Annotated in this window: 410 protein-coding genes, 1 tRNA gene, 1 pseudogene and 1 riboswitch (2 of these 413 cut by a window edge); of the genes and pseudogenes, 188 read left to right on the top strand and 224 right to left on the bottom strand. The window is 67.4% G+C overall.

The features are described 5' to 3' along the window. Positions 1-770, bottom strand: the start of a protein-coding gene (clpG, locus tag ACI766_RS02300; protein WP_003117917.1) for an AAA family protein disaggregase ClpG. Its footprint begins 2,029 nt before the window's first position; 770 of the gene's 2,799 nt are visible here — the first part of the coding sequence; its start codon is at positions 768-770; its stop codon lies beyond the left edge, outside the window. 373 nt (positions 771-1,143) lie between these two features. Between clpG and mdtD the strand changes: the two genes are divergently transcribed. After that, on the top strand, positions 1,144-2,577 hold the full coding sequence (mdtD, locus tag ACI766_RS02295) for a multidrug transporter subunit MdtD (protein ID WP_003084717.1): 1,434 nt from the start codon (positions 1,144-1,146) through the stop codon (positions 2,575-2,577). A 1-nt stretch (position 2,578) separates the two neighbouring features. Further along, the gene (locus tag ACI766_RS02290) at positions 2,579-2,953 is read left to right on the top strand and encodes a YkvA family protein (RefSeq protein ID WP_023086915.1); all 375 of its coding nucleotides are present in this window, start codon (positions 2,579-2,581) and stop codon (positions 2,951-2,953) included. Here the strand turns inward: ACI766_RS02290 and ACI766_RS02285 are convergent. Further along, the gene (locus tag ACI766_RS02285) at positions 2,947-3,471 is read right to left on the bottom strand and encodes an ATP-dependent zinc protease (protein ID WP_003099931.1); all 525 of its coding nucleotides are present in this window, start codon (positions 3,469-3,471) and stop codon (positions 2,947-2,949) included. The two genes, ACI766_RS02290 and ACI766_RS02285, sit on opposite strands and share 7 nt — an antisense overlap. Before the next feature lie 150 nt (positions 3,472-3,621). Beyond that, the gene (locus ACI766_RS02280; protein WP_003084710.1) at positions 3,622-3,831 is read right to left on the bottom strand and encodes a cold-shock protein; all 210 of its coding nucleotides are present in this window, start codon (positions 3,829-3,831) and stop codon (positions 3,622-3,624) included. A 347-nt stretch (positions 3,832-4,178) separates the two neighbouring features. Here ACI766_RS02280 and dbpA point away from each other — a divergent pair, with 347 nt between their 5' ends. Beyond that, on the top strand, positions 4,179-5,555 hold the full coding sequence (dbpA, locus tag ACI766_RS02275) for an ATP-dependent RNA helicase DbpA (protein ID WP_003113273.1): 1,377 nt from the start codon (positions 4,179-4,181) through the stop codon (positions 5,553-5,555). A 261-nt stretch (positions 5,556-5,816) separates the two neighbouring features. Then, a complete protein-coding gene (yccS, locus tag ACI766_RS02270) occupies positions 5,817-8,018 on the top strand; it encodes a YccS family putative transporter (protein ID WP_019371386.1) in 2,202 nt (733 codons plus the stop codon). Here the strand turns inward: yccS and ACI766_RS02265 are convergent. The 3 genes from ACI766_RS02265 to ACI766_RS02255 all read right to left on the bottom strand — a co-directional run bounded on the left by ACI766_RS02265 (position 8,015) and on the right by ACI766_RS02255 (position 10,976). Beyond that, the gene (locus tag ACI766_RS02265) at positions 8,015-8,746 is read right to left on the bottom strand and encodes a substrate-binding periplasmic protein (RefSeq protein WP_003099929.1); all 732 of its coding nucleotides are present in this window, start codon (positions 8,744-8,746) and stop codon (positions 8,015-8,017) included. The two genes, yccS and ACI766_RS02265, sit on opposite strands and share 4 nt — an antisense overlap. A gap of 107 nt (positions 8,747-8,853) precedes the next feature. Beyond that, complete coding sequence (locus tag ACI766_RS02260) at positions 8,854-9,648, bottom strand: slipin family protein (protein ID WP_003118835.1); 795 nt, start codon at positions 9,646-9,648, stop codon at positions 8,854-8,856. Then, positions 9,645-10,976: an NfeD family protein gene (locus ACI766_RS02255; RefSeq protein WP_034010521.1), complete on the bottom strand. Its 1,332-nt coding sequence runs from the start codon at positions 10,974-10,976 to the stop codon at positions 9,645-9,647. The genes ACI766_RS02260 and ACI766_RS02255 overlap by 4 nt, the downstream gene beginning before the upstream one ends. Positions 10,977-11,355: 379 nt before the next feature. Here ACI766_RS02255 and ACI766_RS02250 point away from each other — a divergent pair, with 379 nt between their 5' ends. After that, entirely contained in the window at positions 11,356-12,978 is a 1,623-nt protein-coding gene (locus tag ACI766_RS02250) for an inorganic phosphate transporter (protein WP_034022648.1), read from the top strand. Between the two features lie 42 nt (positions 12,979-13,020). On the opposite strand, the gene ACI766_RS02245 is transcribed toward ACI766_RS02250, so the two are convergent. Then, the gene (locus ACI766_RS02245) at positions 13,021-13,425 is read right to left on the bottom strand and encodes an acyl-CoA thioesterase (protein WP_003084686.1); all 405 of its coding nucleotides are present in this window, start codon (positions 13,423-13,425) and stop codon (positions 13,021-13,023) included. Between the two features lie 152 nt (positions 13,426-13,577). Next, complete coding sequence (locus tag ACI766_RS02240) at positions 13,578-14,486, bottom strand: LysR family transcriptional regulator (protein WP_003109731.1); 909 nt, start codon at positions 14,484-14,486, stop codon at positions 13,578-13,580. Between the two features lie 220 nt (positions 14,487-14,706). Between ACI766_RS02240 and ACI766_RS02235 the strand changes: the two genes are divergently transcribed. Both ACI766_RS02235 and ACI766_RS02230 read left to right on the top strand, forming a co-directional pair. Continuing rightward, entirely contained in the window at positions 14,707-15,888 is a 1,182-nt protein-coding gene (locus tag ACI766_RS02235) for an acyl-CoA dehydrogenase (RefSeq protein WP_003084682.1), read from the top strand. A 119-nt stretch (positions 15,889-16,007) separates the two neighbouring features. Continuing rightward, positions 16,008-17,231: a CaiB/BaiF CoA transferase family protein gene (locus ACI766_RS02230; protein WP_023086912.1), complete on the top strand. Its 1,224-nt coding sequence runs from the start codon at positions 16,008-16,010 to the stop codon at positions 17,229-17,231. A 199-nt stretch (positions 17,232-17,430) separates the two neighbouring features. Here ACI766_RS02230 and ACI766_RS02225 read toward each other — a convergent pair whose 3' ends face one another. Next, on the bottom strand, positions 17,431-18,714 hold the full coding sequence (locus ACI766_RS02225) for a Zn-dependent hydrolase (RefSeq protein WP_003084676.1): 1,284 nt from the start codon (positions 18,712-18,714) through the stop codon (positions 17,431-17,433). 58 nt (positions 18,715-18,772) lie between these two features. Beyond that, on the bottom strand, positions 18,773-20,263 hold the full coding sequence (locus ACI766_RS02220; RefSeq protein WP_003084674.1) for an NCS1 family nucleobase:cation symporter-1: 1,491 nt from the start codon (positions 20,261-20,263) through the stop codon (positions 18,773-18,775). A gap of 615 nt (positions 20,264-20,878) precedes the next feature. Between ACI766_RS02220 and hydA the strand changes: the two genes are divergently transcribed. From hydA to ACI766_RS02195, 5 genes are all read left to right on the top strand, one after another. Further along, on the top strand, positions 20,879-22,318 hold the full coding sequence (gene hydA / locus ACI766_RS02215) for a dihydropyrimidinase (protein ID WP_003099919.1): 1,440 nt from the start codon (positions 20,879-20,881) through the stop codon (positions 22,316-22,318). 94 nt (positions 22,319-22,412) lie between these two features. Then, positions 22,413-23,780 carry an NAD(P)-dependent oxidoreductase gene (locus ACI766_RS02210; protein WP_014602397.1) on the top strand — a complete coding sequence of 456 codons (1,368 nt, stop codon included), beginning with the start codon at positions 22,413-22,415 and terminating at the stop codon, positions 23,778-23,780. Further along, positions 23,777-25,054 (top strand): NAD-dependent dihydropyrimidine dehydrogenase subunit PreA, encoded by a 1,278-nt coding sequence (preA, locus tag ACI766_RS02205; RefSeq protein WP_003118829.1) that lies wholly within the window; start codon positions 23,777-23,779, stop codon positions 25,052-25,054. Before ACI766_RS02210 ends, preA begins: the two co-directional genes overlap by 4 nt. A 181-nt stretch (positions 25,055-25,235) precedes the next feature. After that, on the top strand, positions 25,236-26,486 hold the full coding sequence (gene codB, locus ACI766_RS02200; protein ID WP_023086806.1) for a cytosine permease: 1,251 nt from the start codon (positions 25,236-25,238) through the stop codon (positions 26,484-26,486). After that, positions 26,476-27,747: a cytosine deaminase gene (locus ACI766_RS02195; RefSeq protein WP_003084657.1), complete on the top strand. Its 1,272-nt coding sequence runs from the start codon at positions 26,476-26,478 to the stop codon at positions 27,745-27,747. Before codB ends, ACI766_RS02195 begins: the two co-directional genes overlap by 11 nt. 36 nt (positions 27,748-27,783) lie before the next feature. On the opposite strand, the gene ACI766_RS02190 is transcribed toward ACI766_RS02195, so the two are convergent. The 4 genes from ACI766_RS02190 to ACI766_RS02175 all read right to left on the bottom strand — a co-directional run bounded on the left by ACI766_RS02190 (position 27,784) and on the right by ACI766_RS02175 (position 32,712). Beyond that, positions 27,784-28,404: a TetR/AcrR family transcriptional regulator gene (locus ACI766_RS02190; protein WP_016252892.1), complete on the bottom strand. Its 621-nt coding sequence runs from the start codon at positions 28,402-28,404 to the stop codon at positions 27,784-27,786. Positions 28,405-28,488: 84 nt separating this feature from the next. Beyond that, entirely contained in the window at positions 28,489-29,967 is a 1,479-nt protein-coding gene (locus tag ACI766_RS02185) for a PepSY domain-containing protein (RefSeq protein ID WP_023086805.1), read from the bottom strand. Positions 29,968-29,977: 10 nt separating this feature from the next. Continuing rightward, positions 29,978-32,170, bottom strand: coding sequence for a TonB-dependent receptor (locus ACI766_RS02180; RefSeq protein WP_003084649.1), 2,193 nt, complete (start codon positions 32,168-32,170; stop codon positions 29,978-29,980). A 125-nt stretch (positions 32,171-32,295) separates the two neighbouring features. Beyond that, positions 32,296-32,712, bottom strand: coding sequence for a DUF2946 domain-containing protein (locus ACI766_RS02175; protein WP_003109726.1), 417 nt, complete (start codon positions 32,710-32,712; stop codon positions 32,296-32,298). Positions 32,713-32,891: 179 nt separating this feature from the next. Beyond that, positions 32,892-32,997: riboswitch (S-adenosyl-L-homocysteine riboswitch) on the top strand. Positions 32,998-33,019: 22 nt separating this feature from the next. Here ACI766_RS02175 and ahcY point away from each other — a divergent pair. The 5 genes from ahcY to ACI766_RS02150 all read left to right on the top strand — a co-directional run bounded on the left by ahcY (position 33,020) and on the right by ACI766_RS02150 (position 39,243). Next, a complete protein-coding gene (ahcY, locus tag ACI766_RS02170) occupies positions 33,020-34,429 on the top strand; it encodes an adenosylhomocysteinase (RefSeq protein WP_003099900.1) in 1,410 nt (469 codons plus the stop codon). A 40-nt stretch (positions 34,430-34,469) separates the two neighbouring features. After that, entirely contained in the window at positions 34,470-35,024 is a 555-nt protein-coding gene (locus tag ACI766_RS02165) for an HD domain-containing protein (RefSeq protein WP_003118822.1), read from the top strand. Between the two features lie 66 nt (positions 35,025-35,090). Continuing rightward, positions 35,091-35,939: a methylenetetrahydrofolate reductase [NAD(P)H] gene (metF, locus tag ACI766_RS02160; protein ID WP_003084639.1), complete on the top strand. Its 849-nt coding sequence runs from the start codon at positions 35,091-35,093 to the stop codon at positions 35,937-35,939. A 69-nt stretch (positions 35,940-36,008) separates the two neighbouring features. After that, on the top strand, positions 36,009-37,079 hold the full coding sequence (locus ACI766_RS02155; protein ID WP_003160906.1) for a hypothetical protein: 1,071 nt from the start codon (positions 36,009-36,011) through the stop codon (positions 37,077-37,079). A 250-nt stretch (positions 37,080-37,329) separates the two neighbouring features. Further along, positions 37,330-39,243 carry a DEAD/DEAH box helicase gene (locus ACI766_RS02150; protein WP_017001581.1) on the top strand — a complete coding sequence of 638 codons (1,914 nt, stop codon included), beginning with the start codon at positions 37,330-37,332 and terminating at the stop codon, positions 39,241-39,243. 95 nt (positions 39,244-39,338) lie between these two features. Here the strand turns inward: ACI766_RS02150 and oprM are convergent, their stop codons facing one another. From oprM to mexA, 3 genes are read right to left on the bottom strand one after another with little or no spacing between them, the layout of a single operon-like run. After that, positions 39,339-40,796: a multidrug efflux RND transporter outer membrane channel subunit OprM gene (gene oprM, locus ACI766_RS02145; RefSeq protein WP_003084633.1), complete on the bottom strand. Its 1,458-nt coding sequence runs from the start codon at positions 40,794-40,796 to the stop codon at positions 39,339-39,341. A 1-nt stretch (position 40,797) separates the two neighbouring features. Next, positions 40,798-43,938 (bottom strand): multidrug efflux RND transporter permease subunit MexB, encoded by a 3,141-nt coding sequence (gene mexB, locus ACI766_RS02140; RefSeq protein ID WP_003107312.1) that lies wholly within the window; start codon positions 43,936-43,938, stop codon positions 40,798-40,800. A gap of 15 nt (positions 43,939-43,953) precedes the next feature. Then, positions 43,954-45,105, bottom strand: a complete 1,152-nt coding sequence (gene mexA / locus ACI766_RS02135) for a multidrug efflux RND transporter periplasmic adaptor subunit MexA (RefSeq protein WP_003118819.1) — start codon at positions 45,103-45,105, stop codon at positions 43,954-43,956. 274 nt (positions 45,106-45,379) lie between these two features. Here mexA and mexR point away from each other — a divergent pair, with 274 nt between their 5' ends. Continuing rightward, entirely contained in the window at positions 45,380-45,823 is a 444-nt protein-coding gene (gene mexR / locus ACI766_RS02130; RefSeq protein WP_003114897.1) for a MarR family transcriptional repressor MexR, read from the top strand. Positions 45,824-45,891: 68 nt separating this feature from the next. Here the strand turns inward: mexR and ACI766_RS02125 are convergent, their stop codons facing one another. The 3 genes from ACI766_RS02125 to ACI766_RS02115 form a co-directional block, all read right to left on the bottom strand. After that, positions 45,892-46,467 (bottom strand): YceI family protein, encoded by a 576-nt coding sequence (locus ACI766_RS02125; protein ID WP_003084626.1) that lies wholly within the window; start codon positions 46,465-46,467, stop codon positions 45,892-45,894. Positions 46,468-46,478: 11 nt separating this feature from the next. Beyond that, entirely contained in the window at positions 46,479-47,048 is a 570-nt protein-coding gene (locus tag ACI766_RS02120) for a cytochrome b (protein ID WP_003106133.1), read from the bottom strand. Positions 47,049-47,228: 180 nt separating this feature from the next. After that, positions 47,229-48,719 carry a flavin monoamine oxidase family protein gene (locus ACI766_RS02115; protein WP_003118815.1) on the bottom strand — a complete coding sequence of 497 codons (1,491 nt, stop codon included), beginning with the start codon at positions 48,717-48,719 and terminating at the stop codon, positions 47,229-47,231. Positions 48,720-48,892: 173 nt separating this feature from the next. Between ACI766_RS02115 and ACI766_RS02110 the strand changes: the two genes are divergently transcribed. From ACI766_RS02110 to ACI766_RS02100, 3 genes are all read left to right on the top strand, one after another. After that, positions 48,893-50,296 carry an adenosylmethionine--8-amino-7-oxononanoate transaminase gene (locus ACI766_RS02110; protein WP_003117900.1) on the top strand — a complete coding sequence of 468 codons (1,404 nt, stop codon included), beginning with the start codon at positions 48,893-48,895 and terminating at the stop codon, positions 50,294-50,296. 92 nt (positions 50,297-50,388) lie between these two features. Continuing rightward, on the top strand, positions 50,389-51,111 hold the full coding sequence (locus ACI766_RS02105) for a 16S rRNA (uracil(1498)-N(3))-methyltransferase (RefSeq protein WP_023086910.1): 723 nt from the start codon (positions 50,389-50,391) through the stop codon (positions 51,109-51,111). A gap of 34 nt (positions 51,112-51,145) precedes the next feature. Next, positions 51,146-52,561, top strand: coding sequence for a hypothetical protein (locus ACI766_RS02100; RefSeq protein ID WP_004346594.1), 1,416 nt, complete (start codon positions 51,146-51,148; stop codon positions 52,559-52,561). Positions 52,562-52,568: 7 nt separating this feature from the next. On the opposite strand, the gene ACI766_RS02095 is transcribed toward ACI766_RS02100, so the two are convergent. From ACI766_RS02095 to pilG, 10 genes are all read right to left on the bottom strand, one after another. After that, positions 52,569-53,180 (bottom strand): LysE family translocator, encoded by a 612-nt coding sequence (locus ACI766_RS02095; RefSeq protein ID WP_003084610.1) that lies wholly within the window; start codon positions 53,178-53,180, stop codon positions 52,569-52,571. A 75-nt stretch (positions 53,181-53,255) separates the two neighbouring features. Continuing rightward, positions 53,256-54,050, bottom strand: coding sequence for an AraC family transcriptional regulator (locus tag ACI766_RS02090; RefSeq protein WP_003106121.1), 795 nt, complete (start codon positions 54,048-54,050; stop codon positions 53,256-53,258). Between the two features lie 7 nt (positions 54,051-54,057). Next, positions 54,058-54,564 (bottom strand): chemotaxis protein CheW, encoded by a 507-nt coding sequence (locus ACI766_RS02085; RefSeq protein WP_003106119.1) that lies wholly within the window; start codon positions 54,562-54,564, stop codon positions 54,058-54,060. Continuing rightward, positions 54,561-55,592 carry a chemotaxis protein CheB gene (locus tag ACI766_RS02080; protein WP_003106117.1) on the bottom strand — a complete coding sequence of 344 codons (1,032 nt, stop codon included), beginning with the start codon at positions 55,590-55,592 and terminating at the stop codon, positions 54,561-54,563. Before ACI766_RS02080 ends, ACI766_RS02085 begins: the two co-directional genes overlap by 4 nt. Beyond that, complete coding sequence (gene chpA, locus ACI766_RS02075; protein WP_023086909.1) at positions 55,585-63,003, bottom strand: chemotaxis signal transduction system protein ChpA; 7,419 nt, start codon at positions 63,001-63,003, stop codon at positions 55,585-55,587. Before chpA ends, ACI766_RS02080 begins: the two co-directional genes overlap by 8 nt. Before the next feature lie 11 nt (positions 63,004-63,014). After that, positions 63,015-63,890 carry a type 4 fimbrial methyltransferase PilK gene (gene pilK, locus ACI766_RS02070; protein WP_023086908.1) on the bottom strand — a complete coding sequence of 292 codons (876 nt, stop codon included), beginning with the start codon at positions 63,888-63,890 and terminating at the stop codon, positions 63,015-63,017. Between the two features lie 60 nt (positions 63,891-63,950). Then, positions 63,951-65,999: a chemotaxis chemoreceptor PilJ gene (pilJ, locus tag ACI766_RS02065; RefSeq protein ID WP_003100940.1), complete on the bottom strand. Its 2,049-nt coding sequence runs from the start codon at positions 65,997-65,999 to the stop codon at positions 63,951-63,953. Between the two features lie 84 nt (positions 66,000-66,083). Next, positions 66,084-66,620, bottom strand: a complete 537-nt coding sequence (locus ACI766_RS02060; RefSeq protein WP_003084590.1) for a chemotaxis protein CheW — start codon at positions 66,618-66,620, stop codon at positions 66,084-66,086. Positions 66,621-66,670: 50 nt separating this feature from the next. After that, positions 66,671-67,036, bottom strand: a complete 366-nt coding sequence (gene pilH, locus ACI766_RS02055; protein ID WP_003084587.1) for a twitching motility response regulator PilH — start codon at positions 67,034-67,036, stop codon at positions 66,671-66,673. A 46-nt stretch (positions 67,037-67,082) separates the two neighbouring features. Then, complete coding sequence (gene pilG, locus ACI766_RS02050; RefSeq protein ID WP_003084583.1) at positions 67,083-67,490, bottom strand: twitching motility response regulator PilG; 408 nt, start codon at positions 67,488-67,490, stop codon at positions 67,083-67,085. A 254-nt stretch (positions 67,491-67,744) separates the two neighbouring features. Here pilG and gshB point away from each other — a divergent pair, with 254 nt between their 5' ends. The 7 genes from gshB to ACI766_RS02015 all read left to right on the top strand — a co-directional run bounded on the left by gshB (position 67,745) and on the right by ACI766_RS02015 (position 73,710). Further along, positions 67,745-68,698, top strand: a complete 954-nt coding sequence (gshB, locus tag ACI766_RS02045) for a glutathione synthase (protein ID WP_003100943.1) — start codon at positions 67,745-67,747, stop codon at positions 68,696-68,698. 146 nt (positions 68,699-68,844) lie between these two features. After that, complete coding sequence (locus ACI766_RS02040) at positions 68,845-69,738, top strand: energy transducer TonB (protein ID WP_003162015.1); 894 nt, start codon at positions 68,845-68,847, stop codon at positions 69,736-69,738. 48 nt (positions 69,739-69,786) lie between these two features. Beyond that, on the top strand, positions 69,787-70,356 hold the full coding sequence (locus ACI766_RS02035) for a YqgE/AlgH family protein (RefSeq protein WP_003100947.1): 570 nt from the start codon (positions 69,787-69,789) through the stop codon (positions 70,354-70,356). Next, positions 70,356-70,790: a Holliday junction resolvase RuvX gene (gene ruvX, locus ACI766_RS02030; protein WP_003084575.1), complete on the top strand. Its 435-nt coding sequence runs from the start codon at positions 70,356-70,358 to the stop codon at positions 70,788-70,790. The genes ACI766_RS02035 and ruvX overlap by 1 nt, the downstream gene beginning before the upstream one ends. Positions 70,791-70,901: 111 nt before the next feature. Beyond that, entirely contained in the window at positions 70,902-71,414 is a 513-nt protein-coding gene (gene pyrR, locus ACI766_RS02025; protein ID WP_003084574.1) for a bifunctional pyr operon transcriptional regulator/uracil phosphoribosyltransferase PyrR, read from the top strand. A 23-nt stretch (positions 71,415-71,437) separates the two neighbouring features. Then, entirely contained in the window at positions 71,438-72,442 is a 1,005-nt protein-coding gene (locus ACI766_RS02020) for an aspartate carbamoyltransferase catalytic subunit (RefSeq protein ID WP_017148568.1), read from the top strand. Next, positions 72,439-73,710 (top strand): dihydroorotase, encoded by a 1,272-nt coding sequence (locus tag ACI766_RS02015; RefSeq protein WP_003118805.1) that lies wholly within the window; start codon positions 72,439-72,441, stop codon positions 73,708-73,710. The genes ACI766_RS02020 and ACI766_RS02015 overlap by 4 nt, the downstream gene beginning before the upstream one ends. A 226-nt stretch (positions 73,711-73,936) precedes the next feature. On the opposite strand, the gene ACI766_RS02010 is transcribed toward ACI766_RS02015, so the two are convergent. The 3 genes from ACI766_RS02010 to ACI766_RS02000 all read right to left on the bottom strand — a co-directional run bounded on the left by ACI766_RS02010 (position 73,937) and on the right by ACI766_RS02000 (position 77,138). Next, a complete protein-coding gene (locus tag ACI766_RS02010) occupies positions 73,937-75,121 on the bottom strand; it encodes a cystathionine gamma-synthase (protein WP_023086800.1) in 1,185 nt (394 codons plus the stop codon). Next, positions 75,118-76,491 carry a pyridoxal-phosphate dependent enzyme gene (locus tag ACI766_RS02005; RefSeq protein WP_015502220.1) on the bottom strand — a complete coding sequence of 458 codons (1,374 nt, stop codon included), beginning with the start codon at positions 76,489-76,491 and terminating at the stop codon, positions 75,118-75,120. The genes ACI766_RS02010 and ACI766_RS02005 overlap by 4 nt, the downstream gene beginning before the upstream one ends. A 242-nt stretch (positions 76,492-76,733) precedes the next feature. After that, complete coding sequence (locus tag ACI766_RS02000) at positions 76,734-77,138, bottom strand: NINE protein (protein ID WP_003084560.1); 405 nt, start codon at positions 77,136-77,138, stop codon at positions 76,734-76,736. 153 nt (positions 77,139-77,291) lie between these two features. On the opposite strand from ACI766_RS02000, the gene czcD reads away from it, so the two are divergent. Then, the gene (gene czcD, locus ACI766_RS01995; RefSeq protein WP_003100957.1) at positions 77,292-78,191 is read left to right on the top strand and encodes a CDF family zinc transporter CzcD; all 900 of its coding nucleotides are present in this window, start codon (positions 77,292-77,294) and stop codon (positions 78,189-78,191) included. Between the two features lie 7 nt (positions 78,192-78,198). Here the strand turns inward: czcD and pilU are convergent, their stop codons facing one another. Together pilU and pilT are read right to left on the bottom strand one after the other, a co-directional pair. Continuing rightward, on the bottom strand, positions 78,199-79,347 hold the full coding sequence (gene pilU, locus ACI766_RS01990) for a type IV pilus ATPase PilU (protein WP_003100959.1): 1,149 nt from the start codon (positions 79,345-79,347) through the stop codon (positions 78,199-78,201). Between the two features lie 177 nt (positions 79,348-79,524). Further along, positions 79,525-80,559 (bottom strand): type IV pilus twitching motility protein PilT, encoded by a 1,035-nt coding sequence (gene pilT, locus ACI766_RS01985; protein ID WP_003084552.1) that lies wholly within the window; start codon positions 80,557-80,559, stop codon positions 79,525-79,527. Positions 80,560-80,773: 214 nt separating this feature from the next. Between pilT and ACI766_RS01980 the strand changes: the two genes are divergently transcribed. The 12 genes from ACI766_RS01980 to ACI766_RS01925 all read left to right on the top strand — a co-directional run bounded on the left by ACI766_RS01980 (position 80,774) and on the right by ACI766_RS01925 (position 90,266). Continuing rightward, positions 80,774-81,466, top strand: coding sequence for a YggS family pyridoxal phosphate-dependent enzyme (locus ACI766_RS01980; protein WP_003084549.1), 693 nt, complete (start codon positions 80,774-80,776; stop codon positions 81,464-81,466). 11 nt (positions 81,467-81,477) lie between these two features. Continuing rightward, complete coding sequence (gene proC / locus ACI766_RS01975) at positions 81,478-82,299, top strand: pyrroline-5-carboxylate reductase (protein ID WP_003142635.1); 822 nt, start codon at positions 81,478-81,480, stop codon at positions 82,297-82,299. Positions 82,300-82,309: 10 nt separating this feature from the next. After that, complete coding sequence (locus tag ACI766_RS01970) at positions 82,310-82,903, top strand: YggT family protein (RefSeq protein WP_003084544.1); 594 nt, start codon at positions 82,310-82,312, stop codon at positions 82,901-82,903. After that, positions 82,900-83,196 (top strand): DUF167 domain-containing protein, encoded by a 297-nt coding sequence (locus tag ACI766_RS01965; protein ID WP_031628111.1) that lies wholly within the window; start codon positions 82,900-82,902, stop codon positions 83,194-83,196. The genes ACI766_RS01970 and ACI766_RS01965 overlap by 4 nt, the downstream gene beginning before the upstream one ends. 107 nt (positions 83,197-83,303) lie before the next feature. Then, positions 83,304-85,271 (top strand): dynamin-like GTPase family protein, encoded by a 1,968-nt coding sequence (locus tag ACI766_RS01960; RefSeq protein ID WP_003459259.1) that lies wholly within the window; start codon positions 83,304-83,306, stop codon positions 85,269-85,271. An 88-nt stretch (positions 85,272-85,359) separates the two neighbouring features. Then, entirely contained in the window at positions 85,360-86,499 is a 1,140-nt protein-coding gene (gene metX / locus ACI766_RS01955; protein ID WP_003084535.1) for a homoserine O-succinyltransferase MetX, read from the top strand. Between the two features lie 7 nt (positions 86,500-86,506). Then, positions 86,507-87,127, top strand: a complete 621-nt coding sequence (gene metW, locus ACI766_RS01950; protein ID WP_003084530.1) for a methionine biosynthesis protein MetW — start codon at positions 86,507-86,509, stop codon at positions 87,125-87,127. Positions 87,128-87,258: 131 nt separating this feature from the next. Next, on the top strand, positions 87,259-87,678 hold the full coding sequence (locus ACI766_RS01945; RefSeq protein ID WP_003100965.1) for a DUF4426 domain-containing protein: 420 nt from the start codon (positions 87,259-87,261) through the stop codon (positions 87,676-87,678). Continuing rightward, a complete protein-coding gene (gene rdgB, locus ACI766_RS01940) occupies positions 87,675-88,268 on the top strand; it encodes an RdgB/HAM1 family non-canonical purine NTP pyrophosphatase (RefSeq protein ID WP_003084527.1) in 594 nt (197 codons plus the stop codon). The genes ACI766_RS01945 and rdgB overlap by 4 nt, the downstream gene beginning before the upstream one ends. 120 nt (positions 88,269-88,388) lie before the next feature. Further along, on the top strand, positions 88,389-89,543 hold the full coding sequence (gene hemW, locus ACI766_RS01935) for a radical SAM family heme chaperone HemW (protein WP_003114885.1): 1,155 nt from the start codon (positions 88,389-88,391) through the stop codon (positions 89,541-89,543). Between the two features lie 80 nt (positions 89,544-89,623). Next, positions 89,624-89,947 carry a DUF3392 domain-containing protein gene (locus tag ACI766_RS01930; RefSeq protein WP_003084525.1) on the top strand — a complete coding sequence of 108 codons (324 nt, stop codon included), beginning with the start codon at positions 89,624-89,626 and terminating at the stop codon, positions 89,945-89,947. A gap of 61 nt (positions 89,948-90,008) precedes the next feature. After that, on the top strand, positions 90,009-90,266 hold the full coding sequence (locus ACI766_RS01925; RefSeq protein WP_003084524.1) for a hypothetical protein: 258 nt from the start codon (positions 90,009-90,011) through the stop codon (positions 90,264-90,266). Between the two features lie 12 nt (positions 90,267-90,278). Here the strand turns inward: ACI766_RS01925 and ACI766_RS01920 are convergent, their stop codons facing one another. From ACI766_RS01920 to ACI766_RS01900, 5 genes are all read right to left on the bottom strand, one after another. Continuing rightward, positions 90,279-91,625, bottom strand: coding sequence for a DUF1329 domain-containing protein (locus tag ACI766_RS01920; protein WP_003114884.1), 1,347 nt, complete (start codon positions 91,623-91,625; stop codon positions 90,279-90,281). Positions 91,626-91,787: 162 nt separating this feature from the next. Then, positions 91,788-92,459, bottom strand: coding sequence for a tRNA (guanosine(46)-N7)-methyltransferase TrmB (gene trmB / locus ACI766_RS01915; protein ID WP_003118800.1), 672 nt, complete (start codon positions 92,457-92,459; stop codon positions 91,788-91,790). A 153-nt stretch (positions 92,460-92,612) separates the two neighbouring features. Then, a complete protein-coding gene (locus ACI766_RS01910; protein ID WP_003459252.1) occupies positions 92,613-93,410 on the bottom strand; it encodes a thiazole synthase in 798 nt (265 codons plus the stop codon). A gap of 58 nt (positions 93,411-93,468) precedes the next feature. Further along, positions 93,469-93,669, bottom strand: a complete 201-nt coding sequence (thiS, locus tag ACI766_RS01905) for a sulfur carrier protein ThiS (protein WP_003084514.1) — start codon at positions 93,667-93,669, stop codon at positions 93,469-93,471. 102 nt (positions 93,670-93,771) lie between these two features. After that, positions 93,772-94,149 (bottom strand): DUF423 domain-containing protein, encoded by a 378-nt coding sequence (locus ACI766_RS01900; protein WP_003084513.1) that lies wholly within the window; start codon positions 94,147-94,149, stop codon positions 93,772-93,774. A 36-nt stretch (positions 94,150-94,185) separates the two neighbouring features. Here ACI766_RS01900 and mtgA point away from each other — a divergent pair, with 36 nt between their 5' ends. After that, positions 94,186-94,917, top strand: a complete 732-nt coding sequence (gene mtgA, locus ACI766_RS01895; protein WP_003100972.1) for a monofunctional biosynthetic peptidoglycan transglycosylase — start codon at positions 94,186-94,188, stop codon at positions 94,915-94,917. Positions 94,918-94,921: 4 nt separating this feature from the next. On the opposite strand, the gene ACI766_RS01890 is transcribed toward mtgA, so the two are convergent. The 5 genes from ACI766_RS01890 to ftsY all read right to left on the bottom strand — a co-directional run bounded on the left by ACI766_RS01890 (position 94,922) and on the right by ftsY (position 99,581). Beyond that, the gene (locus ACI766_RS01890) at positions 94,922-95,527 is read right to left on the bottom strand and encodes a hypothetical protein (protein ID WP_003084511.1); all 606 of its coding nucleotides are present in this window, start codon (positions 95,525-95,527) and stop codon (positions 94,922-94,924) included. Between the two features lie 64 nt (positions 95,528-95,591). Beyond that, complete coding sequence (gene rpoH / locus ACI766_RS01885) at positions 95,592-96,446, bottom strand: RNA polymerase sigma factor RpoH (RefSeq protein WP_003084510.1); 855 nt, start codon at positions 96,444-96,446, stop codon at positions 95,592-95,594. Between the two features lie 113 nt (positions 96,447-96,559). Next, positions 96,560-97,567, bottom strand: a complete 1,008-nt coding sequence (ftsX, locus tag ACI766_RS01880) for a permease-like cell division protein FtsX (RefSeq protein ID WP_003084508.1) — start codon at positions 97,565-97,567, stop codon at positions 96,560-96,562. Then, positions 97,567-98,238 carry a cell division ATP-binding protein FtsE gene (gene ftsE / locus ACI766_RS01875; RefSeq protein ID WP_003084505.1) on the bottom strand — a complete coding sequence of 224 codons (672 nt, stop codon included), beginning with the start codon at positions 98,236-98,238 and terminating at the stop codon, positions 97,567-97,569. The genes ftsX and ftsE overlap by 1 nt, the downstream gene beginning before the upstream one ends. Continuing rightward, positions 98,235-99,581 carry a signal recognition particle-docking protein FtsY gene (gene ftsY, locus ACI766_RS01870; RefSeq protein ID WP_003160919.1) on the bottom strand — a complete coding sequence of 449 codons (1,347 nt, stop codon included), beginning with the start codon at positions 99,579-99,581 and terminating at the stop codon, positions 98,235-98,237. Before ftsY ends, ftsE begins: the two co-directional genes overlap by 4 nt. 120 nt (positions 99,582-99,701) lie before the next feature. Here ftsY and ACI766_RS01865 point away from each other — a divergent pair, with 120 nt between their 5' ends. The 6 genes from ACI766_RS01865 to ACI766_RS01840 all read left to right on the top strand — a co-directional run bounded on the left by ACI766_RS01865 (position 99,702) and on the right by ACI766_RS01840 (position 105,252). Continuing rightward, positions 99,702-101,099: a M16 family metallopeptidase gene (locus ACI766_RS01865; protein WP_003084498.1), complete on the top strand. Its 1,398-nt coding sequence runs from the start codon at positions 99,702-99,704 to the stop codon at positions 101,097-101,099. Next, complete coding sequence (locus ACI766_RS01860; RefSeq protein WP_003142627.1) at positions 101,092-102,579, top strand: M16 family metallopeptidase; 1,488 nt, start codon at positions 101,092-101,094, stop codon at positions 102,577-102,579. Before ACI766_RS01865 ends, ACI766_RS01860 begins: the two co-directional genes overlap by 8 nt. After that, the gene (gene rsmD / locus ACI766_RS01855) at positions 102,579-103,175 is read left to right on the top strand and encodes a 16S rRNA (guanine(966)-N(2))-methyltransferase RsmD (protein ID WP_003142626.1); all 597 of its coding nucleotides are present in this window, start codon (positions 102,579-102,581) and stop codon (positions 103,173-103,175) included. Before ACI766_RS01860 ends, rsmD begins: the two co-directional genes overlap by 1 nt. Positions 103,176-103,177: 2 nt before the next feature. Next, positions 103,178-103,744, top strand: coding sequence for a hypothetical protein (locus ACI766_RS01850; RefSeq protein ID WP_003117889.1), 567 nt, complete (start codon positions 103,178-103,180; stop codon positions 103,742-103,744). 36 nt (positions 103,745-103,780) lie between these two features. Beyond that, the gene (locus ACI766_RS01845) at positions 103,781-104,779 is read left to right on the top strand and encodes a hydrolase (RefSeq protein WP_003084490.1); all 999 of its coding nucleotides are present in this window, start codon (positions 103,781-103,783) and stop codon (positions 104,777-104,779) included. A 62-nt stretch (positions 104,780-104,841) separates the two neighbouring features. Next, a complete protein-coding gene (locus ACI766_RS01840) occupies positions 104,842-105,252 on the top strand; it encodes a GNAT family N-acetyltransferase (protein WP_003102866.1) in 411 nt (136 codons plus the stop codon). On the opposite strand, the gene ACI766_RS01835 is transcribed toward ACI766_RS01840, so the two are convergent. Then, positions 105,237-105,884, bottom strand: a complete 648-nt coding sequence (locus ACI766_RS01835; RefSeq protein ID WP_003084488.1) for a TetR/AcrR family transcriptional regulator — start codon at positions 105,882-105,884, stop codon at positions 105,237-105,239. The genes ACI766_RS01840 and ACI766_RS01835 overlap by 16 nt on opposite strands. 288 nt (positions 105,885-106,172) lie before the next feature. Between ACI766_RS01835 and ACI766_RS01830 the strand changes: the two genes are divergently transcribed. The 6 genes from ACI766_RS01830 to ggt all read left to right on the top strand — a co-directional run bounded on the left by ACI766_RS01830 (position 106,173) and on the right by ggt (position 112,718). Continuing rightward, positions 106,173-107,603: a coniferyl aldehyde dehydrogenase gene (locus tag ACI766_RS01830; RefSeq protein WP_003102868.1), complete on the top strand. Its 1,431-nt coding sequence runs from the start codon at positions 106,173-106,175 to the stop codon at positions 107,601-107,603. A gap of 54 nt (positions 107,604-107,657) precedes the next feature. Further along, entirely contained in the window at positions 107,658-108,206 is a 549-nt protein-coding gene (locus tag ACI766_RS01825; protein WP_003084486.1) for a hypothetical protein, read from the top strand. A gap of 55 nt (positions 108,207-108,261) precedes the next feature. Beyond that, on the top strand, positions 108,262-109,857 hold the full coding sequence (locus ACI766_RS01820) for a GMC family oxidoreductase (RefSeq protein ID WP_003102870.1): 1,596 nt from the start codon (positions 108,262-108,264) through the stop codon (positions 109,855-109,857). A 148-nt stretch (positions 109,858-110,005) separates the two neighbouring features. Continuing rightward, a complete protein-coding gene (gene coaD / locus ACI766_RS01815) occupies positions 110,006-110,485 on the top strand; it encodes a pantetheine-phosphate adenylyltransferase (RefSeq protein ID WP_003084466.1) in 480 nt (159 codons plus the stop codon). 120 nt (positions 110,486-110,605) lie between these two features. After that, positions 110,606-110,857: a YfhL family 4Fe-4S dicluster ferredoxin gene (locus ACI766_RS01810; RefSeq protein WP_003084462.1), complete on the top strand. Its 252-nt coding sequence runs from the start codon at positions 110,606-110,608 to the stop codon at positions 110,855-110,857. A gap of 127 nt (positions 110,858-110,984) precedes the next feature. After that, positions 110,985-112,718, top strand: coding sequence for a gamma-glutamyltransferase (gene ggt, locus ACI766_RS01805; protein WP_003121743.1), 1,734 nt, complete (start codon positions 110,985-110,987; stop codon positions 112,716-112,718). Between the two features lie 104 nt (positions 112,719-112,822). Here the strand turns inward: ggt and ACI766_RS01800 are convergent, their stop codons facing one another. From ACI766_RS01800 to ACI766_RS01780, 5 genes are all read right to left on the bottom strand, one after another. Then, positions 112,823-113,809: a tetratricopeptide repeat protein gene (locus tag ACI766_RS01800; protein ID WP_003112969.1), complete on the bottom strand. Its 987-nt coding sequence runs from the start codon at positions 113,807-113,809 to the stop codon at positions 112,823-112,825. A 269-nt stretch (positions 113,810-114,078) separates the two neighbouring features. Beyond that, a complete protein-coding gene (locus tag ACI766_RS01795) occupies positions 114,079-114,423 on the bottom strand; it encodes a hypothetical protein (RefSeq protein ID WP_003084452.1) in 345 nt (114 codons plus the stop codon). 82 nt (positions 114,424-114,505) lie between these two features. Continuing rightward, positions 114,506-115,084, bottom strand: a complete 579-nt coding sequence (locus ACI766_RS01790) for a lysophospholipid acyltransferase family protein (RefSeq protein ID WP_003084450.1) — start codon at positions 115,082-115,084, stop codon at positions 114,506-114,508. Between the two features lie 76 nt (positions 115,085-115,160). Further along, the gene (gene mutM / locus ACI766_RS01785; protein ID WP_003102876.1) at positions 115,161-115,973 is read right to left on the bottom strand and encodes a bifunctional DNA-formamidopyrimidine glycosylase/DNA-(apurinic or apyrimidinic site) lyase; all 813 of its coding nucleotides are present in this window, start codon (positions 115,971-115,973) and stop codon (positions 115,161-115,163) included. Between the two features lie 58 nt (positions 115,974-116,031). After that, positions 116,032-116,856: an HDOD domain-containing protein gene (locus tag ACI766_RS01780; RefSeq protein WP_003118789.1), complete on the bottom strand. Its 825-nt coding sequence runs from the start codon at positions 116,854-116,856 to the stop codon at positions 116,032-116,034. Between the two features lie 215 nt (positions 116,857-117,071). Here ACI766_RS01780 and pfpI point away from each other — a divergent pair, with 215 nt between their 5' ends. From pfpI to ACI766_RS01755, 5 genes are all read left to right on the top strand, one after another. Next, the gene (gene pfpI / locus ACI766_RS01775; protein WP_003102879.1) at positions 117,072-117,611 is read left to right on the top strand and encodes a protease PfpI; all 540 of its coding nucleotides are present in this window, start codon (positions 117,072-117,074) and stop codon (positions 117,609-117,611) included. A gap of 72 nt (positions 117,612-117,683) precedes the next feature. Continuing rightward, a complete protein-coding gene (locus ACI766_RS01770) occupies positions 117,684-118,880 on the top strand; it encodes a class I SAM-dependent rRNA methyltransferase (RefSeq protein ID WP_023086907.1) in 1,197 nt (398 codons plus the stop codon). A gap of 327 nt (positions 118,881-119,207) precedes the next feature. Further along, the gene (gene ilvD / locus ACI766_RS01765; protein WP_014602381.1) at positions 119,208-121,046 is read left to right on the top strand and encodes a dihydroxy-acid dehydratase; all 1,839 of its coding nucleotides are present in this window, start codon (positions 119,208-119,210) and stop codon (positions 121,044-121,046) included. A gap of 229 nt (positions 121,047-121,275) precedes the next feature. After that, the gene (locus tag ACI766_RS01760) at positions 121,276-122,661 is read left to right on the top strand and encodes a nucleobase:cation symporter-2 family protein (protein ID WP_003102887.1); all 1,386 of its coding nucleotides are present in this window, start codon (positions 121,276-121,278) and stop codon (positions 122,659-122,661) included. A 138-nt stretch (positions 122,662-122,799) separates the two neighbouring features. Continuing rightward, on the top strand, positions 122,800-123,273 hold the full coding sequence (locus tag ACI766_RS01755) for a metallophosphoesterase family protein (protein WP_003102894.1): 474 nt from the start codon (positions 122,800-122,802) through the stop codon (positions 123,271-123,273). Between the two features lie 15 nt (positions 123,274-123,288). Here ACI766_RS01755 and ACI766_RS01750 read toward each other — a convergent pair whose 3' ends face one another. The 3 genes from ACI766_RS01750 to ACI766_RS01740 form a co-directional block, all read right to left on the bottom strand. Beyond that, entirely contained in the window at positions 123,289-123,795 is a 507-nt protein-coding gene (locus ACI766_RS01750; protein WP_003084430.1) for a dihydrofolate reductase, read from the bottom strand. Between the two features lie 82 nt (positions 123,796-123,877). Further along, positions 123,878-124,918, bottom strand: coding sequence for a hypothetical protein (locus tag ACI766_RS01745; protein WP_019371366.1), 1,041 nt, complete (start codon positions 124,916-124,918; stop codon positions 123,878-123,880). Beyond that, positions 124,915-126,009 carry a hypothetical protein gene (locus ACI766_RS01740; RefSeq protein WP_003102900.1) on the bottom strand — a complete coding sequence of 365 codons (1,095 nt, stop codon included), beginning with the start codon at positions 126,007-126,009 and terminating at the stop codon, positions 124,915-124,917. Before ACI766_RS01740 ends, ACI766_RS01745 begins: the two co-directional genes overlap by 4 nt. Positions 126,010-126,218: 209 nt before the next feature. Between ACI766_RS01740 and ACI766_RS01735 the strand changes: the two genes are divergently transcribed. Beyond that, positions 126,219-127,370 carry a glycerophosphodiester phosphodiesterase gene (locus ACI766_RS01735; protein ID WP_003102904.1) on the top strand — a complete coding sequence of 384 codons (1,152 nt, stop codon included), beginning with the start codon at positions 126,219-126,221 and terminating at the stop codon, positions 127,368-127,370. Between the two features lie 36 nt (positions 127,371-127,406). On the opposite strand, the gene ACI766_RS01730 is transcribed toward ACI766_RS01735, so the two are convergent. Beyond that, positions 127,407-127,769 carry a hypothetical protein gene (locus tag ACI766_RS01730; RefSeq protein ID WP_003102907.1) on the bottom strand — a complete coding sequence of 121 codons (363 nt, stop codon included), beginning with the start codon at positions 127,767-127,769 and terminating at the stop codon, positions 127,407-127,409. Between the two features lie 191 nt (positions 127,770-127,960). Here ACI766_RS01730 and ACI766_RS01725 point away from each other — a divergent pair, with 191 nt between their 5' ends. Genes ACI766_RS01725 through ACI766_RS01715 form a run of 3 tightly spaced genes read left to right on the top strand, consistent with a single transcriptional unit; the run spans position 127,961 to position 131,550 of the window. Next, the gene (locus ACI766_RS01725; RefSeq protein WP_023086906.1) at positions 127,961-129,346 is read left to right on the top strand and encodes a DUF2868 domain-containing protein; all 1,386 of its coding nucleotides are present in this window, start codon (positions 127,961-127,963) and stop codon (positions 129,344-129,346) included. Further along, positions 129,339-130,718, top strand: coding sequence for a GTPase/DUF3482 domain-containing protein (locus tag ACI766_RS01720; protein WP_023086905.1), 1,380 nt, complete (start codon positions 129,339-129,341; stop codon positions 130,716-130,718). The genes ACI766_RS01725 and ACI766_RS01720 overlap by 8 nt, the downstream gene beginning before the upstream one ends. A 34-nt stretch (positions 130,719-130,752) precedes the next feature. Continuing rightward, positions 130,753-131,550 (top strand): FkbM family methyltransferase, encoded by a 798-nt coding sequence (locus ACI766_RS01715; RefSeq protein WP_003112965.1) that lies wholly within the window; start codon positions 130,753-130,755, stop codon positions 131,548-131,550. 26 nt (positions 131,551-131,576) lie between these two features. Here ACI766_RS01715 and ACI766_RS01710 read toward each other — a convergent pair whose 3' ends face one another. From ACI766_RS01710 to ACI766_RS01700, 3 genes are all read right to left on the bottom strand, one after another. Continuing rightward, on the bottom strand, positions 131,577-132,371 hold the full coding sequence (locus ACI766_RS01710; RefSeq protein ID WP_003110588.1) for a thymidylate synthase: 795 nt from the start codon (positions 132,369-132,371) through the stop codon (positions 131,577-131,579). Between the two features lie 205 nt (positions 132,372-132,576). Continuing rightward, positions 132,577-133,377 (bottom strand): prolipoprotein diacylglyceryl transferase, encoded by an 801-nt coding sequence (lgt, locus tag ACI766_RS01705; RefSeq protein WP_003112963.1) that lies wholly within the window; start codon positions 133,375-133,377, stop codon positions 132,577-132,579. Between the two features lie 9 nt (positions 133,378-133,386). Next, positions 133,387-134,190, bottom strand: coding sequence for a sulfite exporter TauE/SafE family protein (locus ACI766_RS01700; RefSeq protein ID WP_003110587.1), 804 nt, complete (start codon positions 134,188-134,190; stop codon positions 133,387-133,389). A gap of 121 nt (positions 134,191-134,311) precedes the next feature. On the opposite strand from ACI766_RS01700, the gene ACI766_RS01695 reads away from it, so the two are divergent. Next, entirely contained in the window at positions 134,312-135,067 is a 756-nt protein-coding gene (locus ACI766_RS01695; RefSeq protein ID WP_003112962.1) for an NRDE family protein, read from the top strand. Between the two features lie 3 nt (positions 135,068-135,070). On the opposite strand, the gene ACI766_RS01690 is transcribed toward ACI766_RS01695, so the two are convergent. From ACI766_RS01690 to ACI766_RS01680, 3 genes are all read right to left on the bottom strand, one after another. After that, a complete protein-coding gene (locus ACI766_RS01690) occupies positions 135,071-136,108 on the bottom strand; it encodes a sensor domain-containing diguanylate cyclase (protein ID WP_003112961.1) in 1,038 nt (345 codons plus the stop codon). A gap of 118 nt (positions 136,109-136,226) precedes the next feature. Continuing rightward, positions 136,227-138,506 carry a phosphoenolpyruvate--protein phosphotransferase gene (gene ptsP / locus ACI766_RS01685; protein ID WP_003084404.1) on the bottom strand — a complete coding sequence of 760 codons (2,280 nt, stop codon included), beginning with the start codon at positions 138,504-138,506 and terminating at the stop codon, positions 136,227-136,229. A 22-nt stretch (positions 138,507-138,528) separates the two neighbouring features. After that, positions 138,529-139,008: an RNA pyrophosphohydrolase gene (locus ACI766_RS01680; RefSeq protein ID WP_003084400.1), complete on the bottom strand. Its 480-nt coding sequence runs from the start codon at positions 139,006-139,008 to the stop codon at positions 138,529-138,531. Between the two features lie 203 nt (positions 139,009-139,211). Here ACI766_RS01680 and ACI766_RS01675 point away from each other — a divergent pair, with 203 nt between their 5' ends. Beyond that, on the top strand, positions 139,212-139,865 hold the full coding sequence (locus tag ACI766_RS01675) for an HAD family hydrolase (protein ID WP_003110585.1): 654 nt from the start codon (positions 139,212-139,214) through the stop codon (positions 139,863-139,865). A gap of 49 nt (positions 139,866-139,914) precedes the next feature. Continuing rightward, complete coding sequence (locus tag ACI766_RS01670) at positions 139,915-141,156, top strand: MFS transporter (RefSeq protein ID WP_016263934.1); 1,242 nt, start codon at positions 139,915-139,917, stop codon at positions 141,154-141,156. Here ACI766_RS01670 and ACI766_RS01665 read toward each other — a convergent pair. The 4 genes from ACI766_RS01665 to ilvA form a co-directional block, all read right to left on the bottom strand. Beyond that, entirely contained in the window at positions 141,129-141,596 is a 468-nt protein-coding gene (locus ACI766_RS01665) for a DUF2269 family protein (protein ID WP_003158448.1), read from the bottom strand. The genes ACI766_RS01670 and ACI766_RS01665 overlap by 28 nt on opposite strands. After that, complete coding sequence (locus ACI766_RS01660) at positions 141,593-142,864, bottom strand: SDR family oxidoreductase (protein WP_003158447.1); 1,272 nt, start codon at positions 142,862-142,864, stop codon at positions 141,593-141,595. The genes ACI766_RS01665 and ACI766_RS01660 overlap by 4 nt, the downstream gene beginning before the upstream one ends. A 50-nt stretch (positions 142,865-142,914) precedes the next feature. Next, complete coding sequence (locus ACI766_RS01655) at positions 142,915-143,382, bottom strand: DUF2269 domain-containing protein (protein WP_003112958.1); 468 nt, start codon at positions 143,380-143,382, stop codon at positions 142,915-142,917. 119 nt (positions 143,383-143,501) lie between these two features. Then, entirely contained in the window at positions 143,502-145,016 is a 1,515-nt protein-coding gene (gene ilvA, locus ACI766_RS01650) for a threonine ammonia-lyase, biosynthetic (RefSeq protein WP_003110582.1), read from the bottom strand. A 258-nt stretch (positions 145,017-145,274) separates the two neighbouring features. Between ilvA and rpiA the strand changes: the two genes are divergently transcribed. Together rpiA and ACI766_RS01640 are read left to right on the top strand one after the other, a co-directional pair. Next, complete coding sequence (gene rpiA, locus ACI766_RS01645; protein ID WP_003084386.1) at positions 145,275-145,946, top strand: ribose-5-phosphate isomerase RpiA; 672 nt, start codon at positions 145,275-145,277, stop codon at positions 145,944-145,946. 123 nt (positions 145,947-146,069) lie between these two features. Then, positions 146,070-146,402, top strand: a complete 333-nt coding sequence (locus ACI766_RS01640; RefSeq protein WP_003117874.1) for a YegP family protein — start codon at positions 146,070-146,072, stop codon at positions 146,400-146,402. A 42-nt stretch (positions 146,403-146,444) separates the two neighbouring features. Here ACI766_RS01640 and ACI766_RS01635 read toward each other — a convergent pair whose 3' ends face one another. Further along, the gene (locus ACI766_RS01635) at positions 146,445-147,170 is read right to left on the bottom strand and encodes a CatB-related O-acetyltransferase (protein ID WP_003117873.1); all 726 of its coding nucleotides are present in this window, start codon (positions 147,168-147,170) and stop codon (positions 146,445-146,447) included. A gap of 289 nt (positions 147,171-147,459) precedes the next feature. Between ACI766_RS01635 and ACI766_RS01630 the strand changes: the two genes are divergently transcribed. Beyond that, on the top strand, positions 147,460-149,403 hold the full coding sequence (locus ACI766_RS01630; RefSeq protein ID WP_076938813.1) for an autotransporter outer membrane beta-barrel domain-containing protein: 1,944 nt from the start codon (positions 147,460-147,462) through the stop codon (positions 149,401-149,403). Between the two features lie 39 nt (positions 149,404-149,442). Here ACI766_RS01630 and ACI766_RS01625 read toward each other — a convergent pair whose 3' ends face one another. Next, complete coding sequence (locus ACI766_RS01625) at positions 149,443-150,408, bottom strand: SdiA-regulated domain-containing protein (RefSeq protein WP_003118774.1); 966 nt, start codon at positions 150,406-150,408, stop codon at positions 149,443-149,445. A gap of 327 nt (positions 150,409-150,735) precedes the next feature. Here ACI766_RS01625 and ACI766_RS01620 point away from each other — a divergent pair, with 327 nt between their 5' ends. From ACI766_RS01620 to aphB, 6 genes are all read left to right on the top strand, one after another. Continuing rightward, positions 150,736-151,785 carry an ABC transporter ATP-binding protein gene (locus tag ACI766_RS01620; protein WP_003112954.1) on the top strand — a complete coding sequence of 350 codons (1,050 nt, stop codon included), beginning with the start codon at positions 150,736-150,738 and terminating at the stop codon, positions 151,783-151,785. After that, a complete protein-coding gene (locus ACI766_RS01615; protein WP_003112953.1) occupies positions 151,782-152,711 on the top strand; it encodes an ABC transporter permease in 930 nt (309 codons plus the stop codon). The genes ACI766_RS01620 and ACI766_RS01615 overlap by 4 nt, the downstream gene beginning before the upstream one ends. Next, positions 152,708-153,496: an ABC transporter permease gene (locus tag ACI766_RS01610; protein ID WP_003112952.1), complete on the top strand. Its 789-nt coding sequence runs from the start codon at positions 152,708-152,710 to the stop codon at positions 153,494-153,496. Before ACI766_RS01615 ends, ACI766_RS01610 begins: the two co-directional genes overlap by 4 nt. A 47-nt stretch (positions 153,497-153,543) precedes the next feature. Then, the gene (locus ACI766_RS01605; RefSeq protein ID WP_017001825.1) at positions 153,544-154,587 is read left to right on the top strand and encodes an extracellular solute-binding protein; all 1,044 of its coding nucleotides are present in this window, start codon (positions 153,544-153,546) and stop codon (positions 154,585-154,587) included. A 420-nt stretch (positions 154,588-155,007) separates the two neighbouring features. After that, positions 155,008-156,402, top strand: coding sequence for an APC family permease (locus ACI766_RS01600; RefSeq protein WP_003112951.1), 1,395 nt, complete (start codon positions 155,008-155,010; stop codon positions 156,400-156,402). A 15-nt stretch (positions 156,403-156,417) separates the two neighbouring features. Beyond that, positions 156,418-157,452, top strand: a complete 1,035-nt coding sequence (aphB, locus tag ACI766_RS01595; RefSeq protein ID WP_003110574.1) for an acetylpolyamine amidohydrolase AphB — start codon at positions 156,418-156,420, stop codon at positions 157,450-157,452. An 80-nt stretch (positions 157,453-157,532) separates the two neighbouring features. On the opposite strand, the gene ACI766_RS01590 is transcribed toward aphB, so the two are convergent. The 4 genes from ACI766_RS01590 to ACI766_RS01575 all read right to left on the bottom strand — a co-directional run bounded on the left by ACI766_RS01590 (position 157,533) and on the right by ACI766_RS01575 (position 161,207). Continuing rightward, complete coding sequence (locus ACI766_RS01590; protein WP_003084357.1) at positions 157,533-157,883, bottom strand: NirD/YgiW/YdeI family stress tolerance protein; 351 nt, start codon at positions 157,881-157,883, stop codon at positions 157,533-157,535. Positions 157,884-157,966: 83 nt separating this feature from the next. Next, the gene (locus ACI766_RS01585; RefSeq protein ID WP_003121726.1) at positions 157,967-158,956 is read right to left on the bottom strand and encodes an SdiA-regulated domain-containing protein; all 990 of its coding nucleotides are present in this window, start codon (positions 158,954-158,956) and stop codon (positions 157,967-157,969) included. 99 nt (positions 158,957-159,055) lie between these two features. Further along, positions 159,056-159,721 carry a fumarylacetoacetate hydrolase family protein gene (locus ACI766_RS01580; RefSeq protein WP_003110705.1) on the bottom strand — a complete coding sequence of 222 codons (666 nt, stop codon included), beginning with the start codon at positions 159,719-159,721 and terminating at the stop codon, positions 159,056-159,058. 91 nt (positions 159,722-159,812) lie between these two features. After that, positions 159,813-161,207: an FAD-binding oxidoreductase gene (locus ACI766_RS01575; protein WP_003162088.1), complete on the bottom strand. Its 1,395-nt coding sequence runs from the start codon at positions 161,205-161,207 to the stop codon at positions 159,813-159,815. Positions 161,208-161,410: 203 nt separating this feature from the next. Between ACI766_RS01575 and serA the strand changes: the two genes are divergently transcribed. Further along, positions 161,411-162,640, top strand: a complete 1,230-nt coding sequence (gene serA / locus ACI766_RS01570) for a phosphoglycerate dehydrogenase (RefSeq protein ID WP_003112947.1) — start codon at positions 161,411-161,413, stop codon at positions 162,638-162,640. 57 nt (positions 162,641-162,697) lie between these two features. On the opposite strand, the gene ACI766_RS01565 is transcribed toward serA, so the two are convergent. Further along, positions 162,698-163,135 (bottom strand): DUF4399 domain-containing protein, encoded by a 438-nt coding sequence (locus ACI766_RS01565; protein WP_003084345.1) that lies wholly within the window; start codon positions 163,133-163,135, stop codon positions 162,698-162,700. A gap of 292 nt (positions 163,136-163,427) precedes the next feature. On the opposite strand from ACI766_RS01565, the gene ACI766_RS01560 reads away from it, so the two are divergent. Together ACI766_RS01560 and ACI766_RS01555 are read left to right on the top strand one after the other, a co-directional pair. Continuing rightward, a complete protein-coding gene (locus ACI766_RS01560; protein ID WP_003112946.1) occupies positions 163,428-164,198 on the top strand; it encodes a cystine ABC transporter substrate-binding protein in 771 nt (256 codons plus the stop codon). A gap of 71 nt (positions 164,199-164,269) precedes the next feature. Beyond that, positions 164,270-164,962, top strand: coding sequence for an amino acid ABC transporter permease (locus tag ACI766_RS01555; RefSeq protein ID WP_003084339.1), 693 nt, complete (start codon positions 164,270-164,272; stop codon positions 164,960-164,962). A 2-nt stretch (positions 164,963-164,964) separates the two neighbouring features. Here the strand turns inward: ACI766_RS01555 and ACI766_RS01550 are convergent, their stop codons facing one another. Continuing rightward, on the bottom strand, positions 164,965-165,459 hold the full coding sequence (locus ACI766_RS01550; RefSeq protein ID WP_003112945.1) for a DUF523 domain-containing protein: 495 nt from the start codon (positions 165,457-165,459) through the stop codon (positions 164,965-164,967). 265 nt (positions 165,460-165,724) lie between these two features. Here ACI766_RS01550 and ACI766_RS01545 point away from each other — a divergent pair, with 265 nt between their 5' ends. Next, a complete protein-coding gene (locus ACI766_RS01545; RefSeq protein ID WP_003162092.1) occupies positions 165,725-166,279 on the top strand; it encodes a DUF6160 family protein in 555 nt (184 codons plus the stop codon). Positions 166,280-166,300: 21 nt separating this feature from the next. Here the strand turns inward: ACI766_RS01545 and ACI766_RS01540 are convergent, their stop codons facing one another. Continuing rightward, a complete protein-coding gene (locus ACI766_RS01540) occupies positions 166,301-166,999 on the bottom strand; it encodes a 2OG-Fe(II) oxygenase (RefSeq protein ID WP_003118764.1) in 699 nt (232 codons plus the stop codon). A gap of 48 nt (positions 167,000-167,047) precedes the next feature. On the opposite strand from ACI766_RS01540, the gene ACI766_RS01535 reads away from it, so the two are divergent. Further along, positions 167,048-167,800: a hypothetical protein gene (locus ACI766_RS01535; protein ID WP_003084320.1), complete on the top strand. Its 753-nt coding sequence runs from the start codon at positions 167,048-167,050 to the stop codon at positions 167,798-167,800. Between the two features lie 19 nt (positions 167,801-167,819). Here the strand turns inward: ACI766_RS01535 and ACI766_RS01530 are convergent, their stop codons facing one another. Next, complete coding sequence (locus ACI766_RS01530; RefSeq protein ID WP_003084318.1) at positions 167,820-168,761, bottom strand: alpha/beta hydrolase; 942 nt, start codon at positions 168,759-168,761, stop codon at positions 167,820-167,822. A gap of 76 nt (positions 168,762-168,837) precedes the next feature. On the opposite strand from ACI766_RS01530, the gene ACI766_RS01525 reads away from it, so the two are divergent. Both ACI766_RS01525 and ACI766_RS01520 read left to right on the top strand, forming a co-directional pair. Continuing rightward, positions 168,838-169,449 carry a DUF6436 domain-containing protein gene (locus ACI766_RS01525; RefSeq protein WP_010793554.1) on the top strand — a complete coding sequence of 204 codons (612 nt, stop codon included), beginning with the start codon at positions 168,838-168,840 and terminating at the stop codon, positions 169,447-169,449. A 104-nt stretch (positions 169,450-169,553) separates the two neighbouring features. Further along, positions 169,554-170,057: a transcriptional regulator gene (locus tag ACI766_RS01520; RefSeq protein ID WP_003112942.1), complete on the top strand. Its 504-nt coding sequence runs from the start codon at positions 169,554-169,556 to the stop codon at positions 170,055-170,057. On the opposite strand, the gene ACI766_RS01515 is transcribed toward ACI766_RS01520, so the two are convergent. Then, positions 170,036-171,088 (bottom strand): AraC family transcriptional regulator, encoded by a 1,053-nt coding sequence (locus ACI766_RS01515; protein WP_023121866.1) that lies wholly within the window; start codon positions 171,086-171,088, stop codon positions 170,036-170,038. The genes ACI766_RS01520 and ACI766_RS01515 overlap by 22 nt on opposite strands. Positions 171,089-171,198: 110 nt before the next feature. Here ACI766_RS01515 and hacB point away from each other — a divergent pair, with 110 nt between their 5' ends. After that, on the top strand, positions 171,199-173,586 hold the full coding sequence (gene hacB / locus ACI766_RS01510; protein ID WP_023121865.1) for an N-acylhomoserine lactone acylase HacB: 2,388 nt from the start codon (positions 171,199-171,201) through the stop codon (positions 173,584-173,586). A 177-nt stretch (positions 173,587-173,763) separates the two neighbouring features. Here hacB and ACI766_RS01505 read toward each other — a convergent pair whose 3' ends face one another. From ACI766_RS01505 to ACI766_RS01470, 8 genes are all read right to left on the bottom strand, one after another. Beyond that, entirely contained in the window at positions 173,764-174,633 is an 870-nt protein-coding gene (locus ACI766_RS01505; protein ID WP_003084307.1) for an ABC transporter permease subunit, read from the bottom strand. Between the two features lie 82 nt (positions 174,634-174,715). Then, entirely contained in the window at positions 174,716-175,597 is an 882-nt protein-coding gene (locus ACI766_RS01500; RefSeq protein WP_003121722.1) for an ABC transporter permease subunit, read from the bottom strand. 26 nt (positions 175,598-175,623) lie between these two features. Further along, the gene (potA, locus tag ACI766_RS01495; protein WP_003084303.1) at positions 175,624-176,778 is read right to left on the bottom strand and encodes a polyamine ABC transporter ATP-binding protein; all 1,155 of its coding nucleotides are present in this window, start codon (positions 176,776-176,778) and stop codon (positions 175,624-175,626) included. 54 nt (positions 176,779-176,832) lie between these two features. Continuing rightward, a complete protein-coding gene (gene spuE / locus ACI766_RS01490) occupies positions 176,833-177,930 on the bottom strand; it encodes a spermidine-binding protein SpuE (RefSeq protein WP_003084301.1) in 1,098 nt (365 codons plus the stop codon). Between the two features lie 418 nt (positions 177,931-178,348). Beyond that, positions 178,349-179,452: a putrescine-binding protein SpuD gene (spuD, locus tag ACI766_RS01485; protein WP_003084299.1), complete on the bottom strand. Its 1,104-nt coding sequence runs from the start codon at positions 179,450-179,452 to the stop codon at positions 178,349-178,351. A 115-nt stretch (positions 179,453-179,567) separates the two neighbouring features. After that, the gene (gene spuC / locus ACI766_RS01480) at positions 179,568-180,938 is read right to left on the bottom strand and encodes a putrescine--pyruvate aminotransferase (RefSeq protein ID WP_003084297.1); all 1,371 of its coding nucleotides are present in this window, start codon (positions 180,936-180,938) and stop codon (positions 179,568-179,570) included. Positions 180,939-181,003: 65 nt separating this feature from the next. Next, positions 181,004-182,362: a glutamine synthetase family protein gene (locus ACI766_RS01475; RefSeq protein WP_003084290.1), complete on the bottom strand. Its 1,359-nt coding sequence runs from the start codon at positions 182,360-182,362 to the stop codon at positions 181,004-181,006. A gap of 40 nt (positions 182,363-182,402) precedes the next feature. Further along, on the bottom strand, positions 182,403-183,155 hold the full coding sequence (locus ACI766_RS01470; protein WP_003112938.1) for a gamma-glutamyl-gamma-aminobutyrate hydrolase family protein: 753 nt from the start codon (positions 183,153-183,155) through the stop codon (positions 182,403-182,405). A 278-nt stretch (positions 183,156-183,433) separates the two neighbouring features. On the opposite strand from ACI766_RS01470, the gene ACI766_RS01465 reads away from it, so the two are divergent. The 5 genes from ACI766_RS01465 to aguA all read left to right on the top strand — a co-directional run bounded on the left by ACI766_RS01465 (position 183,434) and on the right by aguA (position 189,086). Next, positions 183,434-184,810: a glutamine synthetase family protein gene (locus tag ACI766_RS01465; protein ID WP_003112937.1), complete on the top strand. Its 1,377-nt coding sequence runs from the start codon at positions 183,434-183,436 to the stop codon at positions 184,808-184,810. Positions 184,811-185,065: 255 nt separating this feature from the next. Beyond that, complete coding sequence (locus ACI766_RS01460) at positions 185,066-186,127, top strand: polyamine ABC transporter substrate-binding protein (RefSeq protein ID WP_043088863.1); 1,062 nt, start codon at positions 185,066-185,068, stop codon at positions 186,125-186,127. Between the two features lie 60 nt (positions 186,128-186,187). Continuing rightward, entirely contained in the window at positions 186,188-186,853 is a 666-nt protein-coding gene (locus ACI766_RS01455; protein ID WP_003107783.1) for a TetR/AcrR family transcriptional regulator, read from the top strand. 162 nt (positions 186,854-187,015) lie between these two features. Then, a complete protein-coding gene (gene aguB, locus ACI766_RS01450; RefSeq protein WP_003111119.1) occupies positions 187,016-187,894 on the top strand; it encodes an N-carbamoylputrescine amidase in 879 nt (292 codons plus the stop codon). Positions 187,895-187,979: 85 nt separating this feature from the next. After that, positions 187,980-189,086 carry an agmatine deiminase gene (gene aguA / locus ACI766_RS01445; RefSeq protein WP_023104691.1) on the top strand — a complete coding sequence of 369 codons (1,107 nt, stop codon included), beginning with the start codon at positions 187,980-187,982 and terminating at the stop codon, positions 189,084-189,086. A 134-nt stretch (positions 189,087-189,220) separates the two neighbouring features. Here aguA and ACI766_RS01440 read toward each other — a convergent pair whose 3' ends face one another. From ACI766_RS01440 to desA, 6 genes are all read right to left on the bottom strand, one after another. Beyond that, entirely contained in the window at positions 189,221-190,603 is a 1,383-nt protein-coding gene (locus tag ACI766_RS01440) for an OprD family porin (RefSeq protein WP_003084265.1), read from the bottom strand. Positions 190,604-191,215: 612 nt separating this feature from the next. Further along, complete coding sequence (locus ACI766_RS01435; RefSeq protein ID WP_023104693.1) at positions 191,216-192,187, bottom strand: GGDEF domain-containing protein; 972 nt, start codon at positions 192,185-192,187, stop codon at positions 191,216-191,218. Between the two features lie 112 nt (positions 192,188-192,299). After that, positions 192,300-193,262: a LysR family transcriptional regulator gene (locus tag ACI766_RS01430; protein ID WP_003118724.1), complete on the bottom strand. Its 963-nt coding sequence runs from the start codon at positions 193,260-193,262 to the stop codon at positions 192,300-192,302. Between the two features lie 52 nt (positions 193,263-193,314). Then, positions 193,315-194,271 carry an agmatinase gene (gene speB, locus ACI766_RS01425; RefSeq protein WP_003104498.1) on the bottom strand — a complete coding sequence of 319 codons (957 nt, stop codon included), beginning with the start codon at positions 194,269-194,271 and terminating at the stop codon, positions 193,315-193,317. A gap of 55 nt (positions 194,272-194,326) precedes the next feature. After that, the gene (locus tag ACI766_RS01420; RefSeq protein ID WP_003104497.1) at positions 194,327-195,712 is read right to left on the bottom strand and encodes a sodium:solute symporter; all 1,386 of its coding nucleotides are present in this window, start codon (positions 195,710-195,712) and stop codon (positions 194,327-194,329) included. Between the two features lie 228 nt (positions 195,713-195,940). Then, positions 195,941-197,119, bottom strand: coding sequence for a delta-9 fatty acid desaturase DesA (gene desA / locus ACI766_RS01415; protein ID WP_003104496.1), 1,179 nt, complete (start codon positions 197,117-197,119; stop codon positions 195,941-195,943). Positions 197,120-197,290: 171 nt separating this feature from the next. Here desA and ACI766_RS01410 point away from each other — a divergent pair, with 171 nt between their 5' ends. From ACI766_RS01410 to ACI766_RS01385, 6 genes are all read left to right on the top strand, one after another. Next, positions 197,291-199,573, top strand: coding sequence for a putative bifunctional diguanylate cyclase/phosphodiesterase (locus tag ACI766_RS01410; protein ID WP_003118721.1), 2,283 nt, complete (start codon positions 197,291-197,293; stop codon positions 199,571-199,573). A 163-nt stretch (positions 199,574-199,736) separates the two neighbouring features. After that, positions 199,737-199,919: a sulfur starvation response protein OscA gene (gene oscA, locus ACI766_RS01405; RefSeq protein WP_003084246.1), complete on the top strand. Its 183-nt coding sequence runs from the start codon at positions 199,737-199,739 to the stop codon at positions 199,917-199,919. Between the two features lie 176 nt (positions 199,920-200,095). Further along, positions 200,096-201,094: a sulfate ABC transporter substrate-binding protein gene (locus tag ACI766_RS01400; protein WP_003084243.1), complete on the top strand. Its 999-nt coding sequence runs from the start codon at positions 200,096-200,098 to the stop codon at positions 201,092-201,094. 161 nt (positions 201,095-201,255) lie between these two features. Continuing rightward, entirely contained in the window at positions 201,256-202,074 is an 819-nt protein-coding gene (cysT, locus tag ACI766_RS01395) for a sulfate ABC transporter permease subunit CysT (protein ID WP_003084241.1), read from the top strand. A 10-nt stretch (positions 202,075-202,084) separates the two neighbouring features. Next, the gene (gene cysW / locus ACI766_RS01390; RefSeq protein ID WP_003084239.1) at positions 202,085-202,954 is read left to right on the top strand and encodes a sulfate ABC transporter permease subunit CysW; all 870 of its coding nucleotides are present in this window, start codon (positions 202,085-202,087) and stop codon (positions 202,952-202,954) included. Between the two features lie 3 nt (positions 202,955-202,957). Then, positions 202,958-203,947, top strand: a complete 990-nt coding sequence (locus ACI766_RS01385; protein ID WP_003104490.1) for a sulfate/molybdate ABC transporter ATP-binding protein — start codon at positions 202,958-202,960, stop codon at positions 203,945-203,947. A gap of 13 nt (positions 203,948-203,960) precedes the next feature. Here the strand turns inward: ACI766_RS01385 and ACI766_RS01380 are convergent, their stop codons facing one another. After that, the gene (locus tag ACI766_RS01380; protein ID WP_003104488.1) at positions 203,961-204,659 is read right to left on the bottom strand and encodes an ArsR/SmtB family transcription factor; all 699 of its coding nucleotides are present in this window, start codon (positions 204,657-204,659) and stop codon (positions 203,961-203,963) included. Between the two features lie 93 nt (positions 204,660-204,752). Here ACI766_RS01380 and ACI766_RS01375 point away from each other — a divergent pair, with 93 nt between their 5' ends. Both ACI766_RS01375 and ACI766_RS01370 read left to right on the top strand, forming a co-directional pair. Next, positions 204,753-205,505 (top strand): sulfite exporter TauE/SafE family protein, encoded by a 753-nt coding sequence (locus ACI766_RS01375; RefSeq protein WP_003459202.1) that lies wholly within the window; start codon positions 204,753-204,755, stop codon positions 205,503-205,505. Positions 205,506-205,676: 171 nt separating this feature from the next. Continuing rightward, a complete protein-coding gene (locus ACI766_RS01370; RefSeq protein ID WP_003084230.1) occupies positions 205,677-206,435 on the top strand; it encodes a M48 family metallopeptidase in 759 nt (252 codons plus the stop codon). A 39-nt stretch (positions 206,436-206,474) separates the two neighbouring features. Here the strand turns inward: ACI766_RS01370 and ACI766_RS01365 are convergent, their stop codons facing one another. Further along, complete coding sequence (locus ACI766_RS01365; RefSeq protein ID WP_003107722.1) at positions 206,475-206,990, bottom strand: DUF962 domain-containing protein; 516 nt, start codon at positions 206,988-206,990, stop codon at positions 206,475-206,477. A 75-nt stretch (positions 206,991-207,065) separates the two neighbouring features. Between ACI766_RS01365 and ACI766_RS01360 the strand changes: the two genes are divergently transcribed. The 4 genes from ACI766_RS01360 to ACI766_RS01345 all read left to right on the top strand — a co-directional run bounded on the left by ACI766_RS01360 (position 207,066) and on the right by ACI766_RS01345 (position 210,990). Next, the gene (locus tag ACI766_RS01360) at positions 207,066-207,752 is read left to right on the top strand and encodes a Crp/Fnr family transcriptional regulator (RefSeq protein ID WP_003107720.1); all 687 of its coding nucleotides are present in this window, start codon (positions 207,066-207,068) and stop codon (positions 207,750-207,752) included. Positions 207,753-207,860: 108 nt separating this feature from the next. Beyond that, positions 207,861-208,631: a hypothetical protein gene (locus tag ACI766_RS01355; RefSeq protein ID WP_004346761.1), complete on the top strand. Its 771-nt coding sequence runs from the start codon at positions 207,861-207,863 to the stop codon at positions 208,629-208,631. 162 nt (positions 208,632-208,793) lie between these two features. Beyond that, positions 208,794-210,008: a CynX/NimT family MFS transporter gene (locus ACI766_RS01350; protein WP_023086897.1), complete on the top strand. Its 1,215-nt coding sequence runs from the start codon at positions 208,794-208,796 to the stop codon at positions 210,006-210,008. A gap of 49 nt (positions 210,009-210,057) precedes the next feature. Next, entirely contained in the window at positions 210,058-210,990 is a 933-nt protein-coding gene (locus ACI766_RS01345) for a LysR family transcriptional regulator (protein ID WP_003106255.1), read from the top strand. On the opposite strand, the gene ACI766_RS01340 is transcribed toward ACI766_RS01345, so the two are convergent. From ACI766_RS01340 to ACI766_RS01330, 3 genes are read right to left on the bottom strand one after another with little or no spacing between them, the layout of a single operon-like run. Continuing rightward, entirely contained in the window at positions 210,987-211,271 is a 285-nt protein-coding gene (locus tag ACI766_RS01340; RefSeq protein WP_003106257.1) for an antibiotic biosynthesis monooxygenase family protein, read from the bottom strand. The genes ACI766_RS01345 and ACI766_RS01340 overlap by 4 nt on opposite strands. Before the next feature lie 33 nt (positions 211,272-211,304). After that, positions 211,305-211,712: a cupin domain-containing protein gene (locus ACI766_RS01335; RefSeq protein WP_003118713.1), complete on the bottom strand. Its 408-nt coding sequence runs from the start codon at positions 211,710-211,712 to the stop codon at positions 211,305-211,307. A gap of 11 nt (positions 211,713-211,723) precedes the next feature. Next, complete coding sequence (locus ACI766_RS01330) at positions 211,724-212,161, bottom strand: carboxymuconolactone decarboxylase family protein (RefSeq protein WP_003106260.1); 438 nt, start codon at positions 212,159-212,161, stop codon at positions 211,724-211,726. Positions 212,162-212,287: 126 nt separating this feature from the next. Here ACI766_RS01330 and ACI766_RS01325 point away from each other — a divergent pair, with 126 nt between their 5' ends. Then, positions 212,288-213,709, top strand: a complete 1,422-nt coding sequence (locus tag ACI766_RS01325) for a PLP-dependent aminotransferase family protein (RefSeq protein ID WP_003106262.1) — start codon at positions 212,288-212,290, stop codon at positions 213,707-213,709. Between the two features lie 153 nt (positions 213,710-213,862). Here ACI766_RS01325 and ACI766_RS01320 read toward each other — a convergent pair whose 3' ends face one another. The 3 genes from ACI766_RS01320 to gabD form a co-directional block, all read right to left on the bottom strand. Further along, complete coding sequence (locus ACI766_RS01320; protein WP_003084206.1) at positions 213,863-215,062, bottom strand: HDOD domain-containing protein; 1,200 nt, start codon at positions 215,060-215,062, stop codon at positions 213,863-213,865. Between the two features lie 325 nt (positions 215,063-215,387). Further along, a complete protein-coding gene (gabT, locus tag ACI766_RS01315) occupies positions 215,388-216,668 on the bottom strand; it encodes a 4-aminobutyrate--2-oxoglutarate transaminase (protein WP_003160952.1) in 1,281 nt (426 codons plus the stop codon). Positions 216,669-216,912: 244 nt separating this feature from the next. Next, positions 216,913-218,364, bottom strand: coding sequence for an NADP-dependent succinate-semialdehyde dehydrogenase (gene gabD, locus ACI766_RS01310; protein WP_003106269.1), 1,452 nt, complete (start codon positions 218,362-218,364; stop codon positions 216,913-216,915). 629 nt (positions 218,365-218,993) lie between these two features. Here gabD and ACI766_RS01305 point away from each other — a divergent pair. The 15 genes and pseudogenes from ACI766_RS01305 (at position 218,994) to ACI766_RS01235 (ending at position 236,092) form a co-directional block, all read left to right on the top strand. After that, a tRNA-Arg gene (locus ACI766_RS01305) sits at positions 218,994-219,070 on the top strand. Positions 219,071-220,324: 1,254 nt separating this feature from the next. Further along, entirely contained in the window at positions 220,325-220,843 is a 519-nt protein-coding gene (locus tag ACI766_RS01300; protein WP_003083317.1) for an Hcp family type VI secretion system effector, read from the top strand. A 180-nt stretch (positions 220,844-221,023) separates the two neighbouring features. Continuing rightward, positions 221,024-224,083, top strand: coding sequence for a type VI secretion system Vgr family protein (locus tag ACI766_RS01295; protein WP_010793560.1), 3,060 nt, complete (start codon positions 221,024-221,026; stop codon positions 224,081-224,083). 3 nt (positions 224,084-224,086) lie between these two features. Next, on the top strand, positions 224,087-224,584 hold the full coding sequence (locus tag ACI766_RS01290) for a hypothetical protein (RefSeq protein ID WP_003112696.1): 498 nt from the start codon (positions 224,087-224,089) through the stop codon (positions 224,582-224,584). Continuing rightward, positions 224,581-226,731, top strand: a complete 2,151-nt coding sequence (locus tag ACI766_RS01285; protein WP_076938810.1) for a DUF3274 domain-containing protein — start codon at positions 224,581-224,583, stop codon at positions 226,729-226,731. The genes ACI766_RS01290 and ACI766_RS01285 overlap by 4 nt, the downstream gene beginning before the upstream one ends. Next, complete coding sequence (locus ACI766_RS01280) at positions 226,731-228,323, top strand: DUF2875 family protein (protein WP_277608258.1); 1,593 nt, start codon at positions 226,731-226,733, stop codon at positions 228,321-228,323. The genes ACI766_RS01285 and ACI766_RS01280 overlap by 1 nt, the downstream gene beginning before the upstream one ends. Positions 228,324-228,364: 41 nt before the next feature. Further along, a pseudogene (locus ACI766_RS01275) lies at positions 228,365-229,507 on the top strand (IS3 family transposase); the annotation flags it as partial. A gap of 263 nt (positions 229,508-229,770) precedes the next feature. Beyond that, complete coding sequence (locus ACI766_RS01270) at positions 229,771-230,703, top strand: hypothetical protein (protein ID WP_003106171.1); 933 nt, start codon at positions 229,771-229,773, stop codon at positions 230,701-230,703. Positions 230,704-230,866: 163 nt separating this feature from the next. Beyond that, complete coding sequence (locus ACI766_RS01265) at positions 230,867-231,553, top strand: YoaK family protein (RefSeq protein WP_003106170.1); 687 nt, start codon at positions 230,867-230,869, stop codon at positions 231,551-231,553. Positions 231,554-231,686: 133 nt separating this feature from the next. Beyond that, positions 231,687-233,177: a UbiD family decarboxylase HudA gene (gene hudA, locus ACI766_RS01260; RefSeq protein ID WP_003118119.1), complete on the top strand. Its 1,491-nt coding sequence runs from the start codon at positions 231,687-231,689 to the stop codon at positions 233,175-233,177. Between the two features lie 40 nt (positions 233,178-233,217). Beyond that, positions 233,218-233,694 (top strand): MarR family winged helix-turn-helix transcriptional regulator, encoded by a 477-nt coding sequence (locus ACI766_RS01255; protein ID WP_012613475.1) that lies wholly within the window; start codon positions 233,218-233,220, stop codon positions 233,692-233,694. A 91-nt stretch (positions 233,695-233,785) separates the two neighbouring features. After that, the gene (locus tag ACI766_RS01250) at positions 233,786-234,073 is read left to right on the top strand and encodes a hypothetical protein (RefSeq protein ID WP_003123838.1); all 288 of its coding nucleotides are present in this window, start codon (positions 233,786-233,788) and stop codon (positions 234,071-234,073) included. Positions 234,074-234,337: 264 nt separating this feature from the next. Next, positions 234,338-234,979 carry a suppressor of fused domain protein gene (locus ACI766_RS01245; protein ID WP_003118118.1) on the top strand — a complete coding sequence of 214 codons (642 nt, stop codon included), beginning with the start codon at positions 234,338-234,340 and terminating at the stop codon, positions 234,977-234,979. Between the two features lie 154 nt (positions 234,980-235,133). Beyond that, a complete protein-coding gene (locus ACI766_RS01240; protein ID WP_003112686.1) occupies positions 235,134-235,568 on the top strand; it encodes a CBS domain-containing protein in 435 nt (144 codons plus the stop codon). Positions 235,569-235,645: 77 nt separating this feature from the next. Next, a complete protein-coding gene (locus tag ACI766_RS01235) occupies positions 235,646-236,092 on the top strand; it encodes a GNAT family N-acetyltransferase (protein WP_087823915.1) in 447 nt (148 codons plus the stop codon). Here ACI766_RS01235 and ACI766_RS01230 read toward each other — a convergent pair. Beyond that, a complete protein-coding gene (locus ACI766_RS01230) occupies positions 236,089-236,955 on the bottom strand; it encodes a helix-turn-helix domain-containing protein (protein WP_003160998.1) in 867 nt (288 codons plus the stop codon). The two genes, ACI766_RS01235 and ACI766_RS01230, sit on opposite strands and share 4 nt — an antisense overlap. Before the next feature lie 177 nt (positions 236,956-237,132). Here ACI766_RS01230 and pobA point away from each other — a divergent pair, with 177 nt between their 5' ends. From pobA to ACI766_RS01210, 4 genes are all read left to right on the top strand, one after another. Continuing rightward, positions 237,133-238,317, top strand: coding sequence for a 4-hydroxybenzoate 3-monooxygenase (pobA, locus tag ACI766_RS01225; RefSeq protein ID WP_003121662.1), 1,185 nt, complete (start codon positions 237,133-237,135; stop codon positions 238,315-238,317). Positions 238,318-238,491: 174 nt separating this feature from the next. Continuing rightward, positions 238,492-239,997 carry an MDR family MFS transporter gene (locus ACI766_RS01220; protein ID WP_003121661.1) on the top strand — a complete coding sequence of 502 codons (1,506 nt, stop codon included), beginning with the start codon at positions 238,492-238,494 and terminating at the stop codon, positions 239,995-239,997. A gap of 116 nt (positions 239,998-240,113) precedes the next feature. Beyond that, positions 240,114-240,560 (top strand): type II 3-dehydroquinate dehydratase, encoded by a 447-nt coding sequence (gene aroQ, locus ACI766_RS01215; RefSeq protein WP_003106162.1) that lies wholly within the window; start codon positions 240,114-240,116, stop codon positions 240,558-240,560. Beyond that, the gene (locus ACI766_RS01210) at positions 240,557-241,411 is read left to right on the top strand and encodes a shikimate dehydrogenase (RefSeq protein WP_058161589.1); all 855 of its coding nucleotides are present in this window, start codon (positions 240,557-240,559) and stop codon (positions 241,409-241,411) included. Before aroQ ends, ACI766_RS01210 begins: the two co-directional genes overlap by 4 nt. Positions 241,412-241,450: 39 nt before the next feature. On the opposite strand, the gene ACI766_RS01205 is transcribed toward ACI766_RS01210, so the two are convergent. Next, complete coding sequence (locus tag ACI766_RS01205) at positions 241,451-242,119, bottom strand: TetR/AcrR family transcriptional regulator (protein ID WP_003101858.1); 669 nt, start codon at positions 242,117-242,119, stop codon at positions 241,451-241,453. Positions 242,120-242,211: 92 nt separating this feature from the next. After that, positions 242,212-244,116: a 3-dehydroshikimate dehydratase QuiC gene (quiC, locus tag ACI766_RS01200; protein WP_003162034.1), complete on the bottom strand. Its 1,905-nt coding sequence runs from the start codon at positions 244,114-244,116 to the stop codon at positions 242,212-242,214. Between the two features lie 545 nt (positions 244,117-244,661). On the opposite strand from quiC, the gene ACI766_RS01195 reads away from it, so the two are divergent. Then, on the top strand, positions 244,662-245,987 hold the full coding sequence (locus ACI766_RS01195; protein ID WP_003101861.1) for an MFS transporter: 1,326 nt from the start codon (positions 244,662-244,664) through the stop codon (positions 245,985-245,987). Between the two features lie 65 nt (positions 245,988-246,052). Beyond that, the gene (locus ACI766_RS01190; protein WP_003101864.1) at positions 246,053-247,318 is read left to right on the top strand and encodes an OprD family porin; all 1,266 of its coding nucleotides are present in this window, start codon (positions 246,053-246,055) and stop codon (positions 247,316-247,318) included. Positions 247,319-247,343: 25 nt separating this feature from the next. Here the strand turns inward: ACI766_RS01190 and ACI766_RS01185 are convergent, their stop codons facing one another. From ACI766_RS01185 to ACI766_RS01170, 4 genes are all read right to left on the bottom strand, one after another. Further along, positions 247,344-248,222 carry a DMT family transporter gene (locus ACI766_RS01185; RefSeq protein WP_003101866.1) on the bottom strand — a complete coding sequence of 293 codons (879 nt, stop codon included), beginning with the start codon at positions 248,220-248,222 and terminating at the stop codon, positions 247,344-247,346. A 149-nt stretch (positions 248,223-248,371) separates the two neighbouring features. After that, on the bottom strand, positions 248,372-249,187 hold the full coding sequence (locus ACI766_RS01180; RefSeq protein WP_003101868.1) for a sugar phosphate isomerase/epimerase family protein: 816 nt from the start codon (positions 249,185-249,187) through the stop codon (positions 248,372-248,374). Between the two features lie 22 nt (positions 249,188-249,209). Beyond that, positions 249,210-250,253 carry a Gfo/Idh/MocA family protein gene (locus ACI766_RS01175; protein WP_087823922.1) on the bottom strand — a complete coding sequence of 348 codons (1,044 nt, stop codon included), beginning with the start codon at positions 250,251-250,253 and terminating at the stop codon, positions 249,210-249,212. A gap of 242 nt (positions 250,254-250,495) precedes the next feature. Then, complete coding sequence (locus ACI766_RS01170; protein WP_003101874.1) at positions 250,496-251,275, bottom strand: IclR family transcriptional regulator; 780 nt, start codon at positions 251,273-251,275, stop codon at positions 250,496-250,498. Positions 251,276-251,580: 305 nt separating this feature from the next. On the opposite strand from ACI766_RS01170, the gene ACI766_RS01165 reads away from it, so the two are divergent. Next, positions 251,581-252,927 carry a 4-hydroxybenzoate transporter PcaK gene (locus ACI766_RS01165; RefSeq protein WP_003101875.1) on the top strand — a complete coding sequence of 449 codons (1,347 nt, stop codon included), beginning with the start codon at positions 251,581-251,583 and terminating at the stop codon, positions 252,925-252,927. Between the two features lie 239 nt (positions 252,928-253,166). Here the strand turns inward: ACI766_RS01165 and ACI766_RS01160 are convergent, their stop codons facing one another. From ACI766_RS01160 to ACI766_RS01115, 10 genes are all read right to left on the bottom strand, one after another. Further along, on the bottom strand, positions 253,167-254,000 hold the full coding sequence (locus tag ACI766_RS01160) for a nucleoside-binding protein (protein WP_087823916.1): 834 nt from the start codon (positions 253,998-254,000) through the stop codon (positions 253,167-253,169). A 190-nt stretch (positions 254,001-254,190) separates the two neighbouring features. After that, a complete protein-coding gene (locus ACI766_RS01155; RefSeq protein ID WP_003084073.1) occupies positions 254,191-255,132 on the bottom strand; it encodes a LysR family transcriptional regulator in 942 nt (313 codons plus the stop codon). 174 nt (positions 255,133-255,306) lie between these two features. Further along, entirely contained in the window at positions 255,307-255,708 is a 402-nt protein-coding gene (pcaC, locus tag ACI766_RS01150) for a 4-carboxymuconolactone decarboxylase (protein WP_003084072.1), read from the bottom strand. 10 nt (positions 255,709-255,718) lie between these two features. Beyond that, the gene (pcaD, locus tag ACI766_RS01145; RefSeq protein ID WP_003084070.1) at positions 255,719-256,510 is read right to left on the bottom strand and encodes a 3-oxoadipate enol-lactonase; all 792 of its coding nucleotides are present in this window, start codon (positions 256,508-256,510) and stop codon (positions 255,719-255,721) included. A 14-nt stretch (positions 256,511-256,524) separates the two neighbouring features. Continuing rightward, a complete protein-coding gene (locus ACI766_RS01140) occupies positions 256,525-257,904 on the bottom strand; it encodes a 3-carboxy-cis,cis-muconate cycloisomerase (RefSeq protein ID WP_003145060.1) in 1,380 nt (459 codons plus the stop codon). A gap of 22 nt (positions 257,905-257,926) precedes the next feature. Beyond that, positions 257,927-259,225 carry an MFS family transporter gene (locus ACI766_RS01135; protein ID WP_003101889.1) on the bottom strand — a complete coding sequence of 433 codons (1,299 nt, stop codon included), beginning with the start codon at positions 259,223-259,225 and terminating at the stop codon, positions 257,927-257,929. Between the two features lie 149 nt (positions 259,226-259,374). Continuing rightward, complete coding sequence (gene pcaF / locus ACI766_RS01130; RefSeq protein WP_003101891.1) at positions 259,375-260,580, bottom strand: 3-oxoadipyl-CoA thiolase; 1,206 nt, start codon at positions 260,578-260,580, stop codon at positions 259,375-259,377. Beyond that, complete coding sequence (locus tag ACI766_RS01125) at positions 260,577-261,359, bottom strand: CoA-transferase subunit beta (RefSeq protein WP_003084062.1); 783 nt, start codon at positions 261,357-261,359, stop codon at positions 260,577-260,579. The genes pcaF and ACI766_RS01125 overlap by 4 nt, the downstream gene beginning before the upstream one ends. Continuing rightward, the gene (locus tag ACI766_RS01120) at positions 261,356-262,207 is read right to left on the bottom strand and encodes a CoA transferase subunit A (RefSeq protein WP_003084060.1); all 852 of its coding nucleotides are present in this window, start codon (positions 262,205-262,207) and stop codon (positions 261,356-261,358) included. The genes ACI766_RS01125 and ACI766_RS01120 overlap by 4 nt, the downstream gene beginning before the upstream one ends. A gap of 150 nt (positions 262,208-262,357) precedes the next feature. After that, the gene (locus ACI766_RS01115; RefSeq protein ID WP_003112674.1) at positions 262,358-262,897 is read right to left on the bottom strand and encodes a helix-turn-helix domain-containing protein; all 540 of its coding nucleotides are present in this window, start codon (positions 262,895-262,897) and stop codon (positions 262,358-262,360) included. Between the two features lie 154 nt (positions 262,898-263,051). Between ACI766_RS01115 and ACI766_RS01110 the strand changes: the two genes are divergently transcribed. Both ACI766_RS01110 and ACI766_RS01105 read left to right on the top strand, forming a co-directional pair. Further along, complete coding sequence (locus ACI766_RS01110) at positions 263,052-263,834, top strand: aldolase (RefSeq protein WP_003084054.1); 783 nt, start codon at positions 263,052-263,054, stop codon at positions 263,832-263,834. A 59-nt stretch (positions 263,835-263,893) separates the two neighbouring features. After that, positions 263,894-264,775, top strand: coding sequence for a dihydrodipicolinate synthase family protein (locus ACI766_RS01105; protein WP_076938808.1), 882 nt, complete (start codon positions 263,894-263,896; stop codon positions 264,773-264,775). 76 nt (positions 264,776-264,851) lie between these two features. Here ACI766_RS01105 and ACI766_RS01100 read toward each other — a convergent pair whose 3' ends face one another. The 4 genes from ACI766_RS01100 to ACI766_RS01085 all read right to left on the bottom strand — a co-directional run bounded on the left by ACI766_RS01100 (position 264,852) and on the right by ACI766_RS01085 (position 270,468). Continuing rightward, positions 264,852-265,910 (bottom strand): ABC transporter substrate-binding protein, encoded by a 1,059-nt coding sequence (locus ACI766_RS01100; RefSeq protein ID WP_003101898.1) that lies wholly within the window; start codon positions 265,908-265,910, stop codon positions 264,852-264,854. 163 nt (positions 265,911-266,073) lie between these two features. Then, entirely contained in the window at positions 266,074-267,456 is a 1,383-nt protein-coding gene (locus tag ACI766_RS01095) for an aspartate aminotransferase family protein (RefSeq protein WP_003101901.1), read from the bottom strand. Between the two features lie 30 nt (positions 267,457-267,486). Further along, positions 267,487-268,920: an APC family permease gene (locus ACI766_RS01090; RefSeq protein ID WP_003084045.1), complete on the bottom strand. Its 1,434-nt coding sequence runs from the start codon at positions 268,918-268,920 to the stop codon at positions 267,487-267,489. 57 nt (positions 268,921-268,977) lie between these two features. Beyond that, complete coding sequence (locus tag ACI766_RS01085; protein ID WP_003101907.1) at positions 268,978-270,468, bottom strand: aldehyde dehydrogenase; 1,491 nt, start codon at positions 270,466-270,468, stop codon at positions 268,978-268,980. A 350-nt stretch (positions 270,469-270,818) separates the two neighbouring features. Here ACI766_RS01085 and ACI766_RS01080 point away from each other — a divergent pair, with 350 nt between their 5' ends. Together ACI766_RS01080 and ACI766_RS01075 are read left to right on the top strand one after the other, a co-directional pair. Then, the gene (locus tag ACI766_RS01080; protein WP_003084035.1) at positions 270,819-271,739 is read left to right on the top strand and encodes a LysR substrate-binding domain-containing protein; all 921 of its coding nucleotides are present in this window, start codon (positions 270,819-270,821) and stop codon (positions 271,737-271,739) included. Between the two features lie 346 nt (positions 271,740-272,085). Beyond that, positions 272,086-273,015: a LysR substrate-binding domain-containing protein gene (locus ACI766_RS01075; RefSeq protein WP_003084019.1), complete on the top strand. Its 930-nt coding sequence runs from the start codon at positions 272,086-272,088 to the stop codon at positions 273,013-273,015. A 73-nt stretch (positions 273,016-273,088) separates the two neighbouring features. Here the strand turns inward: ACI766_RS01075 and madM are convergent, their stop codons facing one another. The 10 genes from madM to ACI766_RS01025 form a co-directional block, all read right to left on the bottom strand. After that, positions 273,089-273,853, bottom strand: a complete 765-nt coding sequence (gene madM, locus ACI766_RS01070; protein ID WP_003084016.1) for a malonate transporter subunit MadM — start codon at positions 273,851-273,853, stop codon at positions 273,089-273,091. A 5-nt stretch (positions 273,854-273,858) separates the two neighbouring features. Then, positions 273,859-274,263 carry a malonate transporter subunit MadL gene (madL, locus tag ACI766_RS01065; RefSeq protein WP_003112671.1) on the bottom strand — a complete coding sequence of 135 codons (405 nt, stop codon included), beginning with the start codon at positions 274,261-274,263 and terminating at the stop codon, positions 273,859-273,861. A 56-nt stretch (positions 274,264-274,319) separates the two neighbouring features. After that, positions 274,320-275,252 carry a malonate decarboxylase subunit epsilon gene (gene mdcH, locus ACI766_RS01060; RefSeq protein ID WP_003161013.1) on the bottom strand — a complete coding sequence of 311 codons (933 nt, stop codon included), beginning with the start codon at positions 275,250-275,252 and terminating at the stop codon, positions 274,320-274,322. Continuing rightward, positions 275,249-275,941 carry a malonate decarboxylase holo-ACP synthase gene (locus ACI766_RS01055; RefSeq protein ID WP_003118606.1) on the bottom strand — a complete coding sequence of 231 codons (693 nt, stop codon included), beginning with the start codon at positions 275,939-275,941 and terminating at the stop codon, positions 275,249-275,251. The genes mdcH and ACI766_RS01055 overlap by 4 nt, the downstream gene beginning before the upstream one ends. A 15-nt stretch (positions 275,942-275,956) precedes the next feature. Then, positions 275,957-276,763, bottom strand: a complete 807-nt coding sequence (gene mdcE / locus ACI766_RS01050) for a biotin-independent malonate decarboxylase subunit gamma (RefSeq protein WP_003112668.1) — start codon at positions 276,761-276,763, stop codon at positions 275,957-275,959. Beyond that, positions 276,760-277,623: a biotin-independent malonate decarboxylase subunit beta gene (locus ACI766_RS01045; protein ID WP_003084003.1), complete on the bottom strand. Its 864-nt coding sequence runs from the start codon at positions 277,621-277,623 to the stop codon at positions 276,760-276,762. The genes mdcE and ACI766_RS01045 overlap by 4 nt, the downstream gene beginning before the upstream one ends. Next, positions 277,616-277,915: a malonate decarboxylase subunit delta gene (locus tag ACI766_RS01040; RefSeq protein ID WP_003084001.1), complete on the bottom strand. Its 300-nt coding sequence runs from the start codon at positions 277,913-277,915 to the stop codon at positions 277,616-277,618. The genes ACI766_RS01045 and ACI766_RS01040 overlap by 8 nt, the downstream gene beginning before the upstream one ends. Before the next feature lies 1 nt (position 277,916). Beyond that, on the bottom strand, positions 277,917-278,798 hold the full coding sequence (locus ACI766_RS01035; protein ID WP_012613463.1) for a triphosphoribosyl-dephospho-CoA synthase: 882 nt from the start codon (positions 278,796-278,798) through the stop codon (positions 277,917-277,919). Continuing rightward, positions 278,798-280,462, bottom strand: a complete 1,665-nt coding sequence (gene mdcA / locus ACI766_RS01030) for a malonate decarboxylase subunit alpha (RefSeq protein WP_003145070.1) — start codon at positions 280,460-280,462, stop codon at positions 278,798-278,800. The genes ACI766_RS01035 and mdcA overlap by 1 nt, the downstream gene beginning before the upstream one ends. A 110-nt stretch (positions 280,463-280,572) precedes the next feature. Then, positions 280,573-281,154 carry an alpha/beta hydrolase gene (locus ACI766_RS01025; protein ID WP_003106176.1) on the bottom strand — a complete coding sequence of 194 codons (582 nt, stop codon included), beginning with the start codon at positions 281,152-281,154 and terminating at the stop codon, positions 280,573-280,575. Between the two features lie 215 nt (positions 281,155-281,369). Between ACI766_RS01025 and ACI766_RS01020 the strand changes: the two genes are divergently transcribed. Further along, a complete protein-coding gene (locus ACI766_RS01020; protein ID WP_003118603.1) occupies positions 281,370-281,582 on the top strand; it encodes a DUF3079 domain-containing protein in 213 nt (70 codons plus the stop codon). Positions 281,583-281,762: 180 nt separating this feature from the next. Here the strand turns inward: ACI766_RS01020 and ACI766_RS01015 are convergent, their stop codons facing one another. The 9 genes from ACI766_RS01015 to ACI766_RS00975 all read right to left on the bottom strand — a co-directional run bounded on the left by ACI766_RS01015 (position 281,763) and on the right by ACI766_RS00975 (position 291,936). Next, positions 281,763-282,164: an ExbD/TolR family protein gene (locus tag ACI766_RS01015; protein WP_003106175.1), complete on the bottom strand. Its 402-nt coding sequence runs from the start codon at positions 282,162-282,164 to the stop codon at positions 281,763-281,765. Between the two features lies 1 nt (position 282,165). Beyond that, positions 282,166-282,885 (bottom strand): MotA/TolQ/ExbB proton channel family protein, encoded by a 720-nt coding sequence (locus tag ACI766_RS01010; protein ID WP_003083979.1) that lies wholly within the window; start codon positions 282,883-282,885, stop codon positions 282,166-282,168. Between the two features lie 28 nt (positions 282,886-282,913). After that, positions 282,914-283,726, bottom strand: coding sequence for an energy transducer TonB (locus tag ACI766_RS01005; RefSeq protein ID WP_003117234.1), 813 nt, complete (start codon positions 283,724-283,726; stop codon positions 282,914-282,916). Positions 283,727-284,068: 342 nt separating this feature from the next. Further along, complete coding sequence (locus ACI766_RS01000; RefSeq protein WP_003083975.1) at positions 284,069-285,505, bottom strand: NAD(P)(+) transhydrogenase (Re/Si-specific) subunit beta; 1,437 nt, start codon at positions 285,503-285,505, stop codon at positions 284,069-284,071. Further along, positions 285,505-285,813 carry an NAD(P) transhydrogenase subunit alpha gene (locus ACI766_RS00995; RefSeq protein WP_003083974.1) on the bottom strand — a complete coding sequence of 103 codons (309 nt, stop codon included), beginning with the start codon at positions 285,811-285,813 and terminating at the stop codon, positions 285,505-285,507. The genes ACI766_RS01000 and ACI766_RS00995 overlap by 1 nt, the downstream gene beginning before the upstream one ends. Before the next feature lie 75 nt (positions 285,814-285,888). Continuing rightward, positions 285,889-287,007 (bottom strand): Re/Si-specific NAD(P)(+) transhydrogenase subunit alpha, encoded by a 1,119-nt coding sequence (locus tag ACI766_RS00990; protein ID WP_003112662.1) that lies wholly within the window; start codon positions 287,005-287,007, stop codon positions 285,889-285,891. A gap of 646 nt (positions 287,008-287,653) precedes the next feature. Further along, positions 287,654-288,553, bottom strand: coding sequence for a TauD/TfdA dioxygenase family protein (locus tag ACI766_RS00985; protein ID WP_003112661.1), 900 nt, complete (start codon positions 288,551-288,553; stop codon positions 287,654-287,656). Positions 288,554-288,620: 67 nt separating this feature from the next. Beyond that, complete coding sequence (locus ACI766_RS00980; RefSeq protein WP_087823918.1) at positions 288,621-289,523, bottom strand: TauD/TfdA dioxygenase family protein; 903 nt, start codon at positions 289,521-289,523, stop codon at positions 288,621-288,623. A 40-nt stretch (positions 289,524-289,563) separates the two neighbouring features. Beyond that, positions 289,564-291,936 (bottom strand): TonB-dependent receptor, encoded by a 2,373-nt coding sequence (locus tag ACI766_RS00975; RefSeq protein ID WP_023104701.1) that lies wholly within the window; start codon positions 291,934-291,936, stop codon positions 289,564-289,566. Positions 291,937-292,285: 349 nt separating this feature from the next. Here ACI766_RS00975 and ACI766_RS00970 point away from each other — a divergent pair, with 349 nt between their 5' ends. Further along, on the top strand, positions 292,286-293,203 hold the full coding sequence (locus ACI766_RS00970; protein ID WP_003083964.1) for a LysR family transcriptional regulator: 918 nt from the start codon (positions 292,286-292,288) through the stop codon (positions 293,201-293,203). 23 nt (positions 293,204-293,226) lie between these two features. Here ACI766_RS00970 and ACI766_RS00965 read toward each other — a convergent pair whose 3' ends face one another. After that, positions 293,227-293,952 (bottom strand): acid phosphatase, encoded by a 726-nt coding sequence (locus ACI766_RS00965; RefSeq protein WP_003083962.1) that lies wholly within the window; start codon positions 293,950-293,952, stop codon positions 293,227-293,229. A gap of 247 nt (positions 293,953-294,199) precedes the next feature. Here ACI766_RS00965 and ACI766_RS00960 point away from each other — a divergent pair, with 247 nt between their 5' ends. Then, on the top strand, positions 294,200-295,558 hold the full coding sequence (locus ACI766_RS00960; protein ID WP_087823919.1) for an OprD family porin: 1,359 nt from the start codon (positions 294,200-294,202) through the stop codon (positions 295,556-295,558). A 37-nt stretch (positions 295,559-295,595) separates the two neighbouring features. Here ACI766_RS00960 and ACI766_RS00955 read toward each other — a convergent pair whose 3' ends face one another. The 3 genes from ACI766_RS00955 to ACI766_RS00945 form a co-directional block, all read right to left on the bottom strand. Then, positions 295,596-296,477 carry an AEC family transporter gene (locus ACI766_RS00955; RefSeq protein ID WP_003107192.1) on the bottom strand — a complete coding sequence of 294 codons (882 nt, stop codon included), beginning with the start codon at positions 296,475-296,477 and terminating at the stop codon, positions 295,596-295,598. Beyond that, a complete protein-coding gene (locus ACI766_RS00950; protein WP_003107194.1) occupies positions 296,474-297,289 on the bottom strand; it encodes a TauD/TfdA family dioxygenase in 816 nt (271 codons plus the stop codon). Before ACI766_RS00950 ends, ACI766_RS00955 begins: the two co-directional genes overlap by 4 nt. A gap of 417 nt (positions 297,290-297,706) precedes the next feature. After that, a complete protein-coding gene (locus ACI766_RS00945; protein ID WP_003112655.1) occupies positions 297,707-298,768 on the bottom strand; it encodes an ABC transporter substrate-binding protein in 1,062 nt (353 codons plus the stop codon). Positions 298,769-299,034: 266 nt separating this feature from the next. Between ACI766_RS00945 and ACI766_RS00940 the strand changes: the two genes are divergently transcribed. The 3 genes from ACI766_RS00940 to atsA all read left to right on the top strand — a co-directional run bounded on the left by ACI766_RS00940 (position 299,035) and on the right by atsA (position 303,185). After that, positions 299,035-300,651, top strand: coding sequence for an ABC transporter permease (locus tag ACI766_RS00940; protein WP_003106694.1), 1,617 nt, complete (start codon positions 299,035-299,037; stop codon positions 300,649-300,651). Next, a complete protein-coding gene (locus ACI766_RS00935) occupies positions 300,648-301,487 on the top strand; it encodes an ABC transporter ATP-binding protein (protein WP_003112653.1) in 840 nt (279 codons plus the stop codon). Before ACI766_RS00940 ends, ACI766_RS00935 begins: the two co-directional genes overlap by 4 nt. Positions 301,488-301,574: 87 nt before the next feature. After that, entirely contained in the window at positions 301,575-303,185 is a 1,611-nt protein-coding gene (gene atsA / locus ACI766_RS00930) for an arylsulfatase AtsA (RefSeq protein WP_003142432.1), read from the top strand. A gap of 99 nt (positions 303,186-303,284) precedes the next feature. On the opposite strand, the gene ACI766_RS00925 is transcribed toward atsA, so the two are convergent. After that, positions 303,285-304,037 carry a 3-oxoacyl-ACP reductase family protein gene (locus ACI766_RS00925; RefSeq protein ID WP_003106691.1) on the bottom strand — a complete coding sequence of 251 codons (753 nt, stop codon included), beginning with the start codon at positions 304,035-304,037 and terminating at the stop codon, positions 303,285-303,287. A 116-nt stretch (positions 304,038-304,153) separates the two neighbouring features. On the opposite strand from ACI766_RS00925, the gene ACI766_RS00920 reads away from it, so the two are divergent. The 13 genes from ACI766_RS00920 to siaD all read left to right on the top strand — a co-directional run bounded on the left by ACI766_RS00920 (position 304,154) and on the right by siaD (position 318,143). Next, positions 304,154-305,086 (top strand): LysR family transcriptional regulator, encoded by a 933-nt coding sequence (locus tag ACI766_RS00920; protein ID WP_003083951.1) that lies wholly within the window; start codon positions 304,154-304,156, stop codon positions 305,084-305,086. 180 nt (positions 305,087-305,266) lie between these two features. Then, positions 305,267-306,451, top strand: coding sequence for a trichloroethylene chemotactic transducer CttP (cttP, locus tag ACI766_RS00915; protein ID WP_009875676.1), 1,185 nt, complete (start codon positions 305,267-305,269; stop codon positions 306,449-306,451). Positions 306,452-306,648: 197 nt separating this feature from the next. After that, positions 306,649-307,014, top strand: coding sequence for a response regulator (locus ACI766_RS00910; RefSeq protein WP_003083943.1), 366 nt, complete (start codon positions 306,649-306,651; stop codon positions 307,012-307,014). A gap of 27 nt (positions 307,015-307,041) precedes the next feature. Continuing rightward, entirely contained in the window at positions 307,042-308,961 is a 1,920-nt protein-coding gene (locus ACI766_RS00905) for a chemotaxis protein CheA (RefSeq protein WP_023102776.1), read from the top strand. Then, on the top strand, positions 308,948-309,433 hold the full coding sequence (locus ACI766_RS00900; protein WP_003083938.1) for a chemotaxis protein CheW: 486 nt from the start codon (positions 308,948-308,950) through the stop codon (positions 309,431-309,433). Before ACI766_RS00905 ends, ACI766_RS00900 begins: the two co-directional genes overlap by 14 nt. Positions 309,434-309,468: 35 nt before the next feature. Beyond that, complete coding sequence (gene aer2, locus ACI766_RS00895) at positions 309,469-311,508, top strand: aerotaxis transducer Aer2 (protein WP_003112650.1); 2,040 nt, start codon at positions 309,469-309,471, stop codon at positions 311,506-311,508. A gap of 69 nt (positions 311,509-311,577) precedes the next feature. Continuing rightward, positions 311,578-312,420, top strand: a complete 843-nt coding sequence (locus ACI766_RS00890; RefSeq protein WP_003102222.1) for a CheR family methyltransferase — start codon at positions 311,578-311,580, stop codon at positions 312,418-312,420. Positions 312,421-312,425: 5 nt separating this feature from the next. Beyond that, the gene (gene cheD, locus ACI766_RS00885; RefSeq protein ID WP_087823920.1) at positions 312,426-313,028 is read left to right on the top strand and encodes a chemoreceptor glutamine deamidase CheD; all 603 of its coding nucleotides are present in this window, start codon (positions 312,426-312,428) and stop codon (positions 313,026-313,028) included. A gap of 19 nt (positions 313,029-313,047) precedes the next feature. Then, the gene (locus ACI766_RS00880) at positions 313,048-314,097 is read left to right on the top strand and encodes a protein-glutamate methylesterase/protein-glutamine glutaminase (protein WP_003142429.1); all 1,050 of its coding nucleotides are present in this window, start codon (positions 313,048-313,050) and stop codon (positions 314,095-314,097) included. Between the two features lie 262 nt (positions 314,098-314,359). Next, positions 314,360-316,351 carry a biofilm regulation protein phosphatase SiaA gene (gene siaA / locus ACI766_RS00875; protein WP_003083920.1) on the top strand — a complete coding sequence of 664 codons (1,992 nt, stop codon included), beginning with the start codon at positions 314,360-314,362 and terminating at the stop codon, positions 316,349-316,351. 8 nt (positions 316,352-316,359) lie between these two features. Next, positions 316,360-316,902 carry a biofilm formation regulator kinase SiaB gene (gene siaB, locus ACI766_RS00870; RefSeq protein WP_003083916.1) on the top strand — a complete coding sequence of 181 codons (543 nt, stop codon included), beginning with the start codon at positions 316,360-316,362 and terminating at the stop codon, positions 316,900-316,902. A 26-nt stretch (positions 316,903-316,928) separates the two neighbouring features. Beyond that, positions 316,929-317,309, top strand: a complete 381-nt coding sequence (gene siaC / locus ACI766_RS00865) for a biofilm formation regulator SiaD modulator protein SiaC (protein WP_003083913.1) — start codon at positions 316,929-316,931, stop codon at positions 317,307-317,309. 6 nt (positions 317,310-317,315) lie between these two features. Further along, positions 317,316-318,143, top strand: a complete 828-nt coding sequence (gene siaD, locus ACI766_RS00860) for a biofilm formation regulator diguanylate cyclase SiaD (RefSeq protein WP_003083910.1) — start codon at positions 317,316-317,318, stop codon at positions 318,141-318,143. A gap of 6 nt (positions 318,144-318,149) precedes the next feature. On the opposite strand, the gene ACI766_RS00855 is transcribed toward siaD, so the two are convergent. The 5 genes from ACI766_RS00855 to ACI766_RS00835 all read right to left on the bottom strand — a co-directional run bounded on the left by ACI766_RS00855 (position 318,150) and on the right by ACI766_RS00835 (position 324,276). Then, a complete protein-coding gene (locus tag ACI766_RS00855) occupies positions 318,150-318,740 on the bottom strand; it encodes an IMPACT family protein (RefSeq protein ID WP_019371320.1) in 591 nt (196 codons plus the stop codon). A gap of 5 nt (positions 318,741-318,745) precedes the next feature. Beyond that, the gene (locus ACI766_RS00850; protein ID WP_003117223.1) at positions 318,746-319,411 is read right to left on the bottom strand and encodes a TetR/AcrR family transcriptional regulator; all 666 of its coding nucleotides are present in this window, start codon (positions 319,409-319,411) and stop codon (positions 318,746-318,748) included. Between the two features lie 92 nt (positions 319,412-319,503). After that, positions 319,504-320,910: a uracil-xanthine permease family protein gene (locus ACI766_RS00845; protein ID WP_003162957.1), complete on the bottom strand. Its 1,407-nt coding sequence runs from the start codon at positions 320,908-320,910 to the stop codon at positions 319,504-319,506. 241 nt (positions 320,911-321,151) lie between these two features. Further along, positions 321,152-321,988 carry an outer membrane protein OmpK gene (locus tag ACI766_RS00840; RefSeq protein WP_003102209.1) on the bottom strand — a complete coding sequence of 279 codons (837 nt, stop codon included), beginning with the start codon at positions 321,986-321,988 and terminating at the stop codon, positions 321,152-321,154. Between the two features lie 671 nt (positions 321,989-322,659). After that, complete coding sequence (locus tag ACI766_RS00835) at positions 322,660-324,276, bottom strand: gamma-glutamyltransferase family protein (RefSeq protein ID WP_019371319.1); 1,617 nt, start codon at positions 324,274-324,276, stop codon at positions 322,660-322,662. Between the two features lie 77 nt (positions 324,277-324,353). Here ACI766_RS00835 and ACI766_RS00830 point away from each other — a divergent pair, with 77 nt between their 5' ends. Further along, positions 324,354-325,151, top strand: coding sequence for an AraC family transcriptional regulator (locus ACI766_RS00830; RefSeq protein WP_003083886.1), 798 nt, complete (start codon positions 324,354-324,356; stop codon positions 325,149-325,151). 28 nt (positions 325,152-325,179) lie between these two features. Here ACI766_RS00830 and ACI766_RS00825 read toward each other — a convergent pair whose 3' ends face one another. From ACI766_RS00825 to ACI766_RS00750, 16 genes are all read right to left on the bottom strand, one after another. Beyond that, the gene (locus ACI766_RS00825; protein WP_003102204.1) at positions 325,180-326,514 is read right to left on the bottom strand and encodes an OprD family porin; all 1,335 of its coding nucleotides are present in this window, start codon (positions 326,512-326,514) and stop codon (positions 325,180-325,182) included. A gap of 586 nt (positions 326,515-327,100) precedes the next feature. Further along, complete coding sequence (locus tag ACI766_RS00820; protein ID WP_003083879.1) at positions 327,101-327,286, bottom strand: hypothetical protein; 186 nt, start codon at positions 327,284-327,286, stop codon at positions 327,101-327,103. Between the two features lie 115 nt (positions 327,287-327,401). After that, on the bottom strand, positions 327,402-328,340 hold the full coding sequence (locus ACI766_RS00815; protein ID WP_003121631.1) for a LysR family transcriptional regulator: 939 nt from the start codon (positions 328,338-328,340) through the stop codon (positions 327,402-327,404). Positions 328,341-328,538: 198 nt separating this feature from the next. Next, the gene (gene triC / locus ACI766_RS00810) at positions 328,539-331,586 is read right to left on the bottom strand and encodes a triclosan efflux RND transporter permease subunit TriC (RefSeq protein ID WP_003102199.1); all 3,048 of its coding nucleotides are present in this window, start codon (positions 331,584-331,586) and stop codon (positions 328,539-328,541) included. Next, positions 331,583-332,653, bottom strand: coding sequence for a triclosan efflux RND transporter adaptor protein TriB (gene triB / locus ACI766_RS00805; protein WP_015647819.1), 1,071 nt, complete (start codon positions 332,651-332,653; stop codon positions 331,583-331,585). Before triB ends, triC begins: the two co-directional genes overlap by 4 nt. Next, positions 332,650-333,801, bottom strand: coding sequence for a triclosan efflux RND transporter adaptor protein TriA (triA, locus tag ACI766_RS00800; RefSeq protein ID WP_003118583.1), 1,152 nt, complete (start codon positions 333,799-333,801; stop codon positions 332,650-332,652). Before triA ends, triB begins: the two co-directional genes overlap by 4 nt. Positions 333,802-333,953: 152 nt before the next feature. Beyond that, on the bottom strand, positions 333,954-334,793 hold the full coding sequence (locus ACI766_RS00795) for an IclR family transcriptional regulator C-terminal domain-containing protein (RefSeq protein ID WP_003083866.1): 840 nt from the start codon (positions 334,791-334,793) through the stop codon (positions 333,954-333,956). Positions 334,794-334,999: 206 nt separating this feature from the next. After that, a complete protein-coding gene (gene pcaG, locus ACI766_RS00790; protein WP_003118582.1) occupies positions 335,000-335,605 on the bottom strand; it encodes a protocatechuate 3,4-dioxygenase subunit alpha in 606 nt (201 codons plus the stop codon). Between the two features lie 10 nt (positions 335,606-335,615). Then, positions 335,616-336,335 (bottom strand): protocatechuate 3,4-dioxygenase subunit beta, encoded by a 720-nt coding sequence (pcaH, locus tag ACI766_RS00785; protein WP_003118581.1) that lies wholly within the window; start codon positions 336,333-336,335, stop codon positions 335,616-335,618. A gap of 134 nt (positions 336,336-336,469) precedes the next feature. Continuing rightward, positions 336,470-337,387, bottom strand: a complete 918-nt coding sequence (pcaQ, locus tag ACI766_RS00780; RefSeq protein WP_057386376.1) for a pca operon transcription factor PcaQ — start codon at positions 337,385-337,387, stop codon at positions 336,470-336,472. A 286-nt stretch (positions 337,388-337,673) separates the two neighbouring features. Continuing rightward, positions 337,674-340,061 (bottom strand): TonB-dependent siderophore receptor, encoded by a 2,388-nt coding sequence (locus tag ACI766_RS00775; protein ID WP_033982075.1) that lies wholly within the window; start codon positions 340,059-340,061, stop codon positions 337,674-337,676. Positions 340,062-340,208: 147 nt separating this feature from the next. Next, positions 340,209-341,204 (bottom strand): FecR family protein, encoded by a 996-nt coding sequence (locus ACI766_RS00770; protein WP_019681398.1) that lies wholly within the window; start codon positions 341,202-341,204, stop codon positions 340,209-340,211. Further along, positions 341,201-341,746 carry an RNA polymerase sigma factor gene (locus ACI766_RS00765; RefSeq protein ID WP_003112642.1) on the bottom strand — a complete coding sequence of 182 codons (546 nt, stop codon included), beginning with the start codon at positions 341,744-341,746 and terminating at the stop codon, positions 341,201-341,203. The genes ACI766_RS00770 and ACI766_RS00765 overlap by 4 nt, the downstream gene beginning before the upstream one ends. A 196-nt stretch (positions 341,747-341,942) precedes the next feature. After that, positions 341,943-342,893 (bottom strand): adenosine deaminase, encoded by a 951-nt coding sequence (locus ACI766_RS00760; protein WP_003112641.1) that lies wholly within the window; start codon positions 342,891-342,893, stop codon positions 341,943-341,945. 104 nt (positions 342,894-342,997) lie between these two features. Then, positions 342,998-343,960, bottom strand: coding sequence for an oxidoreductase (locus tag ACI766_RS00755; RefSeq protein WP_003112640.1), 963 nt, complete (start codon positions 343,958-343,960; stop codon positions 342,998-343,000). 72 nt (positions 343,961-344,032) lie between these two features. After that, the gene (locus tag ACI766_RS00750; protein ID WP_003118576.1) at positions 344,033-345,130 is read right to left on the bottom strand and encodes a BMP family ABC transporter substrate-binding protein; all 1,098 of its coding nucleotides are present in this window, start codon (positions 345,128-345,130) and stop codon (positions 344,033-344,035) included. A gap of 238 nt (positions 345,131-345,368) precedes the next feature. Here ACI766_RS00750 and ACI766_RS00745 point away from each other — a divergent pair, with 238 nt between their 5' ends. Together ACI766_RS00745 and ACI766_RS00740 are read left to right on the top strand one after the other, a co-directional pair. Beyond that, the gene (locus ACI766_RS00745; RefSeq protein WP_003106720.1) at positions 345,369-345,884 is read left to right on the top strand and encodes a nucleoside 2-deoxyribosyltransferase; all 516 of its coding nucleotides are present in this window, start codon (positions 345,369-345,371) and stop codon (positions 345,882-345,884) included. A 121-nt stretch (positions 345,885-346,005) separates the two neighbouring features. Further along, positions 346,006-346,632, top strand: coding sequence for a nucleoside 2-deoxyribosyltransferase (locus ACI766_RS00740; protein ID WP_076938804.1), 627 nt, complete (start codon positions 346,006-346,008; stop codon positions 346,630-346,632). A gap of 27 nt (positions 346,633-346,659) precedes the next feature. Here ACI766_RS00740 and ACI766_RS00735 read toward each other — a convergent pair whose 3' ends face one another. Together ACI766_RS00735 and ACI766_RS00730 are read right to left on the bottom strand one after the other, a co-directional pair. After that, positions 346,660-347,712, bottom strand: a complete 1,053-nt coding sequence (locus ACI766_RS00735) for a nucleoside hydrolase (protein ID WP_003118573.1) — start codon at positions 347,710-347,712, stop codon at positions 346,660-346,662. A gap of 107 nt (positions 347,713-347,819) precedes the next feature. Then, the gene (locus tag ACI766_RS00730) at positions 347,820-349,169 is read right to left on the bottom strand and encodes an 8-oxoguanine deaminase (protein ID WP_004352010.1); all 1,350 of its coding nucleotides are present in this window, start codon (positions 349,167-349,169) and stop codon (positions 347,820-347,822) included. A gap of 457 nt (positions 349,170-349,626) precedes the next feature. On the opposite strand from ACI766_RS00730, the gene ppk2 reads away from it, so the two are divergent. Continuing rightward, positions 349,627-350,523 (top strand): polyphosphate kinase 2, encoded by an 897-nt coding sequence (ppk2, locus tag ACI766_RS00725; RefSeq protein WP_003119523.1) that lies wholly within the window; start codon positions 349,627-349,629, stop codon positions 350,521-350,523. 79 nt (positions 350,524-350,602) lie between these two features. Here ppk2 and ahpF read toward each other — a convergent pair whose 3' ends face one another. The 5 genes from ahpF to ACI766_RS00700 all read right to left on the bottom strand — a co-directional run bounded on the left by ahpF (position 350,603) and on the right by ACI766_RS00700 (position 356,658). After that, entirely contained in the window at positions 350,603-352,168 is a 1,566-nt protein-coding gene (gene ahpF, locus ACI766_RS00720) for an alkyl hydroperoxide reductase subunit F (RefSeq protein WP_003083830.1), read from the bottom strand. Positions 352,169-352,312: 144 nt separating this feature from the next. After that, a complete protein-coding gene (gene ahpC / locus ACI766_RS00715) occupies positions 352,313-352,876 on the bottom strand; it encodes an alkyl hydroperoxide reductase subunit C (protein ID WP_003083828.1) in 564 nt (187 codons plus the stop codon). A 164-nt stretch (positions 352,877-353,040) separates the two neighbouring features. Then, on the bottom strand, positions 353,041-353,967 hold the full coding sequence (locus ACI766_RS00710) for an ABC transporter permease (protein ID WP_023086774.1): 927 nt from the start codon (positions 353,965-353,967) through the stop codon (positions 353,041-353,043). 22 nt (positions 353,968-353,989) lie between these two features. After that, positions 353,990-355,087 (bottom strand): ABC transporter permease, encoded by a 1,098-nt coding sequence (locus ACI766_RS00705; RefSeq protein ID WP_003112631.1) that lies wholly within the window; start codon positions 355,085-355,087, stop codon positions 353,990-353,992. After that, complete coding sequence (locus tag ACI766_RS00700; protein WP_025270805.1) at positions 355,087-356,658, bottom strand: ABC transporter ATP-binding protein; 1,572 nt, start codon at positions 356,656-356,658, stop codon at positions 355,087-355,089. The genes ACI766_RS00705 and ACI766_RS00700 overlap by 1 nt, the downstream gene beginning before the upstream one ends. Before the next feature lie 1,110 nt (positions 356,659-357,768). Between ACI766_RS00700 and guaD the strand changes: the two genes are divergently transcribed. Beyond that, entirely contained in the window at positions 357,769-359,139 is a 1,371-nt protein-coding gene (gene guaD / locus ACI766_RS00695; protein WP_003121623.1) for a guanine deaminase, read from the top strand. A 112-nt stretch (positions 359,140-359,251) separates the two neighbouring features. On the opposite strand, the gene bauR is transcribed toward guaD, so the two are convergent. Next, positions 359,252-360,169, bottom strand: coding sequence for an HTH-type transcriptional activator BauR (gene bauR / locus ACI766_RS00690; protein WP_003083805.1), 918 nt, complete (start codon positions 360,167-360,169; stop codon positions 359,252-359,254). 134 nt (positions 360,170-360,303) lie between these two features. Here bauR and bauA point away from each other — a divergent pair, with 134 nt between their 5' ends. The 4 genes from bauA (at position 360,304) to gabP (ending at position 365,110) form a co-directional block, all read left to right on the top strand. After that, a complete protein-coding gene (gene bauA, locus ACI766_RS00685) occupies positions 360,304-361,650 on the top strand; it encodes a beta-alanine--pyruvate aminotransferase (RefSeq protein ID WP_003083801.1) in 1,347 nt (448 codons plus the stop codon). Continuing rightward, on the top strand, positions 361,650-361,937 hold the full coding sequence (bauB, locus tag ACI766_RS00680) for a beta-alanine degradation protein BauB (protein WP_003083790.1): 288 nt from the start codon (positions 361,650-361,652) through the stop codon (positions 361,935-361,937). Before bauA ends, bauB begins: the two co-directional genes overlap by 1 nt. Before the next feature lie 83 nt (positions 361,938-362,020). Continuing rightward, on the top strand, positions 362,021-363,514 hold the full coding sequence (locus tag ACI766_RS00675) for a CoA-acylating methylmalonate-semialdehyde dehydrogenase (RefSeq protein ID WP_003101230.1): 1,494 nt from the start codon (positions 362,021-362,023) through the stop codon (positions 363,512-363,514). 168 nt (positions 363,515-363,682) lie between these two features. Next, positions 363,683-365,110, top strand: coding sequence for a GABA permease (gene gabP, locus ACI766_RS00670; protein ID WP_003083784.1), 1,428 nt, complete (start codon positions 363,683-363,685; stop codon positions 365,108-365,110). A gap of 81 nt (positions 365,111-365,191) precedes the next feature. Here the strand turns inward: gabP and ACI766_RS00665 are convergent, their stop codons facing one another. Both ACI766_RS00665 and ACI766_RS00660 read right to left on the bottom strand, forming a co-directional pair. Then, positions 365,192-365,533 (bottom strand): zinc ribbon domain-containing protein YjdM, encoded by a 342-nt coding sequence (locus tag ACI766_RS00665; RefSeq protein ID WP_003101229.1) that lies wholly within the window; start codon positions 365,531-365,533, stop codon positions 365,192-365,194. A gap of 72 nt (positions 365,534-365,605) precedes the next feature. Then, positions 365,606-366,106, bottom strand: a complete 501-nt coding sequence (locus tag ACI766_RS00660) for an LEA type 2 family protein (RefSeq protein WP_003112629.1) — start codon at positions 366,104-366,106, stop codon at positions 365,606-365,608. A 100-nt stretch (positions 366,107-366,206) separates the two neighbouring features. On the opposite strand from ACI766_RS00660, the gene ACI766_RS00655 reads away from it, so the two are divergent. From ACI766_RS00655 to ACI766_RS00640, 4 genes are all read left to right on the top strand, one after another. Then, the gene (locus ACI766_RS00655; protein WP_003101226.1) at positions 366,207-366,827 is read left to right on the top strand and encodes a hypothetical protein; all 621 of its coding nucleotides are present in this window, start codon (positions 366,207-366,209) and stop codon (positions 366,825-366,827) included. Positions 366,828-367,002: 175 nt separating this feature from the next. After that, the gene (locus ACI766_RS00650; protein WP_003083775.1) at positions 367,003-367,230 is read left to right on the top strand and encodes a CopG family ribbon-helix-helix protein; all 228 of its coding nucleotides are present in this window, start codon (positions 367,003-367,005) and stop codon (positions 367,228-367,230) included. Continuing rightward, positions 367,227-367,508, top strand: a complete 282-nt coding sequence (gene parE, locus ACI766_RS00645; RefSeq protein ID WP_003083773.1) for a type II toxin-antitoxin system toxin ParE — start codon at positions 367,227-367,229, stop codon at positions 367,506-367,508. The genes ACI766_RS00650 and parE overlap by 4 nt, the downstream gene beginning before the upstream one ends. Before the next feature lie 299 nt (positions 367,509-367,807). Beyond that, positions 367,808-368,716, top strand: coding sequence for a LysR family transcriptional regulator (locus tag ACI766_RS00640; protein WP_016561475.1), 909 nt, complete (start codon positions 367,808-367,810; stop codon positions 368,714-368,716). A gap of 31 nt (positions 368,717-368,747) precedes the next feature. On the opposite strand, the gene ACI766_RS00635 is transcribed toward ACI766_RS00640, so the two are convergent. From ACI766_RS00635 to ACI766_RS00605, 7 genes are all read right to left on the bottom strand, one after another. Continuing rightward, the gene (locus tag ACI766_RS00635; protein WP_003101225.1) at positions 368,748-369,158 is read right to left on the bottom strand and encodes an aegerolysin family protein; all 411 of its coding nucleotides are present in this window, start codon (positions 369,156-369,158) and stop codon (positions 368,748-368,750) included. A 179-nt stretch (positions 369,159-369,337) separates the two neighbouring features. Beyond that, positions 369,338-370,072, bottom strand: coding sequence for a GntR family transcriptional regulator (locus ACI766_RS00630; RefSeq protein WP_003101224.1), 735 nt, complete (start codon positions 370,070-370,072; stop codon positions 369,338-369,340). Positions 370,073-370,172: 100 nt separating this feature from the next. After that, the gene (locus tag ACI766_RS00625; protein WP_003083762.1) at positions 370,173-370,859 is read right to left on the bottom strand and encodes a FadR/GntR family transcriptional regulator; all 687 of its coding nucleotides are present in this window, start codon (positions 370,857-370,859) and stop codon (positions 370,173-370,175) included. Positions 370,860-370,907: 48 nt separating this feature from the next. Further along, on the bottom strand, positions 370,908-372,257 hold the full coding sequence (locus ACI766_RS00620; RefSeq protein WP_003142411.1) for a C4-dicarboxylate transporter DctA: 1,350 nt from the start codon (positions 372,255-372,257) through the stop codon (positions 370,908-370,910). 229 nt (positions 372,258-372,486) lie between these two features. Further along, complete coding sequence (locus tag ACI766_RS00615) at positions 372,487-373,074, bottom strand: 2-hydroxychromene-2-carboxylate isomerase (protein WP_003119512.1); 588 nt, start codon at positions 373,072-373,074, stop codon at positions 372,487-372,489. A gap of 24 nt (positions 373,075-373,098) precedes the next feature. Further along, positions 373,099-373,827, bottom strand: coding sequence for an SDR family oxidoreductase (locus tag ACI766_RS00610; protein ID WP_003083755.1), 729 nt, complete (start codon positions 373,825-373,827; stop codon positions 373,099-373,101). 256 nt (positions 373,828-374,083) lie between these two features. Continuing rightward, on the bottom strand, positions 374,084-374,557 hold the full coding sequence (locus tag ACI766_RS00605) for a winged helix-turn-helix transcriptional regulator (protein WP_003083753.1): 474 nt from the start codon (positions 374,555-374,557) through the stop codon (positions 374,084-374,086). A gap of 131 nt (positions 374,558-374,688) precedes the next feature. On the opposite strand from ACI766_RS00605, the gene ACI766_RS00600 reads away from it, so the two are divergent. Further along, on the top strand, positions 374,689-375,141 hold the full coding sequence (locus tag ACI766_RS00600) for a GNAT family N-acetyltransferase (RefSeq protein ID WP_412828488.1): 453 nt from the start codon (positions 374,689-374,691) through the stop codon (positions 375,139-375,141). 39 nt (positions 375,142-375,180) lie between these two features. Here the strand turns inward: ACI766_RS00600 and senC are convergent, their stop codons facing one another. From senC to ACI766_RS00575, 5 genes are all read right to left on the bottom strand, one after another. Continuing rightward, positions 375,181-375,816 (bottom strand): cytochrome c oxidase copper chaperone SenC, encoded by a 636-nt coding sequence (gene senC, locus ACI766_RS00595; protein ID WP_003083748.1) that lies wholly within the window; start codon positions 375,814-375,816, stop codon positions 375,181-375,183. A gap of 25 nt (positions 375,817-375,841) precedes the next feature. After that, positions 375,842-376,756: a heme o synthase gene (cyoE, locus tag ACI766_RS00590; protein WP_003083746.1), complete on the bottom strand. Its 915-nt coding sequence runs from the start codon at positions 376,754-376,756 to the stop codon at positions 375,842-375,844. A gap of 25 nt (positions 376,757-376,781) precedes the next feature. Next, complete coding sequence (locus tag ACI766_RS00585; protein WP_003117203.1) at positions 376,782-377,855, bottom strand: COX15/CtaA family protein; 1,074 nt, start codon at positions 377,853-377,855, stop codon at positions 376,782-376,784. A 64-nt stretch (positions 377,856-377,919) separates the two neighbouring features. Further along, positions 377,920-378,498 (bottom strand): hypothetical protein, encoded by a 579-nt coding sequence (locus ACI766_RS00580; protein WP_034014516.1) that lies wholly within the window; start codon positions 378,496-378,498, stop codon positions 377,920-377,922. Further along, a complete protein-coding gene (locus ACI766_RS00575; RefSeq protein ID WP_019371305.1) occupies positions 378,473-379,267 on the bottom strand; it encodes an SURF1 family protein in 795 nt (264 codons plus the stop codon). Before ACI766_RS00575 ends, ACI766_RS00580 begins: the two co-directional genes overlap by 26 nt. Positions 379,268-379,282: 15 nt before the next feature. Here ACI766_RS00575 and ACI766_RS00570 point away from each other — a divergent pair, with 15 nt between their 5' ends. Beyond that, entirely contained in the window at positions 379,283-379,492 is a 210-nt protein-coding gene (locus ACI766_RS00570; protein ID WP_003110653.1) for a twin transmembrane helix small protein, read from the top strand. A 15-nt stretch (positions 379,493-379,507) separates the two neighbouring features. Here ACI766_RS00570 and ACI766_RS00565 read toward each other — a convergent pair whose 3' ends face one another. The 4 genes from ACI766_RS00565 to coxB are packed head-to-tail and all read right to left on the bottom strand — an operon-like array spanning position 379,508 to position 383,697. Continuing rightward, complete coding sequence (locus ACI766_RS00565; RefSeq protein ID WP_003101204.1) at positions 379,508-380,395, bottom strand: cytochrome c oxidase subunit 3; 888 nt, start codon at positions 380,393-380,395, stop codon at positions 379,508-379,510. A gap of 10 nt (positions 380,396-380,405) precedes the next feature. After that, complete coding sequence (locus tag ACI766_RS00560) at positions 380,406-380,960, bottom strand: cytochrome c oxidase assembly protein (RefSeq protein ID WP_003083725.1); 555 nt, start codon at positions 380,958-380,960, stop codon at positions 380,406-380,408. Positions 380,961-380,970: 10 nt separating this feature from the next. After that, positions 380,971-382,563, bottom strand: a complete 1,593-nt coding sequence (gene ctaD / locus ACI766_RS00555) for a cytochrome c oxidase subunit I (protein WP_003083723.1) — start codon at positions 382,561-382,563, stop codon at positions 380,971-380,973. A 9-nt stretch (positions 382,564-382,572) separates the two neighbouring features. Next, the gene (gene coxB, locus ACI766_RS00550; RefSeq protein WP_003101203.1) at positions 382,573-383,697 is read right to left on the bottom strand and encodes a cytochrome c oxidase subunit II; all 1,125 of its coding nucleotides are present in this window, start codon (positions 383,695-383,697) and stop codon (positions 382,573-382,575) included. A gap of 371 nt (positions 383,698-384,068) precedes the next feature. On the opposite strand from coxB, the gene ACI766_RS00545 reads away from it, so the two are divergent. Continuing rightward, on the top strand, positions 384,069-384,707 hold the full coding sequence (locus ACI766_RS00545) for a hypothetical protein (protein ID WP_003083705.1): 639 nt from the start codon (positions 384,069-384,071) through the stop codon (positions 384,705-384,707). On the opposite strand, the gene ACI766_RS00540 is transcribed toward ACI766_RS00545, so the two are convergent. From ACI766_RS00540 to vgrG1b, 9 genes are all read right to left on the bottom strand, one after another. After that, positions 384,694-386,265 carry a SulP family inorganic anion transporter gene (locus ACI766_RS00540; protein ID WP_003118132.1) on the bottom strand — a complete coding sequence of 524 codons (1,572 nt, stop codon included), beginning with the start codon at positions 386,263-386,265 and terminating at the stop codon, positions 384,694-384,696. The two genes, ACI766_RS00545 and ACI766_RS00540, sit on opposite strands and share 14 nt — an antisense overlap. Positions 386,266-386,475: 210 nt before the next feature. Next, positions 386,476-387,204: a carbonic anhydrase gene (locus ACI766_RS00535; protein WP_003083701.1), complete on the bottom strand. Its 729-nt coding sequence runs from the start codon at positions 387,202-387,204 to the stop codon at positions 386,476-386,478. Between the two features lie 375 nt (positions 387,205-387,579). Continuing rightward, positions 387,580-388,827: a TIGR02270 family protein gene (locus ACI766_RS00530; RefSeq protein ID WP_020750511.1), complete on the bottom strand. Its 1,248-nt coding sequence runs from the start codon at positions 388,825-388,827 to the stop codon at positions 387,580-387,582. Beyond that, positions 388,809-389,729: a type IV secretion system immunity protein Tsi7 gene (gene tsi7 / locus ACI766_RS00525; RefSeq protein WP_003083699.1), complete on the bottom strand. Its 921-nt coding sequence runs from the start codon at positions 389,727-389,729 to the stop codon at positions 388,809-388,811. The genes ACI766_RS00530 and tsi7 overlap by 19 nt, the downstream gene beginning before the upstream one ends. Before the next feature lie 21 nt (positions 389,730-389,750). Next, positions 389,751-390,911, bottom strand: a complete 1,161-nt coding sequence (gene tse7, locus ACI766_RS00520; protein ID WP_003083698.1) for a type VI secretion system effector Dnase Tse7 — start codon at positions 390,909-390,911, stop codon at positions 389,751-389,753. Beyond that, the gene (locus ACI766_RS00515; protein WP_003118130.1) at positions 390,911-391,948 is read right to left on the bottom strand and encodes a 3-oxoacyl-ACP synthase; all 1,038 of its coding nucleotides are present in this window, start codon (positions 391,946-391,948) and stop codon (positions 390,911-390,913) included. The genes tse7 and ACI766_RS00515 overlap by 1 nt, the downstream gene beginning before the upstream one ends. Next, positions 391,945-393,057: a DUF2169 domain-containing protein gene (locus ACI766_RS00510; protein ID WP_003101197.1), complete on the bottom strand. Its 1,113-nt coding sequence runs from the start codon at positions 393,055-393,057 to the stop codon at positions 391,945-391,947. The genes ACI766_RS00515 and ACI766_RS00510 overlap by 4 nt, the downstream gene beginning before the upstream one ends. 16 nt (positions 393,058-393,073) lie before the next feature. Further along, positions 393,074-393,523 (bottom strand): DUF6484 domain-containing protein, encoded by a 450-nt coding sequence (locus ACI766_RS00505; RefSeq protein WP_003101196.1) that lies wholly within the window; start codon positions 393,521-393,523, stop codon positions 393,074-393,076. A gap of 27 nt (positions 393,524-393,550) precedes the next feature. Then, positions 393,551-395,776: a type VI secretion system spike protein VgrG1b gene (gene vgrG1b / locus ACI766_RS00500; RefSeq protein ID WP_012613440.1), complete on the bottom strand. Its 2,226-nt coding sequence runs from the start codon at positions 395,774-395,776 to the stop codon at positions 393,551-393,553. 253 nt (positions 395,777-396,029) lie between these two features. On the opposite strand from vgrG1b, the gene eagT6 reads away from it, so the two are divergent. From eagT6 to ACI766_RS00485, 3 genes are read left to right on the top strand one after another with little or no spacing between them, the layout of a single operon-like run. Further along, positions 396,030-396,464, top strand: a complete 435-nt coding sequence (gene eagT6, locus ACI766_RS00495; RefSeq protein WP_003083692.1) for a type VI secretion system effector EagT6 — start codon at positions 396,030-396,032, stop codon at positions 396,462-396,464. A gap of 15 nt (positions 396,465-396,479) precedes the next feature. Then, positions 396,480-397,772: an NAD(P)+ glycohydrolase Tse6 gene (tse6, locus tag ACI766_RS00490; protein WP_023104711.1), complete on the top strand. Its 1,293-nt coding sequence runs from the start codon at positions 396,480-396,482 to the stop codon at positions 397,770-397,772. Further along, the gene (locus tag ACI766_RS00485) at positions 397,769-398,053 is read left to right on the top strand and encodes an immunity protein Tsi6 family protein (RefSeq protein WP_003104961.1); all 285 of its coding nucleotides are present in this window, start codon (positions 397,769-397,771) and stop codon (positions 398,051-398,053) included. The genes tse6 and ACI766_RS00485 overlap by 4 nt, the downstream gene beginning before the upstream one ends. 114 nt (positions 398,054-398,167) lie before the next feature. Here ACI766_RS00485 and vgrG1a read toward each other — a convergent pair whose 3' ends face one another. From vgrG1a to tssA, 10 genes are all read right to left on the bottom strand, one after another. After that, positions 398,168-400,099: a type VI secretion system spike protein VgrG1a gene (gene vgrG1a, locus ACI766_RS00480; RefSeq protein ID WP_073653864.1), complete on the bottom strand. Its 1,932-nt coding sequence runs from the start codon at positions 400,097-400,099 to the stop codon at positions 398,168-398,170. 46 nt (positions 400,100-400,145) lie between these two features. Then, on the bottom strand, positions 400,146-402,854 hold the full coding sequence (gene tssH / locus ACI766_RS00475) for a type VI secretion system ATPase TssH (protein ID WP_014602339.1): 2,709 nt from the start codon (positions 402,852-402,854) through the stop codon (positions 400,146-400,148). Then, positions 402,847-403,893: a type VI secretion system baseplate subunit TssG gene (gene tssG / locus ACI766_RS00470; RefSeq protein ID WP_003104969.1), complete on the bottom strand. Its 1,047-nt coding sequence runs from the start codon at positions 403,891-403,893 to the stop codon at positions 402,847-402,849. Before tssG ends, tssH begins: the two co-directional genes overlap by 8 nt. After that, positions 403,857-405,716 carry a type VI secretion system baseplate subunit TssF gene (gene tssF / locus ACI766_RS00465; protein WP_003083676.1) on the bottom strand — a complete coding sequence of 620 codons (1,860 nt, stop codon included), beginning with the start codon at positions 405,714-405,716 and terminating at the stop codon, positions 403,857-403,859. Before tssF ends, tssG begins: the two co-directional genes overlap by 37 nt. Continuing rightward, entirely contained in the window at positions 405,713-406,222 is a 510-nt protein-coding gene (gene tssE / locus ACI766_RS00460) for a type VI secretion system baseplate subunit TssE (RefSeq protein WP_003104971.1), read from the bottom strand. Before tssE ends, tssF begins: the two co-directional genes overlap by 4 nt. 1 nt (position 406,223) lies before the next feature. Continuing rightward, on the bottom strand, positions 406,224-407,069 hold the full coding sequence (tagJ, locus tag ACI766_RS00455; protein WP_003119488.1) for a type VI secretion system accessory protein TagJ: 846 nt from the start codon (positions 407,067-407,069) through the stop codon (positions 406,224-406,226). 167 nt (positions 407,070-407,236) lie between these two features. Continuing rightward, positions 407,237-407,725 (bottom strand): type VI secretion system receptor/chaperone Hcp, encoded by a 489-nt coding sequence (gene hcp / locus ACI766_RS00450; protein WP_003083670.1) that lies wholly within the window; start codon positions 407,723-407,725, stop codon positions 407,237-407,239. 75 nt (positions 407,726-407,800) lie between these two features. After that, the gene (gene tssC / locus ACI766_RS00445; protein WP_003104973.1) at positions 407,801-409,297 is read right to left on the bottom strand and encodes a type VI secretion system contractile sheath large subunit; all 1,497 of its coding nucleotides are present in this window, start codon (positions 409,295-409,297) and stop codon (positions 407,801-407,803) included. 12 nt (positions 409,298-409,309) lie between these two features. Further along, positions 409,310-409,828: a type VI secretion system contractile sheath small subunit gene (tssB, locus tag ACI766_RS00440; RefSeq protein ID WP_003083666.1), complete on the bottom strand. Its 519-nt coding sequence runs from the start codon at positions 409,826-409,828 to the stop codon at positions 409,310-409,312. 88 nt (positions 409,829-409,916) lie between these two features. Then, entirely contained in the window at positions 409,917-410,951 is a 1,035-nt protein-coding gene (gene tssA / locus ACI766_RS00435) for a type VI secretion system protein TssA (RefSeq protein ID WP_023114795.1), read from the bottom strand. Between the two features lie 367 nt (positions 410,952-411,318). Here tssA and tagH point away from each other — a divergent pair, with 367 nt between their 5' ends. The 12 genes from tagH to tagQ all read left to right on the top strand — a co-directional run bounded on the left by tagH (position 411,319) and on the right by tagQ (position 428,683). Beyond that, a complete protein-coding gene (gene tagH / locus ACI766_RS00430; RefSeq protein WP_016263986.1) occupies positions 411,319-412,824 on the top strand; it encodes a type VI secretion system-associated FHA domain protein TagH in 1,506 nt (501 codons plus the stop codon). 44 nt (positions 412,825-412,868) lie between these two features. After that, positions 412,869-413,333, top strand: coding sequence for a type VI secretion system lipoprotein TssJ (gene tssJ / locus ACI766_RS00425; RefSeq protein WP_003083660.1), 465 nt, complete (start codon positions 412,869-412,871; stop codon positions 413,331-413,333). Between the two features lie 15 nt (positions 413,334-413,348). After that, positions 413,349-414,683 carry a type VI secretion system baseplate subunit TssK gene (gene tssK, locus ACI766_RS00420; RefSeq protein ID WP_003115052.1) on the top strand — a complete coding sequence of 445 codons (1,335 nt, stop codon included), beginning with the start codon at positions 413,349-413,351 and terminating at the stop codon, positions 414,681-414,683. 6 nt (positions 414,684-414,689) lie between these two features. Then, the gene (locus ACI766_RS00415) at positions 414,690-416,039 is read left to right on the top strand and encodes a DotU family type VI secretion system protein (protein WP_003115051.1); all 1,350 of its coding nucleotides are present in this window, start codon (positions 414,690-414,692) and stop codon (positions 416,037-416,039) included. After that, positions 416,036-419,566, top strand: coding sequence for a type VI secretion system membrane subunit TssM (gene tssM, locus ACI766_RS00410; RefSeq protein ID WP_087823753.1), 3,531 nt, complete (start codon positions 416,036-416,038; stop codon positions 419,564-419,566). Before ACI766_RS00415 ends, tssM begins: the two co-directional genes overlap by 4 nt. Further along, positions 419,563-420,243 (top strand): type VI secretion system-associated protein TagF, encoded by a 681-nt coding sequence (tagF, locus tag ACI766_RS00405; RefSeq protein WP_003106966.1) that lies wholly within the window; start codon positions 419,563-419,565, stop codon positions 420,241-420,243. Before tssM ends, tagF begins: the two co-directional genes overlap by 4 nt. Positions 420,244-420,252: 9 nt before the next feature. Continuing rightward, on the top strand, positions 420,253-420,981 hold the full coding sequence (pppA, locus tag ACI766_RS00400) for a serine/threonine phosphatase PppA (protein WP_003106965.1): 729 nt from the start codon (positions 420,253-420,255) through the stop codon (positions 420,979-420,981). A gap of 7 nt (positions 420,982-420,988) precedes the next feature. Then, positions 420,989-424,087: a serine/threonine protein kinase PpkA gene (ppkA, locus tag ACI766_RS00395; protein ID WP_016252829.1), complete on the top strand. Its 3,099-nt coding sequence runs from the start codon at positions 420,989-420,991 to the stop codon at positions 424,085-424,087. After that, positions 424,084-424,803 (top strand): type IV secretion associated ABC transporter ATP-binding protein TagT, encoded by a 720-nt coding sequence (tagT, locus tag ACI766_RS00390; protein ID WP_023121834.1) that lies wholly within the window; start codon positions 424,084-424,086, stop codon positions 424,801-424,803. Before ppkA ends, tagT begins: the two co-directional genes overlap by 4 nt. Next, complete coding sequence (gene tagS, locus ACI766_RS00385; RefSeq protein ID WP_003083634.1) at positions 424,803-426,002, top strand: type IV secretion associated ABC transporter permease TagS; 1,200 nt, start codon at positions 424,803-424,805, stop codon at positions 426,000-426,002. Before tagT ends, tagS begins: the two co-directional genes overlap by 1 nt. Then, positions 425,995-427,707 (top strand): type VI secretion system-associated regulator TagR, encoded by a 1,713-nt coding sequence (tagR, locus tag ACI766_RS00380; protein WP_003106615.1) that lies wholly within the window; start codon positions 425,995-425,997, stop codon positions 427,705-427,707. Before tagS ends, tagR begins: the two co-directional genes overlap by 8 nt. 61 nt (positions 427,708-427,768) lie before the next feature. After that, positions 427,769-428,683, top strand: a complete 915-nt coding sequence (tagQ, locus tag ACI766_RS00375; RefSeq protein WP_003106614.1) for a type VI secretion system-associated lipoprotein TagQ — start codon at positions 427,769-427,771, stop codon at positions 428,681-428,683. A gap of 229 nt (positions 428,684-428,912) precedes the next feature. On the opposite strand, the gene ACI766_RS00370 is transcribed toward tagQ, so the two are convergent. The 3 genes from ACI766_RS00370 to prlC all read right to left on the bottom strand — a co-directional run bounded on the left by ACI766_RS00370 (position 428,913) and on the right by prlC (position 432,377). Further along, entirely contained in the window at positions 428,913-429,971 is a 1,059-nt protein-coding gene (locus ACI766_RS00370) for a PA0069 family radical SAM protein (RefSeq protein ID WP_087823755.1), read from the bottom strand. Positions 429,972-430,059: 88 nt separating this feature from the next. Then, positions 430,060-430,335, bottom strand: a complete 276-nt coding sequence (locus ACI766_RS00365) for a YheV family putative zinc ribbon protein (protein ID WP_003083624.1) — start codon at positions 430,333-430,335, stop codon at positions 430,060-430,062. Then, entirely contained in the window at positions 430,332-432,377 is a 2,046-nt protein-coding gene (gene prlC, locus ACI766_RS00360) for an oligopeptidase A (protein ID WP_016852309.1), read from the bottom strand. Before prlC ends, ACI766_RS00365 begins: the two co-directional genes overlap by 4 nt. Before the next feature lie 77 nt (positions 432,378-432,454). On the opposite strand from prlC, the gene ACI766_RS00355 reads away from it, so the two are divergent. The 3 genes from ACI766_RS00355 to ACI766_RS00345 are packed head-to-tail and all read left to right on the top strand — an operon-like array spanning position 432,455 to position 434,671. Then, on the top strand, positions 432,455-432,997 hold the full coding sequence (locus ACI766_RS00355) for a gamma carbonic anhydrase family protein (RefSeq protein ID WP_003142343.1): 543 nt from the start codon (positions 432,455-432,457) through the stop codon (positions 432,995-432,997). Then, complete coding sequence (locus ACI766_RS00350) at positions 432,990-433,655, top strand: HAD family hydrolase (RefSeq protein ID WP_003106611.1); 666 nt, start codon at positions 432,990-432,992, stop codon at positions 433,653-433,655. The genes ACI766_RS00355 and ACI766_RS00350 overlap by 8 nt, the downstream gene beginning before the upstream one ends. Positions 433,656-433,687: 32 nt before the next feature. After that, positions 433,688-434,671, top strand: coding sequence for a hypothetical protein (locus ACI766_RS00345; RefSeq protein ID WP_003118565.1), 984 nt, complete (start codon positions 433,688-433,690; stop codon positions 434,669-434,671). 7 nt (positions 434,672-434,678) lie between these two features. Here ACI766_RS00345 and ACI766_RS00340 read toward each other — a convergent pair whose 3' ends face one another. Next, positions 434,679-435,806: an aminopeptidase gene (locus ACI766_RS00340; RefSeq protein ID WP_003118564.1), complete on the bottom strand. Its 1,128-nt coding sequence runs from the start codon at positions 435,804-435,806 to the stop codon at positions 434,679-434,681. A gap of 91 nt (positions 435,807-435,897) precedes the next feature. Between ACI766_RS00340 and ACI766_RS00335 the strand changes: the two genes are divergently transcribed. Together ACI766_RS00335 and ACI766_RS00330 are read left to right on the top strand one after the other, a co-directional pair. Beyond that, positions 435,898-436,314, top strand: coding sequence for a hypothetical protein (locus ACI766_RS00335; RefSeq protein WP_003122273.1), 417 nt, complete (start codon positions 435,898-435,900; stop codon positions 436,312-436,314). A 56-nt stretch (positions 436,315-436,370) separates the two neighbouring features. After that, positions 436,371-436,808 carry a hypothetical protein gene (locus tag ACI766_RS00330; RefSeq protein ID WP_003083612.1) on the top strand — a complete coding sequence of 146 codons (438 nt, stop codon included), beginning with the start codon at positions 436,371-436,373 and terminating at the stop codon, positions 436,806-436,808. 11 nt (positions 436,809-436,819) lie between these two features. Here ACI766_RS00330 and ACI766_RS00325 read toward each other — a convergent pair whose 3' ends face one another. The 4 genes from ACI766_RS00325 to ACI766_RS00310 form a co-directional block, all read right to left on the bottom strand. Next, positions 436,820-437,053, bottom strand: a complete 234-nt coding sequence (locus ACI766_RS00325; protein WP_003122274.1) for a DUF1161 domain-containing protein — start codon at positions 437,051-437,053, stop codon at positions 436,820-436,822. A gap of 110 nt (positions 437,054-437,163) precedes the next feature. After that, on the bottom strand, positions 437,164-437,619 hold the full coding sequence (locus ACI766_RS00320; protein ID WP_073647821.1) for an OsmC family protein: 456 nt from the start codon (positions 437,617-437,619) through the stop codon (positions 437,164-437,166). An 83-nt stretch (positions 437,620-437,702) separates the two neighbouring features. Further along, positions 437,703-438,407, bottom strand: coding sequence for a disulfide reductase DsbM (gene dsbM, locus ACI766_RS00315; RefSeq protein ID WP_015647792.1), 705 nt, complete (start codon positions 438,405-438,407; stop codon positions 437,703-437,705). Positions 438,408-438,469: 62 nt separating this feature from the next. Continuing rightward, on the bottom strand, positions 438,470-439,357 hold the full coding sequence (locus ACI766_RS00310) for an MBL fold metallo-hydrolase (RefSeq protein ID WP_003083599.1): 888 nt from the start codon (positions 439,355-439,357) through the stop codon (positions 438,470-438,472). Positions 439,358-439,464: 107 nt separating this feature from the next. Here ACI766_RS00310 and osaR point away from each other — a divergent pair, with 107 nt between their 5' ends. The 4 genes from osaR (at position 439,465) to ACI766_RS00290 (ending at position 442,180) form a co-directional block, all read left to right on the top strand. Continuing rightward, on the top strand, positions 439,465-440,385 hold the full coding sequence (gene osaR, locus ACI766_RS00305) for an oxidative stress response transcriptional regulator OsaR (protein ID WP_003083596.1): 921 nt from the start codon (positions 439,465-439,467) through the stop codon (positions 440,383-440,385). A 71-nt stretch (positions 440,386-440,456) separates the two neighbouring features. After that, positions 440,457-440,957 carry a DUF1993 family protein gene (locus tag ACI766_RS00300; protein ID WP_031633791.1) on the top strand — a complete coding sequence of 167 codons (501 nt, stop codon included), beginning with the start codon at positions 440,457-440,459 and terminating at the stop codon, positions 440,955-440,957. 38 nt (positions 440,958-440,995) lie between these two features. After that, positions 440,996-441,544 (top strand): RNA 2'-phosphotransferase, encoded by a 549-nt coding sequence (locus tag ACI766_RS00295; RefSeq protein ID WP_023086858.1) that lies wholly within the window; start codon positions 440,996-440,998, stop codon positions 441,542-441,544. Between the two features lie 207 nt (positions 441,545-441,751). Further along, a complete protein-coding gene (locus ACI766_RS00290; protein WP_003083588.1) occupies positions 441,752-442,180 on the top strand; it encodes a cupin domain-containing protein in 429 nt (142 codons plus the stop codon). 52 nt (positions 442,181-442,232) lie between these two features. Here the strand turns inward: ACI766_RS00290 and asnB are convergent, their stop codons facing one another. The 3 genes from asnB to ACI766_RS00275 all read right to left on the bottom strand — a co-directional run bounded on the left by asnB (position 442,233) and on the right by ACI766_RS00275 (position 445,030). After that, positions 442,233-444,065: an asparagine synthase (glutamine-hydrolyzing) gene (gene asnB / locus ACI766_RS00285; RefSeq protein WP_012613433.1), complete on the bottom strand. Its 1,833-nt coding sequence runs from the start codon at positions 444,063-444,065 to the stop codon at positions 442,233-442,235. A 625-nt stretch (positions 444,066-444,690) separates the two neighbouring features. Continuing rightward, the gene (locus tag ACI766_RS00280) at positions 444,691-444,828 is read right to left on the bottom strand and encodes a PA0050 family protein (RefSeq protein ID WP_003083584.1); all 138 of its coding nucleotides are present in this window, start codon (positions 444,826-444,828) and stop codon (positions 444,691-444,693) included. A gap of 61 nt (positions 444,829-444,889) precedes the next feature. After that, positions 444,890-445,030 (bottom strand): PA0050 family protein, encoded by a 141-nt coding sequence (locus tag ACI766_RS00275; RefSeq protein ID WP_003083582.1) that lies wholly within the window; start codon positions 445,028-445,030, stop codon positions 444,890-444,892. 609 nt (positions 445,031-445,639) lie between these two features. Here ACI766_RS00275 and ACI766_RS00270 point away from each other — a divergent pair. Together ACI766_RS00270 and ACI766_RS00265 are read left to right on the top strand one after the other, a co-directional pair. After that, positions 445,640-447,301 (top strand): hypothetical protein, encoded by a 1,662-nt coding sequence (locus tag ACI766_RS00270; RefSeq protein WP_023104714.1) that lies wholly within the window; start codon positions 445,640-445,642, stop codon positions 447,299-447,301. A 281-nt stretch (positions 447,302-447,582) separates the two neighbouring features. Then, positions 447,583-447,966 (top strand): helix-turn-helix domain-containing protein, encoded by a 384-nt coding sequence (locus tag ACI766_RS00265; RefSeq protein WP_003104304.1) that lies wholly within the window; start codon positions 447,583-447,585, stop codon positions 447,964-447,966. A 14-nt stretch (positions 447,967-447,980) separates the two neighbouring features. Here ACI766_RS00265 and ACI766_RS00260 read toward each other — a convergent pair whose 3' ends face one another. The 4 genes from ACI766_RS00260 to exoT all read right to left on the bottom strand — a co-directional run. Then, positions 447,981-448,646: a DUF799 domain-containing protein gene (locus ACI766_RS00260; RefSeq protein ID WP_003083573.1), complete on the bottom strand. Its 666-nt coding sequence runs from the start codon at positions 448,644-448,646 to the stop codon at positions 447,981-447,983. Beyond that, entirely contained in the window at positions 448,643-448,996 is a 354-nt protein-coding gene (locus ACI766_RS00255) for a DUF4810 domain-containing protein (RefSeq protein ID WP_003083569.1), read from the bottom strand. Before ACI766_RS00255 ends, ACI766_RS00260 begins: the two co-directional genes overlap by 4 nt. Before the next feature lie 30 nt (positions 448,997-449,026). After that, complete coding sequence (locus tag ACI766_RS00250) at positions 449,027-449,713, bottom strand: CsgG/HfaB family protein (protein ID WP_003111706.1); 687 nt, start codon at positions 449,711-449,713, stop codon at positions 449,027-449,029. Positions 449,714-450,208: 495 nt separating this feature from the next. Continuing rightward, on the bottom strand, positions 450,209-451,094 hold the 3' portion of the coding sequence (gene exoT / locus ACI766_RS00245; RefSeq protein WP_017002016.1) for a T3SS effector bifunctional cytotoxin exoenzyme T. The gene runs 488 nt beyond the window's last position; only the last 886 of its 1,374 coding nucleotides appear in the window; its start codon lies off the right edge, out of view; it ends in the stop codon at positions 450,209-450,211.

Here is a 451,094-nt window from a genome sequence, read left to right as displayed (position 1 = left end):
TCGCGGGCCAGCCGGGTCAGGTCGCGGCTGAACTTGTCCAGTTGCGGAGTGTTGCTCGGGCCGTCCACGCGGCCGTCCTCGGCGCCCTTGCCGACCACCTTGACCGCTTTCTGCCGTAGCGCCTGCTCGGTCAGGCCGTACTTCTTCAGGAGCGTCCCGGCGAAGCTGTCCGGCACCGCCGCCAGGCCGAGCAACAGGTGCTCGGGGCCGACATAGCTGTGGCCGAGTTCGCGGGACAGGGCGAAGGCATGCTGCAAGGCGCTCTTCACCCGCGGCGAGATGGTCATGTCCTCGCTCGCCTCGCCCTTGCTGGCGCCGCGCACGGCGTTGGCCTCGATGTACTGCTTGAGGTCGGCCGGCGACAGGCCGAACTGCTTGAGCACCGCCTGCACCACGTCGGCGTCGGCCAGGGCGTAGAGCAGGTGCTCGGTGTCCACTTCGCGCTTGCCGAATTCGGCGGCGACCTGCGCGGCGCGTTGCAGGTACTCGGTGGTCTGCTTGCTGAAGTACTCGGCGATGTCCACCGCCTCCGGCTCGCGGGCGCGCACCGGGGTGACCGGGCTCTGCTCGCCGAAGCCGGAGAAGATCTCGTCGAACGGGCTGCCGCCGCCGAACAGCGACTCCAGCGGCGAGCGCATGCGCTGCTGGCGCATCAACTGGCGGTAGTGCAGTTCGCAGAGGGCGAGTTCGCGGCGCTGGCCGTTCTGTACCAGGCTGACGCGGGCGACGGCGGGACGTTCGTGGCAGATAGCGCAAAGTTCCTGGGCCATGGGAGGACTCCTGTTTCCACGGAAGGTGGGCTTCGGCGACGGCAGCGGCGACCGGGGTCGCCGAGCGCTGCGTGGAGAACATCGCGACAAGGCGGTGAAGCACGCGCCGTCGAGCATGCAACGCGGGACATGTCCGTGCGATGACGAAGCGCCGACGTCGCATCCGCAGCCACTGACGGGGTGACTCTTGAGTACTAGCACAGCAGCCGGCGAGCGCCAGCGCTTCGGCTTGACCCAGGACAATGAAAGGCGACCTCTCTGGCCGCGACTTCCGCCGCAATGCCCGCTGTTCGCCCCGATCCGGTCGCCGGCCGTCCCATCGCGGCGAGAACTTCTCTATGCTTGGGCCCTGTCCGCCCGAGGGAGCCCGTCCATGAGCGAGCCGTTCCAGCTCACCCCCCGCATCGCCCGCCAACTGCCCTGGCTGGTCGCCGTCGCCTTCTTCATGCAAGCCCTCGACGGCACCATCCTCAACACCGCACTACCGAGCATGGCCAGTTCGCTGAACGAAAACCCGCTGCGCATGCAGGCGGTGGTGATCGCCTACCTGCTCACGGTGGCCCTGCTGATACCGGCCTCGGGGTGGATCGCCGACCGTTTCGGCACACGCCGGGTATTCCTCGGCGCGGTACTGCTGTTCAGCCTCGGCTCGTTGCTTTGCGCGCTGTCGCCGAGCCTCGAACTGCTGGTCGGCGCGCGCATCGTACAGGGCGTCGGCGGCGCGCTGATGATGCCGGTGGGACGGCTGGTGATCCTGCGCGTCTACCCGCGCCAGGACCTGGTGCGGGTGCTCAGCTTCGTCACCATTCCCGGCCTGCTCGGCCCGCTGGCGGGACCGACGCTGGGCGGCTGGCTGGTGGAGTACGCCTCCTGGCACTGGATCTTCCTGATCAACCTGCCGGTCGGCCTGCTCGGCTGCCTGGTGGCGATGAAGCTGATGCCGGACCTGCGCAGCCCGGTGCCGAGCCGTTTCGACAGCATCGGCTTCCTGCTCTTCGGCGGCTCCATGGTGCTGATCTCCATCGCCCTGGAAGGACTCGGCGAGCTGCACCTGTCGCACCTGCGCGTGGTCCTGCTGCTGATCGGCGGACTGGTCCTGCTCACCGCCTACTGGCTGCGCGCGCTACGCATCGACAAGCCGCTGTTCCCACCGAGCCTGTTCAAGGCGCGGACCTTCGCCGTCGGCATCCTCGGCAACCTGTTCGCCCGCCTGGGCAGCGGCGCCCTGCCCTTCCTCACCCCGCTGTTGCTGCAGGTGGGACTGGGCTACCCGCCCTCCACCGCGGGCATGACCATGATCCCGCTGGCGCTGTTCGCGATGGTCGCCAAGCCGATGGCCAAGCCACTGCTGGACTTCTTCGGCTATCGCAAGCTGCTGGTCGGCAACACCCTGATCCTCGGCTGCCTGATCGCCGGCTTCGGCCTGGTCGACCAGGACACCCCCTACGTCTGGCTGCTGCTGCACCTGAGCCTGCTCGGCGCGGTGAACTCCCTGCAATTCACGGCGATGAACACCCTCACCCTGATCGACCTGCAGGACAGCAACGCCAGCAGCGGCAACAGCCTGATGTCGGTGGTCGTGCAGTTGTCGATCAGCCTCGGCGTGGCTTGCGCGGCGGCATTGCTGGGCGGTTTCCAGACCGACCTGGATACGGGGCAGGACACCGTACTCGGCGCCTTCCACGCCACCTATGTCAGCGTCGGCCTGATGTCGATGCTGGCCGCGGCGATCTTCTTCCAGCTCGGCAGCGAGGACGGTCGCACCAGCCCGCGCCGGGTCGATCCGGAAAAGGACCCGGACCTCTAGGATGGCCTGGATCGCTACGCTCAAGCGCTGGGCTCGCGAGCTGAAGACCGAGGTCATCGCCCTCTGGCTGTGCAGCCGCCATCCGCACATGCCCTGGCTGGCCCGACTGGTGGCTCTGCTGGTGGTGGCCTATGCGCTGAGTCCGATCGACCTGTTCCCGGACTTCATACCGCTGCTCGGCTACCTCGACGACCTGTTGCTGGTGCCGCTGGGGATCTGGCTGGCGATCCGCCTCACCCCACCCACGCTGCTCGCCGAGTGCCGCGCGCGGGCTCGCGAGGTCGAGACGCACCCGCGCAACCTGTGGATGGCTGCGCTGATCGTGCTGTTCTGGGTGGCGCTGGGCGCTGGACTGCTGCGCTGGTTCTTCTACTGAGCGGCGAGCGCGCTGCAGGTAGGTTTGCGGGTAAAGGTTCGGGACACGTCGACCGCGCCGAGGTGTTCGAGCGTGCGGCGACCGAGCAGCACCGGATAGTTCATGTTGCCGCGGTCGCGCAGGGAGAACTGCTCGCGCAGCAGCTTGGCGCCCAGGCAGATGTCCATCGCCACCACCGGACGGCTGTCGCTGCCGCCGGCGCCGCGTACCTTGATCAGCCGCAGCACCTTGCGCTCGAAGGTCACGCTGACCGGCGCCTTGCTGTCGGCGGTGGGCAGCACGACATCGAAGCGCACCCAGCGCTCGCCGTCCTTCCTGTAGCGATGGATATTCCTCGCGTCCAGCGACGAGGTCAGCGCGCCGGTATCCAGCTTGGCCTTGGCCTGCATGCGCTCGGGCATCAGCCAGGACTGCTCGATCCAGCCCCAGTGCTCGGTGGCGGCATGGCAGGACGCGGAAGAGAACGACAGCGACAACAGCGCGGCGAAGGCCAGACGACGGGATTGCACAGGCTTCATCGAAACGACTCCGAACGGGACCGGGCCACTCTGGGCGGGAACTCGTCAAGACAGGGTGAACGGCAGGCGAAGACAGTGTGACGGTTTTCTCCGGGCAATAAAAAACCCGGATGCTTCCATCCGGGTTCTTCGGGCTGGGGCCCAGGGATCTTAGTTGATCACCTGAACGCGCTCGGCCTGCATGCCTTTCTGGCCTTGTACGACTTCGAAGCTGACCTTCTGGCCTTCGGCCAGGGTCTTGAAGCCGTTACCTTCGATGGCACGGAAGTGAACGAAAACGTCCGGGCCGCTTTCCGGGGTAATGAAGCCGTAGCCTTTGGTTTCGTTGAACCACTTAACGGTGCCGTTCTGACGGGACATTGCAAGTTCTCCTTGGAACTATGGGTATTGATTTAGCCACGAAATCGTAGCCGGTAACTGAGTTGCAAGGAGTTACAAGGAGTCGAGCAGGACGGGCTGGAATTTCCGACCGCATCAGGTCACGATCGACGGCGACCCATGCAAACACAGTGTCAGCACTCTACGACAAAAAACTGAGGAAAGCGAACCTGTATAAAAATACAGAAACGCGCTTTTTTCGTTTTTCGGACGAACGGTACTGGCCAAAGATACATTGCCTGTCGCTGCTGCTCCGGCGGCGATCGCACGCGGCAAGCCGCCGCAGGCTGCTAGACTAGCCGCTCGTATCGCCTGCCGAGCCCTGCCCCGTGACCTCCACCGCTTTCTCCTCGCTGCCGCTTTCCGCGGACCTCCTGGCCAATCTCGACTCCCTCGGTTACCGGGAGATGACGCCGATCCAGGCGCAGAGCCTGCCGCTGATCCTCCAGGGCCACGACCTGATCGCCCAGGCCAAGACCGGCAGCGGCAAGACCGCGGCCTTCGGCCTCGCCCTGCTCAGCCCGCTGAACCCGCGCTACTTCGGCTGCCAGGCGCTGGTGCTGTGCCCGACCCGCGAACTGGCCGACCAGGTCGCCAAGGAGATCCGCCGGCTGGCCCGCGCCGCCGACAACATCAAGGTCCTGACCCTCTGCGGCGGCGTCCCCTACGGCCCGCAGGTGGCTTCGCTGGAGCACGGCGCGCACGTGGTGGTCGGCACCCCGGGGCGCATCCAGGAGCACCTGCGCAAAGGCACCCTGGTCCTCGACGGGCTCAATACCCTAGTCCTCGACGAAGCCGACCGGATGCTCGACATGGGCTTCTACGACAGCATCGCCGAGATCATCGGCCAGCTCCCCGAGCGCCGGCAGACCCTGCTGTTCTCCGCCACCTACCCGGACGGCATCGAGAAGCTGGCGAAGACCTTCATGCGCGATCCGCGACAGGTGAGGGTCGAGTCGCTGCACGCCGACAGCCAGATCGAGCAGCGCTTCTTCGAGATCGATCCGAAGCAGCGCATGGACGCCGTGGTACGCCTGCTCCAGCATTTCCGGCCGCAGTCCTGCGTGGCCTTCTGCCAGACCCGCCAGCAGTGCCAGGAGCTGGCCGACGCACTGAAGGCGCAGCGGATTTCCGCCCTGGCCCTGCACGGCGACCTGGAGCAGCGCGAGCGCGACCAGGTCCTGACGGTGTTCGCCAACCGCAGTTGCAACGTACTGGTGGCCACCGACGTGGCCGCCCGCGGGCTGGACATCGCCGCCCTGGAAACGGTGATCAACGTCGAGCTGGCGCGCGACCCGGAGGTCCACATCCATCGCATCGGACGCAGCGGTCGCGCCGGCGAGAAAGGCCTGGCCCTGTCGCTGGTGGCGCCGGCCGAGGCCAGCCGCGCGCAGGCCATCGAGGACCTGCAGAAGCAGCCGCTGGCCTGGTACGCCCTCGGCCAGTTGAAGGCCAGCCCGGAGCCATTGCTGCCGCCGATGAGCACCCTGTGCATCGCCGGCGGACGCAAGGACAAGGTGCGCCCCGGCGACCTGCTCGGTGCCCTCACCGGCGACGCCGGGCTGCCCGGCAGCGCGGTGGGCAAGATCGCCATCTTCGACTTCCAGGCCTTCGTCGCCATCGAGCGCGGCCTCGCCCACCAGGCCCTCAAGCGCCTGAGCGAAGGCAAGATCAAGGGTCGCTCGTTCAAGGTCCGCCTGCTTTAGCGCGCCGCCGCTTCGCTTGCCGGGCCCGCTCCGGCGCGCGATATCGCCGCCGGGTAACGTTCGGCGCGGCGACGACGTCTTAGCGTTCGCAGGCACGAAGCCTGCATCCGCCAGATGCCCGGCTCGACCGAGTTGCCCACGGCAGCGCTTCCTGCGACTGCGGCGGGCAGCGGACTTCCAGTCGCGCGAAATCGGCCGATTGAATTAGCCGGACAGGCCACATAGGCTGAACCACGGACCATCGGATAGCACTCCGCCCCCATGCCGCCCTCTTCGTTGACACACACGCTCCGCCGCCTCTGGGCCCTCGACAAGTTCGCCTATAGCCTGCGGGTATTCATCGCCCTGGCCGGCGCCCTGCTGCTGTGCTGGTGGCAGGACCGCATCGAGCTGCTGATCCCGCTGTTCCTCGGGATCATCGCCAGCGCCCTGGCGGAGACCGACGACAACTGGCTCGGCCGCCTGCAAGCGCTGCTGGTGACCCTGCTGTGCTTCAGCGTCGCCGCCTTCGCCGTCGAGTTGCTGTTCCCCTATCCCTGGCTGTTCGTTTCCGGGATGGCGCTGTCGGCGTTCGGCATGATCCTCCTCGGCGCCCTCGGCGAGCGCTATGCGGCGATCGCCTCGGCGACCCTGATCCTCTCGATCTACACCATGATCGGCGTGGACCAGCGCGGCGGCGAGGTCGCCGATGTCTGGCACGAACCGCTGCTGCTGGTGGCCGGGGCGGCCTGGTACGGGCTGCTCTCGGTACTGTGGAACGCGCTGTTCTCCAACCAGCCGGTGCAGCAGAGTCTTTCCCGCCTGTATTTCGAGCTGGGCGAATACCTGAGGATCAAGTCGAGCCTGTTCGAACCGTTGCGCCAGCTCGACGTGGAGGGCCAGCGCCTCGCCCTGGCACGGCAGAACGGCAAGGTGGTGGTGGCGCTGAACCAGGCCAAGGAGACCATTCTCAACCGTCTCGGCCATGGCCGGCCGGGCCCCAAGGTGAGCCGCTACCTGAAGCTCTATTTCATCGCCCAGGACGTCCACGAGCGCGCCAGTTCCTCGCACTACCCGTACAACCGGCTGGCCGAGGCGTTCTTCCACAGCGACGTGCTGTTCCGCTGCCAGCGCCTGCTCAACCAGCAGGGCAAGGCCTGCCAGGCCCTGGCGCGGGCTATCCGCCTGCGCCAGCCGTTCGACTACGCCGACCGCGAGCTGGCCCTGGAAGACCTCCAGGCCTCGCTCGAACACCTGCGCCAGCAGAGCAACCCGGCCTGGAAGGGCCTGCTGCGCTCGCTCGGCGCCCTGGCCGCCAACCTCACCACGCTGGACCGCAAGCTGGCCGGGGCGAGCAACCCGGACGCCATCGCCGACGAACAGGACAGCGCCCTGCTCGACCGCTCGCCGCGCAGCCTGAAGGACGCCTTCGAGCGCCTGCGCCAGCAGCTCACCCCGACCTCGCTGCTGTTCCGCCACGGCCTGCGCATGTCCCTGGCGCTGACCGCCGGCTACGGCGTGCTGCACTGGATCCATCCGACCCAGGGCTACTGGATACTGCTCACCACGGTGTTCGTCTGCCAGCCCAACTATGGCGCGACCCGCCTGCGCCTGGTGCAGCGGATCCTCGGTACGGTGGTCGGCCTGGTGGTCGGCTGGGCGCTGATCGACCTGTTCCCCAGCCCGCTGGTGCAGTCGCTGTTCGCGGTCGCCGCCGGGGTCGCCTTCTTCGCCACCCGCAGCAGTCGCTATACCCTGGCGACGGCGGCGATCACCCTGCTGGTGCTGTTCTGCTTCAACCAGGTCGGCGATGGCTACGGGCTGATCCTGCCCCGCCTGTTCGATACCTTGCTGGGCAGCCTGATCGCCGGCCTCGCGGTGTTCCTGGTGCTGCCCGACTGGCAGGGCCGCCGGCTCAACCGCATGCTCGCCAACACCCTCGCCTGCAACAGCCGTTACCTGCGGCAGATCATGCAGCAGTACGCCACCGGCAAGCGCGACGACCTCGACTACCGCACCGCCCGGCGCAACGCGCACAACGCCGACGCGGCGCTGTCGACCACCCTGTCGAACATGCTCCTGGAACCCGGCCATTTCAGGAAGGACGCCGAGATCGGCTTCCGCTTCCTGGTCCTCTCGCACACCCTGCTCAGCTATCTATCCGGTCTCGGCGCGCACCGCGAAAGCCTGCCCGAGGACGCCAGCGACGGCCTCCTGGAGCGCGCCGCCGAGCGGCTCTCCGCCAGCCTCGAGGAAATCGCCGCGAGCCTGGAACAGAAACGCCCGGTCGCCATCTACAGCGAAGAGGAGGAAGCGCTGGCCAAGGAACTGGAGCAGATGCCCGAGGACATGGACGACAGCCATCGCCTGGTACAGACCCAACTGGCGCACATCTGCCGCCAGCTCGCCCCGCTGCGCACCCTGGCCGCGCACTTGCTGAAGAAGGAACTGGCCGGCGCGCAGCCACTGCCAGGCCAGCCCTAGCGCGCGCCGTAGCGCTCCAGCAGGCGCTGGTAGCTGCCGTCGTCGCGCATGCCGCGGATGGCCAGGTCGAAGCCGTCGACGATCTCGTCATGCCGGGGATTCCTCAGGCTCACCAGCAGGTGCAGGCCGTTCTCGCCAAGCGGGATGGGCAGTACCTCCAGCTTGTCGCGCAAATCGGCCAGTTCGCCCTTGAAGGCGACCCCCAGCGCCAGCTCGTCCTCCACCGCCAGGTCGACCCGCCCCGCCTCGAGCATCCGCGCGGCGTTGGCGAAGCTGGTCACGTTGACCTTCTGCAGACGGCTGTCACGGTCGAATTCGGGCGCGTAGGCATAGTCGCGCACGACCGCGATGCGGTAGGGACGCAGGTCGCTCAGGCGGGAAAACTCGATACCCCGCCCCTTGCGTTGCAGCAGGCGGATGCGGTTGCTCAGGTAGGCGCGGGAAAACTGCCCGTAGAGGCTGCGGGCGGGCTCGTACCAGGCGCTCAGGGCGATGTCGTAGTCGCCGCTGCGCACGCCGTACAGGGCACGCGACCAGGGTACCTGCTGGAAACTCGAGTCGAAGCCGGCGCGCTTGAGCGCGGTGGTCACCAGTTCCACCGCCAGGCCGTTGCCAGGCAGGCGCGAATCGACGAAAGGCGGCCAGGAGTCGCCGACCAGGCGCAGGTTGGCGGCAGGCAGCGCGCAAGGGAGGAGCAATGTCAGCAGCAGGAGTGCGCATCGCAGCATGAAGGAGCGTCCCGGGAGTGGATCGCCACAGCATAGCCATCCCGACCCCGGGCACGCATGTCCCCGTGTCGCGGCTCGATGATATTTCCATCACAAACCGCACGCGTTCACCTCTCCTCTTCCTCTCCGGCGGCCTTTTCGTTCCGCGGCGCGGCACCTGCGTACTTGCCGCCGAAGAGTTCGATCGGCATCGGGAAGACGATGGTCGAACTCTTGTCGCCGGCGATCGCGCCGAGGGTCTGCATGTAGCGCAACTGCATGGCGCCACTCTGCCGGCCGAGCATCTGCGCCGCCTGCATGAGTTTCTCCGAGGCTTGCAGCTCGCCCTCGGCATGGATCACCTTGGCCCTGCGCTCACGCTCCGCCTCGGCCTGCCGGGCGATGGCGCGAACCATCGATTCGTTGAGATCGACGTGCTTGATTTCCACATTCGCCACCTTGATGCCCCAGGCGTCGGTCTGCGCATCGAGCACTTGCTGGATATCCAGGTTCAGGCGCTCGCGCTCGGCGAGCATCTCGTCCAGCTCGTGCTTGCCCAGCACCGCGCGCAGGGTGGTCTGGGCCAACTGGCTGGTGGCGGCCAGGTAGTTCTCCACCTGGATGATCGCCTTCTGCGGATCGAGCACGCGGAAGTACACCACCGCGTTGACCTTCACCGAAACGTTGTCGCGGGAAATCACATCCTGCGGCGGCACGTCGAGGACGATGGTGCGCAGGTCGATGCGCACCATCTGCTGGATCGCCGGGATCACCAGCACCAGCCCCGGCCCCTTGACCTTCCAGAACCGCCCGAGCTGGAACACCACGCCGCGCTCGTACTCGCGGAGGATGCGCAGCGCGCTGAACAGCAGCAGCGCGAGGAACACCAGCAACATCGCCAAACCATAGGAAATACCCATCATCCACCTCCTTCATCGGCCAGCGCGACTTCCAGGAGCAGGCCCTTGCGCGCCAGCACCCAGACCGGCTGGCCCACCGCCAGCGGCCGCGCGGCGAGCACCCGCCAGCGCTCGCCCTGGAGCTGCACCCAGCCTGCGCAGGGTTGTTCGGAATCCACCGCCGCCACCGTCGCCAGGCTGCCGACCAATCCGGCGGTGCCACTTACCACCGCTTGCCGGCGAGTACGCAGGGCCATGCCCAGCAGACCGACGATCAGCGCGGCGCTGAGCAACGCCAAGGCCACCACCAGGCCGGGCGGAATGCCGTAGCCGGGCACCTCGGTATCGATCAGGATCAGCGCGCCGACTACGAACGAGACGATTCCGCCGATGCCGAGCACGCCGAAGCTGGCGACGAACGCCTCGCCCACCATGAACGCCAGGCCCAGCGCGATCAGCGCCAGCCCGGCGTAGTTGACCGGTAGCATCTGCAGGGCGTACAGGCCAAGCAGCAGGCAGATGCCGCCGAGCACGCCGGGCAACGCCATGCCGGGATTGGCCAGTTCGAAGATCAGCCCGTAGATGCCGATCATCATCAGGATCAGCGCCACGCTGGGATCGGTGAGCACCGCCAGCAACCGCGCGCGCCAGTCCGGTGCCTGGCGCTCGACCGTGGCGCCGGCGGTAGCCAGGGTAAGCGCGCGCTCGCCGACGCGCAGGCTGCGGCCGTCGAGCTGGCGCAGCAGGTCGGGCAGGTCGCGGGCCTGCAGGTCGGTCACCTTCTGCGCCGCCGCCTCGTGCGCCGCCAGGCTGACCGCCTCGCGCACCGCGCGCTCGGCCCATTCGACGTTGCGCCCGCGCAACTGCGCGAGGCCACGGATATAGGCGGCGGCGTCGTTGACCTGCTTGCGCGCCATGGGTTCGACGTCCCGCGCCGGGGGCTTCTCTGCGGGCTTGTCCGGCGTCCCCAGGCGCACCGGGGTGGCGGCGCCGAGGTTGGTCCCCGGCGCCATCGCCGCGATATGGCAGGCATGCAGGATGTAGGTGCCGGCGCTCGCCGCCCGCGCCCCGCTGGGCGCGACGAAACCGGCGACCGGCACCTGGCTGGCGAGGATCGCCTTGACGATGCGCCGCATCGATGCGTCCAGGCCGCCGGGCGTGTCCAGTTCCAGCACCACCAGTTGCGCGCCGTCCTCGGCGGCACGCTCGATGCCGCGCACCAGGTAATCGGCGCTGGCCGGGCCGATCGCACCATCCACCGAGAGCACCCGTACCGGTCCGGAGGCCGCGAGACAGGCCGGGCCGGCGAAGCACAGCAACAGCGCCAGCGCGAGCCGGCACAGCATCCGCATATCGACCTCCCCGACCGCCCGGCCGGGCCACCCCGGGACGAAGGCGCTCGTCCCGCGCACCGGGCCGGCAAGCGACCGGCCCCGCCGCGCACTTCTCAGTCTAGTCCAGTGGCTCTCGCCTTCCCCGCGCGTGTCCGGATCGGCAAATCCCTCAACATGCCAACTTTTTAGCGACGAAATGATGGCACTCGCCACAGGAATTCATTAATCTTCGCGGCCGCAGCGGGCAGGCCGCCTGGCGCCCGACCCCATCCGGCTTCCGGCGGCCTCCCGCGGCCCTTGTCCTTTCTTCGCCAGACGAAGCCGGTATGCGAAAGACATAACTTGTCACAATCGCCTGCCCATCATGTGCCGGTCATCCCCAGCGCGGACCCGCACCATGACCTCCGATGTCCTTCCCGCCGTCGCCGTCGCCAGTGCCGCCGGCAACGCGCACAAGCCCCATCTCGAGCAGCGTCCCGGCCGCCTCACCGCCCTCGTATTCTTCGCCGTGCTCGCCACCGGACTGCTGTTCAGCGCCTACAGCCTGATGCAGGACGTCGATGACGTCGGTTCCGCGATCACCACCTGGACGCCCTTCCTGCTGCTCGGCGTGGCCCTGCTGATCGCCCTCGGCTTCGAGTTCGTCAACGGCTTCCACGACACCGCCAACGCGGTGGCCACGGTGATCTACACCCACTCGCTGCCGCCGCACTTCGCGGTGGTCTGGTCGGGTTGCTTCAACTTTCTCGGCGTATTGCTCTCCAGCGGCGCGGTGGCCTTCGGCATCATCGCCCTGCTGCCGGTGGAACTGATCCTGCAGGTCGGTTCCTCGGCCGGCTTCGCCATGGTCTTCGCCCTGCTGATCGCCGCCATCCTGTGGAACCTCGGGACCTGGTGGCTGGGCCTGCCGGCGTCGTCCTCGCACACCCTGATCGGCTCGATCATCGGCGTCGGCGTGGCCAACGCGCTGATGCATGGGCGCGATGGCACCAGCGGGGTGGACTGGGGCCAGGCGACCAAGGTCGGCTACTCCCTGCTGCTCTCGCCGCTGATCGGCTTCGCCTGCGCCGCCCTGTTGCTCCTGGCGCTGCGCCTGCTGGTGAAGAACCGCGCGCTGTACAAGGCGCCGAAGGGCAAGGCGCCGCCGCCCTGGTGGATCCGCGGCCTGCTGATCCTGACCTGTACCGGGGTGTCCTTCGCCCATGGCTCCAACGACGGACAAAAAGGCATGGGCCTGATCATGCTGATCCTGGTCGGCACCCTGCCGATGGCCTACGCCCTGAACCGCACCATGCCGGCGGACCAGGCGGTGCAGTTCGCCGCCGTCGCCGAGGTCACCCAGCAAGCGCTGGTGAAGAGCGCGCCGCAACCGGCGCCGGCCGATCCGCGCCAGGTACTCTCCGACTACGTGCGCAGCAAGCAGGCATCGCCTGAGCTGATCCCGGCGCTGGCCGCCCTGACCGGCTCGATCGGCCAGGAAGTGAAAGGCTATGGCGCGTTCTCGCGGGTACCGGCGGAAGCCATGGGCAACGTGCGCAACGACATGTACCTGACCTCCGAGGCGATCCGCCTGATGGACAAGGACGGCGTCGGCCGCTTCGACGCCGACACCCGCGGCAAATTGCAGGCGTTCAAGCAGAAGATCGACGACGCCACCAAGTTCATCCCGCTATGGGTGAAGATCGCCGTGGCCATCGCCCTCGGCCTGGGCACCATGGTCGGCTGGAAACGCATCGTGGTGACGGTCGGCGAGAAGATCGGCAAGACCCACCTGACCTACGCCCAGGGCGCCTCGGCGGAAACCGTGGCGATGCTGACCATTGGCGCGGCGGACCTGTATGGCTTGCCGGTCTCCACCACCCATGTGCTGTCTTCCGGGGTGGCCGGGACCATGGCGGCGAACGGTTCGGGGCTACAGTGGAAGACCATCCGCAACCTGCTGATGGCCTGGGTGCTGACGCTGCCGGCGGCGATCCTGCTCTCGGCCTCGCTCTACTGGCTGCTCACCCGGCTGTTCTGAAACACGGCGGCCGGCACAGGTGCCGGCCGCTCGTCGCGCCGCTCAGGGCAGGACTTCGTCTTCCTTGAACTGGTCCTTGATGTAGGTGATCTCGGTCTTGCCGTGGGGCGCCGGCAGGCCGTCCGGGCCGAGGTTGACGAAGACCATCTTGTCGATGGTGAGGATGCTCTTGCGGGTGATCTTGTTGCGCACGTGGCAGGTCATGGTCAGCGAGGTACGACCGAAGTCGGTGGCGGTGATGCCCAGCTCGATGATGTCGCCCTGGCGCGCCGAGCTGACGAAGTTGATCTCGGAAATGTACTTGGTGACCACGCGCTGGTTGCCCAGCTGGATGATCGCGTAGATCGCCGCTTCTTCGTCGATCCAGCGCAGCAGGCTGCCGCCGAACAGGGTGCCGTTGGGGTTGAGATCTTCTGGCTTGACCCACTTGCGGGTGTGGAAATTCATGTGAACTCCTGGTGTGGTGCTCCGCGGCCGCCATCCTGGCCGTCGTGGAGGATGCCCGGCGGTATCGCCGCCGCGGCTCCGCGGGACCCGGCGGATCGGCCCGGTCCCGGGGGCGGCGCGTCCTGCCTGCGCCACCCGATGTTCCTGCGCGTTCAGCCCAGCCCGTTGGCCTCGCGGTACTGCCTGGCCTCTTCCACCAGCCAGTCGCGGAAGGCATTGAGCATCGCCGATTCGACCCTGCGCTCGGGAATGATCAGGTAATACGCATTCTCGCTCAAATAGGCATGTTGCATGGGCACGATAAGCCTTCCGTCGGCCAGCTCGTCCTGGATCAGGAAGGGCGGTATGAGGGCCACGCCCATGCCGTGCATGGCCGCCTGGGCAAGCATGGAGAACAGCTCGTAGCGCGGCCCGCTCATGTCGTGGGCGACGTTCAGTCCCTGGGAGTGAAACCACTGGCGCCAAGCGTAGGGCCGGGTGCTCTGCTGCATCAGCGGCAGCCCGGCGACCTGCTCGGCGCTCAGCGTTCGACGCCCGCCCAGCAGCTCCGGGCTGCACACCGGCACCGGATTCTCGCGCATCAGGAAATGCGAGACGGTACCCGACCAGTCGGCGTCGCCGAAGTACAGCGCGGCGTCGAACTCGGTGTCGGCGAAGAGGAACGGGCGGGTGCGGTTGGTCAGGTTGACCGTGACCTCCGGGTGCAGCCGCTGGAAACGCTTGAGCCGCGGCAACAGCCATTGGGTGCCGAAGGTCGGCACCACCGCCAGTTCGATCGCGCCGCCGCCCTGGTGCCCCATCACCGCCAGGGTGTCGCGCTCCACCGCGTCGAGGCGTACCGCCACCCGCCGGCTATAGGACAGCCCGGCCTCGGTGAGCTTGACCCCGCGCCGCGAGCGACGGAACAGCTCGACACCGAGGAACTCCTCGAGCGTGGCGATCTGCCGGCAGATCGCGCTCTGGGTCAGGGACAACTCCTCCGCCGCCTTGGTGAAGCTCTCGTGGCGCGCGGCGGATTCGAAGCTGACCAGCGCGGCGGTGGAAGGGATCTTGCGTCGCATGGAGGACTCCGGAGTGCCGGTTTCGCATCTATGACGCCCAGGTCACGATTCCTCGCGCCTCTTCAAGGGCATGAAATACGAGACTCATTTTCTCGGAGTGAGAAAATAGCACAAGTGCGTGCGAATTCCTCGTTTGCCGCCCCATTCGCTAGGCTCTTAGGATGCTTCCATTCCGGCTGGCCCACGCCAGCCTCCGCTACCGCTTGACGAGGATGTACGCATGGCCACCAAAGCTAGCTTCAACTGGGAAGATCCCCTGCTGCTGGACCAGCAGCTCACCGAAGAAGAGCGCATGGTTCGCGACAGCGCCCAGCAGTTCGCCCAGGACAAGCTGGCCCCGCGCGTGCTCGAAGCCTTCCGCCACGAACAGACCGACCCGAAGATCTTCCGCGAGATGGGCGAGACCGGCCTGCTCGGCGCGACCATTCCCGAAGCCTACGGCGGCAGCGGCCTCAACTACGTCTGCTATGGCCTGATCGCTCGCGAAGTCGAGCGCGTCGACTCCGGCTATCGCTCGATGATGAGCGTGCAGTCCTCGCTGGTGATGGTGCCGATCCATGAATTCGGCAACGAAGCCACCCGGCAGAAGTACCTGCCCAAGCTGGCCAGCGGCGAATACATCGGCTGCTTCGGCCTGACCGAGCCGAACCACGGTTCCGACCCGGGCTCGATGGTCACCCGGGCGAAGAAGGTCGACGGCGGCTATCGCCTGAGCGGCAGCAAGATGTGGATCACCAACAGCCCGATCGCCGACGTCTTCGTGGTCTGGGCCAAGGATGACGAAGGGCAGATCCGCGGCTTCGTCCTCGAGAAGGGCTGGGAAGGCCTGAGCGCCCCGGCGATCCATGGCAAGGTCGGCCTGCGTGCCTCGATCACCGGCGAGATCGTGATGGACAACGTGTTCGTTCCGGAAGAGAACGCCTTCCCCGAAGTGCGCGGCCTGCGCGGTCCGTTCACCTGCCTGAACTCGGCGCGCTACGGGATCTCCTGGGGCGCCCTGGGCGCCGCCGAATTCTGCTGGCACACCGCCCGCCAGTACGTGCTCGACCGCCAGCAGTTCGGCCGCCCGCTGGCCGCCAACCAACTGATCCAGAAGAAGCTGGCCGACATGCAGACCGAGATCACCCTGGCCCTGCAAGGCTGCCTGCGCCTGGGGCGGATGAAGGACGAAGGCACCGCGGCGGTGGAAATCACCTCGATCATGAAGCGCAACAGCTGCGGCAAGGCCCTCGACATCGCCCGCCTGGCCCGCGACATGCTGGGCGGCAACGGCATCTCCGACGAATTCGGCATCGCCCGCCACCTGGTCAACCTGGAAGTGGTGAACACCTACGAGGGCACCCACGATGTCCACGCGCTGATCCTCGGCCGCGCGCAGACCGGCATCCAGGCATTCTTCTGAGCCACCGAGCAACACCCCGGCGCGCTTTTTCACGGTAGCGCGCCGGCCGCCGGGGGGACGGGCAAGGAACCCGTCTTCCCGGCCATTTCCGTTTCCAGCCCCCAGCAGCGAGAACCGTCATGCCCGGCGCCCTTTCCCATATCCGCGTACTCGACCTGTCCCGTGTCCTGGCCGGCCCCTGGGCCGGGCAGATCCTCGCCGACCTCGGCGCCGAGGTGATCAAGATCGAGCGCCCCGGCAGCGGCGACGACACCCGCGCCTGGGGCCCGCCGTTCCTCAAGGATGCCGAAGGCAACGACACCAGCGAGGCGGCCTACTACCTGTCGGCCAACCGCAACAAGAAGTCGGTGACGGTGGACTTCACCCAGCCGGAAGGCCAGCGCATCGTTCGCGAACTGGCGGCCAAGGCCGACATCCTGCTGGAGAACTTCAAGGTCGGCGGGCTCAAGGCCTATGGCCTCGACTATGAATCGCTGAAGCAGGTCAACCCGAAGCTGATCTACTGTTCGATCACCGGCTTCGGCCAGTCCGGCCCCTATGCCAAGCGCGCCGGCTATGACTTCATGATCCAGGGCCTGGGCGGCCTGATGAGCCTCACCGGGCGCGCCGACAACGAGGAAGGCGCCGGTCCGGTGAAGGTCGGCGTGGCGCTGACCGATATCCTCACCGGGCTGTACTCCTCCACCGCGGTGCTCGCCGCCCTCGCCCACCGCGACGTTAGCGGCATCGGCCAGCACATCGACATGGCCCTGCTCGACGTGCAGGTCGCCTGCCTGGCCAACCAGACCCTCAACTACTTGACCACCGGCGTGCCGCCGCGGCGCCTGGGCAACGCACACCCGAACATCGTGCCGTACCAGGACTTCCCCACCGCCGACGGCGACATGATCCTCACGGTCGGCAACGACAGCCAGTTCCGCAAGTTCGCCGAGTTGGCAGACCACCCGGAATGGGCCGACGACCCGCGCTTCGCCACCAACAAGGCGCGGGTGGCCAACCGCGAGGTGCTGATCCCGCTGATCCGCCAGGCCACGGTGCTGCACACCACCGCCGAGTGGATTCTTTCCCTGGAGCGCGCCGGCGTGCCCTGCGGGCCGATCAACGACCTGGCGCAGGTGTTCGCCGACCCGCAGGTGCAGGCCCGCGGCCTGCGCGTGGAGCTACCGCACCCGCTGGCCGGGACGGTGCCGCAGGTAGCCAGCCCGATCCGCCTGTCCGAGACGCCGGTGGAATACCGCAACCCGCCGCCCACCCTCGGCCAGCACACCGACGAGGTCCTCGAGACGCTCCTCGGCCTGGACGCGGCCGCGCTGGAAAGGCTGCGCGACAGCAAGGTGATCTGAGCCCCGCGCCCCGCCCCAGCGACGCATCGGCGGACAACGCCCCACCGTACCCCGCGCAACACCGCGACGTAGGGCGCATAACCGCAACGCGGTTATCCGCCGGCCAGCCGAGCATCGGCGGATAACGCCCCTGGCGTTATTCGCCCTACCGACCCCGTGTAGAAGGCGGTCGATGCCGGCGCCTCGATGGAAGCGCCACTCAGGCCGCCAGGCGGCCGCCGGCGATCGCCTCGGAGGCCTTGAGCATGGCCCGCAACAGCACCGCGCAGCCGGCGGCCAGGTCGTCGGGGCTGGCGTTCTCGATCTCGTTGTGGCTGATGCCGTTCTCGCAGGGCACGAAGATCATCCCCGCCGGACCGAGTTCGGCGAGGAAGATCGCGTCGTGGCCGGCGCCGCTGACGATGTCCATCTGCGGCATGCCCAGCGCCTGCGCCGCCTCGCGCACCGCGCCGACGCATCCCTGGTCGAAGTACAGCGGCGGGAAATCGGCGGTCGGCACCAGCTCGTATTGCAAGCCATGCTTCTCGCAGGTAGCGGCGATCACCTGGCGGACCTCGGCGATCATCGAGTCCAGGCGCTCCGGTTGCAGATGGCGGAAGTCCAGGGTCATCTTCACTTCGCCGGGTATCACGTTACGCGAACCGGGATAGGCGTGCAGGCAGCCGACCGTGCCGCAAGCATGCGGCTGATGGCCGAGGGCCGCGCGATTGACCGCCTCGACCACCGCCGCGGCACCGACCAGGGCGTCCTTGCGCAGGTGCATCGGCGTTGGCCCGGCGTGTGCCTCGACGCCGCGCAGGGACAGGTCGAACCATTTCTGCCCGAGCGCGCCGAGCACCACGCCGATGGTCTTCTCCTCGTCCTCGAGGATCGGCCCCTGTTCGATGTGCGCCTCGAAATAGGCGCCCACCGGATGTCCGAGACAATCGCGCGCTCCCGCGTAGCCGATGGCGTCCAGCGCCTCGCCTACGCTGACACCGTCGGCATCGCGCTTGGCCAGGGTCTCCTCCAGGGTGAACTTCCCGGCGAATACGCCCGAGCCCATCATGCAGGGCGCGAAGCGCGAGCCTTCCTCGTTGGTCCACACCACCACCTCCAGCGGCGCCTCGGTTTCCACCCCGAGGTCGTTGAGGGTGCGGATCACCTCGAGGCCGGCCATCACCCCGAAGCAGCCGTCGAACTTGCCACCGGTGGGCTGGGTGTCGATGTGGCTACCGGTCATCACCGGGGGCAAGTCCGGGTTACGCCCGGGACGACGGGCGAAGATGTTGCCGACCCGATCGACGCTGACCGTGCAGCCGGCCGCTTCGCACCATTGCACGAAGAGATCGCGGGCCTGGCGGTCGAGATCGCTCAGGGCCAGGCGGCAGACCCCACCCTTGGCGGTGGCGCCGAGGCGGGCGAGATCCATCAGCGATTGCCAGAGGCGCTGGCCATCGATGTGTCGCTGGGTGGATTGCAGGACGTTCCGGGCAGTGCTCATTGTCGTCTCCTCAGGCTTGGAGTAGGTGTCGGCGGCTCGCCGGCCGCCTGTATGCCCATCAGGGCAGCGGTTTGGCCAATGCCGCCGGGCTCCGCGCACGGCGGCCGCAGAGGCCGTAGTAGAGCGCGCCGCCGAGCAGCGAGCCGGTGAACCAGCCGTAGTCGTAGAACCAGTGGAACTGGCGGTTGCCGAGGGCCATGACGGTCAGCGCCACCGGCACCGCGAAGGCGGCGAAGCCGGGCCAGTTCCAGGCCGGGTAGACGTCGTCGCGGTAGAGTCCGGCGAGGTCGAGGCGTTGCCTGCGCACCAGGAAGTAGTCCACCACCATGATCCCCGCGATCGGCCCGAGCAGGCTGGAGTAGCCGAGCAGCCAGTTGGAGTAGACGCTTTCCAGGCTGAGGTCGGAAACGATCCAGCCGAGCTTCTTCAGCAACTCGTGGGCCATCAGCGCCAGGCCGATGAAACCGGTGAGCCAGACGGCGCGGGTGCGGCCGATGAGTTTCGGTGCGATGTTCTGGAAGTCGTTGGTCGGCGAGACGATGTTCGCCGCGGTGTTGGTCGAGAGGGTGGCGACGATGATCAACGCCATCGCCACCGCCACCCAGCCGGGGCTGGGGATGTGCCCGATCAGGCTGACCGGGTCGGAAACCGTCTCGCCCACCAGCGAAGCCGAGGCGGCGGTCATCACCACGCCGAGGGCGGCGAACAGGAACATGGTCAGCGGCAGGCCGAAGATCTGCCCGAGTATCTGGTCCTTCTGGCTACGCGCATAGCGGCTGAAGTCGGGGATGTTCAGCGACAGCGTGGCCCAGAAGCCGACCATCGCCGTCAGCCCGGCCATGAAGTAGCCGGTGACGCTGGCGCCTTCCGGGCGCTTCGGCGGCTGCGCCAGCAGTTCGCTGACCGATATGTGCGGCAGCGCCCACACCAGCAGGCCGAGGCCGACCAGCACCAGCAGCGGTGCCGAGAGTGTCTCCAGCCATTTGATCGACTCCGCGCCGCGCAGCACCACCCACAGGTTCAGCCCCCAGAACAGGAGGAAACCGATCACCTCGCCGGTACCGCCGAGGGCTTTCCAGGCGGGAAAGATCGAACCGAGGAAGAGATGGATCGCCAGCCCGCCGAACAGCGTCTGGATGCCGAACCAGCCGCACGCGACCACGGCGCGGATCAGGCATGGCACGTTGGAGCCGATGATGCCGAACGAAGCGCGCAGCAGCACCGGGAAGGGAATGCCGTAGCGGGTGCCGGCGAAGGCATTGAGGGTCAGCGGGATCAGCACCACCAGGTTGGCCAGCAGGATCGCCAGCAGCGCTTCGCCGACGCTGAGGCCGAAGTAGGCGGTGAGGACGCCGCCGAGGGTGTAGGTGGGCACGCAGATGGACATGCCGATCCACAGCGCGGTGATGTGCCACCTGTTCCAGGTACGCTGTTCCACCCGGGTCGGGGCGATGTCATGGTTGTAGCGGGGGCTGTCGAGTACGTCGCTGCCGGCGGACAGCTCGACCAAGCCGTCGCGCTCGGTCACTTCCGATCTGCTCTGTTGCATGGGCCTCTCCAGAATTCTTTTAGTTATTCGCTCATCGGGCTAATGCGATGGCCGGAGTACCGCACCACCAGTACTGCACCTCCGGTCCGGACAATGCCGTGGCGGGCGGCACTCAATAAGCGTGCCGAAAACCCCGCGACGTCACTGGGCAGGCCGGTCTACTGGAGGTAACCGACTGATCTGAAACACTTCATCGACAACGTCGGTGACACGCTGACGGGCAGTCCGGCGTGTCACCGGGGGAAATGCGCGAGCCTGTCGCCCCGGTCAGGAACCAAAGGAGTGCAGGCGAACTTTTTTCATCTCCCCACAACCGTTCGAACACGGCTTTCAAGCGGCTGATTTTGCATGGGAAATCTCGACCTTTTTGAATTCTTGTCAAGCGCGTCAAAATGGTGAGAACCCTCACCATTTTGGTGATATTTATTTTTAATTATTTAAAATCAATAAGTTACAAACTCAAACAACCATTTGAAAATAATCTTGCTCAATCGATGATCAGCATCTAGATTCGAATCCTGTCAGCGCTGACAGGATTACAAAAGTCCTCGGCGCATGGCGAAAAAACAATTTCAAGAACCGGCAACGACCGGTCAGCCTGCGAGGAAAGACGGCATGTCCCTGTTGATCCGTGGCGCCACCGTGGTTACTCACGAAGAGAGTTATCGAGCCGACGTGCTCTGTGCCAACGGCCTCATCCAGGCCATCGGCGAGAACCTCGAAACCCCCTCCGGCTGCGACGTCCTCGACGGCGGTGGCCAGTACCTGATGCCGGGCGGCATCGACCCCCATACCCACATGCAGTTGCCCTTCATGGGCACGGTGGCCAGCGAGGACTTCTTCAGCGGCACCGCGGCCGGGCTGGCCGGAGGGACCACCTCGATCATCGACTTCGTCATCCCCAACCCGCGACAGTCGCTGCTGGAGGCCTTCCACACCTGGCGCGGCTGGGCGCAGAAATCCGCTGCGGACTACGGCTTCCACGTCGCCATCACCTGGTGGAGCGACGAGGTCGCCCGGGAAATGGGCGAGCTGGTGGCACAGCACGGGGTGAACAGCTTCAAGCACTTCATGGCCTACAAGAACGCCATCATGGCCGCCGACGATACCCTGGTGGCCAGCTTCGAGCGCTGCCTGGAGCTGGGCGCGGTGCCGACGGTGCACGCGGAGAACGGCGAACTGGTCTTCCACCTGCAGCAGAAACTCCTCGCCCAGGGCCTCACCGGCCCCGAGGCGCATCCGCTGTCGCGTCCGCCGCAAGTCGAGGGCGAGGCCGCCAGCCGCGCCATCCGCATCGCCGAGACGCTGGGTACGCCGCTGTACCTGGTGCATATTTCCAGCCGCGAGGCGCTGGACGAGATCGCCTATGCCCGCGCCAAGGGCCAGCCGGTCTACGGCGAGGTGCTGGCCGGGCACCTGCTGCTCGACGACAGCGTCTACCGCCACCCGGACTGGGCCACCGCGGCCGGCTACGTGATGAGCCCGCCGTTCCGTCCCGTCGAACACCAGGAAGCGCTGTGGCGCGGCCTGCAGTCCGGCAACCTGCATACCACCGCCACCGACCACTGCTGCTTCTGCGCCGAGCAGAAGGCCATGGGCCGCGACGACTTCAGCAAGATTCCCAATGGCACGGCCGGCATCGAGGACCGCATGGCGCTGCTGTGGGACGCCGGGGTCAACAGCGGGCGCCTGTCGATGCACGAGTTCGTCGCGCTGACCTCCACCAACACCGCGAAGATCTTCAACCTGTTCCCGCGCAAGGGCGCGATCCGCGTCGGCGCGGATGCCGACCTGGTGCTCTGGGACCCGCAGGGCAGCCGCACCCTCTCGGCCGCCACCCATCACCAGCGGGTCGATTTCAACATCTTCGAAGGTCGCACCGTGCGCGGCATACCCAGCCACACCATCAGCCAGGGCAAGCTGCTCTGGGCCGCCGGCGACCTGCGCGCCGAACCCGGCGCCGGACGCTACGTGGAGCGCCCGGCCTACCCGTCGGTGTACGAAGTGCTCGGCCGCCGCGCCGAACGCCAGCGCCCGGTCGCCGTCGAGCGCTGATCCTTCCCGCAATACCGGACCGGCCCGTAGAGGCCGGACGGTGCCGTATTGCCGTTGACTGCCCCGAGAAGAAACCAGAAGAGAGGCTACAACCGTGATCGATTCCCTGAACCACCTCCCCCGTCCGGACGCCGGCGCGGACACGCTCGCCGAGCGCTTCGCCGACCTCGCGCCGCCGCTCAACGCCCGCCAGGCCGCCCTGGAAAGCGCCCGCTGCCTGTACTGCTACGACGCGCCCTGCGTCAACGCCTGCCCGACCGAGATCGACATCCCCGGGTTCATCCGCAGCATCGCCCAGGAGAATGTCCAGGGCGCGGCGCAGAAGATCCTCTCGGCGAACATCCTCGGCGGCAGCTGCGCCCGCGTCTGCCCCACGGAAATCCTCTGCCAGCGGGCCTGCGTACGCAACAACGCCCAGGAATGCGCACCGGTGCTGATCGGCCAGTTGCAACGCTACGCCCTCGACCACGCCGGCTTCGGCGAACATCCGTTCAAGCGCTCGCCGGCCACCGGCAAGCGCATCGCCGTGGTCGGCGCCGGGCCGGCCGGGCTGTCCTGCGCCCACCGCCTGGCCATGCACGGCCACGACGTGGTGCTCTTCGAGGCCCGCGCCAAGGCCGGCGGCCTCAACGAGTACGGCATCGCCCGCTACAAGCTGGTGGACGACTTCGCCCGGCGCGAAGTGGAATTCCTCCTGCAGATCGGCGGTATCGAACTGCGCCACGGCCAGCGTCTCGGCGACAACCTGGCGCTCGGCGCCCTGCACGACGAGTACGACGCGGTGTTCCTCGGCATCGGCCTGGCCGCCAGCAAGCGCCTCGGCCTGGAAGACGAGGACGCCCCCGGCCTGCTCGCCGCCACCGACTACATCCGCGAGCTGCGGCAGAGCGACGACCTGCTCGACCTGCCCGTCGCCGACCGTTGCATCGTCATCGGCGCCGGCAACACCGCCATCGACATGGCGGTGCAGATGAGCCGGCTCGGCGCCCGCGACGTCAACCTGGTCTACCGCCGTGGCTTCGAGGAAATGGGCGCCACCGGCCACGAGCAGGAGATCGCCAAGGCCAGCCAGGTGCGCCTGCTGACCTGGGCCCGACCGGAACGGGTACTGCTTGACGAGCAAGGCCGGGTGCGCGGCATGCGCTTCGCCCGCACGCGCCTGGAGAACGGTCGCCTGGGCGACACCGGCGAGCACTTCGAACTGGCCGCCGACGCCATCTTCAAGGCCATCGGCCAGGCCTTCGAAGGCGCCAGCCTGGGCGATCCGCTGGCAGCGCAACTGCGGCGCGACGGCGAGCGCATCCAGGTCGACGGACAGATGCGCACCAGCATCCCCGGCATCTACGCCGGCGGCGACTGCGTGGCGCTCGGCGAGGACCTCACCGTGCAGGCGGTGCAGCACGGCAAACTGGCGGCGGAAGCGATCCACGCCCAACTCATGCTCAACGTGGAGGCTGCGTGATGGCCGACCTGTCTATCGAATTCGCCGGCATCAAGTCGCCCAACCCCTTCTGGCTGGCCTCCGCGCCGCCCACCGACAAGGCCTACAACGTGGTCCGCGCCTACCAGGCGGGCTGGGGCGGGGTGGTCTGGAAGACCCTCGGCGAAGACCCCGCGGCGGTCAACGTGTCGTCGCGTTATTCCGCGCACTTCGGACCGAACCGCCAGGTGCAGGGGATCAACAACATCGAGCTGATCACCGACCGCTCGCTGGAGATCAACCTGCGCGAGATCGCCCAGGTGAAGAAGGACTGGCCAGACCGCGCGCTGATCGTGTCGCTGATGGTGCCCTGCGTCGAGGAGTCGTGGAAATACATCCTGCCGCTGGTGGAAGCCACCGGCGCCGACGGTATCGAGCTGAACTTCGGTTGCCCCCACGGCATGCCCGAGCGCGGCATGGGCGCGGCGGTGGGCCAGGTACCGGAGTACGTGGAGATGGTCACCCGCTGGTGCAAGACCCACTGCTCGCTGCCGGTGATCGTCAAGCTCACCCCCAACATCACCGACATCCGCCAGTCGGCGCGCGCCGCCCATCGTGGCGGCGCCGACGCGGTGTCGCTGATCAACACCATCAACTCGATCACCAGCGTCGACCTGGAGCGCATGGTCGCCCTGCCCGTGGTCGGCACCCAGAGCACCCACGGCGGCTACTGCGGCTCGGCGGTGAAGCCGATCGCCCTGAACATGGTCGCCGAGATCGCCCGCGACCCGCAGACCCGCGGCCTGCCGATCTGTGGCATCGGCGGTATCGGCAGTTGGCGCGACGCAGCGGAATTCGTCGCGCTCGGCTGCGGCGCGGTGCAGGTATGCACGGCGGCGATGCTGCACGGCTTCCGTATCGTCGAGGACATGCAGGACGGTCTCGCGCGCTGGATGGACAGCCATGGCTACCAGCGGCTGTCCGATTTCAGCGGCGGCGCGGTGGGCAATACCACCGACTGGAAGTACCTGGACATCAACTACCAGGTGATCGCCCGCATCGACCAGGACGCCTGCATCGGTTGCGGCCGCTGCCATATCGCCTGCGAGGACACCTCGCACCAGGCCATCGCCAGCCTGCCCCGGGCCGACGGTACGCACCGCTACGAAGTGATCGACGCCGAGTGCGTGGGCTGCAACCTGTGCCAGATCACCTGTCCGGTGGAGAACTGCATCGAAATGGTGCCGCAGGACACCGGCAAGCCCTATCTCAACTGGACCCAGGATCCGCGCAACCCCTACCGCGAAGCCTCCTGAACGCAGGGCGGCGCCCGCATCCCCGGCGGACGCCGCCCTGCCGCGCGCCGGCACGCTTCCTGCGTGCCGCTGCGGTCCGACGACGCGCAACGGCGTCTGTCGGATCGACCCGCCTTCGACTACCATTCGCCGCGGCCCGGCCGACGCTCCCGGACGGCCGGCGCCCCACGGAGACTCGCGCATGTCCGCAGACAGCAACTACAGCCAGCAACCGGTCCCGCTGGCAGCGCGCAAGAGCGCGCTGGCCCTGAGCGTGGTGATGCTCGGCCTGACCTTCTTTTCCGCCAGCATGTGGACCGGCGGCACCCTCGGCACCGGCCTGAGCTACGACGACTTCTTCCTCGCCGTGCTGCTGGGCAACCTGATGCTCGGCCTGTACACCGCGATCCTCGGCTTCATCGGCGCGCGCACCGGCCTTTCCACCCACCTGCTGGCGCATTACTCGTTCGGCAGCAAGGGCTCCTGGCTGCCCTCGGCGTTGCTCGGCGGCACCCAGGTCGGCTGGTTCGGCGTCGGCGTAGCGATGTTCGCCATCCCGGTGGCCAAGGCCACCGGCCTCGACGTCAACCTGCTGATCCTGGTTTCCGGAGCGCTTATGACCCTCACGGTGTTCTTCGGCATCGCCGGTCTGACCCTGCTGTCGGCCATCGCGGTCCCGGCGATCGTCGTTCTCGGCAGCTACTCGGTATGGCTCGCGGTGCGCGACGCCGGCGGCCTGGCGGCGCTGCAGCAGGTGACGCCGAGCGCGCCGCTGAGCCTCTCGACCGCGATCGCCCTGGTGGTCGGCTCGTTCGTCAGCGCCGGCACCCTCACCGCCGACTTCGTCCGCTTCGGCCGCAGCGCGCGTACCGCCGTGGTGGTGTGCCTGGTGGCGTTCTTCCTCGGCAACTCGCTGATGTTCATCTTCGGCGCGGCCGGCGCGGCGGCGGTGGGCAAGTCGGACATCTCCGACGTGATGATCGCCCAGGGCCTGCTGATCCCGGCGATCCTGGTCCTCGGCCTGAACATCTGGACCACCAACGACAACGCGCTGTATGCCTCCGGCCTCGGCTTCGCCAACATCACCGGCCTCTCCAGCCGCTTCCTGGCGATGCTCAACGGCGCCCTCGGCACCCTCGCCGCGCTCTGGCTGTACAACCACTTCGTCGGCTGGCTGACCTTCCTCTCCGCCGCCATCCCGCCCATCGGCGGGGTGATCATCGCCGACTACCTGAGTCACCGCCGGCGCTACCGCCAGCACCCCTGCGCGGACATCCAGGCGATCAACTGGGCGGCGATCCTCGCCGTCGCCTGCGGCACCGCCGCCGGCCACTGGCTGCCGGGGATAGTGCCGGTCAACGCGGTGCTCGGCGCCGCCATCGCCTACCTGCTGCTCAATCCCCTGCTGAGCCGCAGCCCGAACAAACCAGAAGAGGTCCTCCATGCTGATTGACAACCTGCGCCTGCGCGGCCGCGAAGGTCTCTGGCAACTGCGCGTCGCCGATGGCCGTATCGCCGCCCTGGTGCCGATGGAACAGGCCGCCGACGACGCCGGCGAGCGCCTGGACGGCGCCGGCGGTCTTGCCGTGCCGCCGTTCATCGAGCCGCACATCCACCTCGACACCACCCAGACCGCCGGCCAGCCGGAGTGGAACCGCTCCGGCACGCTGTTCGAAGGCATCGAGCGCTGGGCCCAGCGCAAGGCCCTGCTCAGCCACGAGGACGTCAAGCAGCGCGCCTGGCAGACCCTGAAATGGCAGATCGCCAACGGCGTGCAGCACGTGCGCAGCCACGTCGACGTCTCCGACCCGACCCTCACCGCGCTCAAGGCCATGCTCGAGGTGCGCGGCGAAGTGGCGCCCTGGGTCGACCTGCAGATCGTCGCCTTCCCCCAGGAGGGCATTCTCTCCTACCCCAACGGCCTGGAACTGCTGGAGGAGTCGCTGCGCCTGGGCGCCGACGTGGTGGGGGCGATCCCGCATTTCGAATTCACCCGCGAGCTGGGCGTCGAGTCGCTGCACAAGGCCATCGACCTGGCCAAGCGCTACGACCTGCCGGTGGACGTGCATTGCGACGAAATCGACGACGAGCAGTCGCGCTTCCTCGAGACCCTGGCCATGCTCGCCCATCGCGACGGCCTCGGCGCACGGGTCACCGCCAGCCACACCACGGCGATGCACTCCTACAACGGCGCCTACACCTCGCGGCTGTTCCGCCTGCTGAAACTGTCGGGAATCAACTTCGTCGCCAACCCGCTGGTGAACATCCACCTGCAGGGTCGCTTCGACGACTACCCGAAGCGCCGCGGCATCACCCGGGTCAAGGAACTGCTCGGTGCCGGGATCAACACCTGCTTCGGCCACGACGACGTGTTCGACCCCTGGTACCCGCTGGGCACCGCGAACATGCTGCAGGTGCTGCACATGGGCCTGCACGTGACGCAGATGATGGGCTACGACGAGATCGACGGCGGCCTCGACCTGATCACCCGCAACAGCGCCCGCACCCTCGGCCTGCGGGAATACGGCATCGAGGTCGGCCATCCGGCCAACCTGCTGGTGCTGCCGGCCCGCGACGGCTTCGACGCGGTGCGCCGGCAGGTCCCGGTGCGCTACTCGATCCGCGGCGGACGGCTGCTCGCCGAGACGGTCCCGGCGCAGACCACGGTGTTCCTCGAACAGGCGGAAGCGGTGGACTTCACCCGCGCCAGCTGAGCCATCGCCGGAGCCTTCTAGCGAAGGCTCCGCTGCTCAGGGCTCCAATCCGATTCCGCGCAGGACCACGCTGGTCACCGTCTGTACCGCCCTTTCGAACTGCATGTCGCTGAGCGGCTGGTGGCCGTTGAGCACCTCGACCTGGTAGCCGAAGTCGGCGTAGTGCTGGGTGGAGGCCCAGATCATGTAGAGCAGGCTGCTCGGTTCGATCGGCAGGATGCGCTTTTCCTCGACCCACTGGCGGATCTTCGCCTCCTTCATCTTGGCCCATTCGTAGAGGCTGTCGTCGAGGGTGGCGCCGAGCAGCGGCGCGCCATGCATGATTTCGTTGGCCCAGACCTTGGAGCCATGCGGGCGGGTGCGCGAATGGTTCATCTTCGCGCGGATATAGCTGGTCAATACCACCCTTGGGTCATCGAACATCTCGAAGCAGAGGGCGTCCTGCTTCCAGACCTCGAGCAGGCCGAGGAGGACGTCGCGGTACAGCTCGTCCTTGGTGCTGAAGTAGTAGTGCAGGTTGGAGCGCGGCAGTTCGGCTTCTTCGGCGATGTTGCCCATGGAGGTGCCGGCGTAGCCTTTTTCGGCGAAGACTTTTTCGGCGGCCAGGAGAATCTTCTCGACGTTGCGGCGGCGGATCTCGATCTTGTGTGTGCCCATGTGCGATCCATTACTGCGAATTCAACCAAGGCTACCAGCAAATCCGGGCGTGCGGCGACGCCCAGTCTTGCCAGGTAGCCCCTCTCAGCGACGCTTCGGACGGCGGCCGCGCAGGCGACGCCAGCCGATCCAGCAGCCGCTGGCGCAGACCACCAGGCCGCCGAGGCTGAAACCGAGCATCCACAGGTCCCACAGCGGACGCCGGGTCAGCAGCGGCAGCCAGTCCCAGCTATGCAACAGGGAAAACAGCCAGCGGCTGCCGCGCCGACCGTCGTCGAGCACGCCAACCACCGCGCCGCTGTAGGGATCCAGGTGCACCCAGGTATGCCGGGGATCGTCGAAACGCAGGCGCCAGACCGGCAGGCGCCGCTCCAGGTAGCCCATCATGCTGTGTTCTTCGCGCGGGTAGTAATAGAAGTCGTAGCGTTCCAACCGTTCGGCCTGCATCGGCACGCCCGGCAGCAGCGCGCGAGCCGCCGCCAGCAGGCGATCCGCGGGTAGCTCGCGGAGGATTTCGCCATCCGCCGTCAGCAGCAGGCTGTTGCCGCTGGCGCTGCGCCCGAGCGCATAGGGCTCGCCGTCGAGCGCCCGCCACTCCAGCTCGCGCACCCGCAACCCGGCGGCACGCAAGCGCCGCAGGACAGCGTCCGCCTCCAGTCCGGCGGGCAGCGCCCGGTCCCAGCTACCGCCCTGGTAGGCCGCGAGGTCGAACGGCGTACCGCGGCCGAACAGGTTCCACGGATTCATCGACATCAGCCCGCTGAAGATCCAGCTCAGCACCAGCGCGCCGAAGAGCAGGCCGGCGAGGTGGTGCCAGCGCTGGAAACCGCCCGCATAGGGCGAGCGCGAGCCGCTGCGATAGGGCTTGCGGAAGCGCCAGCGGAGCAGGCCGACGAGGATGCCGAGGACGGTCGCCAGGGTCGCCAGCAGCGACAGGCCGATCACCAGGTTCGCCCACTGCCCGTCGAACCAGCCGCCGCGCAGCGGATAGAGCCAGTGCAGCCAGGCGCCGAGCCAGTTCCAGGCGCGCTCCCGGCGGCTGGCGTCGCGTACCACCTCGCCGGTCTGCGAGGACAGGTAGAGCAGCCGGCCCTGCTCGTCCGCGGCCTGCACCCGCCATAGCGGCCGGTGCGGATCGAGGTTGCGGGTATGGGTCCAGGCGTCTTCCTCGATCCGCCCTTGCAACTGCATCGGTACTTCGCCGCTGAAAGCACGGGCCGAAGCCAGCACCCTGTCCGCGTCCACCGCCAGCGGTCGGCCGTCGCGCGCCGCCAGCGCACGCGTGCGTCCGTCGGCATCGTCCAGCAGGTAGGTCGGCAGGCCTCCTACGCTGGCCAGCCGGATGCTCCGCGGGGTCTTTCCATCGCCGCCGGCGAGGGCCGTCCGCAGCGGTACGCAGGCCTCGCAGCCGTCCAGCTCGGGCAGGTGGGCCAGGCGTTCCAGCGGAGTCAGCTTGGGATAGCCGACATACAGCATGACCATGCCGGAGACGAACCAGAGCACCATCAGCAGGCAGCAGCCGATGCCCAGCCAGCGGTGCCACAGGTACAGGTAGCGTTTCATCGACGACTCCTCAGAAGCGCGTCTGCACGCTCAGCTCGAAGGTGCGCGGGTCGCCGACGTAGTACAGCGGCGTGCTCTGCACGAAGCGTGCGTAGACCTCGTCGGTGAGGTTGCGCACGCGCCCGGTGATCCGCGTGCGCTCGTCCAGCCGGTAGCTGAGGAAAGTCCCGTAGACCGTGTAGGACGGCACGTGCCAGGTGTTGGCGTTGTTGGCGTACACCGAGGACACGTAGCGCGCGTCCACCCCACCCTGCCAGGCCGGGTCGAAGTCGTAGGTCAGCCACAGGTTGCCGACCCGCTCCGGCACGTTCGGCGGCGTCTTGCCCTTGCGCGAGACGGCGACGCCGCCGACGTTCTCGGTGAACTCGTCGTACTGCGCGTCGACCCAGGCGAAATTGCCCTCGGCCAGCAGCTTCGGGGTGATCCGCAGGGAGGCGGCGGCCTCGATGCCCCTGGAGGTCTGCTGGCCCACCGGCACGCTGAGGTTGGGGTTGTTCGGGTCGGCCACCGAGAAGTCCCGGCGGACGATGCGGTAGGCGGCCAGGGTGGCGCTGCCGCGACCGTCGAGGAAATCGAACTTGCTGCCCAGCTCCCACTGGTCGCCGGTGGACAGGTCGTAGTCGCGGACCTGGCCGAAGCTGGCGCTGGTCAGCACCCCGCCCGGCGGGTCGGCGGCGGTACTGTATTGCAGGTAGACGTTGGCGTGCGGAGTGAACTGGTAGACCAGCCCGGCGCGCCCGGTGAGCACGTCCCAGCGCCGTTCGAAGTGTGCAGGATCGCTGGCGGTCACCGTCCGATGGTTGCGCACGTCGAGGTCGAGGTGGTCGTAGCGCAGCCCGGTGACCAGCGACAGCTCGTCGGTCAGGCCCAGGCGGTTCTCGGCGAACAACGCGCTGGTGCGCACCTCGTTGCTGCGGTCCTTCCGGTGGCCGGGACGCATGCCCGGCAGGTCGTAGAAGTGGCCCGGCTCGAAACTGGCCGGATCGACCGTACCGAACGGCCCGGAGGCGGTACTCGGGAAGCGCGTCTGCTTGTTGATGCTGTAGTCGAAGCCCAGCGCCCAGTCGCTGGCCAGTCCGAACAGCGGCTGGCTGTGCTGTAGCTCGAAGCGGTTGCCGTTGAGCTGCTGGTCGTGGCGCTGGAGGAATGCGTTGGAGCGCACCACCCCGCTGTTGTCGGCGTTGTAGCGGTAGGTCTCGAGGTTGCGGTAATCGCGCTCGGCGTCGTAGTGGTAGAAGGTGTTGCGCCAGCGCGTGCTGTCGCTGACCCGGTATTCGAGGATCGAGCGCAGCCAGCGCACGCGCTGTTCGTAGCGGCCATCGGCGACGTTGTAGTTCTCGCGGCGACGGCTCTTGTCGATCTTCAGCTCGCCGGCGTAGGGATTGAGCACCGGCGTGCCCCAGTAGGGGCTGTCTTCCTGCTCGTCCTGGTACTCCAGGGCCAGGGTGTGGGAAAGGTCCGGGGTCAGGTCGCTGAGCAGGGAGAAAGCGACGTTCCACGATTCGCGCGAATTGCGGTCGACGTAGCCGTTGCCGCCGCTGCGGCTGACGTCCAGGCGCACGAAGTGCTTCGGCTCGGGGCCGATGCCCAGGGCCTGGTTGAAGCCGAAGGCGACTTCCGAATCGTCGTAGCTGCCGTAGCGCACCCGGCCTTCCATGAAATCGCCGTAGCGGTCGGCGAGCTTGCTGATGTAGTCCAGCGAGCCGCCGACGGCACCGGCGCCGTTGAGGAAGGAGGACGGACCGCCGACCAGCTCGACGCGGTCGACGATCCAGTCGTCCAGCGGACGCATGGCGCTGCTGTATTGCACCGGAATGCCGTTGAACAACTGGTTGACCTGGTTCGAGCTGAAGCCGCGGTAGGTGACGAAGCCGCCGAAGCCGGGCGGCGCCGAGGCGTTCACGCCGGGCAGGCTGTTGGCGATGTCCTGGGTGCTGCGCAGGCCGCGCCGCTCGAAGCTGGCACGGTTGGCCACGCTTACCGAGCCGGGAGTCTCGCGCAGGCTCAGGCCCAGGCGCGAGCCGCCGCCGGCGCTGTCGTCGAGATCGAGGGCCGGCGGGGTTTCCCCGGCGGCGCCGGCGCTGACGGTGAGGGCGGGCAGTTCGGTGGGTTCCTCATCGGCCCAGAGCAAGGCCGGAACGCCGGCCAGGGTGAGGTTGAGACCCAGCGCGAGGACGCGGCGGGCCGTGGAGTGCTTTTTCATCGAGCGATCCTGAAGCAAGGCATGGTGGGCACGCCCGCCTCGCCCGGATGGACAGCGGCGAGCGCTGCGCGGACGAGGCAGGACGGGCGACGGATGCAAATGCCCGGCGCGGCGGGCGTTCAGGATCAGGCGGGGGAAGCGCGCGGGTTGGCCGGCGGCCAGACGTACCGGGGCGGCACCGGCTCGCGCGTGGCGGGCGGGCGGAAACGTGCCTGGCGTCGCCGTTGCAAGCGCCAGGACCAGATCACCCCGAGCGCGACGAACAGCACCAGGGCGCTGCACATCGGGCAGCTCATCGGCAACTGGGGATTGACCGGTGCAGGATCGCCGGCGGACCCGTCGTCGGGATCCAGGGATAGCCATTGGCTGGCACCGGCGACGCAGAACAGCCCGACGCTGGCCTTCTGCCCCTTGTCGCTGCCCACTCCCAGCGCCTGCAGGTGCAGGACGCCGCAAGCCAGCGCGTTGACCAGCACGCAGGCACAGAGGGCGAAGCTCAGCCACTGCAGCAGCGGCGAGCGGGAGATGGGAGCGATTCTCATGACCGCGCACTCTAGCATCCTGAACCGCAAATTCCCCGCGCTTCTGCGCTGCGGTGCATCGCCGCAGCCCGAGGGCGCGACGCACGGCGACGAGCGGCGTATCAGGGGTGACTTGGGAGTTTCATGTGGCGCCGCTATAATCGCCCGCTCAGGCGGCCCTTTCGGGTCGCTCCCGCCTTCCGTTCGAGGGGCGCTGCAGCAGGCCTAGGCCTGTCAGGCTCGAACGGAGCGCGCTCTCAGGCCGGCCTCGCCGGTCTGTCAACGCACCAACGGCGCCCATTCGCAGACAACGAATGGAGAGTTACGCATGAGCGCTGTCATGACGCCCGCCGGTTTCACCGACTACAAGGTCGCCGACATCACCCTGGCCGCCTGGGGCCGCCGCGAGCTGATCATCGCCGAATCGGAAATGCCCGCACTGATGGGCCTGCGCCGCAAGTATGCCGGCCAGCAGCCGCTGAAAGGCGCAAAGATCCTCGGTTGCATCCACATGACCATCCAGACCGGCGTGCTGATCGAGACCCTGGTCGCGCTGGGCGCCGAAGTCCGCTGGTCGAGCTGCAACATCTTCTCCACCCAGGACCAGGCCGCCGCCGCCATCGCCGCCGCCGGCATCCCGGTGTTCGCCTGGAAGGGCGAGACCGAGGAAGAGTACGAATGGTGCATCGAGCAGACCATCCTCAAGGATGGCCAGCCGTGGGACGCCAACATGGTGCTGGACGACGGCGGTGACCTGACCGAGATCCTGCACAAGAAATACCCGCAGATGCTCGAGCGCATCCACGGCATCACCGAAGAGACCACCACCGGGGTCCACCGCCTGCTCGACATGCTCAAGAACGGCACCCTGAAAGTCCCGGCGATCAACGTCAACGACTCGGTGACCAAGAGCAAGAACGACAACAAGTACGGCTGCCGCCATAGCCTCAACGACGCCATCAAGCGCGGCACCGACCACCTGCTGTCGGGCAAGCAGGCCCTGGTGATCGGCTACGGCGACGTGGGCAAGGGCTCCTCGCAGTCGCTGCGCCAGGAAGGCATGATCGTCAAGGTCGCGGAAGTCGACCCGATCTGCGCCATGCAGGCCTGCATGGACGGCTTCGAAGTCGTATCGCCGTACAAGAACGGCATCAACGACGGCACCGAGGCCAGCATCGACGCCGCGCTGCTGGGCAAGATCGACCTGATCGTCACCACCACCGGCAACGTCAACGTCTGCGACGCCAACATGCTCAAGGCGCTGAAGAAACGCGCGGTGGTCTGCAACATCGGCCACTTCGACAACGAGATCGACACCGCCTTCATGCGCAAGAACTGGGCCTGGGAAGAGGTCAAGCCGCAGGTGCACAAGATCCACCGCACCGGCAAGGACGGTTTCGACGCGCACAACGACGACTACCTGATCCTTCTCGCTGAGGGCCGCCTGGTCAACCTGGGCAACGCCACCGGCCATCCGAGCCGGATCATGGACGGTTCCTTCGCCAACCAGGTGCTGGCGCAGATCCACCTGTTCGAGCAGAAGTACGCCGACCTGCCGGCCGCCGAGAAGGCCAAGCGCCTGAGCGTCGAAGTGCTGCCGAAGAAGCTCGACGAGGAAGTGGCCCTGGAGATGGTCAAGGGCTTCGGCGGCGTGGTCACCCAGCTGACCCCGAAACAGGCCGAGTACATCGGCGTGAGCGTGGAAGGCCCGTTCAAGCCGGACACCTATCGCTACTAAGCGGACCACGGGGCAGGCGCCATGCGCCTGCCCCGTTCGCATGAGCGCTCCCACGATGTCCACGCACCTCGCCGATCGCTACAACCAGGCCTGGCTGTTCGCCGCCCGCGCCCACCGCAACCAGACCCTCAGCGGCTCGCCGCTGCCTTATCTGGTGCACCTGGGCATGGTCGCCAACGAGCTGCTGGCCGCCGATCGCGACGGTGCCATCGAACGGCTCGGGGAAACCCTGCAGATCGCGGTCCTGCACGACACCCTGGAAGACACGGCGACCTCACCCGAGGAGCTGCGGCAACAGTTCGGCGAGTTCGTCTGTGCCGGCGTGCAGGCCCTGAGCAAGCGCGTCGGCGACGGCCCCAAGCGTTCCCTCGACGACTATCTCCAGGCGCTTGCCGAGGGCCCGGCGCAGTACGCCCTGGTCAAGCTGTGCGACCGCATCACCAACCTGCAGCCACCGCCGCAGACCTGGAACCAGGACAAGATCGCGAACTACCACCAGGAGTCGCAGCTGATCCTCGCTCGCCTCGGCCATGCCCACGCCGCGACGGCCCGACGCCTGCGGGAAAAAATCGAGCACTACCGCCAGTACTACTGAAGTACCCGGCGCTAGTCGGAATCAACAAGAAGAGGCGCGGCCGTGGTCGCGTCCAAGGAACCGATCATGAGTCAGAGCGAACGCCGTTTCAGCTTCGAGTTCTTCCCGGCGAAGACCGAGGCCGGCCATGAAAAGCTGTTGGCCACCGCCCGCAACCTGGCGGGCTACAAGCCCGACTTCTTCTCCTGCACCTACGGCGCCGGCGGATCCACCCGCGACCGCACGTTGAGTACCGTGCTGCAACTGGACGGCGAGGTGAAGGTGCCGACCGCGCCGCACCTGTCCTGTGTCGGCGACTCGAAAGCCGAGTTGCGCGAACTGCTCGGCCGCTACCGCGAGGCCGGCATCCGCCGCATCGTCGCCCTGCGCGGCGACCTGCCGTCGGGCATGGGCATGGCCAGCGGCGAACTGCGCTACGCCAACGAACTGGTGGACTTCATCCGCACCGAGACCGGCGACCACTTCCACATCGAGGTCGCCGCCTATCCGGAGGTCCACCCCCAGGCGCGTAGCTTCGAGGATGACCTGGCGAACTTCGTGCGCAAGGTGAAGGCCGGCGCCAGCAGCGCCATCACCCAGTACTTCTTCAACGCCGATGCCTATTTCTACTTCGTCGAGCGGGTCGCCAAGCTCGGCGTGGACATCCCGGTGGTCCCCGGCATCATGCCGATCACCAACTACTCCAAGCTGGCGCGCTTCTCCGACGCCTGCGGCGCCGAACTGCCGCGCTGGATCCGCAAGCAACTGGAAGCCTACGGCGACGACAGCCGCAGCATCCAGGCCTTCGGCGAGCAGGTCATCAGCGAGATGTGCGAACGCCTGCTGGAGGGCGGCGCACCGGGACTGCATTTCTATACTTTGAACCAGGCCGATCCGAGCCTGGCGATCTGGAAGAATCTCCAGCTGCCACGCTGATACCGCCCACGCGGTTCGGCCCGGCAGCGTATACCGGCAGGGATGCCTCTCACGCGATCCACGACAGACATGGCCAACTCACGCAAGCATCTGATCTACCTGGTCTACGGGCGACAGACCTACCACCAGGAAGCCCTGTTCAGCATCGCCAGCGCCTTCGCCCACCTCCGCGACGGGGCGGCGCATGGCCTGACGGTCAGGGTCTATACCGACGACCCCAGTCCCTACGCCGGCCTGCCGGTGCAGGTCCGCGAAGTGACGGCCGAGGAGTTGGTCGCCTGGTGCCAACCGCACGGCTATCACTTCCGCGCCAAGCACGTGGCCCTGCGCGACGCCCTGGAAGACGCCGACCAGGCATTGCTGATCGACACCGATACCTTCTTCCACAGTTCGCCCCTGCGCCTGTTCGACCGCATCCAGCCCGGCAGCCTGCTGTGCAACGCGATCGGCGCGCGCTATGGCGAACACCGTAACTTCCCGCTCTACCGCGACCTCTCGCCCTACCTGTTCGAGCGCAGCTGGGCCGACGACGAGATGCACCAGCTCAACTCCGGCGTCATCGGCCTGCCTCGGGAAGAGGCGAAAATACTCGACCGTTCGTTGGAATTAATGGATGAACTCTATCCAATTGCCAACGGTGCCTATACTCTTGAGGAATTCGTCCTGGCCGTCGCCGCCCACAAGCGGCTGGAGCTGGTGGGTTGTACCGACCTGATCCACCATTACTGGAGCCGGAAACAGCTGTTCCGCGCGAAGATCCAGGCCTGGTTGTGCAAGCACGGTTCCTCCCTTCTCAGCGCTGCAGCCCTCGACGACACCCTCAAGGTGACCGATCGACTGCCACGCCCACCGCGTGCCAAGCGTCTGCTGTACAAGCTGGGAACCCTGCCGTTGCCGGCTCCGATGCGCCAGTTCAGTATCGAACTGCTCTACGGTTGCCACGAATACAGTAACGAGTTCGACCGGGCCTGCGGCCCCGTCTGGTGGGAGAAAGCCGCGACCAATGCCATCGAACGCTATCCGCAGGAACCGATTGCGGAACAAATCGAGGATTGGCTGAATCACAGCTTGCTGCGCAACCTCCTTGGCTCCCGGGCCAACGAGATCCGCCAGCATTTGCGCCAGCGTGACCTGCTCTGACCGCAGCCCTCCGTTGACGCTGCCCCCGGCCCCCCCACCCAGGGCCGGGAGCGAACCGGCCAGCGCCCCCGACCAGGTGCGCGGCCATGCCCGCGAGGGCACCCGTTCGACACCGGCCACCGAGCGCATACGCAGCGCCGCGGCCAGACCTTCCGCCCTGGCCGACAGGGCCCGAAGGTAGACAGGAGTTCGCAGAACTTGGTGATTTCACAGCAGCCGGCCTCGCCCCGGCCCATATAGGAAAACCCGCATGTCCTTTTCTTCCCTCGGACTCTCCGAGGCGCTTGCCCGCGCTGTGGAGGCTGCGGGCTACAGCCAGCCCACTCCCGTGCAACAGCGGGCGATTCCCGCCGTGTTGCAAGGTCGCGACCTGATGGTTGCGGCACAGACCGGCACCGGCAAGACCGGTGGTTTCGCCCTGCCGGTACTGGAGCGCCTGTTCCCCGCCGGTCATCCCGACCGCGAACACCGCCACGGCCCGCGCCAGGCGCGCGTGCTGGTACTGACCCCGACCCGTGAGCTGGCCGCCCAGGTGCATGACAGCTTCAAGGTCTACGCCCGCGACCTGCCGCTGAACAGCACCTGCATCTTCGGCGGGGTTGGCATGAACCCGCAGATCCAGGCCCTGGCCAAGGGCGTCGACGTACTCGTCGCCTGCCCCGGGCGCCTGCTCGACCTGGCCGGGCAGAACAAGGTCGACCTGTCCCACGTGGAAATCCTCGTCCTCGACGAAGCCGACCGCATGCTCGACATGGGCTTCATCCACGATGTGAAGAAGGTTCTCGCCAAGCTGCCGCCCAAGCGCCAGAACCTGCTGTTCTCGGCAACCTTCTCGAAAGACATCGTCGACCTCGCCAACAAGCTCCTGCACAACCCGGAACGCATCGAGGTAACGCCGCCGAACACCACGGTCGAGCGCATCGAGCAACGCGTGTTCCGCCTGCCGGCGCCGCAGAAGCGCGCCCTGCTGGCGCACCTGGTGACCGTCGGCGCCTGGGAACAGGTGCTGGTCTTCACCCGTACCAAGCACGGCGCCAACCGTCTCGCCGAGTACCTGACCAAGCACGGCCTGCCGGCCGCCGCGATCCATGGCAACAAGAGCCAGAACGCGCGGACCAAGGCGCTGGCCGACTTCAAGGCCAACGACGTGCGCATCCTGGTGGCGACCGACATCGCCGCCCGCGGCCTGGATATCGACCAGTTGCCCCATGTGGTCAACTACGAGCTGCCCAACGTCGAGGAAGACTACGTCCACCGCATCGGCCGTACCGGCCGAGCCGGACGCAGCGGCGAGGCGATCTCGCTGGTGGCGCCGGACGAAGAGAAGCTGCTCAAGGCCATCGAGAAGATGACCAGACAGCGTATTCCCGATGGCGATGCCCAGGGTTTCGACCCCGAGGCCGTGCTGCCCGAGGTGGCCCAGCCGGAGCCCCGCGAAGCGCCGCAGAAGCAGCCGCGCCGCGACAAGGAACGGCGCAGCAGCCGCGAGCGCAAGCCGAAAGACGCCCAGGCGAGCAACCCCGACAGCAATGTCGCTGCGGCCCAGGACGGTACCGAGAAGCCGGCTGGAAAGCGCCGCCGTCGCGGTGGCAAGAACAAGGAAAACCGCGAGGCCGGCCAAGCGCAGCAGCCGCGGCAGAGCCGCGAAGCGCGTCCGGCCAAGCCCAATCGGCCGCCGGAAGTCGACGGTAATCGCGATCCGGAAGAGTTCCTCGACGACGACTTCGACAATTTCGGCAACCGCGCCGACTACGTCAGCCCCTACCAGGGCCAGGAAAACAAGGGACGCGGACGCCGCGGTGGCCAGCAGAAACCCCAGGGCGGCACCGGCCAGCAGGGTCGTGGCCAGGGCCAAGCTCGCGGCAAGAGCCAGGGCGCCGCTCAAGGCGGCGCTCGCGGTCAGGGTGCCGGCCAGGGCAAGGCGAAGAAACCGCGCGCCGGCAAGCCGCGCGGCCAGGGTCGCGAGAATGCCTCGCGGATGAGCGACGCGCCGCTGCGCGAGCCGTCCGAGTATGGCACCGGCAAGCAGCCGAGCCGCCAGCCGGTGGTGATCAACAAGCGCGACCTGGTGCGCATGGATCGCTTCCCCACCGCCGAGCAGCTCGACGAGCTGGAACCGCGGCGCAAGGGCGAGCGCCCCGCACTGCTGACCCGCAACCGCTAAGGCCGAGCGGGTCCGTGACGCGGACCCGCCGACTTCCGCGAGGATAAAAAAACGCCGACCCTAGGGTCGGCGTTCTTGCATGGCGCGGAAGGCGATCAGGCCTGGGGATCTTCCTTCTTCGCGGTCTGCTGCTGGGTCACGGTCTGCTGGTTCCAGCCGCCGCCGAGGGCCTTGTACAGGTTGACCTCGCTGGTCAGCTGATTGAGGCGGTCGGTGATCAGTTGCTGCTGCGCGGTGAACAGCGAGCGTTGCGCGTCGAGCAGGGTCAGGTAGTTGTCCACCCCCGTGCGATAGCGCTTGTCGGCGAGCTGGTAGTACTCGTCGCTGGCCTTGACCAGATCGCGCTGCGCCTGCAACTGCTCGGTGAAGGTACCGCGCGCGGCCAGGCCGTCGGCGACTTCCTGGAACGCCGTCTGGATCGCCTTCTCGTACTGCGCGACGTTGATGTCCTTCTGGATCTTCGCGTAGTCCAGGCTGGCACGCAGGCTGCCGGCGGTGAAGATCGGCAGGTTGATCGACGGCTGGAACAACCAGGAACCCGAACCGGCGTCGAACAGGCCGGACAGTTGGCGGCTCATGGTGCCGGCGTTGGCGGTCAGGCTGATGCTCGGGAAGAACGCCGCGCGCGCGGCGCCGATGCTGGCGTTGGCAGCCATGAGCTGGTGCTCGGCCTCGAGGATGTCCGGGCGCCGTTGCAGCAGGTCCGACGGCAGACCCGCCGGCACTTCGGTCAGCAGGGTCTGGTCCAGGCCCAGGCCTTGCGGCAGGTTCGCCGGGATCCCGGAGCCCAGCAGCAGGACCAGCGCATTCTGGTCCTGGGCTACCAGGCGGGTGTACTGCGCCAGGGTCGCGCGGGCGCCTTCCACGGCGGTCTGCGCCTGGCGCAGGTCGAGCGCGGAGGCGACGCCGACGTCGTAGCTGCGCTGGGTCAGGTCGAAACTCTTCTGGTAGGTGCCCAGGGTGTCCTTGGTCAGCTGCAACTGCGCCTGGTCGGCCTTCAGCGTCAGGTAGGCGGTCGCCACGCTGGCCACCAGGGTGGTCTGCGCGCTGCGCTGCGCCTGTTCGGTCGCCAGGTACTGCTCCAGGGCCTGGTCGCGCAGGCTGCGCAGGCGGCCGAAGAGATCGAGTTCCCAGGCGGTAGTGCCCAGGGTCACCCCGTACTGGCTGGAAATCGCCGGACTGCCGGTGGTCGACAGGTCGCCCGGCAAACGCTGGCGGGTGCCGCTACCGTCCACGCCGATCCGCGGGAACAGGTCGGCCCGCTGGATGCGGTACTGCGCCCGGAAGGCCTCGACGTTCAGCGCGGCGACCCGCAGGTCGCGGTTGTTTTCCAGCGCCACGCCGATCAGTTGCTGCAACTGCGGGTCGCGGAAGAACTCGCGCCAGCCGATGTCGGCGGCCGGAACGGCCGCCGCGCCGGTGTTCTGCCCGTAGGCCTGCCCTTGCGGGTAGGCCGCGGCTACCGGCGCCTCGGGGCGCTGGTAGTCGGGGATCAGCGAGCAGCCGGACAGAACGACAGCGGCTACCGCCAGGGAAAGGAAGGACCGTTTCATATCATTGCCCCTTTTCGACGGACGCTTGCTGCTTGGACGCCTCGTCCTTGAACAGCGTGCTGACCGCCACGTAGAACAGCGGTACCCAGAAGATCGCCAGGACGGTCGCAGTGACCATGCCGCCGATCACGCCGGTACCGATCGCATGCTGGCTGCCCGAGCCGGCGCCGGTGGAGATCGCCAGCGGGACCACGCCGAGGATGAACGCCAGGGAGGTCATCACGATCGGCCGCAGACGCATGCGGCAGGCTTCGATGGCCGCCTCGACGATGCCCTTGCCCTGCTCGTGCAGCTCCTTGGCGAACTCCACGATGAGAATGGCGTTCTTCGCCGACAGGCCGATGGTCGTCAACAGGCCCACCTGGAAGAACACGTCGTTGGACAGGCCGCGCATGGACGTCGCCAGCAGCGCGCCGATCACGCCCAACGGCACCACCAGCATCACCGAGAACGGAATCGACCAGCTTTCGTACAGGGCCGCCAGGCAGAGGAACACCACCAGCAGCGACAGCGCATACAGCGCCGGCGCCTGCGAGCCGGACAAGCGCTCCTCGTAGGACAGGCCGGTCCAGGAGTAGCCAACGCCTTTCGGCAATTGCTTGACGATCTCCTCGACCGCCGCCATGGCGTCACCGGAACTCAGGCCGGGCGCCGGCTCGCCGAGGATCTCCATCGCCGGCACGCCATTGTAGCGCTCCAGCTTCGGCGAACCGTATTCCCACTTGCCGGTGGCGAAGGCGTTGAACGGCACCATCTCGCCCTTGTCGTTGCGCACGTACCACTTGCTCAGGTCGTCCGGGTTCATCCGCGCGTCCGGCCTGCCCTGCAGGTAGACCCGCTTGACCCGGCCACGGTCGATGAAGTCGTTGACGTAGCTGGAACCCCAGGCGATGGACACGGTGCTGTTGATGTCGGCAAGGGACACGCCGAGGGCGCTGGCCTTCTCGTCGTCGATCTCCAGCTTGTACTGCGGTTCGTCGCTCATGCCGTTGGGGCGCACGCGTTGCAGCGCCGGGTTCTGCGCGGCGAGCATGAGGAACTTGTTGCGCGCCTGGAGCAGGACTTCGTGGCCGACGCCCGCCTGGTCCTGGAGGAACAGGTCGAAGCCGGTGGCGTTACCCAGTTCCAGTACCGACGGCGGCGCGAAGGCGAACACCATCGCGTCCTTGAAGCTGAAGAAGTGCATCTGCGCGCGCTTGGCCAGTTCGAACACGCTGTTCTCGCCACCGGGACGCTCTTCCCAGGGCTTGAGCATGATGAACGCCATGCCCGAACTCTGGCCGCGGCCGGCGAAGTTGAAGCCGGTCACGGTGAACACCGAGCTGACCGAAGAGCTTTCCTTCTCCAGCAGGTATTCGCGCATCGAGTCCACCACCACCTGGGTACGCTCGGCACTGGAGCCCGGCGGGGTCTGTACCTGGGCGAACAGTACGCCCTGGTCCTCGTCGGGGAGGAACGCGGTGGGAATGCGGGTGAACATCCAGATCATCCCGGCCACGATCACCACGTAGATCAGCAGGTACGGCGCGCGATGCTTGAGGATCGACGCCACGCCCCGCTCGTAGCCGTGGGTGGTGGAAAGGAACATCCGGTTGAACCAGCCGAAGAAGCCGCCCTTGTGCTCGCCATGGTCGCCTTTCTCGATCGGCTTGAGCATGGTCGCGCAGAGCGCCGGGGTGAGGATCAGCGCCACGATCACCGAGAGGGCCATGGCCGACACGATGGTGATGGAGAACTGCCGGTAGATCACCCCGGTGGAGCCGCCGAAGAACGCCATCGGCAGGAATACCGCCGAGAGCACCATGGCGATACCGACCAGCGCGCCCTGGATCTGGCCCATGGACTTGCGCGCCGCCTCCCTTGGCGACAGGCCTTCCTCGGCCATCACCCGCTCGACGTTCTCCACCACCACGATGGCGTCGTCCACCAGCAAGCCGATGGCCAGCACCATGCCGAACATGGTCAGGGTGTTGATCGAGAAGCCGAACGCGGCGAGCACGCCGAAGGTCCCCAGCAGCACCACCGGTACGGCGATGGTCGGGATCAGCGTGGCGCGGAAGTTCTGCAGGAACAGGTACATCACCAGGAACACGAGGAGGATCGCCTCGCCGAGGGTCTTCACTACCTCATGGATCGAGGCCGAGACCACCGGGGTGGTGTCGTACGGGTAGACCACCTTCATGCCCTGCGGCATGAACGGTTCCAGGTTGGCGATGGTCTGGCGGATCGCCTTGGCGGTATCCAGCGCGTTGGCGCCGGTGGCCAGCTTGATCGCGATACCGGACGCCGGGCTGCCGTTGAACTGCGCGTTGATGCTGTAGTCCTGGCCGCCCAGGCCTACATCGGCGACGTCCTTCAGGCGCACCTGGGAACCGTCGGGATTGACCTTGAGCAGGATGTTCTCGAATTGCTCCGCGGTCTGCAGGCGGGTCTTGCCGATGATGGTGGCGTTGAGCTGCTGGCCCTTGACCGCCGGCAAGCCGCCGAGCTGGCCGGAGGAAATCTGCACGTTCTGCGCCTGGATCGCGCTGCTCACGTCGCCGGGGGTCAGCTGGTAGCTGTTCAGCTTGGCCGGGTCGAGCCAGATGCGCATCGAGTACTGCGAGCCGAACACCTGGAAGTCACCGACGCCCTTGGTCCGCGAGAGCGGGTCCTGGATGTTGGAAACGATGTAGTTCGACAGGTCTTCCTTGGTCATGCTGCCGTCGGTGGAAACCACACCGACCACCATGAGGAAGTTCTTCACCGCCTTGGTCACCCGGATCCCCTGGCGCTGCACTTCCTGCGGCAGTAGCGGGGTGGCCAGTTGCAGCTTGTTCTGCACCTGGACCTGGGCGATGTCGGGGTCGGTGCCCTGTTCGAAGGTCACGGTGATGGTCATGCTGCCGTCGGAGTTACTCTCCGAGGAGATGTAGCGCAGATTGTCGATCCCGTTCATCTGCTGCTCGATCACCTGGACCACGGTGTCCTGCACCGTCTCGGCCGAGGCGCCCGGGTAGCTCACCTGCACGGCGATGGCCGGCGGGGCGATGGCCGGGTACTGGTTGACCGGCAGACTGAGGATCGACAGGCCGCCCGCGAGCATGATCACCAAGGCGATCACCCACGCGAAAATGGGCCTATCAATGAAAAACTTCGACATTACGAATCCCCTTGATCAGCCCTTGCTGTCGGTTTTCGCCGGAGCGGCGTCGGCCTTCTGCGCGGACGCGACATTCTTCGCCGGCACGGTCTTCACCTCGACACCCGGCTGCACGAACTGCAGGCCTTCGGTAATGATCTTGTCGCCGGCGTTCAGGCCTTCGGTAACCAGCCATTTGTCGCCGATCACCCGGTCGGCCTTGATCACCCGCAGCTCGACCTTGTTCTGCGCGTTCACCACCAGCGCGGTAGCCTGGCCCTTGAGGTCGCGGGTCACGCCTTGCTGCGGAGCGAGGATGGCCTTCTGCTTGACGCCTTCCTGCAACTGCGCGTGAACGAACATGCCGGGCAGCAGCTCGTTGTTCGGGTTGGGGAACACGGCGCGGATGGTGACCGAGCCGGTGCCTTCGTCGACGGAAACCTCGGAGAATTCGAGGCGACCTTCCAGCGGGTATTGGCTACCGTCCTCCAGCTTCAGGGAGACCTTCGCCGCGTTGTCGCCGGCGCGCTCCAACTGGCCGCTGGCCAGTTCGCGGCGCAGGCGCAGCAGGGCGGTGGACGGCTGGGTGACGTCGACGTAGATCGGGTCGAGCTGTTGCACGGTGGCCATCGCGTTGGCCTGGCCGTTGGTCACCAGGGCGCCTTCGGTCACCGCGGAACGGCCGATGCGGCCGGAGATCGGCGACAGCACCTTGGTGTAGCGCAGGTTGATCCGCGCCTGCTCCACCGCCGCCTTGGACTGCAGGTAGGCGGCATTGGCGTCGGCGTACTGCTGCTTGCTCACGGCCTGGTCGGCGACCAGCAGCTTGTAGCGCTGGGCCTGTTCCTGGGTCGAAGCCAGGTTGGCCTGGGCGCTCTGGTAGTCGGCCTCGTAGGTGGCGGGGTCGATCTGGTAGAGCTGCTGCCCGGCCTTGACGTCGCTGCCTTCCTTGAACAGGCGCTTGAGGATGATGCCGTTCACCTGGGGACGCACCTCGGCGATGCGGAACGCATTGGTCCGGCCCGGCAGCTCGGTATTCAGGGTCACCGTCTGCGCTTCCAGGGTCACGATCCCGACCTCCGGCGTTTGCGCCGGCGGCGGCGCCTCGCTTTTTCCGCACCCGGAAAGGGCCGAAATCGCGACCAGCAGGGCCGGAACCAGTACACGCATGGCTGGCGTTCGTTGCATAGCGTTGTCCTCATGAGCGAAAGCGGCCGATGCAGCGTGAAGGCGCTGCACCGGCTCGAAGAAGGCAGGCAAAATACTTACATTCATAGGTGTTTGTAAACGTCCGAAAGCCTCGCGTGAAAACACCTGAAACGTTTTAGCTCGATGGCCGGTTATCCACCCGGCGCCATGGCCCATATTCAGAACCTGAAACAAGGTTGATAAGGTCAACTAAAATAAGCAAAATAGTTGACTGGATCAACCACATTTACATTAGGTTTACTCGGCCAAACCAATGAACTACCCCGTGAATCCCGACCTGATGCCCGCGCTGATGGCGGTCTTCCAGCATGTGCGGACGCGCATCCAGAGCGAGCTCGATTGCCAGCGACTCGACCTGACCCCGCCCGACGTCCATGTATTGAAGCTTATCGACGAACAACGCGGGCTGAACCTGCAGGACCTGGGACGCCAGATGTGCCGCGACAAGGCACTGATCACCCGGAAGATCCGCGAGCTGGAGGGAAGAAACCTGGTCCGCCGCGAGCGCAACCCCAGCGACCAGCGCAGCTTCCAGCTCTTCCTCACCGACGAGGGGCTGGCCATCCACCAGCATGCGGAGGCCATCATGTCACGCGTGCATGACGAGTTGTTTGCCCCGCTCACCCCGGTGGAACAGGCCACCCTGGTGCATCTCCTCGACCAGTGCCTGGCCGCGCAACCGCTTGAGGATATTTAAGAACATTCTTTTCGAAGCACAATGAAAAACGCCGGCGATCGCCGGCGTTTTTCGTTTCAGGTATCCGCTTACTGGCGAATGCCTTCGACGGAGAGCAGCAGCTCGACTTCCTGGGATGCCGGGCCGAGGTCCATCTTGATGCCGAAGTCTTTCAGCTTCAGGGTGGCGCTGCCTTCGAAGCCGGCACGGTAGCCGCCCCACGGGTCGTCGCCCTGGCCGATCAGCTTGGCCTTGATGGTGACCGGCTTGGTCACGCCGTTCAGGGTCAGGTTGCCGGTGATGTCGGCGCTGTCGCCGTTGGCCTTCACTTCGGTGGATTCGAAGGTAGCGGTCGGGTTCTTGCTGACGTTGAGGAAATCACCGCTGCGCAGGTGCTTGTCACGCTCGGCATGGTTGGTGTCCACGCTGTTGGTGTTGATGGTCACCTTGACCTTGTCGGCCGACGGGTTCTTCTCGTCGAAGGTGAAGCTGCCGTCGAAGTCGTTGAAGCGGCCGTACAGCCAGCTATAGCCCAGGTGCTTGATGCGGAACTCGATGAAGGCGTGCTGGCCTTCCTTGTCGATCTTGTAGTCCGCGGCCATTGCCTGGCCGGCGGTGAACAGTGCGGAGCCGAGCGCCAGCGCGGCAAGGGTCTTCTTCAGCATGGACATTCTCCTTAACGTGGTTGTTGATCATTCGACGAGCGACCGAGCATGCGCTTTAGGGTCGGGTCGCGGTCGACGAAGTGATGCTTGAGGGCGGCCAGGGCATGGAGGACGGCGAAGACCACCAGCGCCCAGGCCAGGTAGAGATGGATTTCACCCGCGACGTCTGCCTGGTCGGGCAGCCCGCTGAGGGTTGCCGGCACGGAGAACCAGCCGAACACGCTGATCGGTTCGCCGTCGGCGGTGGAAATCAGGTAGCCCGCGACGATCACCGCCAGCAGCAGCCCGTACAGCGCGAGGTGGCCAAGCTTGCTCGCTACCCGCGTGAGCGGACCGTGGTTGGCCGGCGCCGGCGGCGGCGGGCTGACGAAACGCCAGACGATCCGCACCAGCAGGGCAATGGCCAGCAGGATGCCGATGCTTTTATGCAGCGCCGGCGCGGGGTGGTACCAGGGGTCGTAATAGCTCAGTTCGCGCATCCACAGGCCCAGGCCGAACAGGCCGAAGACCACCAGCGCGCTGCCCCAGTGCAGGAACAGGCTGAATACGCCGTAACGGGATGAGGTATTGCGCCACTGCATGAAAAACTTCCTTGAAAAGCGAAGCCTCAAGACTAGCGGCAAATCCATCGAGTTAAAGCAGAAAATTCTGCTTTGAAACATCGATTCACAAGATAGGTTCGCAGGCTAAGAAAAAACCCCGGATTGCGCTGCGAACCGGGAAGCGCAAGGCGCCGGAGCTTCCGGCGCCGGCGAAGGGGATCAATCGAACAGGCGGGTGAACCAGGCGAACGGGTTCTTCTTCTCGCCGCCGGTCGTCGGTGCGGCCACCTTCTCGGCCTTCGCCACCATCGGCGCGCCCTCGATCACCGGCGTCTTGCCGGCATACAGGTCGCGCACCTGGCTGGCCGCGCGCTTGCCGCTACGCAGCGCGCCCTCGATGGTGCCGGGGTACAGCGCATCGGTGTGCTCGCCGGCGAAGGCGACCCGCGACAGCGGCTGTTCCCAGATCCGCCAGAAACGCGTCACCTGGCCCGGACCGTAGGCCAGGTAGGAACCACCGGTACCCGGATCGGCGCTGTAGCGACGAATTTCGTAGCCGGCGAAGGCACCGCGCATCTTCGGATAGAACTTGTTCATGCGGATCAGCACCTGATCGACCATCTGCCGGTCGCCGAAAGCCTGCAGCACGCGGGCGTTGTCGCCGGACAGGTTGATCAGGACGTTGGCGCCGCCTTTCAGCGCCGGCTCGACCCAGATCATGCCCAGGCCCTGGTCGCTGAAGATCTCGCCGGAGAGGCGCGACTTGTCGTCCCACACCGGACGCTTGAACTTCAGCAGGATCTGGTCGCGCCAGCCATAGTTGGTGCCCTTCAGCGCGGACATCTGGGTACCGCTCAGGGACGGGGTCATCTGGATCTGGCCGAGCGCCTTCAGCGGCACGGCGAGAACCACGTAGTCGGCCTTGTAGGTCTCGCTGCCGGCCTTGACGGCGACGCCGTCCTTGGCCTGGACGATGCTCGACACCTTGGATTTGGTCTTGATCGTCTTGATCTGCTTGACGAAGGCTTCCGCCAGCACCTGGCTGCCGCCGGGCAGGCGCGCCGCGCGCAGGTCGCGGTCGTCGACGCCACGGTAGGCGCGGCCCTGCTGGGCGAGGTAGAGCAGCGACAGGCGCGACGGTTCGTCGTAGCGCGAACGGATACGCTGGTTGACCAGCAGGCGCGCGGTCGGCGACAGGTTCAGCTTGTCCAGCCAGCGCGCGGCGTTCATCTGGTCGAGGGCGAACAGGGTATTGCTCGAGGCAGGGTTGAGCGGGTCGGAGATCGATGCCGAGAGATCGTCCAGGGTCGACTCGAAGCGCTTGAGGTCGGCGGCGACGTTCGGCTGCTTGAGCGCGAGATCGCTGCTGCTGTAGTACAGGCCGTCGATCAGGTAGCTGGGGGTGCGGACGAAGTCCGGCGCCGGCACCGGCTTCAGCTTGAAGGTGTCCAGGTAGGCATTGAGCGTGGGCTGGACCTTCTGGTTGCCGACCCATTCGCTGGTGGCCAGGCCGGAACGCCCGCCCACCTGCGGCCGCGCTTCGAGCACCGTGACCTGCCAGCCGTCCTTCTGCAATTCGTAGGCCGCGCTCAGGCCTGCCAGGCCCGCGCCGACGACGATCGCCGTAGGCTGTTTATCCTTGCCCAGCGCCACCGCGCTGAACACCCCCAACATGAGAAACGCCGCGGCGCGCAGCCACCTTAACGACATACCGGACTCCCCAGGAAAAAAGCAAAGACGCAACGGCGCGCAGCATACGCCAGAGCCGTTTGGGCCACCATAGGAGTCCGTCGGCGGCTGCTGTCGGATGTGTCCCAACCCGCCGGGTTGTTCATCTCACCCCCATTGCATAGGCTTTGCCGATCGATCCGAGGAGACAGCCCATGGGCCTTAACGCCGACTGGATGCAGCGCGACCTGAACGTACTCTGGCATCCCTGTACCCAGATGAAAGACCACGAACGCCTGCCGGTGATCCCGATCCGCCGCGGCGAAGGCGTCTGGCTGGAGGATTTCGAAGGCAAGCGCTACATCGATGCGGTCAGTTCCTGGTGGGTCAATGTGTTCGGTCACGCCAACCCGCGCATCAACCAGCGCATCAAGGACCAGGTCGACCAGTTGGAGCACGTGATCCTCGCCGGATTCAGCCACCAGCCGGTGATCGAGCTGTCGGAGCGACTGGTGAAGATCACCCCGCCGGGGCTCGACCGGGTGTTCTACGCCGACAGCGGCTCGGCGGGCATCGAGGTCGCGCTGAAGATGAGCTACCACTTCTGGCTCAATAGCGGCAGGCCGCGCAAGAAGCGCTTCGTCACCCTGACCAACAGCTACCACGGCGAAACCATCGCGGCGATGTCGGTGGGCGACGTGGCGCTGTTCACCGAAACCTACAAGTCGCTGCTGCTCGACACCATCAAGGTGCCCAGCCCGGACTGCTTCCTGCGTCCGGACGGCATGTGCTGGGAAGAACATTCGCGGAACATGTTCGCCCATATGGAGCGCACCCTGGCCGAAGGGCACGACGAGATCGCCGCGGTCATCGTCGAACCGCTGATCCAGGGCGCCGGCGGCATGCGCATGTACCACCCGGTCTACCTCAAGCTGCTGCGCGAAGCCTGCGACCGCTATGGCGTGCACCTGATCCACGACGAGATCGCGGTGGGCTTCGGCCGCACCGGGACGATGTTCGCCTGCGAGCAGGCCGGCATCGCCCCGGATTTCCTCTGTCTGTCCAAAGCCCTCACCGGTGGCTACCTGCCGATGTCCGCGGTGCTGACCAGCGAGACCGTCTACCGGGGCTTCTACGACGACTACCAGACCCTGCGCGCCTTCCTCCACTCGCACACCTATACCGGCAACCCGCTGGCCTGCGCCGCCGCCCTGGCGACCCTGGACATCTTCGAGGAAGACAAGGTGATCGAGGCCAACCGCGCGCTGTCCACCCACATGGCCAGGGCCACCGCGCACCTGGCCGACCACCCGCATGTCGCCGAGGTGCGCCAGACCGGGATGGTCCTGGCCATCGAAATGGTCCAGGACAAGGCATCCAGGACGCCCTACCCCTGGCAGGAGCGCCGCGGCCTGAAGGTCTTCCAGCATGGCCTGGAGCGCGGCGCGCTGCTGCGCCCGCTGGGCAGCGTGGTGTATTTCCTGCCGCCCTACGTGATTACCCCGGAGCAGATCGACTTCCTCGCCGAGGTGGCCAGCGAAGGCATCGACATCGCCACCCGCGACGCGGTCAGCGTGGCGGTCAGCGACTTCCACCCGGACCACCGCGATCCGGGCTGAACGTCGCCGCCCCTTCGTTCCGAGGGGGCCGGTTCCAGCGCCCCGCGGCAGGCAGTAAACTGCGCGCCTGTCGCCACTACCCTCGAATCGCCATGCGCCTGTCCCGCTTCTTCGTCGACCAGCCTCTCTCCCTCGGCCAGCACGACCTGCCCGAGGCCCAGGCCCACTACATCGGCCGCGTGCTGCGGCACGCCACGGGCGACGCCGTGCAACTGTTCGACGGCAGCGGCCGGGAATACCTCGGCGAGCTGGTCGAGGTCGGCAAGAAGAATGTCCGCGTCGAACTCCGCGAGCAGTTCGCCGGCCAGCCCGACTCGCCCCTGCGTATCCACCTGGGGCAAGGCCTGTCGCGCGGCGAGCGGATGGACTGGGCGATCCAGAAGGCCACCGAGCTGGGGGTGGCGGAAATCACCCCGATCGTCAGCGAGCGTTGCGAAGTGCGCCTGAAGGACGAGCGCGCCGACAAGCGCCTGCAGCACTGGCGCCAGGTGGCGATCAGCGCCTGCGAGCAGTGCGGCCGTTCGAGCCTGCCGCTGATCCATCCGCCTCTGGCCCTGGAGGACTGGCTGCGCGGGCGGGACGATGACCTCAGGCTGGTCCTGCACCCTGTGGCCGCCCCCCTGGCCAGCCATGCGCCGCCGTCGCGCCTGGCCTTCCTGGTGGGTCCCGAAGGCGGCCTGAGCGATGCCGAGGTGGAGCAGGCTCAGGCGGCCGGTTTCCACTCCGCGCGCCTCGGCCCGCGAGTGCTGCGCACCGAGACCGCGCCGGTGGTAGCGTTGGCGGTGGCCCAGCAACTCTGGGGCGACTTCACCTGATATCCCTCCCGCCGCTTTACAACGGCGACAGCCAGTGAATACCGTTGCGCAACCCACTTCGCAACGGATCGCACGCATGGACACGCCCGTTACCTTCGATTGGAAGATCCGCCTGCCCGACGTGCTCGGCGTACTCCGCCGAGACTATGCCGGACGCTTCCCGCAGTTGGCCTCCGCCGCACTGGAGACGCTGCTGGAGCGCCTGCGCGACGACCTTCCCGAGGATTTCCTGCCAGCCCTCGGCCAGGAGCTGGAATCCCTCGGACTGGCGTTGGTGGAACGCCTGGACGAAGACGACAGCCTGAACCTGTACGTGGTCGGAGCCCCCCACAGCCAGCGCCTCCTCGATGCACTCGCAGCGCAGGGCCACAACGCCCGCACGCTGCGCCAGGAAAACGCCCCCGAGGGCGCCCGGGCGGCCCTCCCCGCCGCCGCGCCGGCCGGCCTGGCGCCGGCTTCGGCCTACATCTGCCTCGAACACGCCGAGCACCTGGCGCCCGGCCTGGCCATCGCCCGCCTGCCGGGCGAGGACAGCCGCGACCTGCTGGACCTGCGCCAATGGCCCAGGCTGCAACGCCTGCCCGATGGCGCGGAGGAAACCCAGGGCGCGTTGCTCTGCCGGGCCAGTTCGGCGGACGGCCTGCACGCCTGGGTCAGGATGACCCGTTCGGGAAGCCCCTACGCCTGGCTGCATCGCTCCCGCGACCTCGCCTCGTTGACGCCCGAACTACCGCCCTTGCCGCTGCCGCCGGCGCAGTCGTTGCGCCAACGCCGCACCCCGGAACTTGCCATCGGCCTGGCCGGGGACGACCTGCTCCTGGCCGACCGCGGCCTGTTCTTCCTCTATCCGGGCTTCGCCCAGGGCAACGACGAACCGCGGTTGCTCTTCGAGGTGCCGCAAGCGCGGCGCTCCATCGAGAATCCGCCGGCGGTCTTCACCACTCCGGACCAGCGCGTCTGCCTGCTCTCCCGCGGGCAGTTCTTCGAATGGCGCGAGGCACGCATCCAGCCCCTGCCGTTCCCCGTCGGCAAGGATCTGCCCGCCGATCCGGCGCAACCGACCTCGGCGGCGCCCGGGACCATCGTCTGGCTGGAGCGTGAAACGCTCTGCGAAGGCCGGCTCGACAGCGGCGAGATCCGCAGCCACTCGCTGGACGGCCTGGCCGAAGGCCCCTACCTGAAGCTCCAGGCCCTGGACGGAGGCTGGCTGCTCCTGGCGCCGTGGCTGGAACCGCATCGCTCGCGGGACCTCGCCCAGCTCTGGCACCTCGAATCCGGCCGGGCGCTGCGCATCCGCTACGGCGAACTGGACCTGGAGGGCGGACTACAGCACTGGGCGGAGCTGCCCGACGGCCGGATCGTCGTCGGCGACCATGCCCGGCATGTCGACCTCGGCAGGTTCGAAAGCCTGCGCCAACGCCTGCTGCGGCGGCGCCTGGCGCCGGCCTGAGGCGCGTCTACAGCCCGCGCAGCGCCAGTCCCGCCAGGCCGAGCAGGAGCACGCCGCAACCGGCGTAGCTGACGCGGTGCCAGAACAGCGAGGTGTTGCGCCGCAGCCAGTCCACCAGCGCCGCGCAGCAAAAGCACCAGATCAGCGACGAGAGCATGAAACCGGCGAAGAACACCAGCGACTGCGCCTGGTTCGGCGTGCCGTCGACGATCCCCGCCAGGGCGCTGCCGAGGGCACCCCAGTAGACCACGTTCTTCGGATTGGACAGGGAGATCGCCGCGCCGGCGCCGAAGGCGTTGCGCCCCTGCTCGCCGGCATCCTCCGCCGCCAGCGGCGGACTCCAGGCGTCGCGCAAGCCTTGCACGCCGAGCCAGGCCAGGTAGGCGGCACAGGCCAGGGTCAGGGGAATCCGCACCTGCTCGTAGCCCAGCAGCAGCGCCAGTCCGGTAAGCCCGAGCAGGGCCCAGACGGCATCGCCGATCAGCGACCCCAGTTGCACCAGCAACGCCGGGCGGAAGCCGCCGGTCAAACCGCGGCGCAGCGTTTCGCTGAACACCGCGCCAGGGGAAACATTGAAGGCGAAACCGAACAGCAAGGCGGCGAGGAAGATGGCGAGCATGGAACGACGACTCCGTGGTGGGACGTCGGATTATCCCGGCCGGCGGCTCCGCCGACTTGAACCGGATTGCGCAGTTCAGCCGCGCACGGCGCGCTGGTAGCGGCCCGGCGAAATGCCGTAGGCGCTGGTGAAGTAACGGGTCAGGTGGCTCTGGTCGGCGAAGCCCAGGGCGTGGGCCACCTCGCCCACCGCCAGGCCACGGCGCAACAGGCCGAGGGCGCGGCGGGTGCGCAGTTGCATGCTCCACTGGCGCGGGCTGAGCCCGGTGGCCTTCTTGAACGCCCGCAGCAGGTGGTATTTCGACAGGCCCACCTGCTCCGCCATCTCATCCAGGTCCGGCGGTTCGGCCAGGCGCTCGGCGAGCAGCGCCTGCAGGCGGGCGACAGCCGGGCGCCCAGGATCGGCCCTCTGCGGCAGGCGGGTGCCGCTCGCCGCCAGCAGGCGGCCAAGGAAATCCAGCAGGCGCTCCTCGCCCCGTTCGCGGGCGAAACGGTCGCTGGCCAGCAAGGCTTCGATGCTGGCGGCCAACTCGCGGCCCAGCGCCGGACTGCGCAGCAGCGGGCGGTCGAACTCGACGGAGGAAAGATCCAGGCTGCTCGCCAGTTCGGCGGCAGGCAGATAGAGGCTGGCGAAGCGCCAGGGCTGGCCGTCGCGGACGCCGCCGCCCTGGATCTGCCCCGGGTTGTAGAGGGTCAGGTCGCCGCTGTCGGCCTGGAAGGTACGGCCATCCAGCCAGACATCTTCCAATCCGCAGAGGTTGGCGCTGATGACGAACTCGTCGTGGCTGTGCTTCTCGAAGCGGTGCCCGGCCAGGCTGGCGCTGGCGACCTCGAGGAAGGCGCCGATCCGCGCGTGCTGCAGGCCGGCCATGGACGGCTCAGATCAGGCCGGCGTCGGCGAGCTTCTCTTCGAGCCCGGCCAGGTCCGGAATCCGTGCGGTTTCGCCGCCGATGTCCACCGCCGCCAGTTCCAGCGCCGCCAGCGGCGCGGCGGTGCTCGCGAGATTGGCGTCCAGCCGCACCGAGCGCGGAATGCCCTGCACCAGCAGGGCGAGGAATTTCACATGGGGTCGTCCGCCGAGGGCGTTGATGACCACCACCCGCGCGCTGCTGCCGAGTACCGGCTGCTGTTCGCCGCTGGAGGCCGCCTCGAAGGACAGCAGCGGCAGGCGCAGGTCGCGCCAGGCCACCTGGCCCAGGTACCACTGCGGCAGGCCGGCGGCGACCTGCGGGTTGCGATAGGCGATCAGTTCGGCCACGGCGACGTTGGGCAACAGCAGGGTGCGGTCGCTCAGCGGCAGGAGCAGCCCGGTGAGGCTGTCCGGGGTCGGGTTGGCTGGGGTGTTCCGGCTCATGCCATCCTGCTCGATCACGGCCTGGTTCATGTTTCGACTCCTGTCGGCGCGCAGCGTGCGGCCAGATGCTTGACCAATGCCTCGGCCAGTTCGCGGGGGCTGGCATTGAAACTGCTGTAACCGGCTTCGCGCAAGCTGTCCGGCATGCTCGAACAGACGCAACTGTCGGCGCGCTGGGTCCATACCTCGCCACCCTGGCGCCGCACGTAGGCGGCAGCGGCGCTGCCGTCGCTACCCATGCCGCTGAAAACGATCACCCCGCAGTCGGGGCCGAACTGCTGGGCCAGGTTGAGCATCATCTGGTCGATGGACGGGGTGTAGGGTTCCGGCCAGGAACGCTGGCTGCATTTCAGTCGCCCGTCGTGGTGGAAACCGAGCTCGTGCAGCACCGGCACCACCATGACCTCGCCGCAACGCAGCGCTTCACCGTCGCGGACGTTCTTCACATGCCACTGGCTGTGCCGGCCGACTGCCTGCGGCAGGTTCTGCTCGAAGCTGGCATCGATGTGCTGGGCATAGAGGAAGCCGATCGGCAGGCCGCCGGGCAAGGCGTCGAGAAATGCCTTCACCGCCGCCGGGCCGCCGAGCGAGGCCGCCAGCAGCCACACCTCGCGGGCCGCTTCGCCGGCCTGCAGCGGCATCGCCGCGAGGTCGCCGGGAATCTCCAGGCGCGGCGGACGCTCCTCGTCGAGCAATGCGCCGAGGCTGTCGCCAACGCCATCACTGGGGTCGCCGATCAAGCGCTTCAGCTTGCCGATCAGCCGCCGTTCCCAGCGCGGGTAATGTTCGGTATGCCGCTCCGGCGCGTGGCCCTCGCCGAACAGCACCGGCGCACGGTCCTGCTCCAGCAGGCTGTCCAGCAGCGGCGAGTCGTCCTGCTGGGTCAGGTCCACCAGCCACAGGTCGGGCGCGCACTCCAGCGCGGCGTCGTCGACCCTGGCCGGGTCGGCGTTGAGCACCACCTCGTAACCATGGCCGAGCAGCGCCTGTTGCAACACGTGGCGCTGCAACGAGGTGTCGGCGATCACCGCGACCCGTGGCGTGGCGCGCTCACTCATGCTGGCCGACCAGGGACTGGATGGCTTCGAGCAGCTCGGTTTCCTGGTAAGGCTTGCCGAGGTACTGGTTGACGCCGATGCCCAGCGCGCGCTCGCGGTGTTTCTCGCCGGTCCGCGAGGTGATCATGATGATCGGCAGGTTGCCCAGGCGTTCGTCGTGACGCACCAGGGTGGCGACCTCGAAACCGTCCATGCGCGGCATCTCGATGTCCAGCAGGAGGATGTCCGGACGGTGCTCCTGGAGCTGGGCGATGGCGTCCACGCCGTCCTTCGCGGTCAACACGTTCATGCCGTTGCGCTCCAGCAGGCGGGTGGTGACCTTGCGCACGGTGACCGAGTCGTCCACCACCATGACCAGCGGCGGCCGCTGCTGCTCGCTTTCGCTCGCCGCCATTTCCTGGCGCAGCGCCAGGCGTTCGCGACGGCTTTCCTGGCCGAGCAGCGCGTGCCGGGAGCGGATGGTCGCCAGCAGGTCGAGGATCACCACCACCCGGCCATCGCCGAGCAGGGTCGCCCCGGAAATCCCGGCGACCCCGGCGAACTGCGGACCGAGGCTCTTCACCACGATCTCGCGGGAACCGGCCAGCGAGTCGACCTGCACCGCCACCGCATGCTCCGAGGAGCGCACCAGGATCACCGGCAAGGGCAGCGACTGGCCGACCAGCTTGGGTTCCTGGCCGTTGTTCAGCAGCTCGCCGAGGTACTTCAGTTCGTAGGACTGCCCGGCGTATTCGAAGCTGGGCGTATCCAGCCCCGCCTCGCCGCGCTGGTCGTAGAGCGCCTCCAGTTCGTAGGGCGAAACCCGCACGATGCCCTCGATGGTGTTCAGCGGCACCGCGTAGAGATCCTCGCCGGATAGCACCATCAGCGCCCGGTTCACCGACACGGTGAACGGCAGCCGCACGTTGAAGCGGGTGCCCTGGCCCGGCTCGGTCTGGATGCTCACCGAGCCGCCGAGCTGCTTGACCTCGGAGTTGGCCACGTCGAGGCCGACGCCGCGCCCGGAGATCTGGGTGACCTTTTCGGCGGTGGAGAAACCGGACTCGAGCACGAACTGCAGCACTTCATGATCGCTGAGGTCGCTGTCGGCGCTCATCAGGCCACGCTCGATGGCCTTGCGCCGTACCGCGTCGAGGCGGATGCCGGCGCCGTCGTCGGAGAGGGTGAGGAGGATGTCGCCGCCCTCGCGGCCGATGTTCAGGCGGATCGTACCGTGCTCCGGCTTGCCCGCCGCGCGGCGCGTCTCGCCGGACTCGATGCCGTGGTCCACGGCGTTGCGCAGCATGTGCTCCAGCGGCGCGACGATGCGTTCGAGGACGGTACGATCCATCTCGCCGTCGGCGTTGCCGACCACGAATTCGACCTGCTTGCCAAGCTCGCCGGCCACCTGCCGGACGATCCGCCGCAAACGCGGTACCAGCCGATCGAACGGCACCATGCGGGTGCGCATCAGGCCTTCCTGGAGTTCGGTGTTGACCCGCGCCTGTTGCAGCAGCAGGGTCTCCGCGTCACGGTTCTTCGCCGCCAGGGTTTCCTTCAGGTCGAGAAGGTCGGAGGCCGATTCGAAGAGTGCGCGCGAGAGCTGCTGCAACTGCGAATAGCGGTCCATTTCCAGCGGGTCGAACTCTTCGTAGCCGGCGCGTTCGGCATCGGCCTGGTGACGCGAGAGGATCTGCGCCTGGGTCTCGGTGTCGAGGCGGCGCAACTGGTCGCGCACCCGCTCGATGGTGGACTCCATCTCGCCGAGGGTGAAGCCGACGTCGCTCACCTGCTGCTCGACCCGGCCGCGGAAGATCGAGGTCTCGCCCGCCAGGTTGACCAGGTTCTCCAGCAGTTCCGCCGGCACCTTCACCAGCTCCTGCGGGGCACGTCGGGAAGCGGCCTCCTGGGCCGCCTCCTGGGCCTTGCGCACGAACGGCAGGGTGGTGGCCGGGGCGGCCGGAGGCGCCGCCTCGGCCGCCATGATCGCGCCAGCCGCCGGGGCCAGGCGGGTCAGCTCGGCCAGCGCGGAGGCCACCGCGCGGTCGGTATCGTCGGCCTGGACCAGCGCCTGGGCGGGCTCGGGCCGCTCACCGGCCTCGTCGTCCTCGGCCAGCCGCTCGCGCAACAGGTCGACCTGCCGCTGCAGGCCTTCCAGCCCCGACTGCGCATCCAGCAGCAGGCTGTCCGGCCACGGCGCGCCCTGTTGCTGCGCATCGGTGAGATACTGCTCGAGGTCGTGGGCCAGGTTGCCCAGCTCGGTCTGTCCGGCCAGGCGCGCACCGCCCTTGAGGGTGTGCAGGATCCGCAGCAGGTCGTCCAGCGGCTGGGCGTCGCCGTTGCCGCCGTCCCAGCGGCCGAGCGCCAGTTCGAGGTTCTCCAGCAGGTCGTCGGCTTCCTCAAGGAAGATGTCGAGGATCTCGCTCTCGTCGGCTGCCGCGCCCTTCGCCGCCAGCGGCTTGAGGCTGACGCTGGTGGGTACGCTCAGTTGCTCGTCGGGATCGCTGCGCAGGCGCCTGATCTCCGCGATCAGCGCCTGCCCGTCGGGCAGCGTGCGGTGGCCACGCACCGCCTCGAGCATCTCGGCCAGCTCGTCGTGGCAGCGCTGCAGCAGGCCGAACAAGGCCGGGCTGGCGCGCAGGCGTCCACCGCAGAGGCCTTCGTAGAGGAATTCAAGCTCATGGGCGAGGTCGCCGATCTCGCCGATCTCGGCCATCCGCGCACCGCCCTTGAGGGTATGCAGGTCGCGCTGCAAGGCTTCCAGTTCGATGGTGTTGTCGACGTCGTCCATCCAGCGCTGCAACGCGGCGGCAGCGCTGTCGAGGATATCGAAGCCTTCCTCAAGGAAGATCTCCACCAGTTCCGGATCGCGCTCTTCGAACGCCTCCGCAGCAGGCGCGGCGGGCTCCTCGACGGCAGGTGCAACGAGTTCCTCGACAGGGCTTTCCGCCTCGCCCGGTGTCGCGGCCTCGGCCACCGGGCCCTGGCGGAACCGGCGGATCGACTGGATAAGGTCGTGCGGGTCGGCCAGGGGCTGGCCGGCGCTCAACTGGTCGAGCTGTTCGGCCAGGCGGTCGTGACAGGCTTGCAGCAATCCGGCCAGTTGCGGGGAGTGCTGGTAACGGCGGTCGACCAGTCCTTCGTAGAGGGCCTCCAGCTCGTGGGCCAGGTCGCCGATCTCGGCGATCTCGGCCATCCGTGCGCCGCCCTTGAGGGTATGCAGGTCGCGCTGCAGGGCGCTGAGCGAAGACAGCGCGCCCGGCTCGGCCTGCCATTGGGCCAGTGCCTGGCCGGCGCTTTCGAGGATGTCCACCGCCTCTTCGAGGAAGATCGACACCATTTCCTCGTCCAGCTCGCGGCCGGGAGCCGGTGCAGGCGCTGCCGGTACGGTCTCCTCGGCAGGCGTCCCGGCCTCTTCGAAGACCGCCTCGGGGAGGGCCGGTTCTTCGTCTTCCGGGGGGAAATCGTCGGCGCCGAGGCTCTCCGGGTCGATGAACGGAACGGCCTCGGCGGCGGGCGCTTCCAACAGCTCCTGCAGGGCCGCGACCCGCTCCGGACGCGGCGTGACCTGCAGGCCGGCGGCGACCTGGTCCATCATCCCGATCAGCGCCTCGTGGGCCTGGCGGGCTTCCTCGAAGAACGCCGGGCTGACCGCCAGGCGGCCTTCCTCGACGGCATCGTAGAGCGCCAGCAAGGCCTGGCAGAGTTCTTCCACCTGTGGCAGCTCGGCATGCCGGGCGCCCCGGTCCAGAGTGCTGAGCTCCTCGCGCAGCGCACTCAGTTCCTGGCGCTCCTGCGGATGCTCGTGCCAGCGCTCGAGCAGGTCCTCGGCGTCCAGCAGGATGTCCATGCCTTCGACGAGGAACGCCTCGATCAGCAACGGATCGCGGCGCTCGCCGGCATCGCTGTAGCGCTCGGCCTCGAGCGAGGCGATGCGTTCCTGATGCAGTGCCTCGATACGCTCCAGCAACGCGTCGCTGCCGGGGATCGGGTTCAATGGCCGTTGCGCGCCGACCTGCTCCAGGCCGATACGGAACAGTTGCTCGGCGTCGTGCAGCAACTCCGCTTCGCGCAGGTCGAAGGCGAGCAGGTTGGACTTGTATTCCTTGACCAGTTTTTCCAGCGGCGTGGCGATCTCCGCGATCGGCAGGATGCCGGCCATGTGTGCGCTGCCCTTGAGGGTATGCAGGGCACGCTGCAAGGCATCGGTGACCGGCTGCGGCAGTTCGCGGGCGCAGTCGGCGAGGAAGCCGACCAGGGCCTCGAGATGGGTTTCCGCCTCGTTGGTGAAGATCTCCAGCAGTTGCGGATCGAGCAGTTCGACGTCGCTCTGCGCCTCGGCAGCGGCCTGCGGCGCGTCGGCCAATGGCGGCGCCTGGACGCCGTTGTCCAGGCTCGACGGCTGCTCCGCCCCGGCTTCCGGCGGTACTCCGCCGTCGTCCGGCGCCGGCGGTTCCGGCAGCGGCTCGCCCTTGGCCAGGGCATGCGCGGTGGCCGCCAGCAGGTCGACATCGTCGCGCTGGCGCTGGGCATTGGCGGCGAACTCCTCGACCAGCTCAGGCAACAGGGCCACGACCTGGTCCACCACTCGCTGAACCGGCTCGCTGGCGGCGATGCTGCGATCGAGCACGCGGTTGAACAGGTTCTCTATCGACCAGGCCAGTTCGCCGATCACCAGGGCACGGACCATCCGCCCGCTACCCTTGAGGGTATGGAAGGCACGGCGTACCTCGGTCAGCGCTTCGCGGTCGTCGTGGTCGGCTTTCCAGGCCGGCAGGTAGCGGCCGATGGTCTCCAGGACCTCGCCGGCCTCCTCGATGAAGACCTCGCGCAGTTCCTCGTCCACCGGTTCCTCGTCGGCCGGCGGTGGCAGCAGGCTGACCGGAACGTTCTGCGCCGGCGGATTGATCGGCTGCACCGGCGCAGCCATCACCTCGGCCAGAGACAGGGCCGGCTCTTCGCTGGCGAGCGCCTCGGCGGCAGGCGGCGCCTCGGCCTCAGCCTCGGGCAATTGCACCTCGGGGAGATCGAGGTCGGAAAGATCCAGTTCCTCCAGGCTCGAGCCCTCCCAGGCGGACACCTCGCCCTCCGCCTCCGGCAAGGCTACATCCAGCGGCAGCGGATCGAGCGCATCGAGAACCAGCTCCTGTTCAGCGGAGCCGTCGAAAGGCTCCAGCGCCGGCAACGGCTCGAGGCTTTCCAGCGGCGCGTCGAAGGACAGCGCCGGCTCCTCCAGGCTCAGATCCAACGTCTCGCCGGCCTGCGCCGGCTGCGCCAGGTCATCGCCGAGCCCCCACTGCTCCGGCAGCGACCAGTCCGCCAGGGCCGCCGGCCCGGAGGCCGGGGCCGCATCGGCGGGCAGGTCGAGGCCGGAGAGATCGATCTCGTCGAGGCTGAAATCGTCCAGGCTGCGGGCAGGCGCCGAGGTCGACTGCGGCTGGCCGCTCTCCTCGACCACCTCCGGCAACGCCGGCGGCACTTCGGCGGAATCGTCCAGCGGCAGGTCCAGGGCCAGGTCGAGGGACGGCTCGCCGGCGTCGGGCGCGACTTCGCCAAGGGTCCAGTTGTCGTCGCTGGCCAGCTGCGGGGCATCTTCCCTCGCGGCCTCGGCAGGAGCCGTGTCGGCGGGCGGTTGCTCCGCTGTCTCGGCGACCTCGACGACCGCCTCCGGCCTCTCCGGCTCGGCAGCCGGGGACTCGATGGCAGCGGGCCCGGACAGGCCAGGCTCGGCCGGGGCCGACGAATTCGGTTTCAGCGTATAGCCGAGGTTCGCCAGGCTGTCCTCGGCGACGTCGAGGATCAGGTCGCTCTGGCTGGCATGGTCCTCGCTCAGGCGCTCCAGGTAATACTCGACGCTGGTGATGGCATCGGCCAGGGTATCCAGGCTCTGCCAGTCCGGCACCGCCTTGCGCGCCAGCAGCTGTTCCTGGATATAGCGGTTGCAGGTTTCCAGCAGGGTCGCGGCGCGCTCCAGCGGGATCATCGCCAGGCCGCCGCGGACCTGGGTCAGCAGCTCCGGCACGCGGGCCAGGTGCTCGTGGTTCCACTGCGAGGCGATGAACTCGATGATCGCGTCCTTGGCCTGCTCCAGACCGTTGCGCGCTTCCTTGATCACCAACTGGTGGATCTGCGCCACATCGGTGGTGGGCAGACGGCTTTCCTCGCTGTTGCGCTCGTCGCCGGGACCGGCCATGCCGGCCAGGGTGGCCTCGACGTAGAGCAACGCGCCGGCGACGTCCATCAGGATCGCGTCGCTCGGCTCGCGGCGGCCCTGGGCCAGGGCGTGGATGACGTCCAACTGGTCGAGGATGACCTTGCGCGGTTGGCCGAAGCCGAGTACCGCCAGGGTATCGGCGATCTGCTTGAGCGGCGCCAGGAGGGCGTCCAGTTCCGAGGGGTGGCCACGGTCGCTGCGCACGAACAGGTCGAGGCTGTCCTTGATCCGCACCAGTTCCTCGCACAAGGCACCGACCACCGAACGCATCGCGTCGCGGTCGGGTCCGGCGAGGCGGGCGCGCTCGGCGTCCACCGTCTCGTGGTCGGGCAGCGCCTCGTCGAGGCGGTACTGTTCCTTCAGAGCGCGGATCCGCGGCGACTGCGAAGGCGCCTTGGCCACGTAGAACAGCAGGTTCTTCACCAGCTCGTCCGGCGCGGCCTGGTTCAGGCCGTCGGCGCCCTGCTCGACCAGGCGCTTGAGTTCGCGGTCGAGCTGGCGCAACAGGGTGCGCACCGAGGCGCTGTTGACCACGCTACCGTTGGCCAGGCCCTCGACCAGGCCGGAAGCGATGCTCCACAGCGGCCCCAGCGGTGCCTCGCGGCACAGGCCCTCCAGGCGCGCATAGACACGCGCCAGGTAGCCGAGGCTGGTGGCCACGTCCTGGTTGCGCAGCAGGCCGACCAGGGCCATCTGCTGGGTCTGGCGCAGCTTGCGCAGCAAGCCGCCGAGTTCGTCGGTGCGCAGTTGCGCGATGGCCTCGCCGTCCAGTTGCGGCTGGCGCTGCGACAGGTCGGGCGCGAACAGGCTGGTTTCCGAGAGCAGCTTCTCGCCGCGCGCGGCGCGCAGGTCGTTGAGCAGCGGCAGGACCACCATCGGCAGGTCGCGCCGGGCGGTCTGGATCCGGTCGAGGTAGACCGGCAGTTGCAGGATCGCCTGCATCAGCACTTCCAGGGCCTCGCCCTGGTTCGGCACGCGACCGTCCAGCAAGGCCTGGACCAACTGCTCCATTTCCTCGGCGAGCAGGGCCGCGCCGTAGAACTCGACCATCTGCAGGGTGCCCTGCACCTGGTGCACGTAGGTCAGGCAGAACCGCATGCGGGTCGGGTCCTGCGGGTTCTCGACGAACGCTTCCAGCGCCTGGCGCGCCTGTTTCAGGGTTTCGGCGATCTCGCCTTTCACCCACTCCAGAGCGACGTAGTCGTGCCGGTCACCCATAGCCACTCCATTCATGTGCCTGAGTACCCCTTACGGGTAAAGGCCAGGACCCGCTCGTCGGCGACCGGCTCGAGCTCCGGATGGCTCCAGTCGACCACTTCGCCGACCCCGATCACCAGCAAGCCTCCCGGCGCCAGCCGTTCGGCCAACCGGTTGAGGATCTCGCGCCGTCGCCAGCGACGGAAGTAGATCAGCAGGTTCTGACAAAAAATCACGTCCATGCCGGACCAGGGCGCCTTCGCCAGGTCCAGCACATTCAGCCGGGCGCAGCAGACGCGCTCGGTCAGTATCGTTTTCACGCTGAAGCTGCCGTCGGCCTGGCGTTCGCAATAGCGTTCGACCAGCCCGGCCTCCAGTTGCTCCAGCTTGCGGGCCGGATAGTTCGCCTGCCGCGCCCGCTGCAGGGCGTGAAGGCTGATATCCGTTCCGGTGACGCCGAAAAAATCTTCCCGTTCCTGCCCGCGCAACATCTGCGCGGCGCACATCGCCAGCGAGTAGGGTTCCTCGCCGCTGGAGCAGCCGACGCTCCACAGGGCCCAGGGCCGCGGCATGCCTTCGCGGCGCAGGCGCTCGCCCAGGTAGCGCTCGAGCAGCTCGAAAGACGGGGGATGACGGAAGAAACGGGTTTCCTGGACGGTCAGGCGGTCCAGCAGGGTCGCCCACTCCACTGCGCCACGCGGACCGTCGGTCACCTGGCGGTAGTAGCTGTGGTAGTCGCCGATGCCCAGTTCACGCATGCGCGCGGTCAGGCTGGCCTGCAGGAACGTCCGGCGTTGCTCGTTGAGCACCACGCCGGTGCGGTTCTCCAACAGGACCTGCCAGTCGCGGAACTCCGCTGCCGACATATCGGCCAGCGGCTGCAGTGACCAGACGCCGTTCGCCTGCATGCCGTGCCCCTCGTCCAAGGTGTCGACGCGGCGCCCGCCAGGCGGCCGCCGCGCCTATGCTCAGGCCTGCTCCACGCCCTCCGGCAGTTTGAAGCCGGATACCGAGTTGCGCATCTCGCTCGCCATCTTCGCCAGGTTGCCGATGCTCCGTGCGGTGGCGGTGGTACCGGCGGAGGTCTGCGAGGTGATCTCCTGAATGACGTTCATGGTGTTGGAAATGTGGCCGGCCGACGATGCCTGCTGACGGGCGGCGTTGGAGATGTTCTGGATCAGCGCCGCGAGGGTCTTGGATACCTTCTCGATCTCCTCCAGGGCCACACCGGCGTCCTGGGCCAGGCGCGCGCCGCGGACCACCTCGGAGGTGGTCTGCTCCATCGAGATCACCGCTTCGTTGGTGTCGGTCTGGATGGTCTTCACCAGCGCCTCGATCTGCTTGGTCGCCGCCGAGGAACGTTCCGCCAGTCGCTGTACCTCGTCCGCTACCACGGCGAAGCCGCGGCCCGCGTCCCCGGCCATCGACGCCTGGATCGCGGCGTTCAGGGCGAGGATGTTGGTCTGGTCGGCGATGTCGTTGATCAGGCTGACGATGTCGCCGATCTCCTGGGACGATTCGCCGAGGCGCTTGATTCGCTTCGAGGTGTCCTGGATCTGCTCGCGGATGTTGTCCATGCCGGTGATGGTGTTGTGCACCACCTCGTTGCCCTTGTTGGCAATGGCTACCGAACGTTCCGCTACCGCCGAGGATTCCGAGGCGTTCGCCGATACCTGGTCGATCGACACCGCCATTTCGTTGATCGCCGCCGAGGCGCCGGCGATTTCCTGCGCCTGGTGCTCGGAGGCTTCGGCCAGGTGCATCGCGGTGGACTGGGTCTCCTGGGCCGCTGCGGCCACCTGCACGGCGGTCTGGTTGATGGTCTCCACCAGTTCGCGGAGCTGGTCGATGGAGTAGTTGATCGAGTCGGCGATGGCGCCGGTGAAGTCCTCGGTCACGGTCGCGGCCACGGTCAGGTCGCCGTCCGCGAGGTCGGCGATCTCGTCGAGCAGACGCAGGATCGCGGCCTGGTTGCGGTCGTTCTTCTCGGCGGTCTCGGCCAGCCGGCGGTTGGTCTCGCGCACCATCACCAGGCCGATCAGGATGATCGAGGCCAGGGCCAGGGCGCCGAGGGCGTAACCGGCGAACAGGTTGATGCTGCGCCCGCCGGCCAGGTTCTCGAAGCCGTCGGCCAGTTGCGAGGCCTTGTCCAGCAGGGTCTGCGAAACGCTGAAGATGTTATTCGCCGCTTCCCGGACCTGGAACAGGTCGGGCGAGGTCTCGAGGATCTCGTCCACCGAACCGGAGACGAACTCGAAGAGTTCGGCGATCTCGTTCAGGCGATCCACCGCCTCGGCGTTGGTCACCTTGGAGATGCTCATCGCCGCGTTGCCTTCCTGCATGCCCTTCAGTACGCGGCCGAACAGGCTGGCGTCGCGGCCGAAGCTGTCGGCGGCCTGCACCGAGTTCTCGTCGCCGGCCAGCACCTTGTTCACCGAGCCGAGGATACGTTCGGCGAGCAGCGACTGGCGCTGGGCGACCGCGACCTGGTCGGCCGGGGCACCGTTCTCCAGCAGGATGTCGACCACCTCTTCGTATTCCACCTGCAGCTGCGGGATGGTTTCGGCGAGGGTCGAGGCCACCTGGTGCAGGGACAGTACGGTCTGTTCGCTGGCGAGGATGGAGTCGGCGTTCTTGCGCAGGCCATCCCAGTCCTGCTGCACCACGTCCATCTGCGGCTTCACCGCTTCGGGGCTGGGCGGCAGGGATGTGCTCTCGTCGCCGTTGACCAGGATGTTCCAGCGTTTCTCGAAGTCGTTGCGCGCATCCTTCAGGAGCTTGAACGCCTCGCCCTTGCCCGCCGCCGCTTCGGTGGCGTTCTTCGCGATCCGCTGCGACAGGACGCGCAGTTCGCCGGCATGGCCGATGTACTGCTTGTCATGGTTCGACTGGGTGTTGAGGTAGGCAAAGTTGGCGAACAGCAACACGATCGAGACGATGAGGACGATGAACAGCCCCGCGATCACCGAGCTGCTGCGCATGCCCGCGAAAAGATTGCCTGCGTTGATTTTCTTCATATTTGGCCCCCGCCCGGACCGACCACGATTACGATTTCCATGTCACGACACGGGCCGGCAGACCGGCCCAACCGGTGAAGCTGTTTATACGGCGACGTCGAGGAAGCCCTGGTGTTGCGCCAGCGCATGCGGGCTGAACACCAGCCACGGCTGCTCTCGATGGAAGACGCCATGAATGAAGGGTTGCAGTGCCGCTTCTAGTGGCGGCAGCTGTTCGCTGAAGGTGTCCACCGGGAAGTGCTGCATGCCGAACACCTCATCGACGATGAGGCCGGCGAACACGTCCAGGTGCTCCACCACCAGTACCCGCCGCTGCTTGCGCAAGGGCGACAGTTCGGTGCCGAGGAAACCGCAGAGGTCCATGATCGGCAGCAGGCGGCCACGTACGTTGGCCACCCCCTTGACCCAGGTCTTCACGCCCGGCAGCTGGGTGTAGCGCGGTTCGTGCAGGACTTCGCCGACCTCCCCCATGGGGGCGACGAAGAACCGCCCGCCCATGCGGAAGCCGATCCCGCTCCAGCTCTGCACCGCCTCCTGCTGGGCCGGCAGGCCGGCGGCCAGGCGTCGGCAGCGCTGATCGATGTCGACGAGGAGCTGGAAGGGGGTCTGAACGTCCGACATGCGGGGCCTGGTCTTTCCGGGGTCAGGGTGAGCGATGCGCTGCGACGGGCTCAGCCCGCCAGCACCGCATTGATGGTTTTCAGCAGGGTCTCTTCGTCCACCGGCTTGGTCAGGTAGTCGCGAGCGCCCTGGCGCTTGCCCCAGACCTTGTCGGTCTCCTGGTCCTTGGTGGTGACGATGATCACCGGGATGGCGCTGGTCTCGGCGTCCTTGGTCAATTGACGGGTCGCCTGGAAGCCGTTGAGGCCGGGCATGACGATGTCCATCAGGACCACGTCGGGCTTTTCCTGGCGGGCCAGGGCGACGCCGTCGCCGCCGTTCTCGGCCTTGAGTACCTGGTGACCATGCTTTTCCAGCATGGCGGTCAGCTTGTACATCTCGGTCGGAGAGTCATCAACAATCAAAATACGAGCCATGGGATCCCCATCACGAAATAAGCATCAACGGCCATGCGGCCGGATATCAGGAAACGGCGTCCACCGGGGTGAAGCTGGGTACGTGTGCCTTGATCGCGCCCAGCAGCTCTTCCTTGCTGAACGGCTTGGTGAGGTACTGGTCGGAGCCGACGATGCGCCCCTTGGCCTTGTCGAACAGGCCGTCCTTGGAGGACAGCATGATCACCGGGGTGGACTTGAACGCGCTGTTGTTCTTGATCAGGGCGCAGGTCTGATAGCCATCCAGGCGCGGCATCATGATGTCGACGAAAATGATGTTCGGATGGGTATCGGCGATCTTCGCCAGGGCATCGAAGCCGTCGATTGCCGTGATCACGTCGCAACCGACCTTTTTCAGCAGTGTTTCGGCGGTGCGACGAATCGTTTTCGAATCGTCGATCACCATCACTTTCAAACCGTCGGATTGCTGTTCCATGTTCGCCCTATATCGACTCGGTGAATCATTCTTCTGTGTTTTCTTCAGTGCGCTAACGCCCTGTCACCGACGGGCTGCGACCCAATCGCGGGCCTTTTTAGCACACTCGACGCAACTCTATCCATAATGCCCGGAACAGGCCGGCTTTTTCCTTGACCAAGCGCAAACGGGGCGCCAACCTGAGCGTCAAACCCGCTTGCCACGCGGCCTCCCCGCCGCGACCGGACAACCCACCCCCTTTCGGAGGAATTCCCATGAGCGTACGCCTCGGGATCGTCATGGACCCCATCGCGCGCATCAACTTCAAGAAGGACAGCTCGCTCGCCATGCTGCTGGCTGCCCAGGCCCGCGGCTGGTCGCTGTTCTACATGGAACAGCAGGACCTCTACCAGAAGGCCGGCGTCGCGCGTGGACGCATGCGCCCGCTGAAGGTCTTCAACGATGCCTCCCGCTGGTTCGAACTGGAAGCGGAAAGCGACCAACCGCTGCACGAACTGGACGTGATCCTGATGCGCAAGGACCCGCCCTTCGATAACGAATTCGTCTATTCGACCTACCTGCTGGAACAGGCCGAGCGTGCCGGCGCCCTGGTGGTGAACCGGCCGCAGAGCCTGCGCGACTGCAACGAGAAGTTCTTCGCCACGCAGTTCACCCAGTGCACTCCGCCGACGATGGTCAGCCGGCGATCCGATATTCTGCGCGAGTTTGCCGCCGAGCATCGTGACATCATTCTCAAACCCCTGGACGGAATGGGCGGTTCGTCGATATTTCGTCACCGCGAAGGCGACCCGAACCTCTCGGTGATCCTCGAGACCCTCACCCAGCATGGCAGCCAGCAGATCATGGCACAGCGCTATCTGCCGGAAATCAAGGACGGCGACAAGCGCATCCTGATGATCGACGGCGAACCGGTGCCCTACTGCCTGGCGCGCATCCCCGCCCAGGGCGAGACTCGCGGCAACCTCGCCGCCGGCGGCCGCGGCGTGGCCCAGCCGCTGAGCGAGCGCGACCGCTGGATCGCCGCCGAGGTCGGCCCGCACCTGCGCGAGCGCGGCCTGCTGTTCGTCGGCCTCGACGTGATCGGCGATTATCTGACGGAAATCAACGTCACCAGCCCGACCTGCATCCGCGAGATCGACCAGGCCTTCGACACCCGCATCGGCGACAAGCTGATGGACGCCATCGCCGCCCAGCTGGCTGCCCGCTGAATCGCGCGGGCGGGCCTCGGTCCGCCCGCCTCGGCCCGCCCGATGCGCCACGGCGAGCGACCGCGTGTCCAAGGCGCGGAGTGCGTCATAGACTTTTCCGCCCCCCATCGGCAGACTTCGCCCCACGCCAGCCACCACGATCCGCAATGAACGCCGCCGTCCTCAAGTCCCCCTCCGCCGCTGCCGGCGTCCGCCCGGCGGACCGTTTGGGCTTCACCCTGTTCATCGCAGCCATCCTGCACGTCGCCCTCATCCTCGGGGTGGGCTTCTCCATGCCCGCGCCGAGCCAGATCAGCAAGACCCTGGAAATCACCCTGGCCACCTTCAAGAGCGACAAGGCGCCGGAGAAGGCCGACTACCTCGCGCAGATGAACCAGCAGGGCAGCGGAACCCTGGAGCACAAGGCCGCGCCGAAGACCACCGAGGTCGCGCCGTTCCAGGACAACCAGGTGAAGAAAGTCGCGCCGCCGGCTACGCCGAAGCAGGCCAGGAGCGAAGAGGCGCCCAAGGCCGCGGTGACCACCACCCGCCAGCGCCAGCAGAAGGCACCGAGCAAGACCCAGGCACAGAAGGCCGAGCAGGTCGCCAAGCCGGCGCCGCATTTCGACTCAACCCAGCTGTCGGCGGAAATCGCCAGCCTCGAGGCCGACCTGGCCAAGGAGCAGCAGGCCTACGCCAAGCGCCCGCGCATCCACCGCCTGAGCGCCGCCTCGACCATGCGCGACAAGGGCGCCTGGTACAAGGAAGACTGGCGCAAGAAGATCGAACGCATCGGCAACCTCAACTACCCCGACGAGGCCCGCCGGCAGAAGCTCTACGGCAGCCTGCGGCTGCTGGTGTCGATCAACCGCGACGGCACCATCTACGAGGTGCAGGTGCTGGAGTCTTCCGGCGAGCCGATCCTCGACCAGGCCGCCCAGCGCATCGTCCGCCTGGCCGCGCCCTATGCGCCGTTCAGCGGCGACCTGGCCGACATCGACCGGCTGGAGATCATCCGTACCTGGCGCTTCGAACGCGGCGACCGGCTGTCCAGCAAGTAGCGCCGGCAAGGCTGGCTTTCTCGCGTCCGAAGCAGGACACTAGCGGCCATGAAACAGAGCAGCCCAACCTACCTCAAGCATCATTTCCTGATCGCCATGCCGCACATGGCCGACCCCAATTTCGCCCAGACCGTGACCTACCTGGTCGAACACAACGAGCAAGGCGCCATGGGCCTGGTGATCAACCGTCCCAGCGGCCTCAACCTGGCGGAAGTCCTCGAACAGCTCAAGCCGGACGCCCTGCCGCCGGCGCGCTGCCAGCACATCGACATCTACAACGGCGGCCCGGTGCAGACCGACCGTGGCTTCGTCCTCCACCCCAGCGGCCTGAGCTACCAGTCGACCCTGGAACTGGGCGAGCTGGCGATGTCCACCTCGCAGGACGTGCTGTTCGCCATCGCCGCCGGCACCGGCCCGGAAAAGAGCCTGATCAGCCTTGGCTATGCCGGCTGGGAAGCCGGCCAGCTGGAGGCCGAACTGAGCGACAACGCCTGGCTGACCTGCCCGGCGGACCCGGCGATCCTCTTCGACCTGCCGCCCGAGGAGCGCCTCAGCGCCGCCGCCGCGCGCCTGGGCGTCAACCTCAGCCTGCTCACCGCCCAGGCCGGTCACGCCTGATGGCCAGCGACAAGCCGCTGCGCCTGCTGCTGGGCTTCGACTACGGCACCCGGCAGATCGGCGTCGCCGTCGGCCAGGCGGTGACCGGCCAGGCCCGCGAGCTGTGCGTATTGAAGGCGCAGAACGGCGTGCCGGACTGGAACCGGGTGGAAGCGCTGATCAAGGAATGGCAGCCGGACGCCATCGTCGTCGGCCTGCCGCTGAACATGGACGGCAGCCCAAGCGAGATGAGCGAGCGCGCGGAAAAGTTCGGCCGCCGCCTCAACGGCCGTTTCAACCTGCCGGTCTTTACCCACGACGAACGCCTCACGACCTACGCCGCCAAGGGCGAGCGCCTGGCCCAGGGCCAGCGCGACGGCTACCGCGAGCGACCGGTGGACGCCCTGGCCGCCGCCCTGCTGCTGGAAGGCTGGCTGGCCGAACACCCGGATTGACCCATGGCAGCCGGCACGCCGCCGTTTGCCATTATGCTTTCGCCACCGCGGGCGCCTCCCTACAGCGGGCTCTCCCGGCGGCCATCCCATCGATGTCAGCGAGGAGCCACCATGAGCCTACCCAATCCCGCCGAACTCCTGCCGCGCATGGCCAGCGACCTGCGCGCCCATCTCGCCGAGCGCGGCATCGAGCGGCCGCGCTTCGTCGGCATCCATACCGGCGGCATCTGGGTCGCCGAGGCGCTGCTGAGGGAACTGGGCAACCAAGAGCCGCTGGGCACCCTCGACGTCTCCTTCTACCGCGACGACTTCACCCAGAACGGCCTGCATCCACAGGTCCGCCCGTCGGCGCTGCCGTTCGAGATCGACGGCCAGCACCTGGTGCTGGTGGACGACGTGCTGATGAGCGGCCGTACCATCCGCGCCGCACTCAACGAACTGTTCGACTACGGCCGTCCGGCCAGCGTGACCCTGGTCTGCCTGCTCGACCTGAACGCCCGGGAGTTGCCTATCCGCCCCGACGTGGTCGGCCAGACCCTGTCCCTGGGTCGCGATGAACGGGTAAAATTGGTCGGTCCCGCACCGCTCGCCCTCGAGCGCAAGGTCCTTTCCTCCGCTTCCTGATCCTCTTCACTAGGGCCTGCCCCATGCCGACAGACGCCAAGCGCCCGCTGCAGCTCAACGACCAGGGCCAGCTGCGCCACTTCATCTCGCTCGACGGATTGCCCCGCGAGCTGCTCACCGAAATCCTCGATACCGCCGATTCCTTCCTGGAGGTCGGCGCCCGCGCGGTGAAAAAGGTCCCGCTGCTGCGCGGCAAGACCGTCTGCAACGTGTTCTTCGAGAACTCCACGCGCACCCGCACCACCTTCGAGCTGGCCGCCCAGCGGCTGTCGGCCGACGTGATCAGCCTGAACGTATCCACTTCTTCCACCAGCAAGGGCGAGACGCTCACCGACACCCTGCGCAACCTGGAGGCGATGGCCGCCGACATGTTCGTGGTGCGCCACAGCGACTCGGGCGCGGCGCACTTCATCGCCGAGCACGTCAGCCCCAACGTGGCGGTGATCAACGGCGGCGACGGCCGCCACGCGCACCCCACCCAGGGGATGCTCGACATGCTGACCATCCGCCGACACAAAGGGAACTTCGAGCAGCTATCGGTGGCGATCGTCGGCGATATCCTGCATTCGCGAGTAGCCCGTTCGAACATGCTGGCGCTCAAGACCCTGGGTTGCCCGGACATCCGCGTGATCGCCCCGCGCACCCTCTTGCCGATCGGCCTGGAAGAGCAGTACGGCGTGCGCGTGTTCACCAACGCCGACGAAGGCCTGAAGAACGTCGACGTGGTGATCATGCTGCGCCTGCAACGCGAGCGCATGCAGGGTGGCCTGCTACCCAGCGAGGGCGAGTTCTTCAAGCTCTACGGCCTGACCGAGAAGCGCCTGAAGCTGGCCAAGCCGGATGCCATCGTCATGCACCCTGGCCCGATCAACCGTGGCGTGGAGATCGAGTCGGCGGTGGCCGACGGGGCCCAGTCGGTGATCCTCAACCAGGTCACCTACGGCATCGCCATCCGCATGGCGGTGCTGTCCATGGCCATGAGCGGCCAGAACACCCAACGCCAGCTGGAACAGGAGGACGCCGAATGACCATCAGTATCCGAGGCGCCCGTGTCATCGACCCGGCCAGTGGCCTGGACCAGGTCGGCGACCTCCACATCGAGGCTGGCAAGATCGTCGCCATCGGCGCCGCGCCGGCCGGCTTCAGCGCCCAGAAGACCCTCGACGGCGCCGGCCTGGTGGCCGCGCCGGGACTGGTCGATCTGAGCGTCGCCCTGCGCGAGCCGGGCTATGGACGCAAGGGCAACGTCGAAAGCGAGACCCGCGCCGCCGCGGCCGGCGGCACCACCAGCCTGTGCTGCCCGCCCTACACCCGGCCGGTGCTGGACACCCCGGCGGTGGCCGAGCTGATCCTCGACCGCGCCCGCGAGGCCGGCAACGCCAAGGTCTACCCCATCGGCGCGCTGACCCGCGGCTTCGGCGGCGAGCAACTGTCGGAACTGGTGGCCCTGCGCGACACCGGTTGCGTGGCCTTCACCAATGGCCTGCATGGCTTCGCCAGCAACCGCATCCTGCGGCGCGCCCTGGAGTACGCGGCGACCTTCGACCTGACGGTGATCTTCACCTCGCAGGACACCGATCTCGCCGAAGGCGGCCTCGCCCACGAAGGCCCGACCGCCAGCTTCCTCGGCCTCGCGGGGATCCCGGAGACCGCCGAGACCGTGGCCCTGGCCCGCAACCTGCTGCTGGTGGAACAGAGCGGCGTGCGCGCGCACTTCAGCCAGTTGACCAGCGCCCGCGGCATCGAACTCGTCGCCCAGGCCCAGGCCCGTGGCCTGCCGGTGACCTGCGACGTGGCGCTGTACCAGTTGATCCTCACCGACGAAGCGCTGGTGGGCTTCTCCAGCCTCTACCACGTGCAACCGCCGCTGCGCACCAGGGCCGACCGCGAAACCCTGCGCGAGGCGGTAAAGAGCGGCGTGGTACAAGCCATCGCCAGCCACCACCAACCCCACGAGGCGGACGCCAAGAACGCGCCGTTCGCCGCCACCGAGCCGGGCATCAGCGGCGCCGAGTTGCTGCTGCCGCTGGCGATGACGCTGGTGCAGGACGGCCTGCTCGACCTGCCGACCCTGCTCGCCCGCCTCTCCCACGGCCCGGCCCAGGCACTACGCCTGCCTGCCGGGCGCCTGGCGGTCGGCCAGGCCGCCGACCTGGTGCTGTTCGACCCGCAGGGTTCGACCCTGGCCGGTGAGAGCTGGTACTCGAAGGGGCAGAACAGCCCGTTCGTCGGTCACTGCCTGCCGGGACGAGTGCGTTACACCCTGGTGGACGGACACCTGACCCACGAGGGTTGATCCCTGCCACCACGAAAAAGCCCGCCATCCGGCGGGCTTTTTCATCTTCGCGTTCGCGATTCCGGGGGCGTATCCGTTGCCGGGGTGGGCGCCCTATCCCAACCTCTGCCACCAACCCGCCTCAACGGCAGGGCGAATAACGCGGAGCGTTATCCGCCGAGGCATGCTCGCCGGGAACACCCGATGGCCGGCAGCCGCGCCGGTCGGCGCCGCTCCCTGCGGAGCCTCAGATCTTCGCCAGTGCCTGCGCCAGGTCGGCCTGCAGGTCCTCCAGCGCCTCGACGCCCACCGACAGGCGGATCAGCGAGTCACCGATGCCCAGGTCGGCGCGGGTTTCCGCCGGGATGCTGGCGTGGGTCATGATCGCCGGATGCTCGATCAGGCTTTCCACCCCGCCCAGGCTCTCCGCCAGGGAGAAGATCCGCACGTTCTCCAGGAAGCGCCGGGCGCCGGCCAGGTCGCAGCGCAGGTCGAGGGAGATCATCCCGCCGAAGCCACGCATCTGCCGTTTCGCCAGCTCATGCTGCGGGTGCGAAGCCAGGCCGGGGTAGTAGACCCGCGCCACCTGCGGCTGGCGCTCCAGCCACTGGGCCAGGGCCAGGGCGTTGCTGCAATGGCGCTCCATGCGCAGCGCCAGGGTCTTCACCCCACGCAGGGTGAGGAAGGCGTCGAACGGCCCGGAGATGGCGCCCACCGAGTTCTGCAGGAAGCCCAGGCGCTCGCGCAGGTCCGGGTTGTCGCCGACGATGGCGATGCCGCCGATCACGTCGGAATGGCCGTTCAGGTACTTGGTGGTGGAGTGCACCACCACGTCGAAGCCCAGTTCCAGGGGGCGCTGGATGTAGGGGCTGGCGAAGGTGTTGTCGGCCACGCTGATGATGCCGCGGGCGCGGCAGAGCTGGGCGATGGCGCGCAGGTCGGTGAGGCGCAGCAGCGGGTTGCTCGGGGTTTCCACCCAGACCATGCGGGTTTCCGGGGTCAGCGCGGCCTCGAAGGCCTGCAGGTCGGTCGGGTCGACGAAGCTGAAGCGATGCCCGGCGCTGCGCCGGCGGACCCGCTCGAACAGGCGGAAGGTACCGCCGTAGAGGTCATTGCCGGAAACGATGTGGGAACCGGCGTCGAGCAGCTCCAGCACCGAGGAGATCGCCGCCAGGCCGGAGGCGAAGGCGAAGGCCTGGTTGCCGCCCTCGAGGTCGGCCACGCAGCGCTCCAGGGCCCAGCGGGTCGGGTTGTGCGAGCGGCCGTAGTCGAGCCCCTTGTGTACCCCGGGGCTTTCCTGGATATAGGTGGAGTTGGCATAGATCGGCGGCATGATCGCGCCGGTCGAGGGATCGGGGGCCTGCCCGGCGTGGATGACCCGGGTCGCGAAGGCCTGGGCCGGGGCGTCGGGATGCTGGTCGTGCTGGCTCATGTGAGCTTTCTCCGCAAATGGTTCAACAGGTCGAAACGGGTGATCAGGCCGTGGAAGCCGCTGGCATCGGCAACGATCGCCACCAGGCCGCGGTCCAGGACCGCCTGCAACTGGGCCAGGCTGGCGCCGGGCGCGAGGGTTTCCGGCGCGGCGTTCATCGCGCTGCTTACCGCATCGCGGAAGCGTGGCGCGTCGGCGTGGACGCCGAGCAGGATATCCGACTCGTCGATCACACCGACCAGTTTTCCATCGTCCAGCACCGGCAATTGCGAAACGTCGGCCAGGCGCATGCGCTGGAAGGCGGTGAGCAGGGTGTCGTCCGGACCGACGCTGATCACCCGGCCCTCCTCGAAGCGCCGCGCGATGATGTCGCGCAGGTCGCCGTAGTGCTTGCGTTGCAGCAGGCCCTGGTCGGTCATCCACTGGTCGTTGTAGATCTTCGACAGGTAGCGGGTGCCGGTGTCGCAGACGAAGCTGACCACCCGCTTCGGCTCCTTCTGCTCGCGGCAGAAGCGCAGCGCCGCGGCCAGCAGGGTGCCGGTGGAGGAGCCGCCGGGAATGCCCTCGACGCGCAACAGTTCGCGGGCCATGGCGAAGCTTTCCTCGTCGCTGATGGAATAGGCATGGCGCACGCTGGAGAGGTCGGCGATGGCCGGTACGAAGTCCTCGCCGATGCCCTCCACCGCCCAGGAACCCGGCGTACCCAGGGTGCCGGAGCGGGAGTACTCGGCCATGATCGAGCCCTCGGGATCGGCGAGCACCATCTCCAGCTCCGGCTGGACCTTCTGGAAGAACCGGGTAAGGCCGGTCAGGGTACCGGAGGAGCCGACGCCGACGACGATGGCGTCGAGATCGTGGCCGGTCTGCGCCCAGAGCTCCGGGCCGGTGCCGCACTCGTGGGCCAGCGGGTTGGCCGGGTTGTTGAACTGGTCGGCGAAGAAGGCGCCGGGAATGTCCTGCGCCAGGCGCGCGGCAACGTCCTGGTAGTACTCCGGATGGCCCTTGCCGACGTCCGAGCGGGTGATGTGCACCTCGGCGCCCATGGCGCGCAGGTGCAGGACCTTCTCGGTGGACATCTTGTCCGGCACCACCAGCACCACCCGGTAGCCCTTGGCGCGACCGACCAGGGCCAGGCCGAGACCGGTGTTGCCGGCGGTGGCCTCGACGATGGTGCCACCGGGCCGCAGGCGGCCGTCACGCTCGGCGGCCTCGATCATGGCGACACCGATGCGATCCTTAATGGAGCCGCCGGGGTTCTGCGATTCGAGCTTGAGGTACAGGGTGCAGGGGCCGGTATCGAAGCGCGTCACGCGAACCAGCGGGGTGTTGCCGATCAGGTCGAGCACGGCGGGACGTGAGTCGGAAGTCATCTTTTCTCCTTTCGGTGTTTCCGCACGGAGCGATACGGTGCGCGGCCTCGTGAGCCATTGCACCTATCCGTTCTGGGGCTTGCAGACCATAGGGGCTGGCGCGCGCGGGCGCCAATAACCTACAGGTAGAACGTTAGAACCTTTGGTTCCTTAAGTCCCGCCGGAGGAATTCCCTGCCGACCGTGGCGCCACCCATGAAAAAGCCCGCCGGATGGCGGGCTTCTCGCACCTGGCGACGAGCCTCAGATGCGCTGCGGCCCGTTGCGCTCGGACACCTGTCCGTTGAGGGTCCAGAAGTCGTAGAGCACGCCGAGGAAGAACAGGCCGCCGGTGAACAGGTAGATGATCCCGGTGATCCACTTGCCCATGTACATCCTGTGCACGCCGAGCACGCCGAGGAAGGTCAGCAGGATCCAGGCCACGTTGTAGTCCAGGTTGCCGCCCTGGAAGCGCCGGTCGGCCTCGCGGTCCATCGACGGGATGAGGAACAGGTCGATGATCCAGCCGATGAAGAACAGGCCGAAGGTGAAGAACCAGATCGTCCCGGTGATCGGCTTGCCGTAATAGAAGCGGTGCGAACCGGTGAAACCGAAGATCCACAGCAGGTAGCCGATGGCCTTGCTATGGGTGTCGTGCTGTTGAGTCATGCGTCCCCCTCGTTCCGTGCGCGGCTGCGGCCGCGCTTGAGCCGCAGGTTAGCGGAGCGGCGGACGCCGCGCCAGAGCGGCCCGGTGCATGACAGTTTTGCAATTGCCTATCCTGTAGGCTGGTGCTGCCGCCACCGCCCCACAGGAGCCGCCATGAGCGCCGGACACGAGCACAGCTTCGCCCAGACCAACTCGACCCGCCTGAAATGGGCGTTGCTGCTGACCGGAAGCTTCCTCGTCGCCGAGGTCGTCGGCGGCATCCTCACCGGCAGCCTGGCACTGATCTCCGATGCCGCGCACATGCTCACCGACGCCGTGGCCCTGGCCATCGCCCTGGCCGCGATCAACATCGCCAGGCGCCCGACCAACGATCGCCTGACCTACGGCTACCACCGCTTCGAGATCCTCGCCGCGGCGTTCAACGCCTTCCTCCTGTTCGGCGTGGCCTTCTATATCCTCTACGCGGCCTACGAGCGGCTCAACCAGCCGGCGGAGATCCAGTCCGTGGGCATGCTGGTGATCGCCGTGCTCGGCCTGCTGGTGAACCTGGCCAGCATGCGCCTGCTGGCGCCGGCCCAGGGCAACAGCCTGAACGTCAAGGGCGCCTACCTGGAGGTCTGGAGCGACATGCTCGGCTCGCTGGGGGTGATCGTCGCCGCGATCGTGATCCGTTTCACCGGCTGGGCCTGGGTCGACTCGCTGGTGGCGGTGCTGATCGGTTTCTGGGTCCTGCCGCGCACCTGGATCCTGCTGCGCGAGAGCCTGCATGTGTTGCTCGAAGGGGTGCCGAAGGAAATCCAGTTGGCCGAGCTGCGCGAAGCGCTGCTGGGGATTCCCGGCGTGACCGGGCTGCACGACCTGCATGTGTGGTCGATCACCAGCGGCAAGATCAGCCTGACCAGCCATCTGGTGTACGACCCGGCCCTGGTCGATGCCGAGGCGCTGCTGGGAACGGTGAAGGCGCTGCTGCACGACCGCTACGAGATCGAACACAGCACCCTGCAACTGGAAACCTCGGCCTGCGCCCAGGCCGAGGAGCCGCTGGCCTACTGAAGACGGTTCAGCGGAAGCGCCGGCCGGCAGGGTCGTCGTCGGTGATTTCCAGGCTCAGGCCCTGGGTCAGGCTCGACAGGTGGTCGGCGTCGCTTTCCGAACCGAGCTTGATCATCAGACGCAGGTCGTTGGCCGAGTCGGCGTGGGCCAGGGCGTCCTCGTAGGTGATCTCGCCCTGGGTGTAGAGCTGGTACAGCGCCTGGTCGAAGGTCTGCATGCCCTGCTCGGTGGAGCGCTTCATCAGCGGCTTCAGCTCGTGCACCTCGCCCTTGCGGATCAGGTCGGCGGCCAGCGGGGTGTTCAGCAGCACCTCGATCACCGCCCGCCGCCCCTTGCCGTCGGGGGTCGGCACCAGTTGCTGGGCGACGATGGCCTTGAGGTTCAGCGACAGGTCCATCCACACCTGGCCATGACGGTCGGCCGGGAAGAAGTGGATGATCCGCTCCAGCGCCTGGTTGGCGTTGTTCGCGTGCAGGGTCGCCAGGCACAGGTGGCCGGTCTCGGCGAAGGCCACGGCGTGGTCCATGGTCTCCCGCGAGCGCACCTCGCCGATCATGATCACGTCCGGCGCCTGGCGCAGGGTGTTCTTCAGCGCCACCTCGAAGGAGTCGGTGTCCAGCCCCACCTCGCGCTGGGTGACGATGCAGCCCTGGTGCTGGTGGATGTACTCGATCGGGTCCTCGATGGAGATGATGTGCCCGGTGGAGTTCTTGTTGCGGTAGCCGATCATCGCCGCCAGCGAGGTGGACTTGCCGGTGCCGGTGGCGCCGACGAAGATCACCAGGCCGCGCTTGGTCAGCGCCAGCTTCTTGAGGATTTCCGGGAGCTTCAGCTCTTCCAGGGTCGGGATGTTGGTCTCGATCCGGCGCAATACCATGCCCACCAGGTTGCGCTGGTAGAAGGCACTGACCCGGAAGCGGCCGATGCCGCGGGCGCTGATGGCGAAGTTGCACTCATGGTTCTCGGCGAAATCGCGGCGCTGCTGCTCGTTCATCACGCCTAGCACGGTCTCGCGGGTCTGCTCCGGCGACAGCGGCGTCTTGGTCACCGGCATCACCCGGCCGTTGACCTTCATCGACGGCGGTACGCCGGCGGTGATGAACAGGTCGGAGCCGCCCTTTTCCACCATCAGGCGCAGCAGCTTTTCGAATTCCATGATGTTCTCGCTCACTCAGGGGCGCGCCGCGACGGCGAGCCGGATACGGGCGAGCGGGCGCTGGACGCGCTCGCCGGCAAGGATAGGTAGGAATGCGCCTACGGTACCGCTCTCCCGCTCTTGAATCCTAGACGCAGTTCCGGGATTCGGGCGAAGCGCGGCGGATCGGCGCCAGGATCAGAAGTTTTCCGGGATCTTCGCCTTCTCGCGGGCGTTCTCGCGGCTGATCAGGCCCTTGGCGACCAGGCCCTTGAGGCACATGTCGAGGGTCTGCATGCCCAGCGAGCCGCCGGTCTGGATCGCCGAATACATCTGCGCGACCTTGTCCTCGCGGATCAGGTTGCGGATCGCCGGGGTGCCGATCATGATCTCGTGGGCCGCCACCCGGCCGCCGCCGATCTTCTTGATCAGGGTCTGCGAGATCACCGATTGCAGCGACTCGGAGAGCATCGAGCGAACCATGGCCTTTTCCTCGGCCGGGAACACGTCGACCACCCGGTCGATGGTCTTCGCCGCCGAGGTGGTGTGCAGGGTGCCGAATACCAGGTGGCCGGTCTCCGCCGCGGTCAGGGCCAGGCGGATGGTTTCCAGGTCGCGCATCTCGCCGACCAGGATGATGTCCGGGTCCTCCCGCAGCGCCGAGCGCAGCGCTTCGCTGAAGCCGAGGGTGTCGCGATGCACCTCGCGCTGGTTGACCAGGCACTTCTTCGATTCGTGGACGAATTCGATCGGGTCCTCGATGGTGAGGATGTGGTGGTACTTGGTGTTGTTCAGGTAATCGAGCATCGCCGCCAGGGTGGTGGACTTGCCCGAACCGGTCGGCCCGGTGACCAGTACCAACCCGCGCGGGACGTCTGAAACACGTTTGAACACTTCTCCCATGCCAAGCTCCTCCATGGTCAGTACCTTGGAGGGAATGGTCCGGAATACCGCGCCGGCGCCACGGTTCTGGTTGAAGGCGTTGACCCGGAAACGCGCGACGCCCGGCACCTCGAAGGAGAAGTCGGTCTCGAGGAATTCCTCGAAGTCCTTGCGCTGCTTGTCGTTCATGATGTCGTAGATCAGCGCATGCACCTGCTTGTGTTCCAGCGGTGGCAGGTTGATCCGGCGTACATCGCCATCCACCCGGATCATGGGTGGCAGGCCGGCGGAGAGGTGCAGGTCCGAAGCGCCCTGTTTGGCACTGAAGGCGAGCAGCTCGGTAATATCCATGGGACTCCCCAATTACAAGCAAGCAGGTAGAATGCCGCCAAAGCCGCCGTCTCGGACAAGGAAAACACCGGATGAGCCAGGGTGCTTCCAGGACACGCGTGGTGTCCTGCGCCAGACGCGGAACCTCGACACTGGAACAGGAAGATGGCCATCGAGGCCGGCGGTTTCGAGGGCGTCGAGCCGACGCCGACCGCACTTCCATAGGGCGCAGGTAATGTCCACGATAGCAGAGAATATTGCAAAGGTTGCCGCGCGCATCCGTGAGGCAGCGCAAGCTGCGGGGCGCGATCCGGCCACGGTCGGCCTGCTCGCCGTGAGCAAGACCAAGCCCGCCGCCGCGGTGCGCGAGGCGCACGCCGCCGGCCTTCGCGACTTCGGCGAAAACTACCTGCAGGAGGCCCTCGGCAAGCAGGCCGAACTGGCCGACCTACCCTTGAACTGGCACTTCATCGGCCCCATCCAGTCGAACAAGACGCGGCCCATCGCCGAGCATTTCCAGTGGGTGCACTCGGTGGACCGGTTGAAGATCGCGCAGCGCCTGTCGGAGCAACGCCCGGCCGGGCTGCCGCCCCTGAATGTCTGCCTGCAGGTCAACGTCAGCGGCGAAGCCAGCAAGTCCGGCTGCGCCCCCGAGGACCTGCCGGCCCTGGCCGAGGCCGTGAAGCAACTGCCCAACCTCCGATTGCGTGGCCTGATGGCCATCCCCGAACCCACCGCCGAACGCGCCGCGCAACACGCCGCGTTCGCCCGCCTGCGCGAACTGCTGCTGGACCTGAACCTTGGCCTGGACACCCTGTCCATGGGCATGAGCGACGACCTCGAGGCAGCCATCGGCGAAGGTGCGACCTGGGTCCGCATCGGTACCGCCCTGTTCGGCGCCCGCGACTACGGCGCGCCGGCTTCTTGAAGGAATCCCCTATGAGCACACCCCGCATAGCGTTCATCGGCGCCGGCAACATGGCCGCCAGCCTGATCGGCGGCCTGCGCGCCCAAGGCGTGCCGGCGGCGCAGATCCGCGCCAGCGACCCGGGCGCCGAGCAACGCGCGAAGATCGCCGGCGAGTTCGCCATCGACGTGGTCGAGTCCAACGCCGAGGCCGTGGCCGACGCCGACGTCGTGGTCCTGTCGGTCAAGCCGCAGGCCATGAAAGCCGTGTGCCAGGCCTTGGCGCCGGCGCTGAAGCCGGAGCAACTGATCGTCTCCATCGCCGCCGGCATCCCCTGCGCCAGCCTCGAAGCCTGGCTCGGCCAGCCGCGCCCGGTGGTCCGCTGCATGCCCAACACCCCGGCGCTGCTGCGCCAGGGCGCCAGTGGGCTGTACGCCAACGCGCAGGTCAGCGCCGCGCAACGCGAGCAGGCCGGGCAGTTGCTGTCTGCGGTAGGCATCGCCCTGTGGCTGGACGACGAAGCGCAGATCGACGCGGTGACCGCGGTGTCGGGCAGCGGCCCGGCGTATTTCTTCCTGCTGATGCAGGCCATGACCGACGCCGGCGAGAAGCTCGGCCTGTCCCGCGAGACAGCCTCGCGCCTGACCCTGCAGACCGCCTTCGGTGCGGCGCAGATGGCGCTGTCCAGCGAGGTCGAGCCGGCCGAACTGCGGCGCCGGGTGACTTCGCCCAACGGCACCACCGAGGCGGCGATCAAATCCTTCCAGGCCAACGGCTTCGAAGCACTGGTGGAGCAGGCCCTGAACGCCGCCAGCCAGCGCTCCGCCGAGCTGGCCGAACAGCTTGGCCAATAAGGAGTAGTCGATGATCGGCCTCAACACCGCTGCTATCTATATCCTCCAGACCCTCGGCAGCCTCTACCTGCTGATCGTGCTGCTGCGCTTCATCCTGCAACTGGTCCGCGCGGACTTCTACAACCCCCTCAGCCAGTTCATCGTGCGCGCCACCAAGCCGCTGCTGAACCCGCTGCGGCGGATCATCCCCGGCTTCGGCGGGATCGACCTGGCCTCGCTGGTGCTGGCGATCCTGATCCAACTGGTGCTGATGATCCTGATCCTGATGCTGATGGGCTACGGCGTCGGCGGCTTCATCATGCAACTGCTGATCTGGTCGATCATCGCCGTCACCTCGCTGTTCCTGAAGGTGTTCTTCTTCGCCCTGATCATCAGCGTGATCCTTTCCTGGGTCGCCCCGGGCAGCTACAACCCCGGCGCGCAACTGGTGAACCAGATCTGCGAACCGCTGCTGATGCCGTTCCGCAAGCTCCTGCCGAACCTCGGCGGACTGGATCTCTCGCCGATCTTCGCGTTCCTCGCGCTGAAGCTGATCGACATGCTGGTGATCAACAACCTGGCGGCCATGACCGGCATGCCCCAGCAGTTGAGCATTTTCCTCTGAGCTTCTACCGCTGGGACGGCGAGGACCTGCTCCTCGATTGCCACCTGCAGCCCAAGGCGAGCCGCGACGAGTTCGCCGGGCTGCACGGCGAGCGCCTGAAGATCCGCCTCACCGCACCGCCGGTGGAGGGCAAGGCCAACGCCCATCTGCTGGCCTTCCTCGGCAAGGCCTTCGGCGTGGCCAAGAGCCTGGTGAGTCTCGAAAGCGGCGAGCTGAACCGGCAGAAACGGGTGCGCATCCGCCGTCCGACCCGATTGCCGGAGGAACTGGGGATCGCCGCTCGACCCGCTTGACCGACCTTACGTGCAGGAATGTGAAGCAGGCCAATTGACGCTCCCCCGCTCCCCCGCATAATCCACGCCATCCTTCCCCCGCCGGTCCCGCGCCCTGGAGCCCCTGGATGAGCATGGAAAGACTCAGCCATCAAATCGACGCCTACGTCGCCTGGAAGCGCGAGCTGATGCGGGAAATCACCCGCTATCGCGGCTGGCTGGAGCGCAGCCGGCTGAACAGCCCGGCGGTCGAGGCCAAGCTCGAACGCGCCCTGCGCCAACTGCGCGCGGACCACATCACCCTGGCCTTCGTCGGCGAGTTCTCGCGTGGCAAGACCGAGCTGATCAACAGCCTGTTCTTCGCCGGCTACGGCCAGCGCATGCTGCCGTCCCACGCCGGACGCACCACCATGTGCCCCACCGAGCTGTTCCACGATCCGCGCGCCGAGCGCAGCTACATCCGCCTGCTGCCGATCGAGACGCGCCTGGCCGACGCCAGCGTCGCCCAGTTCAAGCGCGTGCCGCGCCACTGGGTGAACATTCCGCTGGACACCGGCGACCCGGAGGGCATGGCCCAGGCCTTCGCCCAGGTCGCCAAGACCAAGGCGCTGCCGGTGGAACAGGCGATCCAGCTCGGCTTCCACCCGGACGCCCTGGAAGCCGCCGACGAGCCCGACCAGGTGCGCGTCCCGGCCTGGCGCCACGCCCTGGTCAACTTCGACCACCCGCTGCTGCGCCAGGGCCTGCGGATCCTCGACACGCCTGGCCTGAATGCCCTCGGCAGCGAGCCGGAGCTGACCCTGTCGATGCTGCCCAACGCCCAGGCGATCCTGTTCCTGCTGTCCGCCGACGCCGGTGTCACCGCCTCGGACATGGAAATCTGGCAGAAGTACATCCAGCCACTGCGCGAGGACGGCCACAGCAGCCTGTTCGCCGTGCTGAACAAGATCGACGTGCTCTGGGACGACCTTTCCGGCGAGCGCTTCGTACAGAACGCCATCCGCCTGATCCAGGACGGCACGGCCCGCCAGCTCGGCCTGCAGCGCGGCGACGTGCTGCCGCTGTCGGCGAAGCAGGCGCTGCTGGCCAAGGTCCGCGGCGAACCGGCGCTGCTCGAACGCAGTCGCCTGGATCGGCTGGAAGCGCTGCTCTGCGAGCGCATCGTCGCGCAGAAGGAAGCGCTGCTGGAGAACTCCGTGCTCGGCCAGGTCCTTGGCCTGCTGCACAACAGCCAGCATCTGCTGCGCCTGCGCCTGGAGAAGGTCGAGGAACAGCGCGCGCTGCTCGACGACAAGCAGCGCGACAGCGGCCAACTGCTGTTCGAACTGACCGCGAAGACCAAGGACGACCACGGCCGCCACCACCGCCGCCTGCTCAACCTGAAGACCAACCAGCGCCTGCTGCAGCACCAGGGCGCGACGCTGCGCGAGACGATCCGCAGCGAACGCATGGAACAGCACCTACAGAAGGTGCGGCGCAACCTCAACGGCAGCCTGACCACGGTCGGCATCAACCAGGCGATCCTGGCGTTCTTCCGCGCGGTGGAGCACGACCTCGACAACCTCGAGCACGAGGCCGGCATGGCCAACCGCATGGTCGCCGCCATCTACCGCCGGCACAACGAGGAGAACCCGCTCTACGCCCTCGACGCGCCGCAGCTACGGGTCCAGCGCTACCAGCGCGAACTGTTGCAACTGAAGAAGAAGGGCGACCAGTTCCGCCTGCAGCTGAAGACCGTGCTTACCGAGCAACGCCTGCTGACCCGGCGCTTCTTCGCCACCCTGGTGCAGGAGGTGGTCGGCCTGCACCAGCGCCTGCGCGAGGAAACCGAGCGCTGGGCCAACGACGCGCTGATGCCGCTGATGCAGCACACCCTGGAAAACAAACAGTTGCTCGAAAGCCACATGCTCCGCCTCAAGGGCCTGGCCCAGGAGACCCAGCAGGTACGCCAGCGCAGCCAGGCCTTCGCCGGGTTCGCCGGGGAATTGCAGGAACAGTTGCGCGAAGCCGGCGACATCCTCCGCCAGTTGCGCCGCCCCTCGCCCCTGCAGCGCCAGGCCAAGGTGGTCAACCTGCCCGGCTCGCAGCGCGCCTGACCCCGCTCCCACGGCGCGCGCCAGCGCGCTTGCCGCTGGGGGCGACGCTCTTTAGACTGGCGCCCTCCTTTGTTCGAGAGCAGGGTCGATGCCCACAGTCTTCCCCGACGACTCCGTCGGTCTGGTCTCCCCCCAGACGCTGCACTTCAACGAACCGCTCGAGCTGACCAGCGGCAAGTCCCTGGCCGAGTACGACCTGGTGATCGAAACCTACGGCGAGCTGAATGCCACGCAGAGCAACGCGGTGCTGATCTGCCACGCCCTCTCCGGCCACCACCACGCCGCCGGCTACCACAGCGTCGACGAGCGCAAGCCGGGCTGGTGGGACAGCTGCATCGGTCCGGGCAAGCCGATCGACACCCGCAAGTTCTTCGTCGTCGCCCTCAACAACCTCGGCGGTTGCAACGGTTCCAGCGGCCCCGCCAGCATCAATCCGGCGACCGGCAAGGTCTACGGCGCGGACTTCCCGATGGTCACGGTGGAAGACTGGGTGCATAGCCAGGCGCGCCTGGCAGACCGCCTCGGCATCCGCCAGTGGGCCGCGGTGGTCGGCGGCAGCCTCGGCGGCATGCAGGCGCTGCAATGGACCATCAGCTACCCCGAACGCGTCCGTCACTGCCTGTGCATCGCCAGCGCGCCGAAGCTGTCGGCGCAGAACATCGCCTTCAACGAAGTCGCCCGGCAGGCGATTCTTTCCGACCCTGAGTTCCTCGGCGGCTACTTCCAGGAACAGGGCGTGATTCCCAAGCGCGGCCTCAAGCTGGCGCGGATGGTCGGCCATATCACCTACCTGTCCGACGACGCCATGGGCGCCAAGTTCGGCCGCGTACTGAAGACCGAGAAGCTCAACTACGACCTGCACAGCGTCGAGTTCCAGGTCGAGAGTTACCTGCGCTACCAGGGCGAGGAGTTCTCCACCCGCTTCGACGCCAATACCTACCTGCTGATGACCAAGGCGCTGGACTATTTCGACCCCGCCGCCGCCCACGGCGACGACCTGGTGCGCACCCTGGAGGGCGTCGAGGCGGACTTCTGCCTGATGTCCTTCACCACCGACTGGCGTTTCTCGCCGGCCCGCTCGCGGGAAATCGTCGACGCCCTGATCGCGGCGAAAAAGAACGTCAGCTACCTGGAGATCGACGCCCCGCAAGGCCACGACGCCTTCCTCATGCCGATCCCCCGGTACCTGCAAGCCTTCAGCGGTTACATGAACCGCATCAGCGTGTGAGGATCCGATGCGCGCCGATCTCGAAATCATCCAGGAATGGATTCCCGCCGGCAGCCGCGTCCTCGACCTCGGCTGCGGCGACGGCGAACTCCTGGCCTGGCTGCGCGACCACAAGCAGGTCAGCGGCTACGGCCTGGAGATCGATCCCGACAACATCGCCCGTTGCATCGAAAACGGGGTGAACGTGATCGAGCAGGACCTCGACAAGGGCCTGGGCAACTTCGCCAGCGACAGCTTCGACGTGGTGGTGATGACCCAGGCGCTACAGGCCGTGCACTATCCGGACAAGATCCTCGAAGAGATGCTGCGGGTCGGCAAGACCTGCATCATCACTTTCCCCAACTTCGGCCACTGGCGCTGCCGCTGGTACCTGGCGCGCAACGGCCGGATGCCGGTCTCCGAGTTCCTGCCGTATACCTGGTACAACACGCCGAACATCCATTTCTGCACCTTCCAGGACTTCGAGCGCCTGTGCCGCCAGTTGCGCATGCGCGTGCTCGACCGCCTGGCCGTAGACCGTGACCACCGGCATGGCTGGGCCAGCCGGCTGTGGCCTAATCTATTGGGTGAGATTGGAATCTACCGGGTCACCGGACCCGGAGTGCAGACCCGCAACCTCGCCGTCTAGGAACGCGCCAGGCTGCGGGCCAGGGCCGGGCGCCCCTCCGCTCGTCCTCGGGAGAGCGCTGCCGAAGCCGGCCAAGGCCGCCGGCAGCAGACCATGGACAACGTCCATGCCACCTTTCAGGAGAAACCATCATGCGCCGCTTCACCGCTTTCGTCCTCGGCCTCTGCCTGAGCCTGCCGGTCCTCGCCGAGCAGGTGCAGCGCTTCGGCGACCTGGACGTCCACTACAACGTGTTCAACTCCAGCTTCCTCCAGCCCAACGTGGCCAGCGCGGTCGGCCTGGTACGCAGCAAGGCGCAGGGCGTGATCAACGTGGTGCCGATGGAGAAAGGCAAGCCGGTAGAGGCCGCCGTGACCGGCTCGGCCAAGGACCTGACCGGCAAGGTCATCCCCCTGGAGTTCCGCCGAGTCAGCGAGGAAGGCGCCATCTACAACCTGGCGCAATTCCCGATCAGCCAGCGCGAGACCCTGGTCTTCACCATCAAGGTCGAGGCCAAGGGCGAACCTGCGCAAACCTTCAGTTTCAACAAGGAAATCTTCCCGGACGAATGATCAAGCTCGAACAGCTGGTGCTGGCCAGCCACAATGCCGGCAAACTCAAGGAACTCCAGGCCATGCTCGGCGCCAGCGTGAAGGTGCGCTCGATCGGCGAGTTCAGCCAGGTGGAACCGGAGGAAACCGGTCTTTCCTTCGTCGAGAACGCCATCCTCAAGGCACGCAACGCCGCACGCCTCTCCGGCCTGCCGGCGCTGGCCGACGACTCCGGGCTGGCGGTGGACTTCCTCGGCGGCGCGCCGGGCATCTACTCGGCGCGCTATGCCGACGGCCGGGGCGACGCGGCGAACAACGCCAAGCTGCTGGAGGCCATGAAGGATGTCCCGGACGCCGAGCGCGGCGCACAGTTCGTCAGCGTGCTGGCGCTGGTGCGCCACGCCGACGACCCGCTGCCGATCCTCTGCGAGGGCATCTGGGAAGGCCGCATCCTCCGCGAAGCCCGCGGCGCCCACGGCTTCGGCTACGACCCGCTGTTCTGGGTGCCGGAACGCGACTGCTCCAGCGCCGAGCTGGCGCCCGAGGAGAAGAACCGCCTCAGCCACCGAGCCCGCGCCATGGCCCTGCTCAAGCAGCGCCTGGGTCTCTGAGCCGCAACCGCCGGCGGCGCCCCCGGGCGGCGTCGGCACGGCGTTTCGTCCGGCCGCCTTGGAGGTTGGCCGAACTCATGCCACGATAGCGCCCCGAAACCGCCTCCACCCCGCCCCGCCGTGACCCAAGCCACCCCGTTCCAGCTCCCGCCCCTGGCCCTGTACGTGCACATCCCGTGGTGCGTGCGCAAGTGCCCGTATTGCGACTTCAACTCCCACGCCGCTGGCCCGGAGCTGCCCGAAGAGGCCTATGTCGACGCCCTGCTCGCCGACCTGGAGCAAGACCTGCGCCATGTCCACGGCCGGCGCCTGGGTTCGATCTTCTTCGGCGGCGGCACGCCCAGCCTGTTCTCGGCCAAGGCCCTGGGCCGGCTACTGGAAGGCGTCGAGCGCAGGGTCGGCTTCGCCGACGGCATCGAGATCACCCTGGAAGCCAATCCCGGCACCTTCGAACAGGTCAAGTTCGCCGACTACCGGCGCCTCGGCATCAATCGCCTGTCCATCGGCGTGCAGAGCTTCCAGGCCGACAAGCTGCAGGCCCTGGGGCGCATCCACGACGGCGCCGAGGCAGTGCGCGCCGCCGACATGGCGCGCCAGGCCGGCTTCGACAACTTCAACCTCGACCTGATGCACGGCCTGCCCGGGCAGAGCCTCGACGACGCCCTGGCCGACCTGCGCCAGGCCCTCGCCCTGGCCCCCACGCACCTCTCCTGGTACCAACTGACCATGGAGCCGAACACGGTGTTCTGGAGCCAGCCGCCGGAGCTGCCCGAGGACGACATCCTCTGGGACATCCAGGAAGCCGGCCAGGCCCTGCTCGACGAGCACGGCTACCGCCAGTACGAGACCTCCGCCTACGCCCGCGACGGCCTGCGCGCCCGGCACAACCTGAACTACTGGAGCTTCGGCGACTTCCTCGGCATCGGCGCCGGCGCCCACGCCAAGCTGAGCGCGCCGGACGGACGCATCGTGCGGACCTGGAAGACCCGCCTGCCGAAGGACTACCTCAACCCGCAAAAGGCCTTCCAGGCCGGCGAGCGCCCGCTGGAAGCGGCCGACCTGCCATTCGAGTTCATGATGAACGTGCTGCGCCTGGTCGACGGCGTCCCCGCCGCGCTCTACCCGCAGCGCACCGGCCAGCCACTGGCGGCGATCGCCGATGCCTGCGCCGCCGCGCGCGACGCCGGGCTGCTCGCCGACGACCCGCAGCACCTGCGTCCCAGCGAACGCGGCCAGCTGTTCCTCAACGACCTGCTGCAACATTTCCTGCCGTGACGACGGATGCACGCCCATCCGTGCCGGCAGGCAGGTAAACTCCGCCGACCGACACGCCGATTCGTTACAAGGAACCCTCGATGGATTACGCGCTGGACCTGATCGCCACCCTGTCGCGCTGGAGCCGCAGCCACCTGTCGGACATTTCCCTGGCCATCATGGCCACCCTGCTGGTGCTGTTCGGCCCGGCGATCAACGCCTGGGTACAGCAGCGCATCGGCAGCCTCAACTTCGTCTTCCGCACCCTGCTGTTCGTGTTGATCTGCGCGGTCGGCTACGGCCTGGCGATGGTCTTCGTCACCCCCTGGCTGGCCAAGGGCCTCGGCTACTTCAACAACTACACCCTGGCGCCCGTGCTCCTGCTAGTGTTCTTCGTGATCGGCATGATCGCCGATCGCAGCTGAGCCCCCGGTCTCCCGGCGGCCAGCGCCGTCCCCAAGAGCGTCATGGCCTCCGGGAGCCCGCATGAAACCGATCAAGCACCTCTACCTGCATTTCACCGACGGCCAGCGCCTGTCGCTGCGCTTCCCGCGCCAGCAGGACGACCCGGCCGAGGTTGCCCGCAGCATCCGTCAGCAACTGGACACGCCCTATCTCAGCGTCGAGGTCGACGGCGACCTGCTGCTGATTCCGCGGGACAGCATCAAGTACCTGCAGATCAGCCCGGCGCCGGCGCGCCTGGACGACGACGGCACGCTACGCGGCGCCGAGCTGATCGTCTGAGGGCCGTCCGCCTCAGTTCCCCTCCCGGCGCAGCGCCTGCGGGGTGAAGTCGCGCGGCCCGACCTGCACGCCGAAGTCGTACATCGGCTCGTTGTTGTCCAGCCCATCGACGAAGTAGCGGCCGCCCTTGAAGTCGTAGATCGCTTCCAGGGTGCTGGAGACCAGCGGCACATCGTAGTAGTTGATCGGATGGACTTCCTGGGCCCGGGTCAGCACGCCATCCTTGTCGTAGATGTCGGCGGCGAGGATCTGCCAGCTGTCTTCGTCGAGGTAGAAGCGGCGCTTGGCGTAGGGATGGCTGAAGCCCTTGCGCAGGGTCGCCTCGACCACCCAGACGCGATGCAGCTCGTAGCGCAGCAGGTCGGGATTGATGAAGCGGCTCTTGAGTATGTCGCCATAGGCGAGGCCCTTCTGGTGCACCGCGTAGCTGTTGTAAGGCACCAGCATCTCGCGCTTGCCGAGCAACGCCCACTCGTAGTGGTCCGGTGCACCGTTGTAGACATCCACGGTGTCCGCCGTGGCCATGCCGTTGGTATCCGGCTGCAGGCTGTCGTAGGCCAGGGTCGGCAAGCGGCGCACGCGCCGCTCGCCACGGTTGAAGCGCCAGGCCTTGCGGATCGACAGCACCTGGTCGAGGGTTTCCTGCACCACCAGCGCCGAACCGGCCAGGCGCGCCGGCGCGACCACCTTGTACTTGTAGTAGAACAACGTGTTGTCGAGGTTCTCCGGGATCATCCCCTCGCGGCCATAGACGAAGTACAGGTAGCGGTCGAGCTTGAGCAGGTTGTAGCTGCCGTTGGCCAGCACCGCCGCCTGGTTGGTCTGCAGGTGCAGTTGCTCGCCGCGGTAGCGCATGATGTGGTTCCAGATCGCTTCCTGGCCGCTCTGCGGCAGGGGGAAGGGCACGCCGGCGGCAGCGCCCTGCACGCCGTTGCCGTCGGCGATCAGCTCGGCGCGGCTGGCGTTGGCGCGGGTAGCGTCGTACAGGCGCTGCGGCAGGGATGCGCTGCGGCGGGTGGGGAAGACCCGCAGGTGGTAGTCCGGGTTGGCCTGCAGCAAGGCCTGGGTGCCCGGCGTCAGCAGCGCCTGGTAGGCGGCCATGTTGCGGCTGTCGAGGACCAGGCGCGGACGATCGGCGGCGAACGGGTCGAGGTGATGCATGCCGGGCCGGTAGCCGGCCGGCGCCTGGGTGATGCCGCCGGTCCAGGGCGGGATGCTGCCATCGGCGTTGCCGGCCCGCTCCGCCCCCAGCGGGGTCAGGTCCTGGTCCAGGCGTGCGGCCTGGACTTCGTCTACCTTGGCCTGCGCCGCCCAGGCGCAACCGGCCCCGAGCAACAGGATGCCCAGTTTCTTCAACACAGCAGTCTCCTTTGCAGCCGGCCGAGCCGTGCCGCTCTTATTATTGGATCCGGCCGAAGCCGGGAAACGTGCAGCTTGAAGGTGAGGTCCGCCGGGTGTTCCCGGTCTGCTTGGAGTCCCGGCGCCGGTTCGGCGCCAGGGGTACGTCGCTGGTGCGGTGGATCAGTCGACGCGCTCGAACTTGAGGTCCCAGACGCCATGTCCCAGGCGCTCCCCGCGCCGCTCGAACTTGGTCACCGGACGCTCTTGCGGGCGCGGCACGAAGCGGCCGTCTTCGGCCTGGTTGCGGTAGCCCGGCGCCGCGCTCATGACGTCCAGCATGTGCTCGGCATAGGGCTCCCAGTCGGTGGCCATGTGCAGCACGCCGCCGACCTTCAGCTTGCGCCGCACCAGTTCGGCGAATTCCGGCTGGACGATCCGCCGCTTGTGGTGGCGCTTCTTGTGCCAGGGATCGGGGAAGAACAGCAGCAGCCGATCGAGGCTGGCGTCGGCCACGCAGTGGCGCAGCACTTCCAGCGCGTCGCAGCTATACACCCGCACGTTGCCCAGGCCCTGGGTCAGCAGGCCGTTGAGCAGCGCGCCGACGCCCGGCTTGTGCACCTCGACGCCGATGAAGTCGATGTCAGGCGCAGCGGCGGCCATTTCCAGGGTGGAATGGCCCATGCCGAAACCGATCTCGAAAGTCCGCGGCGCCTGGCGACCGAAGATCGCGTCGAAGTCCTGGACCTCATCGCTCAGTTCCAGGCCGAACTTCGGCCAGCCCAGGTCGAGGCCACGCTGCTGGCCTTCGGTCATACGCCCGGCGCGCATCACGAAGCTCTTCACGGTGCGCATCGGCCGTGCTTCGTCGTGTTCCGCCAGGGAGTCCTGGGCCGGGGATTGCGGGGTATCGCTCATGGAAAAGAAAACCTTGCTAGAGACAGAAGGGCGGGCTGCCTGCCGGACGCTTCCCGCATCCGGCGGACAGCCCGCCCCAGGTAGTCGGTATCAGTCGATCAGGCCGTCCAGCGGCGACGAGGCGCTGGCATACAGCTTGCGCGGCATGCGTCCGGCCAGGTAGGCGAGACGACCGGCGACGATCGCGTGCTTCATGGCCTCGGCCATCATCACCGGGTCCTTGGCATGGGCGATGGCGGTGTTCATCAGCACCGCCTCGCAACCCAGCTCCATGGCGATCGCTGCATCGGAAGCGGTGCCCACGCCGGCGTCGACCAGCACCGGGACCTTGGCTTCCTCAAGGATGATGCGCAGGTTGTAGGGGTTGCAGATGCCCAGGCCGGAGCCGATCAGGCCGGCCAGCGGCATCACCGCGATGCAGCCGATCTCGGCCAGCTGGCGGGCGATGATCGGGTCGTCGCTGGTGTACACCATCACGTCGAAGCCGTCCTTCACCAGTTGCTCGGCGGCCTTGAGGGTCTCGACGACGTTGGGGAACAGGGTCTTCTGGTCGGCGAGGACTTCCAGCTTGACCAGGTTGTGCCCGTCCAGCAGCTCGCGGGCCAGGCGGCAGGTGCGCACGGCCTCGACCGCGTCATAGCAGCCGGCGGTGTTCGGCAGGATGGTGTAGTGATCCGGCGGGATCACATCCAGCAGGTTCGGCTCGCCGGGATTCTGCCCGATGTTGGTGCGCCGCACCGCCACCGTGACGATCTCCGCTCCGGAGGCCTCGATGGCCCGGCGGGTCTCGTCGAGGTCCTTGTACTTGCCGGTCCCCACCAGCAGGCGCGAGCCATAGGTACGGCCGGCGATGACGAAGGGGGTATCGGTACTGGATGCTTGGCTCATCGGATGACTCCTGGATGGAAAGGCTTGCGGGGCCGATGGAAGGGTTCGGGGGCCAGGCCTAGCCGCCGCCGATGGCGTGGACGATCTCCACGCGGTCGCCATCCTTGAGCGCGGTGCTGGCGTGCTGGCTGCGCGGCACGATATCCAGGTTCAGCTCGACGGCCACGCGGCGGCCGCCAAGCTCCAGGCGGGCCAGCAGGTCCGCGACGCTCTGCGCGTCGGGCAGCTCGAAGGGCTCGCCGTTCAGTTGAATCTGCATGGCTGGACGGTCACGAAAGTGAAAGGGAGCGGCATTCTAGCCCGATCCACCCCGATGACCAAGGCGCCTTGTCGACAAGTGCGCCGCCTGAGGCAACCGGTCTCAGGCGTTGCCCAGGCGCCAGGCGGCCAGCCCCAGGCACAGCCAGCCGGCGAGGAAGGAGACGCCGCCGAACGGGGTGACGATGCCGAGCTTGCCGATGCCACTTAGGGTCAGCAGGTAGAGGCTGCCGGAGAACAGCAGGATGCCCAGCGTGAACAGGCCACCCGCCGCGCTCACCAGGCGGCCGTCCAGGCGGGTGGCGAGCAGCGCCACGCCGAACAGCGCCAGGGCATGGATCAACTGGTAGTGCACGCCGGTCTGGAATACCGCCAGGTACTCGGCGCTCAGCTGCTTCTTCAGGCCGTGGGCGGCGAACGCCCCGAGGGCCACGCCGGTGAAACCGAAAAATGCCGCCAACAACAGGAAGGGACGAAGCATGGACAAGACTCCGGTGATAGCATCCAGCCCGCTATAATGGCCGCCCCCTTCTTCCAAGCCAAGCCGCGCATGTTGCGATCCCTGTTCCGCCGCCTGTTCAAGTACCTGCTCTGGTTCATGGCCGCCAGCGTCGTGCTGGTCGCGGTCCTGCGCTGGGTGCCGCCACCGGGGACCATGGTCATGGTCGAACGCAAGGTCGGCTCCTGGGTCGACGGCCAGCCCATCGACCTGCAGCGCGACTGGCGCTCCTGGGAGCAGTTGCCGGACAGCCTGAAGGTCGCGGTGATCGCCGGCGAGGACCAGCACTTCGCCGAGCACCACGGCTTCGACCTGCCGGCCATCCAGCAGGCCCTCGCGCACAACGAACGCGGCGGCAGTATCCGCGGCGCCAGTACGCTCAGCCAGCAGGTGGCGAAGAACGTCTTCCTCTGGTCCGGGCGCAGTTGGCTGCGCAAGGGCCTGGAGGCCTGGTTCACCCTGCTGATCGAGACGCTCTGGACCAAGCAACGGATTCTCGAGGTCTACCTGAACAGCGCCGAATGGGGCCCGGGCGTCTTCGGCGCGCAGGCTGCGGCACGCTATCACTTCGGCCTCGACGCCGAGCGCCTGAGCCGCACCCAGGCCAGCCAGCTCGCCGCGGTGCTGCCCAGCCCGCTGAAATGGAGCGCGGCCAGGCCGGGCCCCTACGTACGCCAGCGCGCGGCCTGGATTCGCCAGCAGATGTGGCAGTTGGGCGGCGACGACTACCTGCTGCGCCTGGAGCGCTGAAAGCTCAACGCGGCGGTTTTTCCAGGGCCTGGCGCGGCACCGCGAGCATCAGTCGCAAGTCGTCGTCCGGCAGGTGCGCGGTCAGGCCCAGTTGCGGATAGACCCAGGCCTCGCCCTGGGCCAGTTGCAGGCGCAGGCGCGGCTGGCCGAGACTGGCCAGCAGCCGCTCGGCACCGACCCTGCCTTCGGGAATCATGCTCAGCGCCACGATCGGCTTGTCGCCCAACTGTCCTTCCAATCCGGCGCTCAATGGCTGCGGCGCGCTGCCAGGCTGCAACGCAGATGCCCGCTGCAGGCTCAGTTGCTCCTCGGCGCTCAGGCCCAGCTCGCCTTCCACCTGCCAGGGGCCGCCGTCGCCCAGCAGGCGGCCACGGAAGGCCAGGCGCACGCCATCTAGGCGCGGGTCCACCCACAACTCGCCATCCACCGCGTCGTGCAGCTGGCGCAGGGTCAGGGCGTTGTCCGCCAACGGCGCCAGCACCTGCTCCTGCCAGTCGGCCAGCCACGGCAACGGTCGCGCCGGTTCCGGCGTACGGACCAGCCAGGCGCCGACGACGAAGGTCAGGACCGCCAGCGACAGGTAGAACAGCCAGCGGGTATTGCGCGGCATGGGATTCCTCCGGGCAGAAAAAAACCGCACCCTTGCGGGGTGCGGTTTTCGCGAGGCGCGGCGATCAGGCGAGAATCCGCCCTTTCAGCTTGCTCATGGCGTTCTTTTCCAGCTGCCGGATACGCTCGGCGGAAACGTTGTACTTTTCCGCCAGGTCGTGCAGCGTGGCCTTCTCCTCGGACAGCCAGCGCTGCTGGAGAATGTCGCGGCTGCGCTCGTCGAGGCCTTCCAGCGCCTCGTGCAGGTTGGCGCTGGAGCTGTCGCTCCAGTCGGCGTCTTCCAACTGGCGCGCCGGGTCGTAGCGGTGGTCTTCGAGGTAATGCGCCGGCGACTGGTAGGCGCTCTCGTCGTCCGCGTCGGCGGCCGGGTCGAACGCCATGTCCTGGCCGGTCAGGCGGCTTTCCATCTCGCGCACTTCGCGGGGCTCGACCCCCAGGCTCTCGGCGACGCGATGGACTTCCTCGTTGTTCAACCAGGCCAGGCGCTTCTTCTGGCTGCGCAGGTTGAAGAACAGCTTGCGCTGCGCCTTGGTGGTGGCGACCTTGACGATCCGCCAGTTGCGCAGGATGAACTCGTGGATCTCCGCCTTGATCCAGTGCACGGCGAAGGACACCAGGCGAACGCCCATTTCCGGGTTGAAACGCTTCACGGCCTTCATCAGGCCGACGTTGCCTTCCTGGATCAGGTCGGCCTGGGCCAGGCCGTACCCCGAATAACTCTTGGCGATATGAACAACGAAGCGCAGGTGCGCCAACACCATCTGCCGCGCCGCTTCCAGGTCTTGCTGATAGAAGAGGCGTTCGGCCAGTTCACGCTCCTGTTCCGGCGACAACAGCGGAATGCTGTTCACCGAGTGCACGTAGGCTTCCAGGTTTGCGCCTGGAACCAAGGCATGTACAGGTTGCAAAGAAGTGGTCATGCGAATCCTCCGATTCACGAAACTCGCGCAGTGTAGCACTCGGATATCTGACTGCAAGCGGGTGTATAAGTTCCTTTACAGCGACCCGCTGGCCGGTCGTGATCCGCCTGTCCTCAGCGCGGCGCCAGCTCGCGCAGGTGGCGGGCCACGGCCAGCCAGGCGCCGACCCAGCCAAGCAGCACCGCGCCAACGGTCAGCGACAGGCCGTCGTCCAGCGGCACGCCCTGCAGGCCGAAGTCGCTGCCGTACAGCCCTGAAAGGTTGACCACCGAACCGTTCAGCCAGTTCAGCGAATAGGCCAGCAGCGCCCAGGATAGGATGCCCGCGCCCAGGCCGTACAACGCGCCCATGTACAGGAATGGCCGGCGCACGTAACCGTCCGTCCCGCCGACCAGCTTGATCACCTCGATTTCGTTACGGCGATTTTCGATGTGCAGGCGGATGGTGTTGCCCACCACCAGCAAGAGGGTCAGCACCAGCAGGATGGTCAGGCCGAAGACGAAGCGTTCGCCGAGCTTGAGGATCGCGCTCAGGCGCTCGACCCATACCAGGTCGAGCTGCGCCTGCTGCACATGAGGCAGCTCCGCGAGCTGCTGGCGCAGTGCCTCCAGGCCGGCCCGGTCGATCTGCTTGGGCGTGACCGAGATCACCGGCGGCAGCGGGTTCTCCGGCAGCTCCTTGAGCGCTTCGCCCAGGCCGGACTGTTCCTGCAATTCGCTGAGCGCCTGCTCGCGGCTGATCAATTGGGCCTCGATCACGTCCGGCAGGCGCTCGATCTGCTCGCGCAGGTCCTGGCCCTGATTTTCGCTGGTCTTCAGGTCGAGGAACAGGGATATCTGCGCCGCCCGCTGCCAGGAGCCGCCGAGCCGTTCGACATTGTTCAGCAGCAGCGAGAGGCCCATCGGCAGGCTCAGGGTGATACCCATCACCAGGCAGGTGAAGAAGCTGCCGAACGGGTGGCCGAACAACCGGCGCAGGCTGTCCACCAGGCTGGCGCGATGGCTTTCCAGGTAGGCGCTGAACGAGCCGCTCCAGTCGGTCTGCTCCTGGCTCGGTTTCTCGCGGGTCTTGCGTTCCGGTGCGCCCTCTTCGGGGCCACGGGGAAGATCGTTGGCGCTCATCAGGCCTCATCCTCACGGTCAGCGATGATCCGGCCACGCTGCAGGGTCAGCATGCGATGGCGCATACGGGCGATCAGGGCCAGGTCGTGGCTGGCGATCAGTACGGTGGTGCCCAGGCGATTGATATCCTCGAACACGCCCATGATTTCCGAGGCGAGTCGCGGGTCGAGGTTGCCGGTGGGTTCGTCCGCCAGCAGCAGGGCCGGCTGGTGGACGATGGCGCGGGCAATGCCGACCCGCTGCTGCTGGCCGGTGGAAAGGTCGGAAGGCAACGCCTCGCCCTTTTCCTTCAGGTTCACCCGCTCCAGGGCCGAGGCCACGCGCTTGGCGATCTCCGGCTTGGGCATGCCGAGGATCTGCAGCGGCAGGGCGATGTTGTCCGCCACCGTACGATCGGTGAGCAGTTGGTGGTTCTGGAACACCACGCCGATCTGCCGGCGCAGGAAAGGGATCTGCGCGGTAGTGATGCGCCCCAGGTCCTGGCCGCCGAGCAACAGCTTGCCGCTGGTCGGTCGCTCCATCGCCAGGATGAGGCGCAGCAGGGTGCTCTTGCCGGCGCCGGAGTGGCCGGTGACGAAGAGGATCTCGCCACGGTGCACGCGGAAGGACACCTCGTGCAGGCCTACGTGGCCGTTGGGATAGCGTTTGCCGACCTGCTCGAAGCGGATCATGCGTTCTCCCGCTCTGCGAAGAGTGCCTGGACGAAGGCGTCGGCCTCGAAGGTACGGAGATCGTCGATCCCCTCGCCGACACCGATATAGCGGATCGGCAGGCCGAACTGCTTGGCCAGGGCGAAGATCACCCCGCCCTTGGCGGTGCCGTCCAGTTTGGTCAGGGCCAGGCCGGTCAGCTCCACCGCGAGGTTGAACTGCTTGGCCTGGTTGATGGCGTTCTGCCCGGTGCCGGCGTCGAGCACCAGCAGGACCTCATGGGGCGCCGTCTCGTCCAGCTTGCCGATCACCCGGCGCACCTTCTTCAGCTCCTCCATCAGGTTGTCCTTGGTATGCAGGCGTCCGGCGGTATCGGCGATCAGCACGTCGATGCCGCGGGCCTTGGCGGCCTGCACCGCGTCGAAGATCACCGAGGCGGAGTCGGCGCCGGTGTGCTGGGCGATCACCGGGATGCGGTTGCGCTCGCCCCAGACCTGCAACTGCTCCACGGCGGCGGCGCGGAAGGTGTCGCCGGCGGCCAGCATGACCTTCTTGCCCTCGAGTTGCAGCTTCTTCGCCAGCTTGCCGATGGTGGTGGTCTTGCCCACGCCGTTCACCCCGACCACCAGGATCACATAGGGCTCGCGCGCGACGTCGACCTGCAACGGCTGCTCCACCGGGCGCAGCAGGCTGGCCAGCTCTTCCTGCAGCGCCTTGTACAGCGCGCCGCTGTCGGCCAGCTCCTTGCGCGCCACGCGCTTGGTCAGGTTCTGCACGATCAGGGTGGTGGCCTCGACGCCGACGTCGGCGGTCAGCAGGCGCGTCTCGATGTCGTCGAGCAGGTCGTCGTCGATTTCCTTGCGGCCGAGGAACAGGCTGGCCATGCCTTCGCCGATGCTGGCGCTGGTCTTGGACAGTCCCTGCCGGAGGCGGGCGAAGAAGCCCGGCCTGGTCGCCGGCTCGCTGACTGCCGGAGCGGCGGCCAGCGGCGCAACGGGCTCGGGCTCGGGCTCGGGCTCGGGCTCGGCAGCCAGGATAGGCTCGGGTTGCGCGACGGGCGCCTCGGGCCGGGGCGAATGCTCCTCGGCCGACGCTGGCTCGTCACTGGCGAGCGGTGCTTCGGCAACCGGCGCCGGCTCGGCCGGCTCGGCAGCGGAGGGCTGCTGCCGACCTGGCTGTTCTGTCAGGGATTGCGCCACGTCATCGGCAGGCGCGCGCTGCTCGGCGGCCGCTGTCTCGGAGACCGGCTCGACAGGCTGATCGGCAGGCTGCTCGCCGGCTTGCGGCTTTTTCCGCCACCAGCCGAACAGACCTTTCTTTTCCCCGCCCTGCGGGGCCTTCTTGTCGTCGTTGGAACCAAACATGAATGCTTGTATCTCAAGGGAGCGGCACGGGACGTGGCCGCCCGGAAAACGGATGGGTATCCTAGCATCTCCTCGCCCGACGGGGCTAAGGGTCCTGCCCCGCAGTGACCTGAGACCCCGGTGGCGGCACGAAAGGTCCAGATCACCATGAAAACCCCAGCTCGCCGCCGCGTCGGCCTGCTCCTAGCCAGCCTTTGTCTCCCGCTTTTCGCCCAGGCGGCGGAAACCCAGCCCACCCACGAGTTCAGCCTCGACAACGGCCTGAAGGTCATAGTGCGTGAAGACCACCGCGCCCCGGTGGTGGTTTCCCAGCTCTGGTACAGGATCGGCTCCAGCTACGAGACACCCGGGCTCACCGGCCTGTCCCACGCCCTCGAACACATGATGTTCAAGGGCAGCCGAAAGCTCGGCCCGGGCGAAGCCTCGCGGGTGCTGCGCGACCTGGGTGCGGAAGAGAACGCCTTCACCACCGACGACTACACCGCCTATTACCAGGTCCTGGCCCGCGACCGCCTGCCGGTGGCGCTGGAGATGGAAGCCGACCGCATGGCCCACCTGAGCCTGCCGGCCGACCAGTTCAAGAGCGAGATCGAGGTGATCAAGGAGGAGCGCCGCCTGCGCACCGACGACAATCCCAACGCCCTCGCCTTCGAGCGCTTCAAGGCCGCCGCCTACCCGGCCAGCGGCTACCACACCCCGACCATCGGCTGGATGGCCGACCTGCAGCGCATGACCATCGACGACCTGCGCCACTGGTACGAATCCTGGTACGCGCCGAACAACGCCACCCTGGTAGTGGTCGGCGACGTCACCGCCGACGAGGTCAAGACCCTCGCCAAGCGCTACTTCGGCGAGATCCCCTGGCGCCAGCTGCCGCCGGCGCGCAAGCCGCTGGAACTGGCCGAGCCCGGCGAGCGCCGGCTCAAGCTGTACGTACGCACCCAGCTGCCGAACCTGATCATGGGCTTCAACGTGCCCAGCCTGGGCAGCAGCGAGAACCCTCGCGAAGTCAACGCCCTGCGCCTGATCGGCGCGCTGCTCGATGGCGGCTACAGCGCCCGCCTGGCCTCGCGCCTGGAGCGCGGCGAGGAGCTGGTCGCCGGCGCCTCCACCTACTATGACGCGTTCAACCGCGGCGACAGCCTGTTCGTCCTCTCGGCCACGCCGAACGTGCAGAAGGGCAAGACCCTCGAGCAGGTCGAGGCCGGTCTGTGGAAGCAGCTCGATGACCTCAAGCAGAACCCGCCCAGCGCCGCGGAGATCGAGCGCGTGCGCGCGCAGATGATCGCCGGGATGGTCTACGAGAAGGACTCCATCGCCGCCCAGGCCAGCAGCATCGGCCAGCTGGAAAGCGTCGGCCTGTCCTGGAAGCTGATCGACCAGGACCTGGAGGCCCTCAAGGCAGTGACTCCGGACGATATCCAGAAAGCCGCCCGCACCTATTTCACCCCGTCGCGCCTGACCCTGGCGCAAGTGCTGCCTGTGAAGGCCGAGGAAAAGGAGGCCCGTCATGAGTGAGCGCACAGGGCTGCGTTATGGCCTGCTCGGCCTGATCGTCATCGCGTTGCTGGCCGCGCTGGCCTATTTCGTCGCGCGTCCCCCCCAGACCCCGGCGGCGGCCCATGCCGCGGCGGTCGAGGAAAACCAGTTGCAGTCGCTGAAGGACGTCGCCAAGCAGGCGCCGGTCCATCGCAAGCTGGACATCCAGGAATGGAAGACCGCCGAAGGTGCCAAGGTGCTGTTCGTCGAAGCCCATGAACTGCCGATGTTCGACCTGCGCCTGACCTTCGCCGCCGGCAGCAGCCAGGACGCCGGCACCCCCGGCCTGTCGATGCTGACCAACGCCATGCTCAACGAAGGCGTGCCGGGCAAGGACACCACTGCCATCGCCGCCGGCTTCGAGGACCTCGGCGCCTCGTTCAGCAACGGCTCCTACCGCGACATGGCGGTGGCCGGCCTGCGCAGCCTGTCCGATGCCGACAAGCGGACCCAGGCGCTGAAGCTGTTCGAACAGGTGATCGGCCAGCCGACCTTCCCCGAGGACGCCCTGGCACGCATCAAGAACCAGGTCCTGGCCGGTTTCGAGTACCAGAAGCAGAACCCCGGCAAGCTGGCCGGCCTGGAGCTGTTCAAGCGCCTCTATGGCGAGCATCCCTACGCGCACTCCAGCGACGGCGACGAAAAGTCCGTTCCACCGATCAGCCGCGAACAATTGCAGGCGTTCCACAAGAAGGCCTACGCCGCCGGCAACGTGGTCATCGCGCTGGTCGGCGACCTCTCGCGGCAGGAGGCCGAAGCGATCGCCGCGGAAGTCTCCAAGGCGCTGCCCCAGGGCCCGGCGCTGGCCAAGACCGTCCAGCCGGAAACGCCCAAGCCCGGCCTGACGCACATCGACTTCCCCTCCGAGCAGACCCACCTGATGCTCGCCCAGCTTGGCATCGACCGCCAGGATCCCGACTACGCGGCGCTCTACCTGGGCAACCAGATCCTCGGCGGCGGCGGCTTCGGCACCCGCCTGATGGACCAGGTGCGAGAAAAGCGCGGCCTGACCTACGGCATCTATTCCGGCTTCACCGCCATGCAGGCACGCGGTCCGTTCATGATCAACTTCCAGACCCGCGCCGAACTCAGCGAGGGGGCGCTGAAGCTGGTCCAGGACATCGTCCGCGACTACCTGGCCAACGGCCCGACCCAGAAGGAACTGGACGACGCCAAGCGCGAACTGGCCGGCAGCTTCCCGCTGTCCACCGCGAGCAACGCCGACATCGTCGGCCAGCTCGGCGCCATCGGTTTCTACGGCCTGCCGCTGGACTACCTGGAAAGCTTCCTCAAGCAGGTCGAGGGACTCAGCGTCGAACAGGTCAGGAGCGCCATGGCCAAGCACCTGGACGCCGACGCCTTCGTCATCGTCAGCGCCGGCCCGAGCGTGCCGCAGAAACCCCTGCCGCCACCCACCGCCAAGCCGGCCCAGCAACCCAGCGGCGTTCCGGAGCATTGATGAGTAAACCTACTGCGAAAGCCCCCGGCCGCCACGGCGGCCAGGGACAGCTGCGGATCATCGGTGGCGAATGGCGCAGCCGGCGTTTCGTCTTTCCCGACGGGCCCGGCCTGCGACCGACCCCGGACCGGGTCCGCGAGACCCTGTTCAACTGGCTGGCACCCTATGTCGAAGGCGCACGGGTGCTCGATCCCTTCGCCGGCAGCGGCGCGCTGTTCCTCGAGGCGTTGTCGCGCGGCGCCCGCGAAGGGCTGGCCCTGGATACCAACGGCGAAGCGGTGGCGGCCCTGCGCAACCACCTCGACGCGCTCAAGTGCGGCACCGCCCAACTGGTCCTCGGCGATGCCGTGCGCTACCTGGGAAACCAGGCTCCGAGCACCTTCGACCTGGTGTTCCTCGACCCGCCGTTCCATCAGAACCTGCTGCAGGACGCCTGCCGCCTGCTCGAAACCCGCGGCTGGCTGAACCCCGACGCCTGGATCTATACCGAGAGCGAGAGCGTCCCCTCGTCCCTCGGCCTGCCCGGAAACTGGCGGCTGCACCGGGAAAAGAAAGCCGGCAACGTACATTACGCGCTCTGGCAGCGGGGAGCCTGAGGATGAGCCCGGCTTCCGCGAGCATTCGCCAACGCCTGCTGGCGCTTGGCGAGCCTTGCGCGGCGCAACCCGCCGCCGACTGGCAGGGCGATATCGCCCTGCCCGCCGAGCTGGAGCGTTTCTACCGCGAGGTCGGCCCACTCGACTGCACCCTGGAGAGTGCCGGCAACCCATTTTTCCTGCCGTCCCTGGCCCGCCTCTGGCAGCGCCAGGCCGGCTATCGCTGGCACGGCATCAGCGGCGAGCGCCTGTCGGGCTGGCAGGACGACTGGCTGGTGGTGGCCGACCAGGGCGCCGACCCGTTCATCCTCGAGACCGGCAGCGGGCGCATACTCTTCGACCTGCATGGCGGCAGGGGCTGGGACCCGGCCCCGTGCTTCGACGACCTGTGGCAGATGGCGGCCAGCCTGGTCTGCTTCGGCGAGGTCTGGAGCGGCGCCGGCGAGGACATCCTGCTGGACGACTGCAGCGTCGCGCCCCGCTATCGGCAGCAGCTCGTCGACGAACTGCAACCGATCCTCGGTTCGCGCCAGCGGGCGGAGGACCTCGCCGACGAGTTCGGCTGGTAAGCTGGTGGCCACACCACCACCGCCCATGACCTGCGCATGACCGCGTCCCCGACCTTCCAGCCCGCCTGGTGGCTGCCCAATCCGCACCTGCAGACCCTGTGGAGCCCGTTCTTCCGCCGCGGGCCGACCCTGGAACGGCAGCGCGAACGCCTGTGGCTGGCCGATGGCGACTTCATCGACCTCGACTGGGCCGGCCCGCACGATGCCGAGACCCCGCTGGTGCTGGCGCTGCACGGCCTCACCGGGTCATCCTCGTCGCACTACATCCTCGGTCTGCAGCGCGCCCTGCTGGAGCGCGGCTGGGCCAGCGTGGCGCTGAACTGGCGCGGTTGCTCGGGGGAGCCGAACCGCCTGCCGCGCGGCTACCATTCCGGGGTCAGCGACGACCTCGCCGAGGTGGTCGCGCACCTGCGCGCCAGGCGCCCGCAAGCGCCGCTGTACGCGGTCGGCTATTCGCTGGGCGGCAACGTGCTGCTCAAGTACCTGGGCGAAACCGCTGGGGACTGCCCGCTGCTCGGCGGCGTCGCGGTGTCGGTGCCGTTCCGCCTGGACGAGTGCGCCGACCGCATCGGCCTGGGCTTTTCCCGGGTCTACCAGGCGCACTTCATGAAGGCCATGCTGGCCTACGTGCAGGACAAGCAGCGGCTGTTCGGCGAGCAGGGCCAGGCGGAAGGCCTGGCCGCCCTGCAACGCCTCGGTCCGCTGGAGGGCATGCGCACCTTCTGGGACTTCGACGGCCGGGTCACCGCGCCGCTGCACGGCTTCGCCGACGCCAGGGATTACTATCGGCGCGCGTCCAGCCGCTACTACCTGCCGGACATCCGCACGCCGAGCCTGATCATCCATTCCAGCGACGACCCCTTCGTGTTCGCCCGCAGCCTGCCCGATCGCAGCGAACTGGCACCCTGCACCGAGCTGGAGCTGCACGCCCGCGGCGGTCACGTCGGCTTCGTCGACGGCTCTCCGCGCCAGCCCACCTACTACCTGGAACGACGCATCCCCGACTGGCTGGAGGCCCGCCTGCGACAGCACTGAGCTGGCCGGCGTCCGGCGACGGGCGGCAGAATAGGAACAGGCTGAAGGAAAAAGGGGGGCGAATGGAACTGACGCTGCGGCACAACCCGATGCTCGACGACGCCGACTGCGAGGCGATCCTGGCGATCCACGCGGCGGTCGGCTGGGACCGGCGCATGCCGCCTGCCGAGCTACGCACGCTGTACCAGCATTCCGGGTATTCCCTGCTGGCCGAACGCGACGGCCGCCTGGTCGGCCTGCTGCGCGCCGAGGAAGAAACACCGATTCGCGTCTGGCTGGCGGAAATCGCCGTGCTGCCCGGCGCACAGAGCAGCGGCGTCGGCGCAGCCCTGCTGCGGCGCTTCGCCGAGGATCACCGCGGCGCCTACCTGTTCACCGACGCCACCCTCGGTACCGAAGCCTTCTTCCGCCGCCACGGCATCCACATCCAGCAGGTGCTGGAGAAAACCCTGCGCGATCAGAGCGGCACGTAGAGCCGCTCGGAAATCCCGTCCACCGCATCCTGGGCCTGCGCCTCGATGTGCCCGCTCTCCAGCGCCAGCACCTGGTAGATGCCGCGACGCAGTTGCGCCTCGCTGAGGTCGCCGTCGAGATCGAGGGTGGTGCAGAGGAAGCGCACCCAGGAGGTGAGGATGATCCAGGCGTTGAGGGTCAGGGCCTCCAGCTGGGTCTCGTTCATCCGCAGGATGCCGGCCTCGGTGAAGCCCCGGTAGATCGCCTTGGCGTTGACCAGGCAACGCTGGGCGAAGGCGCGGTAGCGCGCCGCCAGCTCCGGGTCGCTTTCCAGCAGGTGCTCGAGGTCGCGGTGGAGGAAGCGGTAGCGCCACATCGCGGCCAGTAGCGCTTCCAGGTAGAAGGTCTTGTCGTCCACCGTCAGACCCCGCCCTTCGGGCAGGCGCAGGAAGCTCTCGACGTGGCTTTCGTACTCGGCGAACAGCTCGGCGATGATCGCCTGCTTGTTCGGGTAGTGGTAGTAGAGGTTCCCAGGCGATATACCCAGGTGGGTGGCGATATGGTTGGTGGTGACGCTGCGCTCGCCCTGGGCGTTGAACAGTTCCAGGCTGGCCTGGGCGATGCGATCGCGGGTCTTGATGCGTGGTGCCATGGGGACGACGGGCTCGTTCGGGTAACAGTGCGGGGCGCGCCCCGCCGTGACAGCGTAGAAGGTACACAAAGCCGGCCGCCCGGGTCAGCCCCCGGGGCGGCGGCCGGCGACCGGCCCGCCTTTCGTTGGGTACGCAAGCGCCGGGCTGGCAGGCATGCTGTTTGACACTTTAGAGTATTTACTCTAGAAATCCAGCGACGCAGCGAAATTCATCGGACCGAACCAGGTCCGCCATAACGACAGACGCGCGGCCACGCAGCCGCCCACGCTTCGCCGAGGAGCCAGCCCATGGTCGCCGATATCGCCTACCTGCAGCAGAGCCAGCAGGAAATCAACCAGCTCGAAGCCCTCTTCGCCCGCCAGCGCGCCGCCTACCTGGCGCAGCCGATGCCCGACGCCACGCAGCGCGTGCAGTGGCTGAAGGCCCTGCGCGACCTGCTGTTCAAGGAACAGCAGGCACTGATCGAGGCCATCGACCGGGACTTCAGCGCGCGCTCCGCCGACGAGACCCTGCTCGCCGAGATCATGCCCAGCCTGCACGGCATCCACTACGCCGCCAAGCGCGTGAAGAAATGGATGAAGCCCGCGCGCCGCGCGGTCGGCCTGCAATTCCAGCCGGCCTCGGCCCAGGTGGTGTACCAGCCGCTGGGCGTGGTCGGGGTGATCGTGCCTTGGAACTATCCGCTGTTCCTCTCCATCGGCCCGCTGACCGGGGCCCTCGCCGCCGGCAACCGGGTGATGATCAAGATGAGCGAGTCGACCCCGGCCACCGGGCGCCTGCTCAAGGACCTGCTGGCGCGGATCTTCCCCGAGGACCAGGTCGCCGTGGTGCTAGGCGAGGTAGACGTCGGCGTGGCCTTTTCCAAGCTGCCGTTCGACCACCTGCTGTTCACCGGCGCCACCAGCGTCGGCAAGCACGTGATGCGCGCCGCCGCCGAGAACCTGACCCCGGTCACCCTGGAGCTGGGCGGCAAGTCGCCGGCGATCGTCTCCGACAGCGTGCCGATGAAGGACGCCGCCGAGCGGATCGCCTTCGGCAAGAGCCTCAACGCCGGGCAGACCTGCGTCGCGCCCGACTACGTGCTGGTACCGAGCCGGCGCGTCGAGGAATTCGTCAGTCAGTACAAGGAGGTGGTCCAGGGCTTCTTCCCGCGTCTTTCGGACAACCCCGACTACACCGCGATCATCAACGAGCGCCAGCTCGGCCGCCTCCGGGGCTATCTCGACGACGCCCGCGAGAAGGGCGCGACCCTCGTCCCGCTGTTCGCCGAAGGCCAGCAACGGCGCCTGCCGCAGACGCTGCTGCTGAACGTCAGCGACGACATGAAAGTGATGCAGGAGGAAATCTTCGGCCCGCTGCTGCCGGTGATCCCCTACGAGCGCCTGGAAGACGCCCTGGCCTACGTCAACCAGCGCCCGCGACCGCTGGCCCTGTACTACTTCGGCTACGACAAGGCGCAGCAGCAGCGCGTGCTGCACGAGACCCACTCAGGCGGTGTGTGTCTGAACGACACCCTGCTGCATGTCGCCCAGGACGACATCCCGTTCGGTGGCGTCGGTCCCTCCGGCATGGGCCACTACCATGGCCACGAAGGCTTCCTCACCTTCAGCAAGGCCAAGGGCGTGTTCAGCAAGCCGCGCTTCAACGCCGCGCGAATGATCTACCCCCCCTACGGCAAGTCGATCCAGAAGCTCGTCTACAAGCTGTTCGTGCGCTGAACCGGGGCGCGTGCGGCGCCCCCTCATTCCTACGCTGCAGGTGACATAACAACAATGAGCGACACCACCCTTGAAAGCGCCGGCCTGTCCCGACGCAGCCTGATGAAAGTCGGCCTGATCGGCGGCGCCTTCCTCGCCACCGCGGGCGTCACCGCCAGCCTCACCGGCTGTTCGGCGGAGAAACCGGCGAGCGGCCTGGAAAAGGTCCGCGAATCCGACCTGCCGTTCCTCCGTGCGCTGCTGCCGGTGATGCTGCTCGGCGCGGTTTCCGCCGAGCAGATGCCGAAAGCCGTGGAGGGCGCGATCCAGAGCCTCGACCACAACCTGGCGCGGCTCTCCCCGGAGATGTTCAAGCTCACCCAGCAACTCTTCGACGTGCTCGCCCTGCCGCTCACCCGTGGCCCGCTGACCGGTATCTGGGGCAGTTGGGAGAACGCCAGCGGCGACGACGTGCGGGCATTCCTTTCGCGCTGGGAAAACAGCTTCATCGGCCTGTTGCGGATGGGCCACAGTTCGCTGATGCAACTGGCGATGATGGCCTGGTACGCCCGCCCCGAGGCGTGGGCCCATTGTGGCTACCCCGGACCGCCGAAGATCGCTTGAGCCGCCCCCGGAACAATACGAAGAGCCCGAAGCCGCCTAGCCTGAGAGTGCATTCATGCCTGTACCCGATCTGTTCGCCGAGGGCCTCGCCCGCGGCTGGAAAACCTACAACGGCTCGCGCCTGGACGACGACCTGGAGCTGGAGGCCGACGTGGTCGTGGTCGGCACCGGCGCCGGCGGCGGCACCACCGCGGAAATCCTCAGCGCCGCCGGCCTGAAGGTGCTGCTGGTGGAAGAAGGCCCGCTGAAGACCAGCAGCGATTTCAAGATGCAGGAGGCCGACGCCTACCCCGAGCTGTACCAGGAAGGCATCGGCCGGATGAGCAAGGACGGCGCCATCACCATCCTCCAGGGCCGCGCCGTGGGCGGCACCACCCTGATCAACTGGACCAGCAGCTTCCGCACCCCGGAACCGACCCTGCAGCACTGGGCCCAGGTCTACGGGGTCAAGGGCCACAGCGCGGAGGACATGGCGCCCTGGTTCGAGAAAATGGAGCAGCGCCTGCACGTGGCGCCCTGGGCGCTGCCGCCGAATGCCAACAACGACGTGATCCGCCTGGGCTGCGAGAAGCTCGGCTATCACTGGAAGGTCATCCCGCGCAACGTCCTCGGTTGCTGGAACCTCGGCTACTGCGGCATGGGCTGCCCGGTCAACGCCAAGCAGTCGATGCTGGTCACCACCATCCCGGCGACCCTCGACAAGGGTGGCGAGCTGCTCTACCTGGCGCGCGCCAACCGGCTGCTGCTGGACGGCGACAAGGTGACGGGCCTCGAATGCCTGGGCATGGATGAGCGCTGCGTGGCGCCCAACGGCCGCCGGATCAGGGTCCGGGCCAGGCACTACGTGCTCTCCGGCGGCGGCATCAACACCCCGGCGATTCTTCTCCGCTCGAAGGCGCCTGATCCGAGCCAGCGGGTCGGCAAGCGCACCTTCCTGCACACGGTGAATTTCAGCGCGGGGCTGTTCGACCGGGTGATCAACCCCTTCTACGGCGCACCGCAGTCGATCTACTCCGACCATTTCCAATGGGACGACGGTGTCACCGGACGCATGTCCTACAAACTGGAGGTGCCGCCGCTGCAACCGTCGCTGGCCTCGGTGCTGCTCGGCGGCTTCGGCAGCGACAACGCCCTGCGCATGGAACAGCTACCGCATACCAACATGATGCTCGCCCTGCTCCGCGACGGCTTCCACCCGGACAGCGCGGAGGGCTCGGTCGGCCTGCGCGGCGACGACACCCCGGTGCTCGACTACCGGATGACCGACTACACCTGGGACGGTATCCGCCGTGCCTTCCATACCATGGCGGAGATCCAGTTCGCCGCCGGCGCCCGGGAAGTGCGGCCGGTGCACAGCGACGCGCGTAGCGCGAAGAACCTGCAGGAGGCGCGCGGGATCATCGACGGCCTGCGCCTGGAGATCTACCGCACGCGCCTGGGCAGCGCCCACGTCATGGGCGGCTGCGCCATGGGCGAAGACCCGGCCGTGGCGGTGGCCGACAGCCTCGGCCGCCATCACCACCTGCGGAACCTGTCGATCCACGACGGCTCGCTGTTCCCCACCAGCATCGGCGCCAACCCGCAGCTCTCGGTCTACGGTCTTACCGCGCAACTGGCCAGCGCGCTGGCCGAACGCCTGGCCAGGGCCTGAACCGCCGCCGGGCCGGCCGCGCGCCGCGGCAGCCGGCCCGGCGCCATCAGACCTATGGGCTAAAGGCCGATGGCCCGTGCGTCTTGGCCGCACGGGCATCCCTGCGCTACCATCCGATTCCCTTACGAAACCCTGCCAGGACGTAGCGATGAACCGAGTGCTGTACCCAGGCACCTTCGATCCCATCACCAAGGGTCACGGCGATCTGATCGAACGTGCTTCACGGCTTTTCGACCATGTGATCATCGCGGTCGCCGCCAGCCCCAAGAAGAACCCCCTGTTCAGCCTGGAACAGCGGGTGGCGCTGGCCCAGGAGGTCACCAAGCACCTGCCGAACGTCGAGGTGGTGGGCTTCTCCACCCTGCTGGCGCACTTCGTCAAGGAGCAGAAGGCGAATGTCTTCCTCCGCGGCCTGCGCGCGGTTTCCGACTTCGAGTACGAGTTCCAGCTGGCCAACATGAACCGCCAGCTCGCCCCCGACGTGGAAAGCATGTTCCTCACCCCGTCGGAGAAGTATTCCTTCATTTCCTCGACGCTGGTCCGGGAAATCGCCGCTCTCGGCGGGGATATCAGCAAGTTCGTGCATCCGGCCGTGGCAGACGCCCTGGCGGAACGTTTCAAGCGCTGATCCGCGTCTCTCCGCCGGCCTCCCGTCGGCGTCCCGCGTGCACTGCGGGCGCCGATGCGGCACAATTCCGCTATTCCCGTTACCGATGCCGTGGCTGTCCGTCGCGGTTGGAGTTGTTAGATGTCCCTGAAAATCACTGACGATTGCATCAATTGCGACGTCTGCGAACCCGAATGCCCGAACGGCGCGATCTCGCAAGGCGAAGAAATCTATGTGATCGATCCCAATCTCTGCACCGAGTGCGTCGGCCACTACGACGAGCCGCAGTGCCAGCAGGTCTGTCCGGTGGACTGCATTCCCCTTGACGACGCCAATGTCGAGAGCAAGGACCAGTTGATGGAGAAATACCGGAAGATCACCGGCAAGGCCTGATCCCCGCCGGCGCCTGTCCTTCAGGGACGGTTCGCGCCCCGTCCGACGCGCTTTTGGCTATCCTTGGCAATCCAGTCTGAGGCGTTCGCGGTCCCGTCCCGCGAACGCCGCTGAACAGTGAGCCGCCATGTCCTTCCTGAACCTGCCCGTCCGTACCCTGGTCGCCGCCTGCGGCCTGTCCCTGCTCAGCCTCGCGGCGCATGCCGACAGCTTTCGCGGCGACGCCCACGCACCGCAGCAGGCCGCCGTCGCCACGCCACATCCGGCCGCGACCGTCGCCGGCCTGGAAACCCTGGCCAATGGCGGCAACGCCTTCGACGCCGCGGCGGCCATCGCCGCTGCCCTGGCGGTAGCCGAGCCTTACGGCTCGGGACTCGGCGGCGGTGGATTCTTCCTTCTGCGCCAGGCCGGTGCGCAGCCGACCTATCGCTTCCTCGACGCCCGCGAGCGCGCGCCGAAGGCCGCCTACGCCGACATGTACCGGCGCAATGGCAAGGTCGACCCCAGGCTGTCCGTCGACGGCCCGCTGGCGGCGGCGATCCCCGGCCTGCCGGCGGCGCTGGTCGAATTGAGCAGCCGCTACGGACGCAAGCCCCTGGCCGACAATCTGGTGCCGGCGATCCGCCTGGCGGTGGATGGCGTATCCGTCGACCGGATCTACCGTGACCGCGCCGCCATGCGCCTGGAAGCGATGCGCAAGGACCCGGAAACCGCGCGGATCTTCCTCGACAAGGGCGGAATCCCCGACGAATGGAACCTGCTCCGCCAACCGCAGTTGGCACGTACCCTGGAACGCCTCGGGCGCTACGGGCGGATCGGTTTCTACGAAGGCGAGACAGCGGACAAGCTGCTCACCGGGGTCCGCGCCGGCGGCGGCATCTGGAGCGCGGCCGACTTGCGCGACTACCGGGTGATCGAACGCCGCCCGCTGGAGGTGAAGCTGGCCAACGGCCGCGAACTGATCAGCGCACCGCCGCCCTCGGCCGGCGGCGTCGCCCTGGCGCAGAGCCTGCAGATGCTGGAACAGCTGCCGTGGCAGAAGGCCGAGCCGGTACAGCGTGCCCATTACGTGCTGGAGGTCCTGCGCCGTGCCTACCGCGATCGAGGCCTGCTCGGCGACCCGGACTTCGTCGCCAACCCGCTGCCCAGTTTGCTGGCGCCGGACTACCTGAAGCGCCTTGCCGCCGGCATCGACCCGCGCCGCGCCACGCCCAGCTCGGCGCTGCCGGAGGCGCCGGCCTGGCGCGAAGGCGACCACACCACCCACTTCGCGGTGATCGATGCCCAGGGCAACGCGGTGGCCGCCACCCTCTCGGTGAACCTGCCGTTCGGCGCCGCCTTCACCGTTCCCGGTACCGGCGTGGTGCTGAACAACGAGATGGACGATTTCGCCGCCGACACCCAGGGCGCCAACAGCTACGGCCTGGCCGGCAGCCAGGCGAACGCGGTGGCGGCCGGCAAGCGCCCGCTGTCGAGCATGAGTCCGAGCTTCCTGGAAAGCCCGACCGACTTCGCCGCCTTCGGCACCCCTGGCGGCAGCCGCATCCCGAGCATGGTTCTGATCTCCATGCTGCAGTACTTCGACGGTCGCCCGGTCGGCCAATGGGTCGCCGCGCCGCGCTACCACCACCAGTACAAGCCGGACGTCGTCGAGTACGAACCGCGCGCCTTCAGCGATGCCGAGGCCGCCGAACTGCGCCGGCGCGGCTATCAGCTCAAACGCCTGGAGCGCAGCTACGGCAACCAGCAGGTGCTCTACTGGGACAAGCGCAGCGGCCGCGTCGACGCCGCCAGCGACCCGCGCGGGATCGGCTACTCGTCTCTGTCCCTGGAGGCGCAAGCGCAGCCTCGGCCGCACTGAACAAACGAGAGACAGCGCTCAAAAAATGTTCGACGATCTCACCCAGATAGGCGCCGCGTAGGGATTTCGCCGACGAGTCCGGCTGGCAATCCAGGCGGCGTGCCTCACTGGCTCGCCGCTTCAACCGCCTGCTGCGCATCCTCCGCACTGGCTTCCACCGCCTCCGGGTCAGACGGGGCGCCCTCCATGCCTCGGCCGGAGTGCCGGCGATCGGCGGCACCGGAGCAGTCGGCGACACCGGACAGCTCTCCATCCAGCGCAGCATGAATCCAGTTTTCCAGGCGGGTGTACCAGGCTGCGTTCGCGGCGCTCTCCAGCCAGGCAATGGCATCCGCATCCTGCTGCTGTGCGGCCTTTTCCAGCCAGAGCCGTGCTTGCAGCTTGTTCATCCCGGCACCTGAACCGTTCCAGTAGGCCTCGCCCACCTTGAACTGGGCACGGGCATCTCCCTGGGTCGCAGCCTTGCAGAACCACTGGAAGGCCTTTTCCCGGCTGCCGGCATAACGGTCCAGCAGGGCGGCTTCCTCGTCTGAAGTGGCGGAATAGACGCCTTGCGAGTCGTCCAGGTAGAACCATCCCAGATTGGTTTCGGCGTCTTCGCTACCGCTGGCCGCCGCGCGTTCGAACCAGGTCCCGGCCTTCACCCGGTCCTGGTCGACCCCTTCGCCTCTCCAGTAGAGAACGCCCATTTCATTCTGGGCGGCGGCATCCCCCTGCTCCGCGGCCTTCCGGAACCAGCGTGCCGCCTCGGTCTTGTCCTGTGGCCCGCCGTCACCATCGCGATAGAGCATGGCCAGTTGGATCTGCGCGCGGACCATCCCCGCAGCGGCCGCCTTGCCCCACCATTCGCGCGCGCTGGCGTAGTTCTGTTGCTGGTAGAAGTAGGCGCCGAAATCGAACAGAGCCTGCGGCTCCCCCGTCTCGGCGGCCTGGCGGAGGCGGGTGAATTCGGCGAACAGTTCATCGCCGCGCTTGTCGCCCTGCTCGGCCTTGGACTGCTCCCTGGCGAGGTCGGACACCGCATCCTCCGCCCAGGCGAACGAGGGTACGGCAAGAGCAAGGACGGACAGGAACACCCACTGACTGAACATACGCGAAATCCTTATCTTGGTTGAGCCGGTCGGCCACCCCTGGTCGACCTTGTGACCTTGCTGGTCAGCAGGACACTGTCACCATCGGAGAGTCCGATCAAGTGCCGCGAACGGTCCGTGCGGAACATCTGTCATCGGCCGATGCGGCGCTATAGCTGCCGCCTGCCGTGGCGGAAGAAAAGACTTAGCCCAATCTCCGTGCCCCCTGCAATGCATCGAGAAAACAAAAAGCCGGTCGATGACCGGCTTTTTTTCATTCCGTTGGAAACTCAGCTTTCGTCGTGGTTATAGCCGCTGGTGGTGCAGCCCAGGCAACGGACGAAGGCTTCCTTGCCCGGATCGACCACCAGCGCCTGGCCGGCCTTGCCGACGCTGCCGCTGGCCGCGGTGAACGGCAGGCTGACCACGAAGGCCACCGCCCCGACGGCCGTGGCGGCGATCAGGAAGGGACGGGCGATGAGCAGATCGCCGATCATGGCGTACGCGGGGGGCGCTTCGACGGTGTACATCGGGTCGCCGCTGGCGTTTTCCTGCACGGCATCCGCCAGCGCGGGCATGGACGAGAGCCCGGTGGTCAGCGCCAGCACGAGCGCGGTGGTGCGAAACAGGTTCATGGAGGCGGTCCTTTCTGGTTTTTGGTTGGGCAGATATCGCCTAACTATAACAGCGCTGCGGGTAGTGCCAGCGTGACCGCCTTCAATCGCCGAGGAATGCGTAGTGCGGCTTTTTCGGGATGAACGGCCGGTAGAAGCCGATCAGGCTGCACAGGTCGGCGTCCTCGTTGCCGGTCGGCCAGAAGGGTTCGCCGATGACGATCCGCCGGTTTTCGTAGTCCAGCGCCGCCGGCACCACCGGTACGCCGGCGCCACGGGCGATGTGGTAGAAGCCCATGCGCCAGCGGTCGACCTTCTTGCGCGTGCCTTCCGGAGCGATGATCAGCATGAACTCGCGGTGCTCGCGGAAGGCCTGGATCGCCTGGTCCACGGTATTCAGCTTCAGGTGGCGCTGGATCGGGATACCGCCCCAGCGCCGCATCAGGCCGCCCAGCGGGCCGTTGAACAGGGTGTGCTTGCCGAACCAGCGGGCGTTCAGACGCAGGACGAACTTGGCGGCGAGGAAGGCCACGAAGTCCCAGTTCGAGGTGTGGTGGGCGCCAATCACCACGAACTTGTCGAGCGCGGGCAATTGGCCCTCGATCTTCCAGCCGGAGAGTTTCAGCATGGCATGGCCGAGCGACTCGACCAGGGTGTTGCGAGGCAGGTAATTGCCGGACATCGTGCACCTTTCTTATGGCAGGCCGCTCACCGTGGCGGCCCTTCTTGTGGCGGTAGAGTATGCGCGGCGCGGCGCTTCAGCGTTGGCAGCGCGGGCAGTACACGCTGGCGCGCTGGCCTAGGCGGATCTCGCGCAGGGTGCTGCCGCAGACCTTGCAGAACTCCCCGCCACGGCCATAGACGAACAATTCCTGCTGGAAGTAACCGGGCTGGCCGTCGCCGCCGACGAAATCGCGCAGGGTGGTGCCGCCGCGCTCGATGGCGATCGCCAGGATCCGCTTGATCTCCTCCGCCAGGCGCAGGTAGCGCGCCTTGGAGATGCTCCCGGCAGGCTTGCGCGGATCGATGCCGGCGGCGAACAGCGCTTCGCTGGCGTAGATGTTGCCGACCCCGACCACCACCGCGTTGTCCATGATGAACGGCTTGACCGCCATGCTCCGCCCGCGCGACAGCTCGAACAGACGCTGGCCGGCGAAAGCGTCGGTCAGCGGTTCCGGGCCGAGGTTGCGCAGCAGCTCGTGTTCCAGTGGCGCCAGGCTCCAGAGCATGGCGCCGAAGCGCCGCGGATCGGTGTAGCGCAGGGCCATGCCCGAGGCCAGCTCGATGTCGACGTGCTCGTGGCGACTGGCCGGGGTGCCGCTCTCCACCAGCCTCAGGCTGCCGGACATGCCCAGGTGGCTGATCAGCGTACCGGCCTCGGCGCCCAGCAGCAGGTACTTGGCGCGGCGCTCGACGCTGACGATGCGTTGTCCGGACAGGCGCACGTCCAGGTCTTCGGGAATCGGCCAGCGCAGGCGCCGCTCGCGCACGATCACGCGCTCGACGCGCTGGCCTTCGAGGTAGGGGGCGATGCCCCGGCGGGTGGTTTCGACTTCGGGTAGTTCGGGCATGGCGGCAGCAATCCGGTTGACCGCGGCACCTTAGCAGGAAGCGCCGCGGCGCGGCCAGTCAGTAGCTGCCCTGGCCGACGCCCAGCTCGAGGATCGAGCCCTTGAGGTTCTCGAAGTCGTAGTCGGTGAGCCCGACGTAGTCCAGCACCAGCGCACCGATGCTGTTCCATTCGTGGTCTTCCGGCTGGTTGCCGAGGACCCGGTGCGAACCGCAGATGTGCTCGGCCATCTTCAGGATCGCCAGCAGGTTCTTCAGTTGGGTATCGCGTGCCGATTCGTCGCCGAAGATCGACAACGCGTTGTGGTGGTTGGCGATCGCCTCGCAGACGTGCTCCGGCAGGCGCCAGGAGCGCGCGGTGTAGTAGCCGACCACCGCATGGTTGGTGTTCAGCACGCGGTTCTCGGTGTCCACCACCCGGCGTTCGTCGCTGGCGGCGGCGTAGGCCTCTTCCAGCACCGCCATGTAGTGCGGGAAGCGCTTGAGCATCAGCGGGATGCCGCAATTGTGGAACAGGCCGAGAGCGTAGGCTTCGTCCACCGATTCGTAGCCGATCCGCTTGGCCAGGCTCAGGCAGCTCATGGCCACGTCCTGGGCGGTGTCCCAGAAACGGTTGAGGGTGACGATGGTGTCGTCGCTCATCTCACCCTTGATCGACTGGGCGTTGATCAGGTTGATCACCGAACGACTGCCCAGCAGGTTCACCGCGCGCTGGATCGAAGTGATGCGATTGGCCAGGCCGAAGAACGGCGAGTTCACCAGTTTCAGGAGAGCCCCGGAAAGGCCCGGGTCCTGGCTGATCAGCCTGGCAATGTTCTTCAGGTCCGGATTGGGCATGACCTGCTCCATCTGCAGGTCGACCATGATCTGGGGTTGCGGCGGCACGCTGATGCCTTGCAGGGCCTGGCGGATCTGCTCGGCGGTGAGTTCTTGGACCATGAGGACGGAGGCGAAAGTTGACGGTGCGCGCAGTTTACCCGGAGAACCCCGCCATGGGGCGGGCTTCTGCCGGAAAAGCGGCGCCAGGCAACGGACATGGAACTTTTCCCGCAGCCGCCAGGGTCGGAATGAATACCCCTTCTGATATCGGGAGACATGCCATGACCCAATCCCTGCACGGCAAGGTCGTCGCCGCCCTGGTGACCGACGGTTTCGAACAGGTCGAACTGACCGGTCCGAAAAAAGCCCTGGAAGACGCCGGCGCCACGGTAAGGATTCTTTCCGACAAGGCCGGCGAGGTGCGCGGCTGGAACCATCACCAGCCAGCCGAGGCCTTCCGCGTCGACGGCACCTTCGAAGACGCCAGCCTGGACGACTACGACGCCCTGCTGCTGCCCGGCGGGGTGATCAATTCCGACCAGATCCGCAGCCTGGCCAAGGCCCAGGAACTGGCGATCCGCGCCGAACAGGCGAGCAAGCCGGTGGCGGTGATCTGCCACGGCGCCTGGCTGCTGATCTCCGCCGGCCTGGTGCAGGGTCGTACCCTGACCAGTTGGCCGTCGCTCAAGGACGACATCAACAACGCCGGCGGCCACTGGGTGGACCAGGAGGTAGCGGTGGACGGCAAGCTGGTGAGCAGCCGCAAACCCGAAGACATCCCGGCCTTCAACCGTCGATTCATCGAAATCCTCGCCGGCTGAACGGCCCGCGTTCGCGCAGCGGCGAATCCCGTCGCTGCGTTATAATCGCGCTCTTTTGCCGGAGCCTTTCCCATGACCCTGCCCAGCTTGCGTCTCAAAGCCAACGCCGAGCGCCGCCTGCGCGCCGGCCACCTGTGGGTCTACAGCAACGAGGTGGATGTCGCCGCGACGCCGCTGAATGCCTTCGCCGCCGGCGACCAGGCGGTGCTGGAAATGGCCAACGGCAAGCCGCTGGGCATCGTCGCGCTGAGCCCGAACAATCTCATCTGCGGCCGCCTCATTTCCCGTGATACCAAGCACGTTCTCGACAAATCGCTGCTGGTTCATCGCATCAACATCGCCCTCAGCCTGCGCGAGCGGCTTTTCGACAAGCCGTTCTACCGGCTGGTCTACGGCGATTCCGACCTGCTGCCCGGCCTGGTGGTCGATCGCTTCGGCGACGTGCTGGTGGTGCAACTGGCGTCCGCAGCCATGGAACTGCGCAAGGACGAGGTGCTCGCCGCCCTGCTGCAGGTGCTCAAGCCCGCCGCCGTGCTCTGGAAGAACGACTCCAGCGCGCGCGACGCCGAGGGCCTGGAGCGCTACGTGGCCAATGCCTACGGCGAAGTGCCGGAGTGGGTCGCCCTGGAAGAGAACGGCGTGAAGTTCGAGGCGCCGGTGCTGGCCGGGCAGAAGACCGGCTGGTTCTACGACCACCGCATGAACCGTGCGCGCCTGGCGCCCTACGTGCGGGGCAAGCGGGTCCTCGACCTGTTCAGCTATATCGGTGGCTGGGGCATCCAGGCCGCCGCCTTCGGCGCCAGCGAAGTGATGTGCGTGGACGCGTCCGCCTTCGCCCTCGACGGCGTCGAGCGCAACGCGGCACTGAACGGCGTGGCGGAGAAGGTCACCTGCGTCGAGGGCGACGTGTTCGAGGCCCTGCGCGAGCTGAAGGCCGCCGACGAACGCTTCGACGTGGTGATCGCCGACCCGCCGGCCTTCATCAAGCGCAAGAAGGACCTGAAGAACGGCGAGGCCGCCTACCGCCGTCTCAACGAACAGGCCATGCGCCTGCTGAGCAAGGACGGCATCCTGCTCAGCGCCTCCTGCTCGATGCACCTGCCCGAGGACGACCTGCAGAACATCCTGATCGGCAGCGCCCGCCATCTCGACCGCAACATCCAGCTGCTCGAGCGCGGCGGCCAGGGCCCCGACCATCCGGTGCACCTGGCGATCGCGGAAACCCGCTACATCAAGAGCCTGACCTGCCGGCTGCTGCCCAACGGCTGAGCCCGTCCCGGCGGATGAGCGCCTGCGTTCATCCGCCCTACGGCCACCGCCGCTCATGGCGCGACGGGCGGCGCAAGACGCCAGCCGGGTCGCGACGCGCCGCTCCGCCGACCGCCAGCCTTCCCCATTCGCCCGCTCTGGGCTTAGAATCCGGGCATTCCTCGCCAATCATCCCCCGGCGGGCAGTGAGCCCAGGCCGTCGCCAATGGTGACCCCATTCAGACCCCGGCCAACTCCGTACACTCGGCTATTCCCCGTTTGCATCCGGTTCCTTCGACGCTCACGATACAGTCATAACCCGAACCTGATTAGCCGCAGGAAATCGTCATGCCCGATTACCGCTCGAAAACCTCCACCCAGGGCCGCAACATGGCCGGCGCCCGCGCCCTCTGGCGCGCCACCGGGATGAAGGACGAAGACTTCAAGAAGCCGATCATCGCCATCGCCAACTCCTTCACCCAGTTCGTGCCCGGCCACGTGCACCTGAAGGACCTCGGCCAACTGGTCGCCCGCGAGATCGAGAAGGCCGGCGGCGTGGCCAAGGAATTCAACACCATCGCCGTCGACGACGGCATCGCCATGGGCCACGACGGCATGCTCTATTCGCTGCCGAGCCGGGAGATCATCGCCGACTCCGTGGAATACATGGTCAACGCCCACTGCGCCGACGCCATCGTCTGCATCTCCAACTGCGACAAGATCACCCCCGGCATGCTGATGGCCGCGCTGCGCCTGAACATCCCGGTAGTGTTCGTCTCCGGCGGGCCGATGGAGGCCGGCAAGACCAAGCTGGCCAGCCACGGCCTGGACCTGGTCGATGCCATGGTGGTGGCCGCCGACGACTCCTGCTCCGACGAGAAGGTCGCCGAGTACGAGCGCAGCGCCTGCCCGACCTGCGGCTCCTGCTCCGGCATGTTCACCGCCAACTCGATGAACTGCCTGACCGAGGCGCTCGGCCTGTCGCTGCCGGGCAACGGCTCGACCCTGGCCACCCACGCCGACCGCGAGCAACTGTTCCTGCGCGCCGGGCGCCTGGCCGTGGAACTCTGCCAGCGCTATTACGGCGAAGGCGACGACAGCGTGCTGCCGCGCAACATCGCCAACTTCAAGGCCTTCGAGAACGCCATGACCCTGGACATCGCCATGGGCGGCTCGACCAATACCATCCTGCACCTGCTGGCCGCCGCCCAGGAGGCCGAGGTGCCGTTCGACCTGCGCGACATCGACCGCCTGTCGCGCAAGGTGCCGCAACTGTGCAAGGTGGCGCCGAACATCCAGAAGTACCACATGGAAGACGTGCATCGCGCCGGCGGCATCTTCTCCATCCTCGGCGAACTGGCCCGCGGTGGCCTGCTGCACACCGACGTCCCCACCGTGCACAGCCCGAGCATGGCCGACGCCATCGCCCAGTGGGACATCACCCAGACCCGCGACGAAGCCGTGCACACCTTCTTCAAGGCCGGTCCGGCGGGCATCCCGACCCAGACCGCGTTCAGCCAGAACACCCGCTGGCCGAGCCTGGACGACGACCGCGCCGAGGGCTGCATCCGCAGCGTCGAGCATGCCTATTCCAAGGAAGGCGGGCTGGCCGTGCTCTACGGCAACATCGCTCTCGACGGCTGCGTGGTGAAGACCGCCGGGGTCGACGAGTCGATCCACGTGTTCGAAGGCAGCGCGAAGATCTTCGAAAGCCAGGACGCCGCGGTGAAAGGCATCCTCGGCGACGAGGTGAAGGCCGGCGACATCGTGATCATCCGCTACGAAGGACCGAAGGGCGGGCCGGGCATGCAGGAAATGCTCTATCCGACCAGCTACCTGAAGTCCAAGGGCCTGGGCAAGCAGTGCGCCCTGCTCACCGACGGACGCTTCTCCGGCGGCACCTCGGGCCTGTCCATCGGTCACGCCTCCCCGGAAGCCGCCGCCGGCGGCGCCATCGGCCTGGTGCAGGACGGCGACAAGGTGCTGATCGACATTCCCAATCGCTCGATCAACCTGCTGGTCAGCGACGAAGAACTCGCCGCACGCCGCGCCGAACAGGACAAGAAGGGCTGGAAGCCGGCCGCGCCGCGTGCCCGCCGCGTCAGCACCGCGCTCAAGGCCTACGCCCTGCTCGCCACCAGCGCCGACAAGGGCGCGGTACGCAACAAGGCGCTGCTGGACGGCTGAATCGTCCCGCGACGAAAAAAGCCCGGTCCCGCGCCGGGCTTTTTCATTCACGCGTACGCGCGCCGAATGGCGGATAATCGCAAGCGGTCATTCGCCCTACCGCTCACCCACGCTCCAACCGCAGGGCGCATACGCCACCGGCGTTATCCGCCGACATGCGGCGCAGCCAGGCCTGGGCGAGACCGTGTTCGCCCAGTAAAATCGCGCTCTTTTTCCCCGGACCGCCACCATGAGTTCCCTGCAAAGCCCGTCGGACGCCAGCGCCCGCAACGACCTGGTCTATGGCCTGGACGACCGTCCCAGCGCTCCCATCGCCCTGCTCGCCGCCCTCCAGCACCTGCTGGCGATCATCGTGCCGATCGTTACCCCCGGCCTGCTGATCTGCCAGGCGCTGGGCGTATCGCCGCGCGACACCAATCTGATCGTGTCGATGTCGCTGGTGATCTCCGGCATCGCCACCTTCGTCCAGTGCAAGCGCTTCGGCCCGTTCGGCGCCGGACTGTTGATCGTCCAGGGCACCAGCTTCAACTTCGTCGGCCCGCTGATCGCCGGCGGGGCGCTGATGGTCAAGCAGGGCACGCCGGTGGAAAGCGTGATGGCGGCGATCTTCGGCGTGGTCATCGCCGGCTCCTTCGTCGAGATGGGCATCTCGCGCATACTGCCGTTCGTCAAGCGGCTGATCACCCCGCTGGTGACCGGCATCGTCGTGCTGATGATCGGCCTGACCCTGATCAAGGTCGGCCTGATCAGCATGGGCGGCGGCTTCTCGGCGATGTCCAACGGCACCTTCGCCAACGGCGAGAACCTGCTGCTGTCCGGTGTGGTGCTGGGCATCATCGTGGTGCTCAACCGCATCCCGGTGGTATGGATGCGCAGTTGCGCCATCGTCATCGCCCTGGCCGTCGGCTACGCGCTGGCCGGCTACCTCGGTCGCCTGGACTTCACCGGCATGCACCAGGCCGAGCTGTTCCAGGTACCGACCCCGCTGCACTTCGGCCTGGACTTCTCCTGGCCGCTGTTCATCCCGATGCTGGTGATCTACCTGGTCACCTCCCTGGAAGCCATCGGCGACGTCACCGCCACCAGCAAGGTGTCTAAGCAACCGGTGGAAGGCCCGCTGTGGATGCAGCGGATCAAGGGCGGCGTGCTGGTCAACGGCGCCAACTCGTTCCTCGCCGGTATCTTCAATACCTTCCCCAGCTCAGTGTTCGCCCAGAACAACGGGGTGATCCAGCTCACCGGCGTGGCCAGCCGCTACGTCGGCCTCTGGATCGCCGCCATGCTGGTCCTGCTCGGCCTGTTCCCGAGCGTCGCCGGGGTCATCCAGGCGGTGCCGGAACCGGTACTGGGCGGCGCGGCGATGGTGATGTTCGGCGCGGTGGCCGCTTCGGGCATCAACATCCTCGCCGGCATCCAGCTGGACCGCCGTGCCCTGCTGATCATCGCCGTATCCCTGGCCCTCGGCCTGGGCGTTTCGCAGGTGCCGGAGTTCCTCGCGCACATGCCCGCGGCGCTGCGCAACGTGCTGGAGTCCGGGGTCGCCACCGGCGGCATCTGCGCCCTGCTGCTGAACTGGTTCCTGCCGGAAAGCCCGGTCCAGAAGGCCGGACACTGATAGGCGCGGCGCCACCTCCGGGTGGCGTCGCGGTTTTCGCCGAAGGGTTTTCGTACCCGGCCAATGGTTGGGTATGATCGACGGCATGGCCATGCCCGTCGGCCACCCTCTTCCGTCCCGCAACCCGGACCCGCGCCCATGCCCCAGTCCCGCCGCCCGTTGCGCATCGGCCTGATCGCCGACACCCATGGCCTGCTCCGGCCCGAGGCGCTGGAACGGTTGCGCGGCTGCGACCAGTTGATCCATGCCGGCGACATCGGCAAGCCGGAAATCCTCGCCGAGCTGGAACGCCTGGCGCCGCTCTCGGTGGTGCGCGGCAACAACGACACCCAGGACTGGGCGGCGGACATCCCCGAGCGCCTGCTGCTGAAGATCGGCCGGCTGACCCTCTATGTGCTGCACGACCTCAAGCGACTCGACCTCGACCCGGCCGCCGAAGGCATCGACGTGGTGGTCGCCGGACATTCGCACAAGCCGCTGAAGGAAGAGCGCGACGGCGTGCTCTACCTCAACCCGGGCAGCGCCGGGCCGCGGCGCTTCAGCTTGCCGATCGGGATCGGCGTGCTGGAAGTGGCGGGGAAGAAGATCGAGGCGGAGCTGATCACCCTCTGACCCCGCCTGGAACCGTCAGCGGCGCTCCCATACCTCGAAGGCGTAGGCAGGCGCATCGTCAGCCGCGGCGTGTTCGATGCTCGACGCCAGGCGCCAGGCCGCACCATCGATCTCGGGGAAAAAGGCGTCGCCCTCCGGCGCCAGGCCAACCCGGGTCAGGTAGAGGCGCGCGGCGCGCGGCAAGGCCTCGGCATAGAGCTGGGCGCCGCCGATCAGCATCAGTTCGTCGGCGTCCTCCGCCTGCGCCCACGCCTCGGCGCGCGCCAGCGCGGCGTCCAGGCTGGCGAACACTTCCGCACCCTCCAGTGCCAGGCCGGCCTGGCGGCTGACCACCAGGTTTAGCCGGCCCGGCAGCGGCCGACCCAGCGAGTCCCAGGTCTTGCGCCCCATGATCACCGGCTTGCCGAGGGTCATCGCCTTGAAATGCTTGAGGTCGGCCGGCAGGCGCCAGGGCAGGCGGTTGTCGATGCCGATCGCGCGGTTCTCGCCAAGGGCGGCGATCATCGCCAGCGGTCGTGCCATGGGGTTACCTCATCGTGGAAGGACAAAGGCGCGAGGATAAACACTCGCGCCGGCGGACTCCAGGCCAACTGTGCGGGCCGGCCTACAAGGGATTGGCATACGGCGGCACCTGCATGAAGAAGGTGCCATCCTCGTTGACCTGGGTGGTGCCGGTCGCCAGCACCTTGCGGTAGTCCTGCAGGTTGAAGGTCAGCACCTGGTCCGGGGTCTCGGTCTTCAGCAGCACCTGGGCGTAGGTGATGAGGATTTCGAAGATCTTCAGGTCGCCCGACTGTAGCCAGAGGAAGGATGGGCCCGCTGCGGCCGGCGGGCTGAACACCGGCGACGGCTGGCCGGGCGCCTGGGAGAAACGCAGGTGCAGCCCCTGGTCGTCGAGCCAGGCCTCCTGTACGTGGCCGTCGATGCCCAGCAGCGGGAAGACCTTGCGGTAGTCCAGGCGCATGGCGCTGCCCACCAGGCTCGCCCCCGGCCGATCGAGGCTGACCAGCGCCGACATCGGCAGGCCGACCAGGCTCATCGCCCCGTACAGCGGCAGACCGATCACCCTCAACTGGTCGGGCCGATAGACCAGCGCGCCGCTGGCCGCGTCCACCTCCACGCCGCCGCCCAGCCGCAGCGGCAGCCAGGGCCCTACGCCGAGCGGACGCACCCGCCCCTCCACCTCCAGGCGTCCCGCCGCACTGCTCATGCGGAAGTCCTTCAACATGGTCCCGTCGTAGGCGAGGATGTGCTCGTTGAACAGGTTGGCCAGTTGCCGCGGGCTGAGCAGCACCTCGCCCTCCATCACCTGGAAATGCATGTCCTGCGGACGGTCGAAGTCCACCGGCTGGCCGGCCCGGTTCGGCACCAGCCAGCCCTTCACCTCGGGCACGTGGAAACCGATGTTGCCGCGCAGGTACATGTCCACGTTGCGCAGCAGTATGCCGACGCCATCCTGGCCGGAATCCGCCGGCCCGGCCGTACGCATGGGCAGCGGCAACGGCGCCGGCGGGACCTGCCGGTACCAGCCCTCGCGCAGCAGGGCCAGTTCGCGCTGCTGCCGGTCGATGGCGCTTTCGGCCTGGGCCGCGCTGGCCGCCAACAGGCAACAGCCAAGCAGTACGCCCCACGGACGCCGGCTCACAGCCGTGCCTCCAGCGGCGCCGGCGCCTTCACCGGCGACACGGCGATCTGCACCATGCCGTCCTCGCGCAGGCGGATCACGCCGTTCTGCAGTTGCCGCCGGTAGTCGTAGAGATTGAACAGCAGCGGCTGCCCCGGGCTGAGGCTGGTGAACAGGGCATAGGCCTTGACCAGCACGGTGCGCGCCATCTTGATATCGCCGCCCTCGATGAACATGTAGCTGTCCGGCGCCCGTAATGCCGGCCATTGCAGGTCGGCCAGGGAGTCGCCGAGGGCGAGTTGCATGCCGCCGTCGGCCAGGGCCAGGCGACTGACGCGGAAGTCCAGGCGCGGCGGCGGGAACAATCCGTCGAGGTCGACGCGGATGCGGTTGCCGACCAGTTCCATGTGCCGGGTCTTCAGCTTCAGCACCTCGGACATCTCGATCGAGGCCGCCGCCAGCGACGAAGTGACCTCGACCCCGTCGACGAAGATCCGCCGGGGTACCAGGGTCACCTCCAGCGGACCGCTCAGCTCGATCTCGGTGAGCATCCGCAGCGGCCGCCAGCGCCCCTTGCGCAACAACTCGCCACGCACTTCCTGGCCGTCCTTGCGGGTGTTCATACTGAGGTTGCGCACGGCCGCGCGGGACGCAGCGAGGTCCTGGTTGAGCAGGGTCGCCAGGGTGGCGTCGCTGACGAATATCTCGCCGGCCTGGATCCGCGCCACCATCGCCGTCGGATCGTCGAGCGACAAGGGCGCGCCGGGACGAGTCGGCTCCATGCGGATCAGCATGCGCTGGATGAAGAAACCGATGTCGTCGTGCAGGCGGAAGTCGGTATCGGCGATCCACAGTCGCGAACTCGCCGATCCCGAGCCGCGGGCGCCGACGCTCGCCTCCAGCGTGCGCGGCGGCACGGCGCTCATCAGGCTGTCCGGCTGGCGTCCCCAGTCATCGGTAGCGGCCGTCGGCACACGCGCTTCGACACGGGCCGGCGGCGCCACGGCCTGGCCGCCGCCGTGGGCATCGAAGGCCAGCCAGGCGCCCAGCAACAGGCAGGCCAGTTGCAACGACAGGCAGGGAAACGCGGAGGCAGGTTGCGCGGAAGCCATCACCGATCCTCTTATTGTTATGCGAGCGCCGTCACCCTATACCCTGCCCCGGCCGTCCGCCCCTTTCGTTGGATTGGCCGGGAAAACGCCGACGTCGTCACGCTGGCGGCGATTGTCACGGGAATGTCGCGAAACGGGCAAAGAAGTATCACCTGGCTGCGTCACTCTGCTGGACTGGAACACTCCCGAACCGCCGACGAGGACCCGTCATGCAACCAGCCTTCCTGCGCCGCCACCTCGGCGCCGCCTGCCTGATGCTCGCCGCTGGCCTGGCCAGCGCCGCCCACGCCGACACCGGCAACGTACAACGCGCCATCGACTGGGCCCAGGGCCAGGCCTCCGTTCGCCACCCAGCCAGCGACGAACGCTCGCCGCTGGTCATCGCCCACCGTGGCGCCAGCGGTTACGTACCGGAACACACCCTGGGCGCCTACGCCCTGGCGGTGATGATGGGCGCCGACTACGTCGAGCCGGACCTGGTGATGACCCGCGACGGCAAGCTGGTCGCCCGCCACGACAACGAGCTGGGCCTGACCACCGATGTCGCCCAGCACCCGGAATTCGCCGACCGCAAGCGCACGCAGAAAGTCGACGGAGTGGAACTCACCGGCTGGTTCAGCGAAGACTTCACCCTCGCCGAACTGAAGACCCTGCGCGCCATCGAGCGCATCCCCACGATCCGCCCGGGCAATGCGCGCCTGGACGGCACCTTCGAGATCCCCACCCTGCAGGAGATCATCGACCTGGTGAAAAGCCTGCAGATCAGCCAGCAGCGCACCATCGGCCTGTACCCCGAGATCAAGCACGGCACCCACTTCCAGCGCCTCGGCCTGGCCATGGAACGCCCGCTGGTGAAGACCCTGCACCGCAACGGCTACCTCGGTCCGCGCGCGCCGGTATTCATCCAGTCCTTCGAGGTGAACAACCTGAAGGAACTCAAGCGCCTCACCGGCATCCGCCTGGTCCAGCTCTACGGCAGCGGCCAGCCCTACGACCAGCAGGCTGCCGGCGGCAGCCTGACCTACGCCGAGATGGCCACCGCCAAGGGCCTGCGCCAGGTGGCGCGCTACGCCTACGGGGTCGGTCCGGACAAGAGCTACGTGATTCCCCGCGATGCCAACGGCAACCTCGGCCAGCCGACCCGCTTCGTCGGCGACGCCCACGCCGCCGGGCTGAAGGTGCATCCCTACACCTTCCGCGCGGAAAACAGCTTCCTTCCGGCGGAGTTCCGCAGCGCCGACGGCAACCCGCAGTCGCGCGGCGACCTGGCCGGCGAGATCAGGGCCTACCTCGACGCCGGCATCGACGGCCTGTTCAGCGACCAGCCGGACGTCGCCGTGCGCCTGCGCGAGCAGCGCTGACGCAGCCCGACCGGCGCTCGTACGCGGGCGCCGGCCTCATGGACACTCGATGTAGCCGTCGAAGGGCTGTGCCTTGCCTTTCTCCAGTGCCTGCCGCCTGATGTTCCGGCAGATCCGCCGATCGCGCTCGTGCATGGCGTCGATCGACGGGTTGCCAGTGGGTTCCATGCCCTTGTGGTCCTTGACGCCAAAGGTCACCAAGGGCTGCTCCGGCTCCACCCGGAAGCGCGACGGCGTTTCCTTCTCCTCCTTGCGCGACGGCGGATCCGCCGCCAGGGTCGGCAACTGGTCGGCCTGCACGCCATAGCGTTGCAGCAAGGAGCCATCGGGCAACTCGTCGGCCAGCGCGCCCGCCATCCCCAGCAACAGCGCCAGGGGGTATCGGCGTACTACCTTCATCTCAGTGTTCCTCTCGCTACCGGCGCCGAACGCTTTCGCCACGGCGCCAGTCAAAATCCCACACCCCGCCGCCAGCCGGCTGGCAAGCCAGCATGAGCCGCCGGGGCGCTTTTTGCTATGTTTGGCGCTGATCAGACGCCGTTGGCCGGGCACGATTCACGCTCGGCAGGGAAATCGACACAGGAGGTGACTTGAGTCACACGACGCATCCCGGCCTCGACGCCCTCTGGCTGACCGAGGCCGTTCGCCTGCGCGAGGAGCAGGCCGGTCCGCTGGAAGACAGCGAGGCGGTTCGCCAGGCGCTGGCCCAGGGCGGTTCCCTGCCGCGCCGTATTCTCACCCGCGCCCACTGGCTGGGCCGCCGCGAGGGCCTGCTCGACGCCCAGCGGACCTGGCGCCAGGGTTCGCGGCTGGCGCTGGCCCTGCTGCTGGTGCTGGCCCTGGCCAGCGGCGCCGGACTGGCCTTCGCCGCGCTCGGCGATGGCCAGCGCCCGGTCAACGTGTTCTGGGCGCTGGCCAGCCTACTCGGCCTGCACCTGCTGACCCTGCTCGGCTGGGCCCTCGGCCTGCTCGCCGGCGGCGAGGCCGCGGGCGCGCTCGGCCGGCTCTGGCTGTGGCTCAGCGGCAAGCTGGCGCGCGATGCCCGCGCCGCGCACCTGGCGCCGGCGCTACTGGTCCTGCTCGGCCGGCGCCGGCTGGCGCGCTGGGGCCTCGGCGCGCTGGTCCACGGGCTCTGGCTGCTCGGCCTGCTGACCGCGCTGGCCATGCTCCTCGGCCTGCTGGCGACCCGCCGCTACGGTTTCGTCTGGGAAACCACCATTCTCGGCAGCGATACCTTCATCGCCCTTACCCAGGCGCTCGGCGCCCTGCCGGCGTTGCTTGGCTTCCCGTTGCCGGACGCCGAGCTGATCCGCGCCAGCGGCGACGCCGCCCTGGCCAGCGAAGCCGCACGGCACGCCTGGGCCGGCTGGCTGGTAGGCGTACTGCTGGTCTATGGGGTCCTGCCGCGCGCGCTGCTCGGTCTGCTCTGCCTGTGGCGCTGGAAACGCGGCCTGGCCCACCTCGACCTGGACCTCGACGACCCATGCTACAGCCTGCTGCGCGAACGCTTGATGCCGGCCAGCGAACGCCTCGGCGTCAGCGTCGCGGCACCGGACTGGCTGCCGGAGCCGCAGGGCGGCCAGTCCAGCCAGGAAGCCGCCGGAGCGGTGCTGGTGGCGGTGGAGCTGGACGATCGCCGGCCCTGGCCGCCGAAGCTCGCCGAAGGCGTCGCCGACGCCGGCATCCTCGACGACGGCCAGCAGCGCCGTCGCCTGCTCGAACAACTGACCCGCTACCCGCCGGCGCGCCTGGCCATCGCCTGCGACCCGCGTCGCTCGCCGGACCGCGGCACCCTGGCACTGCTCGGCGAACTCGCCCGCTGCGCCGCCAGCACCCGCATCTGGCTGCTCCAGGCTCCGCCCGGCGAAGCGCTCGACAGCGACCGCCTGGGTGACTGGCACGCCGCCCTGGAACGCCTGCAACTGCCGCACGGCGAGACCTCGCCGCTGGCCTGGCTGGAGACCGGCCATGACTGAGCCGCTGATCCTGGCCGTGGTCGGCCACACCAATACCGGCAAGACCTCGCTGCTGCGCACCCTGACTCGCGACCGCGGATTCGGCGAAGTCTCCCATCGCCCCAGTACCACCCGCCACGTCGAGGGCGCCAGGCTGTCGGTGGACGGCGAAGCGCTGCTGGAACTCTACGACACGCCCGGCCTGGAAGACGCCATCGCCCTGCTCGACTACCTGGACGCCCTGGAGCGCCCCGGCGAGCGTCTCGATGGCCCGGAACGCATGGCGCGGTTGCTGGACAGCAACGAAGCGCGCGGGCGTTTCGAACAGGAAGCCAAGGTGGTCCGCCAGTTGCTCGCCTCCGACGCCGGGCTCTACGTGATCGACGCCCGCGAACCGGTACTGGCCAAGTATCGCGACGAACTGGCGGTGCTCGCCGGCTGCGGCCGGCCGCTGCTGCCGGTGCTGAACTTCGTCGCCAGCCCGCAGCATCGCGAGGAGGAGTGGCGCGCCGCCCTCGCTCGCCTGGGCCTGCACGCCCTGGTGCGTTTCGACAGCGTGGCGCCGCCGCTGGACGGCGAACAGCGCCTCTACGAGAGCCTGGCGCTGCTGCTGGAGCGCGCCCGGCCGCAACTCGACCGGCTGATCGCCGACCATGAGACCCAGGCCGCCGCGCGCCTGCGCGCCGGGCAACGGCTGATCGCCGAATTGCTGGTCGACGTCGCCGCCTGCCGGCGCCTGGTGCCCGGCGGCGAAAGCGCCGTGCAGGAAGCCACCCGCGACCTGCACCAGCAGGTGCGCAAGCGCGAGCAGGCCTGCGTGGAAGCGTTGCTGCGGCTCTACGCCTTCGCCAGGGACGACGCCCGCGCCGCCGACCTGCCGCTGCTCGACGGCCGCTGGGGCGACGATCTGTTCAATCCGGAGACCCTGCGCCAACTCGGTATCCGCCTCGGCGGCGGGGTTGCGGCCGGTGCCGCGGCCGGCGCCGGCATCGACCTGCTGGTGGGCGGCGTCACCCTTGGCGCCGCCGCCGCCCTCGGCGCCCTCGCCGGCGGCGCCTGGCAGACCGTCGGCCACTACGGCTCGCGCCTGCTCGGCAAGCTCAAGGGCGCCCGCGAGCTGACTGTCAACGACGCCGTGCTGCGCTTGCTCGCGCTGCGCCAACGGCAGCTCCTGGCAGCCCTGCAAACGCGCGGCCACGCGGCGGTCGAGGCGATCCGCCTGGAAACCCCGGAGGACAAGCAGTGGCGCGAAGGCAAGCTGCCGGAAGCGCTGCGCAAGGCGCGCGCGCATCCGGAGTGGTCGTCGCTGAACGGCAGGCGGGTGGGCGGCAGCGACCGCCAGGAACAGATCGACGCGCTGGCCGAATTGCTGGAGAGCGGGCGCGGGGAATGACAGACTGGGCGACGATCGCCCAAGAGGTAGGCCCATGCCCTTCGTTTCCTACGCGCAGAACCTGGAAGACGTCCGACTCTGGCGGGCCCTGAAACTCTTCCCCAGGGGGTTCTACATCGACGTCGGCGCCAACCACCCGCGGATCGACTCGGTCACCCTGGCGTTCTACGAGCGCGGCTGGCGCGGCATCAACATCGAACCGCTGCCCCACCTGCACCGCGAGCTGGAGCGGGAACGGCCGGAAGACCTCAACCTGAACCTCGCCATTGGCGAGCGCGAAGGCCGCGCCACGCTCTACGAGATGGCCGCCTCGGGTCTCTCCACCCTGGACCCCGAGCTAGCCCGCCAGCGCCAGGCCGAGGGCTGCACGGCCACCCCGCGCGAAGTGAAGGTCAGCACCCTGGACGCGATCTGCGCGGCCCATGTCGAAGGGCCGATCCACTTCCTCAAGATCGACGTCGAAGGGCTGGAAGGCGCGGTGCTCCGCGGCCTCGACCTGAACCGCTGGCGCCCGTGGCTGATCCTCGCGGAAACTCCATTCGACCACGACCCCGAGTGGAAAGCGCCGCTGCTCGCCGCGGGCTACCGTTTCGTCCACTTCGACGGCCTCAACGGCTATTACCTGGCGGAGGAACAGGCACGCCTGGAAGGCGCCTTCGCGCTACCGCCGAACCTGCTGGACGACTTCCAGCTCTGCCATGGCCATGCCATGAGCCATCCGGTCGCTCCGCTGGAGCAGGCCCTGGAACAGGCGCTGCAACGCGCAGAAGATGCGGAGCGGGCTTTGCGGGACTGGCGCGCGCTTCCCTGGTACCGTCGCCTGTTCGGTTGAGCGGAGCCGACGGCTCCGCCGAAGGGTCAGACCGCGACCGGTGCCTTGATGTGCGGATGGGCCTCGTAGCCGACCAGCTCGAAGTCCTCGAAGCGAAAGTCGAACAGATCCTTCACCTCGGGATTCAGCTTCATGCTCGGCAACGGCAGCGGCTCGCGGGTCAGCTGCAGGTCGGCCTGCTCCAGGTGGTTGGCGTACAGGTGGCAATCGCCGCCGGTCCAGATGAACTCGCCCGGCTGCAGGCCGGCGACCTGCGCCACCATCAGGGTCAGCAGGGCATAGCTGGCGATATTGAAGGGTACGCCGAGGAAGATGTCCGCCGAACGTTGGTAGAGCTGGCAGCTGAGCTTGCCGTCGGCGACGTAGAACTGGAACAGCGCGTGGCAGGGCGGCAGGGCCATCTCGTCGATCAGCGCCGGGTTCCAGGCGGAGACGATCAGCCGGCGCGAGTCCGGATTCTTCTTCAGCATCGCCATCAGGTTGGCGATCTGGTCGATGTGGCGGCCGTCCGGCGCCGGCCAGGAGCGCCACTGGTAGCCATACACCGGGCCGAGGTCGCCGTTCTCGTCGGCCCATTCGTCCCAGATCGAGACGCCGTGCTCCTTGAGGTAGGCGATATTGGTGGAGCCCTTGAGGAACCACAGCAGCTCGTGGACGATCGACTTGAGGTGGCACTTCTTGGTGGTCACCAGGGGGAAGCCCGCGGCCAGGTCGAAGCGCATCTGGTGGCCGAACACGCTATAGGTGCCGGTGCCGGTGCGGTCGCTCTTGAAGGTGCCGTGCTCGCGCACGTGGCGCATCAGGTCGAGGTACTGTTTCATCGGAGGCTCGGATCGATATCGGTGCGGCGCCGACGTGGCGGCTCCCACCGAGGGATGACAGAAGGATGGCCAAGTCTACGGCGACGGAGCCTGCATCGCCAGTTCGGCGCGACCGGCGCAAGCCATGCACGCCCTGGAGCGGAAAGCCGGCTGCCCGGAGCGGATGACGCCTGCGACGTTATCCGCCCCGGGCACGAAAAGCGGCTCAGGCCGCCTTCGGCTGCGCCGCGTCGCGGCGGTAGGCCCAGACCATCAGGGCAATGCCGGCCAGCACCATCGGTACGCAGAGCACCTGGCCCATGGTCAGCCAACCCCAGGCGAGGTAGCCGAGCTGGGCATCCGGCACGCGGACGAATTCGACGACGAAGCGGAAGATCCCGTAGCACAGCACGAACAGGCCGGAGACCGAGGCGGTCGGCCGTGGCTTGCGGGTGAACAGCCAGAGGATGACGAACAGCGCCACGCCTTCCAGGGCGAACTGGTACAGCTGCGAGGGATGCCGCGGCAGCGGGCCGCCGTTGGGGAAGACCATGGCCCAGGGCACATCGCTGACCTTGCCCCACAGTTCCGAGTTGATGAAGTTGCCGATGCGCCCGGCGCCCAGGCCGATGGGCACCAGCGGGGCGATGAAGTCCATCAGCTGGAAGAAGCTCTTGCCATGGCGCTTGCCGAACCACCAGACCGCCAGCATCACGCCGAGCAGGCCGCCATGGAAGGACATGCCGCCTTTCCAGACCTCGAAGATCAGCGTCGGGTTGGCGATGTACTCGTCCAGGTTGTAGAACAGCACGTAGCCCAGGCGGCCACCGAGGATCACGCCGCAGGCGACCCAGAAGACCAGGTCGGAAAGGCGCTCCTTGGTCCAGGTCGGGTCGAAGCGCTTCATCCGGCGCGACGCCAGCAGCCAGGCGCCGCCGATCCCGATCAGGTACATCAGCCCGTACCAGTGGATCTTCAGCGGGCCGATGGCCAGCGCAACCGGATCGATCTGGGGATACGTCAGCATCGATAACTCCTACGACAGAAAAGCGAGATCGGGGGTCAGGAAACTTATGCCCACGCTGAACAGCAGCAGGGCGAACAGTCGCTTGAGTACGCGCGGCGACAAACGATGCGCCAGGCGCGCGCCGAAGCGGGCGAACAGCATACTGGTGGCGGCGATGCCGACCAACGCCGGCAGATAGACGTAGCCCAGGCTCCACTCCGGCAACTGCGGGTTGTGCCAGCCGACCGCGATGAACGACAGAGCGCCGGAAATGGCGATAGGAAGGCCGCAGGCCGAGGAAGTCGCCACCGCCTGCTGCATCGGCACGCTGCGCCAACTGAGGAAAGGCACGGTCAGCGAACCGCCGCCGATGCCGAAGATCGCCGAGGCCCAGCCGATCACCGCGCCGGCCAGGGTCAGGCCGCCCTTGCCGGGCACCTCGCGGCTACCCTTGGGCTTGAGGTCGAGAACCATCTGCAAAGCGACCAGGATGGCGAACACCCCGATTATCTTCTGCAACAGCGGCCCCTTGATCTGCGCCGCGGTCAGCGCGCCGAGGGCACTGCCGATGAGGATGCCGAGGGTCATCCAGGCGAACACCGGCCAGCGCACCGCGCCGCGCCGATGGTGTTCGAGAATGGAATTGATCGAAGTGAAGACGATGGTCGCCAGGGAGGTGCCGACCGCCATCTGGGTCAGGACGTCGCCGCCGAAACCGTGCGCGGTGAAGCTGAAGACCAGCGCCGGGACGATGATCAGGCCGCCGCCGACGCCGAACAGTCCGGCCAGCACGCCGGCACAGGCGCCCAGCACGATATAGAGGAGAAACTCCATGCACGCCCCCGTTGGAAAGCCGGCATGGTAACGGAATTGCGCGCCGTGCGGCAGGCGTCGTGCTTGAACGGCGATGGCGGATGCCTTTAGCCTGACGGCCAGCCCATCCCAAGGATCGCGCATGTGCCTGATCGTCTTCGCCTGGCAACCGGGGCACGCCCTGCCGCTGCTGGTCGCCGCCAACCGTGACGAATTCTATGCCCGCCCGAGCCTGCCGCTGGCGGCCTGGGAGGACGCCGAGGGGGTATTCGCCGGACGCGACCTGGAGGCCGGCGGCACCTGGCTGGGGCTCGGCCCGGCCGGCCGTTTCGCCGCCCTGACCAACGTCCGCGATCCGTCGCAGGCTCTCGGCAAGCGCTCCCGTGGCGAACTGGTGGCGGACTTCCTGCGCGGCGGCGGCAACCCGGCCGACTACCTGGCGCAGGTCGCCGGGCGCGCCGCGGACTATTCCGGCTTCAACCTGCTCATTGGCGATCGCCATCAGCTCTGGCACTACAACCCCCGCGTAGGGCCACCGCGCCTGCTGCCGGCGGGGATCTACGGGCTGTCCAACGCGGCCCTCGATACGCCCTGGCCGAAGCTGCTCAAGGCTCGCGCCGCCCTCGCCGAGCGGCTTGCCGAGCCGCATCCGCAGGCCCTGCTGGAGCTGCTGGCCGACGCAGCGCCGGCCGCCGACGGCCAGTTGCCGGATACCGGCGTGGGTCTGGCCACGGAACGCCTGCTCTCCAGCGTGTTCATCGCCAGCCCGAGCTACGGCACTCGCGCCAGCAGCGTCGTACGGGTACACGCCGACGGCACGCGGGAGATGATCGAGCGCAGCTTCGGGCCGTCCGGCGCCCGGCTCGGCGAGGTCAGCCTGGTGCTGCCGCCAGGCTGACCTTCAGCAACAGGCCACGCAATCGCGACGCTGCTTGGCCCGATAGAGGGCGTCGTCCACCCGGCACAGCAGCAGGTCGAGGGTCTCGCCATCATTCAGCACGCCGACGCCAAAGCTGGCGGTCAACCGCTCGCCCATCTCGAAGGACTGCGAGCGAACCCGCTGGCGCAGGCGTTCGGCCAAGGCCGCCGCGGCCTCCAGGCCGGTTTCCGGGAGCAGCAGGATGAACTCCTCGCCACCCCAGCGCGCCAGCACGTCGACCTCGCGCAGCTCGCTGGCAACCAGGCGGCCGAAGGCGACCAGCACGCGATCACCGGTGGAGTGGCCGAACAGGTCGTTGATCCGCTTGAAGTGATCGACATCGATCATCACCAGTGCCGTGGCGCGTCCATGGCGCTGCCGGCGCATCCATTCATGGTGCAGGCACTGCTCGAACTTGCGTCGGTTGTACAGCTCGGTGAGCGGATCGATTTCGCTCAGGCGCTGGGCCTCGGCCATCTTCGAGGCCAGCGCCTGGTTGACCCGGTGCAGCGCCTCGGTGCGCTCGGCCACCAGTTCCTCGAGACGCAGGTTCCAGTCGAACAGTTCCTCGTTGCGCTGCTGCAACTCCAGCTCGACCAGCTTGCGCTGATGGATCTCGTGGTGCGCACCGATCATCCGCCGCGGCTCGCCGCGCTCGTCGAACTCGACGAAACGCCCGCGATCGCTGATCCACAGGTAATCCCCGCTGTAGGTGCGGCAGCGGTATTCCTCGCAGTATTCCGGGCTTTCGCCGTCGAGGTAGGCCTGGAAGCTGGCCATCACCCGCGGATAGTCCTCGGGATGGATGATGCTCTTCCAGGTCTCCACGCTCTCCGGCAGGCTATGCGGCGGATAGCCGAGCATCAGGTACCAGCCGGCGCTGCGGCTGACCTGGTTGGTCGCGATGTTCCAGTCCCAGATCCCGTCGCTGACGATCTCCAGGGCATATCGCAGGGTTTTCTCAAGGTCTTCGCGTGACAGCGGAAGAAGACCTGGCGGCTTCGACGCCCGTTCGTCCATTTTGCGGCAATCCCTCGCACGTTCGACTGGCCAGTGGCCTCTACCGAATGGCAGGCAGTCTATACGCTTGCGGGGAAAGCGTAAGCGCCGCACGACGAAGCGTCCGGCGCGCGGGAAATCAGGGCTGGACGGTAGCCGCCGGGTTGATCACGCGACCCAGGCCGAGGTTGCGCAACGCCAGGTGCAGCGAGCTGTGGATGACCTGCGGGTTGTCGAAGGTGAGCAACTGGCCGAGCAGGTCCCGGGCCTTGTCCAGGGTGATCTGGCGCAGCAGCCACTTCACCTTGGGCAGGTTGGTGGCGTTCATCGACAGGCTGTCGAAGCCCATCGCCATCAGCAGCACGGCAGCCGCGGGATCGCCGGCCATCTCGCCGCAGATGCTCACCGGCTTGCCTTCCAGGTGGGCATCGTCGACCACCTTCTTCAACGCATGCAGAACGGCCGGATGCAGGTAGTCGTAGAGGTCGGCGACCCGCGGATTGTTGCGGTCGACCGCCAGCAGGTACTGGGTCAGGTCGTTCGAACCGACCGAAAGGAAGTCGACCTGGCGGGCCAGCTCGCGGGTCTGGTACACGGCGGCGGGAATCTCGACCATCATGCCGATGGGCGGCATGGCGATGTCCACGCCCTCGTCGCGCACCTCGCCCCAGGCGCGGTGGATCAGGTGCAGGGCCTCTTCCAGCTCGTGGGTGCCGGAGATCATCGGCAGCAGGATGCGCAGGTTGTCCAGTCCTTCGCTGGCCTTGAGCATGGCGCGGGTCTGGACCAGGAAGATCTCCGGGTGGTCGAGGGTGACGCGGATGCCGCGCCAGCCGAGGAACGGGTTGTCTTCCTTGATCGGGAAGTAGGACAGCGCCTTGTCGCCGCCGATATCCAGGGTGCGCATGGTCACCGGCAGCGGGTGGAAGGCACTGAGCTGCTCGCGGTAGATCGCCAACTGTTCCTTCTCGCTGGGGAAGCGGTCGTTGATCATGAACGGCACTTCGGTGCGGTACAGGCCCACTCCCTCGGCGCCACGCTCCTGGGCGCGGGCGACATCGGCGAGCAGGCCGGTGTTGACCCAGAGCGGCATGCGGTGGCCGTCGAGGGTCTCGCAGGGCAGCTCGCGCAGGGCCGCCAGGCCCTTGCTCAGCTCGCGCTCCTCGGCGACCACGTCGCTGTACTGGCGCACCAGCTCGGCGGAGGGGTTGGTGTAGACCTCGCCGTGGTAGCCATCGACGATCAGGTCGATGCCGTCGACCTTGGAGTACGGCAGGTCGACCGCCCCCATCACCGTGGGGATGCCCATGGCACGGGCGAGGATCGCCACGTGCGAGTTGCCCGAGCCGAGCACCGAGACCAGGCCGACCAGGCGCCCTTCCGGCACCTCGCCGAGCATCGCCGGCGACAGCTCCTCGCTGACGATGATGGTCTGTTCCGGGTAGGTCAGGTTCTGCTTGCGTTCTTCCTGGAGGTAGGCGAGCAGGCGGCGACCGATGTCCTTGACGTCGGAGGCGCGCTCGCGGAGATAGGCGTCGTCCATCAGCTCGAAGCGCTGCACGTGCTCCATCACCACCTGGCGCAGGGCGCCCTGGGCCCACTGGCCGGTACGGATGATGCGCTTGACCTCGTTGCCGATGGAGGCATCGTCGAGCATCATCAGGTAGACGTCGAACAGCGCGCGTTCTTCCTTGCGCAACTGGCTGGCGAGCTTGCTCGACAGCGCGCGCATGTCGGCGCGAACGCCCTCCAGGGCCTGCTTGAACAGGGCGATCTCGGCGTCGATGTCGTCGACCTGCTTGTCCGGCACCACTTCCAGGTCGGCCGGCGGCAACACCACCACCGCCTTGCCCACCCCGACCCCGGGGGCGCCGGGCACGCCGACGAACTTGGCTTCCTGGATGCCCTTGCCGAGCTTGCCCAGGCCGCGGATCGAACCGGTCGCCTCGGCATGCGCGATGACCCCGGCGAGCTGGGCGCTCATGGTGACGAGGAAGGCTTCCTCGCCTTCGTCGAACTGGCGGCGCTCCTTCTGCTGCACCACCAGCACCCCCATCACCCGCCGATGGTGGATGATCGGCGCGCCGAGGAACGACGCGTAGCGCTCCTCGCCGGTCTCGGCGAAATAGCGGTAGCGCGGGTGGGCGGCGGCGTTCTCCAGGTTGAGCGGCTCCTCGCGGGTGCCGACCAGGCCGACCAGGCCTTCGCTGGGAGCCATGCTGACCTTGCCGATGGAACGCTTGTTGAGGCCTTCGGTGGCCATCAGGACGAAACGCTGGGTCTCGGTGTCGAGCAGGTACACCGAGCAGACCTGGGTACCCATGGCTTCCTTGACCCGCTGCACGATGATGCCCAGCGCCGCCTTCAGATCCTTGGCGGAGTTCACTTCCTGGACGATCTTGCGCAGCGTGTTGAGCATGCTCGGGGCCTTGTCTCCGTGTTCAGTCCCGCGCCAGAAGGCGCGGGGCCAGTTCCTTCAGGGCGCGGCGGTAGACCTCGCGCTTGAAGGTCACCACCTGTCCCAGGGGGTACCAGTAACTCACCCAGCGCCAGCCGTCGAACTCGGGCTTGCTGGTGATATCCATGCGCACGCGCGCCTCGTCGGACATCAGCCGCAGCAGGAACCATTTCTGCTTCTGGCCGATGCACAGCGGCTGGCTGTGGGTCCGCACCAGGCGCTGCGGCAAACGGTAGCGCAGCCAGCCGCGGGTGCAGGCCAGGATGCGCACGTCCCCGGCCTCCAGCCCGACTTCTTCGTTCAACTCGCGATACAGCGCCTCTTCCGGCGTTTCGCGATCATTGATGCCTCCCTGCGGGAACTGCCAGGCTTCCTGATTGATACGCCGCGCCCACAGCACCTGCCCCGCCTCGTTGGCGAGAATGATGCCGACATTCGGGCGAAAACCATCGGAATCGATCACGCTGGGACATCCTCGAAATCGCATGTGCCCGCATTGTTCCATAAAGCTTGTGATAGCGGCAACGCGCGGCTTTGCGACTCGTGCGGGGAGGATACAGGGCCGGCAAAAGCCGGTAGGCTAGGGGCTTTCCCAAGGCCCGGTGGGAGCCTTCGCAAAAGGCTCTCGCGGCCCTTCCGCCACCCGCCAACCGATGGAGTCACCCCGTGCGTCTGGCCCTTTTCGATCTCGACAACACCCTGCTCGCCGGCGACAGCGACCATAGCTGGGGCGAATGGCTGTGCCAGCGCGGCCTGGTCGACGCCGCCGAATACCAGGCGCGCAACGACGCCTTCTATGCCGACTACGTCGCCGGCAAGCTCGACGTCCTTGCCTACCAGGCCTTCACCCAGGCGATCCTCGGTCGCACCGAGATGGCCCAGCTGGAAACCTGGCACCGCCAGTTCATGCAGGAAGTGATCGAGCCGATCGTGCTGGCCAAGGGCGAGGCGCTGCTCGCCGAGCACCGCGCCGCCGGCGACCGGCTGGTGATCATCACCGCCACCAACCGCTTCGTCACCGGCCCGATCGCCGAACGGCTCGGGGTGGAGACCCTGATCGCCACCGAGTGCGAGATGCGCGACGGCCGCTACACCGGGCAGACCTTCGACGTGCCCTGCTTCCAGGGCGGCAAGGTGGTGCGCCTGCAACGCTGGCTCGACGAGAACGGCCTGGACCTGGAAGGCGCCAGCTTCTACAGCGACTCGCTGAACGACCTGCCGCTGCTGGAAAAGGTCAGCCGGCCGGTGGCCGTCGACCCCGATCCGCGCCTACGCGCCGAGGCGGAAAAACGCGGCTGGCCGATCATTTCCCTGCGTTGACCCACTGACAGGCGCGCCGTCCGACGGGCGGCGCCACGGCGGCCCCAGGATGCCCCACACAGCCCCCGCTCCCGGCTCGCTGCGGCCGGTCGTGATCGTCGCCCTGGTCACCGCGCTATGCCTGGCCGGCGACTCGATGCTTTATATCGCCTTGCCGATCTACTGGCACGAGGTCGGCCTGGAGGCGCTCTGGCAGGTCGGCGTGCTGCTGTCGATCAACCGCCTGATCCGCCTGCCCTTCAATCCGCTGATCGGCCGCCTGTACAAGCACCTGGCACTGAAGACCGGCCTGCTCCTGGCGGTCGTCATCGGCGTGCTGAGCACCGCCGGCTACGGCCTGGCCAGCGGTTTCCTGGCCTGGGGGCTGCTGCGCGGACTGTGGGGGATCGGCTGGTCGTTCTTCCGCATCGGCGGGCTCTCGGCGGTGGTCTACTGCGCCGCCGACCACCAGCGCGGCCGCGCCATGGGCCTGTACAACGGCCTCTACCGCCTGGGCAGCCTGGTCGGCATGCTGCTCGGCGGGCTGCTGGTGCCGGTCCTCGGCCTGCCGGCGCTGGCGCTGTCCTTCGCGCTCCTGGCACTGCTCGGCCTGCCGCTGCTGGCGAAGGGTTTCGACCTGCCGGAGAGTCCCGCCGGACATGCGCGGACCTCCGCCGCAACGGCAGCCACCAGCGTCGCCAGGCGCCCGCCGCCGCGCGGCCTGGTGATCCTCAGCGGCTTCGCCACCGCGCTCCTGATCCAGGGCGTACTCGCCGCCACCCTGAGCGCGCTGATCGCCCGCAGCTTCGGCACCGAGGTCAGCCTGCTCGGCCTGGCGCTCAGCGCCGCCGGCCTCTCCGGGATCATCCAGGCCCTGCGCTGGTCCTGGGAGCCCTGGCTGGCCGGGCGCTTCGGTGCCTGGTCGGATGGCCCGCGCGGGCGTCGGCGCTTCTACGTGGCTGCGCTACTGGTCGGCGCAATGAGCTTCGGCCTGCTTTCCAGCAGGCTGCCCATTCTCGCCTGGCTGGCCATCGCCCTGCTGGTGATGCTGGTCGCCACCGCCCTCACCACCCTGACCGACGCCCTCGCCGCCGACGTGGCCCGCGCCGGCGACGTGGTCGGTTTCATGACCCGCTACTCCATCGTCCAGGACCTCGGTGCCGCGCTGGGCCCGGCCCTGGCCTTCCTCCTGCTGGAGCGGCCCGGCGGCTTCGCCTGGTTGTACTGGGGCGGTTCCCTGGCGCTCCTGGTCCTGGCGTTGCTCTGGTTGCGCCGAGCGGACTCTCAGACCGGCTTGTTGACCATCAGGTAGAAGATGACCATGAAGGCGATGAAGGCCGGCCAGCCGAGGATGAACCAGGCGTTCATGTAGCGGTACGCCAGCGGTTCGATGGGCCGCGCCTCGCGCAAGGCCGCCTCGGCCATGTCGCGTACGCGGATCTGCAACCACACCACCGGTAGCCAGCAGAGCCCGGCGAACACGTAGAGGCCCAGGCTCCACAGCAACCAGCCCTGGGCCAGCGACCAGCCGGCGACATGCACCATGGCCAGGCCGCTGAGCGGCTGGAACACCGCGGTGGTGGCGATGAACAGCCAGTCGGCGGCGACCAGGTGGCGGAAGGTCACCGCGATCACCGGCAACTGCCCGCTGCGCCAGGCGCGCAGGGCGTAGTAGGCCGACCCCAGGCCGGTGCCGAAGAGAATGGTCGAGGAAAGGATATGCAGGGTCTTCAGCAGCAGGTAAAGGTTCATCCACGGGCCTCCCTGGCTCGAGGTTCGTCGCCCAGCAGCCAGAGCGTGGCCACCATCAGCACGATGTTCTTGCCGACCGCCATGTAGGGGTCGTACCAGTAGTGCGGCAGGATCAGGCTGATCGCCAGGCTGTAGCCAAGCATCAGCCAGAACTGTGCCAGCAGCGCGCGCCGGCGCCAGCGGCGGAGCAGCAGGCCGACGCCGAGCGCGCCGTCGAGCAGGGCCCCGGCGATCACCGCCAGGCTCGCCGGCCAGCCGTGGATGCCGGCCTCGCCGAGGATCCGCAGGCCCCAACCGTAACCCGGCCCCAGGCAGGCGACCAGGGTACCCAGCCAGATCAGCACCAGGGCCGCCAGCATCAGCGGCCGCATCAGCGCCGCCAGGCTGCGTGCCGCCTGCGGCCAGCCGAGCAGGCGACTGGCCAGCGGCGCGCAACGATAGCCGCAGGCCGCATCGAGGAGTGCCGGGTCGGCCAGGTTGTCGTGGCGCACCAGCTTCAGCATCGATGGACTCAGTGTCCGCCAGCCAGCACGCCGGCCAAGCCCGCCCAACGCATCGAGAAGCGCCGCGGGCGGCACCGCATAGCGGCCGCGCGGCCAACCCTGGGCGCGGCGCAGCTCGTCCAGCAGCTCGCCCTGGGTCAGCGCCTGCGGACCCACCAGCGGAATCACCTGCGCCCGCTCCGGCCAGCGGCGCAGCAAGGCCAGCACCGCGCCGACCAGGTCCTCGACATGCAGCGGTTGCAGGCGCGCGCGATTGTCCAGCAAGGGAATCAGCGGTAGCGGCGACAGGCGTTCCAGCCAGGCGCTGCTGGCGCCGCCCGGCCCCAGCAGCAGGGACGGGCGCAGCACCAGCGCCGGGATGCCCAGTTCCAGCAGGTGGCGGTCGGCCGCCGCCTTGCTGGCGAGGAAGGCCACGTCCGGGTGCGCACCGGCGCCCAGCGCGGAAATCTGCAGGACCTTCGCCCCATGGGCTGCAGCGAGGTCGAAGAGTGTTCGCGCGCCGCTGTCCTGGACGCGAGCCATGCTCGCCTCGTCGAGGCTCATGGTGCCGGCGGCATTGATCAGCAGGTCGACCCCGGCGGGCCAGGCGAAGCTGTCCGGCCTTTCCGCAAGCCGCTCCAGGTCGAGCGCCAGCCAGCGTACGCCGGCAGGCGCATCGACCGGCGGGCGGCGCGCGGTGAGGAGCAGTTCGTGTCCGGCGGCGAGCAGCGCCGGGAGCAGGTGCCGCCCGACGAAACCTCCCGCGCCTACCAGCAGAATACGCATGCGTTCCTACAGAACCGGCGAAGGCCGGTGAAGTCCATTTCGTTGGCGTTTCAGAGCGGCTTGCTGACCATCAGTACCGCCACCGCGATGAAGCTGGCCGCACCGAGCAGGGCCATGACCAGGCCCACCTTGATCTCGCGCAGGGTCTGCTCGCCCAGCGCGGCCCCCGCCGTCTCGGCGGCGCCGGCCTGGTGCTGGACCCGCGCCAGGCGGCCGGCGAGGACCAGCCAGAAGATGCAGCCGAGCAGATAGAGGCAGGCGCCGAACAGCAGCCAGCTCTGGCCCAACGGCCAGCCGGCCAGGTGCACCAGCCACCAGCCGCTGACCGGCAGGGCCAGCAGGCTGAGCCCCAGCAGCGGCCAGCCGATCAGGCGGACCCGCTTGAAACCGCGCGCGACCCGAGCCGCGTCGCCCGTCCGCCAGCTGCGCCAGGCGTAGAACGCCAGGCCGAGCAGGCCGCCGAACAGCAGCACGGTGGCGACTCCGTGGAGAATCTTGATCTGGAGAAAATGTTCCATCAGCGCATCCTTGTCCGTGTTCCCGGCCCGTTTGAGGGGCCGGGGGCGGGCTCAGTTCCCGAGGAAGGAGATCACCTGCCCGTGAAGCTTAGCAGCCCGTGTCGGCGAGCCGCCGCGGGTCAGCCGAGGAACAGCTGGTAGGCCGGGTTGGCGGTCTCGTCCCAGTACGGATAGCCGATCGCCTCCAGGGTCTGCGGGATCAGGTGGCGCTCGTCTTCCGGCACCTGCAACCCGGCCACCACCCGGCCGTCGGCCGCGCCATGGTTGCGGTAGTGGAACATCGAGATGTTCCAGCGCCCGCCGAGCTTGGTGAGGAAGTTGAACAGCGCGCCGGGCCGCTCGGGGAATTCGAAGCGGAACACCATCTCGTCGCTGACTTTCACCGCATGGCCGCCAACCATGTGGCGGATGTGCAGCTTGGCCAGTTCGTTGTCGGTCAGGTCGAGGACCGGGAAGCCCTTCTCGCGCAGATAGGCCACCAGCGCCTCGCGCGGGTCGTTCTCCGGGTGGGTCTGCACGCCGACGAAGATGTGCGCCTCGCTGCCGCTGTGGTAGCGATAGTTGAACTCGGTGATCTGGCGCTTGCCGACCGCCTCGCAGAAGGCCTTGAAGCTGCCCGGCCGCTCGGGAATGGTCACCGCGATGATCGCTTCGCGGCGCTCGCCCAGTTCGGCGCGTTCGGCGACATGCCGCAGGCGATCGAAGTTGACGTTGGCGCCGGAGTCGATCGCCACCAGGGTCTGCCCCTCGGCGCGCTCGCGCTCGACGTACTTCTTGATCCCGGCCACCGCCAGCGCGCCGGCCGGCTCGGTGATCGAGCGGGTGTCGTCGTAGATGTCCTTGATCGCCGCACAGATCTCGTCGGTGCTGACGGTGATCACTTCGTCGACGTGGTCCTTGCAGATGTCGAAGGTGTGCTGGCCGATCTGCGCCACCGCCACGCCGTCGGCGAACAGCCCGACCTGGCCCAGCACCACCCGCTCGCCGGCGGCCATGGCCGCCTGCAGGCAGTTCGACTCGTCCGGCTCGACGCCGATCACCTTGATCTCCGGACGCAGGTACTTGACGTAGGCGGCGATGCCGGCGACCAGTCCGCCACCGCCCACCGGGACGAAGATCGCATCGAGGCGGCCGGGCTGCTGGCGGAGAATCTCCATGGCCACGGTGCCCTGGCCGGCGATGGTGTCCGGATCGTCGTAGGGATGGACGAAGGTGTAGCCCTTCTCGTCGACCAGCTTCAGCGCGTGGGCCAGCGCCTCGGGGAAGGCGTCGCCGTGCAGCACCGCCTTGGCGCCGTGGGCGCGCACCGCCTGGACCTTGATCTCGGGGGTGGTCTTGGGCATCACGATGACCGCCCTGATCCCCTGCCGCTTGGCCGCCAGGGCCAGGCCCTGGGCGTGGTTGCCGGCCGAGGCGGCGATCACCCCGCGGGCCTTCTCCTCCTCGGTGAGCTGCGCGACCTTGTTGTAGGCGCCGCGGATCTTGAAGGAAAACACCGGCTGCAGGTCCTCGCGCTTGAGCAGGACCTGGTTGCCGAGGCGTTCGGACAACTGGCGGGCGGGTTGCAGGGGCGTTTCCACCGCGACGTCGTAGACGCGCGAGGTGAGGATCTTCTTGACGTATTGTTCGAGCATCGGAGGCGGTTCGGCGGACTTCACGGAAGCCCGGAGTCTACTCCAGGCCCGCCGGGCGGACTACCGGCGCGCCGCAGGAAAACACCGCGACTGCCGGTCATCCGGGGCAAGACCGGAGGACGCCAGGCCGCTATAATTCGTCCCTTCGTATCGCAGCGGCACAGGACGTGCCGGAAACCCGCCGGGCCGCCCCGGCCGCGCGCACCCTCCGCCTGCGCCGCCGGGACGGCCGGCCAGGCAACCAGACAGGCACCCGGGATGAACCAGGATCAGCTCAAGCAGGCAGTGGCACAGGCCGCCGTCGACCACATTCTTCCGCACCTCGACAGCAAGAGCATCGTCGGCGTCGGCACAGGCTCCACCGCCAACTTCTTCATCGATGCCCTGGCCCGCCACAAGGCCGAGTTCGACGGCGCAGTAGCCAGTTCGGAGGCCACCGCCAAGCGCCTGAAGGAGCATGGCATCCCGGTCTACGAGCTGAACACGGTCAGCGAGCTGGAGTTCTACGTCGACGGCGCCGACGAAAGCAACGAGCGCCTGGAGCTGATCAAGGGCGGCGGTGCCGCGCTGACCCGCGAGAAGATCGTCGCCGCGGTGGCCAAGACCTTCATCTGCATCGCCGATGCCAGCAAGCTGGTGCCCATCCTCGGCCAGTTCCCGCTGCCGGTGGAGGTCATCCCGATGGCTCGCAGCCACGTCGCCCGCCAACTGGTGAAGCTCGGCGGCGATCCGGTCTACCGCGAAGGCGTGCTGACCGACAACGGCAATATCATCCTCGACGTGCACAACCTGCGCATCGACAGCCCGGTGGAACTGGAAGAGAAGATCAACGCCATCGTCGGCGTGGTCACCAACGGCTTGTTCGCCGCCCGCCCGGCCGACCTGCTGCTACTCGGCACCGCCGACGGCGTCAAGACCCTCAAGGCCTGAGCCCGCTTGCCCCAGGGCCGATGACCGGAGCGGGGCGACACTGCAACAAAAGCGGCTACGCTGTGTCTCAGCAGACGGCTGGTCCGTTGCGATCCGCCTCACCCTGTGAACAAGGAGCTAGACATGGCAGCCAAATTCCATCTGAAGAAAGCGAAAGACGGCCAGTTCCACTTCAACCTGCATGCCGCCAACGGCGAGATCATTCTCACCAGCGAACTGTACAAGGCCAAGGACTCGGCGCTCGGCGGCATCGAGTCGGTGCGCAAGAACTCCCAGCGCGACGGTGCCTTCGAGGTCAAGCCGGCCAGCAACGGCAAGTTCCACTTCGTACTCAAGGCCACCAATGGCCAGGTCGTCGGCCAGAGCCAGCTCTATGCCAGCCAGGCCAACGCCGAAGCCGGCGTGCAGTCGGTGAAGCGCGCAGCGCCGGAAGCCGGTCTCAGCGACGAAAGCTGACCCAGCCCTGGCCGCCGTCGACGCCGGCGGCGGCTGCGGGCCTCAGGACAGCCATTCGATGGCGAACGGCTTGTGCCGGATGCGCAAGCGCCGCGCCTCCTGGCACGCCTGCGGCGGCCGACGCTCCAGCGCCTCGACGCAGGCCTGCGGATCGTCCAGCGGCAATTCGCCAAGCACGTCCAGCGGCAACTCCCACCAGCGACTCGCCAGCAGTCGCTCGATCAGCTCCGGCGCGAAGCGATAACGGAGCACCCGCGCCGGCGAGCCCGCCACCACCGCGTAGGGCGGCACGTCGCGATTGACCAGCGATTGCGCGCCGATCACCGCGCCGGTGCCGATCTCCACCCCATCGAGGATCAGCGCGTCGCGCCCGATCCATACATCGTGGCCGATCCGCGCCGGGGTCGCTTCGCGCTCGGGCTGCAACGGCTTGCGCAACAGCTTCGGATTGGCGGTGAAGGCGTGGGTGCTCAGCCAGTGCATTGGATGCGAGCGGCGCGGCTGACCGATCACCACCCCGGTGGCGATCGAGCAGAAGCGGCCGATGCTGGCCACCTCCAAGAACTCGCAGCCGCTGACCACGTCGGTATAGGCGCCGACCTCCAGTGCCGGCGAATGGATCTTCGCCTTGCCCAGCTTCACGTTCGGCTCCAGCGTCACCTGCGTGCCGTCGCGCAGCGTCTCGACCCCGCTGGCCATGCGGCAACCGTGACGTGCCAGGGCCTTCTTCAGGCGACGGTTGAGCAGGGCTTCGCGGAAAATGTTCATGCGACGGGTATCCAGGAGATCGGCAGGGCGAGCACTGTAAATCGACCGCTCGCGGTTACCAAGCCCCGAAACGGGAAGTCACGCCCCAGTACCGGCCATCGCCGGTAACACTACGTCCAGCACGAAGCTTCCCGCCCATCGCCAGGAGCGACGCTTCTTACAACCTGGCGACACCGCAGGTCGACCAGGCGTCACTTCGTGCCACCGGGACATGAAACGGTCCGCATCCTGCTTTCCGCGGCGCGAGCATCATTCGATGCACCATCGTACCGACACAGAGGAAAGTGCCGTGTTCAAACCATTAGCTGTCGCTGTAGGCCTGGGATGTGCCGCGCTGTCGTTGGGCGCCAACGCCTACCAATACGGGGAATACGCCGGGGAGACCCTGGAGCGCCTGATCACCGACTACCCGGGCCGCTATCGCGGCACCGCCAGCTTCGCCGGCGCCAGCGAACTGATGCAGTCGCGCCTGGGCTTCGGCTACCAGACCAGTCGCCAGGACTTCACCTGGGCCGGCAACCGCAGTTCGCAGAACGTCATCGCCTCGGCGCCCGGTAGCAGCGGGAAGTTCCTGGTACTCGGCGCGCACTACGACACCTACTACGGTCGCCCGACCCTGCAGGGCCTGGACGATAACGCCTCGGGCGCGGCGGTGCTCACCGAGATCGCCCGCAACCTCGGCGGCATCGCCCTGGAGAACGGCCTCGAGGTGGTCGGTTTCGGCGCCGAGGAGGAAGGCCTGCGCGGTTCGCGTGCCTACGTCGAGTCCCTCGACGCCAGCCAGCGCGCCAACCTGCTGGGAATGATCAACCTCGACAGCCTGGTCACCGGCGACAAGATGTACGCCCATGCCGGCTCCAACAGCGTGTCCAGCCCGGCCCTCGGCGCCTACCGCGAACAGATCCTGCGCATCGCCCGCGAGCTGGACATCCCGTTGTTCACCAACCCCGGCCTGAACGCCGAATACCCGGCGGGTACCGGCTGCTGCAGCGACGGCGAAAGCTTCAACGGGATGGACATCCCGGTGTTGTTCATCGAGGCGACCAACTGGGAACTGGGCGACCTGGACGGCTACGAGCAGACCGACAACCCGGCGATTCCCGGCGGCTCAACCTGGCACGACCCGGCCGAGGACAACAAGGAAGTACTGACCAACGCCCTCGGCCAGGAGCGCATCGAGCAACGCATGCGCGACTTTTCCCGCCTGCTGACGCGCCTGGTGCTGGAGCTGACCAACGCCGACCTGCTGGCCTCCACCGCCTCCGGCGGCGCCCTGGCGCGGCAGATGGAAGACCAGTTGCAGCGCCAGCATCAGGCACTGACCCGCCTGCACGACCGCCGCTGGCTGACCCTGCTCGGCAGCAACCGGCCGGTAGGCAGCTTCGACGGCGAGGTGGGCGCGGAGGGCGAGGTCTCGCCGGACAGCGGTTTCGACATGCCTGGCAATCCGGAGTCCAGGCGCGCCGGCGTGCATCTGCTCGGCGACTACCGCTACAGCGAGGCCCTGACTCTCGGCGGCAGCCTGGCCTTCCAGCGCAGCCGCGACAAGCTGGACCATGGTGGGCGCATCGAGGGCGACACCTGGCAGCTCGGCCTGTTCGGCCTGTACAACGACGGCGGTCCGGAATGGCTGGCCGGCGAGCTGAACCTCGGGCATACCCGCTACGACAGCAAGCGTTCGGTCTACCTCCAGGCCGCCGGCGGGCCGGTGCTGCTCGACCAGCGTCTGTCGGGCGACACCTCGGCCTGGTCCTGGGGCGCCCGGCTGGAAGGCGGCTATGACTTCAGCTTCGGCGAACTGCGGAGCGGGCCGCTGGCCGGCCTCGACTACATGCACTACCGCATCGACGACTTCCGCGAGGACGAGGCCCTGCGTACCGCACTCGGCTACGAGAAGCAGGACTACGACTCGCTGGAGGCGAGTCTCGGCTGGCGCCTGCGCGGCGAGCTGGCGCTGGGCGCGAGAATGCGCCTGCAACCCTACGCCAGCCTGCGCTGGGTCCGCGAGCTGGCGAACGGACGCCTGGACGACATGGACCTGACCAGCCGCGGCGACGGGCGTGTCCGGGTCGCCGACATGGGCGGCGTGGACAAGGATTTCGGCCGCGCCCAGCTTGGCGCGCAACTGGCGATCACCGAGCAGCTCGGGGTCTTCGCCGAAGCCAACAGCCGCTTCGCCCACAGCGAAGGCAACCAGGCGGGCTATTCGCTCGGGGTGAACTGGCAGTTCTGAGCGGGCCAGGGGACGCTCCTGCCGTCCCCGTAGGCCGCGTCAGGGCTGCGCCGGCTCGTCCTTGCTGAACACGTAGAACAGGTTCGGCTCGCTGACCAGGTAGAGCACGCCACGGTCGTCCATCGCCACGCCCTCGGCCTGCGGCACGCTGCGCTTCAGGCCGTGCATGCCGCGCAGCAGCGACAGGGTGCTGACCGGCTCGCCGTCGGTGTCCAGCTCGACTACCAGACGCGACTCGTCGGACAACGCCAGCAGGTGCCCGGTGCCCTCGTCGAACTGCAGGCTGGACAGGTCGCGGACGAACAGGCGCTTGTCGCGCCCGGGGTCGTCCACCACGTGCACGGCGAACGGTTTGTCCGCCTGGGTGTGGGGGAAACCGTGGATCTCGTAGATGCGCACCGGGTCACGCTCCTTGGCGACGAACAGGCGCTTGCCCTCGGCGTCGTAAGCTAGCCCTTCGAAACCCTTGTTGCCGTTGAGGCCGATACCCAGCGAAAGCTGCTGGGCATCGGCAGCGTCGATGAAGCGCGTGTCGTCCTCCAGGCGCACCTTGACCAGGCGTTGCTGGCGCTCGTCGGTGATCACGTAGACGCCGCGGCTGATGTACTCGATGGCCTCGGCGTCGCCGAAGCCGGTCAGCGGGATGGTCCGCAGTACCTTGCCCTGCAAGGACAGCTCGATGATCTGCGCCGGCTGGTTGGTCACGGTGAACAGGGTGCGCCGGTCGGGATCGAAGGTCAGCGCGGAAACGTCGTCGTTCAACCCCTCGATGGGCTGCGCCTCGATCCGCACGCGGTAGTCCGGCAGCCATATCGAGCGCTCTTTCCAGGCATCGGCGTGACGCCACTCCTGGACGGCGAACCAGGCCCGGTCGAAGACCCGGAAGCTCTGGCCGAGAAGGACCAGCGCGGACAGCGCGACCAGCAGGACGGCCAGCAGCAGACGGCGAGGCGTGAAAGCTCGGGACATGGAAAACGGCTCGGGAGTTTGGGCGTGGATAGTCATAGCATAGAGCCTGTACGCTGTATGGAAACGGGCTGCGCCCGACCTTTCCTACGCAAGCTACGGCTCCAGGCTGAAGCCAAGCTTAAAGTCAGCCAGCCGCCCGGGCGACTCGGACAGGTCCGAGTTTCCTGTCCGAAAGAGACGACAAGAGAGCATCCGCAGTCTTCTTCCAGCGCCACCAGATTGGCCTGTTCGATCCCTTATTGGCCGCATCTATCGTTCTGCGCCCGCGGCGCCCCGGTCATTATCGAACCGCAGCAGGTGAAGCGGGCCCCAGAAACCGCAAAACCTCAACAATAACAACTGCTTGACTGCATGGAATTCAGCATGACCAGCGCGATAGCCATCGAGCGGATCTGCATGGAATTCGGTACCCCCGGCCAAGGCCTGAAGGCCCTTGACGATGTGTCCCTGGATATCCACGCCAACGAATTCTTCACCCTCCTCGGCCCTTCCGGCTGCGGCAAGACCACCCTCCTCCGCCTCATCGCCGGCTTCGAACAGCCCAGTTCCGGCAGCATCCGCCTCTATGGCGAACACATGGAAGGCCTGCCGCCGTTCCGCCGCCCGGTCAACACGGTGTTCCAGAGTTATGCGCTGTTCCCGCACATGAGCGTCGCCGACAACATCGGCTTCGGCCTGGAGATGCAGGGCCGCCCGCGCAGCGAGATCGACGCCACCGTGAGCCGCATGCTCGACCTGGTGAAGCTGCCGGAGGTCGGCAAGCGCCGCGCCGACCAGTTGTCCGGTGGCCAGCAGCAACGCATCGCCCTGGCCCGCGCGCTGGCCAGCCGGCCCAAGGTGCTGCTGCTCGACGAGTCGCTGTCGGCGCTGGACCTGAAGCTGCGCAAGGAAATGCAGATCGAGCTGAAGCGCCTGCAGCACGAGACCGGGATCACCTTCATCTTCGTCACCCACGACCAGGAGGAAGCGCTGACCATGTCCGACCGCATCGCGGTGATGAGCAAGGGCAAGGTGTTGCAGGTCGGCACGCCCAGCGACATCTACGAGGCGCCGCTGAACCGGGCGGTCGCCGACTTCATCGGCGAAACCAACTTCCTCGAGGGCCAGGCCGACGCCGACGGCGTGCGCCTGGCGGACGGCCAGCGGCTGGCCGCGACGACCCCGGGCAGCGGCGCTGTGACCTTGGCGATCCGCCCGGAGCGCACCGAACTGGCCGCCGACGGCCAGTTGGAAGGCGTGCTGGAAAACATCGTCTATGTCGGCACCGATACCGTCTACCACCTGAACGTGGCCGGACAGCCGGGCTTCCGCGTGCGCCAGCAGAACCGCGACGGCGCACGCTGCCCGCACAGTCCGGGGGCGAAGGTGCGGGTGCGGATTCCCGCCGCCGCCATCCGGGTGCTCGCCGAATGAGCACCGCCGGCCGACCTACCGCGCAACAGTCGGCCGAACGCCGGCAGCTGCGTCGGCGCCTGCTGCTGAGCAGCCCGGCGATGCTGATGCTGGTGCTGTTCCTGGTGATCCCGCTGGGCATCATGTTCGCCGTGTCGATCCAGCAATCCGGCGACTACGGCGGAGTGAAATGGGGCCAGCACAGCCTGGAGGCCTACCTCAATTTCCTCTGGGAACGCGACCTGGACGACAGCCTGGTGTTCAACGCCGACTACCTGGGCATCTTCCAGCGCTCGTTCTGGCTGTCGCTGCTGACCACCCTCGGCTGCCTGGCGCTCGGCTTCCCCACCGCGCTGTACCTGGCGTTGCAACCGGAACGCCGGCGCAACCTGCTGCTGTTCCTGGTCACCGTGCCGTTCTGGACCAACCTGCTGGTGCGGGTCTACGCCTGGATCCTGCTGCTGCGCAACGGCGGGCTGGTGGACGCCGGCCTGCAAGGCATCGGCCTGACCGACACCGGGCTGGGGCTGCTCTATACCGACAACGCGGTGATCATCGGCCTCCTTTATACCTACCTGCCGTTCATGGTGCTGCCGATCTACAGCAGCCTGGAAAAGATGGACTGGCGCCTGGTGGAGGCGGCATTCGACCTCGGCGCCAACCGCTGGAAAGCGCTGCGCCGGGTGATCGTGCCGCTGGCGATGCCGGGGATAGTCGCCGGCTGCATCCTGGTATTCATCCCGGCCCTGGGCAGCTACATCATTCCGGAATTGCTCGGCGGCGGTAAGGCGCTGATGATCGGCAACCTGATCCAGCTGCAATTCGGTACCGCGCACAACTGGCCGTTCGGCGCCGCCCTTTCGTTCGCCCTGCTGGCCTTCGTCCTGCTGGCGATGCTGATCTACAACCTGCGCTTCCGGGCCAACGCCGGCGGAGGCCAGCCATGAACGGCCGCAATCCACTCTGGACCTTCAGCGGCGTGCGCCAGGCCGCCTGGCTGTTCTTCGCCTTCCTCTACATCCCGATCCTGGTGCTGGTAGTGCTCAGCTTCAACAGCGGCCAGTCGGCGACGCTCTGGGAGAGCTTCAGCCTGAAATGGTATGCGGTGGTGGCCAACGATCCGGAAATCCTCCGCGCGGCGAAGAACTCGCTGCTCGTCGCCACCCTCGCCACCCTGGCCTCGACCGTCCTGGCCACCCTCGCCGCGCTGGGCATGCGCGGTCGCGCCTTCCGCGGGCAGACCCTGATGAACGGCGTTCTCGGCCTGCCGCTGCTGGTGCCGGAGATCGTCACCGCGGTGGCGACCCTGATGTTCTTCTCCTTCATCGGCCTGAAGCTGTCGTTGTTCACCATCCTCATCGCCCACATCGTGTTCTGCATCCCCTTCGCCTACCTGCCGATCCGCGCCCGCCTGGAGGGCCTGGACCCGCGCCTGGCGGAGGCCGCCGCCGACCTCTACGCCTCGCCGTGGAAGGCCTTCTGGAAAATCACCCTGCCGCTGCTGATGCCCGGCGTGCTGTCCGGGGCGATGCTCGCGTTCATCATCTCGATGGACGATTTCGTCATCACCTATTTCGTCGCCGGCGCCGGCGCAACCACCCTGCCGGTGTACATCTTCAGTTCCATCCGCATGGGCATATCCCCGAAGATCAATGCGATTTCCTCGATCATCCTCATGATTTCCATCGCCTTCGTCGCCCTGTCGTACTACCTCGGCCAACGCCGCCGCTGAGAACCTGCCTCCACGAAGAAAAAACAGAAGATCGCCAGGAGTCCATCATGACCTACCGCACACCGCTCACCCTGCTCTTCGCCGCCGGTCTAGCCCTGGGCGGCCAGGCTCACGCCGAAGGCACCCTGCACTTCGCCAACTGGTCGGACTACTACCCGCCGGAGTTGCTGAAGAAGTTCGAGAAGGACACCGGGATCAAGGCCACCCTCGACGCCTACGACAGCAACGAGACGCTGCTGGCCAAGCTCAAGGCCGGTGGCGGCGCCTACGACGTGGTGGTGCCGTCGGACAGTTTCATAGAAATATTCGTCAAGGAGGGGCTGCTGCAAAAGCTCGACAAGAGCCAGTTGCCGAGCCTGGGCAATCTGAAGGAAAACTTCCGGACCCTTGGCTTCGATCCCGGCCACGACTACAGCATTCCCTATCTCTGGGGCACCACCGGCTACAGCTACGATACGGCGAAGGTGCCGGGCGGCAGGCTGGAAGAAAGCTGGAAGCCGTTCTTCGAACCACCAGCCGAGCTGAAAGGCAAGGTGGTGGCTCTGAACTCCATCGAGGAACTGTTCATTCCCGCCACCTACTACCTCGGCATCGACGAATGCACCGAGGACGCCAGGGAAGCGCAGAAGGTCCTCGACCTGCTGCTCAGGCAAAAGCCGGCGCTGGCCATGTACAACAGCGACGGCACCATCGAGCGCATGGCCGCCGGCGAGGTCGCCATGCACCAGCAGTGGAACGGCGCCTTCCACCGCGCCCACGCCCAACGCGCCAGCCTCGAATACGTCTATCCGAAGGAAGGCATCCGGCTGTTCATCGACAACTTCGCGATTCCGCGCGACGCCAGCAACGTCAAGGAAGCCCACGTCTTCATCGACTGGATGATGCGCCCGGAGAACATCGCCGCCGCCTCCAACTTCGCCAAGTACAACAACGCCATCGTCGGCTCGGAGAAATTCATGGAGAAAGCACTGTTCGACGACCCGGCGATCAACACCCCGCAGGACAAGCTCGACCGCCTGAAGCCGTTCAAGCTCTGCTCGCCGAAAGCCCTGGCGTTGCGCAGCAAGGTCTGGACCAAGCTTAAGAAATGATCGACGCGGCGCTGGCGGCCAGCTCGCGCCAGCGCTGGCCGGCCAGCCAGCTTGGCCATCTCGATCCCTTTTTGACCGTCTACAGGGTTCTCCCCGGCGAAACCGGATTGCTAGAGTCGAACCGCGCCCTCCTCGAGGGGTCGCCCGGAGCCGCGGAAACGGCGCCGGCAGAGCCCAAGGGAACCTCGCGACCGCGAGCTAGAAATCCAACAAGAACGCTTCCTGAGAACGCCATGAACACTATCGACGCCCCAACGCCCGTGCCCGCACACGCCGCGCGCCCTCTCGTCACTGCCATTTCCACCGACCCGGCGGAAACCCCAGCGGTTTTCCACTAGCCCGTCCATTCACCCGGCGCAGGAAAGGTCCGCCCAAGCGGCCGCCTGCGGGATCGATACGGCATTTCGCGAGGAGCGGAACATGGCCAGCGAACGCAACAACGGCATCCTCATCGGCGGCAAGCGCCCCGAGTACGTCCACAGCGCCCAGGGCACCGGCCTGCGGCGCATCCTCGGGCTTCCCGCCCTGGTCTTCTTCGGGCTGGTCTACATGGTTCCGCTGACCATGTTCACCACCTACGGGGTAGTCACCGAGATCACCGGCGGTCGTACCGCCAGCGCCTACCTGATCACCCTGGCGGCGATGCTCTTCACCGCCTTTTCCTACAGCTTCATGGTGAAGAAATATCCCATCGCCGGCTCGGCCTATTCCTATACCAGCCTCAGCTTCGGCCCCTGCGTCGGCTTCCTCGCCGGCTGGTCGCTGCTGCTCGACTACCTGTTCCTGCCGATGATCAACTACCTGCTCATCGGCCTGTTCCTCAACATCGCCTTCCCGATGGTGCCGGCCTGGGTCTTCGTGCTCGCGGCGATCGGCCTGGTCACCGTGCTCAACGTGATCGGCATCAGCTCGGTGGCCGGCATGAGCAACGTGATCGTCGGCGCCCAGTTCGTCTTCGCCGTGGTGTTCGTCGCCATGGCGGTCAAGCACCTGGCCGGCATCCCCTCGCTGGACCTGAGCCTGCCCTTCGTCGGCGACGGCAGCCAGCCGGGCTTCGCCCCGTTGATGGCCGGCGCGGCGGTGCTGTGCCTGTCGTTCCTCGGCTTCGACGCGGTCTCGACCCTGGCCGAGGAAACCCGCGACCCGCAACGCGACATCCCGCGCGCCATCGTCATCACCACGGTCGGCGCCGGCCTGCTGTTCACCGTGCTGGCGGTCTTCAGCCAACTGGTGTTCCCCGGCAGCGTATTCCAGGACGCCGAGTCGGCGGCCAACGAAGTGATGCTGGCGGCCGGCGGCAAGTTCCTCGCCAGCTTCTTCACCGCCGCCTACGTCGCCGGCGCCGCCGGCTCGGCGCTGGCCTCGCAGGCCTCGGTGTCGCGCATCCTCTACAGCATGGGCCGCGACGGCATCCTGCCGCGGCGCGTGTTCGGCAGCCTCTCGGAGCGCTTCAAGACGCCAGTGATCGCGATCCTGGTGGTCTCGGTGATTTCCCTGCTGGCGGTGGTCATCGACCTCACCACCCTGGCCTCGATGATCAGCTTCGGCGCGCTGGTGGCGTTCTCCGCGGTGAACCTGGCGGTGATCCGCAGCTACCTGCTGCTCGACGGCCGCCGCGCCCCGCGCGACCTGCTGCGCTACGGGCTGGTGCCGGCCATCGGCCTGGGCCTGACCCTGTGGCTGTGGACCAGCCTCTCGGCGCTGACCCTGGTGATCGGCCTGACCTGGTTCGCCGCCGGCCTCGCCTACCTGGCGTTGCATACCGGCGGTTTCCGCCGCAAGGCGCCGACCGTGACCTTCTCCGAACAGAACTGAGCCCGGGAGCCCGACATGCTGACCATCTACAGCGACGACCATCGCCTGCACCACGGCCGGCACGAACTGATCGGCGGCCAGTTCACCCCCTGCTTCGAAAAACCCAGCCGCGCCGACATGGTCCTCGACCGCGTGAAGGCCGTCGGCCTCGGCGAAGTCCGCGCGCCGCGCGACTTCGGCCTGGAACCGATCCGCCGGGTGCACAGCGAGGGTTTCGTGCGTTTCCTGCAGAACGCCTGGCAGGACTGGCTGGCCACCGGCCGCAGCCACGACATGCTGCCGATCGCCTGGCCGACCCGGCGCCTGCGGCAGACGGAGCCGGACAACATCGACGGTCGCCTCGGCTACTACTCCTTCGACGCCGGCGCGCCGATCACCGCCGGGACCTGGCAGGCGATCACCAGTTCGGCCAACGTCGCCCTCAGCGGCCAGTCCGAACTCGCCAACGGCGCGCGCTCGGTATTTTCGCTCTGTCGCCCGCCGGGCCACCACGCCGCGGCCGACTACATGGGCGGCTATTGCTTCTTCAACAATGCCGCCATCGCCGCCCAGGCCTTCCTCGACCGGGGCGCCGGGCGGGTGGCGATCCTCGACGTCGACTACCACCATGGCAACGGCACCCAGGACATCTTCTACGACCGCGCCGATGTGCTGTTCACCTCGATCCACGGCGATCCGCGCTTCGAATACCCCTATTTCCTCGGCTACGCCGACGAGAAGGGCAACGGCGTCGGCACCGGCTACAACTTCAACTACCCACTGGCGGCCGGCAGCGACTGGGCGACCTGGAGCCAGGCGCTGCAGGCGGCGATCCGGCAGATCCAGGCCTATGCGGCGGACGTCCTGATCGTTTCCCTGGGGGTGGATACCTTCAAGGAGGACCCGATTTCCCAGTTCCGCCTGGACAGCCCCGACTACCTGCGCATGGGCGAAGCCATCGGCAAGCTCGGCCTGGCCACGCTGTTCGTGATGGAGGGAGGCTACGCGGTGGAGGAAATCGGGATCAACGCAGTGAACGTGCTACAGGGTTTCGAAGGGGTTCACCGGTAAGCCCGCCCGCAACTTCGCCCGGTCGGAACGCGAAACGGCCCACCTCCCGGAAGAGAGGCGGGCCGTTTCGATTCAGGGCCTTACTTGATCACTTCGACGAACTCGACGTCGATCTCGCGGCCGACCAGGTCGCGGTCGACTTCGCCGGTCAGCTTGACCCGGGTCTTGTCGTTGATTTCCATCGGCGGGAAGTCTTCGTCGTCGATCTCGACCTTCATGCTGCCGGTGGCATCGCGGAACTCGTAGATGTCGCCCTTGATGCGCTTGACGATGGTGCCCTGGAGGACCACCGGGGTGTCGTCGGCGGCTTCCAGCGCGGCCTTCACCGTGGTGGTGGTCGGGGTAGCGCCCGGGCCGGTATAGCCGGCGGCCAGGGTGACGGTGGAGAACAGGCCGATGGCAGCGATGAGGGGCAGGTGACGAAGTTTCATGGGTAACGCCTCGTAGTTGGTTTCGATGGGTCCAGGCTACGAAGCCTTGCTGAAACCAGGCTTAATCGGCGCTTAAGCGAAGCTTAATCGGCGTCGCTGGTGGCCAGGCGCTCGCCGCTCTTCTTGCGGAACACGTAGAACAGGTTCGGCTCGCTGACCATGTAGATCGTGCCCTCGTCGTCGATGGCCACCCCTTCGGCGCGCGGGATCTTGCTGTCCAGGCCGTTGAAGCCGCCGAGCAGGCTGATGAAGCTGACCGGCTCGCCCTTCTCGTCCAGCTCCAGCAGCAGATGCGATTCGGCCGACAGCACCAGGGTATGGCCGGTACGCGGGTCGACGCTGAGCGCCGAGACGTTGCGCATGTACAGGTCGTCGCTCGGTAGCGCGGTCATCGCCCCGCTCAGGCTCGGCCCGCCGTCGCTCTTCCAGCTGAACAGGGTCATCGGATCGCGCTCCTTGCTCAGCAACAGACGCTGCTGGCGCGGATCCCAGGCGATGCCCTCGAAGCCCTTGTTCTTCTTGCCGATATTGCCCAGCGGGAATTCGGCCAGGCTCTTGGTGCTCAGCTCGGCGGTCTGCGGGTCGACATGGAAGATGGTCAGGGTATTGCGGCGCTCGTCGGTCACCGCGACGTTGCCGTTCTCCAGCACCGCCACGCCTTCGGGATTGCTCAGGCCGAGCAGCGGGATGGTGCGCAGCACGTCGCCGGTGAGCGACAGCTCCACCAGCAGCGGCCGCTTGCCGGTAACGGTGAACAGGGTCCTGGTTGCCGGGTTGTAGGCCAGGTCCGAGGTTTCTTCCTCCTCCAGGCCCTGCAACGGCTTGGCGTCGATCACCACCCGATAGCCCGGCAGCCAGATGCTTTCGTCGCGCTGCTGCTGGCTGGCCTGGCTTTCCTTCCACCAAAGGCCGGCGCGATCGTCCCAATGCATGACGATGGTCAGCACCACGCCGACGAGCACGACGAACGCCGGCAGCAGCCAGCGGAAACGGGGAAGCTTGGAGGCAAGGGACATGGGCGAGGCTCGACTGTTTGGCCAGGTGTTTTCTTGGGCGTCGCCATGAAAGGGCATTGCCCCCGGCCTGTCAATCGAAGCGTCGGCCAGCCGACCGACAGTCGCTTCCGCTGCCGGCGCTAGGGAAGTCGGCCGCCCCCCGGCGGCCGCAGCGGTTCAGAGCACGCGGGTCTCGAAACGGCTGGCGCCCGGCAATTCGAGCAGCAACTCGTCGCCGCTGTTCAGCGGCCCGACCCCGGACGGCGTGCCGGTCAGCACCACATCGCCGGCCTGTAGCGAGAAATGCCCGGCGATGTGCTGGATCAGCGGCACGATCGGATTGAGCATGTCGCGGCTGTTGCCGTCCTGGCGCACCTCGCCGTTGATGGTCAGGCGGATGCCGATGTCGGTCGGGTCGGGAAACTGGTCGGCGTTCACGAACGGCGACAGCACGCCGGCGCCATCGAAGCTCTTTGCCAGCTCCCAGGGCAGGCCCTTTTCCTTCAGTTTCGCCTGGACCTCGCGCAAGGTCAGGTCCAGCGCCGGCGCATAGCCGGAGATCGCGTCGAGGACCTCCTCGCGGTTCGGCTTGCGCGACAGCGGCTTGCCGATCAGCACGGCGATTTCCGCCTCGTAGTGTACCGAGCCGCGCTCCTGCGGCAGGCTCAGCCCGCCGCTCACCGGCACCACGCAGGAGCCGGGCTTGATGAACAGCAGCGGCTCGGTGGGAACCGGGTTGTTCAGTTCCTTGGCGTGTTCGGCGTAGTTGCGCCCGACGCAGACCAGCTTGCCCAGGGGGAAGTGGATCGGGGTGCCGTCGATATATTGATGCTGGTAACTCATTTACCGACTCCTGAACGGGTGGAAAGGCATCCGTGGCGCCCGCCACAGACGAGAAGGGCCGGATGACCGGCCCTCTGCGTTGCGACACCTGCTACTCGGCGAAGATCTTGCCGGGATTCATGATCCCGTTGGGGTCGAACACCGCCTTCAGTGCCTTCATATAGGCAATTTCGGTTTCCGAGCGGGTGTAGGTCAAGTAGTCGCGCTTGGTCATGCCCACGCCATGCTCGGCGGAAATCGAGCCGTTGTACTTCTCGACGGTCTCGAACACCCACTTGTTGACGGTCGCGCACTTGGCGAAGAACTCGTCCTTGCCGAGGTTTTCCGGCTTGAGGATGTTCAGGTGCAGGTTGCCGTCGCCGATGTGGCCGAACCACACCACCTCGAAGTCCGGGTAGTTGGCCTCGACGATGGCGTCGATGTCCTTGAGGAAGGCGGGCACCCGGGAAACCGTGACCGAGATGTCGTTCTTGTACGGCGTCCAGTGGGAGATGGTCTCGGAGATGTACTCGCGCAGCTTCCACAGGTTCTGCAACTGCTGCTCGCTCTGGCTCATCACCCCGTCCAGCACCCAGCCCTGCTCGACGCAGTGCTCGAAGGTGGCCAGCGCCTCGTTGGCGACTTCCTCGGTGGTCGCCTCGAACTCCAGCAGGGCGTAGAACGGGCAGTCGGTCTCGAACGCCCGCGGTACGTCGCCACGGGCCAGGACCTTGGCCAGGGCCTTGTCGGAGAAGAACTCGAAGGCGGTCAGGTCGAGCTTGCTCTGGAAGGCATGCAGCACCGGCATGATCGAGTCGAAGTCGGGCGTGCCGAGGACCATAGCGGTGAGGTTCTTCGGCGTGCGCTCCAGGCGCATGGTCGCCTCGACCACGAAGCCCAGGGTGCCTTCGGCGCCGATGAACAGCTGGCGCATGTCGTAGCCGGTGGCGTTCTTGATCAGGTCCTTGTTCAGCTCGAGCAGGTCGCCCTTGCCGGTGACGACCTTCATCCCGGCCACCCAGTTACGGGTCATGCCGTAGCGAATGACCTTGATCCCGCCGGCATTGGTGCCGATATTGCCGCCGATCTGGCTGGAACCGGAAGAAGCGAAGTCAACCGGGTAGTACAGGCCGTTTTCCTCGGCGAAGGTCTGCAGTTGCTTGGTAACCACGCCCGGCTGGCAGACTACGGTGCGGTCGAAGGCATTGAAGTCGAGGATCCGGTTCATGTAGTCGAAGGCCACCACGACTTCGCCGTTGGCCGCCACGGCCGCGGCGGAGAGCCCGGTACGACCGCCCGACGGGACCAGACCGACCTTGTGCTGGTTGGCCCAGCGGACGATCACCTGGACCTGCTCGACGCTCTTGGGGAACACGATGGCCAGCGGCGCAGGGGCGAAATGCTTGGTCCAGTCCTTGCCGTAGGCGTCCAGGGAGGCGGCGTCGTCGAGCAGCTTGCCAGGCTCGACCAGGGGCTTGAGCGATTCGATCAGGGCTTCGCGGGTCATTCGGGAACTCTCAAATGATTCATGGTCGTCCTGAGAACAACTCAGGTCGCAACCGGGCAAGGAAAAGGGAGAACATGCTAGCATACGCCCCCCGCGCTTAGTGCCTCTGGGCGCCGAGTTGCGGGTGCCGGCCAGCGCCGGCCGGACCCGCTTCGCGCAGTTCGCTTTCCAGCCACTTCCTCCGGGACAACAGGTTTACGCAGATGAGCAAGACCTCTCTCGACAAGAGCAAGATCAAGTTCCTTCTTCTCGAAGGTGTCCACCAGAACGCCGTGGACACGCTGAAGGCCGCCGGCTACACCAACATCGAGTACCTCAAGACCGCGCTTTCCGGCGACGAGCTGAAGGAAAGGATCGCCGATGCGCACTTCATCGGCATTCGCTCCCGCACCCAGCTGACCGAAGAGGTCTTCGACTGCGCGAAGAAACTGATCGCGGTCGGCTGCTTCTGCATCGGCACCAACCAGGTCGACCTCAACGCCGCCCGCGAACGCGGTATCGCCGTGTTCAACGCGCCCTACTCGAACACCCGCTCTGTGGCTGAGCTGGTACTGGCCGAGGCGATCCTGCTGCTGCGCGGCATCCCGGAAAAGAACGCCTCCTGCCATCGCGGCGGCTGGATCAAGAGCGCGGCGAATTCCTTCGAGATCCGTGGCAAGAAGCTCGGCATCGTCGGCTACGGCTCGATCGGCACCCAGCTCTCGGTACTCGCCGAGGCCCTGGGCATGCAGGTGTTCTTCTACGACACCGTGACCAAGCTGCCGCTGGGCAACGCGGTGCAGATCGGCAGCCTGCACGAGCTGCTGGGCATGTCCGACATCGTCTCGCTGCACGTTCCCGAACTGCCCTCCACCCAGTGGATGATCGGCGAGAAGGAAATCCGCGCGATGAAGAAGGGCGGCATCCTGATCAACGCCGCGCGCGGCACAGTGGTCGAGCTGGACCACCTGGCCGCCGCGATCAAGGACGAGCACCTGATCGGCGCCGCCATCGACGTGTTCCCGGTCGAGCCGAAATCCAACGACGAGGAATTCGCCAGCCCGCTGCGTGGCCTGGACCGGGTGATCCTGACCCCGCACATCGGCGGCTCCACCGCCGAGGCACAGGCCAACATCGGCCTGGAAGTGGCGGAGAAGCTGGTCAAGTACAGCGACAACGGCACCTCGGTGTCCTCAGTCAACTTCCCCGAAGTGGCCCTGCCGTCGCACCCGGGCAAGCACCGCCTGCTGCACATCCACGCCAACATCCCCGGCGTGATGAGCGAGATCAACAAGGTCTTCGCCGACAACGGCATCAACGTTTCCGGCCAGTACCTGCAAACCAACGAGAAGGTCGGCTACGTAGTGATCGACGTCGATGCCGAGTACTCGGACCTGGCCCTGGAGAAACTCCAGCAGGTCAACGGTACCATCCGTAGCCGCGTGCTGTTCTAAGGCAGCGTCCGGCGGAAAGGAAAAAGGAGGCCCAGCGGCCTCCTTTTTTCGTTTCCGTCACTTGACGGTAACGGTGATCTTCTCCGACTCCACGGTCGGCTCCAGCGGCACGTGGTTCTTGTCGCCCACCAGCAGTTGCAGGGTGTGCTTGCCCGGCGGCAGGGTGATCTCGGTTTCGGTCTGGCCCTTGCCGAAGTGGCGGATGTTGTCGGTCATCGGCAGCGGCAGGTTCATCGCCGGCTGCTCCTTCAGGTCCACCAACAGGTGATGGTGGCCGGTATCCGGCATGTCGACGCCGGCCGGCGCCACGCCCATGCCTTTCAGGCCGAATTTCACGGTGAAGGTCTTGTCGACGGTTGCACCATCGGCCGGCGTGATGAAATACACTTTCGCCCCTTCGGGCGCCTTCGTCCGGGGCAGGTCGGCAGCCATCAGGCTGGCGGATGCGCCGAACATCAGGGCGGCTAGACCGAGGCAAGGCAATGTCACTCTCATGGGAGTCTCCTGTTTTCACTTCCGTTAGCACCCGGGAAACACCACTGGACGGAATTTCCCCGGCACTCTTCGTGCCTTCCGAATCAGGGAAAGGCATCGCTGGCACAGCGATTTCCACTGCGAAGCCCGTGTTAGAGCGGCGCTCGCGCACATAATCCGGGTCAATGCCCGCAACCCCTGGAAAGACCGCATGCAACCCAGTAGGTTCGCGATTGTCCAGGACGCGGGCCCGGCTAAGCTGAACGAACAGCATAGGCCCGACCGACGTTCATTCCCACCCGAGGAGTACTACATGCGATTTCTGCCCCGCCTGCTGATGCTGGTATCCCTGGCCGCTCCGCTGGCCCATGCCGAGCTGCTCGACGACGTCCACCAGCGCGGCGCCCTGCGCATCGCCCTGGAGGGCACCTATCCGCCGTTCAACTTCAAGCAGGGCGGCAAGCTCACCGGCTTCGAGACCGAACTGGGCGAACTGCTGGCCGCCGAACTGGCGGTCAAGCCGGAATTCGTCACCACCGAATGGAGCGGCATCCTCGCCGGCCTGCAGAGCGGCAAGTACGACATCGCGCTGAACCAGGTCTCGGTGAACGAGCAGCGGCGCAAGGTCTTCGACTTCAGCGAGCCATACACCATCTCCAGCGCCCAGTTGATCGTGCGCGCCGACGAAACCCGCCAGTTCAAGTCGCTGGAAGACCTCAAGGGCCTCAAGCTCGGCGTCGGCCAGGGCACCAACTACGCCGACCTGGCGAAGTCGGTGGCCGGCGTCAACGTGCGCACCTATCCGGGCGCCCCGGAATACCTGCAGGACCTGGCCAGCAAACGCATCGACGCGGCGCTCAACGACCGCCTGCTGATCCCCTTCGCCATCCGCGAGGCCAAGCTGCCGGTCAAGCCCGGCGCGGCGGTGGGACCGGTGGCGAACATGGCGATTCCCTACCGGAAGAACAATCCGAAGTTCGGCGAGGCGCTGAATGCGGCGCTGGAGAAGATCAAGGCCGACGGCCGCTTCGCCAAGCTCTCGGAAAAGTGGTTCGGCCTGGACGTCAGCCAGCCGCCGAAGTGAGCTCCCGCCCGAACGGGGGAAGCGGCCGCGCCCGAGAGACGCGGCCGTCGTGTTTGTCGATGGAGTGTTGAATGAATTCGCTGCAGAAATTGCTCGAATGGCTCGCCAACCTGGTCGAGCTGCTCGGGATGGCCTGGCCCTTCCTGCTCCAGGGCGCGATGTATACCGTGCTGTTCGCCGCGGTATCGATGGTCCTGGGCCTGATCCTCGGCTTCAGCGTCGCGGTGGTCCGGGTGACCAAGGTGCCGGTGGTCTCGCAGATCGCCGCGGTCTACGTCAGCGCCTTCCGCGGGACGCCACTGCTGGTGCAGATCTTCGTCCTGTACTACGGGCTGCCGAGCGTAGGCATCGAGTTCACCCCGGTCACCGCGGGCATCCTGGCGCTGACCCTGAATGTCGCGGCCTATCTCTCGGAGTCCATGCGCGGGGCGATCCTCGGCATCGACAAGGGACAATGGGAAGCCGGGCTCTCGGTCGGCCTGACCTGGGGCCAGACCCTGTGGAACATCATCACCCCGCAGGCCCTGCGCCTGGCGGTGCCGAGCCTGTCGAACAGCCTGATCAGCCTGATCAAGGACACCTCGCTGATCTCCGTGATCACCGTGACCGAACTGATGCTGGCGACCAAGGAGGTCATCGCCGAGACCTTCCAGCCGCTGCCGCTCTATCTCGCCGCCGCCGGGATCTACTGGCTGCTTTCGGCACTCTTCGAGCGTGTGCAGAAAGCCCTGGAGAACCGCCTGACCGCGCCGCTGCGGCGCTGAGTTCAGCCGCCGGCGTCGAGGCCGGCCAGGCAGACCGCGGCGCGGTCCAGTTCATCCTCGTTGAATACCAGCACGCCCATGCGCTTGAGGGCGGCGGCGGTAACGCCCTCGCCGGCGACCCGGTTGCCGTTGAAGCGCCCGTCGTAGTTCTCCAGGTTGCCGCAGGAAGGACTGCGCGCCTTGAGCACGGCCATCCGGATGTCATGGCGGCGGACCAGCTCCACTGCCGCCTCCGCACCCAGCAGGAATGCTTCGCTGACATCCTCGCCGTCGACGGTGAAGACCCGGTTCAGCCGGTCCAGCACTTCGCCGCCCTGGCCGCCGGGGATCTCCGCTGGCGGGCGGGGCGTCGGCAGGCCTCCGGCGACCTCCGGGCAAAGGGCGACGATCCGCCCCTGCGCATGCCAGCGCGAGAGCAGGTCGAACGGGCCATGGCTGCCACCGTCGTAGCGCACCAGGTGGCCCAGCAGGCAACGGCTGACCAGAACCTTCTGCATGGATGCTCCACCCCTTTGACAGGCACACAGAGTAGCCCGCCGCTCGCCGATGGTCACGCCCGGTAACAGTAGCCGGGAAGCACCGGGGAAACCCGCCCTCGACCCAACCGGAGTTAGGCCTCGCGGTAGCGCTCCAGCGCCCGTATGGCGGGGACCAGGGCTATTTCTTGCCGATCCTTAGGATAGAACTGCGGGCGGCCCATGGCGAACCTCCGCCGCCCCGAGCAGACTGGCTTCCCGCGCAACCGCGAAGGACCCGCCCGTCATGCTCCCGACCCGCTCGCTTCTACCGTTTTTCCTGGCCCCCGCGTTGCTCGCCAGCGCTGCCAGCCAGGCGGCCATGGAGGCCCTGGACAACGACAGTCTCAGCCAGGTCACCGGCCAGGCCGGCATCAGCCTGCGCCTGGACCTGCGCGCCGGCGCGGCCAGGGTCGCCTGGGTGGACGACGGCGGCAGCCTCTCGCTGCGCAACCTGGTGATCGACAACGGCTGCGTGAAGGCCGGCGACTGCCCGGACGGGCGCGGCGGCAACATCCCCCTGGGCGCCGCCCAGCTCGGCCTGAGCCTGCCGATCTTCGGCGTCGAGCAGCCGACCCTGGCACTGGACGTGACCACCGGCAGCGGCGGCGGGCAGCAACTGGCGATCAGCCTGCCGGACCTCGCCACCATCAACGACCAGTTGATCGCCAGCGGCCTGCCGGCGCAGCGCATCCGCCTGCGGGTGGCCAGCGACCTGTACATCGGCGACAACTCGATCGGCCGCATCGAACTGCGCGACATCACCGACCTGCGCGGCACGATCAGGGTCTGGGGTCACTGAGGCGGCGACGCCGCCTAGGGTTCAGGAAAGTTGCAGGAGGGATTCGTTGCGCCGGCGGAACCAGCCGGTCAGCGACAGCCGGTCGCGGCTGGCGGGCAGGACTTCGTGCTCGGTGCCGGCGGACATGAACACCACCAGGCTACCGCCCGTCGGCTGGATGTCCACCTGCCGCTGCGGCAGGTGCAGGCGCAGCGCGCCGCCATGCTCGGGCAACCAGGCATCGTTGAGGTAGAGAACCGCGGAGACGGTGCGTGCGTCGTCGTCGCGGAAACGATCGACATGCTTCTGGTAATAGGCGCCCGGCGGGTACAGCGCGAAGTGGCACTCGAAATCCTCGAGGCCGAGGAACAGCGAGGCGTTGAGCGCCTGGCGCAAGCTGTCCATCACCCCCAGGTATTCGTCGCAGGCCTCGGATTCTCCGGGCTCCAGCCATTGCGTGAGGTCGCCGCGGATGCCTTCGCGGATCACCTGGCCGTCGCCGCGGCCGATCGCCGCCGGGGTCAGGTCGCCCGCGACCGCACGGGTGCGGCACTCTTCGGCCAATCTGGTGGTCAGACGCTCAGGCATGAAGATGCTCTGGTGCGACCAGCCCTGGTCGACCAGTTCATCGACGATGCGATGCAGGAGGGGATGATTGACGTTGATGTGCATTGTCCATTGTAGCGTGCCGCCCCGGTGTCTCGACAAGCGGTCCGCCGCATGTCGACAATAGCGCCCCATGGACGGCACCACCCGAACGACGAGGCTTTCGCCGCCAAAGGAGTATCAATGCGCGCTTTGCTCGCCTTCGCTTTACTGCTGGTTGGTCTGCCCGCCCTGGCCGACCCTTATCAACGCCTGTACCAGGCCGCTGGCTGGCCCGACCAGCGCGCGCATTTCAGCGATGCCCTGGACGCGGCGCAGAAGCGCTACCAGGACAAGCTGCCGCCCGCGCTCTACCAGACCCTGGTGGACAACAGCAATCGCCGCTTCGCCCCGGCCGAAGTCGACCAGCGCGCCCTCAACGGCCTGCGCGAGAACCTGCCGGACAGCGCCAGCCCGCTGAATTTCTTCGAGTCGCCGCTGGGGCGCAAGGTGGTCGCCGCCGAGGTGCTCGCCACCCGCCGCGACCAGTTGCTCCAGCACAGCAACGGCCTGCCGCGGCAGACCGCCAGCGAGCCACGCCGGGCCCTGGTGAAGCGCCTGGCCCAGGTCCTTCCGGCCCGAGAGGCCGGCGCGGAAGTCAGCCTGGCCCTGGCCGGGGTCGCCGCCGACAGCCTCAGCCAGATGCTTCCGGGCCTCCCCGGCCTGCTTGGCGGCGGACAGACCGGCCAGTTGCTGGAAGGCCAGCGCCAGCGCCTGGTGCAGCAGATCGGCGCGGACCTGGAGAACACCCTGCTGTATGTCTACCGCGATCTCTCCGATGCGGAACTCACCCAGTACGTGAACTTCGCCGAGTCGCCGGCCGGCCGCAGCTACTACCAGGCGGCCCTGGCCGCGCTGAAAGCCGGCCTGGCGGTGGACCAGGCGGTCGCCCCCTGATCGACGCGGGGCCTGGAACTCAGGCCCCCAGCGCGTCGCTCAGGAAATCGAAATAGCGCCGCCGCAGCCCCTCGCTTTCGTTCGCCAGGTGATGGCGCGCCTCTTCCAGCAACAGTATCCGCGGCTCGTCGAATTTCTCCCGCAGCACCTTCAGGCCATGGCGCCAGTCCACCGTCTCGTCGGACTCGCCCTGCACCACCAGGGGGCTCAGGGCACGCCGAGGTGCCCGCTCGATGCGCGGCACCCAGCGGGTCAGCGCGCCGACCCAGGCGGTCGGCAGGGTGCGTGGCTGCAACGGATCGTGCTCGCGGAGGAAGTCGAGGAACTGCGGATCGCTGGAGTTCTCCGAGAAGCGCCGCGGGATCGAGTCGACGAAGGGGCTCAGCAGGCGGTAGCTGAGCTTCGACCAGCCCCAGGCGCGCGGGCGCACCAGCGGCGCCAGGAGAATCGTCTCGCCCAGCTCGGGACGTTCGCCGCCGTGCAGCAGGTAGTCCAGCAGGATCGCCCCCCCGGTGCTTTGTCCGCAGAGGTGCCAGGGCGCCGCCAGGTCGAGTTCGGCAGCCTGGCCCAGCAGGCCCTTGAACACCGCCTGGTATTCGGCGAAGTCGCGGATGCTGGCCCGCTCGCCTTCGGACAGGCCATGCCCCGGCAGGTCGCAGGCGAGCACCGAGAAGCCCATGCCCAGCGCCCAGTCGACCACGTGCCGATACAGTCCCATGTGGTCGTAATAGCCATGCATCAGCAACAGGCTGCCGCGCGCTTCCGGCAGCAGCCAGGCCTGCACCGCCAGGCGGCGCCCGTCGACCGCCATGCTGCCGAGCCGCGCTTGCAGGCGCGGATGGCGGGAGCGCAGGTCCAGGCCGTAGTAGGCCTGGTAGGCGAGGACGGCGGCGTCCGCCTCGGCCGCGGCCAAGGGTCGCAGGTGCTGGCGCAGGTAATCGGGGTTGAAGGCTTCTGACATCGGCGGTTCCGGGCTGCAATCGATTCGTGGCCGGGCCACGGGCGAAACCCAGGGATATTCAGCTGCGCGCGAACACATGGCAAGCTTGGCACCCGTTTTCCGTGTGAATGCCATGACTCCCCGCCGCAAGACGCTCCTCGTCAGCCTGGTCGGCCTGCTCTGGGCCGGCGGCCTGCTCGCCGCCTACTGGTGGTTCGAGATCCGCTACATCCGCCCGTTCAGCGAGCAGACCACCCTGTTCTCCGGCGACAGCCTGCGCCTGCCGGCCGAGCTGGCCGGGCCGGGGGCGATCCGCCTGGTGCATTTCTGGGACCCGGCCTGCCCCTGCAACGTCGGCAACCAGCAGCACCTCGGCGAGCTGATCGAACGCTTCGCCGGCAAGGGCGTGGAGTTCCATGTCCTGCAGAAGCCTGGCAGCCAGGGCCGCCTGCCGGACAACCTGGCCGCCCTGCGCCCCCTCGCCGGTCTGCCCGGTTCCGAGCAGTTGCCGGCCAGCCCGGCCGTGGCGATCTGGGACCGCGACGGCCGCCTGGCCTACTTCGGCCCCTATAGCGAGGGCGCGGTATGCACCTCCAGCAACAGCTTCATCGAACCGATCCTCGAAGCGCTGCTGCAGGGACGTCCGGTGGATGCCACCCATACCCTCGCCGTGGGTTGCTACTGCCCCTGGACCCCGGGAAAAGGCTGACCTGGCTCAACACCGGGCCTTCCGGAGGGGGCGCCGGAAGGCGTAGCGGCTACACTGCCCGGGTCGGCCCACGAGGGGCCGTTGCCGAACCAAGGAGTCGCTGCATGTCCCTACGTCCCACCCTCGCCCTGCTCGCCCTCGTCAGCCTGCCGCTGATGGCCGCCCAGAACGACCCTCAGCCCAGCAGCAAGGAACTGATGAAGGAGCACCAGGCGCAGATCCAGAACGACCTGGCCGACGTCGACTACAAGCGCAAGCGCATCGTCGAGGCCAACATGAACCTCACCGACCAGGAAGGCGAGAAGTTCTGGCCGATCTACAACACCTACCGCACCGAGTCGGACAAGCTCAGCAAGGAAACCCTCAAGCTCCTGCTCGACTACGCCCAGGCCTACAACAGCGGCAACGTCAGCGACGACCAGGCGAGCAAGCTGATCGAGCGTGTCGACGACCTCCAGGAGGACCGTCTGGAACTGCGCGACAAGTACGTCAAGCGCATCGCCAAGAACGTCTCGCCCAAGCGCGCCATGCGCTTCCTGCAGATCGAGATCCAGCTCGACGCCATCGCCACCCTGGAGATCGGCCGTCAGGTACCGCTGGTCGAGTAACCCTCTTCCCGCTTCGCCAGCCGCGCCCTGTATTGCTCCGGGGGCGCGGCGTGCCAGCGGCGAAAGGCCCGGTAGAACGGCGACAGCTCGGCGAACCCGCAAGCCTTGGCCACCTCGCGGATGGCGCGACCGGCCAACAGCATCTCGCTCGCCCGCTGCCGGCGAACCTCATCGCGAACCTGCCGGAAACTCGCTCCCCCAGCGGCCAGCGCACGCTGCAAGGCACCGCTGCCAAGGCCCAGCTCCGCCGCGCACTGGCGCAAGCCATAGCCCTCCCCGAGGCGCAGCTCGATCAGGTAGCGCACGCGATTGAGCAAGCGGTTCTCGCTGAGTTCGCGGGACTGTTCTTCCGCGTGGCGGGTCAGCACGTCATGCATGTCCGGATTGGCGTTGCGCGAAGGACGCCGCAGCAAGGCGGCGGAAAACACCAGGGCATCGTGCGGCCGCGAGAACAGCGGCAGCCTGCCGAACAACCGGCGGTGTTCGCCCAGCCGCGGCGGGGCTCGGTGGCGGAACTCGATGCGCTCGGCGACGAACTCGTCGTCGCTGATCAGCGCCAGCAGCTTGAGGAACAGCAGCATCAGGCATTCGATCTGCTGGCGCAGCGAGACATAGCCCAGGTAGTTGATGTCGAGGATCAGCCTTGCCGTTTCCCCTTCGACCTCGAGGCGCGCGGCGAAACCGCCGGAGAGAATGTGCTGGAAACGCACGAAGCTGCGCAGCGCCTCCTCCAGGTCGCGCGCGGACAGCAGCAGGTAGCCGACCACATCGAGCAGGCGCGGCTTCATTGCCTCGCCCAGGTGCAGGCCGATGTCGGCATCGCCGGTCACCGCCGCCAGCTCGGTCCAGAACAACGGGGCGTTGTCATGCACCAGGCGGCCGCCCAGGGTCGGCGGCGGCAGCGGGATACGCCGGTAGACGCTGCGGTAGACGCGGGTGGGGTCGAGCCCGAGGGCGTCCAGGGCTTCATACAACAGACGCCGCAACGTGGCGGAATGGGTCAGGGGGCTGGTAGACGGGTCGTCCTGCATGGCGGCTCCTCGCGATTGACCAAAGACTTCCAGGGTCCGAGCATTCGGTCAATGCCGCGGGCCGGCGGCATCCGCAGAATGCTCGGCACTACAACAAGGAGAAAGGATCGATGAAACGCACCCTGACCGTGATCGCCGTGGCGGTCGCCGCCGCGGCTGCCGGCGGCGCCTGGTACCTCCATGCCAAGCAGCCGCTCCGCAACGGCTCGCTCGCCCTGGCCCACCTGCAGGCGCCGGTCGACGTGCGCTACGACGAGCGCGGGGTTCCGCACCTGTATGCGCAGAACCAGACCGACCTCTACCGCGCCCTCGGCTACGTGCACGCCCAGGACCGCCTGTTCCAGATGGAAATGCTGCGGCGCCTGGCGCGCGGCGAGCTGGCCGAAGTGCTCGGACCCAAGCTGGTGGATACCGACCGTCTGTTCCGCACCCTGCGCATCCGCGACCACGCCGCCGAATACAGCGCCCGCCAGGACAAGCAGTCGCAGCCCTGGAAAGTGCTGGAGGCCTACCTGGACGGGGTCAACCAGTTCCAGGAAAACAACCCGGCGCCGCTCGAATTCGATCTGCTGGGCATACCCAGGCGTCCCTTCACCCCCGAAGATACCCTGAGCATCGCCGGCTACATGGCCTACAGCTTCGCCGCCGCCTTCCGCACCGAGCCGGTGCTGACCTACATCCGCGACGAACTGGGCAGCGACTACCTGCGCATCTTCGATCTCGACTGGCATCCGCAGGGCGTGCTGACGCCCTCCGGCGCACTGGGCGCCGGCGACTGGAAGGACCTCGGCGCCCTCGCCCGTCTCAGCCAGCAGGCCCTGGAGGACGCCGGCCTGCCGCAGTTCGAGGGCAGCAACGCCTGGGTCGTCGCCGGCAGCCGCACCGCCAGCGGCAAGCCCCTGCTGGCCGGCGACCCGCATATCCGCTTCGCCGCGCCGGCGGTATGGTACGAGGCCCAGCTGAGCGCGCCCGGCTTCGAACTCTATGGCCACCACCAGGCGCTCAACCCCTTCGCCTCGCTGGGCCACAACCGTGCGTTCGGCTGGAGCCTGACGATGTTCCAGAACGACGACCTCGACCTGGTCGCCGAGAAGGTCAACCCGGACAACCCCAACCAGGTCTGGTACCAGGGCGAATGGGTCGACCTGCAGAGCGAGGAGCAGGAAATCGCGGTCAAGGGCGCTGCGCCGGTGAAGCTCACCCTGCGCCGCTCGCCCCACGGTCCGATCGTCAACGACGCGCTCGGCGCCAGCTCCGGCAAGACCCCGATCGCCATGTGGTGGGCTTTCCTCGAGACCGAGAACCCGGTGCTCGACGCCTTCTACCAGCTGAATCGCGCCGATACCCTGGCCAAGGCCCGCGCGGCGGCCTCGAAGATCCATTCGCCGGGACTCAACCTGGTCTGGGCCAACGCCGCCGGCGATATCGGCTGGTGGGCCTCGGCGGCCCTGCCGAAGCGGCCGGAGGGGGTGAACCCGAGCTTCATCCTCGACGGCAGCAAGGGCGAGGCGGACAAGTCCGGCTTCTATCCGTTCGCCGACAACCCACAGGAGGAAAACCCGGCGCGCGGCTATATCGTCTCCGCCAACTTCCAGCCGGTCCCGGCCAATGGCCGGCCGATTCCCGGCTACTACAACCTGGCGGACCGCGGCCAGTGGCTGGATACCCAACTGGCCGACCGCGGCACCAAATGGAACCTGGACAACAGCCGCGCGCTGCAACTCAGCAATCGCACCGGCTACGCGCCACGCCTGCTCGCACCCTTGCTGCCGGTCCTGCGCGAGGTGGTCGACGACGCCGAAGGCAAGCGCCTGGTCGAGCAACTGGCGGCCTGGAACGGCGACTACCCGGTCGACTCGACCACCGCCACGCTGTTCAACCAGTTGCTGTTCCAGATTGCCGAGGGCGCCTTGCACGACGAACTGGGCGATGCCTTCTTCGACAGCCTGATCGCCACCCGCGCCATCGACAGCGCGCTGCCTCGGCTGGCTGCCGACGCCGACTCGCCCTGGTGGGACGACCGCCGCACAGAACGCCGGGAAACCCGCGCGGATATCGTCAGGGCCGCCTGGAACGCCTCCCTCGCGCATCTGCGCGGCACCCTCGGCAACGACCCGTCCGGCTGGCTGTGGGGCAAGGCGCATACCCTGACCCACGAGCACGCCCTGGGCCAGCAGGCGCTGCTCAAGCGCCTTCTCAACGTCGGTCCGTTCGCCGCCCCCGGCACCCACGAGGTACCGAACAATCTGTCGGCGAAGATCGGCCCGGCCCCCTGGGCGGTCACCTACGGTCCATCGACCCGGCGCCTGGTGGACTTCGCCGACCCGACCCACAGCCTCGGCATCAACCCGGTCGGGCAGAGCGGCGTGCCCTTCGACGGCCACTACGACGACCAGGCCGAGGCCTACATCGAGGGCCACTACCTGCCGCAGCACTACGAGGAAAACGAGGTGAAGGCGAACAGCAAGGGCGTGCTGGTGCTGGAGCCGAAGCGCTGAGCCGGTCGGCGTGGGGTCGGGCGAGTAACCGCATGGTGGTTGTCCGCCGGATACAACGGGGTATCGGCGGATAACGCCTCGGGCGTCGCCCTACGGAGCGTAGCCAGGCATTTCCCGCCACCGACGCGCCAATGAAAAAGGCCACCCGCAGGTGGCCTTTTCTTTTCGGCGGAGGGCTCAGGCCGGGGTCGGCGAGCCTTTCTGCCAGTCGGTCGCGGTCTCTTCCATCGCCTGCTGGATCGCCCGGCGACGCCGCTCCTCGGCCTGGCGGGTGAAGTACCAGGCGAAGAAGGTGAACAGCGAAACGCTCAGCAGGATCAGGCTGGCCACCGCGTTGATCTCCGGCTTCACGCCCAGGCGTACCGCCGAGAACACTTCCATCGGCAAGGTGGTCGAGCCGGGTCCGGAGACGAAGCTGGCCAGTACCAGGTCGTCCAGCGACAGGGCGAAGGACATCATGCCGCCCGCCGCCAGCGAGGGCGCGATCATCGGGATGGTGATCAGCAGGAACACCTTCCAGGGCTTGGCGCCCAGGTCCATCGCCGCTTCCTCGATCGACAGGTCGAGTTCACGCAGGCGCGCCGACACCACCACCGCCACGTAGGACGAGCAGAAGCTGGTGTGGGCGATCCAGATGGTCACGATACCCCGTTCCTGCGGCCAGCCGATCAGTTGCGCCATGGCCACGAACAACAGCAGCAGCGACAGGCCGGTGATCACTTCCGGCATCACCAGCGGCGCGGTGACCATGCCGCCGAACAGCGTACGACCGCGGAAGCGCGGGATGCGGGTGAGGACGAAGGCCGCCAGGGTGCCGAGGAGCACCGAGGAGAACGCCGTATAGAAGGCGATCTCCAGGGAGCGTCCGACCGAGCTGACCAGTTGGGTGTTGTCCAGCAGGCCGACGTACCACTTCACCGACCAGCCGCCCCACACCGTCACCAGCTTGGAGGCGTTGAACGAATAGATCACCAGGATCAGCATCGGCAGGTAGATGAAGAGCAGGCCGACGATCAGCATGACGTTGGAGAAATTCCAGCGCTTCATACCTTGCCCTCCAGTTCTTTGGCCACGCTTCTGGATAGAGAGCCTGTTGAACGGGATACGGAGCGGGATACGCTGTGCTGGCTCATACCTTGCCCTCCAGTTCTTTGGCCTGGTTCTTGTTGAACAGGATGATCGGGATGATCAGGATCGCCAGCATCACCACCGCCAGGGCGGACGCCACCGGCCAGTCGCGGTTGTTGAAGAACTCCTGCCAGAGCACCTTGCCGATCATCAGGGTCTCGGGGCCGCCGAGCAGTTCCGGGATGACGAACTCGCCCACCGCCGGGATGAACACCAGCATGCAGCCGGCGATGATGCCGTTCTTCGACAGCGGCACGGTGATCTTCCAGAAGCTGGTGAAGTTACGCGCGCCCAGGTCGGAAGCGGCCTCCAGCAGGCTCGGGTCGTGCTTCACCAGGTTGGCGTAGAGCGGCAGGATCATGAACGGCAGGTAGGAATAGACGATGCCGATGTACACCGCGATGTTGGTATTGAGGATGGTCAGCGGCTCGCTGATGAGCCCCAGCCCCATCAGTACGCTGTTGAGCAGGCCGTTGTTGGAAAGGATGCCCATCCAGGCATAGACCCGGATCAGGATCGCCGTCCAGGTCGGCATCATGATCAGCAGCAGCAGGACGGTCTGCGAGGACTGGCTGGAGCGGGCGATGGCGTAGGCCATCGGGTAGCCCACCAGCAGGCAGATCAGGGTACTGATGAAGGCCATCTTCAGCGAGCCGAGGTAGGCATCGATGTAGAGCGGGTCATCGGTCAGCATCAGGTAGTTGCCGAGGTTGAGGAGCACCTGCAACTGCTGGTCCGCGTAGGCGAAGATCTCGGTATAGGGCGGGATGGCCACGTCCGCTTCCGCCAGGCTGATCTTCAGCACGATGGCGAAGGGCAGCAGGAAGAACAGGAAGAGCCACAGGAACGGCACCCCGATGACCGCATGCCGCCCGGTGGGCATGCGCTTTTTCAGGCTGTTGGCGAATTTCATGACTGCAGTACCACGCCGCTGTCGTCGTACCAGCTGATGTACACCGACTGGTCCCAGGTCGGCCGGGCGACGTGGCGCTCGGCGTTGGCCATGAAGGCCTGGACGATCATCCCGGAGGCCAGCTTGATGTAGTACACCGAGTGGCCGCCAAGGTAGGCGATGTCGTAGACGGTGCCCTGGGCCCAGTTGTGCCCGGCGTGTTCCAGGTTGTCCGGCTTCTGCGCGCTGATCATCACTTTCTCCGGCCGCAGCGCGTAGGTGATGCGCTTGTCCTCGGCGCGGGTGCTGATGCCGTGGCCGATGTAGATCGGGTTCTCCAGCTGCGGGCAAGCGATCACCGCATGGTCCTGCACGTCCTCCACCAGCACGCCGTCGAACAGGTTGACGTTGCCGATGAACTCGCAGACCAGGCGGCTCGCCGGGGTCTCGTAGATGTCCATCGGGCTGCCGATCTGCTCGATGCAGCCCAGGTGCATGATGGCGATGCGCTGGGCCATGGTCATGGCCTCTTCCTGGTCGTGGGTCACCATCACGCAGGTCACGCCGACGCGCTCGATGATCTCCACCAGTTCCAGTTGCATCTGCGAGCGCAGCTTCTTGTCCAGCGCGCCCATCGGCTCGTCGAGCAGCAGCAGCTTCGGCCGCTTGGCCAGCGAACGGGCCAGGGCCACCCGCTGGCGCTGGCCGCCGGAGAGCTGGTGCGGCTTGCGCTTGGCGTACTGGGTCATGTGCACCAGCTTGAGCATCTCGGCCACGCGCTCGTCGATCTCGGCCTTGGGCAGGCCGTCCTGCTTGAGGCCGAAGGCGATGTTCTGCGCCACGCTCATGTGCGGGAACAGCGCATAGGACTGGAACATCATATTGATCGGCCGCTCGTAGGGCGGCAGGTCGGTGATGTCCTGGCCATCGAGGAAGATCCGCCCCTCGGTGGGCCGCTCGAAACCGGCGAGCATGCGCAACAGGGTGGATTTACCCGAACCGGAGCCGCCGAGCAGGGCGAAGATCTCGCCCTTGTTGATGGTCAGGGACACGGTGTCCACCGCCAGCGTCTCGTCGAACTGCTTGGTTACCCGGTCGATCTTTACCAGCACCTCTTTCGGCTGCTGGTTGCCCTCTAGGGCTTTCTTGTAGGCACCGGAGGCTATCGCCATTACCACAACTCCCAAGTCGTTGAGCCCGGTCACGCTACCGGGCGGAATTTGAACTTATTTGCCGGTCTTGATCCGGGTCCAGGTACGGGTCTGCAGGCGCAGCACCTTGGCCGGCAACACGGCGGAAACGTAGAGCTTGTCGAGCACGGCCTGCGGCGGATACACCTCCTCGCTGTCGCTGACGCTCTTGTCCATCAGCGGGCGGGCCCCCGGTATCGCGTTGGCGTAGCCGACGTAGTCGCTGACCTTGGCGATCACCTCCGGACGCAGCAGGTAGTCGATGAACGCGTAGGCGTTATCGGCGGCCTTGGCATCGGCGGGAATCGCCATCAGGTCGAACCACAGGTTGGCGCCTTCCTTGGGAATCACGTACTGGATGTCGATGCCCTTGCCGGCCTCTTCGGCGCGGGCAGCGGCCTGGAAGACGTCCCCGGAATAGCCGAAGGCGACGCAGATGTTGCCGTTGGCCAGGTCGGAGATGTACTTGGAGGAGTGGAAGTAGCTGACGTAGGGGCGAACCTTGGTCAGGACTTCCTCGGCCTTCTTGTAGTCCTTCGGGTCGTGGGTGTTGGGATCCAGCCCCAGGTAGTTGAGGGCGGCGGGCAGCATCTCGTCACCGCTGTCCATGAAGGCCACGCCACACTTGGCGAGCTTCTTCATGTTCTCCGGCTCGAAGAGGATGGCCCAGGAGTCGATCGGCTGGTCACCGAGGACTTCCTTGACCTTGGCCACGTTGTAACCGATGCCGTTGGTGCCCCACAGGTAGGGAACCGCGTACTGGTTGCCCGGGTCGCTGACCTCCAGTTGCTTGAGCAGCGCCGGATCGAGGTTCTTCCAGTTCGGCAGCTTGCTCTTGTCCAGCTTCTGGAAGGCACCGGCCTGGATCTGCTTGCCGAGGAAGTTGTTCGACGGCACCACGATGTCATAGCCGGAGTGGCCGGAGACCAGCTTGCCCTCGAGGGTCTCGTTGGAGTCGAAGACGTCGTAGCTGACGTCGATCCCGCTCTCCTTGGTGAAGTCCTTGAGGGTGGTGGGAGCAATGTAATCGGTCCAGTTATAGATGTGCAGGCTCTTCTTCTCCGCCTGCACGGGGCCCGCGATCGCCGTAGCCAGAGCGGCTACCAGCAGTGTCTTGCCAATGGAATGTTGCATGTCCGACTCCTGTTCCGGGCCTTTTCACGGCAGCACCCTGCCTGTTCGACCCGTGTTCTTCAAGTGCCGATGTAAGCCCAGATCACTCGGGTTTCATGACAACCCGACGATTCCGCCGGGAAACATGAGTGAGCTGGGTTCCCTACCGGCGTGTTGGTTTCAGGTTTTCCGGGCCCTCGGCCCCGGTGCGAGCGACACGACCGGCCCCGGCGCGGCAGATTGGCGCAGCGCCCATGGCAGCGTCTTCGTCGTCGATACTGCGTCCGGTCGTCGGGCCCCCAGGAGGAAGCGTCTGGACGAACGGGCAAAAGAGTCGAACCTCTTCGCAGGGGAGCGTGGCCGGAGGAAACCCGGCCGCGTTCCGGTTCTCTCGTGCCGGAGCGCCGGCGGCTTCAGGCGCCGCCGGGCTCCTCGCGGATCACTTGCCGGACTTGATCTTGGTCCAGCTGCGGGTCATCGCCCGCTGGGTCTTGGCCGGCAGGTCGGGGAAGGTATACAGCTTCTTCATGACCTCTTCGCTCGGGTAGATGCCCGGGTCGTTGCGGATCGCCTCGGACACCAGCGGGGTGGCCGCCGCGTTGCCGTTGGGGAACTGAACCACGTCGGTGATCTCGGCCATGATTTCCGGCTTCATCAGGAAGTTGACGAAGGCCAGGGCGCCCTCGGTGTTCTCGGCGTCCTTCGGAATGGCGACCATGTCGAAGAAGCTGCCGGCGCCTTCCTTGGGAATGTTGTACTTGACGGTGACCTTGTTCTTCGCCTCTTCGGCGCGGGACTTGGCCTGGTAGATGTCGCCGGAGTAGCCGATGGCGACGCAGATGTTGCCGTTGGCCAGGTCGGAAATGTACTTCGACGAGTGGAAGTAGGTGACGTAGGGACGGATCTTCAGGAACAGCTCTTCGGCCGCCTTGAGTTCCTTGGGATTGTCGGTGTCCGGCTTGTAGCCGAGATAATGCAGGGCCGCCGGGAGGATCTCGGTCGGCGAGTCGAGGAAGCTGACGCCGCACTGCTTCAGCTTCTGGATGTTCTCCGGCTTGAATACCAGGTCCCAGGAATCCACCGGCGCGTTGTCGCCGAAGGCCGCCTTGACCTTGTCCGGGTTGTAGCCGATGCCGATGGTGCCCCACATGTAGGGAATCGCATGCTCGTTGCCCGGGTCGCTGACTTCCAGGGTGTGCATCAGGTCCTTGTTCAGGTTCTTCCAGTTCGGCAGCTTGGACTTGTCGAGCTTCTGGTAGACCCCGGCCTTGATCTGCTTGGCGAGGAAGGAGTTGGACGGCACCACCACGTCGTACCCGGACTTGCCCGCCAGCAACTTGGCTTCCAGCACTTCGTTGCTGTCGTAGACGTCGTAGACGACCTTGATCCCGGTTTCCTTGGTGAACTTCTCCAGGGTGTCCGGCGCGATGTAGTCGGACCAGTTGTACACGTGCAGCACCTTGTTGTCCGCAGCCTGCGCCATACCGGCCACAGAGCCCGCCAAGGTCAGGGCGAGCAGGGTCTTACCGAAACGTTTCATCATGCGGGGTAGCTCCATTTTTGTTGAAGTATCCGGGCGGTGGCGCAACCGATCGCGTCACCACCCGGTGAGCCTGGCCAACGCACTGGCGCAGTCTGGCAAAAGTCCGCTCAGGGACTCAAGCCAGGACGGCGGCGGCGGTCTGATCGAGGCACTTGCGCGCCAGGGTGATCAACTCATCGATCTGCGACGGATCGATCACCAGCGGCGGCGAGATAATCATAGTGTCGCCCACCGCGCGCATGATCAAACCGTTGCGGAAACAATGTTCCCGGCACAGCATCCCGACGCCCTTGTCGGTGAAACGCTCGCGGGTCTTCTTGTTCTTGACCAGCTCCAGGGCGGCGACCATGCCGACCCCGCGCGCTTCGCCCACCAACGGGTGGTCGGCCAGCTCCTGCCAGCGTTTCTGCAAATACGGTGCCGTTTCCGCCTTCACCTTCTCGATGATCTTCTCTTCGCGCAGGATGCGGATGTTCTCCAGGGCCACGGCGGCCGCCACCGGGTGACCGGAATAGGTGAAGCCGTGGTAGAACTCGCCGCCCTGGTTGAGCACTTCGACGATCTCGTCGCGCACCACCACCCCGCCCATGGGGATGTAGCCGGAGGTGAGGCCCTTGGCGATCGGCATCAGGTCCGGGGCGTTGCCGTAGTACTGGCTGCCGAACCACTCGCCGGTACGGCCGAAGCCGCAGATCACTTCGTCGGCGATGAACAGGATGTCGTACTTGGCGAGGATCTCGCGGATCTTCGGCCAGTAGGTGTCCGGCGGGACGATCACGCCGCCGGCGCCCTGGATCGGCTCGGCGATGAAGGCGGCGACGTTTTCCTCGCCCACTTCGAGAATCTTCTTCTCCAGCTGCTCGGCGGCCCAGACGCCGAACTCGTCCGGCGACATGTCGCCGCCCTCGCCGTACCAGTAGGGCTGGGCGATGTGGACGATGCCCGGGATGGGGAAATCACCCTGCTCATGCAACGCCTTCATGCCGCCCAGGCTGACGCCGGCGACGGTGGAGCCGTGGTAGCCGTTCCAGCGGCCGATCACCACTTTCTTCTGCGGCTGGCCCTTGGTCGCCCAATAGTGGCGGACCATACGCAGCACGGTGTCGTTGGCCTCGGAGCCGGAGCCGGTGAAGAACACGTGGTTCATGCCTTCCGGAGCGACGTCGGCGATCGCCTTGGCCAGCTCGACCACCGGCGGGTGGGCGGTCTGGAAGAACAGGTTGTAGAACGGCAACTCGCGCATCTGCCGGGTGGCGGCCTGGACCAGCTCCTCGCGGCCGTAGCCGACGTTGACGCACCAGAGGCCGGCCATCGCATCGAGGATCTTGTTGCCCTCGCTGTCCCAGATATAGACGCCTTCGGCCTTGGTGATGATCCGCGCGCCCTTCTCGTTCAACTGCTTGTAGTCGGTGAACGGCGGCAGATGGTGGTCGCGGCTCAACGCCTGCCACTCACGGGTCTTGGCGTTGGTGATTTGGCTGTTCATGTCACACCTCTTCTATTCAAGACTGTCCGGGAGCGGCGGACCACGCCGGCCGCCCCCGGTCAGGATCAAACGGAAAGCAGGAGGAATTCCCGCTCCCAGGAGCTGATTACCCGCTTGAAATTCTCGTGCTCCGCACGCTTCACCGCGACGTAGCCGCTGATGAACTTGCTGCCGAGATACTGCTCGAGGGGCTTGCAGTTCTCCATGCGCTCCAGCGCCGCTTCGATCGTCAGCGGCAGGCGCAGGTTGCGGCGTTCATAGCCGCGACCTTTGACCTGGGCGCTCGGCTTGATGCCTTCGACCATGCCGATGTAGCCGCACAGCAGGCTGGCAGCCAGCGCCAGGTAAGGGTTGGCGTCGGCGCCGGCGAGACGGTTCTCGACCCGGCGGTTCTCCGGGCTGGAGTCCGGCACGCGCAGGCCGACGGTACGGTTCTCTTCGCCCCACTCGACGTTCACCGGCGCCGAGGTATCGGGCAGGAAGCGGCGGAACGAGTTCACGTTGGGCGCGAACAGCGGCAGCACTTCCGGGATGAACTTCTGCAGGCCGCCGATATGGTGCAGGAACAGCTCGCTCATGGTGCCGTCGGCATTGGAGAAGATGTTCTTGCCGGTCTTCACGTCGACGATGCTCTGGTGCAGGTGCATCGCGCTGCCCGGCTCGCCGGTCATCGGCTTGGCCATGAAGGTCGCGGCGACGTTGTGCTTGAGCGCGGCCTCGCGCATGGTGCGCTTGAACACTAGGATCTGGTCGGCCAGGTCGAGGGCGTCGCCATGACGGAAGTTGATCTCCATCTGCGCGGTGCCTTCCTCGTGGATCAGCGTATCCAGGTCAAGGCCCTGGGCCTCGCACCAGTCGTACATGTCCTCGAACAGCGGGTCGAACTCGTTGGCGGCGTCGATGGAGAACGACTGACGCCCGGTTTCCTGGCGTCCGGAGCGGCCCACCGGGGCCTGCAACGGATAGTCGGGGTCGTCGCTGCGCTTGGTCAGGTAGAACTCCATCTCTGGCGCCACGATCGGCCGCCAGCCCTTGTCGGCATACATCTTCAACACGCGCTTGAGGATGTTGCGCGGCGACAGCTCGATGGGATTGCCGAGCTTGTCGAAGGTGTCGTGGATCACCATCGCGGTGGGCTCGATGGCCCAGGGGACGAGGAACACGGCATTCTCGTCCGGGCGGCAGACCATATCGATGTCGGCCGGGTCGAGCAGGTCGTAGTAAATGTCGTCTTCCACGTAGTCGCCGGTGACGGTCTGCAGCAGAACGCTCTCCGGCAGGCGCATGCCCTTTTCCGCGATGAATTTGTTGGTCGGCGAGATCTTGCCGCGGGCGATGCCTGTCAGATCGGAAATCAGGCATTCCACTTCGGTGATCTTGCGTTCCTTCAGCCAGCTGGTCAGCTGGTCTAACTTGGTAGTCATAAAGACCTCAGGGTTGAGAGTCCGGCCCCAACAGCCGGACTCAACGTTGCCCCGCCCTCTTGCTGCAGGCCTTACCGAAAGCCTGGAAGATAGCGAGATAGTTGGGGTTCGTCAGAACCTGCCACTCCGGGTGCCATTGCACACCAAGAGCGAAGGCTTTTGCACCTTCTACGGAGATGGCTTCGACCAACCCGTCAGGCGCCAGTGCTTCTACTCGAAGGCCCGGCGCCAGACGATCAACGCCCTGGCCATGGATGGAATTGACCTGGAACTCGCTCGGCAAGCCGATACCGGCGAGCACTCCGCCCGGCTGCACATGCATGGCATGGCGCGGCGCGTACTGAACCTCGAGCGGCTGGTCGGCCGGCTCGCGGTGGTCCATGAAGGTTCCGACCTCGTGCACCTTCTGGTGCAGGCTGCCGCCGAAAGCCACGTTCATTTCCTGGAAACCGCGGCAGATGCCGAGGACCGGAATGCCGGCGTCGATGGCGGCGCGGACCAGCGGCAGCGTGGTGGCGTCGCGGTCGGAGTCGTGGAGGGTGCCGGGCTCGCTCGCCGGTCCACTATAATGACGGGGCTCGACGTTCGACGGCGAGCCAGTGAAGAGCAAGCCGTCGACGCTGTCCAGCAGGGCTGCCTGGTCGATCGACTCGCCCAGCGCAGGAATGATCAGCGGGAGACCGCCAGCGCCGTTGACGACGGCACGCAGATATTTGTCGCCGGCAATGTGGTAGGGATGAAGACCGATCTGCTTGGTGCAGGCGGTGACGCCGATTAACGGCAGGCGAGACATGAGACACCCGTTGTTTGTAGATGTTATGGGGTTTGGCCGAGCTTAGCGTTGTTCATTTTTTTACACAATAGGCCTGTAAAAAATTGAACACGCACTCCTGAACACCCTTCGACGCGAGGTTTTTTTCGGCTTTTCGTCCGGCGAAAATGCCCTGAAAACGGCCTCAACGCCCCACAAGAGGGCGTTTTTGGCGGCTATTGACATCCCACAGGCTTTCGGATTGACTCATAGCCTACCCCCCGCATGATTGAAATTTTTAACAAAAAAGGTGTTGCATCATGTCGGTACCCCAGCGTGCCGTTCAGCTCACTGAACCGAGCGAGTTCCTCAAGGAACATCCCGAGGTCCAGTTCGTCGACCTCCTTATTGCAGACATGAATGGCGTGGTTCGCGGCAAGCGGATCGAACGCAACAGTCTGAACAAAGTCTTCGAAAAAGGTATCAATCTCCCCGCTTCCCTGTTCGCCCTCGATATCACCGGCTCCACCGTAGAGAGTACCGGCCTGGGTCTCGACATCGGCGACGCCGACCGGATCTGCTACCCGATCCCCGGCACCCTCTCCATGGAACCCTGGCAGAAGCGCCCGACCGCGCAACTGCTGATGACCATGCACGAACTGGAAGGCGAGCCGTTCTTCGCCGACCCCCGCGAAGTCCTGCGCCAGGTGGTGGCCAGGTTCACCGAGATGGAACTGACCATCGTCGCCGCCTTCGAGCTGGAGTTCTACCTGATCGACCAGGAGAACGTGAACGGCCGGCCGCAGCCGCCGCGCTCGCCGATCTCCGGCAAGCGTCCGCAGTCGGTGCAGGTGTACTCCATCGACGACCTCGACGAATACGTCGAGTGCCTCCAGGACATCATCGACGGCGCCCGCGCCCAGGGCATCCCGGCCGACGCCATCGTCGCCGAATCCGCACCGGCGCAGTTCGAGGTCAACCTCAACCACGTCAACGACGCCCTCAAGGCCTGCGACCACGCGGTGCTGCTCAAGCGCCTGGTCAAGAACATCGCCTACGACCACGAGATGGACACCACCTTCATGGCCAAGCCCTATCCGGGCCAGGCCGGGAACGGACTGCACGTGCATATCTCGCTGCTCGACAAGCACGGCAACAACATCTTCACCAGCGAGGATCCCGAGCAGAACGCCGCATTGCGCCATGCGATCGGCGGTGTGCTCGAGACCCTGCCGGCCTCCATGGCCTTCCTCTGCCCGAACGTCAACTCCTACCGCCGCTTCGGTTCGCAGTTCTACGTGCCGAACGCGCCGAGCTGGGGCCTGGACAACCGCACCGTGGCCCTGCGCGTGCCCACCGGCAGCCCGGACGCGGTACGCCTGGAACATCGGGTGGCCGGTGCCGACGCCAACCCCTACCTGCTACTGGCAGCGGTGCTGGCAGGCGTTCATCACGGGCTGACCAACAAGGTCGAGCCGGGCGCGCCGATCGAAGGCAACTCCTACGAGCAGATGGAGCCGAGCCTGCCGAACAACCTGCGCGACGCCCTGCGCGAGCTGGACGAAAGCGAGATCATGGCGAAGTACATCGACCCGAAGTACATCGACATCTTCGTCGCCTGCAAGGAAAGCGAGCTGGAGGAGTTCGAGCACTCGATCTCCGACCTCGAGTACAACTGGTACCTGCATACCGTCTGAGGTAGCGGTATCGGCGCGCCGGTCCTGGGCCGGCGCCGTACGCAGCGAAATCCGGGGCGGTTTCGCAGACACTCAACGCGGGGGCGTCTGTGTCTGGGAAACCGCCCCGGTCCTTTTCTCGGAACCGGGAAATGTGCGCCACGGCACAGCCTGCCGCCACGCCTCCCGCCAGACTCGATGCTGGCCTGCATCAATGCCTCTGCCGCCTGGCTCCGGCACCATCGTCCGCTCCGTTCCGTCCAGCGAGAAGATTCCATGCCCCGCCTTTCCGCCCTGCTGTTCCTCGCCCTCGCACCCTGGCTGGCCCAGGCCGAGGAGACCCTGCGCGTCTACAACTGGAACGACTACATCGACCCGCAGGTGCTCGAGTCCTTCCAGAAGGACACCGGCATCCGCGTCGAGTACCACACCTTCGCCACCGCCGAGGAACTGGACAAGGCGCTGCGCAGTGGCGAGGCGATCGACGTCGCCGTCCCCTCCCACGACACCCTGCCGGCCCTGCTGAAGGACAACCTGCTGCGGCCGCTGGACTTCACCCAGCTGCCCAACCGCAGCCATCTCGACCGTCAATTGCTGAGCAAACTGGCCGCGGTCGATCCTGACAATCGCCACGCCGTCCCCTATCTATGGGGTGCCGTAGGCCTGGCCATCAATACCCCGCAGGCCGAAGCCGCCTATGGCGGGCCGCTGCCCAACAGCTGGAGCCTGCTGTTCGACGCCAGCCAGAGCCAGCGCCTGAAAAGCTGCGGCATCAGCCTGCTGGACGCGCCGGACGAAACCCTGGCGATCCTCCTCAACTACCAGGGCCGCAACCTCGGTCGTACTGCGCCGAGCCAGGTACGCCGCGCCGCCGAGGCGCTGCACGGACTGCGACCGAACCTGCGCTACGTCGACAGCGAGCGCTACATCGCCGACCTCGAAGGCGGTCGCCTCTGCCTGGCCATGGCCTGGGTCGGCGACGCCCTGCGCGCGGCCAAGGCGGGCCAGCCGGTAAGTTTCGAGGTACCGCAGGAAGGCTCGGTGCTGTTCATCGACAACCTGGTGATCCCGGCCGGCGCCCAGCATCCACGCGAGGCGCACCGTTTCATCGACTACCTGATGCAACCGAAGATCGCCGCACAGATCACCGCCGCCACCCTCTACCCCAGCGGCAACGCCGACGCCGCCGGCTTCCTCGATCCCGCCCTGCGCCAGCAACCCGGCCTGTATCCGGACCGCGACACCAGCCTCCGCCTGTTCGCCCTGGAAACGCCGCCGGAAAAACTCCGGCCGGTGGTCGACGAGATCTGGAAGGCCTTCCGCGGCGCCAGCCACTGAGCGGCTTGCCCCGGTCGCGTGAGCTGGCGTCCAATAGCCGCTCACGCCCGGAGACCCGCCATGCAGCCCACCTCGTCCACCCGCAAGCCCCGCGCCAGCAGCCAGGCCCGGATCGCCGCGATCCTCGACGCCGCCCGCGGCCTGCTCGCCGACGAAGGCATCGGCGGCCTGACCATCTATAGCGTGGCCGAACGCGCGGAAATGCCGCCATCGTCGGTCTACCACTTCTTCCCCAGCGTGCCGGCCCTGCTCCAGGGGCTGACCGGCGAGGTCCACGCCGCCTTCCGCGCGTGCCTCGAACAGCCGGTGGACCATGCAGGCCTGCGCTGCTGGCGCGACCTGTCGCGGATCGTCGAGGAGCGCATGCTGGCGGTCTACGCCCGCGACGCGGCGGCCCGCCAACTGATTCTCGCCAGCCACGGCCTGGCCGAAGTCACCCAGGCCGATCGCCAGCATGACGTGCAACTCGGCCAGGCCATGCGCGCCCTGTTCGAGCGGCATTTCCTGCTGCCACCGCTGCCGACCGATATCGAGATCTTCAGCCTGGCCATGGAGCTAGGCGATCGCGTCTACGCATTGTCGGTCCAGCGTCACGGGATCATCGACGCACGCCTGGCGGAAGAAGGCATGCGGGTGTTCGACGCCTACCTGGGGCTCTACCTGCCGCCGATCCTGGAAAAGCGTAGCGAACCATTATCCGGATTTATATCCGATTTAAATCGATAGAAAATCCATAACACCCCCTTAAACCGCTTCACAGTCCGATTTTTATCGGATATAAATCCGCCCATCACTCGATCGGGCGCGACACCCCGTTCCCGCCCGCCCGACCCACAACCGGCCGCCGCCAAGCCCGGCAGCCATCCGAGCCAGCACACGAGGTGCTCCATGACCCGCAACGTCACCGTCGCCGCCACCCAGATGGCCTGCTCCTGGGATCGTCCGGCGAACATCGCCCGCGCCGAGAAACTGGTGCGCCAGGCCGCCGCCAGGGGTGCGCAGATCATCCTGATCCAGGAACTGTTCGAGACCCCCTACTTCTGCCAGAAGCCGAACCCGGACTACCTGCAGCTGGCCACCACGGTCGAGGAGAACGCCGCCATCGCCCACTTCCAGGCCCTCGCCCGGGAGTTGCAGGTGGTATTGCCGATCAGCTTCTTCGAACGCGCCGGGCGCGCCCGCTTCAACAGCATCGCGGTCATCGACGCCGATGGCGGCAACCTCGGGGTCTACCGCAAGAGCCACATCCCGGACGGCCCGGGCTACCACGAGAAGTACTACTTCAATCCGGGCGACACCGGCTTCAAGGTCTGGCAGACCCGCTACGCACGGATCGGCGTCGGTATCTGCTGGGACCAGTGGTTCCCCGAATCGGCGCGCAGCATGGCCTTGCTCGGCGCGGAACTCCTGTTCTACCCGACCGCCATCGGTAGCGAACCGCACGACGCCAGCATCAGCTCGCGCGATCACTGGCAGCGCGTGCAGCAAGGCCATGCCGGAGCCAACCTGATGCCGCTGGTGGCTTCCAATCGCATCGGCCGCGAGGAGCAGGATGGCTACGACATCACCTTCTATGGTTCTTCGTTCATCGCCGACCCGTTCGGCGAGAAAGTCGAGGAGCTGAACCGCACCGAGGAAGGTATCCTTGTCCACACCTTCGACCTCGATGCGCTGGAGCGCACCCGCAGCGCCTGGGGAGTGTTCCGCGACCGCCGGCCGAACCTCTACGGTCCGCTGAAGACCCTGGACGGTTCGCTGGAGTCGTGAGGCCTCGGGAAACGATCCGCGCGGGGAGGCCCCGCGCATTCCGCGCCGGCGTCCGCCGCGCATAGCAACGATTTCAGGAGCAGCGATGAGCAACCCGACCAGCACCCCACGCGCCGACGGCTTCCGCATGCCCGCCGAATGGGAACCCCACGAGCAGACCTGGATGGTCTGGCCGGAACGCCCGGACAACTGGCGCAACGGCGGCAAGCCGGCCCAGGCGGCCTTCGCCGCGGTGGCCAAGGCCATCGCGCGCTTCGAGCCGGTCACCGTCTGCGCCAGCGCCGGGCAGTACGAGAACGCGCGCGCACGCCTCGACGACGGCAACATCCGCGTCGTGGAAATCAGCAGCGACGATGCCTGGGTCCGCGACACCGGCCCGACCTTCGTCATCGACGACAAGGGCGATGTACGCGGCGTCGACTGGGGCTTCAACGCCTGGGGCGGCTTCGAAGGCGGCCTGTACTTCCCCTGGCAGCGCGACGACCAGGTGGCACGCAAGATCCTCGAGATCGAACGGCGCGCCCGCTACCGCACCGACGACTTCGTCCTCGAGGGCGGCTCGATCCACGTCGACGGCGAAGGCACGCTGATCACCACCGAGGAATGCCTGCTCAACCACAACCGCAACCCGCACCTGAGCCAGGCGGAGATCGAGCGGACCCTGCGCGACTACCTTGCGGTGGAGAGCATCATCTGGCTGCCGAACGGCCTCTACAACGACGAGACCGACGGCCACGTCGACAACTTCTGCTGCTACGTGCGTCCCGGCGAGGTGCTGCTGGCCTGGACCGACGACCAGGACGACCCGAACTACCTGCGCTGCCAGGCCGCCCTCCGCATGCTGGAAGAAAGCCGCGACGCCAAGGGACGCAAGCTGGTGGTACACAAGATGCCGATCCCCGGCCCGCTGTACGCGACCCAGGAAGAGTGCGACGGCGTGGATATCGTCGAGGGCAGCCAGCCGCGCGATCCCTCCATTCGCCTGGCCGGCTCCTACGTGAACTTCCTGATCGTCAACGGCGGCATCATCGCGCCGAGCTTCGACGATCCCAAGGACGCCGAGGCCAGGGCGATCCTCCAGCGCGTGTTCCCCGAGCACGAGGTGGTGATGGTCCCGGGGCGCGAGATCCTCCTCGGCGGCGGCAACATCCATTGCATCACCCAGCAGCAACCGGCGCCGCGCAAGGCCTGACGGGCATCCCGCAGGGCGGATGGCCAGCCGCGGCGCTGTTCGCCCTGGCCGGCCCGGCACGCCGAGTGGCGCCATGAATGAAAAAAGCCCGCGTCCTCCAGGAGGACGCGGGCTTTTTCCTGTCCGGCCGGAGCTTACAGCAGCGGCAGGGTGTAGCTGACGATCAGGCGGTTCTCGTCCTGGTCGCGCTGGTTGTTGCTCGAACCGGCAGCCGGCAGGCCGCTGCGGAAGGAGGCGTTCTTCCAGGTGAAGCCCAGGCCCTTGAAGGTGCCGTCCGGGATCACGTAGGCCAGGGAGATATCGCGTTCCCACTCGCTCTGGTCGCCGCGGGCGGTCTTGATCTTGTCGCCGCTCAGGTAAATGGTATTGAAGGTCAGGCCCGGCACGCCGACGGTGGCGAAGTCGTAGCCGTAGCGGACCTGCCAGGTGCGCTCGCCGGCACGCTGGAACTTGCCGATCTGCACGTCGGTGATCAGGTACGCGGTAGAACCTTCGCCATCACCACGGTTCAGGAACGGGAAGTCACTGTCGCCGTTGAGGATCTGGTAGCCGGCGCCGATGCTGTGGCCGCTGACGGTATAGGTGAAGAGGCCGCTGAAGGCGCGGTTGTCGACTTCGCCCTTGGTCACGCCGCTGCCGTAGTAGCCGCTGCTGACGTAGCCGTCGGCACGGCCGGAACGGCTGCCGTTCTTGCCGTCGGAGCTGCTGTCGAAGGCGCGCAGGTCGGTCTTCAGGACGCCCGGGCCAATCTGCCAGTTGTGGATCAGGCCGAGGAAGTGCTGCTTGTAGAAGTCGTCCAGGTTGCCGTAGTAGTACTGCAGGGTCAGGTCCTTGTTGACCTTGTAGTCACCACCCGCGTAGTAGAACTTGTTGCTGTCGCGCGAACTGGCGCTGCTGCCGTTGGCGCCGGCGATGCTCAGGCTGCGGTTGTCGGTGGAGTTACGGCCCTTGGAGTGCTCCAGTTGGCCGGCAACCAGGGTGAAGTCCTTGAGGTCGGTCGAGGTGACCTGGCCGCCCTCGAAGGTGACCGGCAGCAGGCGGCCGTCGTTGTAGGTGACCACCGGCAGCTTCGGCTGCAGGGTGCCGTAGCGGAACTCGGTGTTGGACACCTTGGCCTTGGCGGTCAGGCCCAGGCTGGCGAAGTCGTGCACCGGCTCGCCGTTGCTTTCCAGCGGGAACACGGTGCCCGGCTGGCGGTCCAGGCCGCTCTTGCCGGCACGGCCGCCGCCGTCCAGGCGCACGCCGAGCAGGCCCAGCGCGTCGACGCCGAAGCCGACGGTGCCCTGGGTGAAGCCCGACTGGTAATTCAGGATGAAGCCCTGGCCCCACTCTTCCTGCTTGCTCGGCGAGGCGGTGCCATTGCGGTTGTCGGTATTGATGTAGAAGTTGCGCAGGGTCAGCGATGCCTTGCTGTCCTCGATGAAACCGGCGGCGACCGCCTGTTGCGCCAGGGCACCGAGGGTACCGGCAGTGATGGCCAGGGCCAGTCGTGACTTGTTGATCTTGCGACTCTTCATTGGTCTTTTCCCCATTGGTATTGCTAATTGTCTTCCGGTCGGGGGAAGTGGAACGCGTGGGCCCGACCGGTCGTTGAAACACTGAGCGCCGTACCATCCCGGAAGATGGCGCGCGCGAAACTCGGCATTCGATGGATCAGGAAACGGCGCAACCCGCGACGATGGAACGACGGGGCAGGCAAGCAGGCAGGGAGGCAGCGAACGGAAGCGTGTGCATGGGCGTACTCGTGTCTTGTTATTGTGCGGCGGGTGTCTCGACCCACCGCCAGTGAAGGCAATTTGTAAGCCAATCTTTCCATCGGGCTCCGCCTTCGCGTCCTCTCGGGCTTCCTGCCCTTCTCCCGGCTGACGGGCCGAAGGGTGTCGGCAGAAAACCGCCTATTACAGCTTCCTTTCTGGCGAGTTACCGCCACGTTTCAGAATTCGTTATTTCCCGCGCTTTATAGCGCGTGGGTAATAAACAGTAAAATATCCGCAATAAACCTAAAAAGAATTAATTATTCATATTTAATAGCTTTAAGGAATATTGTACCGCAGCCGCGACCTGCCGGTCGCCTCCCCAAAGAGGTATTCCGTGGCGCCGTCGACAAAACGGAAACGTTTGCCCAGCGGTCAGCCCACGACGATGCAGTCCTTGCCCTGGCGCTTGGCCGAGTACATCGCGGCGTCGGCCCGGCTGTAGAGGGCACCGAGTCCCTCGTCATCGGCCTGGAGGACCGTCAGGCCCTGGCTGACGGTGATCCCGAAGCTGTGCTCGCCCTCCTGGAAGCGCAGGCGTTGCACCTCGCGCTGCAGGCGTTCGCCGATCTGTCGCGCGGTCTGCTCGTCGCAGCCGGGCAGCAGCACGGCGAACTCCTCGCCGCCGATCCGCCCGAACAGGTCGCCACGGCGCAGCGCGGCACTGCCGCTCTGGGCGATACGCTGGAGGACCTGGTCGCCGACCTGGTGGCCGAAGCGGTCGTTGATCTTCTTGAAATCATCGACGTCCAGCAGCAGGAACGCCAACGGTATCCCCTCGCGGCGACACTCCTTGAAGGCCGCCTCGGCACTGTCGAAGAAATAGCGACGGTTGCTGCTCTGGGTCAGCACGTCGGTGGTGGCCAGCCGTTGCAGCTCGCTCTCCATGTGCTTCTTGTCGGTGATGTCCTCGGCGATGCCCACCACCATCAGCGGCAGTCCCGCCTCGCCCTGGCGGCTGACGAAGCACTTGTCGTTGAGCCAGCGGACCTCGCCGTCGCCACGCACGATGCGGTATTCGCGTTGTTCCACGGCGCCACGTTCGAGCACCTGCAGCAGGCTGCTGTCGGCGTAGTCGAGGTCGTCCGGGTAGATGCTGTTGCGCCATTCCTCGTAGTCCGCCAGCAGCAGCGCCGCGGAACGGCCGAAGATTTTATCGTAGGCGGGACTGACGTAGACCATTCGCCGGTTCTGCCAGTCGTAGGCCCAGAGCACCGAGTTGACGCTGGCCAGCAAGGCGCTGAAGAGTTGCTCGCGCTCCTTCAGCCGGGCCACTTCGGCACGGCTGTGCAGCAAGGCCAGCGCGGCCTCCTGCGGGTCTTCGGGAATGCCGGTTAGGTCGTCCATGGATCGTCGCTCTGCTCGCGGAACGGGTTCGACCGCCAACTTAGCGCAGGGGTCGCGGCGATACAGAAATGCCCGCCGAACGGCAGGGAAAGGCTCCAGCCAGTGCGCTTGATCACAATTGCCGAGCGATGCCGTTCGTATTCGCCGGAGCCTGCACGCCCAGTTGTTTCTGCGCCTCGAACAGCGAGCGCAGGAACAGGGTCAGGGTCGGTCGTTCTTCGTGTCCCTGACGGGTAATGCAATGGAATTCCGAGTCGTAGGCCAGTTGCCGTGGCCGGATCGCCCGCATGCGCCCTTCGGCGACCCAGGTGGCGGCATAGTGCGTCGGCAGGTAGCCGATGTAGGTGCCGCTGAAGACCAGGGTAGCGATGGCCTCCATGGTGTAGGCGTCGGTCCCCTGGTTGAAGCGCAGGTCGTGCGGGCGATGGTTTTCCGCCATGTAGCCGCGGCCGACATAGTCGGCGGCGCAGATCTCGTCCAGTGTCGGCTCGTCGTCCGCCCGGGCGAAGAAGGGGTGCGCGCTGCCGCAATAGAGGTTCTGCTCCTCGCGGAACAGGGGTTGGTAGTAGAGCCCGGACAACCGGTGGTGAAAGGCCCCCACCGCCAGTTGCAGGCGCTCTTCCAGCACCGCGTGCTCGAGTTCGTCGGGACGCCGCGTGTGCAGCTTGAGCAGCACCTCCGGGGCGCGCTGGCGAAACAGCCGGATGGCCAGCGGCAACGGCAGGCAATGCTGGCCGATGACGCCATCGACGCAGCCCAGGTGCAACGCCTCGCGATCGCGCCCGCCGAGGCCGCGGACCTGCTCGCGGAAACGGGCGATGTCGCTGAACAGGCCGAGCGCGGCGTCGTAGAGTTCCTGCCCCTCCTCGGTCAACTGGAAACCGCCGTTGCCGCGCCGGCACAGGGAATAGCCCAGGCGCACCTCCAAGTCGCGCACCAGCACGCTCAGGCGCGACAGGCTGGTGTTCAGGCGCGCCTGGGCGGCAGTGAAGCCGCCGGCCTCGACGATGGCACAGAAGGTGCGCAGCATGCGCAGGTCGATGTCGTTGAGGTTGCCCAGCATTCCCGCCCCCATGGCGTTCGGTCCGCCTTCGTTATAGCGCCAAAGCCAGGCCGGCGGAACGCCGTCAGGCGCTTCGCGCGGCCGACTCGGCAAGCAGGCAGAGCAGTTCGAACATCATGGTCGCCCCCACCAGCGCCGTGGCGCCGCCGACATCGAACGGCGGCGAGACTTCCACCACGTCGGCGCCGACCAGGTCCAGCCCGCGCAGGCCGCGGACCAGTTGCTGGGCCTGGAGGCTGGTCATGCCGCCGATCTCCGGGGTGCCGGTGCCAGGCGCGAAGGCCGGGTCGAGCACGTCGACGTCGAAACTCACATAGGTCGGCCCGTCGCCCACCACCCGCCGGGCTTCGGCCAGGGTCGCCTCGACGCCCAGTTCGACGAACTCTTCCATGTGGATCACGCGGATGCCGCACTCGCGGGCGAAAGCGTCGTCGTCCGGCGAATACACCGAGCCGCGAATGCCGATCTGCACCGTGCGCAGCGGGTCGAGCAGACCTTCCTCGATGGCCCGGCGGAATGGCGTGCCGTGGGTGTAGGGGTTGTCGCCGAAGTAGCGGTCGTTGGTATCGGAATGCGCATCGAAATGCACCATGCCCAGCGGCCGCTCGCGACCCAGGGCGCGAAAGATCGGCAGGGTCACCAGGTGGTCGCCACCGACCGACAGCGGCAGGGTACCGGCGGCATGGACCTGGCGATAGAAGCCTTCGATGCGGCGCAGCGAATCGAGCAGGTCGATGGGATTCACCGGCGCATCACCGAGGTCGCCGACCCGCACCAGGTCGTAGGGCGCGATGCGGCTGACGTGATGCACCTTGCGCATCAGGCTGGACAGGTTGCGCACCTCGCGCGGGCCATGGCGGGCACCGGCGCGGTTGGTGGTGCCGCCATCCCAGGGCACGCCGATCAGGCCGACCTGCAGCGCCGCCGGGTCGGTGAACGCCGGCAGGCGCATGAAGGTCGGGATACCGGCGAAGCGTGGAATCTCGGCGGCGTCGAGGGGCTGCGGATGGTCGTTCGACATGGAGCATCTCCGTGTGGCGGGAAGAAAGCGCCGGGCGCCGCCCGGCGCGGTGGGTTCATTCCGGCTGGGCTCGCAGGCTGGCGGCAGGACGGGTAGCCAGGCTGACCGCGACGAAGGTCGCCAGGCTGGCCAGCAGGCCGTAGACGATCGGCGAGTTGGCGAGCAGGCCGTCGCGGGCCATGCAGGCGATCACCGCCAGGCAACCGGCGACGATACTGGCGATCGCCCCCTGCGGACTGGCCCGGCGCCACAGCAGCGCGCCGACGATCGGCACCAGCAGGCCGCCGACCAGCAGGTTGTAGGCGATGCTCAGGGCCGCGATGACATCGTTGACCAGGCACGCCAGGACCAGCATCGCCACGCCCATCAGCAGGGTGATGCAACGGCTCAGACGGATGTCGCTGGTGGTACCGGGGCGGAGGAAGCGCGCGTAGATGTCTTCCTGCAGCACGGTGGCCGCCGCCAACAGGCACCCGCTGGCGGTGGACATGATCGCCGACAGCGCGGCCGCCACCACCAGGCCGCGCAGGCCCGGCGCCAGTACCTCGCGGGTGATCTCGGCGTAGGCGTTCTCCGGCACCGCCAGGTCCGGCAGGAGGACCCGCGCCGCCGCGCCGATCAGCGCGCAGGCGGCGCCGTAGAGCATGCAGTAGACGCCGGCGCCAAGCCCGGCGTAGCGCACCACCGTCTCGCTGCGCGCGGTGAACACCCGCTGCCAGATGTCCTGGCCGATCAGCGCGCCGAAGAAGTACAGGAGGAAGTAGGTGAGGATGGTATCCAGGCCGATGTGGCCGAGGTCGAAGAAGCCCGCCGGCAGCACCTCCTGCATGCGCGCCAGGCCACCGGCGCCGTCGATCGACAACGGCAGCAGGACCAGGAAGATACCGACGGTCTTGATCACGAACTGGATGATGTCGGTCAGCGTAAGGGACCACATGCCGCCGATCACCGAATAGACGATGACGATCCCGCCACCGCAGAGGATCGCCGGGATCCGCGGGATGCCGAATACCACCTCGGTGACCGAGCCGATGGCGATGGTCGCGGTGACCGCCACCATCAGGTCGTAGGCGACCATGACCACCCCGCCGATCAGGCGCGAGGAGGCCTGGTAGCGCTGCTCCAGCACCTGGGTCACGGTGAACACCCGCAGGCGCGCGATCTGCCGCGAGAACACTAGGCTGAGGACGATGATCCCCAGGCCGAGCATGAACACCAGCCACAAGCCGGACAGGCCGAACTGGTAGCCGAGCTTGACCGTACCGATGGTCGACGCGCCGCCGAGCACCACCGCGGCCATGGTTCCCAGGTAGAGGCCGGGGCCGAGGCGGCGTCCGGCGACGAGGAAATCGCTCTGGCTCTTCGCCTTGCGCATTCCGTACCAGCCCAGGCCCAGCATGGCCAGGGCGTAGACCAGCATGATCAGGTAATCCAGCAACATCGCCCGCGCTCCTTTTCTTGTTGTTCTGCGTGACGCCCGGCGTGGCGCCTGGGCACGCCGAAGATAGGCCGGGCGCCGCCCGGGCTGAATCCCGGATCGGGCAAGTCGACTTGCGGAGGAAGAGAAGTATCGGCGGGGCGTCGCATTGGCGACGCCGAAACGCAACGCGCCGGCAGGAGCCGGCGTGTTGCAGAGGCGGCTGACGCACCCGCGAGGGCGCGCCAGGCGTCAGGCGGGACGCAGCGAGTAGGTCTTCAGTTGCGCGGCGAACTCCTTCAGCGACTGGATACCGCTGGCTTCCGCCTCATGCACCCAGTCCTTGATCGCCGCCAGCATGTCGTGGCCGTTGGCGCTGGTCTTGGCCCAGATCTGCTGCAACGCCAGGCGCTTCTCGTAGATCACCTTCAGCGCCTGGCTGTGGGCGAGCATCGAGTCGATGCGCACGTGGTGGCGGTCCTGCAGCAGGCTGGTCTCGCGCGACAGCAGGCGCTTGGCGCGGCGGAACAGGTGGCGCACCGACTCGTCGGCCTTGGCCACTTCCTGCTTGACCAGCGGCGCGATCACCAGCTTGCGGTACTGCGCCATGATCTGGAAGCGGTTGTTGAGGATCGCCATGGCGGTGTCCATGTCCAGGCTGTGCTTGCCCTCGACCCGATGGGCGATCGGCGCGACCCGGGCGACCCTGGCCAGGCGCAGGAAGCTGAACAGCTTGATCCAGGCCCAGCCCAGGTCGAATTCCCACTTCTTCACCGACAGCTTGGCCGAGTTCGGGTAGGTGTGGTGGTTGTTGTGCAGCTCTTCGCCGCCGATGAGGATGCCCCAGGGCACCAGGTTGGTGGCGGCGTCGCGGCATTCGAAGTTGCGATAGCCGACCGCGTGGCCGAGGCCGTTGACCACGCCGGCGGCCCAGAACGGAATCCATACCATCTGCACGGCCCAGACGGTCAGGCCAAGGGCGCCGAACAGGGCCAGGTCGATGAGCGCCATCAGCACCACGCCGCCGATCGGGAAGCGCGAGTAGAGATTGCGCTCGATCCAGTCGTCCGGGCAGTTCTTGCCGTAGATGCGCAGGGTGTCCTGGTTCTTCGCCTCGGCCTTGTACAGCTCCGCGCCTGCGCGCAGGACGGTGAACAGGCCCTTGTGCACCGGGCTGTGCGGATCCTCGACGGTCTCGCACTTGGCATGGTGCTTACGGTGGATCGCGGTCCATTCGCGCGTGTTCATCCCTGTGGTCAACCACAACCAGAAACGGAAGAAGTGCTGCAGCGCGGGGTGCAGGTCGAGTGCACGGTGGGCGGAATAGCGATGCAGGTAGACGGTCACGCTGACGATGGTGATATGCGTCAGCACCAGGGTAACTGCCACCAGTTGCCACGGCGACAGGTCGAGAAAACCGTTGAACCACATAGGCGGTACTGAACCTCGGGGGGACTTGGGAGTGATGAGGGCCTTGTCTGACAAAACCTGGGGGCATTATCACCAAGCGGCTGGGGATTACCATCCGTTCTTTTAGATATGAACAGGGCCGGATGGCCATCATTTATACTGCCCGGCCAATAATTGCCCACTGAAAATCCCATGAGCCCCCGCCTGAGTGCCCTTCGCCTGAGCCTGGCTTATCTCGCAATCGCCATCGCCTGGGCGTTCCTGAGCGATCATTTGTTACAAAACCAGGTCCAGGACCACGACCAACTGGTGTTCTGGATGACCGCCAAGCGGCTGTTCTTCTTCGCCGCAACCGGCCTGCTCCTGTACCTCTACCTGGTACGCCAGTTCCGCCGCAAGGCCCAGGCCTACGACGAACTGCACGGCAGCGAGCAGCGCCTGAACCGCGCCCTGGAAGCGGTGCGCGACGGACTCTGGGACTGGGACCTGGTGACCGACCGGATGTTCGTCTCGCCGGGCTACGCCGCGCTGATCGGCCTCGCTCCGGAGGAACTCGGCGACCCCATCGAGACCTGGAAGAAGCGCCTGCACCCCGAAGAGTACGCCACCGTGCTGGAGGCCCACCGCAACCACCTGCAGGGCCTGACCGACAATCTCGACCACATCTACCGCCTGCGCCACAAGGACGGCGACTACCGCTGGATCCACTCGCGCGGCCGGGTCCTCCGCGACGCCCTGGGCAAGCCGCTGCACTACACTGGCGTGGCCCGCGACATCACCCTGCAGCGGCTCAAGGAAGACCACCTGCGCCAGGCCGCGGCGGTATTCGACAGCACCCGCGAGGGGGTTCTGGTCACCGATGCACAGGCGGTGATCGTGCACGTCAACCCTTCCTTCGAGCGCATCACCGGCTACCGCTCCGAAGACGTGCTCGGCAAGACCCCGGCGATCCTCCGCTCCGGCCGCCAGGACCAGGCGTTCTACCAGCGCCTGTGGCTGGCCCTGCGCGAGCAGGACGTCTGGAGCGGAGAAATCTGGAACCGGCGCAAGAGCGGCGAGATCTACCCGCAGTGGCTGCACATCCGCGTGGTGCGCAACGACCAGGGCCAGCTGACCCACTACGTCGGGGTGTTCTCCGACCTGAGCAGCATCAAGCGCTCGGAGAACGAGCTGGACTTCCTCGCCCACCACGACTCGCTGACCGGCCTGCCCAACCGCGTGCTGCTGCGCGAGCGCATCGAGCAGGCGCTGGAGAACGGCAAGGACCGGACGGTGGCCGGGGCCCTGCTGCTGATCGACCTCGACCACTTCAAGCACATCAACGACAGCCTCGGCCATACAACTGGCGACATGCTCCTCAAGGAGGTCAGCAAGCGCCTGCAACACCAGCTCGACGAGCGCTGCCTGCTGTCGCGACTGGGCGGCGACGAATTCGCCATCCTCGTCGAGAACGACGACCCGGAAGCCGTCGCGCGACTCTCGCAGCGCATCCTCGACGGTTTCAACGCGCCGTTCGACATCCACTGCCAGCCGATCTATATCAGCGCAAGCCTCGGTGTCAGCCTCTACCCGGAAGACGCCAGCGACGTCGACCACCTGATGCAACACGCCGACGCCGCGCTGTTCCAGGCCAAGGACAGCGGGCGTAACGCCTACGCCTTCTACACCCGCGTGCTGACCGCCCGGGCCCGCGCCCATGTCCAGGTGGAATCGGCCCTGCGCCATGCGCTGGATCACGACGAACTGCGCGTCCACTACCAGCCGGTGCACGACCTGGCCAGCGGGCGGATCGTCGGCGTCGAGTCGCTGGTGCGCTGGCAGCATCCCGAGCGCGGCCTGGTGCCGCCAGGCGAGTTCGTCCCGGTGGCGGAGGAATGCGGGCTGATCGCCGCGCTGGACAACTGGGTGCTCAAGCGTGCCTGCCGGCAGATGCGCGAGTGGCAACAGCGCGGCGTCGAGCTGGAGTTCGTCGCGGTCAACGTCTCCAGCCGGCTGTTCAACCGCGGCGGCCTGGAGGAAAGGATCGCCAATGCCCTGGAAGAGTCCGGACTGGAGCCCCGCTACCTGGAGCTGGAAGTCACCGAAAGCGCGGTGATGGAGGACTTCGAGCAGTCCCTCAACCTGCTCTGCCGCCTGCGTATCCTCGGCGTGAACCTGGCCATCGACGACTTCGGCACCGGCTATTCCTCGCTGATGCGCCTCAAGCGGCTGCCGGTGCACAAGCTGAAGATCGACCAGGGCTTCGTCGCCGGCCTGCCCGGCGCGGTGGACGACGCCGCGATCGCCCGGGCGATCGTTGCCCTGGCGCAAAGCATGGGGCTGCGGGTGGTTGCCGAGGGCATCGAGCATCAGGACCAGGCGCTGTTCCTGCGCGAACATGGCTGCGACTTCGGCCAAGGCTACTGGTACGGACGGCCGCAACCGGCGGAAGCGCTGCGCTTCGACCTGCCGCCCGTGGCGCTGCCGGAAGACTGAGCCTGGCGGCGAAGCCGGGCCGCTTCGCCGTCTTATAACCACTTTACCTATAAAGATTCTTAAACAATATTTTTAAGAATATTGCCCACTGCTTACTATGCGCCTCACGCCGCTTCCACTTCGTCGAGCAACGCGGCACCTCGAGCCACAGGAGCAGAGACCCATGAGCGCAACCCTCAGAAGCCTGGATGGCCAGGACGAAGCCACCATCCTGCGTGAAATCCAGAGTGCCCTGCGCGGCCTGCGCTTCGGCGCCGTCGAGATCACCGTGCACAACGGCCAGGTGGTGCAGATCGAGCGCAAGGAAAAATTCCGTCTGCAGCAACCGGCCGTCAAGCAGGCCTGAAGCACACGACCCGACTGGACCACCGGAGGCGTCTCGCCATGAACATCCGTTCGATACCCCATCCGCACCGGTACTGCAGCTGTCGGCCGCGAATGCGCGCCTGACGCCCCGTGTTCCCGTCGTTCCGCCAACACCCCATTAGAACAATCGAAACAGCACACACCTAGGAGCTGCACATGTCCCTTCGTCGTTTCGCCCTGGCCGCACTCGCCAGCGCCCTGGTCTCCGGCCCGGTTGCCGCAGCCACGCAACTGCTGAACGTTTCCTACGACCCGACCCGCGAGCTGTACCAGGCCTACAACGCGGCCTTCATCAAGCACTGGAAGGCCCAGGGCGGCGAGGACCTGACCGTCCAGCAGTCCCACGGCGGCTCCGGCAAGCAGGCCCGCGCGGTGATCGACGGGCTCAAGGCCGACGTGGTGACCCTGGCCCTGGCCGGCGACATCGACGAACTGCACAAGCTCGGCAAGCTGCTGCCGGCCGACTGGCAGGCACGCCTGCCGGACAACAGCACCCCCTACACCTCGACCATCGTGTTCCTGGTGCGCAAGGGCAACCCCAAGGGAATCAAGGACTGGGGCGACCTGACCAAGGAAGGCGTGGAAGTCATCACGCCGAACCCGAAGACCTCCGGCGGCGCGCGCTGGAACTTCCTCGCCGCCTGGGCCTGGGCGAAGAAGCAGTACGGTAGCGACGAGAAGGCCAAGGACTACGTGCAGGCGCTGTACAAGCACGTACCGGTACTCGACACCGGTGCCCGCGGCTCGACCATCACCTTCGTCAACAACCAGATCGGCGACGTGCTGCTGGCCTGGGAGAACGAGGCGTTCCTGGCGAAGAAGGAACAGGGCGGGGAAAACTTCGAGATCGTCGTACCCTCCATCTCCATCCTTGCCGAACCGCCGGTCGCGGTGGTCGACAAGGTGGTCGAGAAGAAAGGCACCCGCAAGGTCGCCGAGGCCTACCTGCAATACCTGTACAGCGAGGAAGGCCAGCGCATCGCCGCGCAGAACTTCTACCGGCCGCGCAACCAGAAGGTCGCCGCCGAGTTCGCCACGCAGTTCCCGAAACTGAACCTGGTCACCGTCGACTCCGATTTCGGCGGCTGGAAGACGGCCCAGCCAAAGTTCTTCAACGACGGGGGCATCTTCGACCAGATCTACCAGGCGCAATGATCGCGACGGCAGACCCGTCGCCCGAACCACGGCCCCTCTCCCAGACCCTCTCCCGGACGGGCGAGGGGGCTAGCAGGCCCGGTCCCGTACCGGGCCCACTGCCGGAAGGAACCGGCACCGGGAGAGCCACCAAGCGTTCCAACGCAGAGTAAGGACAGAACATGTCACGACGCATTTCCCCGGTCATACCCGGCTTCGGGCTGACCCTGGGATACACCCTGGTGTACCTCAGCCTGCTGGTCCTGATCCCGCTGGGGGCCATGTTCCTCAAGACCACCCAGCTCAGCTGGGAGCAATTCTGGGCCATCATCAGCGCGCCGCGGGTGCTCGCCGCGCTCAAGCTGAGCTTCGGCACCGCGCTCGCCGCCGCCGTGCTCAACGGCTTGATCGGCACGCTGCTGGCCTGGGTCCTGGTGCGCTACGAATTCCCCGGACGGAAGATCATCGATGCCATGATCGACCTGCCCTTCGCCCTACCCACCGCCGTCGCCGGTATCGCCCTCACCGCGCTCTATGCGCCGGCCGGCCTGGTCGGCCAGTTCGCCAGCGACCTCGGCTTCAAGATCGCCTATACCCCCCTGGGGATCACCCTGGCGCTGACTTTCGTGACCCTGCCGTTCGTGGTCCGCACGGTGCAGCCGGTGCTCGCCGACATTCCCAAGGAAGTCGAGGAAGCCGCCGCCTGCCTCGGCGCCAGGCCGCTGCAGGTGTTCCGCCATATCCTCGTGCCGGCGCTGCTGCCGGCCTGGCTGACCGGTTTCGCCCTGGCCTTCGCCCGGGGCGTCGGCGAATACGGCTCGGTGATCTTCATCGCCGGCAACATGCCGATGAAGACCGAGATCCTGCCGCTGCTGATCATGGTCAAGCTGGACCAGTACGACTACACCGGCGCCACCGCCATCGGCGTGCTGATGCTGGTGGTGTCCTTCATCCTGCTGCTGCTGATCAACCTGCTGCAGCGTCGCATCGAAACCCCGTAAGGAGGGCGCCATGTCCAGTGCAAGCATTTCCGCTGCCACCGCCAGCGCCTCCCGCCGCGGCAACGCCGGCGGCCGCCTGGCCCTGATCGTCCTGGCCTGGCTGGTCTTCGCCCTGTTCCTCCTGCTGCCGCTCTACGTGGTCCTGAGCGAGGCGCTGAAGCAGGGTTTCGGCACCTTCTTCGAGGCGATCCTCGAACCCGACGCGCTGGCCGCGCTGAAGCTGACCCTGATCGCGGTGGCCATCTCGGTGCCGCTCAACCTGCTGTTCGGTGTCGCCGCCGCCTGGTGCGTGAGCAAGTTCGAGTTTCGCGGCAAGAGCATCCTGGTGACCCTGATCGACCTGCCGTTCTCGGTCTCGCCGGTGATCGCCGGCCTGATCTACGTGCTGTTGTTCGGCGCCCAGGGCTACTTCGGCGAATGGCTGAGCGACCACGACATCCAGATCGTCTTCGCGGTGCCCGGCATCGTCCTGGCGACCCTCTTCGTCACCGTGCCCTTCGTCGCCCGCGAACTGATCCCGCTGATGCAGGAGCAGGGCACCCAGGAGGAGGAAGCCGCCCGCCTGCTCGGCGCCAACGGCTGGCAGATGTTCTGGCACGTGACCCTGCCGAACATCAAGTGGGGCCTGATCTACGGCGTGGTGCTCTGCACCGCGCGGGCGATGGGCGAGTTCGGCGCGGTGTCGGTGGTTTCCGGGCATATCCGCGGTGTCACCAACACCCTGCCGCTGCACGTCGAGATCCTCTACAACGAATACAACCATGTCGCCGCCTTCAGCGTCGCCAGCCTGTTGCTGCTGATGGCGCTGGTCATCCTTCTGCTCAAGCAGTGGAGCGAATCCCGCATGTCCCGACTGAAAAGCAATGCTGACGAGGAATGAACCATGAGCATCGAAATCCGTAACGTCAGCAAGAACTTCAACGCCTTCAAGGCCCTGGACAACATCAACCTGGATATCCAGAGCGGCGAGCTGGTGGCCCTGCTCGGCCCCTCCGGGTGCGGCAAGACCACCCTGCTGCGGATCATCGCCGGGCTGGAAACCCCGGACGCCGGCAACATCGTGTTCCATGGCGAGGACGTCTCGCAGCACGACGTGCGCGACCGCAACGTCGGCTTCGTCTTCCAGCACTACGCGCTGTTCCGCCACATGACGGTGTTCGACAACGTCGCCTTCGGCCTGCGCATGAAGCCCAAGGGCGAGCGGCCGGGCGAGTCCGCGATCAAGGCCAAGGTCCACGAGCTGCTCAACATGGTGCAGCTCGACTGGCTCGCCGACCGCTATCCAGAGCAACTCTCCGGCGGCCAGCGGCAGCGTATCGCCCTGGCCCGCGCGCTAGCGGTGGAGCCGAAGATCCTGCTCCTCGACGAACCCTTCGGCGCCCTCGACGCCAAGGTACGCAAGGAGCTGCGCCGCTGGCTGGCGCGCCTGCACGAGGAGATCAACCTGACCTCGGTGTTCGTCACCCACGACCAGGAAGAAGCGATGGAAGTGGCCGACCGCATCGTGGTGATGAACAAGGGCGTGATCGAGCAGATCGGCTCGCCCGGCGAGGTCTACGAGAACCCGGCCAGCGATTTCGTCTACCACTTCCTCGGCGACTCCAACCGCCTGCAACTGGGCAACGACCAGCACCTGCTGTTCCGCCCCCACGAAGTGTCGCTGTCGCGTTCCGCGGTGGCCGAGCACCGCGCCGCCGAGGTCCGCGACATCCGTCCGCTGGGGGCGATCACCCGGGTAACGCTGAAGGTCGACGGCCAGGACGAACTGATCGAAGCCGAAGTGGTGAAGGACCACGACAGCCTGGCCGGCCTGGCCCGCGGCGAGACCCTCTACTTCAAGCCGAAGGCCTTCCAGCCGGTGGCCAATCTCTGATCCCGCGGCGGGTTCAGCCCGCCGTGCGCTCCGCCAGGCCGCGCAGTCCCGCGCGGCCCTTCGACGACACCTGCAACGCCCGCGAGCCGTCCTGCGGCCGCAACCAGCCCTGGCGCAGACAGGCCTCCAGCAACGCCGCCCCCAGCGCGCCGCCGAGGTGCGGCTTGCGTTCGCTCCAGTCGGGGCAGGCGCAGGCGAACTGCCGACGGCGGCGGCGGACCTCCGCCAGGTCGATTCCCAACCTGGCCAGCCCGGCCTCGCCGGTCGCGCTCAGGCGCAGCGTCCTGCCCTCCTGCTCGATCCAGCCGGCATCCAGCATCCGTGCGAACACACCGACCGCGAGTTCGCCGGCCAGGTGGTCGTAGCAGGTCCGCGCCTCGCGCAACGCCGACGGCGTGCCGTGGCTCGGCGGCAGGCTGCGCCGCTGCGGCTGCAGGGCCAGGGAGGCGCTGGCCAGCGCTTCCACCGCCTGTCCCACTTCCGGCCCGGCCAGGCGATAGAAGCGATTGCGCCCGCGCGCCTCCAGGCTCAGCACGCCGCCCTCGACCAGCCGTCCCAGGTGGCCGCTGGCGGAGGACGGCGAGACGCCCGCCAGCAGCGCCAGCTCGCTGGCCGGGCGGGCGCTGCCATCCATCAGTGCCCAGATCATCTGCGCGCGGCCGGGATCGGCGAGCAGCGCCGCCAGCGAACTGAAGCCGGGATTGAATTGCATGCTTCACCTCCGGATGAAACATTGCCTGTCGACGACGAGAGATACTGGCCGCCATCGCCCGTTCGCGCCAGCCCGAGACAAGGAAGAACCCGCATGTCCGTCGACCTCCACGCCCTGATCCCACTGATCGCCCTCACCTTCCTTCTCGCGGGCTTCGTCAAGGGCGTGGTCGGCCTGGGCCTGCCGACGGTCTCGGTGGGCCTGCTCGGCCTGGCCATGCCGCCGATGCAGGCGGCGGCGCTGCTGATCGTGCCGTCGATGGTGACCAACCTCTGGCAGCTCGCCTGCGGCCCGCGCTTCCTCGGCTTGATGAAGCGCCTGGCCGGCCTGCTGCTCGGGGTGATCGTGGGCACCCTGCTGGTCGGCGCATGGCTCGGCGGCGACGCACCAAGGCAGGCCACCGGCGTGCTCGGCCTGGCCCTGGCGGCCTACGCGCTGCTCGGCCTGGCCGCGATCCCGCTGCACCTGCCGGCACGCCACGAGCCCTGGGCCGGCCCGCTGGTCGGGCTGGCGACCGGCGCGCTGACCGCGGTCACCGGGATTTTCGTGATTCCCGCGGTGCCCTACCTGGGAGCCCTAGGATTGCAGCGCGACGAACTGGTCCAGGCCCTCGGCCTGTCGTTCAGCGCCTCGACCCTGGCCCTGGCGGTCACTCTCGGCGTGCATGGCGACCTGCTCGAACCGCAGATGCTCGGCGCCTCGCTGCTGACCCTGGTCCCGGCGCTGGGCGGGATGCTCCTCGGCCAGTGGCTGCGCCAGCGGATCAGCGCGACGCTGTTCAGGCGCTGCTTCTTCGTCGGTCTCCTGCTGCTCGGCGCCGACCTCGCCTGGCGCGGTTTCCACTGACGCCAGGGACGCATTGCGCACCCGCCAGGGCGGGCCTGCGGCCTTCGCGGGACTTCCGACGAACGGCACAAGTCGCTATCATCCGCCGCCGCGCGACCCCCACCGGGCGCGCGGCACCGGGCGGAACACGCCCGTCCGGCACGGAACGCCACCTATCGCAAGGAGCACACGATGAAGACCCGTCTTTCCCTTTCCGCCCTGGCCCTCGCCTGCGCCACCCTGGCCGGCTGCCAGAACCTGCCCCAGGGGGACCTCATGCAGCACGGCATGATGGCGGTGAAGGCTGCAACCCTGAGCGACGCCGAGGTCCGCCAGGTCGCCGACCAGGCCTGCGCCGAGTCCGACCAGCAAAACCGCATCGCCCCGGCCAACAGCAAGTACGGCCAGCGCCTGGACAAGATCGCCAAGGCCCTGGGCGACCAGATCGACGGCGTGCCGGTGAACTACAAGGTCTACCTCACCGAGGAGGTCAACGCCTGGGCCATGGCCAACGGCTGCATCCGCGTCTACAGCGGGCTGATGGAGCTGATGAGCGACAACGAGATCGAAGGCGTACTCGGCCACGAGATGGGCCACGTCGCCCTCGGCCACACCCGCAAGGCCGCCCAGACCGCCTACGCGGCCGCCGCGGTGCGCGGCGCCGCCGGCGCCTCGAAGAGCGGCGCGCTGGCCGCCCTGTCCGGCTCCCAGCTGGGCGAACTCACCGAATCGCTGGTCAACGCGCAGTTCTCCCAGTCCCAGGAATCCGACGCCGACGATTTCTCCTACGAGCTACTGAAGAAGCGCGGAGTGAACACCCAGGGCCTGGTCACCGCCTTCGAGAAGCTGGCCAAGCTGGGCGGCGGCGACAGCAGCATGTTCGATTCGCACCCGGGCTCCCAGGCCCGCGCCGATCACATCCGCCAGCGCATCGCTGCGGATCGCAAGTAACGCTCCCACCCCGGTCTCCCGCGCTCGCGGGAGACCGCCTCACGCCGCCCGCTTGTGCTCGCGAATGCAGGTCGGGCCGGCGCGCTCCTCGACCTCGCGCTGCACGTCGCCGCGCAGCCCCAGCAGAAAGGCCAGTTCCGCCAGCACGAAGAGCGGACCGACGATCAACCCGCTGAGATCGTCGACGAAGGCCGGCTTGCGCCCTTCGTAGTAATGACCGACGAACTGGATGATCCAGCCGACCACGAACAGGCCGACGCCCCAGCCCAGCCAGGCAGCGGTAGTCCCCGCCGCCAATTGCGCAGCGCCCCACACCGTCAGCGCCAGCAGCGCCGTCATGGCCACGCCGAAGCGCAGGTCCAGGCGCAGGTAGAACAGCGCCGCGGCGAGCGCCAGCAGCAGCGCCGGAGACAGGCCGAACCCCAGCGCCGGCCGCGCCAGCAACACGGCGATGGAGAGGACGATCATCGGAATGCCGATGAAATGGCTGAAGATGTTGCGCCGGTCGCGGTGGTAGGCGGCGTATTGCGCAAGGTGATCGACTAGGGTTTTCATTGTTGTGGTCTCACGCCAGGGTTCTCGCATCATCGCGCCGCCCCGGTTTTCCACTCTGTCAGCTAGACGACAAACATGAACGAGCGTACCGACTACCGTTCGCAACTCCAGGCCGGCCGCTGGTTCCAGGGTTTGCCGGAGGCCTTGCAGACGCACCTGCTGGCACTCGCCCAACCGCGCCAGTTGCCGCCGGGCCAGCGCCTGTTCGCCCGCGGCGACGCGCCCTGCGGACTGTACTGCGTGGTCGAGGGCGCGATCCGTATCAGCGCGGTCAGCGAGAACGGCAAGGAGGCGCTGCTGATCCTGGTGGAAGCGCCGCACTGGTTCGGCGAGATCGCCCTGTTCGACGGCCAGGCGCGCACCCACGACGCCTACGCCGAAGGCCACACCCAGCTACTCCAGGTACCGCAGGCGGCGCTGCTCGAACTGCTTCGCCGCGAGCCGCACTACTGGCGCGACGTGGCCCTGCTGATGAGCCACAAGCTGCGCCTGGCATTCATCGCCCTGGAAGAGATGGCCCTGCTGCCGGCCGCACAACGCCTGGCGCGGCGCCTGCTGATGCTCGCCGAGGGCTACGACAACAGCCGCAGCCGGCAGGTCCTGCACCTGCCGCAGGAACAGCTGGCATTGATGCTGTCGCTGTCACGGCAGACCACCAACCAGATCCTCAAGGACCTCGAAGCCCAGGGCATCCTCCAGCTCAGCTACGGCGGCATCGAGATTCTCGACCTCGCCGGCCTGCGCGCGGCCACCCACGGCTGAGCGCGAATCACACTTTCGAACGCTTGCAGGCGCACGATGGCCGGCTACCGTGTGCAGGGCACCTGCCCTCGGTGCGGATATCCATAACGACAACAACAGGATCTCCCCATGCCCCGTCCTGCCCTTTTCGCTGTCCTCTGTCTTTACTGCCTGCTGCTGGCGCTGCCGGCGCGCGCTACCCTCGACGACCAGCAACGCGCCCTGCAACAACTGCAGGTCCAGGCCTGTCGCGCGGTGGGCAGCCTGTTGTTGCTGCGCGGCGAGGGTTTCCAGGAACAGCACGCGGCGCAACTGGAGAAGGACCTCGCCAGCCTCGATCGAGCGCTCTCCGCCGCCCCCGAGGGGGTGCTCCTGCGGCAAGGCGAAAAGACGCTGGTGGCGCGCATCCGTGAGGGCGCGGCCTACGGCCCCCGCGAAGAGGACCTGCCCTGGCGCTACCCGCAGCAACTGAGCCGCGCCCTGCGTGACTTCCTCAACCTGGTGGAACGCCAGGTGCCGCCGCCCCCGCCAGGCCAGCCCCTGCCGCTCTGGCAGTTGCCGGTGCGGGTCGAGTACCTGTCCCTGCAATACCTGGCGCGCGCCTACCTGGGCGGGCTGGAGACTGCCCGCGAGCAGCCCCGGGACTATCTCGGCCAGGACGAGAGCGTGCTGGTTCCGCTGATCGACCGGCGCATCGCCCTGCTGGTGGCGCAAAGCGCCAACCCGGCGGGACTGAAGAAACTGGAAAACCGCTGGGAGTACCTGAGCCAGGCCCTGCGCGACCTGAACAGCAAGAGCAGCGCGCTGGTCAGCGCTTCCGGCAGGCCCTGGGCGCCGATCATCGTCGACCGCCACGCGCGGGCCCTGAGCGAAAGCCTGATGCGCTTGAGCGCGGAGTGAGGCCGCGCGTCGCGCGGGGCGGATAACCTCGCGACTCGCCACGCTGCTCCAGCGTCCGCCCCGACTCCCTGGCCAGCGCATTTTTTCGAATCCGCCCTGCGGATTTTGATTTGCCGCCGCGCCCTGGCGCAGGCGCAATGGTGCTCCCGAAAGGAGATCGCCATGCCCACTGCCAACCCACCCGGCCGCACCCTCTGGCTGATGGCCGCCATCGTCCTGGTCGGCCTCAACCTGCGGCCCTCCATGGCCGCCGTCGGCCCACTGCTGAACGCCATGCGCGGCGAGATCGCGCTCAGCTTCGGCGACGTCTCGCTGCTGACCGCCCTGCCGGTGCTGACCCTCGGCCTCGGCATGTTCTTCGGCCTGGGCATCGCCCGCCGCGTCGGCGAGTGGCGTTCGGTGGCCCTCGCCCTGCTGCTGATCGGCGCCGCCAGCGCCCTGCGCCTGGGCAGCCGAGGCCTGCCCGACCTGCTCGGCAGCGCCATGCTCGCCGGTCTCGGCATCGCCCTGATCCAGGCGCTGATGCCGGCCCTGATCAAGGCCCGTTTCGGCGCGCGCACGCCGCTCTGCATGGGGCTCTACGTCACCGCCATCATGGCTGGCGCGGCGCTGTCCGCCAGCGCCGCGCCGACCCTGGCGGAGCACGCCGGCTGGCGGCTCGGCCTCGGTGCCTGGGCGGCGCTCGCCGCGCTCGCGCTGCTGGCCTGGTGGCTGCAACCCGGCACCCGCCTGCGCCTGCCCGCCGCACAGCCCGGCAGGAGCCTCCTGCGCTATCCACGGACCTGGCTGCTGGTCCTGTTCTTCGGCCTCGGCACGGCCTGCTACACCTGCGTGCTGGCCTGGCTCGCGCCCTATTACCTGGAGCAGGGCTGGAGCGCCCAGGAATCCGGGCTGCTGCTCGGTTTCCTGACGGCCATGGAGGTGCTCTCCGGGTTGCTCGCGCCGGCCCTGGCCAGCCGCTCGCGGGATCGCCGCCCGGTGCTGGTCGGGCTAACGGCGCTGATGCTGGCCGGCTTCCTCGGCCTCGCCTGGGCGCCGGCCAGCCTGCCGCTGCTCTGGGCGCTGTGCCTGGGACTGGGCATCGGCGGGCTGTTCCCCATGGGCTTGATCGTCTGCCTCGACCACTTCGACGCGCCGCAACGCGCCGGTCAACTGGCTGCCCTGGTACAAGGCGCCGGCTACCTGATCGCCGGGGTCTCACCATGGATCGCCGGGCTGCTGCGCGACAGCCTCGGCAGCTTCACCGGCGCCTGGCTCGGGCTGGCCACGGTGGCGGCGCTGCTACTGGGGCTGGGCCTGCGCTTCGACCCGCGGCGCTATGCGGCACTGTTCGTCGAGCGACAGCCGCAAGGCGTCGGCGCCGAAAGCTTGCGCTGAGGAAAGGGACGGGTTCTGATGGCGCTCCCGACGCCGTCAGGACGCCCCGATGCTGATCGCCAACGGCCTGCGCAAGGTCGACATGCAGGACCTGCTGGTCTTCCTACAGGTCCACCAACGACAGAACCTCGTCGAGGTCGCCGAACACCTGAACCTCAGTCCGTCGACGGTCAGCTACTGCCTGAAGAAGCTGCGCCAGGCCTTCGACGATGAGCTGTTCATCGCCACCCGCGGCGGCATGCAGCCGACCCACAAGAGTCGCGCCATGCTGCCCCATGTGGAGGAAATGCTTGCCCGCATCAACGCCTGTCACGCCGCCCAGGGCAGCTTCGACCCGCGTGGCGAGCCGCGGACCTTTACCCTCTGCGCGCCGGAATACGTCGAGCTGCTGATCCTTCCGGCACTCCTGCGACGGCTCGCCGCCAACGGCCCGAGGATCGGCCTGGACATCCGCCGCCTGGGTCCCGAACTGCCCACCGAAGCATTGCTCGACGGCCAGGTCGACCTGGTCTTCGACTTCGGTCCCGAGTACCACCGACCGGCACCGGAGCTACAGGCGCTCGCCCTGTTCAGCGACGAGCTGCTCTGCGTACAGGATCGTGCCCAGCCGCGCCACGAGCGCCTGGAACTGGACGAGTTCTGCAGGCGCCGCTTCGTCTTCCCGACCCCGCTCGACGCCAGCAACGCCAACCTGGTGGACACGTGGCTGCGACGCCAGGGCCGCAGCCGCGAGGTCGCCGCGCGCGCCAACAGCTACGTCGCCGCCCTGCAACTGCTGTCGGGCAGCGACTTCGTGCTGATGCTGCCACGGCGTATCCATGCACTGCTCGACGATGGCCGCCATCACGCCTGCCTCGCACCGCCCGGGCTGCCGCCGTTCGCCCTGCACCTGTCATGGAGCCGCGCCGCCGACCAGGACCCGGCGAACCTCTGGCTGCGCGAGCAGGTACTGATCGTCTGCGCCGAGCTGGGTTTGCTCTAGCCTGCGTCATCCTGCACTTCGAGGCTCGCCGCCAGGGAGCGCCAGAGCACTTCGGCGAATACCTGCTGGATGCCGCCGGCCAGGTAGTCGAACATCTGCTGCGCTTCCCGCCACTGGCTGCACACCAGCCAGAGATCCGGCTCGAGGGCGTCCCTGCGCACCTGGTACTCCAGGCAACCCGGCGCCTCCAGCCCTGGTTCGACCAGTTGTTGCAGGCGCAGGCCAAGCCGTTCCGACTGACCATTGCGCGCGCGAATACGGATGACCTGGCTGGCGCTCATGACGGACGCTCCTCCGGGCGAACGAGCGACACCTCAGTGGGCGCCGCGCTCCAGTGGCTTGAGGATCGGGTCGCCCTCCTTGAGCAACTCCCAGACCAGCAACTTGGCCGGCTTCATCGGATCGGGATTGCGTGCCAGCAGGTGCGGCACGTTCGCCGGCTCGTACCAGCTCTGGCCCACCGTGTAGGTCTCCACCGGGCCGCCTTCCAGTTGCGTCTGCACGGTGCCTTCGAGCACGTAGACGAACACCGAGCCGGGATGCACATGGGGCGCGGAGACCTGGCCGGGCTTGAACGACACCGTCAGCATCAACCCACGATGGCCGGGAATCTCGGCCAGGGCCTGGTCGTGCAGGGTTTCCACCTTCTCCGCAACATGGGCGCTGGCCAGCGTCGGCAGCGCGGCGAGCAGCAGGCAGGCGATCGATCGATTGGCCTTCATCGCCGTCCACCTCATTCCGGTTGCATGCCCATGCCGACGCCGAAGCGGTTCCAGGCGTTGATGGCCGAGACCGCCAGGGTCAGTTCGGCGATCTCCTTGTCGTCGAAGTGCTCACGCAGTTCGTCGAGCAGGCCGTGCGGCAACGCCCCCTGGCTGAGGCGGGCGAGTTGCTCGGTCCAGGCCAGGGCAGCGCGCTCGCGCGGGGTGAAGTAGGGGGTTTCCTGCCAGACGCAGAGCGCTTGCAGACGCTGCTCGGTCTCGCCGGCCTTGCGCGCGTCGTTGGCATGCATGTTCACGCAGTAGGCGCAACCGTTGATCTGCGAAGTGCGCAGGTAGACCAGTTCGATCAACGGGCGCTCCAGGCCGGCCTTGGCCAGGGCCTTTTCCAGGCCGAGCATGGCGGCATAGGCGTCGGGGGAGGCTTTGGCCCATTCGAGGCGGGTGGTCATGGCGAATCTCCTTGGCTGATTGGCAGCCGCGAGAGTGGAAAGCGGCGCGGCATGGGGTAACACTAAGCCTGCCTTTGGCTTCCACGAAGAGCCAATTACCAGAAATACCAGGTAGCCAATTTCGCCATGGAACTGCAACTGATCCTCGACGGCCGCCACGATCTGGTCGGCCAGCTCTATCGCCAGCTGCGCGACGCGATCCTCCATGGTCGCCTGGCCACCGGCGATCGCCTGCCAGCCACGCGCTACCTCGCCGAACGCCTGGAAGTGTCGCGCAAGACCGTCAGCGAAGCCTACGAGCGCCTCGCCAGCGAGGGCTTCCTCGAAGGCCGGGTCGGCAGCGGCACCTTCGTCGCCCGCGGGCCCGCCGGGGAAGCGCCGCCGCAGCGCGCCGACGGTCCGTTGCGGCCGGCCGCGCGCTGGGCACGCATCGAACCGCAGTCCGGTCTGATGGACCAGCGAGCACCGCTCCGCTACAGCTTCGCCGGCGGCACGACCGACAAGCGCCGCTTTCCCTTCGATACCTGGCGTACCTGCGTGCTCCAGGCGCTACGCCTGCAACAGCGCTCGCCGGCGTTCTACAAGGAAACCGAAGGCGACCCCGAGCTGCGCCTGGCGATCTCCCGCTACCTGGCGATCAACCGCGCCGTGCAGTGCGACTGGAACGCCCTGATGGTCACCCAGGGCGCCCAGCAGGGACTCGACCTGCTGGCCCGGGTGATGCTCGACCCCGGCGACCTGGCGGTGGTCGAGGAACCCGGTTATCCGCCGGCCCGCGCCAGCCTGCTGGCCACCGGCGCCGAGGTGCGCGGAGTGCCGGTGGACGCCGAGGGGCTGCGCGTCGACCTGCTGCCGGACAACGCCAAGCTGGTCTACGTCACCCCGTCGCACCAGTTCCCGCTGGGCATGCCGATGAGCCTGGAGCGGCGCCTGCAGTTGCTGGACTGGGCGCAGCGCCACCGGGCGCTGATCATCGAGGACGACTACGACAGCGAGTACCGCTTCGACGGGCGTTCGCTGGAGTCGCTGCGCAGCCTCGACCGGAACGGCCAGGTGGCCTACCTCGGGACCTTTTCCAAGACCCTCTTCCCCGAGCTGCGCCTCGGCTACCTGCTGCCGCCGGCAAGCCTGCGCGAAGCGGTGCTGGCGGCGCGCAAGCTGGTCGACCGGCACAGCGAGACCTTGCAGCAACGCGCCCTCGCGCTGTTCATCCAGCGCGGCGACTTCGCCCGCCATACGCGCCGCCTGCAACGCGAATACGCCCAGCGTCGCGGGCGCCTGCTGGAACGCCTGCACGGCGACCTGAGCCCCTGGCTCGAAGCGCTGCCGGCGGTGGCCGGGATCCACCTCGCGGCGCGCTGTCGCGAACCGCTGGATGTGCTGCGCATCGCCCGTCATTTGCGCCAGCAAGGCCTGGAGGTCGGCACCCTGCCGCCCTTCTACGCGGAAACCCCGGCACAGGCCGGCTTCCTCTTCGGCTTCGGCTGCATCGAACGGGACGACATCGACCCGGCGCTGGACCTGTTGCGCGCCGAGCTGCGGCGCTAGGCTCGCTCCCGCCCATCCACGGCCGGCAACTCGGCGGCGTGCGTAGGAGCCGATCTCCCCGGCAAGAGGCTCGATTGCAACCGCGCCCATGCCCAGCGGCGCATGACGCGCCGCGTTATCCGCCCTATGGGACAAAGGCCCAGCGAGGACGGCTCAGGGCTGCAGCAGTTTCGCCAGTCGTTCGCCGTCCAGGCCGAGCATGCGGGCAGCCTTGCTCTCGGCCAGTTGCTCCGCGTCGTCCTCGGGCAGGCTGGCGGCCTGGGTCGCCAGGCTGAGGATCAGCTCTTCGCGGGAAAGCACGCCACCGAACTGGTACGCCGCAGCGATCAGCCGGCGCAGCTCCAGCGGCAGCCGCCAACGCGCCCGCAGGGCCGAGCCGAAGCTGGCGCCGAAACGCCCCAGCAGCTCGTCGAGCCGCGCCTCGTCCAGCGCGCCGCCGCCATCGCACCAATCCTGCAATGTCCGCAGCAGCGCCAGGTCGCCCAGGCGATGCAGCAGCCCTGCGGTATAGCAGCGCTCGACGTCCGCGCCGAGGGCGTCGGCCAGTTCCCAGGCGATGTCCGCGCAACGTTGCGAAAGATCCCAGAAGTGCATGGCGCGCTCGGCCAGCAGCGGCTCGCCGAGCTGGATGGCCCGCTGCAGACTGAAACCGAGCACCAGGTTCAGGCTGTGCCCGAGTCCCAGCCGCCGCAGGGCCTGGCCCAGGGTCTGGCAGGCCGGACCGACGTGCCGGGCGGCGCTGTTGGCGGCGGCGATCAGGCCAGCGGTGATCTGCGGATCGCGGCCGAACTCATCCTCCAGCACGCGCAGCGGATGCTCCTCGGCGCTCAGGCAACGATCGCTGGCGGCACGCACGTCGGCCAGCAACGGCGCCCCCTCCGCGGAGTCGCGCGCGCGTTCGAGGAAAGCCTCCAGGTTCTCGCCCGCGTCCCGCTCCGGCAGCGGACAGGCGACCACTTCGTCGCCCTTCAGCAACAACCCTCGCAGGCGTTGCATCAGGTTCTCGGCCTGGAACGGCTTCACCAGGTAGGCGGTCGGCGCCAGTGCCACGGCGGCGCGCACGCTGGCCTGGTCGGCGCGGTCGCTGATCAGGATGAACGGCTGCTCGGCGACCGAGCGGCGCAGGCGCGCTTCGCGCAGCAGCTCGAAGCCATCCACCTGCGGCAGGTTCAGCTCGGCCAGGATCAACGCGAAGCGCCGGCGCCGGCAATGCGCCAGCGCTTCTCCGCCATCGCCGCAGAGGACCAGCCGGGCATCGCAACGCACGCCGAGGACCAGTTGGCCAAGCAAGTCGCGACTCCAGGGGTCCGGGTCGGCAATCAGGATGACGGGGGCCTTTTTCGCGGCACTCATGGCGTTCCTCTTCGAACCTGGCGAACCGAGCGGGACGCACCAGGCATGACAGGCGGGCACGACACGGCCCGCGGGCACACAAGGGTATGACGGACGAACACGGTGCGCCTCTAGGACCTGTCCTAATCGCCACGAACGGAACGACCGGAGGAATGCGGGAGGATTCGTATGCGCCAGGCGCCCAAGGGTAACAGGCGAAAACCGTTCGTCGGGCGTTTCGCGGAAAACCCTGGCAGAAAAAAGAGGCTTCCGTTTCCGTGAAGCCTCTGAAAGAAAGGCCCGCGCGGACGCGCGGGCCTCGGGGGTATCGCTTTGCCGGTGAAGCTTAAGCGAGTTCGTCGAAGCACTCGGCCAGGATGGCCAGGCCCTTCTCCAGTTGCGCGTCGGGGATGGTGACGGGCATGAGGAAGCGGATGACGTTGTAGTAGGTGCCGCAGGAGAGCAGGATCAGGCCCTTCTCGCGCGCACGGACGACGATCTTGCTGACCAGCTCGGCGGCCGGCTTGTGGGTATCGCCGCCCTCGAACAGCTCGATGGCCACCATCGAACCCAGGCCACGAACGTCGCCGATCACCTTGTGCTTGGCCTGGATCTCGCGCAGGCCGGCCTTGAGGCGCTCGCCGACGGCTTGCGAACGTTCCAGCAGCCTCTCTTCCTCGAACACCTTCAGCACGGCCAGTGCCGCGGCGCAGGCGATCGGGCTGCCGGCATAGGTGCCGCCCAGGCCGCCGGGCGCGATGGCGTCCATGATCTCGGCCTTGCCGGCCACGCCGGAGATCGGGAAGCCGCCGCCGACCGACTTGGCGAAGGTGGTCAGGTCAGGAACGATGCCCAGTTGCTCGGTAGCGAAGAAGGTGCCGGTACGGCCGGCGCCGGTCTGCACTTCGTCGGCGATCAGCAGGATGCCGTGCTGGTCGCACAGGGCGCGCAGGCGCTGCATGAAGGACTTGGAGTTGACGTAGAAGCCACCCTCGCCCTGCACCGGCTCGATGATGATCGCGGCGATGTCCTGGGGCTGGGCATCGTTCTTGAAGATGCGCTCGATGCTGGCGATGGAGTCGTCCTCGCTCACGCCGTGCAGCTCGCAGGGCGCCAGGGCGCGGAAGATGCCGCCCGGCATCAGGCCCATGCCGGCGGAGTACGGGACCACCTTGCCGGTCAGGCCCAGGGTCATCATGGTGCGGCCGTGGTACGCGCCGGTGAAGGCGATCACGCCAGCGCGGCCGGTGGCGGCGCGGGCGATCTTGACGGCGTTCTCCACGGCTTCGGAGCCGGAGGTGACCAGCAGGGTCTTCTTCGGGAAGTCGCCCGGCACGCGCTTGGCGATTTCCTCGGCCAGCTCGATGTAGGGTTCGTAGGCCAGCACCTGGAAGCAGGTGTGGGACAGCTTGCCCAGTTGCTCCTGGACCGCGGCGATCACCTTCGGATGCAGGTGGCCGGTGTTCAGCACGGCGATGCCGCCGGCGAAGTCGATGTACTCGCGGCCTTCCACGTCCCAGACGGTGGAGTTCTCGGCGCGCTCGGCGACGACCGGGTGGATCTGGCCCACGCCGCGGGGTACCGCGGCCTGGCGACGCTTCAGCAGGGATTCGTTGGTCTTGCTCATGGCTTCCTCAGTGGCCGCTCATCGGGTCGGCCGGGTCAAAGGATGAAGGCGGGAAGGAAGCTCCCCAAGGCAGCATGCGATGATCGACTGCCTCGGGACTTGCAGGCCCGCCAGGGCTCGGAGCCGCTTCGCGATCGGCGACCGCGTCTCCCGGTTCGTCCGGTGCCACCACCGGCAACGTCGACACCGGACGGCGCAGCTCTTGCCTGCCGTCCGGCCCCTCCGGATGCGTTCCTCGCCGGGCTCAGATACCGCCCAGGCAGAGGTACTTGATCTCGAGGTAGTCCTCGATCCCGTACTTGGAACCTTCGCGGCCCAGGCCCGAGGCCTTGATGCCGCCGAACGGCGCCACTTCGTTGGAGATCAGGCCGGTGTTGATGCCGACCATGCCGTACTCCAGTTGCTCGGCGACGCGGAACACGCGGGCCAGGTCGCGGGCGTAGAAGTAGGACGCCAGGCCGAACTCGGTGTCGTTGGACATGGCGATGACCTCGGCCTCGTCCTTGAAGCGGAACACCGGCGCCAGCGGGCCGAAGGTCTCGTCCTTGGACACCAGGGCGTTCTTCGGCACGTCGACCAGGATGGTCGGCTCGAAGAAGGTGCCGCCGAGGGCGTGCGGCTTGCCGCCGGAAACCACCTTGGCGCCCTTGGAGACCGCGTCGGCGATGTGTTCCTCGACCTTGGCCACGGCCTTGGCGTCGATCAGCGGACCGGTGGTCACGCCGGCTTCCAGGCCGTTGCCGATGTTCAGCTTGGCCACGGCGGCCTTCAGCTTGTCGACGAAGGCGTCGTACACGCCGTCCTGCACGTACAGGCGGTTGGCGCAGACGCAGGTCTGGCCGTTGTTGCGGTACTTGGAAATCAGCGCGCCCTCGACGGCGGCGTCCAGGTCGGCGTCGTCGAACACGATGAACGGCGCGTTGCCGCCCAGCTCCAGGGACACCTTCTTGATGTCCTGGGCGCACTCGGCCATCAGTTGGCGGCCGATTTCGGTGGAACCGGTGAAGGTCAGCTTGCGCACGATCGGGTTGCTGGTCAGCTCGCCGCCGACTTCGCCGGCGCTACCGGTGACCACGCTGAACACGCCCTTCGGAATGCCGGCGCGCTCTGCCAGTTCGGCCAGGGCCAGGGCGGAATACGGGGTCTGCGAAGCAGGCTTGAGCACCATGGTGCAGCCGGCGGCCAGGGCCGGGCCGGCCTTGCGGGTGATCATCGCCGAGGGGAAGTTCCACGGCGTGATGGCCGCGGTCACGCCGATCGGCTGCTTGATCACGATGATGCGCTTGTCCGGCTGGTGGCCGGGAATGGTGTCGCCGTAGATGCGCTTGGCTTCTTCGCCGAACCATTCGAGGAAGGAGGCGGCGTAGGCGATCTCGCCCTTGGCCTCGGCCAGCGGCTTGCCCTGCTCGATGGTCATCAGGCGGGCCAGGTCGTCCTGGTTCTCGATCATCAGGTCGAACCAGCGGCGCAGCTTGTTGGCGCGCTCCTTGGCGGTCAGCGCACGCCAGGCCGGCAGGGCCTTGTCGGCAGCCTCGATGGCGCGGCGGGTCTCGGCGGCGCCCATCTTCGGCACGCTGCCGATGATCTCGCCGGTGGCCGGGTTGTTCACCTTGATGGTCTGGCCGTTGTCGGCATCCACCCAGGCGCCATCGACGTAGGCTTGTTGACGGAACAGCTTGGCATCTTTGAGTTGCATGACCTGTCTCCTTCGAGGAATGCCGTGAGCAGCGGGTCTACCTCGACTACCCCGCGTGCCTGGTTGTCTGGTTCGGTTGTAACCGGAAAGTGTTGCCTGCTGGTTATTCGAAAGGGCCAGCGCCCCGGTGTTCCATTTCCTGCGCCCTGTGCCAGCGGCGTCGCCGTTACCGGCCGGCCACCATGCGCAACGGGCGGACGCGGACGAACGCGACCGCCGGCAGGCGTCGGGGAGGATACGAAAGGCTCGTGCGGAAAAGGGATCGCGGACGAAACGCCACGCCGGCACCACGGCGGCCCGGCAGCGCGAAAGGCCGGACGAGCGACGGGCAGGTCAGAAAGAGGTCATTCCAGGGGCACGCGGCCGGCTGAACTGATGCCAATTCCCCGGTCTCCTGTTGTTGTGGCTTTGGGGGCGTTTGAAATCTCAAACGAATCCTAGGGCCACCACTGACAAAGGGCAATACCCCGTTCGATAAAATCAACGAAAGTCGGAAAATTCTGCTGCTTTTCTGAGCATATCCTCGACGGACGGTCGTTTTCGTTCGAAATCACGAACGTACGCACATGGAATGGACTCCCGCCGACGAGATGCGTATGATTGCGGCCTGCCGCGCGAGCCGCGGCGCTGCATCCGTAGCTCAGCTGGATAGAGTACTGCCCTCCGAAGGCAGGGGTCGTGGGTTCGAATCCCGCCGGATGCGCCATACAAATCAAGCACTTACCAAAAGTCATTAGCCACAAGCCACCTCTCATGGGTGCATGGTGGGTGCAGTAAGCCTAAAGGAAAGCCCCGTCCTGAATCGCTCAGGCGGGGCTTTTTTATGCCGGCCAGCTCAAATGTCTGTCGTCATTTCCAGCAGGGCAACCGGGTGGCCTGCGTCGCTCCCGGTAAGTTCGATCCCCTGGCGATTGGTCAGGCAAGGTGGGATTCTCCTCACTTCCCCCATTGGTGGTTGTGAGATAGCGCCGCGTTAGCCCATGGCTCAGTTCGGAGCCATCGCTGGTCGCGCCAAGGGGCGCACTTGAAATGCGCCCCTTCCCGGTAACGCGATCAACGTTAGTCCACCGTTAGCCAACGTTGCTCCAACGTTAATGCCCGAGGCCGTAACTCAGCGGGGTCGCCATCTCCACAAAATTGCGGCCACGGTCGCGCGATCATCTCCTGAAAAATCAGGGCATGTTCACTACGAATATTTTGTAGTGGCGGCTTCAGCCGGTGGCTGGAGTGAGAGTTTTACGAGACTCTCGTAATACCCCGAATCTGGGGGATTTTGTGCGTCCGAAATTCGGACGCACAAAACACCGACTGACGACGAATTTCGTCCGCAGTCAAAAGGACGTTTTGCGTACTTTTGAAGCCGGGTTTTCAAATGCGGGATATTCCCGTATTTGCGCTTGAACGCAGCGAGCCTTTGTCTGCAATGCAGGAGATCCAAAACCGGCGATTTGCCGGTTTTGAGGTCAGACTATCCGACTTCAAGCCGGCCACCCGCATTTGAACGGCGGTTCGCCCCCATTGGGGGAATACCGGCTGAGGGAGAGGTCACGCATACGGTGGAAAGGTGAGCTTGTACCGGCTGGGCTTGGTGAACGTTTGGACAATCAGACTACCCGTGCTGAAGCGTTGTTTGGATAGGGGCAGAGGCAGAAAATACTCCGACCATTCAGCCTCACAATCCAAAAGCCATTGTGCAACTTTTTGGTGGATAAAGCTGTGGATAGAACGCTAGGGAACAAACACCCAAAGAGCTCCGAGAGAATGCGCAACTTTTTGCAAGCGGTGTGCAAAAAGTTGCGCAATTTTCAGTGTTCTTCCCATGAGAATCGCCAGCGAATTTTTGGCTTCCCCCAATAACGCCTTGATGGAAAAGAGTTTCAAGACTAGTGGCACGGTTCTTGTCTAGCACCGATGCCCCCGGCATATCGCCTGGGCACTTTCAACGACAAGGAACGTATCCATGGCAACCCCCGCCTACATGTCCATCACCGGCACCAAGCAGGGCCTGATCACCGCCGGCGCCTTCACCGAGGATTCGGTCGGCAACACCTACCAGGAAGGCCACGAGGACCAGGTGATGGTCCAGGGCTTCAACCACGAAGTGATCATCCCGCGCGACCCGCAGTCCGGCCAGCCGACCGGCCAGCGCGTGCACAAGCCGGTGGTCATCACCAAGGTCTTCGACAAGGCCTCGCCGCTGCTGCTGGCCGCCCTGACCTCCGGCGAGCGCCTGACCAAGGTCGAGATCCAGTGGTACCGCACCTCCGCCGCCGGCACCCAGGAGCACTACTACACCACCGTCCTGGAAGACGCGATCATCGTCGACATCAAGGACTACATGCACAACTGCCAGGACCCGGGCAACGCCCACTTCACCCACCTGGAAGACGTGCACTTCACCTACCGCAAGATCACCTGGACCCACGAAGTCTCCGGCACCTCCGGCTCCGACGACTGGCGCTCGCCGGTGGCAGGGTGAGTTGACAGGCACACCGGTCGTACACCTGTGCGGCCGGTTCTCCGTCGAGCCGAAAATGTCCGCGACTTCGCGAAATCGACACAGAGCCAAAGACTTTCGGCGCCGGCTGAGCAAGAGTAACGTGGCTTGCTCCTCCAATGGATTGGAAAGGAACTGCCCACCCGGAACAGGGAACGATCCATGCGTCAAAGAGACCTGAAATTCACCTTCGTCGTTGGCGAAGGGAACCTTGCGTTCGATGTCGTCGAGTTCGAACTGGAAGAAGCGCTCTGCGAGCCTTTCCGCCTGAGCCTGAAGCTGGCCAGCGACAAGAACGCCATCGATTTCAAGCAGGTACTCGACCAGCCGGGCACCTTCACCCTCTGGCAGGACGGCCGTCCGGCCCGCTACGTCCATGGCATCGTCAGCCACTTCACCCAAGGCAGCTCGGGTTTTCGCCGGACCCGCTACGAACTGCTGCTGGAACCACAGTTGGCGCGCCTGGAGCTGTGCTGCAACTGGCGGATCTTCCAGGAGAAGAGTGTTCCGGAGATTCTCCAGGCGCTGCTCAAGGAACACCGGGTGCTCGACTACGAACAGCGCATCTACCATGAGCACCTGCCGCGCGAATACTGCGTGCAGGCCGGCGACAGCGATCACTACCTGCACGACCGGCTGGCCTTCGAGGAAGGCCTGGTCTACTACTTCCGCTTCGACGAACACCGCCACACCCTGGTCTGCAGCGACCGGCTCTACGTCCAGGAGCGTATCGCCGGCGGCCCGGTGCTGTTCAGCGCCCAGCCGGAGGGCGACAACCCGCAGCCGGTGCTTCATTCTTTCCGCTACAGCGAAAATGTTCGTACGGCTCGACAGACCCAGCGGGACTACAGCTTCAAGCGCCCGACCTACGACCAGGAGCATCATCTCGCTGGCGAGGCGCTCGAGCATCAGGACTCGTCCTACGAGCGCTACGACTACCCCGGTCGCTACAAGCGGAGCGGCGCGGGCCGGCCTTTCAGCGAAAGCCGCCTCAGAGGACATCGGCGCGATGCACGGGTGGCATCGGTCAGCGGCGACGACCCGCGGCTGATCCCGGGCCACGCCTTTGCCCTGGAAGGTCATCCGCGTGCCGACTTCAACGCCTGGTGGCGGCCGGTGCGGGTGGTCCATCGCGGCACCCAGTATGCCGGCCAGGAGGAAGAGTCCGCCGACGCCCCTCTGGGGGTGAGCTACGACCTGCGCGCCGAACTGGTACCCGAGGACGTCGAATGGCGTCCCGCACCGCTGCCTCGGCCGCGTATCGATGGTCCGCAGATCGCGACGGTAGTCGGCCCGGCAGGGGAAGAGATCCATTGCGACGAGTGGGGACGGGTGAAAGTCCAGTTCCCCTGGGATCGCGAGGGACGTCACGATGAGTTCAGTACCTGCTGGATACGGGTCGCGCAGAACTGGGCGGGTGCCGACTGGGGACACATGGCGATCCCGCGGATTGGCCAGGAGGTGATCGTCGATTACCTGGACGGCGACTGCGACCAGCCGATCGTCACCGGGCGTACCTACCGGGCGACCAACCGGCCGCCCTACGCGCTGCCCGACCACAAGATCCTCAGCACCATCAAGAGCAAGGAGTACAAGGGCAGCCGGGCCAACGAGCTGCGCATCGACGACACCACGGCGCAGATCAGTGCGGCGCTGATGAGCGACCACGGTGCCAGCGCGCTGCACCTGGGCTACCTGACCCATCCTCGGCCCGAAGGCGGCAAGCCGCGCGGCGAGGGCTTCGAACTGCGCACCGACGAACATGGCGCGGTGCGTGCGGCCAAGGGGCTGCTGCTGAGCACCGAGGAGCAGCTCAGGGCCGGCGCCGGCCATCTCGACCGAGGCGTCGTGGTGCAGGTGCTGGAGGCGGCGCTGGAGCTGGCCCGCGAGCTGGGCGACTACGCCGGGGAGCACCAGGGCGTGGGGCACGACGCGGCGCCGCAGCAAACCCTCCAGGAAGCCGTGCGCGACCTCGGCCACGGTGCCAACGACGAGTCCGGCAAGAGCAACGGAGGCAAGCCGGCGATCGCCTTGAGCGGTCCGGCAGGGATCGCCGCGGCGACGCCGGCGAGCCTGACCCTGGCCGCCGGCGAGCACGTCGACAGCGTGGCCCGGCAGAACCAGCAGGTGACCGCCGGGCAGAAGGTGGTGATCAACGCCGGCAGCGACATCGGCCTGTTCGCCCAGGGCGGCGAGCTGCGCCAGATCACCCACCAGGGGCCGATGCTGCTGCAGGCGCAGAAGAACGACATCCGCCTGGAAGCCGAGCAGAGCGTGGAGGTCAGCGCCAGCCAGCAGCACGTGCTGGTCACCGCGAAGGAGCACATCACCCTGATGTGCGGCGGCGCCTACCTGACCCTCAAGGGCGGCAACATCGAGCTGGGCATGCCCGGCAACTTCGTGGTCAAGGCGGCGAAGCACAGTCATGTCGGCGCGGCCAGCCTGGAAGCCGAGCTGCCGCAGTTCGAGGTGGGCGAGACGCAGCGGCGGTTCGTCCTCAAGCAACTGGACGGGCAGACGGCCATGCCCAACGTGCCCTATACCATCACCATGGCCAACGGCGAGGTCATCGAGGGCGTCACCGACGCCGAAGGCGCTACCCAGCTGCTGCAGAAGGATGCGATGAACATCGCCAAGGTCGATATGAAACACACGAAATCGCCCGCCTCCGCAGTTGCCGGGATAGCAGCGGCGGTTGGCGCGGCGGTTGCAGTCGGCAAGCTCCTGAGTGGCCCCGACGCCGAGGCCGGACGTGCTCTCAGCGAAGGGGAAATCAGCCTGGCGAAAGGCGTATTCGGCGATTCCATCGACTATTCCACGGTCCGCCTGCGCGACGAGGACTATGTCCCCTGGCAGGGCAAGGACTACGTGATGGCGCCGAACGGCCACATCTACTTCGGCGAGGAGTTGCGCGGCGTGGCGGACTGGAGCCTGGAGAGCCTGCAGCGCCAGGGTCTGTTCATTCACGAAATGACCCATGTCTGGCAGCACCAGCATGGCGTGAACGTCCTTCTGGTGGGGGCCTACCAGCAAGCCAGGCAGTTTCTCCTAGGCGACCAGTACGCCTACCGGTTGGAGCCGGGAAAGACGTTGAAGGACTACAACATCGAACAGCAGGGAGACATCGTTCGAGATTATTTCCTCGAGAAGAACGAGTTCGGGGAAGCCTCTGCGAACAGCAGGTTCGCTGGCGTACTGAAAAACTTCCCAACGGGATACTGACCAATGAAATGCAAGACCTTGCTCATTGCCTGCCTGTTCGGCCTGGGAAGCGCCCAGGCCCTGGCCGTTTCCAAACTGCCACCGCAGATCCCGGTGCACGCCGGCTCCGGGCGCGTGACACTGGATCTACGCCCCTTGCTGGCGGAAACCAACGACGTCGAGATCACCCGTGTTTCGGTATGTCGGCGGGTCGGCAGCCATTGCCAGGAAACGCTGTGGCGGATCGAGCTCCCGCCCGGGTGGCGTGCCGGGGAGATCGAGGTCTTCGGCGACTATCCCGGCTCCAGCGTGCTCCTGCGCCGGCCGGAGCGCTTGCAGCCAGATGGGAGCTACAACGCATTCATTCATTTCAACGAGCGTAGCCGTCGGCACCGGCAAACGGTTTCCAGCATTGCCGTCGAATTCTGCCTGGCCGGCGAACCTGGCAACTGGATGCTGCTCGACGAAGCGACCTGCCTGGCACGACGCAACGCCGAGGAGCGGCAAGGAGAGAAGCCATGAACGATAGGGTTCGGTCGAGGACGATCGTCTCTGCCCAGTCCATCACCTTGCCCAAGGGCGGCGACGTGCACCTGGTGCCGCCTCCGCCCAAGCCTTGCGTGACCATCGTGGTGCATGGCGTCAACGATCTCGCGGGTTGCTACGAACGGATCGAGCGAGGGCTCTGCCAGGGGCTCAATGAACGCCTGGACATGCCGCCGACCTTGCCCGGCGGGCAGGCCAATCCCGGCTACCTGACGCCGGCGGGCTACAGCCTGCCGGCGGACGACGAAGGCAAGGCGGAGAACCCCGACATCGTCTACTACCGGCGCAAGTTCGCCAGTGGCGCCGGCGGGGCCGCCGTACGCAGCGTAGTCGTACCTTTCTACTGGGGCTTCCGCGAGGAAGAGCAATACATCAACAAGACCGCGGCCCACGGCGAATGGCTGGACCGCAACGGCAACCGGCTGGACAAGTCCGGCACCAAGGAAGGCGGGCAGTTCGTCAATGCCACCACCAACCTGCCGGACATGTGGGGCCAGGGTTTCAACGGCAAGCTGTTCGGTTTCATCTCGCTGGACTGGTTCGGCGGCACCATGACCCATCCGCTGTTTTCGGCGGCAGGGCGCAAGTACATGGTCCTTGCGGCCATGCGCCTGGCCATGTTGATCAAGATCATCCGCAAGCGTTACCCCGACGACACCATCAATGTCGTCGGGCACAGCCAGGGCACCCTGTTGACCCTGCTGGCACATGCCTTCCTCAAGGATGACGGCGTGGCGCCGGCGGACGGGGTGATCATGCTCAACTCACCCTACGGCCTGTTCGAACCCCTCAACGAGAAGCTCCAGGGCTGGAGCAGCCAGCAGACCAGAGAGGCGCGGCTGGCCACGCTCAAAGGTATCCTCGAGTTCATCTGCGGCCGACGCCATCCGGTCCCCGCGCTGAGCAGCGTCGCGTTGCGCAACCGCCAAGGCTACGGCGCGATAGGCGGCCCCGGCTGGGTGGGTGGCCAGGGCTGCCAGACGACCATCGACGGGGAACGGCTCAGCTTCGATGAGCGCGACAATCGCGGCAGTGTCTACCTGTATTTCACGCCCCAGGACCAGACGGTGGGACTTGCCAACGTCCAGGGTATCGGCTGGCGCGGCATTGCTGAGCAGGTCAAGGGGCTCCCGGGAAGGACCGGGCTGCCGCAGGGTTTTCACCAGCGCATCTTCACCGTACGCAAGCGCAATGGCGAGAAGGAAAAGATCGGCGGGCACGCCCCTCCCCATGTCTATCCTCTTCTGCTGGCCGGCGAGAAGACCTGGGAAGACACCGGGCTGGGCGGCAAGGACAGATTCGGCCGGGCGAACTTCGACCAGGGCGACAACGTGCTGCTGACCGCGCCGCGTCTGCCGTTGCCGACGGAAGCGCGATTCGATTTCGACGGAGCCGTCACGGCGCCGGGAGAGAACTCCGCCAGCGGCGTCTATCAGGTGCGCGATACCCTCGATCCGATCGACGCCGCCATCGGCGTAAGCAACGGCGGCTGGAAGGAAAAGGACAGCGGGCACGCCGTCGCGCAACAGGTGGACGCCGCGCTGGCGTACCGCTACGGGCGCGACGCGCGCAGCGTGGAGAGGGCGTTGAACGAAGGCAAGGAATTGGCCCAGCAGACCCATGTGTTTTCCGCTCGTGAACTGGGCACCGGCATGGTTCTGGTCACCCGCGCGGAAACTCCCTACGAGGCCCGGCTGCGCCTGCAGACGGCGGAGGGCCATCTGGAGCCCTTGTCGTTCCACTCGGCCATACCCAACAACCCGGAGCATAACCGGCGGGTACTGGCCTATGACCTGGCCATCGGGGCCGGGGACAGCGTGGATGATGTGGTTTTCTATCAGTATCTGTGTCGGGTGGCGGATTGGCGGTTGGATTGGAAGGCTTCGGACAAAGGAATATTTAGTCAAGGTGATGCGTCTGTTGATCTGCCGGATGAAGAGGTGCGTGCTTTGTACCGTGCGGAAGAATCTAAAAACAGCCAGTTAATAGACGCCACCGTAGCTTACCGCAAGAGTGGCGAGTTCCCTGTGGTAGTAGGAAATAGACTGCCTTCCCTAGTCGGGACACAAACCATCCTAGATCGTTACCACGAGCAGGCGGTGCGCTTTGGGGGGACAATCTAATGCGCTTGATGCTCTCAGCTTTCTCTCTCGTTGGCGTCCTTTTGAACTGCCCTGTGGGGCAGGCGGCCGAGTCGCCGCTATCCTCGATGCGCTGCTTTGCCAGTCCGGCCACGTCCGTTACCGCCTACGCCCCGGCCAAGGAGGCCACCATGTCCGCTGATGCTTATCACCCACCGACAACTTCGCCGCGCCTGGAAACCCTGGACGTGCTCAGCATAGGCATGAGCCTGGATGTGTTTCGCCAGGGGCAAGTGTGGAAGGCCTTGCAGGAGCAGAATGCCGCACAGGCCGAGGCGTTGCATGTCGGCAGCATCCTGCCGATGGACCCGAAGAAGTATCCGACGTCTGCGGATGACAAGGATATGGCGTATGAAAAGCGCCAAGCGGACGCCTTGGAACTAGGGCTGAAAAACTTCCTGGAGAAATGGCCGATACCGACGGTGACGGTGGTGCGTGGTTGGGATCCGAGCACTCCTAACCTACGCTTCACTCCGGAGGAGACGCGGGAAAGCCTGTCAGTAAAAGTCAATGATCTCCGTGTTCCGGCTGGACTGCATTGGCATCGGATTGCCAATTTGCAGGATGGCATTATCTGTAACGATACGCCTGAAGGAGTACTGGAGGCGTTGTTCAGTTTATTCGAACGCAACCCTGACTTGCCAGCAGTGTTGGTGTATGCGAATGAAGGCATCAGTATGGCGGGGGCGCTTTCCAGTAGAGATGTAACATTCAAGTCACTAGGCGCTGTGTCAGGCCCTCGGATACCTGGAACGCTTACGGATGCAATGGTCGCCCTGATCGTCGGCCGCCCCGAGCGGGTCGACTGGCTACGCCAGTTCGCCCCCTACACCAAGGTCAACGAAAACCGGATCGACCCCGAGTTCCGTGGCTGGGGCTGGCGCAAGCCGCCGGTGGAGTTCCGCCCCACGCCGTTCATTCCCCAGCCCTGGACCGAGCGGGCTCTGGAGCAGTGGGATGCGTTGCCGGTGCTGGCCAGGCTGCATCGGCCGGTGAGTGTGCCGCTGACCCACCCGGATACCGGCGAACGGCTCAAGCGCGAAGCTCTCACCGCACAACTGGCCGCTGCCTGGAAGACGGCCAGTGCCGGGCTCAGGCCGGCGCCCGCCCGGCTGTTCTACGACGGCGGTTTGAACGCCACGCCGCTGGCCGAACTCACCCCGGCGCTGGGCGCCGCGCAGAGTTCGCTGGACTTGCTGGACTCGCGGGAAAGCTACGACCTGACCCAGCGCCTGGGCGACACCGGCGCGGCCTCGCCCTTCGTTGGCATCACCCTGGCGACCATGGCCAGCTACCTCAACGGCGACAGCAGCATGGTGATGCCGTTGCGGCGCAAGGACCAGGCGACCCTGATCGGCATCAGCTCGCCGACGCCGGGGAAGAAGCCCGTTCACGACCCGTTCGGCGTCGACCTGCTGCCGCAGACCGCCAGCGGCGACGGTCCGCCGCCATCGGCCGACCCGGTGGCGCCCGCCAGTCGGCTCACGACCCGGTTGCCGCCCGGCGAAGACTATGCCCTGGAAGAGTTCCTGAGCAGCCTCAAACCCAGCACCGACTGGCAGGACGATTTATAGGTCGATGGTGTCCCGCGCCAGATGGAGTTTTCGTCAGATGACAAGGAAAGGTGACCTACAAGCAGGCCCAGGTGCGGTATGGCATCCAGGGCCGGTCGACGGTTCTGGTATGGTTGCGCAAGCATGGTCGGCAGGATTGGAGCCAAGGGGCGTCGATTCGGGCCGAGAGGAGTTGCGCGATGTCTGACCCCAAAACGCTCACTCCAGAGCAGCGGATCAAAGAGCTTGAGCAGCAGCTTGAGTTGATGAGCCAGAAGGATCAGTTCTTCGAGACCGTCGTCGATGTCCTGAAAAATGATTACGGTGTATCGGTCGTAAAAAAGCGATCCGGCAAGTCCTCTCGCAAGGTCAAGTCGCAGGACTGAGCATTGCCAGGGCTTGTCAGTTTCTTGGCATGAGCCGACAGGCTTACTACAAGCGCAATCGAGCTGCTGATAGCAAAGCACGCCAGGCAGATCGGGTTGTCGAATTTGTTCAACAAATCCGGATACGTCAGCCACGACTAGGCACACGAAAGCTGCACTATCTGCTGCATTGCCAGCCTGATAGGCGGCTCCAAATTGGCCGAGACCGACTATTTCAGGTCCTGGGAGAGCGCCGTTTGCTGGTGTTGCCCAAGCGGGCGTATCACAAGACAACACAAAGCTTTCACCTTCTACCGCCATCCGAACCTACTCAAGTCAGGCCCGAACCAGGTTGTCCCGTCAGGACCGGAGCACGTTTGGGCGGCGGACATTACTTACCTGCCAGCCAGTAGCGGCCCGCTGTACCTAAGCCTGGTAACGGATGCGTATTCCAGAAAAATTGTTGGCCATCATGTGCATGAAAGCCTGCATGCCAAGTCAGTTGCATAAGCCTTTAGGCAGGCCCTACGCAAACGGCAGCGTCGCCAGTCACTGGTCCACCACTCGGATCGCGGTATTCAATATTGCTCGGCGCTGTATCAGTCACTGCATGCACGGCATGGCGTCCAGTGCTCGATGACTGACGGATATGACTGCTACCAGAACGCGCTAGCTGAGCGCATCTACGGGATCCTCAAAACAGAGCTGCTGCTGAGTAGCCCTGAAAATCTGGAGCAGGCAAGGAAGATGGTTGCTGAAGCCGTGCAGATCTACAACACAGAGCGGCCTCACATGGCCCTGAAAAACAAAACGCCCGATGCGGTGCATCGGGCGTTTTGAGGCCTATCGGCCTACCTGAGCAGGTGTAAACCTATTTCAGGACTAGACAAGACCTGCCTCACCGCCACCCGCTCCGCCGAGCAGCGCCTGTCCCTCGCCGCAGAGACCAGAGCAACCGATCCTGTCCGGCCGGGAATGGCACCCAAGGCCGGGGCCAGATGGAGGGTCGATCGGCGGATAGTTCCTCGGGGCTGGCCGTTTCACGTCTATAGTTCTGCATGCTCGGATGCCGTTCCTACCAGGACTCCCACAGGAGCAACAGGATGCGCTCATGGCATGGCGTAGTCACGAAAATCGCCAAGCAAGGCAAGGGCGCCGTGGTCAAGAATCGACTCGGCCCGGAAGAGCTTCTGGTGCCCTTCACAGTGAGTACGCTCGTCGAGGTCGACCTGGACGCAAGGATCTACGGAACGGATGTGGACGACACGCCCTGGGCGGAGGGCGACGAACGAAAGGAGGTGCTGGTCGGTACCGAAGTAGAACTGCTGACCGATACGGATACCTTTCCTACCCATGCGTCCCAGGTGCTCAGCGCCAATTTCCGTTTCGCCCTCGACATCGTCAAGGGAGGGCTCAGCGGCCCGGTCAGGAAAGGGGCGGTCCTGGTCATCTACCACGACTTCCAGCAGGAGATCCGGAGAGGCGACTCCGGCAGCGCCTTCGCGGAGGCGGTCGTCGCCTATGCGCGGAACAAGCTCTACAAGCCGGCCTTCGCGATCAAGGCAGATACCAACTACGCCCAGTTGGTTCGGGATCTAGGCAAGGTTGCCGCGGAGAGCGGCGAACAGTACTTCATCGATACGATCCTCATCGCCACCCACGGCACGGCTGGCCAACTCTGGCTGGGCAACCCCCACGGCGAGAGCACCGCGGACGTCATGGCCCGGCGTGTCCAGGGCAAGCAGTTCGTCGAGCCCCAGGCCTTTGGTGCGACCCTTCTCGAACTGTTCGGCAAGGAACTGGCCATCGCCCTCTACGGGTGCGACTTCGCCGGGGACGAGGACGGAGAAGCGGCGGCCCTCGAGCTGCGCATCGCCGCCAACGCGAGAGCGGTCTACGCCGGCAAGGGCACGGTGTATCTCAATGCCAGCAAAGAGGGTCGTTCCACGGTGACCTGCAGCAAGGCGATGGTGGTCTACCGGACCGACAAGATCGAGGTACTGGGTGGAAACCAGGTACCGGTATTCGATATCTGAGGCCCCGCCCCGCACTGTCATTGCCGATTGACCAGGATCTTCGGCCCCAGACGCTCCGCCTCGCCCCTGGCCTTTTCCCTGGGGAGAGCCTTAAGATCGGGAGTCCGCACTGGGGCGGACCTTCTCTTCCTGCGGGTGGTTTCTCCGGATGCTTCCAGACAGCATGGTGGGTAGCAGCGCGCGGCGCCTTCGTTTGCGGCGGACGCGCGGGCGTGTCGGGCTCGGCCTGGTGGCCGGGCTGTCGGTACTGGCAGGCATGACCGACGCCATCGGTTTCCTCGCCACCGGCGACTTCGTTTCCTTCATGAGCGGCAACACCACGCGCCTGGCGGTATCGCTGGGCGAGGGCGACTTCGGCGGGCTGGTGCGGCTGAGCGTCGCCCTGGCCAGTTTCGTCGTCGGCAACGCGCTGGGAGTGATACTGGCGCGCTTCAGCGGGCGCCGGGCGGCGCCGATCCTGGTCTGCTGCGCGATGCTGCTGGCGTTGTCGGCGGTCTGGCCATTCGACTGGAACGTGCCGGCGCTGGTCGCCGCGATCCTCGCCATGGGCATGCTCAACGCCGTGGTCGAGCAGGTCAACGGCCTGCCCATCGGCCTGACCTACGTCACCGGCGCCCTCTCCCGCTTCGGCCGCGGCCTCGGCCGCTGGCTGCTGGGCGAGCGGCGCAACGGCTGGCGGGTGCAACTGGTGCCCTGGAGCGGCATGTGCGTCGGCGCGGTGCTCGGCGCCCTACTGGAACAGCAACTGGGCCTCGCGGCGATGGCGGCGAGCGCAGCGCTGGCGGCTCTTCTCGCGTTGCTGGCACTGGTGATTCCGCGGCCATGGCAGATGGACTATATGGTGCGTTGAGCGGCCACTGCGGGGTTTGCCGCGTGCCACGACGGCCCGACGAATCCCCGGAACGGAGCGCAGCACTTCTTGACCTCGCCTGGAACCATTCAATAGGATGCGTGCACACGCACTTATATGGAGTGGCGAGCCGATGAACCGCAGCGCCCTGGATTTCCGCCACTTCGTCGACCACCTGCGTCGCCAGGGTGACCTGGTGGACGTGCACACCGAGGTCGACGCCAACCTGGAGATCGGCGCCATCACCCGCCGGGTCTACGAACGCCGCGCACCCGCCCCGCTGTTCCACAACATCCGCGACAGCCTGCCCGGCGCGCGGGTACTGGGCGCGCCGGCCGGCCTGCGCGCCGACAGGGCCCGCGCCCATTCGCGCCTGGCGCTGCATTTCGGCCTGCCGGAACACAGCGGGCCGCGGGACATCGTGGCCATGCTGCGCGCCGCGATGCGCGCGGAACCGATCGCGCCGCGCCGGCTGGAGCGCGGGCCGGTGCAGGAAAACGTCTGGCTCGGCGAGCAGGTGGACCTGACCCGCTTCCCGGTTCCCTTGCTCCATGAGCAGGACGGCGGGCGCTATTTCGGCACCTACGGTTTCCACGTGGTACAGACGCCGGACGGCAGTTGGGACAGTTGGTCGGTGGGCCGGCTGATGCTGGTGGACCGCAACACCCTGGCGGGTCCGACCATTCCCACCCAGCACATCGGCATCATCCGCGAGCAGTGGCGCCGCCAGGGCAAGCCAACGCCCTGGGCGATGGCCCTCGGCGCACCGCCAGCGGCACTCGCGGCGGCCGGCATGCCGTTGCCGGAGGGGGTCAGCGAAGCCGGCTACGTGGGCGCCCTGGTCGGCGAGCCGGTGGAGGTGGTGCGCACGCAGACCAACGGCCTGTGGGTTCCGGCCAATGCCGAGATCGTCCTGGAGGGCGAGATCAGCCTCGACGAAACCGCGCTGGAAGGCCCGATGGGCGAATACCACGGCTATTCCTTCCCCACCGGCAAGCCGCAGCCGCTGTTCCACGTCCATGCGCTGAGCTTCCGCGACCAGCCGATCCTGCCGATCTGCGTCGCCGGCACGCCACCGGAGGAAAACCACACCATCTGGGGCACCATGATTTCCGCGCAACTGCTGGACGTGGCGCAGAACGCCGGACTGCCGGTGGACATGGTCTGGTGCTCCTACGAGGCGGCGACCTGCTGGGCCGTGCTGTCGATCGACGTGCAGCGCCTGGCGGCCCTGGGCACCGACGCCGCGGCCTTCGCCGCACGGGTCGCCGAGACCGTCTTCGGCTCGCATGCCGGACACCTGGTGCCGAAGCTGATCCTGGTCGGCAACGACATCGACGTCACCGAGATCGACCAGGTGGTATGGGCGCTGGCGACCCGCGCGCATCCGCTGCACGACCATTTCGCCTTCCCGCAGATCCGTGACTTCCCGATGGTTCCCTACCTCGATGCCGAGGACAAGGCACGAGGCAGCGGCGGTCGGCTGGTGATCAACTGCCTGTACCCGGAACAGTTCGCCGGGCAAATGCGTGCCGCTACGGCGTCGTTCCGCCACGCCTATCCGACGGCGCTGCGCAGGCGAGTCGAAGAACGCTGGAGCGACTACGGATTCGGCGACGCCTGAGCGCTACAATCCCCGCCCTGGCGAAAGAGGATCGAGGAAGGTGACCGGGCCAATGACCGAGACAAACGCACTGGGGCTGCCCCAAGGCCCGCTGTACCTGATGACGGAGATCGTCCGCCAGCGCGAACGGCAACTCACCGCCCTGCTTGCCCCTCTCGAACTGGGGCTGCATGAATGGCGTGCGTTGCGGATCATCCACGCCTTCGACGGTGACGTGCCGATGAGCGTGCTCATCGAGCACTCACAGACCGACCGCACTGCGCTGGGCCGGACCATCGAACGGCTGGTGCGGCGCGGCTGGGTCAGCCGCCTGCCGGATCCGGACGACGGGCGCGCCGTGCTGGTGCGCCGCAGCCCCGCGGCACAGGCGGTGTTCGAGCAGGCCCTGGCACAGGTCGCAGGGCTCGACGAAAGGCTGCTGGCGGGTCTCGGCTCCGGCCCGGAAGAAGAGGCGCTGACCCTCGTCCTGGGCAAGTTGCTGTGGGCCTTCGACGGGCTTTCCCGCGTGAGGCAATAGCCTTTCGAGGGCATCTCCGGGTTTGCGAAGCAACTCTCATCCCGGTCATGGACTGTCCATCCGGCCCCCTATTTGCTGGCCGATTGATAGCATGGGCGGCCTTCGCAAGCCCATTCGACCTGCAATGCCACGACACCCGCACACCACCCTGCTCCTCTGCCTTTGCCTGACCCTGCCCGGTTGCGAGAGCGGCCGCAGCTACAGCCTTTCCGAAGGCGCGCCTGTCACAGGCATCCGCATCCAGCGCGACGACCGCTCGCCGTTGCAGCGCCTGCGGGACTGCGAACGCCAGGGTTGCAGCGAGCGGCAGAAGATCGACCCATTCACCCCCGATCCTGACTACCTGCGCGCGGAAGGCCACTTCCCGCTGCCCTGGTAAGCTTCCCTCTTCGCCCGTTCCCGACGGGCTTTTTTCCGTTCCCGACAGATACCCTCAGCTGCCCTCAGCGCTTTCCTACGCACCAAGAAGGAAAGCCTCTCGCCTCTCTCGGAACGAGCCGATTTCTCGGCAGTCGCCGTTCGCATTCCATTGGTCACCCAACGGCAACCAGGATCAGCCATCACTGGTCTGCCCTCGCATGGAAACGGCCGCGCCCCCGGCGCCCCATGTCCGGCCCCACCCGCTAAGTCCAGAGGACCGAAGATGAACGACTACATCGCCCGGCTGCGCGAGAAATACGACGCCCATTTCGGTTGTGCGCCCGCCATGACCCTGGATTGCCGGGACTTCTGGAGACACTGCGTAGCGGCGCCGGAAATGGCGGTCTTCGCTTATCGCCTGGAAAGCACCCGGCGGCCGCACCATGTGGTGATCACCGCCGGGATGAGCCAGGCACCGATGCATTTCGCGCCCTACATGGGCAAGGCGCGCTGGTCCGCCGAGCTGATCTGCTATCTCGACGAACTGGGCGGCGATGACCTGCGCCACCTGCAATGGCTCGCCGGCCTGCCATTCCACGAGCGCCTCGCCCTGGGACATGGACATGCGGTGGCGTTCGGCTTCCCGCTCTACGAGCAGAGCCTGCTGCGGCACTTCCTTCTCCTCCCGGCGCCGCTGGAGGAGGATGCCTCCCTGTTCGACGGCTTCGCCCTGTCGGCGCATCCGGTCGACCTGCTGTGGGTCGTGCCGTTGACCGAGCAGGAATACCAGGTGAACGTCAAGGAACACCTCGAGGGCATCGCCAGGCTGCTGACCGACGCCGGCCACCCGCTCAGCCTCGACCGGCACCGCCATTGCTACGTCACCGGCCAGTCGCCGGAAGGGCTCGCACGGGTGCTGCACTAGCCCCGCAGGGAAAGACTAATAGCGCGGGCCCTACCTTCGTCGGGAAAGCGATGATGACGTTTTTCAATCGGTTCGATGCCGTTTTCCCCGCTTGCCGATCCGCTCGCCGTCTACGATTCTTGCTGGACGTGAGAACGGCTCCGGAGGGGCGCGTATGAAAACCGTGGCACAACTGTTGAACGCCAAGCAGAACCAGCAGGTGTACACCATCGGAGCGGACGAGATGGTGCTCGACGCCCTGCGCCTGATGGCGGAAAAGAACATCGGCGCGCTGCTGGTGGTGAACCATGGCGAGGTGGTAGGGGTGGTCAGCGAGCGCGACTATGCGCGCAAGATGGTCCTCAAGGGCCGTTCGTCCATCGGTACGCCGATCAGCGCGATCATGAGCGCGCCGGTGGTCAGCGTGGACTCGAAGCAGAGCGTCGACACCTGCATGAACCTGATGACCGATCGCCACCTGCGCCACCTGCCGGTCGTGGAAGACGGCCAGTTGCTCGGCCTGCTGTCCATCGGCGACCTGGTCAAGGCGGCGATCGCCGAGCAGGCCGAGCTGATCCAGCAACTGGAACAGTACATCCGCGGCGACTGAAGCGTACATGCCGGACCTACCCTTTTCCCGCCGGCTCACGCGATAATCCGCGGCTGTTCCCGTTGCGAGCTGCCGCCATGTCCTCTCCGCTGAAAATCCGCCGCTACATTCCCGCCGACCGCGATGCCACCCTGGCCATCTGGCTGGAGGCCTCGCGCGTCGGCCATGGTTTCCTCGGCGAAGCCGAGTTGCAGAAGCAGAAGGCACTGGTTCGCGATCATTATCTGGATGCCTCGGAAACCTGGCTGGCGCTGGACGGCGATACGCCGCTGGGCTTCATCGGCCTGCTCGATGCCTTCATCGGCGGCCTTTTCGTCGCTCCGGTGGCCCACGGGCGCGGGATCGGCCGGCAACTGGTGGAGCACGCGGCAACCCTGAAGGGCGCGCTGGAAGTCGAGGTCTACGCCGCCAACCGCGAGGCGCTGGGGTTCTACGCGCGCTGCGGCTTCGTCGAGAGCGGCCGACGCCCGCGTGATGACGAGGGACGCGCGCTGGAGATCGTCCAGTTGCGCCGCGAACACTAGTCGCCCTTGCGGAAAGCGCTCGGCGAGACGCCGCTCAGGCGCTTGAAGAAACGGGTGAAGTAGGCCGGCTCGCTGAAGCCGAGGCGGTCGGCGATCTCGTTCACCGTCATCGCCGTGTAGACCAGGTCGCGCTTGGCCTCCAGCAGCAGGCGCTGGTGCACGATGCCCAGTGCGGTCTGCCCGCTGAGGCGGCGCGCCACGCTGTTCAGGTGTGCCGGGGAGATGCCCAGGCGACGCGCGTACTCGTCGATTCCCAGGTGCTCGCGGAAATGCCGCTCGACCAGTTGCGAAAAGGCCGATAGGTATTCCTGACCACGACCCGGCCGTGCCTCCGCCCGCCGGACCATCACCTGCCGCCCCAGCCACACCGCCAGCACGCCGATCAGCGACTGCAACAACAGCTCGCGCGCCGGCGCAGCGCCGGCGTACTCGCCGTCTATGGCGTCGAACAGCGTGTCGATATAGCGCCGGTCCGCGCCCACCGGGTACAACCCCGGCGCCTCCAGCGCCTGGCGCTGCGCGCCGAGGTGCGCCTGCAAGCGCGCCAGCAACGGTGCGGCGACCGTCAGCACGTAGCCGTCGATGCGCTCGGAGAACTGGAAGCCATGGATGCACAACGGCGGTACGAACTGGATGGAAGGCTGCTCGACGCGAGTCGGCTCGCCCTCGACCTGGAGCTGCGCCCAGCCCTTGCGCACGTAGAGCAACTGAGCGAGATCGGCGTGCCGGTGCGGCTTGATCTCCCAGTCGTGCAGACGACTGCGGGCGGGGATCGACTCGCAGTGCAGCAGGTCCGGGGTCGGCCATTCGAGGGGAGCGCCGTAGAGCTTGAACACCGGGACGTCGCGGATGGAATCCGTCATCGAGCCCTCCGAGCGAAATGGCCGATTGCCGAACAGACTTTATAAAAGTCCAGAAATAGATCGGCAATTTGCCTTCTATAGCACTCCACGGCAAACAAAAATACAGCCACCTCCAGACAAGATCAGCGCCGGCGCATGCGCCGCCGGCCAGCCATAACAGCGAGAGGGCTATCCGCAATGAAGACTCAAGTCGCCATCATCGGCGCCGGTCCGTCCGGCCTCCTGCTCGGCCAGTTGCTGCACAAGGCCGGCATCGACAACGTGATCCTCGAACGCCAGACCCCGGACTACGTGCTCGGCCGCATCCGCGCCGGCGTGCTGGAACAGGGTATGGTCGACCTGCTGCGCGAGGCCGGCGTCGACCGGCGCATGGCGCGCGACGGGCTGGTCCACGAAGGCGTGGAGATCGCCTTCGCCGGGCAGCGCCGGCGCATCGACCTGAAGCGCCTGAGCGGCGGCAAGACGGTGATGGTCTACGGCCAGACCGAGGTCACCCGCGACCTCATGGAGGCCCGCGAAGCCTGCGGCGCCACTACCGTCTACCAGGCCGCCGAGGTGCGCCTGCACGACCTGCAAGGTGAGCGCCCCTACGTGACCTTCGAACGCGACGGCGAACGGCTGCGCCTGGATTGCGACTACATCGCCGGCTGCGATGGCTTCCACGGCATCTCGCGGCAATCGATCCCGGCGGAGCGGCTGAAGGTCTTCGAGCGGGTTTATCCGTTCGGCTGGCTCGGCCTGCTCGCCGACACCCCGCCGGTCAGCCACGAACTGATCTACGCCAACCATCCGCGCGGCTTCGCCCTGTGCAGCCAGCGTTCGGCCACCCGCAGCCGCTACTACGTGCAGGTGCCATTGTCGGAGAAGGTCGAGGACTGGTCCGACGAGCGCTTCTGGACGGAACTGAAGGCGCGACTCCCGTCCGAGGTGGCGGAGAAACTGGTGACCGGACCTTCGCTGGAGAAGAGCATCGCGCCGCTGCGCAGCTTCGTGGTCGAGCCGATGCAGCATGGCCGGCTGTTCCTCGCCGGCGACGCCGCGCACATCGTGCCGCCCACCGGCGCCAAGGGACTGAACCTGGCGGCCAGCGACGTCAGCACGCTCTACCGGCTGCTGCTGAAGGCCTACCGCGAAGGGCGCGGCGAACTGCTGGAACGCTACTCGGCAATCTGCCTGCGGCGGATCTGGAAGGCCGAACGCTTCTCCTGGTGGATGACTTCGGTGCTGCATCGCTTCCCCGACACCGACGCGTTCAGCCAGCGCATCCAGCAGACCGAACTGGAGTACTACCTGGGCTCCGAGGCGGGCCTGGCGACCATCGCCGAGAACTATGTCGGCCTGCCCTACGAGGAAATCGAGTAGGCCGCGCCACCCCGGCGCAACGCCGGGGCACCTTTCCCAAGGCGGGACGCAACGTTGGCGCAGGCGGATATCGACGAAAGACGGCCCACGGATCGATTCTCCGCGGCACCTGTCCTACCCCAGGCGCAGTATGATGCCCGCTGCCTTCGCGTTCCGTCCGCCCCAGGTGCCGTCTTGTCCGATCTCGCCCAGAACCCGCCCGCCGTCCGTACCGTCCTCGCCGGCCTGATGCTGTCGATCTTCCTCAGCGCCCTCGACCAGACCATCGTCGCCGTCTCCCTGCCGGCGATCTCGGCCGACTTCGCCGACCTCGACCTGCTGGCCTGGGTGATCTCGGCCTACATGGTGGCGATGACCGTATCGATGCCGATCTACGGCAAGCTCGGCGACCTCTACGGCCGCCGCCGTCTGATGCTCTTCGCCATCGTCGTGTTCACCGCCGCCTCGCTGCTTTGCGGGCTCGCGCAGAGCATGGGCCAACTGGTGCTGGCGCGAGTGCTGCAGGGGATCGGCGCGGGCGGGCTGATGGCGGTGAGCCAGGCGATCATCGGCGACATCGTCCCGCCGCGCGAGCGCGGCCGCTACCAGGGTTACTTCAGCAGCATGTACGCCATCGCCAGCGTCGCCGGCCCGGTGCTCGGGGGCCTGCTCACCGAGTACCTGTCGTGGCGCTGGGTATTCTGGATCAACCTGCCGATCGGCCTTCTCGCGCTGGCCATCTCGCGGCGGACCCTGGTCGGCCTGCCGGTGCCGCGCCGGCAACCGGTGATCGACTACCTGGGCATCGTGCTGATGGTGGTGGGCCTCACCGCGCTGCTCCTGGCCATCACCCAGATCGGCCAGGGCGCAGCCTGGAGCGACCCTGCGCTGCTCGGCCTGTTCGCCCTGGCGGCGCTCGCCCTGCTGCTGTTCGTCGCCCAGGAGCGGCGCTTCCGCGAACCGCTGGTGCCGATGCAACTGTTCGCCGTCCGCGCCGCCACCCTCAGTTGGCTGGTTGCGTTCTTCGCCAGCTTCCAGGCCATCTCGCTGACCGTGCTGGTACCGCTGCGCTACCAGAGCGTTACCGGCGCCGGTGCCGACAGCGCCGCGCTGCATCTGCTGCCGCTGGTCATGGGCCTGCCGCTGGGCGCGTACTGCTGCGGGCGGCTGACCGCCAGCCTGGGACGCTACAAGCCGCTGATCCTGCTCGGCGCCGTCCTGTTGCCCTGCGGCATCGCCGGCCTGGCCCTGGTCCCGGTCGGCGACCACTGGCTGTCCGGGCTGTGCATGCTGCTCACCGGGATCGCCATCGGTACCCAGTTCCCGACCAGCCTGGTGGCCGCGCAGAACGCCGTGGAGCAACGCCACATCGGCGTCGCCACCAGCAACGCGACGCTGTTCCGCTCCCTCGGCGGGGCGGTCGGGGTGGCGCTGATGTCGGCGATCCTGCTGGCCCTGCTCAAGCACCTGCGGATCGGCGGCGGGCTCGACCAGGGCTTTTCCGAGAGCGCCCTGCTGAGCAGCCTGGACGCCGCCAGCGGGCCGGCCCGGGTGATCCTCCAGCATGTCCTCGCGGATGCCTTCAAGGTGCTCTTCCTGGTTAACGCGGCGGTGGCGCTGCTCGGCCTGGCGGTGGCCTCGGCACTGCCCGACATGACCCTGCGCGGCCGCGGCGCGACGCAACCGGCGGCAGGCGAGTGAGCGGACGCCGATAATCGAACGCTTTCGTCCCGTTGGCGACGGCGTCCGGTTTACAAAAGTAACCGTTCGGTACATTTTCCCGGCATCGATGACATCATTGCTGTGGAGGCTGCGCCATGACGCGCACGGTATTGGTCCTGAACGGCCCCAACCTGAATCTGCTCGGCACCCGCGAGCCGCAGACCTACGGCCGGCGGACCCTGGGCGAAATCGCCGACGAATGCGCGGCCTTCGCCGAAACGCGCGGCTTCGCCGTAGACTTCCGCCAGACCAACCAGGAAGGCCAACTGCTCGACTGGATCCACCAGGCCCGCGGCCGGGTCGCCGGCATCGTCATCAACCCCGCCGCCTGGACCCACACCTCGGTGGCGCTGCGCGACGCCCTGGCCGCGGTGGAACTGCCGGTGGTCGAAGTGCACCTGTCCAACGTCCACCAGCGCGAAGCGTTCCGCCACCACTCCTACGTCTCGCCGGTGGCGCTGGGGGTGATCTGCGGATTCGGCAGCCTCGGCTACCGCCTGGCCCTGGAACATTTCGCCGAGCGTTTCGAGGCGGCCGCATGAGCGCGCCGCGATCGGTTCTCGCCGGCCTGATCGGTGCCGGCATCCAGGCGTCGCGGACCCCTGCCCTGCACGAGCGCGAGGGCGACGCCCAGGGCATCCGCTATCTGTACCGGCTGATCGATCTCGACCCGCTGGGCAAGTCGGCGGACGACCTGGAGTTCCTGCTCGCCGCCGCCAGCGACCTCGGCTTCACCGGGCTGAACGTCACCTTCCCCTGCAAGCAGGCGATCATCCCCCTGCTCGACGACCTCTCCGCCGAGGCACGCGGCATCGGCGCGGTGAACACCGTGGTGCTGCGCGATGGCCGGCGCATCGGCCACAACACCGACTGCCTGGGCTTCGCCGAGGGCTTTCGGCGCGGCCTGGCCGGCGCGCCGCGCCAGCGCGTGGTGCAGATGGGCGCGGGCGGCGCCGGCGCGGCAGTGGCCCATGCGCTGCTCGCCGAGGGCGTCGAGCGGCTGGTCCTGTTCGACGTCGACCCGGCGCGGGCCCAGGCCCTCGCGGACAACCTCAACCAGCACTTCGGCGCGCCACGAGCGCTCGCCGGCAGCGACCTGGCCGGCGCCCTGGGCGACGCCCAGGGATTGGTCAACACCACCCCGGTGGGCATGGCCAAGCTACCCGGCATGCCGGTGCCGGCGGAACTGTTGCGCGCCGACCTGTGGGTCGCCGAGGTGATCTACTTTCCGCTGGAAACCGAGCTGCTGCGCCACGCCCGCGCCCTCGGCTGCCGCACACTGGACGGCGGCACCATGGCGGTGTTCCAGGCGGTGAAGGCATTCGAACTGTTCAGCGGGGTGGCGGCCGACGCCGCGCGCATGCAGGCGCACTTCGCCAGCCTGGGCGACTGAGTGGCGCCCCTCTCCCGCCAAGGGGAGAGGGGACCGGAGTCAGGCACGGATGTAGCGCAATACCGCCTCGCCAATCATCCGCCGGTGCCGCTGGCGAACCTCGGCGTCGTGCAGGTCGGTGCGAAAGATCCGCGACACGGTGTAGCGATTGGACACCCGGTAGAAGCAGAACGAACTGATCAGCATGTGCACGTCGAGCGCCTCCAGCCCGGCGCGGAACACCCCTTCCGCTTCGCCGCGGCGGAGAATCTCGGCGATGCTCTGGACGATCGAGCTGTTGACGCTCTGCACCAGTTCGCTGCTGGCGATGTGCTCGCCCTTGTGGATGTTCTCGATGCTGATGATGCGCACGAAATCCACGTGCCGGTCGTGGTAGTCGAAGCTGAACTCCACCAGCTTCTCCATCGCCTTGGCCGGCGGCAGCGCGCCCAGCCGCAGGGTGCCCTCGATACCGCGGATGTCGCTGTAGAGCTTCTCCAGCACGGCCTGGTAGAGCTGCTCCTTGCTGCCGAAGTAGTAATAGATCATCCGCTTCGAGGTATGCGTGCGCTCGGCGATGGCGTCCACCCGCGCACCCGAGAGGCCCTGGGCGACGAACTCGTCGATGGCGGCGCGGAGGATGTCCTGGCGGGTCTTCTCGGGATTGTTCTTGCGTCCCTTGCCGCGCGGAGCGGATTCCTCCACGACGGCGGGATCAGGCTTGGACATCGGTGACTCACTCGTGGCCGGCGGGAATTGCGGCCGATTATGCGGGGCCCGCCCGGCTGTAGGAAGAGCACCTGCCGGAGCCCCGACAATTCTCACAGCTTGACCCGGCGCACACCCCGCCGCGCTTGCGCCATCGCCGCCAGGCGCACCGGCACGTTGGCCGCGCCGTAGCCGGCGTAGCCGTGGCGGCGCTGGAGGATCTCGAAGAAGAAGCGCTCCTCGAACGGCTCGGTGAACACATGGAACAGCTCGCCGCCCTGGGCGTCGCGGTCGTAGAGGACGTTGTAGTAGGCCAGTTCGCTGAGGAACTCGTCGTCGAAGTCGAAGCGCGCGGCGAGGTCGTCGTAATAGTTCAGCGGGATTTCCAGCAGTGCGACCCCGGCCTCCTTGGCCTGGGCCACGGCGGCGAAGATGTCGGCGCAATCGAAGGCGATGTGGTGCACGCCGGAACCGCGATAGCTGGACAGCGAACGGGCGATGGCGGTGTTGCGGTCCTCGGAAATGTTCAGCGGCAGGCGCACGCTGCCGCAGGGGCTACGCACGGCGCGACTGGTGACCAGGCCATAGGGGTCGGGCAGCACCACCTCGTCATCGGCGCCGAAGTCGAACAGGCTCTTGTAGAACAGCACCCAGCTGTCCAGGCCTTCGGCGGGCAGCGCCAGGGCCACGTGATCGACGCGCCGCAGGCCGAGGCCGGAGGTGTCGGCGTCGTTCGTCACGAAGTCGCTGTCGTAGATGCTGCGGCCCTCGGTGTGCCGCTCGACCAGATACAGCAGGCTGCCGTCGAGGGCGCGCACCGCCGGGATTTCCCGCTCGTTGGGGCCGAGCAGTCCGCGGTACGGCTGGCCTCCGTACGCACGAGCGCGCTCCAGCGCCTGGCCGGCGTCACGCACGCGCAGCGCGGTGGCGCACAAGGACGGTCCGTGGGCCTCGAAGAAACCGTGGGCGAAGGAATAGGGCTCGGCGTTCAGTACCAGGTTGATGTCGCCCTGGCGCAACAGGCTGACATTCTTCGAACGGTGCTCGCCGGCCCTGGCGAAGCCCAGTCGCTGCAACCACTGGCCAAGGCGCGCGCTGAGCGTCTCGTCGACGGCGAACTCGAGGAACTCGATGCCGTCGCAGAGGCTCGCCGGCGGCGGCGCGAACAGCTCGTCCACCGCCACGTGCGGCGTCTGGCGTTGCAGGTGCTCGCGGGTCTTCTCCTCGAGGTAGAGCAGCGAGCGCAGGCCGTCGACGGCGTTGGCGCGAGTCGGCGCGGCGCGGAAGCCGTCGTTGAAGACCTCCAGCGACAGCGGACCGCGATAGCCGGACGCGACGACCGGCGCGAGGAAGCCTGCCAGGTCGAAGCCGCCCTGACCCGGGAAGCAGCGGAAGTGCCGGCTCCATTCCAGCACGTCCATTGCCAGCAAGGGCGCGTCGGCCATCTGCACGAAGAAGATCTTTTCCCCCGGAAGATCGGCGATGCCGCGGGGATCGCCGTCCAGCGAGAGGGTGTGGAAGCTGTCGAGGATCAGCCCGAGGTTCGCCTGGTCGGCCCGCCGCACCAGGTCCCAGGCCTGCTCCCAGGTGTTCACCTGGCGCCCCCAGGCCAGCGCCTCGTAGCCGATGCGCAGGCCGCGGACGGCGGCGCGCTCGGCCAACTGCCGGAGGTCATCGGCCAGCAGCGCCGGTTCGCCGAGGGCATCGGCAGCGACGTTGCTGCACACCAGCACCAGGTCGGTGCCGAGTTCCTGCATCAGGTCGAACTTGCGTTCGGCGCGCTCCAGGTTTCGCTCCAGGCGTTCCCGGCGGCAGCCCTCGAAGTCGCGGAACGGCTGGAATAGCAGGATCTCCAGGTCCAGGTCGGCACACAGCCGGCGTACGTCGCGCGGGCTGCCGTCGTAATGAAGCAGGTCGTTCTCGAAGATTTCCACCCCGTCGAAACCGGCGGCGGCGATGGCCTCGAGCTTTTCCGGCAGGGTGCCGCTCAGGGATACGGTGGCGATCGAACGCTGCATGCTTCGACTCCTCAATGCGCCCTACGGCGCCTGGCGCCGCGCGAGGGCCGGCGGCGGAACGGCGGAGGCGCGGATAGCCCGCGCGGGATGCGCCGGGAAGCCACTTCGGGTCGCTGAGACCGCTCGCCCGGCAAGCCGATTATTGGTTTGCGCCAACTGACGGGCAACGCAAAATGTACGAACTGGTTAGTATTCCGTTCGAATATCGAACGGAAGCACGATTATCGAATTGACGCTTTTTCGACCAATCGCGCACCATCGCTGCCACCCGTGCAGGCCGTCCCGATCTGCCGGAAGCGCTCCGCGCTTCTTTCCGGGCACCTGCGCAACCCACGCGACATAACAATTTCAAGAATCGGGTACCCGCTCATGTCCATCGCCGACCTCTCCGTCCGCCCTCCATCCCGTCCGCTGGCCGCTCGTCCGGCCCGACCGCCCCTGGCCCGCTGACACCGGCGCGGCCCCTGGCCCGCCCGCGTGCAACCCAGAACGACAAATCCAGGCCGGGCGCCCAGGCACCGGCCGCCGAAAGGATGGCCCCGTCAATGATCCACTCTTCCAGCTCTCGACTGCTCGCCGCCGACGCCCCGCGGGAATCCCGCGGCGGCAGGATCCGCAACGCCTTCGCCGTCGGCCGGACGCGCTGGGGCATGCTCGCCCTGGTGTTCTTCGCCACCACCCTGAACTACATCGATCGCGCCGCCCTCGGCGTGATGCAGCCGATCCTGGCCGAGAAGATGAGCTGGACGGCAATGGACTACGCCAACATCAACTTCTGGTTCCAGGTCGGCTACGCCATCGGCTTCATCCTCCAGGGCCGCTTCATCGACAAGGTCGGGGTCAAGCGCGCGTTCTTCCTCGCCGTGCTGCTCTGGAGCCTGGCCACCGGCGCCCACGGCCTGGCGACCTCGGCGGCGGGCTTCATGGTCTGTCGCTTCATCCTCGGCCTGACCGAGGCGGCCAACTACCCGGCCTGCGTGAAGACCACCCGCCTGTGGTTCCCCGCCGGGGAACGGGCGGTGGCCACCGGCATCTTCAACGCCGGCACCAATGTCGGCGCGATGGTCACCCCGGCCCTGTTGCCGCTGATCCTCGGCGTCTGGGGCTGGCAGGCGGCGTTCCTCTGCATGTCGGCGCTGGGCCTGGTCTGGCTGGTGTTCTGGTGGCGCAACTACTACAACCCCGAGGAGCATCCGCGGGTGAAGCAGAGCGAGCTGGAATACATCCAGCAGCAGGAGGAGCCGCCCGCCACCCGCGTGCCCTTCTCGCAGATTCTCCGCCGCCGCGGCACCTGGGCCTTCGCCCTGGCCTACTCGATCACCGCGCCGGTGTTCTGGTTCTACCTCTACTGGCTGCCGCCGTTCCTCAACCAGCAGTACGGCCTGGGCATCAGCGTGACGCAGATGGGCATCCCGCTGATCCTGATCTGGTTGACCGCCGACTTCGGCAGCGTCGGCGGCGGCATCCTTTCGTCCTGGCTGATCGGCCGCGGCATGCCGGCGATCCGCGCGCGCCTGCTGTCGATGCTGCTGTTCGCCTGCACCATCGTCGGCGTGGTGTTCGCCGCCAACGCCAGCGGCCTGTGGATCGCCGTGCTGGCCATCGCCCTGGCGGTCGGCGCGCACCAGGCGTGGACGGCGAACATCTGGAGCCTGGTGATGGACTACACGCCCAAGCACCTGATGAGCACGGTGTTCGGCTTCGGCGGCATGTGCGCGGCGCTGGGCGGGATGTTCATGACCCAGATCGTCGGCGGCGTACTGACCGCGACGAACAACAACTACGCGGTGCTCTTCACCATGATCCCGGCGATGTACTTCATCGCCCTGACCTGGCTGTACTTCATGGCTCCGCGCCGGATCGAAGCCTGAGTCCAAGCGCCCGGCGCTCGCCGGGCACCTCCCTGCCTAGAGAACAAGAACGAAGGGACACACCCATGTCGCACCCGAGCCACGTCCGCGCGCTCTGCGCTTCCCTCTGCCTGGGCGCCGGCCTGCCAGTCCATGCCGGGCACGTCCACGCCGGGCAAGGTTTCCTCGAAGACGCCAAGGCCAGCCTCACCGCGCGCAATTTCCACCTGCACCGCAACTTCGTCGGCGATGCCAGCCAGGGCAAGGCCGAGGAGTGGACGCAGAGCTTCATCCTCGACGCCCGCTCCGGCTTCACCCAGGGCAGCGTCGGCTTCGGCCTCGATGTCCTTGGTCTCTACAGCCTGAAGCTGGATGGCGGCAAGGGAACGGCCGGCACCCAACTGCTGCCGATCCACGACGACGGCCGCCCGGCCGACGACTTCGGACGCCTGGCGGTGGCCGGCAAGCTGCGCGTCTCGAACAGCGAACTGAAGATCGGCGAATGGATGCCGGTGCTGCCGATCCTCCGCTCCGACGATGGCCGCTCGCTGCCGCAGACCTTCCGCGGCGGCCAGCTCAGCGCCAACGAGATCGCCGGCCTGACCCTCTACGCCGGCCAGTTCCGCGGCAACAGCCCGCGCAACGACGCAAGCATGCAGGACATGTCGCTGTTCGGCCGGCCAGCCGCCACTTCCGACCGCTTCGATTTCGCCGGCGGCGAATATCGCTTCAATGGCGAACGCAGCCTGCTCGGCCTGTGGAACGCCGAGCTGAAGGACATCTACCGCCAACAGTACCTGCAACTGCAACACAGCCAGCCGCTCGGCGACTGGCTGCTGGGCGCCAACCTCGGCGGATTCCGTGGCCGCGACGCTGGCAGCGCGCGCGCCGGCAAGCTCGATAACCGCACCGTTTCCGCGCTGTTCTCCGCGCGCTATGGGCTGCATACCCTCTATCTCGGCCTGCAGAAGGTCAGTGGCGACGACGGCTGGATGCGGGTCAACGGCACCAGCGGCGGAACCCTGGCCAACGACAGCTACAACGCCAGCTACGACAATCCCGGCGAGCGCTCCTGGCAACTGCGCTACGACTTCGACTTCGTTGGCCTCGGCCTACCCGGCCTGACCTTCATGACCCGCTACCTGCATGGCGACCATGTGCGCCTGGCCGGAGTCACCGACGACGGCAGCGAATGGGGACGCGAGAGCGAGCTGGGCTACACGCTGCAGAGCGGCGCCTTCAAGCGTCTCAACGTCCGCTGGCGCAACTCCAGCCAGCGCCGCGACTGGGGCAGCAATACCCGCTTCGACGAGAACCGGCTGATCGTCAGCTATCCGCTGAGCCTGTTGTGAAGCCTACGCGCCGACCCCGTTGCGTTCAGCGGCCACGGCGCCAGGCGACCACCAGGCCGCTGGCGCAGATGACGAGGATGCCGAGCAGCGCCCAGGCGTCCGGCACGTGGCCGAACACCAGCAGGCCGAGCAGGCCGGCGAAGATGATCTGGCCATAGCTGAACGGCGCCAGGGTCGCCGGCGGCGCATGGCGGAAGGCCTGGGTCAGCAGCAGGTGGCCGCCCATGCCGCAACCGCCCAGGGCGATCATCATCAGGCCGTGGAGAAGACTTGGGGTCTGCCAGAAGAACGGCACCAGCAGGCTCATGATGAGCGTGTTGAAGATGCCGGCGAGGAAGTTGCTGGTGGTCGGGCTGTCGCTGTTGGCGAGCATCCGCGTGAGCAGCTGGTAGAGCCCGAAGCACAGCGCCGAGCCGAGCGGGAACAATGCCGCCGGGGTGAACAGCGCGCCACCGGGACGCACGATGAAGAGCACGCCGATGAAGCCGGTGAGCACCGCCAGCCATTGACCGAGGCTGACCTTCTCCTTCAGCAACGGCACGGATAACGCGGTCACCAGCAGCGGCGCCAGGAAGTTCACCGCGGTCGCCTCGGCCAAGGGCAGGTAGCGCAGGCCGGTGGTGAAGAACAGGCTGGTGCCGATCAGGCACAGCGCCCGCGCCAACTGCATGAGCGGACGGCGGCTGCGGATCACCGCGAGGCCGTTGCGCGGCACGAACACGGCGACCATCAGCAGGGTGTGCACCAGGTAGCGGGCCCAGACCACCATGACGATCGGGTAGAAACCGGAAAGGAACTTGGACAACCCGTCGTGGCTGGCGAACAGGAACACCGCGGCACAGATCAGCAGGATGCCGCGCAGGGTCTGGTCGCTGGCGGGCAGCGGGGAGGTGGATGCGTTCATCAGAGGGTCCGGGCACCAGGGCAAATCGATAGCAGGCTATTTATTCTGACGGTACCCGCCATCGAGGAAAGAAACGATCGGCTTCAACGTTTGGAAACTATAGAACCCCGTTCCATTATGCAAACGGGCAACCTGCCTGCGCGGTGGCGCTACAGGCGGGCGAGCAGCGCCCGGGTCCGCTCGATCGCCAGCCGCGCCCGCTCCGTGCCATCCACGCCGCGCGCGAGCAGATCCAGCGCGGGCACCTCCAGGCTCAGCGGCAGGTTCTCCGGCAGGGCGCGCAGCAGCGCCAGCAGATCGAGCCCGCCATCGCCAGGGAAACGCCGTTCCTCGCGGGCCTGGCGAAGGATTTCGTCCATCGACGTCGGACGCGGCCCGACGACATCGCAGAGTTGCGCGTAGCCCAGGCGCGCAGGCGGGATCGCCCGCAGGTCTTCCAGGCTGCTGGCCGAGCGGTCGAAATGGAAGGCGTCCAGCAACAGGCCGGCGTTGTCCCGCGCCGCCGCCTCGACCACCCGCGCGGCCTGCCGCAGGTCGCGGATCCCGGTCCAGGGCATGAACTCCAGGTGCGGGTCGAGGCCGAGCGGCCGCGCCAGGTCGCACAACGCGGCGAAATTGTCCGCGCTGCGCCGCTCGTCGTCATCGTTGCCGGCCACCAGCACATAGCGCGCGCCGAACTCGGCGCCGACCTCCAGCACCGCGGCGAACTCGCCGACGCGGGTGTCCGGACGCAGGCGCAGGATCTCCACGTCCAGCGTGCGCACTCCGCTGTCGCGCAGCCGCGCCAGGGTCCGCCGGCGCAGGCCGGCATCGGCCAGCAGCGGATAGTGGTGCTCTTCCACGGTGGCCGGCACCAGGCGCAGGCCGACATGACTGTAGCCGGCGCGGGCGGCAGCCTCGACCATGTCCGGGGGCGACAGCTCGAGCACGGTGAGCGCCGCCAGGGAAAGAATCCTCGATTCCATGCACTACCTCATCGTCAGCGGTTCAGAAACTGGCCGGCGCGCAGGCCCGGCCACTGCGCGCGGCCTCGCGAACCGCCTCGACCAGCGCCAGGGTGCGAGCGGCGTCGGTGGCATCCATCAATGGCGCTTCCTCGCCCCGCGCGACCCGGACGAAGTGCTCTAGCTGGCGTTGCAGGGGGTCGCCTGCCGCCACGGCCTCCACGCTGGCCGCCAGCGGGTCGTGCCAGCCCTGCCGGGCCTCGGCGTAGCGCCAGCGGCGGAGCTGGGGCAGGCTCAGGGCACCCTCGGTGCCGGCCAGCAGGTAGCAGGGTTGGTCGGCCTGGCGCGGATAGACCGGGTTCTCCCCGGCGGCCAGCTCCCAGCTCCAGGGCGCCGCCGCAGCGTCGCAACCGGTCAGGCTGCCCAGGGCGCCATTGGCGAAGCGCAGGAGCAGCGCGACGTTGTCTTCGTTGGGCAGGCCACGGATAGCGTTGCCGGCCAGCGCCTGCACCTCCCGCACTTCCCCGCACAGGTAGCGGAGCAGGTCGAGGTCATGGATCAGGTTGGTCAGCAACATTCCCGCGCCGGGCTCGCGACGCCAGGCCACCTCGAAATAACTGTCGGGCTTCTTCAACTGCCAGAGCGCGGTGACCGACAGCAACCGACCGAGCGCGCCCTCGGCGATCAATTGGCGCGCCCGCACGACCAGCGGATTGTGCCGACGATGGTGACCGACCAGCAGCGGAACGCCAGATCGCCGGGCGACGGCGACCAGCTCGCTCACTTCGTCGAGCTGCACGCCGACCGGTTTTTCCAGCAGCAGCGGCACCCCGGCGGCGAGGCAGTCGAGGGCGGTGGCGACATGCAGGTTGCTCGGGTTGGCGACGATCGCCGCTTGCGGCCGGGCTTCTTCCAGCAACCTCCGATGATCGCCGAACCAGGGCACGCCGGCGTCCGCGGCGAACGCCTGACCCTGCGGATCGGCCACCGCACACAGGCGCGCGCCAGCGATTCGCTGCAAGCGGTGGTAATGCTGGCGGCCCATATTGCCGGCGCCGATGAGGGCGATGCGAAGCGGTGCGTCCAAGGCGGTCCCCAATCGTTGTTTTCTTGTTCGCTTCAAGATTCCAGAACGTCGTTCCAGATTTAGCGAGGGAGATTATTTGAACGAATGGCTGGCCCCGCGCAAGAGCGCTTCGAGACGGCACTACCGCCGGGGCATCCATGGAAGTGCGGAAAGGCCCGCCGCATGCGGGCTCGTGACAGGCAAGAAAGCGTTCGCTATTCGAACGCTGATGTCGGGAAAGGACTGGGGCCGGGCCGGATGGCTCAGCGGAACAGCTCGGACGCCTGGCTGGCGTGGGACAGGTCCTGCGCCGCGGCCAGGAGCAGGGGCGCCAGTTCGTGCATGCGCGCCTCGCCGAAGCGTGCGCTCGGCCCGGCCACGCTGAGCACGCCGAGAGCCCGTCCGTCCTCGGGGTGGCGCACCAGTGCGGCCATCGCCGCCATGCCCGGCGCCGAGCATTCGATCTGCCAGGCATAGCCGTGCTCGCGGGCGCGCTTCAGGTAGCGCAGCAGCTCGCTCCTGGAGCGCGGCGCGTTGGGACCGAAGTCCCGCGCCGCCCCTACGCCCTGGCGCTCCACCAGCGCCAGCGCCGCCTTGTCGCTCAGGCTGGCCAGCCAGGCATGCCCGGATGCGGTGTAGAACAGCGGCGCCTCGCGCCCCATGTCGGGGTCGTAGCGTAGCCCGGAGGTGGCGCCCTGGGACTTGGCGATCCAGGTCTGGCGATCGCCTTCGATCACCCCCAGGCGCACCAGTTCGCCGGTCTCCCGGGCGAGCCCGTCGAGCACCGGCTGGACCAGGTCGACTACCCCGCTGGAAGCGAGGAAGCGGAAGCCCAGCGCGGCCAGGCGGGTGCTGAGGCGGTAGCGGCTGGTGTCGTCGTCCTGGCGCACGTAGCCGAGCCGGATCAGCTCGGCGAGCATGCGGTGCGCGGCGCTCTTGGGGATATCCAGGCGGTCCGCCAGTTGTTGCAGGGGCAGGCCACGGGCATCGCTGGCGAGGAGTTCGAGCAAGCCGAGGGCGCGTTCGATGAGGCTACCGGCCATGGAGGGGAGTTCCTGAGTCGAGGAAAGGCAGGATTCTAGAATCTGGTTCCGGATTTTCACAGCCTGGCGAAGGTCGAGATTTCACAGGGTTTCGTTCGATCAGCGAACCGATAAACGATTATCGGATTGCCACTCCCCATGGCCCTCCGTAATGTGTCTGCACCCCGGCAGGCCGAGCGCCTCCGCTACAAAAACAACAGGGGAATCCCGACATGCCGCAGCACGCCTTGCCTTCCGCCGCCTGCACCTGAGCCACGCGTCCGACCCTCGTCCCACGCCCTCACTCTCGCCGCGGAACCCGTCCCATGAACAGCCCCAGCCTGCCCGCCGTCGAACGACTCGACGTGCAAGCCTTCATCAATGCCCAGCCGCTTTCGCCGTACCAATGGCGGATCGTCCTGCTGTGCTTCCTGATCGTCTTCCTCGATGGCCTCGACACCGCCGCGATGGGCTTCATCGCTCCGGCGCTGACCCAGGACTGGGGCATCGACCGCGCCAGCCTCGGTCCGGTGATGAGCGCCGCGCTGATCGGCATGGTCTTCGGCGCCCTCGGTTCCGGACCGCTGGCCGACCGCTACGGACGCAAGCTGGTATTGGTCGCGGCGGTCTTCCTCTTCGGCCTGTTCAGCCTGGCCTCGGCCTACAGCACCAACGTCGAGCAACTGCTGGCGCTGCGCTTCCTCACCGGCCTCGGCCTCGGCGCGGCGATGCCCAACGCCACCACCCTGCTTTCCGAATACACCCCCGAGCGCCTCAAGTCGCTGCTGGTAACCAGCATGTTCTGTGGCTTCAACCTGGGCATGGCCTGCGGCGGATTCGTCTCGGCGAAGCTGATCCCGCTGTTCGGCTGGCACAGCCTGCTGCTGCTCGGCGGCCTGCTACCGCTGGTCCTGGCGGTAGTCCTGCTGTTCCGCCTGCCGGAATCGGCGCGCTACCTGGTGGTGCGCAACCGCGGCAGCGAGCGGGTACGCCAGGTGCTGGCCCCCATCGCCCCGGCGCAGGTGGCGCTGGCACGGAGTTTCCACGTCCCCGAGCAGCAGACGGTGCAGGCCCGCAACGTGTTCGCGGTGATCTTTTCCGGTACCTACAGCGCCGGCACCCTGCTGCTCTGGCTGACCTACTTCATGGGCCTGGTGATCGTCTACCTGCTCACCAGCTGGCTGCCGACCCTGATGCGCGATAGCGGCGCGAGCCTGGAGCAGGCGGCGTTCATCGGCGCGCTGTTCCAGTTCGGCGGGGTGCTCAGCGCCGTAGCGGTGGGCTGGGCGATGGATCGCTTCAACCCGCACAAGGTGATCGGCCTGTTCTACCTGCTGGCGGGGGTGTTCGCCTGGTGCGTCGGCCAGAGCCTCGGCCAGGTCACCCTGCTGGCGACCCTGGTGCTGCTGGCCGGCATGTGCATCAACGGCGCGCAGTCGGCGATGCCGTCGCTGGCGGCCCGCTTCTATCCGACCCAGGGGCGGGCCACGGGGGTCTCCTGGATGCTCGGTATCGGCCGCTTCGGCGCCATCCTCGGCGCCTGGATCGGCGCCACCCTGCTGGGCCTGGGCTGGAACTTCGAACAGGTGCTGACCGCCCTGGTGCTGCCGGCTGCACTGGCCACCGCCGCGGTGCTGCTGAAGGGGTTGGTCAGTCACGCGGATGCGGGGTGAAACTGCCCCATCGCGTAGGACGCATAACCGCTTGCGGTTATCCGCCGTCGGGCTTCGGTGTATCGGCGGATAACGCCGGTGGCGTTATCCGCCCTACTCCAGGGGTCGGCATCGCGTAGGGCGTATAACCGCTCGCGGTTATCCGCCGCCGGGCTTCGGTGTATCGGCGGATAACGCCGGTGGCGTTATCCGCCCCACCCCAGGGTTGGCGGCATCGCGTAGGGCGACGGCGCTTCGCTTCAGAAGGTGAATTCCATATTCAACGTCGGCGTCGAGGTGCGGCTGCCGGTGCCACCGTCGACGCCGAACTTGTTGTGCCAATACTCGTAGCCGACGCCGAGCCACAGGTTCGGCTGGCGCTTGTCGCCTGGCAGGGCGGCGACCATCAGGGCGGTGCGGACCAGGGTTTCCGCCGCGGTGTCCTTGTCGTTGTAGTCCTCGCCCTTCTCTCCCACGTAGTTGACGAAGCCCTGGAACTTCGCCGCATGGTTGCCGACCTTGAACGGCCGCATCCAGGTCAGGTTGAGCATGTAGGTGGTGTCGAAGGTGTGGTCGGGATGGCGCGCGCCGGGCACGCCGAAGTGGTTCTTCTCGCGGTAGTAGAGCAGGCTCAGGTCGAGCACGCCGGGACCGTTGAACTTGAGGGTCGGGCCGAACACCAGGGCGCGCTTCTTGGCCGAAGCCAGGTTGTTGTTGCGGCTGGCGTCGAAGCCCAGGGTGAAGGCGTAGTCCTTGACCAGGCCGGTGCCCAGCGGCCGGTCGAACACCCGCGAAGCGTAGAGCTGGTGGCGGTAGACCGCATAGACTTCGCTGCCACCATGGTCGGTGCCCTTGCGCGGGTCGCGGTTGTCGGAAAGGAACACATCGAGATTGAAGAAATTGCTGCCGTAGCGATAGCCGTCGGCGTGGGTGAAGCTGTAGATGCGCTTGGCGAACTTGTCCGGGTTGTTCGGGTTGGTGAATTGCTGGCCGTAACGGAAACCGACGCTGTTGCTCATCCATTCCAGCGCCATGCTCTCCCCGGCGCCGACGAGCGCGATCAGGGCGACGGCGCCCTGCATCATCTTCTTCATGCTGTGTGTCCTGCTGGTTGCTTGTTGTTCTTGTGGCGACTCAGCCCCCGGTTTCGCGCCGGGGTCGCGGGGCAGTATCGGCACTTCGCCGCGCTGACCAAAGAACAGAATATCGAACATGCCGATGCCGAAACGGCATCAGCGGACGGGCAAGCTCGGGCAAGCCGTCTGGCATCGGCGCGAGCGCCGCTCAGGCCTCGTTCAGGCGCGCTTCCTCGCGCTCGCGCAGGCGCACTTCCTCGGCGATCTGCCGGGCCAGGGCGTCCACCGCCACCGGCAGGTAACGGCCGGTGCGCACGTAGAGGCCGAGGTCGCTGTGGATGCCGCCATTGTCTTTCAGCGGCAGGAAACGCAGCTCGCCCTGGGCGATGTCGGCCTCGATCCCCAGGCGGGTCTGGAAGGCGACGCCGAGCCCGCGCCGCGCCAGTTGTCGCGACAGCTCCAGGGAGCTGCTCTCCAGCACCGCCCGGCGCGGTTCGCGCAAACGGCGCTGGAGCGGCGCCAGCAGGTGATGGATGGACAGCTCGCTCTTGGCCATGATCAGGCCATGTTCGACGCAATCGGCGAAGGCGATGGCCTGGTGTCGCGCCAACGGGTGCTGCGGGGAGACGATGGCACCGAGGCGGAAATGGCCGACGCTGACCTGTTGCAGGTCGGCGCTGCGCGGCAGGGCGAAGGCCAGGCCGAGGTCGACCGCGCCACTGCTCACCGCCTCGGGTATCGCCTGGGAACCGAGCAGGGTGACGCCGACGGTGATGTCCGGGTAGCGTTCGCGCATCGCCTTGAGCACGCAGGGCAGCAGGTCGCTGGTCACCGCTTCGATGGTGGCGATCTCCACATGGCCGGTGCGCAGGCCTTGCAGCGCGTCCAGTTCGGAACGCACGCGCTCCATGTCCTGCAGGACCACGGTGACGTGGCGCGCGAAGATCTCCCCGGCTCCGGTCAGGCGCAGGCCGCCGGGCAGGCGGTCGAACAGCGGCGCACCGATCTCGTCCTCCAGCTTGAGGATCTGCCGGTTCACCGCCGACGAGGCGACGTTCAGGCGCCGCGCGGCTTCGCGGATCGAATGGCAGCGGCGAACCATGTCGAAGTAGTGGATCGCGGGCGCGTGGATATGCAGCTTGCGGCTCATGGCGGACCGAAGGGATGACGGAGCTGTCGACCTTCCGGGAAACGCCGGCGATTGGCAAGGGGAAGCGCCGCCTTGCCGACCCACGCGCAGGACGGATAACCGCCGTTGGCCCTCGGGGTATCGGCGGATAACGCCTGCGACGCCATTCGCCCTACCGCTAGCGCCGCCGGCGACCTACCGGGACGCCTGCTGCGACTCCACGCCAAGCTCGTCCCACACCGATTCGGCCAGGTGGAAGGTCGCGTTGGCCGCGGGAATACCGCAGTAGATGGCGCTCTGCATGATCACTTCCTTGATCTCGTCGCGGCTCACCCCGTTGTTCTTCGCCGCGCGCAGATGCAGCTTGAGTTCCTCGTTGCGGTTCATGCCGATCAGCATGGCGATGGTGACCAGGCTGCGGGTGTGTCGCGGCAGCCCCGGACGGGTCCATATGTCGCCCCAGGCGTGGCGGGTGATCATTTCCTGGAACTCTTCGTTGAACGGCGTCAGGTTGGCCAGGCTGCGCTCGACATGGGCGTCGCCGAGCACCGCGCGGCGCACTTGCATGCCGGCTTCGTAGCGTTGTTTCTCGTCCATCGGCGGCTCCTCAGGCGGACAGCAGGAAATCGACCAGGCGGCGGCTGAAGGCGTCGCCCGCTTCGACGTTGGACAGGTGCGCGGCGGCGAACTCGACCAACTGCGCGTCGGCGATGCGCGCCTGCATGAAGCGGGCGTTGTCCGGAGTGGTCACGGCATCGTGGCTGCCGGCGACGATCAGCGTCGGCGCCTGGACCAGCCCGAGCTGCTCGCGGAAATCGGCGTCGCGTACCGCAGCGCAGTTGGCCGCGTAGCCCTGCGGCGAGGTGGCCGCGAGCATCGCGACGATGCGCTCGACCTGCGCCGGCTCGCGCTCGGCGAAGCCCGCGGTGAACCAGCGCGCCACCGAGGCGTCGCGCAGGTCACGCATGGCCTGCTCGCCGCCTTTCAGGACGGTATCGATGCGGGTGTTCCAGACCTCGTCGCTGGCAATCTTCGCCGCGGTGTTGCACAGCACCAGCCGGCCGAGCCGCTCGCCGGCGTGGATGCCCAGCCACTGGCCGATCAGGCCGCCCATGGACAGCCCGCAGAAATGCACGCGCGGCAGCTCGAGGGCATCGAGCAGGGCAAGCACGTCGGCGCCGAGCTGGCCGATGGCGTACGGTCCGGGGGTGACCAGCGAGGCGCCGTGGCCGCGGGTGTCGTAGCGCAGCACGCGGAAATGGGCGGTGAGTGCGGGGATCTGCGTGTCCCACATGCCCAGGTCGGTGCCCAGCGAGTTTGACAACAGCAGGACCGGCGCGCCGGCCGGTCCTTCCAGGGAGTAGTTCAGGTCGCCGTCGGCGAGGCGTACGGTTGGCACGAAGGGATCTCCAGTCAGGCGGGATGGGGTTCGAAGCCCAGGGCATGGTGTTCGGCGAGCGCGCGCTCGACCCAGGCGCGGGCCTGGCCGAGGTAATGGGCGGGATCGAGCAGGCGGTCCAGTTCGTCGCCGGACAACTCGGCGCTCACCCGCGCCTCTTCGCCGAGCACCGCGCGCAACTCGCGGCGCTGCTCGACGGCGCGGCGGCAGCACTGTTCCACCAGATGGTGCGCGGCTTCGCGGCCGATACGGCGGGCCAGGGCGATGCTCACCGCCTCGGCGAGCACCAGGCCGTGGGTCAGGCCAAGGTTGCGGCGCATCCGCTGGGCGTCCACCTCCAGGCCTTCGAGCAGGCCGATCGCCTGTTGCAGCGCGCCGGCAACCAGGCAACAGAGTTCCGGCAGGGTTTCCCACTCGGCGTGCCAGAGACCGAGGCTGCGCTCGTGTTCCTGCGGCATCGCCGCGAACAGGGTCGAGACCAGCCCCGGCGCACGGGTGGCGGCGGCGATCAGCACCGCGCTGCTCACCGGGTTGCGCTTGTGCGGCATGGTCGAGGAACCGCCGCGCCCGGCGCCGGCCGGCTCGAAGACCTCGCCGGCCTCGGTCTGCATCAGCAGGCTGACATCGCGACCGAACTTGCCGAGGCTACCGGCCACCAGGCCGAGCACGCTGGCGAATTCCACCAGGCGGTCGCGCTGGGTGTGCCAGGGTTGTTCGGGCAAAGCCAGGCCCAGCTCCTCGGCCAGCGCCGCGGCCACCGGCAGGGCCTGTTCGCCGAGCGCGGCGAGCGTCCCCGAGGCGCCGCCGAATTGCAGCACCAGCAGGCGCGGGCGCAACTCGCGCAGGCGCTGGCGGTGCCGGGTCAAGGCACCGAGCAGGCCGGCGAGCTTCATGCCCAGGGTCACCGGGGTGGCGTGCTGCAACCAGGTGCGCCCGGCCAGCGGCGTGTCGGCATGCCGTTCGGCCTGGTCCGCCAGGACCTCGGCAAGACGTTGCAGATCCTGCTCGAGCAAGGCCAGCGCACGGCGCAGTTGCAGCACCAGGCCGCTGTCCATGGCGTCCTGGCTGGTGGCGCCGAGATGCACGTAGCGCTCGGCCTCGGCGTCGCCAGCCGCCACCTGGCGGCCCAGCGCCTTGACCAGCGGGATCGCCGAGTTGCCGGCAGTGGCGACCGCCTCGGCCAGCGCCAGCGGGTCGTACAGTTCGGCGCGGCAGGCCGCCTCGATCGGCGCCACCGCCGTCGCGGGAACCACCCCGGTGCGCGCCTCGGCGCGGGCCAGGGCGGCCTCGAAGTCGAGCATGCCTTGCAGGCGGCCGCGGTCGGAGAACACCGCGCGCATCGGCGCCGCCGTGAAATAGGCATCGAACAACTGGTTGGCGGGTACGTCGCTCATCGGTTTTCCTTTTCCCGGCCCGTCAGGGCTCGTCGTTCAGGTAGCTGACCTTGCGCAGGTCCGGCAGGCTCACGCAGACCAGCAGCGCCAGCAGGCACATGGCTGAAACATACCAGTAGAAGACGTTCTCCATCCCTACCGACTTCAGCCCCAGGGCGACGTACTCGGCCGAGCCGCCGAAGATCGCGTTGCCCACCGCGTAGGACACTCCGACGCCGAGGGCGCGCACCTCCGGCGGGAACATCTCGGCCTTGATCAGGCCGCTGATGGAGGTGTACAGGCTGACGATGGCCAGCGCCAGGATGATCAGGAAGAAGGCCATGTAGGGACTGCTCACGGTCTTCAGCGCGAGCAGGATCGGCAGGGTGCAGAGCGTGCCCAGGGTGCCGAACCAGAGCATCGAGGTCTTGCGCCCGATGCGATCGGAAAGCATGCCGAACAGCGGTTGCATCAGCATGTACGCCAGCAGGGCGAAGGTCATCACCGCGCTGGCGGTCTTGGCGCTCATCCCGGCGGTGTTGACCAGGTACTTCTGCATGTAGGTGGTGAAGGTGTAGAAGATCAGCGAGCCGCCGGCGGTGAAGCCGAGCACGGTGAAGAAGGCCCGCTTGTGCTTGAACAGCTCGGCGAAGGTGCCGGATTCCTTGCGCTCCAGGGTCGACTTCGAAGCGGTCTCGTTCAGCGAGCGCCGCAGCCAGAGGGCGATCACCGCGGTGATCGCGCCGATCACGAAGGGAATCCGCCAGCCCCAGGCGCGCAGTTCGTCTTCGCTCAGCAACTGCTGCAGGATCACCACCACCAGCACCGCCAGCAACTGTCCGCCGATCAGGGTGACGTACTGGAACGAGGCGAAGAAGCCGCGCTGGCCCTTGAGCGCCACCTCGCTCATGTAGGTCGCACTGGTGCCGTACTCGCCGCCCACCGACAGGCCCTGGAACATCCGCGCCAGCAACAGCAGGGCCGGCGCCAGGGTGCCGATGCTGGCGTAGGTGGGCATGCAGGCGATCGCCAGGGAGCCGGCGCACATCATCACCACCGAGATCAGCATGGCGGTCTTGCGCCCGTGCTTGTCGGCGATGCGGCCGAACATCCAGCCGCCGATGGGGCGCATGAGGAAGCCGGCGGCGAAGACCCCGGCGGTGTTCAGCAACTGCACCGTGGGGTTGTCGGAGGGGAAGAAGGCCGGTGCGAAGTAGATCGCGCAGAAGGCGTAGACGTAGAAGTCGAACCATTCCACGAGGTTGCCGGAGGAGGCGCCGACGATGGCGAAGATGCGCTTGCGGCGTTCTTCGTTGCTGTACTGGTGAACAGGGGCAGTCATGCTGTTGTTCTCTCGACAGGGTCCGTTTCATCCTGACCGTGCGACGGAGCGTCCTGTTCCGCTGCACACGCGCCGCGCCGCCGCCGAAACATGGGCAGCGCCGCGCGACGCGCGCTCTTGATACCGGGCGGGCGACCCGGTTGTGCCAGTCAGACCCGCTCGATGGCCAGCGCCAGGCCTTGGCCGACGCCTACGCACATGGTCGCCAGGCCGCGCCGGCCGCCGCTCTTCTCAAGTTGATGGAGCGCGGTGAGGACCAGCCGCGCACCGCTCATCCCCAGCGGGTGGCCGAGGGCGATGGCACCGCCGTTCGGGTTGACCTTCTCACTGTCGTCGGCCACGCCCAGTTCGCGCAGGCAGGCCAGGCCCTGGCTGGCGAAGGCTTCGTTGAGTTCGATCACGTCGAAGGCGTCGATCGCCAGGTCCAGGCGCCGCAGCAGCTTGCGCACCGCCGGCACCGGGCCGATGCCCATGATCCGTGGGGCGACGCCGGCGCTGGCCATGCCCAGCACCCGCGCGCGCGGAGTCAGGCCGTGCTTCTCCACTGCCTCGGCGGAGGCCAGGACCAGCGCGGCGGCGCCGTCGTTGACCCCGGACGCGTTGCCGGCGGTGACGGTCTTCTCCGGCCCGTTGACCGGCTTGAGCCGGGCCAGCGCCTCCAGGGTGGTGTCGGGACGCGGATGCTCGTCGTGCTCGACCAGGGTGTCGCCCTTGCGCCCGCGAATCGTCACCGGGACGATTTCCTCGGCGAAGAAACCGGCCTCCTGCGCCCTGCCGGCGCGCTGCTGGCTGCGCAGGGCGAAGGCATCCTGGTCGGCACGCGACACGCGATAGTCGTCGGCGACGTTGTCGGCGGTCTGCGGCATCGGGTCGATGCCGTACTGCTCCTTCATCAGCGGATTGACGAAGCGCCAGCCGATGGTGGTGTCCTCGATCTTCTGGCCGCGCCCGAAGGCGCTATCGGCCTTGCCCATCACGTACGGCGCGCGCGACATCGACTCGACGCCGCCGGCGATGGCCAGCTCCATCTCGCCGCAGGCGATGGCGCGGAACGCCGTGCCGATGGCGTCCATCCCCGAGGCGCAGAGGCGGTTGAGGGTGACGCCGGGCACGCTCTCCGGCAAACCGGCCAGCAGCAGCGCCATGCGCGCCACGTTACGGTTGTCCTCGCCGGCCTGGTTGGCGCAGCCGAGGAACACCTCGTCCAACGCCGACCAGTCGACCCCCGGGTTGCGCTCGACCAGGGCCTTCAGCGGCACCGCCGCGAGGTCGTCGGCGCGCACCGCGGAAAGACTGCCGCCGAAACGGCCGATCGGCGTGCGCACGGCATCGCAGATGAATACCTCGCGGCTCATTCGTCGCTCCCCTTCTGTCCATGGGCGGCCGCGGTGCGCGCCTCGAGGTCGCGCAGCGCGGCGAGTTCGACCTCGCTCGGCGCGGGCGTCTCGGCGACCCGCTCGGCGAAGCGGATCGCCCAGCCGGTGGCCTCGACCACCTGCTCGCGGGTCACGCCCGGATGCAGCGAAGTGACCACGAACTCGTTGCTGCCGGCTTCCGGCTCCATGATGCACAGGTCGGTGATGATCGCCACCGGCCCCTTGCCCGGCAGGCCCAGGCGCTGGCGCGAGTCGCCGCCCTCGCCATGGCCGACCGAGGTGACGAAGGCCAGCTTGTCGACGAAGGTGCGGTGCGACTGCTTGAGGATGATCAGCACTTCCTTGGCGCTGCCGGCGATTTCCGGCGCGCCGCCGGCTCCCGGCAGGCGCACCTTGGGCTGGCGGTAGTCGCCGATCACGGTGGTGTTGATGTTGCCGAAGCGGTCGACCTGGGCCGCGCCGAGGAAGCCGACGTCGATCCGTCCGCCCTGCAGCCAGTAGCGGAAGATCTCGCCGGTGGGGACCACGGTATCGGCGGTCTCGGCCAACTCGCCGTCGCCGATGGACAGCGGCAGGACGCTGGGCTTGGCGCCGATCGGCCCGGACTCGTAGATCAGCACGACGTCCGGCGAGGAAGTCAGGCGCGCCAGGTTGGCGGCCTTCGACGGCAGGCCGATGCCGACGAAGCACACCGCGCCGTTGTGCAGGCGGCGGGCGGCGGCCACGGTCATCATCTCGTTGGTGCTGTAGCTGCTCATCGCTTGCCCTCCGCGAGCTTGGCCTGGAAGGCGCCGAAATCCTCGGTCCCCCGGATGTATTCGTCGATCCACGCGGTGAAGCTTTCGCGGTCGCGGGCGATCGGGTCCCAGTCCTGGTAGAAGCGGTTGTCGCGCTCGTAGTAGCCGTGGGCATAGGACGGATGCGCGCCGCCGGGCACCAGGCACACGGCGCTGAGCGCCCAGCTCGGCAGGACGCAGGCGTTCATCGGGGCGTCCAGTTCGTCGACGATCTCCTCGACGGTGACGATGCAGCGCTTCGCCGCCAGGGCCGCTTCCTTCTGCACGCCGAGGATGCCCCAGAGCAGCACGTTGCCCTTGCGGTCGGCCTTCTGCGCGTGGATCACGCTGACGTCCGGGCGCACCGAGGGCACCGCCGCCAGCACTTCGCCGGTGAACGGGCAGGTGACGCTGCGGATCAGCGGGTTGACCTTCGGCAGGTCGGAGCCGGCGTAGGCGCGCAGCACTGCGAAGGGCAGCCCGGAGGCGCCGGCGACATAGGCGTTGGCGAGGTCGGCGTGGCTGTGTTCCTCGATCTCCAGCGGTTGCGGCCAGCCCTTCTCCACCGCGTCGCGCAGGCGGTGCAGCGAACCGACGCCGGGGTTGCCGCCCCAGGAGAACACCAGCTTCTTCGCGCAGCCTGCACCGATCAGCAGGTCGTAGACCAGGTCGGGAGTCATGCGGATCAGCGTCAGGTCTTTCCTGCCCTGGCGGATCAGCTCGTGGCCGGCGGCCGTCGGGATCAGGTGAGTGAAGCCTTCGAGGGCGACGCTGTCGCCATCGTGGACGAAGCGTCGCACCGCTTCGCGCAGGGAGAGGATTTCAGCCATCGGTCGGGTCTCGTCTTGTTGTGCGCTGCCTGGACGGCACGTGACGAGAACCTTACGCCGGGGTCCGAGGGCTCACAATCCGATAATCGATTAACAGTTCGATAATCGAACAGAACGTTAGCAAGCATCCGATCGACCGAAGCCGTCGCCTCATTCGTCGCTGTGGATCACCACCAGCAATTCCGCCTGGGTCTCCCCCAGGGAGCGGATGCGGTGCGGCTTCTGTGCGTTGAAATGCAGGGCGTCGCCGCGCTCGAGGATGATCCGCTGGTTCATGAAGTCGACCTCGACCTGGCCCTCATGGACGAAGATGAACTCTTCGCCGAGGTGCTCCTTGAACGTCGAGTGACTGAAATCGCGCGGGGGGTGGACGATGAACGGCAACAGCGCGCGGGCGCCGATCTGCTGCGCGAGGGAGGCGTAGGCCGGGCCGTCGTCGCCGCTGGACAGCGACTTGCGCTGGTCGCGACGAACGATGCTGTAGCCGTCGACACCGTCGCTTTCCTCGGAGAACAGCTCCTCCACCTGCACGTTCAACGCCTTCGCCAGCTTCAGCGCGGCGGCAATGGACGGCGTGTTCAGCCCGCGCTCGACCTTGGACAGGTAGCTCTTGGTCAGGCCGGTCTTCTCAGCCAGGGTCTCCAGCGTGACCCCGAGTTTTTTTCTCAGCAATTTCAAGCGCATGGACATTGAGGACAGCCTTCTCCCGATGGCGATGAAACTTTTCTCTTGCTAATGACACTTTGTGTCATATAACTTGATCCGTGTCATTTACAGCCGGGTCGTTGCGTGGCGCGCAACTGCCTGGCGTTTCCCCCGACTCGCTCCGTCAAAGGAACCTCGCATGGCTACGACACTGGAATTACCCAAGGATCAACTGATCCAGCACGCGCTGAAGCAGATGAAAAGCAGCCTCGGCGATAATACGTGGACTGACCGGCAAAAGCTGGCCCTGACCTGCCGGATTCTCTTCGAGGCCGGCCACGACTCCGGGCTCGCCGGGCAGATCACCTCGCGCGGCCCGGAGGCGGGGACCTACTACACCCAGCAACTGGGCCTGGGCTTCGACGAGATCAGCGCCGGCAACCTGCTGCTGGTCGACGAAGACCTCAACGTCCTCCACGGGCACGGCATGGCGAATCCGGCCAATCGCTTCCACAGCTGGGTCTATCGCGCCCGCCCGGACGTCAACTGCATCATCCACACCCACCCGCTGCACATCGCCGCGCTGTCGACCCTGGAAGTACCGCTGCAGGTCTCGCACATGGACCTTTGCCCGCTATACGACGACTGCGCCTTCCTCAAGGACTGGCCGGGCGTGCCGGTAGGCAACGAGGAAGGCGAGATCATCTCCGCCGCCCTCGGCGACAAGCGCGCCATCCTGCTCTCCCATCACGGCCTGCTGGCCACCGGTGCAAGCATCGAGGAGGCCTGCGTGATCGCGGTGCTGCTCGAGCGCGCGGCGAAGATGCAGTTGCTGGCGATGGCCGCCGGGGAGATCAAGCCGATCCCGCCGGCCCTGGCGCGCGAGGCCCACGACTGGATCTCCACCCCGAAGCGCCACGGCGCCGCATTCAACTACTACGCCCGGCGCTGCCTGCCGCGCAACAGCGACTGCCTGAGCTGAACGACCTTTCCCACCAGGTCCGTCCTGGCATTTCCCACTCAATGTCACGGGTACATCCAATGTCCGCATCCATCCACGGCATCATCGGCTACACCATCACCCCCTTCGCCGCCGACGGCGGTCTCGACCTGCCGGCCCTCGGCCGCTCCATCGAGCGCCTGATCGACGGCGGCGTGCACGCCATCGCCCCGCTCGGCAGCACCGGCGAAGGCGCCTACCTGAGCGACTCGGAATGGGACGAGGTGGTCGACTTCACCCTGAAGACCGTCACCCATCGCGTGCCGACCATCGTCAGCGTCTCCGACCTGACCACCGCCAAGACCGTGCGCCGCGCGCAGTTCGCCGAATCCCTCGGCGCCGAGGCGGTGATGGTCCTGCCGATCTCCTACTGGAAGCTCAACGAGGCGGAAGTGTTCCAGCACTACCGCGCGGTGGGCGAAGCCATCGGCGTGCCGGTGATGCTCTACAACAACCCGGGCACCAGCGGCATCGACATGTCGGTGGAACTGATCCTGCGCATCGTCCGCGAAGTGGACAACGTGACCATGGTCAAGGAGAGCACCGGCGACATCCAGCGCATGCACAAGCTGCGCCTGCTCGGCGAAGGCCGGGTGCCCTTCTACAACGGCTGCAACCCGCTGGCGCTGGAAGCCTTCGTGGCCGGCGCGAAAGGCTGGTGCAGCGCCGCGCCGAACCTGATCCCGACGCTCAACGGCCAGCTCTACCAGGCGGTGCTCGACGGCGACCTGGAGAAGGCCCGCGCGCTGTTCTACCGGCAGTTGCCGCTGCTCGACTTCATCCTCCGCCGGGGCCTGCCGACCACCATCAAGGCCGGCCTGGGCCTCTCCGGCCTGGAGGTGGGGGCGCCGCGCCTTCCGGTGCAGGCGCTGGATACCGAGGGCTGTCGGTATCTGCAGGGGTTGTTGGAAGAGCTGCGCTGATCACCCCGTCAGCGCTTTGACCCGACGGGCCCGGACGACTTGGGGCCCGTCGTTTTTTTGCCGACGCGCAGCGCGCTCAGCGCGCCGCCCAGGCATTGAAACGCTGTTCCAGTTCCTCGCCGTGGTCCACCCAGAACTCGGCATCCACCGCCCGCGCGCCTTCGAGGTTGGCCGGCGCGGTCGGCAGCGCCTCCTGCACCGTCTTCGGCAGCAACGCCAGGGTGCCCTTGTGTACCGGCCCGTAGGGGATCTGCTCGGAGAACACCTTCTGCGTCTGCGGCTGGCTGGCGAAGGCGATGAATTTCTCCGCCAGCGCCTTGTTCGGCGTGCCCTTCACCACCGCCCAGTACTCCGGATCGTAGAGACTGCCGGGCCAGACGATGGCCAGTTTCACCCCCTCCTTCTGCGCAGCGGCGATGCGCCCGTTGTAGGCCGCGCTCATCACCACGTCGCCGGCCGCCAGCCATTGCGGCGGCTGGGCGCCGGCCTCCCACCACTGGATGTTCGGCTTGAGCTGGTCGAGCTTGGCGAAGGCGCGGCTGACCCCCTCCGGGGTGGCAAGTACCTTGTAGAGGTCCTCCGCCTTCACCCCGTCGGCCAGCAACGCCACTTCCAGGGTGTACTTGGCGCCCTTGCGCAGGCCACGCTTGCCGGGGAACTCGCGGACGTTCCAGAAATCCGCCCAGGACTGCGGCGCCCTGGCCAGCTTCGTCGAGTCGTAGGCCATCACCATCGACCAGACGTAGGTGGCCACCCCGCACTCGCTGAAAGTGCCGGGGACGAACTGCGCGGGGTCGCCGAAACGCGCCGGGTCGAGGCGTTCGAACAGCCCCTCGTCGCAGCCGCGGAGCAGTTCGGGGCTCTCCACCTCGACCACGTCCCAGCTGACCTTGCCGACGTCGACCATGGCCTTCACCTTGGCCATTTCGCCGTTGTATTCGCCGGCGACCACCTGCCCGCCGCCGCTTCGCTCGAAGGGTTTGAAATAGGCCTGTTCCTGGGCGGCCTTGGTCGCGCCGCCGAAGGAGATCACCGTCAGGCTCTGGCTCTGCGCCTGGGCCGCCGCGGCGAACGCCAGGCCGAACAGGGACAACCGGGAAAACACGTGTGCGTACTGGTGCAAGGACTTGAACATGGAACACTCCCACAGCCGATTGGCATTGTTGTGATGTTGCTGAGGCAGTTGCCGGCCAGAGGCCGAAACGGTTCCGCGCGCGGTCGCCAGGCGCCGCATCGTCGTTATGGGGGGACGCTCCGTGTCGCAGGCGACCCGGCCGAGGCCGGGCCGCCGGGGCGCGTCAGAGCACGCCGATCTCGCGCGCGGTACGATCCACCGCGATACGGGTCTTGTCGATCAGTTCGTCGATCTCGGCACGCCCGGCCACCAGCGCCGGGGCCATGATCATGCGGCCGAGGGTGGAGCGGATGATCACGCCCTCCTCGAAGCCGATGGTGCGGCAGCGCCAGGCCAGATCGTTCTCGTTGGCAAAGCGCTTGCGGGTCGCCTTGTCCTCGGCGAACTGCAGCGCGGCGACGAAGCCGGCGCCCTGGACCTCGCCGACCAGCGGATGGTCGCCGAAGACCTCGCGCAGGCAGCGTTGCAGGTAGGGGCCGGTCTCCTCCCTGACCCGCGTGACCACGCCCTCGTCGCGCAGCGCCTTGAGGTTGGCGATGGCCACCGCCGCCGCCACCGGGTGGCCGGAATAGGTCAGGCCGTGGGCGAACACCCCGCCCTGCTCCACCAGCACCTCGGCGATGCGCTTGCCGAGTACCAGGCCGCCCATGGGGATGTAGCCGGACGTCAGGCCCTTGGCGATGGACAGGGTGTCCGGCTGGAAGCCGAAGTGTTCGTGGGCGAACCATTCGCCGGTGCGGCCGAAGCCGCCGATCACTTCGTCGGCGCACAGCAGCACGTCGTACTGCCGGCAGATGCGCTGGATCTCCGGCCAATAGCTTTGCGGCGGGAAGATCATGCCGCCGGCGCCCTGGAAGGGCTCGGCGACGAAGGCGGCGACGTTCTCCGCGCCCAGTTCGAGGATCTTCTCCTCCAGTTGCAGCGCCGCGCGGCGACCGAACTCGGCCGGGCTCAGCTCGCCGCCGTTGGCGTACCAGTAGGGTTCGTCGATGTGGGCGAAGTCCGGCAGCATGCCGCCCATCTCGTGCATGAACTTCATCCCGCCGAGCGCGGTGCTGCCCAGGGTCGAGCCGTGGTAGCCGTTCCAGCGGCCGATCATGATCTTCTTCTGCGGCTTGCCGAGGATCTGCCAGTAGCGCCGCACGGTACGGATCAGCACCTCGTTGGCCTCGGAGCCGGAGTTGGTGTAGATCGCGTGGCTGTAGTGGTCCGGCAGCAGGCTGAAGAGCATCTCGGAAAGCTCCACCACCGCCGGGTGGGTGGTGTGGAAGAACATGTTGTAGTACGGCAGTTGTTCCAGCTGGCGGCTGGCGGCGGCGGCGAGGTCCTGGCGGCCGTAGCCGAGGTTGGTGCACCAGAGGCCGGACATGCCGTCCAGGTAACGCTTGCCGTCGTTGTCCCAGAGCTGCAGGCCATCGCCGCGGACCATCACCCGCGGGCCTTCGCGGTTCAGCGCCTTCTGGTCGAGGAAGGCGTGGATGTGGTGCGCGGCGTCCAGTTGCTGGTAGTCGCGGGTGTCGCGCTGCGGGTTGAGCTGAGCGGTCATCGTCTGTGTTCTCCTTGTTCCCTTGGCGCGTCAGGCCGAAGGGGATTGCAGGGGATCGAGGGCGACGGACTTGCCCTGGGCAGTCTCACCGGCCGTCTCGAGCGGTTCGGGTACGAAGAGGGGCTTGCGCATCACGCCCTTGATCCACACCACCGCCACCAGCGAGACCACGCCGAGCACCACGCCGGCGCTGGCGAAGATCCGTCCGGTCATTTCCGGGGTCGGCGAGACGTGGACCACCGCGTAGATCATCCCGGCGATGCCGAACAGTTGCGGCAGCGGGTAGAACGGCGTGCGGAACGGACGGGCGATGTGCGGATAGCGACGGCGCAGGGCCAGCACGTCGACGTGGGCGATGATGTAGGCCAGCAGCCAGGCCAGCGCGGCGGCGAGCAGCAGCAGGTTGATCGAGTCCGGGTCCTGGCCGAGGATCAGGATCGGCAGGCCGGTGATCGCGGCGACGAACAGCACCGCCACCCAGGGCGTGCGCGCCCGCCGGCTGAGCTGCTTGAATTGCGGGAAGGCCTGGCCGTTCTGCGCCATCCCGTAGAGCATCCGCGGGATCGCCGCCAGCGACGAGTTGAGGGTGCTGCAGGTGGCGGTGATCGCGGCGATCACCAGGAACAGCTGGCCGTACTCGCCGAACACGCGGTTGGCGAAGAGGAAGTGTGGCAGCGGGTCGCCGGCCAGTTCCGCCTGCGGGATGCACAGCAGCGCACCGAAGCAGTAGAGGGCGATGGTCAGGAAGATGATGCTCAGGCCGAGGATCATCGAACGCGGGATGTTGCGCTCCGGACGCCGCGTCTCCTCCACCAGCGGGCAGACGAACTCGGCGCCGACGAAGCCCCACACGGCCATCGCGGTGAGCGCCAGGGCGCTTACCCCGAGCGGGTTCCAGCCGCTCGCCAGGGCGGTCTGCGCGGAAGCGTGGTCGCTGCTCACCGCACCCAGGCCGAGCACCAGCAGGACGATCATCATCAGCAGCGCCAGCGCGCTCTGCAGGCGCGCGAAGATGTCGATGCCGAGCAGGTTGAGCAGGGTGAACAGGCCGAGCACGCCGTAGGCCACCAGCATCGGCGGCAGCGCGCCGGGGTAGACCTTGCCGATGATCAGGTCGAGCAGCAGCAGTTCCGCCGAGAGGGCGAACATCGCCACCACCACGTAGCCGGAAAAGGTCGCCAGGATCGCCGGGAAATGCCCGATGGCCACCTCGGTGTAGCTGCTCAGGCTACCGGCGCGGGGAATCATCAGGGCCAGCTCGGAAAAGGAAAAGGCGTAGCTCAGCGCCAGCAGGTAGGCCACTCCCAGCGGCACGATGAAGCCCAGGCCGGCCGTCCCGGCGCCTTGCAGCATCAGTACCATCACGCCCTGGGAAACCACCAGGCCGATGGCCACCGCCAGCAGCGGTCCCAGCCCGAGCACGCGGCGCAGGGCCGGCTCACGCACGTTCGGCGTGTCGTTCATTCGATCGTCCTCTTGTTGTCGTTATCGGCATCGAGTCGTGTCGCGTCCGTCGCGTCTTCAGCGCAACTGGAACCAGGTCGTCTTCAACTGGGTGTACTTGTCGAAGGAATGCAGCGACAGGTCGCGACCGAAGCCGGACTGCTTGCCGCCGCCGAAAGGCACCGCGACGTCCAGCGCGTCCACGGTATTCACCGACACCGTTCCGGCATTCAAGCGCCGCGCCACCCGGTGTGCACGGTGCAGGTCGTCGCTCCACAGCGAGGCGGCGAGGCCGTAGCGGCTGTCGTTGGCCAGGCGTATGGCCTCGTCCTCGGAGTCGAAGGCGCTGATCGCCAGCACCGGACCGAAGATTTCCTCGCGGGCCAGCTGCATGTCCGGGCGTACGTCGCCGAACAGGGTCGGTTCGATGAAGTTGTCCGAACCGTTGATCGTCAACTGGCGGCCACCGCCGAGCAGGGTCGCGCCCTCGCCTTGCGCCCGCTCGATGGCGGCGAGAATCCCGGCGGTCTGCCGGCGGTCGACGATGGCGCCGGCGCGGCTGGCCGGGTCCAGCGGATCGCCCGGCTGCCAGTCGCGGGCCTTGGCCAGCAGGCGCTCGACGAACTCGTCGTGGATCGAACGCTCCACCAGCAAGCGCGAGTTCGCCGAACAGACCTCGCCCTGGTTGAAGAAAATGCCGAAGGCGGCCTTTTCCGCCGCCTGGTCAAGATCGCGGCAATCGGCGAACACCAGGTTCGGACTCTTGCCGCCGCACTCCAGCCAGACCTGCTTGAGGTTGGATTGCGCGGAATACTGCATGAAGTACTTGCCGACCTCGGTGGAGCCGGTGAACACCAGTGCGTCCACCTCCGGGTGCAAGCCGAGGGCCTTGCCGGCCTGCTCGCCGAGGCCCGGCACCACGTTCAGCACGCCTTCCGGCACCCCCGCCTCCAGGGCCAGCTCGGCCAGGCGCAGGGCGGAGAACGGCGACTGCTCGGCCGGCTTGAGCACCACCGAGTTGCCGGCGGCCAGGGCCGGGGCGAGCTTCCAGGCGGCCATGTCGAGCGGGAAGTTCCACGGCACCACCGCGCCGATCACCCCCAGCGGCACGCGGGTAATGGTGGCCAGGGTCTGCTGGGCGGTCGGCGCGACCTGGTCGTAGAGCTTGTCGAGGCTTTCCGCATACCAGGCGAAGACGTGGGCGGCGCCGGGTACATCGATGTTCCAGGCGTCCATCACCGGCTTGCCCATGTTCAGCGAGTCGAGCAGCGCCAGCTCTTCGCGATGGGCCAGCATCAGCTCGGCCAGGCGCAGCAGCACGCGCTTGCGCTCGACCGGGGCGAGACGCGCCCAGGGGCCTTCGTCGAAGGCGCGGCGGGCGGCGGCCACTGCCGCGTCGACGTCGGCCGCATCGCAGGCCGCGACCCGCGCCAGCAGGCGATTGCTCGCCGGATCGATGGCGTCGAAGGTAGCGCCGCTGGCGGCTGGACGCTGGCGGCCGCCGATCAGGGCCTGGTCGATGAAGCGCTGTGTCGCGGCGCGCCGTTGCCAATCGCTGAGTTCGAACACCCCACCTTCTCCTTGTTATCTCGCCGGTCTGCGCCGGTCGTGGTTCTGCACGCATGGCCCGGACCGCCGGGAGGCGGACCGCTGTCCATGGGGTCGATGGGGAAGGATGGTCGCGCAAGCCGCGGCGAAGGAAAATTATTAAAAATGTCCTCGGGACATAAGAAAAAGCTGGCCAGGCGTGCCCCGGCAAAGTGCGTCGTGCTGGGTTATCGTGCAGGCGGGCAATCGTCGTCGCGGCCAGCGCCGCGACGCTCGGCAGCGGCCTGCAACTTGCTTGCAGCGCGGCGGACACAACAATCGAGGCGCGCACGCCCGGCCCGGGGAGGATGATGCGCCGATGAGGTCTTGCAGTGGCGTCCTATACCTTGCGGCAACTCAAGTATTTCGTGACCACCGTGGAATGCGGCAGCGTGGCCGAGGCCTCGCGCAAGCTGTACATCGCCCAGCCGTCGATCTCCACCGCGGTGAAGGGTCTGGAGGAAAGCTTCGGCGTGCAGCTGTTCATCCGCCACCACGCCCAGGGCGTGTCGCTGACCCCCGCCGGCGCGCGCTTCTACCGCAAGGCCCAGGAACTGCTGCGGATGGCTCACGAGTTCGAGCAGAACGCCCTGGCCGACAACGACGTGATCGCCGGGCAGATCGACATCGGCTGCTTCGAGACGGTCGCCCCGCTCTACCTGCCGGGCCTGATCGCCGGCTTTCGCCAGGCCTATCCGGGGGTGGAGATCCGCATACGCGACGGCGAGCAGCAGGAACTGGTGCAAGGCCTCACCTCCGGGCGCTTCGACCTGGCCTTCCTCTACGAGCACGACCTCGACTCGACCATCGAGACCGAGCCGCTGATGCCGCCGCAACGACCCCATGCGCTGCTCCCCGAAGGGCACCGCTTCGCCGGGCAGGCGCAAGTGTCGCTGCGCGACCTGTGCCTGGAACCGATGATCCTGCTCGACGTGCAGCCCAGCCGCACCTATTTCGTCAGCCTGTTCGAGGAACTCGGCCTGACGCCGAACATCGCCTTCAGCTCGCCGTCCATCGAGATGGTGCGCGGCATGGTCGGCCAGGGCTTCGGCTTCTCCCTGCTGGTCACCCGCCCGCATTCGGAATGCACCTACGACGGCAAGAAGGTGGTCATGGTCGACCTCGCCGAGCCGGTGTCCACCTCCGGGCTCGCCGCCGCCTGGCTGAAACGCGCGCAACTGACCAAGCCGGCACGATTGTTCGTCGACTACTGCCGGGAGCAACTGGGCAAGCTTGCCGAGCGCCGGCACTGACCCTCAGCTTTCCGACATTCCAAGAGGAACTTTCTTTCTGACAAAGACGAATCCAATGACTGTGGCAAAAAGCCTCCGTTGCTAGGGTGGCCGGCGCTCCGGACCACCCCGGTCCGGCAGGTCACCGGCAGCAAGGGCACCATCCGCTCCATCCGCTGAGTTCCGTTAGCCTATCGGCGGCTCAGGCTGCCGAAGCGGGATTCCATCCGGTCAGTGCAACTCCGCCTTCCCCAAGGCGTTTCCAGGCCGTCATGCTCCGCCACGCGCTAGGACATGACGGCCCTTTTTACCCCTCCCGCGCCGCCTCAGGCACAATCCCCCGACGCCACCGGCCAGGGGAACGCGGATGCTGATCGACGAAGAAATCACCCTCAAGAAGCTGGAAACCTTCCTCGCCTTCATGCGCACCGGCAACCTGGCGCGCGCGGCGGCGGAACTGGGCACCAGCAACGTCAGCGTGCACCGCGCCATCCACTCGCTGGAAAGCGCCCTGCGCTGCCCGCTGTTCAAGCACGAGGGACGCAACCTGACCCCGCTGGAAAGCGCCTACGTGCTCGAGGAGCGCGCGCAGAAGCTGGTCCAGGAGGTACTCGACACGGTGCGCCTGACCCGCGAGGCGGCCGGCTTCTCCGCCGAGCGTTTCAAGCTCGGCGCGCTCTATTCGCTGACGGTGAAGACCGTGCCGCAACTGATCATGGGCCTCAAGCTGCGACGCAGCGCGCTGAACATCGACCTGATCCTCGGCTCCAACGTCGATCTGTTCTACCAGCTGAAGAACATGGAGCTGGACGCCATCCTGGTGTCGCTCAACGACAGCGTCAGCGATCCCGACTGCGAGCACCTGCCGCTGTTCTCCGATGACATCTTCCTCGCCGTGCCGGTGGACTCGCCCTACGCCAGGCTCGCCGAGATCGATCTCAGCACCCTGCGCGACACGCCCTTCGTCACGCTCACCCAGGGCTTCGCCACCCATCAGGACGGCACCCGGGTGTTCCAGCAGGCCGGCTTCGAACCGCAGATCGCCATGCAGGTGAACGACATATTCACCCTCCTCAGCATGGTCAGCTCGGGGGTCGGCCATGCGCTGCTGCCCAAACGCATCGAGGCGGTCTACGAGAACCGCGTGCGGCTGATCCCGCTGCAACCGCGCTATCGCCTGCAGCAGCACATCGGCGTGGTGTTCCTCAAGGCCAAGGAGCGCGACCCGAACCTGCTGGCATTGCTCGCGGAGTGCCGGATGTACAGCCTGCGCCTGGAGCAGGAGGCGGCGGGATAGCGGACGGAAGTCCAGCCCGCTGACCTCTCCCCAACCCTCGCCCTTCAGGGAGAGGGTGCCCGGACGAGCCCGCTCACCCAACCAGGCCGCGCACGCTGAAATACAGCAGCGACGGCCCCAGCAGGCAACCGATGGCGGTATAGAACGCCGCGGTCAGGCAACCGTAGGGCACCAGCTTCGGGTCGGTGGCGGCGAGGCCGCCGGCGACGCCGCTGGAGGTGCCCATGAGACCACCGAAGATCACCGCCGTACGTGGATTGTTCAGGCCGATGTAGGGCGCGACGAAAGGCGTCAGGACCATCACCAGGATCGCCTTCACCAACCCGGCGGCGATGCTCAGCGCCATCACCTCGGAGCTGGCCCCCAGGGCGGCGCCGGTCACCGGTCCGACGATGTAGGTGACCGCGCCGGCGCCGATGGTGGTCAGGCTGACCGCATCGGTGTAGCCGAACGCCATGGCCACCGCGACCCCGGCGACGAACGACGAACCGACCCCGAGGAACAGCGACACCACCCCGGAAACCCCTGCCCGACGCAGCTCCTCGACATTCACCCCGAAGGCCGTGGCGACGATGGCGAAGTCGCGCAGCATGGCGCCACCCAGCAGGCCGATACCGGACATCAGGGGCACGTCCACCAATCCTTTCTGCCCGCCGGTGGCGACGCCGCCGACGTAGGACAGCACCAGGCCGAGGAAGATCGCGATCGCCGAGCCGTGCAGGCGCCCGCGGGTGAGGCGCGCCGACAACCAGTAGGACACCGCCATGGTCACGCCGATGATGGCGAAGCCGCTGATCAGGCCGTAGCCATTGATGACTTTGTTCAGGGACTCGAACATGGCGCTCACCCCTGCACGCTGGTGCGCGGTTTCAATGGCCGGGCGCCTTCGGCTTTCTTCCGGCCGAAGCGGTCGAGCAGCGGGACCAGGGCGAAGGCCACGGCGACCGCGGCGATGCCGGCGAGGATAGCGGCCGGCCCGCCGCTCAGCGCGCCGAGGACATTCTGCTGGGCGGCCATGGCGACCACGATGGGAATGTAGACCGCGCTCCAGAACTCCACGCCCTGCTCGGTCTTCGCCGAGAGCAGGCCACGCTTGCCCAGGTAGCTGCCGACGAAGATCAGCAGCAGCATGGCGATGCCGACGCCACCGACGTTGGCCGGCACGCCGAGCAGCACGCCAAGGATCTCGCCGATGAACAGCCCGGCGAGGGTACACAGAGACAGCAGTGCGACACCGTAGATAATCATTATTGTTGTCCTCGGTTGCGGATCGATGTTGTTGTTTTTATGCCTCGAACGAACGCTTATCGGGTTCTCTTTTCCTCCTCGCGCAACAGCGCGTCCAGGGTATCCGCCCGGGAGCCTTCGAAGGCCGGCGTGGCGCAGCCGAACAGAGGCCGCGCCAGACCGCTGAGGACCCGTCCCGGCGGCAGCTCGAGATGCAGGCGGGCACCGCGCTCGTAGGCGCTGCGCAATGTCGCCAGCCACTCGACGCGGCGCGCCATGTTGCCGGCGAGATCGTCGGCCAGCGCGGCCGGTTCGGCGACCAGGCGCGCCCGGCTGCTGCTCAGGTAGGGCACGCGCGGCCGATGCAGGCGGATGCCGGCGAAGGCTTCGGCCAGGCGCGCGGCCGGTTCGTCGAGCAGCGCACAGTGCGACGGTACGCTCACCGCCAGGCGCTTCGCCGCGCTGGCGCCGGCGGCACGGGCGCGTTCGGCGAGGGCGGCCAGAGCCGCTTCGCTGCCGGCCACCACCAGTTGCCGCTCGGCGTTGACGTTGGCCAGGTAGAGCGGCGGGTGCTCGCGCCGCACCGCCAGGATCAGCGCTTCCAGTTGCGCCTGTTCGAGACCGAGGATGGCGCTCATCCCGTAGCCCTCGGGCCAGGCGGCCTGCATCAGTTCGCCACGCAGCGCCACCAGACGCAGCGCGTCGTCGAAGTCCAGCGCGCCGGCTACCACCGCCGCCGGATAGGCGCCGATGGACAGCCCGGCGACCAGCCCCGGCCGATGCCCGCGCGTCTCCAGCAGGCGGCTGGCGGCGACCCCGGCGATCAGCAGGCACAACTGCACCGCGCGGGTGCCGTGCAAGGCCTCGGCGCTCTCCAGTTCGGCCGGCGCCTGGCCGAGACAGTCCGCCGCCTGCTCCAGGCAGGCGCGCACCGGCGGTTCGTCGGGCAAGGCCGCGAGCATGCCGGGACGTTGGGCGCCCTGGCCGGGATAGGCGAACAGCACGCTCATGCCTCGACCTCCGCGATCCGCCAGGGGTCTTCCAGCAACAGCGGCGCCTCGCTGCCTTTCGCCAGCACCCGGGGCCGACCCTCGGCCCATTCGCGCAGGGCCACGCCGCCCGCCGGGGTCTGCAGTTGCAGGTCGATCCGGCAGGGACACTGCTCGAAGCACTGCAGCAGGCGCAGCGCGTCATCGCGCGGGAACGGGCGCGGGGTGCGCAGCAGCAGGTCGAGGTCGCTGTCCGGATGCAGCACGGCGACCCCGCTGGCCAGCTCGAAACCGGCGCCGCCGGTCACGCCCCAGGCCAGTCCCAGCGCGTTCAGCGGCGCACGCAGGTCGCGCAAGGCACGCCAGGCCGGCAGATCGCGCAGCATCGCCGGCTCGCGCTGGCCCAGCGCTTCCGGGCGCAAGCGCCGGGTGATTGCCGCCAACGGCATCCAGCCGGCCCAGCGCTGCTCCCGCGCCAGGCCGCGCACGCCGATGGCCACCCGCGCAGGATCTGCCGGCGCACGGCGCACCACCACCGGCCAGCCGGCCTTCAGTGCCGCGCAGACCCAGGCCGGAGCATTCTCCGGCAAATGCGCCGGCGCCATGCCCAGGAGCAAGTCATGGGGTTCCGGCCCTGCCCTGCGACGCATCGGATCAGGAGCGAGCCGTCGCCGGCTGGAGCCCCGCTGTGAGCTGTTCGCGATGACCACGGCTCGCTCCTGAATTCACCACTGCTCGCGCAGCAGCCGGCGCACCCGCGCCGACGCCTCGCGGTTGGCCGCGCCGAGGCGGCCGCCGAGGTCGCGCGGGCCGCCGAGGATATCGGCCAGGGCCTCGCCCAGGCAGGTGCGGACCCGCACCAGGTCCGCCGTCGACGGCACCTCGACGGTCTCCACCGGAAGGGTCCTCCAGAGCAGGCCGAGCGACGCGTAGCTGTCGATGTCGTAGGCCATCGGCGGCACCTTCGCCGCCAACGCCTCCAGTTCCTCGACGCTGCGCAGGGTGATCCGCGCGGCGGCGGCCTTGCCCATGGCGTGGACCATCACCCCCGGATCGTGCAAGGCGATCAGGCGGTTGGCCTGGTAGCCGTGGGCGAGGAACGCGCCGGACATCGCCTTGCCCACCAGCAGGCCGATCAGCGGATGCCCGGCGAGTCGGGCGCGGGCGTAGGCATCCACCGCCCCGGCCAGCGCCTGGTGGATACCCAGGGCCTCCTCGCGGCGGCCGTAGGCCTGGCTCGGCACGTCGACGATGGCCAGCAGCGCGCGCTTGCGTGGCGCCTCGCGGTCGGCCTCCAGCGCCTCGTCGACGGCGGCGGCCAGGCCCCAGCCCTCGAGCAGCCCGACCTCGCCCTGGCGAGCGCGCGGGAACGGATTGTCGGGATCGGGCACGACGGCCAGGAAACGCACCGGGTAGCCGTCCAGCTCGGCATCGGCGACGCGCAACGAAGCAGGATCGCCGGGACGCGGCGCGAGGCTACCGGCCAGCGCCTGGAACCAGGCCAGGCCACGGGAAGCGAACGGTTGGCTCATGTTGCATCTCCTTGGCCCAGCCCCTGGTACAGCCGGCGCACGCCGGCGGCATCCGGTTGCTCGGCGGTATCGAGGTCGCCCAGCCGCCGCAGGTAATCCTCGGCGCGGCGGCAGCGCGGCCGTGCCGGCAGGCCCTTGGCGAAATACGCGAGTACCGAGGTGCGTACCTCATCGAGGTCGTCGGCCAGGTAGGCGTCGGCGAGACCGCTGGCGAAGCGCTGCTCGCCGCCGGTGAGGCTCCAGATGAACGGCCGGTCGCGCGAGTCGTATTCAGCGATGCCGGCCTCCTGTTCGATCACCTGCGGACCGTTCAAGCCGAGGCGCGCCTCGCGGGTCACCAGCACGTAGCTGCACAGCCCGGCGGCGATGGACATGCCGCCGAAGCAGCCGACCGGCCCGGCAATCACCGCCACCACCGGCTGGTAGCGCTGCAGATCGACGATGGCCGCCTGGATCTCGGCGATCGCCGCCAGTCCGAGGTTGGCTTCCTGCAGGCGCACGCCACCGGTTTCCAGCAACAGCAGGGCCCGGGTCGGAACGCCGTTGCGATTGTCCTCGGCGGCCAGCTCCAGCGCGCCGGCGATCTTCGCTCCGCTGACTTCGCCAAGGCTGCCGCCCTGGAAAGCACCTTCGATGGCGGCGAGCACCGCCGGCTGGCCGTCGAGGAGGCCACGGGCGACCACTACCCCATCGTCGGCCTGGGGCACGATGCCCTGTCGTTCCAGCCAGGGCGACTGCACGCCGGCGAAGGGATCGAGCAACTCGCGGAAGCTGCCCGCGTCAAGCAGGGCACGGGCGCGTTGGCGCGCTCCCAGTTCGGTGAAGCTGCGCAGCGCCAGCAGGCGGGCGACGTCAGTCATGGCCAGCCTCCTCCAGTGCCTGCTCCAGGCGCAGGCGGACCACCCCGGGAGTGGCGCCGAAATCGTGGATGCGGATCGACGCGGCCGGCGCCGTGGACGCCGCGAAGACCCGCGCGAAGAGTTGTTGCCAGCGCGGGCCGCTGCCGTTTACCGAGGTCACCACCTGGATGCTCAGCGCGCCTCCGGCGGCCGGCTCGAGCAGCACCTCCAGGTCGCCGGAGCCGACGCAGCCGGCCAGGGCGCGACCGCGCGCCGGAGCGCCGGCGGGAAATTCGAAGGTCAGGGTTTCCATCTCAGAGACTCCCAGCCCACCCACCGGACACGGCGGGCAGGCGATCGAGGAAAAGACAGGCGGCCAGCAGGTCGGCGGCGCCGCCGGGCGAAGCGTTCAGCGCCAGCAGGCGGCGGTCCAGCTCGCACAGGCGGCGACGCCCGGCGAGACTGGCGCTGCCGCCGGCGGCGAGCACCGCGCGGGCGCCATCCTGCATCACGGCGAGGCCGACGCGGCCGGCGCGGTGCAGCACGCAGGTATCGTCGAGGACGCTCATGATCGCCAGCAGCGCATCGAGCCTGGCGTTCTGCTCGCCAGCGCCGCCTTCGCGGCTGCGCCATAGCTGCGGCAGGCCGTGGCGCACTGCGCGGGGGAAGCCGAGACGCGCCTCCTCGCGGGCGCCGCCGACGCCGTAGCGCCGACGGACGCGCTCGCCGTGGCTGTCGCCGATGGCGGCCGCCGGATCGTCGAGCAGGGCGATGCGTCCTGCGCGCGCGGCCACTTCGCCGGCCTGCGTGCGGCGCGGTTCGAGAGCGGCGGCCGCGACCAGCAGGCCGAGCGCCCAGATCGCTCCGCGATGGGTGTTCACGCCTTCGGTGGTACGCAGCATCGCCGCCTCGCCGTCGCGCCCCAGTTGGCCAAGGACGCCGCGCAGGCGCGCATCGATGCGCCCATGCCGCTGGGCGGCGTCGGCCATTTCCTTGAAACACGGCCACAGGCTCAGCGCCGAGGCCTGCATCAGGCCCAGGTGCAGGTCGGCATGCGCGCCATTGCCGCGGCGGTCCACCAGGGCCGGCTTGGGCGACAGTTCGGCTTCGTCGATGAGGGCGTCCACCGCCAGGTCGGCCAGGCATTCGCCGAGGTCGGCGCACGGCGTCGCCGCGAGGTTCGCGATGGCGTTCATCACCAGCTCCTGAAACGCGCCGGCGGCTGGTACAGCCCGCCGGACCACTCGACCAGCTCGGCGATGCTCTTCGCCGCCAGCAGCTCGCGCGAGGCGTCGGTGCGGCGGATGCCGAGGTCCTCGGGCAGCGCGATCAGCCCTTCGCGGCGCATCCGCTGGGTCTCGCGCGGATCGTGGCGCAGGCCGATCGGACTGATCCCCGCCACCGCCGCGATCATCGCCTGGCGTTCCTCCAGGGAGCGCGCCTTGTACAGGTAGGCGATGCCTTCCTCGGTGAGCACATGGGTGACGTCGTCGCCATAGATCATCACCGGCGCCAGCGGCATGCCGGTCTGGCGCGCCACCTCCAGCGCGTCGAGACGCTCGACGAAGGTCGGCTTGCCGCCGTCCTGGAAGGTCTCGACCATCTGCACCACCAGCTTCCTGCCGCGCTCCAGCAAGGCCTCGGGTTCGCCCCGCATGTCCAGCCAGGCCGGCGTCGAGTGGCGCCGGCCGCGCGGGTCGTGGCCCATGTTCGGGGCGCCGCCGAAGCCGGCCAGGCGTCCGCGGGTGACGGTGGAGGAATGGCCGTCGCCGTCGACCTGGAGGGTAGCGCCGATGAACAGGTCGACGGCGTATTGTCCTGCCAGTTGGCAGAACATCCGATTGGAACGCAGCGAGCCGTCGCGACCGGTGAAGAACACGTCGGGACGCTGGGCGATGTAGCCCTCCATGCCCAGCTCGGTGCCGAAGCAGTGCACGCTCTCGACCCAGCCGCTCTCGATGGCGGGGATAAGGGTCGGGTGCGGGTTGAGGGTCCAGTGTCGGCAGATCTTGCCCTTCAGGCCGAGGGACTCGCCGTAGGTCGGCAGGATCAGCTCGATGGCCGCGGTGTTGAAGCCGATGCCGTGGTTCAGCGACTGCACGTTGTGCCGCTGGTAGATGCCGCGGATCGCCATCATCGCCATCAGCACGTGGACCGGCTTGATGTGGCGCGGGTCGCGGGTGAACAGCGGCTCGATGTAGAACGGCTGGTCGGCCTCGACCACGAAGTCCACCCAGGACGCCGGGATATCCACTCGCGGCAGGTCGCGCGGGTCGTCGACGATACGGTTGACCTGGACGATGACGATGCCGTCGCTGAACGCGGTGGGCTCCACCAGCGCCGGGGTGTCTTCCGTGCTCGGCCCGGTGTACACGTTGCCTTCGCGGTCGGCGACGAAACCGGCGACCAGCGCCACGTTGGGGATCAGGTCGACCACCAGCCGCGCGTACAGCTCGATGTAGGTGTGGATCGCGCCGATCTCCAGCAGGCCGTCTTCGAGCAACTGGCCGATGCGCAAGCTCTGCGGGCCGGAGAAGGAGAAGTCGAGCTTGCGCGCGATGCCCAGTTCGAACAGGTCGAGATGCTCCGGGCGGCCGACGCTGGGCATGATCATGTGCAGGTCGTGCAGCTTGCCGGGATCGACCCGCGCCAGCGAACGGGAGAGGAAATCCGCCTGCTTCTGGTTGTTGCCTTCCAGCACCACCCGATCGCCCGGCGCGATCAGCGCCTCCAGCGCGGCGACCAGGCGTTCGCGCGGCAGCACCGCGCCGTCAGCCAGGCCGCGCACGCGCTCGAGGCGCCGCTGCTTTTCCTGGCGGCGCCGCGACCACTGCGGCGGGGGAGAGATCGGTGTCGTCATGTCGGCTCCAGGTTTCACGCTGTCGTGAGGAGCCACGTTAGGCAGGCCGCCAGGCCTGTTCAATCAAGCCGGGCGACGAACCGTTACGCCAAGGTTAACGATCTGGAGGATCAGGCGCGGCGACGAGCCTGGCTGTCGATCAGGTACTGCAAGCGGAACAGGTGACGGTAGCCGGCCTCCCAGGCGCCGTGGCCGGACTTCACGTTGATGTGCCCGGCCTCGGGCAGGATCACCGTCTCCGCGCCCCAGGCGCGGGCCAGGTGCATGGCGCGCTGCGGGCTGCAGGCCTGGTCGTTGTCGGAACCCACCAGCACGCTGGGGAACGGCAACGGCTCGCGGCTGATCGGCGCGAAGTTGCGCAACGCCTCGGCGCAGCTCTCGCGCTCGACGTCGGCCGGCGCCACCAGCAGGGCGCCGCGTACCTGGTCGCGCACCCGGCGCTCGGCCTGGGCCGCCCACAGCGCCACTGTCACACAACCCAGGCTGTGCGCGATCAGCACCACCGGCCCGGGCTGGCGGCGGATCTCGGCGTCCAGCTCGGCGATCCAGTCGGCGCGCAGCGGGGTGATCCAGTCCTGTTGCTCGACCCGTGAGGCATTGGGCAGCGCGCGCTGCCAGTGACTTTGCCAATGGGCGTCTTCCGAGCCGTACCAACCGGGCACCAACACATAACGGACGCGTTCGCTGTGCATGGAGAACCCTCCAGAAAAATTCATCACCAGGGAAGTGTAAGGGCGCAGCCTTTTTTCTCTAAGGAATAAAAAGCAATTTTAATATTCTATTAATACATATACGCCAATCGAGTTGATCCAGCGCAAGCCGAAGCCACTTTTCCGCGGCAACGCCTGGGCGGCGCAAGCCATCGGCGGTATACCTGAGCGCAGGCATCAGGTATCGGGACAGGATCATGGCCAAGAAATTTCCTCTCCATCCCAGCCATCCGGAGCGCATCTGCTGGGGTTGCGATCGCTATTGCTCGGCGGAATCTATGGGCTGCGGCAACGGCGCCAGCCGCACCCAGCATCCCAGCGAACTGTTCGGCGAGGACTGGGCCGGTGAATGGGAAGTCGAAGGAACGGAGGACGCCAAGGAGCAGGATGCGCCGGCACGCCAGGCCTGAGCGCCCAGGCGTGGGACGTGCGAGCGCCGGACAGGGTGCGCGACGCATTCGCGAGCCCGGCCTCGGCGGACACACCCGAGGAGCGTCCATCCGGAATAAAAAAGACCGCTCTCCCCTGCCCGGATCGGAGCGGTCGAAACCGTTGCCCGCCCGGCCTGCGCCGGACGGCGTGGATTCGCTTCAGCGTGCGGTGATCACCGCCAGCCTGGTGATCCCGGCGCGCTCGATGGAAGCCATGGCCTTCGCCACCTGGCCGTAGTTCACCCCTTCGTCGGCCTGCAACTGCACGCGGACCTCGGCGTCCTTCGCCTTGGCCGCGGCCAGGTTGCTCTCCAGCAGCTCCGGCTGGATCTCGTCCTTGTTGACGAACAGCTTGCCGGCGCCATCGATGCTCACCACCAGGGGATCCTTCTGCTCCGGCGGGGCCACCGATTCGGTCTTCGGCAGGTTGATCGGGATCGAGTTGGTCAGCAGCGGCGCGGTGACGATGAACACCACCAGCAGCACCAGCATCACGTCGACCAGCGGGGTGACGTTGATTTCGGAAAGGACTTCGTCGCTGTCCTGGGTCGAGAAGGCCATGTCAGGACGCCTCCTTCACGTTGCGCGAGGGGTTGCCGGCCTGGCGCGCGGCGGAGGGATGGACGATGACGCGGAACGCGCTCTTCTGCGCCAGGCTGTAGAAGTCGTGGGCGAAGTCGTCGAGGTCGGCGGCGGTCAGCTTCAGGCGCCGCAGGAAGTAGTTGTAGACCAGCACCGCCGGCACCGCGACGGCGATTCCCACGCCGGTGGCGATCAGCGCGCTGCCGATCGGCCCGGCCACGGTCTCCAGGCTCGCCGAGCCGGCCGCGCTGATCCCCTTGAGCGCCTCCATGATGCCCCAGACGGTGCCGAACAGGCCGATGAAGGGCGAGGTCGAGCCGATCGAGGCGAGCACCGCCAGGCCCGACTCCAGGGAACGCCGCTCGCGCTGGATCTGCTGGCGCAGGGCGCGTTCGAGACGGTCCTGGTGGTTGATCGACTGGGCCAGGTCGGGCTGGCCGTTGTCCTGCACCTGGATCGCGGCGAAGCCGGCCTGGGCCACGCGGGCGCCGGCGCCCTGCTTGTCCTGCGCCTGCTCGCCGGCGGAGTCGAGGCTGGTGGCGCTCCAGAACTGCTTCTGGAACTGGCGGTCCTGGCGCTTCTGCCGGGCGAACTGCACGCCCTTGACCAGGGCCAGGCCCCAGGTGACCACGGAAAAGCCGACCAGCAGCCAGATGACGGCGCCTTCGACGGATTCGAGCGGGGTGGTTAACAGACTCATGACGGATGCTCCTCGTGACGCTGCAGATTCAGTTCAACTTGAAATCGATCGGTACGCTGACCCAGCCGTCCTCGGCCTTGTCGCCGCGCTTGGCGGGAACGAAGGACCAGCGCTTGACCGCTTTCACCGCGGCCTGGTCGAGGGCTTCGCGTCCGCTCGACTTCTGCACCTGGATCTCGCTCGGGCTGCCGCTGGCGAGGACATGCACCCGCAACAGCACGGTGCCCTCCCAGCCGCGGCGCATGGCCAGGGCGGGGTATTCCGGCGCCGGGTTGTGCAGGTAGCCGGCGTTCGCCGACGGCGGCGTCAGCGGCGCCGGGGCGGCGGCCGGCGCCGGCGGGGCGGGTGGCGCGGCGGGTTGCGGCGGCGCGGGCGGAGCCGGCTCGACGGCCTTCGGCGCCGGCTTGGGCCGGGGTTGCGGCTTGGGCTTGGGTTTCGGCTTTGGCACCGGCTTCGGCGGCGGCGGCTTCACCGCGTTCTCGTCGACCACCGGCGGTGGCGGTTCCTCGACCACCGGCGGCAACGGCTCGGGCGGCGGCGGTTCCACCACCGGCGGCGCCGGGGCGGTGAACTCGATGGTCATCGGCGGCACCTGTGGCGGCACCTCGGGCAGCGCCGGGGTTCTCTGCTGGCTCAGCCAATGGATCACCGCTCCGTGCAGGGTCAGGGCGAACAGGACCAGCAGGATCGTCTCGCGCCGGCTGAGCACCCGACCCTGTGCCGGGTTGTGGCGAACCAGGTGCAACGCCTGGCGAACCGGCCGACCGAGCGCCACCAGGTCGCCGCCGGGCGTCTCGCGCCAGGGCTGCGTGCGGGCATCGACGGGCTGGGGTGTTGCCATGAAAAGCTCCTTGCACTGACGAACTCGATGGCCGCTCAGGTCCGTGCTGGAGTCCTAGCGGCGCAGGGAGTTGCATGATTGGCAAGGAGGCTTAGCGCCTGAAGTAATTATTTTTGTTATGGAAATAACTTCTGGAGCTATGGGTTTCGCCCCTGTCGCCACAGGCCGCGTGGTTGGCGGGCTACAGCGATCCGACGAAAAACCCATGCCTTGCGGGCATGAAAAATATTCCTGAAAGGCTGGTGTTTTCGCCGTTGGAAGCGGCGGAGAACGCTGCGCGGGCAACCCGCGAAAACGAAAAACCCCGGCCTGGGCCGGGGTTCTGGTGGACTCAGCGGGGAATCACTCCACCGCCTTGACCATGTCTTCGATGACTTTCTTGGCGTCGCCGAACACCATCATGGTCTTGTCCAGGTAGAACAGCTCGTTGTCCAGGCCGGCGTAGCCGCTGGCCATGGAGCGCTTGTTGACGATCACGGTCTTGGCCTTGTAGGCCTCGAGGATCGGCATGCCGGCGATGGGCGACTTCGGATCGTTCTTCGCCGCCGGGTTGACCACGTCGTTGGCACCGAGCACCAGGACCACGTCGGTCTGGCCGAACTCGGAGTTGATGTCCTCCATCTCGAACACCTGCTCGTAGGGCACCTCGGCCTCGGCCAGCAGCACGTTCATGTGCCCCGGCATGCGCCCGGCGACCGGGTGGATGGCAAACTTCACGGTGACCCCGCGATGGGTCAGCTTCTCCGCCAGTTCCATCAGCGCGTGCTGGGCGCGGGCCACCGCCAGGCCGTAGCCGGGGACGATGATCACGCTGTCGGCGTTGGTCAGCAGGAACGAGGCATCGTCGGCCGAACCGGACTTCACCGGACGCTGCTCCTTGGAGCCCGCCGGGCCGCCGGCGTCGGCTTCGGCGCCGAAGCCGCCGAGGATGACGTTGAAGAACGAGCGGTTCATCGCCTTGCACATGATGTAGGAGAGGATCGCGCCCGAAGAGCCGACCAGCGAGCCGGCGATGATCAGCATCGAGTTGTTCAGCGAGAAGCCGATACCCGCCGCGGCCCAGCCGGAATAGGAGTTGAGCATCGACACCACCACCGGCATGTCGGCGCCGCCGATGGGGATGATGATCAGCACGCCGAGGACGAAGGCCAGCGCCAGCATCACGGCGAAGGCGGTGAGGTTGCCGGTGAACATGAACACTAGGCCCAGGCCGAGGGTTGCCAGGCCGAGCACCAGGTTCAGCAGGTGCTGCCCGGAGAACTGCACCGGGGTGCCCTGGAACAGGCGGAACTTGTACTTGCCGGAGAGCTTGCCGAAGGCGATCACCGAACCGGAGAAGGTGATGGCGCCGATGGCCGCGCCGAGGAACAGCTCCAGGCGGTTGCCGGTGGGAATGGTGTCGCCCAGGTGCGCGACGATCCCCAGCGACTGCGGCTCGACCACCGCGGCGATGGCGATGAACACCGCGGCCAGGCCGATCATGCTGTGCATGAAGGCGACCAGCTCGGGCATCTTGGTCATCTCGACGCGCTTGGCCATGATCGAGCCGGCGGTACCGCCGACCAGCAGGCCGACGACGATGTAGCCGACGCCGGTGGTGGCGATCTCCGCGCCCAGCTTGAACACCAGGCCGACGGTGGTGGCCACGGCGATGGCCATGCCGACCATGCCGAAGAGGTTGCCGCGGCGCGAGGTGGTCGGGTGCGACAGGCCTTTCAGGGCCTGGATGAAGCAGACCGAGGCGATGAGGTACAGGAGGGTGACCAGGTTCATGCTCATCAGTGGCCCCCCGCCTTCGGCGCTTTCTTCTTGAACATTTCCAGCATGCGCCGGGTGACCAGGAAGCCACCGAACACATTGACCGCGGCCAGGGCCACGGCGAGGGTGCCCATGGCCTTGCCCAGCGGGGTCACGGTCAGGGCGGCGGCGAGCATGGCGCCGACGATGACGATCGCGGAAATCGCGTTGGTCACCGCCATCAGCGGGGTGTGCAAGGCAGGGGTGACGTTCCATACCACGTGGTAGCCGACGTACACGGCCAGCACGAAGATGATCAGGTTGTAGATCCCGTCAGAAATGATATCCATCGTTTTCACCGGTCTTCAGGGCGCAGGCGCGAGGCGTGCGCATTTATCGTTATCGAAGCTTCCCGACGCAGCGGCTCAGCCGTTCTTGCGCACCGCCTGGCCGTCGCGGCACATCAGGCAGGCGGCGACGATGTCGTCCTCGAGGTTCACGCTGAAGCCTTCGGCGTTCAGGGTGAGCTTGAGGAAATCGAGGATGTTGCGCGCGTATAGCGCCGAGGCGTCCGCCGGTACCAGCGCGGCCAGGTTGCTGTGGCCGACGATGGTCACGCCGTGCCGGACCACGACCTGGTCGGCCTCGGTCAGCGGGCAGTTGCCGCCCTGGGCGGCGGCCAGGTCGATGACCACCGAGCCCGGCTTCATCTCCGCCACGGTCGCCTCGTGCAGCAGCGTCGGCGCCTTGCGGCCGGGGATCAGCGCGGTGGTGATGACGATGTCCGACTGCTTGGCGCGCTCGTGCACGGCCTTGGCCTGGCGCTCCATCCACGAGGCCGGCATCGGCCGCGCGTAGCCGCCGACGCCTTCGGCGCACTCGCGCTCTTCGTCGGTCTCGTAGGGCACGTCGACGAACTTGGCGCCGAGCGACTCGATCTGCTCCTTCACCGCCGGACGCACGTCGGAAGCCTCGATCACCGCGCCCAGGCGCTTGGCCGTGGCGATCGCCTGCAGGCCGGCGACGCCGGCGCCGAGGATCAGCACGCGGGCGGCCTTCACGGTGCCGGCGGCGGTCATCAGCATCGGCATGAAGCGCGGGTAGTGGTTGGCGGCGAGCATCACCGCCTTGTAGCCGGCGATGTTGGCCTGCGAGGAGAGCACGTCCAGGCTCTGCGCCCGCGAGGTACGCGGCGCGGCCTCGAGGGCGAAGGCGGTGATGCCGCGCTCGGCCATGCGGGCGATGTTCTCGTTGTCGAAGGGGTTGAGCATGCCGACCAGCACGGCACCGCTTTTCATCTGGGCCAGCTCGGCGGCGCTGGGCGCGACCACCTTCAGCACCAGGTCGGCGCCGAAGGCCTCGGCGGCGCTGCCGATCGTCGCGCCGGCGGCTTCATAGGCACTGTCCGGCTGGCTGGCGCTGACGCCGGCGCCGCTCTGGACGATCACCTGGTGGCCTTGGCCGATCAGCTTCTTGACGGTTTCCGGGGTGGCGGAAACCCGCGTCTCACCGGCATGGGTCTCGAGGGGGACACCGATCTGCACTCACGAATCTCCTGCGTGATTGTCGAGTAGTCCGGGGCACTGCGGATGGCGCACCGGCTGCGGAGGTCTAGCTCACATACCGCGATTCGCGAACGAACCTTGGCGCGGCATTGTGCAATCGAGCCGAAAAGCCTTCAACAAGTTCTGAAGGCATACGACAGAGAAACTACAAGTCATAAACCGACCAACAATTCCCGCCCATCGCCGCCGGGCGCGTCCTGACTGGCGTGCAGCCTATCCGGGGAAGCCCGCGCGAGAATATGACATCCCTGCCGTGAATGACCGGCTATCAGGTCAAGCCGCTACGGCTTCGACGGGAAAATATCCTGCCAGCGCCGCGGAATGCCGGGGTAATTAATGTTTTTAATACGCTGTATCAGCAATCCCTGATGCCTGGCCAAAGTAGCAAAGCAAAACTTTGACTACAAAGTCAGGATCGCCTTTCCATGGGCGCTGCAGGCCAGCTCGTTAGACCAAAGGCGAATTGCCCTATGGGCAGGATAGACGCGGAGAAATGGCAGAACTGCGACAGCATGTCGCAGTTCTGCTAGCTATTCGCCGGAACGGAAGGGGCTCGCCAGAGCGGCGCGCAGCGACCTACGCCGGTCGGCAACGGAGGAGCCGGCGCACGCTGGGGGATGCCGGCTCAGAACGGACGGCTGCCCGCCAGGCTGATGCGCTTCAGGCGCCGCCGCTCGCTGGCCGGGAAGGCGTTGCGCGCATGCAGCACGGCCTGGTTGTCCCACCAGACGATGTCGCCCACCGACCAGGCGTGGCTGTAGCTCAGTTCCGGGCGCGCCAGATGTTCGCGCAGGCGACCGATCAGCGCCTGGCCCCGCGCGGGGTCGTAGCCGGGAATCTCCACCTCGGTGTGGGCGCTGAGGAACAGTACGCGCCGGCCGCTTTCCGGGTGGGTGCGTACCAGCGGGTGCTCGCTGCCCTGGATCGGTTCGATGTCCGGCGTGCGGTAGGTGGCGAAACCGCCGCCGTAGCCGCCCTCGCGCAGGCGGATGAAGGGGTTGTAGTTGATCAGGCGCAGGCCATCGATCTCGCGCCGGGTCGCCTCGTCGAGGCTCTCGTAGGCGCGCGCCAGGTTGGTGAAGCGCGTCTCGCCGCCACTGGACGGCACCTCCAGTGCGTAGAGGAACGAGCCGGAGGACGGCACCGGCGTCCATTGGTGGTCGATGTGTGCCGGCAGGGCGAAGTTGCCCAGTTCGCCGTCGCCGGTGTTGGCCACCTTGACGATGTCCGGCACCTTGCCGTCGCCACCCGAGGACAGCACCGGGATGTCCGCCGGCGGCTGGAACACCGAGCCGAACAGGGTGGCGAAGCGCAAGTACTGCTCATCGTCGAGGTGCTGCTGGCGGAACACCAGGATGTGGTGCTCGCGCAGCGCCTGCTTGAGCGCCAGGACCTGCTCCGGCGCCAGCGGCCGGCGCGCGTCGAGGCCACGGACTTCGGCGCCCAGCGGCGCCTCCAGGGGGGTGATGCGGAATGCCTCGGCGACCTCGGGTTCGGGTTGCCGGGCGGTGGCGGATTGGCTCATGTAAGGGGTCCTCGCGGGTTCGTTCTTCCTGTGGTCGCCCTCCCCGGCGAGGAGAGGGCCGGGTCCGTCATGCCTTCCGGATCGTCCGGCTGCGTTGCCCGTCGATGCCTACCGGCACGTCGCCGCCGAGGGTCACCCGGCGCACCACGCGCGGCTGGTCGCCGTAGTCGTCGATCGCGTAGTGCTGGGTCGCGCGGTTGTCCCAGATCGCCACGTCGCCGGCCTGCCAGCGCCAGCGCACGGTGTTCTCCAGGCGCGTGACGTGCCCCTGCAGCACCGCGAAGAGATGCGCCGAGTCATGCTGCGAAAGACCCTTCAGGCGTTTCACGAAGTGGCCGAGGAGCAGCGTCCGCTCGCCGCTTTGCGGATGCACGCGGACCACCGGGTGCTCGGTCTCGTAGACGGTCGAGGTGAACACCTTGCGGTAGTTCTCCAACTGCTCCACCGAGGCGCTGGGCTTGACCCCGGCGTAGTCGTACTCGTTGCTGTGCACCGCCCAGAGCCGGTCGGCCAGCTCGCGCAGCTCCGCCGGCAGGTCGGCGTAGGCGCTCGCCGTGTTGGCCCAGACGGTGTCGCCGCCGGACTCCGGGGCCACCACGCTGCGCAGGATCGAGGCCTTCGGGTAGGCCTCGACGAAGGTCACGTCGGTATGCCAGGAGTTGGCCCGGCGGCCTTCGGCGCCATCCAGCTCGAGGAGGAAGCGGGTGCCTTCGCGGGACGGCACGGTGGGGTGGGCGACCGGTTCGCCAAGCAAGTGGGCGAAGGCCTCCTGGGTCTGGTCGTCGAGATGGCTCTGGTCCCGGAAGAAGATCACCTTGTGGCGTACCAGGGCGGCCTGGATCGCCTCGACGGTGGCGACGTCCAGTTCGCCGGACAGGGTCACACCGCGAATCTCCGCGCCGATCCGTCCGGCGACCGGCCGGACGTCGAGCCGTACCGGCGTGGCGAGGGCTTGTGCTGCATTGCTCATGTCATGTTCCTCATGCGTGGGGTACTGCGTGGGTGAAGGCTCAGAAGTCGTAGCGCAGCGATACGCCGAGCGTGCGCGGCTGCCCCACCGATGCGGTGTAGGAGCCGTTGATGCTGGCGAAGGCGCTCAGGTAGTAGTCCTTGTCGAAGGCGTTCTTCAGCCATACCGAGGTGTCCAGTTGGCCGTCGCCGAGATCGCTGCGCAGACCGGCGGCGAGGTTCACCAGGGCGTAGCCGTCGATCTTCGAAAGGTCGGAGTTGTCCAGCGTGCCCTCGGCGGCGGAGCGGTAGGCGTAGCTGGCGCTGACGTAGGGTTGGAGGCGGTCGTCGAGGCGCCACTGGTATTCGCCATTGAGATTGGCGATCCATTTCGAGGCGCCGACCACGCGCTGCCCGGTGAGGTCGCAACTGCTCGGCGCGCCGGGCCGGGTGCTGACTTCCGCAGGGCACGGGGCATCCTTGAACGACAGGTAGGTGACGTCGTTATAGGAGCCGTTGAAGTTCAGGGTCAGGCCGCGCAACGGCAGCGCGGTGGCCTCGAACTCCAGACCACGCGAGCGCACGCTGCCGGCGTTGGCCAGCACCTGCACCAACTGGGTCGAGCCCGGCGCCTGGTACAGGGTGGTGGCCTGGTAGCCGTGGATGCCGGTCCAGAACAGGTTGGCGTTGAGCAGCAGGCGCCGGTCGAAGAGCGTGCTCTTCAGGCCCAGCTCGGCGTCGTTGGCGCGCTCCGGTCCGACCAGCAGCGAATCGGCGCCGGCGCTCGGTGCGCTGCCCACCGCCAGGTTGACCCCGCCGGACTTCTCGCCGTGGGACAGGCTGGCGTAGCCGAGCAGGTCGTCGCTGAACTGGTAGCTGAGGCTGAGCAACGCCGAAGGGGCGAAGTTGTACTGGCTGAGATCGCCGGAATCGTAGGCGCCGAGCTGGCCGTTGCGCACCGCCGCGCCGACCCCGCCGACCGCCGCGCCGCCCAGCGGAGCGAAGCGCTCGACCTTGGCGTTCTTCTCCTCGTAGGTACCACGCAGGCCGGCGGTGAAGTCCAGGCGTTCGGTGAGGTGCCAGGTGCCCTGGGCGAACAGCGCGAAGCTGTCGGTCTCGATCTTGCCGTTGGCCTTCGAGTAGGTGTCGTTCAGCGCGCCGAGATTGGCGCCGAGCAGGTACAGGTCGGCCAACGGTCCGTAGGAGGTGAAGGTCTTGTTGCCGAGGTTCTGCCTGAACGCGTAGGCGCCCACCACGTAGTCGAAGGCACCGCCGGTGGGCGAGGCCAGGCGGATCTCCTGGGAGAACTGCCGGTCGTGCACTTCCACCCCGGTGTCGTTGATCGCCGAGACGTTCAGTTGCTCGTCGTTGGCCGGGGTGAAGTGCCAGTAGCGGTAGGCGCTGATGGAGGTCAGGCGGTAGCCGCCGGCGAGGTTCCAGTTGGCCTCCAGCGAGCTGCCGCCCTGGTGCACGCTGACGTGCTGGCGGCCGTTGATGTTGACCTTCCTGCGCTGCGGATCGCGCAACGGCGAAGCGCCGACCAGCGCGGCGCGCTGCCAGAAACGCTCGGCGCCGCCGTAGACCACCATGCTGCCGTTGCTCGAATCCTCCTCGTTGTAGTCGGCGATCCAGCGCAGGCTGAAGTCCTCGTTCGGCTCGAACAGCAATTGCCCGCGCGCGCCCTGGCGCTCGCCGCCGTTGAGATAGTTGTCGTCGTGGATGTTCTTGATGTAGCCGTCGTCGCGGGTGCGATAGGCCGAGAGGCGTCCGGCGAGGGTTTCGCCGAGCGGCCCGGAAACCGTGCCGCGGCCCTGGAAGTAGCCATCCTGCCCGCCGGAGACCTCGACGGTACGCTCGGCAGTGAAGGTCGGCGCGCGGGTGCTGATGTTCAGCACCCCGGCGGTGGTGTTCTTGCCGAACAGGGTGCCCTGCGGACCGCGCAGCAGCTCCAGTTGCTCGATGTCCAGCAGGTCGAACACGGCCATTCCCGGACGTCCCAGGTAGACGTTGTCGAGGTAGATCCCGGCGCTGCCTTCCAGGCCGTCGCTGGCGGGGTTGTTGCCGATGCCGCGCACGGCGACGCTCGACTGCCGCGCATGGATGTAGGCGACATTGACGCTGGGCAGCACCTGCTGCAGGTCCTGCACCCGGGAGATGCGCTGGGCCTCGAGAGTCTCGCCGCCGAGCACGGTGATCGGCGTCGGTACCTTCTGCGAATCCTCCTCGCGGCGACGCGCGGTGACAGTGACCTTGCCCAGGGCCGTATCGGCCTTGTCCGGGAGGCTGCTGGCCAGCGGCGGCGCTTCCTCGGCGGGCGCGGGAGCATCGGCGGCACTGGCCGGCAACGCACCGCCGAGGGCGAGCAGCAGGGCCAGGGCGTAGTCGGAGCCGCCGGGCGGCGTTCGGCGGAGCGGCAGGCGGTAGTGGTGCTTCATCGTGAATGTCCTCGGTTCCGGCGCAGCCGGACGCAGGCAGCAGGCGGCCATGCCGCGCAAGGCAGCGATCTGGCGAAAGGTTCGAAGGGGGCCGGCGGACGGCTCAGCCCCGGGCGACTGTCAGGGGCGACAGCCGCCGGCGACGCGGAAGGGCATTCGGAACGGCGGAGGTGGGGCGGCAAAGGCACGGTGGACCATGTTCAGCTCCTGGGGTCTATCTATGCTTATTACTAAATCGCATATTTTTCTAATTTGTTCTTTGTTGACGGAATAAGAGCTTGCATTTAAAACCAGCACATCCCGAACGGCAAATGCCTTTGTCCAATATTTCCAATGCCGGTAAAGCATCATGGATCTGCGCCAACTGCGTTACTTCATCGCCCTCGCCGAACACCGCAGTTTCGTCCGCGCGGCGGACGCCATGGGCATCACCCAGCCGGCCTTCAGCCGCAGCATCCAGGGCCTGGAGCAGGAGCTTGGCTGTCAGTTGGTGGACCGTGGCAGCAAGGACCTGCGCCCGACGCCGGAAGGCCAGGTGGTGCTGCAACACGCGCTGAGCCTGGTGCAGGGGTCGGCCAACCTGATCCACGAGATCGCCCAGTTGAACAAGCTGGATGCCGGCGAGCTGCGCTTCGGCAGCGGGCCGGCGCCGGCCCAGCAACTGGTGCCGGACGCGGTGGCCGACTTCATCAACCGCCACCCGCGGGTGCAGATCAGCCTGGACGTGGACAACTGGGAAAAGCTCAGCCGCGCCCTGCTCCGCGAAGAGATCGAATTCTTCGTCGCCGACATCCGCGACTTCGAGGCCGACCCGAACTTCCAGACGCGCCCGCTGACCCCGCGCCGCGGCCAGTTCTTCTGCCGTCCGCAACATCCGCTGCTGGGCAAGGACAGCCTGTCCACCAACGACCTGTTCAACTACCCGCTGGCCTCGACCCTGATTCCCCCGGGCATCCGCAAGCTGCTGGCGAACCTCAGCGGCAAGATCGACTTCGCCGCCAACATCCGCTGCGAGAACATGCACGCGCTGATCCGTATCGTCCGCCAGACCGACGCCATCGGCATCGCCAGCGACGAGACCCTGCGCCCCTACCTGCAGCGCGGCGAACTGCAACCGCTACAGTGGCGCAACCTGCCGCAGAACCTGGATAGCCTCAGCGCCCGCTGCGGCATCATCAGCCGCAGCGGCTACCGGCTTTCGGCAGCGGCCAAGGCGATGATCGAGACGCTGGTGGAACTGGACCAGGCGCAACACGCGGCGGCCTGAGCCGCCGCGCGCTTTCCCTTCCTCTACTGGAGTTTCGGCAACCCCAGCGCGCCGCGCAGCTCCTCGCGCACCGCGGCGAAGTCGGCGGCCACCGCCGGATCGGCCAGCAGGCTCGCCACCAGCGCCGCGGCGGCGGTCTGCCCGCCTTCCAGGTCGCTGGGGAAGTGCACGCCGGCCAGCACACGGCTCTGCGCATGCTCCTCGGCGCGGGCGAAGAACGCATCGTGATGCTCCGGCACCAGCATGCTCAGCAGCGAGGCCTTGAAGTAGCTGTCCATGGTGTGGCCGCTGGGATAGGACTCCCCCTCCGGCGGCGGCAGCACCGGCTTCACCTTCGGTGTCACTTCGTAGGGACGCGGGCGGGCGAAGTGCTTCTTCGCCGGCATCAGCACCTCGACCAGGTTTTCCTGGGCGCGGTTGAAGAAACTCCGGGTCAGCGGCAGGCGTTCCTTGTCGAACGAGGCGCCCAGCAGGTCGCCGGCGAAGGGGAAGACGTTGTCCTCCCACTGGTCGTGGGCGCGTACCCGGCGTACCTGTTCGGGCGTGCGCAGGCGTTGCGCCTCCAGCACCGCGCCGAGATCGGCGACGGCCGCAGCCGAGTCCGCCGCCGGCGGCGGCGGGAGGTAGTCGGCCAGGCGCGGTGGGTGGGCCAGCGGATAGGGCGCGGCGGCGGTCTCCCCGAGACAAGACAGCGGTGCGAGCAGCGAAAGGCAGAGCAAGAGCGAAGGGCATAGGGTCTTGTTGTTCATGAAGCGTATTCCCTGAGGCGAGGTTGCATCGGGAGCCTAGGCTCCCACCCACGGCCGTTGCGGATGACGGCCGACGCCACACTCTCCGTCGGTGACTTCCGAAATGCTTGACCCGGCCTGCCGTTGCACATGCCAGCCCCTGCCAATGGCAGGCCCCGGCAAAAGCCGAGGCAGGGAAACACAAGCGGCCTGCGGAGCGACTTCCGAGACTGCGCCCACCTGGCACTCAGGTGGGAGAAAACAATAAATGCAAAATCTCAGACGCGCTGTATTCGCCGGCCTGGTCGCCGGCACGCTTTCCGAAGGGGCGGCCGCGACGGCCGGGGATGGGGGCTTCGTCGAGGACAGCGAACTGCAGTTCCTCGCTCGCACCTACTACTTCAACCGCGACTACCGCGACAGCCCGAACAACGCCGGGCGCAACCGCTTCAAGCCCAGGAGCGAGCGCAACGGCTACCGTGAGGAAGCCACCCAGGGCCTGCGCCTCCAGTTCGCCTCCGGCTACACGCCGGGCAGCCTCGGCTTCGGCCTCGACGCCCATGCCATGCTCGGCCTGCAACTGGACAGCGGCGGCGGCCGCACCGGCACCGGCAACCTGCCGGTCGGCGCCGACGGCCATCCCGACCATCGCTACGGCAAGGTCGGTGGCGCCCTCAGGCTACGCCACGGCGAAACCCGCCTGAAGTACGGCCAGACCACCACCAGCGCGCCGGTGTTCGCCGCCAGCAGCAACCGCACGCTGGCCGGCATGGCCTACGGCCTGCTGCTGGAGGACCGCTCGTTCGACGGGCTGCTGCTCGAGGGTGGGCGCTTCACCGCCGCCTCCGGCCCCGGCGAATCCAAGGTCCGCGGCGACATCAGCACCGTCTACGGACGCCTCGGCGCCTATCCGGTGCGCCTCGACGCGGTCGGCTTCCTCGGCGGTCAATGGCAGGCCACGGAGCGGCTGCAACTGTCGCTCTACGTCTCGCGCTTCGACGACATCTGGCAGCAGGCCTATTTCGGCGCCAGCCATCGCCAGCCGCTGGGCGGGGAGCGCGCGCTGCGGGTCGACCTCGACGCCTACCGCACCCGCGACAGCGGCCAGAGCCGCTTCGGCCGCATCGACACCCTGGCCAGCTCCCTGGCCCTGGGCTACGAACAGGGGCCGCAGCGCATCACCCTGGCCTACCAGCGTGTCCATGGCGAGCAGCCGTTCGACTACATGGCCTTCGGCGACGGGCGCTCCAGCGCGTCCATGGTACTGGCCAACTCGGTGGGCTACTCCGACTTCAACGGACCGGGCGAGCGTTCCTGGCAATTACGCTATGACCTGGACCTCGGCGCGCTCGGCCTGCCTGGGCTCAGCCTGCATGCGCTGCATGCCCGCGGCCGTGCCGGGGCCAGCGCCAGCAGTGCCGCCGAGAGCATCTACGCCGGACTCTACGGGCGTGACGGGCGGCACCGGGAAAACGACCTCGGCTTCGCCTATCGGGTCAAGGCGGGCCCCCTCGCCGGCCTCGCGCTGCGCGCCTCGCAGGCCTGGCACCGGGGCAACGCGAGCTATCTCGACGGCGACATCGACGAAACCCGGCTGGTCGTCGATTACTCCCGCTCGATCTGGTGACGCCCCGGGCCGCCCCGCGGGGCGGCCCGGATCGTCTTCACGCGCGCGGCAGCAACTGGATGAACAAAGGCGTGGAGAGCAGCACCAGCAGCGTGGTGATCAGCACCATGCCTGCCACTTCGTTCACCGGTCCGTCGTAACGCTTGGCCAACAGGTAGGTGAGCACCGCGGTCGGCATCCCGCACTGGATGGCGAAGGTGCCCGCCGCCACCGCCTCCATGCCCAGGCCGGCAGCGATCCCATAGCCGACCGCGAAACCGCCCCAGACCCGCACCAGAGACAGCAGCAACGGCCGCCAGGTCTCGTGCAGGCGCAGACCGGCCAGCGACAGGCCGAGCATCACCAGCATCAGCGGCACGGTAATCCCGCCCAGCAGGCGGGTCACATCGCGCAACGGCGGCGGCAGGCTCCAGCCCAGGGCGATCAGGCCCAGCGCCACGGCCAGGGCATAGATCATCGGGTTGCGCAGGATGCTCGCCGGGGTGATATCGCCCGAAGCGAACCAGACGCCGAGCGTCGCGTGGCCCACCTGGATCAGGGTGGAGAACGCCACCGCATACACCAGCGCCTCCTCGCCGAAGGCCAGGTAGGCGATGGGGATGCCCATGTTCCCGGAGTTCGGCAGCATGATCGACGGCAGGTAGCGCCGCACCGGCATCCGCAGCAGGCGCAGGGCGACCAGGCCCAGCAGGGCGAACGCCAGCACCGCCAGCGCGGTGGCGAGGAACACCCCGGCCACCATGCCAATGGACAGGCCGGGGCGGTCCAGCGACGACAGCAGCAGGCAGGGAAAGCCGACGTTGGCCACCAGGAACACCAGCGCGCGGGTATCCACCGGCCCGGCGGAACGGCTCCAGGCGAAACCGATCCCGGTGCAGATCAGGATCGGCAGCACCACCGCGACGAACTGTGCGATCACAACCCCACCTTGAAGCCCAGTTCCAGCTCCGCCCGCAGGCGGCCGTGGCCGTCGAAGTTGAGCCGGCGCATCTCGCGCAGTTCGTTGGCGCAGAAGGCAGTGCGCCCGTGCAACACCGCGGTGTTGTCGAGCACCAGGATTTCCCCCGGCTCGAGCTTGATCCGCAGTTGGCAGGCCGGATCCTCGAGCGCCGCCACCAGTTCGGCGAAGGCCTCCACCGCCACAGGATGCTCGACCACCTCGGCCGCCCCATCGTTCTGCCGGAACTTGATGCCCAGCGCCTCGCCGTTCAGGCGGAACACCGGCTGGGTGCTGCTCTGGTGCTTGCGCACGATGGTCAGGGCGTCGCCGCGCAGCAGGCCGAGATGCTTGGTCGGCATGCGCCGGCGCAGGCGCTCGAAGGCCAGTCCGGCGCTGGCCAGCAGGGTCTCCCCGCCCTCCCGGGCGTTGCGCACGCATTGCAGGCTGCACAATTGCTCCGGGGTGTCGAGGAAAGCGCCGTCGGTGTGCAGCTTGTGCTCCAGCGGCGTGGAGCCGAGGTAGCCGCTGACATACCGCGCATTGCTGATCGGCACGATGCCGTCGGCGTCGGCGCGCGGGTGGGGGGCGGCGCGGCCGAACAACTCCTTGAGCGCGAGAAGTTCCTGCCTGTCTTCGCCCTGTTCGCTGCGCAACAGCAGGAAACCAAACTCGTTGAGGGTCCGGATGATCGCCGATTGTTCCTGGCGGGATAACTTCACCAGCGTTCTCACCGAAACTTTCACGCGTTCGAGATCGAGTGTCGCGTCGAACAATTTGCTATCGAGATTCATATGACCGCTCTCCTCCGAAAGAAAATCAGGAATGCCGCCGACGCGCAGGGCGAGGCCCGGCGCTGGCGCCGCGCTGTCGTAGTGATGGGCAGGCTAGATGCGGGACGCGGCGGTTCGCCGCGAGATACTTGGAGTTGTTTCCGGGGAGGGTCGGGAGAATTGTCGGAAGGGAAAACTGGAAGAATTGGCAGTGCCGATTTTGTATCTGAATATATGGGGCGATTAACGAACGAAATGATCGCGGAATAACCTGCGGATTACCCGCGTGAAACTTTCATGACGCGATATACGCAGAATCCCCGACCAACGGCTGGATACTTCGCTCGATCCAGTCATTGGTTGGGTCGGTGCAAGAATCTCGAAACATATTACAAATTGCTACGAAACGGCGCCGCCTCGGCCGTCCCCGGCTCGGCGTCACTCCGCCGCCTGCGCCACGGCCTTGGCCTTCGCCAGCTTGCCGGCCGCCTCCAGCAGTTCCGGCGCGGCCCACTGCTCGGCGCTGAATTCGCGACGGATCAGGCCGAAACGCTTGGCCGCCTGGATCGAAGCATCCAGCCGGCCAAGGAAATCGGCGTCCAGGCGCGGCGACAGGGCGTCGCCCAGCTTGCGGCCACGGTACTCGCTCTGCAGGATCACCACCGGGTAGCTGGCCTGCTTCGACACCAGTTCGATGTAAGCGTCGCGGTTCTCCTCGCGGGCCAGCCAGTCCTGGGCCTGCAACTGCACCTTGAGCAGCCGCTCGGTGATGTCCGGATGGGCATCGACGAAGGCTCCGGAGCCGACCAGCAGCGCCTGCAGGGTGCCGGCGCCGTTCAGGTCGCGGGTGCTCAGCGGAATTTCCGCGAGCCCGCGGTCGCGCAGGGCGAACAGTCCGGCCAGGCCCCAGGTGGCATCGATCTGCCTGGCTGCGAGGGCGGACAGGGCGGCGCTGAAATCGAGGTTGATCACCTTCAGGTCCTTCTCGCTGAGACCGACGCTGGCCAGGGCATTGTCGAACGACAACTGGCTGGCGGTGCCACGAAAGATGCCTACGCGCTTGCCCTTGAGATCCTCCAGGGTCTTGATCCCGGAGCCCGGCTGCACGCCGAGATAGTGGTTGACCCCTCGCGCGGTAGCGGCCAGCAGGCGGCTGTCCAGGCCTCCGGACTTGCCGATGATCGCCGCCAGGTCGCCGAGGTAGGCGAAGTCCACCTGGCCGTTGGCGAACGCTTCGTTGACCACCGGGCCGGCGCCCTTGAAGAAGCTCCATTTCACCGCGATGCCGTCGTTGGCGAACTCCTTCTCCAGCAACTGGCGGGTGTAGAGCACGTCGACCACGCCGCCGCCCGAGTGCGAACTGCCGGCGCTGACGTCCGGCACCGCGATGCGGATTTCCTTCGGCGGAGCGGCGCTCGCCAGCGGCACGTAGGCACCGAGCAGGCCGGCGAGGACAGGCGCGGCGAACAGACCGAGCAGGGAAGACGTAAGCGCTTTCATGGGGCGGCTCCTTGGAACGGGAAGAGAGGGATTCCCGCCGGGAGCGGGTGTGCGGCTAGCTATGCACAGCGGCGCCTCGAAAATAAATAATAAAAATTCATTTTTTTATAACCACAAGCAGTATGACAGGCCGCACGGGCCTCTCCGCGTCATATGCAGCCAGAGCATGGAAAATATTCTCCAAATGCATTTGCCGCTGCCTGGGGCCTTTCTTTAAATGGCCCTTCTTAGCGAAAAAATGCATTTATTCGGCGATTTATATTCCCATGAAGAATATCGATAAAACCCTTTCGCCCGCCTGGAGCCGGCCCCTGCCGCGCCTGGCGCCGCCGCCCTCCGCGGCTTTCGCCCGGCGCCTGGGGGACGGCCTGCTGCCCTGGTTGCTGCCGCTCGGGCTGGCGCTGCTGTGGTGGGTCGCCAGCCATCGCCACTGGATGTCGGCCCAGGTGCTGCCAACTCCCGAGCTGGTCTGGCAGAGCGCCCGCGAGTTGCTCGCCGGCGAACTCTGGAGCGAATTGGCGATCAGCCTGCGGCGCCTGGCCTGGGGCCTGCTCGCCGGGGTCGCCAGCGGCGCCGCGCTAGGCGCCTGGCTGGGCTTCAGTCCGCGTGCCGAGCGCCTGGTCTTCCCCACCTTCAGCGCCCTCGCGCAAATCCCCACGCTGGCCTGGATCCCGCTGTTCATGCTGTTCTTCGGCATCGGCGAACTGCTCAAGCTGGTGGTGCTGGTGAAAGCGGTCGTGGTGCCGGTGACCATCCATACCCTGGTCGGCGTGCGCGACGCCCAGCCCAAGCTGCGCGAAGCCGCCGCAGTACTGCGCCTGCCGCCACGCCTGCTGGTCTGGCGGCTGATCCTGCCGGCGGCGCTGCCGGCCTTCCTCACCGGGCTGCGCCTGGCCCTGGCGCAGGGCTGGACCTCGCTGCTGGCGGTCGAGTTGCTGGCTTCCAGCGAGGGTATCGGCTACCTGATGGTGCAGGGCCGGCAACTGTTCATGCTCGACATCGTGTTCGTCTGCATCCTCATCATCGGCCTGGTCGGGGTGGGCATGGACCGCGCCATCCAGTGGCTCGACCGCCGCCTGCTGCACTGGCCGCAAGCCGCCACCGGCGAATTCCGCCGGCGCCCGCCGGGACGCGGCTGGCAGCGCCTGCAGGTCTGGCTGCCGCCGCTGGCGCTGCTGCTCCTGTGGCAGTCGGCGAGCAGCGCCGAATGGGTCGATCCGGCGATCCTCGCCAGCCCTCTGGAAGTGGCGCGGGCGACCTGGAGCGGAGCGCTCGACGGCAGCCTCCCAGGCGCCCTGTTCGACAGCCTGAAGCGCACGCTCGGCGGGCTCCTGCTGGGCGGCGGCCTGGGTTTCCTCGGCGGCCTGCTGCTCGGCCTGTGGCGCCCGGCGGAACGCTTCTTCGGCCCCACTTTCGCGGCACTGCGGCAGGTGGCGATCTTCGCCTGGGTACCGCTGCTCACCGCCTGGTTCGGCCTGGGCGAACCGGCCAAGCTGACGTTCGTCGCAATCGCCGCCTTCTTCCCGCTGCTGCTGGCCACCCAGCGCGGCATCGCCAGCCTGCCGCCGAGCCTCGGCGAGGCGGCCCGGGTGCTGCGCCTGGGTCCCTGGCGACGGCTGCTCCGGCTGGTCCTGCCGGGTGCCGCCCCGTCGGTGTTCGCCGGCCTGCGCCTGGCGCTGATCTACGCCTGGCTGGGAACCATCGGCGCCGAGTACTTCATGCCCTCCGACGGCGGCATCGGCAGCCTGATGATCGGCGCCCAGCAATTGTTCCGCATGGACCTGATCGGCGCCGGCATGCTCCTGGTCGGCCTCACCGGCGCCCTGCTCAATGCCCTCGGCCAACGCATCGAAGCGCGCGCCACGCGCTGGAGACACGCATGAACGCATTCACCGCGCCCGCCACGGGCACCCCGCTGGTCAGCTTCCGCCAGGTGCGCAAGCACTTCGCCGTGGACGGCCGGCGACTGGAAGCGATCCAGCAGTTCGACCTGGAGATCGGCGAGGGCGAGTTCATCGCCATCGTCGGCGCTAGTGGCTGCGGCAAGTCGACCCTGCTGCGCCTGCTGATCGGCCTGGACCGCGACTACGACGGCGAGATCCGCGTCGACGGCCGGCCAATCGCCGGCATCGGCGGCGAACGCGGCATCGTGTTCCAGGAGCACCGCCTGTTCCCCTGGCTGACGGTGCAGCAGAACGTCGCCCTCGGCCTGGTCAACGAAGCCCTTGGCGAAACCGACAAGGCGGCGCGGATCGACGAATACATCCGCCTGGTCGGCCTGCACGGCTTCGAGCGTGCCTACCCGCACCAGTTGTCCGGCGGCATGGCCCAGCGCGTGGCGATCGCCCGTGGCCTGGTGGCCAGCCCGCGCCTGCTGCTGCTCGACGAGCCGTTCAGCGCCCTCGACGCACTGACCCGCCAGCAGTTGCAGGAAGAGTTGCTGGCGATCCGCCGGCGCACCCGTATCACCACCCTGCTGGTCACCCACGACGTCGAGGAGGCGCTCTACCTGGCCGACCGGGTGGTGGTGATGGAGCCGCGTCCGGGGCGGATCAGGCGGGTGGTCGAGGTGGGCCTGGCGCATCCGCGCGAGCGCGGTGGCTTCGACTTCCTGCGCCAGCGCGAAGCGCTGCTGCACGAACTGACCGCCGACGGCGAGTACGTCGCGCCGCCGCCGCGACGGGTGGAAAACCTGCCCTTCGAATTCATCGCTTGCTGAAAAGCCCCTTGCCCTGGCCCTTTCCCCCTGCGGGAAGGGCGGGGGCGAGGGCCCCACCTTCTCCTCCCATCCAGACGAGACCCGCGCATGAGCAAACGCCCCAACTTCCTGGTGATCGTCGCCGACGACCTGGGCTTCTCCGATATCGGCGCCTTCGGCGGCGAGATCGCCACGCCGAACCTCGACGCCCTGGCCATCGCCGGCCTGCGCCTGACCGACTTCCACACCGCCTCGACCTGCTCGCCGACCCGCTCGATGCTGCTCACCGGCACCGACCACCACATCGCCGGGATCGGCACCATGGCCGAGGCGCTGACCCCGGAACTGGAAGGCAAGCCGGGTTACGAAGGGCATCTCAACGAGCGCGTGGTGGCGCTGCCGGAGCTGCTCCGCGAGGCCGGCTACCAGACCCTCATGGCCGGCAAGTGGCACCTCGGCCTGAAGCCGGAACAGACGCCCCATGCACGCGGTTTCGAGCGTTCCTTCTCGCTGCTGCCGGGCGCCGCCAACCACTATGGTTTCGAGCCGCCCTACGACGAAAGCACTCCGCGCATCCTCAAGGGTACGCCAGCGCTCTACGTGGAAGACGAGCGCTACCTCGACACGCTGCCGGAGGGCTTCTATTCCTCCGACGCCTTCGGCGACAAGCTGCTGCAATACCTCAAGGAGCGCGACCAGAGCCGGCCGTTCTTCGCCTACCTGCCGTTCTCCGCGCCGCACTGGCCGCTGCAAGCGCCGCGGGAGATCGTCGAGAAGTACCGCGGTCGCTACGACGCCGGTCCAGAAGCGCTGCGCCAGGAACGCCTGGCCCGGCTCAAGGAGCTGGGCCTGGTGGAAGCGGACGTCGAAGCCCATCCGGTGCTCGCCCTGACCCGCGAGTGGGAGGCCCTGGAGGACGAGGAACGGGCTAAGTCGGCGCGGGCGATGGAGGTCTACGCGGCGATGGTCGAGCGCATGGACTGGAACATCGGCAGGGTCGTGGACTACCTGCGCCGGCAGGGCGAGCTGGACAACACCTTCGTCCTGTTCATGTCCGACAACGGCGCCGAAGGCGCCCTGCTGGAGGCGTTCCCGAAATTCGGCCCGGACCTGCTGGGCTTTCTCGACCGGCACTACGACAACAGCCTGGAAAACATCGGCCGCGCCAATTCCTACGTCTGGTATGGCCCGCGCTGGGCCCAGGCGGCCACCGCACCATCGCGCCTGTACAAGGCATTCACCACCCAGGGCGGGATTCGCGTGCCAGCGCTGGTGCGCTACCCGCGGCTAAGCCGGCAGGGTGCGATCAGCCATGCCTTCGCCACGGTGATGGACGTCACCCCGACCCTCCTCGACCTCGCCGGTGTCCGCCACCCAGGCAAGCGCTGGCGCGGCCGCGAGATCGCCGAGCCGCGCGGCAGGTCGTGGCTGGGCTGGCTTTCCGGCGAGACCGAGGCGGCCCACGACGAGAACACCGTGACCGGCTGGGAGCTGTTCGGCATGCGTGCGATCCGCCAGGGCGACTGGAAGGCGGTGTACCTGCCGGCCCCGGTGGGCCCGGCCACCTGGCAGCTCTACGACCTGGCCCGCGACCCGGGCGAGATCCACGACCTCGCTGACAGCCAGCCGGGCAAGCTGGCGGAGCTGATCGAGCATTGGAAGCGATACGTCAGCGAGACCGGTGTCGTAGAGGGGGCTTCGCCTTTCCTGCTGCGATAAGCGGAACCTCTCCCCTCGCCCTCTCCCTTCAGGAGGGAACGTCTGGCCAGAAGGTCGGGGAGAGGGGCTACTTCGCCGGGTGGAACGAGGCGACCCGGGTCAGGCCGAGAAACCGCCATCGATGGTCAGGCTGGCCCCGGTGATGTAGGCCGCTTCCGGCCCGGCCAGGTAGGCGACGAAGCTGGCGATTTCCTCGCTGCGGGCGTAGCGCGGCAGCGCCATCAGGCCCTTGAGGGCCTCGGCGAAGTCGCCGTCGTCCGGGTTCATGTCGGTATCCACCGGACCCGGCTGCACGTTGTTCACCGTGATCCCGCGCGGGCCGAGGTCGCGGGCCAGGCCCTTGGTCAGGCCGACCAGCGCCGACTTGCTCATCGCGTAGGTGGCGCCGCCGGCGAACGGCATGCGTTCGGCATTGGTGCTGCCGATGCTGATCACCCGCCCGCCGTCGCCCATGTGCTTGACCGCCGCCTGGGTGGCGACGAAGACGCTGCGCACGTTGATCGCCAGGGTCCGCTCGAAGTCGGCCAGCGGCAGCTCTTCCACCGAACCGAGGGCGAGGACGGCGGCGTTGTTGACCAGGATGTCGATGCGTCCGAAGCGAGCCGCCGCTTCGTCGACGGCGGCGACGAGCGCGGCCGCGTCGGCGCTATCGGCATGCAGGGCCAGGATGCTGGCTCCGGCGCCTTCGAGTTCGGCCGCCAGGGCCCGGGACTTGTCCGCCGAGCTGACGTAGGTGAAGGCGACGCTGGCGCCTTCGGCGGCCAGCCGGCGAACGATGGCGGCGCCGATGCCGCGGGAACCGCCCTGGACGAAGGCGACTTTGCCGGCGAGGGATGCAGAGGATACGGACATGGAAATCTCCATCGGAGTGGATAGACAGGCCCCGAGTTTCCGTCGTCCATTGCAGACCTGGTAGCGGGTAATCGCTATATTCAGCCGATACCAATGGTTTATGCGGGCCCTTTCCCATGGAAACCCTCAGCAACATCCAGTGCTTCGTCCGCAGCGCCGAGGCCGGTAGCTTCGCCGAGGCCGCCAGGCGCCTGGGCCTGACGCCGGCCGGGGTGGGCAAGAACGTCGCCCGCCTGGAAAGCAACCTCGGCGTGCGCCTGTTCCAGCGCAGCACCCGGCGCCTGACCCTGACCGAAGCCGGGGAGCGTTTCCTGCAAGAGGTCGGCGGCAGCCTGGAGGGCATCCAGACCGCTCTCGCCAACGTCTCCAGCGTCGGCAACCAACCCAGCGGCACGTTGAAGGTCAGCATGGGGCTGGCCTTCGGCCGCGACTACATCCTGCCGCTGCTCGGCGAGTTCCTCGAACGCTATCCCGACATCGTGCCCGACTGGCATTTCGACAATCGCCAGGTGGACCTCATCGGCGAAGGCTTCGACGCCGCCATCGGCGGTGGTTTCGAACTGCCGCCCGGGGTGGTGGCGCGCAACCTGACGCCGGGCCACCTGATCCTCCTCGCCTCGCCCGCCTACCTCCGCGACAAGCCGCCAATCCGCCATCCAGGCGACCTGGGCGGCTTCGACGGGATCCGCATCCGCTCGCCGCAGACCGGCCGCGTGCGCTCCTGGCCGCTGCGCCGGCGCAACGGCGAGGAGGCGCCGATAGAGCTGCGCGAACGCATGACCATGAGCGACCCGGAAGCCACCTGCGAGGTCGCCGCGATGGGCCTGGGCATCACCCTGGTATGCATGCAGCACGCCTATGCCTACCTGGAGTCCGGCGCCCTGGTGCGGGTCCTGCCGGACTGGTACGTCGACGCCGGCAACACCAGCCTCTACTACGCGGCGAACAAGCTGCTACCGGCCAAGACCCGGGTCTTCGTCGACTTCGTCGTCGACTACTTCCGCCGCCAGGACCTGGCCCGGCGCTTCTCCGCCTTCCCAACCGGCTAGCGCCAGCCATCCGTCGCCTCGGCAAACGGGAAAAGGCCCTGGCACCGGCCTCGCCGGAAAAACGGCAGTTTGACATTACCGATTGGGACTCTAGTTTTAGAAAACGCCGCCGACGAGCTTGGAAGGCGTCTTCCGCACGGTCCCGAGGGACCGCCTGGAAGCCCTGCTCCGATCCGGCACATGGAGTGCAGCATGCGCGAGTCCCTCGGTGTTTCGTTACCATCCCGGCCCCTGCTGCTGAAGCTGGGCCTGCTTTCCCTACCCTGGGCGTTGTGCGCCGGGCTGCATGCCGTCGGCCTCGGCGTCTGGCTGGTCCTGGCGCTCGGTTGGTTCGCCAGCCTGGCCATGCTCGTCCTCCTCCTGCGCGCCCCTCGGCAAGCGGTAGCGAATGCCAACCCGCAGGCGGATGCCGCTTCGCCGGCCTGGAGCGCGGCGCAACGGGCGCTCGCCGACGAAACCGCGCAACTGGACGGTCACGCCCGGCAGATCGACGAACTGCTGCATTCGGCGATCCGCCAGCTCAGCGACAGCTTCCACGGCCTCGCCGAACGCATCGATACCCAGCGCGGCCTGTCCCATTCGCTGATCGAGCGCTACGACGGGCGCGGCCAGGTCGACGAAGGCATCAACTTCCAGGACTTCGTCAGGACCACCCAGCAGACCCTCAGCCTGTTCGTCGAGGCTACCCTGGAAACCAGCCGGACCTCGCAGCAACTGGTGGAACGCATGGACCAGGTGCGGCTGAAGATCACCGAGATCCTGCAGTCGACCCAGGACATGGACGCCATCGCCAAGCAGACCAACCTGCTCGCCCTCAACGCTGCCATCGAGGCCGCCCGAGCCGGCGAGAGCGGCCGCGGCTTCGCCGTGGTCGCCGATGAAGTGCGCGCGCTGTCGACCCGCTCCACGGAGTTTTCCGCCGCCATCCGCAAGCACGTCGACGTGGTCCACCACGAGATCCAGGACGCCGAGAGCGCGATCTCGCAACTGGCCGACAAGGACATGTCCTTCGCCCTCGATTCCAAGCACAAGATCCAGGGCATGCTCGATGACCTGGAGGCGATGAACCGGCACACCCTGAAGGTCATCCACGAACTGGACCGGCTCTCGCTGGAAGTCGGCCAGGGCGTCGACGCGGCGGTCACCGCCCTGCAATTCCAGGACATGGGCAGCCAGTTGCTCGGCCAGATGCGCAAGCACCATGCGCGTCTTGGCGCCTTCGCCCTCGGCCTCGGCGCGCTGGAGGCGCGACCGCGCCAGGAATGGCCCGAACGGGTCGCACGGGAGGTCGAGGAACTGCGCCGGCCCTTGCCCAGCCCGGTGAGCCAGAACAGCGTCAACGTGGGCGAAGTGGAATTGTTCTGAGGGGTATCGATAGCCAATCCGTCTAACCGGATAACTATCCGACGAGAAACCGGCGCCAATAATTGAAATCCACCGGACATTGTCTTTACTGGAACTAGCAAAGGGCCATCAGAGCCCTCCGTCACAGCCACCTGGCACACACCACCTTCGCCGCCGAGCTTGGCGCTGCGGTAGGGACACCGTGAGGACGCAAGACCATGGGCAAACCGATTCTGATCGTCGACGACTCGGCGTCTATCCGCCAGATGCTGAGCTTCACCCTGAAGTCCGCCGGCTACGAGGTGGACGAGGCCGCGGACGGCAAGGAAGGCCTCGGCAAGGCCCAGAGCAAGAGCTACAGCCTGGTGTTCACCGACCAGAACATGCCGAACATGGACGGCCTGTCGCTGATCCGCAGCCTGCGTAACCTGGCCGGCTACCGCAGCGTGCCGATCCTCATGCTGACCACCGAATCGAGCGACGCGATGAAGCAGCAGGGGCGTAGCGCCGGCGCCACCGGCTGGCTGGTGAAGCCGTTCGACCCGCCGAAACTGCTCGAAGTGACGCGCAAGGTCCTGCCCTGATTCCCGTTCCCCCGCGGGGGAGGTCCCATGCCCCAGGATATGAGCCAGTTTCTCCAGGTGTTCTTCGAGGAAACCGAGGAACACCTGGCCACCCTCGAACTCCTCCTGATCGGTCTCGACCTGGACCGGCCGGACAGCGAGACGCTGCACGGCATCTTCCGCGCCGCGCATTCGATCAAGGGTTCCAGCGGAATGTTCGGTTTCGACGACATCACCGCCGTCACCCACGAACTGGAGACCCTGCTCGACCGCATCCGCTGCGGCCAGATGCACCTGCGGCCGGACATGATCAGTTCCTTCCTCGAAGCCCGCGACGTGTTGCAGCGCCTGCTCGACGCCCATCGCAGCGGCAGTCCCGACCCCGGGGTGCCGTTACTGGAGACGGTCGAGCGGCTGCGCGGCTGGCTGCGGGTGCCGGAACAGGAAGCGGCGGAGGAAGGCTTCGGCCTGTTCGACGACGCGCCCGCCAGGGAAACCGCGGACGACGATGCCTTCGGCTTCTTCGACGAAGGCCCGGGCGCTCCGGAACGAGCGGCCGCACCGGAAGCGTTCGGGCTCTTCGACGAGGCGCCCGGCGCACCGGCCGCGAGCGAAGCGTTCGGCCTCTTCGATGAGGCACCGGGTTCCCCACCGGCGGAGGAACGCGCCTTCGGCCTGTTCGACGGCGCCCCCGGCAGCCCCGCCGCGCCCAGTGCGCCCGCGCAAGCCGTCGCCGCGACGGCCAGGGGCGCAGTCGCGCCCGTGCGTGGCGACGGCGAGTCCGGCTCGATCCGGGTCAGCGTGGAAAAGATCGACAGCCTGATCAACCTGGTCGGCGAACTGGTGATCACCCAGGCCATGCTCGGCCAGCTCGGCGAGCAGCTCGACCCGAGCCGCCACGAGCGCCTGCAGCACGCCCTGGCCCAGCTCGAACACAACACCCGCGACCTGCAGGAATCGGTGATGTCGATCCGCATGCTGCCGATCAACTTCATCTTCAGCCGCTTCCCCAGGCTGGTGCGCGACACCGCCACGCGCCTGGGCAAGCAGGTCGAGCTGCACCTGCACGGCGAGCACACCGAACTGGACAAGAGCGTGATCGAGAAACTCAGCGATCCGCTCACCCACATCGTCCGCAACAGCATCGACCACGGCATCGAAACGCCCGCCGAACGCCTCGCCGCCGGCAAGCCGGCGAGCGGCACGGTGAAGCTCGCCGCCAGCCACCAGGGCGGCAGCGTGGTGGTGGAGGTTTCCGACGACGGTCGCGGCCTGTCGCGTCCGCGCATCCTCGCCAAGGCCCGCGAGCGCAACCTGCCGGTGCATGACGGGATGAGCGACGCCGAGGTCTGGCAACTGGTGTTCATGCCCGGCTTCTCCACCGCCGAGGCGGTCACCGAGCTGTCCGGACGCGGCGTCGGCATGGACGTGGTGAAGCGCAACATCGGTGCCATGGGCGGGCGCATCGACATCGACTCGGCGCCCGGCATGGGCACTCGCATCGGCATCCGCCTGCCGCTGACCCTGGCGATCCTCGACGGCCTGATCGTCGCCGTCGAAGCGGTCAACTACGTGATTCCGCTGACCTACATCGTCGAGTCGCTGCAGGCGCGCAGCGACGACGTGCGCGGCCTCGGCGGCGAAGACAACGCGATGATCCGCGTACGCGGCGAGTACCTGCCGCTGTTCAGCCTGCACGAGCTGTTGCGCATCGGCGGCGAAGCGCCGGCGCCGGAGCAGGGCATCGTGGTGATCCTCGAGTCCGAGGGGCGCAGCTTCGCCCTGCAGGTGGACGAACTGGTCGGCCAGCAGCAGGTGGTGATCAAGAGCCTGGAACAGAATTTTCGCCGTGTGGAGGGTATCGCCGGCGCCACCATCATGGGCGACGGCAGCGTCGCCCTGATTCTCGACGTCGATGCGCTGCCACGCCTGGCGGCGCGGGAGGACACCGCCGATGAACGGCACTGAGGCAAGCCAGGCGAACGGCCCGGCGCAGGAATACCTGACCTTCACCCTGGGCCGCGAGGAGTACGCCATCGACATCCTCCGCGTGCAGGAGATCCGCGGCTACGACCAGGTCACCGCGATCGCCAACGCGCCGCCCTTCATCAAGGGCGTGATCAACCTGCGCGGGGCGATCGTGCCGATCGTCGACCTGCGCATCAAGTTCCACCTCGCCGAGGTCACCTACGACCCGTTCACCGTGGTGATCATCCTCAACATCGGCCGGCGCATCGTCGGCGTGGTGGTGGACTCGGTATCCGACGTGATCGCACTGGGCGGCGACGCGATCAGGCCGCCGCCGGAGTTCGGCGCCAGCTTCGACACCGAATACCTGCTCGGCCTGGCCACCGCGGGCGAGCGCATGTTGATCCTGGTGGACATCGAGAGACTGATGACCAGCCGCGAAATGGCGCTGGTCGACGAAGCCGCGGCCTGAGCGGCGCCAACGAGGGATAGGCAGGGGATATCGAAATGGGTCTGTTCAATGCACATGCGGTGGCGCAGCAACGCGCCGACCGGATCGCCACGCTCCTCCAGTCGTTCGCCGACGGCCAGCTCGACACCGCCGTCGGCGAGGCCCCGGCGCCCGGCTACGAGCGTCTCTACGACAGCCTGCGGGCGCTGCAGCGGCAACTGCGCGAACAACGCGCCGAACTCCAGCAGGTGGAAAGCCTGGAGGCGGGGCTGGCGGAGATGAGCCGCCAGCACGAAGCCGGCTGGATCGACCAGACGATTCCCGCCGAACGCCTGGAAGGTCGCGCGGCGCGCATCGCCAAGGGCGTCAACGAACTGGTGGCCGCGCACATCGCGGTGAAGATGAAGGTGGTCAGCGTGGTCACCGCCTACGGCCAGGGCAACTTCGAGCCGCTGATGGACCGCCTGCCGGGCAAGAAGGCGCAGATCACCGAAGCCATCGACGGCGTTCGCGAACGCCTGCGCGGGGCCGCCGAGGCGACCTCGGCGCAACTGGCCACGGCGGCCTACAACGCGCGGATCAAGAGCGCGCTGGACAACGTCTCGGCCAACGTGATGATCGCCGACAACGACCTCAACATCATCTACATGAACCGCACCGTCAGCGAGATGCTCGGTCGCGCCGAAGCGGATATCCGCAAGCAACTGCCGAACTTCGACGCCGGCCGCCTGATGGGCGCCAACATCGACGTGTTCCACAAGAATCCGGCGCACCAGCGGCACCTGCTGGCCAACCTCACCGGCGTGCACAAGGCCGAGCTCAACCTCGGCGGCCGGCGCTTCTCCCTCGACGTGGTGCCAGTGTTCAACGACGCCAACGAACGCCTCGGCTCCGCCGTGCAATGGACCGACCGCACCGAGGAACACCGCGCCGAGCAGGAAGTCTCGCAACTGGTGCAGGCGGCGGCGGCCGGCGACTTCAGCAAGCGCGTCGAGGAGGCCGGCAAGGAAGGCTTCTTCCTCAGGCTGGCGAAGGACCTGAACAGCCTGGTGGATACCGCCGACCGCGGCTTGCGCGACGTCTCGCGGATGCTCGGGGCGCTGGCCCAGGGCGACCTCACCCAGCGCATCGAGGCCGACTACCAGGGCACCTTCGGCCAGCTCAAGGATTTCTCCAACGACACCGCACAAAGCCTGTCGCGGATGCTCGGGCAGATTCGCGAGGCCGCCGACACCATCAACACCGCCGCCAGCGAGATCGCCAGCGGCAACGCCGAACTGTCGGCGCGCACCGAGCAGCAGGCGTCGAGCCTGGAGGAAACCGCCTCGAGCATGGAAGAACTGACCAGCACGGTGAAGCTCAACGCCGAGAATGCCCGCCAGGCCAACTCGCTGGCGGCCAATGCCTCGGAAGTGGCGACCCAGGGCGGCACCGTGGTGCAGAAGGTGGTCAGCACCATGTCCTCGATCAACGAGTCGGCGCGCAAGATCGCCGACATCATCGGGGTGATCGACGGCATCGCCTTCCAGACCAACATCCTCGCCCTCAACGCCGCGGTCGAGGCAGCCCGCGCCGGCGAGCAGGGCCGCGGCTTCGCGGTGGTCGCCGGGGAAGTGCGCACCCTCGCCCAGCGTTCCGCCGCCGCGGCCAAGGAGATCAAGACGCTGATCTCCGACTCGGTGGACAAGGTGGAGAACGGCAACACCCTGGTGGCCCAGGCCGGACAGACCATGAGCGACATCGTGGTGGCGATCCGCCGGGTCACCGACATCATGTCGGAGATCGCCGCCGCCTCCGCCGAGCAGAGCACCGGCATCGAAGAGGTGAACAGCGCGGTCTCGCAGATGGACGACATGACCCAGCAGAACGCCGCGCTGGTGGAGGAAGCCGCGGCCGCGGCCGAGGCCATGCAGGAGCAGGCGGGCCTGCTCAACCAGTCGGTGGCGGTGTTCAGGCTGGACACTCCGCCGAGCGTGGTCCAGCTCGCCAGCGCGCGGCCGTCCGCGCCACGCCCCAGCGCGCCGGCGCCGCTGGCCCGCAGCGGCATGGCGCGGGCCAGCAAGGCGCGCAAGGAAGACGGCTGGGAAGAGTTCTGAGACCACGCCGCGCCTCCGCCAGGCGGAGGGCGGCAAGCCCTTAGGGTCGACCAGGGAAACCCGACGCCAATGCCCACCTCCACGCCTTCGCCGGTGTTCGGCAACCAGGAGTTCCACTACACCCGCGAGGACTTCCAGCAAGTACGCGAGCGGCTCTACCGGCTGACCGGCATCAGCCTGGCCGAGAGCAAGGCGCAACTGGTCTATAGCCGCCTCTCGCGGCGCCTGCGCCTGCTGCGGCTCGGCAGCTTCGCCGAATATTTCACCCACCTCGACCGCGAGCCGGGCGAGCAGCAGTTGTTCGTCAACGCGCTGACCACCAACCTCACCGCATTCTTCCGCGAACGCCACCACTTCCCCCTGCTCGCCGACCTCGCCCGCCGCCAGTTGCAGCGGCATCGCCCGCTGCGCATCTGGTCGGCGGCGGCGAGTACCGGCGAGGAACCCTATTCGATCGCCATCACCCTGGTGGAGGCGCTGGGCAGCTTCGATCCGCCGGTGAAGATCGTCGCCTCGGACATCGATACCGGGGTGCTCGACTGCGCCCGCCAGGGCGTCTATCCGCTGGAGCGCCTGGAGCAGATGCCGGCGCCGCTGAAGAAACGCTTCTTCCTCCGCGGCACCGGGCCCAACGCCGGCAAGGCGCGGGTGGTGGAGGAACTGCGGCAACTGGTGGAGTTCCGCCAGATCAACCTGCTGGAGGCAGACTGGTCGATCGCCGGGGAACTCGACGCGATCTTCTGCCGCAACGTGATGATCTACTTCGACAAGCCGACCCAGACCCGCCTGCTGGAACGCATGGTGGCCCTGCTGCGGCCGGAGGGCCTGTTCTTCGCCGGGCATTCGGAGAACTTCGTCCACGCCAGCCACCTGGTGCGCTCCGTCGGCCAGACCGTCTACAGCCCGGCCTGATCGCGATGAATCTCCAGGCCCGGGAAGGCGCGCCGCTGAACCGCTACTACGATCCGTACTTCGCCTGCGATGCGGTGAAGCTGTTGCCCGGCGAATACTTCGCCAGCGGCGAAGACCTGGTGATCGTCACCGTGCTCGGCTCCTGCGTCTCGGTGTGCCTGCGCGACCCGCTCAACGGCATCGCCGGGATGAACCACTTCATGCTCCCCGAGCGCGGCCTCGGCGGCGACCTGGCCTCGCCGTCGGCGCGCTACGGCAGCCACGCCATGGAACTGCTGATCAACCGCATGCTGGCCCTCGGCGCCAGCCGCGAGCGCCTGCAGGCCAAGGTCTTCGGCGGCGGCTCGGTACTGCGCCAGATCAGCGCCGCCATCGGCCAGCGCAACGTCGAGTTCACCCTCGACTACCTGGCCACCGAGCGTATCCCGCTGCTCGCCAGCGACGTGCTGGAGGCCTTCCCGCGCAAGATCTACTTCTTCCCGCGCAATGGCCGGGTCCTGGTGAAGTCCCTGGTGGAGCTGAAGAACGACACCGTGCTGCAGCGTGAACGCGACTACCGCCGCCGTATCGACCGCAACGCGGACGGCGGCCCCATCGACCTGTTCTGACTCTCCGGGAGAGCCCGCCATGCCCATCAGTGTCCTGGTCGTCGACGATTCCGCCCTGATCCGCAGCCTGCTCAAGAAGATCATCCAGGCCGACCCGGAGCTGCGCCTGGTCGGCTGCGCGCCGGACGCCTTCGTCGCCCGCGACCTGATCAAGCAGCACGCGCCGGACGTGATCAGCCTCGACGTGGAAATGCCGCGAATGGACGGCCTGACCTTCCTCGACAAGCTGATGAAGGCGCGGCCGACCCCGGTGCTGATGATCTCCTCGCTCACCGAGCGCGGTTCCGAAGCCACCCTGCGCGCGCTGGAACTGGGCGCGGTGGACTTCATCGCCAAGCCCCGGCTGGGCATCGCCGAAGGCATGCAGGCCTATGCCGAGGAAATCCGCGCCAAGCTCAAGACCGTCGCCCGCGCCCGCCTGCGCCGCCGTGCGGCGGACGCGCCGGCGCCGCCGGAAAGCGCGGCGCCGCTGCTCAGCACCGAGAAGATCATCGCCCTCGGCGCCTCCACCGGCGGCACCGAGGCGCTCAAGGAAGTGCTGCTCGGCCTGCCGGCGCACAGTCCCGGGGTGGTCATCACCCAGCACATGCCTCCCGGCTTCACCCGCAGCTTCGCCGAGCGCCTGGATCGCCTGACCCGGCTCAGCGTCAGCGAAGCGCGCGACGGCGACCGCATACTGCCCGGCCACGCCCTGGTCGCGCCGGGCGACCACCACATGGAGGTGCAGCGCTCCGGCGCCAACTACGTGGTGCGTTTGAACCGCCAGGCGCAGGTCAACGGCCACCGCCCGGCAGTGGACGTGATGTTCGAGTCGCTGGCTCGCTGCGCCGGGCGCAACCTGCTCGCCGGCCTGCTCACCGGCATGGGCAAGGACGGCGCGCGCGGGCTCCTGGCGATCCGCCAGGCCGGCGGCTACACCCTGGCCCAGGACGAGGCTACCTGCGTGGTCTACGGCATGCCCCGCGAAGCGGTGGAACTGGGCGCCGCGGAAGACGTGCTGCCGCTCGAACGGATCGCCGCCGCGCTGCTCCAGCAAGCCGCCCGGCGCGGCAGCGGCAACCGCCTCTGAGCGGGATCCTGGCCGGCCCGCTGCGCTTTTTCGCCGCCCCCCGCAACCTCCCCCGCCGAGCCCCCGCCGACGACAGGCCCGAACCACGGGCCTTTGCCTGCTCGCCATCATTGTGACGTCAAATTAATGGCGAAATAAAACCAAATTACGTTGCCTGAAATAATGCACATCTGCACAATTGGCCCTTTCGCCAAAAGTTCGACACACGCTTTCGATCCATGATTTCGGCCGCGGGCCGGGCGAGAAACTGATAGGGATAGCCATGGCGGCGAACTGGGGGTTGCGCGGCAAATCGGTGGTGGCGCTGTTGCTGGCCTGTGCCCTGGCACTGGTCCCGGCGGTGCTGCTGGGCTGGCGCGCGATGGACGACATCCGTACGCACTTCGGCCTGGCCTACGCGAAGAACTTCACCCTGCTGCACCGGCAGAAGATCCTCGCCCCGGTCTCCCGCGAACTGGCGTTGTCGCGCCGTTTCGCCGAATCGGTGGTGACCCGCGACTGGCTGCTGAAGGAAGACGACCCGGCGCGCCGCGCGCTGTTCTTCCGCGAGGCCGAGGGCTACCGCGGCGACTTCCGCGACCACGCCTACTTCATCATCGCCAGCGGCTCCCAGCATTACTACTTCAACGACGGCAGCCAACCCTACAGCGAACGGCCGCGCTACACCCTGGAGGCCGGCGACCCGGAAGACGCCTGGTACTTCAATACCCTGCGCAACAGCGCCGCCTACAACATCAACGTCAATGTCGACAGCAAGCTGAACCTGACCAAGGTCTGGTTCAACCTGGTGATCCGCGACCAGGGCCGGCCCATCGGCCTGGCCGGCAGCGGCCTGGACCTGAGCGGCTTCCTCGACGACTTCATCATCGCCCGCGAGCCGGGCGTGACGCCGATGATCGTCGGCGACGACGGCGCCATCCAGGCCCACCCGGACCGCCGCCTGATCGCCTACAGCTCCGCCGCCGGCGGCGCCAGCGAACGCCACCGGGTGTTCGACCTGCTCGACCAGCCGGAACAGCGCGACGCCCTGCGCGAGGCCATGCGCCTGGCCCGCGCCAAGGCCGGCTCGGTGCACTGCCTGTGGGCCGGCCTCGACGGCCGCCAGCAACTCTTCGCCGTGGCCTACATTCCCCAACTGCGCTGGTACGTGCTCACCGCCGTCGACCTGCACGCCGCCCAGGTCCTCGACAACCGCTGGCTATGGCCGCTGGCGGGCACGTTCCTGCTGTTGCTGGTGGCCCTGCTGCTGGGCTTCGCCTATGCCGTCGAGCGCCTGCTGTTGCGCCCCCTGCGCAGCCTCAAGCGCTCGGCCAAGGCGATCGCCGCCGGACGCTACGACACGCCGCTGCCGCTGGCGCGCCAGGACGAGATCGGCTCGCTGTCGAAGGCCTTCGCCAGCATGGCCGACCAGGTCCGCCGGCACACCGCCGAGCTGGAAGACAAGGTCCAGGAGCGCACCCAGGCGCTGGAGGAAGCCAACCGCGAGATGGCCGCCGCGCAGAAGAAGATCGGCGACAGCCTCGACTACGCCAGCCTGATCCAGCGCGCGATCCTCCCCGACCGCCAGCTCAGCGCCACGCTCGGCGAGCATCACTTCATCCTGTGGAAACCGCGCGACGTGGTCGGCGGCGACTTCTACGTGTACCGCGAGCAGGCCGACGGCTACCTGATCGGCGTGGTCGACTGCGCCGGTCACGGCGTGCCCGGCGCGCTGATGACCATGCTCGCCCGCGCCGCCATCGACCACGCCATCGAGGCGGTGGGCAGCCGCGACCCGGCGGCGATCCTCGGCGAGACCGACCAGGCGATGCGCAGCATGCTCAGCCAGGAGCAGATCCCCCAGGCGCTGGCCACCAACATGGATGCCGGGCTGGTCTGGGTCGACCGCCGGCGCCGCCAGCTGGCCTTCGCCGGGGCGAAGATCTCGCTGTACGCCAGCGACGGCGAGGAGGTCCAGGAACTCAAGGGCGCGCGCCGGGCGATCGGCGACAAGCGCCGTGGCGACTACCGCAACATCGAGGTACCGCTGGCGCCGGGCTGGACCTTCTACCTGAGCACCGACGGTTTCCTCGACCAGGCCGGCGGCGAACACGGCTTCGGCTTCGGCAGCCGGCGCTTCGCCGACATGCTCCGCGACCACGCGCGGCAGCCGCTCCCCGAGCAGGCCGAGGCCTTCGTGGCGACGCTCGCCGAGTACCAGGGCGAGCACCCGCAACGCGACGACATCACCATCCTGTCCTTCCGATTCGACTAGGGGCACCCATGGAAACGCTAGACCTGCTGGCCATGCGTGAAAGCTACACCCGCCAACGCATCCTGCTCTGCTTCAACGGACCGATCTCGCGCAGCCTGATCGAGGAGATAGGCCACGCGCTGCGCAACTACCTGCACGCCGAACAGGCCAAGCCGAGCGAAGCGATGGACGTCTTCGCGGTGTACATCGAGATGACCCAGAACATCCGCCACTACGCCAATCTCAAGGGCTACGGCGAACACGAGGCGGCGGCCACGGTAGCCATCGCCCGCAACGAGGACGGCCACTACGTGGTGTCCGCCGGCAACCTGGTGGAGCGCGACGACGGCCAGAGCCTGGTGCGCAGCATCCAGGCCATCGCCAACCTCGACAAGGCCGCCCTCAAGGCCGCCTACAAGGAGCAGCTACGCCGCCCGCGCGACAGCGGCTGCGCCAGCGGAGCCGGTCTCGGCCTGCTGGACATCGCCCGCAAGTCCAGCGAACCACTGGCCGCATCGCTGAAGGAACAGCCCGACGGGCGCGCCTTCTTCAGCCTGCGCGCCGTGATCTGACCCCGTGTTTTAGGAAGAACACCATCATGAGTGACCTGCACATACCCGGCACCCAGTCCACGCCCGCCATCCAGGGCGACTGGCAGGCCGGACGCCTGTCCATGCAAGGCGATTCCTACCCGGAAAACTCCTATGAACTGTTCGGCCAGGTGATCGACTGGGTCGAGCGCTTCCTCGCCGACGGGCAGCGGCCGCTGGAACTGGACCTGCGCCTGCTGTACCTGAACACCAGTTCGATCAAGGCCATGATGGACATCCTCGACCTGCTCGAAGAGGCCCACCAGGGCGGTCGCCCGGTCAGCCTGCGCTGGCACTACGACCGGCGCAACGAACGGGTCGCCGAGCTGGCCGAGGAGTTCCGCGAGGATTGCAGCTTCCCCTTCGCCATCCAGGCCCACGACGAGTAGCCGACGATGAGCCGCGAACGCGAACTGGACGCCTGGATCGACGGCCTGCTGGCCGATCCGCAGTTCCACGGGCATCCGCTGCACCAGGCGCTGGCCCGCCTGCGCCAGCAATCGCTGGAGCAACTGGTGCGGCTGGAGCGCATCGCCCGGATCTCCGACGGTTTCCAGTCGATGGCGCGGGAGCAGAACCTGTCGCTGTCCGAGCGCTACCACAAGCAACTGCGGCGCCTGGAAAAGGTGGCGCGGATCTCCGACCGCTACCAGCAGATGATGCGCGACCTCAACCTGGCGCTGAAGGAAGCCTCGATCCGCGACCCGCTGACCGGCCTGCCCAACCGACGCATGCTGCTGGAGCGCCTCAGGGAGGAGAACGAACGCTCCCAGCGCCACGGCCAGAGCTACGTGCTGGCGATGCTCGACGTGGACTTCTTCAAGCAGGTCAACGATACCTGGGGCCACGACAGCGGCGACCGGGTGCTGGTGGAAATCGCCCGTGCCATGGAGTCCGAGCTACGCGAATACGACCTCTGCGGCCGCTGGGGCGGCGAGGAATTCCTCCTGCTGCTGCCACAGACCCGCCTGCAGGACGCCGGCCCGGTACTCGAGCGGGTGCGCGACAGCGTACGGACCCTGGCGGTACGCGTCGGCACCGAGGCGCTGAGCGTCACCGCCAGCGTCGGCGTTACCGAACACCGCATCGGCGAAACCTATTCGCAGACCGTCAATCGCGCCGACGCCGCACTGCTCGACGCCAAGCGCAGCGGCCGCGACAAATGCGTGTTCGCCGCGCTCCCGCCGCTTCCTGCCCCTTCCCGCCCGGCTCCAGCGCGCTGAGCCTCCTCAGGCGTCCAGCCGCTGCAGCCGCACCTGGCCTCGGCTGAGGTCCACCAGCAGCGCCTGAAGCGCCTCGAAGCGCGCCACCGGCAACTCCAGGGTCAGGACGACGCCGTCGGCGCCGTAGTCTTCGGCCGCCGCGCTGGCGCCCAGCGCCAGGCTGCGCGCCTTGAGCAGCGCGTGGTCGGCGAAGGCACAGGCGAAGCGCACCCGACAGCGCTCGACCAGCTCGCTGCGCGGCGCCTGCTGCAGGCACTTGGCCGCGCCGCCGCCATAGGCGCGGGCGAGGCCGCCGGTGCCGAGCTTGATGCCACCGAACCAGCGGCTGACCAGCACCGCCACGCAGTCCATGTCCTGTCCCTCGATGGCCGCCAGGATCGGCCGCCCGGCGCTGCCGCCGGGTTCGCCGTCGTCGCTGAAGCGGTACTGCGCGCCGCACTTCCAGGCCCAGCAGTTGTGTCCGGCGGAAGCGTCGCGGTGGGCGGCGATGAACGCCTGCGCCTCGTCCTCGTCGGCCACCGGGGCGGCGATGGTGTGGAAGCGGCTCTTGCGGATTTCCTCGCGGTATTCGGCGAGGCCTTGCAGGGTGCTCGGCATCGCGTTCAGGCCGCCGGCGGGATCAGTCCGCAGCCCTTGAGGATGATCCGCACCAGGTTGTCGGCGGCGGCGGCGAAGTCCTGCCTGGACATGCGCTTGCGGCCGGTGACCAGGCCGATCTGGCTGGCGAAGTCGGCGTAGTGCTGGGTGCTGCCCCAGAGCAGGAAGATCAGGTGCACGGGATCCACCGGGTCCATCCGGCCGGCGGCGATCCAGGCCTCGAATACCGCGGCGCGGCCGCGGAACCAGCTGCGGTAGTCCTGGTTGAAATGCGCGGTGAGGCACTCGCCGCCGCTGATGATCTCCATGGCGAAGATCCGCGAGGCCAGCGGGTAGCGGCGGGAGAACTCCATCTTGGCGCGGATGTAGCGGGCCAGCGCCTCGGCCGGATCGTCGTCGACGCCGAGGGTGTTGAAGGTACTGTCCCAGAGTTCGAGGATGTTGCTCAGCACCGCCGTGTAGAGGCCCAGCTTGTTGCCGAAGTAGTAGTGCAGGTTGGCCTTGGGCAGGCCGACGTTCTGCGCGATGGTGTTCATGCTGGTGCCCTTGAAGCCGTGGCGGGCGAACTCCTCCTCGGCCGCGGCGAGGATCGCCTCCTCGTTCTTCTGGCGGATGCGCCCGGCCGGCTTGTCGCGGGCGGCCGGGTCGTGGGCGGGCACTGTCAGGGTCATGCGCAGGTTTCCATCGGCGTGATCCCCGCGTTGATACCCCAGCCCGGCCGCGGGACACAAGCCAGGCGCGGAAAAATTTGCAAACGCCCGTATCAACCCAGCGGCTTGCGCCAGCGCGCCAGGGCGCCGCCCTTCGCGCTGGCCTGCGCCGCTTCGGCAACGCGCTCCTCGGGCAGCAGCAGGTTGAGCAGGATGGCGGTGATGCCGCCGCTGGTGATCGCCGAGTCGAACAGGGTCTTCACCACCGCCGGCATCTGGTCGAGCAGGGTCGGCTGCGCGGCCACGCCGAGGCCGACGCCGAACGAGGCGGCGATGATCAGCACGCTGCGGCGGTCCATCGGGGTCTGGCCGAGAATGCGGATGCCGGCGGCGGCGACGCTGCCGAACATCACCAGGGTGGCGCCACCGAGCACCGGCTTGGGGATCTGCTGGAGGATCGCGCCGACCCAGGGGAACAGGCCGAGCGCCAGCAACACGCCGCCGATATAGATCCCGACGTGCCGGCTGGCAACCCCGGTGAGCTGGATCACCCCGTTGTTCTGCGCGAAGGTGGTGTTCGGGAAGGCGCTGAAGGTGGCTGCCAGCAGGCAACTGACGCCGTCGCCGAGCACCCCGCCGCGCAACCGCTGCAGGTACGCCGGTCCCTCCAGGGGCTGCCGCGAGAGCATGCAGTTGGCGGTCAGATCGCCGACTGTCTCGATGCTGCTGATCAGGTAGATCAGCGCCACCGGCAGGAAGGCCATCCAGTCGAAGGCGAAGCCGAAGCGGAACGGCTGCGGCAGGCTGACCAGCGGCAGCTCGGGCAACGCCCGCGGAACGAACAGGCCGGTCGCCCAGGCCGCCAGGGTACCCAGCGCCAGGCCGATGACGATGGCGGCCAGGCGCAGCCAGGGCAGGCGCGAGCGGTTCAGCAGGACGATGCTCAGCAGCACCAGCGCGCCCAGCGCGAGATTGGCCGGTGCGCCGAAGTCCGTGGCCCCGGCTCCGCCGCCGAGGTCGGTGATGCCGACCTTGATCAGGCTGACGCCGATCAGGGTGATGACGATGCCGGTGACCAGCGGCGTGATCACCCGGCGAAGATGGCCGAGGAAACGACTGAGGACGATCTGCACGAAGGCGCCGAAGAAGCACACGCCGAAGATCATCGCGAGGATCTCCTCGGGACCACCGCCGCGCTGCTTCACCAGCATCCCGGCGGCCAGCACGGCGCCGAGGAAGGCGAAGCTGGTGCCTTGCAGGCAGATCATCCCGGCGCCGATGCCGAACGGCCGGCGCGCCTGGATCAGGGTGCCGGCGCCGGAAACCATCAGCGCCATGCTGATCAGGTATGGCAGGTGCTCGCCGAGGCCGAGCAGCGAGCCGATCACCAGCGGCGGAGTGACGATACCGACGAAGCTGGCCAGCACGTGCTGTAGCGCGGCAAGGAAGGCGGGAAGCGGGCGCGGCCGGTCGTCGAGGCCGTAGATGAGGTCGTTGGGGCGCTGGTCTTCGCTATGCATCGGGCCGTCTCAAGTGGCGCTCCTCGGACAGGAGGAGGATGCACGGCTTCTGCAAAAAGCTGTCCAGGTGATCAGCTTATTCCTGCCGCTCAGGCTGCAGGGCGCGCCCGGCGTGGGTCGAGCGAACAACGGGAGGCAAACGCAAGGACGACGAAGGCGACCGTCGCGCACCGTGCCGATGCACGGCGCGCAATGACGGGGCGCGCTGGCGGGGCCCGGCCGGCAGCCCCGCGCGACGGACTCAGAAGTGGTACTTGACCAGGAAGCTTGCGGTGTTCTGGTCGGTGGTGAAGTACTGCGAGTCCTTCACACCGTACTTGTCGGACCAGTAGTCGTACTCCAGGCCCACGTACAGGTGCTTAGGCTCGTAGCCGAGGGCCTTGCCCAGGTCGTACTTGACCTGTGGGTTGAAGTGCAGGTTGGCGTGATAGTCGCTCTGGTTGCGGCGGCTGGTGCTGGCGCTCTTGTTGTTGATCACCCAGTCCATGTAGCCGTCGATGAGGATGTCGGAGTTGCCCACCGGAATGGTGTAGGACCACACCGGGGTGATCTGCCAGGCGCCGGCGCGCACGCGGTTGCCGTCGGGCTTGCGGTAGTAGAAGTTGAGCTGGAAGTAGTCGAAGCCGGGGATCGCCAGGTCGAAGCCCGGGCCGAGCAGGTAGGCCTCGGTGTCGCCTTCGCCGAACTCGTAGGTGCCGGCCAGCAGCACGTCCTTCACCGGGCCGAAGGAGAGGTCCGCTCCGGTGAGCTTGCCGAAGCTCAGGCGCGGAGTGATCTCGCCGTAGTAGGTGTTCTTGCCGTTGCTGGCGTCTTCCTTGCCGTTGTAGTTGATCTGGTCGAAGAAGATGAACAGGTCGCCCCAGGTCCAGCCGCTGGCATGTTCCAGGGTGAAGGTCTGCTGGATCGGCGGGTTGATCTTGAAGTTCTTGCCGTAGAGGTAGGTCAGGCTCTCGTTGTGCCAGAGCAGCGGCCCCGAGTCGGTCTCGTGGGTCGGCGTCATGTCATGGTCTTCGGCGACAGCCTGGCCTGCGGCCAGTAGCCCCCCGGCTAGCATCACGGTGGCGAGTGTGCGGCTCATTGAAACGCTCCTGGAGTGAATAGCTTTTCTTCTAGTGGGCGAACCTGTCCGAGCGGTCAGGCCTCGCCATGGATAGCAAGAACGAAGCCAAGACGGCGCGGGCGCTTCGCCGGGTTTCCTGCGGCGAAGGGAACGCCTGTTTTTTCAGTGTTTTGGACAAAGGCGGCGAAATGCCTCCAACCTCTCTACGACGGCAAAAACCTGACCCCAAGGACAGTTTTTGCCTTGCACTGGTGCGTGGTCGGGAGGGGCGTGCTCGACTTTGGGTTGGCAGCGCGAAGAAAACTGGATACACAAAAACGATTTGTGACAAAAAGAATCAGCAGACTTTTGTACACAAAACAGTGCGTGGTCTTTCTACACATCACCGCCCCGGCGTTCGGGCGAGAAGCGGCGCGGATGATGCCAGAGACGGCGGGCGGAATTCATCCCCGAATGGGGTTTTTCGTCGGGTTTCAGGACGCCCGGACGTAAATTCGCCAGGGCCTGGGAGACTCCGGTGGCATGACAACCAGAAGGCGCTCTCGATGTTGCGTAGCGGAGCGCGCTCGAGTACGGGTCGCCTGGCAGCCTATGCCTGCCGGGTCTTCTTGCTTCGTCATCCGCAGGGTGGATACGCCTTGGGCATTATCCGCCGGACAGGTCTCCCCGCCTCACCCACATGGGTCCCCTCACCACACCGCGATCTGCGAATCGGTGCGCGGCTCGGTGCCGCCACAGAGCACGCCGCTGGCCGGGTCGCGCAGGACGATCTGGCCGCGCCCGTAGCTGGTCGAGTCGTAGGCGATCTCCACCTGGTGCCCACGCTGCGCCAGCTCCGCCGCCAGCGCGCGCGGCGCGGCATGTTCGATGCCGACGCGCAGCCCGCCCAGCCACTGCCAGCGCGGCGCGTCGAGGGCAGCCTGGGGGTTGAGGCCGAAGTCAACCAGGTTCATCACCATCTGCACGTGGCCCTGCGGCTGCATATAGGCGCCCATCACGCCGAACGGGCCGAGCGGCACGCCGTCCTTGCTGAGGAAACCGGGAATGATGGTGTGGAAGGTCTGCTTGCCCGGCTCCAGGCAATTCACGTGGTCCGGATCGAGGCTGAACTCGGCGCCGCGGTTCTGCAAGGCGATGCCGGTGCCGGGCACCACCACGCCGGAGCCGAAGCCGTGGTAGTTGCTCTGGATGAACGAGATCAGGTTGCCCTCCTCGTCGCCACAGGCCAGGTACACCGTGCCGCCCGGCCTCGGCTGGCCGGGGCTGGGATCGAGCGCGCGCTCGCCGATCAGCGCACGGCGGCTGGCGGCGTAGTCCTCGTGCAGCAGTTCCTCGACCGAGACCCGCATCGACTGCGGCTGGCTGATGTAGTGCAGCCCGTCGACGTACGCCAGCTTCATCGCCTCCAGTTGGCGATGCCAGGTCCGCGCGCAGTCGCGCTCGCCGAATTCGAAGCCCTTGAGGATGTTCAGGGTCATCAGGGCGATCAGGCCCTGGCCGCTCGGCGGAATCTCCCAGACGTCATAGCCACGGTAGTTCAGCGAGATCGGTTCGACCCACTTCGCCTGGTAGCCGGCCAGGTCCTCCGCGCGCAGGTAGCCGCCGCTGCGCTCGGCGTGGCCGACGATGGCCCTGGCCAGCTCGCCGCGATAGAAGCTTTCGCACTGGCTGCGCGCCAGCTCGTCCAGGGTGTCGGCCTGGCCCGGCTGGCGGAACACCTCGCCGGCGCGCGGCGCCCGGCCGTCGATGAGGAACTCGTCGAACCAGGCCCGCAGCTCGGGCCGCTGCGGCAACGCCGCGCGGAACTTGTCCAGGCCGCTCTGCCACAGGCGGGCGATCACCGGCGAGACCGGAAAGCCATCGCGAGCCAGCTCGATCGCCGGCCGCAGCAGTTGTTCGAACGGCAATTTGCCGAAGCGCCGCGACAGTTCGCCCCAGGCCGCCGGACAGCCCGGCACGGTGACCGGCGTCCAGCCGTACAGCGGCATCCGCTCGTGGCCGGCGGCGCGCACCCGCTCGCGATCGAGCAGGCCCGGCGCGCGCCCGCTGGCGTCCAGGCCGTGCAGGCGTCCGCGGGTCCAGACCAGGGCGAAGGCATCGCCGCCAATCCCGCAGCCGGTCGGCTCGACCACCGTCAGCGCGGCGGCGGTGGCGATCGCCGCGTCGATGGCATTGCCGCCACGGCGCAATATCTCCAGCCCGACCTGCGCCGCCTGCGGCTGCGAGGTGGCGACCATGCCGCGGCGGGCATGGACCGGCGAACGTTGCGAGGCGTAGGGAAGCGCGTGGGCGGAGAAGTCGAGCATCGGCGTGGGCTCCGGGAAACTTGAGGCGGCAGGTTAGCCCTGCCAGACTCTGCCGACTAGCGACACGACGCCAAGTCATGACGATGAACGGACAGCCTGCGGAACTGCACCGCCCGATTCCCACCCTCGCCCGCCTGCCACGGCCGGTCTACGCGCGCGCCGAAAGCCTGCGCGCCGGCTCCTGGACCTCGCGCCACCGGCACGCCTGGGTACAGCTTTCCTACGCCATCAGCGGCGTGCTCGGCGTACATACCGCCGAGGGCAGCTTCTTCGCCCCGCCGCAGCGGGCGATCTGGATTCCGGCGCAGCTGGAACACGAGGTGGTCACCTCCACCCGCGCCGAGATGCGCAGCCTGTACATCCGTGGCGACGCCTGCGCCTGGGCGCCGACGCGCTGCCGGGTGCTGGAGGTGACGCCGCTGGCGCGCGAGCTGATCAAGAGTTTCTGCGAGTTGCCGGTGGACTACCCGGAGGGCGACAGCGCCGAATCGCGGCTGGTGCAGGTGCTGCTGGACCAGTTGCGGCTGCTGCCGGAGGTCGCCTTCTCCCTGCCGATGCCGCGCGAGCCGCGCCTGCTGCGGCTGTGCCAGGCACTGATCGACGAACCGACCCAGAGCCTGACCATGGGCGACTGGGCGCAGCGCCTGGGCACCTCGGAAAAGACCCTGTCGCGCCTGTTCCAGCGCGAGACCGGGATGAACTACCGGCTCTGGCGCCAACGCCAGCGCCTGCTCGCCTCGCTCAACGCGCTGGAGGCCGGCGACAGCGTCACCGGCGCCGCCCTGGACAGCGGCTACGACTCGACCTCGGCCTATATCGCCGCCTTCAAGGGACTCTTCGGCTTCACTCCCGGCGAACTGTTCCGCCAGCGCTGAGCCCGGCGAAGGGCCCAGCGCGCGGGGCTCAGAACACGTCGATGGGATAGTCGACGATCACCCGGTATTCGTCGATGTCGTTGTCCACCGCGCTGTAGCCGCCGGTGCCGCGGTGGGTGGCCCAGCGCAGGCGTAGCGAGAGGTCCTTGGCCGGACCGCCCTGGACCACGTACTGCAGGTCGAGGTCGCGTTCCCAGTGCTTGGCGTTCTTGCCGTCGGCGCTGTACCAGCCGCCGTAGCCGGGGCTGTCCGGATCGACCCGGGTCAGGTCCAGCTTGCCGCGCGAGTACGAGGCCGAGGCGCTCAGGCCGGGTAGGCCGAGGGCGACGAAGTCGTAGTCGTATTGCAGCTTCCAGGACTTCTCGTTGGGACCGTTGAAGTCGGAATACTGCTGCGAGTTGTCGAGGAAGATGCTGTCGCCCTGGTTGATGTAGTCGAACGGCGTGTTGCCGTTGACCTTCTGCAGCACCGCGGTGACGGTGTGCTGCCTGTAGCCGACCGCGAAATGCAGGCTGTAGGTGTTGTTGTCGATCCGGCCGAGCAACGAGTCGCCGCTGTCGACGGTCTTGTAGTAGTGCGCGCCGGGGTTCAGCGACCAGTTGTCGTCGATCTCGTAGGTGTAGTCGACGTCGGCGTAGTACTGCTTCCAGACGTTCTGCAGTTCGGCGGCGTACAGGCTGCTGGTGAAGCCCTCGATGCCGCCCCAGGTGCCGCCCAGCCAGCTGAGATGATGGCTGTCGCGGTCGCCCGGCAGTTCGCCGTAGTACGAGCCGAGGCGACGGTGGCCACTCTGGTTGTAGTACTTGGTGAAACTGACCTGGCCAGCCGTGAGGGTCAGGTCCTCGAAACTGTTGTTGGTCAGGCTCACACCGCGGAAGGTCTGCGGCAGCATGCGCGACTCGCCGCCGGCGACCACCGGGTTGCTGAGGAACTGGTCGCCCAGCTTCAGCTCGGTGTCGAAGGCGCGGATCTTCAGCGCCGCCCCGCCACTGGAGAACTCATCGGGCGCCTTGCCGGATTCGTAGCCTTCCTTGCTCGGCGCGGTGATCGGCAGGATGCTGGTGCCGCCGGTACCGCCGCCGCCGTCGAGCTTCAGCCCGAGCATGCCGTAGGCGTCGACGCCGAAGCCGACCACGCCGGGCGTGTAGCCGGACTGAAAGGTGGCGATGAAGCCTTGCGCCCATTCCTTGCTGTCGTGCCCGGAAGCGTGCCGGCGGTCATGGTTGAAGTAGTAGTTGCGGGTCAGCAATTGGAGGCTGGAGCCTTCGATGAAGCCTTCTTTGGCTTCCCCCTCATCGGCCCAGGCGGCGGACGCGGTGCACAGCGCCAGCGCCATCGGCGTCAAGGCGAACAGATTCCTCATTGCGGTTGCTCCTTCTTACAGCGTGGTGAAATCCGGCAAGGCCGGAAAGCGTGTTGTGGTGTCGTTCCCGGCGACGCTTCTGCTGGCGTCGCGCGGGCGATCGCTCCCATGGGGCGCCCAGCCGGGCGCAACCCGAAAAAAAAGGCCGCTGGTATCAGCGGCCTTGAGAAGACGTCGAATAGGAGCAATCAAAGTTCGGCGTCGGGAAGTCTTGCCAGTGTATTTCCGGACACTGGAAACCGGCTGGAACGCAGTCGGACTCTTCTATTGAAAGTCTCTTCGACTCATCGGGCTTTAGGCTTTCCACGTCCCGCTCTTGCATGGCGAGATCGATGAAGACAGAACGAATATCGTCGACAGCCAGCGACAATTATCCATTGAGCTGGCGCGATTATATTTTTTTGCCACTATCGGAAAAACCCGATATCCAACGAAAGTCTTTTACATATTCTGCAAGAATTGTCCGAACGGTCAGGAAGGCAAAAAAAACGCCGCATATCATATGCGGCGCAAGGACAGGGTACCCAGGCTCACGCTTCCCGAGTACCCGGGGGAAGCCATGGCGCGGCTGGCGCCATGCGCTAGATCAGGAGTCGCTGCGGGCCCCGGCCTGCGCGGCGGAGGCGGAAAGTTCCTGCTGGTGCTCGATGGCCTGCTGGTTGGCGTCGACCATGCGGTTGGTCATCAGCGAGGACTCTTCGGCGAAACCGGCCTGGGAAAATGCGAGGGAAAACAAACTGAGTATGGCGGCAGCAAGGATCTGGCGATTCATGGCGGGTCTCCGATGACACCCTGTTCACTTGGGACAGGCGCCATATTAGTTAACCGCCATGCTCGGAAAAATAGCCAAACAGACGAGAGAGTATTACCTCAATAACAACAATCCTTCACTGTGCCCAGTAACTTGAACTTTGCATGGTAGTTTCGTCGCGGGCGAATGCCTGGGGGAGTTCCTGTTGCAACAGATCGACCCAGGTGCGGATCTTCGCGTCCAGGTAACGCCGCGAGGGATACAGCGCATAGATGGTCCGCTGGTGCATGGCATGGCCGGGCAACACCCGTAGCAGCTCGCCGTTGCGCAGCGCCGCGGCCGCCACGTAGCTGGGCAGCAGGGCGATGCCGAGGTCGGCCTTGGCCGCCTGGGCCATGACCTCGGCGACATTGACCATGAAGGTGTTCTGCGGGCTGACGGTGCGCTCGCCCTGCTCGTCGGCGAAAATCCAGCCCTCCGGGTAGGCCGGGTCCTGCAGGCGCAGGCAGACGTGGCGCTCCAGGTCGTCCACCGAGCGTGGCACGCCGTGCTGCTGCAGGTAGCCGGGACTGGCGCAGAGCACGCTGTGGATGCTGCCCAGGCGCTGGGCGACGAACTCCGAGTCGGGCAACTGGCGCTCGCCGGTGATCAGCACATCCTGGCCTTCCTCGAGCATGTCCGGGTTGCGCTGGGACAGGGTCAGCTCGATCACCACGTCGGGGAACAGTGCGCCGTAGCGGGCGATCATCGGCACCAGGTGATGCTGGCCCATGCCCATCAGCGACTGCACGCGCAAGCGGCCGCAGGGGCGGATGTGCGCGCCGGCGGCTTCGGCCTCGGCGACCTCGATGTCCTCGAGGATCCCGCGGCACCGTTCCAGGTAACGCTCGCCGGCTTCGGTCAGGGCCAGGCGCCGGGTGGTGCGGTGCAGCAGGCGCGTCTGCAGGTGCGCCTCCAGGTCGGAGATCAGCCGCGATACCTGCGCGGTGGACAGGTCCAGGGCCTGGGCGGCGGAAGTGAAGCTGCCGCTGTCCACCACCCTGGCGAACACGCGCATGCCTTGCAATGTGTCCACTATTACCTCGGTTGCAAAACAGATTCGTAAATTGGTCGGATTTTCCCTGACGCCGGGCTGCCTATACTGGCCGCCGTCGCCGTAGCAACGCCGGGCATACCCTGCCCGGCGTCGGGGCGGATGGCCCACCCGCCGTCCGCTCTCCTTCCCCCCGCACAGACTCTGCTACGGCGGCGCCCCCTTCCCCTTACGCCGCGCTCAGCGTCCCGGTTCCGGAATCCGGTACCAGGCGACGTACAGCGCCGGCAGGAAGATCAGCGTGAGCAGCGTGGCGGCGACGATGCCGCCGATCATCGCATAGGCCATCGGCCCCCAGAACACTTCGCGGGCGATGGGGATCATCCCCAGGCTGGCCGCCGCCGCCGTCAGCAGGATCGGCCGGGTGCGGTGGTGGGTGGCTTCCAGCACGGCTTCCCAGGGCGTCTTGCCGTCTTTCTCGAAGGCATCGATCTGGGTCACCAGGATCACCGAGTTGCGGATGATGATGCCGATCAGCGCGAGAATCCCGAGGATCGCCACGAAGCCCATCGGCGTGCCGGTCGGCAGCAACGCCGCGACCACCCCGATCAGCCCCAGCGGCGCGACGCTGGCCACCAGGAACAGCTTCTGCACGCTCTGCAACTGGATCATCAGGAAGGTCGCCATGAGGAACAGCATCAGCGGCACCACCTTGGCGATCGGGCCCTCGGCCTTGCCGCTCTCCTCCACCGTGCCGCCCACTTCGATCCGGTAGTTCGCCGGCAGGCCGTCGGCGAAGCGCTTGACCTCCGGCGCCAGCCGGGCGACCAGGTCGGTGGGCTGGATCTCGCCGCGCAGCGACGCCTTCACCGTGATCGTCGGCTTGCGGTCGCGGCGCCACACCAGCGGCTGCTCCAGCTCGTAGCTGACCTTGGCGAACGCCTTGAGCGGGATCGAGGTGCCGCTGGGCGTGACGATCTGCAGGCTCTCCAGGGTCTCCAGCGAGCCGCGCTCGCTATCCTCGGCGCGGCCGATGACGTTCACCAGGTAGATGTCGTCGCGCACCTGGGTCACCGCGCTGCCGGTCACCACGCTGTTCATGATCTGCGCCACGTCCTCGGAGGAAAGCCCGAGCTGGCGCGCCTTGTCCTGGGCGATGTCGATCTTGAGCATCTTCCCGGGCTCGTTCCAGTCGTAGACGATATCGCCGATGTTCGGGTTGCCGTCGAGCACGCCGGCCAGGCCCATGGCGTACTCGCGGACCTTGTCGATCTGCGGTCCGCTGACCCGGTACTGGATCGGTCGTCCCACCGGCGGCCCCATCTCCAGCGGCTGCACGTAGGTGCTGATGCCGACGTAGTCCTTGCGCAAGCGATCGCGCAGGCGTGCGGCGACGCGCTCGCGGGCCTCCAGGTCCTTGGTGACGATCACCAGCTGGCCATAGAAGTTGTTCTGCAACTGCTGGTCCAGCGGCAGGTAGAAGCGGATCGCGCCTTCGCCGACGTAGGCGCTCCAGTGGTCGATGTCCTCGTCGTCCTTCAGCGTCGCTTCCAGGCGGTCCATCACCGCCCTGGTCTCGTGGATGCTGCTGTTTTGCGGCAGGTTGAGGTCGACCAGCAGTTCCGGACGGTCGGAAGACGGGAAGAACTGGTGCTGGACGAACTTCATCAGGAACAGCGACACGCCGAACAGCAGCGCGGTGAGGAAGATGGTCGTCCAGCGCCGGCGCATCGCCAGGTGCAGCAGGCTGTCGAAACGCTCGGCGATGCGGCCCTTCTTCTGCTCCGACTTGTGCTTGAGAGTCTTCGGCAGGATGTGCACGGCGATCACCGGGGCGAACAGCACCGCGACGATCCACGACAGCAGCAGCGCCACGGCGATCACTGCGAACAGGGTGAAGGTGTACTCGCCAGCGGAGCTGGCGTTGAGCCCGATGGGTACGAAGCCGGCCACCGTCACCAGGGTCCCGGTGAGCATCGGGAAGGCCGTCGAGGTGTAGGCGTAGGTCGCCGAGTCGTGTAGCGAGTCGCCCAGTTCGAGGCGCGTGATCATCATCTCCACGGTGATCATGGCATCGTCCACCAGCAGGCCGAGGGCGATGATCAGCGCGCCGAGGGAAACCCGCTGCATGGTGATGTCGGTGTATTCCATGAACACGAAGACCATCGCCAGCACCAGCGGGATCGAGCAGGCCACCACCAGCCCGGCGCGCAGGCCGAGGCTGACGAAGCTGACGATGAGGACGATCACCACCGCCTCGAACAGCGCCCGGGTGAAACCGCCGACCGCCTTCTTCACCACCTGGGCCTGGTTCGACACCTGGTGCACGCCGACACCAACCGGCAGTTCGCCGGTGATCTCCTGCATGCGCGCATTGAGCGCCTCGCCGAACTCGAGGATATTGCCGCCCTCCTTCATCGCCACCGCCAGGCCGATGGCCGGCTCGCCCTTGTAGCGGAACAGCGAGGTCGGCGGGTCGACGAAATCGCGGCTGATGCTGGCCAGGTCGGACAGCCGGTAGAAACGATCGTTGACCCGCAGGTTGACCGCCTGCAGGTCCTTTTCCGAACGGAAGTTGCCGGAGGTGCGCACCGAGATGCGCTCGGGGCCGGCCTCGACTACGCCGGACGGGGTCACCGCGTTCTGCGCCTGCAGGCTCTGCACGACCTGGCGCTGGTCGAGACCGAGGGCGGCCAGCTTGCGGGTAGAGAAGTTGAGGTAGATGACCTCGTTCTGCGCACCGATCATCTGCACCTTGCCCAGGTCTTTCACCGAGCGGATGTCCAGGCGCACCTTCTCCACGTAGTCGCGCAGCTGGCGGAAGTCCAGGCCATCGGCGGTGAAGGCGTAGACGCTGCCGAACACGTCGCCGAACTCGTCGTTGAAACCCGGTCCCTGGATGCCCTGGGGGAATTCGCCCTGGATGTCGGATATCTTCTTGCGCACCTGGTACCAGATATCCGGGATGTCGCCGGCCTTGGTGGTGTCCTTGAGGTAGACGAAGACCGTCGATTCGCCGGGTCGCGTGTAGCTCTTCACGTAATCCAGCGAGTCCAGCTCCTCGAGCTTCTTCTCGATGCGGTCGGTGACCTGCTCCAGGGTGTCGTCCACCGTGGCGCCCGGCCAGCGGGTCTGGATGACCATGGTCTTGATGGCGAACGAGGGATCCTCCTCGCGCCCCAGGTTGAGGTAGGAGAACACGCCCATCACCAGCGATACCGCCATCAGGTACCAGACCAGGGACTGGTGGCGCAGGGCCCAGTCCGACAGGTTGAAACCGCCCTTCATCGCGCATCCTCGTCGAGTTTGATCTTCTGGCCGGGCTTGAGGCTGTTGACTCCGGCGCGGACCACCCGGTCGCCGTCGGCCAGGCCCTGTCCGATCACCACCTGGCGTTCGTCGCGGCTGAGCACCTGTACCTCGCGCAGGGCCACGCTGGACTGTTTCCCATCGACGACCCAGACCTGGGTCTTGCCGTCGCGCTCCAGCAGCACGCTGGCCGGCAGCACGCTGCGCATGCTACCGGCGCTGCTCAGCTGGACCTGGATGGTCGAACCGAGGCGAAACGCCTCCGGCGTCTGCGCCAGGCTCAGGCGCACGCGACGGGTGCGGGTCGAGGCGTCGGCCTGCGGACCCAGCTCGCGGATGCTGCCGGTGGTCCTGGCCTGCGGGTCGAGCTGGGCGCTGACCAGGAAGCGCGCGTCGGCCGGCAGGCTCTCGGCGACCTCGGTGGGCAGGTCGAAGACCGCCTCGCGCACTTCGGGCCGGGCCAGGGTGACCACCGCCTGGCCGGCGCTGACCACTTGCCCGGCCTCGGCGTGCCAGGTGGTGATGACGCCGTCGAAATCGGTCACCAGGCGCGTGTAGGAAAGCTGGTCCCTGGCCTGCTGCACCGCCGCTTTGGCCTGGTCGAAGCTGGCCTGGCTGGTCTTCAGGCGGGTCCGCGCATCGTCCAGGCGCGCCTGGGCGGTGACGCTGCGGGCGAACAGTTCTTCCTGGCGCCGGGCATTGGCCTGGGCGTCGATCAACTGTGCCTCGGCGCTGGCCAGGTCGCCCTGGCTGGCGCGCAACTGGTTCTGCTGGTCGGTGGGGTCGAGGGTCGCCAGCAGCGCGCCCTTGCCGACGAAGTCACCGACGTCGAACAGGCGCGAGGCGATCCGTCCGTTGGTGCGGAAGCCGAGCACGCTCTCGTAGCGCGCCTGGATGCTCCCGGCGAAGCGACCGAGGTCGTCGTTCTTCAGGGTCTTCACGGTCACCGTCAGCACCGGCCGCGGCGGTGCCGGCGGCGGCTCGTCGCCGCAGCCGGAGAGGAGCAGGGCGAAGCCGAACAGGCCGGCGAGGGAAAACGGCTTCATGGCTGGCCTCCGCCCACGGCGTCGCGGCTGGCGGTGCTCTGGGTCGGCTGCGGCGGCTGGGCCACCTCGACCACCTGGCCCGGATGGAGCAGTTGACCGCCCACCGTGACCACCGTCTGGCCCGCCTCCAGGCCACCGTCGATGACCACCTTCTCGCTGGCGTAGCGTGCCACCCGCACCGGTTGCAGACGCGCCTTGCCTTGCTGGTCGAGCAACCAGACCGCCGGCTGCTCGCCGACCTTGGACAGCGCCGACCAGGGCAGCACCACGCTGTGCTCGGCCGGCGCGGCGACGCTGGCGTTGACCACGCTGCCGAGGCTCATTTCCGCCGGCACCGAGTCGAGGCCGACCTTGACCTTCAGCGTACCGCTGCGCTCGTCCACCGTCGGGGTGATCTCGCGGACCTTGCCGCTGGCGGTGACTTCCGGCTTGCCGAGCAGGCTGACGGTGATCCGCTGGCCGTCGACATCGTGGCTGAACAACGACTCGTAGACGTTGAACACCGCGTCGCGCTCGCCGTCGCGGGCCAGGGTGAAGATCGGCACGGTGGCCTGCACCACCTGGCCGACCTCGGCCTGGCGGGCGGTGATGACCCCGGCGTCGGAGGCACGCAGCTCGGTATAGGAAAGCAGGTCGCGGGCGTTGGCCAACTGCGCCTGGGCGGCCTTCAGCGAACTCTGCGCGCTGCGCACCGAGGCCAGCGCCTGGTCGTACTCGCTCTGGCTGGTGTAGCCCTTGGGCAGCAGCGCCTTCTGCCGCTGGTAGTTGAGGTCGGCGAGCTTCGACTGCGCCTGCTGCGCGGCGACCGCCGCCTGGGCGTTCTCCACGTTGCTGCGCTGGTCCTGCGGGTCGAGCCGCGCCAGCACCTGGCCAGCCGCGACGTGGTCGCCGACATCGACCAGGCGCTCGACGATCTTGCCGCCGACACGGAACGACTGGTCGGCCTGTACCCGTGCCTGGATGTCGCCGGTGATCGAGGTGGCCGAGGCGAACTCGGCCATCTTCACCGTCTGCGCCAGCACACGGACGTGTTCCTCGGCGGGCGGCTCGGCGCCGCAACCGACAAGCAGGCCGGCGCACAGGATGGCGGGCAGCGCCATCCGCGACCAGCGACCTTTGGAATGAAAAGCGCCTCTGGCGTCTGACATGCCTTCCCCTTCGCGATCCATACAGATACCGGCCGATCCGGCCGGAAACTCCCAGAATTGGCAGGGATTCTAGCCGCGTCCCCAAGGATTGCGACTATCAGATGGAAGCGGGGGTTCCTTTTCCAAACTTGTGGAGGGGATCGCCTCCGGCGTCAGGTGAACAGGCGCGCGCTCAGCTCGCGGCTGGCCTCCAGCAGCAACGGCAGGAAACGGCTTTCCAGTTCGGCGCGGGAGACCCGCCCGGCATGGGTGCCGACGTTCAGCGCGGCGAGCACATGGCCGGCGGAGTCGCGTACCGGCACCGCCAGCGAGCGCAGGCCGACTTCCAGCTCCTGGTCGACGATGCACCAGCCCTGGCGACGAATCTCCACCAGGCACGGCAGCAGGGTCTCGGGGGTATACAGGGTACGGCTGGTCTTGGCCTGCATCTCCACTCCGCCGAAGTAGGCGTGCAGCGCGTCGTCGTCCAGCGCGGCGAGGAGGATGCGGCCCATCGAGGTGCAATAGGCGGGCAGCCGGCTGCCGACGTTGAGGTCCACCGAAATCAGCCGCTGGGGAGTGGCCGAACGGGCGATGTAGAGCACGTCGTCGCCCTCCAGGGTGGCCATCGAGCAGGCTTCGTGGAGCTGTTCGCTGAGGCGGTCGAGGATCGGCTGCGCGGTGATCGCCAGCGGCGTCGACGACAGGTAGGCGTGGCCGAGGGTGAGCACCTTCGGCAACAGCGAGTAGGTGCGCCCGTCGGTGGTGGCGTAGCCAAGCTGCATCAGCGTGTGCAGGCAGCGACGCACGGCGGCGCGGGGTATCTCGGTGCGGTGGCTGATCTGGGCGATGGTCAGGTGCCGCTTGCGCTCCTGGAACGCATGGATCACCGCCAGGCCACGGGCCAGCGAGGTCATGAAGTTGGGATCGCCGGTGAAGGCCTCGATGCGCTTGGCCGGCGAAAGGACGGTCGGCGGCGCCAGGGTGGCGGGGTGTTCCGGGAGTTCGCTCATGGACGTTCGGGCTCGGGTCACGGAAAGGCTCGCCGATTATCGGACACTCGTTCGATCATCGCAATTGACCGGAGCGCCTCCGACTGTAGTACTGTCGGGGCTACCCATCGCCCTCCGGGAGTAATGTCAGGTACCCATCGGCGGGTTCTGGGTACGCCCTTGCCGCTCCGGCAAGGGCGCCCTTCCTTCCCGCGCGATCGATGCGCCTAGAAGTCAAAGAACACCGTCTCGTTGTCGCCCTGGATGCGGATGTCGAAACGGTAGGCGAGCTGTCCGTCCACTTCGCAGCGCTGCGCGAGCAGGGTGTCGCGACGCGGCGCCTGCTCGATCAGGTTGAGCACCGGACAGGCGGCGTTGGCCTCGGTCTCGTCATCGAAGTACAGCCGGGTCTGCAAGTGGATGTTGATGCCGCGGGCGAACAGCGAGACGTTGATGTGCGGCGCCATCGGCACGCCCTGGGCGTTACGCACCACCCCCGGCTTGACCGTGTGCAGGGTCCACTCGCCGGCATCGAAGGTGGTGGCGGTGCGGCCGAAGCTGTTGAACGGACGCTCCGGATCGTAGCGCTCCTGGTAGCGGCCTTCGCTGTCGGCCTGCCAGAACTCCAGGAACGAGTCGCGCACCAGGTGGCCGTTGCCGTCGTAGACGTGGCCGAGCAGGAGGATGTGCTGGCCCGGCGCGTCTTCGCGGGCCATGCGGTTCCAGATCTCCAGGTCACGGGTCGGGTTGCCGGCGGCGGCCAGCGCCAGGCCGATGTGGACATAGGGACCGGCGGTCTGGGAAGGGGTTTCCCGCAGCAGTTCGTGGCTCATGGTCGGCTCCTCAGACGTTCTCGAAGAAGGTCTTGCGCTGCCCGCGCAGGACGATGTCGAAGCGGTAGGCCAGGCAATCCATCGGGTTGGCCATGCTCATGTCGAGCCGGCCGATCAGGCTCTGCGCCGCCTCCGGGTCGGCAAGGGTGCGGATGATCGGGCACTTGGGGATCAGCGGGTCGCCCTCGAAGTACATCTGGGTGACCAGCCGCGCGGCGATCGCCGGGCCGCTGACAGACACGTGGATGTGCGCCGGGCGCCAGTCGTTGGGGCCGTTGCGCCAGGGATAGGGCCCGGGCTTGATGGTGCGGAAGTAATAGTGGCCCTCGCTGTCGGTGAGGGTCCGGCCGACGCCGCCGAAGTTCGGGTCGAGCGGCGCCAGGTAGCGGTCGTTCTTGTGCCGGTAGCGCCCGCCGGCGTTGGCCTGCCACATCTCCACCAGGGTGTGCGGGACCGGCTTGCCGTACTGGTCGAAGACCCGGCCGAACATGATGATGCGCTCGCCCTGGGGCAGGCCGCCGTGGTCGAAGTTGAGCAGCAGGTCGTTGTCGTGGCGGCCGAGCCTGAGGTGGGAGAAGTCCGGCCCGCTGGTTTCCGAGAGCGATTGCGGGATGCTCACCAGCGCCTGGCTCGGCGAGCGCGGCACGGAGGTCTTGTAGTCGGGGGTCAAGGCTTTGGGGTGCCAGTTTCGGTCACGGATGACGAAACGACGGCTTTCGGCGTCGTGCATGTCGGGCTCCTGTTATTCGCGTTATCGGTCGCCAGGCTTGTGGATTCAGGCATGGAAAACGAAGTCTTGCGCAGGAGGCGGGACGGGGACAGTGAATTATCCGGCCCCATACATAACCATTTGGTTATGCTTTATCAGTGCAACTCGGCGGCCACCTCGCGCAACACCGCGCTGAACCATTGCGCCCCCAGCGGCAACGGCAAGGCCGCGTTGTGGCACAGCCCGACCGAACCGCCCGGTTCGCGGATACCCAGGTCCAGCTCGGCCAGCTCGCCGTTGCCGACGTCCAGGCGCACGGCATCGCGCGGCGCCACCCAGATCGCCTCGCTGCGCAACACATAGCTGCGGCTGAGGGTCGGCGAGAGGGTTTCCAGGCGCTGTCTGGCGAGCGCGATGCCCCACTGCACGAACAGGCTGTCGGCGTGGCGGCGGATGGTGGTGCCGGCCAGCGGCAGCACCAGTGGGAATTCGGCCAGCCGCTGCAGGTCGCCGAGGGGCGCGGCGAGCAAGGGGTGGCCGGGACGCACCACCAGCATCATCGACTCGCTGTACAGGTGCTCGAAGGTCAGGCCCTGGATGTCCGGGCTATCGGTCATCCGCCCGACCACCAGGTCCAGCTCGCCGACCTTCAGTTGCGCCAGCAGGTAGGCGCTGGGTCCGGTGGCGACGCTGACCACCAGCGCACCGTGGCGCCGGTGCAGGCGCCGGATCACCTCGGGCACCACCAGGCTCTCCACCGTCGACAGCACGCCGACCCGCACCGTCTCGACCTGCGCCTCGTGGCCGCGCAGGGTGTTCACCCCGTCGCGCAGGGCCTGCACGCAGGGGCCGGCATAGCGCAGGAAGGTCACGCCCGCCTCGGTCAGCTCGGCGCCGGCCTTGCTCCGTTCGAACAGGCGCGCGCCGAGGATTTCCTCCAGTTCCTTGAGGGTCTTGGAGATCGCCGGCTGCGACACCGCCACGGCATCCGCCGCCTTGGCGAAGCTGCGCTGGCGGGCGACTTCGAGGAAGCAGGCGAGGTGGCGGAACTTGATGCGGTTGTCGAGGTTCATGGGGCGGCCGTGGCGGCGAGTGGTGCGGGCATGGTACCCAACGGGCGGGTTGGGAACGAGGTGTGGCGTGCGGCGAGGTCGTGCCAGGCGGTTCTCCGCCTTCCTTTCCCCAAAGGGAGAAGGCACTGGATGGCGGAACGACTCACGCGCCGGGCAATCCCTTCCCTGGGGGAAGAAGGAACCGGATGGAGCATGGTCGGGCAGCATCGCGCCGACCCTTCGCCCTTCAGGGGGGCCTCCACGTCCAGGAGGACGCCGGGGAACCCCACCTGGAGCGAGCGCCGACTCAGAACTCCACCGTCGTCGACACCTGGAACTGCCGGGGCTCGCCCATCGCCACGTACAGTCGATTGGCACTGGACGGGTAGTAGGTGCGGTCGAACAGGTTCTTCACGTTGAGCTGGAACTTCACGCCGTGCCCGCCGAAGCGGGTGTCGTAGCTGGCGAAGGCATCGGCCACGGTGTAGGACGGCAGGTCGAAGGAATTGGCCGGGTCGCCCGGGCGCTTGCCGACGTAGCGCGCGCCGCCGCCCAGGCGCAGGCGGTCGCCGCCGAAGAGCTGGCCGAGTTCGTAGACCGCCGACAGCGACGCGGTGTTGCGCGCCACGTTCTGCAGGCGCTTGCCCTCCAGGGTCGGGTCCTCGGTGACTTCCGCGGCGAGCCAGGCGTAGCTGCCGATCAGGCTCCAGCGTTCGCTGAGCTGGCCGGTGAGGTCCAGCTCCAGGCCGCGCGAGCGGACCCGGCCGGCGGCGCGCACGCTGCTGTTGCCGGCACCGTCGAGTTCGTTGACCAGCACGTTCTTCTTGCGAATGTCGAACAGCGCCAGGGTGCCGCTGAGACGCCCCGGCACATCCAGCTTGGCGCCCAGCTCCCAGGAGGTCGCCTCCTCCGGCAGGATCGCCGAATCGATGGTCTCGCCGGTGCTCAGCGGGGCGATGGTCGAGTTCGGCTTGAACGAGCGCGTGTAGCTGCCGTACAGCGAAACCTCGTCGCTCAGGCGGTAGACCAGGCCGCCGCGCGGCACCCATTTCTGCCCGTTGATATCGGTGTTGGCGTTGAACGGCCGGCCGCGCCCGGCGAGCTGGTCGTAGATCTGGTAGCGCGCGCCGCCGACCAGGATCCAGCGTTCGTCCAGGTGGATCGAGTCCTGGAAGTACAGCGAGTCGCTGCGCAGCTTGTCGGTCTGGTCGCTGTCGCCGGCGACCACCCGGGTCGACGGCACCACCTGGCCATAGACCGGGTCGAGGTAGTCGAAGCGGCTGGTCTTGCTGTCGCGCAGCAGGTCGGCGCGGAAGATCTTGCGCTTCTCGTGGTCCATGCCGAATTGCAGGTCATGTTGCATCCCGGCCAGTTGCAGCGTTCCGCTCAGGCCGAGGGTGGCGAAGCTGTCGCTGCTGACCGCGCCGTGGGTGCCGTCCATGCGCCGGGTCAGGGTGCCGTCGGCATTCACGGCCATCACCCGGGCCTGGTTGTCGTCGTAGGTCTCGCGACTGTAGCCGTAGCCGAAGTGGGCCTTCCAGGTGTCGTCGAGCTGCCGTTCGAGATCCAGGCGGGTCAGCTCGGAACGGCCCTCGGTGATGTTGAAGGGCTCGTCCAGGCGCCGGCTGCGCGGGATGTCCAGCGGGCGGTTGGTACGCGGGTCGATGGCCGTGCCACGGTCGAACGGCGTGGTGAACTCGCGGTGCTCGTAGCTCAGGTTGACCGTCGTGTCCTCGCCGTACCAGGCCAGCGAGGGCGCCACCAGCATCTCGCGACTCTTGCCGAAGTCGCGCCAGTAATCCTCGTCCTCATGATCGAGGATCATCCGGTAGGCCAGTCCGCTGTCGCCCAGCGGGCCGGTGGAGTCGAGCTGGCCGCCGCTGCCGTTGCGCCCGTGGGCGTAGGCCGAGCCACGCAGGGTCAGGGCGTTGGCTTGTTGCAGTTGTGGCTTCTTGCTCACCACGTTGACCACCCCGCCCGGATCCTGGATGCCATAGAGCAGGGATGCTGGCCCCTTCAGCACCTCGACGTGGTCGGCGGTGGCGGTGAAATTGCGGCCCTGCACCGAGGGCATGCCGTCGCGCATGATCGAGCCGTCGCGGTTGTCGCCGAAGCCGCGCTTCATCACCGCGTCCTGGGTACCGCCGAGGGTGTTGGCCTGGGTGATGCCGCTGATGTTGCCCAGCGCGTCGTCAAGGTTGCGCGGGCGCTGGTCCTGCAGCGCCTGTGCCGGGACCACGCTGATCGCCTGGGGGATTTCCAGTAGCGGCGCATCGCCGCGGCTGATCGAGGCGTTGGCCGCCGGCCGGTAGCCCTGCGCCGGGGCGGCGGCGGAGACCGTCGTGGCATCGAGGTCGAGCGCGCCGCTGGCGGGGATCGGTTCCAGGGTCAGGGTGCGCTCGTCGATCCGCCGCGCGCGCAGGCCGCTGCCCTGCAGCAGGCGTTGCAGCGCCTCCTCCGCGTCCAGCGAACCGTGCAATGCCGGAGCGGTCGCCTGCGGCGGCAGCTCGGCGGTGTAGAGCAGCGTCTGCCCGCTGGCCCGGCTGAACGCGTTGAGCGCCTGGGCCAGCGGCGCGGCAGCCTGGCTGAAGCGGTAGCGAACCGCCTCGGCGGCCTGCACGGTGGCGGCGAGACAGCCGAGGCTGAGGAACAGGGCGGGGAGAGTACGCAGGGCGAAGCGCGGGAACGGGGTCATGGGTTGCTCGTGTCGGTCGCTTTTCTAATGCGAATCAATCGCGGTCATGAGCACTACACGAAGCGGCGCCGGATTTACCTCACCCCGCAGGGCAAAAAAATTCTTCGCCGGGAAAGATTCCTGCGGCCAAACGGACCAGGGCCACCGTCAGCGAATCACCACCAGGCGTCCGAACAGGATCTGCTGGCGATAGCCGAGCACCGCCTGCAGCGACTTCAGCGCGGCTTCGGGATCGTCGCTGCGGAAGCTGCCGCTGACCGGCTGGCGGCCGAGCGCGTCGTCGAGCAGGAGAATGCGTCCGGGGTAGTAGCGAGCGAGTTCGTCGAGCACTTCCGCCAGCGGCCGCCGGTAGAAGCTCAGCCAGCCCTGGCGCCAGGCCAGCGCGGCGGCGGCGTCGATGGCCACGGGCCGGCCCAGCCTGCCGTCGGCGAAGCCGACCTGCTGGCCGGCGCCCAGCACTTCCTCGGCGGCGCCCGCGCCCGTGCCGGCGCTCACCGCGACCCGCCCTTGCAGCACGGTGACGCGGGTCTCCCCGGCGCCGCGACGGACCTCGAACTCGGTGCCCAGTACCCGCGCCCGGCCTTCGCCGGCCTCGACCACGAATGGCAGCGTGTCGCGCTTCACCCGCAACGCGGCGGCGCCGCGCAGCAGTTCGACCCGCCGCTGGCCGCCGTCGATACGCACGCGCACCGCGCTGCCGGCGTCCAGGCTCAGGTAGGAGCCATCGGCCAGCTTCCATTCGGCGACCTGTCCCGGCGCGGCGACATAGTCGGCACGCCAGTCCTGCAGCCAGTCGCCGGGCTGCCACCAGCCGCCCAGCCAGAGCATCGCCAGCAGGCAGGCGACGCTGGCCAGCGGGTAGGCCCAGCGCCGCGGGTTGCGCGACGCTCGGCGCGGCCGCAGGTAGGCTTCCAGGGCATCGGCCTCTTCGATGGCCAGGCGGCTCGCCGGTATTTCCGTCAGGCGCCAGAGCGCCTCGGCGCGGGCATAGGCCTCGGCATGCGCCGGCCGCTGCGCCAGCCAGTCCTCGAAGGCCCGCCGGGTCGCCGCATCCGGCGTACCGCGCAGGCGCACCAGCCAGGCCTGGGCGGTCTGCTCGAGGACGGGCTCGTAGGGCGCGGCGTCGCTATCGGGTCGGGTCATGGCTGGGCGCTCCTTGCCTGCTCGCCGGCCGGGCCGGCCAGGCTCGCCTTGCAGGCGTCGAGGGCGCGCATCATATGTTTTTCCACGGCGCTTTGGGAAAGCTGCATGGCCTGGGCGATCTCCGCGTAGGTGCGGCCGTGGATGCGATTGAGCAGGAAAATCCGCCGGGTGCGCTCGGGCAGGCCGCGCAAGGCGGCCTCGACCCGGCGCCACTGGTCGCCGGCCTCGAGCGCCTGCTCGGGACCGACCGGCTCGCCCTGGCGCTGCTCCGGCAGCCAGTCGTCCAGTTGCCGTTGCCGCGATCCTTCGCCACGCAAGTGGTCGATGGCCAGGTTGCGCGCGCTGCGCAGGAGGTAGCTGCCAAGCTCCTCCACCGGGGCGGCCGGGCGCCGCCAGAAACGCAGGAACAGCTCCTGGACCAGGTCGGCGGCGGTCGCCCGGCAGCCGACCCAGCGGCTGACCAGGCTTTCCATGCGCTGGCGCTGGGCCAGGAAGGCCTTGAGGAGATCCGCGCGGCGCGCCGCCTCGCCGTCTGCCGGCAAGGCATCCGGGCGCGGGCCGGGAGGTAGGTCGCGGTCGGGCATCGGTGAGGACGGCTGCACGAAAGCCGGCGCCGGGGCGGCGCCATGGGAATGCTGAGCAGGCCTTCAAATGATAATGCTTATCATAAATACCGAGAAGCCAGCGACGACGAAACGCCTTGCGGGTCGCGCGCCGGGCTATCCGGCACGCCGCCCCTCACTTCACCAGGCGCGCATCCAGGCTGTTCTGCGCCAGGCGCCTGGCCTGCTCCTCGGTCATTCCCAGGCTCTGCTGCAAGGCATGGAAGTTCTCGGTGACATAGCCGCCGAAGTAGGCCGGGTCATCGGAGTTCACCGTCACCTTCACGCCGCGTTCGAGCATGTCGAGGATGGTGTGCTGGCTCATGTCGTCGAACACGCAGAGCTTGGTGTTGGACAGCGGGCAGACGGTCAGCGGGATCTGTTCGTCGATCAGCCGCCGCATCAGCCGCTCGTCCTCGAAGGCGCGTACGCCGTGGTCGATGCGCTCGACCTTGAGCAGGTCGAGGGCTTCCCATATGTACTCGGGCGGCCCCTCCTCGCCGGCATGGGCGACGGTGAGGAAGCCTTCGCTGCGGGCCCGGTCGAAGACCCGCTGGAACTTGCTCGGCGGATGCCCTACTTCCGAGCTGTCGAGGCCGACGGCGATGAAGGCGTCGCGGAACGGCAGCGCCTGGTCGAGGGTTTTCTGCGCCTGTTCCTCGCTGAGGTGGCGGAGGAAGCTGAGGATCAGCCCATGGCGGATGCCCAGCAGCTTCTCGCCGTCCCGTAGCGCGGCGCGGATGCCGGCGAGCACCACCTCGAAGGGAATGCCGCGATCGGTGTGGGTCTGCGGGTCGAAGAACGGCTCGACGTGGACGACGTTCTGCGCCTTGCACTTCTGCAGGTAGGCCCAGGTCAGGTCGTAGAAGTCCTGCTCGGTGCGCAGCACGTCGGCGCCGGCGTAGTAGAGGTCGAGGAATTCCTGCAGGTTGTTGAAGGCGTAGGCCTTGCGCAGGGTCTCGACGTCGTTCCAGGGCAGGGCGATGCGGTTGCGCTCGGCGAGGGCGAACAGCAGCTCCGGCTCCAGGGTACCTTCCAGGTGCAGGTGCAGTTCGGCCTTGGGCAAGGCGTTGAGCCATTCGTACATGGGGTGGGTTCTCGATCAGGCTGGTCTTGGCCGGCAAGTTTAACCTGTCCCGGGAGTCAGGCCCGCGGCAAACCCACGAGCCGCTCCCGCGCGCGACGGGCGGCTCAGGCCGTTTCGCCGCGCCGATAGGCATAGGTCTGCGCGAAGCGCGAGGTCAGCCAATCGCCACAGGTGGTCGGCGGATACTTCGGCGGGTTGTCCGCGTCGAAGCAGCCCGGCAGGCAGCGGATCTCGGTGTCCATGTGCGGTTCGGCGAAGAACGGCATGGAGTAGCGGTGCACCCCGCGCGGGCTGATCACCCGGTGCGGGGTCGAGCGGTAACGGTCGTTGCTCCAGCGCGCCATCATGTCGCCGATGTTGACCACGAAGGTGCCGTCGATGGGCGGCGCGTCGATCCATTCGCCCTGGCGGTTCTGCACTTGCAGGCCACCGGCGGCGTCCTGGTAGAGCAGGGTCACGCAGCCGTAGTCGGTGTGCGCGCCGGCGCCGGGCTGGTCGGCGCTCTGCCGGGCCGAGGCCGGCGGATAGTGGATCAGGCGGAACACGCTGACCGGCTGCTCGAAGCGGCGATCGAAGAAGTCCTCCTCGATCCCCAGGGCGATGGCCAGGGCGCGCAGCACGGTACGGGCCAGCGCCAGCATGTCGGCATAGTGTCCTTCCAGCAGGGCCTCCCAGCCGGGCAGGTCGGGGTGTCGGTTGGGCCCGTAGAAGGATTTGCCGGCGCGCACGTCGGGATGCTCCGCCGGCAGGTGCAGGGCCATGTCGAAGGTCTCCTTGAAGTCGCTGGGCAACGCCGGGTCGAGCTGCTCGGTGGCGATCGCGCCATAGCCGCGATGATTGCGGCTACGGGTGATATCGATCTTCAGCTTCTCTTCGACGGGCAGCGCGAAGAACTCCCGCGCCGCCGCCAGCAGGGCTTCGAAGCGCGCGGCCGGCAACGGGTGTCCGGCGATGTAGAAGAAGCCCCACTCGCGGCAGGCCTGGTCGATCCGCCGCGCCACGTCGTTCCAGGCGCCACGGTCGGCGCCGTAGAGCGGGGCGATGTCGATGATGGGTAGACGGTCCAATCGCGCTCTCCTCGATGGGTCCTGTACGGAAAGTGCCTGCGCTCGGCGACTTTTTCCATACAAGGCCAGGGCTCACTTCGGCAGGTCGGCCTTGATGCCTTCCACGTAATAGTTCATCGACGCCAGGTCGGCATTGGTCGCGCTGACGCCGGCGGCGAAACGCTCCTTGCCGGACTGGTCGCGGATCGGCCCGGTGAAGGGGTGGAAGGCTCCGCTGCGGATCGACTCGATCAGCCTGCCCGCCTCTTCCCGCACCGGCGCCGGCAGCACCTCCTGGTTCAGCGGCAGGACCACCGTACTCTCGGCCAGGCCACCCCAGAAGTCCTCGGATTTCCAGGTGCCGTCCATCACCGCCTGGGCCGAGCGGATATAGTGCGGGCCCCAGTCGTTGACGATCGAGGTGAGCACGGTCTTCGGACCGAAGTGCTGCATGTCCGAGGCGTAGCCCACGGCGTACACCCCGCGACGCTCGGCGGCCTGGATCGGTGCCGGGCTATCGGTGTGCTGGAACACCACGTCGACGCCCTGGTCGATCAGCGCGTTGGCCGCGTCGGCCTCCTTGCCCGGATCGAACCAGGTGCTCACCCACATCACCTTGAGTTCGGCCTGCGGGTCGTATTTGTCCAGCGCCAGCTGGATCGCGTTGATGTCGCGGATCACCTCGGGAATCGGAAACGAGGCGATGTAGCCGATCTTGTGGCTGCGGGTCATCTTCGCCGCGAGGAAGCCGCCGACGTAGCGTCCCTCGTAGGAGCGCGACAGGTAGGTGCCGAGGTTCCTGTCGCGCTTGTAGCCGGTGGCGTGCTCGAAGGTCACCTTGGGAAACTGCCGGGCCACCTTGGCGGTAGGGTTCATGTAGCCGAAGGAGGTGGTGAAGACCAGGCCGTAGCCGTCTTTCGCCAGGTTGCGGATGACCCGCTCGGCGTCGGCGCCCTCGGCGACGTTCTCGACGAAGCTGGTCTTCACCTTGTCGCCGAAGTGCTCCACCAGTTCGCGGCGGCCCAGTTCGTGCTGGTAGGTCCAGCCGTGGTCGCCGACCGGGCCGACATAGACGAAGCCGATCTTCAGTGGTTCGGCGGCCTCGGCGGCGAGAGCGCAGGCGCCGAGGCCGAGGACGGCGGCAAGGCGGCGCAGGACGGACATGCGGGATTGCGTGCGACGGTGTTTCATGGATGGGCGTGCTCCGGTGAGTGCAGGGTTGGCCATCGGGCGTGGCTTCGCGTTCAGCCCGCCCGCCGATGCAATTACCTGACCACCCGGACAACTCCGCTCAAGCTCGCGCTTCTGCGCGCCGCGTCATGCCGGCGCGGCTGCAGGACGGTGCAGCGCGCCATCGCTTGGTGCATGCCGGCGCCGCCACGATGGCGCTACCATGGGCGCTGGCTTTCCGTAACAAGGCACGCACGCGATGACCGCAATCTACCTGGCCGGGCCGGACGTCTTCCGCCCCGACGCCGAAGCCCATGGCGAAACCCTCAAGGCGCTCTGCGCCGAGTTCGGCTTCGTCGGCCTCTACCCGCTCGACCACGCCCTGCCCGCCGACATCCGCGAGCCAGCCGCACAGGCCGCCTGGATCTACCGCGCCAATGTCGGCCTGATCGAGCGCGCCGACTGCGTGCTGGCCAACCTCGAACCGTTCCGCGGCAGCGAGCCGGACAGCGGCACCGCCTTCGAAGTGGGTTACGCCCTGGCCCTGGGCAAGCCGGTATATGCCTACCTCAGCGATGCCGGCGCCTACGCCGAGCGCCTCGCCCGGCTGGCCCCGGAATGGCTCGGCGAGCACCCCGGCGAGGACCGCGACGGTTGGCAACTGGAGGGTTTCGGCCTGCCATTGAACCTGATGCTGGCGGTGCCTTCGCGGCTGGTCGCCGGCGGCCCGCGCGAGGCCCTGCGACGCCTCGCCGAGGAACTCGAGCGCGCCTGACATCGCGGGAAGGCCGTCGCCTAGCTGCTGGCAGATAGCCGCCGCCCGGCCCGTCGCTTGCCGGCCATAATCCTGGACAACAACGGCCCCATCCGGGAGGCCGGCCTGCAAGAGGCATCCGATGAACCGATCCAAGGGTTCCAGCAGCCGTCGTACCTTCCTGCGCCTGGCAGCCCTGCTGCTGCCCGCCGGCGCCCTGCTCGGCAGCCTGCCGGGCGTACGCGCCGCGGCCAGGCCGCGGAAACTCTATCTGGCCGGTCCCGATGTGTTCCGCGCCGACGCCGTCGCCCACGGCGAAGCACTCAAGGCACTGTGCGCACGCTACGGTTTCGAGGGCCTCTACCCGCTGGACAACGCGCTGCCGAAACAGCTCGCCGAGCCGCGCGAACAGGCGGCCTGGATCTACCGCGCCAACATCGGCCTGATCGAACGCGCCGACGCGGTGCTGGCCAACCTGAACTTCTTCCGCGGCGCCGAGCCGGACAGCGGCACCGCCTTCGAGGTCGGCTATGCCACCGCCCTCGGCAAGCCGGTCTATGGCTACGTCGACGACGCCGGCAGCTACGCCGAGCGAATCCGCCGGCACGCCCCGGAGCTGGTCGGCGAGGATCCGACCCGCGACCGCGACGGCATGACCCTGGAAGAGTTCGGCCTGCCGCTCAACCTGATGCTGGCGGTGCCGGCAACGCTAGTCGTCGGCGACGCCGAGCAGGCCCTGCGCCAACTCGCCAGCCGGCGCCACGGCTGACCCGGCGCCGGCCGTACGACGAGAGACTCAGGGCAGGCGGGCGATACGCTCGGTGAGCAGGTCGAAGAACCCCTGGGCGTCGCCCTCGTTGATCCACTCGACGTTGGCCGGCTGCTTGAGGCCGCCGTACCAGTCGGCCACGGTCTGGCCGAAGGTGATGCCCTCGCGGCTGTCGACCTGCACGTTGATCCGCTTGCCCTTGAACAGCGAGGGCTTGAGCAGGTAGGCGACCACCGTGGCGTCGTGCACCGGGCCGCCCTTCAGGCCGTAGTACTTGATGTCGTACTGGACGTAGGCGTCGAGGATGTCGGCGACGGTCTTGCCGGCCTGGTTGCCGAGGTTGCGCAGCTTGGCGATGCGCTCGGGGCTGGTGAGGATCTTGTGGGTCACGTCGAGCGGCAGCATGGTGATCGGCGCCCCGCTCTTGAGCACGATTTCCGCCGCGTGGGGGTCGGCGAAGATATTGAATTCGGCGGCCGGGGTGATGTTGCCGCCGTTGAAGTGGGCGCCGCCCATGATCACGATCTCGCGGATGCCCTTGACGATGTCCGGGGCCTGGGTCAGGGCCAGCGCGAGGTTGGTCTCCGGGCCGAGCATGGCCAGGGTCACGCTCTTCTCCGGCGCCGCACGCAAGGTGCGGATCAGGTAGTCCACGGCGTTACCTTCGGCCAGCGGCTGCTTCGGCTCATGCACCTCGACGCCGCTGATGCCTTCGCTGCCGTGCACGTCGGCGGCGTAGATCGGCGTGCGCAGCAGCGGTCGCGGGGCGCCGGCGTAGACCGGGATATCCGGGCGCTTGCCCCACTCGCGGGCCAGCCGGGCGTTACGCGCGGTCTTTTCCAGCGGCACGTTGCCGGCGACGGTGGTCAGCGCCTGGATCTTCAGCTCCTTCGGCGAGGCCATGGCGAACAGCAGGGCGATCACATCGTCGGCGCCCGGATCGGTGTCGATGATCAGCGTCCGCGGCGATGGCGGCGCCACCGTTTCGGCAGCGGACAGAGGAAGGCTGGCGGGCATCAGCAGGGCGAGTCCTAGCAGAAGGCTGCAAAAGCGATTGCATGGGCGGGCGGCGCGTAACATGGGGCGGCTCCTGGTGGGGAATGCCACAGTCTAGCCAGTTGCGGGCCACGCGCCGACCTATGCGAACCGACAGAGGAAGCCTGGCGCCTCCTCTGTCGGCGCCCGCCTCACCCGGCGATCAGGGCGCTCGCCGCCTCGCGGTGGCGGGCGATCAGGGCGGCCAGGTCGAGCCCTTCCACGGCACCGTCGACCACTCGCCAGGCGCCGCCGACCATTACCCGGTCGGCACGGTCGGCAGCGCACAGCAGCAGCGCCGAGAGCGGGTCGTGGCTACCCGAGAAGCGCAGCTCGTCGAGCTTGAACAAGGCCAGGTCGGCCTGCTTGCCGGGGGCCAGCTCGCCGATGTCGCTGCGCCCGAGCAGGCGTGCCGAGCCACGGGTTGCCCAGCCCAGGGCGAGTTCCGGGGTGATCCGCTCGGCGCCGTAGCGCAGGCGTTGCAGGTACAGGGCCTGGCGCGCCTCGAGGATCATGTTCGAGGCGTCGTTGGAAGCCGAGCCATCGACTCCCAGGCCGATCGGCGCGCCGGCCGCCTCCAGCTCCACGGTCGGGCAGATGCCCGAGGCCAGGCGCATGTTCGAACTCGGGCAATGGCAGATACCGGTGCCCGCCTCGCCGAGCCGGCGGATCTCCTCGGCGTTGAAGTGGATGCCGTGGGCCAGCCAGGTGCGCGGGCCGAGCCAGCCGACGCTATCCAGGTAGTCCACGGTGCGCAGGCCGAAGCGCTGCAGGCAGAAGTCTTCCTCGTCGAGGGTCTCCGCCAGGTGGGTGTGCAGGCGTACGTCGTGGCGCGCCGCCAGTTCGGCGCTGGCGCGCATGATCTCCGGAGTCACCGAGAACGGCGAGCAGGGCGCCAGGGCGATCTGCACCCGGGCACCGTCTCCGCGCTGGTGGTAGCGGGCGATCAGTCGCTCGCTGTCGGCGAGGATGGTCTCGGCCTCCTGCACCGTCTGCTGCGGCGGCAAGCCGCCGTCCTTCTCGCCGAGGCTCATCGAGCCGCGGGTGAGCATGGCGCGCATGCCCAGTTCCTCGACCACCCCGGCCTGCACGTCGATGGCCTGTTCGAGGCCGCCGGGAAACAGGTAGTGGTGGTCGGCGGCAGTGGTACACCCGGACAACAGCAGCTCGGCCAGCGCCACCTTGGTGGCCAGTTCGAGTTTCTCCGGGGTCAGCCGCGCCCAGACCGGGTAGAGGGTCTTCAGCCAGGGGAACAGCGGCTGGTTGACCACCGGCGCCCAGGCGCGGGTGAGGGTCTGGTAGAAGTGGTGATGGGTGTTGACCAGCCCCGGCAACACCACGTGCCGGCTGGCGTCGAACTGGCTGGCGCAAGGTTGTGCGGGCTGCTGGCCAGCGCCGAGCAGCTCGACGATGCGGCCGTCTTCGACGACCAGGCCGCCGGCGGCGTCGAGACCGTTGGCGGTGAAGATGGCGAGGGGATTGCGAATCCAGGTGCGGGACATGTGCGGACCTTCGTCGGATCGGCGGGCCGGCGCGAACGCTGCCGGCCCTCGGTTGATGAGAGCCAGCTCAGTGTTCACCCTGTCTGCTGATCCAGGTCCGCGGGGCGACGACGGGACGCCACGCGCGTGGCGATATCCTACAAGGGATTTCTGGAGAGGTGTAAGGCTTTCCTCCCGGTGGCGGCCGGGCGCGGTTTGATGGGGGTCAACGGACGCCTCCCGGCAGGGGCATAGAGTGGGGGACTGCATAGCTGAAAACGTAGAACGGAAGGAGTCCCGCATGAGCGAAGAACCCACTGTCAGTCCCCCCTCCCCCGAGCAACCCGCCGCGCAGCCGGCCAAGCCGGCCCGGCCAGCCGCCCGCCGCGCCCCGCGCAAGCCGGCGACCCGCCGCCCGCGAGTGGCCAGCCCGGCGCAGAAGGCCCGCGAGGAGATCCAGGCAATCAGCCAGAAGCCGGTGGCCCTGCAGGTCGCCAGTGCGCCCCACGGCAGCAGCGAGGACAGCACCTCGGCGAGCCTGCCGGCGAACTATCCCTATCACACGCGGATGCGCCGCAACGAGTACGAGAAGGCCAAGCACGACCTGCAGATCGAACTGCTCAAGGTGCAGAGCTGGGTGAAGGAGACCGGCCAGCGCGTGGTGGTCCTGTTCGAAGGCCGCGACGCCGCCGGCAAGGGCGGCACCATCAAGCGCTTCATGGAACACCTGAACCCGCGCGGCGCGCGGATCGTAGCCTTGGAGAAACCGTCCTCCCAGGAGCAGGGCCAGTGGTATTTCCAGCGCTACATCCAACATCTGCCCACCGCCGGCGAGATGGTCTTCTTCGACCGCTCCTGGTACAACCGCGCCGGCGTCGAGCGGGTCATGGGCTTCTGTTCGCCGCTGCAATACCTGGAGTTCATGCGCCAGGCGCCGGAGCTGGAGCGCATGCTCACCAACAGCGGCATCCTGCTGTTCAAGTACTGGTTCTCGGTGAGCCGCGAGGAACAACTGCGGCGCTTCATCTCGCGCCGCGACGATCCGCTCAAGCACTGGAAGCTGTCGCCCATCGACATCAAGTCTCTGGACAAGTGGGACGACTACACCGCCGCCAAGCAGGCGATGTTCTTCCATACCGACACCGCCGACGCGCCGTGGACGGTCATCAAGTCCGACGACAAGAAGCGCGCGCGACTCAACTGCATCCGCCACTTCCTGCACTCGCTGGACTACCCGGACAAGGACCGGCGCATCGCCCATGAGCCCGACCCGTTGCTGGTGGGGCCGGCCTCGCGGGTGATCGAGGACGACGAGAAGGTCTACGCCGAGGCGGCCGCCGCGCCGGGCCACGCGAACCTGGATATCCCGGCCTGAGGCGGGCGGTCGCGCCAACGAAAACGCCCGGGGCGCTTTCGCGCTCCGGGCGTCCCTGGTTCGACGGTCGCTGGCCGGGTCACTCCGGCGCGGAGGTCCGGATCAGGTGGTCGAAGGCGCTCAGCGAAGCCTTGGCGCCCTCGCCCACGGCGATCACGATCTGCTTGTACGGCACCGTGGTCACGTCGCCGGCGGCGAAGATGCCGGGCAGCGAGGTCTCGCCACGGGCGTCGACGATGATCTCGCCACGCGGCGACAGCTCGACGCTGCCCTTGAGCCACTCGGTGTTGGGCAGCAGGCCGATCTGCACGAAGATGCCTTCCAGCTCGATCGACTTGAACTCCTCGGAGTTGCGGTCCTTGTACACCAGGCCGGTGACCTTCTGGCCGTCGCCCTTCACTTCGCTGGTCAGGGCACTGGTGATCACCTCGACGTTCGGCAGGCTGTAGAGCTTGCGTTGCAGCACGGCATCGGCGCGCAACTTGCTGTCGAATTCCAGCAGGGTCACATGGGCGACGATGCCGGCCAGGTCGATGGCCGCCTCGACGCCAGAGTTGCCGCCGCCGATCACCGCCACGCGCTTGCCCTTGAACAGCGGGCCGTCGCAGTGCGGGCAGAAGCACACGCCCTTGGCCTTGTATTCCTGCTCGCCGGGCACGCCCATTTCGCGCCAGCGAGCGCCGGTGGCGAGGATCAGGGTCTTGGCCTTGAGGCTGCCGCCGCTCTCGAACTGCACCTCGTGCAACTCGCCGGTGTTCTTCGCCGGAACCAGCTTGCTGGCGCGCTGCAGGTTCATGATGTCGACCTCGTAGTGACGCACGTGCTCTTCCAGCGCCCGCGCCAGCTTCGGCCCTTCGGTCTCCTGCACCGAGATGAAGTTCTCGATGGCCATGGTGTCCAGCACCTGGCCGCCGAAGCGCTCGGCGGCGACGCCGGTGCGAATGCCCTTGCGCGCGGCGTAGATCGCCGCCGCGGCGCCGGCCGGGCCACCGCCGACCACCAGCACGTCGAAGGCGTCGCGGGCGGTCAGCTTCTCGGCGTCGCGGGCGGCGGCGCCGGTGTCGATCTTGGCGAGGATCTCTTCCACGCCCATGCGGCCCTGGCCGAAGACTTCGCCGTTGAGGTAGATGCTCGGCACCGACATGATCTGGCGCGCCTCGACCTCATCCTGGAACAGCGCGCCGTCGATGGCGACGTGACGGATGTTCGGGTTGAGCACGGCCATCAGGTTCAGCGCCTGGACCACGTCCGGGCAGTTCTGGCAGGACAGCGAGAAGTAGGTTTCGAACTCGAAGGTGCCCTCGATGCCCTTGACCTGCTCGATCACGTCCGCGTCGAGCTTGGAGGGGTGGCCGCCTACCTGCAGCAGGGCCAGCACCAGCGAGGTGAATTCGTGGCCCATGGGGATACCGGCGAAGCGCAGGCCGATGTCCGCACCGGGGCGGTTCAACGAGAACGACGGTTTGCGCGCATCGCTGCCGTCGGTCTTCAGGGTGATCTTGTCGGTCAGGCCGACGATGTCTTGCAGCAGGCCCAGCAGCTCGCGGGATTTGTCGCTGTCATCGAGGGACGCGACGATCTCGAACGGCTGGCTGACCTTTTCCAGGTAGGCCTTCAACTGGGTTTTAAGATTGGCGTCCAACATGGTTCAGCTCCTCGAAATTCGGGCAAACGTATCCCCGGCGGATGAGACATCCGCCCTGCACGGCGCGTTGGCTGGGTGAAGGGCGGACGATCCGCGAGGGATCGTCCGCCGGAGAGGCTGGCGGCGAATGCCGCCGGCGCGGTCTTAGATCTTGCCGACCAGGTCCAGGGACGGAGCGAGGGTCTTCTCGCCTTCCTTCCACTTGGCCGGGCAGACTTCGCCCGGGTGGGCGGCGGTGTACTGGGCGGCCTTCAGCTTGCGCACGGTCTCGCCGACGTCACGGGCGATCTCGTTGGAGTGGATCTCGACGGTCTTGATCACGCCTTCCGGGTTGATCACGAAGGTACCGCGCAGGGCCAGGCCTTCTTCCGGGATGTGCACGCCGAAGGCGTTGGTCAGCTGGTGGGTCGGGTCGCCGATCAGCGGGAACTGGGCCTTGCCGACTGCCGGGGAGGTTTCGTGCCAGACCTTGTGCGAGAAGTGGGTGTCGGTGGTCACGATGTAGACCTCGGCACCGGCTTTCTGGAACTCGCCGTAGTTGTTGGCGGCGTCTTCGATCTCGGTCGGGCAGTTGAAGGTGAAGGCAGCCGGCATGAAGATCAGGACCGACCACTTGCCCTTCAGGGATTCCTCGGTCACCTCGATGAACTTGCCGTTGTGGAAAGCGTTGACCTTGAACGGTTGGACTTGAGTGTTGATCAGGGACATCAGTCGTTCCTCTCTCAGTTGAATGGGGTGTTTCAAATCGACTGGGAGAATCTTAACGGGGTTCGGCAAAAATGCCCCATTGATTTAGGCCATCAGTGAAATTATCTAAATCTATCGAAGAATATATAAATAGTTAAAACAACTAATCGAAGAACCTGCCCTCGTCAGTGCCCGGCCTTCCACGGCTGGCCCAGGGAAACCGGGGCATACAGCCGGGTGCGCAGGGCATCGCGGGAGAGCAGGACCAGCACCAGGATGGTCGCCGCATAGGGCAGCATCGCCAGCAGGTTGGCCGGAATCGACAGCCCGACCCCCTGGGCCACCAGGTGCAGGATGCTGGCCAGGCCGAACAACCAGGCACCGAGCAGCACGCGGAACACCCGCCAACTGGCGAAGACCACCAGCGCCAGGGCGATCCAGCCGCGTCCGGCGGTCATGTTCTCCGCCCACATCGGCGTGTAGGCCAGCGATAGGTAGGCACCGGCCAGGCCGGCCATGGCGCCGCCGAAGAGCACCGCCAGGGTGCGCACGCGCAGCACCGGCAGGCCCATCGCGCTGGCCGCGTCGGGGTTCTCGCCGACCGCCTGGAGAACCAGCCCGGCGCGGCTGCGCAGGAGCATCCAGGCGACCGCGGCGAACAGCGCCAGGCTCAGGTAGACCAGCGCGTCCTGGGCGAACAGCATGCGCCCGAGCAGCGGCAACTCGCCCAGCACCGGCAGCGCCAGCGGGGCGAACCCTTGCAGCGGCTTGCCGACCCAGGCGGCGCCGACGAACGACGACAGGCCGACGCCGAAGATGGTCAGCGCCAGCCCGCAGGCCACCTGGTTGGCGTTCAGGTACAGGGCGACCCCGGCGAACAGCGCCGCCAGCAGCATGCCGGCGAGCACCGCGAGGAGCACGCCGAGCCACAGGCTGCCGCTGGAGAAGGCGACCATGAAGCCGATCACCGCGCCGAACAGCATCATCCCCTCCTGGCCCAGGTTGAGCACCCCGCTTCTCTCGCAGACCAGTTCGCCCAGGGCCACCAGCAGCAGCGGAGTACCGGTGCGGACCATGGCGAACAGCAGGTTGTCGAGCAGATCGATATCCATCGTGGTTCCTCGGCGGTTCGGCTCAGGCCAGGGCGTCGCGCAGCGCCGGGCGCTTGCGCCAGCGTCCGTGCAAACGTGGGCGGTAGAGGATCAGCACGTCGCAGGCGAGGAGGAAGAACAGCATCATCCCCTGGAACAGCCCGGACAGCGCCAATGGCAGGTTGAGGCTCATCTGCGCGGCCTCGCCGCCGAGGTAGAGCAACGCCATCAGCAGGCTGGCGCAGAGGATGCCGAACGGATTGAGACGGCCAAGGAAGGCCACGGTGATCGCCGCATAGCCGTAGCCCGGCGAGACCTGCGGCACCAGTTGGCCGATCGGCCCGGCGACCTCGCAGACGCCGGCCAGGCCTGCCAGCGCGCCGGAGAACAGCAGCACGAACCAGACCAGGCGCTTCTCGCGGAAACCGACGAAACCGGCGGCGCGGCGGTCGAGGCCGAGCACGCGGACCTGGAAACCGAGGAAGCTGCGCTGCGCCAGCACCCAGACCGCCGCCAGCGCCAGCAGGCCGAACAATGCGCCAAGGTGCACCCGGCTGTCCTCGAACAGCGCCGGCAGGCGGCTGGCCTCGCCGAACAGCGCCGACTGCGGGAAGTTGAAGCCATCCGGGTCCTTCAACGGCCCGTGCACGCCGTACAGCAGCAGGTTCAGCGCGATGTAGTTGAGCATGATGGTGGTCAGGATCTCGTTGGCGTTGAAGCGCGTTCGCAGCCAGGCGGCGAACCCGGCCCAGAGCGCCCCGGCAGCGGTGCCGGCGAGCAGCACCCAGGCCAGCGCCCAGCGGCTCTGCCAGTCGAGCAACTGGATCGCCACCGCGCTGCCGGCCAGGGCGCCGACCAGCAACTGGCCCTCCGCGCCGATGTTCCACACGCGCGCCTGGTAGGCCAGTGCCAGGCCGAGGGCACAGAGCAGGATCGGCATGGCCTTGACCAGCAGCTCGCCGAGCCCATAGAGGTCGCTGAGCGGCTGTACCAGCACGGTATGCAGGGTCTGCCAGGGATCGTGGCCGAGACAGGCGAACAGCAGCGCGCCGCAGACCAGGGTCAGCAACCCCGCCAGCAGCGGAGAGGCCAGCAGCATCCAGCGCGACTGCCGGCCGCGCGGTTCCAGGGACAACAGCATCACAGGCTCCCTTGGGCAACGGCGCCGGCGACCGCCGCCGGCGCCTCGAATTGACCGGCCATCCAGCCGCCGACCTGCTGCGGCGAAGCGCTCGCGGTGGCGACCGCCGGGCACAGCCGACCCGAACACAGCGCGGCGATGCGGTCGCTGAGCAGGAACAGCTCGTCGAGGTCCTCGGAGACCACCAGGATCGCCGTACCGGCATCGCGCAAGGCGATCAGCGCGCGGTGGATCAGCGCCGCCGCGCCGACGTCCACGCCCCAGGTGGGATGCGCCGCCACCAGCAGGCGCGGGGCCTGGAGGATCTCGCGGCCGAGGATGAACTTCTGCAGGTTGCCGCCGGAAAGGCTGCGGGCCGGCGCCCCGGCACCCGGGGCCTTCACGGCGAAACGGCGGATGATCTCCTCGGCCAGCGCCAGCACCTTGCGCCGCCGGACCAACCCGCGCTTCACCAGGCCCTGCTGGAAGGCGGTGAGCAGCGCATTGTCCGCCAGGCTCATCTCCGGCACCGCGCCGTGCCCCAGCCGCTCGGCGGGCACGAAGGCCTGGCCGGCGCGGCGCCGCGCATCCGGCGCCAGGTGCGCGCCGGCGCAGCCGCCGAGGCGGATGCGCTCGGCCTGGGCGCGCGGCAGGCGCACTTCGCCGCTGAGCAGAGCGAGCAACTCGTCCTGGCCGTTGCCGGCGACCCCGGCGATACCGAGGATCTCGCCGCTGCGCACCTCCAGATCGAGGCCGGCGAAGGACACGCCGAAGGGGTCCGGGTTGCGCCAGTGCAGGTCGCGCACCTGGAGGAAAGGCGCGCCGCCGGTAGCCTTCGGATACTCCGCCGCCAGGCCCTCGGCGTCGCCCACCATCAGCCGCGCCAGCTCGAGATCGGAACATTGCGCCGGCACGCACTGTCCGGCCACCCGTCCGCCGCGCAGCACCGTGGCGCGCTGGCAGAGCGCACGGACCTCGGCCAGCTTGTGGCTGATGAAGAGGACACTGCAGCCCTCCTCCGCAAGACGGCGCAGGGTGACGAAGAGATCCTCGGCCTCGCGCGGGGTCAGCACCGAGGTCGGCTCGTCAAGGATCAGCAGGCGGATGTCCTGCATCAGGCAGCGCACGATCTCCACCCGCTGGCGCTCGCCGATGGACAGCCCATGGACCAGCCGGCGAGGCTCCAGCGGCATGCCGTAGCGCTGCGACACCTCGCGAATACGCGCCTCCAACCGGCGCGGGCTGCCCGCCTCGGCGCCGAGGGCGAGCGCGATGTTCTCCGCCACGCTGAGCGTCTCGAACAGGGAGAAATGCTGGAACACCATGCCGATCCCCAGCGCCCGGGCGCGAGCCGGGTCGCGTACCTGCACCGGCTCGCCCTGCCAGCGGACCTCGCCGGCATCGGGACGGGTCACGCCGTAGATGATCTTCATCAGCGTGCTCTTGCCGGCGCCGTTCTCACCGAGCAGGGCGTGGATCTCGCCGGCGTCGATGCACAGGTCGATGCGGTCGTTGGCCAGGCAACCCGGATAACGCTTGCTGATCCCGCGCAGTTCGAGGCGCGGCGGCGCGAAGGAGGAAGGTGCGGACATGGCGGACCCGATCGGTTGCTCGACGATGCGGCGGCCGGTGCAAATACCTGGCCAGGAGGTCAGGAAAGCCCTGGAACGCGGCTTGCACCGGGAGCCACGGACCAGGCTCCCGCGCCGAGCGGCACCAAGCCGGGGCACGCCTGGGACGCCGCGGCACATTTGCGGGCAACCCTGCGGCGCACCCGCGTGAGCATTTGTCGCAAAACAGTCATCACCACCTTGCTCACAGAGTTATCCACAGCGTGTCGGGAGCCCATCCGGGACCTTGGGAAGCCTCCCGCGCCGATCGTCCCGGCGATTTTCGCAACATCGGCGGTGGACAGAAAACAGCCAACCCGGCAGGCCATGGGCGCGACCTGGCAAGGCATTTTTTCCAACACTTTGCCAACAGCTTTATCCACAAGATATCGACAGCCGTTCGGAGGAGCACGGCAGGACGATCTCTCCCGGCCAAGCCACGGGTCGGCCGAATCCCTGGGGCAGCCCCGGCGGCCCGCTTCCGGCACAGTTTGCCAACAGCTTTTCCACAGGAAACCCGCGGAACGGGAATGCCCGTGAAAATGTCTCCAGGACTTCCCCTTTAGACGCCATGATGCCCATGAATACTGGGTTTTCCGGCTTTCCAGGAAAGTCCGCGGCGATCGACGGAAGCATGCTCGGCGGCGCCATGGGTGGATCCGCTGTCCACAGTTTCGCGATGCACCGTCGTGGCGCATTCCACAGCACCTTTTCCCTGGCTCTTTCGCCAACCGGGAGAAATCCTGCGGCTCCGTCCAATGCCTTTCCCGCGACCGCCGAAGGCATTTTTTCAACGGGGAATGCGAACAGCTTTTCCACAGACAAACCCACAGAAGCGCCAGTTGCCGACCGGGCATTTCGCAAGGCGGATTCAAGGTGCCGGAACGCTTTCCGCGGATCGCCTGCCGGAAGCCAGATGGGCACATCCCGCAATGGCTCGTGCAATCTTTCCGCACACGCGCTACACACAGACTTATCCACAGCATGCGCACAGTGCATAATGGCGGAAGCGAGATCACGCGCCAAAGACGGGATATTTCCGTCGATTTCCCGGACTAAAGAGGCGAAAGCGCCATTCCGGCAGCAGAGGAGATGAACGATGCAGTACCTGCTGGCAACTTCGTCCCCCCACTTATCCTGCACTCCGACCACGGCGGGAGCGCGATGAGCAGTTCGGCCCATCGCGGGCGGATCCTGCATTTCCTCGGCGACCCGGCGAAACTCGGCGACAAGGCCTGGGAGTATTTCGAGGACGGCCTGCTGTGGATCGAACACGGCCACGTGCGCGCGCTCGATCACGCAACCTACCTGCTGCCGCAACTGCCCGCCGACCTGCCGCTGGAGGAGCATCCGCAGCGCCTGCTGCTGCCCGGCTTCGTCGACTGCCATGTGCATTACCCGCAACTCGGAGTGATCGCCTCCTACGGCACCCAACTGCTGGACTGGCTGGAAACCCACACCTTTCCCGCCGAGCAGCGCTTTGCCGATGCCGGCTACGCCGCCGCCCAGGCCGAGCTGTTCCTCGACGAACTGCTGCGCCACGGCACCACTACCGCGCTGGTGTTCGGCACGGTCCATGCGGTATCCGCCGAGGCATTCTTCCAGGCCGCGCAGAAGCGCCGCCTGCGGATGATCGCCGGCAAGGTGCTGATGGACCGCAACGCGCCGCCGGCGCTGTGCGATACCGCGGCCAGTGGCTACGCCGAGAGCCGCGCGCTGATCGAGCGCTGGCACGGCAACGGGCGCCTGCAATACGCGGTCACCCCGCGCTTCGCGCCGACCTCCTCGCCCGAGCAACTGGCCGCGGCGGCGCGCCTGCTGGACGAGTATCCCGGCGTCTACCTGCACACCCATCTTTCGGAGAACCTCAAGGAAGTCGCCTGGGTCGGCGAGCTGTTTCCCCAGGCGCAGGACTACCTGGACGTCTATCATCGCGCCGGCCTGGTCGGCGAACGCAGCGTGTTCGCCCATGGCATCCATCTCTCCGAACGCGAATGCCGCTGCCTGGCGCACAAGAACGCGGCGCTGGCGCACTGTCCCAGTTCCAACCTGTTCATCGGCTCCGGCCTGTTCGACCTTGGCCGCGCCCAGCAATACGGCATCCGCGTCGGCATCGGTAGCGACGTCGGCGGCGGCACCAGCCTGTCGCTGCTGGCCAACCTCGCCGACGCCTACAAGATCCAGCAATTGCGCGGCACCAGCCTCGATCCGTTCCAGGCGCTCTACCTGGCCACCCTCGGCGGCGCCAGGGCGCTCGACCTGGACGGCCTGGTCGGTAACTTCCTGCCCGGCCGCGAAGCCGACTTCGTCGCCCTCGACCTGGCCGCCACGCCGATGATCGCCCAGCGCATGGAGCATGCGCGCGGCCTGGCCGATACCCTGTTCGTGCTGAACACCCTGGGCGACGACCGCGCGGTGGCGGAGACCTGGGTGATGGGGGAGCGGCGCCATGCGAAGGGGTGAGAGTCTCTTTCCCGCGTTGGCTCGGCCCGTCGCTGCATGCCACCTCCTCGCGCCGTAGAGAAAAGACGCCGTTCGGCGGGCGGCCGAAGCTCGCGTTACTCCATCCGCGCCCTCACGACACCGCCACCGCCTCCAGGAAGCGCTCCAGCACCAGGTTCGGCCGGCGTCCCTTGCGGGTCACGATGGTCAGCGCGATGGCATAGTGGAAACGCTCCGGCAGCAGGGGCCGCAGCATCCCGGCGGCGACCCAGTCGGCAGCGTAGTGCGACGGCAGGTAGCCGATGAAGTTGCCGGTCAGGATCAGGAATGCCATGCCCTCGCGGTCCGAGGCGCTGGCGCTGTTGTTCAGCTCCTGGTGGCGCGCCTGGGCTTCGGCGGGCAGGCGGTAGCTGGGCGCCACGGCGTCCGCGGCGAGCACCTCGTCCACCGCGATATCGCCGTCGGCGCGCTCGAACAGTGCGTGGCCGCGGCTGCAATAGAGCTGCGCGTGCTCGTCATACAGCGGCAGGTACTCGAGCCCCGACAGCGGACTGATCAACGGCACCACGCCGACATGCAGGTGGCCGTCGAGCACGCCCAGTTCGATCTCGTTGGGGGTGGTCATGCCGATGTTGATCCGCACCTGCGGTCCCTGCCCCTTGAGCGCGCTGAGAGCGTGGGTGATGCGCATCTGCGGCAGGGTCACCAGGTTGTTGATGATGCCGATGTTGAGTTCGCCGCGCAGGTGCTGGTGCAGGTCGTTGACCTCGGCGCGGAACCCCTCCAGCGCCGCCAGCAGGGTCTGGGTCGCGCGATAGACCTCGCGGCCCTCGTCGGTCAGGGCGAAGCCGGCGCGGCCGCGCTGGCACAGGCGCATGCCCAGGCGCTTCTCCAGGTCGCCCATGTGCAGGCTGATCGCCGAGCGGCTGAGGCCGAGAGTGCTCTCCGCGGCGGAGAAACTGCCGCACTCGACGATGGTCTTGAAGATGCGCAGCAGGCGGATATCGAAATCGCTGACCTGGCCGAGCGACGGGTTGCGGGATTTGGCCATTATTGTTTTACCCAGTCGAAACTAAACGTGAGAAGAATAAGCTTTATCTAACCTTTCGTCAGGGCCAAGCTTGATCCAACGCTCCGCCGCCGCGTGCGCGGAACCTTCCAACAAGAAAGCCCGAGGATCGAACGATGAACCAGCCGCTCAACGTGGCCCCGCCGGTTTCCAGCGAACTCAACCTGCGCGCCCACTGGATGCCCTTCTCCGCCAACCGCAACTTCCAGAAGGACCCGCGGATCATCGTCGCCGCCGAAGGCAGCTGGCTGACCGACGACAAGGGCCGCAAGGTCTACGACAGCCTGTCCGGCCTGTGGACCTGCGGCGCCGGCCACTCGCGCAAGGAAATCCAGGAGGCGGTGGCTCGCCAGCTCGGTACCCTCGACTACTCGCCGGGCTTCCAGTACGGCCATCCGCTGTCCTTCCAGTTGGCCGAGAAGATCGCCGGGTTGCTGCCAGGCGAACTGAACCACGTGTTCTTCACCGGTTCCGGCTCCGAGTGCGCCGACACCTCGATCAAGATGGCCCGCGCCTACTGGCGCCTGAAAGGCCAGCCGCAGAAGACCAAGCTGATCGGCCGCGCCCGCGGCTACCACGGGGTCAACGTCGCCGGCACCAGCCTCGGCGGGATCGGCGGCAACCGCAAGATGTTCGGCCAACTGATGGACGTCGACCACCTGCCGCACACCCTGCAACCGGGCATGGCGTTCACCCGCGGGATGGCCCAGACCGGCGGCGTCGAGCTGGCCAACGAGCTGCTCAAGCTGATCGAACTGCACGACGCCTCGAACATCGCCGCGGTGATCGTCGAGCCGATGTCCGGCTCCGCCGGCGTACTGGTACCGCCGGTCGGCTACCTGCAGCGCCTGCGCGAGATCTGCGACCAGCACAACATCCTGCTGATCTTCGACGAGGTGATCACCGCCTTCGGCCGCCTGGGCACCTACAGCGGCGCCGAGTACTTCGGCGTCACCCCGGACCTGATGAACGTCGCCAAGCAGGTCACCAACGGCGCCGTGCCGATGGGCGCGGTGATCGCCAGCAGCGAGATCTACGACACCTTCATGAACCAGGCGCTGCCCGAGCACGCGGTGGAGTTCAGCCACGGCTACACCTACTCCGCGCACCCGGTCGCCTGCGCCGCCGGCCTCGCCGCGCTGGACATCCTGGCCAGGGACAACCTGGTGCAGCAGTCCGCCGAGCTGGCGCCGCACTTCGAGAAGGGCCTGCACGGCCTGCAAGGCGCGAAGAACGTCATCGACATCCGCAACTGCGGCCTGGCCGGCGCGATCCAGATCGCCCCGCGCGACGGCGATCCGACCGTGCGTCCGTTCGAGGCCGGCATGAAGCTCTGGCAACAGGGTTTCTACGTGCGCTTCGGCGGCGATACCCTGCAATTCGGCCCGACCTTCAACGCCAGGCCGGAAGAGCTGGACCGCCTGTTCGACGCGGTCGGCGAAGCGCTCAACGGCATCGCCTGATGAGCGGCCGCCCGCAAGCCGTACCCACCGTGCAGGTGGACAACGCCGAGGTGATCGTGACCGAATGGCGCTTCGCCCCCGGCGCGGAAACCGGGCGCCACCGCCACGGCCACGACTATGTGGTGGTACCGCTGACCGACGGCACGCTGCTGCTGGAAACCCCCGAGGGCGACCGCCACGCGCCGCTGGTCGCCGGACAGGCCTACTTCCGCAAGGCCGGCGTCGAGCACAACGTGATCAACGCCAGCGCACACGAAGTGGTCTTCGTCGAGACCGAGATCAAGTAATCCGCACCCGCTCCCCAGGGAGCGGGTAAAGGGAAAGGGCCACGGCCCTTTCGTCACCCCTAGCGAAGAGAGAACAAGACAAGATGGGCACCCTCCACCACCTGATCAACGGCGAAATGGTCGCCGACAACGGCCGCAGCGCCGACGTCTTCAACCCCTCCACCGGCGAAGCCATCCACAAGGTCCCGCTGGCCGACGGCAAGACCCTGCAGAAAGCCATCGATGCCGCCAGGGCCGCTTTCCCGGCCTGGCGCAACACCCCGCCGGCCAAGCGTGCACAGGTGCTGTACCGCTTCAAGCAACTGCTGGAGCAGAACGAGGCGCGGATTTCCAAGCTGATCAGCGAAGAGCACGGCAAGACCCTGGAAGACGCCGCCGGCGAACTCAAGCGCGGCATCGAGAACGTCGAGTACGCCTGCGCCGCCCCGGAAATCCTCAAGGGCGAGTACAGCCGCAACGTCGGCCCGAACATCGACGCCTGGAGCGACTTCCAGCCGATCGGCGTGGTCGCCGGGATCACCCCGTTCAACTTCCCGGCGATGGTGCCGCTGTGGATGTACCCGCTGGCCATCGCCTGCGGCAACACCTTCATCCTCAAGCCCTCCGAGCGCGACCCCAGCTCCACCCTGCTGATCGCCGAGCTGTTCCACGAAGCCGGCCTGCCGAAGGGCGTGCTGAACGTGGTGCACGGCGACAAGGAAGCCGTGGACGGCCTGCTCCAGGCGCCGGAAGTGAAGGCCATCAGCTTCGTCGGCTCGACCCCCATCGCCGAATACATCTATGCCGAGGGCACCAAGCGCGGCAAGCGCGTGCAGGCCCTGGGCGGCGCGAAGAACCATGCGGTGCTGATGCCCGACGCCGACCTCGACAACGCCGTCAGCGCGCTGATGGGTGCCGCCTACGGCTCCTGCGGCGAGCGCTGCATGGCGATCTCGGTGGCGGTATGCGTCGGCGACCAGGTGGCCGACGCGCTGATCGCCAAGCTGGTTCCGCAGATCAAGGCGCTGAAGATCGGCGCCGGCACTTCCTGCGGCCTCGACATGGGCCCGCTGGTCACTGCCGCCGCGCAGGCCAAGGTCACCGGCTACATCGACAGCGGCGTGGCCCAGGGCGCGGAGCTGGTGGTGGACGGCCGCGGCTACCAGGTCGCCGGCCACGAGAACGGCTTCTTCCTCGGCGGCAGCCTGTTCGACCGGGTGACCCCGGAAATGACCATCTACAAGGAAGAGATCTTCGGCCCGGTGCTGTGCGTGGTTCGCGTCAACAGCCTGGAAGAGGCCATGCAGTTGATCAACGACCACGAATACGGCAACGGCACCTGCATCTTCACCCGCGACGGCGAGGCCGCACGCCTGTTCTGCGACGAGATCGAGGTCGGCATGGTCGGCGTCAACGTCCCGCTGCCGGTGCCGGTGGCCTACCACAGCTTCGGCGGCTGGAAGCGCTCGCTGTTCGGCGACCTCCACGCCTACGGCCCGGACGGCGTGCGCTTCTACACCCGACGCAAGGCCATCACCCAGCGCTGGCCGCAGCGGGCCAGCCACGAGGCCTCGCAATTCGCCTTCCCCAGCCTCTGAAGGCTGACGACGACAGGCATGGTCGGTAACGACCATGCCTTTTTTCTTTTTCCGCAATCAGGAGTCCGCAACGTTCCACCGCCGTGAAACCTCACCCACGGCCGCACCCATGGCGTCGCCCACAAGGCGGCCCAGACCTTGCCCAAGAACAATTAAAGGGTCTCAACGATGTCCAAAGTCGTACTGGCTTCACAACTGCCGAACAAGCGCAACGCCTCGCTCGCGCCCGGCCTGAAACAACGCCACGTCACCATGCTGTCGATCGCCGGGGTGATCGGCGCCGGCCTGTTCGTCGGCTCCGGCCATGCCATCGCCGCCGCCGGCCCGGCCGCCCTGCTCGCCTACCTGATCGCCGGCACCCTGGTGGTGCTGGTCATGCGCATGCTCGGCGAAATGGCGGTCGCCTCCCCCGATACCGGTTCCTTCTCCACCTACGCCGACCGCTCCATCGGCCGCTGGGCCGGTTTCACCATCGGCTGGCTCTACTGGTGGTTCTGGGTGCTGGTGATCCCACTCGAAGCGATCGCCGCCGCGGCCATCCTCAACGCCTGGTTCCCGGCCATCGACACCTGGATCTTCGCCCTCGCGGTGACCTTCCTGCTCACCGTCACCAACCTCTTCAGCGTGGCCCGCTACGGCGAGTTCGAGTTCTGGTTCGCGCTGCTCAAGGTGATCGCCATCATCGCCTTCATCGTGCTCGGCGCGGTGGCCATCGTCGGCGGCCTGCCGGAGCGTGAGGTCAGCGGCCTGTCCAGCCTGATGGCGAGCCACGGCGGCTTCGTGCCGAACGGCTACGGCGCGGTGCTCGGCGCCCTGCTGACGACCATGTTCAGCTTCATGGGCACCGAGATCGTCACCATCGCCGCCGCCGAGTCCAAGGACCCGGCGAAGCAGATCACCCGCGCCACCAACTCGGTGATCTGGCGGATCGGCCTGTTCTACCTGGTGTCGATCTTCATCGTGATCTCCATCGTGCCGTGGAACGACCCGCTGCTGATCCAGGTCGGCTCCTACCAGCGCGCCCTGGAGCTGCTGGACATCCCGCACGCCAAGCTGATCGTCGACCTGGTGGTACTGGTCGCCGTGGCCAGTTGCCTGAACTCGGCGATCTACACCTCGTCGCGGATGGTCTTCTCCCTGGCCAAGCGCGGCGACGCCCCGAGCGTGCTCAAGCTGACCAACACCGCCCACGTACCACGCCCGGCGGTGCTGGCCAGCACCGCGGTGGGCTTCCTCACCACCATCGTCAACTACTTCGCACCGGAGAAGGTCTTCACCTTCCTCCTCGCCAGCTCCGGCGCCGTGGCGCTACTGGTGTACCTGGTGATCGCCGTGGCCCAGTTGCGCATGCGCAAGCAATTGCAGGCCAGCGGCCAGCCCATCGAGTTCCGCATGTGGCTATATCCCTGGCTGACCTGGGCGGTGATCCTGTTCATCGTCGCCGCGCTGAGCATCATGCTGATCATGCCGGAGCACCGTCACGAGGTGTTCGCCACCGCTCTGCTGACGATCTTCACCGTCTGCCTCGGGCTGCTCAACGCGCGACGCAAGCCGCGCCTCGGCGAGGACTACGCCGGGAAGACGGCGCGGGTCTGAGTCCACCACCGGGGGAATAACCCAGACAGCCCTCCAAAGAAAAGCCCGGCCAATGGCCGGGCTTCTTCAGGCAAGGTCGTCTCAGACCTTCCTGACGAATTCCGATTTCAGCTTCATCGCGCCAATGCCGTCGATCTTGCAATCGATGTCGTGGTCGCCGTCCACCAGGCGGATGTTCTTCACCTTGGTGCCGACCTTCACCACCAGCGAGGAGCCTTTCACTTTCAGGTCCTTGATCACGGTGATGGTATCGCCGTCCTGGAGAACGTTGCCCACCGAATCCTTGATCACCTTGCCATCATCGGACGCCGTAGCGGCCTCGTTCGGCGACCATTCATGGGCGCACTCCGGGCAGACCAGCAGCGCACCATCCTCGTAGGTGTATTCGGAGTTGCATTGGGGACAGGGCGGCAGCGTGCTCACGGCATTCTCTCTTCAGCAGGGGGACGAAAACCGCAGATTATATAGGGTTTCTCGCTCCCCTGCCGAACCGCCTCAGAGCCCCTTGGTCTTCGGCGCGCCGACGGCCGGCCCGGAGAAGTCGAGGGTGCCCTTTTCGCTGAAGCGCACGGTGCCGAACAGGCCTCCGGCGAGCTTGCCCTTCACCACGTAGGGCATGCCCTGGGTCGGAGCGTTGTTGCTCAGGCCCCAGGCCTGGCGGAAGGCGGAAAAGGCGGAGACGGTCAGCGGCACGCTCACCACCCGCTCGCCGAAGCGCGGCACCTCGCCGGTCTGGTCGCTGACGCCGCTGGCCAGGGGCTGGCCGTTGACGTCGAGGTCGAGGGCGATGCCGTTGTATTCGATCGGCTCGTCGTTGGGGTTCTGTACCCGCAGCTTGACCATGAAGCGCATCTCCATGCCTTGCCCCGGCAGGGGTTCCAGGCCGACCAGGTCGATACGCAACGGATCGCGCTGGCCGAAGGTGCTGCAGGCGCTCAACAGGACGCCCAGGCACAGGGCCGGCAGCAGGCGGCCGAGGTTCGCAGGCAGGCGCATGGGTTCTCCTCCTTGGGTCGAATGTGCGCCCATGGTGCCACAGCCGCTAGAATTCGCCGCGCAGCCGATCCGGCTGCGCCAATGGACAAAGGACATGCCCATGCCTACACGCGTTCTGCGCGGCCTCGTCGCCGCCCTCCCACTGTTCCTCGCCGCCTGCTCGGACTCCGCTCCGTCCAGCGAGGAGATCGCCCGCCTGCTCGCCGAGCGCGGCTTCGACAAACCCGCCTGCGCCAGCTCCACCCTGTTCAAGACGTTCCCGGTGACGCTCTCCGACAGCTTCTCCGGCCCCGGCCCGGCGAAAGGCAACGCCGCGGTCTACGACGCGCTGGTCGGCGTCGGCCTGCTGCGCCGCGACGGCGATTCCTACGACCTCACGCCCGCCGGCCGCGAGGACTACAAGCCCGAGTCGAAGGCCTTCTGCTACAGCAGCGGCTTCGACGTCAGCGTCCGTTCGGTGGACCCCGCCAAGCCCGACGACTACGGCCCGGCCGTGGAAAAGGGCTGGTTGGTCACCGTCGAGGTCAAGCCACGCGAAGTGAAGGACTGGGCGAAGAACCCCGAGGTGCTCAAGCAGGCCAGCCTGACCACCCTGCAACAGATCACCCAACCGCAGGTCGGCCAGGTCTCGCTGGTCAAGCCACGCGGCGAGGAAGGCTACAAGCTCGTCAACACCCGCTTCTCGCCCAGGCAGGGCTTCCACTTCAACCAGGCCTGGTAATCCCACGCCGTCCTTCCGCCCGCCCCGCTCGGGGCGGGCTCCTCATTCAACCCACTGATCGATAAAGGTTTTTTCGACGGACGAAACAGCCGGGCGATTGCTCGCCCGAAAGCTTTCGTATACATTCGTTTTCACTGTAAACACCGTATACATCGAAAACGAAGCTGATCAGAAAATGAGCACCGTAGTCTCGTTCCGCGCCGATGACGCCCTGGTCGCGGCCCTCGACGAACTGGCCCGCGCCACCCACCGCGACCGCCCCTACCACCTGCGGCAGGCGCTCGCGCAGTACCTGGAAAGGCAGCAGTGGCAGGTCGCTGCCATCGATGAAGGCTTGGCCGATGCCAATGCCGGTCGCCTGCTGGAACACACCGAGATCGAGAAGCGCTGGGGGCTGCAATGAGCCTGAAGTGGACCCGCAAGGCGGCCGCCGACCTGGACGCCATCTACGACCATTACGTCGTGCTGATCGGCCCGGAAAAAGCTCTGAAAGCCGTTCAGGACATCGTCGAGCAGGTGAAACCGCTGCAGCAGGTAGCCAACCAGGGGGCAGGGCGGCCCAGCGAGGTGCCAGGCGTACGCACCCTGACCCTGGAGCGCTGGCCGTTCAGCGCCCCGTTTCGGGTTAAAGGCAAGGAAATCCAGATTTTGCGCATCGACAGGGTCGAAATTACCCCCTGAAAGTGGTCACACGGTTACAAGATGTTTCAAAATGAATATTTCCCTTGACTTGTACGTAGTGAATTATTTCGGACGAAACATCCATAACTCACAAAAAATGGACATTTTTCGACCTGACCAATGAGAGCGACCAACATGCGACCACTGCGACCTGATTAGTTCTTTGGCTGACTCATGCTTCGCTCCCATACGCGTCCGTATTTTTCCGTAACTCGACGACCTCGCCCGCTGGGCATGCTTTCTCGCGCCTTTTCCGGTGACTTTTCCCCAGGCGCAGTCTCCCGCAAGGAGGAACCGGCATGGATTCGCTGAAAGGCATGGCGATCTTCGCCACTGTGGTGGACAAGGGCTCGATGGCAGCCGCGGCCCAGAGCCTGGGCATGACCCCTTCGGCAGTCAGCCAGCAGATCCGCAAGCTGGAGAGCCGCGCCCAGGTCACTTTGCTGCATCGCACCACCCGCCGGCTGACCCTGACCGAGGCCGGCGAGGCGTTCTATCGCAGTTGCGCGCAGATGCTGGCGATCGCCGAGGAAGCCGAGCGGCGGCTTGGCGAATGGCGCGATGCGCCGGTGGGTGAGTTGCGCCTGGCGGCGCCGGTGGGGTTCTCCGGCACGCTGATCACCCAGGCGCTGAAACCGTTGCTGGAGAACCACCGCCAGTTGCGCCTGCAGCTGTTCTTCCAGGACGAGCGCATCGATCTGGTCGCCGAGCGCATCGACCTGGCGATACGCGTCGGCCATCTCGCCGACTCCAGCCTGGTGGCGCGCCACCTCGGCGATTGGAGCAGCGTGCTCTGCGCGGCGCCGGCCTATTTGCGCCAACGGGCGCCCATCAACCGTCCGGAGCAGTTGACCGAGGTCGACTGGATTTCCCTGAACACCTCGAACCACCTCAACCACCTGACGCTCAGCGGGCCGGGCGGGGAAGTCTGCAAACTGCGCCTGGAGCCACGGGTGGCCGCCAACGGGATGCTCGCGGTGCGTCAGTTCACCCTCGACGGACTCGGCGTGTCCTACCAGCCGCTGCCGGAGGTGCGCGACGCGCTGAACGACGGGCGCCTGCAACAGCTATTGCCGGAGTGGAGGATTCCCGGGCTCGGCATCTATGCGGTGACGCCACGGCGCGAGGCCCAGCCGGCCAAGGTGAAGGTCGCCATCGAGGCGCTGCGGCGAGCGTTCGCCACGGACGGGGATGAGCGCTGGAGCTGACCGACGGACTGCCGGCCAGCTCCAGGTACCGTCAGGAGAAGCGGCCGAGGGTCAGGGTGACCTCGCCGATGTCCGTGCCCGTAGCGTTGCCGCCGCTGGTGATGCCAGCATAGTCCGCCGATGCCGGCGTGAAGCTCCAGGTGTTGGTGGCGCCGGATTTCCACGGGTCATCCCAGCTGAAGGTGCCCATCTTGGTGTTGCCGTCGTAGCAGTCGAAGCTGCCCTGGGTGCCGGACGAAGCGTTCTCCCGTCCGCAGGAGGCGATCCATTGCGGGCTGCCGGCCTGCACGTTCATGCTGCTGACTTCCTCGGTGGAAATCTCGTCGTCCTTGTTGGTGTAGCGGTAGAACTTGCCCCATTGCAAGGTGGCGTTGCGGATGCCCACCGTGCCGATGGATTTGGATACCACGACCTTCACTGCGATCCATTCTGCGTATGCCATGTCGATCTCCGTTAACCATGCGTTCACAGCTTCCTGTAGGACGTCACGGACAGGACCGGGCGCTCACAACGGACCCTTGGCTACTTCGACCAGCACGGCGCCATCCCTGACCCGCTTCACTATAGGCTGGCCACCAGCCACCACCGCCTGCCAGATCTGGTAGGCGGCGGCCGGGGAGGTCAGGCCCTCCGGCGTTTTTCCCCGCGAGGGGCCTTCATGCCGAATGCCTCGCGCAGGTCGGTGGTGGGTGGAGGCAGGAAGCGCATGCGGGCGAACAGGCCTCGCAGGTAAGCGTCCATCAGCGCAGCCGCCGCCGCGCTGTCGCCGTCCTCCAGGGCATCGAGCAGGGCGCGCTGCGCGGCGCAGGCCTCGGCGGTATAGACCGCCCCCTTGTTCAGCGCGATGTCCAGCGAGGCGCGTGCCACCAGGCCACGGACGAAACCCTGCAGCAAGGGATTCTCGGTCAGTTCGGCCAGGCGCAGGTGGAAGCGCCCGGCGAGACGGATCAGCCCGGCGCTGTCGCGGGCCGCGAGGCAAGCCTGCTCCTCGTCGACCAGCGCCCGTAGCTCGGCAAGGGTGGCGGGATCCAGCCCCGCGGGAAGTTGCCGCACCACTTCGCTTTCCACCAGCAGGCGCGCGTCCAGCACCTGCCGCGCCTGGCGCTCGTCCGGGCGGGCGACGCTGGCGACTTCCTTCGGCGGCATCACCACCGCGCCGTCCTCGGCGAGACGGGTGAGGGCACGCTGGATGGTGCCGTTGCTGACCCGGAAGATCTGCCCGAGGGTTTCCTTGCTCAGCTTGGCGGCCGGCGCCAGGCGCTTTTCCAGGATTGCCGTGTAGATGCTTTCGTAGACGAAATGGCTGGTGGGGCGCAGCGCGGCGCCCTGCTGGGTACGTGCTTCGAATCCGACCATGTTCACACCTGTCGAGTCGTGCTTGTGGGCCTTCGCAGGCGGCGGACGAAAGCCGTCCGGGCGCCGCGACGGTCCCGGGTTGGAACCCTGGCGCGGGCGATCAGACCTGCGGCAAGCGCAGGTCGATGTTCAGGCGCGCGCCTTCGTTGAGGATGTGCTGGCGCATCGCCTGGCTCGCCCGCTCGCTGTCGTGCTGGCGGATCGCACGGAGGATGGCGTCGTGTTCCTGGAGGATCTCCTCGGCGTATTCCGGCTGGCGGCGCACCAGGTTGTCGCTGCGTTCCAGGGCGCTGCCGATCTGTTCGGAAACGCTGAGGAAGATCGGGTTCGAGGTGAGCTTCACCAGGCGCCGGTGGAAGGCCGTGTAGGCCTCAACCAGAGCCTGCGGGTCGCCATCCTCGACCGCTTCGCGCAGGTCCAGCAGCAACAGCCGCAGTTCGCTGATCTCCGCCGCCCCGGCGCTCTGCGCGACGATGCCGACGATGAACGGCTCCAGCGCATAGCGCAGTTGCAGGACGTCTTCCATGGTCGCCTCGCCGGGCGCCGCGACCTCGCGCAGCGGTTCGCTGCGTTCGAGGACCATCACGCCCTTGCCCGGCAGCGAACGGACCACGCCCAGGGTCTCCAGGACCATGATCGCCTCGCGCAGGCTCGGCCGGCTGATTTCCATCTGTTCAGCCAGCTCGCGCTGGCCGGGCAACATCTGGCCGGCGACCCAGCGACCCTGCTCGATGGTGTCGAGCAGGCGCTGGGCAACCGCGTTGACCAGCTTGGACGAAGAAAACATGTCGCCTCCCTTTACTTGCCAATCGGACGTGCAACGCGCCTCGGCGCGTCAGCCATGCAGCTTGCCTTCCCCGGCCACCGCGCTGCGCTTGAGCGGCTCGCCGTCGGCCTTGGCCGGCGCCTCCAGGCGCCCGTCGAGTATGGCCTGCGCGCGCGGCATATCGATGTCGTTTTCCCAGCGGGCGATGGTCACGGTGGCCACGCAGTTGCCGATCAGGTTGGTCAGCGCGCGGCCGATGCCCATGAACCAGTCCACCGAAAGCACCAGCACCAGGCCGGCCACCGGGATCGCCGGCACCGCGGTGAGGGTGGCGGCGAGGATCACCAGGGCCGAGCCGGGAATGCCGTGGGCGCCCTTGGAGGTGACCAGCGAAACCAGCAGGATGGTGATCAGGTCGGTCATCGCCAGCGGCGTGCCGGTGACGTGGGCGATGAACACCACCGCCAGGGTCAGGTAGATCGAGAATCCGTCGAGGTTGAACGAGTAGCCGGTGGGAATCACCAGGCCTACCGTGGAGCTACGGATGCCCATGTGCTCGAGCTTGCGCATCACCTGCGGCAGCACCGCGTCGGAGGAGGCGGTGCCCATCACGATCAGCAGCTCTTCGCGGAAGTAGCGCAGGAACGGCAGCATGCGCACCCCGGAGAGACGCAGGACGCTGCCGAGCACCGCCATGACGAAGACCAGGCAGGTGGCGTAGAACACCAGCACCAGCGCGCCCAGGTGGCTGAGCGAGTCGACGCCGTAGCGGGCGGTGGTGAAGGCCACCGCGCCGAACACGCCGAGCGGTGCCAGGCGCACGATCATGCCCATGATGCGGAACACGATGTGGCTGAATTCGTTGATCAGGCGGGCCACGCCGCTGGCCTGCTCGCCGACCAGGTTCAGGGCGCTGCCGAACAGCACGGAGAACAGCAGGACCTGGAGGATGTCGTTCTCGGCGAAGGCGCTGAACACAGAGGTCGGGATCAGGCCCATGAGGAATGCCACGGGGCCGTGGATCTCCTGGGTGCGCCCGGTATACAGGGCGACGTCGCCGGCGGGCAGTTCGTTGAGATGGATGTTGGCGCCGCTGCCCAGGCCCAGGCTGTAGGCGACCACCAGGCCGAGGACCAGGGCGATGGTGGTGAGGATTTCGAAGTAGATCACCGACTTCAGGCCGATGCGGCCGACCTTCTTCAGGTCACCGGCGCCGGAGATGCCGTTGACCACCACGCAGAAGACGATCAGTGCGATGAGCATCTTGATCAGCTTGATGAAGCCATCGCCCAGCGGCTTCATCTGCACGGCCAGGTCGGGAATGCCGACCCCGCAGATCACGCCTATCACCAGGCCAATCACGACTTGCAGGAATATCGAGCGGGAACAGCGCTTGATGAACATCGCAGGAGTCTCCATTCGGCGCTTCCATCGGGCCTCGCGGAGGCGGGCGATGAACGCATTTTTATTGTGGTATTACCGGTCTGACCAGTTCAGCCTATACGCAAAGAAGTCAGCCTGACAAGCCGCTATCGGCGGGCGCGACGAATGGCCAGGAACCACGGCACGCGCGGGCCGCAGCCGGGACAAGGGCGCTCGGATGGCGCAAGGCGGCGGGCCAGAGCGGCTCGCCGCGGGGAAGGGGAGATCAGCCGGCGAGGGCCTCGGCGACGAAATCGAGGCGATCCTGGCCGAAGAACAACTGGTCGCCGACGAAGAAGCTGGGCGCGCCGAAGACGCCGCGCCGCACCGCCTCTTCGGTGGTCGCCTTGAGCCCCTCCTTGACCTGCTCGTCGCCAACCAGGCGGAGGAACTCATCCGGATCGAACCCAGCCTCCGCCAGCACCTGGGCGACCACCTCGGGCTTGCCGAGGTTCTGCTGTCGTACCCACAACGCTTCGAACACCGCTTTCAGGTAGGGCTGGAACCCTTCGCCGCCGAGATAGCCCTGGGCGCCGCGCATCAGCGTCAGGGTGTTGATCGGGAAGGCCGGGTTGAAGGCCAGCGGCACGCCGTAGCGTTTCGCATAGCGCGCCAGGTCGTGGAGGGTGTAGCGCCCCTTGGCCGGCACCTCGATCGGCGAATGGTTGCCGGTGGCCTTGAACACGCCGCCCAGCAGCATCGGCCGCCAGGCGATGCTCGCGCCATGGGCGGCGGCGATGCGCGGCAGTTGGGTCCAGGCGAGGTAGGTGGTGGGACTGCCGAAGTCGAAGAAGAACTCGATTTGCTTGCTCATGCGTGGCTCTTTCCGTGGCGGGGATCAGAAGGTTTCCATCCAGGGGCGCAGGTCCAGTTCGTGCACCCAGCAGTCGCGCGGCTGGCAGTGGATCTGCCAGTAGGTCTCGGCGATGTGCTCGGGATCGAGGATGCCGTCCTGCTCCTTGCGCTTGTACAGCTCGGGCAGGGTTTCGCGGATGAAGTCGGTGTCGATGGCGCCGTCGATGATCGGGTGGGCGACGTGGATGCCCTTCGGCCCCAGCTCGCGCGCCATGCTCTGGGCCAGGGCACGCAGGGCGAACTTGGCGCCGGAGAACGCGGCGAAATGCGCGCGGCCGCGCAACGAGGCGGTGGCGCCAGTGAAGATGATCGTTCCGCGCTGCCGCGGCAGCATCACCCGCGCCGCCTCGCGGCCGGTGAGGAAGCCGCCGAAGGCGGCCATCTCCCAGACCTTGCGATAGACCCGTTCGGTGGTTTCGGTGATCGGGAACCAGACGTTGGCGCCGACGTTGAAGATCACCGCCTCCAGCGCACCGACCTCACCCTCGATGCGGGCGAAGAGGTCGATCACCTGCTGCTCCTGGCGTGCGTCGCAGCCGCAGGCCAGGGCCTCGCCGCCTTGGTCGCGGATGGCCTGCACCAGCGGCTCCAGCTTCTCCGCGTTGCGCCGGGCGACGCACGCCACGTAGCCCTCGCGGGCGAACCGCCGGGCGATGGCGCCACCGGTGGCGTCGCCGGCGCCCATTACCAGAACCGCTTTGCGCTGGGTCATTGCAGAGGCCTCTCTTGTTAGTTCTTTTTTAGAACCCAATAGAGACGATAGTTAGTTCTTAAAAGGAACTTGTCAACTGGCAAGGGCTCGAGTGATATCCGCGCACCAATTACTCTGCCTGTCCCGGCCTGCCCGGCACGTCCTCTCCCTGAAGAGAGGGGACCGGTCGGCGGAGCCTGGTACGACAGCGTCCTTCCTGCCGTAACGCCATCGGCGTTTATCCGCCGATTCGCGTCGGCGGCCAGGCCTGGAACGCTCAGCCGCGCCGCAGCAGGCGCCCCTTCCAGAACAGCCCCTCGCGTACCGTCACGTCCCGCGCGTGCAGCGGCTCACCGCATTCGGAACAGACCAGCACGCCATGCATGTGCTGGCCGCAATGCTTGTGCACATGCTCCAGCGGCGGCCCCTCGACGCCGGCGAGGTGGCGGTCGCCCCAGTTCACCAGGGAAAGGATGGCCGGGTACAGTTCCATCCCTTTCTCGGTAAGCCGGTATTCCTCGCGCAGCGGCCTTTCCTGGTAGGGCACCTTGGCCAGTATCTCCGCTTCGACAAGGCGCTTGAGGCGGTCGGCGAGGACGTGACGGGTCACGCCGAGGCTGCGCTCGAAGTCGTCGAAACGGCGCACGCCGAGAAAGCAGTCGCGCAATACCAGCAGGGTCCAGCGATCGCCGAGGATCGCCAGCACCCGCGCCAGCGAACAGGGTTGTTCGCTCAGTTCTTCCCAACGCATGAGACACCTCCAGCCGTTCGGCAAAGGATAGTCGCGTGGGTTCTGAAACGAAACCGACCGGCCACGCCTTTCCAGCGGCCCGCCGCCCATGGCATAACCGCGTTCCTGTCTCCTGTCCCGGAATCCCGACCATGTCGCTCGACTGGACCTGCAAGCACCACGCCGACCTCACCCTGAAGGAACTCTACGCGCTGCTGCAATTGCGCACCGAGGTCTTCGTGGTGGAACAGAAATGCCCCTACCAGGAAGTCGACGGCTTCGACCTGGTCGGCGATACCCATCACCTGATGGCCTGGCGCGACGGCCAGTTGCTCGCCTACCTGCGCCTGCTGGACCCGGTTCGCCACGAGGGCCAGGTGGTGATCGGCCGGGTGGTCAGTTCCTCGGCCGCGCGCGGCCAGGGGCTCGGTCACCAGTTGATGGAACGCGCGCTGCAGGCGGCGGAGCGCCTCTGGCTGGACACCCCGGTGTACCTCTCGGCCCAGGCCCACCTGCAGGCCTACTACGGCCGCTATGGCTTCGTCGCGGTCACCGAGGTCTACCTGGAAGACGACATCCCGCACATCGGCATGCGCCGGGCCTGAGGCCCGGAACGCCGCGGACGGTGGGGGAAGGAAAGGGAATCAGGCCTGCGGCTTGAGCACGCCGGGCAGTTGGGCTTCCAGCTTGGCGTTGTTCAGCGGCGCGCGGATGAAGCCGTGCTGCTCGCCGTCCGGACCGATGATCACCAGGTTGCCGCTGTGGTCGACGGTGTAGTTGGGCTTGCTGGTGTCGGCGGGGATGTAGGGGATGCTCATGGCGTTGGCCAGCTTCTGGATGTTCTCCGGAGTACCGGTGAGCCCCTGGAAGCCGGCGTTGAAGTAGCCCAGGTATTGCTTGATCTGCTGCGGCGTGTCGCGGTTCGGATCGACGCTGACGAATACCACCTGCAGGTCGTCGCGCACCTCCTGCGGCAGCTTGCCCTGCAATTCGCGGAGCTGGGCGAGGGTGGTCGGGCAGACATCGGGGCAGAAGGTGTAGCCGAAGAACAGCAGGTGCCAGCGACCCTTGAGACTGGCGGTGCTGACCGCCTGGCCGTCCTGGTTGGTGAACTCCAGCGCCGGCACCTTGCGCGTCTGCGGCAGGATCACGATGCCGGCGTCGAGCAGCACGGTGGGATCGGCCTGGCGCTGGGCGGTGAGCACCTTGTGCACGGTGAGGCCGAGGACCAGGGCGACCAGGGCGACGAGGACGAGGACGGTCTTGTTGACTCGAGTCATGGGTGGGCAAGGCTCTAGAGTGGGATCAGAGAAGCAGCTTCAGCGGCAGATAGTGGTCCACCAGCAGCGCCATGAACAGCAGGAACAGGTAGACGATAGAGTACTTGAAGGTCTTTATCGCCGCATGTGGCCGGCTGTCACAGTAGAGCGCCCAGGCCCAGTCGAGGAAGCGCGCGCCCAGGGCCAGGGCGCAGAGCAGGTAGACCAGCCCGCTCATGTGGATGACGAACGGCATCAGGCTCACCGCGAACAGCACCAGGGTATAGAGCAGGATGTGCAGCTTGGTGTAGCGCTCGCCGTGGGTCACCGGCAGCATCGGGATATCGGCCTTGGCGTATTCGTCCTTGCGGTGGATGCATAGCGCCCAGAAGTGCGGTGGGGTCCAGGCGAAGATGATCAATACCAGCAACAGCGGCTCGGCGCTCAGGTGGCCGGTGATGGCGACCCAGCCGAGCAGCGGCGGCGCCGCCCCGGCGAGCCCGCCGATGACGATGTTCTGCGGCGTGGCGCGCTTCAGGAAGCCGGTGTAGAGCGCCGCGTAGCCGAGCAGCGAGGCGAGGGTCAGCCAGGCCGTCAGCGGGTTGGTGAAGGCCAGCAGCACGGCCATCCCGGCCAGCGCCAGGAGCAGCGCGAAGCCCAGCGCCATGCTCGGCGACACCCGGCCCTCGGCCAGCGGCCGCTTGTGGGTCCGCGCCATGATCGAGTCGATGCGCCGGTCCACCACATGGTTGACCGCCGCCGCCGCGCCGGCACAAAGGCCGATGCCGAGGTTGCCGAAGATCAGCACCTGCCAGGGCACGAAGCCATCCAGCGGCGCCTTGGTGGCGAGCAGCATGCCGATCAGCGAGGTGATCAGCATCAGCACCACGACCTTGGGCTTGGTCAGTTCGAGGAAGTCGCGCCAGGTCGGCTGGCTGTGGCGATCGATGACGGTGGCCATATCCTTACCTCCATCCTTCTGTCTGTCAGGCGGCCTTCAGCCGCGAACCTTGCGCCGGCGGCAGCGTGCGGCGCACGCGCTGCGGCGACGGTGCCGGCGCGCGGACGCTGGCCGGCGCGCGCAGGCGATAGTTGACCAGCACCAGGCTGAGCAGCAGCAGGGCGCCACCGCCGTTGTGCGCCACCGCCACCGGCAGCGGCAGGTGCAGCAGCACGTTGCTGATGCCCAGGCCGATCTGCAGCGACAGGCCGAGCAGCATCAGCGCGGTCGGCCAGACCAGGCCGCTGCGCTGCAGGCGCCAGGCGAGCAGCAGGAGGACCAGGGTCACGCACAGCGCTCCGATCCGGTGGGTCATGTGGATCGCCGTGCGCGCGTCGCTGTCGAGCTGGCCGCCGAGGTAGTTGGGGCCGATGTGCTGGGTCAGGTGGAAGCCGTTGGCGAAGTCCATCCGCGGCCACCACTCGCCATGGCAGGTGGGCAGGTCGATGCAGGCCACCGCCGCATAGTTGCTGCTGACCCAGCCGCCGAGGGCGATCTGGCCGATCACCAGGAGCAGGGCCAGCCCCGCCAGTCCGCGGGTCGCCGCCGGGTAGCGCCGCGCCGCGAAGCGTCCGGAGAGGCGCAGGGCGAGGAGAAAGAGCAGCGCCAGGGTGGTGAAGCCGCCGAGCAGATGGGCGGTGACCACCTGCGGCCAGAGCTTGAGGGTCACCGTCCACATGCCGAAGGCGGCCTGCGCGATCACCACCGCGAGCAGCAGCAGCGGCAGCTTCAGCGGTTGGCCGTCGCGCCCGCGGCGGACCAGCGCATGCAACGCCAGGCCAAGGATGAGCAGGCCGAGGGCGCCGGCGAAATAGCGGTGGATCATCTCGTTCCAGCCCTTCTGTGCCTCCACCGGGGCGTCGGGGAAGTGCAGTTCGGCGTGGGCCAGTTGCGCCTCGCTCAGCGGCACGTGGACGAAGCCGTAGCAGCCTGGCCAGTCCGGACAGCCGAGGCCGGCGTGGGTCAGCCGGGTATAGGCGCCGAGCAGGACCACCACGGCGGCCAGCAGGGTCGCCAGCACGGCGACGGTGAAACCGGGTTTGCGGGTTGCGCCTGTCATTCGCGGGCCCCTTTTTCTTGTCGTTCTGTCCTCATCGGGCCGGGAACCGCGCCGGCCACGCCGATCAACCGATATGCGAGAGCTTGAGCAGCAGTTGCACGTCCTTCAGCAGCTTCTTGCCGTTGGCCTTGGCGTCGTAGCGCAGCACCAGGTTGCCGTGCGGGTCGACCACCCACAGCAGCGGCCGCTCACCGCCGCCGGCCTTGTCGTACAGGGCCGGGTCCAGGCCGTAGCGCTGCAGGCGCGGGTAGTCCTGCCTCACCAGGTTGGCGAAGTCCGCCGGCAGCTCGCCACTGGCGGCCAGGGCGTGGCCGGCGCGCGAGGCTTCGCGGCCGAGGGCGATGTTGACCTGGCGGGCCAGGTAGACCAGTTGCTGGCAGTCCTCGCCGCAAGTACCCGGCGCGGTCACCAGCAGTTGCCACTGCTCGCCCTGGCTGCGTCCCTGCACGCCGAGGTCGGCGGGGGTCTGGCCGTTGCCGATCAGCGCGCCGCTGTAGCTGCGCCCCTGCGGAACCCAGAAACTCCATTTGTACATGGCGCTGGCGAGCAGCATCGGCCCCACCACCAGGCCGATGATCGCCAGCAGTTGCAGGCGGCCACGGGCGCGGCGCGGACGTTCAGGCATCGGAATCGCGAGACTCATGGTTTTTCTCCCGTGCGCGGCGCACACCGAGGTAGAGGTAGAGGGCGAGCAGGGCCGTCGCCAGGGCGAACCACTGCACGGCGTAGCCGGTGTGCCGCTCCGGCGGCATCGAGACCAGGGGCCAATCGGTGTCGAAGCTGGCGTCGCCCGCTTCCAGGCGGATTTCCCAGGGCAGCCCGGCGCGACCGAAGGCCTGCCACAGCGCCGGGATGTCGAGCTGGGTCACCAGGCGCGGCCAGCCGCCGGCCGGCGCGTCGGCCAGGTGCAGGCCGCCGGGTGGCGGCAGGTAGGTCCAGGCGTCGAGCAGGAGGACGCGGTCGGGGGTTTCCAGCGTCGGCGGCGAGCGTCGGTCAGTCCATGCGACCCAGCCGCGGTTGACCAGCAGCCAAAGGCCGCTGGCCTGGTCGTAGAAGGGTTGCAGCACCTCGACCCCGGCCTGTCCGTTGCGCAGCCGGTTATCCAGCAGCAGCGTATGCCGCTCGTCGAAGCGGCCGTGCAGGCGCACGCGGACGTACGCCGGGTCGCGCAGTCCCTCTAGCTGCCCGGGCGACACCGGCTCGGCGCCGCGCCGGGCCTCGTAGCTGGCCAGCAGGGCGCGCTTCTCGTCGGCCCGCTGCAACTGCCAGGTGCCCAGCCAGAGCAGTACCGGCAGCAGGCCGAGGACCACCAGGGTCGGCAGCAGGCCGGGGCGGAACGCGCCACGCATGCTGCGTCTGTCATTGCGTCCGGCCTCCCCGAGGCGCTGGCTATACTGCATGAATCCCCCCATCGCCGGAGTCCCACCATGTTGAAAGTGGCGATCGTCCTGCTACTGCTGGCTACCCTGGTGAGCCTGTTCAGCGGCCTGTTCTTCCTGGTCAAGGACCAGGGCCATGGTTCCCGCGTGGTCAATTCGCTGACCGTCCGCGTGGTGCTCGCCGCGGCGACCCTGGCGCTGGTCGCCTGGGGCTTCTACAGCGGCGAGCTGAACAGCCACGCGCCCTGGCATTTCTGATTCCCCCGGTGGCGGTCAGATCACGTAGACGAAGATGAACAGGCCGATCCAGACCACGTCGACGAAGTGCCAGTACCAACTGGCGGCCTCGAAGCCGAAGTGGTGCTCGGCATCGAAGTGACCGCGCAGGATGCGGATCAGCATGATGCCGAGGATCAGCGCGCCGAGGGTCACGTGGGCGCCGTGGAAGCCGGTGAGCATGAAGAAGGTCGAGCCGTAGATGCCGGCGCCGAGGGTCAGGCCCAGCTCGTTGTAGGCGTGCACGTACTCCTCGGCCTGCAGGATCAGGAAGGCGATCCCCAGCAGCACGGTCAGCGCCAGCCAGGCCTTGAGCGGGCCGCGCTTGTTCTTCTTCAGGGCGTGGTGGGCGAAGGTCACGGTGAAGCTGGAGGTGACCAGCAGGATGGTGTTGATCAGCGGCAGCTTCCACGGCTCGATCACCGCGCTCGGCGGCGGGAACAGCTTCGGGTCCGGGGTCTGCAGCAGCGGCCAGCTGTACTGGAAGTTCGGCCAGAGCATGTGCGCCACGCCCTTGGCACCCTCGCCGCCGAGCCAGGGACCGGCGAAGTGGCGGACGTAGAACAGCGCGCCGAAGAAGGCGGCGAAGAACATCACCTCGGAGAAGATGAACCAGCTCATGCCCCAGCGGAACGAGCGGTCCATCTGCGCGCTGTAGAGTCCGGCGCGGCTCTCGCGGATGACGTTGCCGAACCAGCCGAACAGCATGTAGGCGATGATCAGCCCGCCGACGAAGAAGATCCACGGGCCATGGGATTCCTTGTGGCCGGCGGTGAGGTCGTTGAACCAGGTACCCAGGCCGAACACCGTCACCAGCAGGCCGACGCTGGCGATGATCGGCCACTTGCTCTGGGCGGGGACGTAATAGTGTTCGTGGCTTGCCATGTTGTTCTCCTTATCGCCCCGCAACCGGTACGGGCGGCTTCCGCGCAGTGATATCGAAGAGGGTGTAGGCCAGCGTCACGTGCCGCACATCCTTGGGCAGATCGCGGTCGACGATGAAGCGCACCGGCATCTCGATGCTCTCGCCGGGTTGCAGCACCTGCTGGGTGAAACAGAAGCATTCGGTCTTGTGGAAGTAGGCGGCGGCCTCGGCCGGGGCGATGCTCGGGATGGCCTGCGCAGTCATCGGCTTGTCGCTCGGGTTGCGCGCGTAGAACACCATCTGGTTCACCGCGCCGGGATGCACCACCAACTGGTCGCCGGCGGAGCGGAACTCCCAGACCATGTCGATATTGTTCGAGGTCATGAACTGCACCTTCACCTCGCGCCCGACATCCACCTGCTGTTCGCCGCTGTAGGCGCTGCCGGCGGTCTTGCCGTTGATCCCCAGGGCGCGGCACATCACGTCATAGAGCGGCACCAGGGCGAAGCCGAAGGCGAACATCAGCACGGTCACCAGCAGCAGGCGGCCGACCAGGCGGCGGGTATCGACCTTGGCATCGCTCATGACGCGCTCCTCACTTGACCTCGGGCGGGGTGCTGAAGGTGTGGTAGGGCGCCGGCGAGGGGATGCTCCACTCCAGGCCCTCGGCGCCGTCCCAGGGCTTGGCAGGGGCCGGCTTGCCGCCGCGGATGCACTTGATGACGATGAACAGGAACAGCAGCTGGGTGGTGCCGAACATGAAGGCGCCGATCGACGAAACCATGTTGAAGTCGGCGAACTGCAGGTTGTAGTCGGGGATCCGTCGCGGCATGCCGGCGAGGCCGACGAAGTGCATCGGGAAGAACGCCAGGTTCATGCCGATGAAGCTCATCCAGAAGTGCAGCTTGCCGAGGGTCTCGTCGTACATGTGGCCGGTCCACTTCGGCAGCCAGTAGTAAGCCGAGGCGAAGATGCCGAAGATCGCGCCGGGCACCAGCACGTAGTGGAAGTGGGCGACCACGAAGTAGGTGTCGTGGTACTGGAAGTCCGCCGGGGCGATCGCCAGCATCAGTCCGGAGAAGCCGCCGATGGTGAACAGGATGACGAAGGCCACGGCGAACAGCATCGGCGTCTCGAAGGTCAGCGAACCCTCCCACATGGTGGTCACCCAGTTGAACACCTTCACCCCGGTGGGCACCGCGATCAGCATGGTGGCGTACATGAAGAACAGCTCGCCGGTGACCGGGATGCCGACCACGAACATGTGGTGCGCCCAGACCACGAAGGAGAGGAAAGCGATGCTGGCGGTGGCGTAGACCATCGAGGTGTAGCCGAACAGCGGCTTGCGCGCGAAGGTCGGGATGATCGCACTGACCGCACCGAAGGCGGGCAGGATCATGATGTACACCTCGGGGTGGCCGAAGAACCAGAACACGTGCTGGAACAGCACCGGGTCGCCGCCGCCGGCGGCGCTGAAGAAGCTGGTGCCGAAGTGGATGTCCATCAGCATCATGGTCACCACGCCGGCCAGCACAGGCATCACCGCGATCAGCAGGAACGCGGTGATCAGCCAGGTCCAGACGAACAGCGGCATCTTCATCAGGGTCATGCCCGGGGCGCGCAGGTTGAGGATGGTGGCGATCACGTTGATCGCGCCCATGATCGAGCTGATCCCGGCCAGGTGGATGGCGAAGATGAAGAAGGTCACGCTGTGCGGGGCGAAGGTGGTCGACAGCGGCGCATAGAAGGTCCAGCCGAAGTTGGGGCCGCCGCCGGGCATGAACAGGGTGCTGACCAGCAGGCCGAAGGCCGCCGGCAGCAGCCAGAAGCTGAAGTTGTTCATCCGCGGCAGGGCCATGTCCGGCGCGCCGATCATCAGCGGGATCATCCAGTTGGCCAGGCCGACGAAGGCCGGCATCACCGCGCCGAAGACCATGATCAGGCCGTGCATGGTGGTCATCTGGTTGAAGAACGCCGGCTCGACGATCTGCAGGCCGGGCTGGAACAGCTCGGCGCGGATCACCATGGCCATCGAGCCGCCGAGCAGGAACATCATGAAGCTGAACCACAGGTAGAGGGTGCCGATGTCCTTGTGGTTGGTCGTCAGCACCCAGCGCATCAGGCCCTTGGCCGGTCCGTGGTGGTGGTCGCCGGCATGGTGGTCGGGCGTATCGATCACAGCACTCATGGCGGTCTCCTATTGTTGTTTCTGCTTGTAGGCGACGACGTCTTTCGGGGTGACCATGTCGCCATCGTCGTTGCCCCAGGCGTTGCGCTCGTAGGTGATCACCGCGGCCAGGTCGACCTCGTTGAGCTGCTTGCCGAAGGCCGCCATGGCGGTGCCGGGCACGCCGTTGAAGACCACTTCCAGGTGGTGCTCCTTGGGCCCGGTGACGATCTTCGAACCCTTCAGCGCCGGGAACATCGGCGGCATGCCCTGGCCTTCGGCCTGGTGGCAGGCGGCGCAGATGGTGTGGTAGACCTTGTCGCCGCGCGCAACCAACTCTTCCTTGGTCCACTCCTTGCTGGTCAGTTCCTTGACCTTCGCCGCCTCTTCCTTGCGCTTGGCCAGCCACTGGTCGAACTCGGCCTTGGGCTTGACGTCGACCACGATCGGCATGAAGCCGTGGTCCTTGCCGCACAGCTCGGCGCACTGGCCGCGATAGATGCCGGGCTCGTCGACCTTGGTCCAGGCCTCGTTGACGAAGCCGGGGATGGCGTCGCGCTTGACCGCGAAGGCCGGCACCCACCAGGAATGGATCACGTCGCTGGAGGTGATCAGGAAGCGCACCTTGGTGCCCACCGGCAGCACCAGCGGCTCGTCCACCTCCAGCAGGTAATGCTCGTCCTTCGCCTGCCGGTTGTGGATCTGGTCCTGCGGGGTGGCCAGGTTGCTGAAGTACTCGACGTCCTGGCCCAGGTACTTGTACTGCCACTTCCACTGGTAGCCGGTGACCTGCACGTCCAGCTCCGGCTCGGAAGTGTCGTAGATGTGGATCAGGGTGCGGGTGGCGGGCACCGCCATCACCACCAGGATCACGAACGGCACCACCGTCCAGAGGATTTCCACCGTGGTGCTCTCGTGGAAGTGCGCCGGCTGCTGGCCGGTGGAGCGGCGGTGGACGATCATCGACCAGAACATCGCGCCGAAGACCAGCACGCCGATCACCACGCAGATCCAGAAGATGGTCATGTGCAGGTCGAAGACGGACCGGCTCACCTCGGTAGCGCCCGGGGCCATGTTGACCGTCCAGGCGGCATTCGCCTGGCTGATCGCCGAGAGCAAAAGGAAGCCCATCCAGACTCGTGGATGTCGCAGCATTCGGGTTCCCCTTATCGTTGTTTTTATCCCGCCGGCAGACGCCAACGGCCAAGGGGTGGACCGCCAAGACAACGAACTTTGACCGTCGCACCTCGGCACACAGCAAGGCAGGCCGGGTTCATCAGGTTCAGCATTCGAGTGGGAGTATAGACAGCGGCTGCGACATAACAACGCAGCGTAAAAACGTCGCTGGAAAGTGCCGTTTCTTCTCTAAAAGCCGCGAGCGGCGTGGCTTTGCAGGCGAATGGTGGCCGCCTGATATATCATCCTCGCATAACCACGAAGCGATTATGACAATCGCGTCTTAGCCGGCGCGCGCCGCCGGCTATGTTTCTCCTCTTCTTCACCATCCCCGTTGTATGGGAGACCCCATGAACACCGCTGCCCTCCGTGAACTCATCCAGCAGGCGCACCTCAGCGAAGCCCGCCACGGTCACCTGGCTGATCTGATAGCCAGCCGCCTGCCCCGCCTGCATCGCACCATCCAGCCGCAAGGCGAGAACACGGAAGACATACTCACCCGCTTCGTCCACGCCTACGTCGAACAGGTACCGGACCTGCTCGACGCCGCCAACAGCGTGGCCCGCGAAGCCGGCATCGAGGAACGGATCAAGCCGGTGCTGAAGGTCGCCGAGCAGTTCTTCCTCACCCCGCCGGCGTTGCTCGCCGGCCACGACGGCCTCGACGCCCTGCTCGACGAAGCCTACCTGGCGCACCGCCTGGTGGAAGAAGTGAACGACCGCTACATCGCCCACTTCGGCCAGGCACTGATCCCACTGGACACCACCGTAGCCAACCTGGTGGCCCACCAGTTGATCGGCGAGCCCTTCGCCAACCGGCTGGACGAAGCCGTCCACCATGCGGTGGAGAACATGCTCGACGCCACCACCTTCGACGCCGACTCGGCCCGCGCCTACCGCGAGAACCTGAAGAACCCGCGGGTGGTCGCCGCCTGGCAGCAGTGGCCGTGCCTGTCGAAGCAGCTCGGGGTGGAACTCAGCCTGGGCTGACCGCCCCGCCATTGCGCGCGCCGCCCAACCCGACGCTGCCGCGCAGGCGCCCTTCCAGGCGACGCTTCAAGGCGCGCGGTTCGATCACCAGGCGCGAGCCCTGCACCGGTGCCATCCGCCCCCAATCCTCGAGCAGCTCCATGCAGGCATGGTCGACATAGCTGAGGTTATCCATCGGTACGTGCAGGGTGGTCCCCGGCTTGACCTCGTCGAGCACCCGCGACAGCGCCGGCACCTTGAGGAAAGTCGCGGCGCCGCTCAGGCGCAGCTCGGCTTCATGCTCGCCGGTGTAGCGCAGGGCGATCTTCAGCCGCGCCGCCTTCAGCACCAGCTTCAGCAGGGTCAGGGCGAAGCCCACCAGCACGCCGGTCAGCAGGTCGGTGAAGACGATGGCCAGGGCGGTGGCCGCGTACACCAGCATCGGCATCCGGCCGTAGCGAGAGAGGTTGCCGAGGGCCTTGAAATCGACCAGCTTGACCCCGGTATAGACCAGCACCCCGGCCAGGCTCGCCACCGGAATCTGCCGCAGCAGGCTGCCGAGCAGGAGGACGAAGGCGAGCAACCAGAGGCCGTGGAAGATCGCCGAGGCGCGGGTTCGCGCACCGGCATTGACGTTGGCCGAGCTGCGTACGATCACCCCGGTCATCGGCAGCGCGCCGAGCAGGCCGCAGAGCATGTTGCCGACACCCTGGGCGGACAACTCGCGATCCATGTCCGAGCGCGGGCCGTCGTGCAGGCGATCCACCGCCGCCGCCGAGAGCAGGGTCTCCGCACTGGCGATGAAGGCCACCACCACCGCCGCCAGCAGCAGGGAGGGATCGGCCAGGGCCAGCAGGTCGGCCGGGCGTAGCCAGTCGATGGCCTCGCCGAGGTTGGCCGGTACCTCGACCCGCCGCACGTCCAGCGCCAGCCAGAGGCTGGCCAGGGTCGCCAGGCTCACGCCGAGCAGCGCGCCGGGTAGGAAGCGCAGGCGTTGCGGACGCAGCTTGTCCCAGCCCCACATCACCGCGATGGTGCCCAGCCCGAGCAGCGCCGCGTCGAGGCCGCTGTCCATGCCCAGCGAACCGAGCGCGGCGAACGCCGCCCGGGGGAATGCCAGCAGGTTGTCGAGGCCGGACGCCTTGGGCGCCAGGTCGAGCATCACGTGCAATTGCGAAAGGACGATGAGGATGCCGATGCCGGCGAGCATCCCGTATACCACCGCCGGCGAGGTGACCCGGAACCAGCAGCCCAGGCGCAGCCGCCCGGCGAGCAGCTGGATGGCGCCGGCGAGCAGCAGGATCGGCCCGAGCATGGCCACCCCGTAGGTACGCACCAGTTCGAAGACCAGCACCGCGAGGCCGGCCGCCGGGCCGCTGACCTGTAGCGGCGAGCCGGCCAGGAAGCCGACCACCAGGCCACCGACGATGCCGGTGAGCAGGCCCTTGGCCGGCGGCATCCCGGAGGCGATGGCGATGCCCATGCACAGCGGCAGGGCGACGAGGAACACCACCACGGAGGCCATCAGGTCCCGCGGCAACGTGTCCCGGAGGGACGGAAACACCTTTGAAACATGCATGGCACAGTTCTCCTGCGAATTTTTTCCACGACGAGGGAGCGACGCCAGGACCAGGCCCGGCGCCGGTTGTGTGTGCGCAGTGTGTTTTTTCTCGTAATAGCGACCCGTTCAGCCCCGGAACGGGGCTTCCCAGAGGTCGTCCATGGCAGGAACGGCGAAAGGTGACGCGAAAACGCTGTTGTTATCCGGCGGCCCGCACGGCCGCCGATATCACGAGTTCAGGTAGCGCGGCGCGGGCGTGGCCATCGGCACCGGATGCTCGCCGTCGAGGGGCAGGAAGCGACCCTGCTTGGCGTCGTAGGCGCGGATCTGCGCACTCTCGATGTCGTACACCCAGCCGTGGATGAACAGTTGCCCGCTGGCCAGGCGCGAGGCCACCGAGGGGTGGGTGCGCAGGTGATCGAGCTGGGCCACCACGTTCTCTTCGGTGAGCACCCCGAGGGTGTCGTGGCTGGCGCCGCAGTCGCAGTTGTCCGCCACCACCGTGCGTGCCACCTCGGCGTGCCGCAGCCAGGCCTTGACCGTCGGCATGCGTTCCAGGGTCTGCGGGTCGAGCACGGCGCGCATCGCCCCGCAGTCGGAGTGGCCGCAGACGATGATGTGGTGCACGCCCAGCGCCAGCACAGCGTATTCGATGGCGGTGGAGACGCCACCGTTCATCTGCCCGTAGGGCGGCACCACGTTGCCGACGTTGCGGGTGACGAACAGGTCGCCGGGGGAACTCTGGGTGATCAGCTCGGGAACGATGCGCGAATCCGCGCAGGTGATGAACATCGCCCGCGGCCGCTGGCTATTGGCGAGCTTCTTGAACAGCGCCTGCTGCTCGGGAAAGACCTCCCGGCGGAAATGCTGGAATCCATCGACAATCCTTTTCAATGCATCGTCAGCGCTTTCCTGCTCTGGAGAATCGGACTTAACGCCCCGCATACGGTCTGGCATGGTTCGGAACCTCGATGAGTGGATCGATTGAATTTTCCCACGTCTGCCGACGCTTTCCCCATAGGAAAAAGGCACAACAAACGCAGAGCGACCTACGTGACCGATCGGTCACCTCTGGTGCTCAACGCTAATGCCCGAAGCTTAACCATAAATTAAAAAATCCCTCTATCTCGCACGTTGTCAGCTTTTTTCACGATATTTCCAGAGGATGTCGACAGGCTATCATGGCAAACGAGTGGCATTTCCATTCGCCCCGCATAAGTGGTGAAAGGTTTCAGTCAACCGGTTGGCTACGTGCAGGGAAATTCGTCGAATGGGAAAACCCGGCGCACCGCGCCAGCGGCCATGACCTGGCCGCCCGGTGCCAGCCAGCTATCAGAACAGGTCCAGTTGGCGGCGCACCGGCGCACCGGTGGGGAACAGCGGCAGGTTCGGCACGAAGCGCGCCAGCAGGCACGCCGCAGCCATTCGCTGGCGTTGCTGGCCGTCGCGCAGGACCTGGCGGCAGTGCGCCTCGCCCAGAGGTTCGCCGAGCAGGTAGGCGCGCCCGGCGACGAAGCGCGCGCCGTGGTCCCGCCACCAGGCGGTAACCCGTGCCGCGTCCGGCCAGGTGAGGTTCTCATCGTCGTCGAGGGCGACGTCTTCGTCGTCGGGATCGTCGTTGGGGCCAGGGTCGTAGTCGGGCAAGGCCTCCAGCTCCAGGTCGAGCAGCGCCAGGTCGGCGCCGGTGATCAGGCTGAAGGCCTCGCCGGCGACCCGCGCCAGACTCTCGTCGCGCATCTGCTGGATCAGCCAGGGCACCGCCACCGGATCGCCGAACAGGCCGGTGGCCTGGATGCCGATCCGCCGCGTGTCCGCCGCCTGCATCAGTTGGCGAATCCAGGCCATGCTGGTGTCGCGCGGCTGCCAGGCGAGCAGCACCCTGGTCGCCGGCAGCTGGAACGGGCCGGGCTGCCCGGCGAACGCACGCAATGGCCCCAACGCCTCCTCGTCGCCCATCTGCGCGGTGGCCCAGTTGGCCCAGAAGCGCAGGCTCGGGTCATCGTGGGCGCGATAGGCGCGAATATTCGCCATCAGGTCGCGCCGACGCAGCTCGCCGGCGGTGCGCGCGGCGCGCGCCAGCACCGCCGGGTCGGCGTGGCCAAGGGCGGACAGCAGCGCCGGCCCCGGGTCATGCCGGTGCATGCCGCAGGCGGCCAGGCCAATGGCGCGGAACAGCGGCTCGGGCGAGGCCAGCAGGCGCTCCACCCAGGGCCGCGCCTGGTCCCAGTCGAGCCAGCCGAGGGCTGCGGCGAAACCGCGCCGGGCTTCCGGAGACGCCGCAAGACAGGCGCGCATCCGTCCGATCAACGCATCGTCTCCTGCCTGCATGGCCAGCACCGCGAGGGCGAACGCCTCGCCCTGGGCGTGCGCGTCGAGTTGCTCGAGCAGGGCGTCATGGCCGGCCTGGCCGGCGATCGCCAAGCCGTCCAGGTGCGCCTCGATGCGCTGATCGAGCTCGGCGAGCTCCTCCAGGTCGTAATGGGGCGCACGCACGGCGTAGTCGCGGAGCAGGGCAAGGAAGGCGGCTTCCTCGGCGTGCTGGTCGACGATCGCTGCGATGCTCAATCTATGCGCGTCCATTGCTGGCCGTCGAAGCTGAAGATGTCTTTCGCGGCGATGCTCCACAACACGCCGTCGGCAGCGCTAAGGTGGAAGCAGCGTTGGGGTTGCTCATCACCGAAGTCCACCTCCTTGAGATGGCCACCGACCAGCGTATAGACCGCCGTTGCGCTCGACACGTAGAGTGCGCCGTCGAACCACGCGAGGCTCCACAAGTCTTCATCGACATCGTCCTGGGCGATGATCTCCCAGTGGTCGTTGCGTCCACGCAGCAGCGTTCCCGCCTGTCCACAGGCGTAAACCGAGCCATCTTCCGCGCAGCAGATCGCCGTCAGGATCAAGTTCGTCGGGCTCTCCCGGGGCTGCCAGCGCTTGCCGTCGTACTGCCAGATCTCCCCGTCCCAGCCGACGGCATAGATTTCCCTGGCACCGAAGCCGCCGATGGCCTCGAATCCGACCACCGCTTCGCTGCCTGCCGGAGGCCGAGCGCCGCTGTCGATGGCACGCCAGTCGTTCTCGTCGAAGCGCCGGTAGACCTGTCGATCCATCCCGCAGGCATAGGCCACCCCGTCGATACAGGCAACGCCGCGCATATTGCCCCGGCCACCGATGGCATCGTCGCCGTCGGGCAACTGCTCTTCATGGATGTCGCCGGAGCCCATGCAGAATACCTGGCCCCGAGCGCCCAGAAACAATGCTTGTTCCACCGGCTCGTGCACTACCGTGGCCGACACGATCTCCCAGGGCAGCATGTCGTCATCCTCGCCAGCAACACACCAGGTTCCGCAGTCCCACTCCGTGACATAGCTGTGCGCTATGTTCTGCTCCTGGATCTCGTCGGATACCGAGGCCACGTACGCCAGGTCCTGATAGCGGACGACGCCGGTGATGTTCGAGAAAATCGGCGAGAGTTTCTTCAACATTTCAATCTCCTGTAACGGTCACTAGCGGACTCGACTCCTCGTGGCGCCAAGACGCGCATTGCGGGTCTTTATCGCCTGCGTCGCAGCCGTGACGTCGGTCTGGCCGGTTTCAACGGCCTTGATGGGTGTTCTGGCGTTGATTCCGCACTGCTTGTGATAGTTGTCGAGCTGAGCGGACAGACATTCCTTCGAGCATTTCGACTGCGGAAAGACCTTGCCCATGGCAGCCATGGATTGACGTTTCGCCGTTCCGTAGGTGGTCTTCTTCGCGGAGATGGAGCTGCCATTGGACAATTGCAGGGTTCCACTGCGCGACTTCGCGGCAGCGGCGCTCTGGAACGTGTGCATGAGGCCGTGGGTACCCACGTTCTGATTGACGCCCTCCGCGCAGACGCAAGGAGCCTTGTTCTCCGAATAGTTGGATATCCCCTTGAGGGGTACCGAGCCTTTTCCACCACGTCCCTTGTCGTGCAAGGCGCTGGCCTCGATCAGGTGGTGAGCGGTCTGCTGCGGGCAGCAACTGTTCGGCTTGTACGGTTGCAGGGCACACCGGCGCGCGGTCAGGCATTTTCGGGCAGCGACCTTGTCTGCCAGTCGGTCAGCTTCGTTGCTGGTCTTCTTGCCGGAAGGCTTGCCCGCGCCAAGGCCAGCGCAGGCATCCTTGCTGCCATGCGGCTTGAAGTCAGCGCAATCCTTCTTCTCCTTCTTCACTTCATTGCTGCACGGTCCACCACCAGCATCGACGGTGGCCTGGTCGAGGTAGGGCCAGACCGGCGTATTGCCAGGAAAGGACGCGTGGTTGTGGGTGGTCAGGTCGAGGTGGCGAACCACGTTCTTGCTTTCGAACTTGACGTTCATCGACCAGGAGGTGAAGTACACCTTGCCCTTGATCTTGCTGGTGACGATGCCCTTCTTCGGCGCCCGCCCCGGCTCGTCGCCGTAGCTGGTCTTGTAGTAGCTCTTGTTCTTCAGCATCACCTCCTTGCGGGTGATGCGAATGGTCCGGGTGCCTTTGGTGGTGTCCTTGGACAGGCCGGTATTGGGGTAGGGGATCGGTACCCCCAACGGCGTCGGCGGCGCCTGCGGCGGGGTGAAGCAGACATCCGGGAAGGCCGCGATGGACTTGCCGCTCGCCGCCTTGCAGGAGATCTCCATGTTGTTGGCGTACACCTCGTTGGCCATCAGGCAGCCCTCACCCGTCGATAGCTGAGCAGCGCGGCGGCGCGTTCGCCGGCGTCGTTGCCCAGGTGGCAGAACACGTTCGGCCCGTCGCCGTAGCCCTTGCGCGAAGCGGCCAGGGCCACGGCGAGCAACGCCGGACCGATGGCGGCGCCGCATTCGCCGATGCAGTCGGCGGGGTGCCAGAGGTCGAACTTCGGCTTGAGCACGCGCAGGTTGCGACTCAGGGTCAGCGAGGCCTCCTTGAAGTAGTACTGCTCGCCGGAAATGTCGGTGAGCCGGTAGTCCATCTGCTCCAGGCCGCAGCCAGCCTCGGCGAGGGCGGCGCGCACGGCCTGGCTCAGGCCGTCGGCGCGCAGCGGCAGGTCCTCGCTCTCCACCGTGGCCTTCTCGATGCCGAAGCCGAGGCCGATGCAGAGCAGCTGCGGCGCCTCCTCGTGGAGCGGCGCGGCGACCAGCACGGCGGCGGCGCCCTCGCCGGGAATGAAGCCGTTGGAGTTCTGGCTGGTCAGCAGCCGCTCGCGGGCCTCGTAGGCGGCCAGGGTCGGGCCGCTGACGAAGGAGTCGACGCCGGCCACCAGGACCTGCCGGCAGCCGCCCTGGATCAGCTTGCGCGCGTTGAGCAGGGCCACCGCGCCACCGACCCGGCCACGGGCGATGAGTGCCGAGGAGGGATGGAAGCGTCGTCCCAGCTCGCCTTCCAGGTCACGCAGGAAAGACTCGTCGAGCCCCGCGCAGCGTCCGGGACGGTCGCCCTCGGCGACGCAGAGCAGCAGCGGCAGCTCCGTGCAATCGAGATCGGGCTGGCCGCGCAAGGCCTCGTCGATGGCTCGCGCAGCCATCTTCAGCAGCTTGGCGCGGCCGCGCCAGGGCTGCTCCAGCGGCACGCTGGCGGCAAGCAACCATTCGCCGCCCTGGTCGATGAAACGGGTTTCCTGGAAGTTGTCCAGGGCGCAGCGGATCGCCGCGCAGCTGGCCGGCGCGCTGAGACCGACCGCGCTGACCATGCCGGAGGCGACGATGCTCAGGGCCTGGCTCATGCCTCGTCCTCCTCGGCCTGGCGGCTGCGTGCCAACGCGGCAAGCGAGGGGTAGTAGTCCTTGCCCAGCTCGCGGGCGCGCCACCAGGCGGCGGACTTGCTGCCGACCAGCACCTGGGCGATCTCGAACAGGTTGCGCTTCAACGGCCGGCGAATGCGCCAGGTGACTTCCACGCGACGGGCGTCGCAGTCCACCAGCAGGGTATCGATCCGTGCCTGCGCGGTTTCGTGGCCACCCTTTTTCAGGAAGAAGGTCACCGGGACCTCCCTGCGCGGCACGCGGAAGGCCGCGCGCTCCTCGCCGGTGAGGTTGAGCAGCAGGACCTCCTCGCCGCCGCGCAGATGGTCGGTCCACTGGTCGGCCGGCGCGGACTGGAAGTAGCGCTCGTCGAAGTCGGCGGGCAGGAACGGGAAGCGCTCGGCCAGCCAGGCGTCGTCGTAGCGGCCGGCGAAGCCGACCCGGGCCTGCCAGTGGCGGCCGAGCGGGCCGAGCGCCATCGGCGTGAAGCGGCCGTGGGGGCTGTCCACCGGCTCGCCGAGCTTTTCCGTGGCCGGCATCGGCGTGCCGACGATCTCGGCGGTGTCGGCGCTGCGCGGAAACCAGCCACATCCGGCCGGATTGGCCATGTAGCAATCCATGAAACCGGGGTTGTCCGGCGAGGCATGGCTGCCGCCGAAGGCACTGGCGTAGGAAATGTCCTGGCTCTGGAACGGCTGCGCGACGCCCGCGCCGGCACCGAGCAATCCCGGTTCCCACTGGCGCGGCCCATGCACCGTCAGCGCCTTGCTCACCCGGCCGACGCGGATGCCCGCGGTCAACTGCTGTACCGGCCGCCCGCCGGGCGCCTGGGCGCTGCCCAGCACCAGCACATCGCAGAACGGCTTGAAGGGAACGAACTCGCACTCCCGGCGCGGCGCGGAAAACCCCGGCTCGCCATAGAATTCATCGACCATCAGCAGCGTCTGCTGCTCGTCCAGCAGGCGCGCCTCGCGACCGTCCAGCGGCAGGTCGAAACTGCCCTTGGCGATCACCACCAGCGACTCCCGGCCTTCGGCGTCGAGCCCCTGGTTGTAGGCGGCGGCCAGCGGGGTGGCGTTCAACAGTTCCATGTCGGGCCCGCCGCGCTCAGTTGATCTGCACCGAACCGCCCTTGATCCGGTTGACCCCGGTGGAGCGGCTGGAAAGATAGGCGCCACGGATGATCACCTTGCCGGCGCGGGTCAGGGTGATGCTGGCCTTGCCACAACGCAGGACGATCTCGCGTTCGGCACTGAACTCCAGGCGCTCGCCGTCCAGTTGCGCCAGCGCTTCCTGCGGCAGGCGCTGGATGCGGCCGATCAGCAGCGGCTGGCGCGGATCGCCGGCGACGAACATCAGCGCTACCTGGGCGCCGATGTCGGCGCGACTGAGCTGAGTGGTGGTGGCCGCCGCCAGGCCGTGCTCGCTCGGGCAACCGGGATAGGCGACCACCGGAGCGGCGGCGTCCGGCACGTCGAGGAGGACGCCGATGACCACGCCGTCCAGGCGCGCGGGAAGGGCCGTCGTGGCCCCGGGTAGATGGATCTCGACACTCATGCGCTGACTCCCTGGCTCTGCGCCGCTTCAGTTCTGGAGGATCTTGCGTCCCTTCACCACCACGTTCTTGTCGGCCTTGACGTTGATCGCCCCGGATCCGTCGATGGTGATGTTCTTGCCGCTGATGACGATGCTGCCGTCCTTCTTCATGCGGATGCTGGCGGCACCGGTGACCAGGGTGATCGAGTCGCCGGCGTTGAGCGTGAAGCTCTTGCCCACGTCCAGGCTATCGTCCTTGCCCACCGAGGTATCGCGGCCCTGGCCGACGCTGCGCGACTCGTTCTTGCCGATGCTGGTGCTCTGGTTGCCGCCTATGTCGATGGTCTCGTTGGCGCCCACCGACTCGCTGCGGTCGGCGCCGATGCTGATCGTCTCGTTGTTGCCCACCGACTCGCTACGGTTCGCGCCGATGCTGATGGTCTCGTCGTTGCCGACGTCCTCGGTGCGATTGGCACCGATGCTGATCTTCTCGTTGCTGCCGACCTTCTCGGTGCGGTCAACGCCGATGCTGATGGTCTCGTTGCTGCCGACGTCCTCGGTGCGGTTCGCGCCGATACTGATCTTCTCGTTGTTGCCGACCTTCTCGGTGCGGTCGACGCCGATGGTTATGGTCTCGTTGTTGTCCACGGTCTCGGTGCGATCGTGCTTCACGTGCACGGTCTCGTCGTGGTCGATGGTCTTGGTCCGGTCGTGGCCGACCCAGTGGGTCTCGTCGTTCTCGACCTCGATGTCCTGGTTCTTCTCGGCATGGATGAACAACTGCTCGGCGCCCTTCTTGTCCTCCATGCGGATCTCGTTGAAGTTGGCCGGCGTGCCGCCCTTGCTCGAACGGCTCTTGGTGCCGCTCTGGGTAGCGTTCGCCGGCAGCTCGTAGGGCACCGTCTGCTCGGCGTTGTAGACCCGCCCGGTGATGATCGGCCGGTCCGGGTCGCCTTCGAGGAAGCTGACGATCACTTCCTGGCCGATCCGCGGGATCTGGATCGAGCCCCAGTTCTTCCCCGCCCAGGCCTGGGAGACGCGCATCCAGCAGGAGCTGTTCTCGTTGGACTGGTCGTGGCGGTCCCAGTGGAAATGCACCTTGACCCGGCCGTACTGGTCGGTCCAGATCTCCTCGCCCTTGGGCCCGACCACCACCGCAGTCTGCGGGCCACGGACGATCGGCAGCGGAGTGGTCGGCAAGGGGCGGTAGGCCTGGCCGGCATCGATGCAGTCCAGCTCGCTCTCGAACTGCGCGCCGACCCCGCCGCCGCCGGTCTCGTAGAGTTCCTGGACCACCCGGTACTCGGCGCCGACCACCAGGTACTCGCGGTTCTGGTCCTCGCGCGGGTAGCCGCTGAGCTTGAACAGGTGGCCCGAACCCAGGCCGCGGGCGCGGCCGCGCAGGCGCACCCGTTCGTAGCGCGCCTGCAAGGCTTCGATACGGGTCCGCGCGTACTGCTCGCCGTCCTGGCTCTGCACGTATTCGCCGGGGTAGTCGTACAGCGGGTAGTCGGCCGCCGCGTGCGAGCGGGCGATGTTCGAACGCACCTCCAGGCGCGCGCCGGGACGCTGGAAGTCGTAGTCGTTGAGGCTCAGTGAGCCGGACTGCACCTCGCGCGCCATGTGCCAGTCGTAGAAATGGTCGCGCTCGCGCTGTTCCAGGGTCGGCGGGTAGTAGGGCACGCTGGCGTAGTTCGGCGGGCTCTGGTGCGCGCCGTAGGCGTCGGAGAGCACCAGGATGTGGCGGCTCTGCTCGTGGCGGAACCAGTAGTAGATGCCTTCCTGCTCCATCAGCCGGCTGACGAAGTCGAAACTGGTCTCGCGGTACTGCACGCAGTATTCCCACTCGCGGTAGGAGCGGCTCAGGGCGTCCTCGAAGTCGGAGAAGCCGAGGTCGCGGAACACCTGCTTGATGATGTCCGGGACCTTCTGGTTCTGGAAGATGCGGCAGTCGGAGGTGCGCGTCAGCAGCCACAGCCAGGGGCGCAGGGTGACCTGGTAGCTGGCGAACTGGCCGTTGCCGGATCCCTGGCTGCAAGCGGCGACGATGCCGTGGAAATGCCGCCGGCTGCCGTCGTGCAGTTCCAGCGCCAGGCTGGCCGGCTTGCCCAGCAGCCCGTCGAGTGGCAGGTCGGGGTTTTCCGAGATCAGTTCCAGCTCGTAGGCGAACGGCCGGCCGAGCTCTTCGCGACCCTCCATTCGCTGCAATTGCAGGACCTCCGCGCCGAGCGGACTGTCGACCCGGACCAGGCGGGTCTGTTGCGCAAGTGCCATGAAATCATCCTTGATCCACGTCCATCACTGGCGCCGTTGGAGCGGCGCCACCCAAGCAGCATAGGCGCGGATGCGGTGGAAAGGGGAGATGCGTGACACAGATTCCGACGAGCGCCCCGACCGACGGCGAACAGGCAGAAGGCCATCACGAAAGGCCGCTTCGGGCCAGGAAAGCCTTGATTCGCGAGCAACATTCCGTAAAGCTTTTGTCCAGCAATGACTCACTCAGAATCCTAGGGAAGGGGTTAACACAGTGACGCTCTATCGCCTCCACGAAGCCGATCTCGAGATTCCCGATGCCTGGCAGGACCAGAGCATCAACATCTTCAAGCTCCCCGCCAGCGGCCCCGCCCGCGAAGCCAGTTTCGTCATCAGCCGCGACGCCAGCCAGGGCGACGCGCCGTTCGCCGACTATGTCGCCCGCCAACTGGAGAATGCCGAGAAGCAATTGCCCGGCTTCAAGCTGCACAAGCGCTGGGACATCAACATCCACGGCCACGCCGCCGTGCTCCTCGACTACCAGTGGCAGCGCGAGGGCCGCGACCTGATGCTGCGCCAGGTGTTCATCGAGCGCCGCCCGGCGGTGCTGATCACCACCCTGACCACCACCCCGGCTGACCTGCCGCACCACGAGCCGGCCTGGAAGCAGGCGATGCAGACCCTGGTCCCGCGCCCGACCCCTAGCTGATCCGAGTACCGACGCATGGATGCGCAAGCCGCCGCCCGACTGGGCGATGAGATAGCCCACGGTTTCGGTGTCGCCGCGATGGTCGCCGGAGCCGTGGCCGGAGCCCTGATCGGCGCCGCCGTGGTCGCCGCCACCGCCGCCACCGGCGGCCTGGCCGCGGTGATCCTGGCCGGTTCGATCGCCGCCGGCGGGCTGTCGATGTTCCAGATCGTCAAGGGCCTGACCACCATCTTCGAGCTACCCGAGCCGACCACCGGGGTGCTCATACGCGGCAGCTTCAACGTCTACGTGAACAGTCGCAACGCGATGCGCGCCGGCGACGACGTCTCCGTCACCTGCAGCGGCCTGCCGCTGAACCATCCGCTGTGGCCGTTCCCGGTGCTGATCGCCGAAGGCAGCGCCACCGTGTACATCAACGGCAAGCCGGCGGCGCGCCTGCAGAGCAAGATGGTCTGCGGCGCGCACATCAAGACCGGCAGCCAGGACACCTTCATCGGCGGCCCCACCGAGCGGGTGGCCTTCGTCCTCGACCTGGAGGAATGGCTGCACACCGGCCTCGAGGCGCTGGGCCTGGCGGCCCTTGCCGGCGGCCTGCTGCTGGCGGCGATGGCCGGGGTCGCGGCGCTGGCCGGCTTCGTCGCCATCGGCGGGCTGATGATGGGCGGCATGGCCCTGCTCGGCGACCTCGGCGACCGCCTCGGTCCCGGCTACCGCGACCTGTTCCAGGGCGTGGCGGGGATGGCATTGCTGGGCTTCGGGCCGAAACTCGCCGGTCGTCGTCCGGCAGCGGTGACCTCCGAAACCGCGCAACGACGCGCCTACCTGAACAACAAGTTCGGCCGTTCCGGCAACCTCGACCACGACATCAACTACCGCGGGAATCGTGAAACCGCCGCCAAGTTCTTCAAGTCGAAGGACATCGATCCTGCCGATGCCGAGTCGTACATGAACGGCCTGGACTTCAACCATCCGGTCCGTGTGGAAACCCTCGCGCCCGGCAAGAACCTGTGGCAGTACCAGTCCCCCGGAGCGCCGCAGGGCAACTGGTATACACTCAGCCCGCGCGTGCAGCCCACGGAGCTGGGAATCAACCCCATGGGCACCAACCGGGCGGCGAACACCATCGAACCCAAGGTCCTCAACTCCTACAGGACGACCCAGAAGGTCGAGGTCCTGCGCAGCACCGCTGCGCCGACCGATGACTTCTGGTCGGTAAAGGGACAGTCATATCCCGCCAAAGGCGGCGCGCAACAACTGTTCTCCAACGAGAAAGGCTCCTTCGGTCTGCTTCCCCGGGAGGGATCATGACACCCATCGAATACATCGACCGCGCTCTGGCACTGGTCGTCGACCGGCTGGCCCGCTATCCGGGATACGAGGTCCTGCTGTCCGCGGAAAAGCAATTGCAGTACATCAGGTCCGTCCTGCTCGACCGCAGCCTGGATCGTTCCGCACTGCACCGGTTGACCCTCGGCAGCATCGCCGTGAAGGAATTCGACGAAACCGACCCGGAACTCTCCAGGGCCCTCAAGGACGCCTACTACGTCGGTATACGCACTGGCCGCGGCCTGAAAGTCGATCTGCCCTGAGCGCAACACCATCGGTCTTGAGCGACCGCCGCTTCTGCCTGGCGAGGACATGCGCGAATCGTCAAGGCTCCCGCGGCGTCCTGCCCAAGGGCGGGCAGCCAGGATGCCGCCGCCTCAGCCCTTCGCCGGCGGCGGAAACATCGCCTGTACCTGGCCGTCGATGGTGCCCTGCACGCCCTTGCCCTTGGCGTCGACCTCGCTGGCGCCGCCGGAATTGAGGTCGAGGCGGCCGCCGGTGTCGATGTTGCCGTTGCCGCTGGCGTAGAGGTTGAAGGCGCTGCCGGAGATATTGATGGTGCCGTCGGCGTTGAACTCCACCACGCTCTTGCCGCAGACCAGGCGGATCTGCGCGCCGGCCTCGATCAGGTAGGTGCCGGTGACGCTGTCGCTCTTCGCCCCGCCCACCAACAGGGTGTCGTTGAGCTTCACCGCGCGGGTGCGGTTGTTGCCGATGCGCGCCAGCTCGTCGTGGCCGATGCTCTTGTTGCGGTCGTGGCCGACCGACAGCGAGGCATCGTTCTCGACCAGGTTGTCCTGGTTGCGCTCGGCGTGGATGTATAACTGCTCGGCGCCCTTCTTGTCCTCCATGCGGATCTCGTTGAAGTTGGCCGGCGTGCCGCCCTTGCTCGAACGGCTCTTCATCCCGCTCTGGGTGGCGTTCGCCGGCAGCTCGTAGGGCACCGTCTGCTCGGCGTTGTAGACCCGCCCGGTGATGATCGGCCGGTCCGGGTCGCCTTCGAGGAAGCTGACGATCACTTCCTGGCCGATCCGCGGGATCTGCATCGAACCCCAGTTCTTCCCGGCCCAGGCCTGGGACACGCGAATCCAGCAGGAGCTGTTCTCGTTCGACTGGTCGTGGCGATCCCAGTGGAAGTGCACCTTGACCCGGCCGTACTGGTCGGTCCAGATCTCCTCGCCCTTGGGTCCGACCACCACCGCGGTCTGCGGACCTCGCACCACCGGTACCGGAGTCTGCGGCAGGAGACGGAACGACTGGCTGGCGTCGATGCAGTCCAGCTCGCTCTCGAACTGCGAGCCGGCGCCGCCGCTGCCGGTTTCGTAGAGTTCCTGGACCACCCGGTATTCGGCGCCGACCACCAGGTACTCGCGGTTCTGGTCATCGCGCGGATAGCCGCTCAGGCGGAACAGGTGCCCGGCGCCGATCCCGCGCACCACGCCGCGCAGGCGCACGCGCTCGTGCTGCGCCTGGATCGCCTCGATGCGGTTGCGCGCGTACTGCTCGCCGTCCTGGCTCTGCACGTATTCGCCGGGATAGTCGTACAGCGGGTAGTCGGCCGCCGCGTGCGGCCGGGCGATGTTCGAACGCACCTCCAGGCGCGCGCCGGGGCGCTGGAAGTCGTAGTCGTTGAGGGTCAGCGAACCGGGCTGGACCTCGCGTGCCATCTGCCAGTCGAAGAAGTGGTCGCGCTCGCGATGGCCGAGGGTCGGCGGGTAGTACGGCACGCTGGCGTAGCCACCCGGGCTGCGATGCGCGCCGTAGGCGTCGGAGAGCACCAGGATGTGGCGCTTCTGCTCATGGCGGAACCAGTAGTAGATGCCTTCCTGTTCCATCAGCCGGCTGATGAAGTCGAAGCTGGTCTCGCGGTACTGCACGCAGTATTCCCACTCGCGGTAGGGGCGCGTGAGGGCATCCTCGAAATCGGAAAAGCCGAGGTCGCGGAACACCTGCTTGATGATCTCCGGCACGCTCTGGTTCTGGAAGATGCGGCAGTCCGAGGTGCGCGTCAGCAGCCACGGCCAGGGCCGCAGGGTGGCCTGGTAGCCGGCGAACTGGCCGTGCCCGGCCACCTGGCTACAGCGCGCGACGATGCCGTGAAAGAAGCGCCGGCTGCCGCTGGGCAGCTCCAGCGACAGGCTCATCGGCTTGCCGAGCAACTGCTCCAGCGGCAGGTTGGGATTTTCCGATACCAGGTGCAGCTCGTAGGCGAACAGCCGTCCCAGTTCCTCGCGTCCCTCCATGCGCTGCAACAGCAGCACGTCCGGCCCCAGCGGGCAATCCACCTGGACCAGGCGGGTCAGTTGCATCAATCCCATCGACGGTTCCTTCTACTGCTCTGCGTGTCGCCGGTTGTCACTCGGCCTCGGCGAAGTCGTAGTGGAACTGGTTGTCGCGGCTACTGATACGTACCCCGGCCAACGGCTTGCCTTCGAGCATGCGGGTGAGGAACTCGCGGCTCATGTCCGGCAACAGCGTGTTGGTGAGGATCGCGTCGATCATCCGGCCGCCGCTCTCGGTCTCGGTGCAGCGCGAGACGATCAGGTCGACGACGCCCTCGTCGAACTCGAACGGCACCTTGTGGGTCGCCTCCACGCGCTTCTTGATCCGCCCCAGTTGCAGGCGCGAAATGGCCTTGAGCATGTCGTCGCTGAGCGGGTAGTAGGGGATGGTCACCAGGCGGCCGAGCAGCGCCGGCGGGAAGATCTTCAGCAGCGGTTCGCGCAGCGACTTGGCGATGGCTTCCGGCTCGGGCATCAGTTCCGGATCGGCGCAGAGGCTGGCGATCATCTCGGTGCCGGCGTTGGTGGTGAGCAGGATCAGGGTGTTCTTGAAGTCGATCACCCGGCCTTCGCCGTCCTCCATCACGCCCTTGTCGAAGACCTGGAAGAAGATCTCGTGGACATCCGGGTGGGCCTTCTCCACTTCATCCAGCAGCACCACGCTGTAGGGCTTGCGACGCACCGCCTCGGTCAGCACGCCACCCTCGCCGTAGCCGATGTAGCCGGGCGGGGCGCCCTTGAGGGTGGAGACGGTGTGGGCTTCCTGGAACTCGCTCATGTTGATGGTGATGACATTCTGCTCGCCGCCGTACATGGCCTCGGCCAAGGCCAGCGCGGTCTCGGTCTTGCCCACCCCGGAGGTGCCGGCGAGCATGAACACGCCGATCGGCTTGCTCGGGTTGTCGAGGCCGGCGCGGGAAGTCTGGATGCGCTTGGCGATCATCTCCAGCGCGTGGTCCTGGCCGATGATGCGCTTCTTCAGGTGCTGGTCGAGGTTGAGCACGGTCTCGATCTCGTTGCGCGCCATGCGGCCGACCGGGATGCCGGTCCAGTCGGCGACCACCGAGGCCACCGCCTGGTAGTCCACGGTCGGCAGGATCAGCGGCTCTTCGCCCTGCAACGCGCTCAGTTGCGCCTGCAGCTCCGCCAGCCGCGCATGCAGCGCCTGGCGCTGTTCCTCGTCGAGACGCGCCTCGCCTTCGCCCAGCGGCACGCCGCCGGCGTCCACCGCTTCGGCGGCGGCACGCAGACGGGCGCGGGTCTCCAGCAGTTCGTCGACCAGGCGTTTTTCCTCGGCCCAGCGCTGCTCCAGGGCGGACAGGCGCTCGCGCTCCTCGGCCAGCAGGGTCTCGGCGTTGCGCTGGCGTTCGGCGGTGGCGACGCCGATGGCGCTCTCGCGGCGGATGATCGCCAGCTCGGTTTCCAGCGCCTCGATGCGCCGGCGGCTATCGTCGACCTCGGCCGGCACCGCGTGCAGGCTGATGGCGGTGCGCGCGCAGGCGGTATCCAGCAGGCTCACCGACTTGTCCGGCAGCTGGCGCGCCGGGATGTAGCGGTGCGACAGCCGGACCGCCGCCTCCAGCGCCTCGTCGAGGATCTGCACCTGGTGGTGCTTCTCCATGGTCGACGCGACGCCGCGCATCATCAGGATGGCCTTGTGCTCGGACGGCTCGTCCACCTGCACCACCTGGAAACGCCGGGTCAGCGCCGGGTCCTTCTCGATGTGCTTCTTGTACTCGGCCCAGGTGGTCGCCGCCACGGTGCGCAAGGTGCCGCGCGCCAGGGCCGGCTTGAGCAGGTTGGCGGCGTCGCCGGTGCCGGCCGCGCCACCGGCGCCGACCAGGGTGTGGGCTTCGTCGATGAACAGGATGATCGGCTTCTCGGAACTCTGCACGTCTTCGATCACCTGGCGCAGGCGCTGCTCGAACTCGCCCTTCATGCTCGCCCCGGCCTGCAGCAGGCCGACGTCGAGGGCGCGCAGTTCGACGTCCTTCAGCGCCGGCGGGACGTCGCCGGCGACGATGCGCAGGGCGAAGCCTTCCACCACCGCGGTCTTGCCGACGCCGGCCTCGCCGGTGAGGATCGGGTTGTTCTGCCGGCGGCGCATGAGGATGTCCACCAACTGGCGGATCTCCTCGTCACGCCCGACGATGGGGTCGAGCTTGCCGCTACGGGCCTGCTCGGTGAGGTCCACGGTAAAGCGCTTGAGCGCCTCCTGCTTGCCCATCGCGCTCGGCGCCAGGGCGCCGCTGGCCTCGCCCGGGGCGGCGCCGGCGTTGAAGCCGTCGCTGGCCGACAGGCCGTTCTCCGGCGAGGCGCCGACGTACTCGTCGAAGCGCTCGGTGAGCGCCTCGACCTTGAGCTTGGCGAATTCCGCCGACAGCCCGGTGAGGGCATGGCGCAGGCTCGGCGTCTTGAGGATGCCGATCACCAGGTAGCCGGTGCGCACCTGGCTCTCGCCGAACATCAGGCTGCCGTAGACCCAGCCGCGCTCCACCGCTTCCTCGACATGGGAGGACAGGTCGGTGATCGAGGTCGAGCCGCGCGGCAGGCGGTCGAGGGCCTCGGTCAGGTCCTTGGCCAGGCGCGCCGGGTCGATCCCGGACTGGCGGACGATCTGGTGCAGGTCCGAGTCCGGCAACTGGAGGATCTGGTGGAACCAGTGCACCAGCTCGACATAGGGATTGCCGCGCAGCTTGCAGAATACCGTGGCGGCCTCGATGGCCTTGTAGGCCAGGCTGTTCAGCTTGCCGAACAGCGCAACGCGACTGATCTCACTCATGTTCCTTCTCCTTGTGCTCGTGCGGCCGCGCAGTGGCGTACTGGCGGGCCAGCAGTAGATCCCTGGCGTCCTGGCCGGGATCGCCCAGCCAGGTGTTGAAACCGAGCCGCCCGCCGCCCTGCAGGCCCAGCGGGGGTACTTCGTGGCGTTGCAGGACCAGGTTGACGTCCCAGTCCAGCTCCTCGCCCAGGTATTCGGCGACCCAGGCGGCCAGCTCGACGAAGTGGTCGCCGTCGGGCAGGAAGCGCTGGTATTGATCGAGGTCCAGCGGCCCCAGGCGCAGGCGGAACTTGTGCTGGCGGTCCCAGACGTGGGTGCCCAGGCAGACGTCCATGCCCAGGCTCGTCGAGTCGACGCCGAGGCGGCTGCGCTCGGGCAGCTCCAGCCATTGGCCGACGTATTCCTCGACCGCCACCGGGACCTCGAAATACTCCGCGAGGATCACCCGCAGGCCGTCCGGGTAGCGGGTCTGCGCGGCGAGGTGGCCGGTGTAGTAGTAGCGTGCGGTATCCGCCAGCGGCTCGCGCCCCCGCAGGCTCGGCATGCCGCGCCCGGAGAGCGCGGCGAGGCGCGCCGACCAGTAGTCGTCGTCGATCCGGTCGTGGCTGATCTCCGGCCGCGCCTCCGCCCAGGCCCGGTAGAACAGGGTCAGAAGGCGGTGGTGGAAGACGTCCATGAAGCGCTTGAAGGTCGCGTCGTTGACGTTGCGCTGGCGTTCCCGGGCGTATTCGGTGAGGTGCAGCGGCAGCGGCCCGTTGGGGCCGGTGAGGCCGAAGAAGAACTGGTCCAGGCGCGGCACCGCAGCGGTGCCGGCCTGGCTCACCGAGGCCAGGGTCGAGGGCGCGAAGGTGCAGTCGGGCTTCTGCCCGAGACGCAGCGGGTCGTCCGCCAGCCGCACCGAATGACCGAGGCGCGGCAGTTGCGGCGACTCGCACTCGATGCGCCGCAGCGCCTGGAAGAAGTCATAGTCCCAGGGCGCCGCCGCCATCCCGGCGAGCAGGTTCAGAGGTTCGGACGGCTGCCCGGCTTCGCCTGCCATCTCATCACCTCGCCCCGTTCGCCGGTGCGCAGCACCGTCTCGGTAAAGCTGTTGATCGACACGTAGCGTGCCAGGAAGCGCTCGAACACAGCGCCGAGAAGGAACACCCCGGTGCCGCGGAACGCGTTCTCGTCGAAGTCCAGGGTGATCTCCAGGCCACGGCCGAAGACGATCGGCCCGGGCATCGGCAGGCGCCGCGTGCAAGGCTTGCTGCTGACCTCGCGCAGGCCCTCGATCTGCAATTGCAGCGCCGGATCGCCGCTGTCGCCGTAGAGCCGCAGCAGCTCGCGCAGGGCGGCGGCGCCCTGGCCGCGCTCGGCCAGCGACAGGTAGTTCAGCGACAGCTGGCTGATCAGCCGCCAGGCGCTGGCATCGTGGGCACGGCTGGCGCGCGGCCGGCTCGGTCCGGCGAGGCAGCGCACCTGCATGACCGGCGCGCTGTCCTCCAGGGTGAAGTCGCTCTTGTGCGCGCCGATCGGCATGAACAGCGGCAGGTCGCGGTTGGTGCACAGCGCGGCGATGCCGAGCTGGCGCAGGTCGTGGCGATAGGGCGCCTGGTTGGCGTCGACCAGGGCGACGAAGGTCTCGCTGCCGACGTAGGTCGAGCGCGGGCCCTTGCGCCGCTGCTTGCTGGACAGCACGCGCGGTTCGCGGCGCACGCTGAAGTAGGCCTGCTCGCGGCCGTAGCGCGCCGGGTCGCGCACCGCGTAGAACGGTTGGAAGGGTTGCTCCGGACCGCTGCCGTGGCCGCTCACCTGTTGCAGCGAATGCACCTCGAAATCCAGCGGACGGGTGCGGTCGACGATCACGTGATGCTCGTTGACCCGGTCGGACAGGTGGATGCGGTCGCAGCGGCGCGGGAACAGGTTGATCGCCGGGGTGCAGAACGGCACCAGTTGCTCCGCGTCCACCGTGCCCTCCAGGCGCTGGTCGTGCTTGCCGAACAGCACGACCAGTTCCAGCTCCTCGCCGTGGCATCGACGCAGGGCGCGGTTCAGGCCGGAGAACTCGACGAACAGGAAGCGCGCCGGCAGGGCGAAGTATTCCTGCAGCAGGCGGTAGCCCTGGAACGCCCGCGGCACCACCGGCAGCAGCGCGTCCTCGTCGTCGAAGCCGCGCGCACGCAGGCTGCTCGTCGGCAGGCGTTCGACCCAGGCATTGTCCGGGGCGCGGACGAACACCGCGCAGGCGTTGCCGAGCAATTGTTCGTAGAGGCGGTAGGGTTGTTCGTCGGCGCCGTGCAGGTAGAGCGGCAGGGCGTCCAGCGACAGGCTGTCGAACGGGATGCCGGCGCCGCTGCGCAGGCGGATGCGCAGGCCGGCCTTGGCCCGCGGCTCGCTGGCGGCGAGGCGGCCGAGCACCGCGGCGGGATTGCCGAAGTAGTCGGCCTGGGCCACTTCCAGCGGCCACAGGGTCACCGGGTGGGCGGTGCGGTATTCGCAGGCGGTCTGGTCATCGGGGCCGAGCTGGCCGCGCAGGGAGGCCCCGCGCTCGACGCTGAAGCCGCTGCTCAGGGCGCCTTCGTTGGGGTCCGGGCGCAACTGCACCACGGTCATCGACGGGGTCGGCGCCAGGTAGTGCGGGTAGGCGATTTCCAACAGGTTGTGGGTGAAGGTCGGGTACTCCGCGTCGAGCTTCAGCTGGACCCGCGCTGTGAGATAGGCGAAGCCTTCCAGCAGGCGCTCGACGTAGGGGTCGGCGCACTCGAAGCCGGACAGCGACAGGCGCCCGGCGATCTTCGGGAATTCCTCGGCGAACTCCGCGGCGCTTTCGCGGATGTGTTGCAATTCCTGGTTGTAGTACTCGAGCAGGCGCGGGTTCATGTACGCCTCCGCTCGCCCTGGGCGACGCGCACGTGGCCGGTCTCCAGGTCCAGGTTGGTGGTCAGCAGCAGGCGCAGCGGCGCCGGTTCGGCCCAGAGGTCGCCCTCGATCTCGAAGCTCAGGGCGTTGTGGTCCATCTCGCCGGGCAGCAGTTGCGCGCGCACCCGCAACGAAGAACGGATGATGCGCGGCTCGAAGGTGGCGATGGTCTCGGTGAGCAGCGCCTCGATGGCATGCACGTCGACGCTCGACGCGGTGTGCCCGGCCAGCGCCGGCAGCCCGTAGTTGAGCACCGAGTTGCCGGCCGGCATCCGTGCGGCGGGGCCGTGGTCGAACAGCGAAGTGGTGTTGAACAGCCACGCCAGGTCGCGCAGCACCGAGGCCTTCAGCTGGTTCAGGGTCAGCACCCGGCGCTCCGCGGCTTCCTTGAGGTTGCCCGGCTCGTCGTCGGTGAGGCGGTCGAGCAGCGACGGCTGCAGGCGCTCCTGGAGGGTCAGTTCGGCCATGTCAGGCGTCCGTCGGCTCGAAGTCCAGTTCACGCAGGTCGAACAGCGCGGTCTCGCCGGCATCGGTGACGAACAGCCGCTGGCCGACCGGCAGGCCGCTGTCCAGCCATTCGGTCTTGCGCCCCAGGCGCGCGGCGTCGTCGCCGTGCTCGACGGTTTCCGCGTAGCGCGCCGGCAGCAGCGCGACGGTGGCGCCACCGTTGGCCAGGGTCAGTTCGGCCGGCAGCCAGACCAGATCGCGCAGGTCGCTCGGCGCCTCGACCTTGAGGCTGCGCAGGTTGCTCATCGGCAACCAGGCATAGCGACCGTTGACGATTACCTCGAGCACCGGGCCGAGGCGCGTGTCGGCATCCGCCAGCCAGGCGAACGGCGCTTCGCCGATCCGCCCGGGCACCGCCGGCGCGGCGTCGAAGGCCTGCTCGCGCAGGGCCTGGGCGGCCTCGCCATGGCCTTCGGCGTCCAGGCTCAGGGCCTGCAACAGCGGCGCGATCCATTCCGCCGGCTGGCCGAGGATCACCGGCGTCAGGCGCCCGGCGAACACCTCGCGGCGCAGCGCCTCGCAGTCGATGGCGGTGGAGTAGGTCTGTACCATCGGCAGCGCCGAGGCATCCAGTTCGCCGACCACCTTGAGCTGGTTCTGCGCCCGCGCCCACTGGCCCATCACGGCCAGCAGCTGGAACAGGAAGATCCGCAGGGTAGCGTTCGACGGCTGGCTGCGCACCTGTTCCTGCAAGGCTTTCAAGGCATCGTCCAGGCGCCCGGCGCGCAACAGTTCTTCGGCGATCATCGCGATACTTCCCTGTAGCCGGGAGCCCAGGCGCCCGGATGCGAATGAAGGGTCGGCCATGGCGCCCGGCGGACGCGACGGACGACCCGGTGGAATTCAGTACCTCCGGCAGGAGGTCGGGCGGACGAGGTCCGCGGCGCGCCGCGCGCGCCTTCGGCACCCGGCATGGCGGGCGCTCGCACCGGCCACGGCATGGCCTGGCCACGCCATGACCGGCAGCCGGCTCATCAGGCCTGCACGTTCTGGCGGATGTTCCAGCCGTACTTGACCGGACCGCCGTCCTTCGCGCCATCCGCCTTCTGCGGCTGGTAGTCGACCTGGACCTGGGCGAAGTTCAGGGTCACGTTCTCGGTCAGGCGATCCTCGCCACCGCTGCCGCCGGTGCTCACCGAGGACACCAGGACTTCCTTCAGGGTGATGATCAGGTACTCGACCTGGTTCTCGCCGCCGGCCTTGCGGATGGTCAGCTTCGCCTGCGGATAGTGCTTGCCGCTGGAGCAGGCCATCATCAGGTTGGGCGTGGACTTGTCGATGTACTTGGTGAACGACAGGTCCTGCACGTTGACCTTGCCGGCGCCGCCGCCACCGCCCATGTGCATCGACCCGGACTGGGACATGCCCCAGCTCCATGCCAGCACGTCGATTTCCTCGGCGTGAGTCTTGTCCTTGGACTCACCCTTGACGTCGCCGATCTTGATGAACATATCAACAGCCATCTTTCCTCCCGTGTGGCTCGCGCCACTACGCTATGCAAGCGCCCGCCACCATGGCAGGCGCTGTCGTTGAATGCCTCAGGCCTCTTTGGCCGAAGGCAGCTTGGATACCAGGCGTAGCGATACCGTCAGTCCCTCGAGCTGGTAGTGCGGGCGAAGGAAGAACTTCGAGTTGTAGTAACCCGGATTGCCTTCGACTTCCTCCACCACCACTTCGGCCGCCGCCAGCGGGTGCTGGGCCTTGGTGGTCTCGGTGGAGTGGGCCGGGTCGCCGTCGACGTAGTTGAGGATCCAGTCCTGCAGCCAGCGCTGCATCTCGTCCTTCTCCTTGAAGGAACCGATCTTGTCGCGAACGATGCACTTCAGGTAATGGGCGAAGCGGCAGGTGGCGAACAGGTAGGGCAGGCGCGCCGCCAGGTTGGCGTTGGCGGTGGCGTCCGGATCGTCGTACTCGGCGGGTTTCTGCAGCGACTGCGCGCCGATGAAGGCGGCGAAGTCGGTGTTCTTCTTGTGCAGCAGCGGCATGAAGCCGTTCTTCGCCAGCTCCGCCTCGCGGCGGTCGGAAATGGCGATCTCGGTCGGGCACTTCATGTCCACGCCGCCGTCGTCGGTGGGGAAGGTGTGCGCCGGCAGGCCCTGCACCTCGCCGCCGGACTCGACGCCGCGGATCCGCGAGCACCAGCCGTAGAGCTTGAAGGAGCGGTTGATGTTGACCGCCATCGCGTAGGCCGAGTTGGCCCAGGCGTACTTGCTGCTGTCGGCGCCGTCGGTTTCTTCCTCGAAGGCGAACTCTTCCACCGGATCGGTCTTCGCCCCGTAGGGCAGGCGCGCCAGGAAGCGCGGCATGGTCAGGCCGATGTAGCGGGAGTCCTCGGACTCGCGCAGCGAACGCCAGCCGGCGTATTCCGGGGTGGTGAAGATCTTGGTCAGGTCGCGCGGGTTGGACAGTTCCTGCCAGGAACCCATGCCCATCACCGTCGGCGAGGCGGCGGAAATGAACGGCGCGTGCATGGCGGCGGAGATCTTCGCCATCTCGCCGAGCAGCTCGACGTCCGGCGGCGACTGGTCGAAGTAGTAGTCGCCGACCAGGCAGCCATAGGGCTCGCCGCCGAACTGGCCGTATTCCTCTTCGTAGAGCTTCTTGAAGATCGGGCTCTGGTCCCAGGTGGTGCCCTTGAATTTCTTCAGGGTCTTGTGCAGCTCCGGCTTGGAGATGTTCAGCACGCGGATCTTCAGTTGCTCGTCGGTCTCGGTGTTGTTGACCAGGTAGTGCAGGCCGCGCCAGGCGCTTTCCAGTTGCTGGAAGTCGGCGTGGTGCATGATCAGGTTGACCTGCGCGGTGAGCTTGGCGTCGATCGCCGCGATGATCGACTCGATCGACTTGATCGCGTCGTTGGAGATCAGGCTGGTCTGCTCCAGGGCATGCTCGGCGAGGGTCCGCACGGCGGTCTCCACCGCTTCGCGGGCGCGCTCGGTCTTGGGCTTGAACTCCTGCAGCAGCAGGCTGGCGAACTCACTGGTCTGCTCGGTGGTGGTCTGGCCCTGGGCCAGGTTCTCGGTGCTCAATTCGGCCATGCTGGAATCCTCTTACGCCTGCGGCTCGTCGTCTTTGGGCTTCGGCGCGCTGGCCAGGGCCTGAAGCAGAGCCGGGTCCTTGATCGCCTTCATGATCATTTCCTCGGCGCCGGTCTTGCCGTCCATGTAGGTCAGCAGGTTGGCCAGCTGGGTACGCGCCTCGAGCAGCTTGTTCAGCGAATCGACCTTGCGCGCCACCGCGGCGGGGCTGAAGTCGTCCATGCTCTCGAAGGTGATGTCCAGGCTCAGGTTGCCTTCGCCGGTCAGCACGTTCGGTACGTTGAAGGCCACCCGCGGCTTCATCGCCTTCAGCCGGGCATCGAAGTTGTCCACGTCGATCTCCAGGAACTTGCGGTCGGCGACCGCCGCCTGGGGTTCGGCGGGCTTGCCGGCGAGGTCGGCCATGACGCCCATGACGAAGGGCAGCTGGACCTTCTTCTCGGCACCGTACAACTCCACGTCGTACTCGATCTGCACGCGTGGCGCCCGGTTCCTGGCGATGAACTTCTGACTGCTGGTAGTGCTTCCCATCTTGTTTCTCCCTCGCGCGACGGCGGTTGTTAGCGCCGTCGGAATCGCCCCGGCGGCTTGCAGCGTTGGCCCGGACGGCCGCTAGGCGTTACTCGCTTTCCGGGCCTCGCAGGGTTTCGAACTGGGAAATCCCATCGGGGATGAGATTCCTCACGATTTCGGCGAAGTCGGCCGTCACCAGTGTCTTGGCGCGCTTGAGCAGCACCGGCACCGGGCTCGACGGCTCGTGGCGAACGTAATACTCGAGCAGGCGGTCGAGCTGGCGCAGGACGTCTTCGCGGTTGGCGATCTCGCCGCTGGCTCGCGGTGCCGGCGCGGCGACGGCTGCGACAGGCGCGGCCCCCCCCTGCTCGTCGGTGGCCGCTTCGGCGCCCGGCGCCAAGGGCTCGCCGGCGCCCTGCGGGCCGTACAGGTCGAACACCTGGAGGGCCTGGCGCAGCAGTTGACGAAGGGGACCGAGGTCGAGTCCCTGGGCCGAGCCGACCCGTTCGGCGACGCCGCTCTCGATGGCCAGGGCATGTTCCTGGGCGCCATCCAGGGCGCGCCGGGTGGCGGCCAGCGCATCGGCGTCGGCATCGGCGAAGGCGCCGGCGATCTGCTCGGGACTCAGGGTCTCGCTGGCGAAGCGTTGCAGCCCGGCGGCGTTCAGCGCGGCGCGCAGGTTGACCGGGCCGAACGCCCGCGAGCGCACCAGCGGGATCGCCCAGACCAGTTGCAGCAGCGGTTCGGCGACCAGGCCGGTGAGGGCGTTGATACGGAAGGTGGGGTCGTTGTCGTCATCGGCGTCGAGCAACGGATAGACGCCGTCCCAGTACTGGCCGAGCAGCTCGCGGACCAGCAGCAGGCCGTCGGCGAGCCCGTCCAGGCCGTCGAGGGCGACGTTGCTCTGCAGCAGCAGGTTGGCTACCCGCAGGTCCTTGCTACGGCCGAACAGTTCGCTGGCCAGCGCGCGTACGCGCGGCCACTCCGGCGGCTCGGCGGGCAGCACGGCATCGCCCATCTGGCGCTCGGGTTGGCCCTGGGCGATGCGTTCGAGTTCGAGGAACGCGGCGTCGTACTCCAGATCGTCGCCACAGGGCGAGTCCGGGGATACGGCAGCCAGCAAAACGGGTACATCCAGCACGGTGACGATCTCCCTATCATCGAAGCCGCTGCGCGGCCCTCACCTTCGCTTGTAAGATCCACTCCGTCGGATCTTGTAGGAGCCATTGATGAATATCGGATGACTCGAAAGGTTGGCAAAATTCTTGTGGCATGCCGCAAGGCTTGTCAAGGAAGGCACAACGCCACTAGTTGCATGACACCGCAGATCGGACAAATCTTTAAAAGACGTAGGATTAGTCTTTTATAATCCGGTACCACCCGATGTGTCTTCCCGAGGCGACGAAACGCCGGAAAGCCGTCGGGCCAGCCTGGATGCGAACCGAAATCCCTCGGGCACGGGGGTGAGCGCCTGGAAGAGCCGGGCGCTGGCAATGCAAGGAGTAGCAATGCCGCTGCGATTGACCATCACCAGCTACCACAAGCTGACCCCCGGTCAGTGTTCGGAAAAGGTACTGGACCAGGGACAGCTGACCATCGGTCGGGGCCCGGACAACGACTGGGTCCTGCCGGACCCGGAGCGCCTGGTCTCCAGCCGCCACTGCACCATCCTCAACCGCGACGGGGTGTACTACCTCACCGACACCAGCACCAACGGCGTGCTGCTGGTCAATGCCGGGCACCGCCTGCGCCGCGGCAACAGCGAGCCGCTGCAGGACGGCGAGACCGTCCGCCTCGGCGAATACGACATCCTCGTCCAGCTCGGCCATGACATCGCCCTGCCCGGCAGCGGCAATCCGCAGACCGATCCGTTCACCAGCTTCGACGCCCTGATGAGCCGGCAGGCCGCCGGATCGGCGCCTGCCTTCGCCGAACCGGCGCCCACCCCGCACCCCGCGGTGACGGCGCATTTCCAGGGCGGCTCGCCGCTGGACACCAAGCCCGACCTGTTCGACTTCCTCACCCCGCCGCCGCCCGGCGCGGCGCCGCGTCCGGACCATGTACCGGCCGAACAGCACGACTTCCGCCCGCCGGAACCGGTGATCCCGCCGCCCCCCGCGACCACCCCGGCGCCACCGCCCGCTGGCGGCGCACCGCTGATTCCGGCCGACTGGGACCCGTTCGCCGAACTGCTCGGCAACACGCCCGCGCCAAGCGCCACGCCCGTCGCCCAGCCGCTGCCGACGGCCGAACCGACGCCGCTGGCGATGCCCTTCGCCGACCCAGGGATCACCCAACAGCCACAGCCACAGCCACAGCCACAGCCACAGCCACAGCCACAGCCACAGCCACAGCCACAGCCACAGCCACAGCCAGCGAGCGTGGCGGCGCCGACGCCGCCGGCAAGCGCCGCCGCGTCGGCCGGCGGCGACCTGCTGCAAGCGTTCCTGCGCGGCGCCGGCATGACCCAGTTGAAGGTCGACCCGGCCGGCGCCGAAGCGCAGATGGAAGCCATCGGCCGCAGCTATCGCGGCCTGGTGGAAGGACTGGTGGACGTGCTGCGCGCGCGGGCCAGCCTGAAGGGCGAGTTCCGCATGGCGCAGACCATGATCCAGCCGGTGCAGAACAACCCGCTGAAGTTCGCGCCGAACGTCGACGAGGCCATGCTGCTCCTGCTGCGCCGCGACAACCAGGCGTTCATGGCGCCGGATCGCGCGGTGGCCGACAGCTTCGAAGACCTCAAGGCGCACCAGCTGGCGGTGATGGCCGGCGTGCAGGCCGCCATCCGCCACCTGCTGGCGCGCTTCGAACCGGCCGCGCTGGAAGCCCGCTTCGGCAAGCCGGCCGGACTTTCCGGCCTGCTGCCGGGGGCCCGCCAGGCACAGAACTGGGACAGTTTCACCGAGCTGTACGCGAAGATCCTGCGCGAGGCGGAGGACGACTTCCAGGAGCTTTTCGGCCGCGAATTCAGCCGCGCCTACGAGGAACACAGCGCTCGACTACGGCGTTCCTGACGCCAACGAACACCAGGAGAAACAACGTCAATGAGGACGACACCATGCAGAAACTGATCGTCGCGCTGTTCGGGCTGCTGCTCGCCGCCTGTTCGTCCAGCCCGCCGGAAACCCCGCCGACCCGGGTGGTGATCTGGCTCCACGCCGCACCGAACCTCAACCCGTCCGCCGCCGGCCAGGCGGCGCCGCTGCGCCTGCGGCTGTACGAGCTGAAGAAAGACACCGCGTTCGGCCGCGCCGACTACTTCGCCCTCACCGACAACGCCCAGTCGACCCTCGGTGGCGACCTGGTGGAGCAGGACGAGTTCCTCCTGCGTCCGGGCGAGGAACGGCGCATCGAACGCACGCTCGACGAGCAGACCCGCCAGCTCGGTTTCGTCGCCGCCTACCGCGACCTCGACCGCGCCACCTGGCGCCAGGTCCTCGACGTGCCGGGGCAACGCACCAGCCATCTCGACATCACGCTCGGCGCGCAGGCCATCGGCATCGTCGCGCGTCCCGCGCCCTGAACCTTCGGAGTCCCTATGTCCTGGAATAACCGCGTGGTGTGGTCCGAAGGCATGTTCCTGCGGCCACAGCATTTCCAGCAGCACGACCGCTACCTGGAAACCCTGGTGGATGGCCGCTGCCGCTCGCTCCTGGCGGGCGGCTGGGGCTTTTCCGAGCTGAAGCTGGACGATGCCCTGCTGACCCAGGGCAAGCTGGCCATCGTCAGCGCCCGCGGCGTGCTGCCGGATGGTACGCCGTTCAACATCCCCGCCGACGATCCGGCGCCGGCGCCGCTGAATGTCGAGGAAAGCCTGCGCGATGGCATCGTCTACCTCGGCCTGCCGCTGAAGCGGGTCGGCACCCGCGACACGGTAGAGGAGGGCGAGGCCCTCGGCGGCGCCCGCTACGTCAGCCAGGTGCAGGAAGTGCGCGACGACAATGCCGCCTTCGAGAGCCGCGCCCCGGTGGCCCTGGGCAGCCAGGCGTTCCGCCTGCTGACCGAGCGCGACGGCCTCGGCGAATACGCCGCGGTGGGCGTCGCGCGGGTCCGCGAGAAGCGCGCGGACCAGGCCCTGAGCCTGGACGAGGACTACCTGCCGCCGGTGCTCGACATTGCCGCCGCGCCGCCCCTGGCGTCCTTCGCCAAGGAGCTGCTGGGCCTGCTCCACCAGCGCGGCGAAGCCCTCGCCGGGCGGGTGGTGGCATCCAGCGCCGGGGGCGCCTCGGAAATCGCCGACTTCCTGCTGCTGCAACTGGTCAACCGCGCCGAGGCCCTCACTGGTCACCTGTCCCGCGTGCGCCCGCTGCACCCGCAGGAGCTGTACCGCGAACTGGTGGCCCTGGCCGGCGAGTTCTGTACCTTCACCGCCAGCCAGCGGCGTCCCGAGGAGTACCCGGTGTACAACCACGACGACCTGGCCGCCAGCTTCGCCCCGGTGATGCTCGCCCTGCGCCAGGCGCTGGCGACGGTGATCGACGCCAAGGCGATCGCCATCCCGATCGTCGAGAAGGCCTACGGCGTGCACGTCGCGATGCTCAGCGACCGCAGCCTGATCGACAACGCCAGCTTCGTCCTGGTGGTGCGCGCCGACGTCCCCGGCGAGAGCCTGCGCGGGCACTTCCCGCAGCAGGCCAAGGTCGGCTCGGTGGAGCACATCCGCGACCTGGTCAACCTGCAACTGCCGGGTATCGGCCTGCTGCCGATGCCGGTGGCGCCGCGGCAGATCCCCTACCACGCCGGCTCCACCTATTTCGAACTGGACCGCGGCAGCGCGCATTGGAAGCAGCTGACGCACTCCGGCGGCTTCGCCTTCCACATCGCCGGCCAGTTCCCCGGGCTGAACCTGGCCTTCTGGGCCATTCGAGGATAAGCAACGATGCCTCCCATCGACGATCCCTTCGGCACCCCGGCCGGCGGCGGCAACGGAAGCCCGCCCGACGACCGCACCATGATCATGCCGCGTCCCGGCGGCCGCGCCCCGGAACCGGCCGGCGGCCCCCGCGGCGGCGATCCCTACACGCCGCCGCCGATGGCCAGCCTGGCGCCGCTGAGCGGCCGCGGCGACGGCCTCAACCCGCTGGAGCAGGCCGCCGGCCCACTGCTGGCGATGCTCACCCGCCTGCGCAACACCATCGCCCATCCGGCGCCGGCCAGCCTGCGCGCGCAACTGCTCGGCTACCTGCGCCAGTTCGAGGAGAAGGCACGCCAGGCCGGCGTGGCGCCGGACGAAGTGATGCTGGCGCGCTACGTGCTCTGCACCGCCCTCGACGAAGCGGTGCTCAGCACGCCGTGGGGCAGCACCAGCGACTGGGGCAAGCAGAGCCTGCTGATCACCCTGCACAACGAGGCCTGGGGCGGCGAGAAGGTCTTCCAGTTGCTCGAACACTGCCTGCAGAACCCGCACCAGCGCCTGCACCTGCTGGAGCTGCTGTACCTGTGCACCAGCCTCGGCTTCGAAGGCCGCTACCGGGTCATGCACGACGGCCGCAGCCAACTGGAGGCGCTGCGCGAGCGCACCGCGGCGGTGATCCGCAGCACCCGCGGCGAGTACGAGCACGAACTGTCGCCGCACTGGCGCGGCCTCAGCGTGATGCGCGACCGCCTTTCGCAATACCTGCCGCCGTGGGTCGGTATCGCCATCGGCCTGGCCTTGCTGCTGGCCTTGCTGTTCGGCCTGCGGATGAAGCTGGCCGCCGACGCCGAGCCGGTGTTCAAGCGCATCCACGCCATCGGCGAGATCCCGGTGCAGGCCATCGACCGCCCGGCGGTGCAGCCGCGGGTGATCGAGCGGCCACGCCTGGCGCGCTTCCTCGCCGACGACATCAAGGCCCAGCGGGTGGCGGTGGAGGACGCCGTCGACCGCTCGGTGGTGACCATCCGCGGCGACGAGCTGTTCGCCAGCGCCAGCGCCAGCGTGCGCGACGAGTTCCAGCCGCTGCTGCTGCGCATCGCCGACGCCCTGCGCAAGGTCAAGGGCCAGGTGCTGGTCACCGGCCATAGCGACAACCGGCCGATCGCCACGCTGCGCTACCCGTCCAACTGGAAGCTGTCCCAGGCCCGCGCCCAGGAGGTCGCCGACCTGCTCGGCGCGACCACCGGCGACGCCGGCCGCTTCACCGCCGAAGGGCGCAGCGACACCGAGCCGGTGGCGACCAATGCCAGCGCCGAAGGCCGCGCACGCAACCGCCGGGTGGAAATCACCGTATTCGCGGAGGGCGCGCAATGAAAGGCTTCCTCAACTTCTTCGCGCGCTGGGTGGTGCCGGTGCTCGGCCTGCTCGCCCTGAGCCTGATCATCTGGTTCCTCGGCCCGCTGCTGCGCCTGGGCAACTACGAACCGTTGGCCTCGGCGACCAGCCGCTGGGTGCTGATCGTCCTGCTGTTCCTGGTCTGGGCCGGCTTCCGCGTGCTGCGCATCGTGCAGGCCCGGCGCAACGCGGCGAAGGTCATGCAGAGTCTCGCCGAGGTCAGCGCGCCGGACGCCGCCAGCGTCGCCACCGCCGAAGAGCTGGCGACCCTCAAGCAACGCATGGACGAGGCCCTGGCCCTGCTCAAGCGGGCCAAGCTGGGCGGCAGCGAGCGGCGCAACCTGTACGAGTTGCCCTGGTACGTGATCATCGGCCCGCCCGGTTCGGGCAAGACCACCGCGCTGATGAATTCCGGCCTGGACTTCCCGCTCGCCGCACAGATGGGCGCCGGGGCGATCCGCGGGGTCGGCGGCACGCGCAACTGCGACTGGTGGTTCACCGACGAAGCGGTGCTGCTGGACACCGCCGGCCGCTATACCACCCAGGACAGCCACGCCCAGGTGGACAAGGCCGCCTGGCTGGGCTTCCTCGACCTGCTCAAGACCCAGCGCAAGCGCCGCCCCATCGATGGCGCGTTCATCGCCATCAGCCTTTCCGACCTGCTGCTGGGCAGCGACGCCGAGCGCGCCGCCCATGCCCAGGCGATCCGCGCACGCATCCAGGAGCTGTACCAGCAGCTCGGGGTGCGCTTCCCGATCTACGTGATGCTGACCAAGTTCGACCTGGTGCCGGGCTTCATGGAGTTCTTCGACAGCCTGAACCGCGAGGAACGCGCGCAGGTCTGGGGGATGACCTTCGCCCTCGACGACGGCAAGAGCGCGGAAGGCCCGCTGGCGGTGTTCGACAGCGAATTCGCCCTGCTCGAACAGCGTCTCACCGCGCGCCTGGTGGAACGCCTGCAGCAGGAGCGCGACCCGGCGCGGCGCGACCTGGTCTACGGCTTCCCGCAGCAATTCGCCGCCCTGCGCGAATGCCTCGGCGAGTTCCTCAACGGCGTGTTCAAGCCCAACCCCTACGAGGAACGCCCGCTGTTGCGCGGCCTGTATTTCACCAGCGGAACCCAGGAAGGCAGTCCGATCGACCGCCTGATCGGCAGCATGGCGCAGTCGATGAACCTCGACCGCCAGCACCTGGCGCGGCAGACCGGAACCGGGCGCAGCTACTTCATCGAGCGGCTGTTCCGCGAAGTGGCATTCGGCGAACGCGGCCTGGTCGGCACCAACCCGAAGGTCGAGCGCCGCCGCAAGTGGCTGACCATCGGCGCGCTGAGCGCCACCGCGCTGGTGGTGCTGGCGGTGACGGCGGTATGGATCGCCAGCTACCGCGCCAACCAGAGCTACATCGCCGCGGTCGACCAGCGCGTCGACCCGCTGGCGCGCGGCATCGAGTCGCTGAGCCCGGCCCAGCGCGACGTCCTGGCCGTACTGCCACAGCTCAACGCGGTGCAGAATCTCGCCGGCGACGCGCCGAGCTGGGCCGAAGGCTACGGGCTGTACCAGGGCGACATGCTCGGCGAGGAGTCCGCCAGCGTCTACCGCAAGCTGCTGATCGCGGTGTTCGCCCCGCGCCTGGTGACCCGCATCGAGGAACAGTTGCGCTCCGGCGGCAGCAGCGATTTCCTCTACGAGGGCCTGAAGGCCTACCTGATGCTCGGCAGCCCGGACCATTACGACGCCGACTTCATCAAGGCCTGGATCAGCCTCGACTGGGAACGCAACCTGCCGCGCGACCTCTCGCCGGAACAGCGCCAGGCGCTGCACGCGCACCTCGACGCGTTGCTCGAACGGCGGCCGCCGTCGGCGCGCCTGGACCAGGACCAGGTCGAGGACCTGCGCCGCCAGTTGCAGCAACTGCCGGTGGCGCAGCGGGTCTACGACCGGGTCAAGCGGCAGAGGCTGCCCAAGGACGTGCCCGACTTCCGCATCAGCGACGCCGCCGGCCGCGACGCGCCGCTGGTGTTCGCGCGCAAGAGCGGCAAGCCGCTCACCGACCCGCTCAGCGGCTTCTTCACCTATCGCGGCTATCGCGAGGTGTTCCTCACCGCCAGCCTCAGCCAGGCCGGCACCATCGCCGAGGAACAGTGGGTGCTCGGGCGCGACCTGAACGATGCCGGCGATGCCGCCAACCTGGCCCTCGACGTGCGTCGCCTGTACTTCCAGGACTACCTGCGGCAGTGGGACGACCTGCTCGCCGACCTCACCGTGGTGCCGATCACCAATGTCACCCAGGCCGCCGACGTGCTGCGCATTCTCTCCGGGCCGACCTCGCCGTTCCGCAAGCTGCTCGAGGCGGTGGCCCGCGAGACCGACCTGCAGAAGGGCGACCGGCTGGTCGCCGCGCAAGTGAAGAAGGCCGCCGACGGCACCGTGGACAAGCTCAAGCAGCGCCTCGGCTCGCTGGTCGGCCAGGAGGAAGAGGGCACCCGCGAACAGCCGCGGCAGGTCGACAGCGACCCGATCAGCGCCCACTTCGCCGAACTCAACAGCCTGGTCAGCAAGGGCGAGGGCGGCAACGAGCCGGCGCCGATCGACAGCCTGCTGGAGGACATGAACGCGCTCTACGTACAGGTCAGCGCCATGGCCGGAGCCAGCGGCGACTCGCTGCTCGGCGACGCCAAGAACCAGGTGGCCGCCGCCGCCTCGCGCGTGGCCCTCAGCGCCGAGCGCCAGCCGCCGGTGGTCCAGGGCCTGGTGAAGAACGTGGTCAACTCCACCACCAGCAGCATGATGGGCAGCGTGCGCAACCAGCTCAACGCGGCCTGGATAAGCGATGTGGTCAGCGTCTACCGGCAGTCCCTGGCCGGGCGCTACCCGATCGCCGCCGGCAGCTCGCGCGACGCCACCCTGGAAGACTTCGGCCACTTCTTCGGTGCCGGTGGGGTGATGGACAGCTACTTCCGCCAGTACCTGCAACCCTACGTCGACACCTCCGCCAGCACCTGGCGCTGGCAGCCCGGCGCGGCGCAGAAGCTCGGCATCAACCCCGGCGTGCTGCACACTTTCCAGCGCGCAGCGGCGATCCGCGACGCCTTCTTCCGCTCCGGCGGCATGCAACCGACGGTGCGCTTCGAGCTCAAGCCGGTGACCATGGACGCGGCGATCAGCCAGTTCATCCTCGACCTCGACGGCCAGCAGCTGACCTACGACCACGGCCCCAGCCGCCCGGTGGCGATGCAGTGGCCGAGCGCCAACGGCCTCGGCGTGGTCCGCCTGACGGTGACGCCGCCGCCCAGCAGCGGCCGTTCCGGCCTGACCCTGGAAGGCCCCTGGGCCTGGTTCCGCCTGCTCGACCAGTCGGACCTGGAACGCGGCAACTCGCCGGACCGCTTCACCCTGCGGCTGCGCATCGACGGCTCCAGCATCGCCTGCGAGCTGCGCGCCAGCAGCGCCTTCAACCCCTTCAAGAGCCGGGTCGTGTCCGGCTTCAGCCTCCCGGAGCGCCTTTGAACAGCGTCGGTTTCTACGGCAAGCTGGCCGGCCGCGGCGATTTCGTCAGCCGCGGCCTGCCGAACACCTTCGTCGAACCCTGGGACGCCTGGCTGGCCAGCGGCATGCGCGCCAGCCAGGACGAGCTCGGCGCGGCCTGGCTCGACGCCTACCTGACCAGCCCGCTGTGGCGCTTCGCCATCGCCCCCGGCCTGCTCGGCGGCGAAGCGGTGACCGGAGTGGTGATGCCGAGCATCGACCGGGTCGGTCGCTATTTCCCGCTGACCGTCGCCTGCCTGCTACCGGCGAACGCCGACCTCGGCGGGCTGGTCGGCGGCGACGACGGCTGGTTCGAACAGGTCGAGAGCCTGCTGCTCTCCACCCTGGAACCGGAGGCCGAGGTCGAGGCCTTCGAGCAGGCGGTGGCGCAGCTCCCGGCACCGCCCTGCGGACCGCGCATCGAACAATCGCTGATCAGCGGCAACCTGCTGCGCAGCGAAGCGGTGACCCCGGCGCAGCGCCTCGCCGCGCTGGCCCAGCACGCCTGCGACGGCGCCAGCCACTGGTGGGGACGCGGCTCGGCACGGATCTCCGCCGGCCTGATGCGCTACCAGGGCCTGCCGCCGGCGCCGGCGTTCGGACGATTCCTCACCGGAGAGGGCGAGGTGATCCCGCTCTTTCCCGGCATACCCGGTTAAGGACAACTGATGGTGCCCAACTCAGTCAGCTACTACAGGTCGGCCAGCTACAGCCACGTCGGCATGGTCCGCAAGGTCAACGAAGACGCCAGTCTCGACGCCCCCGAGGCGGGACTCTGGGTGGTCGCCGACGGCATGGGCGGCCACGCCGCCGGCGACTTCGTCAGCAGCCTGATCGTCGATACCCTGCGGCGCATCCCGGCGGCCTCCTCGCTACCGGCCTATGTCGGCGCGTTGCGCACCGGCCTCGCCCAGGTCAACGAGCGGGTTCGCCAGGAGGCCGGCCTGCGTGGCGTCAGCGTGATGGGCAGCACCCTGGTACTGCTCGCCGCGCGCGGCAACCAGGCGAGCTGCCTGTGGGCCGGCGACAGCCGCCTGTACCGCCTGCGCGGCGGCGTGCTGGAAGCCATCTCGCGGGACCACAGCTACGTCCAGGAGCTGCTCGACAACGCACTGATCAGCGAGGAAGAGGCGCGCCACCATCCGCGCGCCAACGTGGTCACCCGCGCGGTCGGCGTGCACGAGCAACTGGAACTGTCGGAAGCCGCGCTGCACGTGCTGCCCGGCGACAGCTTCCTGCTCTGCAGCGACGGCCTCAACAAGACCGCCGACGACAGCGAACTGCGCGACGTGCTCAGCCACAGCGATCCCTATGCGGTGGTCCGCAGCCTGGTCCACCTGGGCCTGACCCGCGGCGCCCCGGACAACATCACGGCCCTGGTGGTCAGGGCCTTCTGAGACGGACATGGACATAGAACTTCCGGGATTCGACATCGAACGCGAGCTGGGCGAAGGCGCCATGGCCACGGTCTACCTGGCCACCCAGCGCTCGCTGCAGCGCAAGGTGGCGCTGAAGGTGATGGCCGCGGCGCTGGCCGCCGACCCGAGCTTCGCCGAACGCTTCCTGCGCGAAGGTCGGACCCTGGCGCGGCTGTCGCACCCGAACACGGTGACCATCCACGACATCGGCAACGTCGGCAGTTGCTACTACATGGCCATGGAATACCTGCCCAACGGCACGCTCAAGGAGCGCATCCAGCAGGGCCTCGATCCCGAGCTGGGCCTGGTCTACGTACGGCAGGTGGCCGCCGCGCTCGGCTACGCGCACTCCCAGGGCCTGGTGCATCGAGACGTGAAGCCGGCCAATATCCTGTTCCGCGCCGACGGCACCGCGGTGCTCTCGGACTTCGGCATCGCCAAGTCGATCGAGGACAATACCCAGTTCACCCAGGTCGGCTTCGCCGTCGGCACCCCCAGCTACATGAGCCCGGAGCAGGCCCGCGGGCAGGAGATCGACGGCCGCGCCGACCTCTACGCGCTGGGCGTGGTGCTCTACGAGATCCTCACCGGCAAGCTGCCCTACAACGGCAAGGATTCGCTCTCCACCGCCCTGGCCCACCTCACCGAGCCGCTGCCGGAACTGCCGATCGAGCAGGGCCGCTACCAGGACATCCTGCGCCAGTTGCTGGCCAAGGACCCGGCCGAGCGCTTCCCAACCGCCGGCGCGCTGATCGCCGCCCTCGACCGCCTGGCGCCGAGCGCCCTGGAAGCCACCCAGATCCGTCCGCTGGCGACGCCGCAGGGCTCGCCGCGAGCGAGCAACCCGCCGCCGGCCGAACCCGCGCCCATGCCGCCCGCCGACCTCGGCGGCCTGCAACCGGTATCGATCCAGTTGCCGCCGGTCACGCCCAGCGCCGGCGGCGCCACGCCGCCCCCGCCTCCGCCATCGCAAGCGGCGAAACCGCCATCGCCCCCGCCGCCTCCGCTGCCACCGGCGAAGCCGCGTGCCGGCGGCAGCCGCACGCCGCTGATCGCCGCCGCCGCGGCCGCCGTGCTCCTGGCGATCGGCGGCGGCGCCTGGTGGCTGCTGGGCTCGGGCGACGCGCCGAGCGCTGCCGATCCAGCGCCGCTGGGACAGACGCCGGCGGACAAGCCGCAGCAGCAGACCCCGGTGGCCGATGCCGAACAGGACGGCGGCGAGCGTCCGCTGCTGATGCCAGGCAAGAAGACCCTGTTCCAGCGCGTCCTGACCAAACCCGGCGCGGCCATCTCCGCCGAGGCTGGCGGCCCGCCCCGGGCCGGCGCGGTGCCGGCCTTCTCGGTGCTCTACGTGTACGCCCGCAAGCAGGTCGGCGGCAGCCCCTGGCTGCGCGTCGGCGCCTCCAGCAACGGCGAGGGCGACGGCTGGCTGCCGGCCAGCGCGGTGAGCGACTGGAAGCAGAGCCTGGTGCTGAAGTTCACCGAACGCTCCGGCCGCGCGCCGGTGATGTTCCTCAACAGCGCCGAGCAGGTCGAGCGCCTGCTCGGCGATACCCGCGCAGCGCGCGATACCCTGACCCAGGCGGTGGATCACAAGGGCGATCCGCAGGTGGTCGCGGTCGAGCCCAACGACCGGGCGATCCCCCAGGACCAGTTCTACCTGCTGCCGATCTTCGACTCGAAGGAAAGCTTCGACGCCGACGGCCAGCCGGCGCAGTTGCTGGAGGTCGCCTCGATCGACCCCGGCGGCAGCGCCGCGGCACCCCAGGCGCCGGGCCAGGCCGGGCAGGGCGGCGCCAGCGGCGCGGCGAGCGACACCTTCCGCACCGGCATCGTCCTGGTGGTGGACACCTCGGTGTCGATGCAGCCCTACATCGACCGCGTGCGCGAGGTGATCGACGGCCTGCAGCGGCAGATCGGCGAGCGCGGCGACCTGGACAAGGTCAGCTTCGGCCTGGTCGGTTTCCGCAACAACACCGACAAGACCCCCGGCCTGGAATACGTCAGCAAGACCCTGGTGCCGCTGCAACCGGGCAACGACGCGCAGCGCTTCGCCGAGTTGAGCAGCCAGGTGCGCGCCACCGACGTCTCCAGCCACTCGTTCAACGAAGACGCCTTCGCCGGGATCATGCAGGCGGTCGACGAAATGGACTGGTCGCCCTACGCCGGGCGCGTGGTGCTGCTGGTCACCGACGCCGGCGCGCTGCGCAAGAACGACCCGCTCGGGCGCACCCAGATGAACGAGGCCGAGGTCCGCCAGGCGGCGCTGCGCAAGGGCGTGAAGATCTATGCCCTGCACCTGCGCACCCCGGCCGGGAAGAACAACCACGGCTACGCCGAGCAGCAGTACCGCAGCCTCACCGCCGACGCCAACCCGAAGATCGCCGACCTCTACATCCCGGTGGCCGGCGGCGAGGTGAACGCCTTCGGCAACACGGTGAAGGAGATCGGCACGGTGTTCGCCGACCTGGTCCACGACGCCGGCAACCGCAAGCCGCAGGCGCCGCGCTTCGACGCCGCGCCAAGCGTGGCGAGCAAGTCGGCGGCCATCGGCTACGCCATGCAGATGGAATTCCTCGGTCGCCGCGACCCGGTGCGCGCGCCGCAGGTCGTCACCGCCTGGACCGCCGACCGTGACCTGACCAACCCGGCGCTGCCGGCGTTCCAGGTCTGCGTGCTGCTGAGCAAGCTGCAACTCAACGAACTGCAACAGTCGCTGAAACTGATCGTCGACGCGGCCAAGCGCACCCAGACCTCGCCCAAGGACTTCTTCCAGGAAATCGCCAGCGCCAGCGCCTACATGAGCCGCGACCCGGCGCAACTGGTGAAGGGCAGCAACCTGGCGCAGAGCGGCGTGCTCGGCGAATACCTGGAAGGCCTGCCGTACCGCAGCAAGTCGCTGAACATGACCCAGGACCTCTGGCTGTCGCTGAGCGTCGCCGAACAGCAGGACTTCATCGACGAACTGGAGTCGAAGATCCGCCTCTACGAAACTTTCCACAACGACGTCGCCAACTGGGTCCGGTTCGGCGACGCCGACGCCGGCGACGCGCTGTACCGCGTGCCGCTGTCGACGCTGCCATGATCCTGCGCCTGCACGAGGTCGCCCGCAGCCACGGCGCCGGTCGCCAGCGCTACCGCCTGCGGGTGCCGGCGCTGGAATTGCGCGCGGGTCGCCAGCTGGCCATCGTCGGCCCCAGCGGCTGCGGCAAGAGCACCCTGCTCGACCTGCTGGCGCTGGCCCTGGCGCCGGACCCGGGCGGGCGCTTCGATTTCCTCGCCGGGGAACGCCCGCAGGACATCGCCGCGCTCTGGCGCGACGGCCGCCAGGACCGCTTGGCGGCGCTGCGCCGGCAGCACTGCGGCTACGTGCTGCAAAGCGGCGGGTTGCTCGAGTTCCTCGATGTGCGGCGCAACATCGGCCTGCCCTGCGCGTTGCTCGGCGCCCCGTCCGCCGAGCGCGTGCAGGCGCTGGCCGAGCGGCTGGAAATCGGCGACCAGCTGGACAAGAAACCGGCGGCGCTGTCGGTCGGCCAGCGCCAGCGGGTCGCCATCGCCCGCGCCCTGGCGCATGCGCCGCGCCTGTTGCTGGCCGACGAGCCGACCGCGGCGCTCGACCCGCTGAACGCCGAACGGGTGATGCGCCTGCTGGTGGAGCAGGCCCGCGAGCGCGGCGCCTGCACCGTGGTCGCCACCCACGACGAGCGCCTGGCTCGCGCCGCCGGCCTGGAAGTCCTGGCCATCCGCTGGCAACGCGAGGCCGACGACAGCGTCGGCGCCTGCCTCGAGGAAGTTGGCTGATGCGCGCCGGCCTGCTGCTCTCGCTGGCCTGGGCCGACTACCGCGGCGAGGCGCGCCTGTCGCTCTGCGCGATCTTCGCCCTGGCGGCGGTGATCACCCCGCTGCTGGTGCTGTTCGGCCTCAAGTACGGCCTGGTCAGCACCCTCACCGAGCGGCTGGAGCGCGCGCCTTCTGTGCGCGAGATCATTCCGGTCGGCGGCGCCCGCTACCGTGCCGAGGACATCGCCGCCCTGGCCGCACGCGCGGACGTCGCCTTCGCCGTGCCGCGCACCCGGCAGATCGCCGCCACCGCCGACCTCAGCGGCGGCGGCGAGACCGCCCTGAGCGTCGAGATGATTCCCAGCGCCGCCGGCGACCCGCTGCTGGCCGGCCTGCCGCAACCCGACCGGCCGACCCGCGTGGTGCTCAGCCACGGCGCCGCGGAAAAACTCGGCGCCCAGCCTGGCGAGCGCATCGTCGCGCGCATCGGCCGGCGCATGGATGGCCAGGCACAGAGCCAGCGCCTGGAGCTGGAAGTGCTCGCGGTGCTGCCGCAGGAGCGTTTCGCCCGCGACGCGCTGTTCGCCCCGCTGGCCCTGCTGGAAGCCGCCGAGGACTATCGCGACGGTCGCGCGGTGGCCGCCTACGGCTGGCCGGGGAAGGCCGGCGAGACCCCGCGCGCACGCATCTACCCGGGCTTCCGCCTGTACGCCCGAGACCTCGATGCGGTGGAAGGGCTGCGCCGGCACTTCGTCGCGAGTGGCGTGGAAGTCGCCACCCAGGCCGAGGCCATCGCCCAGGTGCGCAGCCTCAGCCGCAACCTCGGCCTGGTGTTCTGGATCGTCGCCGCGCTGGCCATCGGCGGTGCCTTCGCCGCCATCGCCGCCAGCAGCCTGGCCGCCGTCGAACGCAAGCGCCGCGCCCTGGCGGTGCTGCGTCTGCTGGGCTTCCCGACCGCCGCGCTGGTCGGCTTCGTCATGCTCCTGGCGCTGTTCAGCGCCGTCTTCGGCCTGTTCCTCGCCGGGCTGCTGTACGCCGCCACGGCCGGCGCGCTGAACCACCTGTTCGACAACCAGAGCGGCGAGTTCGTCTGCCGCCTGCTGCCCAGCCACTACCTGACGGCGCTGCTCGCCACGCTGCTGTGCAGCGTCCTGGCCGCCGCCAGCGGCGGCTGGCGCGCGGCGCGGATCGAAGCCGCAGAGGGATTACGCGATGTTTGAGAAAGCCATTCTTCCGCTCGCCCTTGGCGCCTGCCTGGCATTTGCCGCGCCGGCCTGGGCCGAAGGCGACTCGCCGGACAATCCCAAGCCGCTGGCCGACGACGTCGCCCTGCCGCTGCCGTGTGGCGGCGAGATGGTCTTCCGGCATGTCTACGTACTCGCCGAAGGCGCCCTCGACGATCGCGAGGTCAACCTCGGCTACGCCTTCAACGAAGGCGAGGCGGGCTACCAGCAGTCGTTCATCTCCGGCTACCGGCGCGACTACGTGAACGGCCAGTTCAGCCTCGCCGACCTGGCACCGGCCTGGCAGCAGAAGCTCTCCGCCAGCCTGCCGAAGCCTGCCGCCGGCACCCCGCTGAAGCCGATGCTGTACTTCATCGGCAAGTACGAGGTGACCGCCCGCCAGTACGCCGCGGTGATGAGCCAGGCGGCCGCGCTCTCCGGCCAGGGCGAGGCGCCGGCCTGCGACGTGCCGGACGGGATGGCCGCGCGGCTGCCCAAGGTCAACCTCTCGCGCTTCGACGCCGAACGCTTCGGCGCGGTGTACAGCGCCTGGCTGCTGAAGAACCACCCGGAACTGCTGCCGGTCAGCGGCCGCGGCAAGAATCCCGAGGACGGCGGCATCGGCTTCGTCCGCCTGCCCACCGAGGTCGAGTGGGAGTTCGCCGCGCGCGGCGGCCAGGCGGTAAGCCGCCAGGAACTGGAAGGCCGGCTGTTCCCGCGCAAGGTCGAGGGCAGCGACCAGGAAGGCCCGCTGGGCGACTGGGCGGTGTACAACCAGGTCGCCGGCGGCACCGGGCAGGCCGCGCGACTGTTGCCGGTAGGGATGAAGCGGCCGAACCCGCTGGGCCTGTTCGACGTGATCGGCAATGCCGCGGAGATGGTCCAGGAGTCCTTCCAACTGGTCCACGCCGGTCGCCGGCAGGGCACATATGGCGGTTTCGTGGTGAAGGGCGGGAACTATCTCGAAGGCGAGATGACTCTATTCACCGGGATGCGCCGCGAATACCCGCTGTTCGCCGCCGACGGCAGCGAACAGCGCAACGAGACCACCGGTTTCCGTGTCGCCATCGGCGCGCTGTCCGCGCCGCGCTCGCGCTATCCCGAGCTGTTCGCCCAGTGGCAGAAGGAAGGCCGACTAGCGGCATTGACCGATGCCATCGATGACGCTCAAGATCCCACCAAGCAATTGGACGGAATCATTGCCGCCACCCGCGACCCGCAGATGCAGGCGCAGTTGGCCCAGATAAACGAGGAACTCAAGCGTAACGTTTCGTTGATCGCCCGGCAGCGCGAAGAGGCCGCCGGAAACCTGATACAGTCGGCGGCACTGGTCGCCGAGACGATCAACAACTACAACATACGCCTGACCAACCTCAAGAAGGACAGGGAGAAAGCCGTGGCAGCCAGGGATCAGGCGACCGCCCAGCTCTATGCCGGCGCCATCGCCAACGGGCGCAGCGCCCTCGATGGCGCATTGGCCATCTACATCGACAACCTCGCCACCGGCACCCGTTACACCGACGCGGTGATCCAGGCGCAGTTCCAGCGCATCCAGGAAGAACTCAATCGCAACCCGGTTCTGGGCAAGAGCCTGGTCAAGCGCGCGACCCTGTTCGTCAAACACGTCGGAGATTATCGCCAGCAGCACCGGGCCGAGCCGGAGGCGGTATTGAAGGAATTGCTCGCGTCCAGCGGGCGTTGAAGGAGTTCCGTCCGGCCCCTCTCGGCAGCCGGGCGGTTCATCAAACCAGGAGTGAGATGCAATGAGCCAACCCAGCGAAAACCGTTTGATCACCTCGGCGCGCTACGCGCTCTGCCTGTTGACCGCCAGCGGCGTGCTGCTCAGCGGCTGCGCCAGCAGCGGCGTCGGCTCGGTCGCCCAGACCACCCGCGCGGAATACTACCCGTCCTGCTACGAGCCGGTGTCGCACCTGCGCAGCACCGATAACGCAGTGCGCAATTCGGCCATCACCGGCGCCATTACCGGCGGCCTCCTGGGCGGCCTGGCCGGCGGCCTGGCCAGCGACGAGAACCGCGGCCGCAATGCCGCCCTCGCTGCCGCAGGCGGCGCCCTGGCCGGCGGCGCGGCGGGCTACTACATGGAGAAGCAGAAGCAGATCAGCGATGACCGCGCGCGCATCGGCTCCTACGGTACCGACGTCGACCGCAGCACCGTCGAGATCAACCGTAGCGTGGCCTACGCCAAGTCGGCGCAAAGCTGCTACCAGAGCCAGTTCAAGGCTCTGCTCGACGGTCGCAAGAACAAGTCGATCAACGAAGCCGAAGGGCGCAAGCGCCTGGCCGAGATCGTCAGCGGCCTGCAGGAGACCAACGCCTTGCTGGTCGCCGCCAACGGCCGTGCCGGCGAGAACATCAGCAACTACACCCAGGCCTACGAGAAAGACCTGCAGCAGGTCGGCGTACCGCGCGCCGAGGTGACCAAGGTCGCCGAGGCCGAGAACCGCGCCAGCACTACGAAAGGCGGCAGCAAGCCCAAGACCGGCAGCAATCCCAAGGTGCCGAAGGAAGCGGTCGCCACCGAGCAGACCATCCGCAAGGCCCAGGACGCGCAAAGCGAAGGCAACAAGGTGGCCTCCCAGGGCCAGGGCATGATCCGGGAAGTCTGCAACAGCCCGGACATGGGCGACTGGGCGCCGCCGAGCTGCGCCAAGGCCTGATCGGCCTCGTTACCGGCACGAACGCGACGGCGACCTTCGGGTCGCCGTTTCGTTGAGGGGGCTGGCGCGCTGACCCGACCGGCCTGAAGGTCGAGCGTTCGCCGGGACGGCTGCTTCCGACGTTTCCGGCTTCCCGGCGGCAGCGGTTCTTCCCGCAGGGCGGATATCGCCACCGGCACGCTCCGCCGCTACTCCGCCCTATACGAAATGCTGCACCGCGGGGAAAACGCTAGAACAACGCCATCTGCGCCCCCGGCACGGCGAACCGGCTGCAATCCAGCCCGAAGCCCTCGCGGCGGTCCAGCCCGAGGCGCTTCATCGCCACCGCGAAACGCTGCGCCAGCAGGTCGGCGAACGGTCCCTGGCCACGAAAGCGGTGGCCGAAGCGGCTGTCGTAGACCTCGCCGCCACGGCATTGGCGGACCAGGCTCATCACATGCTCGGCGCGTTGCGGGTAGTGCGCCGCCAGCCATTCCTCGAACAGCGGGCCGACTTCGCGCGGCAGGCGCAGGAGCATGTACGCGGCGCTGCGCGCGCCGGCGTCCCGCGCCGCCTGGAGCAGGCGCTCCAGCTCCATGTCGTTGACCATCGGGATCATCGGCGAGCAGAGCACGCCCACCGGGATGCCGTTGCCGCTGAGCGTGCGGATCGCCCGCAGTCGCGCCGAGGGCGCCGCCGCGCGCGGTTCGAGAATGCGCTTCAGCTCGTCGTCGAGGGTGGTCAGGCTGATCATCACCGCCACCAGGTTCTGCTCCGCCAGTTCGCGCAGCAGGTCGAGGTCGCGAAGGATCAGCGAGCCCTTGGTGACGATGGTCAGCGGGTGACGGAAGCGCAGCAGCACCTCCAGCACCTGGCGGGTCAGGCGGCGTTCGCGCTCCAGCGGCTGGTAGGGGTCGGTATTGGCGCCCAGGTTGATCGGCGCGCAGCGATAGCCGGGCTTGCTCAGTTCCTGCTCCAGCGCGCTGGCGACGTTGCTCTTGGCGATCAGCCGGGTCTCGAAATCGATCCCCGGCGAGAGGTCCCAATAGGCATGGCTGGGCCGCGCATAGCAGTAGATGCAGCCATGCTCGCAACCACGGTAGGGATTGATCGAACGATCGAAAGGGAGGTCCGGCGACTGGTTGCGGGAGATCACCGTGCGGGCGATCTCCTCGCGCACCTCGGTGAGCTGGATCGGCGGCACGTCCTGCTCCCAGCCATCGTCGAAGGCCTCGCTGTGGGTCGGGGCGAAGCGGTTGAGGGGGTCGCTGGCGGTACCGCGACCGCGCGGGGGCAGGGGAGCGCTCATGAGGGGAACCCGGCGAAATACTGTATATGGATACAGTATCGCACCGGGCCCCGGCCCACAGCCATCGCCGCCGGTCGGCGGCGAGCGGTCAGGCGTCGGGCTTCTTCTTCAGCTTGGGATTGGGGAAGAACTGCACCGACTGCACCTTCGGGTTGGCCGGCTTCGGCGCGTTCTGGTTGACCCGCGTACCCAGCTCCTTCGGGATCGACTGGCCCTGGGCGTTGAGCGTGTCGGCGTAGCCGCAGGCCACGCATTCGCGGTGCGGCACGCCGTCCTCTTCCCACATCTGGATCTTGTCCTGTTCGCTGCACGCCGGGCAGACCGCCCCGGCGATGAAGCGCTTCCTGGTGATCGCCGGGCTCATGCGGCCTCCCCGACCAGCCCGGAGTGACGCAGCAGGGCGTCGATGGACGGCTCGCGACCGCGGAAATCGACGAACAACAGCATCGGCTCGCGGGAGCCGCCGCGGGCCAGGATCGCCTCGCGGAAGGCACGCCCGGTATCGGGGTTGAACACGCCTTCTTCCTCGAAACGCGAGAAGGCATCGGCGGACAGCACCTCGGCCCACTTGTAGCTGTAGTAACCGGCCGCGTAGCCGCCGGCGAAGATGTGCGCGAAGCTGTTGGCGAAGCGATTGTACGCCGGCGGACGCATCACCGCCACTTCGTCGCGGATGCCCTCGAGCACCTGCAGCACGCTGCGGCCGTCGCCGTGGGTGGCGTGCAGCTCGAAGTCGAAGAGGGAGAACTCCAGCTGGCGGACCATCATCATCCCGGACTGGAAGTTCTTCGCCGCCAGCATCTTCTCCAGCAGGTCCTGCGGCAGCGCCTCGCCGGTCTCGTAGTGGGCGGAGATCAGCGCCAGGCCTTCCGGTTCCCAGCACCAGTTCTCCATGAACTGGCTGGGCAGCTCGACGGCGTCCCAGGCCACCCCGTTGATCCCCGAGGCGGCGGCATGCTCGACGCGGGTCAGCAGGTGGTGCAGGCCATGGCCGAACTCGTGGAACAGGGTAGTGACCTCGTCGTGGGTCAGCAGCGCCGGCTTGCCGTTCACCGCCGGGGTGAAGTTGCACACCAGGTAGGCCACCGGGTCGATCAGCCGGCCCTGGGCGTCGCGCCGGCGGTCGCGGGCGCCGTCCATCCAGGCACCGCCGCGCTTGTTGGCGCGGGCATAGAGGTCGAAGTAGAAGCGGCCGACGTGCTCGCCGTTCTCGAGGATCTCGAACAGGCGTACGTCGGCGTGCCAGCGTTCGAAATCGTGCAGTTCGCGGATCTGGATGCCGTAGAGGCGCTCGACGATGGCGAACAGGCCGGAAAGCACCTTGTCCACCGGGAAGTAGGCACGCAGCGCCTCCTGGGACACGCTGTAGCGCGCCTCGCGGAGTTTCTCGGCGTAGTAGCCGGCGTCCCAGCTCTGCAATTCGGCGCAGCCCTGCTCGGCGGCATAGGCGCGCAGCTGCTCCAGGTCGCGGGCGGCGAACGGCTTGCTGCGCACCGCCAGGTCGCGGAGGAAGCTGAGCACCTGGTCGCTGGACTCGGCCATCTTGGTCGCCAGCGACAGCTCGGCGTAGTTGGCGAAGCCGAGCAGGCCGGCCAGCTCCTGGCGCAGGTCGAGGATCTCTTCCATCACCGGACCGTTGTCGTTCTGCCCGGCGTTCGGGCCCTGGTCGGAGGCGCGGGTGCAATAGGCGGCGTATACCTCTTCGCGCAGGGCGCGGTCATCGGCATAGGTCATCACCGCGTAGTAGCTGGGGAACTCCAGGCTGATCAGCCAGCCGTCCAGGCCCTTGGCCTCGGCGGCCTGCTTCATCTGGGCCTTGGCCGAATCGGTCAGGCCGGCCAGCGCGGCTTCGTCGGTGACATGCTTGGTCCAGGCCTGGGTGGCGTCGAGCAGCTGGTTGGAGAAACGGCTACCCAGCTCGGACAGGCGCGACTGCACCTCGGCATAGCGCTTCTGCTTGTCCGCCGGCAAGTCGATGCCGGACAGGCGGAAGTCGCGCAGGGCGTGTTCGAGGATGGTTTTCTGGGCCACGTCGAAGCCGGCCGCCTCGGGGCTCTTCGCCAGCGCCTCGTAGGCCTCGAACAGGGCGCGGTTCTGCCCCAGCTCGGTGGAGTAGGCCGACAGCTCCGGCAGGCAGGCCTCGTAGGCCTCGCGCAGCTCGGCGCTGTTGCACACCGCGTTGAGGTGGCTGACCGGACTCCAGGCGGCGCCCAGACGGTCGTTGAGTTCGTCCATCGCCAGCACCAGGCCCTTCCAGGTCGGCTGCTCGCGCTGGGTTTCCAGCAGGCGGGCGATGGCGGCGCGGTTATCGGCGAGGATCCGCTCGATGGCCGGCTTCACGTGTTCCGGGCGAATGGAGGAGAAAGGCGGCAGGTCGTAGGCCTGCAGAAGGGGATTCGCGCTCACGTTGGCAACCTTGGCTAAGGAAATACCCGACCATCTTAAATACAATCGGCGGCATCCGCAGCCTGAGGAAAACTATCGTGACCATTCGTTCCTACCAGGGCAAAACGCCACTGCTCGGCGAGCGGGTCTTCGTCGATCCCTCGGCCGTGCTCGTCGGCGACATCGAGATCGGCGCCGACAGCTCGGTCTGGCCGCTGGTGGTGATCCGCGGCGACATGCACCGCATCCGCATCGGCCAGCGCAGCAGCATCCAGGACGGCAGCGTGCTGCACATCACCCACGCCGGCCCCTTCAACCCGGACGGTTTTCCGCTGAGCATCGGCGACGAAGTGACCGTCGGGCACAAGGTCCTGCTGCACGGTTGCAGCATCGGCAACCGGGTGCTGGTGGGGATGGGCTCGATCGTCATGGACGGCGCGGTGATCGAGGACCAAGTGATCCTCGGCGCCGGCAGCCTGGTGCCGCCGGGCAAGGTGCTGGAGAGCGGCTTCCTCTACGTCGGCAGCCCGGCGAAGAAGGCCCGTCCGCTGAGCGACAGGGAGCGCGGCTTCTTCACCTACACCGCCGGCAACTACGTGAAGCTCAAGGACCTGCACATCGCCGAGGACTACCATGCGTGACGCCACGCTGCGCTACCCGAACATCCTCTTCGATCTCGACGGCACCCTCACCGACCCACGCGAGGGCATCACCCGCTCGGTGCAGTTCGCCCTCGCCCGCCTGGGCATCGACGAGCCGGACCTGGCGCGCCTGGAACACTTCATCGGCCCCCCGCTGTTGCAGTGCTTCATGCAGACCTACGGCTTCGACGAAGCGCGCGCCTGGGAGGCGGTGAACCACTACCGCGAGCGCTTCAGGGTCACCGGTCTCTACGAGAACCGCGTGTTCGACGGCATTCCCGAGCTGCTCGAAGCCCTGGTCGGACGCGGCCACACGCTCTACGTCGCGACCAGCAAGCCCGGCGTGTTCGCCCGCGAGATCGCCCGCCACTTCGCCTTCGACCGTCACTTCAAGGCGATCTACGGCAGCGAGCTGGACGGCACGCGCACGCACAAGGACGAACTGATCCGCCATCTGCTCGACAGCGAAGGCCTGGCAGCGGAGCATTGCCTGATGATCGGCGACCGCATGCACGACCTGCTCGGCGCCAGCCGCAACGGTGTCGCCTGCATCGGCGTCGGCTACGGCTTCGGCAGCGAAGACGAACTGCGCGCGCACCAGCCGACCCATTACTGCGCCGACCTCGCCGCCCTGCGGCAGGTGTTGGAATCCCACTGACCCATGCTCCGTTTCAGACAAGGACGCCTGACATGACCGACAATCCCTTCGCCACCCCCACCGCCCCGGTGCAGCCGCCGGCCAGAGAGGTGCCCGCCACCACCCAGCCCTATGCGTTCATCGCGGTGCTGGCGCTGGTCACCTGCCTGTCCTTCGCCGTAAGCCTGGGCATCCAGTGGTACAACGACATCGGCGAGATCCGCCAGCGTTTCTCCGAGCACCTGCAACTGATGGCGCCGCACTGGTTCACCGGCCTGGTGTTCTACGCGGCGGCCAACCTGCTGGTGCTGCATGCCTACCGCGAGAAGCGGCAGCTCATCGAGTTCCGCCCGCTGGCGCTGCTGCTGATCGGCTACGGTCTGCTCAACCTGGTCTGCGGCATGCTCGCCGGGATCGGCCTGGCACCGCTGACGCTGCCGTTCTACCAGTGGGTGACGGCGCAATCCAGCTACGGCGTCTGGCTGATGGCGTTCAACGAAGCGATGAGCTGGGTCTACCTGCTCCTGGGCAGCCTGCTGCCGTTGGGGCTGGTGCTGCTCGGCAGCCGGGTGAACTCGCCGCGCCTGGCCGAAGGGGAAGAAGCCCGCGTCGCTGCCTGGCAGGTCGCCCTGGGCGCCGCGCTGTGTTTCGCCACGCTGTGTTTCAAGCTGATGCAGTTCCTTCCCTACGCCCTGCTGCGCTACGACGAGCCTTGGCTATACGGCCTGTACCTGAGCGGCGTGGCGCTGCCCGCGGCGCTGCTCTTCGGCGCCGTCTGCACGCGCCTGCCGGCGCGCCTGCAACGCTTCGCCGCCGGCCGCGCGCTGCTGCTCGCGGTGGTCGCCATGCTGCTCTGGAGCGTCGCGCTGCTGGCGGTCGGCGGGGGGCTGGCGCTGCTGATGATCCTCGGCCTGGCGCCCGCTGGCATCGGCTATACGCTGCTGGTGGCGCTGCTCGGCGTCGGCCTGTTGGCGCTGCTCTGGCCGATCGGCCGGCTGGCCACGCGCTGGTGCTACGCCGACCAGCTCGCCGCCTGAGCAGGCGTCAGGGCGCTGCGGCGGCCAGCCGCTGCAACGCCGCCTGGCGCTCCGCCAGGGGGAGCTGGCCAAGGGCACGGACCCGCGCATAGAACGCCGGCCAGTTGCCGCCGACCTGGCGGAACAGCACGGCGAACGCCGCCACCCATTGGTCGTAGAGGCCGAAGGGAAGCAGCTTGGCATTGTTGAACGGCGCGTCGATCCAGGCCTTGAACGGCGACTCGCCACCCCATTCGCGCTGGCTCAGCGCCGCGTACTCGCGGCGCAGGCGCTGGAATTCGGCAGCCTTGCCGGCACGCTTGGCGGCATCGTCCAACGGCCCGGCATAAAGTGCTTCGAGGCGCGCACGACTGGCCAGGACCAGCGCGGTGAACTGCTCGCGGCGCTTCTCCTCGCGGCCGTCCGCCGGCGGCAGTCCACGATATTCGCGCCACTGGCGGGTACCTTCCTGTTCGACGAAGGTGGCGAAGGATTCGTTGAAGGCGGTGTCGTCGCGCAGGTAGAACTTCTGGTGCGCCAGTTCGTGGAAGATCAAGGTCGCCAGCCGTTCGTCGTCCCAGCGCAGCATGCTGCTGAGGATCGGATCGTCGAACCAGCCGAGGGTCGAGTAGGCCTGCACCCCGCCGACGTAGACGTCGTCGCCGAGCGCCCGCTGGCGCGCCGCCTCGGCGCGCGCGGCGGCCTCGCTGTAGTAGCCGCGGTAGGCCACGCAGCCGGCGATGGGGAAGCAATGGGTGACCGGCTGCAGCGACAGCTCCGGGGTGGCGAACACGTTCCATACCACGTAGGGCCGGCCGATATCGGCGTACAGGCGATAGCTGCGGTTGTCCGGCAGGCCGAGGCGTTCGCTGGCGAATTGCCGGGCCTTTTCCGCCTTCGCCAGGCGTTCGCGCAAGCGCGCGTCGCGCTGCGGGTCGGCGATCACCGCGGCGGCCGGCTCGCGGGCGCGCAGCAGGGCGAACTGGCCGCTGGCCAGTTGCCCGTAGTAGGAGACGGTCGAGCAACCGCTCAGCGCCAACAGCGCCAGGCAGGGAACCCAACGGGGCAGTCGAAGGTCAGCAAGCGGATGGCGAAGGCGGCGTGGCATGGGCGGAACATAGCACAGCACGCGGACCGCCCGCCGCCCTACCAGCACCGGTCCGCGATCCGGCGAGGCGGAGGAACGCAAGGCGTTTTTCCAAGGCGCAACGGATGGCGGCCGGGTTAAAGGAGCTTCGGAGTCTTCTATGCGTACGCTGCTGCTTGCCGGTGGCCTGCTCGTCCTGAGCGGCTGCTCACTGATGATGCCCACCCCCGACCCGAACCGCGCCTGGGTCGACCTCGATACCCAGCCCGACGCCGATCTCGCCGCCGTGGAAGTCGACGACAAGAGCTGGGACCGCACGCGCTACTTCGAGGTCGATCCCGGCACCCGCGAACTCACGGTGCGCTACCAGTTCACCGTCGACCCGACCAACATCGGCCCCGTGGACAGCCCGCTCTGGCGCGATTGCCAGCTCAACCTCAAGTTCAAGGACTTCAGCGCCGGCCAGCGCTACCGCCTGGAGGCCGGGCACATCGGCTTCCGTCCCTGGGCGAAGCTCTACGACCAGGACAACAGGGAACTGGCGCGCGGCCGCGAGGGACGCTGCGCGAAGGTCTGAACGGCGCAAGGCGAGGGCGCTATGCTAGGAGCTGAACGCCCTCCGGAGCCCGCCCCATGCGTCCACTCACCCGTCTCGTCCCGCTCGCGCTGCTGCTCCTCGCCGGCTGCGCCGGACCGCTGCCGCAGCCGGACCCGCAGATGGCCTGGGTCGAGCTGCGCAGCGCGCCGGCCAACACCCTGCTGGCCGAGCGCCTGGACGGCGAGCGGTTGAGCGACGGGCGCTACTTCCAGGTCACTCCGGGACGCCATGTGCTGGAGGTGCGCTTCCAGTACGAACTCTATGGCGGTTCCGGCGGCGGGGGCGGCGGCTTCGGCGAGCCGGTGCAGATCAACTGCTACCAGCAGGTGGTCTATGACGGCTTCGAGGCGGGCCGGCGCTATCGCCTGGAGGTGCGCCCGCAATTGCGCAGGGCGCTGGCGCTACTGAGCGACGAGCGTGGCGAGGTGGTCGCCCGTTCGAACTTCCAGACCAGCCGCTGCCCGCCGTACTGAAACGCAGCGGCTCAGCCGTCGTTCTTCTGGTAGATGATCTTCTTGGTGCCGTTCTCGCAACTGCCGACCACCATGTTCGGGTCGCTGACTTCGTCGTTGCGCACGATCTCCAGGGTGTAGGAGGTCACCCCGGCCGACTGGATCTTGGTCTCGATCTCCGCCTTGAGTTCCTCGCACGGCTTCGGCGCGGCCAGCGCCGTGGCGCTGAACAGCAAGGCGGCAATCCCCAGCCCGATGGTTTTCATGACCCGTCACTCCTCGTCGATGCCTGGCAGCCGAGTGCTGCGCAGCGCATCCTGCCGCATTCGACTGCGGCAGGCCAGGGCCAGTTCGCCGGGCTGGGGAAGCGTTCCGCTCAGCCGGCGAGGCTGGCGTCCAGGCTGATCTTCGCGTTGAGCACCTTGGATACCGGGCAACCGGCCTTGGCCTTGTTGGCGATCTGCTCGAAGGTCTGCGCGTCCGCCCCCGGCACGCGCGCCCTGAGCACCAGGTGCACGGCAGTGATGGCGAAACCGTCGGACTGCTTGTCGAGGGTGACCTCGGCGCGGGTCTCGATACGTTCGGCGGTCAGGCCGGCCTCACCGAGCATCATCGACAGGGCCATGCTGAAGCAGCCGGCGTGGGCCGCGCCGATCAGCTCTTCCGGGTTGGTTCCCGGTGCGCCCTCGAAGCGGGTATTGAAGCCATAGGGGTTGTCCTTGAGCGCGCCGCTTTCGGTGGAAAGGGTGCCCTTGCCGTCTTTCAGGCCGCCTTGCCAGACCGCCGATGCCGTCTTCTTCATGTCGACTCCTCCGGAGCTGTGGATGGACATCCGCTCGCGTCGGCGAGCGGGCATGTCTACATGGGAGGACGACGCAGCCGGACAAGTTCAGTCCGCCTGCGCGGCGGCGGGATTCAGGCGCAACCGTCGATGCGGCAGAGCGGCGCCGCGGCCCCGCCCACGGCATCGCTGCCGCCGGCAAGGCGCAGCCGCGTTTCGAGGAGAGCCCGCCAGTCGTCCGGCTGGCCGAGGTAGCGCCCGGTGTCGAGCACCTGCAGGCGGCCGTCGCGCTCCAGGGCGAAGGTCGGGAAGCCAGCGGCGCCGAGACGGTTCATCAGCCGCCGACTGTCGGCGAAGTGCGCGCGCAGCGGCTCGCCGGAGCAGGCGTCGAACGCCTCGGCGAAGCCCTCGCCAAGCCCCAGTTCGGCACCCAGCTCGAGCAGCACCGGACGCTCGGCGATACGCCGGCCCTCGACGTAGTGGGCACGCTGGATCCGCGCCAGCATCGCCGCGCCGAGGCCGTCGAGCGCTTCGGCGGCAAGCACGGCGGCGGTCGGCGGGGCCGAGTCGAATACCGCGCTGGTGTCGCGCAGCAGGCCGTCGAAGTAGTCCTTGCCGAACGGCTGGCCGGTCAGTTGGGCGATCCGCAGGTCATGGGGCATCACGTAGTGGCGCAGACCGGCGCCGACCGGCTGGCGGTTGGCATCGGTCATCATGCCGCCGCCATGCAGGCGTACGTCCAGACCCGTCACCTCGCGGGCGGCGGCGAGCAGCGGCGAGGCGCCGTAGCACCAGCCGCAGAGCGGATCGTAGAGGTAATGCAGGGTGAGGTCGTTCATCTCGGTCTCCACGAGACGCCCCGCAGGGGACGCCTCGATCAGCGGCTATCGGCGGGCGCGGCTCAGGGCCACTGCATCTCGCCCTTGAGCACCTTGGCGCTCAGCTCCAGGCCTTCCTCGCCCGGCAGGTTCGGGTAGCGGCGCTTCATCGCCTCGACCAGCGCGGCGGAATCCCTGGCCTTGGGCAGTTCGGCTTCCAGGGCCTTCAGGTAGTCACGGGTGAAGCGCACGCCGTCCAGGCCCTTCGGCTCCTCGCCGGTGAAATGGCCGGGCACCACGCGCCGCGGTTGCAGCGCCTCGATCCGGTCGAGCATCGCCACCCAGGCCTGGCGCGAGGCCTGGGTCTGGGTATCGGCGGTCCAGACGTGCGAACCGGATTCCACCAGCACGCCACCAACCACCGTCTTCAGCGACGGAATCCACAGCACCGTGCGGTCCGGGCTCGGCCCCTTCAGGTCGACCACCTTCAGGGCATGGCCTTCCAGCTTCAACTGGTCGCCCTTCAGCGGCTCCGGCACCACCAGCGACGTCGGCGCGTTGTCCTTGAGGATCGGCCCCCAGTAGGCCAGCTTGGCGTCCTTGGTCGCCTGGATGTGTGCAACGGTCTGCGCCGTCGCGAGGATCTTCGCCTCGGGGAAGGCGGCCTTCAGCACGTCGAGGCCGAAGTAGAAGTCCGGGTCGCCGTGGCTGATGTAGATAGTGCTGAGGGTCTTGCCGCTGGCCTGGATACGCTTGACCAGTTGCTCGGCGTCGGCGCGGGAGAACTGCGCGTCGATCAGCATCGCCTCGCGCTGGCCCACCAGCAGTTCCGAGGACACGGCGAAGATCGCCTTCTCGCCGGGGTTGTAGACCTCCAGCCGCAGCGGTTCGGCGCTGGCGGCGAAGACGCCGGCGGCACCCAGCAGGGCGGCGGCGGCGAACAGGGAACGAAGCAATCCATGGCGCGACATGAGCGGTTCTCCAGGCAGTGGGATCAGAGGCTTGCCATGTTAGTTGCTTGAAAGCGCGCAAAAAGCCCCGCAATAATCACAGCTTTGTTGCATGGATCGAGCGAATCATGGACCGCCTGACCGCCACTCGCGTCTTCGTCGAAGTCATCGACAGCGGCAGCCAGACCGCCGCCGCCGAGCGTCTGGACATGTCCCGGGCGATGGTCTCGCGCTACCTCGCCGAGTTGGAGGAGTGGGTCGGCGCACGCCTGCTGCACCGCAGCACCCGCCGCCTGAGCCTGACCGACGCCGGCGCGGAGCTGTTGCCACAGTGCCGCGAGATGCTCGCCGTGGCCGACGCCATGCAGGCCACCGGCCAGACCCGCCGCGACAGCCCGCGCGGCACCCTGCGCATCACCAGCAGCCTGTCCTTCGCCCAGGCCTGGCTGACCCGTGCCGCCGCCGCCTTCGTCGAGCGCTACCCGGGCACCGCCATCGACCTGCAGGTCAACAGCCAGGTGGTCAACCTGGTGGAGGAGCGCATCGACCTGGCCCTGCGCATCGCCAACCAGCTCGACCCCAACCTGATCGCCCGCCGCCTCGGCGAATGCCGCTCGGTGATCTGCGCCGCGCCGGACTACCTGCGCCGCCACGGCACCCCGCGGCGCCCGGAGGACCTGGCGCTGCACAACTGCCTGACCTACTCCTACTTCGGCCGCAGTCTCTGGCAGTTCGAGCGCGACGGCGAGCCGACCAGCGTGCCGGTGGGTGGCAGTCTCAGCGCCAACGAATCCACCGTGCTGCTGGAGGCCGCCGCCGCCGGTGCCGGGATCAGCCAGCAGCCGCTGTACTCGGCAGCCCCGCTGATCCGTAGCGGACGCCTGGTGGCGCTGCTGCCGGAGTGGTCGCCGCAGGTGCTCGGCATCCACGCGGTGTACGCCTCGCGCCGGCAGATGCCGCCGGCGCTGCGGGCGCTGCTGGACTTCCTGGTCGAACGGATGGCGGCCGATCCGCACTGGGACGAGGCGGGCCCCCTGGCGCTGGCGTGAAAGCCGGGTAGACTGCTGGACGCGCCGCCTTCGACGCACCTTTATCCCCTGTCTGGAGCACGTCCAAGTCCCTGTCGATCTACCAGGCTTCGATCCCGACCTTCCTGCGCACCCTCGGCAACCTCTCGGCGATCCTGAAGAAAGCCGCCGCCCACGCCGAAGCGAAGAACATCGATCCGCGCATCTTCATCGACGCCCGGCTGGCGCCGGACATGTTCCCCCTGGCGCGCCAGGTGCAGATCGCCAGCGACGCCGCCAAGGGCGCCGGCGCGCGGCTGGCCGGGCTGGAAGTGCCGAGCTACGCGGATACGGAAACCACCTTCGACGAACTCCAGGCACGCATCGCTCGCACCGTCGAGTTCCTCGAGGGCATCCGCGAGGAACAACTGGACGGCGCCGAAGAGCGCAACGTGACCCTCAAGGTGCGCGGCCAGGAGATCAGCTTCAACGGCCGCGACTTCCTCTTCGGCTTCGCCCTGCCCAACTTCTTCTTCCACGTCACCACCGCCTACGCCATCCTCCGCCACAACGGCGTCGAACTGGGCAAGATGGACTTCCTCGGCGGCGCCTGAGGTTCCCGCGCCGGGATGGCACGCACAAGGACCATGGAATGAATCGGAAAACCCTCGACGACACCAGCAAGTTCCTCAGCTATGTCCTTCGCCACCAGCCCGAGGCCATCGGCCTGACGCTGGACGGCGAAGGCTGGGCCGACATCGACGCCCTGATCGCCGGCGCGGCGCGGGACGGCCGCGCCCTCGACCGCATGCTGCTCGGCGCGGTGGTCGAGAACAACGACAAGAAGCGCTTCGCCCTCTCCGCCGATGGCCAGCGCATCCGCGCCGTGCAAGGCCACTCGCATGCCGCGGTGGCCATCGCCTACGCCCCCGCGGTCCCGCCCGCAGTGCTCTACCACGGCACCGCCAGCCGCTTCCTCGACTCCATCCGCGAGCGCGGCCTGGTTCCCGGCAGCCGCCACCACGTCCATCTCTCCGCCCGCCGCGCCACCGCCCTGGAAGTCGGCCGCCGCTACGGCAGCCCGGTTCTGCTGGAAATCGACGCGCGCGACATGCACCTGGCCGGGCACCTATTCCACCAGGCGGAGAACGGCGTCTGGCTGACCGAGCGGGTACCCGTGCGGTTCATCCGCGAGGCTTGAGAAGGCATCGCCTCTCATCGGGAAGTCGTAGGGCGCATAACGCGCAGCGTTATCCGCCGATGCGCCGAGGCTAAAGGAGAAAGCCGCCGCCTGCGATGAACCAACCGCCTCCTTGATGGCCCGCTGCCGCCTAGCAGAAGCGGCAGTGGAGCAGGCGGTGAAAGCCGGCTTGACTGAGGAAAAACACCGACAAGCGCAGGACGCCCGATGGACCTTCGCCCCAGCCACGTGCATGTGTTCCCACCCAGCCGCGACCTCCCGGCCGCAACCAGTCCGCACCGCGAAACCCTGCTGCGCAGCGGCTGCGCCTGGAACGGCTCGCTCTACCTCGGCTATCCCCTTGGCCAGCCGCAGCTCACCGTGCAGCGCCTGAGCCTGGCCGCCCACGAACGCCTGGACTGGCAGGTCCATCCGATGCCCAGCGCGCTTTACGTGCTCAAGGGCGAACTGCGCCTGGAGACCCGCGACGGAGCCCAGAGCACGCGGGTGCTGGAAGGCGAGGCGGCGGGTTGCCTGATGAACATCATCCATCGCCTGATAGCCGGGGCCGAACCGGTGGAAGCCCTGCTGTTCCATGCCGGCGTGGAAGGCATGCCGGTGGGGCTCGGCGAACGCGGCGAAATGCCCGACGCCTGAAGACGCCGGCGGGCCGGACAGCAGCCCGAACCCGCCACGCCCCGCGTCACGCTCAGGCGGAGAGCCCGTACAACCTGAGCCAGCCTTCCAGCGCCAGTGCGGTCTCCAGGTTGTGGCGGCTCACCTGGGTGTTGAAGTACCCCTCCGGATGCTCCAGTTCGGCGGCCAGGAACTCTCGCGAAACGATGCCGAACACCGGGTTCGCCGCGTCCTCCAGCAGGCGCCGCACGCTCCCGCGCAGGAAACGCTCGTAGCCGAGGTTGGCAGAAGTCGGATAAGGGCTCTTGCGGCGCTTGAGCACGGCTTCCGGGACATAGTCGGCGCAGGCCCGCTTGAGCAGCCACTTCTCCTCGCCGTCCCGGCTCTTGATCGACCAGGGCACGTTGTAGACGTACTCCACCAGCTCATGGTCGGTGTAGGGCACCCGCACCTCCAGGCCGTTGCACATGCTCAGGCGATCCTTGCGTTCGAGCAGCAGCACCATCCAGCGCTTCAGATGCAGGTGGCTGAACTCGCGCATCCGCCGCTCCTCCGGGCTGTCGCCGGCCAGGTGTTCGACCTGGCGCAGCCCATCGTCGTAGCTGGCCTGCTGGTACTGGAGGAGATCGCAGCGGCGGTTGAAACCGGCGTCGATGAAGCCGGCCGGCAGGCGCACCCTGGAGGCCCAGGGGAAGCGCGCCGCAGCCACCGCCTGCGGATCGCGGAACCAGCCGTAGCCACCGAACAGCTCGTCGGCGCCTTCACCGGAGATGGCCACCGTGGAATGCCGGCGGATCTCGCCGAACATCAGGTGCAGCGAGGTATCCATGTCGCCGAAGGTGAAAGGTACGTCCTTGGCCCGGAATACCTCTTCGCGCGCTCGTTCGCAGACCAGTTCGGCATTGTCGATGAGCACGGTGCGATGACGGCTGCCGATGTACTGCGCGGCCAGCAGGGCGAACGGCTGGTCCTGGTCGGGACGCAGGTCGTCGCTGCGGAACTGCTCGGCCTGGCCGACGAAGTCCACCGAGAACGAATTGATGTCGCCGCCGTGCTCCGCCTTCGCGATGCGCTGGGCGATGCCGGTCAGGGCGGTCGAATCGAGCCCACCCGATAGCAGCGAACACACCGGAACGTCGGCGTGCAATTGCGCCCCCAGGGCGCGGGTGACCAGTTCGCGGGTGCGCTGCACGGTGCTCTGCAGGTCGTCGGCATGCTCCTGGCGGCGCACCTCCCAGTAGCGGCGCAACTTCGCCTGGGAATTGGGACGCCAGGACAGCAGGTGGCCGGGCAGCAGTTCCTGGACCTCGCGGAACGGCGTCTGCGAAGTGCCCCGGGACAGCGTCAGGAGGTCGACCAGGCCGACCGCGTCGAGCCTGGCGGCGAATTCCGGATGCGCCAGGATGGACTTGATCTCCGAGCCGAACAGCAGTCCCTCGCGGTGCCGCGCGTAATACAGCGGCTTGATGCCCAGGCGGTCGCGCACCAGCAGCAGGTGGCCGTCGCGGCCATCGAAGACGGCGAAGGCGAACATCCCGGTCAGGTACTCGCAACAACGCTCGCCCCATTGCAGATAGGCGTGCAGAACCACCTCGGTATCGCTGCGGGTGCGGAACTCATGTCCGGCCCGGCGCAACCGCTCGCGCAGGGCATCGTGGTTGTACACCTCGCCGGTGTAGACGAGGGTGACCTCCTGGCCGGTGGGAAAGCGATAGGACATCGGCTGCACGCCGCCGCTGAGGTCGATGACCGCCAGCCGCCGGTGACCCAGCAGGGCGTTGCGGTGCTTCCAGATGCCCTCGGCATCCGGCCCGCGCAAGGCGAGCGTATCGGTCATGGCGAAGATCGCCGGAAATTCGTCGTCGAGCTTGCGCGTGTAATCCACCCAACCCGCGAGACCGCACATAGGGAAACTCCTCTAATTGATGTTTATCGGGAAACTCATCCAGAGAACATGCTGAAAACATCCGTGCGGCCGGACAGATTTCCGGCGTACGAATGCTTCGCCCAAGGCGGTCGATGTATGAACTTTTCGAGGACCTGAAGATAATCAGTTTCGGCAGGCCTGCGCCCAAGGAAGGCCAATGATAGAACAGGAAAAAACGTGGCCGAGTTAATTAATATCTATCTAAATCTGGTAGCTGTTTTTAAAAAAACAAAGGAAAAACAATAATCTACAAAATTAATGAAATATCCTGAAACATCATTACGCGGCTCTACAACCAGATATTACAGGGTCGTTCACGGCTCTTTCCAAAGACTTAGAAGGCCAATCCAATTAAACTTATAATTGCTTTACGGCAATCATATGAATAGCCAACTAAGCAAATGACTACAACAAACTCAGATCGTACAACTATTGAATATAAGAGTTGTCCATCGACGCTGATTTCGTGGCAACGTTCGACGCGACGATGGACGAGCGGGAAAAGTAGGGCGGCGCGGGGAATGGAGAATTAAAGAAGGCAACTTCGAGCGAGCGATCCATCCGGAAGCGGGCCCGCTGCACCGGGCCCGCCAGACGACCTACCTCAAGGGCATTCGCAGGTCGACGGACCGAACACCGGCCCGCTGCACGGGTCCTCGGACGGGCCGAAAACCGGGCACGCGGCCTGGGCGGTAAGAGAGAAGCCACAGAGCAGGAACACAGCCAACAGTACTTTCTTCATTTGCAACCTCCTGGTTGGTAATCGAACGCTCCCTGTCCCTGGTCGAGGGTACAGTCGGTCATCACGGGCACTCGCAGACGGTCGGTCCCAGCACCGGGCCCGCGCAGGGATCTTCCCCCGGCCCGAGCACCGCGCAGTCCGCCTGCGCCGTCAGCGAGAACATCCACAGCAGCAGCGAAGCCGCCAGCATCTTCCTTTTCATCTGACCTCCTTGGTCGAAACAGCGATCAACGATCCGTGTCCTTCTCCGAAAACAAGGGCATTTGCCTGCAGAAGGACCGAACGCCCGTCCGCTCGCGGCGCACCGCAAGACTCGCCGGCGAGCCGCCGGACCCCGGAGAGCAAAGACCAGCCCGAGCGAACGCGCCAGTGCGGTGGATTGCCGCAGCGCCAGCGAAAGTACCGGGGCAGGGGGCTTCGGCACCGGTTCGCCATCAACTTTTCCTATCCCCGGCGGCCACATAAATTCGTTGGACGCACCGCGCCGGCGCCTCCAAGAATGCCGCACGGGTGCGAAGTCCGGCCGTGCACCCACCGACGCCCCACAACAGCAAGAACAACGATCGGTGCATCCATGGCAAAGGACCTGACTTTCCCAGACGCCTCCGCGTCGTCCCGCAACCCTCCCTCCGCGCGCCTCCGTCTACCGGCGACACGCGCCCCCTAGCACCGCCCTCCCGTCCGCCACCGCAGCAACCCGCGACGCACCTTGCGTCGGTCCCGGCCCCCGCCGCCGGCGGGCGCCGCTCGCCCGCGCTCCGCCCGCCGCACCGATCGACCCATGAACCGAACAAGAACAGGAGTCCACCCGATGCGCTACGCCCGTCACGCAAGCCGATACTCCCTCTTCGCCCTGGCCGTCTCGGCAGCCCTGCTGCCCGGCGCCGGCTGGGCCGCCAACGGCGACCTCGCCGGCGCCCGCAAGCCGCCCAGCGTCGCCTGCTCCTGGAACCGCGAGGCAGCGTTGTCCTACGAGGAGCGCCGGCTCGACACGCCGCTGCCGTTCAGCGGCGCCAACGTCGTCACCCATGACCAGACGCCGCTGGCCGAGCGCATCGTCAAGGGCGCCGGCTTCGACGGCTTCGAACCGGCCTTCGCCAAGCGCCTGTGCGCCGCCGACGGCCGCACCCCGGTCACCAGCTACGCCAAGGCACTGAAGCTGGTCACCGAAGAGGGCCGCGCGCTGTGGCGCGCCGCCGTCGACCGGGCCCAGGGTCGCCGCGCCATTCCCGCCGGCGCGCTGCCGGCCAGCGATGACCGCATGCTCTACTGGACGCGCCTCTACATGACCCGCACCCTGCGCCAGTGGGCGCCATCCTTCCACCTCGGTAAGGCCCAGGCCCAGGCGCTGCAATGGCGCTTCGAACGCGCCTCGCGCGGACAGCTGGACATCGACCTGCCGCGCCGCTACGCCGCCGACGGCTCGCGCTACCGGCGGATGATCATCAGCGGCTTCGACGTCTTCACCCTGGGCACTCCCGGGACGGCGAACACCGGCCTGCGCAACGGCAACCCCTCGGGCGCCACCGCCCTTGCGCTGGACGGCCGCGAGTTCAGGCTGGCCGACGGCAGCCTGCTGCGTATCGAGGCCTACCTGTTGCCGGTCAGCTACGACCCGTTCAACCGCGGCATGCAGGAAGACACCCTGGGCCCCTGGTTCCGCCCCGGCCCGCGCCGGGTCGACGCCTCCATCACCATCAGCCAGGGCGGCGCCAACCAGTTCTGGCTGGAGGCCTGGAACGGCCGCTTCCACGGCTCCTCCGCCGGCAACGACGGCATCGTCTACTGCCCCGCCGACAGCGCTTTGCCCAACTACGTGCTTCCCCTGGGCAGCGTGACCAATCCCGGCACCGCGCCGATTTCCCTGCGGGGCTCCGGCTGCAATATCAACCCGCCGCGCCGCTGGCTCGGCTACGACAGCGCCAGCCGCTGGCGGCAGAACCTGCCGGCACAGTTCTCCAAGGCCTCGCTGCCGGTCCGCCAGTTGCTCGCCGCCGATACCTGGCGCGGCATCGAGCGGCCGCCGGGCGCTACCAGCCAGGCCACGGAAGGCTTCGACGTCACCTGGCACACCAACTACGACTTCTTCCCCGATTGCGCCAACCCGCGCACCGAAAACGTGCCGACCAACGGGGTGATGAACGCCATGCCCGATCCCTCCCTGGTGCTCCCGCCGAACCGACGGATCTGCGCGCGCAACGGCGGTGGCGGCGACTACCTGTCCAACGAGAGCGCCTACCGCAACACGGTGCTGCGCGACGCGTTCCGCCTGGAGATTCCCGCCGGGCACATCCATGTACCGGTGATGAACAACTACTACACCGGCGTACCGGCGAGCGGCGGCGGCGCGCGCAACGACAACGCCATCAGCGACGCCCGCTACGAGGCCTACCGCAGCGCCATCGTGGCGCAGACCCGGGCGCTGCTGGTGGGCGTCGGCAACGCCCTGGCGCAGGGGGCGCAAGCGGACTAGTCCTCGCCAGGCGCAAGGCCCTCGCGTCCTATCGCTTCGCCGCGGAGCCAAACTGCCGCCGACGCAGGCCAACGGGACGGTAGCCCGTCGCTTCAGCCTCTACTGAATCGAAAAAGGCGGCACGCGGGGAAACCTCGGACTCACGACCCGGAGCTTTCCCAGGCCCGCGCCGGAACGGTAGGGCAGAGTCGAAGAGTGCGAACGCCGATGATGGAGACAACCGCCATCGCCCGCATCACCGGGGCGGTGGCAAGGATTTCCCCTGACTTGGAGAGTTTTCCATGAGCTTCGCGCAGAATCTCCTACGCCTACGCCAGCAGAACGCCCTGACCCAACGGCAGATGGCCGAGCGACTGGGCGTCACCGTGAGCCAGTTGCGGCACTTCGAAACCAAGGGCGGGCACCCGTCGCTGGTGGTGCTGCAAACCATCGCCGGACGTTTCGCGGTGCCCCTCGACTGGCTGGTCTGCGAGCGCAGCGAGCGGCAGGCGCTACCGGAAGACCTGCGCCTGCAGTTCGAGGCCATCGGCCGCCTGCGGCTGGACGAGCGGCGCGCCATCCGGGCGTTGCTCGACGACCTGATCCGCCAGTACATGGCCAAGCGCAACGCAGCGGCCAAGCCCCTCCCGGCGGCTTGCGCCGAGGCCACGGAGACGTCCCCGTAGCCCCGGCGCACGGCTCAGTCGCTGCCGTACCTCGGCGAGCGCGGGCCGTACAACAGTCCGCCCGGCTGGCCGGCCGAGAGCAGGCGCGCGCTGGTCATCCCGGCGATCGGATAACCGGCGTCCTCCACCGAACTGTTGATGATCTGCTTGACCGCCGCGGTGATCAGCATGCCCACCAGGCCGCCGTTGTTGCCGCCGTTGCCTTCCTCGCTGGAGGCGGTCGCCGAGCCGGTCCACAGGGTGGTGCCGGATCGCAGGTCGACCAGCTTGGCGCTGGCGGTGACGATGGTCGCGCTGCTGATCACCATGTAGCGCGTGCCGTAGTCGCTCACCGTGACGTACAGCGCCGCGTCGGCGCCATAGATCTCGCGCAGCTTGGCCGGGGACACCTGGTGCACGTCGCCGGCGCTGGTCAGGCCGTTCTGGCGGAAGGTCTCGTCGGCCAGCGCCACCGGCACTACGTAGTAGCCGGCCTCGGCCAGCGGGAAGGTGACCTGCGAGAGCATGCTGTAGGTCGCCTTCACGTCGGGCGACTCGTTCAGCGGCGGCAGGACCAGGATCGAGCGCGGCTTGGCCTGCTTGAACGCCGAGTAATCGACGCTCTTGGTCGGCGCGCAGCCGCCGAGCAGGGCCAGCAGGGTGAAACCGGCCACCAGGCCGGACAGTCGGGCGAGTTTCAACGGGCACCTCCACGGGCGTTGTTCAGGAGGAAGTCCATGTAGGTCGCCGACTCGGGAAACAGCGCCTTCTCGGTCTCGAACTCGCGGACCATCTGGTCGTCCTTGCCGATGCTGGAATAGAGCAGCCCCAGCTGGGCGTGGTAGCCCGGCGGCACCGCGCCGTTCTTCGCCCGGATCTTCTCGAGGTCGGCTTCCAGCGCCTGCGCCTGGGCCTCCTTGGATTCACCCTTGAAGTATTCGTGGACCTGGGCCTGGTAGCCCTCCCACTGGTACAGCGTCTTCGGTCCGCTGCACCCGGCCAGCGCCATGCTCCCCAGCAGCGCCGCCGTCCATGTGATCGTCTTGCTCATGTGTGCCGTGATTCCCTGGTTTCTGGTGGATTATTGGTTCTGTGGCTTCCAGGCCCCGCTATCGACCGCGTTGACCAACTTGTTCACCGCCTCGCGCATGGCCAGGTCGAGAACCTTGCCGTTGAGGGTCGAGTCGTAGCTGGCGGTGCCGCCGAAGCCGATCACCTCGCGGTTGGACAGGGCGTACTCGCCAGCGCCCTGGGTCGAATAGACGACCTCCGAGGTAGAGATGTTGACGATGTTCAGCGCCACCTTGGCGTAGGCGATCTGCGACTTGCCGCGGCCAAGGATGCCGAACAGCTGGCGGTCGCCGACTTCCTTGCGGCCGAACTCGGTGACATCGCCGGTCACCACGTAGTCGGCACCCTTCAGGCGCTGGGCCTGGCCCTTGATCGCCGCTTCCTGCTGGATCTCGCTCATGTTGTCGCGGTCCAGCACGTTGAAGCGATTGGTCTGCTGCAGGTGGGTGATGAGAATGGTCTTGGCCTGGCCGCCGAGGCGGTCGACGCCATCGGAAAAGATCCCGCGCATGTAGCTGGAGCGGTTGTCGAACTTGCCTACCGCAATCGGCGAACGCACGCCGCTGTAGGGTCGGTTGACGCTCTCGACCTGCTGTACCGGCAACGCGGTGGAGGTCTCGGTGGCGCAGCCCGCCAGGCCGGCCAGGGTGGCGACGGCGAGGAGCGGCAGTAGTGCTTTCTTGGCGCTGTGACTCATGGGGTTCTCCTGGAAAAAAACGCTATCGACGCGGAGCGGCTTCTAGCCGCCCCGTGTGCGGAAAAGAGGGCGTAGTGAAAATCGAGGAAGGCCAGGCGGCACGGCGGCGCGCCAAGGCGAGGGGCGAAATGGGGTGGCCACGATTTCTTTCCTTGAAATACGAATGCGTCGATCAACCGGCGCTCCCGGCCGGCCTTGGAAATCCGAAACAATCGTGCGGGAAGCGATGCACGAACCGTATGAGCCATCAATAGGCCATCTCGGTGGGCGGCAAAGTTACCACAGTTATTCCGATCGTTTCGTTATGCAGGAAGCATACTCGGAGAATTCTGACTGCGTCTCGTTCGCAGGATCGAGGTGGGACGCCGGGCACCGGTGTCCGCCACCAACCGGTGGCAGCCAGGCAGGCCTCCTTGCCGCCCATTGCGCCCGACGCTGTACGGCGCAAATGAAAACGGACACCCCTTGGGAGTGTCCGTCTCTGCCGTCGACCGGTCAGGCCAGGTCGAGGCCGCGCATTCTCAGGCGCAGGTCCTGTTCCTGGGGCTTGCCTGAACGATCCGTCCCGTTTGCCAGGTCCAGGGCATCGAGCAGTCCCTCGCCGTGGCCGCTCCGTTCCCCCAGCGTGGCCTCTTCGAGCACCCGACGGGTCACACCCTGCCCATCCTTGGCGCTGAGAAGCACGCGCATGTCGGTCCCCTTGTCGTAGAGGATCTCCTGCTCATCGCCCTCGATCGATATCTCGCTGACATCGATCCCGGATCTGCCGAACAGGGTGGTTATCGTGCCCTGGCCCGCGAAGCTCCTGGCAACGCTGGGGTCCCGGGAGGTGGAGAGATAGCCGGCGTCGTGGCCGACCTGGCCCTCTTTCACCGCCTCGAAGGCATCCCTGCCCTGGGTGCCGCGGAAGGTCTTCACGACCTGTTCAGCCGGTCCGCTCTTTTCGAACGCGGCAGACATGCCCCGGTCGATCAACGCCTGGCCCGCATCCAGCTCTCGCCCCTGACGCAGGGAACGATTCAGGTGCTGGTACTCGCCGTTGGTATAAAGACCGAGCGCCATCACCTCGGCATCGCTGTACGGCCCGTCCGGGTGTTCGCCGAGGTACTGCTCCGCCTCCAGCCCGAAGTGCTCCACCAGGCCATCCGCCAGCGCCTTGTCGACAGGCTCGCCCTTTACCTCGCTCTCTACCGCGTGGCGCAACAGGGCGACCTTGTCCATTACCGCATGCAGTTGGACGGCGATTTCGCGCAGTTGCTCCGGGCTTGCGCTGAGTACATGCTGGCTGGCGGCACCGCCCGCGGTCCCCCACTGTTGCAGCGCGATCCCCCCAACGCTCTGTTCGAGCAGGCGGGCAGCCTGGGTACGGGAAGCCTCGATC

This window comes from Pseudomonas sp. DL (assembly GCF_047199225.1).
Taxonomy (GTDB): Bacteria; Pseudomonadota; Gammaproteobacteria; order Pseudomonadales; family Pseudomonadaceae; genus Pseudomonas; species Pseudomonas aeruginosa.
The sequence above is the reverse complement of the archived record's forward strand: the minus strand, read 5'-3'. Positions and strand labels throughout refer to the sequence as shown.

What these genes read in the sequence shown, in the direction of transcription:
- ACI766_RS00770 (WP_019681398.1), bottom strand. Translation starts at nt 341,204, where the DNA reads ATGACCCGACCCGATAGCGACGCCGCGCCCTACGAGCCCGTCCTCGAG.
- ACI766_RS00700 (WP_025270805.1), bottom strand. Translation starts at nt 356,658, where the DNA reads ATGTCCGCACCTTCCTCCTTCGCGCCGCCGCGCCTCGAACTGCGCGGG.
- ACI766_RS01635 (WP_003117873.1), bottom strand. Translation starts at nt 147,170, where the DNA reads ATGAACATTTTCCGCGAAGCCCTGCTCAACCGTCGCCTGAAGAAGGCC.
- ACI766_RS01525 (WP_010793554.1), top strand. Translation starts at nt 168,838, where the DNA reads ATGGCAAGCTTGGCACCCGTTTTCCGTGTGAATGCCATGACTCCCCGC.
- osaR (WP_003083596.1), top strand. Translation starts at nt 439,465, where the DNA reads ATGGACCGCCTGACCGCCACTCGCGTCTTCGTCGAAGTCATCGACAGC.
- ACI766_RS02005 (WP_015502220.1), bottom strand. Translation starts at nt 76,491, where the DNA reads ATGACTTCCGACTCACGTCCCGCCGTGCTCGACCTGATCGGCAACACC.
- ACI766_RS00845 (WP_003162957.1), bottom strand. Translation starts at nt 320,910, where the DNA reads ATGCATAGCGAAGACCAGCGCCCCAACGACCTCATCTACGGCCTCGAC.
- oprM (WP_003084633.1), bottom strand. Translation starts at nt 40,796, where the DNA reads ATGAAACGGTCCTTCCTTTCCCTGGCGGTAGCCGCTGTCGTTCTGTCC.
- ACI766_RS00565 (WP_003101204.1), bottom strand. Translation starts at nt 380,395, where the DNA reads ATGGCAAGCCACGAACACTATTACGTCCCCGCCCAGAGCAAGTGGCCG.
- ACI766_RS01540 (WP_003118764.1), bottom strand. Translation starts at nt 166,999, where the DNA reads ATGGGGCGCTATTGTCGACATGCGGCGGACCGCTTGTCGAGACACCGG.
- ACI766_RS01910 (WP_003459252.1), bottom strand. Translation starts at nt 93,410, where the DNA reads ATGAGCCAAGCATCCAGTACCGATACCCCCTTCGTCATCGCCGGCCGT.
- aguB (WP_003111119.1), top strand. Translation starts at nt 187,016, where the DNA reads ATGACCCGCAACGTCACCGTCGCCGCCACCCAGATGGCCTGCTCCTGG.
- czcD (WP_003100957.1), top strand. Translation starts at nt 77,292, where the DNA reads ATGAGCGCCGGACACGAGCACAGCTTCGCCCAGACCAACTCGACCCGC.
- ACI766_RS02280 (WP_003084710.1), bottom strand. Translation starts at nt 3,831, where the DNA reads ATGTCCCGTCAGAACGGCACCGTTAAGTGGTTCAACGAAACCAAAGGC.
- ACI766_RS01830 (WP_003102868.1), top strand. Translation starts at nt 106,173, where the DNA reads ATGGTCGCCGATATCGCCTACCTGCAGCAGAGCCAGCAGGAAATCAAC.
- ACI766_RS00660 (WP_003112629.1), bottom strand. Translation starts at nt 366,106, where the DNA reads ATGCGCCTGCCTGCGAACCTCGGCCGCCTGCTGCCGGCCCTGTGCCTG.
- coaD (WP_003084466.1), top strand. Translation starts at nt 110,006, where the DNA reads ATGAACCGAGTGCTGTACCCAGGCACCTTCGATCCCATCACCAAGGGT.
- hydA (WP_003099919.1), top strand. Translation starts at nt 20,879, where the DNA reads ATGTCCCTGTTGATCCGTGGCGCCACCGTGGTTACTCACGAAGAGAGT.
- ACI766_RS01585 (WP_003121726.1), bottom strand. Translation starts at nt 158,956, where the DNA reads ATGCCCTTTCATGGCGACGCCCAAGAAAACACCTGGCCAAACAGTCGA.
- ACI766_RS01610 (WP_003112952.1), top strand. Translation starts at nt 152,708, where the DNA reads ATGAACGGCCGCAATCCACTCTGGACCTTCAGCGGCGTGCGCCAGGCC.
- cheD (WP_087823920.1), top strand. Translation starts at nt 312,426, where the DNA reads ATGAATCTCCAGGCCCGGGAAGGCGCGCCGCTGAACCGCTACTACGAT.
- ACI766_RS02185 (WP_023086805.1), bottom strand. Translation starts at nt 29,967, where the DNA reads ATGAAACGCTACCTGTACCTGTGGCACCGCTGGCTGGGCATCGGCTGC.
- ACI766_RS01190 (WP_003101864.1), top strand. Translation starts at nt 246,053, where the DNA reads ATGTCGCACCCGAGCCACGTCCGCGCGCTCTGCGCTTCCCTCTGCCTG.
- ACI766_RS00510 (WP_003101197.1), bottom strand. Translation starts at nt 393,057, where the DNA reads ATGGAACTGTTGAACGCCACCCCGCTGGCCGCCGCCTACAACCAGGGG.
- madM (WP_003084016.1), bottom strand. Translation starts at nt 273,853, where the DNA reads ATGTTCGAGTCCCTGAACAAAGTCATCAATGGCTACGGCCTGATCAGC.
- ACI766_RS01325 (WP_003106262.1), top strand. Translation starts at nt 212,288, where the DNA reads ATGGAACTGCAACTGATCCTCGACGGCCGCCACGATCTGGTCGGCCAG.
- ACI766_RS02000 (WP_003084560.1), bottom strand. Translation starts at nt 77,138, where the DNA reads ATGACTCAACAGCACGACACCCATAGCAAGGCCATCGGCTACCTGCTG.
- ACI766_RS00620 (WP_003142411.1), bottom strand. Translation starts at nt 372,257, where the DNA reads ATGGAGACTCCTGCGATGTTCATCAAGCGCTGTTCCCGCTCGATATTC.
- speB (WP_003104498.1), bottom strand. Translation starts at nt 194,271, where the DNA reads ATGTCGAACGACCATCCGCAGCCCCTCGACGCCGCCGAGATTCCACGC.
- tse6 (WP_023104711.1), top strand. Translation starts at nt 396,480, where the DNA reads ATGGATGCGCAAGCCGCCGCCCGACTGGGCGATGAGATAGCCCACGGT.
- ACI766_RS00295 (WP_023086858.1), top strand. Translation starts at nt 440,996, where the DNA reads ATGAATCGGAAAACCCTCGACGACACCAGCAAGTTCCTCAGCTATGTC.
- ACI766_RS01695 (WP_003112962.1), top strand. Translation starts at nt 134,312, where the DNA reads ATGTGCCTGATCGTCTTCGCCTGGCAACCGGGGCACGCCCTGCCGCTG.
- ACI766_RS02285 (WP_003099931.1), bottom strand. Translation starts at nt 3,471, where the DNA reads ATGAAGCCTGTGCAATCCCGTCGTCTGGCCTTCGCCGCGCTGTTGTCG.
- ACI766_RS01640 (WP_003117874.1), top strand. Translation starts at nt 146,070, where the DNA reads ATGGCAGCCAAATTCCATCTGAAGAAAGCGAAAGACGGCCAGTTCCAC.
- ACI766_RS00610 (WP_003083755.1), bottom strand. Translation starts at nt 373,827, where the DNA reads ATGACCCAGCGCAAAGCGGTTCTGGTAATGGGCGCCGGCGACGCCACC.
- ACI766_RS02150 (WP_017001581.1), top strand. Translation starts at nt 37,330, where the DNA reads ATGTCCTTTTCTTCCCTCGGACTCTCCGAGGCGCTTGCCCGCGCTGTG.
- mexR (WP_003114897.1), top strand. Translation starts at nt 45,380, where the DNA reads ATGAACTACCCCGTGAATCCCGACCTGATGCCCGCGCTGATGGCGGTC.
- ACI766_RS00540 (WP_003118132.1), bottom strand. Translation starts at nt 386,265, where the DNA reads ATGCATGTTTCAAAGGTGTTTCCGTCCCTCCGGGACACGTTGCCGCGG.
- ACI766_RS01235 (WP_087823915.1), top strand. Translation starts at nt 235,646, where the DNA reads ATGTCCTCTCCGCTGAAAATCCGCCGCTACATTCCCGCCGACCGCGAT.
- ACI766_RS01455 (WP_003107783.1), top strand. Translation starts at nt 186,188, where the DNA reads ATGCAGCCCACCTCGTCCACCCGCAAGCCCCGCGCCAGCAGCCAGGCC.
- ACI766_RS01560 (WP_003112946.1), top strand. Translation starts at nt 163,428, where the DNA reads ATGCGATTTCTGCCCCGCCTGCTGATGCTGGTATCCCTGGCCGCTCCG.
- ACI766_RS00920 (WP_003083951.1), top strand. Translation starts at nt 304,154, where the DNA reads ATGGAAACCCTCAGCAACATCCAGTGCTTCGTCCGCAGCGCCGAGGCC.
- ACI766_RS01015 (WP_003106175.1), bottom strand. Translation starts at nt 282,164, where the DNA reads ATGGCCTTCTCGACCCAGGACAGCGACGAAGTCCTTTCCGAAATCAAC.
- ACI766_RS02060 (WP_003084590.1), bottom strand. Translation starts at nt 66,620, where the DNA reads ATGTCGGACGTTCAGACCCCCTTCCAGCTCCTCGTCGACATCGATCAG.
- ACI766_RS01410 (WP_003118721.1), top strand. Translation starts at nt 197,291, where the DNA reads ATGAGCCCCCGCCTGAGTGCCCTTCGCCTGAGCCTGGCTTATCTCGCA.
- ACI766_RS00960 (WP_087823919.1), top strand. Translation starts at nt 294,200, where the DNA reads ATGCAAAATCTCAGACGCGCTGTATTCGCCGGCCTGGTCGCCGGCACG.
- ACI766_RS01290 (WP_003112696.1), top strand. Translation starts at nt 224,087, where the DNA reads ATGAAATGCAAGACCTTGCTCATTGCCTGCCTGTTCGGCCTGGGAAGC.
- ACI766_RS02040 (WP_003162015.1), top strand. Translation starts at nt 68,845, where the DNA reads ATGAACGCCGCCGTCCTCAAGTCCCCCTCCGCCGCTGCCGGCGTCCGC.
- ACI766_RS00835 (WP_019371319.1), bottom strand. Translation starts at nt 324,276, where the DNA reads ATGCTCGACTTCTCCGCCCACGCGCTTCCCTACGCCTCGCAACGTTCG.
- ACI766_RS00570 (WP_003110653.1), top strand. Translation starts at nt 379,283, where the DNA reads ATGTTGAAAGTGGCGATCGTCCTGCTACTGCTGGCTACCCTGGTGAGC.
- ACI766_RS00820 (WP_003083879.1), bottom strand. Translation starts at nt 327,286, where the DNA reads ATGAATCGCCAGATCCTTGCTGCCGCCATACTCAGTTTGTTTTCCCTC.
- serA (WP_003112947.1), top strand. Translation starts at nt 161,411, where the DNA reads ATGAGCAAGACCTCTCTCGACAAGAGCAAGATCAAGTTCCTTCTTCTC.
- ACI766_RS00290 (WP_003083588.1), top strand. Translation starts at nt 441,752, where the DNA reads ATGGACCTTCGCCCCAGCCACGTGCATGTGTTCCCACCCAGCCGCGAC.
- ACI766_RS02290 (WP_023086915.1), top strand. Translation starts at nt 2,579, where the DNA reads ATGGCCTGGATCGCTACGCTCAAGCGCTGGGCTCGCGAGCTGAAGACC.
- ACI766_RS01350 (WP_023086897.1), top strand. Translation starts at nt 208,794, where the DNA reads ATGCCCACTGCCAACCCACCCGGCCGCACCCTCTGGCTGATGGCCGCC.
- ACI766_RS01530 (WP_003084318.1), bottom strand. Translation starts at nt 168,761, where the DNA reads ATGTCAGAAGCCTTCAACCCCGATTACCTGCGCCAGCACCTGCGACCC.
- ACI766_RS00515 (WP_003118130.1), bottom strand. Translation starts at nt 391,948, where the DNA reads ATGAGCCAGGCCCTGAGCATCGTCGCCTCCGGCATGGTCAGCGCGGTC.
- ACI766_RS00995 (WP_003083974.1), bottom strand. Translation starts at nt 285,813, where the DNA reads ATGGATATCATTTCTGACGGGATCTACAACCTGATCATCTTCGTGCTG.
- pyrR (WP_003084574.1), top strand. Translation starts at nt 70,902, where the DNA reads ATGAGCCTACCCAATCCCGCCGAACTCCTGCCGCGCATGGCCAGCGAC.
- ACI766_RS02105 (WP_023086910.1), top strand. Translation starts at nt 50,389, where the DNA reads ATGCGCCTGTCCCGCTTCTTCGTCGACCAGCCTCTCTCCCTCGGCCAG.
- ACI766_RS01690 (WP_003112961.1), bottom strand. Translation starts at nt 136,108, where the DNA reads ATGGACGAACGGGCGTCGAAGCCGCCAGGTCTTCTTCCGCTGTCACGC.
- mexB (WP_003107312.1), bottom strand. Translation starts at nt 43,938, where the DNA reads ATGTCGAAGTTTTTCATTGATAGGCCCATTTTCGCGTGGGTGATCGCC.
- triA (WP_003118583.1), bottom strand. Translation starts at nt 333,801, where the DNA reads ATGTCAGACGCCAGAGGCGCTTTTCATTCCAAAGGTCGCTGGTCGCGG.
- ACI766_RS00745 (WP_003106720.1), top strand. Translation starts at nt 345,369, where the DNA reads ATGACCGCAATCTACCTGGCCGGGCCGGACGTCTTCCGCCCCGACGCC.
- ACI766_RS01810 (WP_003084462.1), top strand. Translation starts at nt 110,606, where the DNA reads ATGTCCCTGAAAATCACTGACGATTGCATCAATTGCGACGTCTGCGAA.
- ACI766_RS02085 (WP_003106119.1), bottom strand. Translation starts at nt 54,564, where the DNA reads ATGAACCAGGCCGTGATCGAGCAGGATGGCATGAGCCGGAACACCCCA.
- ACI766_RS01515 (WP_023121866.1), bottom strand. Translation starts at nt 171,088, where the DNA reads ATGCAGGACGACCCGTCTACCAGCCCCCTGACCCATTCCGCCACGTTG.
- ACI766_RS02265 (WP_003099929.1), bottom strand. Translation starts at nt 8,746, where the DNA reads ATGCTGCGATGCGCACTCCTGCTGCTGACATTGCTCCTCCCTTGCGCG.
- ACI766_RS00795 (WP_003083866.1), bottom strand. Translation starts at nt 334,793, where the DNA reads ATGAGCGAACTCCCGGAACACCCCGCCACCCTGGCGCCGCCGACCGTC.
- ACI766_RS01835 (WP_003084488.1), bottom strand. Translation starts at nt 105,884, where the DNA reads ATGGCACCACGCATCAAGACCCGCGATCGCATCGCCCAGGCCAGCCTG.
- ACI766_RS02115 (WP_003118815.1), bottom strand. Translation starts at nt 48,719, where the DNA reads ATGTCGTTAAGGTGGCTGCGCGCCGCGGCGTTTCTCATGTTGGGGGTG.
- ACI766_RS01960 (WP_003459259.1), top strand. Translation starts at nt 83,304, where the DNA reads ATGAGCATGGAAAGACTCAGCCATCAAATCGACGCCTACGTCGCCTGG.
- ACI766_RS01320 (WP_003084206.1), bottom strand. Translation starts at nt 215,062, where the DNA reads ATGAGTGCCGCGAAAAAGGCCCCCGTCATCCTGATTGCCGACCCGGAC.
- rpiA (WP_003084386.1), top strand. Translation starts at nt 145,275, where the DNA reads ATGAACCAGGATCAGCTCAAGCAGGCAGTGGCACAGGCCGCCGTCGAC.
- ACI766_RS01185 (WP_003101866.1), bottom strand. Translation starts at nt 248,222, where the DNA reads ATGAACGCATCCACCTCCCCGCTGCCCGCCAGCGACCAGACCCTGCGC.
- tagT (WP_023121834.1), top strand. Translation starts at nt 424,084, where the DNA reads ATGATCCTGCGCCTGCACGAGGTCGCCCGCAGCCACGGCGCCGGTCGC.
- ACI766_RS01345 (WP_003106255.1), top strand. Translation starts at nt 210,058, where the DNA reads ATGCTGATCGCCAACGGCCTGCGCAAGGTCGACATGCAGGACCTGCTG.
- ACI766_RS00415 (WP_003115051.1), top strand. Translation starts at nt 414,690, where the DNA reads ATGCCTCCCATCGACGATCCCTTCGGCACCCCGGCCGGCGGCGGCAAC.
- ACI766_RS01270 (WP_003106171.1), top strand. Translation starts at nt 229,771, where the DNA reads ATGCGCTCATGGCATGGCGTAGTCACGAAAATCGCCAAGCAAGGCAAG.
- ACI766_RS00310 (WP_003083599.1), bottom strand. Translation starts at nt 439,357, where the DNA reads ATGTCGCGCCATGGATTGCTTCGTTCCCTGTTCGCCGCCGCCGCCCTG.
- oscA (WP_003084246.1), top strand. Translation starts at nt 199,737, where the DNA reads ATGAGCGCAACCCTCAGAAGCCTGGATGGCCAGGACGAAGCCACCATC.
- codB (WP_023086806.1), top strand. Translation starts at nt 25,236, where the DNA reads ATGTCCGCAGACAGCAACTACAGCCAGCAACCGGTCCCGCTGGCAGCG.
- cyoE (WP_003083746.1), bottom strand. Translation starts at nt 376,756, where the DNA reads ATGGCCACCGTCATCGATCGCCACAGCCAGCCGACCTGGCGCGACTTC.
- coxB (WP_003101203.1), bottom strand. Translation starts at nt 383,697, where the DNA reads ATGCTGCGACATCCACGAGTCTGGATGGGCTTCCTTTTGCTCTCGGCG.
- ACI766_RS00370 (WP_087823755.1), bottom strand. Translation starts at nt 429,971, where the DNA reads ATGAGCGCTCCCCTGCCCCCGCGCGGTCGCGGTACCGCCAGCGACCCC.
- ACI766_RS02120 (WP_003106133.1), bottom strand. Translation starts at nt 47,048, where the DNA reads ATGCAGTGGCGCAATACCTCATCCCGTTACGGCGTATTCAGCCTGTTC.
- ACI766_RS02175 (WP_003109726.1), bottom strand. Translation starts at nt 32,712, where the DNA reads ATGAGAATCGCTCCCATCTCCCGCTCGCCGCTGCTGCAGTGGCTGAGC.
- ACI766_RS01360 (WP_003107720.1), top strand. Translation starts at nt 207,066, where the DNA reads ATGAACGAGCGTACCGACTACCGTTCGCAACTCCAGGCCGGCCGCTGG.
- ctaD (WP_003083723.1), bottom strand. Translation starts at nt 382,563, where the DNA reads ATGAGTGCTGTGATCGATACGCCCGACCACCATGCCGGCGACCACCAC.
- mtgA (WP_003100972.1), top strand. Translation starts at nt 94,186, where the DNA reads ATGGCCGCCCCCTTCTTCCAAGCCAAGCCGCGCATGTTGCGATCCCTG.
- ACI766_RS00775 (WP_033982075.1), bottom strand. Translation starts at nt 340,061, where the DNA reads ATGACCCCGTTCCCGCGCTTCGCCCTGCGTACTCTCCCCGCCCTGTTC.
- ACI766_RS01565 (WP_003084345.1), bottom strand. Translation starts at nt 163,135, where the DNA reads ATGAGAGTGACATTGCCTTGCCTCGGTCTAGCCGCCCTGATGTTCGGC.
- ggt (WP_003121743.1), top strand. Translation starts at nt 110,985, where the DNA reads ATGTCCTTCCTGAACCTGCCCGTCCGTACCCTGGTCGCCGCCTGCGGC.
- ACI766_RS00265 (WP_003104304.1), top strand. Translation starts at nt 447,583, where the DNA reads ATGAGCTTCGCGCAGAATCTCCTACGCCTACGCCAGCAGAACGCCCTG.
- dsbM (WP_015647792.1), bottom strand. Translation starts at nt 438,407, where the DNA reads ATGAACGACCTCACCCTGCATTACCTCTACGATCCGCTCTGCGGCTGG.
- ACI766_RS02235 (WP_003084682.1), top strand. Translation starts at nt 14,707, where the DNA reads ATGGCCACCAAAGCTAGCTTCAACTGGGAAGATCCCCTGCTGCTGGAC.
- ACI766_RS01295 (WP_010793560.1), top strand. Translation starts at nt 221,024, where the DNA reads ATGCGTCAAAGAGACCTGAAATTCACCTTCGTCGTTGGCGAAGGGAAC.
- ACI766_RS01545 (WP_003162092.1), top strand. Translation starts at nt 165,725, where the DNA reads ATGCTCCCGACCCGCTCGCTTCTACCGTTTTTCCTGGCCCCCGCGTTG.
- ACI766_RS00330 (WP_003083612.1), top strand. Translation starts at nt 436,371, where the DNA reads ATGCGTCCACTCACCCGTCTCGTCCCGCTCGCGCTGCTGCTCCTCGCC.
- ACI766_RS00615 (WP_003119512.1), bottom strand. Translation starts at nt 373,074, where the DNA reads ATGAGCAAGCAAATCGAGTTCTTCTTCGACTTCGGCAGTCCCACCACC.
- tssM (WP_087823753.1), top strand. Translation starts at nt 416,036, where the DNA reads ATGAAAGGCTTCCTCAACTTCTTCGCGCGCTGGGTGGTGCCGGTGCTC.
- ACI766_RS01180 (WP_003101868.1), bottom strand. Translation starts at nt 249,187, where the DNA reads ATGGAATCGAGGATTCTTTCCCTGGCGGCGCTCACCGTGCTCGAGCTG.
- ACI766_RS01230 (WP_003160998.1), bottom strand. Translation starts at nt 236,955, where the DNA reads ATGACGGATTCCATCCGCGACGTCCCGGTGTTCAAGCTCTACGGCGCT.
- yccS (WP_019371386.1), top strand. Translation starts at nt 5,817, where the DNA reads ATGCCGCCCTCTTCGTTGACACACACGCTCCGCCGCCTCTGGGCCCTC.
- ACI766_RS00255 (WP_003083569.1), bottom strand. Translation starts at nt 448,996, where the DNA reads ATGAGCAAGACGATCACATGGACGGCGGCGCTGCTGGGGAGCATGGCG.
- ACI766_RS01620 (WP_003112954.1), top strand. Translation starts at nt 150,736, where the DNA reads ATGACCAGCGCGATAGCCATCGAGCGGATCTGCATGGAATTCGGTACC.
- pilT (WP_003084552.1), bottom strand. Translation starts at nt 80,559, where the DNA reads ATGGATATTACCGAGCTGCTCGCCTTCAGTGCCAAACAGGGCGCTTCG.
- ACI766_RS01505 (WP_003084307.1), bottom strand. Translation starts at nt 174,633, where the DNA reads ATGAAGCGCTGGAATTTCTCCAACGTCATGCTGATCGTCGGCCTGCTC.
- pobA (WP_003121662.1), top strand. Translation starts at nt 237,133, where the DNA reads ATGAAGACTCAAGTCGCCATCATCGGCGCCGGTCCGTCCGGCCTCCTG.
- rpoH (WP_003084510.1), bottom strand. Translation starts at nt 96,446, where the DNA reads ATGACCACTTCTTTGCAACCTGTACATGCCTTGGTTCCAGGCGCAAAC.
- ACI766_RS01300 (WP_003083317.1), top strand. Translation starts at nt 220,325, where the DNA reads ATGGCAACCCCCGCCTACATGTCCATCACCGGCACCAAGCAGGGCCTG.
- tssB (WP_003083666.1), bottom strand. Translation starts at nt 409,828, where the DNA reads ATGGGAAGCACTACCAGCAGTCAGAAGTTCATCGCCAGGAACCGGGCG.
- mdtD (WP_003084717.1), top strand. Translation starts at nt 1,144, where the DNA reads ATGAGCGAGCCGTTCCAGCTCACCCCCCGCATCGCCCGCCAACTGCCC.
- trmB (WP_003118800.1), bottom strand. Translation starts at nt 92,459, where the DNA reads ATGCGCACCGTGAAGAGCTTCGTGATGCGCGCCGGGCGTATGACCGAA.
- asnB (WP_012613433.1), bottom strand. Translation starts at nt 444,065, where the DNA reads ATGTGCGGTCTCGCGGGTTGGGTGGATTACACGCGCAAGCTCGACGAC.
- ACI766_RS00535 (WP_003083701.1), bottom strand. Translation starts at nt 387,204, where the DNA reads ATGCCAGACCGTATGCGGGGCGTTAAGTCCGATTCTCCAGAGCAGGAA.
- ACI766_RS01730 (WP_003102907.1), bottom strand. Translation starts at nt 127,769, where the DNA reads ATGAAGGTAGTACGCCGATACCCCCTGGCGCTGTTGCTGGGGATGGCG.
- ACI766_RS00910 (WP_003083943.1), top strand. Translation starts at nt 306,649, where the DNA reads ATGGGCAAACCGATTCTGATCGTCGACGACTCGGCGTCTATCCGCCAG.
- ACI766_RS00760 (WP_003112641.1), bottom strand. Translation starts at nt 342,893, where the DNA reads ATGTACGAATGGCTCAACGCCTTGCCCAAGGCCGAACTGCACCTGCAC.
- tagR (WP_003106615.1), top strand. Translation starts at nt 425,995, where the DNA reads ATGTTTGAGAAAGCCATTCTTCCGCTCGCCCTTGGCGCCTGCCTGGCA.
- ACI766_RS01555 (WP_003084339.1), top strand. Translation starts at nt 164,270, where the DNA reads ATGAATTCGCTGCAGAAATTGCTCGAATGGCTCGCCAACCTGGTCGAG.
- ACI766_RS02015 (WP_003118805.1), top strand. Translation starts at nt 72,439, where the DNA reads ATGACCATCAGTATCCGAGGCGCCCGTGTCATCGACCCGGCCAGTGGC.
- ACI766_RS01440 (WP_003084265.1), bottom strand. Translation starts at nt 190,603, where the DNA reads ATGAAGAGTCGCAAGATCAACAAGTCACGACTGGCCCTGGCCATCACT.
- ahpC (WP_003083828.1), bottom strand. Translation starts at nt 352,876, where the DNA reads ATGTCCCTGATCAACACTCAAGTCCAACCGTTCAAGGTCAACGCTTTC.
- ACI766_RS01890 (WP_003084511.1), bottom strand. Translation starts at nt 95,527, where the DNA reads ATGCCGCGCAATACCCGCTGGCTGTTCTACCTGTCGCTGGCGGTCCTG.
- pilU (WP_003100959.1), bottom strand. Translation starts at nt 79,347, where the DNA reads ATGGAATTCGAAAAGCTGCTGCGCCTGATGGTGGAAAAGGGCGGCTCC.
- ACI766_RS01000 (WP_003083975.1), bottom strand. Translation starts at nt 285,505, where the DNA reads ATGAGCATGAACCTGGTCACCCTCCTGTACCTCATCGCCTCGGTCTGC.
- ACI766_RS01210 (WP_058161589.1), top strand. Translation starts at nt 240,557, where the DNA reads ATGAGCGCGCCGCGATCGGTTCTCGCCGGCCTGATCGGTGCCGGCATC.
- ACI766_RS01155 (WP_003084073.1), bottom strand. Translation starts at nt 255,132, where the DNA reads ATGAGCCGCAAGCTGCATATCCACGCGCCCGCGATCCACTACTTCGAC.
- cttP (WP_009875676.1), top strand. Translation starts at nt 305,267, where the DNA reads ATGGAGTGCAGCATGCGCGAGTCCCTCGGTGTTTCGTTACCATCCCGG.
- ACI766_RS02090 (WP_003106121.1), bottom strand. Translation starts at nt 54,050, where the DNA reads ATGGCCGGCCTGCAGCACGCGCGGATCGGCGCCTTCCTCGAGGTCGCC.
- ACI766_RS01700 (WP_003110587.1), bottom strand. Translation starts at nt 134,190, where the DNA reads ATGGAGTTTCTCCTCTATATCGTGCTGGGCGCCTGTGCCGGCGTGCTG.
- pfpI (WP_003102879.1), top strand. Translation starts at nt 117,072, where the DNA reads ATGACCCAATCCCTGCACGGCAAGGTCGTCGCCGCCCTGGTGACCGAC.
- ACI766_RS01160 (WP_087823916.1), bottom strand. Translation starts at nt 254,000, where the DNA reads ATGAAGAAGATGATGCAGGGCGCCGTCGCCCTGATCGCGCTCGTCGGC.
- ACI766_RS01575 (WP_003162088.1), bottom strand. Translation starts at nt 161,207, where the DNA reads ATGACCCGCGAAGCCCTGATCGAATCGCTCAAGCCCCTGGTCGAGCCT.
- parE (WP_003083773.1), top strand. Translation starts at nt 367,227, where the DNA reads ATGAGCCTGAAGTGGACCCGCAAGGCGGCCGCCGACCTGGACGCCATC.
- ACI766_RS01340 (WP_003106257.1), bottom strand. Translation starts at nt 211,271, where the DNA reads ATGAGCGCCAGCCAGGTCATCCGTATTCGCGCGCGCAATGGTCAGTCG.
- ACI766_RS00855 (WP_019371320.1), bottom strand. Translation starts at nt 318,740, where the DNA reads ATGCCGAGCACCCTGCAAGGCCTCGCCGAATACCGCGAGGAAATCCGC.
- pcaG (WP_003118582.1), bottom strand. Translation starts at nt 335,605, where the DNA reads ATGAGCCACGAACTGCTGCGGGAAACCCCTTCCCAGACCGCCGGTCCC.
- ACI766_RS01165 (WP_003101875.1), top strand. Translation starts at nt 251,581, where the DNA reads ATGAACAGCCCCAGCCTGCCCGCCGTCGAACGACTCGACGTGCAAGCC.
- ACI766_RS02250 (WP_034022648.1), top strand. Translation starts at nt 11,356, where the DNA reads ATGACCTCCGATGTCCTTCCCGCCGTCGCCGTCGCCAGTGCCGCCGGC.
- cysW (WP_003084239.1), top strand. Translation starts at nt 202,085, where the DNA reads ATGTCCAGTGCAAGCATTTCCGCTGCCACCGCCAGCGCCTCCCGCCGC.
- ACI766_RS00710 (WP_023086774.1), bottom strand. Translation starts at nt 353,967, where the DNA reads ATGGATATCGATCTGCTCGACAACCTGCTGTTCGCCATGGTCCGCACC.
- tsi7 (WP_003083699.1), bottom strand. Translation starts at nt 389,729, where the DNA reads ATGTTGAAGAAACTCTCGCCGATTTTCTCGAACATCACCGGCGTCGTC.
- ACI766_RS02245 (WP_003084686.1), bottom strand. Translation starts at nt 13,425, where the DNA reads ATGAATTTCCACACCCGCAAGTGGGTCAAGCCAGAAGATCTCAACCCC.
- ACI766_RS01245 (WP_003118118.1), top strand. Translation starts at nt 234,338, where the DNA reads ATGAACGACTACATCGCCCGGCTGCGCGAGAAATACGACGCCCATTTC.
- ACI766_RS00705 (WP_003112631.1), bottom strand. Translation starts at nt 355,087, where the DNA reads ATGCTGTTGTCCCTGGAACCGCGCGGCCGGCAGTCGCGCTGGATGCTG.
- ACI766_RS00650 (WP_003083775.1), top strand. Translation starts at nt 367,003, where the DNA reads ATGAGCACCGTAGTCTCGTTCCGCGCCGATGACGCCCTGGTCGCGGCC.
- vgrG1b (WP_012613440.1), bottom strand. Translation starts at nt 395,776, where the DNA reads ATGGCACTTGCGCAACAGACCCGCCTGGTCCGGGTCGACAGTCCGCTC.
- ACI766_RS02240 (WP_003109731.1), bottom strand. Translation starts at nt 14,486, where the DNA reads ATGCGACGCAAGATCCCTTCCACCGCCGCGCTGGTCAGCTTCGAATCC.
- ACI766_RS01435 (WP_023104693.1), bottom strand. Translation starts at nt 192,187, where the DNA reads ATGGACGACCTAACCGGCATTCCCGAAGACCCGCAGGAGGCCGCGCTG.
- ACI766_RS01265 (WP_003106170.1), top strand. Translation starts at nt 230,867, where the DNA reads ATGGTGGGTAGCAGCGCGCGGCGCCTTCGTTTGCGGCGGACGCGCGGG.
- ACI766_RS01715 (WP_003112965.1), top strand. Translation starts at nt 130,753, where the DNA reads ATGCCCTTCGTTTCCTACGCGCAGAACCTGGAAGACGTCCGACTCTGG.
- spuD (WP_003084299.1), bottom strand. Translation starts at nt 179,452, where the DNA reads ATGATGAAACGTTTCGGTAAGACCCTGCTCGCCCTGACCTTGGCGGGC.
- ACI766_RS00965 (WP_003083962.1), bottom strand. Translation starts at nt 293,952, where the DNA reads ATGAACAACAAGACCCTATGCCCTTCGCTCTTGCTCTGCCTTTCGCTG.
- ACI766_RS00975 (WP_023104701.1), bottom strand. Translation starts at nt 291,936, where the DNA reads ATGAAGCACCACTACCGCCTGCCGCTCCGCCGAACGCCGCCCGGCGGC.
- ACI766_RS00545 (WP_003083705.1), top strand. Translation starts at nt 384,069, where the DNA reads ATGAACACCGCTGCCCTCCGTGAACTCATCCAGCAGGCGCACCTCAGC.
- ftsE (WP_003084505.1), bottom strand. Translation starts at nt 98,238, where the DNA reads ATGATCCGCTTCGAGCAGGTCGGCAAACGCTATCCCAACGGCCACGTA.
- ilvA (WP_003110582.1), bottom strand. Translation starts at nt 145,016, where the DNA reads ATGCTCGAACAATACGTCAAGAAGATCCTCACCTCGCGCGTCTACGAC.
- hudA (WP_003118119.1), top strand. Translation starts at nt 231,687, where the DNA reads ATGAACCGCAGCGCCCTGGATTTCCGCCACTTCGTCGACCACCTGCGT.
- ACI766_RS01400 (WP_003084243.1), top strand. Translation starts at nt 200,096, where the DNA reads ATGTCCCTTCGTCGTTTCGCCCTGGCCGCACTCGCCAGCGCCCTGGTC.
- ACI766_RS01335 (WP_003118713.1), bottom strand. Translation starts at nt 211,712, where the DNA reads ATGAAGGCCAATCGATCGATCGCCTGCCTGCTGCTCGCCGCGCTGCCG.
- ACI766_RS01535 (WP_003084320.1), top strand. Translation starts at nt 167,048, where the DNA reads ATGCGCGCTTTGCTCGCCTTCGCTTTACTGCTGGTTGGTCTGCCCGCC.
- ACI766_RS00985 (WP_003112661.1), bottom strand. Translation starts at nt 288,553, where the DNA reads ATGAGCCAATCCGCCACCGCCCGGCAACCCGAACCCGAGGTCGCCGAG.
- ACI766_RS01375 (WP_003459202.1), top strand. Translation starts at nt 204,753, where the DNA reads ATGTCCGTCGACCTCCACGCCCTGATCCCACTGATCGCCCTCACCTTC.
- ACI766_RS01860 (WP_003142627.1), top strand. Translation starts at nt 101,092, where the DNA reads ATGAGTGAGCGCACAGGGCTGCGTTATGGCCTGCTCGGCCTGATCGTC.
- ACI766_RS01550 (WP_003112945.1), bottom strand. Translation starts at nt 165,459, where the DNA reads ATGCAGAAGGTTCTGGTCAGCCGTTGCCTGCTGGGCCACCTGGTGCGC.
- ACI766_RS00485 (WP_003104961.1), top strand. Translation starts at nt 397,769, where the DNA reads ATGACACCCATCGAATACATCGACCGCGCTCTGGCACTGGTCGTCGAC.
- ACI766_RS01590 (WP_003084357.1), bottom strand. Translation starts at nt 157,883, where the DNA reads ATGAAACTTCGTCACCTGCCCCTCATCGCTGCCATCGGCCTGTTCTCC.
- ACI766_RS02095 (WP_003084610.1), bottom strand. Translation starts at nt 53,180, where the DNA reads ATGCTCGCCATCTTCCTCGCCGCCTTGCTGTTCGGTTTCGCCTTCAAT.
- ACI766_RS00345 (WP_003118565.1), top strand. Translation starts at nt 433,688, where the DNA reads ATGACCGACAATCCCTTCGCCACCCCCACCGCCCCGGTGCAGCCGCCG.
- ACI766_RS01365 (WP_003107722.1), bottom strand. Translation starts at nt 206,990, where the DNA reads ATGAAAACCCTAGTCGATCACCTTGCGCAATACGCCGCCTACCACCGC.
- ACI766_RS01330 (WP_003106260.1), bottom strand. Translation starts at nt 212,161, where the DNA reads ATGACCACCCGCCTCGAATGGGCCAAAGCCTCCCCCGACGCCTATGCC.
- bauA (WP_003083801.1), top strand. Translation starts at nt 360,304, where the DNA reads ATGAACCAGCCGCTCAACGTGGCCCCGCCGGTTTCCAGCGAACTCAAC.
- ACI766_RS01110 (WP_003084054.1), top strand. Translation starts at nt 263,052, where the DNA reads ATGGCTACGACACTGGAATTACCCAAGGATCAACTGATCCAGCACGCG.
- gabT (WP_003160952.1), bottom strand. Translation starts at nt 216,668, where the DNA reads ATGAGCAAGACCAACGAATCCCTGCTGAAGCGTCGCCAGGCCGCGGTA.
- ACI766_RS01170 (WP_003101874.1), bottom strand. Translation starts at nt 251,275, where the DNA reads ATGGCCGGTAGCCTCATCGAACGCGCCCTCGGCTTGCTCGAACTCCTC.
- cysT (WP_003084241.1), top strand. Translation starts at nt 201,256, where the DNA reads ATGTCACGACGCATTTCCCCGGTCATACCCGGCTTCGGGCTGACCCTG.
- ACI766_RS01735 (WP_003102904.1), top strand. Translation starts at nt 126,219, where the DNA reads ATGCAACCAGCCTTCCTGCGCCGCCACCTCGGCGCCGCCTGCCTGATG.
- aguA (WP_023104691.1), top strand. Translation starts at nt 187,980, where the DNA reads ATGAGCAACCCGACCAGCACCCCACGCGCCGACGGCTTCCGCATGCCC.
- ACI766_RS02010 (WP_023086800.1), bottom strand. Translation starts at nt 75,121, where the DNA reads ATGAGCCAGCACGACCAGCATCCCGACGCCCCGGCCCAGGCCTTCGCG.
- ACI766_RS00945 (WP_003112655.1), bottom strand. Translation starts at nt 298,768, where the DNA reads ATGAAAGCGCTTACGTCTTCCCTGCTCGGTCTGTTCGCCGCGCCTGTC.
- pcaF (WP_003101891.1), bottom strand. Translation starts at nt 260,580, where the DNA reads ATGAGCCGCGAGGTATTCATCTGCGATGCCGTGCGCACGCCGATCGGC.
- ACI766_RS01520 (WP_003112942.1), top strand. Translation starts at nt 169,554, where the DNA reads ATGTCCCTACGTCCCACCCTCGCCCTGCTCGCCCTCGTCAGCCTGCCG.
- ACI766_RS01105 (WP_076938808.1), top strand. Translation starts at nt 263,894, where the DNA reads ATGTCCGCATCCATCCACGGCATCATCGGCTACACCATCACCCCCTTC.
- tse7 (WP_003083698.1), bottom strand. Translation starts at nt 390,911, where the DNA reads ATGGCCAACGAGGTGTACGCCAACAACATGGAGATCTCCTGCAAGGCG.
- ACI766_RS00890 (WP_003102222.1), top strand. Translation starts at nt 311,578, where the DNA reads ATGCCCACCTCCACGCCTTCGCCGGTGTTCGGCAACCAGGAGTTCCAC.
- ACI766_RS01900 (WP_003084513.1), bottom strand. Translation starts at nt 94,149, where the DNA reads ATGCTTCGTCCCTTCCTGTTGTTGGCGGCATTTTTCGGTTTCACCGGC.
- pppA (WP_003106965.1), top strand. Translation starts at nt 420,253, where the DNA reads ATGGTGCCCAACTCAGTCAGCTACTACAGGTCGGCCAGCTACAGCCAC.
- ACI766_RS00635 (WP_003101225.1), bottom strand. Translation starts at nt 369,158, where the DNA reads ATGGCATACGCAGAATGGATCGCAGTGAAGGTCGTGGTATCCAAATCC.
- siaC (WP_003083913.1), top strand. Translation starts at nt 316,929, where the DNA reads ATGAGTGACCTGCACATACCCGGCACCCAGTCCACGCCCGCCATCCAG.
- mdcH (WP_003161013.1), bottom strand. Translation starts at nt 275,252, where the DNA reads ATGAGCGTGCTGTTCGCCTATCCCGGCCAGGGCGCCCAACGTCCCGGC.
- pcaH (WP_003118581.1), bottom strand. Translation starts at nt 336,335, where the DNA reads ATGCACGACGCCGAAAGCCGTCGTTTCGTCATCCGTGACCGAAACTGG.
- tagH (WP_016263986.1), top strand. Translation starts at nt 411,319, where the DNA reads ATGCCGCTGCGATTGACCATCACCAGCTACCACAAGCTGACCCCCGGT.
- tagQ (WP_003106614.1), top strand. Translation starts at nt 427,769, where the DNA reads ATGAGCCAACCCAGCGAAAACCGTTTGATCACCTCGGCGCGCTACGCG.
- ACI766_RS02020 (WP_017148568.1), top strand. Translation starts at nt 71,438, where the DNA reads ATGCCGACAGACGCCAAGCGCCCGCTGCAGCTCAACGACCAGGGCCAG.
- ACI766_RS01500 (WP_003121722.1), bottom strand. Translation starts at nt 175,597, where the DNA reads ATGCCCACCGGGCGGCATGCGGTCATCGGGGTGCCGTTCCTGTGGCTC.
- mdcA (WP_003145070.1), bottom strand. Translation starts at nt 280,462, where the DNA reads ATGACGACACCGATCTCTCCCCCGCCGCAGTGGTCGCGGCGCCGCCAG.
- ptsP (WP_003084404.1), bottom strand. Translation starts at nt 138,506, where the DNA reads ATGCTCAACACGCTGCGCAAGATCGTCCAGGAAGTGAACTCCGCCAAG.
- pilK (WP_023086908.1), bottom strand. Translation starts at nt 63,890, where the DNA reads ATGCAGGCGAACGGCGTCTGGTCACTGCAGCCGCTGGCCGATATGTCG.
- proC (WP_003142635.1), top strand. Translation starts at nt 81,478, where the DNA reads ATGAGCACACCCCGCATAGCGTTCATCGGCGCCGGCAACATGGCCGCC.
- ACI766_RS01825 (WP_003084486.1), top strand. Translation starts at nt 107,658, where the DNA reads ATGAGCGACACCACCCTTGAAAGCGCCGGCCTGTCCCGACGCAGCCTG.
- ACI766_RS01205 (WP_003101858.1), bottom strand. Translation starts at nt 242,119, where the DNA reads ATGTCCAAGCCTGATCCCGCCGTCGTGGAGGAATCCGCTCCGCGCGGC.
- ahcY (WP_003099900.1), top strand. Translation starts at nt 33,020, where the DNA reads ATGAGCGCTGTCATGACGCCCGCCGGTTTCACCGACTACAAGGTCGCC.
- ACI766_RS01370 (WP_003084230.1), top strand. Translation starts at nt 205,677, where the DNA reads ATGAAGACCCGTCTTTCCCTTTCCGCCCTGGCCCTCGCCTGCGCCACC.
- tssJ (WP_003083660.1), top strand. Translation starts at nt 412,869, where the DNA reads ATGCAGAAACTGATCGTCGCGCTGTTCGGGCTGCTGCTCGCCGCCTGT.
- pilJ (WP_003100940.1), bottom strand. Translation starts at nt 65,999, where the DNA reads ATGAAGAAAATCAACGCAGGCAATCTTTTCGCGGGCATGCGCAGCAGC.
- thiS (WP_003084514.1), bottom strand. Translation starts at nt 93,669, where the DNA reads ATGCAGATTCAACTGAACGGCGAGCCCTTCGAGCTGCCCGACGCGCAG.
- ACI766_RS01250 (WP_003123838.1), top strand. Translation starts at nt 233,786, where the DNA reads ATGGGCGGCCTTCGCAAGCCCATTCGACCTGCAATGCCACGACACCCG.
- ACI766_RS01045 (WP_003084003.1), bottom strand. Translation starts at nt 277,623, where the DNA reads ATGACTGACGTCGCCCGCCTGCTGGCGCTGCGCAGCTTCACCGAACTG.
- ruvX (WP_003084575.1), top strand. Translation starts at nt 70,356, where the DNA reads ATGGCCAGCGACAAGCCGCTGCGCCTGCTGCTGGGCTTCGACTACGGC.
- vgrG1a (WP_073653864.1), bottom strand. Translation starts at nt 400,099, where the DNA reads ATGCAACTGACCCGCCTGGTCCAGGTGGATTGCCCGCTGGGGCCGGAC.
- ACI766_RS00630 (WP_003101224.1), bottom strand. Translation starts at nt 370,072, where the DNA reads ATGGTCGGATTCGAAGCACGTACCCAGCAGGGCGCCGCGCTGCGCCCC.
- ACI766_RS01100 (WP_003101898.1), bottom strand. Translation starts at nt 265,910, where the DNA reads ATGTTCAAGTCCTTGCACCAGTACGCACACGTGTTTTCCCGGTTGTCC.
- ACI766_RS00750 (WP_003118576.1), bottom strand. Translation starts at nt 345,130, where the DNA reads ATGAAACACCGTCGCACGCAATCCCGCATGTCCGTCCTGCGCCGCCTT.
- ACI766_RS01945 (WP_003100965.1), top strand. Translation starts at nt 87,259, where the DNA reads ATGCGCCGCTTCACCGCTTTCGTCCTCGGCCTCTGCCTGAGCCTGCCG.
- ACI766_RS01925 (WP_003084524.1), top strand. Translation starts at nt 90,009, where the DNA reads ATGAAACCGATCAAGCACCTCTACCTGCATTTCACCGACGGCCAGCGC.
- hacB (WP_023121865.1), top strand. Translation starts at nt 171,199, where the DNA reads ATGAAACGCACCCTGACCGTGATCGCCGTGGCGGTCGCCGCCGCGGCT.
- ACI766_RS01850 (WP_003117889.1), top strand. Translation starts at nt 103,178, where the DNA reads ATGAGCCCGGCTTCCGCGAGCATTCGCCAACGCCTGCTGGCGCTTGGC.
- ACI766_RS00560 (WP_003083725.1), bottom strand. Translation starts at nt 380,960, where the DNA reads ATGAGCGATGCCAAGGTCGATACCCGCCGCCTGGTCGGCCGCCTGCTG.
- ACI766_RS00530 (WP_020750511.1), bottom strand. Translation starts at nt 388,827, where the DNA reads ATGGACGCGCATAGATTGAGCATCGCAGCGATCGTCGACCAGCACGCC.
- ACI766_RS01285 (WP_076938810.1), top strand. Translation starts at nt 224,581, where the DNA reads ATGAACGATAGGGTTCGGTCGAGGACGATCGTCTCTGCCCAGTCCATC.
- ACI766_RS01580 (WP_003110705.1), bottom strand. Translation starts at nt 159,721, where the DNA reads ATGAGTTACCAGCATCAATATATCGACGGCACCCCGATCCACTTCCCC.
- rdgB (WP_003084527.1), top strand. Translation starts at nt 87,675, where the DNA reads ATGATCAAGCTCGAACAGCTGGTGCTGGCCAGCCACAATGCCGGCAAA.
- ACI766_RS00320 (WP_073647821.1), bottom strand. Translation starts at nt 437,619, where the DNA reads ATGTCCATCCACAGCTCCGGAGGAGTCGACATGAAGAAGACGGCATCG.
- ACI766_RS00740 (WP_076938804.1), top strand. Translation starts at nt 346,006, where the DNA reads ATGAACCGATCCAAGGGTTCCAGCAGCCGTCGTACCTTCCTGCGCCTG.
- ACI766_RS00275 (WP_003083582.1), bottom strand. Translation starts at nt 445,030, where the DNA reads ATGAAAAGGAAGATGCTGGCGGCTTCGCTGCTGCTGTGGATGTTCTCG.
- ACI766_RS01970 (WP_003084544.1), top strand. Translation starts at nt 82,310, where the DNA reads ATGATCGGCCTCAACACCGCTGCTATCTATATCCTCCAGACCCTCGGC.
- mexA (WP_003118819.1), bottom strand. Translation starts at nt 45,105, where the DNA reads ATGCAACGAACGCCAGCCATGCGTGTACTGGTTCCGGCCCTGCTGGTC.
- triB (WP_015647819.1), bottom strand. Translation starts at nt 332,653, where the DNA reads ATGAAGCCGTTTTCCCTCGCCGGCCTGTTCGGCTTCGCCCTGCTCCTC.
- ACI766_RS01600 (WP_003112951.1), top strand. Translation starts at nt 155,008, where the DNA reads ATGGCCAGCGAACGCAACAACGGCATCCTCATCGGCGGCAAGCGCCCC.
- ACI766_RS02220 (WP_003084674.1), bottom strand. Translation starts at nt 20,263, where the DNA reads ATGCAACAGAGCAGATCGGAAGTGACCGAGCGCGACGGCTTGGTCGAG.
- spuE (WP_003084301.1), bottom strand. Translation starts at nt 177,930, where the DNA reads ATGCAACATTCCATTGGCAAGACACTGCTGGTAGCCGCTCTGGCTACG.
- ACI766_RS00900 (WP_003083938.1), top strand. Translation starts at nt 308,948, where the DNA reads ATGAACGGCACTGAGGCAAGCCAGGCGAACGGCCCGGCGCAGGAATAC.
- ACI766_RS01280 (WP_277608258.1), top strand. Translation starts at nt 226,731, where the DNA reads ATGCGCTTGATGCTCTCAGCTTTCTCTCTCGTTGGCGTCCTTTTGAAC.
- mdcE (WP_003112668.1), bottom strand. Translation starts at nt 276,763, where the DNA reads ATGAGCCAACCGTTCGCTTCCCGTGGCCTGGCCTGGTTCCAGGCGCTG.
- ACI766_RS01665 (WP_003158448.1), bottom strand. Translation starts at nt 141,596, where the DNA reads ATGAACCTTTACCTGCTGCTGAAGACCCTGCATATCCTTTCCTCGACC.
- pilH (WP_003084587.1), bottom strand. Translation starts at nt 67,036, where the DNA reads ATGGCTCGTATTTTGATTGTTGATGACTCTCCGACCGAGATGTACAAG.
- ACI766_RS00350 (WP_003106611.1), top strand. Translation starts at nt 432,990, where the DNA reads ATGCGTGACGCCACGCTGCGCTACCCGAACATCCTCTTCGATCTCGAC.
- ACI766_RS02230 (WP_023086912.1), top strand. Translation starts at nt 16,008, where the DNA reads ATGCCCGGCGCCCTTTCCCATATCCGCGTACTCGACCTGTCCCGTGTC.
- ACI766_RS00575 (WP_019371305.1), bottom strand. Translation starts at nt 379,267, where the DNA reads ATGGGGGGATTCATGCAGTATAGCCAGCGCCTCGGGGAGGCCGGACGC.
- ACI766_RS00830 (WP_003083886.1), top strand. Translation starts at nt 324,354, where the DNA reads ATGACGATGAACGGACAGCCTGCGGAACTGCACCGCCCGATTCCCACC.
- ACI766_RS02190 (WP_016252892.1), bottom strand. Translation starts at nt 28,404, where the DNA reads ATGGGCACACACAAGATCGAGATCCGCCGCCGCAACGTCGAGAAGATT.
- ilvD (WP_014602381.1), top strand. Translation starts at nt 119,208, where the DNA reads ATGCCCGATTACCGCTCGAAAACCTCCACCCAGGGCCGCAACATGGCC.
- gshB (WP_003100943.1), top strand. Translation starts at nt 67,745, where the DNA reads ATGAGCGTACGCCTCGGGATCGTCATGGACCCCATCGCGCGCATCAAC.
- ACI766_RS01795 (WP_003084452.1), bottom strand. Translation starts at nt 114,423, where the DNA reads ATGAACCTGTTTCGCACCACCGCGCTCGTGCTGGCGCTGACCACCGGG.
- ACI766_RS01760 (WP_003102887.1), top strand. Translation starts at nt 121,276, where the DNA reads ATGAGTTCCCTGCAAAGCCCGTCGGACGCCAGCGCCCGCAACGACCTG.
- pilG (WP_003084583.1), bottom strand. Translation starts at nt 67,490, where the DNA reads ATGGAACAGCAATCCGACGGTTTGAAAGTGATGGTGATCGACGATTCG.
- ACI766_RS01770 (WP_023086907.1), top strand. Translation starts at nt 117,684, where the DNA reads ATGACCCTGCCCAGCTTGCGTCTCAAAGCCAACGCCGAGCGCCGCCTG.
- ACI766_RS01755 (WP_003102894.1), top strand. Translation starts at nt 122,800, where the DNA reads ATGCCCCAGTCCCGCCGCCCGTTGCGCATCGGCCTGATCGCCGACACC.
- ACI766_RS01355 (WP_004346761.1), top strand. Translation starts at nt 207,861, where the DNA reads ATGCCCCGTCCTGCCCTTTTCGCTGTCCTCTGTCTTTACTGCCTGCTG.
- ACI766_RS02125 (WP_003084626.1), bottom strand. Translation starts at nt 46,467, where the DNA reads ATGCTGAAGAAGACCCTTGCCGCGCTGGCGCTCGGCTCCGCACTGTTC.
- ACI766_RS01240 (WP_003112686.1), top strand. Translation starts at nt 235,134, where the DNA reads ATGAAAACCGTGGCACAACTGTTGAACGCCAAGCAGAACCAGCAGGTG.
- ACI766_RS00600 (WP_412828488.1), top strand. Translation starts at nt 374,689, where the DNA reads ATGTCGCTCGACTGGACCTGCAAGCACCACGCCGACCTCACCCTGAAG.
- ACI766_RS01090 (WP_003084045.1), bottom strand. Translation starts at nt 268,920, where the DNA reads ATGAACGACACGCCGAACGTGCGTGAGCCGGCCCTGCGCCGCGTGCTC.
- tssH (WP_014602339.1), bottom strand. Translation starts at nt 402,854, where the DNA reads ATGAGTGAGATCAGTCGCGTTGCGCTGTTCGGCAAGCTGAACAGCCTG.
- ACI766_RS00905 (WP_023102776.1), top strand. Translation starts at nt 307,042, where the DNA reads ATGCCCCAGGATATGAGCCAGTTTCTCCAGGTGTTCTTCGAGGAAACC.
- bauB (WP_003083790.1), top strand. Translation starts at nt 361,650, where the DNA reads ATGAGCGGCCGCCCGCAAGCCGTACCCACCGTGCAGGTGGACAACGCC.
- tagS (WP_003083634.1), top strand. Translation starts at nt 424,803, where the DNA reads ATGCGCGCCGGCCTGCTGCTCTCGCTGGCCTGGGCCGACTACCGCGGC.
- madL (WP_003112671.1), bottom strand. Translation starts at nt 274,263, where the DNA reads ATGATTATCTACGGTGTCGCACTGCTGTCTCTGTGTACCCTCGCCGGG.
- ftsY (WP_003160919.1), bottom strand. Translation starts at nt 99,581, where the DNA reads ATGTTTGGTTCCAACGACGACAAGAAGGCCCCGCAGGGCGGGGAAAAG.
- siaA (WP_003083920.1), top strand. Translation starts at nt 314,360, where the DNA reads ATGGCGGCGAACTGGGGGTTGCGCGGCAAATCGGTGGTGGCGCTGTTG.
- gabP (WP_003083784.1), top strand. Translation starts at nt 363,683, where the DNA reads ATGTCCAAAGTCGTACTGGCTTCACAACTGCCGAACAAGCGCAACGCC.
- ACI766_RS01820 (WP_003102870.1), top strand. Translation starts at nt 108,262, where the DNA reads ATGCCTGTACCCGATCTGTTCGCCGAGGGCCTCGCCCGCGGCTGGAAA.
- ACI766_RS00970 (WP_003083964.1), top strand. Translation starts at nt 292,286, where the DNA reads ATGGATCTGCGCCAACTGCGTTACTTCATCGCCCTCGCCGAACACCGC.
- mutM (WP_003102876.1), bottom strand. Translation starts at nt 115,973, where the DNA reads ATGCCCGAACTACCCGAAGTCGAAACCACCCGCCGGGGCATCGCCCCC.
- ftsX (WP_003084508.1), bottom strand. Translation starts at nt 97,567, where the DNA reads ATGAGCGCCAACGATCTTCCCCGTGGCCCCGAAGAGGGCGCACCGGAA.
- ACI766_RS00840 (WP_003102209.1), bottom strand. Translation starts at nt 321,988, where the DNA reads ATGAGCCGCACACTCGCCACCGTGATGCTAGCCGGGGGGCTACTGGCC.
- ACI766_RS00950 (WP_003107194.1), bottom strand. Translation starts at nt 297,289, where the DNA reads ATGAATCTCGATAGCAAATTGTTCGACGCGACACTCGATCTCGAACGC.
- metW (WP_003084530.1), top strand. Translation starts at nt 86,507, where the DNA reads ATGCGCGCCGATCTCGAAATCATCCAGGAATGGATTCCCGCCGGCAGC.
- ACI766_RS00735 (WP_003118573.1), bottom strand. Translation starts at nt 347,712, where the DNA reads ATGTTACGCGCCGCCCGCCCATGCAATCGCTTTTGCAGCCTTCTGCTA.
- ACI766_RS00655 (WP_003101226.1), top strand. Translation starts at nt 366,207, where the DNA reads ATGCCTACACGCGTTCTGCGCGGCCTCGTCGCCGCCCTCCCACTGTTC.
- ACI766_RS01035 (WP_012613463.1), bottom strand. Translation starts at nt 278,798, where the DNA reads ATGAACGCCATCGCGAACCTCGCGGCGACGCCGTGCGCCGACCTCGGC.
- ACI766_RS02195 (WP_003084657.1), top strand. Translation starts at nt 26,476, where the DNA reads ATGCTGATTGACAACCTGCGCCTGCGCGGCCGCGAAGGTCTCTGGCAA.
- ACI766_RS01625 (WP_003118774.1), bottom strand. Translation starts at nt 150,408, where the DNA reads ATGACTATCCACGCCCAAACTCCCGAGCCGTTTTCCATGTCCCGAGCT.
- ACI766_RS02035 (WP_003100947.1), top strand. Translation starts at nt 69,787, where the DNA reads ATGAAACAGAGCAGCCCAACCTACCTCAAGCATCATTTCCTGATCGCC.
- ACI766_RS01095 (WP_003101901.1), bottom strand. Translation starts at nt 267,456, where the DNA reads ATGACCGCTCAGCTCAACCCGCAGCGCGACACCCGCGACTACCAGCAA.
- lgt (WP_003112963.1), bottom strand. Translation starts at nt 133,377, where the DNA reads ATGCTGACGTATCCCCAGATCGATCCGGTTGCGCTGGCCATCGGCCCG.
- gabD (WP_003106269.1), bottom strand. Translation starts at nt 218,364, where the DNA reads ATGCAACTCAAAGATGCCAAGCTGTTCCGTCAACAAGCCTACGTCGAT.
- ACI766_RS00980 (WP_087823918.1), bottom strand. Translation starts at nt 289,523, where the DNA reads ATGAGCAATGCAGCACAAGCCCTCGCCACGCCGGTACGGCTCGACGTC.
- tssE (WP_003104971.1), bottom strand. Translation starts at nt 406,222, where the DNA reads ATGGCCGAACTGACCCTCCAGGAGCGCCTGCAGCCGTCGCTGCTCGAC.
- ACI766_RS01025 (WP_003106176.1), bottom strand. Translation starts at nt 281,154, where the DNA reads ATGCACAGCGAACGCGTCCGTTATGTGTTGGTGCCCGGTTGGTACGGC.
- ACI766_RS01040 (WP_003084001.1), bottom strand. Translation starts at nt 277,915, where the DNA reads ATGGAAACCCTGACCTTCGAATTTCCCGCCGGCGCTCCGGCGCGCGGT.
- ACI766_RS01615 (WP_003112953.1), top strand. Translation starts at nt 151,782, where the DNA reads ATGAGCACCGCCGGCCGACCTACCGCGCAACAGTCGGCCGAACGCCGG.
- ACI766_RS00940 (WP_003106694.1), top strand. Translation starts at nt 299,035, where the DNA reads ATGAAGAATATCGATAAAACCCTTTCGCCCGCCTGGAGCCGGCCCCTG.
- ACI766_RS01470 (WP_003112938.1), bottom strand. Translation starts at nt 183,155, where the DNA reads ATGTCTCGCCTGCCGTTAATCGGCGTCACCGCCTGCACCAAGCAGATC.
- ACI766_RS01120 (WP_003084060.1), bottom strand. Translation starts at nt 262,207, where the DNA reads ATGGCTGAAATCCTCTCCCTGCGCGAAGCGGTGCGACGCTTCGTCCAC.
- guaD (WP_003121623.1), top strand. Translation starts at nt 357,769, where the DNA reads ATGAACGATGCAGTACCTGCTGGCAACTTCGTCCCCCCACTTATCCTG.
- ACI766_RS01010 (WP_003083979.1), bottom strand. Translation starts at nt 282,885, where the DNA reads ATGAGTCTGTTAACCACCCCGCTCGAATCCGTCGAAGGCGCCGTCATC.
- ACI766_RS00250 (WP_003111706.1), bottom strand. Translation starts at nt 449,713, where the DNA reads ATGAGTCACAGCGCCAAGAAAGCACTACTGCCGCTCCTCGCCGTCGCC.
- tssC (WP_003104973.1), bottom strand. Translation starts at nt 409,297, where the DNA reads ATGGCCGAATTGAGCACCGAGAACCTGGCCCAGGGCCAGACCACCACC.
- ACI766_RS01430 (WP_003118724.1), bottom strand. Translation starts at nt 193,262, where the DNA reads ATGGGGGCGGGAATGCTGGGCAACCTCAACGACATCGACCTGCGCATG.
- rsmD (WP_003142626.1), top strand. Translation starts at nt 102,579, where the DNA reads ATGAGTAAACCTACTGCGAAAGCCCCCGGCCGCCACGGCGGCCAGGGA.
- ACI766_RS01740 (WP_003102900.1), bottom strand. Translation starts at nt 126,009, where the DNA reads ATGGCTTCCGCGCAACCTGCCTCCGCGTTTCCCTGCCTGTCGTTGCAA.
- ACI766_RS00850 (WP_003117223.1), bottom strand. Translation starts at nt 319,411, where the DNA reads ATGACCCTGACAGTGCCCGCCCACGACCCGGCCGCCCGCGACAAGCCG.
- ACI766_RS02165 (WP_003118822.1), top strand. Translation starts at nt 34,470, where the DNA reads ATGAGCGCTCCCACGATGTCCACGCACCTCGCCGATCGCTACAACCAG.
- ACI766_RS01075 (WP_003084019.1), top strand. Translation starts at nt 272,086, where the DNA reads ATGCTGATCGACGAAGAAATCACCCTCAAGAAGCTGGAAACCTTCCTC.
- ACI766_RS02080 (WP_003106117.1), bottom strand. Translation starts at nt 55,592, where the DNA reads ATGAGTGAGCGCGCCACGCCACGGGTCGCGGTGATCGCCGACACCTCG.
- ACI766_RS00825 (WP_003102204.1), bottom strand. Translation starts at nt 326,514, where the DNA reads ATGAGGAATCTGTTCGCCTTGACGCCGATGGCGCTGGCGCTGTGCACC.
- ACI766_RS01710 (WP_003110588.1), bottom strand. Translation starts at nt 132,371, where the DNA reads ATGAAACAGTACCTCGACCTGATGCGCCACGTGCGCGAGCACGGCACC.
- metX (WP_003084535.1), top strand. Translation starts at nt 85,360, where the DNA reads ATGCCCACAGTCTTCCCCGACGACTCCGTCGGTCTGGTCTCCCCCCAG.
- ACI766_RS00925 (WP_003106691.1), bottom strand. Translation starts at nt 304,037, where the DNA reads ATGTCCGTATCCTCTGCATCCCTCGCCGGCAAAGTCGCCTTCGTCCAG.
- desA (WP_003104496.1), bottom strand. Translation starts at nt 197,119, where the DNA reads ATGTGGTTCAACGGTTTTCTCGACCTGTCGCCGTGGCAACTGGTGGCA.
- ACI766_RS00730 (WP_004352010.1), bottom strand. Translation starts at nt 349,169, where the DNA reads ATGTCCCGCACCTGGATTCGCAATCCCCTCGCCATCTTCACCGCCAAC.
- ACI766_RS01115 (WP_003112674.1), bottom strand. Translation starts at nt 262,897, where the DNA reads ATGTCCATGCGCTTGAAATTGCTGAGAAAAAAACTCGGGGTCACGCTG.
- tagJ (WP_003119488.1), bottom strand. Translation starts at nt 407,069, where the DNA reads ATGGCCGACCCTTCATTCGCATCCGGGCGCCTGGGCTCCCGGCTACAG.
- ACI766_RS01660 (WP_003158447.1), bottom strand. Translation starts at nt 142,864, where the DNA reads ATGCGTATTCTGCTGGTAGGCGCGGGAGGTTTCGTCGGGCGGCACCTG.
- ACI766_RS00270 (WP_023104714.1), top strand. Translation starts at nt 445,640, where the DNA reads ATGCGCTACGCCCGTCACGCAAGCCGATACTCCCTCTTCGCCCTGGCC.
- ACI766_RS01125 (WP_003084062.1), bottom strand. Translation starts at nt 261,359, where the DNA reads ATGAGCAGCTACAGCACCAACGAGATGATGACCGTGGCCGCCGCCCGC.
- ACI766_RS02260 (WP_003118835.1), bottom strand. Translation starts at nt 9,648, where the DNA reads ATGATGGGTATTTCCTATGGTTTGGCGATGTTGCTGGTGTTCCTCGCG.
- tssF (WP_003083676.1), bottom strand. Translation starts at nt 405,716, where the DNA reads ATGAACCCGCGCCTGCTCGAGTACTACAACCAGGAATTGCAACACATC.
- aroQ (WP_003106162.1), top strand. Translation starts at nt 240,114, where the DNA reads ATGACGCGCACGGTATTGGTCCTGAACGGCCCCAACCTGAATCTGCTC.
- siaB (WP_003083916.1), top strand. Translation starts at nt 316,360, where the DNA reads ATGGAAACGCTAGACCTGCTGGCCATGCGTGAAAGCTACACCCGCCAA.
- ACI766_RS00580 (WP_034014516.1), bottom strand. Translation starts at nt 378,498, where the DNA reads ATGAGTCTCGCGATTCCGATGCCTGAACGTCCGCGCCGCGCCCGTGGC.
- chpA (WP_023086909.1), bottom strand. Translation starts at nt 63,003, where the DNA reads ATGGGTGACCGGCACGACTACGTCGCTCTGGAGTGGGTGAAAGGCGAG.
- ACI766_RS01605 (WP_017001825.1), top strand. Translation starts at nt 153,544, where the DNA reads ATGACCTACCGCACACCGCTCACCCTGCTCTTCGCCGCCGGTCTAGCC.
- ACI766_RS00280 (WP_003083584.1), bottom strand. Translation starts at nt 444,828, where the DNA reads ATGAAGAAAGTACTGTTGGCTGTGTTCCTGCTCTGTGGCTTCTCTCTT.
- pcaQ (WP_057386376.1), bottom strand. Translation starts at nt 337,387, where the DNA reads ATGAACCTCGACAACCGCATCAAGTTCCGCCACCTCGCCTGCTTCCTC.
- ACI766_RS00585 (WP_003117203.1), bottom strand. Translation starts at nt 377,855, where the DNA reads ATGACAGGCGCAACCCGCAAACCCGGTTTCACCGTCGCCGTGCTGGCG.
- aer2 (WP_003112650.1), top strand. Translation starts at nt 309,469, where the DNA reads ATGGGTCTGTTCAATGCACATGCGGTGGCGCAGCAACGCGCCGACCGG.
- ACI766_RS00625 (WP_003083762.1), bottom strand. Translation starts at nt 370,859, where the DNA reads ATGTTTTCTTCGTCCAAGCTGGTCAACGCGGTTGCCCAGCGCCTGCTC.
- ACI766_RS00935 (WP_003112653.1), top strand. Translation starts at nt 300,648, where the DNA reads ATGAACGCATTCACCGCGCCCGCCACGGGCACCCCGCTGGTCAGCTTC.
- ACI766_RS00325 (WP_003122274.1), bottom strand. Translation starts at nt 437,053, where the DNA reads ATGAAAACCATCGGGCTGGGGATTGCCGCCTTGCTGTTCAGCGCCACG.
- ACI766_RS01790 (WP_003084450.1), bottom strand. Translation starts at nt 115,084, where the DNA reads ATGTCCGGCAATTACCTGCCTCGCAACACCCTGGTCGAGTCGCTCGGC.
- ACI766_RS02225 (WP_003084676.1), bottom strand. Translation starts at nt 18,714, where the DNA reads ATGAGCACTGCCCGGAACGTCCTGCAATCCACCCAGCGACACATCGAT.
- ACI766_RS00605 (WP_003083753.1), bottom strand. Translation starts at nt 374,557, where the DNA reads ATGCGTTGGGAAGAACTGAGCGAACAACCCTGTTCGCTGGCGCGGGTG.
- ACI766_RS00505 (WP_003101196.1), bottom strand. Translation starts at nt 393,523, where the DNA reads ATGAGTGTCGAGATCCATCTACCCGGGGCCACGACGGCCCTTCCCGCG.
- pcaC (WP_003084072.1), bottom strand. Translation starts at nt 255,708, where the DNA reads ATGGACGAGAAACAACGCTACGAAGCCGGCATGCAAGTGCGCCGCGCG.
- atsA (WP_003142432.1), top strand. Translation starts at nt 301,575, where the DNA reads ATGAGCAAACGCCCCAACTTCCTGGTGATCGTCGCCGACGACCTGGGC.
- ACI766_RS01980 (WP_003084549.1), top strand. Translation starts at nt 80,774, where the DNA reads ATGTCCACGATAGCAGAGAATATTGCAAAGGTTGCCGCGCGCATCCGT.
- tssG (WP_003104969.1), bottom strand. Translation starts at nt 403,893, where the DNA reads ATGGCAGGCGAAGCCGGGCAGCCGTCCGAACCTCTGAACCTGCTCGCC.
- potA (WP_003084303.1), bottom strand. Translation starts at nt 176,778, where the DNA reads ATGGCGATAGCCTCCGGTGCCTACAAGAAAGCCCTAGAGGGCAACCAG.
- hcp (WP_003083670.1), bottom strand. Translation starts at nt 407,725, where the DNA reads ATGGCTGTTGATATGTTCATCAAGATCGGCGACGTCAAGGGTGAGTCC.
- ACI766_RS02255 (WP_034010521.1), bottom strand. Translation starts at nt 10,976, where the DNA reads ATGCGGATGCTGTGCCGGCTCGCGCTGGCGCTGTTGCTGTGCTTCGCC.
- ACI766_RS01670 (WP_016263934.1), top strand. Translation starts at nt 139,915, where the DNA reads ATGCCCCACACAGCCCCCGCTCCCGGCTCGCTGCGGCCGGTCGTGATC.
- ACI766_RS01720 (WP_023086905.1), top strand. Translation starts at nt 129,339, where the DNA reads ATGACTGAGCCGCTGATCCTGGCCGTGGTCGGCCACACCAATACCGGC.
- ACI766_RS01005 (WP_003117234.1), bottom strand. Translation starts at nt 283,726, where the DNA reads ATGGCAACACCCCAGCCCGTCGATGCCCGCACGCAGCCCTGGCGCGAG.
- ACI766_RS00335 (WP_003122273.1), top strand. Translation starts at nt 435,898, where the DNA reads ATGCGTACGCTGCTGCTTGCCGGTGGCCTGCTCGTCCTGAGCGGCTGC.
- senC (WP_003083748.1), bottom strand. Translation starts at nt 375,816, where the DNA reads ATGACTCGAGTCAACAAGACCGTCCTCGTCCTCGTCGCCCTGGTCGCC.
- ACI766_RS01475 (WP_003084290.1), bottom strand. Translation starts at nt 182,362, where the DNA reads ATGACTACCAAGTTAGACCAGCTGACCAGCTGGCTGAAGGAACGCAAG.
- ACI766_RS02110 (WP_003117900.1), top strand. Translation starts at nt 48,893, where the DNA reads ATGGGCCTTAACGCCGACTGGATGCAGCGCGACCTGAACGTACTCTGG.
- aphB (WP_003110574.1), top strand. Translation starts at nt 156,418, where the DNA reads ATGCTGACCATCTACAGCGACGACCATCGCCTGCACCACGGCCGGCAC.
- ACI766_RS01845 (WP_003084490.1), top strand. Translation starts at nt 103,781, where the DNA reads ATGACCGCGTCCCCGACCTTCCAGCCCGCCTGGTGGCTGCCCAATCCG.
- ACI766_RS01750 (WP_003084430.1), bottom strand. Translation starts at nt 123,795, where the DNA reads ATGGCACGACCGCTGGCGATGATCGCCGCCCTTGGCGAGAACCGCGCG.
- ACI766_RS00640 (WP_016561475.1), top strand. Translation starts at nt 367,808, where the DNA reads ATGGATTCGCTGAAAGGCATGGCGATCTTCGCCACTGTGGTGGACAAG.
- ACI766_RS01655 (WP_003112958.1), bottom strand. Translation starts at nt 143,382, where the DNA reads ATGGAACATTTTCTCCAGATCAAGATTCTCCACGGAGTCGCCACCGTG.
- quiC (WP_003162034.1), bottom strand. Translation starts at nt 244,116, where the DNA reads ATGCAGCGTTCGATCGCCACCGTATCCCTGAGCGGCACCCTGCCGGAA.
- tssK (WP_003115052.1), top strand. Translation starts at nt 413,349, where the DNA reads ATGTCCTGGAATAACCGCGTGGTGTGGTCCGAAGGCATGTTCCTGCGG.
- ppkA (WP_016252829.1), top strand. Translation starts at nt 420,989, where the DNA reads ATGGACATAGAACTTCCGGGATTCGACATCGAACGCGAGCTGGGCGAA.
- spuC (WP_003084297.1), bottom strand. Translation starts at nt 180,938, where the DNA reads ATGAACAGCCAAATCACCAACGCCAAGACCCGTGAGTGGCAGGCGTTG.
- ACI766_RS01195 (WP_003101861.1), top strand. Translation starts at nt 244,662, where the DNA reads ATGATCCACTCTTCCAGCTCTCGACTGCTCGCCGCCGACGCCCCGCGG.
- ACI766_RS01020 (WP_003118603.1), top strand. Translation starts at nt 281,370, where the DNA reads ATGGCCAAGAAATTTCCTCTCCATCCCAGCCATCCGGAGCGCATCTGC.
- bauR (WP_003083805.1), bottom strand. Translation starts at nt 360,169, where the DNA reads ATGGCCAAATCCCGCAACCCGTCGCTCGGCCAGGTCAGCGATTTCGAT.
- ACI766_RS00365 (WP_003083624.1), bottom strand. Translation starts at nt 430,335, where the DNA reads ATGAGCCCGGCGATCACCAGGAAGCGCTTCATCGCCGGGGCGGTCTGC.
- ACI766_RS02180 (WP_003084649.1), bottom strand. Translation starts at nt 32,170, where the DNA reads ATGAAAAAGCACTCCACGGCCCGCCGCGTCCTCGCGCTGGGTCTCAAC.
- ACI766_RS01380 (WP_003104488.1), bottom strand. Translation starts at nt 204,659, where the DNA reads ATGCAATTCAATCCCGGCTTCAGTTCGCTGGCGGCGCTGCTCGCCGAT.
- ACI766_RS01465 (WP_003112937.1), top strand. Translation starts at nt 183,434, where the DNA reads ATGTCGGTACCCCAGCGTGCCGTTCAGCTCACTGAACCGAGCGAGTTC.
- ACI766_RS01840 (WP_003102866.1), top strand. Translation starts at nt 104,842, where the DNA reads ATGGAACTGACGCTGCGGCACAACCCGATGCTCGACGACGCCGACTGC.
- ACI766_RS01930 (WP_003084525.1), top strand. Translation starts at nt 89,624, where the DNA reads ATGGATTACGCGCTGGACCTGATCGCCACCCTGTCGCGCTGGAGCCGC.
- ACI766_RS01420 (WP_003104497.1), bottom strand. Translation starts at nt 195,712, where the DNA reads ATGTTGCTGGATTACCTGATCATGCTGGTCTACGCCCTGGCCATGCTG.
- ACI766_RS01140 (WP_003145060.1), bottom strand. Translation starts at nt 257,904, where the DNA reads ATGAGCGACGTACCCGCCAACCAGTTGTTCGATGCCTATTTCACGGCG.
- metF (WP_003084639.1), top strand. Translation starts at nt 35,091, where the DNA reads ATGAGTCAGAGCGAACGCCGTTTCAGCTTCGAGTTCTTCCCGGCGAAG.
- triC (WP_003102199.1), bottom strand. Translation starts at nt 331,586, where the DNA reads ATGAAGGGCGGTTTCAACCTGTCGGACTGGGCCCTGCGCCACCAGTCC.
- ACI766_RS00675 (WP_003101230.1), top strand. Translation starts at nt 362,021, where the DNA reads ATGGGCACCCTCCACCACCTGATCAACGGCGAAATGGTCGCCGACAAC.
- ACI766_RS00880 (WP_003142429.1), top strand. Translation starts at nt 313,048, where the DNA reads ATGCCCATCAGTGTCCTGGTCGTCGACGATTCCGCCCTGATCCGCAGC.
- ACI766_RS02155 (WP_003160906.1), top strand. Translation starts at nt 36,009, where the DNA reads ATGGCCAACTCACGCAAGCATCTGATCTACCTGGTCTACGGGCGACAG.
- ACI766_RS01135 (WP_003101889.1), bottom strand. Translation starts at nt 259,225, where the DNA reads ATGACTGCCCCTGTTCACCAGTACAGCAACGAAGAACGCCGCAAGCGC.
- ACI766_RS01800 (WP_003112969.1), bottom strand. Translation starts at nt 113,809, where the DNA reads ATGTTCAGTCAGTGGGTGTTCCTGTCCGTCCTTGCTCTTGCCGTACCC.
- ACI766_RS01460 (WP_043088863.1), top strand. Translation starts at nt 185,066, where the DNA reads ATGCCCCGCCTTTCCGCCCTGCTGTTCCTCGCCCTCGCACCCTGGCTG.
- siaD (WP_003083910.1), top strand. Translation starts at nt 317,316, where the DNA reads ATGAGCCGCGAACGCGAACTGGACGCCTGGATCGACGGCCTGCTGGCC.
- ACI766_RS01385 (WP_003104490.1), top strand. Translation starts at nt 202,958, where the DNA reads ATGAGCATCGAAATCCGTAACGTCAGCAAGAACTTCAACGCCTTCAAG.
- ahpF (WP_003083830.1), bottom strand. Translation starts at nt 352,168, where the DNA reads ATGTTGGACGCCAATCTTAAAACCCAGTTGAAGGCCTACCTGGAAAAG.